This window comes from Pseudomonas palleroniana (genome assembly GCF_022836895.1).
Taxonomy (GTDB): Bacteria; Pseudomonadota; Gammaproteobacteria; order Pseudomonadales; family Pseudomonadaceae; genus Aquipseudomonas; species Aquipseudomonas palleroniana.
The window spans coordinates 3,000,457-3,461,829 of the sequence record NZ_CP092411.1 but is presented as its reverse complement, the minus strand read 5'-3'; the positions used below and the strand labels follow the sequence as shown (position 1 = coordinate 3,461,829).

Annotated in this window: 396 protein-coding genes, 1 tRNA gene and 9 pseudogenes (2 of these 406 cut by a window edge); 217 read left to right on the top strand and 189 right to left on the bottom strand. The window is 61.3% G+C overall.

Annotation, left to right across the window (positions count from 1 at the left end; all coding sequences use genetic code 11):
* The 20 genes and pseudogenes from MJP36_RS28125 to MJP36_RS15665 all read left to right on the top strand — a co-directional run.
* Positions 1–895 (top strand): annotated as a pseudogene (locus tag MJP36_RS28125) (cache domain-containing protein); its annotated part reaches 191 nt to the left of the window's first position; the annotation flags it as partial.
* Between the two features lie 63 nt (positions 896–958).
* Positions 959–1,804 (top strand): methyl-accepting chemotaxis protein, encoded by an 846-nt coding sequence (locus MJP36_RS28120; RefSeq protein ID WP_425226345.1) that lies wholly within the window; start codon positions 959–961, stop codon positions 1,802–1,804.
* 91 nt (positions 1,805–1,895) lie between these two features.
* The gene (locus MJP36_RS15750; RefSeq protein ID WP_244383405.1) at positions 1,896–2,354 is read left to right on the top strand and encodes an SRPBCC family protein; all 459 of its coding nucleotides are present in this window, start codon (positions 1,896–1,898) and stop codon (positions 2,352–2,354) included.
* A gap of 81 nt (positions 2,355–2,435) precedes the next feature.
* Positions 2,436–2,882 carry a DUF411 domain-containing protein gene (locus MJP36_RS15745; protein WP_244383404.1) on the top strand — a complete coding sequence of 149 codons (447 nt, stop codon included), beginning with the start codon at positions 2,436–2,438 and terminating at the stop codon, positions 2,880–2,882.
* Entirely contained in the window at positions 2,879–3,322 is a 444-nt protein-coding gene (locus MJP36_RS15740; RefSeq protein WP_161547892.1) for a YqaA family protein, read from the top strand. The genes MJP36_RS15745 and MJP36_RS15740 overlap by 4 nt, the downstream gene beginning before the upstream one ends.
* Positions 3,323–3,366: 44 nt before the next feature.
* Positions 3,367–4,368: an alpha/beta fold hydrolase gene (locus MJP36_RS15735; RefSeq protein ID WP_244383403.1), complete on the top strand. Its 1,002-nt coding sequence runs from the start codon at positions 3,367–3,369 to the stop codon at positions 4,366–4,368.
* A 25-nt stretch (positions 4,369–4,393) separates the two neighbouring features.
* Complete coding sequence (locus MJP36_RS15730; RefSeq protein WP_244383402.1) at positions 4,394–5,347, top strand: D-2-hydroxyacid dehydrogenase family protein; 954 nt, start codon at positions 4,394–4,396, stop codon at positions 5,345–5,347.
* 473 nt (positions 5,348–5,820) lie between these two features.
* Entirely contained in the window at positions 5,821–7,374 is a 1,554-nt protein-coding gene (gene glgA / locus MJP36_RS15725) for a glycogen synthase GlgA (protein WP_060752715.1), read from the top strand.
* Between the two features lie 19 nt (positions 7,375–7,393).
* Positions 7,394–9,139 (top strand): malto-oligosyltrehalose trehalohydrolase, encoded by a 1,746-nt coding sequence (gene treZ, locus MJP36_RS15720; RefSeq protein WP_244383401.1) that lies wholly within the window; start codon positions 7,394–7,396, stop codon positions 9,137–9,139.
* On the top strand, positions 9,136–11,220 hold the full coding sequence (gene malQ / locus MJP36_RS15715) for a 4-alpha-glucanotransferase (RefSeq protein WP_244383400.1): 2,085 nt from the start codon (positions 9,136–9,138) through the stop codon (positions 11,218–11,220). The genes treZ and malQ overlap by 4 nt, the downstream gene beginning before the upstream one ends.
* Positions 11,217–13,967, top strand: coding sequence for a malto-oligosyltrehalose synthase (locus MJP36_RS15710; protein ID WP_244383399.1), 2,751 nt, complete (start codon positions 11,217–11,219; stop codon positions 13,965–13,967). The genes malQ and MJP36_RS15710 overlap by 4 nt, the downstream gene beginning before the upstream one ends.
* A 24-nt stretch (positions 13,968–13,991) precedes the next feature.
* A complete protein-coding gene (locus MJP36_RS15705; protein ID WP_161547885.1) occupies positions 13,992–14,258 on the top strand; it encodes a DUF2934 domain-containing protein in 267 nt (88 codons plus the stop codon).
* Between the two features lie 132 nt (positions 14,259–14,390).
* Positions 14,391–16,550 (top strand): glycogen debranching protein GlgX, encoded by a 2,160-nt coding sequence (gene glgX, locus MJP36_RS15700; protein WP_090370803.1) that lies wholly within the window; start codon positions 14,391–14,393, stop codon positions 16,548–16,550.
* 1 nt (position 16,551) lies between these two features.
* Positions 16,552–17,550: an acyl-CoA dehydrogenase family protein gene (locus tag MJP36_RS15695; RefSeq protein ID WP_244383398.1), complete on the top strand. Its 999-nt coding sequence runs from the start codon at positions 16,552–16,554 to the stop codon at positions 17,548–17,550.
* On the top strand, positions 17,547–18,305 hold the full coding sequence (locus tag MJP36_RS15690) for a PIG-L deacetylase family protein (RefSeq protein ID WP_244383397.1): 759 nt from the start codon (positions 17,547–17,549) through the stop codon (positions 18,303–18,305). The genes MJP36_RS15695 and MJP36_RS15690 overlap by 4 nt, the downstream gene beginning before the upstream one ends.
* Complete coding sequence (locus MJP36_RS15685; protein WP_244383396.1) at positions 18,302–18,901, top strand: SAM-dependent methyltransferase; 600 nt, start codon at positions 18,302–18,304, stop codon at positions 18,899–18,901. The genes MJP36_RS15690 and MJP36_RS15685 overlap by 4 nt, the downstream gene beginning before the upstream one ends.
* Positions 18,898–19,557 (top strand): glycosyltransferase family 2 protein, encoded by a 660-nt coding sequence (locus tag MJP36_RS15680; RefSeq protein WP_244383395.1) that lies wholly within the window; start codon positions 18,898–18,900, stop codon positions 19,555–19,557. Before MJP36_RS15685 ends, MJP36_RS15680 begins: the two co-directional genes overlap by 4 nt.
* A gap of 182 nt (positions 19,558–19,739) precedes the next feature.
* Positions 19,740–20,501, top strand: a complete 762-nt coding sequence (locus MJP36_RS15675) for a PIG-L deacetylase family protein (protein ID WP_060752705.1) — start codon at positions 19,740–19,742, stop codon at positions 20,499–20,501.
* Between the two features lie 248 nt (positions 20,502–20,749).
* The gene (locus MJP36_RS15670) at positions 20,750–23,350 is read left to right on the top strand and encodes an autotransporter family protein (protein WP_244383394.1); all 2,601 of its coding nucleotides are present in this window, start codon (positions 20,750–20,752) and stop codon (positions 23,348–23,350) included.
* A gap of 135 nt (positions 23,351–23,485) precedes the next feature.
* Positions 23,486–24,505 carry an alpha/beta fold hydrolase gene (locus tag MJP36_RS15665; protein WP_244383393.1) on the top strand — a complete coding sequence of 340 codons (1,020 nt, stop codon included), beginning with the start codon at positions 23,486–23,488 and terminating at the stop codon, positions 24,503–24,505.
* Positions 24,506–24,531: 26 nt separating this feature from the next.
* Here the strand turns inward: MJP36_RS15665 and MJP36_RS15660 are convergent, their stop codons facing one another.
* Positions 24,532–25,002 (bottom strand): GNAT family N-acetyltransferase, encoded by a 471-nt coding sequence (locus MJP36_RS15660; protein ID WP_244383392.1) that lies wholly within the window; start codon positions 25,000–25,002, stop codon positions 24,532–24,534.
* 162 nt (positions 25,003–25,164) lie between these two features.
* Between MJP36_RS15660 and MJP36_RS15655 the strand changes: the two genes are divergently transcribed.
* Positions 25,165–25,788 (top strand): LysE family translocator, encoded by a 624-nt coding sequence (locus MJP36_RS15655; protein ID WP_198761195.1) that lies wholly within the window; start codon positions 25,165–25,167, stop codon positions 25,786–25,788.
* A gap of 15 nt (positions 25,789–25,803) precedes the next feature.
* Here the strand turns inward: MJP36_RS15655 and MJP36_RS15650 are convergent, their stop codons facing one another.
* Positions 25,804–26,328 carry a GNAT family N-acetyltransferase gene (locus MJP36_RS15650; RefSeq protein WP_244385631.1) on the bottom strand — a complete coding sequence of 175 codons (525 nt, stop codon included), beginning with the start codon at positions 26,326–26,328 and terminating at the stop codon, positions 25,804–25,806.
* 234 nt (positions 26,329–26,562) lie between these two features.
* Here MJP36_RS15650 and MJP36_RS15645 point away from each other — a divergent pair, with 234 nt between their 5' ends.
* The 6 genes from MJP36_RS15645 to MJP36_RS15620 all read left to right on the top strand — a co-directional run bounded on the left by MJP36_RS15645 (position 26,563) and on the right by MJP36_RS15620 (position 31,550).
* Positions 26,563–27,399 carry a nucleotidyltransferase domain-containing protein gene (locus MJP36_RS15645; RefSeq protein WP_244383391.1) on the top strand — a complete coding sequence of 279 codons (837 nt, stop codon included), beginning with the start codon at positions 26,563–26,565 and terminating at the stop codon, positions 27,397–27,399.
* Between the two features lie 76 nt (positions 27,400–27,475).
* Entirely contained in the window at positions 27,476–28,060 is a 585-nt protein-coding gene (locus MJP36_RS15640; RefSeq protein ID WP_244383390.1) for an ATP-binding protein, read from the top strand.
* The gene (locus MJP36_RS15635) at positions 28,057–28,443 is read left to right on the top strand and encodes an ester cyclase (RefSeq protein ID WP_244383389.1); all 387 of its coding nucleotides are present in this window, start codon (positions 28,057–28,059) and stop codon (positions 28,441–28,443) included. The genes MJP36_RS15640 and MJP36_RS15635 overlap by 4 nt, the downstream gene beginning before the upstream one ends.
* A gap of 52 nt (positions 28,444–28,495) precedes the next feature.
* Positions 28,496–28,978 carry a VOC family protein gene (locus MJP36_RS15630; RefSeq protein ID WP_244383388.1) on the top strand — a complete coding sequence of 161 codons (483 nt, stop codon included), beginning with the start codon at positions 28,496–28,498 and terminating at the stop codon, positions 28,976–28,978.
* A 32-nt stretch (positions 28,979–29,010) separates the two neighbouring features.
* Positions 29,011–30,387, top strand: coding sequence for a pyridoxal-phosphate dependent enzyme (locus MJP36_RS15625; protein ID WP_244383387.1), 1,377 nt, complete (start codon positions 29,011–29,013; stop codon positions 30,385–30,387).
* Positions 30,384–31,550, top strand: a complete 1,167-nt coding sequence (locus MJP36_RS15620; RefSeq protein ID WP_244383386.1) for a cystathionine gamma-synthase — start codon at positions 30,384–30,386, stop codon at positions 31,548–31,550. Before MJP36_RS15625 ends, MJP36_RS15620 begins: the two co-directional genes overlap by 4 nt.
* A 153-nt stretch (positions 31,551–31,703) precedes the next feature.
* Here MJP36_RS15620 and MJP36_RS15615 read toward each other — a convergent pair whose 3' ends face one another.
* Positions 31,704–33,902, bottom strand: a complete 2,199-nt coding sequence (locus MJP36_RS15615) for an OsmC domain/YcaO domain-containing protein (RefSeq protein WP_244383385.1) — start codon at positions 33,900–33,902, stop codon at positions 31,704–31,706.
* A gap of 174 nt (positions 33,903–34,076) precedes the next feature.
* Positions 34,077–34,733, bottom strand: a complete 657-nt coding sequence (locus MJP36_RS15610) for an O-methyltransferase (RefSeq protein ID WP_244383384.1) — start codon at positions 34,731–34,733, stop codon at positions 34,077–34,079.
* Between the two features lie 111 nt (positions 34,734–34,844).
* On the opposite strand from MJP36_RS15610, the gene MJP36_RS15605 reads away from it, so the two are divergent.
* Positions 34,845–35,477 carry a TetR/AcrR family transcriptional regulator gene (locus tag MJP36_RS15605; protein ID WP_060752688.1) on the top strand — a complete coding sequence of 211 codons (633 nt, stop codon included), beginning with the start codon at positions 34,845–34,847 and terminating at the stop codon, positions 35,475–35,477.
* On the opposite strand, the gene MJP36_RS15600 is transcribed toward MJP36_RS15605, so the two are convergent.
* Entirely contained in the window at positions 35,464–35,976 is a 513-nt protein-coding gene (locus MJP36_RS15600; RefSeq protein WP_090370768.1) for a GNAT family N-acetyltransferase, read from the bottom strand. The genes MJP36_RS15605 and MJP36_RS15600 overlap by 14 nt on opposite strands.
* Positions 35,977–36,099: 123 nt before the next feature.
* Between MJP36_RS15600 and MJP36_RS15595 the strand changes: the two genes are divergently transcribed.
* The 6 genes and pseudogenes from MJP36_RS15595 (at position 36,100) to MJP36_RS15575 (ending at position 41,638) form a co-directional block, all read left to right on the top strand.
* Complete coding sequence (locus MJP36_RS15595) at positions 36,100–36,660, top strand: cysteine hydrolase family protein (protein ID WP_244383383.1); 561 nt, start codon at positions 36,100–36,102, stop codon at positions 36,658–36,660.
* Positions 36,661–36,873: 213 nt separating this feature from the next.
* Positions 36,874–37,923 (top strand): annotated as a pseudogene (locus MJP36_RS28115) (cache domain-containing protein); the annotation flags it as partial.
* 135 nt (positions 37,924–38,058) lie between these two features.
* The gene (locus MJP36_RS28110; protein WP_425226344.1) at positions 38,059–38,826 is read left to right on the top strand and encodes a methyl-accepting chemotaxis protein; all 768 of its coding nucleotides are present in this window, start codon (positions 38,059–38,061) and stop codon (positions 38,824–38,826) included.
* A 123-nt stretch (positions 38,827–38,949) separates the two neighbouring features.
* Positions 38,950–39,363: a DUF2231 domain-containing protein gene (locus MJP36_RS15585; protein ID WP_244383381.1), complete on the top strand. Its 414-nt coding sequence runs from the start codon at positions 38,950–38,952 to the stop codon at positions 39,361–39,363.
* Positions 39,360–40,652 (top strand): PQQ-dependent sugar dehydrogenase, encoded by a 1,293-nt coding sequence (locus MJP36_RS15580; protein WP_244383380.1) that lies wholly within the window; start codon positions 39,360–39,362, stop codon positions 40,650–40,652. Before MJP36_RS15585 ends, MJP36_RS15580 begins: the two co-directional genes overlap by 4 nt.
* A gap of 68 nt (positions 40,653–40,720) precedes the next feature.
* The gene (locus MJP36_RS15575; RefSeq protein ID WP_244383379.1) at positions 40,721–41,638 is read left to right on the top strand and encodes a bifunctional helix-turn-helix transcriptional regulator/GNAT family N-acetyltransferase; all 918 of its coding nucleotides are present in this window, start codon (positions 40,721–40,723) and stop codon (positions 41,636–41,638) included.
* Between the two features lie 32 nt (positions 41,639–41,670).
* Here MJP36_RS15575 and MJP36_RS15570 read toward each other — a convergent pair whose 3' ends face one another.
* Positions 41,671–43,074 carry an MFS transporter gene (locus MJP36_RS15570; RefSeq protein WP_090370758.1) on the bottom strand — a complete coding sequence of 468 codons (1,404 nt, stop codon included), beginning with the start codon at positions 43,072–43,074 and terminating at the stop codon, positions 41,671–41,673.
* Positions 43,075–43,397: 323 nt separating this feature from the next.
* Here MJP36_RS15570 and proP point away from each other — a divergent pair, with 323 nt between their 5' ends.
* Entirely contained in the window at positions 43,398–44,900 is a 1,503-nt protein-coding gene (gene proP, locus MJP36_RS15565; RefSeq protein ID WP_060752680.1) for a glycine betaine/L-proline transporter ProP, read from the top strand.
* Positions 44,901–44,948: 48 nt separating this feature from the next.
* Positions 44,949–45,455 carry a GAF domain-containing protein gene (locus tag MJP36_RS15560; RefSeq protein WP_244383378.1) on the top strand — a complete coding sequence of 169 codons (507 nt, stop codon included), beginning with the start codon at positions 44,949–44,951 and terminating at the stop codon, positions 45,453–45,455.
* On the opposite strand, the gene MJP36_RS15555 is transcribed toward MJP36_RS15560, so the two are convergent.
* Positions 45,430–46,353, bottom strand: coding sequence for an AraC family transcriptional regulator (locus MJP36_RS15555; RefSeq protein ID WP_244383377.1), 924 nt, complete (start codon positions 46,351–46,353; stop codon positions 45,430–45,432). The two genes, MJP36_RS15560 and MJP36_RS15555, sit on opposite strands and share 26 nt — an antisense overlap.
* Before the next feature lie 166 nt (positions 46,354–46,519).
* On the opposite strand from MJP36_RS15555, the gene MJP36_RS15550 reads away from it, so the two are divergent.
* The gene (locus MJP36_RS15550) at positions 46,520–47,542 is read left to right on the top strand and encodes an alpha/beta hydrolase (RefSeq protein ID WP_244383376.1); all 1,023 of its coding nucleotides are present in this window, start codon (positions 46,520–46,522) and stop codon (positions 47,540–47,542) included.
* Positions 47,543–47,586: 44 nt separating this feature from the next.
* On the top strand, positions 47,587–48,765 hold the full coding sequence (locus MJP36_RS15545) for an MFS transporter (protein WP_244385630.1): 1,179 nt from the start codon (positions 47,587–47,589) through the stop codon (positions 48,763–48,765).
* Here MJP36_RS15545 and MJP36_RS15540 read toward each other — a convergent pair.
* The gene (locus MJP36_RS15540) at positions 48,722–49,543 is read right to left on the bottom strand and encodes an AraC family transcriptional regulator (RefSeq protein WP_244383375.1); all 822 of its coding nucleotides are present in this window, start codon (positions 49,541–49,543) and stop codon (positions 48,722–48,724) included. The two genes, MJP36_RS15545 and MJP36_RS15540, sit on opposite strands and share 44 nt — an antisense overlap.
* A gap of 97 nt (positions 49,544–49,640) precedes the next feature.
* On the opposite strand from MJP36_RS15540, the gene MJP36_RS15535 reads away from it, so the two are divergent.
* Together MJP36_RS15535 and MJP36_RS15530 are read left to right on the top strand one after the other, a co-directional pair.
* Entirely contained in the window at positions 49,641–50,852 is a 1,212-nt protein-coding gene (locus MJP36_RS15535; RefSeq protein WP_060752674.1) for an MFS transporter, read from the top strand.
* A gap of 110 nt (positions 50,853–50,962) precedes the next feature.
* A complete protein-coding gene (locus tag MJP36_RS15530) occupies positions 50,963–52,135 on the top strand; it encodes a GGDEF domain-containing protein (RefSeq protein WP_244383374.1) in 1,173 nt (390 codons plus the stop codon).
* Here MJP36_RS15530 and MJP36_RS15525 read toward each other — a convergent pair.
* A complete protein-coding gene (locus tag MJP36_RS15525; RefSeq protein ID WP_244383373.1) occupies positions 52,120–52,428 on the bottom strand; it encodes a DUF2834 domain-containing protein in 309 nt (102 codons plus the stop codon). The genes MJP36_RS15530 and MJP36_RS15525 overlap by 16 nt on opposite strands.
* Positions 52,429–52,511: 83 nt before the next feature.
* Between MJP36_RS15525 and MJP36_RS15520 the strand changes: the two genes are divergently transcribed.
* Together MJP36_RS15520 and MJP36_RS15515 are read left to right on the top strand one after the other, a co-directional pair.
* Complete coding sequence (locus MJP36_RS15520) at positions 52,512–53,300, top strand: helix-turn-helix domain-containing protein (protein WP_244383372.1); 789 nt, start codon at positions 52,512–52,514, stop codon at positions 53,298–53,300.
* 55 nt (positions 53,301–53,355) lie between these two features.
* Positions 53,356–55,065, top strand: coding sequence for an amidase (locus MJP36_RS15515; RefSeq protein ID WP_244383371.1), 1,710 nt, complete (start codon positions 53,356–53,358; stop codon positions 55,063–55,065).
* A gap of 97 nt (positions 55,066–55,162) precedes the next feature.
* On the opposite strand, the gene MJP36_RS15510 is transcribed toward MJP36_RS15515, so the two are convergent.
* On the bottom strand, positions 55,163–55,897 hold the full coding sequence (locus tag MJP36_RS15510; protein ID WP_244383370.1) for a CPBP family intramembrane glutamic endopeptidase: 735 nt from the start codon (positions 55,895–55,897) through the stop codon (positions 55,163–55,165).
* A gap of 375 nt (positions 55,898–56,272) precedes the next feature.
* Here MJP36_RS15510 and MJP36_RS15505 point away from each other — a divergent pair, with 375 nt between their 5' ends.
* Positions 56,273–56,704, top strand: a complete 432-nt coding sequence (locus MJP36_RS15505) for a nuclear transport factor 2 family protein (RefSeq protein WP_060752668.1) — start codon at positions 56,273–56,275, stop codon at positions 56,702–56,704.
* Position 56,705: 1 nt separating this feature from the next.
* Here the strand turns inward: MJP36_RS15505 and MJP36_RS15500 are convergent, their stop codons facing one another.
* Positions 56,706–58,031, bottom strand: a complete 1,326-nt coding sequence (locus tag MJP36_RS15500) for an aminotransferase-like domain-containing protein (RefSeq protein ID WP_244383369.1) — start codon at positions 58,029–58,031, stop codon at positions 56,706–56,708.
* A gap of 90 nt (positions 58,032–58,121) precedes the next feature.
* On the opposite strand from MJP36_RS15500, the gene MJP36_RS15495 reads away from it, so the two are divergent.
* Positions 58,122–59,012, top strand: coding sequence for a DMT family transporter (locus MJP36_RS15495; RefSeq protein ID WP_104993941.1), 891 nt, complete (start codon positions 58,122–58,124; stop codon positions 59,010–59,012).
* Here MJP36_RS15495 and MJP36_RS15490 read toward each other — a convergent pair.
* Entirely contained in the window at positions 59,009–59,575 is a 567-nt protein-coding gene (locus MJP36_RS15490) for a YceI family protein (protein WP_060752665.1), read from the bottom strand. The two genes, MJP36_RS15495 and MJP36_RS15490, sit on opposite strands and share 4 nt — an antisense overlap.
* Before the next feature lie 91 nt (positions 59,576–59,666).
* On the opposite strand from MJP36_RS15490, the gene MJP36_RS15485 reads away from it, so the two are divergent.
* Both MJP36_RS15485 and yghX read left to right on the top strand, forming a co-directional pair.
* The gene (locus MJP36_RS15485; RefSeq protein ID WP_090370729.1) at positions 59,667–60,161 is read left to right on the top strand and encodes a PaaI family thioesterase; all 495 of its coding nucleotides are present in this window, start codon (positions 59,667–59,669) and stop codon (positions 60,159–60,161) included.
* A gap of 43 nt (positions 60,162–60,204) precedes the next feature.
* On the top strand, positions 60,205–61,092 hold the full coding sequence (gene yghX, locus MJP36_RS15480; RefSeq protein WP_104993942.1) for a YghX family hydrolase: 888 nt from the start codon (positions 60,205–60,207) through the stop codon (positions 61,090–61,092).
* 180 nt (positions 61,093–61,272) lie between these two features.
* Here the strand turns inward: yghX and MJP36_RS15475 are convergent, their stop codons facing one another.
* Together MJP36_RS15475 and MJP36_RS15470 are read right to left on the bottom strand one after the other, a co-directional pair.
* Complete coding sequence (locus tag MJP36_RS15475) at positions 61,273–62,457, bottom strand: DUF2252 family protein (protein WP_104993943.1); 1,185 nt, start codon at positions 62,455–62,457, stop codon at positions 61,273–61,275.
* Between the two features lie 74 nt (positions 62,458–62,531).
* Positions 62,532–63,410 carry a LysR family transcriptional regulator gene (locus MJP36_RS15470; protein ID WP_060752661.1) on the bottom strand — a complete coding sequence of 293 codons (879 nt, stop codon included), beginning with the start codon at positions 63,408–63,410 and terminating at the stop codon, positions 62,532–62,534.
* A 132-nt stretch (positions 63,411–63,542) separates the two neighbouring features.
* Between MJP36_RS15470 and ampC the strand changes: the two genes are divergently transcribed.
* Positions 63,543–64,685, top strand: coding sequence for a class C beta-lactamase (gene ampC, locus MJP36_RS15465; protein WP_244383368.1), 1,143 nt, complete (start codon positions 63,543–63,545; stop codon positions 64,683–64,685).
* A 46-nt stretch (positions 64,686–64,731) separates the two neighbouring features.
* Here ampC and dctM read toward each other — a convergent pair whose 3' ends face one another.
* The 8 genes from dctM to MJP36_RS15425 all read right to left on the bottom strand — a co-directional run bounded on the left by dctM (position 64,732) and on the right by MJP36_RS15425 (position 73,318).
* Complete coding sequence (gene dctM, locus MJP36_RS15460; protein WP_060752659.1) at positions 64,732–66,012, bottom strand: C4-dicarboxylate TRAP transporter large permease protein DctM; 1,281 nt, start codon at positions 66,010–66,012, stop codon at positions 64,732–64,734.
* Positions 66,012–66,644 (bottom strand): TRAP transporter small permease, encoded by a 633-nt coding sequence (locus MJP36_RS15455; RefSeq protein ID WP_104993945.1) that lies wholly within the window; start codon positions 66,642–66,644, stop codon positions 66,012–66,014. Before MJP36_RS15455 ends, dctM begins: the two co-directional genes overlap by 1 nt.
* Before the next feature lie 47 nt (positions 66,645–66,691).
* Positions 66,692–67,675: a C4-dicarboxylate TRAP substrate-binding protein DctP gene (gene dctP / locus MJP36_RS15450; protein ID WP_060752657.1), complete on the bottom strand. Its 984-nt coding sequence runs from the start codon at positions 67,673–67,675 to the stop codon at positions 66,692–66,694.
* Positions 67,676–67,911: 236 nt separating this feature from the next.
* Positions 67,912–68,727, bottom strand: a complete 816-nt coding sequence (locus tag MJP36_RS15445) for an HpcH/HpaI aldolase/citrate lyase family protein (protein ID WP_244383367.1) — start codon at positions 68,725–68,727, stop codon at positions 67,912–67,914.
* 15 nt (positions 68,728–68,742) lie between these two features.
* Entirely contained in the window at positions 68,743–69,936 is a 1,194-nt protein-coding gene (locus MJP36_RS15440; RefSeq protein ID WP_244383366.1) for a CaiB/BaiF CoA transferase family protein, read from the bottom strand.
* Between the two features lie 9 nt (positions 69,937–69,945).
* On the bottom strand, positions 69,946–71,295 hold the full coding sequence (locus MJP36_RS15435; protein WP_244383365.1) for an MmgE/PrpD family protein: 1,350 nt from the start codon (positions 71,293–71,295) through the stop codon (positions 69,946–69,948).
* An 11-nt stretch (positions 71,296–71,306) separates the two neighbouring features.
* Positions 71,307–72,470 (bottom strand): acyl-CoA dehydrogenase family protein, encoded by a 1,164-nt coding sequence (locus MJP36_RS15430; protein ID WP_090370713.1) that lies wholly within the window; start codon positions 72,468–72,470, stop codon positions 71,307–71,309.
* Positions 72,471–72,499: 29 nt separating this feature from the next.
* Positions 72,500–73,318 carry an HTD2 family dehydratase gene (locus MJP36_RS15425; protein WP_244383364.1) on the bottom strand — a complete coding sequence of 273 codons (819 nt, stop codon included), beginning with the start codon at positions 73,316–73,318 and terminating at the stop codon, positions 72,500–72,502.
* Between the two features lie 131 nt (positions 73,319–73,449).
* Here MJP36_RS15425 and MJP36_RS15420 point away from each other — a divergent pair, with 131 nt between their 5' ends.
* Together MJP36_RS15420 and MJP36_RS15415 are read left to right on the top strand one after the other, a co-directional pair.
* Positions 73,450–74,340 (top strand): LysR family transcriptional regulator, encoded by an 891-nt coding sequence (locus MJP36_RS15420; RefSeq protein WP_060752651.1) that lies wholly within the window; start codon positions 73,450–73,452, stop codon positions 74,338–74,340.
* Between the two features lie 31 nt (positions 74,341–74,371).
* Positions 74,372–74,854 (top strand): GFA family protein, encoded by a 483-nt coding sequence (locus MJP36_RS15415; protein ID WP_161547849.1) that lies wholly within the window; start codon positions 74,372–74,374, stop codon positions 74,852–74,854.
* A 24-nt stretch (positions 74,855–74,878) separates the two neighbouring features.
* Here the strand turns inward: MJP36_RS15415 and MJP36_RS15410 are convergent, their stop codons facing one another.
* Positions 74,879–75,385: a hypothetical protein gene (locus tag MJP36_RS15410; protein ID WP_145977700.1), complete on the bottom strand. Its 507-nt coding sequence runs from the start codon at positions 75,383–75,385 to the stop codon at positions 74,879–74,881.
* Entirely contained in the window at positions 75,382–77,481 is a 2,100-nt protein-coding gene (locus MJP36_RS15405) for a hypothetical protein (protein WP_244383363.1), read from the bottom strand. Before MJP36_RS15405 ends, MJP36_RS15410 begins: the two co-directional genes overlap by 4 nt.
* A 231-nt stretch (positions 77,482–77,712) precedes the next feature.
* On the opposite strand from MJP36_RS15405, the gene MJP36_RS15400 reads away from it, so the two are divergent.
* Positions 77,713–79,536 (top strand): serine hydrolase domain-containing protein, encoded by a 1,824-nt coding sequence (locus MJP36_RS15400; RefSeq protein WP_244383362.1) that lies wholly within the window; start codon positions 77,713–77,715, stop codon positions 79,534–79,536.
* Between the two features lie 18 nt (positions 79,537–79,554).
* On the top strand, positions 79,555–80,346 hold the full coding sequence (locus tag MJP36_RS15395) for a MipA/OmpV family protein (RefSeq protein WP_244383361.1): 792 nt from the start codon (positions 79,555–79,557) through the stop codon (positions 80,344–80,346).
* A gap of 55 nt (positions 80,347–80,401) precedes the next feature.
* On the opposite strand, the gene MJP36_RS15390 is transcribed toward MJP36_RS15395, so the two are convergent.
* Together MJP36_RS15390 and MJP36_RS15385 are read right to left on the bottom strand one after the other, a co-directional pair.
* A complete protein-coding gene (locus MJP36_RS15390) occupies positions 80,402–81,679 on the bottom strand; it encodes an ATP-binding protein (RefSeq protein WP_060752646.1) in 1,278 nt (425 codons plus the stop codon).
* Positions 81,680–82,387 (bottom strand): winged helix-turn-helix domain-containing protein, encoded by a 708-nt coding sequence (locus MJP36_RS15385; protein WP_104993956.1) that lies wholly within the window; start codon positions 82,385–82,387, stop codon positions 81,680–81,682.
* Positions 82,388–82,544: 157 nt separating this feature from the next.
* Here MJP36_RS15385 and MJP36_RS15380 point away from each other — a divergent pair, with 157 nt between their 5' ends.
* A complete protein-coding gene (locus MJP36_RS15380) occupies positions 82,545–83,744 on the top strand; it encodes an MFS transporter (protein ID WP_090370701.1) in 1,200 nt (399 codons plus the stop codon).
* Here MJP36_RS15380 and MJP36_RS15375 read toward each other — a convergent pair.
* Entirely contained in the window at positions 83,700–84,302 is a 603-nt protein-coding gene (locus tag MJP36_RS15375) for a MiaE family protein (RefSeq protein WP_060752643.1), read from the bottom strand. The genes MJP36_RS15380 and MJP36_RS15375 overlap by 45 nt on opposite strands.
* Before the next feature lie 151 nt (positions 84,303–84,453).
* Between MJP36_RS15375 and MJP36_RS15370 the strand changes: the two genes are divergently transcribed.
* On the top strand, positions 84,454–85,317 hold the full coding sequence (locus tag MJP36_RS15370; RefSeq protein ID WP_244383360.1) for a universal stress protein: 864 nt from the start codon (positions 84,454–84,456) through the stop codon (positions 85,315–85,317).
* Positions 85,318–85,429: 112 nt separating this feature from the next.
* Here MJP36_RS15370 and MJP36_RS15365 read toward each other — a convergent pair whose 3' ends face one another.
* The gene (locus MJP36_RS15365) at positions 85,430–85,903 is read right to left on the bottom strand and encodes a DUF1289 domain-containing protein (RefSeq protein ID WP_205343984.1); all 474 of its coding nucleotides are present in this window, start codon (positions 85,901–85,903) and stop codon (positions 85,430–85,432) included.
* 398 nt (positions 85,904–86,301) lie between these two features.
* Here MJP36_RS15365 and acnB point away from each other — a divergent pair, with 398 nt between their 5' ends.
* Positions 86,302–88,911 carry a bifunctional aconitate hydratase 2/2-methylisocitrate dehydratase gene (gene acnB / locus MJP36_RS15360; protein WP_060752641.1) on the top strand — a complete coding sequence of 870 codons (2,610 nt, stop codon included), beginning with the start codon at positions 86,302–86,304 and terminating at the stop codon, positions 88,909–88,911.
* Between the two features lie 235 nt (positions 88,912–89,146).
* Here the strand turns inward: acnB and MJP36_RS15355 are convergent, their stop codons facing one another.
* Positions 89,147–90,796 (bottom strand): SulP family inorganic anion transporter, encoded by a 1,650-nt coding sequence (locus MJP36_RS15355; RefSeq protein ID WP_244383359.1) that lies wholly within the window; start codon positions 90,794–90,796, stop codon positions 89,147–89,149.
* A gap of 144 nt (positions 90,797–90,940) precedes the next feature.
* A complete protein-coding gene (locus MJP36_RS15350) occupies positions 90,941–92,218 on the bottom strand; it encodes a serine/threonine transporter (RefSeq protein ID WP_090370692.1) in 1,278 nt (425 codons plus the stop codon).
* 435 nt (positions 92,219–92,653) lie between these two features.
* On the opposite strand from MJP36_RS15350, the gene MJP36_RS15345 reads away from it, so the two are divergent.
* The 6 genes from MJP36_RS15345 (at position 92,654) to pdxR (ending at position 99,895) form a co-directional block, all read left to right on the top strand.
* The gene (locus MJP36_RS15345; protein WP_244383358.1) at positions 92,654–93,178 is read left to right on the top strand and encodes a cysteine hydrolase family protein; all 525 of its coding nucleotides are present in this window, start codon (positions 92,654–92,656) and stop codon (positions 93,176–93,178) included.
* Positions 93,179–93,271: 93 nt separating this feature from the next.
* The gene (locus MJP36_RS15340; RefSeq protein ID WP_244383357.1) at positions 93,272–94,222 is read left to right on the top strand and encodes a 2-hydroxyacid dehydrogenase; all 951 of its coding nucleotides are present in this window, start codon (positions 93,272–93,274) and stop codon (positions 94,220–94,222) included.
* Positions 94,223–94,312: 90 nt separating this feature from the next.
* Positions 94,313–96,169 carry a pilus assembly protein TadG-related protein gene (locus MJP36_RS15335; RefSeq protein ID WP_244383356.1) on the top strand — a complete coding sequence of 619 codons (1,857 nt, stop codon included), beginning with the start codon at positions 94,313–94,315 and terminating at the stop codon, positions 96,167–96,169.
* Positions 96,170–96,299: 130 nt separating this feature from the next.
* Entirely contained in the window at positions 96,300–97,367 is a 1,068-nt protein-coding gene (locus MJP36_RS15330) for a phosphotransferase family protein (RefSeq protein WP_244383355.1), read from the top strand.
* Between the two features lie 21 nt (positions 97,368–97,388).
* Positions 97,389–98,156 (top strand): SDR family oxidoreductase, encoded by a 768-nt coding sequence (locus tag MJP36_RS15325; RefSeq protein WP_060752634.1) that lies wholly within the window; start codon positions 97,389–97,391, stop codon positions 98,154–98,156.
* Between the two features lie 305 nt (positions 98,157–98,461).
* Positions 98,462–99,895, top strand: a complete 1,434-nt coding sequence (gene pdxR, locus MJP36_RS15320) for a MocR-like pyridoxine biosynthesis transcription factor PdxR (protein ID WP_244383354.1) — start codon at positions 98,462–98,464, stop codon at positions 99,893–99,895.
* A gap of 41 nt (positions 99,896–99,936) precedes the next feature.
* Here pdxR and MJP36_RS15315 read toward each other — a convergent pair whose 3' ends face one another.
* A complete protein-coding gene (locus tag MJP36_RS15315) occupies positions 99,937–100,566 on the bottom strand; it encodes a DNA-3-methyladenine glycosylase I (protein WP_244383353.1) in 630 nt (209 codons plus the stop codon).
* 216 nt (positions 100,567–100,782) lie between these two features.
* Here MJP36_RS15315 and MJP36_RS15310 point away from each other — a divergent pair, with 216 nt between their 5' ends.
* The 4 genes from MJP36_RS15310 to MJP36_RS15295 all read left to right on the top strand — a co-directional run bounded on the left by MJP36_RS15310 (position 100,783) and on the right by MJP36_RS15295 (position 104,791).
* Positions 100,783–102,108 (top strand): C4-dicarboxylate transporter DctA, encoded by a 1,326-nt coding sequence (locus MJP36_RS15310; protein WP_174554059.1) that lies wholly within the window; start codon positions 100,783–100,785, stop codon positions 102,106–102,108.
* A gap of 156 nt (positions 102,109–102,264) precedes the next feature.
* The gene (locus MJP36_RS15305) at positions 102,265–102,966 is read left to right on the top strand and encodes a FadR/GntR family transcriptional regulator (RefSeq protein ID WP_104993967.1); all 702 of its coding nucleotides are present in this window, start codon (positions 102,265–102,267) and stop codon (positions 102,964–102,966) included.
* Between the two features lie 16 nt (positions 102,967–102,982).
* Positions 102,983–103,684, top strand: coding sequence for a GntR family transcriptional regulator (locus tag MJP36_RS15300; protein WP_104993968.1), 702 nt, complete (start codon positions 102,983–102,985; stop codon positions 103,682–103,684).
* A gap of 78 nt (positions 103,685–103,762) precedes the next feature.
* Positions 103,763–104,791, top strand: coding sequence for an SEL1-like repeat protein (locus MJP36_RS15295; RefSeq protein ID WP_104993969.1), 1,029 nt, complete (start codon positions 103,763–103,765; stop codon positions 104,789–104,791).
* Positions 104,792–104,882: 91 nt separating this feature from the next.
* Here the strand turns inward: MJP36_RS15295 and MJP36_RS15290 are convergent, their stop codons facing one another.
* Entirely contained in the window at positions 104,883–109,742 is a 4,860-nt protein-coding gene (locus tag MJP36_RS15290) for an NAD-glutamate dehydrogenase (RefSeq protein ID WP_244383352.1), read from the bottom strand.
* Between the two features lie 489 nt (positions 109,743–110,231).
* Here MJP36_RS15290 and MJP36_RS15285 point away from each other — a divergent pair, with 489 nt between their 5' ends.
* The 10 genes from MJP36_RS15285 to MJP36_RS15240 all read left to right on the top strand — a co-directional run bounded on the left by MJP36_RS15285 (position 110,232) and on the right by MJP36_RS15240 (position 123,465).
* Positions 110,232–110,585 carry a hypothetical protein gene (locus MJP36_RS15285; RefSeq protein ID WP_060752626.1) on the top strand — a complete coding sequence of 118 codons (354 nt, stop codon included), beginning with the start codon at positions 110,232–110,234 and terminating at the stop codon, positions 110,583–110,585.
* 298 nt (positions 110,586–110,883) lie between these two features.
* A complete protein-coding gene (locus tag MJP36_RS15280; protein ID WP_244383351.1) occupies positions 110,884–111,843 on the top strand; it encodes an AAA family ATPase in 960 nt (319 codons plus the stop codon).
* 5 nt (positions 111,844–111,848) lie between these two features.
* A complete protein-coding gene (locus MJP36_RS15275) occupies positions 111,849–112,781 on the top strand; it encodes a DUF58 domain-containing protein (protein ID WP_060752624.1) in 933 nt (310 codons plus the stop codon).
* Positions 112,778–113,272 carry a DUF4381 domain-containing protein gene (locus MJP36_RS15270; protein WP_060752623.1) on the top strand — a complete coding sequence of 165 codons (495 nt, stop codon included), beginning with the start codon at positions 112,778–112,780 and terminating at the stop codon, positions 113,270–113,272. Before MJP36_RS15275 ends, MJP36_RS15270 begins: the two co-directional genes overlap by 4 nt.
* Positions 113,265–114,353 (top strand): vWA domain-containing protein, encoded by a 1,089-nt coding sequence (locus tag MJP36_RS15265; RefSeq protein WP_104993973.1) that lies wholly within the window; start codon positions 113,265–113,267, stop codon positions 114,351–114,353. Before MJP36_RS15270 ends, MJP36_RS15265 begins: the two co-directional genes overlap by 8 nt.
* Complete coding sequence (locus MJP36_RS15260; protein WP_244383350.1) at positions 114,350–116,089, top strand: tetratricopeptide repeat protein; 1,740 nt, start codon at positions 114,350–114,352, stop codon at positions 116,087–116,089. The genes MJP36_RS15265 and MJP36_RS15260 overlap by 4 nt, the downstream gene beginning before the upstream one ends.
* Positions 116,086–117,726, top strand: coding sequence for a BatD family protein (locus tag MJP36_RS15255; protein ID WP_244383349.1), 1,641 nt, complete (start codon positions 116,086–116,088; stop codon positions 117,724–117,726). The genes MJP36_RS15260 and MJP36_RS15255 overlap by 4 nt, the downstream gene beginning before the upstream one ends.
* Positions 117,727–117,995: 269 nt before the next feature.
* Positions 117,996–119,237 (top strand): exonuclease SbcCD subunit D C-terminal domain-containing protein, encoded by a 1,242-nt coding sequence (locus tag MJP36_RS15250; protein WP_060752619.1) that lies wholly within the window; start codon positions 117,996–117,998, stop codon positions 119,235–119,237.
* Positions 119,234–122,875 (top strand): AAA family ATPase, encoded by a 3,642-nt coding sequence (locus MJP36_RS15245; RefSeq protein ID WP_244383348.1) that lies wholly within the window; start codon positions 119,234–119,236, stop codon positions 122,873–122,875. Before MJP36_RS15250 ends, MJP36_RS15245 begins: the two co-directional genes overlap by 4 nt.
* Positions 122,872–123,465 (top strand): glutathione S-transferase, encoded by a 594-nt coding sequence (locus MJP36_RS15240; protein WP_244383347.1) that lies wholly within the window; start codon positions 122,872–122,874, stop codon positions 123,463–123,465. Before MJP36_RS15245 ends, MJP36_RS15240 begins: the two co-directional genes overlap by 4 nt.
* 9 nt (positions 123,466–123,474) lie before the next feature.
* Here the strand turns inward: MJP36_RS15240 and MJP36_RS15235 are convergent, their stop codons facing one another.
* The 3 genes from MJP36_RS15235 to MJP36_RS15225 all read right to left on the bottom strand — a co-directional run bounded on the left by MJP36_RS15235 (position 123,475) and on the right by MJP36_RS15225 (position 125,263).
* On the bottom strand, positions 123,475–123,654 hold the full coding sequence (locus tag MJP36_RS15235) for a hypothetical protein (protein WP_060752616.1): 180 nt from the start codon (positions 123,652–123,654) through the stop codon (positions 123,475–123,477).
* A gap of 156 nt (positions 123,655–123,810) precedes the next feature.
* A complete protein-coding gene (locus MJP36_RS15230; protein ID WP_104993978.1) occupies positions 123,811–124,986 on the bottom strand; it encodes a lactonase family protein in 1,176 nt (391 codons plus the stop codon).
* Positions 124,973–125,263 (bottom strand): DUF5629 family protein, encoded by a 291-nt coding sequence (locus MJP36_RS15225; RefSeq protein WP_244383346.1) that lies wholly within the window; start codon positions 125,261–125,263, stop codon positions 124,973–124,975. Before MJP36_RS15225 ends, MJP36_RS15230 begins: the two co-directional genes overlap by 14 nt.
* A gap of 246 nt (positions 125,264–125,509) precedes the next feature.
* Between MJP36_RS15225 and MJP36_RS15220 the strand changes: the two genes are divergently transcribed.
* Positions 125,510–128,278, top strand: coding sequence for a dermonecrotic toxin domain-containing protein (locus MJP36_RS15220; RefSeq protein ID WP_244383345.1), 2,769 nt, complete (start codon positions 125,510–125,512; stop codon positions 128,276–128,278).
* Positions 128,279–128,353: 75 nt separating this feature from the next.
* Positions 128,354–130,444, top strand: a complete 2,091-nt coding sequence (locus MJP36_RS15215) for a hypothetical protein (RefSeq protein ID WP_244383344.1) — start codon at positions 128,354–128,356, stop codon at positions 130,442–130,444.
* A 442-nt stretch (positions 130,445–130,886) separates the two neighbouring features.
* On the opposite strand, the gene MJP36_RS15210 is transcribed toward MJP36_RS15215, so the two are convergent.
* Positions 130,887–133,262 (bottom strand): efflux RND transporter permease subunit, encoded by a 2,376-nt coding sequence (locus tag MJP36_RS15210; RefSeq protein WP_161549823.1) that lies wholly within the window; start codon positions 133,260–133,262, stop codon positions 130,887–130,889.
* Positions 133,263–133,278: 16 nt separating this feature from the next.
* Positions 133,279–134,319 carry a WD40/YVTN/BNR-like repeat-containing protein gene (locus tag MJP36_RS15205; protein ID WP_244385629.1) on the bottom strand — a complete coding sequence of 347 codons (1,041 nt, stop codon included), beginning with the start codon at positions 134,317–134,319 and terminating at the stop codon, positions 133,279–133,281.
* A 324-nt stretch (positions 134,320–134,643) separates the two neighbouring features.
* On the opposite strand from MJP36_RS15205, the gene MJP36_RS15200 reads away from it, so the two are divergent.
* Entirely contained in the window at positions 134,644–135,759 is a 1,116-nt protein-coding gene (locus MJP36_RS15200) for a Gfo/Idh/MocA family protein (protein WP_244383343.1), read from the top strand.
* Positions 135,760–136,422: 663 nt separating this feature from the next.
* On the opposite strand, the gene MJP36_RS15195 is transcribed toward MJP36_RS15200, so the two are convergent.
* The 10 genes from MJP36_RS15195 to MJP36_RS15150 all read right to left on the bottom strand — a co-directional run bounded on the left by MJP36_RS15195 (position 136,423) and on the right by MJP36_RS15150 (position 149,980).
* On the bottom strand, positions 136,423–138,126 hold the full coding sequence (locus tag MJP36_RS15195; RefSeq protein ID WP_244383342.1) for an AMP-binding protein: 1,704 nt from the start codon (positions 138,124–138,126) through the stop codon (positions 136,423–136,425).
* Between the two features lie 31 nt (positions 138,127–138,157).
* A complete protein-coding gene (locus tag MJP36_RS15190; RefSeq protein ID WP_198762997.1) occupies positions 138,158–139,456 on the bottom strand; it encodes an acetyl-CoA C-acetyltransferase in 1,299 nt (432 codons plus the stop codon).
* Positions 139,453–140,343 (bottom strand): MaoC/PaaZ C-terminal domain-containing protein, encoded by an 891-nt coding sequence (locus tag MJP36_RS15185; protein WP_244383341.1) that lies wholly within the window; start codon positions 140,341–140,343, stop codon positions 139,453–139,455. Before MJP36_RS15185 ends, MJP36_RS15190 begins: the two co-directional genes overlap by 4 nt.
* 3 nt (positions 140,344–140,346) lie before the next feature.
* The gene (locus MJP36_RS15180) at positions 140,347–141,690 is read right to left on the bottom strand and encodes a 3-oxoacyl-ACP reductase (protein ID WP_244383340.1); all 1,344 of its coding nucleotides are present in this window, start codon (positions 141,688–141,690) and stop codon (positions 140,347–140,349) included.
* A 54-nt stretch (positions 141,691–141,744) separates the two neighbouring features.
* Positions 141,745–144,270 carry an acyl-CoA dehydrogenase gene (locus MJP36_RS15175; RefSeq protein ID WP_244383339.1) on the bottom strand — a complete coding sequence of 842 codons (2,526 nt, stop codon included), beginning with the start codon at positions 144,268–144,270 and terminating at the stop codon, positions 141,745–141,747.
* 304 nt (positions 144,271–144,574) lie between these two features.
* Positions 144,575–146,020, bottom strand: a complete 1,446-nt coding sequence (locus MJP36_RS15170; RefSeq protein WP_104993987.1) for an outer membrane protein transport protein — start codon at positions 146,018–146,020, stop codon at positions 144,575–144,577.
* A 115-nt stretch (positions 146,021–146,135) separates the two neighbouring features.
* Positions 146,136–146,621 carry an alkane oxidation protein activator PraB gene (praB, locus tag MJP36_RS15165; protein WP_104993988.1) on the bottom strand — a complete coding sequence of 162 codons (486 nt, stop codon included), beginning with the start codon at positions 146,619–146,621 and terminating at the stop codon, positions 146,136–146,138.
* Positions 146,622–146,756: 135 nt separating this feature from the next.
* Positions 146,757–147,251: an alkane oxidation protein activator PraA gene (gene praA / locus MJP36_RS15160; protein WP_161549816.1), complete on the bottom strand. Its 495-nt coding sequence runs from the start codon at positions 147,249–147,251 to the stop codon at positions 146,757–146,759.
* Between the two features lie 131 nt (positions 147,252–147,382).
* Positions 147,383–148,663 (bottom strand): alkane 1-monooxygenase, encoded by a 1,281-nt coding sequence (locus tag MJP36_RS15155; RefSeq protein WP_104993990.1) that lies wholly within the window; start codon positions 148,661–148,663, stop codon positions 147,383–147,385.
* Positions 148,664–148,981: 318 nt separating this feature from the next.
* A complete protein-coding gene (locus MJP36_RS15150) occupies positions 148,982–149,980 on the bottom strand; it encodes an alpha/beta fold hydrolase (protein ID WP_244383338.1) in 999 nt (332 codons plus the stop codon).
* Positions 149,981–150,257: 277 nt separating this feature from the next.
* Here MJP36_RS15150 and MJP36_RS15145 point away from each other — a divergent pair, with 277 nt between their 5' ends.
* From MJP36_RS15145 to MJP36_RS15135, 3 genes are read left to right on the top strand one after another with little or no spacing between them, the layout of a single operon-like run.
* Positions 150,258–151,796 carry a flavin-containing monooxygenase gene (locus MJP36_RS15145; protein WP_244383337.1) on the top strand — a complete coding sequence of 513 codons (1,539 nt, stop codon included), beginning with the start codon at positions 150,258–150,260 and terminating at the stop codon, positions 151,794–151,796.
* On the top strand, positions 151,793–152,683 hold the full coding sequence (locus MJP36_RS15140) for an SDR family NAD(P)-dependent oxidoreductase (protein WP_161549813.1): 891 nt from the start codon (positions 151,793–151,795) through the stop codon (positions 152,681–152,683). The genes MJP36_RS15145 and MJP36_RS15140 overlap by 4 nt, the downstream gene beginning before the upstream one ends.
* Before the next feature lie 15 nt (positions 152,684–152,698).
* Positions 152,699–153,541: a metal-dependent hydrolase gene (locus MJP36_RS15135; RefSeq protein ID WP_161549812.1), complete on the top strand. Its 843-nt coding sequence runs from the start codon at positions 152,699–152,701 to the stop codon at positions 153,539–153,541.
* Here the strand turns inward: MJP36_RS15135 and MJP36_RS15130 are convergent.
* Complete coding sequence (locus MJP36_RS15130) at positions 153,538–155,613, bottom strand: PTS sugar transporter subunit IIC/EAL domain-containing protein (RefSeq protein WP_161549811.1); 2,076 nt, start codon at positions 155,611–155,613, stop codon at positions 153,538–153,540. The two genes, MJP36_RS15135 and MJP36_RS15130, sit on opposite strands and share 4 nt — an antisense overlap.
* Positions 155,614–155,904: 291 nt before the next feature.
* Between MJP36_RS15130 and MJP36_RS15125 the strand changes: the two genes are divergently transcribed.
* The gene (locus tag MJP36_RS15125; RefSeq protein ID WP_060752596.1) at positions 155,905–156,183 is read left to right on the top strand and encodes a hypothetical protein; all 279 of its coding nucleotides are present in this window, start codon (positions 155,905–155,907) and stop codon (positions 156,181–156,183) included.
* Between the two features lie 52 nt (positions 156,184–156,235).
* Here the strand turns inward: MJP36_RS15125 and MJP36_RS15120 are convergent, their stop codons facing one another.
* From MJP36_RS15120 to tssA, 16 genes are all read right to left on the bottom strand, one after another.
* Positions 156,236–157,078 carry a serine/threonine-protein kinase gene (locus MJP36_RS15120; protein ID WP_161549809.1) on the bottom strand — a complete coding sequence of 281 codons (843 nt, stop codon included), beginning with the start codon at positions 157,076–157,078 and terminating at the stop codon, positions 156,236–156,238.
* Positions 157,075–157,806: a PP2C family protein-serine/threonine phosphatase gene (locus MJP36_RS15115; protein ID WP_161549808.1), complete on the bottom strand. Its 732-nt coding sequence runs from the start codon at positions 157,804–157,806 to the stop codon at positions 157,075–157,077. Before MJP36_RS15115 ends, MJP36_RS15120 begins: the two co-directional genes overlap by 4 nt.
* The gene (gene tssM, locus MJP36_RS15110) at positions 157,803–161,162 is read right to left on the bottom strand and encodes a type VI secretion system membrane subunit TssM (protein WP_244383336.1); all 3,360 of its coding nucleotides are present in this window, start codon (positions 161,160–161,162) and stop codon (positions 157,803–157,805) included. The genes MJP36_RS15115 and tssM overlap by 4 nt, the downstream gene beginning before the upstream one ends.
* A 16-nt stretch (positions 161,163–161,178) precedes the next feature.
* On the bottom strand, positions 161,179–162,039 hold the full coding sequence (icmH, locus tag MJP36_RS15105) for a type IVB secretion system protein IcmH/DotU (RefSeq protein WP_244383335.1): 861 nt from the start codon (positions 162,037–162,039) through the stop codon (positions 161,179–161,181).
* A 5-nt stretch (positions 162,040–162,044) separates the two neighbouring features.
* Complete coding sequence (gene tssK, locus MJP36_RS15100) at positions 162,045–163,373, bottom strand: type VI secretion system baseplate subunit TssK (RefSeq protein WP_244383334.1); 1,329 nt, start codon at positions 163,371–163,373, stop codon at positions 162,045–162,047.
* Between the two features lies 1 nt (position 163,374).
* Complete coding sequence (gene tssJ / locus MJP36_RS15095; protein WP_104994002.1) at positions 163,375–163,860, bottom strand: type VI secretion system lipoprotein TssJ; 486 nt, start codon at positions 163,858–163,860, stop codon at positions 163,375–163,377.
* Between the two features lie 5 nt (positions 163,861–163,865).
* Positions 163,866–165,056: a type VI secretion system-associated FHA domain protein TagH gene (gene tagH, locus MJP36_RS15090; protein WP_244385628.1), complete on the bottom strand. Its 1,191-nt coding sequence runs from the start codon at positions 165,054–165,056 to the stop codon at positions 163,866–163,868.
* Positions 165,057–165,072: 16 nt separating this feature from the next.
* A complete protein-coding gene (locus tag MJP36_RS15085; protein WP_048729418.1) occupies positions 165,073–165,204 on the bottom strand; it encodes a hypothetical protein in 132 nt (43 codons plus the stop codon).
* A gap of 81 nt (positions 165,205–165,285) precedes the next feature.
* Positions 165,286–166,818, bottom strand: coding sequence for a sigma-54 interaction domain-containing protein (locus MJP36_RS15080; protein ID WP_244383333.1), 1,533 nt, complete (start codon positions 166,816–166,818; stop codon positions 165,286–165,288).
* Positions 166,815–169,241, bottom strand: coding sequence for an AAA family ATPase (locus tag MJP36_RS15075; protein ID WP_244383332.1), 2,427 nt, complete (start codon positions 169,239–169,241; stop codon positions 166,815–166,817). The genes MJP36_RS15080 and MJP36_RS15075 overlap by 4 nt, the downstream gene beginning before the upstream one ends.
* A gap of 12 nt (positions 169,242–169,253) precedes the next feature.
* Positions 169,254–170,261: a type VI secretion system baseplate subunit TssG gene (tssG, locus tag MJP36_RS15070; RefSeq protein ID WP_244383331.1), complete on the bottom strand. Its 1,008-nt coding sequence runs from the start codon at positions 170,259–170,261 to the stop codon at positions 169,254–169,256.
* Positions 170,225–172,012, bottom strand: coding sequence for a type VI secretion system baseplate subunit TssF (tssF, locus tag MJP36_RS15065; protein WP_244383330.1), 1,788 nt, complete (start codon positions 172,010–172,012; stop codon positions 170,225–170,227). Before tssF ends, tssG begins: the two co-directional genes overlap by 37 nt.
* Positions 172,002–172,403, bottom strand: a complete 402-nt coding sequence (gene tssE / locus MJP36_RS15060) for a type VI secretion system baseplate subunit TssE (RefSeq protein ID WP_244383329.1) — start codon at positions 172,401–172,403, stop codon at positions 172,002–172,004. Before tssE ends, tssF begins: the two co-directional genes overlap by 11 nt.
* 14 nt (positions 172,404–172,417) lie before the next feature.
* Entirely contained in the window at positions 172,418–173,896 is a 1,479-nt protein-coding gene (gene tssC / locus MJP36_RS15055; protein ID WP_244383328.1) for a type VI secretion system contractile sheath large subunit, read from the bottom strand.
* Between the two features lie 27 nt (positions 173,897–173,923).
* Complete coding sequence (gene tssB / locus MJP36_RS15050; protein WP_060752582.1) at positions 173,924–174,421, bottom strand: type VI secretion system contractile sheath small subunit; 498 nt, start codon at positions 174,419–174,421, stop codon at positions 173,924–173,926.
* A gap of 25 nt (positions 174,422–174,446) precedes the next feature.
* Positions 174,447–176,000 carry a type VI secretion system protein TssA gene (tssA, locus tag MJP36_RS15045; protein ID WP_244383327.1) on the bottom strand — a complete coding sequence of 518 codons (1,554 nt, stop codon included), beginning with the start codon at positions 175,998–176,000 and terminating at the stop codon, positions 174,447–174,449.
* Between the two features lie 486 nt (positions 176,001–176,486).
* Here tssA and MJP36_RS15040 point away from each other — a divergent pair, with 486 nt between their 5' ends.
* Positions 176,487–177,002: an Hcp family type VI secretion system effector gene (locus MJP36_RS15040; protein WP_060752580.1), complete on the top strand. Its 516-nt coding sequence runs from the start codon at positions 176,487–176,489 to the stop codon at positions 177,000–177,002.
* Between the two features lie 491 nt (positions 177,003–177,493).
* Here MJP36_RS15040 and MJP36_RS15035 read toward each other — a convergent pair whose 3' ends face one another.
* Positions 177,494–178,315 (bottom strand): aldo/keto reductase, encoded by an 822-nt coding sequence (locus MJP36_RS15035; protein WP_244383326.1) that lies wholly within the window; start codon positions 178,313–178,315, stop codon positions 177,494–177,496.
* A gap of 105 nt (positions 178,316–178,420) precedes the next feature.
* Between MJP36_RS15035 and MJP36_RS15030 the strand changes: the two genes are divergently transcribed.
* The 12 genes from MJP36_RS15030 to MJP36_RS14975 all read left to right on the top strand — a co-directional run bounded on the left by MJP36_RS15030 (position 178,421) and on the right by MJP36_RS14975 (position 193,978).
* Entirely contained in the window at positions 178,421–178,915 is a 495-nt protein-coding gene (locus MJP36_RS15030; RefSeq protein WP_090370584.1) for a DUF1543 domain-containing protein, read from the top strand.
* Between the two features lie 117 nt (positions 178,916–179,032).
* Positions 179,033–179,314, top strand: coding sequence for a peptidylprolyl isomerase (locus MJP36_RS15025; RefSeq protein ID WP_090370581.1), 282 nt, complete (start codon positions 179,033–179,035; stop codon positions 179,312–179,314).
* A 130-nt stretch (positions 179,315–179,444) separates the two neighbouring features.
* A complete protein-coding gene (locus MJP36_RS15020) occupies positions 179,445–181,304 on the top strand; it encodes an extracellular solute-binding protein (protein ID WP_244383325.1) in 1,860 nt (619 codons plus the stop codon).
* Complete coding sequence (locus tag MJP36_RS15015) at positions 181,304–182,365, top strand: microcin C ABC transporter permease YejB (protein ID WP_060752575.1); 1,062 nt, start codon at positions 181,304–181,306, stop codon at positions 182,363–182,365. Before MJP36_RS15020 ends, MJP36_RS15015 begins: the two co-directional genes overlap by 1 nt.
* A complete protein-coding gene (locus MJP36_RS15010) occupies positions 182,365–183,387 on the top strand; it encodes an ABC transporter permease (RefSeq protein WP_161549799.1) in 1,023 nt (340 codons plus the stop codon). The genes MJP36_RS15015 and MJP36_RS15010 overlap by 1 nt, the downstream gene beginning before the upstream one ends.
* A gap of 10 nt (positions 183,388–183,397) precedes the next feature.
* The gene (locus tag MJP36_RS15005; protein WP_090370575.1) at positions 183,398–184,969 is read left to right on the top strand and encodes an ABC transporter ATP-binding protein; all 1,572 of its coding nucleotides are present in this window, start codon (positions 183,398–183,400) and stop codon (positions 184,967–184,969) included.
* Positions 184,970–185,078: 109 nt separating this feature from the next.
* The gene (locus MJP36_RS15000) at positions 185,079–186,479 is read left to right on the top strand and encodes a sigma-54 interaction domain-containing protein (RefSeq protein ID WP_244383324.1); all 1,401 of its coding nucleotides are present in this window, start codon (positions 185,079–185,081) and stop codon (positions 186,477–186,479) included.
* Between the two features lie 283 nt (positions 186,480–186,762).
* The gene (locus MJP36_RS14995) at positions 186,763–188,154 is read left to right on the top strand and encodes a GntP family permease (protein ID WP_244383323.1); all 1,392 of its coding nucleotides are present in this window, start codon (positions 186,763–186,765) and stop codon (positions 188,152–188,154) included.
* 7 nt (positions 188,155–188,161) lie between these two features.
* Positions 188,162–188,935 (top strand): 3-hydroxybutyrate dehydrogenase, encoded by a 774-nt coding sequence (locus MJP36_RS14990; protein WP_060752570.1) that lies wholly within the window; start codon positions 188,162–188,164, stop codon positions 188,933–188,935.
* An 81-nt stretch (positions 188,936–189,016) separates the two neighbouring features.
* Positions 189,017–190,972, top strand: a complete 1,956-nt coding sequence (locus tag MJP36_RS14985) for an acetoacetate--CoA ligase (RefSeq protein ID WP_244383322.1) — start codon at positions 189,017–189,019, stop codon at positions 190,970–190,972.
* 142 nt (positions 190,973–191,114) lie between these two features.
* Positions 191,115–193,652 (top strand): PAS domain-containing sensor histidine kinase, encoded by a 2,538-nt coding sequence (locus MJP36_RS14980; RefSeq protein ID WP_244383321.1) that lies wholly within the window; start codon positions 191,115–191,117, stop codon positions 193,650–193,652.
* A 50-nt stretch (positions 193,653–193,702) separates the two neighbouring features.
* Positions 193,703–193,978, top strand: a complete 276-nt coding sequence (locus MJP36_RS14975; protein ID WP_060752567.1) for a peptidylprolyl isomerase — start codon at positions 193,703–193,705, stop codon at positions 193,976–193,978.
* A 102-nt stretch (positions 193,979–194,080) separates the two neighbouring features.
* On the opposite strand, the gene MJP36_RS14970 is transcribed toward MJP36_RS14975, so the two are convergent.
* From MJP36_RS14970 to MJP36_RS14935, 8 genes are all read right to left on the bottom strand, one after another.
* Complete coding sequence (locus MJP36_RS14970) at positions 194,081–194,986, bottom strand: sugar kinase (protein ID WP_244383320.1); 906 nt, start codon at positions 194,984–194,986, stop codon at positions 194,081–194,083.
* 110 nt (positions 194,987–195,096) lie between these two features.
* Entirely contained in the window at positions 195,097–196,305 is a 1,209-nt protein-coding gene (locus MJP36_RS14965) for an amino acid deaminase (protein WP_104994015.1), read from the bottom strand.
* Between the two features lie 9 nt (positions 196,306–196,314).
* Positions 196,315–197,079 carry an IclR family transcriptional regulator gene (locus tag MJP36_RS14960; protein WP_060752564.1) on the bottom strand — a complete coding sequence of 255 codons (765 nt, stop codon included), beginning with the start codon at positions 197,077–197,079 and terminating at the stop codon, positions 196,315–196,317.
* 147 nt (positions 197,080–197,226) lie between these two features.
* Positions 197,227–197,616: a RidA family protein gene (locus MJP36_RS14955; protein WP_060752563.1), complete on the bottom strand. Its 390-nt coding sequence runs from the start codon at positions 197,614–197,616 to the stop codon at positions 197,227–197,229.
* Between the two features lie 14 nt (positions 197,617–197,630).
* Positions 197,631–198,413 (bottom strand): amino acid ABC transporter ATP-binding protein, encoded by a 783-nt coding sequence (locus MJP36_RS14950; RefSeq protein WP_161549792.1) that lies wholly within the window; start codon positions 198,411–198,413, stop codon positions 197,631–197,633.
* Positions 198,410–199,072 (bottom strand): amino acid ABC transporter permease, encoded by a 663-nt coding sequence (locus tag MJP36_RS14945; RefSeq protein ID WP_244383319.1) that lies wholly within the window; start codon positions 199,070–199,072, stop codon positions 198,410–198,412. The genes MJP36_RS14950 and MJP36_RS14945 overlap by 4 nt, the downstream gene beginning before the upstream one ends.
* An 11-nt stretch (positions 199,073–199,083) precedes the next feature.
* Positions 199,084–199,746, bottom strand: coding sequence for an amino acid ABC transporter permease (locus MJP36_RS14940; protein WP_060752560.1), 663 nt, complete (start codon positions 199,744–199,746; stop codon positions 199,084–199,086).
* A gap of 52 nt (positions 199,747–199,798) precedes the next feature.
* Positions 199,799–200,647, bottom strand: coding sequence for a transporter substrate-binding domain-containing protein (locus MJP36_RS14935; RefSeq protein WP_060752559.1), 849 nt, complete (start codon positions 200,645–200,647; stop codon positions 199,799–199,801).
* Positions 200,648–200,979: 332 nt separating this feature from the next.
* Here MJP36_RS14935 and MJP36_RS14930 point away from each other — a divergent pair, with 332 nt between their 5' ends.
* Together MJP36_RS14930 and MJP36_RS14925 are read left to right on the top strand one after the other, a co-directional pair.
* Positions 200,980–201,228: a hypothetical protein gene (locus MJP36_RS14930; RefSeq protein WP_060752558.1), complete on the top strand. Its 249-nt coding sequence runs from the start codon at positions 200,980–200,982 to the stop codon at positions 201,226–201,228.
* Positions 201,229–201,319: 91 nt separating this feature from the next.
* Positions 201,320–201,676 carry a thioredoxin family protein gene (locus MJP36_RS14925; RefSeq protein WP_244383318.1) on the top strand — a complete coding sequence of 119 codons (357 nt, stop codon included), beginning with the start codon at positions 201,320–201,322 and terminating at the stop codon, positions 201,674–201,676.
* Here the strand turns inward: MJP36_RS14925 and MJP36_RS14920 are convergent.
* The 3 genes from MJP36_RS14920 to rpiB form a co-directional block, all read right to left on the bottom strand.
* Entirely contained in the window at positions 201,633–203,201 is a 1,569-nt protein-coding gene (locus MJP36_RS14920) for a TerC family protein (protein WP_244383317.1), read from the bottom strand. The genes MJP36_RS14925 and MJP36_RS14920 overlap by 44 nt on opposite strands.
* Positions 203,202–203,590: 389 nt before the next feature.
* Positions 203,591–204,571 (bottom strand): sugar-binding transcriptional regulator, encoded by a 981-nt coding sequence (locus MJP36_RS14915; protein ID WP_060752556.1) that lies wholly within the window; start codon positions 204,569–204,571, stop codon positions 203,591–203,593.
* Positions 204,572–204,634: 63 nt separating this feature from the next.
* Positions 204,635–205,096 carry a ribose 5-phosphate isomerase B gene (gene rpiB, locus MJP36_RS14910; RefSeq protein ID WP_161549789.1) on the bottom strand — a complete coding sequence of 154 codons (462 nt, stop codon included), beginning with the start codon at positions 205,094–205,096 and terminating at the stop codon, positions 204,635–204,637.
* 283 nt (positions 205,097–205,379) lie between these two features.
* Between rpiB and MJP36_RS14905 the strand changes: the two genes are divergently transcribed.
* The 7 genes from MJP36_RS14905 (at position 205,380) to dhaL (ending at position 212,570) form a co-directional block, all read left to right on the top strand.
* Complete coding sequence (locus tag MJP36_RS14905; protein WP_244383316.1) at positions 205,380–206,867, top strand: sugar ABC transporter ATP-binding protein; 1,488 nt, start codon at positions 205,380–205,382, stop codon at positions 206,865–206,867.
* Positions 206,864–207,841 carry an ABC transporter permease gene (locus MJP36_RS14900; RefSeq protein ID WP_090370553.1) on the top strand — a complete coding sequence of 326 codons (978 nt, stop codon included), beginning with the start codon at positions 206,864–206,866 and terminating at the stop codon, positions 207,839–207,841. Before MJP36_RS14905 ends, MJP36_RS14900 begins: the two co-directional genes overlap by 4 nt.
* A 34-nt stretch (positions 207,842–207,875) precedes the next feature.
* Positions 207,876–208,883: a substrate-binding domain-containing protein gene (locus MJP36_RS14895; RefSeq protein WP_090370551.1), complete on the top strand. Its 1,008-nt coding sequence runs from the start codon at positions 207,876–207,878 to the stop codon at positions 208,881–208,883.
* Positions 208,884–208,943: 60 nt separating this feature from the next.
* On the top strand, positions 208,944–209,699 hold the full coding sequence (locus MJP36_RS14890) for an SDR family oxidoreductase (protein ID WP_060752551.1): 756 nt from the start codon (positions 208,944–208,946) through the stop codon (positions 209,697–209,699).
* Between the two features lie 25 nt (positions 209,700–209,724).
* Complete coding sequence (locus MJP36_RS14885) at positions 209,725–210,840, top strand: MDR/zinc-dependent alcohol dehydrogenase-like family protein (RefSeq protein WP_090370548.1); 1,116 nt, start codon at positions 209,725–209,727, stop codon at positions 210,838–210,840.
* A gap of 77 nt (positions 210,841–210,917) precedes the next feature.
* Positions 210,918–211,919: a dihydroxyacetone kinase subunit DhaK gene (locus MJP36_RS14880; protein ID WP_244383315.1), complete on the top strand. Its 1,002-nt coding sequence runs from the start codon at positions 210,918–210,920 to the stop codon at positions 211,917–211,919.
* Positions 211,920–211,922: 3 nt separating this feature from the next.
* Positions 211,923–212,570: a dihydroxyacetone kinase subunit DhaL gene (gene dhaL / locus MJP36_RS14875; protein ID WP_090370545.1), complete on the top strand. Its 648-nt coding sequence runs from the start codon at positions 211,923–211,925 to the stop codon at positions 212,568–212,570.
* Here the strand turns inward: dhaL and MJP36_RS14870 are convergent.
* Positions 212,527–213,423 (bottom strand): LysR family transcriptional regulator, encoded by an 897-nt coding sequence (locus MJP36_RS14870; protein WP_244383314.1) that lies wholly within the window; start codon positions 213,421–213,423, stop codon positions 212,527–212,529. The two genes, dhaL and MJP36_RS14870, sit on opposite strands and share 44 nt — an antisense overlap.
* 149 nt (positions 213,424–213,572) lie before the next feature.
* Between MJP36_RS14870 and MJP36_RS14865 the strand changes: the two genes are divergently transcribed.
* Complete coding sequence (locus MJP36_RS14865; protein ID WP_244383313.1) at positions 213,573–215,102, top strand: MFS transporter; 1,530 nt, start codon at positions 213,573–213,575, stop codon at positions 215,100–215,102.
* 137 nt (positions 215,103–215,239) lie between these two features.
* Here the strand turns inward: MJP36_RS14865 and sohB are convergent, their stop codons facing one another.
* Complete coding sequence (gene sohB / locus MJP36_RS14860; RefSeq protein WP_060752545.1) at positions 215,240–216,265, bottom strand: protease SohB; 1,026 nt, start codon at positions 216,263–216,265, stop codon at positions 215,240–215,242.
* A gap of 204 nt (positions 216,266–216,469) precedes the next feature.
* Between sohB and MJP36_RS14855 the strand changes: the two genes are divergently transcribed.
* Positions 216,470–217,180, top strand: a complete 711-nt coding sequence (locus MJP36_RS14855; RefSeq protein WP_090370542.1) for a histidine phosphatase family protein — start codon at positions 216,470–216,472, stop codon at positions 217,178–217,180.
* Between the two features lie 55 nt (positions 217,181–217,235).
* Positions 217,236–217,550, top strand: coding sequence for an SCP2 sterol-binding domain-containing protein (locus MJP36_RS14850; RefSeq protein WP_003215671.1), 315 nt, complete (start codon positions 217,236–217,238; stop codon positions 217,548–217,550).
* 47 nt (positions 217,551–217,597) lie between these two features.
* Here the strand turns inward: MJP36_RS14850 and MJP36_RS14845 are convergent, their stop codons facing one another.
* Both MJP36_RS14845 and MJP36_RS14840 read right to left on the bottom strand, forming a co-directional pair.
* Positions 217,598–220,237, bottom strand: a complete 2,640-nt coding sequence (locus tag MJP36_RS14845) for an MGH1-like glycoside hydrolase domain-containing protein (RefSeq protein WP_244383312.1) — start codon at positions 220,235–220,237, stop codon at positions 217,598–217,600.
* Between the two features lie 134 nt (positions 220,238–220,371).
* A complete protein-coding gene (locus MJP36_RS14840) occupies positions 220,372–221,781 on the bottom strand; it encodes an OprD family outer membrane porin (protein WP_060752542.1) in 1,410 nt (469 codons plus the stop codon).
* A gap of 297 nt (positions 221,782–222,078) precedes the next feature.
* On the opposite strand from MJP36_RS14840, the gene hglS reads away from it, so the two are divergent.
* The gene (gene hglS, locus MJP36_RS14835; RefSeq protein WP_244383311.1) at positions 222,079–223,455 is read left to right on the top strand and encodes a 2-oxoadipate dioxygenase/decarboxylase HglS; all 1,377 of its coding nucleotides are present in this window, start codon (positions 222,079–222,081) and stop codon (positions 223,453–223,455) included.
* Positions 223,456–223,591: 136 nt separating this feature from the next.
* Here hglS and MJP36_RS14830 read toward each other — a convergent pair whose 3' ends face one another.
* Positions 223,592–223,816 carry an HP1242/YdcH family protein gene (locus MJP36_RS14830; protein WP_060752759.1) on the bottom strand — a complete coding sequence of 75 codons (225 nt, stop codon included), beginning with the start codon at positions 223,814–223,816 and terminating at the stop codon, positions 223,592–223,594.
* A gap of 175 nt (positions 223,817–223,991) precedes the next feature.
* Here MJP36_RS14830 and tkt point away from each other — a divergent pair, with 175 nt between their 5' ends.
* Positions 223,992–226,046, top strand: a complete 2,055-nt coding sequence (gene tkt, locus MJP36_RS14825; protein ID WP_244383310.1) for a transketolase — start codon at positions 223,992–223,994, stop codon at positions 226,044–226,046.
* A 110-nt stretch (positions 226,047–226,156) separates the two neighbouring features.
* On the opposite strand, the gene uvrA is transcribed toward tkt, so the two are convergent.
* The 7 genes from uvrA to MJP36_RS14790 form a co-directional block, all read right to left on the bottom strand.
* Complete coding sequence (gene uvrA / locus MJP36_RS14820; RefSeq protein WP_244383309.1) at positions 226,157–228,670, bottom strand: excinuclease ABC subunit UvrA; 2,514 nt, start codon at positions 228,668–228,670, stop codon at positions 226,157–226,159.
* A complete protein-coding gene (locus MJP36_RS14815) occupies positions 228,667–230,379 on the bottom strand; it encodes an ATP-binding protein (protein ID WP_244383308.1) in 1,713 nt (570 codons plus the stop codon). The genes uvrA and MJP36_RS14815 overlap by 4 nt, the downstream gene beginning before the upstream one ends.
* Before the next feature lie 109 nt (positions 230,380–230,488).
* Positions 230,489–233,560, bottom strand: coding sequence for an error-prone DNA polymerase (locus MJP36_RS14810; protein WP_244383307.1), 3,072 nt, complete (start codon positions 233,558–233,560; stop codon positions 230,489–230,491).
* A complete protein-coding gene (locus MJP36_RS14805) occupies positions 233,557–234,969 on the bottom strand; it encodes a Y-family DNA polymerase (protein WP_060752536.1) in 1,413 nt (470 codons plus the stop codon). The genes MJP36_RS14810 and MJP36_RS14805 overlap by 4 nt, the downstream gene beginning before the upstream one ends.
* 7 nt (positions 234,970–234,976) lie before the next feature.
* Positions 234,977–235,591, bottom strand: coding sequence for a translesion DNA synthesis-associated protein ImuA (gene imuA, locus MJP36_RS14800; protein ID WP_060752535.1), 615 nt, complete (start codon positions 235,589–235,591; stop codon positions 234,977–234,979).
* Positions 235,591–236,208, bottom strand: coding sequence for a transcriptional repressor LexA (lexA, locus tag MJP36_RS14795; RefSeq protein ID WP_244383306.1), 618 nt, complete (start codon positions 236,206–236,208; stop codon positions 235,591–235,593). Before lexA ends, imuA begins: the two co-directional genes overlap by 1 nt.
* Before the next feature lie 45 nt (positions 236,209–236,253).
* Positions 236,254–236,841: an NUDIX domain-containing protein gene (locus tag MJP36_RS14790; protein ID WP_244383305.1), complete on the bottom strand. Its 588-nt coding sequence runs from the start codon at positions 236,839–236,841 to the stop codon at positions 236,254–236,256.
* Positions 236,842–237,034: 193 nt separating this feature from the next.
* Here MJP36_RS14790 and MJP36_RS14785 point away from each other — a divergent pair, with 193 nt between their 5' ends.
* The gene (locus MJP36_RS14785) at positions 237,035–237,961 is read left to right on the top strand and encodes an alpha/beta hydrolase (RefSeq protein WP_244383304.1); all 927 of its coding nucleotides are present in this window, start codon (positions 237,035–237,037) and stop codon (positions 237,959–237,961) included.
* Positions 237,962–238,153: 192 nt separating this feature from the next.
* Here MJP36_RS14785 and MJP36_RS14780 read toward each other — a convergent pair whose 3' ends face one another.
* Positions 238,154–239,314: an alpha-hydroxy acid oxidase gene (locus MJP36_RS14780; RefSeq protein ID WP_060752531.1), complete on the bottom strand. Its 1,161-nt coding sequence runs from the start codon at positions 239,312–239,314 to the stop codon at positions 238,154–238,156.
* Between the two features lie 121 nt (positions 239,315–239,435).
* On the opposite strand from MJP36_RS14780, the gene MJP36_RS14775 reads away from it, so the two are divergent.
* Positions 239,436–240,221 carry a DeoR/GlpR family DNA-binding transcription regulator gene (locus MJP36_RS14775; RefSeq protein WP_244383303.1) on the top strand — a complete coding sequence of 262 codons (786 nt, stop codon included), beginning with the start codon at positions 239,436–239,438 and terminating at the stop codon, positions 240,219–240,221.
* Here MJP36_RS14775 and MJP36_RS14770 read toward each other — a convergent pair.
* From MJP36_RS14770 to MJP36_RS14760, 3 genes are read right to left on the bottom strand one after another with little or no spacing between them, the layout of a single operon-like run.
* The gene (locus MJP36_RS14770; RefSeq protein ID WP_244383302.1) at positions 240,186–240,911 is read right to left on the bottom strand and encodes a DUF72 domain-containing protein; all 726 of its coding nucleotides are present in this window, start codon (positions 240,909–240,911) and stop codon (positions 240,186–240,188) included. The two genes, MJP36_RS14775 and MJP36_RS14770, sit on opposite strands and share 36 nt — an antisense overlap.
* A complete protein-coding gene (locus tag MJP36_RS14765) occupies positions 240,911–241,342 on the bottom strand; it encodes a DNA methylase (RefSeq protein WP_244383301.1) in 432 nt (143 codons plus the stop codon). The genes MJP36_RS14770 and MJP36_RS14765 overlap by 1 nt, the downstream gene beginning before the upstream one ends.
* Positions 241,343–241,344: 2 nt before the next feature.
* Positions 241,345–241,557 carry a hypothetical protein gene (locus MJP36_RS14760; protein WP_104994031.1) on the bottom strand — a complete coding sequence of 71 codons (213 nt, stop codon included), beginning with the start codon at positions 241,555–241,557 and terminating at the stop codon, positions 241,345–241,347.
* Between the two features lie 203 nt (positions 241,558–241,760).
* Here MJP36_RS14760 and MJP36_RS14755 point away from each other — a divergent pair, with 203 nt between their 5' ends.
* Entirely contained in the window at positions 241,761–242,321 is a 561-nt protein-coding gene (locus tag MJP36_RS14755) for a type 1 glutamine amidotransferase domain-containing protein (RefSeq protein WP_060752526.1), read from the top strand.
* Between the two features lie 61 nt (positions 242,322–242,382).
* Here MJP36_RS14755 and MJP36_RS14750 read toward each other — a convergent pair whose 3' ends face one another.
* From MJP36_RS14750 to MJP36_RS14740, 3 genes are all read right to left on the bottom strand, one after another.
* Positions 242,383–242,589 carry a PLD nuclease N-terminal domain-containing protein gene (locus MJP36_RS14750; protein ID WP_060752525.1) on the bottom strand — a complete coding sequence of 69 codons (207 nt, stop codon included), beginning with the start codon at positions 242,587–242,589 and terminating at the stop codon, positions 242,383–242,385.
* A gap of 91 nt (positions 242,590–242,680) precedes the next feature.
* Complete coding sequence (locus MJP36_RS14745) at positions 242,681–243,241, bottom strand: putative natural product biosynthesis protein (protein WP_161549770.1); 561 nt, start codon at positions 243,239–243,241, stop codon at positions 242,681–242,683.
* A gap of 62 nt (positions 243,242–243,303) precedes the next feature.
* Entirely contained in the window at positions 243,304–243,687 is a 384-nt protein-coding gene (locus tag MJP36_RS14740; protein ID WP_244383300.1) for a DUF2946 domain-containing protein, read from the bottom strand.
* Positions 243,688–243,878: 191 nt separating this feature from the next.
* Between MJP36_RS14740 and MJP36_RS14735 the strand changes: the two genes are divergently transcribed.
* Together MJP36_RS14735 and MJP36_RS14730 are read left to right on the top strand one after the other, a co-directional pair.
* Positions 243,879–244,487, top strand: a complete 609-nt coding sequence (locus MJP36_RS14735; RefSeq protein ID WP_060752522.1) for an SCO family protein — start codon at positions 243,879–243,881, stop codon at positions 244,485–244,487.
* Positions 244,487–244,954, top strand: a complete 468-nt coding sequence (locus tag MJP36_RS14730) for a copper chaperone PCu(A)C (RefSeq protein WP_060752521.1) — start codon at positions 244,487–244,489, stop codon at positions 244,952–244,954. Before MJP36_RS14735 ends, MJP36_RS14730 begins: the two co-directional genes overlap by 1 nt.
* A gap of 208 nt (positions 244,955–245,162) precedes the next feature.
* Here MJP36_RS14730 and MJP36_RS14725 read toward each other — a convergent pair whose 3' ends face one another.
* Together MJP36_RS14725 and MJP36_RS14720 are read right to left on the bottom strand one after the other, a co-directional pair.
* A complete protein-coding gene (locus tag MJP36_RS14725) occupies positions 245,163–245,492 on the bottom strand; it encodes a DHCW motif cupin fold protein (protein WP_090370508.1) in 330 nt (109 codons plus the stop codon).
* A gap of 136 nt (positions 245,493–245,628) precedes the next feature.
* Complete coding sequence (locus tag MJP36_RS14720) at positions 245,629–246,099, bottom strand: GNAT family N-acetyltransferase (protein WP_244383299.1); 471 nt, start codon at positions 246,097–246,099, stop codon at positions 245,629–245,631.
* A gap of 178 nt (positions 246,100–246,277) precedes the next feature.
* Here MJP36_RS14720 and MJP36_RS14715 point away from each other — a divergent pair, with 178 nt between their 5' ends.
* Positions 246,278–246,610: a hypothetical protein gene (locus tag MJP36_RS14715; RefSeq protein WP_060752518.1), complete on the top strand. Its 333-nt coding sequence runs from the start codon at positions 246,278–246,280 to the stop codon at positions 246,608–246,610.
* Here MJP36_RS14715 and MJP36_RS14710 read toward each other — a convergent pair.
* Positions 246,603–248,216 (bottom strand): ATP-binding response regulator, encoded by a 1,614-nt coding sequence (locus MJP36_RS14710; RefSeq protein ID WP_244383298.1) that lies wholly within the window; start codon positions 248,214–248,216, stop codon positions 246,603–246,605. The two genes, MJP36_RS14715 and MJP36_RS14710, sit on opposite strands and share 8 nt — an antisense overlap.
* Positions 248,217–248,327: 111 nt before the next feature.
* Here MJP36_RS14710 and MJP36_RS14705 point away from each other — a divergent pair, with 111 nt between their 5' ends.
* The 7 genes from MJP36_RS14705 to MJP36_RS14675 all read left to right on the top strand — a co-directional run bounded on the left by MJP36_RS14705 (position 248,328) and on the right by MJP36_RS14675 (position 253,777).
* Complete coding sequence (locus tag MJP36_RS14705; protein ID WP_090370502.1) at positions 248,328–248,930, top strand: LuxR C-terminal-related transcriptional regulator; 603 nt, start codon at positions 248,328–248,330, stop codon at positions 248,928–248,930.
* A gap of 108 nt (positions 248,931–249,038) precedes the next feature.
* Complete coding sequence (locus MJP36_RS14700) at positions 249,039–250,370, top strand: flavin-containing monooxygenase (RefSeq protein WP_425226318.1); 1,332 nt, start codon at positions 249,039–249,041, stop codon at positions 250,368–250,370.
* Between the two features lie 24 nt (positions 250,371–250,394).
* A complete protein-coding gene (locus MJP36_RS14695; protein WP_060752514.1) occupies positions 250,395–250,805 on the top strand; it encodes a RidA family protein in 411 nt (136 codons plus the stop codon).
* Between the two features lie 11 nt (positions 250,806–250,816).
* On the top strand, positions 250,817–251,494 hold the full coding sequence (locus MJP36_RS14690; protein WP_060752513.1) for a DUF1028 domain-containing protein: 678 nt from the start codon (positions 250,817–250,819) through the stop codon (positions 251,492–251,494).
* Positions 251,491–252,636: an acetylornithine deacetylase gene (gene argE / locus MJP36_RS14685; RefSeq protein WP_244383296.1), complete on the top strand. Its 1,146-nt coding sequence runs from the start codon at positions 251,491–251,493 to the stop codon at positions 252,634–252,636. Before MJP36_RS14690 ends, argE begins: the two co-directional genes overlap by 4 nt.
* Positions 252,637–252,877: 241 nt before the next feature.
* On the top strand, positions 252,878–253,261 hold the full coding sequence (locus MJP36_RS14680; protein ID WP_244383295.1) for a hypothetical protein: 384 nt from the start codon (positions 252,878–252,880) through the stop codon (positions 253,259–253,261).
* A 135-nt stretch (positions 253,262–253,396) separates the two neighbouring features.
* Positions 253,397–253,777 carry a hypothetical protein gene (locus MJP36_RS14675; protein ID WP_161549763.1) on the top strand — a complete coding sequence of 127 codons (381 nt, stop codon included), beginning with the start codon at positions 253,397–253,399 and terminating at the stop codon, positions 253,775–253,777.
* A 48-nt stretch (positions 253,778–253,825) separates the two neighbouring features.
* On the opposite strand, the gene MJP36_RS14670 is transcribed toward MJP36_RS14675, so the two are convergent.
* The gene (locus MJP36_RS14670; RefSeq protein ID WP_060752510.1) at positions 253,826–254,737 is read right to left on the bottom strand and encodes a LysR substrate-binding domain-containing protein; all 912 of its coding nucleotides are present in this window, start codon (positions 254,735–254,737) and stop codon (positions 253,826–253,828) included.
* A 255-nt stretch (positions 254,738–254,992) separates the two neighbouring features.
* Here MJP36_RS14670 and MJP36_RS14665 point away from each other — a divergent pair, with 255 nt between their 5' ends.
* Positions 254,993–256,408 carry a purine-cytosine permease family protein gene (locus MJP36_RS14665; RefSeq protein WP_244383294.1) on the top strand — a complete coding sequence of 472 codons (1,416 nt, stop codon included), beginning with the start codon at positions 254,993–254,995 and terminating at the stop codon, positions 256,406–256,408.
* 67 nt (positions 256,409–256,475) lie between these two features.
* Here the strand turns inward: MJP36_RS14665 and MJP36_RS14660 are convergent, their stop codons facing one another.
* Entirely contained in the window at positions 256,476–258,002 is a 1,527-nt protein-coding gene (locus tag MJP36_RS14660; RefSeq protein ID WP_425226317.1) for a methyl-accepting chemotaxis protein, read from the bottom strand.
* A gap of 439 nt (positions 258,003–258,441) precedes the next feature.
* Between MJP36_RS14660 and MJP36_RS14655 the strand changes: the two genes are divergently transcribed.
* On the top strand, positions 258,442–258,810 hold the full coding sequence (locus tag MJP36_RS14655) for a hypothetical protein (RefSeq protein ID WP_205345325.1): 369 nt from the start codon (positions 258,442–258,444) through the stop codon (positions 258,808–258,810).
* Between the two features lie 391 nt (positions 258,811–259,201).
* Here the strand turns inward: MJP36_RS14655 and MJP36_RS14650 are convergent, their stop codons facing one another.
* Together MJP36_RS14650 and MJP36_RS14645 are read right to left on the bottom strand one after the other, a co-directional pair.
* Entirely contained in the window at positions 259,202–259,903 is a 702-nt protein-coding gene (locus MJP36_RS14650) for a hypothetical protein (RefSeq protein WP_205345324.1), read from the bottom strand.
* Between the two features lie 26 nt (positions 259,904–259,929).
* Positions 259,930–260,631 (bottom strand): SEL1-like repeat protein, encoded by a 702-nt coding sequence (locus MJP36_RS14645; protein WP_205345323.1) that lies wholly within the window; start codon positions 260,629–260,631, stop codon positions 259,930–259,932.
* Positions 260,632–260,713: 82 nt separating this feature from the next.
* On the opposite strand from MJP36_RS14645, the pseudogene MJP36_RS14640 reads away from it, so the two are divergent.
* The 3 genes and pseudogenes from MJP36_RS14640 to MJP36_RS14630 all read left to right on the top strand — a co-directional run.
* Positions 260,714–260,845: pseudogene (locus MJP36_RS14640) on the top strand (fructose-bisphosphate aldolase); the annotation flags it as partial.
* A 389-nt stretch (positions 260,846–261,234) separates the two neighbouring features.
* Positions 261,235–261,573 (top strand): DUF6124 family protein, encoded by a 339-nt coding sequence (locus MJP36_RS14635; protein WP_205345322.1) that lies wholly within the window; start codon positions 261,235–261,237, stop codon positions 261,571–261,573.
* A 130-nt stretch (positions 261,574–261,703) separates the two neighbouring features.
* Positions 261,704–262,627: a hypothetical protein gene (locus MJP36_RS14630; protein ID WP_244383293.1), complete on the top strand. Its 924-nt coding sequence runs from the start codon at positions 261,704–261,706 to the stop codon at positions 262,625–262,627.
* Positions 262,628–262,912: 285 nt separating this feature from the next.
* Here the strand turns inward: MJP36_RS14630 and MJP36_RS14625 are convergent, their stop codons facing one another.
* Positions 262,913–264,022 (bottom strand): tetratricopeptide repeat protein, encoded by a 1,110-nt coding sequence (locus tag MJP36_RS14625; RefSeq protein ID WP_205345320.1) that lies wholly within the window; start codon positions 264,020–264,022, stop codon positions 262,913–262,915.
* Between the two features lie 349 nt (positions 264,023–264,371).
* Between MJP36_RS14625 and MJP36_RS14620 the strand changes: the two are divergent.
* Positions 264,372–264,509, top strand: a pseudogene (locus tag MJP36_RS14620) (IS3 family transposase); the annotation flags it as partial.
* 240 nt (positions 264,510–264,749) lie between these two features.
* Here the strand turns inward: MJP36_RS14620 and MJP36_RS14615 are convergent.
* From MJP36_RS14615 to MJP36_RS14600, 4 genes are all read right to left on the bottom strand, one after another.
* Positions 264,750–265,244, bottom strand: a complete 495-nt coding sequence (locus MJP36_RS14615; RefSeq protein ID WP_244383292.1) for a hypothetical protein — start codon at positions 265,242–265,244, stop codon at positions 264,750–264,752.
* A 176-nt stretch (positions 265,245–265,420) separates the two neighbouring features.
* Positions 265,421–265,663, bottom strand: coding sequence for a hypothetical protein (locus MJP36_RS14610; protein ID WP_244383291.1), 243 nt, complete (start codon positions 265,661–265,663; stop codon positions 265,421–265,423).
* 12 nt (positions 265,664–265,675) lie between these two features.
* Positions 265,676–266,155 (bottom strand): hypothetical protein, encoded by a 480-nt coding sequence (locus MJP36_RS14605; protein WP_104994048.1) that lies wholly within the window; start codon positions 266,153–266,155, stop codon positions 265,676–265,678.
* Between the two features lie 55 nt (positions 266,156–266,210).
* Positions 266,211–266,711, bottom strand: coding sequence for a GNAT family N-acetyltransferase (locus MJP36_RS14600; RefSeq protein ID WP_244383290.1), 501 nt, complete (start codon positions 266,709–266,711; stop codon positions 266,211–266,213).
* A gap of 171 nt (positions 266,712–266,882) precedes the next feature.
* On the opposite strand from MJP36_RS14600, the gene MJP36_RS14595 reads away from it, so the two are divergent.
* Positions 266,883–267,182, top strand: a complete 300-nt coding sequence (locus MJP36_RS14595) for a hypothetical protein (RefSeq protein WP_244383289.1) — start codon at positions 266,883–266,885, stop codon at positions 267,180–267,182.
* A gap of 37 nt (positions 267,183–267,219) precedes the next feature.
* Here MJP36_RS14595 and MJP36_RS14590 read toward each other — a convergent pair whose 3' ends face one another.
* On the bottom strand, positions 267,220–268,293 hold the full coding sequence (locus tag MJP36_RS14590; protein ID WP_244383288.1) for an NAD(P)/FAD-dependent oxidoreductase: 1,074 nt from the start codon (positions 268,291–268,293) through the stop codon (positions 267,220–267,222).
* A gap of 302 nt (positions 268,294–268,595) precedes the next feature.
* On the opposite strand from MJP36_RS14590, the gene MJP36_RS14585 reads away from it, so the two are divergent.
* The gene (locus tag MJP36_RS14585; RefSeq protein ID WP_060752499.1) at positions 268,596–269,465 is read left to right on the top strand and encodes an AraC family transcriptional regulator; all 870 of its coding nucleotides are present in this window, start codon (positions 268,596–268,598) and stop codon (positions 269,463–269,465) included.
* Between the two features lie 377 nt (positions 269,466–269,842).
* A complete protein-coding gene (locus MJP36_RS14580; RefSeq protein ID WP_244383287.1) occupies positions 269,843–270,181 on the top strand; it encodes a DUF6124 family protein in 339 nt (112 codons plus the stop codon).
* Between the two features lie 184 nt (positions 270,182–270,365).
* Here MJP36_RS14580 and MJP36_RS14575 read toward each other — a convergent pair whose 3' ends face one another.
* Entirely contained in the window at positions 270,366–271,292 is a 927-nt protein-coding gene (locus MJP36_RS14575; RefSeq protein WP_244383286.1) for a DHH family phosphoesterase, read from the bottom strand.
* A gap of 382 nt (positions 271,293–271,674) precedes the next feature.
* On the opposite strand from MJP36_RS14575, the gene MJP36_RS14570 reads away from it, so the two are divergent.
* Both MJP36_RS14570 and MJP36_RS14565 read left to right on the top strand, forming a co-directional pair.
* Complete coding sequence (locus MJP36_RS14570) at positions 271,675–272,715, top strand: alpha/beta hydrolase family protein (protein ID WP_244383285.1); 1,041 nt, start codon at positions 271,675–271,677, stop codon at positions 272,713–272,715.
* Between the two features lie 101 nt (positions 272,716–272,816).
* Positions 272,817–273,878: an SDR family oxidoreductase gene (locus tag MJP36_RS14565; protein WP_244383284.1), complete on the top strand. Its 1,062-nt coding sequence runs from the start codon at positions 272,817–272,819 to the stop codon at positions 273,876–273,878.
* Between the two features lie 112 nt (positions 273,879–273,990).
* Here the strand turns inward: MJP36_RS14565 and MJP36_RS14560 are convergent, their stop codons facing one another.
* The 4 genes from MJP36_RS14560 to MJP36_RS14545 form a co-directional block, all read right to left on the bottom strand.
* Positions 273,991–275,844 (bottom strand): ABC transporter ATP-binding protein, encoded by a 1,854-nt coding sequence (locus MJP36_RS14560; RefSeq protein WP_090370452.1) that lies wholly within the window; start codon positions 275,842–275,844, stop codon positions 273,991–273,993.
* 155 nt (positions 275,845–275,999) lie between these two features.
* Complete coding sequence (locus tag MJP36_RS14555; protein ID WP_244383283.1) at positions 276,000–276,668, bottom strand: hypothetical protein; 669 nt, start codon at positions 276,666–276,668, stop codon at positions 276,000–276,002.
* 3 nt (positions 276,669–276,671) lie between these two features.
* Positions 276,672–277,955 (bottom strand): M48 family metallopeptidase, encoded by a 1,284-nt coding sequence (locus MJP36_RS14550; RefSeq protein ID WP_244383282.1) that lies wholly within the window; start codon positions 277,953–277,955, stop codon positions 276,672–276,674.
* 36 nt (positions 277,956–277,991) lie between these two features.
* A complete protein-coding gene (locus MJP36_RS14545) occupies positions 277,992–278,420 on the bottom strand; it encodes a hypothetical protein (protein WP_060752492.1) in 429 nt (142 codons plus the stop codon).
* A gap of 172 nt (positions 278,421–278,592) precedes the next feature.
* Here MJP36_RS14545 and MJP36_RS14540 point away from each other — a divergent pair, with 172 nt between their 5' ends.
* From MJP36_RS14540 to MJP36_RS14530, 3 genes are all read left to right on the top strand, one after another.
* On the top strand, positions 278,593–279,540 hold the full coding sequence (locus MJP36_RS14540) for a helix-turn-helix transcriptional regulator (RefSeq protein WP_090370447.1): 948 nt from the start codon (positions 278,593–278,595) through the stop codon (positions 279,538–279,540).
* A 131-nt stretch (positions 279,541–279,671) separates the two neighbouring features.
* A complete protein-coding gene (locus MJP36_RS14535; protein WP_161550289.1) occupies positions 279,672–279,965 on the top strand; it encodes a superinfection immunity protein in 294 nt (97 codons plus the stop codon).
* 74 nt (positions 279,966–280,039) lie between these two features.
* Positions 280,040–280,285, top strand: a complete 246-nt coding sequence (locus tag MJP36_RS14530; RefSeq protein ID WP_060752489.1) for a hypothetical protein — start codon at positions 280,040–280,042, stop codon at positions 280,283–280,285.
* Between the two features lie 371 nt (positions 280,286–280,656).
* On the opposite strand, the gene MJP36_RS14525 is transcribed toward MJP36_RS14530, so the two are convergent.
* The gene (locus MJP36_RS14525; RefSeq protein WP_244383281.1) at positions 280,657–281,592 is read right to left on the bottom strand and encodes an AraC-like ligand-binding domain-containing protein; all 936 of its coding nucleotides are present in this window, start codon (positions 281,590–281,592) and stop codon (positions 280,657–280,659) included.
* A 559-nt stretch (positions 281,593–282,151) separates the two neighbouring features.
* On the opposite strand from MJP36_RS14525, the gene oxdA reads away from it, so the two are divergent.
* The 14 genes and pseudogenes from oxdA (at position 282,152) to MJP36_RS14455 (ending at position 294,491) form a co-directional block, all read left to right on the top strand.
* Positions 282,152–283,210: an aliphatic aldoxime dehydratase gene (gene oxdA / locus MJP36_RS14520; RefSeq protein ID WP_060752486.1), complete on the top strand. Its 1,059-nt coding sequence runs from the start codon at positions 282,152–282,154 to the stop codon at positions 283,208–283,210.
* Between the two features lie 87 nt (positions 283,211–283,297).
* Positions 283,298–284,164 carry a transporter gene (locus tag MJP36_RS14515; RefSeq protein ID WP_244383280.1) on the top strand — a complete coding sequence of 289 codons (867 nt, stop codon included), beginning with the start codon at positions 283,298–283,300 and terminating at the stop codon, positions 284,162–284,164.
* A gap of 123 nt (positions 284,165–284,287) precedes the next feature.
* Complete coding sequence (locus MJP36_RS14510) at positions 284,288–284,812, top strand: group I truncated hemoglobin (protein WP_244383279.1); 525 nt, start codon at positions 284,288–284,290, stop codon at positions 284,810–284,812.
* Between the two features lie 234 nt (positions 284,813–285,046).
* Positions 285,047–286,561: an amidase gene (locus tag MJP36_RS14505; protein ID WP_244383278.1), complete on the top strand. Its 1,515-nt coding sequence runs from the start codon at positions 285,047–285,049 to the stop codon at positions 286,559–286,561.
* Positions 286,562–286,642: 81 nt separating this feature from the next.
* Positions 286,643–287,245, top strand: a complete 603-nt coding sequence (gene nthA, locus MJP36_RS14500) for a nitrile hydratase subunit alpha (protein ID WP_060752482.1) — start codon at positions 286,643–286,645, stop codon at positions 287,243–287,245.
* A 41-nt stretch (positions 287,246–287,286) separates the two neighbouring features.
* Positions 287,287–287,949 (top strand): nitrile hydratase subunit beta, encoded by a 663-nt coding sequence (gene nthB / locus MJP36_RS14495; protein WP_058426056.1) that lies wholly within the window; start codon positions 287,287–287,289, stop codon positions 287,947–287,949.
* Complete coding sequence (locus tag MJP36_RS14490; protein ID WP_244383277.1) at positions 287,946–289,190, top strand: GTP-binding protein; 1,245 nt, start codon at positions 287,946–287,948, stop codon at positions 289,188–289,190. Before nthB ends, MJP36_RS14490 begins: the two co-directional genes overlap by 4 nt.
* 17 nt (positions 289,191–289,207) lie before the next feature.
* Positions 289,208–290,158, top strand: a pseudogene (locus tag MJP36_RS27935) (PAS domain-containing protein); the annotation flags it as partial.
* Positions 290,159–290,206: 48 nt separating this feature from the next.
* Positions 290,207–290,476, top strand: a pseudogene (locus MJP36_RS28105) (methyl-accepting chemotaxis protein); the annotation flags it as partial.
* Positions 290,477–290,568: 92 nt separating this feature from the next.
* Positions 290,569–292,209 carry an AMP-binding protein gene (locus tag MJP36_RS14475; protein ID WP_244383276.1) on the top strand — a complete coding sequence of 547 codons (1,641 nt, stop codon included), beginning with the start codon at positions 290,569–290,571 and terminating at the stop codon, positions 292,207–292,209.
* A gap of 22 nt (positions 292,210–292,231) precedes the next feature.
* Positions 292,232–292,795: a TetR/AcrR family transcriptional regulator gene (locus tag MJP36_RS14470; RefSeq protein ID WP_244385627.1), complete on the top strand. Its 564-nt coding sequence runs from the start codon at positions 292,232–292,234 to the stop codon at positions 292,793–292,795.
* A 212-nt stretch (positions 292,796–293,007) separates the two neighbouring features.
* Complete coding sequence (locus MJP36_RS14465) at positions 293,008–293,499, top strand: GNAT family N-acetyltransferase (protein WP_244383275.1); 492 nt, start codon at positions 293,008–293,010, stop codon at positions 293,497–293,499.
* A 70-nt stretch (positions 293,500–293,569) separates the two neighbouring features.
* The gene (locus MJP36_RS14460) at positions 293,570–293,980 is read left to right on the top strand and encodes a hypothetical protein (protein WP_104994061.1); all 411 of its coding nucleotides are present in this window, start codon (positions 293,570–293,572) and stop codon (positions 293,978–293,980) included.
* Between the two features lie 85 nt (positions 293,981–294,065).
* A complete protein-coding gene (locus MJP36_RS14455) occupies positions 294,066–294,491 on the top strand; it encodes a GNAT family N-acetyltransferase (protein WP_244383274.1) in 426 nt (141 codons plus the stop codon).
* Here MJP36_RS14455 and MJP36_RS14450 read toward each other — a convergent pair.
* Entirely contained in the window at positions 294,478–295,011 is a 534-nt protein-coding gene (locus tag MJP36_RS14450) for a GNAT family N-acetyltransferase (RefSeq protein WP_244383273.1), read from the bottom strand. The two genes, MJP36_RS14455 and MJP36_RS14450, sit on opposite strands and share 14 nt — an antisense overlap.
* A gap of 108 nt (positions 295,012–295,119) precedes the next feature.
* Between MJP36_RS14450 and MJP36_RS14445 the strand changes: the two genes are divergently transcribed.
* Entirely contained in the window at positions 295,120–295,794 is a 675-nt protein-coding gene (locus tag MJP36_RS14445; protein ID WP_244383272.1) for a class I SAM-dependent methyltransferase, read from the top strand.
* Between the two features lie 4 nt (positions 295,795–295,798).
* Here the strand turns inward: MJP36_RS14445 and MJP36_RS14440 are convergent, their stop codons facing one another.
* Positions 295,799–297,007 (bottom strand): TPM domain-containing protein, encoded by a 1,209-nt coding sequence (locus MJP36_RS14440; protein ID WP_244383271.1) that lies wholly within the window; start codon positions 297,005–297,007, stop codon positions 295,799–295,801.
* Positions 297,008–297,137: 130 nt separating this feature from the next.
* Between MJP36_RS14440 and MJP36_RS14435 the strand changes: the two genes are divergently transcribed.
* Together MJP36_RS14435 and MJP36_RS14430 are read left to right on the top strand one after the other, a co-directional pair.
* The gene (locus tag MJP36_RS14435; RefSeq protein ID WP_244383270.1) at positions 297,138–297,953 is read left to right on the top strand and encodes an alpha/beta fold hydrolase; all 816 of its coding nucleotides are present in this window, start codon (positions 297,138–297,140) and stop codon (positions 297,951–297,953) included.
* Positions 297,943–299,085, top strand: coding sequence for a PAS domain-containing sensor histidine kinase (locus MJP36_RS14430; RefSeq protein WP_244383269.1), 1,143 nt, complete (start codon positions 297,943–297,945; stop codon positions 299,083–299,085). Before MJP36_RS14435 ends, MJP36_RS14430 begins: the two co-directional genes overlap by 11 nt.
* Here MJP36_RS14430 and dapF read toward each other — a convergent pair.
* Positions 299,073–299,876, bottom strand: coding sequence for a diaminopimelate epimerase (gene dapF, locus MJP36_RS14425; RefSeq protein ID WP_060752471.1), 804 nt, complete (start codon positions 299,874–299,876; stop codon positions 299,073–299,075). The genes MJP36_RS14430 and dapF overlap by 13 nt on opposite strands.
* A 118-nt stretch (positions 299,877–299,994) precedes the next feature.
* Here dapF and MJP36_RS14420 point away from each other — a divergent pair, with 118 nt between their 5' ends.
* Both MJP36_RS14420 and MJP36_RS14415 read left to right on the top strand, forming a co-directional pair.
* The gene (locus tag MJP36_RS14420; protein WP_161550301.1) at positions 299,995–301,029 is read left to right on the top strand and encodes an alginate lyase family protein; all 1,035 of its coding nucleotides are present in this window, start codon (positions 299,995–299,997) and stop codon (positions 301,027–301,029) included.
* Positions 301,030–301,071: 42 nt separating this feature from the next.
* Positions 301,072–301,578 (top strand): P-loop nucleotide/nucleoside kinase family protein, encoded by a 507-nt coding sequence (locus tag MJP36_RS14415; RefSeq protein ID WP_090370408.1) that lies wholly within the window; start codon positions 301,072–301,074, stop codon positions 301,576–301,578.
* Here MJP36_RS14415 and MJP36_RS14410 read toward each other — a convergent pair.
* The 5 genes from MJP36_RS14410 to MJP36_RS14390 form a co-directional block, all read right to left on the bottom strand.
* Positions 301,562–301,978: an SRPBCC family protein gene (locus MJP36_RS14410; RefSeq protein WP_244383268.1), complete on the bottom strand. Its 417-nt coding sequence runs from the start codon at positions 301,976–301,978 to the stop codon at positions 301,562–301,564. The genes MJP36_RS14415 and MJP36_RS14410 overlap by 17 nt on opposite strands.
* Positions 301,979–302,002: 24 nt before the next feature.
* Positions 302,003–302,800 (bottom strand): SDR family NAD(P)-dependent oxidoreductase, encoded by a 798-nt coding sequence (locus MJP36_RS14405; protein ID WP_060752467.1) that lies wholly within the window; start codon positions 302,798–302,800, stop codon positions 302,003–302,005.
* Between the two features lie 120 nt (positions 302,801–302,920).
* Positions 302,921–304,219, bottom strand: a complete 1,299-nt coding sequence (locus MJP36_RS14400) for an NAD(P)/FAD-dependent oxidoreductase (RefSeq protein ID WP_244383267.1) — start codon at positions 304,217–304,219, stop codon at positions 302,921–302,923.
* Positions 304,216–305,304: a polyamine ABC transporter substrate-binding protein gene (locus MJP36_RS14395; RefSeq protein WP_090370399.1), complete on the bottom strand. Its 1,089-nt coding sequence runs from the start codon at positions 305,302–305,304 to the stop codon at positions 304,216–304,218. The genes MJP36_RS14400 and MJP36_RS14395 overlap by 4 nt, the downstream gene beginning before the upstream one ends.
* Before the next feature lie 24 nt (positions 305,305–305,328).
* Complete coding sequence (locus MJP36_RS14390; protein ID WP_090370397.1) at positions 305,329–306,687, bottom strand: glutamine synthetase family protein; 1,359 nt, start codon at positions 306,685–306,687, stop codon at positions 305,329–305,331.
* A 139-nt stretch (positions 306,688–306,826) separates the two neighbouring features.
* On the opposite strand from MJP36_RS14390, the gene MJP36_RS14385 reads away from it, so the two are divergent.
* On the top strand, positions 306,827–307,723 hold the full coding sequence (locus tag MJP36_RS14385) for a helix-turn-helix domain-containing protein (protein ID WP_060752463.1): 897 nt from the start codon (positions 306,827–306,829) through the stop codon (positions 307,721–307,723).
* Between the two features lie 112 nt (positions 307,724–307,835).
* Here MJP36_RS14385 and MJP36_RS14380 read toward each other — a convergent pair whose 3' ends face one another.
* Genes MJP36_RS14380 through MJP36_RS14370 form a run of 3 tightly spaced genes read right to left on the bottom strand, consistent with a single transcriptional unit; the run spans position 307,836 to position 310,960 of the window.
* A complete protein-coding gene (locus MJP36_RS14380; protein WP_244383266.1) occupies positions 307,836–308,939 on the bottom strand; it encodes an acetoin dehydrogenase dihydrolipoyllysine-residue acetyltransferase subunit in 1,104 nt (367 codons plus the stop codon).
* Positions 308,936–309,955, bottom strand: coding sequence for an alpha-ketoacid dehydrogenase subunit beta (locus MJP36_RS14375; protein WP_161550305.1), 1,020 nt, complete (start codon positions 309,953–309,955; stop codon positions 308,936–308,938). Before MJP36_RS14375 ends, MJP36_RS14380 begins: the two co-directional genes overlap by 4 nt.
* Before the next feature lie 24 nt (positions 309,956–309,979).
* Positions 309,980–310,960, bottom strand: a complete 981-nt coding sequence (locus tag MJP36_RS14370) for a thiamine pyrophosphate-dependent dehydrogenase E1 component subunit alpha (protein WP_244383265.1) — start codon at positions 310,958–310,960, stop codon at positions 309,980–309,982.
* Positions 310,961–311,269: 309 nt separating this feature from the next.
* Between MJP36_RS14370 and MJP36_RS14365 the strand changes: the two genes are divergently transcribed.
* Positions 311,270–313,144: a sigma-54-dependent Fis family transcriptional regulator gene (locus MJP36_RS14365; RefSeq protein ID WP_244383264.1), complete on the top strand. Its 1,875-nt coding sequence runs from the start codon at positions 311,270–311,272 to the stop codon at positions 313,142–313,144.
* Positions 313,145–313,263: 119 nt separating this feature from the next.
* Positions 313,264–315,405: a TonB-dependent siderophore receptor gene (locus MJP36_RS14360; RefSeq protein ID WP_244383263.1), complete on the top strand. Its 2,142-nt coding sequence runs from the start codon at positions 313,264–313,266 to the stop codon at positions 315,403–315,405.
* On the opposite strand, the gene MJP36_RS14355 is transcribed toward MJP36_RS14360, so the two are convergent.
* The 4 genes from MJP36_RS14355 to MJP36_RS14340 all read right to left on the bottom strand — a co-directional run bounded on the left by MJP36_RS14355 (position 315,406) and on the right by MJP36_RS14340 (position 319,725).
* The gene (locus MJP36_RS14355) at positions 315,406–315,843 is read right to left on the bottom strand and encodes a carboxymuconolactone decarboxylase family protein (protein WP_090370387.1); all 438 of its coding nucleotides are present in this window, start codon (positions 315,841–315,843) and stop codon (positions 315,406–315,408) included.
* A 94-nt stretch (positions 315,844–315,937) separates the two neighbouring features.
* Entirely contained in the window at positions 315,938–317,383 is a 1,446-nt protein-coding gene (locus MJP36_RS14350) for a mechanosensitive ion channel domain-containing protein (RefSeq protein WP_244383262.1), read from the bottom strand.
* A 173-nt stretch (positions 317,384–317,556) separates the two neighbouring features.
* Entirely contained in the window at positions 317,557–318,417 is an 861-nt protein-coding gene (locus tag MJP36_RS14345; RefSeq protein ID WP_060752455.1) for a pirin family protein, read from the bottom strand.
* A 105-nt stretch (positions 318,418–318,522) separates the two neighbouring features.
* A complete protein-coding gene (locus MJP36_RS14340) occupies positions 318,523–319,725 on the bottom strand; it encodes a multidrug effflux MFS transporter (RefSeq protein ID WP_244383261.1) in 1,203 nt (400 codons plus the stop codon).
* A 96-nt stretch (positions 319,726–319,821) separates the two neighbouring features.
* On the opposite strand from MJP36_RS14340, the gene MJP36_RS14335 reads away from it, so the two are divergent.
* The 4 genes from MJP36_RS14335 to MJP36_RS14320 all read left to right on the top strand — a co-directional run bounded on the left by MJP36_RS14335 (position 319,822) and on the right by MJP36_RS14320 (position 329,396).
* The gene (locus MJP36_RS14335) at positions 319,822–320,928 is read left to right on the top strand and encodes an efflux RND transporter periplasmic adaptor subunit (RefSeq protein WP_244383260.1); all 1,107 of its coding nucleotides are present in this window, start codon (positions 319,822–319,824) and stop codon (positions 320,926–320,928) included.
* Positions 320,929–320,930: 2 nt separating this feature from the next.
* On the top strand, positions 320,931–324,014 hold the full coding sequence (locus MJP36_RS14330) for an efflux RND transporter permease subunit (RefSeq protein ID WP_244383259.1): 3,084 nt from the start codon (positions 320,931–320,933) through the stop codon (positions 324,012–324,014).
* Positions 324,015–324,172: 158 nt separating this feature from the next.
* Entirely contained in the window at positions 324,173–328,972 is a 4,800-nt protein-coding gene (locus tag MJP36_RS14325) for an RHS repeat-associated core domain-containing protein (RefSeq protein WP_244385626.1), read from the top strand.
* Between the two features lie 25 nt (positions 328,973–328,997).
* Positions 328,998–329,396 (top strand): hypothetical protein, encoded by a 399-nt coding sequence (locus MJP36_RS14320; RefSeq protein WP_305987652.1) that lies wholly within the window; start codon positions 328,998–329,000, stop codon positions 329,394–329,396.
* A 208-nt stretch (positions 329,397–329,604) separates the two neighbouring features.
* Here the strand turns inward: MJP36_RS14320 and MJP36_RS14315 are convergent, their stop codons facing one another.
* The 3 genes from MJP36_RS14315 to MJP36_RS14305 form a co-directional block, all read right to left on the bottom strand.
* Positions 329,605–330,834: a M20/M25/M40 family metallo-hydrolase gene (locus MJP36_RS14315; RefSeq protein ID WP_244383258.1), complete on the bottom strand. Its 1,230-nt coding sequence runs from the start codon at positions 330,832–330,834 to the stop codon at positions 329,605–329,607.
* A 48-nt stretch (positions 330,835–330,882) separates the two neighbouring features.
* Positions 330,883–331,941: a diguanylate cyclase gene (locus MJP36_RS14310; RefSeq protein WP_244383257.1), complete on the bottom strand. Its 1,059-nt coding sequence runs from the start codon at positions 331,939–331,941 to the stop codon at positions 330,883–330,885.
* Between the two features lie 81 nt (positions 331,942–332,022).
* Positions 332,023–332,655 carry a LysE family translocator gene (locus MJP36_RS14305; RefSeq protein ID WP_244383256.1) on the bottom strand — a complete coding sequence of 211 codons (633 nt, stop codon included), beginning with the start codon at positions 332,653–332,655 and terminating at the stop codon, positions 332,023–332,025.
* A gap of 191 nt (positions 332,656–332,846) precedes the next feature.
* On the opposite strand from MJP36_RS14305, the gene MJP36_RS14300 reads away from it, so the two are divergent.
* From MJP36_RS14300 to MJP36_RS14290, 3 genes are all read left to right on the top strand, one after another.
* Positions 332,847–334,256 (top strand): aminotransferase-like domain-containing protein, encoded by a 1,410-nt coding sequence (locus MJP36_RS14300; protein ID WP_161549617.1) that lies wholly within the window; start codon positions 332,847–332,849, stop codon positions 334,254–334,256.
* A gap of 171 nt (positions 334,257–334,427) precedes the next feature.
* Positions 334,428–335,168 carry a response regulator gene (locus MJP36_RS14295; protein WP_060755575.1) on the top strand — a complete coding sequence of 247 codons (741 nt, stop codon included), beginning with the start codon at positions 334,428–334,430 and terminating at the stop codon, positions 335,166–335,168.
* Positions 335,165–336,469: an ATP-binding protein gene (locus MJP36_RS14290; RefSeq protein WP_244383255.1), complete on the top strand. Its 1,305-nt coding sequence runs from the start codon at positions 335,165–335,167 to the stop codon at positions 336,467–336,469. The genes MJP36_RS14295 and MJP36_RS14290 overlap by 4 nt, the downstream gene beginning before the upstream one ends.
* On the opposite strand, the gene MJP36_RS14285 is transcribed toward MJP36_RS14290, so the two are convergent.
* Positions 336,470–336,940, bottom strand: a complete 471-nt coding sequence (locus tag MJP36_RS14285; protein WP_060755577.1) for an Lrp/AsnC family transcriptional regulator — start codon at positions 336,938–336,940, stop codon at positions 336,470–336,472. It abuts the gene before it with no gap.
* 123 nt (positions 336,941–337,063) lie between these two features.
* Between MJP36_RS14285 and MJP36_RS14280 the strand changes: the two genes are divergently transcribed.
* Together MJP36_RS14280 and MJP36_RS14275 are read left to right on the top strand one after the other, a co-directional pair.
* On the top strand, positions 337,064–338,308 hold the full coding sequence (locus MJP36_RS14280) for a methionine gamma-lyase (protein ID WP_244383254.1): 1,245 nt from the start codon (positions 337,064–337,066) through the stop codon (positions 338,306–338,308).
* A gap of 162 nt (positions 338,309–338,470) precedes the next feature.
* Positions 338,471–339,145, top strand: a complete 675-nt coding sequence (locus tag MJP36_RS14275; protein WP_244383253.1) for a helix-turn-helix transcriptional regulator — start codon at positions 338,471–338,473, stop codon at positions 339,143–339,145.
* A gap of 182 nt (positions 339,146–339,327) precedes the next feature.
* On the opposite strand, the gene MJP36_RS14270 is transcribed toward MJP36_RS14275, so the two are convergent.
* From MJP36_RS14270 to MJP36_RS14240, 7 genes are all read right to left on the bottom strand, one after another.
* Positions 339,328–341,286 (bottom strand): MacB family efflux pump subunit, encoded by a 1,959-nt coding sequence (locus MJP36_RS14270; RefSeq protein ID WP_244383252.1) that lies wholly within the window; start codon positions 341,284–341,286, stop codon positions 339,328–339,330.
* A 3-nt stretch (positions 341,287–341,289) separates the two neighbouring features.
* On the bottom strand, positions 341,290–342,441 hold the full coding sequence (macA, locus tag MJP36_RS14265; protein WP_060755581.1) for a macrolide transporter subunit MacA: 1,152 nt from the start codon (positions 342,439–342,441) through the stop codon (positions 341,290–341,292).
* Between the two features lie 71 nt (positions 342,442–342,512).
* Complete coding sequence (locus MJP36_RS14260) at positions 342,513–353,858, bottom strand: non-ribosomal peptide synthetase (RefSeq protein ID WP_244383251.1); 11,346 nt, start codon at positions 353,856–353,858, stop codon at positions 342,513–342,515.
* Positions 353,855–366,766 carry a non-ribosomal peptide synthetase gene (locus tag MJP36_RS14255; RefSeq protein WP_244385598.1) on the bottom strand — a complete coding sequence of 4,304 codons (12,912 nt, stop codon included), beginning with the start codon at positions 366,764–366,766 and terminating at the stop codon, positions 353,855–353,857. Before MJP36_RS14255 ends, MJP36_RS14260 begins: the two co-directional genes overlap by 4 nt.
* A 559-nt stretch (positions 366,767–367,325) precedes the next feature.
* On the bottom strand, positions 367,326–368,510 hold the full coding sequence (locus tag MJP36_RS14250) for a sugar transporter (RefSeq protein ID WP_244385596.1): 1,185 nt from the start codon (positions 368,508–368,510) through the stop codon (positions 367,326–367,328).
* A gap of 123 nt (positions 368,511–368,633) precedes the next feature.
* Complete coding sequence (locus MJP36_RS14245; protein ID WP_060755585.1) at positions 368,634–368,993, bottom strand: hypothetical protein; 360 nt, start codon at positions 368,991–368,993, stop codon at positions 368,634–368,636.
* Between the two features lie 104 nt (positions 368,994–369,097).
* Positions 369,098–370,096 (bottom strand): bile acid:sodium symporter family protein, encoded by a 999-nt coding sequence (locus tag MJP36_RS14240; RefSeq protein ID WP_205345065.1) that lies wholly within the window; start codon positions 370,094–370,096, stop codon positions 369,098–369,100.
* A gap of 85 nt (positions 370,097–370,181) precedes the next feature.
* Between MJP36_RS14240 and MJP36_RS14235 the strand changes: the two genes are divergently transcribed.
* The gene (locus MJP36_RS14235) at positions 370,182–370,970 is read left to right on the top strand and encodes an AraC family transcriptional regulator (protein ID WP_198762404.1); all 789 of its coding nucleotides are present in this window, start codon (positions 370,182–370,184) and stop codon (positions 370,968–370,970) included.
* Between the two features lie 77 nt (positions 370,971–371,047).
* Here the strand turns inward: MJP36_RS14235 and MJP36_RS14230 are convergent, their stop codons facing one another.
* A complete protein-coding gene (locus MJP36_RS14230; RefSeq protein ID WP_090370346.1) occupies positions 371,048–372,049 on the bottom strand; it encodes an ABC transporter substrate-binding protein in 1,002 nt (333 codons plus the stop codon).
* 168 nt (positions 372,050–372,217) lie between these two features.
* On the opposite strand from MJP36_RS14230, the gene MJP36_RS14225 reads away from it, so the two are divergent.
* Positions 372,218–372,649 carry a hypothetical protein gene (locus MJP36_RS14225; protein ID WP_060755589.1) on the top strand — a complete coding sequence of 144 codons (432 nt, stop codon included), beginning with the start codon at positions 372,218–372,220 and terminating at the stop codon, positions 372,647–372,649.
* Positions 372,650–372,940: 291 nt separating this feature from the next.
* On the opposite strand, the gene MJP36_RS14220 is transcribed toward MJP36_RS14225, so the two are convergent.
* The 6 genes from MJP36_RS14220 to MJP36_RS14195 form a co-directional block, all read right to left on the bottom strand.
* Complete coding sequence (locus MJP36_RS14220; RefSeq protein ID WP_060755590.1) at positions 372,941–374,683, bottom strand: ABC transporter substrate-binding protein; 1,743 nt, start codon at positions 374,681–374,683, stop codon at positions 372,941–372,943.
* A 160-nt stretch (positions 374,684–374,843) separates the two neighbouring features.
* The gene (locus tag MJP36_RS14215; protein ID WP_060755591.1) at positions 374,844–375,116 is read right to left on the bottom strand and encodes a DUF2160 domain-containing protein; all 273 of its coding nucleotides are present in this window, start codon (positions 375,114–375,116) and stop codon (positions 374,844–374,846) included.
* Between the two features lie 10 nt (positions 375,117–375,126).
* Positions 375,127–375,927: a carbohydrate ABC transporter permease gene (locus MJP36_RS14210; protein ID WP_060755592.1), complete on the bottom strand. Its 801-nt coding sequence runs from the start codon at positions 375,925–375,927 to the stop codon at positions 375,127–375,129.
* Between the two features lie 10 nt (positions 375,928–375,937).
* The gene (locus MJP36_RS14205) at positions 375,938–376,804 is read right to left on the bottom strand and encodes a carbohydrate ABC transporter permease (RefSeq protein ID WP_060755593.1); all 867 of its coding nucleotides are present in this window, start codon (positions 376,802–376,804) and stop codon (positions 375,938–375,940) included.
* Positions 376,801–377,898, bottom strand: a complete 1,098-nt coding sequence (locus MJP36_RS14200) for an ABC transporter ATP-binding protein (protein ID WP_060755594.1) — start codon at positions 377,896–377,898, stop codon at positions 376,801–376,803. Before MJP36_RS14200 ends, MJP36_RS14205 begins: the two co-directional genes overlap by 4 nt.
* Positions 377,898–378,992 (bottom strand): ABC transporter ATP-binding protein, encoded by a 1,095-nt coding sequence (locus MJP36_RS14195; RefSeq protein ID WP_060755702.1) that lies wholly within the window; start codon positions 378,990–378,992, stop codon positions 377,898–377,900. Before MJP36_RS14195 ends, MJP36_RS14200 begins: the two co-directional genes overlap by 1 nt.
* Before the next feature lie 354 nt (positions 378,993–379,346).
* Here MJP36_RS14195 and MJP36_RS14190 point away from each other — a divergent pair, with 354 nt between their 5' ends.
* A complete protein-coding gene (locus tag MJP36_RS14190) occupies positions 379,347–381,176 on the top strand; it encodes a sigma-54-dependent Fis family transcriptional regulator (protein ID WP_104994101.1) in 1,830 nt (609 codons plus the stop codon).
* A 30-nt stretch (positions 381,177–381,206) separates the two neighbouring features.
* Here MJP36_RS14190 and MJP36_RS14185 read toward each other — a convergent pair whose 3' ends face one another.
* The 5 genes from MJP36_RS14185 to MJP36_RS14165 form a co-directional block, all read right to left on the bottom strand.
* Positions 381,207–383,318: a TonB-dependent receptor family protein gene (locus MJP36_RS14185; RefSeq protein WP_244385595.1), complete on the bottom strand. Its 2,112-nt coding sequence runs from the start codon at positions 383,316–383,318 to the stop codon at positions 381,207–381,209.
* Positions 383,319–383,433: 115 nt separating this feature from the next.
* Positions 383,434–383,724, bottom strand: a complete 291-nt coding sequence (locus MJP36_RS14180; protein WP_104994102.1) for a hypothetical protein — start codon at positions 383,722–383,724, stop codon at positions 383,434–383,436.
* Positions 383,725–383,953: 229 nt separating this feature from the next.
* A complete protein-coding gene (locus MJP36_RS14175; protein ID WP_060755597.1) occupies positions 383,954–384,805 on the bottom strand; it encodes a DNA/RNA non-specific endonuclease in 852 nt (283 codons plus the stop codon).
* Positions 384,806–385,001: 196 nt separating this feature from the next.
* Complete coding sequence (locus MJP36_RS27985; protein ID WP_161549628.1) at positions 385,002–385,154, bottom strand: hypothetical protein; 153 nt, start codon at positions 385,152–385,154, stop codon at positions 385,002–385,004.
* Between the two features lie 157 nt (positions 385,155–385,311).
* On the bottom strand, positions 385,312–385,752 hold the full coding sequence (locus MJP36_RS14165; RefSeq protein WP_235594036.1) for a hypothetical protein: 441 nt from the start codon (positions 385,750–385,752) through the stop codon (positions 385,312–385,314).
* Here MJP36_RS14165 and MJP36_RS14160 point away from each other — a divergent pair.
* Positions 385,661–385,897 (top strand): hypothetical protein, encoded by a 237-nt coding sequence (locus tag MJP36_RS14160; protein WP_205345073.1) that lies wholly within the window; start codon positions 385,661–385,663, stop codon positions 385,895–385,897. The genes MJP36_RS14165 and MJP36_RS14160 overlap by 92 nt on opposite strands.
* Before the next feature lie 53 nt (positions 385,898–385,950).
* Here MJP36_RS14160 and MJP36_RS14155 read toward each other — a convergent pair whose 3' ends face one another.
* The 5 genes from MJP36_RS14155 to MJP36_RS14135 form a co-directional block, all read right to left on the bottom strand.
* Positions 385,951–386,109, bottom strand: a complete 159-nt coding sequence (locus tag MJP36_RS14155; RefSeq protein ID WP_244385593.1) for a hypothetical protein — start codon at positions 386,107–386,109, stop codon at positions 385,951–385,953.
* 255 nt (positions 386,110–386,364) lie between these two features.
* Positions 386,365–386,772, bottom strand: coding sequence for a DUF3224 domain-containing protein (locus MJP36_RS14150; RefSeq protein WP_090370328.1), 408 nt, complete (start codon positions 386,770–386,772; stop codon positions 386,365–386,367).
* Positions 386,773–386,895: 123 nt separating this feature from the next.
* Complete coding sequence (locus tag MJP36_RS14145; protein WP_090372373.1) at positions 386,896–387,288, bottom strand: RidA family protein; 393 nt, start codon at positions 387,286–387,288, stop codon at positions 386,896–386,898.
* 171 nt (positions 387,289–387,459) lie between these two features.
* Positions 387,460–387,942, bottom strand: a complete 483-nt coding sequence (locus MJP36_RS14140; protein ID WP_081087045.1) for a DUF2867 domain-containing protein — start codon at positions 387,940–387,942, stop codon at positions 387,460–387,462.
* A 165-nt stretch (positions 387,943–388,107) separates the two neighbouring features.
* A complete protein-coding gene (locus tag MJP36_RS14135) occupies positions 388,108–388,449 on the bottom strand; it encodes a hypothetical protein (RefSeq protein ID WP_060755600.1) in 342 nt (113 codons plus the stop codon).
* A 183-nt stretch (positions 388,450–388,632) separates the two neighbouring features.
* Between MJP36_RS14135 and MJP36_RS14130 the strand changes: the two genes are divergently transcribed.
* Positions 388,633–389,058 (top strand): hypothetical protein, encoded by a 426-nt coding sequence (locus MJP36_RS14130; RefSeq protein ID WP_244385592.1) that lies wholly within the window; start codon positions 388,633–388,635, stop codon positions 389,056–389,058.
* 49 nt (positions 389,059–389,107) lie between these two features.
* Here the strand turns inward: MJP36_RS14130 and MJP36_RS14125 are convergent, their stop codons facing one another.
* Positions 389,108–389,512, bottom strand: coding sequence for a YybH family protein (locus MJP36_RS14125; protein WP_244385591.1), 405 nt, complete (start codon positions 389,510–389,512; stop codon positions 389,108–389,110).
* 33 nt (positions 389,513–389,545) lie between these two features.
* On the opposite strand from MJP36_RS14125, the gene MJP36_RS14120 reads away from it, so the two are divergent.
* Positions 389,546–389,692: a hypothetical protein gene (locus MJP36_RS14120; protein ID WP_244385589.1), complete on the top strand. Its 147-nt coding sequence runs from the start codon at positions 389,546–389,548 to the stop codon at positions 389,690–389,692.
* A 205-nt stretch (positions 389,693–389,897) separates the two neighbouring features.
* On the opposite strand, the gene MJP36_RS14115 is transcribed toward MJP36_RS14120, so the two are convergent.
* Both MJP36_RS14115 and MJP36_RS14110 read right to left on the bottom strand, forming a co-directional pair.
* Entirely contained in the window at positions 389,898–390,407 is a 510-nt protein-coding gene (locus tag MJP36_RS14115) for a GNAT family N-acetyltransferase (protein WP_244385587.1), read from the bottom strand.
* Positions 390,408–390,608: 201 nt separating this feature from the next.
* A complete protein-coding gene (locus MJP36_RS14110) occupies positions 390,609–391,421 on the bottom strand; it encodes a hypothetical protein (protein WP_244385586.1) in 813 nt (270 codons plus the stop codon).
* A gap of 382 nt (positions 391,422–391,803) precedes the next feature.
* Here MJP36_RS14110 and MJP36_RS14105 point away from each other — a divergent pair, with 382 nt between their 5' ends.
* Positions 391,804–392,046, top strand: coding sequence for a hypothetical protein (locus MJP36_RS14105; protein WP_090370318.1), 243 nt, complete (start codon positions 391,804–391,806; stop codon positions 392,044–392,046).
* 368 nt (positions 392,047–392,414) lie between these two features.
* Here the strand turns inward: MJP36_RS14105 and MJP36_RS14100 are convergent, their stop codons facing one another.
* Both MJP36_RS14100 and MJP36_RS14095 read right to left on the bottom strand, forming a co-directional pair.
* Positions 392,415–393,467, bottom strand: coding sequence for a DUF1176 domain-containing protein (locus MJP36_RS14100; RefSeq protein WP_244385585.1), 1,053 nt, complete (start codon positions 393,465–393,467; stop codon positions 392,415–392,417).
* A gap of 252 nt (positions 393,468–393,719) precedes the next feature.
* Positions 393,720–394,712, bottom strand: a complete 993-nt coding sequence (locus tag MJP36_RS14095) for a PAS domain-containing protein (RefSeq protein ID WP_244385584.1) — start codon at positions 394,710–394,712, stop codon at positions 393,720–393,722.
* A 228-nt stretch (positions 394,713–394,940) separates the two neighbouring features.
* On the opposite strand from MJP36_RS14095, the gene MJP36_RS14090 reads away from it, so the two are divergent.
* From MJP36_RS14090 to MJP36_RS14075, 4 genes and pseudogenes are all read left to right on the top strand, one after another.
* The gene (locus MJP36_RS14090; protein ID WP_244385583.1) at positions 394,941–395,204 is read left to right on the top strand and encodes a hypothetical protein; all 264 of its coding nucleotides are present in this window, start codon (positions 394,941–394,943) and stop codon (positions 395,202–395,204) included.
* A 47-nt stretch (positions 395,205–395,251) separates the two neighbouring features.
* Entirely contained in the window at positions 395,252–395,491 is a 240-nt protein-coding gene (locus MJP36_RS14085) for a hypothetical protein (RefSeq protein ID WP_090370310.1), read from the top strand.
* Between the two features lie 329 nt (positions 395,492–395,820).
* Positions 395,821–395,871: pseudogene (locus tag MJP36_RS27980) on the top strand (HNH endonuclease); the annotation flags it as partial.
* 63 nt (positions 395,872–395,934) lie between these two features.
* Entirely contained in the window at positions 395,935–396,231 is a 297-nt protein-coding gene (locus MJP36_RS14075) for a hypothetical protein (RefSeq protein WP_244385625.1), read from the top strand.
* A 27-nt stretch (positions 396,232–396,258) separates the two neighbouring features.
* Here MJP36_RS14075 and MJP36_RS14070 read toward each other — a convergent pair whose 3' ends face one another.
* A complete protein-coding gene (locus MJP36_RS14070; protein ID WP_090370308.1) occupies positions 396,259–396,465 on the bottom strand; it encodes a hypothetical protein in 207 nt (68 codons plus the stop codon).
* Between the two features lie 104 nt (positions 396,466–396,569).
* Between MJP36_RS14070 and MJP36_RS14065 the strand changes: the two are divergent.
* Positions 396,570–397,352 (top strand): annotated as a pseudogene (locus MJP36_RS14065) (nucleoid-associated protein).
* Between the two features lie 13 nt (positions 397,353–397,365).
* On the opposite strand, the gene MJP36_RS14060 reads toward MJP36_RS14065, so the two are convergent.
* Both MJP36_RS14060 and MJP36_RS14055 read right to left on the bottom strand, forming a co-directional pair.
* On the bottom strand, positions 397,366–398,832 hold the full coding sequence (locus tag MJP36_RS14060; RefSeq protein ID WP_244385582.1) for an HNH endonuclease: 1,467 nt from the start codon (positions 398,830–398,832) through the stop codon (positions 397,366–397,368).
* A 544-nt stretch (positions 398,833–399,376) separates the two neighbouring features.
* Positions 399,377–399,859: a hypothetical protein gene (locus MJP36_RS14055; protein WP_244385581.1), complete on the bottom strand. Its 483-nt coding sequence runs from the start codon at positions 399,857–399,859 to the stop codon at positions 399,377–399,379.
* Positions 399,860–399,927: 68 nt separating this feature from the next.
* Here MJP36_RS14055 and MJP36_RS14050 point away from each other — a divergent pair.
* A pseudogene (locus MJP36_RS14050) lies at positions 399,928–400,552 on the top strand (tyrosine-type recombinase/integrase); the annotation flags it as partial.
* A 115-nt stretch (positions 400,553–400,667) separates the two neighbouring features.
* Here the strand turns inward: MJP36_RS14050 and MJP36_RS14045 are convergent.
* A tRNA-Ser gene (locus MJP36_RS14045) sits at positions 400,668–400,758 on the bottom strand.
* Positions 400,759–400,911: 153 nt separating this feature from the next.
* Between MJP36_RS14045 and MJP36_RS14040 the strand changes: the two genes are divergently transcribed.
* A complete protein-coding gene (locus tag MJP36_RS14040; protein ID WP_060755618.1) occupies positions 400,912–401,583 on the top strand; it encodes a Bax inhibitor-1/YccA family protein in 672 nt (223 codons plus the stop codon).
* Between the two features lie 59 nt (positions 401,584–401,642).
* Here the strand turns inward: MJP36_RS14040 and murB are convergent, their stop codons facing one another.
* From murB to MJP36_RS14000, 8 genes are all read right to left on the bottom strand, one after another.
* A complete protein-coding gene (gene murB, locus MJP36_RS14035) occupies positions 401,643–402,662 on the bottom strand; it encodes a UDP-N-acetylmuramate dehydrogenase (protein ID WP_244385580.1) in 1,020 nt (339 codons plus the stop codon).
* Complete coding sequence (locus tag MJP36_RS14030) at positions 402,659–403,123, bottom strand: low molecular weight protein-tyrosine-phosphatase (protein ID WP_060755620.1); 465 nt, start codon at positions 403,121–403,123, stop codon at positions 402,659–402,661. The genes murB and MJP36_RS14030 overlap by 4 nt, the downstream gene beginning before the upstream one ends.
* Positions 403,123–403,887 (bottom strand): 3-deoxy-manno-octulosonate cytidylyltransferase, encoded by a 765-nt coding sequence (gene kdsB, locus MJP36_RS14025; RefSeq protein ID WP_104994118.1) that lies wholly within the window; start codon positions 403,885–403,887, stop codon positions 403,123–403,125. Before kdsB ends, MJP36_RS14030 begins: the two co-directional genes overlap by 1 nt.
* A complete protein-coding gene (locus tag MJP36_RS14020; RefSeq protein ID WP_003174668.1) occupies positions 403,884–404,069 on the bottom strand; it encodes a Trm112 family protein in 186 nt (61 codons plus the stop codon). Before MJP36_RS14020 ends, kdsB begins: the two co-directional genes overlap by 4 nt.
* Positions 404,070–404,093: 24 nt before the next feature.
* Positions 404,094–405,104, bottom strand: coding sequence for a tetraacyldisaccharide 4'-kinase (lpxK, locus tag MJP36_RS14015; RefSeq protein WP_104994119.1), 1,011 nt, complete (start codon positions 405,102–405,104; stop codon positions 404,094–404,096).
* Complete coding sequence (locus tag MJP36_RS14010; RefSeq protein WP_104994120.1) at positions 405,104–405,532, bottom strand: ExbD/TolR family protein; 429 nt, start codon at positions 405,530–405,532, stop codon at positions 405,104–405,106. The genes lpxK and MJP36_RS14010 overlap by 1 nt, the downstream gene beginning before the upstream one ends.
* Positions 405,529–406,164 (bottom strand): MotA/TolQ/ExbB proton channel family protein, encoded by a 636-nt coding sequence (locus tag MJP36_RS14005; RefSeq protein WP_060755624.1) that lies wholly within the window; start codon positions 406,162–406,164, stop codon positions 405,529–405,531. Before MJP36_RS14005 ends, MJP36_RS14010 begins: the two co-directional genes overlap by 4 nt.
* A 109-nt stretch (positions 406,165–406,273) precedes the next feature.
* Positions 406,274–408,487: a DNA internalization-related competence protein ComEC/Rec2 gene (locus tag MJP36_RS14000; RefSeq protein ID WP_244385579.1), complete on the bottom strand. Its 2,214-nt coding sequence runs from the start codon at positions 408,485–408,487 to the stop codon at positions 406,274–406,276.
* Between the two features lie 147 nt (positions 408,488–408,634).
* On the opposite strand from MJP36_RS14000, the gene MJP36_RS13995 reads away from it, so the two are divergent.
* Positions 408,635–409,150, top strand: coding sequence for a DUF2062 domain-containing protein (locus MJP36_RS13995; protein ID WP_090370293.1), 516 nt, complete (start codon positions 408,635–408,637; stop codon positions 409,148–409,150).
* A gap of 3 nt (positions 409,151–409,153) precedes the next feature.
* Here the strand turns inward: MJP36_RS13995 and MJP36_RS13990 are convergent, their stop codons facing one another.
* On the bottom strand, positions 409,154–410,512 hold the full coding sequence (locus MJP36_RS13990) for a sensor histidine kinase (protein WP_244385578.1): 1,359 nt from the start codon (positions 410,510–410,512) through the stop codon (positions 409,154–409,156).
* Positions 410,499–411,227: a response regulator transcription factor gene (locus tag MJP36_RS13985; RefSeq protein WP_060755628.1), complete on the bottom strand. Its 729-nt coding sequence runs from the start codon at positions 411,225–411,227 to the stop codon at positions 410,499–410,501. Before MJP36_RS13985 ends, MJP36_RS13990 begins: the two co-directional genes overlap by 14 nt.
* 205 nt (positions 411,228–411,432) lie before the next feature.
* On the opposite strand from MJP36_RS13985, the gene MJP36_RS13980 reads away from it, so the two are divergent.
* The 4 genes from MJP36_RS13980 to MJP36_RS13965 all read left to right on the top strand — a co-directional run bounded on the left by MJP36_RS13980 (position 411,433) and on the right by MJP36_RS13965 (position 416,148).
* Positions 411,433–414,186, top strand: a complete 2,754-nt coding sequence (locus tag MJP36_RS13980; protein WP_060755629.1) for a response regulator — start codon at positions 411,433–411,435, stop codon at positions 414,184–414,186.
* A 59-nt stretch (positions 414,187–414,245) separates the two neighbouring features.
* Positions 414,246–415,235 (top strand): 2-hydroxyacid dehydrogenase, encoded by a 990-nt coding sequence (locus tag MJP36_RS13975; RefSeq protein ID WP_104994125.1) that lies wholly within the window; start codon positions 414,246–414,248, stop codon positions 415,233–415,235.
* A gap of 71 nt (positions 415,236–415,306) precedes the next feature.
* Entirely contained in the window at positions 415,307–415,747 is a 441-nt protein-coding gene (locus tag MJP36_RS13970) for a hypothetical protein (protein ID WP_104994126.1), read from the top strand.
* The gene (locus MJP36_RS13965) at positions 415,744–416,148 is read left to right on the top strand and encodes an META domain-containing protein (RefSeq protein ID WP_060755632.1); all 405 of its coding nucleotides are present in this window, start codon (positions 415,744–415,746) and stop codon (positions 416,146–416,148) included. The genes MJP36_RS13970 and MJP36_RS13965 overlap by 4 nt, the downstream gene beginning before the upstream one ends.
* A 153-nt stretch (positions 416,149–416,301) precedes the next feature.
* On the opposite strand, the gene MJP36_RS13960 is transcribed toward MJP36_RS13965, so the two are convergent.
* Positions 416,302–416,763: a TlpA disulfide reductase family protein gene (locus tag MJP36_RS13960; protein WP_161549642.1), complete on the bottom strand. Its 462-nt coding sequence runs from the start codon at positions 416,761–416,763 to the stop codon at positions 416,302–416,304.
* Positions 416,764–416,877: 114 nt separating this feature from the next.
* On the opposite strand from MJP36_RS13960, the gene arsC reads away from it, so the two are divergent.
* Genes arsC through MJP36_RS13945 form a run of 3 tightly spaced genes read left to right on the top strand, consistent with a single transcriptional unit; the run spans position 416,878 to position 418,224 of the window.
* The gene (gene arsC / locus MJP36_RS13955; protein WP_104994127.1) at positions 416,878–417,231 is read left to right on the top strand and encodes an arsenate reductase (glutaredoxin); all 354 of its coding nucleotides are present in this window, start codon (positions 416,878–416,880) and stop codon (positions 417,229–417,231) included.
* Positions 417,228–417,842 carry an NAD(P)H:quinone oxidoreductase gene (gene wrbA, locus MJP36_RS13950; RefSeq protein ID WP_060755635.1) on the top strand — a complete coding sequence of 205 codons (615 nt, stop codon included), beginning with the start codon at positions 417,228–417,230 and terminating at the stop codon, positions 417,840–417,842. The genes arsC and wrbA overlap by 4 nt, the downstream gene beginning before the upstream one ends.
* Complete coding sequence (locus MJP36_RS13945; RefSeq protein WP_244385577.1) at positions 417,826–418,224, top strand: DUF2069 domain-containing protein; 399 nt, start codon at positions 417,826–417,828, stop codon at positions 418,222–418,224. The genes wrbA and MJP36_RS13945 overlap by 17 nt, the downstream gene beginning before the upstream one ends.
* Before the next feature lie 128 nt (positions 418,225–418,352).
* Here the strand turns inward: MJP36_RS13945 and MJP36_RS13940 are convergent, their stop codons facing one another.
* Both MJP36_RS13940 and ttcA read right to left on the bottom strand, forming a co-directional pair.
* On the bottom strand, positions 418,353–419,024 hold the full coding sequence (locus MJP36_RS13940) for a DNA-3-methyladenine glycosylase I (RefSeq protein WP_060755637.1): 672 nt from the start codon (positions 419,022–419,024) through the stop codon (positions 418,353–418,355).
* A gap of 67 nt (positions 419,025–419,091) precedes the next feature.
* Positions 419,092–419,916, bottom strand: a complete 825-nt coding sequence (gene ttcA / locus MJP36_RS13935) for a tRNA 2-thiocytidine(32) synthetase TtcA (protein WP_104994129.1) — start codon at positions 419,914–419,916, stop codon at positions 419,092–419,094.
* Positions 419,917–420,196: 280 nt separating this feature from the next.
* Between ttcA and MJP36_RS13930 the strand changes: the two genes are divergently transcribed.
* Both MJP36_RS13930 and MJP36_RS13925 read left to right on the top strand, forming a co-directional pair.
* Entirely contained in the window at positions 420,197–420,799 is a 603-nt protein-coding gene (locus tag MJP36_RS13930; RefSeq protein WP_090370282.1) for a Yip1 family protein, read from the top strand.
* Between the two features lie 129 nt (positions 420,800–420,928).
* Entirely contained in the window at positions 420,929–421,423 is a 495-nt protein-coding gene (locus MJP36_RS13925; protein WP_010567929.1) for a SprT family zinc-dependent metalloprotease, read from the top strand.
* Between the two features lie 95 nt (positions 421,424–421,518).
* Here the strand turns inward: MJP36_RS13925 and MJP36_RS13920 are convergent, their stop codons facing one another.
* On the bottom strand, positions 421,519–422,700 hold the full coding sequence (locus MJP36_RS13920) for a CaiB/BaiF CoA transferase family protein (protein WP_244385575.1): 1,182 nt from the start codon (positions 422,698–422,700) through the stop codon (positions 421,519–421,521).
* A gap of 157 nt (positions 422,701–422,857) precedes the next feature.
* Here MJP36_RS13920 and tusD point away from each other — a divergent pair, with 157 nt between their 5' ends.
* From tusD to MJP36_RS13890, 6 genes are all read left to right on the top strand, one after another.
* Complete coding sequence (gene tusD / locus MJP36_RS13915) at positions 422,858–423,250, top strand: sulfurtransferase complex subunit TusD (RefSeq protein ID WP_060755641.1); 393 nt, start codon at positions 422,858–422,860, stop codon at positions 423,248–423,250.
* Between the two features lies 1 nt (position 423,251).
* A complete protein-coding gene (gene tusC, locus MJP36_RS13910) occupies positions 423,252–423,602 on the top strand; it encodes a sulfurtransferase complex subunit TusC (RefSeq protein ID WP_161549647.1) in 351 nt (116 codons plus the stop codon).
* Positions 423,602–423,880, top strand: a complete 279-nt coding sequence (gene tusB, locus MJP36_RS13905; protein ID WP_104994133.1) for a sulfurtransferase complex subunit TusB — start codon at positions 423,602–423,604, stop codon at positions 423,878–423,880. The genes tusC and tusB overlap by 1 nt, the downstream gene beginning before the upstream one ends.
* Positions 423,877–424,212, top strand: a complete 336-nt coding sequence (locus MJP36_RS13900) for a TusE/DsrC/DsvC family sulfur relay protein (protein ID WP_104994134.1) — start codon at positions 423,877–423,879, stop codon at positions 424,210–424,212. The genes tusB and MJP36_RS13900 overlap by 4 nt, the downstream gene beginning before the upstream one ends.
* Complete coding sequence (locus MJP36_RS13895; protein ID WP_244385574.1) at positions 424,209–425,210, top strand: glycosyl transferase family protein; 1,002 nt, start codon at positions 424,209–424,211, stop codon at positions 425,208–425,210. The genes MJP36_RS13900 and MJP36_RS13895 overlap by 4 nt, the downstream gene beginning before the upstream one ends.
* Positions 425,211–425,302: 92 nt before the next feature.
* Positions 425,303–426,298, top strand: coding sequence for a glutathione S-transferase family protein (locus tag MJP36_RS13890; RefSeq protein ID WP_244385573.1), 996 nt, complete (start codon positions 425,303–425,305; stop codon positions 426,296–426,298).
* Between the two features lie 109 nt (positions 426,299–426,407).
* Here MJP36_RS13890 and cysG read toward each other — a convergent pair whose 3' ends face one another.
* From cysG to MJP36_RS13860, 6 genes are read right to left on the bottom strand one after another with little or no spacing between them, the layout of a single operon-like run.
* Positions 426,408–427,802, bottom strand: coding sequence for a siroheme synthase CysG (cysG, locus tag MJP36_RS13885; RefSeq protein WP_244385572.1), 1,395 nt, complete (start codon positions 427,800–427,802; stop codon positions 426,408–426,410).
* Positions 427,803–429,083, bottom strand: a complete 1,281-nt coding sequence (gene serS / locus MJP36_RS13880) for a serine--tRNA ligase (protein ID WP_060755648.1) — start codon at positions 429,081–429,083, stop codon at positions 427,803–427,805.
* Between the two features lie 16 nt (positions 429,084–429,099).
* On the bottom strand, positions 429,100–429,474 hold the full coding sequence (gene crcB / locus MJP36_RS13875; RefSeq protein ID WP_060755649.1) for a fluoride efflux transporter CrcB: 375 nt from the start codon (positions 429,472–429,474) through the stop codon (positions 429,100–429,102).
* Positions 429,474–430,796, bottom strand: a complete 1,323-nt coding sequence (locus tag MJP36_RS13870) for a replication-associated recombination protein A (RefSeq protein ID WP_060755650.1) — start codon at positions 430,794–430,796, stop codon at positions 429,474–429,476. The genes crcB and MJP36_RS13870 overlap by 1 nt, the downstream gene beginning before the upstream one ends.
* Positions 430,797–430,823: 27 nt before the next feature.
* Positions 430,824–431,447 carry an outer membrane lipoprotein periplasmic chaperone LolA gene (lolA, locus tag MJP36_RS13865; RefSeq protein ID WP_244385571.1) on the bottom strand — a complete coding sequence of 208 codons (624 nt, stop codon included), beginning with the start codon at positions 431,445–431,447 and terminating at the stop codon, positions 430,824–430,826.
* A gap of 53 nt (positions 431,448–431,500) precedes the next feature.
* Positions 431,501–433,909 (bottom strand): DNA translocase FtsK, encoded by a 2,409-nt coding sequence (locus tag MJP36_RS13860; RefSeq protein ID WP_060755652.1) that lies wholly within the window; start codon positions 433,907–433,909, stop codon positions 431,501–431,503.
* A gap of 494 nt (positions 433,910–434,403) precedes the next feature.
* On the opposite strand from MJP36_RS13860, the gene aat reads away from it, so the two are divergent.
* The 3 genes from aat (at position 434,404) to infA (ending at position 436,167) form a co-directional block, all read left to right on the top strand.
* Positions 434,404–435,084 (top strand): leucyl/phenylalanyl-tRNA--protein transferase, encoded by a 681-nt coding sequence (aat, locus tag MJP36_RS13855; protein ID WP_244385570.1) that lies wholly within the window; start codon positions 434,404–434,406, stop codon positions 435,082–435,084.
* A 56-nt stretch (positions 435,085–435,140) separates the two neighbouring features.
* Positions 435,141–435,848, top strand: coding sequence for an arginyltransferase (locus MJP36_RS13850; protein WP_060755654.1), 708 nt, complete (start codon positions 435,141–435,143; stop codon positions 435,846–435,848).
* Between the two features lie 100 nt (positions 435,849–435,948).
* Positions 435,949–436,167: a translation initiation factor IF-1 gene (gene infA / locus MJP36_RS13845; RefSeq protein ID WP_002553999.1), complete on the top strand. Its 219-nt coding sequence runs from the start codon at positions 435,949–435,951 to the stop codon at positions 436,165–436,167.
* A 193-nt stretch (positions 436,168–436,360) separates the two neighbouring features.
* Here the strand turns inward: infA and clpA are convergent, their stop codons facing one another.
* Positions 436,361–438,631, bottom strand: coding sequence for an ATP-dependent Clp protease ATP-binding subunit ClpA (clpA, locus tag MJP36_RS13840; RefSeq protein ID WP_060755655.1), 2,271 nt, complete (start codon positions 438,629–438,631; stop codon positions 436,361–436,363).
* Between the two features lie 29 nt (positions 438,632–438,660).
* Positions 438,661–439,029: an ATP-dependent Clp protease adapter ClpS gene (gene clpS, locus MJP36_RS13835; protein WP_060755656.1), complete on the bottom strand. Its 369-nt coding sequence runs from the start codon at positions 439,027–439,029 to the stop codon at positions 438,661–438,663.
* 224 nt (positions 439,030–439,253) lie between these two features.
* On the opposite strand from clpS, the gene cspD reads away from it, so the two are divergent.
* On the top strand, positions 439,254–439,523 hold the full coding sequence (cspD, locus tag MJP36_RS13830; RefSeq protein WP_145977759.1) for a cold shock domain-containing protein CspD: 270 nt from the start codon (positions 439,254–439,256) through the stop codon (positions 439,521–439,523).
* Positions 439,524–439,599: 76 nt separating this feature from the next.
* On the opposite strand, the gene icd is transcribed toward cspD, so the two are convergent.
* Positions 439,600–440,856, bottom strand: a complete 1,257-nt coding sequence (gene icd / locus MJP36_RS13825) for an NADP-dependent isocitrate dehydrogenase (protein ID WP_244385569.1) — start codon at positions 440,854–440,856, stop codon at positions 439,600–439,602.
* A 495-nt stretch (positions 440,857–441,351) separates the two neighbouring features.
* Here icd and MJP36_RS13820 point away from each other — a divergent pair, with 495 nt between their 5' ends.
* The 17 genes from MJP36_RS13820 to nuoI form a co-directional block, all read left to right on the top strand.
* Entirely contained in the window at positions 441,352–443,577 is a 2,226-nt protein-coding gene (locus MJP36_RS13820; protein WP_060755658.1) for an NADP-dependent isocitrate dehydrogenase, read from the top strand.
* Between the two features lie 127 nt (positions 443,578–443,704).
* Positions 443,705–444,151, top strand: coding sequence for an NUDIX hydrolase (locus tag MJP36_RS13815; RefSeq protein ID WP_060755659.1), 447 nt, complete (start codon positions 443,705–443,707; stop codon positions 444,149–444,151).
* Positions 444,152–444,210: 59 nt separating this feature from the next.
* Complete coding sequence (gene mnmA, locus MJP36_RS13810) at positions 444,211–445,335, top strand: tRNA 2-thiouridine(34) synthase MnmA (RefSeq protein WP_104994142.1); 1,125 nt, start codon at positions 444,211–444,213, stop codon at positions 445,333–445,335.
* Positions 445,332–445,955, top strand: a complete 624-nt coding sequence (gene hflD / locus MJP36_RS13805) for a high frequency lysogenization protein HflD (protein WP_046068637.1) — start codon at positions 445,332–445,334, stop codon at positions 445,953–445,955. The genes mnmA and hflD overlap by 4 nt, the downstream gene beginning before the upstream one ends.
* A gap of 123 nt (positions 445,956–446,078) precedes the next feature.
* Complete coding sequence (gene purB, locus MJP36_RS13800) at positions 446,079–447,449, top strand: adenylosuccinate lyase (protein WP_010209589.1); 1,371 nt, start codon at positions 446,079–446,081, stop codon at positions 447,447–447,449.
* A gap of 84 nt (positions 447,450–447,533) precedes the next feature.
* Positions 447,534–448,700, top strand: coding sequence for a ribosomal protein uL16 3-hydroxylase (locus MJP36_RS13795; RefSeq protein WP_060755661.1), 1,167 nt, complete (start codon positions 447,534–447,536; stop codon positions 448,698–448,700).
* A complete protein-coding gene (locus tag MJP36_RS13790) occupies positions 448,693–449,115 on the top strand; it encodes a GNAT family N-acetyltransferase (protein ID WP_060755662.1) in 423 nt (140 codons plus the stop codon). The genes MJP36_RS13795 and MJP36_RS13790 overlap by 8 nt, the downstream gene beginning before the upstream one ends.
* A 230-nt stretch (positions 449,116–449,345) precedes the next feature.
* Positions 449,346–450,083: a secretin N-terminal domain-containing protein gene (locus MJP36_RS13785; protein ID WP_244385568.1), complete on the top strand. Its 738-nt coding sequence runs from the start codon at positions 449,346–449,348 to the stop codon at positions 450,081–450,083.
* 495 nt (positions 450,084–450,578) lie between these two features.
* Entirely contained in the window at positions 450,579–451,904 is a 1,326-nt protein-coding gene (gene aceA / locus MJP36_RS13780) for an isocitrate lyase (RefSeq protein WP_060755664.1), read from the top strand.
* Positions 451,905–452,559: 655 nt separating this feature from the next.
* Positions 452,560–452,973 (top strand): NADH-quinone oxidoreductase subunit A, encoded by a 414-nt coding sequence (locus MJP36_RS13775; RefSeq protein WP_003219575.1) that lies wholly within the window; start codon positions 452,560–452,562, stop codon positions 452,971–452,973.
* Positions 452,974–452,983: 10 nt separating this feature from the next.
* Complete coding sequence (locus MJP36_RS13770) at positions 452,984–453,658, top strand: NuoB/complex I 20 kDa subunit family protein (protein ID WP_060755665.1); 675 nt, start codon at positions 452,984–452,986, stop codon at positions 453,656–453,658.
* A 72-nt stretch (positions 453,659–453,730) separates the two neighbouring features.
* On the top strand, positions 453,731–455,515 hold the full coding sequence (gene nuoC, locus MJP36_RS13765) for an NADH-quinone oxidoreductase subunit C/D (protein ID WP_060755666.1): 1,785 nt from the start codon (positions 453,731–453,733) through the stop codon (positions 455,513–455,515).
* 2 nt (positions 455,516–455,517) lie between these two features.
* Positions 455,518–456,015, top strand: coding sequence for an NADH-quinone oxidoreductase subunit NuoE (nuoE, locus tag MJP36_RS13760; RefSeq protein ID WP_003174721.1), 498 nt, complete (start codon positions 455,518–455,520; stop codon positions 456,013–456,015).
* A complete protein-coding gene (nuoF, locus tag MJP36_RS13755; protein WP_161549661.1) occupies positions 456,012–457,367 on the top strand; it encodes an NADH-quinone oxidoreductase subunit NuoF in 1,356 nt (451 codons plus the stop codon). The genes nuoE and nuoF overlap by 4 nt, the downstream gene beginning before the upstream one ends.
* A 135-nt stretch (positions 457,368–457,502) precedes the next feature.
* On the top strand, positions 457,503–460,217 hold the full coding sequence (nuoG, locus tag MJP36_RS13750) for an NADH-quinone oxidoreductase subunit NuoG (protein WP_244385567.1): 2,715 nt from the start codon (positions 457,503–457,505) through the stop codon (positions 460,215–460,217).
* Positions 460,214–461,221 (top strand): NADH-quinone oxidoreductase subunit NuoH, encoded by a 1,008-nt coding sequence (nuoH, locus tag MJP36_RS13745; protein ID WP_060755669.1) that lies wholly within the window; start codon positions 460,214–460,216, stop codon positions 461,219–461,221. The genes nuoG and nuoH overlap by 4 nt, the downstream gene beginning before the upstream one ends.
* An 11-nt stretch (positions 461,222–461,232) precedes the next feature.
* A protein-coding gene (gene nuoI / locus MJP36_RS13740) for an NADH-quinone oxidoreductase subunit NuoI (protein ID WP_003174725.1) crosses the window boundary here: on the top strand, positions 461,233–461,373 show its 5' portion. It continues 408 nt past the right edge of the window; the window shows 141 of its 549 coding nt (coding positions 1–141); its start codon is at positions 461,233–461,235; its stop codon lies beyond the right edge, outside the window.

Genomic DNA, 461,373 nt, shown 5'->3' with positions numbered 1-461,373 from the left:
TCAGGCCCAGCAACGCACCATCACCCAAACCATTCCCCTGCTCGACAGCGACGCCATTGATAAGGTGCTGCCTGGCCTGGTGGACCAATATGGTGAGCTGAAAGTGTTTGGTGGCGGGATCTGGCCGTTGCCCAACCAGCGTACTCCGGGGCGCAATAAACACAGCACGTTCTGGCACCGCGACGCCTCGGGCAAGTTGGCGGTCAACACCTTCTGGAACAGTGACGCCGCACCCAACTATTACGACCAGAGCTGGTACAAGGGCGGCCTCGCCTCCCCCCGTGGCCAGTGTGCCTGGGCCGCCGCCTACAAGGACGACGCCAGCCAGGAGCCGCGCACCAACTGCGCCATGGCGATCCAGCGTGACGGTGCCGCCTATGGCGTGGCCACCATCGACGTGACGCTGGGTTTCTTCAATGAGCTGGTGGCCAACAAGGAAAAAGACATCGGCGGGCAGATGCTGATCGTCGAGGGCGACGGCAAGATCATCAGCAACAGCTCGCGCATCAGCGGCCCGGTGGTCTTGAAAAACATCAGCGAACTGGCCGGCACCTCGGCATTCGCCGCCCAGGTCAGCCAGGCCCTCGCCCACCGCGACCAGGCGCTGCAACGCAGCGAGTTCGACAACCAGGGCGTGGCCAGTACCTTCTACTTTCGCGCCATCGAGGGCACGCCCTGGTTCCTCGCCACCGCCCTGCCGACTTCGCTGATTACGGCGCAACGCGATGACGTGCTCAGCAACTTGGCCCTGCTGCAAATTCCGATGGTGTTGCTGCTGGTGATATTGGCCGTCTATGCCATTCGCAAGCTGGTACAGCGCATGAAGACGCTGAAAACCAACATCGACGCGCTGTCCACCGGGGATGCCGACCTGACGCGGCGGATCACCATCCGCGCCGAAGACGAACTGGGCGCCATCGGTCATTCGGTGAACCGCTTTATCGTCTACCTGCAAAACATGATCGGCGAAGTGACCCAGGCCACCGGCGCGATGTCGTCGAGCCTTGAGCAGTTGCAGCAAACCTCGGCGCACACCAACCAGATCCTGATGCGGCATGCCAGCGAGACCGACCAGACCGTCACGGCGATCACCGAAATGAGTTCCACCGCCGACACCGTCGCGCAAAGCGCCGCTGAAACCGCCTCGTTCACCCGGCGTGCCAACGAGCACGCCGATCACTCCCGTGTGGTCGTGGGCGAAGCGTCCAGTAGCGTCAGCGCCCTGATCGACGAAGTCGCTAGCGCAACCCATACCGTGGAGAACATGCGCCAGGACGCCGCGCGCATCACCGAGACTCTGGGGGTGATCGGCGCGATTGCCGGCCAGACCAACCTGCTGGCTCTCAACGCGGCCATCGAAGCGGCCCGCGCGGGTGAGCAAGGCCGTGGGTTTGCGGTAGTCGCCGATGAGGTACGTGCGCTGGCGGCGCGCACCCAGGCCAGCACGTCGCAGATCAACGAGATGCTGGCACGCTTGACCAGCGGCGTGAGTTCGTCGGTGGCCGCCATGGAAAACACCCAGGCCAGTTGCCAGTCGGCAGCGGACGCCACGGCGCGGGTCAACACCGGCCTGGATGAGATGGCCGGCTCGGTCAGCCATATCAATAACCTCAGCACCCAGATCGCCACGGCCGCCGAGCAGCAAAGCGCAGTGACCGAGGAGATCAACCGCAGCATGGTGCAGATCCGACAAATGGTCGAAGAGCTGGTGCATAGCGGGCATGCCACGCAAAGCAATACCCAGAGCCTGCTGGACGCTAATGGCCGAGTGATTGCGTTGATGAGTCGCTTCAAGGTGCGCTGAAAAAAACACTGGAACACTCCCGTGCAATGCTCGGGAGTGGGACTATTCTGACAGTTCCTAGTGCAAATTCCCGCCACACAGGAGGTGTGTGATGCACGTTGTTGAGCATTCGGTCCGCTTGGAGCAGGTCAGTCAGGAACGTTTTATTCAGGCCCCCATCGACCTTGTCTACGATTACGTGACCCAGCCGGATCGCTGGCACGAATGGCACCCGACCTCACTCAGCGCCGAGACCGGCACCAGCGGTTCACTGCCGGCCGGCACGCGCTTCACGGAACTTATCGATCTCATGGGCGTACGGGTGCCCATGAGTTATCGCGTGCAGATCGCCCGGCCGCCCAGCGAATTCAAGACCGTGTTCACGTCTCTGGCCGTTGACGGCTCCATTCACTATTTCCTGGTGCCCCATCAAGGCGGCACGTTGTTCAAGCGCGTGCTGACCTATGAAACCGAGTTGCAGTTGACCAGCTTGCGTGAGCGTATGGTCCAGCTTTCGGCTACGGCCCTCGACCGGCTCAAATGCAGGCTGGAAAACCCGCCCTTCGTATAATTTAGAAACATTACAACAGTGTCCCAACCAAAAAAGCAGGGAGAATGCTCGGCTTACTGCCCGGTATTGGACGACACCCGAATGAAAAACCCATTGCGCTTGGTCCTGCTTTCAGCCCTGTTCACCAGCACCCTGGCCCAGGCGGCCGACCTGATCCCGATCGATGTGCACCGCGACGCAAATTGCGGTTGCTGCAAAAAGTGGATCAGCCATCTGCAAAGCAACGGTTTCAAGGTCAACGACCACGTCGAGGCGGATATGAGCGCCGTCAAACAGCGCCTGGGCGTGGCACCGCGCCTGGGCTCGTGCCATACCGCCGTGATCGACGGCAAGTTCGTCGAAGGCCACGTGCCCGCCGAACAGGTGCTGGCCTTGCGCAAACGCGACGATCTGCTCGGCATTGCCGCGCCCGGCATGCCGCTGGGCTCACCCGGCATGGAAGTCGACAGTCACAGCGAGGCCTATCAAGTGATCGGCCTGACCCGGGACGGCAGTGATGTGGTGGTGGCTGACTACCCGGCACGATGATCGCAGGTTACCTGGGCTTATTCGTGGCGGCCTTCGGTGCCGCCACCCTGCTGCCGTTGCAGTCCGAAGCGGTGTTGGTCGGGTTGCTGCTCAGCGGGCACTACAGCCTCTGGCTGCTGCTGGGCATTGCCACCTTGGGCAACGTACTGGGCTCGCTGGTGAACTGGTGGCTGGGGCGCTGGGTTGAACACTTCAAGGCCCGGCGCTGGTTTCCCGTCAGCACAAAACAGCTGGACAAGGCACGCCGCCACTACGAGCGCTGGGGGCACTGGACGCTGCTGCTCAGTTGGGTGCCGATTATCGGTGACCCGCTGACCCTGGTCGCAGGCGTCATGCGCGAGCCGCTGTGGCGCTTCCTGCTCCTGGTAACACTGGCCAAAAGCCTGCGCTACGCCGTGCTCGCGGCGCTGACGTTGCACTGGGTGTTAATCCCCACTTAATCCCCTCCAAACAGCATCCGGGCATCCTATTCGGAGCACGTCCCATGTCTTTCGTCCGCGCTGCCTGCCTGTCCGGCCTGTTCGCCCTGGGTACCGCCCCGGCGTTTGCCGCTACCTACGGGCCTGAGTTGCAAGGCTTCGAATACCCGTATCCGGTACAACACTTTGACTTCCAGTCCCAAGGCAAACACCTGCAAATGGGCTATATGGACGTACCCCCCAAAGGCCACGCCAACGGCCGCAGCGTGGTGCTGATGCATGGCAAGAACTTCTGCGGCGCCACCTGGGAAGGTTCGATCAAAGCCCTGAGCGACGCCGGCTACCGGGTGATTGCGCCGGACCAGATCGGTTTCTGTACCTCAAGCAAGCCCGATCACTACCAGTACAGCTTCCAGCAATTGGCAATCAACACCCATCAGTTGCTGGAAAAGCTCGGCATTCAAAAGGCCACGATTCTCGGCCACTCCACCGGCGGCATGCTGGCAACCCGTTACGCACTGCTCTACCCGGCACAAACCGAGCAGCTGGCCTTGGTCAATCCCATTGGCCTGGAAGATTGGAAAGCGCTGGGCGTGCCTTATCGCAGCGTGGACCAATGGTACGAGCGAGAGTTGAAACTCAGCGCCGAGGGTATCCGCAAGTATGAACAGGAGACCTATTACGTCGGCCGCTGGAAGCCCGAGTACGAACGCTGGGTGGATATGCTCGCCGGCCTCAACCAGGGCCCGGGGCATACCCAGGTCGCCTGGAACTCGGCGTTGATTTACGACATGATCTTCACCCAGCCGGTGTACTACGAGTTCAAGGACTTGCAGATGCCTACCCTGCTGCTGATCGGCACCGCCGATACCACGGCAATCGGCAAGGACCTTGCGCCACCTGAGGTCAAGGCGAAGATCGGCAACTACGCCGTGTTGGGCAAGCAGGTGGCCCAGTTGATCCCCCACGCAACCCTGGTGGAGTTCCCCGGGCTGGGGCACGCACCGCAAATGGAGGAACCGGCCCAGTTTCACGCGGCACTGTTGCAGGGTTTGAACGCCCTTTAATCCCATTTGATCGAGGCACGGGTGAATGTCATTACAGATAGCAGTCATTGATGATTGGCAGCAGGTGGCCAGTGGCGTGGTGGATTGGTCAGGGCTGGCGCCAGTTGGCCAGGTGCACTTCCTGCACGACTACCCGGCAGACACCGCGACGATGATCGAACGCTTGAAGGGCTTCGAGGTGATCTGCGTGATGCGTGAGCGCTCCACCTTCGATAAGGCGCTGCTGCAGGGCCTGCCTGATCTCAAGCTGCTGGTGACCGGCGGCATGCGCAATGCCGCTATCGACATTGCCGCCGCCCAGGCCCTGGGCATTCAGGTGTGCGGCACCGACAGCTATAAACAGGCAGCGCCGGAATTGACCTGGGCCTTGATCATGGCCGCCACCCGCAACCTGCTGGCCGAAGCCAACTCGTTGCGTGCCGGCGGCTGGCAAGTCGGCCTGGGCGGCGACTTGTATGGCAAGACCCTGGGCATTCTCGGCCTGGGCAGCATTGGCCAGAAAGTCGCGCAGTTTGCCCAGGTGTTCGGTATGCGCGTCATCGCCTGGAGTGAAAACCTGACCCCGGAACGGGCCGCGCAATGCGGTGTAACCTGGGTCAGCAAACAGGCGCTGTTTGAACAAGCCGACATCCTCAGCGTGCACTTGGTACTCAGCGAGCGCAGCCGCGGGCTGGTCGACGCCCAGGCGCTGGGCTGGATGAAACCGACGGCACGCTTGGTGAACACCGCACGCGGGCCGATTGTGGATGAACGGGCGCTGGTGGCCGCGCTGGAAAGTGGCCGCTTGGCCGGGGCCGCCCTGGACGTATACGGCGAAGAGCCACTACCGGCGGACCACCCCTTCCGCCGCCTGCCCAACGTATTGGCCACGCCCCATATCGGTTATGTGAGCGAGCAGAATTACCGGCAGTTCTATCAGCAGATGATCGAGGATGTTCAAGCTTGGGCGGCCGGTACGCCCATTCGCGTGCTGGGCTGACGCCCCCTGCACCAATGCTGGGAGCGGGTTTGCACTGGGGTGGGGCATTTTGATGGCCTTACCCCGGTACTGCCGACGGAAAATGAATGGGAGCGCTTCGCACTCCAGCGCGGGGCAAGCCCGCTCACTACAACCTGCGGTTTTGGGGTTAGAAGTTTTTTGTCCTACAAAATTTCCTTAGAAAGCCTACAGGCTCTGGGATCTGTCCTAGACTCATGACCGATGGGTCCGTTCCAAAACAAAAACCCCGCAAAAAATCTAAACTTTCCAACTCGGCCACTGGTCAAGTTTTAAGGTAGGGCGAGCACACTGGATTAACACCCCGATGCCCGCCCATCCAATCTATTTCTGCCAACCGTGCAACTGGCATAAGCCTTGCCAGAATTGTATTGCACTTGTGCGCGTGGCCGCAGGATGCGGTCATCGAGCTAGTGGCAGCGGGCCACTAACCGACCCTACACGTGGAGAGAACTATGATCAGTGCCGTTTCAAGTATTCAGGGAGAACGTGTTAGTCAGCCAGTTGGCGGGGCGAGCTCTTTAGTTGACATCAACACGGTGCGGCCGGTCGTGAGTCACAACCCCAATCGTAAAAAAGTCCTCTTCGTCACCTCCGAATTCGCCGACCTGGTGAAGACCGGCGGCCTGGGCGATGTGTCTGCCGCCCTGCCCCGCGCCATGGCGCATCTGCACGATGTGCGAGTGTTGATCCCGGGTTATCCGCAAGTGATGGAGAGCGACAACCCGATTCATATCATTGGCGAGCTGGGCGGTCACGCCGCGCTGCCGCCGTGCAAGATCGGACGCATGGACCTCAAGGATGGGCTGGTCATCTACGTGCTGATCTGCCCCGAACTCTACGAGCGTGAAGGCACGCCCTACGGCGCCAATAACGGCCGCGACTGGCCGGACAACCATATCCGCTTCGCCCGCCTGGGCCTGGCCGCCGCCGACATCGCCGCCAACCTCGCGCAGATCCACTGGTGCCCGGACCTGGTGCACGCCCACGACTGGCCGGCGGGCCTGGCCCCGGCCTACATGCACTGGCGCGGGTCACGCACGCCGACCCTGTTCACCATTCACAACCTGGCGTATCAGGGCGTCGTCAGCCTGGCGTCCACCCCGGAGCTGGGGATTCCGCCGCATGCCCTGCAACAGGAAGGCATGGAGTTCTACGGCAAGATGTCGTTCCTCAAGGCGGGCATGGCCTATTCAAGCCATATCACCACGGTGAGTGCCACCTACGCCCAGGAAATCACTACCCCCGAATTCGGCTGCGGCCTGGATGGCTTTTTGGCCAGCAAGACCCAACAGGGTCTGCTCAGCGGTATTCCCAACGGCATTGATGAAAGCTGGGAAACGTCCACCGACACCCACCTGGTCCACAACTTCAATATCGGTGACTGGAACGGCAAGGCCATCAACGCCGCCCATGTGCGCGAACTGTTCGGCCTGCACGACTCCACCGGCCCGTTGTTCGCCGTGGTCTCGCGCCTGGTCTATCAGAAAGGCCTGGACCTCACCGAGGCGGTGGCCAGCTTTATCGTCGAAAACGGCGGCCAGATCGCCATTATCGGGCGTGGCGAGCCGGAAGAAGAACAGGCCATGCGCGAGCTGGCCCTGCGCTTTCCCGGTCAAGTGGGCGTGCGGATCGGCTTCAACGAAACCGATGCCCGCCGCATGTTCGCCGGCAGCGATTTCCTGTTGATGCCATCGCGCTACGAACCCTGCGGCCTGAGCCAGATGTACGCGCAGCGCTTCGGCTCGCTGCCGGTGGCGCGCAATACCGGCGGCCTGGCCGACACTATCGAAGATGGCGTGACCGGCTTCCTGTTCAATGAATCCACGGTGGACAGCTATAAAGCCGCCCTCACCCGCGCCTTCAAGGTATTTGCCTTCCCCGGTTTGCTCAATGCGATGCGCAGCCGCGCCATGACTCAACCGTTCAACTGGTGCCAGGCCGTGGAACCCTACGCCGAACTCTACGAACAACTGGTGGCCAAGGCTTTAGGGAAATCGGCCAAGTAATCAAGGGAGGTCTTCACAGATGCCGTCATGGACTCTGGAAACCTGGCCCCACGGTGCAATCATGCTGGACGCGCAACACACGCGTTTTGCCTTGTGGGCGCCAGACGCGTTTTATGTCAGCGTTGAATTCAAAGACGGAAAATCCATTGCCATGCTGCCCCAGGCAGATGGCTGGTTCGAAGTAGAGGTCAAGTGCCCGGCGGGCACTTGCTACCGCTACAACATCGACGGTGAAACCGATGTCCCCGACCCGGCGTCCAGGGCGCAGGCCTCGGATGTTCACGGTTGGAGCCGGGTCGTCGACCCGCTCGCTTACCCCTGGCAGAACAGCCACTGGCAAGGCCGGCCCTGGCACGAAGCGGTGATCTATGAGCTGCATGTCGGGGCACTGGGTGGCTACGCCGCCGTTGAAAAACACCTGCCACGCCTGGCTGAACTAGGCTTCACCGCTATCGAGCTGATGCCCTTGGCGCAGTTTCCCGGCGAGCGCAATTGGGGCTACGACGGGGTGCTGCCCTACGCACCGCAGGCCTCCTACGGCACGCCCGAACAACTCAAGCACCTGATCGACAGCGCCCATGGACACGGTCTGGCGGTGATTCTCGATGTGGTCTACAACCACTTCGGACCCGACGGTAACTATCTGGGCCAATACGCCAAGGCGTTCTTTCAAGAGGACGTGCACACGCCCTGGGGCGCCGGGATCGATTTCGATCGCCGGGAAGTACGCGACTTCTTCCTCGATAACGCGCTGATGTGGCTGCTGGAATATCGCTTCGACGGCTTGCGCCTGGACGCCGTGCACGCCATCGACAACCCCGGGTTCCTGCACGCGTTGGCGCAGCGTGTGCGCGAACAGGTCGACCTGGGCCGCCAGGTGTGGCTGGTGCTGGAAAACGAGCACAACCAGGCCAACCTGCTGGAACAGGATTTCGATGCGCAATGGAACGACGACGGCCACAATGCCCTGCATGTGCTGCTGACCGGCGAGACCGATGCCTATTACCGCGACTTTGCCGCAGACACCACGGCCCAGTTGGCTCGCTGCCTGAGCGAAGGTTTTATCTACCAGGGGCAGGCCAACCGCCACGGCGACCCTCGCGGTGAGCCCAGCGGGCACCTGCCGCCGAGTGCCTTCGTACTGTTCTTGCAGAACCATGACCAGATCGGCAATCGCGCCTTGGGTGAACGCCTGCATCAGTTGTGTTCGCCCCAGGCCCTGAAAGCCGCCACCACGTTATTGCTGCTGTCGCCGATGATCCCTTTGGTGTTCATGGGCGATGAGGTGGCGGCCGAAGAACCCTTCCTGTTTTTCACCGATCATCACGGCGAACTGGCTGAGGCGGTACGCGAAGGCCGGCGCAATGAGTTTGCCGACTTCGCCGCCTTCAATGACCCTGAACAGCGTGAGCGGATTCCCGATCCCAATGCGCTGACAACCTTCCAGCGTTCGATCCCTTCGTTTAGCGAGAACGAACACACCCAGCTCTACCGGCAACTGCTGAGCCTGCGTCACCAACATATCGTGCCCCACTTGCCCGGCTGCGTGGCTCTCGGGGCACGGGTGCTGGCCGAAGGCGCCGTCAGCGCCCGCTGGCGGCTGGGCAACGGCAGCCTGTTGCAAATCGACCTCAACCTGAGCGCCGAGCCCCTCGAACACGCAGCGCCGCACGCCTGTCTTTTCCAAACGCCGGCCAATCAGGGCGCGCTTCTGGCGCCCCTCAGCGCACGCGTCTTCCTAACCCCTGTTGGAGATCACCCTTGAGCGAAGCGAACCTGGAAATCCTCGCCAGCCGCGCGGGCCTGGCCGTCGATTGGATCGACGCCAACGGCCGCCCGCAACATGTGAAACCCGACGCCCTGCGCGCGGTGCTCAAAGGCCTGGGCCACCCGGCCGACACCGATGCCGAGATCGACGCCAGCCTGCTGGAACTTGAGCAGGTGCAACAAGACAAGCACCTGCCACCCCTCATGACCATCGACTCCGGTGAGCCCTTGGACCTGGCGCGCTACTTCGCGCCGGACACGCCCTGCCGGGTCAGCCTGGAACAGGGTGAAACCCTGGAGTTGCGCCTCGACGGTAACGCCGTGCTGCCTGGCATCATTGCCCTGGGCTACCACTGCGTGCATATCGCCGACCAGACCTTCACTCTCGCCGTGGCCCCTGCCCACTGCTACAGCGTGGCCGAAGCGGTTGACAGCCGTCCCGCCCGCGCCTGGGGCCTGAGCGCCCAACTGTATGGCCTGCGGCGCCTCGGTGACGGCGGTTTTGGCGACACCCTGGCCCTGGAGCATCTGGTCCGTTCCGCCGCCGAACGCGGTGCCGACGCCCTGGCGATCAGCCCGATGCACGCCATGTTCAGCGCCGACACCGAGCGCTACAGCCCTTATTCACCGTCCAGCCGCCTGTTTCTCAACAGCCTGTATGCCTCCCCGGCGTGCATCCTGGGCGAGCGTGAAGTACGCAACGCGATTGCCGCCGCCGGGTTGGAAGAGGAACTGCATGCCCTTGAGCAACTGCCGCTGATCGACTGGCCCGCCGCCGCCAAGGCCAAGCAACGCTTGCTGCGCACGCTGTATGAAGATTTCCGCCAGGGCGAGCACCCGCAACACGCCGACTTCCTCAGTTTCCGCCAGACCGGCGGTGAAGCCCTGGAAAACCACTGCCGCTTCGAAGCCGTGCAAGCCCAGCGCGCCGCTGCCGGCGAAGATCTCGACTGGCGCCACTGGCCACAAGACTGGCGTACCCCGCAGAGCCCGGCCCTGGCCCAGTTCGCCGAGGAACACCGCGACGAGATCGGCTACTTCGCCTTCTGCCAATGGCTGATCGCCCGTAGCCTGCAACGGGCACAGCAAGCCGCCCGGGGCAGCGGCATGGGCGTTGGCCTGATCGCTGACCTGGCCGTCGGCGCCGACGGCGGCGGCAGCCAGGCGTGGAGCCGCCAGGATGAACTGCTGGCCGACCTCACCGTGGGAGCACCACCGGACATCCTTAACCGCGCGGGCCAAGGCTGGGGCATCTCCGCATTCTCCCCGGAGGGCCTCAAGCGCAACGGTTTCCGCGCTTTCATCGAGATGCTGCGGGCCAACTTCGCACATGCCGGCGGCCTGCGTATCGACCATGTGATGGGCCTGCAACGCCTGTGGGTGATCCCCAACGGCGCGTCGCCACGTGACGGGGCTTACCTGTATTACCCGGTGGATGACATGCTGCGCCTGTTGGCCCTGGAGTCCCATCGCCACCAGGCCATTGTGCTGGGTGAAGACCTGGGCACGGTGCCCGACGGCCTGCGGGAAAAACTCAGCGGCCGCTCGATCCTTGGCATGCGCGTGCTGTTGTTCGAACAGCATCACGATGGCCAATTCAAACCGATTCTCGACTGGCCGGATAACGCCCTGGCCACCACCAGCACCCATGATTTGCCGACCCTCAACGGCTGGTGGCACAGCCGCGATATCGAATGGAATATCCAACTGGGCCTGATCGATGCCCCCACCGTGGAGCAATGGAGCGAACACCGCCTGCGTGAACGCCAGGCGTTGCGTCAGGCGTTGAGCCAGGACCCGCAGAATTTCGTCGATGAGATCCGCAATGAGACCGACCATATGATCGACGCCAGCGTACGCTACCTGGGCCACACCCGTGCACCGTTGGTGCTGCTGCCACTGGAGGACGCGCTGGGCCTGGAAGAGCAGGCCAACCTGCCCGGTACCACCGACACCCACCCCAATTGGCGCCGCCGCCTGCCCGGCGAGGCGTCCAGCCTACTCGACAATGCCGGTGCCGCCCGCCGCCTAGAACTGCTGGCCGTAGCCCGTAACCAGGCCCACGAGCGTGACCGATGAAAGCATTCCCTTTACGCGCCACCCAACGCCTGCAATTTCATAAAGGTTTCACCCTCGATGATGCGGTGCCGCTGGTGCCGTATTTCGCCCGGCTGGGCATCAGCCATCTATACGCCTCACCACTGCTCTGCGCCCGGGCCGGCTCCATGCACGGGTACGATGTCGTCGACCCCACCCGCATCAACCCGGAGCTGGGCGGCGAGCCTGCCCTGCACCGCCTCGTGGCCACCTTGCGTGAGCACGGGATGGGGTTGATCCTGGATATCGTCTCCAACCACATGGCCGTCGGCGGTGCCGACAACCCCTGGTGGCTGGACTTGCTGGAGTGGGGCCGCCTGAGCCCCTACAGCGAATTCTTCGATATCCAGTGGCACTCCCCCGACCCGCTGCTCAAGGGCCAACTGTTGATGCCGTTCCTGGGCAGCGACTACGGCGAAGCCTTGCAAAGCGGCACGCTGACCCTGCATTTCGATACTGAACACGGCGCTTTCTACGTCGAGCATTACGAACATCGCTTTCCGATCTGCCCGAGAGATTATGGCGTGATTCTCGGCCACGATGAATCGCTCAAGCCACTGGCCGACCGTTTCAGCGCCCTCGCCTATCAGGACGATGCCTACCGCGAAGCGGCCGCGCTCAAGCAGGCGCTTGCCGAGCGCGCGAGCGCAGTGTCGCCGGCCATCGAACAGCGGCTCAAGGCATTCGACAGCCGTACGCCTGAGGGCTTCGAGCAACTGCACCAGTTACTGGAACAACAGACCTACCGCCTGGCCAGCTGGCGTACCGCCGCCGACGACATCAACTGGCGACGCTTCTTCGACGTGAACGAACTGGGTGGCCTGCGCGTCGAGCGCAGCGCCGTGTTCGAGGCCACCCACGCCAAGATCTTCGAACTGATCAGCCAGGGTCTGGTGGACGGCTTGCGCATTGACCATGTCGACGGCCTGGCCGACCCACGGGGCTACTGCCGCAAGTTGCGTCGTCGAGTGGATGCGCTGGCGCCCGGGCGGCACGTGCCGATCTTCGTGGAAAAGATTCTGGGCGAAGGCGAAACCCTGCGCCAGGACTGGCAGGTGGACGGAACCACCGGCTATGAATTCATGAACCAGCTGTCACTGCTGCAACATGACCCGCAAGGCTTTGAGCCGCTGGCGCAATTATGGACGCACCATAGCGAACGCCCCTCGGCATTCATCGAAGAGGCGTGGCTGGCGCGCCAGCAAATCCTCAACGGCTCCCTGGCCGGCGACTTTGAAAGCGTCGCCCAGGCACTGTTGCAAGTGGCCCGCGACGATGTGATGACGCGCGACCTGACACTGGGCGCGATCCGCCGTGCGTTGCAGGCGCTGATCGTGCACTTCCCGGTGTATCGCACTTATATCAGCGCCCAGGGCCGCAGTGCCGACGATGAGCGTGTCTTCCAGCACGCCATGAGCGGCGCCCGCGAGATCCTGAGTGAAGGTGACTGGCCGGTGCTTGACCACCTGGAAAACTGGTTGGGCGGCCAGCCTTGGCGCAATCGCCCGCGCGGGCGCGAGCGCAAGATACTCAAGCATGCCTGCGTGCGCTTCCAGCAGCTGACCTCGCCGGCAGCGGCCAAGGCGGTGGAGGACACTGCGTTTTATCGGTCGGCGGTGTTGCTGTCGCGTAACGATGTGGGCTTCAGCACTGAGCAGTTCAGCGCCTCCCTGGCCGACTTTCACGCCGCCAACCAACAACGCTTGCAGAGCTTTCCCGATAACCTGCTGGCCACCGCCACGCATGACCATAAACGCGGTGAAGACAGTCGTGCGCGCCTGGCGGTGATCAGCGAGTGCGCACCGTGGTACGCCGAACAAGTGCAGCACTGGCGCCACCTGGCGACGCCGTTACGCGAGGATGGCAATGGCCCCTCGGCCGGCGATGAACTGATCCTTTATCAAGTACTGCTCGGCAGTTGGCCGCTGGACGCCAACCCTGACCTCGAGGGCTACCAGCAACGACTCTGGCAATGGCAACAGAAGGCCCTGCGCGAGGCCAAGTTGCAGAGCAGTTGGAGCGCACCGAACGAAGCCTATGAGAAAGGGGTTGAAACGTTCCTGTCGCGCCTGTTGCTCAGCCCTGAAGGCCAGCCATTACGCACTGCGCTGGCGCAAGCCGCCGAGACCATCGCACCGGCCGGCGCCTTGAATGGTCTGGCGCAAACCTTGCTTCGCCTTACCGTGCCGGGGGTGCCGGACCTGTACCAGGGCGATGAGTTCTGGGACTTCAGCCTGGTGGACCCGGACAACCGCCGTCCGGTGGATTTCAACGTACGACAACGGGCGTTGCAAGCACCACCGGGCATCGAAGAAGGCTTGTCCAACTGGCGCGATGGGCGTATCAAACAAGCGGTTATCGCCCAGGTACTGGCCTTGCGCAAGGCCCACCCCGAAGTGTTCAGCCGGGGCAGCTACACGCCCTTGGAGGTCGAGGGCACCCATGCCGAACACGTGGTCGCGTTCTACCGCGAACAGCAGGGCAAACGCGTACTGGTGGTGGTGCCACGCTGGCCCCATCGCCTGCTTGAAAACAGTGAACGGCCGCATATTCCTGCGCGGGTTTGGGGCGATACGCGGGTGAAATTACCGTTTACCGGCGCAACACAAAACTGGAAGGGACTTTTTCATACAGGCGCAGTCACAACCAACGAGGAGCTGCTGATCAGCACTGCCCTGGGGGGATTCCCGGTCAATGTCTTTATCAATCCTGATGATCAAGAAAGCTGAAAACTCTCTGCGAGGAACATTGTGATGAGTACTGACGACAAACGAATTCGCGAACTGGCGCATCAGATCTGGGAGTCTGAGGGCAAACCTCACGGCGAGGACGCACGCCACTGGGAGATGGCGCGCAAGTTGGCGGAAGCCGAAGCACTGACCCCGAGCAAACCTAAACCTGCCGCCAAGCCCAAGGCCGCAGCCAAGCCGCCTGCGGCAAAAGCCAAACCGGCGGCGGCAAGCAAACCGGCACCGCCGCCGGCCAAGAAACCGGCGGCGCCGAAAAAGCCCAAGCCGTAACCCCGTGACGCCATAAGCCTTCTGCCGGTTTCGCTGGCAGGAGGTGAACTCACTTTTCAAACTTCTCAGCTGAACCCTCGTCAGCGCGGTTTCGTTCGGCCCGGAAAAAGACCCTTGCAGGAGCAACATCGAATGAGCAAACCCCAAAAGACCCCATCGACGTCGGGCAATGAGCCGTCGCGAATCCGTGAAGGCTTGCCCTTCCCTCTGGGCGCCACCTGGGACGGTCTGGGCGTCAACTTCGCGCTGTTCTCGGCCAACGCCACCAAGGTGGAGTTATGCCTGTTCGACGACACAGGCGAGGTCGAGCTGGAGCGTATCGAACTGCCCGAATACACCGACGAGATCTTCCACGGCTACCTGCCCGACGCCCACCCCGGGCTGATCTATGGCTACCGGGTGTACGGCCCCTATGACCCGGCCAACGGCCATCGCTTCAACCACAATAAATTGCTGATCGACCCCTACGCCAAGCAGCTGGTGGGCGAACTCAAATGGTCCGAGGCGCTGTTCGGCTACACCATCGGCCATCCGGACGATGACCTCAGTTTCGACGAACGCGACAGCGCGCCCTTCGTACCCAAGTGCAAGGTGATTGACCCGGCACACACCTGGGGCAACGACCAACCGGTGCGTGTGCCGTGGGACCGCACGATCATCTACGAGACCCACCTGCGCGGCATCAGCATGCGCCACCCCTCGGTGGGCGACTCGGTACGCGGCACCTGCGCCGGGTTGATGAACGACGATGTGCTCAAGCACATCCGCCAATTGGGCGTATCGTCGGTCGAGTTGCTGCCTGTGCATGCGTTCGTCAACGACCAACACCTGCTGCAAAAAGGCATGACCAACTATTGGGGCTACAACAGCATCGCGTTCTTTGCCCCCGACCCGCGTTACCTGGCCAGCGGCAAGATCGCAGAATTCAAGGAGATGGTCGCGCACCTGCACGAGCAGAAGCTGGAAGTAATCCTCGACGTGGTCTACAACCACACCGCCGAAGGCAACGAACGCGGCCCGACCCTGTCCATGCGCGGTATCGACAACGCCTCCTACTACCGGCTGATGCCCGACGACAAGCGCTTCTACATCAACGACTCCGGTACCGGCAACACCCTGGATCTGAGCCATCCGTGCGTCCTGCAAATGGTCACCGACTCCTTGCGTTACTGGGCCAACGAGATGCACGTCGACGGCTTCCGCTTCGATCTGGCGACGATCCTCGGGCGCTACCGTGACGGCTTCGACGAGCGCCACAGCTTCCTGGTCGCCTGCCGCCAGGATCCGGTGCTGCGCCAGCTGAAACTGATTGCCGAGCCATGGGACTGCGGCCCAGGCGGTTATCAAGTCGGCAACTTCCCACCGGGCTGGGTGGAATGGAACGACCGCTTCCGCGATACCGTGCGCGCCTTCTGGAAAGGCGACGATGGCCAACTGGCGGATTTCGCCGGGCGCATGACCGCCTCCGGTGAGATGTTCAACCATCGGGGCCGCCGGCCGTACAGCTCGGTGAACTTCATCACCGCCCACGACGGTTTCACCCTGCACGATCTGGTCTCCTATAACGACAAGCACAACGAAGCCAACGACGAGAATAACCAGGACGGCAGCAACAACAACCTGTCATGGAACCATGGCGTCGAAGGCCCCACCGATGATCCGGAAATCAACGCGCTGCGCCTGCGCCAGATGCGTAACTTCTTCGCCACCCTGCTGCTGGCCCAGGGCACGCCCATGATTGTGGCCGGCGACGAGTTTGCGCGCACCCAACACGGCAACAACAACGCGTATTGCCAGGACAGCGAGATCGGCTGGGTCAACTGGGACCTGGACGATGACGGCAAGGCACTGCTCAAGTTCGTCAAACGCTTGATCAAGTTGCGTCTGGCCTACCCTATCCTGCGTCGGGGCCGCTTCCTGGTGGGCGACTACAACGAAGATATCGGTGTGAAAGACGTCACATGGCTGGCGCCGGACGGCAATGAGATGAGCACCGAACAATGGCAGGAAAGCCACGGCCGTTGCCTGGGCATGTTGATGGATGGCCGCGCCCAGGAAACCGGGATTCGCCGCGCGGGTGCCGACGCCACCTTGCTGCTGGTGGTCAACGCGCACCACGACATGGTCAATTTCCGTCTGCCGCCGGTGCCTGAAGGTGAATGCTGGACCTGCCTGCTCGACACCAATCAACCCGCGGTACGTGGCCAGGAGCGCTTTGATTTCGACCACGAGTACGCGGTGACGGGACGTTCACTGCTGCTGTTCGAACTGCAGCGCGACGACGAGGTGTGACATGGCGTTGCATCATTTCCTTCAAGGCTATCAGGGCTATGCGGATACGCAGGCCCTCGGCCAGGCGCTGAGGGCGCTGCAGGAGGAAGGCCTGGACCAGCTGCCGTTGCCCGGCGGCGGCGCGACATTGGCGCGCTTCAGCCGCCTGGCTCAAGTGGCTGGGCATGATTTGCGCCTGTGCAAGTTGTTCGAAGGGCATACCGATGCCTTGGCGATCATCGCCGAGCTGCACAGCCCCGCGCCGCCCTTGGGCAGCACCTGGGGCATGTGGGCCGCCGAGCCGCCCACCGCGAAGGTGCGGGTGCGGCGTGACGGGCACCGGTTGCTGATCGACGGGCGCAAGGCTTGGTGCTCCGGCGCGGCGGTGGTCAGCCACGGGTTGCTGACGGCCTGGGATGAGCATGATCGCCAGCAATTGGTCGCGGTGGCCATGGATCAACCCGGCATCACCGTGACCGACGAGGGCTGGGATGCCGTCGGCATGGCGGCTACCGGCAGTGTCGAAATCGTCTTCAACGAGGCCCGCGGCCTCGCGGTCGGTGGCCCGGGCGATTACCTGTCACGCCCGGGTTTCTGGCAAGGCGGGATCGGGATCGCCGCCTGTTGGTATGGCGCCGCACAACGCCTGGCTGAGGTGCTGCGTGAGCAGTGTGCAAAACGCCCCGAACCTCACGCCCTCGCCCATCTCGGCGCGGTCGACAGTGCCTTGAACAGCGCCGCGTGTGTACTGCGCGCCAGTGCCGAACAGATCGACCGGCAGCCGAACGCCGATGCGCGGCTGTTGGCTCAACAGACACGCGCCTGCATTGAGGACACCGTTGAACAGGTGATCCACCACGTCGGCCGGGCCGTGGGCGCGGGGCCTTATTGCAAGGACCCGCACTTCGCCCAGTTGATCGCGGATCTGCCGGTGTATGTGCGTCAAAGTCACGCCGAACGCGACCTGGCCGCCCTGGGTGAACAGGTCGCAGGCGAACCCACAGGAAGGTGGCAGTTATGAGACCCAATCCGATCGTCGGCCAAGGCACGCCGTTGCATCAATGGCAGGCATCGACGCGCCTGGCCGAGTTGCCGGTGGTCAGCGTCGAACAGTTGGTGCCCGAAGGCCATCGCGCCGTGATCATCGCACCCCACCCGGACGATGAAGTGCTCGGGTGTGGCGGCCTGATGCAGGTCCTCGCGACGTTGGAGCGGCCCATTCAGTTGATTTCCGTCACCGACGGCAGCGCCAGTCATCCGGGCTCGCGGCGCTGGCCGGTGGAACGCTTGAGCGTGGTGCGCCCGCAGGAGTCGGCCCAGGCCCTGCACCGCCTTGGCCTGCCGCTGCACAGCTTGAAATGGCTGCGGGCGGGCTTTGCCGACAGCCAGGTCGCGGCGCGGGAAGCGCAATTGGCCGCGTTCATCCAGCGCTACCTAAAGCCCAGCGACGTGGTATTCACCACCTGGCGTGAGGACGGTCATTGCGATCATGAAGCGGTCGGTCGTGCCAGCGCCCAAGCGGCCCAGGCCGTGGGCGCAACCTTGTACGAATTGCCGGTGTGGACTTGGCACTGGGCCACCCCCGAAGACAGTCAGGTGCCCTGGCACCGCGCCCGCAAGATCCCGATGACGCCCCAGGCGGTCGCCCGCAAGCGTCACGCCATCCACGCCTTTGCCAGCCAACTGGAGGGCGACCCGCAGGCGGGCTTGGCCCCGGTGCTGGCGCCTTATGTGGTGGAACGCTTGCTGCAACCTTTTGAAGTGGTGTTTGTATGAGCGTGGCCACCCCGTATTTCGACCAACTATTTGCCGGCAACGACGACCCCTGGGCCTTTCGTCAACGCTGGTATGAACAGCGCAAGCGCGCCCTGACCCTGGCCGTGCTCACACGAGCGCACTACGCATCGATCTTCGAACCCGGCTGTGCCAACGGCGAACTGAGCGCCGAACTGGCCACGCGCTGCGATCAACTGGTGTGTTGCGACACCGCAGCGACGGCTGTGGGCCTGGCCAGGACGCGTCTCTCGGCTTTTCCCCACGCCCAGGTGCAGCAACGCCGCCTGCCCGAACAATGGCCGACCGGCCAGTTCGAGTTGATCGTACTCAGCGAGTTGGGCTACTACCTGGACGCAGCTGATCTGCGCCGTCTGATTGACTGCGCCCTCGCCTCACTGGCCCCCAACGGCCAACTGCTGGCCTGCCACTGGCGGCCGCTTATCGAGGGTTGCCCGCAGACCGCTGAACAGGTGCACGCCCTGCTCCAGCAGCGACTGGGCATGCATCCGGTGGTGCAGCATCACGAAGAGGATTTTCTACTCGACCTGTGGAGCCGCGATGGCACCTCGGTCGCAAGCCATGAGGGCCTGCGATGATCGGCATTTTGATCCCGGTCCATAACGAAGAAAAGTTGTTGGGCGAGTGCTTGAAGGCGGCGATGATCGCGGCCAGTCACCCAGGCTTGCTCGGCGAGGCGGTACACATCCTCGTGGTGCTCGACAGTTGCAGCGACGCCAGCGCATCGATTGCCCAGGCGTACCAGGTGCACAGCCTGCAAGTGCAGGCGCGCAATGTCGGGCAAGCTCGCGGCGTTGGCGCGCGACACTTGCTCAACCAAGGCGCGCGATGGATCGGCTGCACGGACGCCGACAGCCGCGTCGCCCCCGATTGGTTGGTGGCGCAACTGGCGCTGGGCGTGGATGCGGTGTGCGGCACGGTCACGGTGGATGCCTGGAGCGAAGGTTTCGACCCGGCGGCGCAAATTCGCTATCACCAGGCGTATGAGGCCCGTGACGGCCATCGGCATATCCACGGCGCCAATCTGGGCGTGAGTGCCGGTGCCTACGTACAGGCCGGGGGTTTCGAGCCGCTGGCGTGCCATGAGGATGTCCAGTTGGTGCGCAACCTGGAACGCTGCGGCGCCTCCATCGCCTGGAGCCATTCGCCGCAGGTGATCACCAGCGCACGCCTGGATTGTCGCGCCCAAGGCGGGTTCGGTGACTACCTGAAAAGCCTGGTGCAGCTTGCGTAAAAAAACGCCGGGCCGACATGTAAAAGCGCTAGATCCTTGTCTATGCTCATAACGCCTTGCACAGCGTTCCAGGGTTGGAACGCCGCGCACTCACTACAGGCAGGAGCCTGAGGTGAATAAAAAGGAGTCGTCCCGTCAACCGGGCACGACCCCGCATCAACCGACAAGGATGTGACACCCCCATGAAGCCTGCCTCGTTAAGCGAAGGCCGTCGCGGCCCCGCGCAAATCTGGAACAGCGCGCCGCAACTGGCGCAAATACCCATCATTTCTTTGACCTCACTGGTGCCGCCCGGCGCCCGCGTGGTGGTGATTGCGCCCCACCCTGGCGATGAAGTCCTTGCCTGTGGCGGTTTGCTGCAACTGCTCAGCAGCCGCGAGCATCCGCTGAAGTTGATCTCCATCACCGATGGCAGTGCCAGCCATCCTGGCTCGAACGTATGGCCGGCCAGGCGCCTGAGCGTGGTACGACCACAGGAAAGCGTCGAAGCCCTGCGCCGCCTGGGCATGCCTTTGCACAGCCTGAAATGGATTCGCGGTGGCTTCCTCGACAATGCGCTGCCTGCACGCGAGCAGCCGATGAGCCAATTCATCGCCCGCTACCTGCAACCCGGCGACGTGGTCTTCACCACCTGGCGCCGCGACGGCAATGCAGACCACGATGCCGTCGGCCGGGCCAGCGCCAAGGCGTGCAGCCTGGTAGGTGCGCAGTTGTATGAACTACCCATCTGGGCCTGGCATTGGTCGGCACGGGAAGGCGTGGTGATTCCCTGGCAGCGCGCGCGCAAGGTACGGCTGGACAGCTGGAGCGTGGCGCGCAAGCTGCACGCCGCGCACGCCTACGCCAGCCAGTTGGCCGGCGACCCGCAAATTGGCCTCGCCCCGATGATGGCCCAGGTGCTGCTCGAACGGATGCGCGAGCCTTATGAAATCGTGTTTGTCTAGCTGGGCACTCGTCTATACCTGTTATTTCTGACAGTGGTGCCCCTGGCGAACTGCGACTAAGGTGCGCAAAGTGCTGCACAAGTTGAGGTGCAGTCGAGAAAGCCATGCCAACCCTTTGCATTGGCCGGTGTTTTCGAACAGGTAACCCGTATTCCCTGATCCGTATCGCGCTTCACGTTGTCATGGCCTGAACCCTACCTGGATTGCTCAGGTACCAGGACAACGAGCCTCTTGAGCGAGGGCGGATCATGCGCACACCAACTTCACCCAGGCTTTACCTGGGCATTGCTGCATCAGCGATGCTCGCCACCTGGCCGCTTCTTTCCCAAGGGGCCTGTACCACGAGCCCCGGGCCTTCAGGCCAGATTTTCACCTGCACCAGCGGCACCACCCCTGGCATTACCGCCTTGACGGGCGATAACCAGGTGCTGTTCCCCAGTGGTAATGCGGTGATCAGCGGCAATATCCGCTTGGGGCCAGGCGGCGACCTGGTGCAACTGGATGCACCCGACACACAGGTCAATGGCTCGGTGGATATGGGCGATGGCGCCAATATCTTCCGGCTGAACAAGGGCACCATCACCGGCTCAGTCACCCAAGGTGCAGGCCAGGATGTGATGCAGATCAGTGGTGGACAGGCGGGAGCCATTTTACAAGGCTCGGGAGCCGACAGTTTTGCAATGAGTGCAGGTAAGGTTCTTTCGGTGGACCAGGGAGATGGCACCGACCAGTTCTTTATGAGCGGCGGTGAGATCACGGGGGCTTTATTAAGCGGCGACAAGGCACTGATGACCGGCGGGACCATCAACCGAGTGGATATGCGGTTGGAGAAAAATGAATTTGATATGCGCGGCGGCAGGATTATCGCCAACCTGGTCACCGGATTTGACGACGACACCATCCTGATTTCAGGCACCGCACGTATCGGCGGCAATATCAGCACCAGCGGCGGCCAAGATTTCATCCAGATCACTGGTGGAGAGATCCTGGGCCAGATTCTCGCCGGTACGGGCAACGACACCTTCATCTGGCGCGACGCCGGGTTCATTCGTGGAACGATCCTGATGGGCGCCGATGACGATACTGCCTTGCTCCAGAATCTGACCGAGAGCATCGTGTCCTCGACACCGCAATTGGATGGCGGCCCAGGCAACGACAAGCTGACCTTCGACAATACCCAGGTTGCCACACCCGAACGCTTTACCAACTGGGAAACAGTGCTGCTCGACAACCACTCAAGCCTGCAGTTGGGCGGCACCTTCGTGCTGGGAGACAGCGGCACCGGAACTGGCACGATGACAGTCGACGGCTCAAGCACGCTGTTGGTGGACACGGGTATCATCAGCTCCTTCACCAGCGGTCAACTGGCCACACTGAACAACGGCGGGCTGATCGACATGACCGGCAACCCCACGGCCACCCACAGTCTGACCGTCAATGGTAACTATAACGGCACCGGTGGCCGGCTCGCGCTCAGTAGCGTATTGGACGGCGACGGTTCGCCCAGTGACAAGCTGGTGGTGAGCCAAGGCACCCTCAGCGGCACCACCAGCCTCAGCGTCACCAAACTCGGCGGCAAAGGCGCTGCGACCTTGCAAGACGGTATTCTGGTGGTGCAGGCGATCAACGGCGCGACCGGCGCTGGCACTGCCTTTACCTCCTCCGGGGTATCCGCAGGCGCCTTCAATTACTACCTGTTCAAGGGCGGCGTCACCCCAGGCACGGAGCAGAATTACTACCTGCGCAACACCGTCCCTGTCACGCCGCCGCCTGACCCGGTCATCGTCACCCCGCTACCGGAGCCGGTACCGGGCACCCCGCCGCTGCCGCCGAACCCTGTGGTCACGCCCGTAGACCCGGCGGCCCCGATTAATCCCGTCGTCAAGCCGATCCCGCTCTACCGCGAGGAAGTGCCCGTCTATTCCGTGTTGTATCCCGCCGTGCAACAAATGGTGCAAGGCATGCTCGGCACCTATCACGAGCGCCAGGGTGACCAGGCCCAACCGCGACAGACCGGTGTATTCCCCACCGGCTGGGCCAGGGTGTATGGCAGCAATGGTCGCCAGGGTTTTACCGGGACGGTGAACCCCACATTGAACAGCGCGCGGAGCGGCTACCAACTGGGCACCGATCTCTATGCCCACGCTCACGACACCGGCCAGACCCAACGCGCCGGCCTGTTCGTTGGCCAGGGTCGTTTGCAAGGCAGTATCAAAGGCTTCAATGACGGCTTTGAGGACAACAATGCCGGCGACGTCACCTTGCGCAACAAGAGCCTGGGCGTCTATTGGACGTTGATTGGGGCCAACCGTGCCTACCTCGACCTGGTGCTGATGAAGTCCTGGATCGACGGGCATAGCGAGTCTGATCGGGGCATCAAGATGAAGGTCAAGGGGCGCGACGTGACGGCCTCGGCCGAAGTCGGCTGGCCGTTTTCCATCAGCCCACATTGGGAACTTGAACCCCAGGGTCAGTTCATCGTGGGGCGCAGCTCACTGGATAGTCAAAATGACGGTCCCTCCGCAATCACGTTCCACAGCGACACCAACGTCACCACCCGCCTTGGCGCGCGGCTGCGGGGTGACTACCAGGTGCGTGGCATGCCGCTGCAACCCTATGTGCGGGCCAACGTTTGGCATACCAGCGCCGGCATGAATACCGTGAGGTTCAACGGCGTGACCGACATCGATACCGAGCAGAAATCCACCACAATGGAGCTCAAAGTCGGCGCAACGCTGAAGGTCGCCCAGGATGTCAGCGTTTACGGCGAGTTGGGTTACACCCGCAATCTCGACAGCAATGCCGTCAACGGACGATCAGGCACCGTGGGTGTGCAGGTCGATTTCTGAGTCTTTGTATCGCAGTGTGTATGGCGACCACTGCGATACATAACCCCTGAACCGAGGCGCATTGCTGACACACGCCAGATACCACCCGGCGTTCAACTGAGAGCCAGGCACACATCAAGCCGTAGGAGGCTCGCCATGCACTCTCAGTTGAACCGCCGCTCTCTGTTCCTGGCCCTGGCCCTGTCGCCACTCGGCGCCGTGGGCGTGGCCAATGCCGAAATGCCTGAGACCAATATTCCACACGCCGTCAGCCAGCCCAGCTTCGGTGCCCTCAAGCACATCAAGGCAGGCCTGCTGGAGGTGGCCTACGCCGAAGTCGGCCCGGCCAACGGCCAGGCGGTGATCCTGCTGCACGGCTGGCCCTACGATATCGACAGCTACGCCAACGTTGCCCCACTGCTCGCAGCCAAGGGTTATCGCGTACTGATCCCCTACGCCCGTGGTTATGGCGACACGCGTTTTCTGTCGGATAAAACCTTGCGCAACGGCGAACCCGCCGCGTTGGCCCAGGATGTGATCGACTTCATGGATGCCCTGAAGATCCAGCAAGCGGTGCTTGGGGGTTATGACTGGGGCGCACGCTCGGCGGATATTGTCTCGGCGCTGTGGCCGGAGCGGGTCAAGGCGCTGGTGTCGGTCAGCGGTTACCTGATCGGCAACCAGGCCGCCGGCAAGAACCCGTTGCCACCCAAGGCCGAGTTGCAATGGTGGTACCAGTTCTACTTCGCCACCGAGCGCGGCGCGGCGGGCTATCAGAAAAACACCCACGACTTCGCCAAGCTGATCTGGCAAACCGCCTCTCCGCAATGGCAGTTCGACGACGCCACCTTCAACCGCAGCGCCAAGGGCCTGGACAACCCCGACCACGTCGCCATCACCGTCTTCAATTACCGCTGGCGTCTGGGGCTGGTGCAGGGAGAGGCGCAGTACGCGGCACTGGAGCAGCAACTCGCCACCTCGCCGTCGATTGGCGTGCCGACCATCACCCTGGAAGGCGACGCCAACGGCGCACCGCACCCGCAACCGGAGGACTATGCCAAGCGGTTCACCGGCAAGTACCAGTTCCGTCAGGTCAATGGCGGTATCGGCCACAACTTGCCCCAGGAAGCGCCCGAGGCGTTCGCCAAGGCCGTGGTGGATGCGGATCATCTGTAAAGCTCGATAGCCGGAAAAAAATCCGGCTATTTCAAACCACCCTCGGCAATCGCAAACTCGAGAATATGGTCACCCTCTTCATCGCACTCTCCTGTCCACGTCCAGCCCAAGTGCCGATAGAAACCATAAGAGCGTACATTCGGGTCGCTGGCACACGCCAGAAACAAACGTTCAAAGCCTGCGTGGTGGAGTTCAGCGGTCACTTGCCCCAGCAAGGACTTGCCGATCCCTTGCCCTTCGTATTCCCCAAGGAGCGCGAGCACCGTGACTTCGCCGGTGCTCCGCTCACCAAAGCAATACCCGACTATCCTGCCGTTCACACAGGCGACAACGCCGATAGAACTGCCGTCAACGATGCCGGCACTCCAGGACTCGACCGTGATGCCCAGCGCACGCAGCGCTTCTTCTGAAAATGCATTTTCTCTCGTCAGCCCGCGGATTTGGATACACAACGAAACGTCATCAGGCGTGGCCGTACGATAGGTAATATGATCCATGAGTCGATTTTCCGTTTTACAGCGCAGACAACTCGCGCCCTGAACAGCGAACTCTATCTGTTTATCAAGCCAAGCCCTGCGCAATTGTGTTGTTCAGTTGTTACGGCCCCCGTCCCTCTCGTACCCTAGTGACCACCTCTGCCCGAGTCGACTGGAGTGCACATGGACCTCACCACCCTCACCCTCTTCCTCCCCGCCTGCTTCGCCCTGAACATGGCCCCAGGCCCCAACAACCTGCTGTCCGTGAGCAACGCCACACGCTACGGCTACCGCATATCCTGCCTTGCCGGCATCGGCCGCCTGCTGGCTTTCGCCGGCATGATCGCCCTCGCCTCTGCAGGCTTGGCGGTGGTGCTGCAAACCTCGGAGTTGTTGTTCTACGGGATCAAGATTCTGGGGGCGGCGTACCTGTTTTATCTGGCGTTTCAGTTGTGGCGGGCCAATCCCCAGGCAGAGGCGCAGGCGAGTACGGCCAAGGTGGGTTTGTGGGGGTTGGCACGCCAGGAGTTTCTGGTGGCGGCAGGCAACCCGAAAGCCATCCTGATCTTCACCGCCTTCCTTCCACAGTTTGTAGTACCCGGCCAACCGATCACGCCACAGTTCGCGCTACTGGGTGCACTGTTCCTGGCACTGGAGTGGATCGCCATCAGCGCTTATGCCTACATGGGCCTGCACATGCGCCGCTGGTTTGCCGAGCCACGGGGCAAGCGGATATTCAATCGTTGCTGCGCAGGGTTGTTGTCGGCTGCGGCGACGGTGCTGTTGACCGCACGCCGGGCGGGATGATGTCGTCGGGGCTCACTACCGGGGTGGGGTAAAGGACAACCCGTATCTCATCTCGACCAGTGCTGTCCCGCCCCTCTGCAGATCGCGCTCGCTGCCCGCTTCCTCAACGCACCCGGCCCGGCGATAAAACCGGATAGCTCTTTGATTACCGACCAGGACCCAAAGCGTCAAACGCTGAAAGCCCTGCTCCCTCAAGGACTGCTCGCCGGCTTTCCACAAAGCGAGCCCGATACCGGTGTGCCAGCACCCGGCTAACACATAGATCGCCATGACCTCACCCACCTGCCCCTGGGCGGCATCTTCATCACGGCTGGCGCCGACCGAGATCCAGCCAACCACCTGCTTGCCCAGCTCAGCCACCCATACGTTGGATTCGCCCGCTTCAATCGAGCGAGCCCAAAACACCTCACGCTGAGCCAGAGTGGCTTGCAACGAGGTCAGGTATTCGGCAGGCATCAAGTCCCGATAGGCCTGTTGCCAACTGCAGATATGAACCTGGGCAATCGCCCTTGCGTCGGTAGGTAATGCCTTGCGAATCATTGATGAATGCCTTGTTTGGACATTGAGAACTTGAGGTAGTGGTCGCTTCAATATGTCCCGTGAAGACGAAAAACTGATGACGGTCATGGTTCGAAGTGCTCAACAACAGACGACCTATCGGTAGGGCATTAGGATTTGTCGTTGCAACGACACGCAGGGTTTGAAGGAATAAAGCCAGGTCCAGACCACAATTTCAGTCCGCCCCTATTTTCACTCCAACTCACGGACGGCTTCATGGAACGACTTGATTCTCGTGGCATTGATGAAGACGGCTATATCCTCACCCCGTCCAACGTCGAGATGCAGCCACAATTCCAGGATTTATTGCGGGACGTTTGCACGACGCTCACGCAGTCGAGCCCCCTGCTGGATGGAATCTATATCTACGGCAGTGTTGCTCGAGGCGACGCCATTCCAGGAGGTTCCGACCTTGACCTGACCCTTGTGCTGCAAAGCGCTGCTACATCACAAGATCTGGAAATACTCGAATCGAAAAAGCGTAGGCTGGAAAGTCAGCATGCTGAAGTCATCAAAATCGATTTCGACATCGGCAGTCGCTCCGAAGTACTGGCGGCTGATAATCGGTTGAGCTGGGGGTACTGGCTCAAGCACCACTGTCGTTGCTTGTGGGGAAATGACCTGAGCAACCGCTTTGATCGGTTCAAGCCGTCGCGTGACATCGCCATTGCCGTCAATGGTGACTTTGAGACCGTGTTGGCACGCTATGCCGAAGCTATCGATCAGACGACTACGCCGGCGCAATCACTGCGCTTGCAACGAGAGGCCTCACGCAAACTCATCCGCTCGACTCAACTACTTTGCGTCGAACAGGACCTGATGTGGCCACAAACGTTGGAAGAGCACGTCGAGCTGTTTGTGCATCACTATCCCGACAAAGGAATGCAGGTCTGTTTTTTCTTGTCTGAGGCGAAGAGTCCTTGCGCTGAGCCAAAAGCATTTGCGTGTCTGCTCCGCGATTTTTTGACCTGGATGGTTAAAGAAACCCATCGGCTTGCGCTTCGGGACGAAGCGGGTCACACGCCCAGCGAGCTTGAACAAACGCAATCATGAGGCGCGCTGGAGGCCCGAACATAAACGTCCAAACGCTTCGTGCTGACCTCATAAACAACGTTATACGGAGGGAAAAGTGCGGATCCACATCACAGGCGCGTCATGTGCAGGCGTGACAACACTGGGTCATGCCCTCGCCTCTTCACTCAGTCTTCGTCACTTCGATGTCGATGACTTTTATTGGCTACCCACTAACCCACCGTTTACAACCAAACGTGCGCCCGAGGAGCGCGTGGCGCTGATTCAGCAACGCTTCGGTGATGACAATTGGATACTCACTGGTTCTTGTGCGGAGTGGGGAGATGCACTAATCAAAAACGCCGACCTGATTGTGTTTGTTGCAACGCCAACCTCCGTTCGCCTTGAACGCCTGGCCGCACGTGAAAAACAGCGCTATGGCGATAGACTCGAGCCAGGTGGCGACATGCATGAGATCCATGTGGCCTTCAAGGAATGGGCTTCGCGGTACGACGACCCGACCTTTTCCGGGCGCAACAGGGCGCGGCACGAACGGTGGTTGTCGAAGCAAACCGTTCCGATTGTCAGAGTCGATGGGTTGAGCAGTGCTGAAAAGATGGCGGCGGATGTCATTCATGCGTTGTCTCAAGTAGCGTCCTGGCCCGCAACAGGAAAGCCCCCTTTGAGAGGAAACATTCGATGACCAAAACCGAACTCACCGATCTCTACAACGGCTACATCGACTGCCTCAACCGCCAGGATTGGGCGCACCTGGGTGATTTCGTTGCGCCTGACGTCACCTACAACGCCACCGTCGTGGGGCTCGCGGGTTATCGCGCCATGCTGGAGCGCGACTTTCGCGAAATTCCCGACCTGGTGTTTCGCATCCAACTGCTGGTGGTCGACCCGCCCAGGATTGCCAGCCGGCTTAACTTCAACGTCCACCCTCGTGGGGAGTTTTTCGGATTGCCGATCAACGGCAAGCGGGTGGTCTTTGATGAAAACGTATTTTACGAAGTCGACAACGGCAGATTTGCGCACGTCTGGTCAGTGATCGACAAGGCGGCGGTCGAACGACAGCTGTGATGGCTGGCGTCGTCTAAACTCCACGCACCCATCAACCCTGTGGAGCGTTGAGATGAAGCATAAAAATACCCTATGCCTCTGGTACAGCGGCACCGCCCAGGAGGCGGCGACCTTCTATGCCGCCACCTTTCCCGACAGCCGCGTCGACGCCGTGCACCTTGCGCCGTGCGACTACCCTTCGGGCAAGCAAGGCGACGTGTTGACCGTCGAATTCACGGTAATGGGCGTTGCCTGCCTGGGCCTCAATGGCGGCCCGGTGTTCCCGCAGACTGAAGCGTTTTCGTTCCAGGTAGCGACGGACGACCAGGCTGAAACCGACCGTTATTGGCACGCCATTATCGATAACGGTGGCCAGGCCAGCGCCTGTGGCTGGTGCAAGGACAAGTGGGGCGTGTCTTGGCAGATCACCCCGCGTGTGTTGAGCGCAGCGATCAGCCATCCCGACCCGGCCATCGCCAAGCGCGCCTTTGACGCCATGATGAGCATGACCAAGATCGACGTCGCCGCCATCGAGGCTGCCGTAGCCGGACGTTGACCCCTAGGCCCCTTCAGCCCCCAGGTGACCCCATGCCCGTACAACCCCGCCCCGCCGTACTCGAGCTGATCGGCAACACACCGTTGGTCCGGGTCAGCCGCTTTGACACTGGCCTCTGCACGCTATTTCTCAAACTGGAATCGCAGAACCCCGGCGGCTCGATCAAGGATCGCATCGGCCTGGCCATGATCGACGCCGCCGAGCGTGACGGCCGCCTGCGCCCCGGAGGCACCATCGTCGAAGCCACCGCCGGCAACACCGGCCTGGGCCTGGCGCTGGTGGGCCGGGCCAAGGGCTACCGCGTGGTGCTGGTGGTGCCCGACAAGATGTCCACCGAAAAGGTGCTGCACCTCAAGGCCATGGGGGCCGAAGTGCATATCACCCGCTCCGACGTCGGCAAGGGCCACCCCGAGTACTACCAGGACGTGGCCGCACGCCTGGCCAACGACATTCCCGGCTCGTTTTTCGCCGACCAGTTCAACAACCCCGCCAACCCCATGGCCCACGAAACCAGCACCGCGCCGGAGATCTGGGCACAGACCCAGCACGATGTCGACGCGATCGTGGTGGGTGTCGGCTCGGCCGGTACCCTCACCGGCCTGACCCGTTTCTTCCAACGCGTGCAGCCCCAGCTGGAAATGGTGCTGGCCGACCCGGTGGGCTCGGTGATGGCCGAATACAGCCGCAGCGGCCAGTTGGAAACCCCCGGTTCCTGGGCCGTGGAAGGCATCGGGGAAGACTTTGTCCCGTCGATTGCCGATCTTTCCAGCGTGCGTCACGCCTATTCCATCAATGACGAAGAGAGCTTCGACCACGCCCGTCAACTGCTCAAGGCCGAAGGGATTCTCGGCGGGTCCTCGACCGGCACCCTACTCGCCGCCGCCTTGCGCTATTGTCGCGAGCAGACTGTGCCCAAGCGCGTGGTCACGTTCGTGTGCGACACCGGCACGCGCTATCTGTCGAAAGTCTATAACGACCAATGGATGCAGGACGCCGGCCTATTGCACTACAAGCACTACGGCGACTTGCGCGACCTGATCGCCCGACGCTTCGAAGATGGCCGGGTTATCAGCGTCAGCCCCGATGACACCTTGCTCACCGCCTTCCAGCGCATGCGCCTGGCCGATGTCTCGCAACTGCCGGTGCTGGTGGATGGCGAGCGACTAGTCGGGGTGATCGACGAGTCCGATATTTTACTGGGGCTACATCATGACGCCGCGGAGTTCACCATGATCGTTGACAGCGCCATGACCAACACCCTGCGCACCTTGCCGCCAAGTGCCAGCCTGGTTGAGTTGCAGGCGGAGCTGGATCGCGGCCTGGTCGCCATCATCGCCGACGCCTCAGGCTTCCACGGCTTGATTACCCGCGTCGACCTGCTCAATCACCTACGGAGATCCCTTGCATGAGTCAGTCCGATAAAAGCGCTTTCGCTACCCGCGTGATCCATGCCGGGCAATCCCCGGACCCGACCACGGGCGCGTTGATGCCGCCGATCTACGCCAACTCCACGTACCGGCAGAGCAGCCCCGGCGTGCACCAGGGGTTCGATTACGGACGCTCCCATAACCCCACGCGTTTTGCCCTGGAACGCTGCGTCGCCGATCTGGAAGGCGGCAGCCAGGCGTTTGCCTTCGCCTCGGGGTTGGCGGCGATCTCCACTGTGCTGGAACTGCTCGATGCCGGCGCGCATATCGTCTCCGGCAACGATTTGTACGGTGGCACCTTTCGCCTGTTCGACAAAGTGCGCCAGCGCAGTGCCGGGCACACCTTCAGCTATGTCGACTTGAGCAATGTCGCGGCTTTTGAGGCGGCGTTGCAGGCGAACACGCGCATGGTCTGGGTCGAAACGCCGAGCAACCCGCTGCTGAGCCTCACCGACCTCAGTGCAATCGCGCGTATCTGCCGGGATCGCGGGATTATCTGCGTGGCCGATAACACCTTCGCCAGCCCATGGATTCAGCGCCCGCTGGAGCTGGGTTTCGACATTGTGGTGCACTCCACCACCAAGTACCTCAACGGCCATTCCGACGTGATCGGTGGCATCGCCGTTGTGGGTCACAATCCGGAATTGGCGCAGCGCCTGGGCTTCCTGCAGAACTCGGTCGGCGCCATCGCCGGCCCGTTCGATGCCTTCCTGACCCTGCGCGGCGTGAAAACCCTGGCGCTGCGCATGGAACGCCATTGCAGCAACGCCCTGGAACTGGCCACCTGGCTGGAACAACAGCCGCAAGTGTCACGGGTGTATTACCCAGGGCTGGCGTCTCATCCACAGCACGAGCTGGCCCGCCGGCAGATGCACGGGTTTGGCGGGATGATTTCAGTCGACTTGAACAGCAACCTGGCCGGCGCCACACGCTTCCTGGAAAACGTCAGGATCTTCGCCCTGGCGGAAAGCCTGGGCGGCGTGGAAAGCCTGATCGAACACCCGGCAATCATGACCCACGCGAGCATCCCGGCCGCTACGCGGGCGCAGCTGGGGATTGGCGATGGGTTGGTAAGGTTGTCGGTGGGGGTCGAAGAGGTGGAAGATCTACGCGCAGATCTGGACCGTGCCCTGTCATACATCTAAACACACCTAGTGGCTGTAGTGAGCGGGCTTGCCCCGCGCTGGGGGGCAAGCCGCCCCAACAAGGACGCCGCAGTTTTTCAGGAAGACCGAGGCGCCTGGATTTGGGGCGGCTTCGCCCCCCAGCGCGGGGCAAGCCCGCTCACTACAAAGGCGTCAGGCTGAGGTGATGTTGGCCCGCGCCGCGTGCAGTTTCTTGTAGCTGTCGATCAAGCGCAGATGCCGGTCCAAGCCTTCCAGCTTCATGCTGGTCGGCGTCAAGCCGTAGAACCGTAGCGTGCCGTTGACCGAGCCAATCACTGCGTCCATACGCTCATTACCGAACATCCGGCGGAAGTTGGCCTCGTAGTCCTCCAGTTCCAGATCTTCATCCAGATGCATCTCCAGCACCGCATTCACCGCCTGGTAAAACAGCCCGCGGTCGACAGTGTTGTCGTTGTACTGCAAGAACATCTCCACGCACTCTTTCGCCTCTTCATATTGCTGCAAGGCGAGATAAATCAGCAGCTTCAACTCCAGGATGGTCAGTTGCCCCCACGCGGTGTTGTCGTCGAACTCGATGCCGATCAAGGTGGTGATGTCGGTGTAGTCATCCAGTTCGCTTTCCACCAGGCGCTCGGCCAGGGCCTTCAGCTCGTCATCGCTGAGACGGTGCAGGTTGAGGATGTCCTCGCGGAAAAACAGCGCCTTGTTGGTGTTGTCCCAGATCAGGTCGTCCACCGGGTAGATTTCCGAGTAGTCCGGCACCAGGATGCGGCACGCGGTGGCACCGAGGTGTTCGTACACCGCCATATAGGACTCTTTGCCCATGCCTTCGAGAATCCCGAACAGGGTCGCGGCTTCCTGGGCGTTGGAGTCTTCGCCATGGCCCGAGAAGTCCCACTCGACGAATTCATAATCCGACTGAGCACTGAAGAAGCGCCACGAAACCACGCCACTGGAATCGATGAAGTGCTCGACGAAGTTGTTCGGCTCGGTCACTGCGTGGCCTTCGAACGTTGGCTGCGGCAGGTCGTTCAAGCCCTCGAAGCTACGGCCCTGCAGCAGTTCGGTCAGGCTGCGTTCCAGCGCCACTTCCAGGCTGGGGTGCGCGCCGAACGAGGCGAATACGCCACCGGTGCGGGGGTTCATCAAGGTCACACACATCACTGGGAATTCACCGCCCAAGGACGCGTCCTTGACCAATACCGGGAAGCCTTGGGCTTCCAGGCCTTGAATACCCGCCAGAATGCTCGGGTATTTGGCCAGTACCTCGGCAGGCACGTCTGGCAACGCAAATTCGCCTTCAATGATTTCGCGCTTCACCGCCCGCTCGAAGATTTCCGACAGGCACTGAACCTGCGCTTCAGCCAAGGTGTTTCCCGCGCTCATGCCATTGCTGAGGTAGAGGTTTTCGATCAAGTTGGACGGAAAGTACACCACTTCACCGTCGGACTGGCGTACGAAGGGCAGCGAAACAATGCCGCGTTCTTCATTCCCCGAATTGGTGTCGAACAGGTGCGAACCGCGCAGCTCGCCATCGCGGTTGTAGATCTTCAGGCAGTAGGCGTCGAGGATTTCCGGCGGCAGCTCATCCTTGGGGCCCGGCTGGAACCAGCGCTCATCCGGGTAATGCACGAAGGGTGCGTTGGCCAGTTCCTCACCCCAGAACTGATCGTTGTAGAAGAAGTTGCAGTTGAGCCGCTCGATGAACTCGCCCAACGCCGATGCCAAGGCGCCCTCTTTGGTCGCACCCTTGCCGTTGGTGAAGCACATCGGCGAATGCGCATCGCGGATATGCAACGACCACACGTTAGGCACGATATTGCGCCACGAAGCGATTTCAATCTTCATGCCCAGGCCGGCCAGAATGCCGGACATGTTGGCAATGGTCTGTTCCAGCGGCAGGTCCTTGCCGGCAATGTAGGTGCCGGTCGAGGAAGTGGAGTTGGGCATCAGCAACGCCTGGGCATCGGCATCGAGGTTGTCCACTTCTTCGATGACGAATTCAGGGCCGGCCTGTACGACTTTTTTCACGGTGCAACGGTCGATGGAACGCAGGATGCCCTGGCGGTCCTTGTCGGAAATATCCGCCGGCAACTCGACCTGGATCTTGAAGATCTGGTTGTAGCGGTTTTCCGGGTCGACAATATTGTTCTGCGACAGGCGAATATTCTCAGTCGGAATATTGCGCGTCTGGCAATAAAGCTTGACGAAGTACGCCGCGCACAACGCTGACGAAGCCAGGAAGTAATCGAATGGCCCCGGTGCCGAACCGTCGCCTTTGTAGCGGATCGGCTGATCGGCAATCACCGTGAAGTCATCGAACTTGGCTTCAAGCCGAAGGTTGTCGAGAAAGTTGACCTTAATTTCCATGCGGGCACACCAGAATAACGAGCTAAACAAAATGGCCGCTATTATGAGGATTTTCGCCGGGAAGTTTCAGGGTTTTGCCGATCAACTGCTGATCGGTGGGTCAAGCCGGTGGATGGACCCCACCACCGGGATGATCTTCGTGCCGTGCGGCTGGCGTTCAGCCAGCGCTTATTGTTAGCGCAGGCGGATCGACAGTTCGATGTCATCGGCAAAGGGCACGGACAGGTAACCGTTATCCGCCGAACGCACATGCGCCAGGTACTCCGGGCAATAGTCAGTGTTGTCGGCCACCACCAGGGCACCGGGCCGCAGGTGTTTTTCCACCAGGCCCAGCACATCGCCATACAACGACTTGGCGCCATCGAGCAGCAACAGGTCGACGGTTTCCGGCAGCCCCGTGGCCAGGGTAACCAGGGCATCGCCTTCACGGATTTCGATCAGGTCGCTCACCCCGCCTTCGATGAAATGCTCGCGTGCCAGGGCGATCTTCGACGCTTCGAATTCGCTGCCGACCAGCACTCCGCCGCCGTTGTCGCGCAAGGCGGCAGCCAGGAACAGCGTGGACAGGCCGAACGAGGTGCCGAACTCGACGATGGCCCGTGCCCGGCTGCTGCGGGCGAGCATGTAAAGCAGGTTGCCGGTGTCGCGGGAGACCGGCAGCCACAGGTCCTTGAGCATTGTGTAGAGCGCCAGGTATTCGGTTTTACTGTGCATCAGGCGGTCGCGCTCCTCGCGGGGAACGCTGTCGATGATCGGGCTGGTGGCCGCACTGGCTTGGGTGTAGAGGCGTTCGATCAGCGGCGCCAATGGCGCGGTGGTCAGGGTCGTCATGGTTGCTTTCCGTCAGGTTGGGGCTAGGATGCGACTAATTCGTCGCATTAAAAGTATGCGAGTGATTCATCGTCTTCGCTATTCGCATTGGCCCAGCAGCCGGAGCTCTCCATGACCACCCGCCAGACCCCGCGTATTTCCTCGCGCAAGCAACCGCAACAGGCCCGTTCCACCGAACTGGTGGCGGCTATCCTGCAGGCCGCTACTCAGGTTTTGGCCAAAGAAGGTGCCACCCGTTTCACCACCGCGCGGGTGGCGGAAAAGGCCGGTGTGAGTGTGGGCTCGGTGTATCAGTACTTTCCCAACAAGGCGTCGATTCTGTTTCGACTGCAAAGTGATGAGTGGCAACAGACCACGCAAATGCTGTGTGACATCCTCGACGCTGCCGACGAGCCACCGTTGACGCGTCTACGGACCCTGGTGCATGCCTTCATCCACTCCGAATGCGAGGAAGCGCAGATGCGTGGGGCTCTGCACGACGCAGCGCCACTGTATCGGGATGCGCCTGAAGCCGTGCAAGTGCGCGCGGCAGGTCGCCAGGCGTTCCAGCGTTTCATGCTGGAACTGCTGCCCGAGGTACGCGACGAATCCCGCGCCCTGGCGTGCGACCTGATCCTCACCACCCTCAGTTCGGTGGGCAAGGACTTTTCAGGCAGCCCGCGTACGCCGGCAGAGATTGCGGTTTACGCGGATGGCATGGCGGATATGTTTCACGCTTATGTGAATACGCTCAACCAAGGCTGATGCTCCACGACATCGCGCAGCGGCTACCAGGCTCAAACCCGTGGGCATATTCATCCGCCAGTATTTGCGCCAGACGCGGGTCCGTTTCGGGTTTGAACCCCAGCCGTGTGTAGAACGGAGCGTTCCACGGCACGTGCTTGAACGTCGTCAGCGTCACCGCACGCAATGCATTTGATTGGGCATAGTCCTTGGCGGTCTCCAGCAGCTTGCGCCCCCAGCCCTGGCCCTGGACGGCTTGCGCAACTGACATCTCATGGATATGTAAAACGCCATCCTGAGGTTCTGCGCTGAGGAAGCCTTGAAGCTGATCGTTGGCATCGACCACCACCCAACAGGTCGATAAAGCGATCAGTTGCTGATGGCGCTCGACCGTCAGGGTGGCGCTGTCCGCCAACCCGCCCAACCCGTCGATCTCACGGAACACCTGGGCAGCAGACCGCTCAATGGCGGGTAACAAAGGCGCGTCCTCTCGATGCGCGAAGCGGATGTGGGCAGGCATAGGATCTCAACTCGGGATGGCGATCGCAGTGTAAAGACAATGCCGGGTGCTTTCGAACAAATCCCTGTCTGCATTCGCGCAATCGCTGATATGTTTTGCTCCTCTCCTGCGAAGGGATGTGCCATGGAACCGTTAGCGACAAACGCAGCATTGATGATCATCGACATGCAACAGGGCATGAACGACGCCAAACTTGGTCGACGCAATAATCCGCACGCCGAATTGCACCTACAGCACCTGCTCAGCGCGTGGCGGCAGTCCCGGCGCCCCGTCGTGCATGTCCGGCATATTTCCCGCACCCCTGGCTCGGTGTTCTGGCCCGGCCAGCCGGGCTGCGAATTCCAGGCCGCGCTGGCGCCGCTCCAGCATGAGCATGTCGTGGAAAAAAACGTACCCGATGCCTTCACTGCAACCGGCCTGGAGCGTTGGCTGCACATGCGCTCGATCCAGCAATTGGTGATCGCTGGCGTAATTACCAACAACTCTGTCGAAGCCACCGCGCGATCCGGCGGTAACCTGGGCTTCGATGTCATCGTCGTCGAGGATGCTTGCTACACCTTTGATCAAACCGACTTGCGCGGCCACCTCTGGCCGGCCGAGGACGTGCATGCTCTGTCGCTGAGTAACCTGGCAATGGATTACGCCAGGATCGCCGAGACGACTCAGTTATTGGCTCGCTGCTGACAAAGTCGTTCGGAGTCGGACGCAAGTGCATCGGTGCATCGGCGCATCGCTGCTTTGCACAGCGCTTATCGAGCCGATTTTTCAGAACAAAATTATTCCTTGTTGTACACAAAATACCGCTAAAGCTTTATCCACATCGAGCCGAAACAGACAGTGATATCAAATCGCCCGCCCGCAGTTTGGGGAAGGGTGATTTGGCCGCCCTCCCCGCTGATGGTCGTCCCGATGAAAATAAAAAATAAGCTGGTGCTTGCTTTCGTATCCGTCGCTTTTATCCCGGTGAGCCTGGTTGCAGTGATCTCCGTGATGAATACGCGCACTCAGGCGGTCGAGCAGTTCATTGATGGCAGCACCCGTGAGATCCGCCAGATCGACGGCAACATTCGGCAGTTCTTCGATGGCACGGTGCAGAACGTCGATCAAATGGCCGCCGATCCTGTATACACTTCCGTGAACACTCTGAAAGACTACCAGTCCGCCAATGCCCCCAGCCAGCCGATGCCGGCGCAGGCCCAGCAGGTGATTGAGCAGTTTGCGCGTTTCGGTTCGACGCATCCCTCGGCGGCAATCCTGTCCATCGGCCTGGAAGACGGCACTTACGCCAAATGGCCGGATGACCCGCAACTGGCCAAATACGATCCGCGCGCTCGCCCCTGGTACAAGGCGGCGATGGCCAGCCCCGGCAAGACCGTGCGCACCCCGGCTTACTATTACGACAAAGATGACGTCGCCCTGGTGGGCACCGCACGGGCGTTGCTGGATAACACCGGCAAGCCCAAGGGAGTGTTCGTGGTCAGTGTGTCGCTGAAGAACCTCACCGAATTGCTCAAGAGCATCAAGCTGGGTGAAAGCGGCTATGTGATGCTGATCGAGGACGGCGTGGTGCTGGTCGACCCACGCAATGCGGCGCACAACTTCAAGCCGCTCAAGGACCTCGGTGCCCCTTATGCGCAGCTGGCCGATACGCCCCAGGGCTCCACCGAGGTGGTGATCGACGGCGTGCGTTACATGGCCAACGTCTGGACCTCCCCGGGCCTCGGCTGGCGTTATGTGGGGTTGATCGAATACAACGAAGTCATGGCAGCCGCCACGCGCATGACCTACCTGACCGCCGTGATCGTGGCGGTGCTGGTGCTGATCTTCGGGCTGATTGCCGCGGCGTTTTCCAAGGTGATCGTCAAGCCGATTGGCCAGGTCAGCACCGGCTTGCAGTCGATCGCCCAGGGCGAAGGTGACCTGCGCCATGAGTTGCAGGTGCAGGGCAAGGATGAAACCGCCGAGCTGGCCGGCTGGTTCAACAAGTTTCTCGCCGCGATCCGGCAACTGATCCAGCATATCGGTGCGGCCTCGACCAACTTGCACGACGCGTCCAAGGTCAACAGCGAAGTGGCGCACAACATGAACGAAGCGGCCGGGCGCCAGCGTGAAGCCGTGGAGTTGGTGTCCACGGCGTTCAACGAAATGGTTGCCACGGCCAACGAAGTCGCGCGTTCATGCAGTAGCGCGGCGGAATCCGCCGAGAATGGCCATCGCCGGGTGGCCGAAGGCAAGCAGCAGATCGAGGTGACCACCGATAACGTCAACCGCCTGGGTCGGCGCTTGACCGAGTCGTCCCAGGCGATGGTCGAACTCGAAGCCGGCAGCCGCAGCATCAACCAGATACTCGGTACCATCCGCGCCATTGCCGAACAGACCAACCTGCTGGCTCTCAACGCCGCCATCGAAGCCGCCCGGGCCGGTGATCAAGGCCGGGGGTTTGCGGTGGTGGCGGATGAAGTGCGCGCGCTGGCCAAGCGCACGTCCGACTCCACCGGCGAGATAGAAAGCCTGCTCGGTACCCTCGGCAGCAAGACCGAGGAAGTCACGCAGAAGATGAGCAGTTGCCTGGACCTGTCCCGGGCCAGTGTGTCGTCCATCGAGAGCGCGCGCGACAGCTTTGAAGGCATTCAGTTGTCGGTCAATGAGATCCGCGACCAGAACCTGCAGATTTCCGCCGCCGCCGAAGAGCAACACAGCGTGGCGGAGGAGATCAACCGGCATATCCAGCAGATCTATGACGAGGCACGTTTAGTCGAGACCCTGGCCCACTCGGCGCAGGATGATTCGGGGCGGTTGTCGAACCTGTCTGCAGAACTGAACGGGCTGGTCGGGCGCTTCAAGTCCTAGCGCGGGCACTGTGCCGTCATTCTTTCGATACGAAATACACTGAACTATCTGACAAACGCAGGGCTCCTTTCCTATGCGCTGCCCCGATTCCAGGGGCGTTGTATAACAAGGAGCCGCCATCCCATGACCACCCTACCCGCCTATCGCTACGCCCCCGGACCGCTGCACACGACGCTGCTCGCCGGTACCGTGCCGTTGTTTCTGGGTGCCCTGCTCAGTGATATCGCCTACACCCAGACCTACCAGATTCAGTGGGCCAACTTCGCCTCATGGCTGATCGCCGGCGCGCTGGTGTTTTGTGGTCTTGCGCTGTTGTGCGCGTTGGTCAACCTGCTGCGTGCCGAACACAAAGCCGGGCAACCGACCGTCTACGTGCTATTGCTCGTGGCAACCTGGGTGCTGGGCCTGATCAACGCGTTCCAGCACGCCAAAGACGCCTACGCCGCCATGCCTGCCGGGCTGGTCCTGTCGGTAATCGTGACGCTGCTGACGCTGGCCGCCACCTGGACCGGCCTGCGCTCGGGAGATGCCCAATGAAGACTGCCCACACCCTGACCCTGTTAAGCGCAGCGCTGTTGCTCAGTGCTTGTGGCGGCGAAGCCGACAGACCGCAACCTCACGGCCCTGACCCCAAGCTGCCGGAGCAGCAAAGCAGCCTGTTGCCGAGCATGAAAATTGCCGAACCCACGCCCTGGGGTGCGCAAAAACCCAAAGTGCCCGAAGGCTACAGTGTCACCGCCATCGCCACCGGCCTGGCCATCCCGCGTCAAACCCTGGTCCTGCCCAACGGCGACATTCTGGTCGCCGAAGGCCGTGGCGGCAGCGCGGCCAAGCTCAAGCCCAAAGACGTGATTGCCAGTGTGATCAAGGCCCAGGGCAATACCCAGGTCAAAGGCGGCAACCGCCTGACCCTGTTGCGCGATACCGATGGTGACGGCACTTATGAGCTGAAAACCGTGTTTGCCGACAATCTCAACGCCCCCTATGGCCTGGCCTTCGCCGACGGCAAACTCTACGTGGCCAACCAGGACGCGCTGGTGCGCTTTGACTACACCGATGGCCAGACCAAAGCCAGCGCGCCCCCCGTCAAAGTCACTGACCTGCCGGCGCAGATCAACCACCACTGGACCAAGTCCCTGGCCGTGAGCGCCGACGGGCGCCAGCTCTACGTGGGCATCGGCTCCAACAGCAACATTACCGAGCGTGGCATGGAAGTGGAGATCGACCGGGCGATGGTCTGGCAGATCGATGCCGCCACCGGCGCGCACAAACCCTATGCCACCGGCCTGCGCAACCCGACGGCGCTGAAGGTGCAGCCGGGCACCGGCCAACTGTGGACAGTGGTCAACGAGCGCGATGAACTCGGCCCCGACCTGGTGCCGGATTACCTGACTTCGGTGCGCGAGGGTGCCTTCTACGGGTGGCCCTACAGCTACTGGGGCCAGAACGTCGACAGCCGCGCACAGCCGCAGAACCCGGCGAAAGTGGCAGCGGCGGTCAAACCCGATTACAGCCTGGGCTCCCACGTTGCAGCGTTGGGTGTGGATTTCTCCATCCCCGCAATGGGTGAGAAGTTCGCCGACGGCGTGTTCGTCGGCGAACACGGCAGTTGGAACCGCGACAACCCGGTGGGCTACAAGGTGATCTTCGTGCCGTTCAGCAACGGCAAGCCATCCGGCGAACCCGTTGACTTCGCCACCGGTTTTCGCGGCGACGACGGCAAGACCCGGGGGCGCCCGGTGGGCGTGACGGTGGACGCGAAAGGTGCGCTGATCATCGCCGATGACTTGGCCAACACCGTTTGGCGGGTGACGCGCAATCCGTAGGCAAAGGGTTTGACATGCTTGCCCGAGGCAACCATATTGTTGCCTCAGGCAACCATTTGAGCGCCATCATGTCCACCACCCTTTCCGAACGCGCCAGCATCATCCGTGGTTTCAATCGTTTCTATACGCACCAGATCGGTGTACTGCAGGAACACCTGCTGCAAAGCGACTTCTCCCTGACCGAAATCCGTGTGATGTACGAGTTGTCGTCCCGTGGCGATCTGACCAGCGCCGACCTGTGCCAGATGCTGGGCCTGGATGCCGGATACCTGAGTCGGCTGATCAAAGGATTCGAGAAGAAGGGCCTGGTCGAGAAAGTGCGCTCGGTCACTGATGCGCGCGCAGTACAACTGCACCTCAGCGACCTTGGCCGCTCCGTGCTCGCGCCCCTGGAACAGAAAACCCAGCTGGAAGTCATCGCCTTGCTGCAAGGCCTGCCCGAACTGCAACAACAGCAACTGACCGCAGCCATGCAGCGCATCCAGACGCTGCTGCAAGGTCGCGCACCGAGCTACCTGCTGCGCGACCCGCAACCCGGCGATATGGGCCTGGTGGTGCAACAGCAAGCGGCGTTGTATGCCCGTGAGTACCACTGGAACTGGGAATTCGAAGCCTTGGTGGCGGAAATTGTCGCCAAGTACCTGCGCGAATTTGACCCCAGTTGCGAGCGCTGCTGGATCGCGGAAAAGGACGGTGAGGTGGTGGGCTCGGTATTCGTGATACGTCATGACGAGACCACGGCCAAACTGCGCATGCTCTACGTGGACGCCAGTGCGCGGGGCATGGGTATCGGCCAGCGCCTGGTGGACGAATGCCTGCGCTTTGCCCGACATGCCGGCTACCAACGCATGGTGCTCTGGACCATGAGTGCGCTGACCGACGCCTGCAGGCTCTACCAGAAAGCCGGTTTCGAGTTGATCGAAGAAGAACCCACCCAAAGCTTCGGCAAGCCCTTGGTCAGCCAGACCTGGGCGCGTGATCTGTAGATCGGGGCCTCGTCACCCAGGCCCCGCACCGCTTATAGATCGGTGATTTCCTTGTGGCGTGGCACCAGCGCTTTCATCACGCTCCACGCCACCAGGTACGCCAGCGCACAGATCGCAAACATGATCATGTAGCCGGTGTGAATATCATTGACGGACTTGTAGTAGTCGAACACCCAGCCGCCGATCTTGGTCATGACCACGCCGCCCAGACCGCCGGCCATGCCGCCGATCCCCACCACGGACGCCACGGTTTTCTGCGGGAACATGTCGGACACGGTGGTGAAGATATTGCACGACCACGCCTGGTGCGCCGAGGCACCGATACCGATCAGCAGCACCGGCACCCAGAAGCTCAGGTAACCCAAAGGCTGCGCCAGCAACACCACCAGCGGGAACAGTGCGATCACCAGCATGGCTTTCATCCGGCCGTCGTAAGGTGCATCGCCACGCGCCATGAAGTAACTGGGGAACCAGCCGCCGCCGATACTGCCGACCATGGTCATGCTGTACAGCACCGCCAACGGCATCACGATATCCGCGCCTTTCATGCCGTACTGCGCCGACAGGTAAGTCGGCAGCCAGAACAGAAAGAACCACCACACGCCGTCGGTCATGAACTTGCCAAAAGCGAATGCCCAGGTCTGGCGGTAGGTCAGCAACTTGAACCAGGAGACTTTTTTCTGCGGCGCGCCGGCAGGTGCAGGGGTAAAGGGTTGTAGGGTCTGGTCACTGCGGATGTAGGCCAGTTCTTCGGCCGAAAGGCGCTTCTGCTCCTCCGGTTTCTGGTAAAGCACGCCCCACACCGCGACCCACACAAACCCCAGCATGCCGATGACGATGAACGCCGCTTCCCACCCCCACAGCCCGGCAATCAACGGCACACAGATCGGCGCCAGGATCGCCCCCACGTTGGCCCCCGAGTTGAAGATGCCGGTGGCCAGGGAGCGTTCTTTCTTCGGGAAGTACTCGGCGGTGGCCTTGATCGCGATGGGGAAGTTACCTGCTTCGCCAATGGCCAGGACGGCGCGGGACAGCATGAAGCCGGCAATCGACACCGGGATCACCGCAAGGCCAATGGCCCCACTGAGCGCCGCGATCCCCTCGCCCATCGGCACCGCGAACGCATGCATGATTGCGCCGGTGGACCAGATGCCGATCGCCACGACATACGCCGCCTTGGTGCCGATCCTGTCGACAAACCGCCCGGCAAACAACATGGAAATCGCATAGACGAACTGGAACACCGCAGCAATGTTGGCGTAGTCGGTATTGCTCCAGCCAAATTGCGTCGACAGTTGTGGCGCCAGCAGGCTGAGCACCTGGCGGTCGAGGTAGTTGACGGTAGTCGCGAAGAACAGCATCGCGCAGATGGTCCAGCGATAGTTGCCTACCGCCTGGCCCACGCGCTGGGCGTTGAGGGGCTCGTTCAAGTTCATGGCATCACTTTTTATTGTTTTTAGTAAGACACACGTAACGTCATATGTCGTCGTACAACATATGACTTTTATATCGAGCAGCCCGAGCGCTGTCAATCTGAAAGATTCAGCTTTGTTGAGGCCCTCGCAGGGATAGGAAGAATCGGGCAGGCACGGTTGTAGGATGACGCTGCTGATTACTCCGCGAAGAGCACGCCTGGCCATCCCCACTGCAAAAAAAAACAATCAGTGGTGAATTATTTCGTATGCGCTTGTATCTGAACTGACAGAGCGGTGCCATCGCAACGATGGCACCTCCCCTGTTCAGATTTAGAGTGGCCCGCATGAAATTACGCAAGAAAAGCGTCAAACCCATCGGATTGAAAGACATCACCATCGTCGACGATACCAAGGTGCGCAAGGCAATCACCGCCGCGGCCCTGGGTAACGCCATGGAGTGGTTCGACTTCGGCGTCTACGGTTTCGTCGCCTATGTACTGGGCAAAGTGTTCTTCCCCGACGCCTCGCCCAGCGTACAAATGATCGCCGCACTGGCTACCTTCTCCGTCCCCTTCCTGATCCGCCCCCTGGGCGGCCTGTTCTTCGGCGCATTGGGCGACAAATACGGGCGGCAGAAAGTCCTCGCCGCCACCATCGTGATCATGTCCCTGAGTACCTTTGCCATCGGCTTGATCCCAGGTTACGCCTCCATTGGCATCTGGGCACCGATCCTGTTGCTGCTCTGCAAGATGGCCCAGGGGTTTTCGGTGGGCGGCGAATACACCGGCGCCTCGATCTTCGTCGCCGAATATGCCCCGGACCGCAAGCGCGGGTTCCTCGGCAGTTGGCTGGACTTCGGCTCCATCGCCGGCTTCGTGCTCGGCGCGGGCGTGGTGGTGTTGATTTCCAGCGTGCTGGGCGAGGAACAGTTCGAAGCCTGGGGCTGGCGCCTGCCGTTCTTCCTCGCCCTGCCCCTGGGCATCATCGGCCTGTACCTGCGCCATGCGCTGGAAGAAACCCCGGCCTTCCAGCAGCACATGGACAAACTCGAGCAAGGTGATCGCCAGGGCCTGACCCACGGCCCCAAAGTGTCGTTCAAGGAGGTCGCCACCAAGCACTGGCGCAGCCTGCTGACCTGCATCGGTATCGTCGCGGCCACCAACGTGACCTACTACATGCTGCTCACCTACATGCCCAGCTACCTGTCGCACAACCTGCACTACAAAGAAAACAGCGGCGTGCTGATCATCATCGCGATCATGGTCGGCATGCTGTTCGTACAGCCATTCATTGGCTTTATCAGCGACAAGATTGGCCGCAAGCCTTTCATCATCGCCGGTAGCATCGGCCTGCTGTTGTTGGCTATTCCAGCGTTCATGCTGATCACCAGCGGCAAGATCGGCCTGATCTTCGGCGGTCTGCTGATCCTGGCCGTCGTGCTGAACTTCTACATCGGCGTGATGGCCTCGACCCTGCCGGCCATGTTCCCCACCCATATCCGCTACAGCGCGCTGGCGAGTGCCTTCAACGTCTCGGTACTGATCGCCGGTCTCACCCCTACCGCCACGGCCTGGCTGGTGGAAAGCACCGATGACCTGTACATGCCCGCCTACTACCTGATGGCGTTTGCCGTGATCGGCCTGATCACCGGCCTGACCATGAAGGAAACCGCCAACCGCCCCCTGCGCGGCGCCGCCCCGGCGGCCTCGGATATAGAAGAGGCCAAGGAGTTGCTGCAGGAGCACCACGACAGTATCGAACAGAAGATCGAAGCGATTGACGCCGAGATTGCCGAGCTGGAAGCCAAGCGCAAGAGCCTGGTCGAGCAGCACCCACGTATCAACTAAGCGGCTGGCGTGGCGGCGTCTGCCGCCACGCCATCGGAGTGTTCAACCATGATCCCCTGCGTCAACCCGACCCACTCGCTTCTCAGCCCGGAGGAGCGTGCCGCCATCGCGGAAATCGAGGCCACCACCAGCATCCTGCAATTGGTGACTCGCTTGACCAACATGCGCTTCGCCGGCATTGCCAAATTCACCGACGTGGAGTGGATAGTCTGCTCCGTGTACGACACCGCCAACATGGGCATCCATGTGGATGACGTGCTCGACCTGGAAACCACCCTGTGCAGTGAGTTCTGCATCAACCCCCACGCACTGTTCATCCCGCAAGTCAGCCAGGATGGCCGTTTTTCAACCCGCCCGGTGGTCAAGCAGTACGCCATTGAAAGCTACGCCGGCGCACCTATCTTCCTGCCGGACGGCCGCCTGTTCGGCGCGCTGTGCGCCCTGGATTCACGGGCGATGCTGTTTGACGACCCCAACCTGTCGGAAACCCTGAGCCTGTTTGCGCGGCTGATCGGCTGCATCTTCTTCGCTAACTTAACGGCGGCCGAACAGTAACAACACGCTTGCCTCGCAACACGGCCACATCGCGCTTGGGCGGCACGCCGAACAGCCGGCTGTACTCTCGACTGAATTGTGACGGGCTTTCATACCCCACTTTGAAGGCGGCGCTGGACACGTCCTGATGTTCGTTCAACATCAAGCGCCGCGCCTCGTTCAAACGCAGCCATTTTTGATACTGCAACGGGCTCATTGCGGTGAGTTGGCGAAAGTGATGATGAAAAGTGGCCGGGCTCATTTGCACGCGGGCGGCCAACTCATCCACCCGTAGCGGTTCGTCGTAATTAAGCTTCAGCCAGTCAATCGCCTTGGCGATCCGATAGCCCTGACCGTCCACCGCACAGATCTTGCGCAGGCGCCCTGCCTGATCACTCTTGAGCAGGCGGTAGTGGATTTCGCGCTGAATCAACGGGGCAAGCACCGGGATCGCCTCGGGCTCATCCAGCAGAGCCACCAGCCGCGCGAACGCCTGGAGCATACCCTCGGTAACAGTGCCGATACCCACGCCCTTCAGCGCTGCCCGTTCGCGGCTTGGCGGCAACTCGCCCAAGGCGATCAGTTCAGCCAGGATCCGCAGGTCCAACTTGAAGGTCAGGCCCAGGCAAGGTTGAGCCGGGCTGGCGGCCAGCACCTCGGAGTTGGCCGGAATGTCCAGCGAGGTCACCAGAAATCGCGAGGTGTCGTAGGCGTAACCCAGCCCGCCCACCCACAACTGCTTCGCACCTTGGGCGACCAACACAATGCTGGGCTCGACCATGCAGACCACCGGCGCCGCCGGCTGCTCCCGCCGATAAAAGCCCAGGACCGGGATCGCCATGGGGCGGTCACCCGGCGTGCAAACCTGCGAACCGATGGCTTGGATCAAGCTATCCAGAGGCGTTGGGTTGTTCTTCATAAAAGGCTCTTTTCTCTCTTCATCGAACTTTACCCCGGACGCCCCATGAACGTCCCCAGCAAACGCCAAGACTCAGAGGATCAGGCAAGTAATCCAGTGGAACGGACTACAGAACCACAGGCCACATCAGGAAAATGCACGGACCAACCTTCTCACGGATCACGCCATGAAAAGCCTTTTGCTCGCCCTGAGCGTGCTGCTGACGTCTTTTTCTTCACTGGGAGCCGATATGATCAACGGTGCTGACAACTTCTACAAAAGCGACAAGGTGACCGTCGAAAAAGTCACCTTCAACAACCAATATGGCATGCCGGTCGTGGCTAATCTATTCGTGCCAAAAAACCTTGCGCCGGCCTCCAAGAACGCAGCCATCGTCGTCGGCCACCCCATGGGCGCCGTCAAAGAACAGAGCGCGAATCTCTACGCGACCAAAATGGCCGAACAAGGCTTCGTCACCCTGTCTCTGGACCTGTCGTTCTGGGGTGAAAGCGCAGGCTCGCCGCGTAACGCGGTGCTGCCTGACCTCTACATTGAAGACTTCAGCGCCGCGATGGATTTCCTCGGCACACGCCCGCTGGTTGATCGCGAACGCATCGGTGTGATCGGCATCTGCGGCAGTGGCAGCTTCGCCATTGCCGCGGCGAAAATCGACCCACGCTTCAAGGCCATCGCCACCGTGAGCATGTACGACATGGGGGCGGCCAACCGCAATGGACTCAAACACGGCGTAACGCTGGAGCAACGTCGACAACTGCTGCGTCAGGCTGCCAACCAGCGCTACGTGGAATTCCAGGGTGGCGACAGCGTCTACACCGGCGGCACTCCGCACGCCCTCAGCGGCGATGCGGTAGGCGATGAGTTCTACGATTTCTACCGCACCCCGCGCGGCGAATTCACCCCGGCCGGCGCGTCGGCGCAAACCACCACGCAGCCGACACTGACCAGCAACGTGAAGTTCATGAACTTCTATCCGTTCAACGACATCGAGACGATCTCCCCACGCCCACTGTTATTGATCGCCGGCGCTGATGCCCACTCTCGCGAATTCAGCGAGGACGCCTATCAGCGTGCCGCCGAGCCCAAGGAATTGGTGATCATCCCGGGGGCCGGCCATGTGGATCTGTACGACCGAGTCAATCTGATCCCGTTCGTCAAGCTCACTGCCTTCTTCAAAGGCAACTTGAAGTGACCTCCCCTAACACTCATACGCACGGTTGGGCTGCGGTGTTCGCGATGTCTCTGGCGGCGTTCGCGTTGGTCGCCTCTGAATTCATGCCCGTGAGCTTGCTGACGCCGTTGGCGGCCGACCTGCAGATCTCCGAGGGTCAGGCCGGCCAGGGCATTTCGGTATCCGGACTGTTCGCCTTGCTTACCAGTCTGGTCATTGCGGCTGTCGCGGCACGGGTTGATCGCAAACGCCTGTTGCTGGGGTTGACCTTACTGATGATCCTGTCGGGAACCGTGGTGGCACTGGCGCCGGACTATCGGGTGTTCATGCTCGGCCGCGTGCTGATCGGCGTGGCCATAGGCGGCTTCTGGTCACTGTCGGCCGCCACTGCCATGCGCCTGGTGCCATCGGCCCAGGTGCCGCGCGCCTTGGCTATCGTCAATGGCGGCAACGCATTGGCAACCGTCATTGCAGCACCGCTGGGTAGCTTTCTCGGCGGGTTGATCGGCTGGCGCGGCGCATTCTTTTGCGTCGTACCGGTCGCCATGTTGGCGGGCGTATGGCTGCTGGTGAGCCTGCCATCGATAAAGATGCAGACCGCACCCCATTCCGGCAACGTGCTGCGCTTACTCAGAAAGGCTTCGGTGGCTCTGGGCATGCTCGCAGTCAGTGTATTTTTCATGGGCCAGTTCATGCTGTTCACTTACCTGCGCCCGTTCCTGGAAAACGTAACTCAAGTGAGTGTGTCCACACTGTCATTGATGCTGCTGGTGCTCGGCCTCACCGGCCTTGTGGGGACGTTCCTGATAGAACGGTTTCTGAAAAACGCTCTTTACCCGGCGCTTATCGCCATCCCGCTGTTGATGGCCTTGATCGCCGTGGCGTTGTTGGTCATGGGCAGTTCGCCAGTCGCCACCACGGCATTGCTGGGTTTCTGGGGCCTGGTGGCCACTGCTGCGCCGGTGGGTTGGTGGACCTGGCTGTCGCGCGAGCTGCCCGATGACGCGGAGGCTGGCGGCGGCTTGATGGTCGCAATCATTCAATTGGCGATTACTGCCGGTGCCACGGTCGGCGGCCTGGCGTTCGATCACTGGGGCTATCAAGCGACCTTTGAGCTGAGCGCGGCGTCGTTGGGTATCGCCGCGCTGCTGGCTTGCCTGGCCGCACGGCGCGCCTCGTTGACAACCGTGGGCGGCCGCCCTAGCGGAAAAACTGACTCGGCGTCTTGCCGAACTGTTTCTTGAACATATTGGTAAAGGCGCTCGGGCTGTCGTAGCCCAGCTCGATCGCCACATCGATGATCTTCTCCCCCACTGCAATGCGCTCCAGCGCCAGCAGCAACCGCGCCTGCTGGCGCCACTGGCCGAACGTCAGGCCGGTTTCCTTGCGGAACAGGCGCTGGATGGTCTTTTGGTCCAGGCCCAGTCGGTCGCTCCAGTCCGCCACCGTCGAGGCGTCACCGGCATCCTGTTGCAACGCCTGGCAGATATGGTTGATGCGTGAGTCGGCGGGCTGGGGCAACGACAGCGGCAACGCCGGCAGAATCGCCAGCTCGTCGAGGATCAGGTGCATGATCCGCGCATCGCGGGAGTCTTCGGCATAAGGCGGCTTCAAACTCACCGATGCCTTGATCAGTTCACTGAGCAGCGATGAAATGCTCACCGCCTTGGTCTCGGTGGGCAAATTCGGGAAGGCATCCGGGCGCACGAACACGCTGCGCATTTTCAGCGTACCCACGCAACGCAGCGAATGCACTTGCCCGCTGGGCATCCAGAAGCCGCGATTGGACGGCACCGTCCACTGGTTCTGCGCCGAGTGCACCACCATCACGCCTTCGATGGCGTAGAGTAGTTGGTGCTTTTCGTGGCTGTGATCCGGGATCACCCAGTTTTCAGGATAATCGGTGGCGGAACTGATCACCGCCCAGTCGCCCTCATCGATCTCCTGCAAAAATTCATCCAATGGTTTGATCATTTCGCCCTTTTTGCGATAGTTGCCTCCCGATTTTCGCGAGACAGGCATTTACGTCGAATCTAGCATGAACGCCGAAACAATTTGAAATGGGCAGCCAGCTCAAGTACTGGCAGCCCTAGAACGCTGCCTTGTATGGAATGCCTGCATGTCGACACTGACCGCGTCACCCGCCGCTGCAACCCCTGCGCCCCAGATAAGCCCTCTGGTCATGCGCGTCCTCGGTGCCTGCGCCCTGGCGCATCTGATCAATGACTTGATCCAGGCCGTGCTGCCTTCGATCTACCCGATGCTCAAAGCCAACTATGGGCTGAGCTTCACCCAGGTGGGCCTGATCACCCTGACCTTTCAACTCACCGCGTCCTTGCTGCAACCCTGGATCGGTTACCACACCGACCGCCATCCCAAGCCTTGGCTGTTGCCGGCGGGCATGGTCTGCACCTTGATCGGCATTCTGATGCTGGCGTTCGTCGGTTCCTTCCCGGCGATCCTGCTGGCAGCGGGGTTGGTCGGCGTCGGCTCGTCGACCTTCCACCCGGAAACCTCGCGGGTGGCACGCCTGGCCTCGGGCGGCCGCTATGGCCTGGCGCAATCGACCTTCCAGGTCGGCGGCAACACCGGCAGCGCCTTCGGCCCGTTGCTCGCGGCGGCCATCATCATTCCCTACGGCCAGACGCACATCGCCTGGTTCGGCCTGTTCGCGGTCTTCGCGATCCTGGTGCTGTATGGCTTGAGCCGCTGGTACCGCAACCACCTCAACCTGTTCAAGCTCAAGCAAGGCACCCAGGCAACCCATGGTTTGTCCAAAGGCCGCGTGACCTTCGCCCTGGTGGTGCTGGCCCTGCTGGTGTTCTCCAAATACTGGTACATGACCAGCCTGACCAGCTACTTCACGTTCTACCTGATCGAAAAATTCCAGCTGTCGGTTGCCAGTTCCCAGATGTACCTGTTCCTGTTCCTCGGCGCCGTGGCCGTCGGCACCTTCGCGGGCGGCCCGATCGGCGACAAGATCGGGCGCAAGAAAGTCATCTGGTTCTCCATCCTCGGCGCGGCCCCCTTCACCCTGGCCCTGCCCTATGTCGACCTGTTCTGGACGGCGGTCTTGAGCGTGGTGATCGGGTTTATCATCGCTTCGGCCTTTTCGGCCATCGTGGTGTATGCCCAGGAACTGGTGCCGGGCAATGTGGGCATGATCGCCGGGATCTTCTTCGGCCTGATGTTCGGTTTCAGCGGCATCGGCGCGGCCCTGCTCGGCTTGCTCGCCGACAGCCACGGCATCGAGTACGTCTACAAACTGTGCTCGTTCCTGCCGCTGGTGGGGATCCTGACGATATTGCTGCCATCGACCAAAGGCGCCTGACCCGCCGATCATCGGCTGGCCGTACGCCAGCACGATGAATGCTCTGAGAAACCTGCGTGTGCGCTTACAATCCTGGCTTTTAGCGCACACCCAGGCAGACCCGGCACCCAATGACGCTCGATCCCCCGACCATTCTGGCACTCACCGTTGCCCTGGCAGCCGCTGCCGCCCTGTACCTGGCCGTTGAATGGCGCAGCGTGCGCGAACCCTCGCTGCTGTTCTGGAGCGCCGGCTTCGCCATCATCAGCTTCGGCTCCATCCTCGCCCTGCTGCGCAGCAGCGGCTTCTGGATGATCGGCATCTGGTTCGCCAACGGTTTGCTGGTCAGCGCACACTTTTTATTCCTGTTGGGCGTGGCACGCTTCACCCAGCGGCGACTGTCGGCGTTTTGGCTACTGATGCCGGCCATATGGTTCGGGCTGCTGATGCTCCCGGCCGACCTGCTATGGTCCAAAATCATGCTGGCGGTGCAGTCATTGCTGGTGGCGCTGCCCACCTTGTGCGCCAGTTTCCTGCTTCGACCCCATGGCAAATCCCTCAGCATCGGCGCGGTGCAACTGCGTTACGTGCTGCTGATCCATGGCGCGTTCTATGTGGCCAAGGCCCTGTCGGTGCTGATCCCCGGCACCTTGATCGACCTGACGGCGTTCAAGGGCGAGATCATCCAGGTCTCCCTGGTGGAGGGCGCCATGGCGATCATGCTGATTGCCTTGTCGATGACCGGTTCCGAACGCTACCGCCGCGAACAACAGATTGCCCACCTGGCCGCCCGCGACCCGTTGACCGCCCTCTACAACCGCCGCGCCCTCGACCTGCACGCACCGCCCCTGCTCACCCAGGTTTCAGCGGCACAACCGGGCGCGCTGCTGCTGATCGACATCGATAACTTCAAACTGGTCAATGACCTCTACGGCCACACCGCCGGCGACCGCTTGCTGATCACCTTGAGCGAGATGATTCGCACCGTGGCCCCCGACGGCTCGCTGGCCGCCCGCCTGGGCGGCGATGAGTTCGTGATCCTGCTCAACGACACCTCGACCGAGCAGATCGTGGAACTGGGCAGCCGCCTGCGCGCCCAGTTCCACCAATTCGCCTCGCAGTCCTTCACCACGCCCGCGCCGATCACGTTGAGCATCGGCGCCAACCTGTTCGACCAACCGCCGCACAGCCTCGCGGTGTTGATTGAACTGGGTGACAGCGCACTCTATGAAACCAAGCGGGGTGGGCGCGACAGCATTCGCCTGGTGGACCGTACCGGCGCGTACGCTCATTCATCCCGGTAGGCGTTCACAACGATGTACAACAACGGCCCCACCGAGACGAACACCGCCGTCAGCAAAAAATACGGCAGCACGCCAATCACCGAGCCCCCCCGGGCCCGCGTATCCCGATACATCCACACACATGCCAGCACCGCCATCAGGTACAGGTCGATCACGACCTGCGCCGTATCCGGCCGCGTCATCAGTTCCCAGCCGAACGCCAGTAATGATTGCTCGGCGGTGAGCATCACCGCCAGGCTGTACAGCGAAAACCCGAGCAGAGCGGCCAGGGCGATATAAGTTCTTCTGGACATGGACTCTTCCTTGCAGTGAACGAGGCCCACCCTAGTGATAAGGTGGCGGCCCTCGCAATGACCTCGGAGGTCATGACCACGCCATGGACATCACCGTCAGCGCCGGCGAACTGTTACGCCAACTGCGCCGCCACGCCCGCCTGAGCCAACTGGACCTGGCCTTGATCACGGGCGTCTCGCAGCGTCACCTCAGTTGCATCGAAACCGGCCGCGCCAAGCCGAGCCCGGGCACCTTGCATAATCTGCTGACGGCGTTGGAAGCCCCGTTGGAGCAGTGCAACCATGTGTTCCTCGCCGCCGGTTATGCCCCCCGCTACGCCGCCACCCCGTTGGCATCGCCCGCCATGGCAGCGATTCGCGAAGCGGTCAGCCATGTGTTGCATGCCAACAACCCTGCACCAGCGATTCTGCTGGGCAGCCAGTGGGAAGTGTTGGCGGCGAACGCGAGTACCGGCGTGTTGTTTGAACTGGTGGGTATCCCGCCGGATGCGGCCGATGGCATCAACCTGCTCACCACGCTGCTGCAGACAGGTGGCCTGGGCGATCACCTGATCAACGCCGAGGAAATCCGCAGCCTGGCCTGGCAACGGGCAACCCGCGAAGCACTGGGTAATCCTGGGTTGGCCACGTTATTGGCGGGTTTACCGACACCGGCCGGCACCGAACTGCCCGGGTCGATGCCGCCGTTGGTGCTGACGCGTATCCGTTCGAAGCGGGGCGAACTGAACTTCCTGTCGACCTTCACCACCTTCGGCATGCCCCAGGACATCACCCTGACCTCACTGCGGATCGAACATCTGATTCCCGCTGACGCGGCTACATGGCAAGTAATGCGTGCCGCCTACGCGGATTATGCGGCGCTGGTTTTGTGAAATATCTGTCCGTAGACTGCCGCCATACCTCCCACCTGAAGGCGGCGAAAAAAACGTGATGCAAGTTACCGAAGTCTCCATTGCCCAATTGCGCGCGGCGCTTGAAACCGGCCAGACCACTGCCGTTGAACTGGTCAAGGCCTACCTGGCGCGGATCGATGCCTATGACGGCCCGCAGACGGCCACGGCCTTGAACGCCGTGGTGGTGCGCAACCCCCAGGCCCTTGAAGAAGCCAAGGCATCCGATGCGCGTCGGGCCAAGGGCGAAACCTTGGGACCACTGGATGGCATCCCCTACACCGCCAAAGACAGCTACCTGGTCAAGGGCCTGACGGCCGCCTCGGGCAGCCCGGCCTTCGCCAAGCTGACGGCCTATCGCGACGCGTTCACCATCGAGCGCCTGCGGGCCGGCGGCGCCATCTGCCTGGGCAAGACCAACATGCCGCCGATGGCCAATGGCGGGATGCAACGCGGCGTTTATGGTCGCGCAGAGAGCCCGTACAACGCCGACTACCTCACCGCGCCCTTTGCTTCCGGCTCCTCCAACGGCGCAGGCACCGCGACAGCCGCCAGCTTTGCCGCATTCGGCCTGGCCGAAGAAACCTGGTCGAGCGGGCGCGGTCCGGCGTCCAACAATGGCCTGTGTGCCTACACCCCGTCCCGTGGGGTGATTTCGGTGCGCGGCAACTGGCCGTTGACGCCGACCATGGACGTGGTGGTGCCGTATGCACGCACCATGGCCGACCTGCTGGAGGTGCTCGATGTGGTGGTCGCCGAAGACCCCGACACCCGTGGCGACCTGTGGCGCCTGCAACCCTGGGTGCCGATCCCGAGCGTGGCCTCGGTGCGCCCGGCTTCCTACGCTGAACTGGCAGCGCCTCGCGAGTCGCTCGCAGGTAAACGCTTCGGCGTGCCGCGCATGTACATCAACGCCGACCCCGAGGCCGGCACCAGCGAAAAACCCGGGATCGGCGGGCCGACCGGGCAAAAGATCAACACCCGTGCCAGCGTGATCGACCTGTGGCAGGCCGCCCGCCAGGCGCTGGAAGCCGCCGGCGCCGAGGTGATCGAGGTGGATTTCCCGCTGGTGTCCAACTGCGAAGGCGACCGCCCCGGCGCGCCGACCGTGTTTACCCGCGGCCTGGTGTCCAAGGAATTCCTGCACGACGAACTGTGGGAGCTGTCGGCCTGGGCCTTCGATGACTTCCTGCGTGCCAATGGCGACCCGACCCTCAATCGCCTGGCGGATGTCGACGGCCCGCAGATCTTCCCGCACGACCCGGGCACCCTGCCCAACCGTGAAGACGACCTGGCCGCCGGCATGGACGAGTACGTGCGCATGGCCAAACGTGGCATCACACCGTGGAATGAGATCAGCACCGTGCCCGACGGCCTGCGGGGCCTGGAGCAAACCCGGCGGATTGACCTGGAAGACTGGATGGACAACCTGGGGCTGGACGCCGTGCTGTTCCCGACCGTGGCCGACGTGGGCCCGGCAGATGCCGATGTGAACGAAACCAGTGCCGATATTGCCTGGAGCAACGGGGTTTGGGTCGCCAATGGCAACCTCGCCATTCGCCATCTGGGTGTGCCCACCGTCACCGTGCCGATGGGCATGATGGCGGACATCGGCATGCCGGTGGGGCTGACCTTTGCCGGGCGTGCCTATGACGACTCGCAACTGCTGCGCTTCGCTTCGGCGTTTGAAGCCACCGGCAGCAAACGCGTGATTCCCCCGCGTACTCCGCCCTTGGCGGCAGACTGATATCGGGCAAGCCCTAATGCCTGTCAGTTAAGCGATTGAGTCGACGACGGATAACCTGTGGGAGGGGGCTTGCCCCGCTCCCACTTTCGACTGCATTTCAAACCAACGGCACGGCTATCAACAAAATGGCCGTGCCATGGGTCAGCGTGGCTGGCAACACGCCATAACGCATCCGCACCCAGGCGCAGGCCAGCCCTTCGATCAGGGTGAACAGCAACACCGTCGCACCCAGTTGGGTCACACTCAAGGCCAGGAACGTATGGCAGGCGGCAAAGGCCACGCCGCTGATCAAGGCGGCACGCAACGGCGTGAGCTGCTGCTCCAGGTAACCCTGCAGGAACCCGCGAAACAACACCTCTTCCAGCGCGTTGGCGCCGTAAGCCAATACCAGCATGCCCGGCAGCCACACCCAATAGCCATGGATCGCGGACGCGTCGATACCTTGGTGAACCCGTAGCGGCACACCGATCAGGCAGCCCACCAACAGTCCCACGGCCAGGCCAACAGCCGGATTGCCGATGGACCAGCGCACCATCTGCCACAACTGCGGAGCGATCCGCGCCAGCAACAGGATCAGCAACGCCGATAAACCACCCAGCATGGCCAATACGAACGTATTGTGGGTGAAGGCGATCTGCGCCTCCCTGCCGAGTGACCACATGCCCAGCGGCGTCATCACGTCGCGCATCAATACGAACGCCGCGAGCAGGATCAGGATGCGCATTGCGGACAAGGTGCTGGGCGTCAGCGCAAACCACAGCCCGAACAGCAACAGACCCGGCGCCAAGTGGAGGCCGTAGTCAATCAATACTTCCATGCCTTGGGTAATCATCAACGCATCAACCCCGAGCGATAGCGATCATGTCGATTTTGATCGACGCCGGCTTCGCAAACGGCCTCCCTGCACCGACGGAGGGTTGAACGGCCTGGTAGTTTGGGTTCGGTAGCATGGCTGGCTTCCTGGTGGATTTGATCAGTGTGGCGCTAGCATAGCCATGTGCCACAAAGGCAGGAAGTGGGGCAAATTCCAGAAAGAAACTGAGCAAGTGTTGAGACGTCATATGATGTCGCACACTATTTAAAGCGTGACCTATGCCAATATTTCAAAGGCATTCAAAAAATTCACTTTCCTTGCAGATTAAAAATACGGCATGGTTGTACGACGACTTAAGTGTTCGTACCCCCTGACAACAATAAGGAAACACCCATGCCCAACATCAAAGTGCTGATCGGTTTTCTGTGCCTGTTTTCCGCTGCGGTCTCAGCCGCGCCCGCCCCCGCCGAAAAAGAGGTGGCGCAGGCCGTCGACCAACTGACCCAAGCCATGCTCCACCTGGACCTCAAGCAACTGCACGCGTTGACGTCCGACAAGCTCACCTACGGCCACTCCAGCGGCAAGGTCCAGAACAAGGCGCAATTCATCGCCGACCTGGAAAACCACACCAGCGCATTCAAGACCCTGGAGATGCAGAACCAGACCATCACGCTCGACGGCGACACCGCCTTGGTGCGCAACCACTTTCACGCCTTGGCGGTGAACAGCGGCGTCGAAGTGCCCACCGATATCGACAACTTCCAGGTCTGGCAGAAACAGCAAGGCAAGTGGCTGCTGATCGGGCGTCAAGCCTACAAGTACTGACTCACCATGCCACCACCTTGCGCACCTTGAGCAACGCCTCGCGCAACGCCGGTATTTCCACCGAGCCGAGCGCCAGACGCAACGCGTGGGGCACGTAGGCCGAGACCGCAAACGGCTCAGCGGTGGACACGGAAATCTGCTCGCGCTGCAAGGTCATGGCGATCTGGTCAGCGCGGGCATCCTCCCCCAGCGGCAACCATAGAAAGTACGACGAGGGGTGACTGATATAATCAACACCCTTCAGCACCTGCGCCGCCAAAGCCTGCCGCATCCGGGCATCCTGGCGTTTTTGCGCCTCCAGCCGCGCCACGGTGCCGTCTTCGATCCAGGCCACGGCAATCGCACTCATCACCCCCGGCACGTTCCAGGTGGTGGCCATGATCCTGCGCTCCAACCCTTTCACCCAGGCAAGCGGCGCAGCGATGAAACCGACGCGCAGTCCCGTGGCCACACTCTTGGAAAAGCCACCGACATACACCGTGCGCTCCGGCGCCAGGCTCGCCAAGGGCAGTGGCGCGTCGTCGGCGAGAAATGCGTAGGCCGCATCTTCGATAATCATCAGATTGTGCCGACGGGCAATCTCGACCAGTTGCTCACGCTGTGCCAGGTTCAACACCCAGCCCAAAGGGTTGTGCAAGGTCGGAATGCTATACACGGCGCGCACCGGTCGCTGGCGACACAGACGCTGCAGGAACTCAAGGTCCGGCCCCTCGGCACCGACCGGAATCGCGACGACCTCCAGGTGCAGGGTCTCGGCCAGCACTTTGAAGCCCGAATACGTCAGCGCGTCCACGGCGATCACCTCACCGGGCTTGAGCAATGCCATCAGGCTTACCGCCAAGCCGTGCTGGGCGCCGCTGACCACCAGCACCTGTTCAGCGTCCACCGCCAACCCCCGACTCAACAAGTGCCGCGCCACCGCTGCGCGCTCGTGCAGGCGACCGGCGTGGGGCTGATAGCGCAACAGGGCTTCGAGGTCACCCGACAGGGCCAACTGGCGCAACGCAGTGCGCAACAGGTCGGCCTGGCCAGGCAACGCGGGGTAGTTGAAGTTGAGGTCGAGCACGCCCGTAGCGACGATCATCTGGCCACTGCCCTGCCCCGGCGGCAACGCAATCTCCCTGACAAACGTGCCACGGCCGGTCTCACCGCTGACCAGGCCCATGGCCTCCAGCTCGGCATACACGCGACTGGCGGTGACCAGGGCCAGGCCATGCTCGGCGGCCAACTGCCGGTGAGTCGGCAACCGCGTGCCAGGCGGCATTTTCCCGCTGCGGATATCGGCGGCGAAGCGGTCGACCAGCGACTTGTAGCGGGCGCGCGGCATAGGCGGTGTATCCATGACAATTTTTTGATTGTCTCAATCTTCACTTCTAGGATGCCGGACACGCAACTTTTCTTTCTTCGGGCATCTTCCATGGAACGTACCTCGCGGTTCAGCACCCTCGATAGCAGCACCCAAGGTTGGATCAACGGCTTTATCGGCGTGGTGATTTTCAGCGGCTCATTGCCCGCCACACGCCTGGCCGTGATGGCGTTTGACCCGGTATTTCTGACCCTGATCCGCGCCACCCTCGCCGGCTTGCTCGGCCTGTTGCTACTGCGGTTGTTCAAGGAGAAACGCCCCTCGCGCGGGCAATACATGCCCCTGGTGATCGTCGCCCTGGGCGTGGTCATCGGTTTCCCCCTGCTGACTGCCCTCGCGCTGCAATACGTGACGTCGGCGCATTCAATCGTGTTTATCGGCCTGCTGCCCCTGGCCACGGCGGTATTCGGCGTATTGCGTGGCGGTGAGCGGCCAAGGCCGGTGTTCTGGCTGTTTTCAATCCTGGGCAGCGCGCTGGTGATGGGCTATGCCTTCGCTCAAGGCTTGAGCGCCGCGCCTGCGGGCGATTTGCTGATGCTGCTGGCGGTACTGGTGTGCGGGCTGGGTTATGCCGAGGGCGCCCGGTTGTCGCGCAGCCTGGGCGGCTGGCAGGTGATCTGCTGGGCGCTGGTGGTGTCATTGCCGGTGGTGGCACCGTTGAGCGTGATCCTGGCGCCGCACAGTTTCAGCGGCATCCCGTTGCCCGCCTGGCTGAGCCTGGGCTACGTGTCGCTGTTCAGCATGTTGATCGGTTTTGTGTTCTGGTATCGCGGCCTGGCCCAGGGCGGTATCGCCGCCGTCGGCCAGTTGCAGTTGCTGCAACCGTTCTTCGGCCTGGCGCTGGCGGCGGGCCTGCTGCATGAACAGGTCAGCCTTGGCATGCTGCTGGTGACCCTGGCCGTGATCGGCTGCGTGGCCGGGGCCAAGCATTTCGCACGTTAACGTTGAGGGGCGACCATCTTGAATTTGATGTGGATGTCGTTGGACACCACGCTGTTGCCCGCCCACTCACCCTCGCCGATCCGATAGTCTGCGCGATTGAGCACGAACTCGCCGTCGAATACACCGATGCCGCCCTGCTCCTTGAGCAGCACATCGATCACCACCGGCTGCGTGATGCCTTTGATCGTCAGGTGGCCGCTGATCTTGTAGCGGTTCTCGCCCAAGGCGACGGCACCGCTGGATTCATACACGCCCACCGGGTAGGTCGCGGTGTCGAACCAGGCAGGTTGCTGCAGTTGGGTGTTGGCATCCGGGCTGCCGGCGTCGATGCTGGCCAGCTGGATCTTGAGCAACGCATGGGCAGCCTCGGGCCTCTGCGTGTCGAATGTCAGCGTCCCTTCGAAATCGCTGAAGGTGCCATACACCCGCTGCCCGAACTGCTGGAAGGTAAAGCTGATCTGGCTCGCCGTGCGGTTGACGTCCTTGTACTCCACGGCCTGGGCACTGGAGCAACCAATGAGGGCAAGCACCAGCAGCACAGCGGGGAAAGTTCGACGGTTCATGCAACGCTCCGCAAGAAGTAAGGACGCCTGGTTCCCATTCTGCCCGTGGGCTGTTAAACAGAGTAGTCGCCCAGAACAATAAGGATTTTGCATGCTGCCCCCTTCTCTGCAGGACATCACCGCGCCGCAAGGCATTTGCTACGGCTGCGGTGGCAGCAACCCGCATGGCTTGCACATCAAGAGCCGGTGGGATGCCGATGGCGTCCACCTGATCGCCGAACATCAACCCCAGCCCCAATACACCGGCTGGCCGGACCTGGTCTACGGCGGCCTGATCGCCATGTTGGTGGACTGCCATTCCAACTGGACCGCCATGGCCTACCACTACCGCGCCGAGCAGCGTGAACCCGGCACCTTGCCGCGCATCGACTGCGTGACCGGCAACCTCGGGATCAAATTCATCAAACCGACGCCCATGGGCGTGACACTGACCCTGCGTGCACGGGTCGAGGGCGAGGTCGGGCGTAAAAGCCGCGTGGTCTGCGAGGTGTACGCCGGCGACGTCCTCACGGCCATCGGCGACTCGGTGTTCGTGCGCGTCGACACCGGGCAATTGGCCGCCGCCGCCCATGGCCGCGAAGGTTGATCCTGGTCTACAGTGAACGCCACCGCTCCCGAGGACTGCCCCGATGACGCGTCTCACCGCGAAAGACTTCGCCCCCGAACTGCTGGAACTCTACGACGGCTATGCCCACGGCAAGCTCAACCGTCGTGAGTTTCTCGACCGCGCCGCGCTGTTTACCTTCGGTGGCCTCACCGCCTCCGCGTTGCTGGCGGCCCTGAGCCCCGACTATGCCCTGGCCGAGCAAGTGAAATTCACCGACCCGGATATCGTCGCCGATTACATCACCTACCCTTCGCCCAAAGGCAACGGTACCGTGCGCGGTTACCTGGTGCGCCCGGCCAAAACCAGTGGCAAGGTGCCGGCCGTGGTGGTGGTGCATGAAAACCGGGGCCTCAACCCGTATATCGAAGACGTCGCCAGGCGCCTGGCCAAGGCCGGTTTTATCGCCCTGGCGCCGGATGGCCTGACATCGGTGGGCGGCTACCCGGGCAACGATGAAAAAGGCGTGGCGCTGCAGCAGAAAGTCGATCCCGAAAAGCTGATGAACGACTTCTTCGCCGCCATCGAGTGGTTGATGCACCACGACGCCAGCACCGGCAAAGTCGGGATAACCGGTTTCTGTTACGGCGGTGGCGTGACCAATGCAGCGGCGGTGGCCTATCCGGAGTTGGGTGCGGCGGTCTCGTTCTATGGGCGCCAACCGGAGGCCAAGGACGTGCCGCGCATCAAGGCTCCGGTCATGCTGCATTACGCCGAGCTGGATACGCGGATCAATGAGGGGTGGCCGGCGTATGAAAAAGCCTTGAAGGCGGCCGGGACGACCTATGAGGCGTACCTCTACAAAGGCGCCAACCATGGCTTCCACAATGACTCAACGCCACGGTACGACGAGGCGGCCGCGAACCTGGCGTGGGAACGCACCCTCGGCTGGTTCCGCAAGTATCTGGCCTGAATGTCATGAGTCCTGTGGGGCGGGCTTGTGTGGCGAGGGAGCTTGCTGTGGCGAGGGAGCTTGCTCCCGTTGACTGCGCAGCAGTCTCCCGCTTTATGGGGGCGCTTCGCCCCCCAGCGCAAGCAAGCTTGCTCGCCACACCTGACCCTGCGTCGCATTTGGATGTCGTTGTTGTCGAGGTCAGTGCTCCAGCGCATACCTGCGGCAATGGTTGAGATAGCCCTGCTCATGGCTGCCCACCAGTTGCACCACGCTGGTCCATAACCAGGAAGGCGCATCCAACTGCCTGGAACGGTTCTCCTGCAATACCGACATCCACGCCTTGCGTGTGTCGCGGTCCATTTGCCGGGCATGGGCGATCCCGACGACGCGGGCCAGGTAACCAGCGGCGTGCATGGCATCCGTCTCGCTCAACTCGTCCAGTTCCAGCTTCATGTCCTGGGGCAGCAATTCGCGGATGAAGAAGCCGTGATCCAGAAACCGCGTGGCGACCATGCGCTCACCCAAGCCCGGTGACAGCTGACGGGCGCCTTCCACCACGCGGCGGCCGTTGTCCCTGGGCATCTTCGCCCGCGGCGCACGGGGGGCGGCGGCGCCGACCGCTTCCTTGATATCGATCAGACAGTATTCCTGCTCGTCCTTGTCGCCCACTCCCAACAACGCCGCATAACGCAGCAAGCCCAGGGAACTGCACCCCTTGACCCAATAGGCCGAGTCCAGCAGCTCGACCTTGGCGTCTTTGGGACGGCCCTTGAGTGACGTCACCAGTTGCTGGATCTCATCGGACGCACAGACGCTTTGCAGGGCACTCTTTTCCGCACGCGACAGCGACCAGAAGTGCTTGCCCAACGGGATGCTCGGCCGTGCATTTTCGATACGTTCACGCGCCAGGTTCTTCCAGGTGCGCTCAACTGCGCTGCGCATGCCGGCCTTGACCTGGGACGGGCGTGGCGGCACTTCGTCGGGTTTGTCTTTGAAGGCTTGTTCGTAGCCCACCATCATTTCTTCGAGCATGCGGGCGGTCGTCACGCCCGGCAGGTCCGAGCCGCGAGCGGCGGTCGCCAGGGACAGGGCCAGGCGCACCAGGTCGTGGGCCGGGTTACCGATCACGGTCTGGTCGAGGTCGCGAATATGCATGTCGATGCGCCCCTTGATATCCCCGGTCGGGCCCAGGTTGCCCGCGTGGCAATCGCCGCAGATCCAGATAGCCGGGCCATGAGGCAAGCGTCGACCGGGTTGGCTGTGCAGCCATTCATAAAACTGCACCGTACTGCCACGCACATAAGCGTGGGCGGAACGGGCCATCTTCAGGTTGCGCAATTGCGTGAGGTGGGGCATACGGTCGGAGGGGCGCGGACTTTTCATGAAGGCACTCGGTAGGGGCTACGGTAGAGGGTAGCCCGTGACGAATGTTTCATTTTGTTTCAAAGATAAAACTGTCAGCCCTGCCCAGCCGCCTCTTTCAGCCAGCCCTTGAATGCCAGCATGGCCGGGGTTTCGGCCCGCGATTGCAGGCGGGTCAGCCAATAGCTGCCGGTGGTGATGCCAATGTCGAACGGTTTGCGGATGACGTCGCTCTCCAGCTGCCGCGAAAACATCATCGCCGGGGCCAGTGCCACGCCAATGCCTTGCAGCGCCGCCTCCATCATGGCCAAGGATGAATCGAACATGATGCTGCGCGGCACCACGGTATCGGCGGGCAACCCGGCCGCCTGGAACCAGTGGGTCCACTCATCGGCCCGGTAGGAGCGCAGCAACGTGTGTTTCAACAGGTCTGCGGGCACCTGCAACTGCTCGGCAATGTGCGGCACACAGAGTACGTTCAGCGGTGCCGCCAGCAATTGGCAGGCGTCGGTGCCATGCCAGGCGCCTGCACCGAAACGGATGGCGTAGTCGAGCCCTTCGGCGGCGACGTCGACGCGGTTGTTGTTAGTCGACAGGCGCAGGTCGATAAACGGGTAACGACTTTGAAAATCCGGCAGACGCGGTAACAGCCACCCCACGGCAAAGGTACCGACGGCGCCCACGGTGAGCACCTCACGGTAATGCCCGCCTTCGAATTGGCCTAAGGTATGGGCGATGCGATCAAACGATTCGCGCAGCACAGGCAGCAAGGTTTCGCCCTCGCGAGTGAGCATCAGGCCGCGTGGCAGGCGCTTGAACAAGGTGACATTGAGTTGCGCTTCCAGGCTTTTCACTTGATGGCTGACTGCGGCCTGGGTCACGCACAGCTCGATAGCTGCGCGGGTAAAGCTCAGGTGGCGGGCGGAAGCCTCGAATGCGCGCAGGGCATTCAGCGGTAGATGAGAGCGAAGCATGCCTTGACCTTAATTTTTCTAATGCCAGCTGCAAGATATCATCGTTTGCCGCAAAGCCGGAATCCACCTAGATTTGCCACGCCTGCGCAGGCCCCAATCGTCAGTACATCACCTACAGGGAAGCGAGTCACCATGAATGCCCCTCTACAAAAACTTCTGATTTGCGCTTTACTGCTCGGCTCCGGCAGCTGCATGGCGGCCACCGATATGCGCCAGGTCGTGGACAGCAGCGTTCAACCCCTGATGCAACAACAAGGCATTGCGGGCGTGTCGGTCGCGGTGGTCAACAAGGACCAGGTGCAATACTTTAACTACGGCCTGGCGTCCAGGGAAACCCAGAAGCCCGTGACCGAAGACACCTTGTTTGAAGTCGGCTCGGTCAGTAAAACCTTCACCGCCACCCTGGGCGGGTATGCGCAGGCCACCGGCAAGCTCAAGCTGTCGGACAAGGCCAGTGAGCACCTGAGCGCATTGACCGGCAGTGCCTTCGACGGCATCAGCTTGCTGCAATTGGCAACCTACACCGCAGGCGGCCTGCCCCTGCAGTTTCCCGACGCCGCCGACAGCGCCGCGACCATGCTCAACTACTTCCAACACTGGAAACCCACCTACGCCCCCGGCACCCAACGGCTCTATTCCAACCCGAGCATCGGCCTGTTCGGCTACCTTACGGCCCAAAGCCTGGGGCAACCCTTCAATACCGCCATGGAGAAAACCCTGCTGCCCAAGCTGGGCTTGAAGAACACCTACGTCAGCGTCCCCGCTGCCCGAGCTGGCGACTACGCCCAAGGCTATGACAGCGCCCAGAAACCCGTACGCGTCGGCCCCGGCGCCCTGGACAGCGAAGCCTACGGCATCAAGACCAGCAGCCAGGACCTGGCCCGCTACGTGATCGCCAACCTGCACCCGCAGACCCTGGGCAAGCCGTTGCAGCAGGCCATCGCCACCACCCAGACCGGTTATTACACGGTCAACGGCATGACCCAGGGCCTGGGTTGGGAGTCCTACCCCTACCCCATCACGCTGCAAGCGCTGATTGACGGCAACTCCACGCCGATGGCCATGGAGCCGCACAAGGTTCAATGGCTGAGTACACCGCGCGTGCAACCGGCCAACGTGCTGTTCAACAAGACCGGCTCTACCCGTGGTTTCGGCGCGTATGTGGCGTACGTACCGAGCAAGGACATCGGTGTGGTGATCCTGGCGAACAAGAACTACCCGAATGCCGAACGGGTCAAGGTGGCCCATGCGATCTTGAGTGCCATGGACCAATAGCGCCTGGGTGTGGGAGCGGCTTGCCCTCCCACACCGCTTGACCGCGCTACATGCCCAGCCAGTGCGGCAGTGCCAGGGAAATAAACGGCAAGTAGGTGACCATGATCAGGAACACCAACAGGATCATCAACCACGGCATCGCTGCACGAATGGTCTGCCCCAGCGTCAACCCGGTCACCGCCGAGGTCACGAACAGGTTCAGCCCCACCGGCGGATGCACCAGCCCGATTTCCATGTTGACCACCATCACGATCCCCAGGTGAATCGGGTCAATGCCCAGCTTCATCGCAATCGGGAAGAAGATCGGCGCCAGGATCAACACAATAGCCGACGGCTCCATGAAGCTGCCGGCCACCAGCAGCACAATGTTGACCATGATCAGGAAGCCAATCGGCGTCAGCCCTTCAGAGATCACCCAGGCGGTGATTTCCTGCGGGATCTGCTCGGTGGTCAGCACGTGGGCGAAGAGCATGGCGTTGGCGATGATAAACATCAGCATGATTGCCAGGCGCCCGGACTCCAGCAGCACCTTGGGGCAGTCGCGCAGCTTCATGTCCCTGTACACGAACAACGCCACGAACGCCGAATACACCGCCGCCACGGCCGCCGCTTCGGTCGGGGTGAACATGCCGCTGTAGATGCCGCCGAGGATGATCACCAGCAACAGCAAGCCCCAGAACGCCCGACGCGCACAGGTCAGCCATTCACGCAACGTCGCGCGCGGCTGCGCCGGCAGTTTCTTGATGCGCGCAACGATATAAATCGTGACCATCAGCATCAAGCCCAGCAGCAACCCCGGCACCACCCCGGCCATGAACAGTTTGCCCACTGATGTTTCAGTGGCCGCCGAGTACACCACCATCACAATCGAAGGCGGAATCAGGATGCCCAGGGTGCCGGCGTTGCAAATGATCCCTGCGCCAAACTCCTTGGGGTACCCGGAGCGCACCATGCCGGCCACGGCAATCGAGCCCACCGCCGCCACCGTGGCCGGTGACGAGCCTGACAATGCCGCAAACAGCATGCACGCCAATACCGCCGCAATCGCCAGGCCGCCACGGATATGGCCGACACACGCGTTGGCGAAGTCGATCAGCCGTTGCGCCACGCCACCGGTGGTCATGAACGCACCGGACAGCAGGAAGAACGGAATCGCCAGGAAGGTGTAGGCGTCAGAGGTTTCAAACAACTTGATTGCCAGCGAGCTCACCGAGTCCTGGCTGAACATCAGGATCGACACCGCACCGGACAGTCCCAGGGAAATCGCGATCGGCACGCCAAGGAACATGAACACGAACAACAGCAAAAACAGACAGAGCACGGCCATCAGTGACGCTCCTCATGGCTGCCGGCCAACTTGCTGGCCTCACCGGCCTCGTCGGCCAGCCCCAACCCGACCTGACGGTGGGTGAACAGGCGGTAGAAGATTTCCAGGTAGCGGATAAACACCAGCGCAAACCCGATGGGCACGATCACTACGATGTCACCGACATCGACGCCGTACTGGTCGAGGTCTTCGGCGCCGATATGAGCCGTCATCACCGCGCTGACCCATTTGTAGCTGGCGACCATGAACAACCCGGCGTAGGCCAGGCAGCACAGGCACGCCAGCATGCCCAGCAGGCGTTGCACGCGGCGCCGGGTCAGCTTGACCAGAGCGTCCACACCCAAATGCCCGGCGGTCCGCACGCCATAGGAAATACCGAAGAAGATCAGCCAGCCGAACATGGCCTTGGTCAGTGCCACGCTCCAGGTCATGTCCTGCGCCCAGGTCATGGTGTGGTCACCCAGGGCATTGAAAAACCCGCTGCTCACAGCCCATTTATCGGCCAGGGCGAAGAACAGCGTGTAGATGTTGTTGAGCATCACGTAAACGAATGTCACCAGGGTCATGGCGGCCAGCAGGAAGGCAATGAAGCCTTCCTCCAGGTGCTCCCAGACGCGCCTTAGCGTTTGCATGGCAAAACCTCGCGAGGCAGAGATAGGTAAGTGCAAGGCTCGGGGTGTTACTGGTTGGCGGCATCCGCCGCCTTGATCAGATCAGCCCCGATCTCCCCTTCGAACTTCTGCCATACCGGGCGCATGGCTTCGCGCCAGAGCGCACGTTGCTCGGGTGTCAGCTCGATGATTTCGCTGGTTTTGGCGTCGATGATTTTCTGCTTGGCCGACTGGTTCAGCGCTTCGGCCTGCTTGTTCACCTCGACGGTGACCTCGGCCATGATCTGCTCCAGGGTGCTGCGCACGTCTGGCGGCAGGCCATTCCAGAATTTGGCGTTGGTGATCACCATGTAGTCGATCAGGCCATGGTTGGACTCGGTGAAGTACTTCTGCACCTCGTTGACCTTCTGGCTTTCGTAGTTCGACCAGGTGTTCTCCGTGCCGTTGACCGTGCCGGTCTGCAGACCCTGGTAGACCTCGGCAAAGCTCATCTTGCGCGGGTTGGCGCGGATCGCCTTGAACTGTTCTTCCAACACGCTGGAAGCCTGCACACGGAATTTCAGGCCACGGGCATCCTTGGGTTCATGCAGTGCCTTGTTGGCGGACAGTTGCTTGAGACCGTTGTGCCAATAGGCCAGGCCGAGAATGTTCTTGCCCTGCATCGAGGTCAGCAGCTCCTTGCCCTGGGCCGCCTGGAAACGGTCGACGGCCGCCAGGTCGTTGAACAGGAACGGCAAGTCGTAGATCTGCACCTGTTTGGTGTATTGCTCGAACTTGGCCAGCGAAGGTGCGAGCATCTGCACGTCGCCCAGCAACAGGGCTTCCATCTCCTTGCCATCACCGAACAACGACGAGTTGGGGTATACCTCGACCTTGACCTGCCCCGGCAGACGCTCTTCGGCGAGCTTCTTGAACAGCAGCGCGCCTTGACCTTTGGGGGTGTTCTCGGCGACCACGTGAGCGAACTTGATCACAATCGGGTCCGCCGCCTGGGCCAGGCCTGCGGCAAACAAGGTGGCGGCGCACAGCAGCGCCCGGGATAGCTTGAGCATGGAAAATCACCTTCTTATTGTTGTGTTGTGAGGCAAGGTGCCTGATGTAAAGCGTTTAGTGAATTTAGAATTCCAGATACCTGCGTTCTGCCAAACTGAACGCCAACCGCATAAACAATCGACACGCCTGTGGGAGGGGGCTTGCTCCCGATAGCGGCGTGTCAGTCAACACATCAGGTACTGATCCACTGTCATCGGGAGCAAGCCCCCTCCCACGTTCAATCCGGTTTTTGCAGTCAGGTCCGGGCTGCCAACAATCGTTGGGCTCTGAGCAATACCGGCGCATCCACCATCTGCCCATCGATCTGATAGGCCCCTGCCCCATGGGCTCCGGCCTCCACGACGCGCCTGGCCCAGGCCAGGTCTTCGGCGCTGGGCGCCAGGGCGGCATGGATCACCGCGACCTGCTTGGGATGGATGCACAGCGCTCCGGCGAAGCCCATTTCATAGGCATGGCGGATCGAACGGTGCAGGCCCTCGGGATCGTCAATTGCCGGATGTACGCCATCCAGAGGCGCAACCAGGCCGGCGGCGCGGGAATGCACGATCAGCGACAGGCGCGCCTGATCCAGCGCAAACCGTGCCGCCGCCGACTGGCTGCTCAGGTTCAAGTCCAGGGCCAGATCCAGTCCACCAAATGACAGACGCTCCACCTGCGGCGCATGGGCGATCTCGGCGATGGCCAGCAAGCCCCGTGCGCTTTCGATAATCGGCCAGATCACTTTACCGGCGGCGGCCACCACGGCTACCTGGGCGGCACTCTCCACCTTCGGCAACAGCACACCGGCCACATTCGCATGGGCTTTGCAAAACGCCACATCCGCAAAATGCTCGGCATGCTCAGGCGCATTGATGCGCACCCACACCCGGGCATCAGGCTGGGCGGTCAAAAACGCCGCGAGGTTATCCCGTGCCTGGCGCTTGAGCGGTTCTTCCACCGCATCTTCAAAATCCACGATCACCGCATCGGCCCCACTGGCCAGGGCTTTGGCGAAACGTTCCGGGCGGCTGCCGGGGATAAACAGGGCTGAACGAACTAAAGATTGGGACATCACTGACATTCCTTTTCAGATAACGCCACGCGTGCGCAGGCGGTCGATGGCATCAGCCGAGTAACCGATCTGATGGAGGATGGCCTGGCTGTGCTGCCCCAGCGCCGGCACCCCGTCCATACGCGGCGAAAACGCGGTATTGCGTGCCGGCGGCAACAACGCCGGCAACGGGCCAGCGGGGCTTGCGACTTCACGCCAGCGGTCCCGCGCCTTGAGTTGCGGGTGGTCCCACACGCTTTGCATATCGTTGACCCGGGCACTGGCGATCTGCGCATGCTCCAGGCGTTGGATCACGGCTTCGGTATCCAGCTGCGCGAAGCGGTCGACGATGATCGCGCGCAGCACCTCACGATTGGCCGAACGCTTGAAGTTCGCGCTGAAACGCTCATCCGTCGCAAGCTCGGGGGTGAGCAGCACCTTGTCGCAGAACGCCGCCCATTCGCGTTCGTTTTGCAAACCGAGCATCACCGTGCCGCCGTCGCCGGTCGGGAACGGCCCATAGGGGTAGATCGTCGAGTGCGCCGCACCGGCACGCGGTGGTTGCGGGGCGCCATCGAAGGCGTAATACATCGGGTAGCCCATCCACTCCACCAGGCTTTCCAGCATGCTCACGTCGATGCGACTACCCTGCCCCGTCTTGCCACGCAGCAACAGCGCCGAGAGGATGGCGCTGTAGGCGTACATGCCGGCGGAGATGTCGGCAATCGAACAACCGGCCTTGGCCATCTGCTCGTCACCTGGGCCACCGGTCACCGACAGAAAGCCGCCTTCGCTCTGGATCAGCAGGTCATAAGCCTTCTTCTTTTCGTAAGGCCCGCCTTCGCCATAACCGGAAATATCGCAGACGATCAGCCGCGGGAAACGCTCATGCAGCGCCTCGAACGACAAGCCCATGCGGGCCGCCGCGCCGGGTGCCAGGTTCTGCACCAGCACATCGGCATCGGCCAGCAAAGTTTCGAGGATAGATCCTGCCTCGTCCTGCTTGAGGTCCAGGGTCAGGCTTTCCTTGGAGCGGTTGGTCCACACGAAATGCGAGGCCAGGCCGCGCACCCGCTCGTCATAGCCACGGGCAAAGTCACCGGCGCCGGGGCGCTCGATCTTGATCACCCGAGCGCCCAGGTCGGCCAACTGACGGGTACAAAACGGGGCGGCAATCGCGTGTTCCAGGCTGACGACGGTGATGCCGTCCAGCGGTCGTTGATGAGTCATGGCAGTTCCTCAGAGCCAGTGGGCCATGGACGCTGCGCTGCGCAGGTTCCAGACTTTTTCGATCAGGGCATCGGCCTGTGCCGGTGTGCGTGCGCCGCTGAATTGACAGAGCCGGCGGAATTTGTCGGCCAGTTCGACGCGGCTCAAGGTATTGCCCGGGTCGCCTTTGGGCTCGTCAATCGCGCCGTGCAGGGTGCGGCCATCGGTGGTGGTGACCGTAACGCGGCCCAGCCAGCGTTGCGGGTAGGCGTCGTCGACCTCGGGGTCGAGGGTCATGCTGACCTTGTCGCGCAAGCTGGCCACCGCCGGATCGCTCAACGCCAGTTCGTGGAACTCGGTCAGCCCGGCCTTGCCATGCACCGCGATCAGGCCCAGTACCGTGCCCATGGAAAACTTGGCCTGATGCACGGTGGCAGGCACTTTCACGCGCCCCAGTACGTCAATTGCGCCTTGATGGACACGGGTTTGCACGTGGGCCATATCGGCGGCCCTCAAACCCTCACGCTGCATCAGGTGCAACAACGCGTCTGCGGCAGGATGGGTGTGACGGCACGACGCGTGGAACTTGAACGAGGTCTCCAGCAACGCCCAGCGGTTCCCGAGGCCGGCAGACAAGCGGCTCGGCTGCGCATCCTGGGACATGCCGGCCGCCAAGCCCTGATCGCCTTCCAGGATATTGCGCGCGCCGGTCAACCCATCCGCTGTCAGGTAAGCGGCGAGCAAACCATCCGCCGCAGCCTTGGCCGTATGCAGTTGCTTTGAGTCTGCGGCATCGCGCAGAAACTCCCACAAACCGGCGGCCTGGGTGCCGGCACTGCCGAGCAGGTTGACGAACTGCTCCTGGTTGAAACCCAGCAATTTGCCCACCGCCACCGCAGCGGCGAGCGTGCCGACGGTGGCCGTGGTATGAAAGATTCGGTAGTGGGAACGGCCCATGAATTCGCCGATGCGAATCCCGGCCTCGTAACCGGCGACCGACGCCAGCAGCAGCTCACGCCCGGATTTACCGAGGTCCTGCGCGGCGGCCAGGGCAGCCGGAAACACCACGGTGGCCGGATGCAGCACCGAGCTGTTGTGCAGGTCATCCTGCTCGACCAGGTGCGAGGCGGCGGCGTTGACCAGGGCGGCAAAGTACGCACTGCTGCTGCCACCATTGACGATCACCTGTGCCGGGCCGCTGCCGGGCCCCATCTTTTGTGCATAGCGTTCAAACAACGGGATCGGATGCATGCCCTGGCTGGCCAGGGCCGAGCCCAGCCAATCCAGATAAAGCTCTTCGGTGCGCGCCAGCAGCGTTTCCGGCAGCTGCTCGTAATTCAGCTGCGCAAGGAACCGACACAAGGCTAGGGTATGGCTCATGGTCAAAAGCCTCAGAAGCTGCGGGGCAGTTCGAGCAGATGCTCGGCCACGTAGGACAGGATCAGGTTGGTGGAGATCGGCGCCACTTGGTACAGGCGGGTCTCGCGGAATTTGCGCTCCACGTCGTATTCGCAGGCAAAACCAAAACCGCCGTGGGTTTGCAGGCACGCGTTGGCAGCTTCCCAGGACGCCTTGGCCGCCAGGTACTTGGCCATGTTCGCGCTGGCCCCGGCATTGGCGCCGCTGTCGTATTCCTCGCAGGCACGCCAGCGCATCAAGTCAGCGGCTTCGATTTCGATATGGGCTTCGGCAATCGGGAACTGCACGCCCTGGTTCTGCCCGATGGGTCGGCCAAATACCACGCGGTCGCGGGCATAGGCGCTGGCTTTTTCGATAAACCAGCGGCCGTCACCAATGCACTCGGCGGCAATCAACGTGCGCTCGGCATTCAGGCCATCGAGAATGTATTTGAAACCCTTGCCCTCCTCGCCGATCAGGCTATCGAGCGGCAGTTCCAGGTTGTCGAAGAACAGCTCATTGGTTTCATGGTTGACCATATTGGCGATGGGCTGCACGGTCAGGCCATTGCCGATCGCTTCGCGCAGGTCCACCAGGAAGATCGACATGCCTTCGGATTTTTTCGTCACCTCGGCCAGTGGCGTGGTGCGCGCCAGCAGGATCATCAGGTCGGAATGCTGGATACGCGAGATCCACACCTTCTGGCCGTTGATCACGTACTTGTCGCCGCGTTTGATCGCGGTGGTCTTGATCTTGGTGGTGTCGGTGCCGGTACTGGGCTCGGTGACGCCCATGGACTGCAAGCGCAATTCGCCACTGGCGAGCTTGGGCAGGTAGAAACGCTTCTGCGCCTCGCTGCCGTGACGCAACAAGGTGAACATGTTGTACATCTGGCCGTGCACCGTGCCGGAATTGCCGCCGCAACGGTTCACTTCTTCCAGGATGACCGAGGCTTCGGCCAGGCCCAGGCCGGAGCCGCCGTACTCCTGCGGGATCATCGCCGACAACCAGCCGGCATCGGTCAGGGCCTTGACGAACGCCTCGGGAAAGCCTTTTTCTTCGTCGATCTTGCGCCAGTAAGCGGCATCGAATTCAGCGCACAACGCACGCACGCCGTCGCGGATAGCGTTGAGTTCTTCAAGGTCATTAGGGGTCATGTAACGGCTCTCCGCCTGTTGTTCTGGGGTTATTCGAAGTGCACTTGGGCTTGTTGCGCCAGGCCATCGGCGTTACCGGCCCACAGTTCGGCAACACCGTCCGAGGTGATCCGACCGCCCACTTCAAACGGTTGCGGTGCAATCAACGGGCGCACGCCACGGTAGGCAAAACGGCGCAACCGGGCTTCAGGGTGGGCACGACAAAAGGCACGCAGGCTCAGGGTGGCGATCAATGGCCCATGCACCACCAACCCCGGATAACCCTCGGTGCCGGTGACATAGGGGTAGTCGTAGTGAATGCGGTGGCCGTTGAAGGTCACGGCGCTGTAGCGAAACAACAAAGTGGGGGTCGGCTCGACGGCTTCACGCCACTCGCTGAGGGGCAGTGCCTCACCGCCGCCCTGCTTGGGTGGCGTGGGTTCGCGGTAGACGATGTCCTGTTCTTCGCGGATCGCCAGGCGACCGTCCTGGGAATAGTCATGACGCACGGTGACAAACAGCAGCGAGCCGGTGCGGCCGGCCTTCTCTTCTACGGCAGTGATGGTGGACACGCGAGTGGCCGCCGCACCGGCCCGCAACGCCTGCACAAATTCAATGCGGCCACCGGCCCACATGCGATTGCGGTTATCCGCCGGCGGCAGGAACCCGCCACGGACCGGGTGGCCGTCAGTGCCCAGTGCCGCTTCCGGCAGTGGATCCTGAAAAAAGCACCACTGCCACAACGGCGCAATCGCTTCGCCATCGCTCGGCACTTCTTCACCGAACGTCGCGGCAATACGCTTGAGCAGGTTGTGGCTCAGGAGGTCGTGAGAGGTTTCACTTCGGCCGATCCAATCAGTGGCACTCATGGGGTCCAGGTCCTCGGGCAGTGGGTGTCTGCCCCGGATCATGCAAGCCCCCATCCGTTCTGAGAATTTGCATTTCAATAAACCAGCGTTCGGTTATGCTGAACGCCGCCATTCTGCTCCCGGAGTTTTGCATGCACTTCGACCTGGCCGACCTGCGCCTGTTTATCCATATCGCTGAATCCCCCAGCCTGACCCAGGGCGCCAAGCGTGCGTTCCTCTCGCCGGCCGCTGCCAGCGCGCGGATCAAGGCCCTGGAAAGCCAGCTCGACACGCGCCTGCTGTACCGCGACAGCCGTGGCGTGGAAATCACCCCGGCAGGCGCACGCCTGCTGCACCATGCGCGGCTGATCATGCGCCAGGTGGACTACCTGAAAAGCGAATTCACCCAATACGGCGCGGATTCGGCTGGGCATATCCGCATCTTCGCCAATACCACGGCGGTCACCGAGTTTCTGCCGGAGGTGCTGGCGGGGTTCCTGTCGCAGCGCCCCGGCGTCACGGTCGACCTGCAAGAGCGCCTGTCCCGGGATATCGTGCGCGGCGTGCTGGATGGCACCAGCGATATGGGCATCATTGCCGGCCCCGTGGAAGCGGCAGGCTTGCAGGTATTGCATTTCAGCACCGATGAACTGGTGTTGATGGTACCCGTCGATCACCCGTTAGCCGGTCAAGCGTCAGTGACGCTGGAACAGACCCTCGCCTATCAGCACATTGGCTTGCATGAGGGCAGCACGTTGCTGAGCTTTCTGCGCGAACACGTCGACCGACTCGGCAAACAGCTGTCGCTGCGCATTCAGGTCTCGAGCTTCGAGGCGATCTGCCGAATGGTCGAGGCCGGCGTGGGCATTGGCATCATCCCCGAATCCGCCGCCGTGCGGCACAGCCGCACCATGCAACTGGTGGCGGTCAAGCTCCAGGAGCCGTGGGCCATTCGCGAGCGCAGTATCCTGGTGCGGGAACTGGACGCCTTGCCAGGGACCATTCGCGCATTGATCGCTACCTTGATGCCGAAAACCGCCTAAGCTGAACAGTCACCTTGCCAAGGAGACTCCCATGCAGCTAGAAGGATCCTGCCATTGCGGCGCTGTCACCTTCAGTTTGAACAGCGCCCACCCTTACCCCTACCAGCGTTGCTATTGCTCGATCTGCCGCAAGACCCAGGGCGGCGGTGGCTACGCGATCAACCTCGGTGGCGACGCCAAGAGTCTCAAGGTACAGGGGCGCAAGCAGATTTCGATCTACCACGCCAAGCTCAAACCAGAAGGCGCCAGCCGTGCCCACGCCAGCACCGCCGAGCGGCATTTCTGTTCGCAATGCGGCAGCGCCCTATGGCTGTTCAGCCCGGAATGGCCAGAGCTGATCCACCCGTTCGCGTCAGCCATCGACACACCACTGCCAGTGCCGCCGGAACATACGCACTTGATGCTGGGGTCCAAGGCACCGTGGGTGGAGGTAACGGTGCGCAAGGGGGATTTGCAGTTTGATGAGTATCCTGAGGAGTCGATTGCTCAGTGGCATGAGCGACTGGGGCTGTAGTGGTTCGCTCAATAGTGGGCCACTTTAACGAGGCGGAAATACAAGCCCTTCCTTCGTCCTAACCAAATCGTCTGCAACATCAGTTATCACCTGACTCGCGAGCGTTTTATCACCAAAAGAATTAGAGTTACATGTAAACGTATCTTCATACGTAAAAGCACTTCCCGCCTTCCGCACGTTCAAAAAAGCTCGCGCACCAAGGGTTTCTTGCGGAACACCAAAAACATACAAATAACCTCCATTCTCAAAACCCAAAAAAGTAATATATGTATTTAAATCCAGCCACCTATACAACTTCTTCTCCTGCCTGAATTTAACCTCCAACTCCGTTCCCAAAAGCTCACCAAATCGATAATAAACGTCAACCTTGTTGTTCCCGGAGCAAATCGACACAAGCTTTCCTTTTGTCGTTTCACATGACGCAATCTTCGTTTCAGCTAATGCACACAAGCTATTTTCCTCGCCTTGAACCGGCGACGGACAATACAAAAGGCAAAGTAAAAATCCACTTACACCGATTCTAGTATTCAATTGAGCACCCTTTCAGCCAAAATGTAAGCAGACTTTCTCTCCGTCAACCCCGTTGCCCCGCCATTTACAATGCGAGTGACATCATTCACATCGAGAACTCCACGCCCGTGGATCTCGGAGTAAGGAGCCTTGTAGAGCCAGAACCACACTGCGCTTCTGATTGAGTTTAACGTCGAATTAATAAGTTCCGGACACCGAACTGTATCAGGCGAATCACCAGACCAATATTTATTAAAATCACGCATATAACCCTTATATTTTTCATAACCGGTGATTTGTATAAGCCCCCTTCCACGAAAATCATACCCATCACTTGGATGCCCTATCCTGTTCCCATTCAATCGTTGAAAGTGCTTGCGACCTATTTCTTTCTGATTCGCCCTGCGGACAATTCGCCCACTCGCGCCCTTCAAATGCCCATCCTGCTCTGCCTCCAAAGGATGCGCTCGATAATAGGCACTAAATGATTTAAGCACCGCCGGAGAATACTCCCAGCTTTCGGTCACCCCTTTCATAGACGCCCCCACCTCGCCCTTGATCTGGGCGAAAAAGTGCCGTTGCCTAAGCCGGGTGTCCAACTTGAACTCGACTAATCGCCCGTTTATTTCATTGAGTACCACCTCAATATCGGCATCGTCGGCCAAGGGAAATATTTGCTTTAGTTGTGCCGGAGTAATTGCCAATGGATTAGCCGCGCAAAACTGCCCCACCAACCCCACCGGATGAAAGTGAAACACCGCCCCATTCGCAGGCAGGCCAAGCTTCGGCGCCACCTCTTCCCACCAACACAGCGCATTGATCCGTTGTTTCTCCGCCAACCAGTTCAAGTGCGGTGTTGCGCCACTGTGGCCTAGCAACTCGTCCAACCCATCCCACTTGTTCGGCCGGGACCATTCGCTTTCGGTATGAATGATCAACCGTGAAATCGACTGCGCGTGAGCCGGCCTGCGAATGGCCGCCTGCAACTCGGCAGCGGTGATCCTTCCATCGCGGTTGCGGTCGATGATGTCGTAGAGACGGCTTTTTATGCGGCTCCTGTTGCCCTCGTCCGCCACGCGAGCAAACCGCGCAAGTTGAGCCTCGCTGAACCGTCCCAGGTCACGCCACAGCGCGGCAAGCGTGCCAAGGGAAGAGTCGAGGCTGTAGACAATGGAGTAGCCCTCCCACGACCACGGACTGACCCAGGGTGTCACCCCCACCTCTTCGCAGACCCAGCCATCAAGCGGATGGTTGTCGGCATCCATGAGCAACCCATCCAGGCGATACCATGTGCATTTCCTACCCAGGGCGCTGCTGATTTTGCTCTCGGGCGGCAAGCTGTCGAGCAACACTTTGGGCAGTAGCAAGTCAGCACCACTGGCCACGCCGGCAGTACCGGGAACGGGGCATTGCGCAACGCCAAAGCCCTCTTGATGGGGGACGACGACAGTGCCTGCCACCAGCTTGAGCCAAGTCTGTTCGTCGGCAGGCAACTGTTGCGCCCAAGCCCGGCTGGCGTCGATAAAGCCTTCGACGTCATCACCACTGAACACTTCCAGATGCAGTTTGCTTTCCGGGCGCTTTGTATCCGCGCAGTGATACAGCCCGATGTGCCCGACCAGATCGGCGGCCTTGATTGCGACAGGCGCTTGCAGCACAACCGCGCCATCCGTTGCCTCTTCAGGCCAGAAGGCAGGTCGAACGTGCTTTGAGTCGTCGCGATAGAACATCCCCTCCTGCAGGTGCATATACAGGCTGTAGAAGGTCAGTCTGGGAGGCGTCTGTGAGTGGCCTGCGATGTTTGGCGGCGCAAGACGATGGCGCACCAGTACAAAGTTGCGCGAGAACGGTTTGGCCACGCACTGGTCGTCGTCCACGTAAGTAGTGCTGGGTGAATGCTCATCGATGCGGTAAGCCACAACCTCACCGTCTGCCAGACAGTAGACCGCCGACTGGTCCAGCAGGGCTGCGGTGCCGCTGTCAAAATGCACGCCGCCATGCCACAGGGCATTGCGTCCTATGGGGTAATAACCCGCGCCGGCATGGGCCAGTTGGGTCAACTGCGACAACGGGTGGCTTTGATCCTTGAACGGGTGGCTCCAGCGTGTAGCGTCCATGGCGGGTGTCGCTCCTGATTTCACAAGAGCGCTGAGATTAAAGTCTGAATATCCTCTGGAAATGCCGGAAAACTTCCCTTTTTCAGCAAGGGCCTTCCCTGATTCGCTCTTGAGATTTCCTGGCGCCTAATCTTTAACAGTCTTTGACAGTTTCTCGACAAAGCTGTCAAAGATTATCGGCCGCCACCGCCCTAGCATTTGAGCATCCAAACCACCATTCGGGTGTTCTTCATGTTTCGCACATTGCGCAGTATTCCTCTGCTGGGTTGCCTGCTGAGCAGTATCGGTTGCCATGGGCAACCCCCTGCTCCGCCGCCAATTCAAAAGGGTGATTACGGTGCAATCATCCGTTACCTGCAAACCCGAATTCCCCAGGACATGGCCCGAGATAACGTGGCGGGATTGTCGATTGCGTTGGTCAATGGCCAGGAATTGCTCTGGACCCGTGGCTTCGGCATGGCGGACAAGGCGCGCGGCGTACCGGTTACACGTAACACGGCATTTCGCGCCGGGGGCATCTCCAAACTGCTGACCACCACGGCGGCGTTGCAATTGGTGGAGCAGCAGCGTCTGGCGCTGGATGCGCCGATCCAGCAAATCCTGCGCGAGTTTTACGTGCGTTCGCGTTTTCATGCTGACCAGACTGCGGCTGACCGCGATATCACCTTGCGTCGCTTGCTCAGCCACCAGTCCGGCCTGCCCAGCGAGCACCTGCGCGACCTGCGCAGTACCTATGCGATGGGCCAGATGCCCATGCGTGTGTCGGGTGTGTGGCTGAGCAGCCCGCCGGGCTCTCAGGTCGCCTACTCCAACCTCGGCTACGCCTTGGTCGGCGCGGCCATTGAGCGCAGTACCGGCAAAAGCTTCGAGGCTCAGCTACAAAGCAGCCTGCTCAAGCCGTTGGCGATGGACCAGTCCAGCTTCGTCGGTACCGGCGCACAGCTGGGTTATCGCGCCATGGGCTACGAAGACGGCCAGGCCAGCACCGATGCGCAGGTGCGTGACCTCGCGGCCACCGGGCTGTGGGCCAGCCCGAAAGACCTCAGCCACTACGTGCAGATGCTGTTTGCCCAAGGCACTTATAAAGGCAGACAAGTGCTGAGTAACCCGTCCATCGAGGCGATGTTCACCCAGCAAAACACCGGCAACGCCCTGGACTTCGATTGCCAGATGGGCCTGGGCTGGTTTCTGGCGCCTTGTGGGGATGAGCCGGTCGGCCCCGGCATTCGGACCTATCAGCACAGCGGCGGTGGCGATGATTTTGCCGCCCAATTGAGCGTGCTGCCTGATCAGCAGTTGGCGGTGATCATCATGGCCAATGACAGCAATGCCGAGGACATGGTGGTGTCGCTGTCCACCGACGCGCTGCGCTTGATGCTCCAGGCACAAACCGGCACGCCAGTGTGCACCGGCGACTGCCAGCCCCCCAGCCACGGGTTGAAGCTGCGCCAGGTGCCGGCGGCCGTGGACCGTAAACGCCTGGCCGGGTTTTATGCGACGGCCTGGGGCGTGCTGCGCCTCAAGGACGATAAAAATCGGCTGTCCGGCGAACTGGCCGGTTTTGACTTTGAATTGGTACGTGACGAGCACGGCTGGTTGCGTGCACAGAAAAAAGTCCTCGGGTTCTGGCTCAAGGATCTCGGCGAATTGGGCCGCGTGCAGCTGGATGTGGTGACCGTACAAGGGCGCCAAATGCTCACGGCCCGCAGCCATGGCCAACGCATCGCCATCGGTGAGCGCGTCGACCCGCCGCCGCTGCCCCTGGCCTGGGCCGACACCATCGGCACCTATCACGTGCTCAACACCCATGAGCCGAACGCGCCGCTGAGCGGCATCAGCGTACGCCTCGAAGAAGGTTTCCTGGTATTGCGCGGCCAACTGCATGGCGAGCCGCTGACCGACTACATCCTATTGCCCGTCGACAACGCCCACGCGGTACTGGCCGGTAATGGCTATGGCCTGGGCGACACCGTCAGCCGTCAGGTCAATGGCCTCAGCGCTTCGGGTTACTCCTTCAAACGCACCCAAGCACCACACAAACCTCTGAATCTCTAACCAAGGAAGAACGCCTCAATGCGCTCAAATCACCTTTGCCTGTCCCTCACCTCGGTATGCCTGTTCGCCGCCGCCGACAGCGCCATTGCCGAAGACTGGCAATACAGCCTCAAGCTCGGCGTCAGCAACGCGCCCCGCTACAGCGGGAGTGACGAACGCCGGACCGGGCCGGAACTGGGCGGCAAAATTGTCAGCCCCTGGGGGATTTTTCTCGACACCGGCAAGGGGCTGGGATGGCGCTACGAAGGCGACGCGGCAAGTTTCAGCGCTTATGTCGGTGCCAGCGGTTCACGCAAGGACAAAAATGAAACCCTGCATGCCGGCTCCAAACGCCTCAAAGGCATGGGCGAGATCAAGTCACGCCCGCAACTGGGGGTGAGCGCCAGCTATAAACTCGGCGGCGTGATTGTCGGCGCGACGCTGGAACACGCCCTCAAGGAAGATGACCACAAGGATACCGGCAAGGCCTTCACCCACCTGGAGTTGAGCTTGGGCACCAATCTCTACAAAGGCCGCTTTGGCTCCGTCGACGCCACCCTGAGCAGCCATTTTGGTGACCGTAACTACCTGCAGACCTGGTACGGCGTGACCACGGGTCAGGCTGCACAAAGCCGCTTCAAGGAATACAAGGCCGGAGCCGGCAACATCAGCAATGGCATGAACCTGGCGTGGAGCCTGCCGATCAGCGAAAACACCCGGTTCTCGACCTTGCTGGACGTGCAGTACCTGGCGGATGAGGCGGGCAAGAGCCCGATTGTGGAGCGACGGTTGCAGACGTCGGTGATGGGGATGGTGGAATACACCTTCTGATCCGACCATACAATTAGAACGCAGGAGCGAGCTTGCTCGCTCCTACAAGAGACTGCTACTCGGCATACGCCCACGTCATCCGAAACAACGCCCCGCCCCACTCCGAGTCCAGCACTTCGACCTGGCCGCCATGCCATTGGCTGACCCGCTGCACCAACGCCAGGCCGAGGCCGAAGCCACCGGTGCGGCGGTCGCGGCTGGAGTCCAGGCGCATGAAGGGTTCGAAGATCTTCGCCCGGCCCTCCAGCGGTACGCCGGGCCCGTCATCGCTGACCCGTACTTCGTAACCCGTGCCGAACTTGACCAGCGACACCTCCACGCGGCGCTCGGCATAACGGATGGCGTTGCGCAGCAGGTTGATCACCGCCCGCGCCATGAAGCGCGGTTCGATCTGGATAACGTCGACTTCACAGGTACGCAACGACAGCTGCACACCGGCCGCTTCCGCTTCGAGGGCCACGCTGCCGATGACACTGTCGAGCCAGCTATGGGCCTCGATGCTTTCCCGGGTGACCTGCGTAGCGCCACGCTCCAGGCTGGCGTAGGTGAGCAATTCGGAGACCATCTCCTCCAACTCGCCCAGGTCGGCGTACATGTCATTGATCAACTCACGGCTCTGGCGCGGGTCGGCCTGTTGCTTGAGTTGATCCAGCTCGAACGATAAGCGCGCAATCGGCGTACGCAATTCGTGGGACACGGCGTTGGTCAGTTCGCGCTGGTTGGCGATCAGGCTTTCGATACGCTCGGCCATCTGGTTGAAGTGCCCGGCCAGTTCGCGCACGGTGGACCGGCGAGGCAGCAGGATGCGCGAGCCAAGCTCGTTATCGCCAAAGCGTTGCGCGGCCAAGCGGATATGCTCCAGGTCACGCCAGTGCGGGCGCACCCAGAAATACAGCACCACGGCCAGGCACAGGCCAAGAAAACCGTAGGCCCACAGGTACAGCCACTTGGGTTCTTCCGGCAGCTTGATTTCCAACAGCTGCGGGCCACCGTCGATGCTGGAGATGAACTCCATGAAGTCGCCGCGAACCACCAGCTGGCCGGCGCGCAGCAGATTTTTTTCGCGCTCGTTCAACGCCAGTGTGTCGCTCTGGACCAGCTTGAGCCGCAACCCGTAATGCGGTTGCAACTCGGCCAGCCGAGCTTCGCGCGCCGGCCCTTGCAGCGTGCGCAGTTGCTCCACCAAGGCATAAGCCGGGCCGCGCAACGCTTCGCGGTTGTAGACTTCGTTGGTTTCAGGCGTCAACTCATCGAAGGTGTAGTTGACCAGCCAGATCGCCCCCGCCAGACCCAGCGCCAGGATCACATACAGGCGCAGAAACAGCCGCAGCATCTAAACCTCCCACGCGAAAGGGTTGAACAGGTAGCCTTTGCCCCAGATGGTCTTGATGCACACCGGTTCACGGGGGTTATCGTTGAGTTTGCTGCGTAATTTACTGATGTAGACGTCGACGCTGCGGTTGAGGCCGTCGAAGGCGATACCACGCATGCGGTTGAGGATGTCATCGCGCGAGAGGATCTTTCCCGAATTGCTGGCCAGCAACCACAGCAATTCGAACTCCATGGTCGTCAGGTCGATGGGCTCCCCTCCCAGGCTGACCACCCGGCAACTACGGTCAATCGACAGGTGGCCGAATTCGAGGGAGCCGCGAACGGTGGGCTCGGGCACTTGTCGGCGTTGCAGGGCACGCAGGCGTGCGAGCAAAACCGGCGGCTTGATCGGCTTGATCACATAGTCATCAGCGCCGGACTCCAGGCCCAGGATGTGGTCCAGGTCATCTTCCTTGGCGGTGAGGATCACGATCGGCGTGTCAGACACGTTACGAATCTCACGACACACATGCAGGCCGCTCTGGCCCGGCAGCATCAGGTCGAGCACGACGATCTTCGGCTTGAAGTCCAGGAACGCCGCCAGGGCTTTATCGCCCCGGTGCACCACCCGCACCTCGAAACCGTGCTGCGCCAGAAAATGCGCAATCAGCCCCGCCAGTTTTTCATCGTCCTCAACGAGCAGAACTTTGCCCAGCCCCAGGTTTTCCATAAATTCTCAGTGTACAAACGCCGATTGAAGTGCAGCCATTATAGGTGGCAAGCTGTTCGACTGAAGCATCTGGCCATGACGCCCCAACGAAGCTTCATGCTTTTAAGAGTTTTTAACAAATAGCCTGCAATCTTTAACGCCATTCACAGGGAGTTGTATGCGCAAGGATTACCTGGCGTTCTTCGTTTCGCTGTTCCTGTCGCGGCTGGCAGACCAGATTCTATTGTTCATCGTGCCCTTGATCGTATTTCAGACCACCCAGAGCGTGGCCTGGGCGGGCTTTGCATTTTTTGTCGAGTCATTGCCGCGTTACCTGGCCTTCCCGGTGTGCGGTGCCCTGTGCGACAAGTTCCCTGCCGTGCGCATCCTGCATATCAGCCAGGTCTACCGGGCGCTGGCCTGTGCCGTCACGGTAGGACTGTACGCGTTATTCGACGGTATCTACTGGATCGTGCTGCTGTCGGCGTTGTGCGGGGTATTGACCACCCAAGGCATCATGGCGCGGGAAGTGCTGATGCCGCATATTTTCAAACACTACACCTACGCCAAGACCCTCTCCTACTCACAGATCGCCGACCAGAGCGGCCTGGTGCTGGGCCCATTGGCGGCCGCGCTGCTCTTGGAAATCTGGGCCTGGCATTGGGTGGTGCTGGGGGTTGCCGGGTTGTTCTGGCTGGCGGACCTGGCCATGCGGATCTGGCGGCGCACCAGCGCGGTAGACCTGCAAACCTTCGAGCAACATCCGGATATCTGGCTGCAACCGTTGCGCATCGCATTCGGGCATATCCGCAACCGGGTGGAATTAAGGCGGGTCATTACCCTGGCGGTGGGCGTGAACCTGATCATCGGCGTGACGCTCGCCACTTCGGCGGCGCTGGTCACCGGCCAGTTCGCCGCCGGCAAGGATGCGTATGCGTTGCTGCAAGCATTGGGAGCGTTGGTGACGATCGGCATTCTGTTTTACCTGGCGCGGGCCGACCTGCCATTGAGGGTACTGGGCGGTCTGTCGTATTCAATGATCGGCATCGGGGCGCTGATCATGGCCGTCAGCCCAAGCGTATGGCTGTACGCCGTGGGCTTTCTGCTGGTTACCGGTTTCGACAAGATGTTCAACGTCTACCTGCGCAGCACCCGTCAGCGGGTCATTCCGGTCCAGGATTTCGGCAAGACAGTCGGCGTGATCACACTGCTCAACAATCTGGCGCAACCCTTGGCGGGCCTGGCGATTGCGCTGCTGGCCGCGCCCTGGGGCACGCAAACGGTGATCCTGCTGTTGGCAGGCGTCGCCGCGCTGATCGGCACGGCGGTCGCTTCAGGCTGGCACGCCACTGTGAAAGCGGAACTCGACGTCGGGTGACTCGATCAGTTCCTGCTCGGCCGCTCTCACCCGTTCGATCACCTGGGCGATATCCTTGGCGTCGCCATACTGGTACGCCAGCTTCAGGTAACCTTGAAAGTGCCGAGCTTCGCTTTTCAGCAAGCCGAAGTAGAACTTGCCGAGTTCTTCGTCCAAATGCGGCACCAGTGCTTCGAAACGCTCGCAACTGCGCGCTTCGATAAAGGCACCGACCACCAGGGTGTCCACCAGTTTGACCGGCTCGTGGCTGCGCACCACTTTACGCAACGCCGAGGCATAACGGCCGGCGTGCAGTTGGCGCAGTTCGACCTTGCGCTTTTTCATCAGGCGCATGACTTGTTCGTGATGCACCAGTTCTTCGCGGGCCAGGCGCGACATCATATTGATCAAGTCCACATGGCCGTGGTACTTGGCGATCAGGCTCAAGGCGGTACTGGCGGCTTTGAACTCGCAGTTCTTGTGGTCGATCAGCAGGGTTTCCTGATCGGCCAATGCGGCCTGGACCCAGGCGTCGGGGGTGCGGCAGCCGAGGAATTCGTGGATTTCGGGCAGGTTCATCGGGCTCACGGGCAAAAGGATCACAAAAGGCCGCCGATTATACCGACCACGCCGCAGACCACCAGTCACGGGCCTTGATGTGTATCAACATGCCGTCTGACGGGCAGCAACTATAGTGGTTACATGCCCCCTCTTACTGGAGATCCCGATTATGCAAGCCATCCGCAGCATTTTGGTGGTCATCGAACCCGAACATTCGGAAAGCCTGGCCCTCAAGCGCGCCAAGCTGATCGCCGGGGTCACCGGCGCGCACCTGCACTTACTGGTGTGCGACAAGAAGCACGAGCACTCGGCGCTGCTGAGCCTGCTCAAATCCGGTTTGCAGGAAGACGGCTATAGCGTGACCACCGAGCAGGCGTGGAATGACAGCCTGCATGAAACCATCATCGACGTGCAGCAGGCCGAAGGCTGCGGCCTGGTGATCAAGCAACATTTCCCCGACAGCCCGCTGAAAAAGGCCTTGCTCACCCCGGCCGACTGGAAGCTGCTGCGTTATTGCCCGACGCCGGTGCTGCTGGTCAAGACCGCAGGCCCTTGGGCCGGGCGGGTGATTCTGGCCGCCATCGACGTGGGCAATAACGACGGCGAGCATCGCGCCCTGCACGATACGATCATCGACCACGGCTTTGATATCGCCAGGCTGGCCAAGGCGCAGCTGCATGTGATCAGCGCCCATCCGTCGCCGATGTTGTCGGCGGCGGACCCGACATTCCAGCTCAAGGAAACCATCGAGGCGCGCTATCGCGAGCAATGCAAGGCGTTTCAGGCCGAGTTCGATGTGGACGATGCCCACCTGCATATCGAAGAAGGGCCGGCGGATGTGCTGATCCCCTTCGAGGCGCATAAGTTGCAGGCGGCGGTGACGATCATCGGCACCGTGGCGCGCACCGGGATTTCCGGAGCGCTGATCGGCAATACGGCGGAAGTGATACTCGACGCCGTGGAAAGCGATGTGCTGGTGCTCAAGCCCGGCACCCTGATGGATCAGTTGGAAGAACTGGCCAACAAAGCCTGACCTGCTCCTCCAGTCAATCAAGTGCAATTGTGGGAGGGGGCTTGCTCCCGATAGCGGTGGTTCAGCTACCTATGAGCTGACTGACCCGGCGCCATCGGGAGCAAGCCCCCTCTCACAGATGTAGTGACTCATCCCTCAGGAAATCCGGGGCGATGTAGCGCTGGTAGTGGGCTTCGGACAGGATGAAAAACTCACGATCAATGGCATCGCGCAGCTGCGGCAACGTCCAATCGCGGAATTCCGGCAGCAGCACCATGCCGTAAGCCTCCAGGTTGGAAATCACCCGCGCACCCCGGGCAATCAACTGGTAGGCCCAGCAATACTCGGACTGGTGCGGCACGAAGCGAATCTTGCGCCGCTCCAGTTGGCTGCGCAGAGTCTTGGGGTCGAACACTTCCAGCTTGCCGGCCATGACCTGCACCAACAACTGCTCCAGCCGCAGCCAGACCGCACGTTTTGCCTCTTCGTCATAGCCGTTCCACTGCACCACTTCATGGTGGAAGCGCTTGCAGCCACGGCACACGAGATCGCCGTAAACCGTGGAGCACAGGCCGACGCACGGGGTCTTGATGGTTGGATTGGACATGGGCAACGGCACGCGGCTCAGCGAAACAATGGGCCATGTTAGCCCTTTGTCTAAGGTTGATCACCCTGCAAACTTGGTCAGGCAACTTACCTTTAGATTTTTTTTGCCGTAGAATCATCCGGCCTTGTAAGGCGCCAATAATATCCGCTGGAAGCTGTTTTCAAAGCGTCACGAGCACAGTCGTTCCTTCAGAACGGTGTTGGCGCGTGTTATGACCCGGTAGGTCAAAGCCCGCGCCAACCCTCATCAGCTCCGTTCTGCAGGCGTAAAACTTTGAAAGCAGCTTCTGTGAGGAATGCCGGCAGCGCTGGCTTTGCGGCCCAAAAAGCCCCTGAGCGCATGCGTGCCGTTCATTTCTGGATGAGCGTCCCGTGGGACCACTGATGAGGGTAATAACTGTGCTTGAAGCCTACCGCAAACATATCGAAGAGCGCGCAGCACTGGGTATCGTTCCCCAGCCGCTTAACGCCGAACAAACCGCAGGCCTGGTCGAGCTGCTGAAAAATCCTCCGGCTGGCGAAGAAGAATTCCTCGTTGACCTGATCACCAACCGCATTCCACCAGGCGTTGACGAAGCTGCCTACGTCAAGGCCGGTTTCCTGTCTGCCCTGGCCAAGGGCGAAGCCACTTCCCCCCTGATCAGCAAGCAACGCGCCGTTGAACTGCTGGGCACCATGCAAGGCGGCTACAACATCGTGACCCTGGTCGAACTGCTGGACGATGCCACCCTGGCACCTGTCGCGGCCGACCAACTCAAGCACACCCTGCTGATGTTCGATGCGTTCCACGACGTGTCCGAAAAAGCCAAGAACGGCAACGTGCATGCCAAGGCCGTGATCCAGTCCTGGGCCGACGGCGAATGGTTCAAGAACCGTCCGACCCTGGCCGACAAGATCAGCCTGCGCGTGTTCAAGGTCACCGGCGAAACCAACACCGACGACCTGTCCCCTGCCCCGGATGCCTGGTCCCGCCCTGATATCCCGCTGCACGCCCTGGCCATGCTGAAAATGGCCCGCGAAGGCATCGTACCGGACGAGCAAGGCAAGACCGGCCCGATGAAGCAGATCGAAGAAATGCGCGGCCAAGGCTTCCCGATCGCCTACGTGGGCGACGTGGTCGGCACCGGTTCGTCGCGTAAATCGGCAACCAACTCCGTACTGTGGTTCTTCGGCGACGACGTGCCTTACGTACCGAACAAGCGTGCCGGCGGCTTCTGCTTCGGCAGCAAGATCGCCCCGATCTTCTACAACACCATGGAAGATGCTGGCGCATTGCCGATCGAGTTCGACGTATCCAACCTGAACATGGGCGACGTGATCGACCTGTACCCGCATGCCGGCAAAGTCTGCAAGCACGGTACCGACGAAGTCCTGGCCACCTTCGAAATGAAGACCCCGGTGCTGCTGGACGAAGTCCGCGCCGGCGGCCGTATCCCGCTGATCATCGGTCGTGGCCTCACTGAAAAGGCGCGCGCCGAACTGGGCCTCGGCCCTACCGACCTGTTCAAGCTGCCTGAAGCCCCTGTCGATACCGGAAAAGGCTACACCCTGGCACAGAAGATGGTCGGCAAGGCTTGCGGCCTGCCGGAAGGCAAAGGCGTTCGTCCAGGCACCTACTGCGAGCCGAAGATGACCACCGTGGGTTCCCAGGACACCACCGGCCCAATGACCCGTGATGAACTCAAAGACCTGGCGTGCCTGGGCTTCTCGACCGATCTGGTAATGCAGTCCTTCTGCCACACCGCGGCCTATCCAAAGCCGATCGACGTGACCACCCACCACACCCTGCCTGACTTCATCATGACCCGTGGCGGCGTATCGCTGCGCCCTGGCGACGGCATCATCCACAGCTGGCTGAACCGCATGCTGCTGCCGGATACCGTCGGTACCGGTGGTGACTCCCACACCCGCTTCCCGATGGGCATCTCGTTCCCGGCCGGTTCCGGCCTGGTGGCGTTCGCCGCCGCCACCGGCGTCATGCCGCTGGACATGCCGGAATCGATCCTGGTGCGCTTCAAAGGCAAAATGAAACCTGGCATCACCCTGCGTGACCTGGTTCATGCCATTCCTTACTACGCCATCCAGTCCGGCCTGCTGACCGTCGAGAAGAAAGGCAAGAAGAACGCCTTCTCCGGCCGCATCCTGGAGATCGAAGGCCTGAACGACCTGACGCTGGAACAGGCTTTCGAACTGTCCGACGCGTCGGCCGAACGTTCGGCTGCCGGTTGCACCATCAAGCTGTCCAAAGAGTCCATCACCGAGTACCTGAACTCCAACATCACCCTGCTGCGCTGGATGATCGGCGAAGGCTACGGCGATGCACGCACCCTGGAACGTCGCGCCCAAGCGATGGAAGCCTGGGTCGCCAACCCTGAACTGATGGAAGCCGATGCCGACGCGGAATACGCCGAAGTCATCGAGATCGACCTGAACGACATCAACGAGCCTATCCTCTGTGCACCGAACGACCCGGACGATGCCCGTCTGCTGTCGAGCGTTGCCGGCGAGAAGATCGACGAAGTGTTCATCGGTTCGTGCATGACCAACATCGGTCACTTCCGCGCTGCCGGTAAGCTGCTGGAACAAGTCAAGGGTCAGCTGCCAACCCGTCTGTGGCTGTCGCCGCCGACCAAGATGGACGCTCACCAACTGACCGAAGAAGGCTACTACGGCATCTACGGCAAGGCTGGCGCACGCATGGAAATGCCAGGCTGCTCGCTGTGCATGGGTAACCAGGCACGCGTAGAGCCGAACTCGACCGTGGTGTCGACCTCGACCCGTAACTTCCCGAACCGTCTGGGTGACGGCGCGAACGTCTACCTGGCTTCGGCTGAGCTGGCGGCTGTGGCTTCCACCCTGGGTCGCCTGCCGACCGTCGAAGAGTACATGGGTTACGCAGCGAAACTGGACACCATGGCCAGTGACGTCTATCGCTACCTGAACTTCGACCAGATCGCCGAGTTCCGCAAGATCGCAGCAAGCGCCAACATCCCGGTAGTTCAAGCTTAACGGTATGTTGATGTAAAGGACGCCGCGCATCGCAAGATACGCGGCGTTTTTTTATGCCCGGAATATAAAAATGTGGGGGCTTTCCCTAATACCTGTCAGTTAAGACTTGACGCTGTCACTGTGGGAGGGGGCTTGCTCCCGATAGGCCGCGCAGCGGCCTCAAAAATGGGCCTGCTACGCAGTCCATCGGGAGCAAGTCGAATCGTCGCACCGCCCCTCCCACATCATGTCTGCGTCACGCGTTACTCATCTCAAGCGCCAATTGCACCGCGCCATCGACACTCAAGCCACTGAGCCGCACCTGCGGTGCCACCGCTTCAGGCAACCCCTGCAAGACCTCGCGGGCATCATGTCGCACACGGGCCAACACCAGGCGCTTGCCCTGCGCATGGACCTGGGCAAAAAATGCCGCCAGCGCTTCGATGCTGGTGCCGTCAAGGTCCGGCGATTCCTCCAGGCTCAACACCATCGCCTCGACCGGCGACTGCCGCATCAGGCGCAAGGCCGCGCCAAGGATGCGCTCGGCATTCGCAAAAAACAGGGCTTCGCTGGGCCGTACGATCAGTACCCCCGGTACAGCCGAAGCATCGGCATGGTGCTGACGGTCGACAAAGTCATGGCTGTCACCCAGGCGCCCCAGTACCTGGATATCGGCTGACGACATCTGGCGCAGCATCAGCATCACACTGATTGCGACCGCGAGCAGCAAACCATCCAGCACCCCCAATACCAGCACCGCCGCCACCGCACAGATCACCAGCAAGCGATCGCGCCGCCAGAGGAAATAACGCCCCAGCGGCTGCAAACTCAAGCCCCGCCCCAGCGCATAGATAACGACAGCCGCCAGCACCGGCTCCGGCGTGAGCGCGACATAGGGCAGCACCGTCAGCACAATCAGCAATGTCACCAGCGCCGCGACGATCCCCGCCAAGCGTGAATAAGCGCCAGCCGCCTCATTGGCCGACGTCGCGGAGTACCCGGCACCGGCCGGCATGCCGTGGAACAGCCCGGAAACCAGGTTGGCAACGCCCAACGCGAGCAGGTCGCGGTTGGACGACACACGGTCGCCATGCTTGAGCGCAAACGAACTGATAGAGCCGTAGGACTCGGCGTACAGGATCATCACCAGCGCAAACGCCAACTCGCCCAGGCGCAGCCAATCGGCAAACGGCAGCACCGGCAAATGCCCCAGCTCCAGGCGCAGGTCGATCATGCCGATCAGCGCCACGCCATGAGCCTGCAGGTCCAGATACTGCCCGGCAGCGATGCCCAGCACCACAACCACCAGCCCACCAGGCACGCGCGGCAAGCGCGCGCACAGCCACAACACCAGCAATGCCAGGGCCGCCACCAGGGCCGCGGGCCAGTTCCAGCGCGGCAGTTGCTCCAGCAACTGCGGTAGAAAACGGATCAGGTTGTTATCGGTCAGGTGCACGCCCACCACACTGGCCAATTGCTTGAGGATGATGGTCAGCGCCAGGCCGAAGGCAAAGCCACGCAACACCGGCTTGGCGATGAACGAGGTGATGCCGCCGAGCTTGAACAGGCCGGCCAACAGGAAAAACACCCCAGTGAGCAACACCAATCCGAAGGCCAGGGACAGCCTCAGGGCCGGGTCATCACCGGCCAGGCTGGCCGTTGCCGCCGCCAACACAGCCGCCGACGACGAGGTGGCCGAGACAATCGCAAAACGGCTGGTGCCGAACAGGCCGTAGCACACCAGCCCGGCAAACAAGGCAATCACCCCGGCCTGAGGCGGCAGTGCGGCAATGCTGGAATACGCCACGGCCTCCGGCAGCAGCAAACCGGCAATGGATAATCCGGCCAGCAGGTCCTGGATACGGTTTGAGGGTACGGCGGCAGGTACATCGGTTTCAGTCTTCAATCGGCCCAACCCATCCTGGCAAAAAGCGTGCGTAAGCTTAGCCCTCATTGCCGGGCCGCGGTTGAGCGGCGTCAGCTTTTGTACCGGCAAAAAAAAGCCGATTCGCGGTGTGCGCGAATCGGCCTTGTGCCTAATGCCCTGAGGTCAGGACAGCAGCGAGTAGATCAATGCCGTGATTGCCACCAGGCCCACGGCCGTGACGAACACGTTGGATGCCTGCCCGCGGTACTTGGCCATGGCCGGCACCTTGCGAATGGCATACATCGGCATCAGGAACAGGATCGACGCGATCACCGGGCCGCCCAGGGTTTCGATCATGCCAAGGATGCTTGGGTTAAGCGTGGCAACGAGCCAGCACACGATCAGCATAAACGCGGCGGTCAGGCGGTCCAGTGACTTGGCGGCCGGACGGCGACCGGTCTTGAGCACCAGGCCCTTGAGACCTTCGCTGGCCCCGATGTAGTGACCCAGGAACGACTTGGCAATCGCCACGAAGGCAATCAGCGGCGCGGCGAAAGCGATAGTCGGGTTATCGAAGTGGTTGGCCAGGTACGACAGGATCGACAAGTTCTGGGCTTTCGCTTCCGCCAGTTGCGCCGGCGACAAGGTCAACACACAACTGAACACGAAGAACAGCACCATCGCCACCATCAACAGGTGCGCGCGGGACAGGATCTGTGAACTGCGCTCATCAGCGTGGGCGCCGTACTGGCGTTTCTGATCAACGGCGAACGCCGAGATGATCGGCGAATGGTTGAACGAGAACACCATCACCGGAATCGCCAGCCACAGCGTGTTAAGCAGCGCCGAGGGTGCCGGCACTTCGTTGGCGGTGCTCAGGATGCCGCCGGTCCAGTGCGGCACCAGGTACACCGCCAGGAACAGCAAGGCCACGATGAACGGGTACACCATCAGGCTCATGGCCTTGACGATCACTTGTTCACCGCAACGCACTACCGCCAGCAGGCCGAGGATCAGCACGAACGCCAGGACCGCACGAGGCGGCGGCAGGATGTGCAATTGGTGCTCCATGAAGCTGCTGACCGTGTTGGTCAGCGCCACGCTGTAGATCAGCAGGATCGGGAAGATCGCGAAGAAGTACAACAGGGTGATCAATGCGCCGGCCTTGAGGCCGAAATGCTCTTCGACGACGTCGGTAATGTCGGAACCGTCGCGGCCGGACAGGACGAAACGGGTCAGGCCACGGTGGGCAAAGAATGTCATCGGGAACGCCAGTACCGCGAGGATCACCAGCGGCCAGAAGCCCCCCAGACCCGCGTTGATCGGCAAGAACAAAGTACCGGCGCCAATGGCGGTGCCGAACAGGCCGAGCATCCAGGTCGTGTCCTGGCGGCTCCAGCTTGTGAGGGTTGCAGGTGTCGTTGCATAACGTTCGTCGACGCTATTGGCCTGATCATTCATCCGGTCGGATCTCCGCATTCACACGGCCGGGACGAGTCAGAAATACCTGACAGGCAGCGCCCCAGCCATAACAAGCGCGCGATTCTCCGGGATTCTTTCGAATAAGCAAAGACTTAGCTGAGGAACGGTGTTGCGGTGCAGATGCGCAAGGTCGGCCATAAGCCGCGGTATCAGCGGGCCGCAGCACGATATATGGCAACCAGACGGGCTACCCGTCGCGTCCATTGACAGCCCGCCGCCCTTCCCAGCATCATCAAACCATGAACCCAATCCCGTTGCGCCTCACCCGTACCACCACCACGACCGCTCATGGCGGGTCGTGCGGTTGCCGTGGGTGCGTGAACTAGAGATACCCCCAAACAACCCAAGGCCCCGCCAGCAATGGACGGGGCCTTTTTATTGCCTCGCCCTCTGGCCACTGCAAGGAGCAAGACCATGGCTAACGCCCTGTTGATCATCGATATGCAAACCGGTTTATACGATGGGCCGGAAAAACCCTTCGAGCGCGAACGCGTTCTGGGCACCATCAACCAGCTGATTCAGCGCGCTCGCAAAGCCCAGGCACCGATATTCGTGGCCCGACACACTGGCCCCGAGGGTTCACCGATCGCAGCCGGCAGCGCGCTCTGGCAGCTCTGGCCGGGCCTGGACGTCGACCCGGCCCGCGACCATCTGTTCGATAAAACCCGCCCCAGTTGCTTTCTCGGCACCCGCCTGGCGCAGCAACTGGCAGCGGCGCAGATCAATGAATTGGTGATCGCGGGCATGAAGACCCAGTTCTGTATCGACACCACCTGTCGAGTGGCAGCCGAGCTGGGTTTCTCGGTGGTGTTGCCGGAGGATGGCCATACGTGCATGGACACCCCGGCGCTGAAGGCCGAGGCGATCATTGAGCATCACAATGCGACGTTGGCGGGCGCGTTTGTGAAGCGAGTCAAAGCGCTGGATGTGGTTTTTTAGCCGCCCCATGCGGGATTTTCTGATCGGACAAATTGTTCCGCCCTGCAAATCCCGCATACTGCCCCTATCAAACCCTTCAGGAAGAGCCTTGCGATGTCCACCACTGTTCTGGTCCTGGTTGAAACCATCAACGACTACCTGTCCATCATCGAGGACAGCGAGTTCCATGTAATCCTGGCTCCGACGCCCGCCGAACGCGCCCAGGCGATCAAGACCCACGGCGGGCAGATCAAGGCTGTGCTGACCCGTGGGCCACTGGGGCTGTACGCCGAGGAAATCGCTGCGTTGCCGCTGCTGGAGATCATCTGCGTGATCGGTGCCGGCTACGAACATGTGGACCTGCAGGCGGCGAGCAATCGCGGGATCGTGGTGACCAATGGCGCCGGGGTGAATGCGCCGTCGGTGGCCGACCACGCCATGGCGTTGCTGCTGTCGCTGGTGCGCGGTATTCCCCAGACCGATGCGGCGGTACGGCGCAGTGAATGGCCGAAGGTCATGCGCCCTTCCCTGGGCGGTAAACAATTGGGCATTCTCGGGCTCGGTGCAGTCGGCATGGAGATCGCCAAGCGCGCTTCACTCGGTTTCGGCATGGAGGTCAGTTATCACAACCGCCAGCCCCGTGATGATGTGGACTACACCTACTGCGCAACGGCGATAGAACTGGCGCGCACCTCGGACTTCCTGATCCTGGCCACGCCGGGCGGCGCGGGCACCCGCCATCTGATCGATCGCCATGCGCTCGACGCCCTGGGGCCGAACGGCTATCTGGTGAACATCGGACGTGGCAGCGTGGTGGTCACCGCTGACCTGGTCGCCGCCCTTGAGCAACGGCGTATCGGCGGCGCGGCGCTGGATGTGTTCGATGATGAGCCCAAAGTGCCGGACGCCCTCAAGCGCCTGAGCAATACCGTGCTCACCTCGCATGTGGCCGGCCTGTCGCCGGAAGCCGCCCATGACACGGTGCAACGCGTGGCCGACAACCTGGTGGAATATTTCGCCGGCCGTCCGGTGCTGACCCCGGTACCCCTCCCGCCACGCAACTAGTAGCGATTAGCCAGCTACGTCGTAAAACCTGTCTACACTGCATGCGGGGATGCTCAGGACGCCGGTGCAGGACCGGCGAAGGAACGCACAATGGTTGGCCATGGACCCGGCCCGGCCCGTCAACGCGGTGCCATTGGTTTGATCGGCGCATTGACGCTTGGGATCGCGCTGTTGTTTCTGCTATTGGTGGTCGACAGTGGCCGCCTGTACCTGGAAAAACGCAAGCTGCAACGCGTCGTCGACACTGCGGCGCTGGAAGCTGTCAGCCGCGGCGGCAAATGCACGGCGCCGAATGACAATGCCGCGCAATTCGCGACCCAAAGCGCCCTGCGCAATGACTTCCCGGTCGATGCAAACCGTACGTTGAGCACCGCCTGCGGCGCCCTGGCCACCGGCGCGGACTTTATGCGCACCTTCAGCGCCGACCCGAGCAAAACCGATGCCATCCAGGTGATCGCCACCCACCGCGTTGCCACCAGCATCGCCCATGCACTGCACACACTGTTTTCGGCACAGCCCATCAGCCTGACCACGCTGCTGAGCGCCACCGCAGTGGCCGCCGCCCCCGCACCACCGGTGGCCACGCTCACCGTGCGCAGCACCTTGCTGACGATAGACAGCACTCAGTCCGCCGCCCTCAATGGCCTGATCGGCGGCCTGCTGGGCGGCAAGCTGCAGCTCGACGCGGTGGGTTGGAATGGCTTGATCAACACCGATATCAGCCTGCTCAGCTACCTGGATGCCCTGGCCATCCGCCTGAATGTCAGCGCCGGCAACTACGACCAACTGCTCCAGACCGACGCCACCGTTGGCCAGTTGATCCAGGCCGCCATCGACGTGCTCAAGCTGGGCGGCGACGCGGTACAGGTGGTGATCAACAACCTGGAAACCATCAAGCTGATCGCACCCGGCACGCAGATCCTGCACCTGGGTGACCTGGTCAAGATCCAGAACGGCACCGATAAAAGCGCACTGAATGTCGACCTGCAACTGTTCAACCTGATCCAGGGCTTTGTGCAACTGTCGAACAAGGCCAGCGCGGTGGCGGTCGAGCTGCCGGTCGATGTGCTGGGCTTGTTGAATGTCACGGTCAAGACCCGGGTCATCGAGCCGGCCCAGATCTCCGCTATCGGTAACCCTCAGTTGATCGACACCCAGCCGATTGCGGTGCGCACGGCGCAAGTCAGGACCTGGATTTCCCTTAAACTGCCGGTGATCGACGGGCTCACCAAGGTGATCGGCCTGGTCACCGACCTGGTGGGTTTGCTGCTGGGCAGCTCATTGGATGTGGTGCCTGGCACGCAAATCGATATCGCCCTGGAGGCCGCCAGCGGCAGCAGCTACGTGACCGGCTATGGTTGCAACGGGCCCGCCGACAAATCCCTCTCGGTGTCAGGCACCACCTCAGCCGTCAGGCTGATGGTGGGCCAGGTCGACCCGAAGAACCTGTTCTCATCCATCGCCCCGCTGAAAGTCGACGATTTCCCGCTGCTCGACCTTGGCGTCAAGACCTGCAGCAAAGGCGTGTGCGACCCACGACAACCCTACGCAGTCGGTGGCCTGAGCCTGCGCGTCGACAGCAGCGTGGCCAAGACCACCCGCGCCCATGTCTATGTGTCGCCGCCGGAGGTCAAGCAACCGCCGAGCTATTTCAGTTTCAGCGCCAATAACGTGGTCGGCAGCTTGAGCGACACCCTCAACGGTATCCGGCTGACCAGCCATACACCGACACTCACCGGGCTTCTCGGTTTGGTGGTGGGCCTGGTGGTCGACGTGCTGACCGGCGTGCTGAACCTGCTCAGCGGGGTCATCTCCGGCCTGCTCAGCCCTTTGCTCGACCCGCTGGTCAATAACCTGCTCGCCGGCCTGGGCGTGGACCTGGCAAAAGTCGAAATCGGTGCCAACCTGTCCTGTACTCCCGGCGGCCGTGCAGTACTGGTGATTTGAGCACATCAGGCCCGCTGATCATCCTCCAACACGCTAACCTATTAAGCCGCCCCGACCTTGTCGCTGAGCGGCGGCGCGCATTAGATTAGCCAATAGTCCACGGCCTTTAAAATAAGCAGAAGGGATAAGCATGGCGCTTAACGACCAATCGACTCAGATCCGCCCAGGCGAAGAACTGGATGCCAGCCTGATCGATCCTTACCTCAAGGCCCACATTCCGGGGCTGAGCGGCACAGTCAAGATCAGCCAATTCCCCGGCGGTGCGTCCAACCTGACTTACCTGCTGGAATACCCGGGCCAGGAGTTCGTACTGCGCCGCCCGCCATTTGGCCACAAGGCCAAGTCCGCCCACGACATGGGCCGCGAATACCGCATTCTCAACCAGCTCAAGGATGGGTTCCCGTACTGCCCGAAAGCCTACGTGCATTGCACGGATGAATCGGTGATCGGCGCCGAGTTCTACGTCATGGAACGGGTCAACGGCATCATCCTGCGCTCTGACCTCCCGGCCGAACTGGACCTGGACGCGACCCGGACCGAAGCCCTGTGCAAAAGCTTCATCGACAAATTCGTCGAACTGCACCAAGTGGATTACACCGCCTGCGGCCTGGCCGACCTGGGTAAACCCGAAGGCTATGTCGCACGGCAGATTCGTGGCTGGAGCGAGCGTTACGAAAAGGCCTTGACCCCGGACGCGCCCAGCTGGGAGAAAGTGCGTCTGTGGCTCAACGACAAGATGCCGGCCGACCATCCTACGTCCAGCATCGTGCACAACGACTACCGTTTCGACAACGTGATCCTCGACCCGCACAACCCCATGCAGATCATCGGCGTGCTGGACTGGGAGCTGACCACCCTCGGCGACCCCTTGATGGACTTGGGCAACACCCTCGCCTACTGGATCGAAGCCGCCGACCCCGCACCCGTGCAACTGATGCGCCGCCAGCCGAGCAACGCCCCCGGCATGCTCACCCGCCGTCAGTTTGTCGATTACTACGCCGAACGTTCCGGCCTGCAGATCGACAACTTCGACTTCTACTACACCTATGGCCTGTTCCGCCTGGCCGGGATCGTGCAGCAGATCTACTACCGCTTCTTCCATGGCCAGACGCAGGACAAACGCTTTGCGCAGTTCATCCAGATGAACAAGCTGCTCGAGCAGATGAGCCTGAATGTCATCGCCAAATCCGCACTCTGATTACCAGAACAAGGAAACCTCATGTCCAAGACCAACCTGTTCGACCTCGACGGCAAGATCGCCTTTGTTTCCGGTGCCAGCCGCGGTATCGGTGAGGCCATCGCCAAGCTGCTGGCCCAGCAAGGCGCGCACGTGATCGTGTCCAGCCGCAAGCTGGAGGGCTGCCAGCACGTGGCCGACGCGATCATCGCCGATGGCGGCAAAGCCACGGCGATTGCCTGCCATATTGGTGAAATGGAGCAGATCACCCAAGTGTTCGCCGGTATCCGGGAACAGTTCGGGCGCCTGGACATCCTGGTCAATAACGCGGCGACCAACCCGCAATTCTGCAATGTGCTGGACACCGACCTCGGCGCGTTCCAGAAGACCGTCGACGTGAACATTCGCGGCTATTTCTTCATGTCGGTGGAAGCCGGCAAATTGATGCGCGAGAACGGCGGCGGCAGCATCATCAACGTGGCCTCGATCAACGGCATTTCCCCAGGCGTGTTCCAGGGCATCTACTCGGTGACCAAGGCGGCCGTGATCAACATGACCAAGGTGTTCGCCAAGGAATGTGCGGCGTTCGGCATTCGTTGCAACGCGCTGCTGCCGGGCCTGACCGATACCAAATTCGCCTCGGCGCTGGTGAAGAACGATTCGATCCTGAAAATGGCCCTGGCGCAGATCCCGCTCAAGCGCGTCGCCGACCCGAGCGAGATGGCCGGTGCGGTATTGTTCCTGGCCAGTGATGCGTCGAGCTACACCACCGGTGTATCGCTGAATGTGGACGGCGGCTTCCTGTCCTGAACCCAACTGTAGTGAGCGGGCTTGCCCCCCAGCGCGGGGCAAGCCCTAATGCCAGTCAGTTAAGGATTAACGCGGTCACTGTGGGAGGGGGCTTGCTCCCGATAGGCCGCGCAGCGGCCTCAAAAATGGGCCTGCTACGCAGGCCATCGGGAGCAAGTCGAATCGTCGCACCGCCCCTCCCACAATTTATCCATCGTCCGCTTTATCGCTTAACTGACTGGCATTAGGGCAAGCCCGCTCACTACAAGTATCAGGGGGGATTTGCGGGTAACCTTGGCGCAGACCGATCTGTCCCAGGATGAAACATGGAATTGCACCTCGTCATCAATGGCCGCAAGGACCTGGCCGTCCAGCTTTACCAGCAGTTGCGCGAAGCCATCGCCGCCGGGCGGCTTTCGGCCGGCGCGCAACTGCCTCCCAGCCGCCTGCTCGCCGAGCAGTTAGGCGTATCGCGCAAGACCGTCTCCGACACCTACGCCACGCTGACGTATGAAGGGTTGCTGGTCGGCAAGATCGGCCGGGGCACCTTCGTCAACGCCTGGGCGCCGCCGCCCGAGTGCCTGCAAACCGCCGCCGACCTGGCCTGCGCCGCCAACCTGGAAAAATGGGCCGCGTTGCCCTCGCCCATGCACCATCCCACACCTGAGAAAACCCTGCGTTATGAATTCCTCGGCGGGGCCACCACGCGCAATCAATTTCCCCAGGATGAATGGCGACGTTGTACCCAGGATGCATTACGCCGTATCGCACTCAACAGCGGTTTTTACAGCCAACCGGAAGGTCTGCCGGCATTGCGCGAGGCTATCGCCGGGCATATCGCCTTTTCTCGCGGGGTGAAATGCCACGCCAATGACATTGTGGTCACCAACGGCGCGCAACAGGCGCTGGACTTGATTGCTCGCGTGGTGGTGGAACCCGGCACCCTCGTCGCCATGGAAGACCCCGGCTACAGCCCCGCCCGCCAGCTGTTCACGGCCATGGGCGCGCGCGTTGCCGACGTGCCGGTGGACGCCCAGGGCATCCAGGTCAACCAGATCCCCGACGACACGCGACTGATCTATGTGACCCCGTCCCACCAGTTCCCCCTGGGCATGCCCATGAGCCTGGCGCGCCGCGAAGCCTTGCTGGCCCGCGCACTTGCGTTGGGCGCGATCATCATCGAAGACGACTACGACAGTGATTTCCGCTACGAAGGTCGCCCCGCCAACTCCCTGCAAAGCATGGACAAACGGGGCTTGGTGGCCTACGTCGGGACCTTCTCCAAATCCCTGCTGCCGCAGCTGCGCCTGGGCTATGCCGTACTGCCGCCAGCCATTCATGGCGCAGTGCTCAAGGCCAAGCAATTGACCGATCAGCACAGCTCCACATTGCCGCAATGGGCATTGGCCAAGTTCATCAGCGAAGGCTGTTTGCTCAAGCATATTCGCCGCTGCCACTCGGTCTACGCCGGGCGCCGCGAGCGCATCCTGCAGCGCCTGGCCGGGGACCTGTCGCCGTGGTTCGAAGCGGTGCCCAGTGTGATCGGGTTTCATATGGCGGCGTTGTGCAAGGCTCCGCTGGATATCGCGAAGCTGATTCGGTTGGCACGGGAGGCGGACGTCGGCCTGTACCCGCTGGATGTGTTCTTTCATAGCGCGCCGGTGCGCCAGGGCCTGACGCTCGGGTTTGGCGCGATCGAACTGCTGGACATCGACCCGGCGCTGGACCGGGTGCGCGATATCCTGCGCCAGATGGGCTAGAGCACCGACGCGGTGAAGCCTCGCAGGCGCAAATCAGCGCCTCACGGGCGCTTGAAGTGCCGGCGCAGCTCATCAATGCGCGGCCGGCAAGCACAGCCCTCCAGGTGATCATTGACCATGCCCATGGCCTGCATCAATGCGTACATCGTGGTCGGGCCAACGTAGGTCCAGCCGCGCTTCTTCAGGGCCTTCGACAACCGCACCGAAGCCGCAGACGTCGGGTTACCCGTCCAGTAAGCCAGGTCCACCTGCACCGGACGCTCCTCATCCGAGGGTTCAAACGCCCACAACCAGCGCGCCAGCGACCCGGTTTCATCCACCAGCTCACACGCCCGACGCGCATTGTTGAGCGTGGACACGATCTTCGCCCGGTTACGCACGATGCCCGGATCATTCATCAAGCGCTCTATATCGGCCTCGCCGTATTGCGCTACACGCCGAAAATCAAACCCCTCGAATGCCGCCCGGAACTGCTCGCGCTTGCGCAAGATGGTGATCCACGCCATGCCCGCCTGAAAACCTTCCAGGCAAATTTTCTCGTACAGCTGGATATCATCCGCCACCGGCACGCCCCACTCGTGGTCGTGATAATGCGGATATTCCGGCGCCGAGGTGCGCCAAGTGCAGTAGGTCAGCCCTGTTGTATCGGTAGTCAGCCCTGGCTTGTCCATGCATTACCTCTCAATCAAGGCGCGGATGATAAGCGAAAAAAATTCCGACCCGCCAACCGCTCAAGCTTGAGTCTTACCGACCAACTGGTCAGACCGGGACCGGTCAAGCCCTGAATTTTTACTTGTGATTTCAAAAAAACCCGGCGTAGACTGGCCCGGCACTGGACTTACCGGTAATACCACAACAATTAAGCCCTGGAATCACCAGGGCACCGAATAGAGATCCCTCCCATGCTCAGATGGTGCTCGCGTTCGATTTTCCTGCAAGTCGTGATTGGCCTGATGCTCGGCATAATCTGCGGCCTGGCCCTTCCCGAATTCTCTTCGCAACTCAAACCCCTGGGTGACGGCTTTATCAAGCTGATCAAGATGCTGATCGGCCTGATCGTGTTCTGCGTGGTGGTCAGCGGTATTTCCGGTGCCGGCGACTTGAAGAAAGTCGGGCGAATCGGCCTCAAGTCGGTGATCTACTTTGAAGTGCTCACCACCGTGGCCCTGGTGATCGGCTTGATCATGGCCTTCAGTACCGGCATCGGCACCGGTGCCAATATCCATCTGGAGCAGCTCTCCTCCGCCGGTTTGAATGAACTGGCCGACAAAGGCCAACACATCCGTGGCACCAGCCAGTTCCTGATGGACCTGATCCCCAACTCGGTGATCGGCGCCTTCGCCGACAACAATGTGCTGCAAGTGCTGCTGTTCTCGGTGCTCTTCGGTAGCGCACTGAACCTGGTGGGTGAAGCGGCGTCAGGCATTTCGCGCCTGATCAACGAACTGAGCCACATCATCTTCCGCATCATGGGCATGATCGTGCGGCTGGCGCCGATTGGCGTGTTTGGCGCGATCGCTTTTACCACCAGCACCTATGGCCTGGATTCGCTGCAGCACCTGGGCAGCCTGGTGGGTTTGTTCTACCTGACTTGCTTTGCCTTTGTCGCGCTGATCCTGGGCCTGGTGATGCGTTTGTCCGGCCTGCGCATGCTGCCGCTGCTCAAGTACCTGCGTGAAGAACTGCTGATCGTGATGGGCACCGCCTCCTCCGACGCGGTGCTGCCACAGATCATGCGCAAACTCGAACACCTGGGGATTGGCAGCTCCACCGTGGGCCTGGTGATTCCGACCGGGTATTCGTTCAACCTCGATGGTTTCTCGATCTACCTGACCCTGGCCATTGTGTTCATCGCCAATGCCACCGGCACGCCCCTGTCGATGACTGACTTGCTGACCATCCTGCTGGTGTCATTGATCACCTCCAAGGGCGCGCACGGCATTCCCGGGTCGGCGCTGGTGATTCTGGCGGCGACACTCACCGCCATCCCGGCCATTCCCGTGGTCGGCCTGGTGCTGGTACTGGCGGTGGACTGGTTCATGGGCATCGGCCGCGCGCTGACCAACCTGATCGGCAACTGCGTAGCGACGGTAGCCATCGCCCGATGGGAAAAAGACATCGATATCCAGCGCGCCAACAAAGTGCTCGACGGCCAGCAGGGTTATACCTTCCAGGCCAAGAAACCGGTGCTGCCGACACACCAGGAGTTCTGATCCATTTTCATGGCAGACATCGATCAACTGTGGGAGGGGGCTTGCTCCCGATAGCGGTGTATCAGCCAACACATTTGTATCTGATTTAGCGCTATGGGGAGCAAGCCCCCTCCCACACTTTGACAACCGTGTTTGCAACATCAAGGAGACGCAGACGTGATCAGCACCTCAACCGTCGTCAATTCAGTGGTAGAAAAACTGCGCGCCGCGCTCAAGCGGGGCCAGTGGCGCCAGGGTGAAATGCTGCCCGGCCAACGCGAGCTGGCCGAACAGATGGGCATCAGCCGCCCCAGCCTGCGCGAAGCGGTGATTGTGCTGGAAACCCTCGGCCTGGTGCGTTCCATGCCCGGCAAGGGCGTGGTGGTGCTCGAAACCAGCGTGAACGAGCCCCAAGCCAGTGACACCGTGGCCGATGCCAGCCTCGAAGACATCCTGCAACTGCGCTACACCCTCGAACCGTTCATTGTCGGCCTGGTGGCGCAGTCCATCAGCAGCAAGGAAGTCGGCCAATTGCGCCTGACCCTGATGGATATGCGCGAAGCCCTCGACGCCGGTGACGCCGAAGCCGGGATGAACGCCTACCTCAACTTCCACGAAGAGCTCTTCGCCCTGACCTCCAACCCGATCTTCCAGAACGTGGTGCAACAGACCAGCAACGCCCTCAAGCAGAGCGCCCAGGTACTGCGCAACTCCCCCGAACATCTGGCCGAACGCCTGCAGGAAAATGAAGCCGTGGTGCGCGCCATCCGCAACAAGAACAGCGCCCTGGCCAGCGCCGAGATGCGCCGGCACATCCTTCAGGAAGGTCTGCGCATGGGCATACGCTTGAATATCCCGGACGACCATCTGGGCAGCTGATTATTGGAGACAGGCCATGACCGCCCGCGCGCTACAACGTAATTCAGTCATCACCGCCCTGCCTGCCATGCGCCTGGTCGCGGGTAAAAAACCCTCGGTGGACGATATCTACCCACGGCTGTTCGACGCGATTCTGGAACAACGCATCGCGCCGGCCAGCCGTTTTACCGAAGAGGGCCTGGGCGAAATCTTCGGTGTGAGTCGCAGTGTGATTCGCCGGGTCTTGGCGAAACTGTCCCATCAACAGGTGATCATCCTGCGCCCCAACCAGCGCGCCCAGGTGGCGGCGCCGGATGCCCGGCAAACCCGACAGATCCTCGAAGCGCGGCGGCTGACGGAGATCATGGTAGTGCAACTGGCCTGCGCCGCAGCTACCCCCGCCCAGGTGCGCCAGCTACGCGAGCTGATTGCCAGGGAACGCGACTGTATCGAACGTGACCAACGCGCACCGGCCATTCGATTGTCGGGGGAATTTCACCTGCAGTTGGCGGCGATTGCCGGTAACGCGCCGTTGGCGCAGTTCCTCAACAGCCTGGTACCGCTGACATCGTTGATCATTGCGCAATACGAAACCCAAGCCTGCACCTACTGCACCTGGCAGGAACACTTGGCGATGACAGACGCGATTGAACAGGGCGATACAGACCACGCCGTGAACCTGATGACCCAGCACCTGAACCATCTGGCCCATCGTCTGACTCGCCGAGCGCAGCCATAGCTATGTAACGCTTGCGGCCCAGACAACTTTCTTAACCTGTGTTTTCACTCATCAAGTGCACAAGCACAGGTAACCCTCATGTACGTAGACTCTCAAACACTGCCTGCGCTGTTCACACTGCTCACCCAGTTGAACGCGCAGAAAAGCCTGTTGGGCGAAACCCTCCAGGCATCACTCGACCAGCTCAATGGCATCGCCGGCAGGATCGGGTTTGAACTGTTTTCCCTGGAAAGCTACGCCCAGGCCGAGCTATGCCTGAACATCACCGCTGCGCGAGGCCATGCCGAGGCGCAGTACGCCATGTCCCTGTGTGTCAGCCGGCGCGACGGTGACTTGCGCATAGCCTCTGAAGAAGCGCGCCAATGGCTCAAGCTGGCAGCGGCCCAGAACCATATCCCTGCCCTGATGCGACTGGGTGATGCCGATTCCCTTGCAAAGGCACGCGAACAACTGACGCCCAACGCCGTTGCGGGCGATACCCAAGCCATGCGCCTTCTGTTCTTGCTCGACAAAGATGTGAGCTGGTTGGACAAGGCCGTCGCCAGAGGTGATCACACCGCACAATTTCAACTCGCCCAGGCCTATCGCGACACGCCGCAACTGATCCCCAACGTAGTGGAACGCCGTGCACTGGTTGAAGAGCTGCTGCAAAAAGCGGCGGACGGCGGCGACCTGCAAGCCTTGGCTGATCGAGTATTTTCCAGCAAGTCCAGCGCCAGCGTGCTGGAAAAACAACAACGGTTGATACAACTTGCAGGGACGGGGCAATTGGACGCGCTGCTGGAATATGGCTATGCACTGGCGGGCATGCCGCGTAATGGCAAAGCCAAACTCAACTTTGCGCAAAGGCACCCCTCGGCGCCGCGCACCTACGGGCTGGCGCGGGATTTCGCCAAGGCCTATGCCGTACTGGGGCTGGTATTGCCGAAACTGCCGGACTATCCGGCGGCTGAAATACTCAAGCAAGACATGAATGCTATCTGGCATCAAATGACCCTGGAACAGTACTCAACCTGCGAGACCCTTCGCCTGGATCTGCAGGCGCGCATTCCCAGGGTATTCAAACTCATGGCCCCCATCATCATTGTCGGCAGGCCATCGTATTGATCGCCGAGAACCCCGGCCTTTGAAGATCGCATAAAAAAATCCCCGCATGTTTCCATGCGGGGATTCTTGGTTACAGCCATGGATCAACGGTTTAAATCACCGGCTGACCACTCATCGCCAGGTCCAGCAGTTCACGGTTGGCCACTGCATACATGGCGTAGTCCGTGCCGACCGCAGAGCGGATTTCCAGCATCATCGCGACCCAACGATCCGCCATGTCCTTGTGCTGCTCAAGCCACAGGGCCACGCGGGCTTCCATGTCTTGTGGCGCATCGGCCATTTGCAGGACGGAGATGGTGATCGCCCGTTGCTGCCAGTCCACATCATCGCGGAAGGCTTCACGGGCCTGGGCCTGCCAGTTGTTGGCCACCGGCAGATCGCTGATCTGCTGCAGATACCACGGCAAGTCCAGGGCGCTGCCGACGGCGAAGTAGGCCTTGGCCACTTCGGCGGCGTCATGCCCGGTGACGTCGGCCGCTTCGATGATCGGCAGCAAGGTGTACAGGTGCGTGGTACCGGCCACCATCCGCGCCAACAACTCCGGCACGCCGGCGTTGGTGTAGGCCTGGTAACGGGTCTGCCAGCCTTCGCGGGTCGGGCCTTCCAGCAGTTCGTCAAGCTTGAGACCCAGCGCGGCCAGGTGCGGACCGAAGTGTGCGGTATCACGACCCGCGTCCTGCTCGTTGCGACGGCTGCGCAGGAACCAGCGCGTGGCACGACGGCCCAGGCGCATCAGTTCATCCATCAGCTCCAATTGCACATCAGCCGAAACCTGATAGTCCAGGGCCTCGATCTGACGGAACCAGTGCGGGAGGTGGAAGATGTCACGCACGATCACATAAGCACCGGCGACGTTCGCCGGGCTCATGCCGGTGGACTCCTTGAGCCGCTGAACGAAGGTGATCCCCATGTGGTTGACCAGGTCGTTGGCGATCTGGGTGCTGACGATCTCACGCTTCAAGCGGTGGCGACGCATGGCCTCGGAGAACTTGGCCACCAGGCTTGGCGGAAACGCGGTTTCCATGTCACGGGTCAGGTAGTCGTCATCCGGCACCAGGGACTTGAGCAGCGCTTCCTTGAGGTCGATCTTGCTGTACGAGATCAGCACCGACAGTTCCGGACGGGTCAGGCCCTTGCCATTCGAAGCACGCTCGGTAAGCTGCTCCTCGGTCGGCAGGTACTCGATGGCGCGGTCCAGCTTGCCACGGCCTTCCAGGTCGCTCATCAGGCGCTTGTACTCGGCGGCACGCTCGTAGGCACGGCGTGCAGCCAGGGACAGGGCCTGGGTCTGCTTGTAGTTGTTGCCCAACACCAGGCCGCCGACTTCGTCGGTCATGCTCGCCAGCAACTGGTTGCGCTGCTTGTCGGTCATGTCACCGGCCTGCACCACTTCGTTGAGCAGGATCTTGATGTTCACTTCGTGGTCGGAGCAATCCACGCCACCGGCGTTGTCGATGAAGTCGGTGTTGGAGCCGCCGCCATTGAGGCCGAATTCCACACGCCCCAGCTGGGTCATGCCGAGGTTACCGCCCTCGCCCACCACCTTGCAGCGCAGCTCGTTACCGTTCACACGCAACGCGTCGTTGGCCTTGTCGCCGACATCCGCATGGCTTTCGCTGCTGGCCTTGACGTAGGTACCGATACCGCCGTTCCACAACAGGTCCACCGGTGCCTTGAGCAAAGCGTTCAGCAGTTCGGTCGGGGTCAGCTTGTCGGCCTTGATGTCGAAGCGTTCTTTCATCTGTGGCGAGATGGCAATGCTTTTCGCGCTACGCGAGAAGATGCCGCCGCCTTCGGACATGATGCTGGTGTCGTAGTCAGTCCAGGCCGAACGCGGCAGGTCGAACATGCGCTGGCGCTCGGCAAAGCTGGTCGCCGGGTTCGGGTTCGGATCGATGAAGATGTGCAGGTGGTTGAAGGCCGCGACCAGTTGCAGCTTGTCGGACATCAACAAGCCGTTACCGAACACGTCACCGGCCATGTCACCCACGCCGACGACCGTGATGCTGTCTTCCTGGACATTGATGCCACGCTCGCGGAAGTGGCGCTGTACGCCGACCCACGCGCCCTTGGCGGTGATGCCCATTTTCTTGTGGTCGTAACCGGCCGAACCGCCGGAGGCGAACGCGTCGCCCAACCAGAAGCCGTAGTCGATGGCGATGCCGTTGGCGATGTCGGAGAAGGTCGCAGTGCCCTTGTCCGCCGCCACGACCAGGTACGGGTCATCGTCGTCATGACGCACGACGTTGGCCGGCGGCACCAGGGCGCCGTCCTTCAGGTTGTCGGTGATGTCCAGCAAACCGGAAATGAAGATGCGGTAGCAAGCGATGCCCTCGGCCGCGATCTCGTCACGGGTGCCGCCCAACGGCAGGCGACGCGGCAGGAAGCCGCCCTTGGCGCCCACCGGCACGATCACCGAGTTCTTCACTTGCTGGGCCTTTACCAGGCCGAGCACTTCGGTACGGTAGTCTTCTTCGCGGTCCGACCAGCGCAGGCCACCCCGCGCAACATTACCGAAGCGCAGGTGCACGCCTTCGACACGCGGCGAGTAGACGAAGATTTCAAACTTCGGCACCGGCTTGGGCAGCTCGGGAATGGCACGCGGGTCGAACTTGAAGCTGAAGTACGACTTGTTCTGGCCGTTGGCGTCGGTCTGGTAGAAGTTGGTGCGCAGGGTCGCCTTGATCAGGTCCAGGTAGCGACGCAGGATGCGGTCTTCGTTGAGCACCTGGACGTCGTCCAGGGCGCTGAGGATCGCTTGCTCCAGGCGTTGCTGCTTGTCTTCCAGGTCGTCGGCGGTGAGCTTGCGCGCCAGGTAGAAGCGCGTCTTGAACAACCGGGTCAACTCGCGGGCGATGTCGGTGTGGTTGTTCAGGGTGCTGGCGATGTAACCCAGGTCGAAGCCCAGGCGGATCTGCTTGAGGTAACGCGCGTAGGCACGCAGCAACGCCACGTCGCGCCATGGCAGGCCGGCGGTCAGCACCAGGCGGTTGAACGCATCGTTTTCGGCGTCGCCATGCACGATGTGCACGAACGCATCCTGCAGGGTGTCGTTGAGCTGCTGGATATCCAGGTTCACGCCTTCGGCGGCGATGAACGCGAAGTCATGGATCCAGAACTCACGGCCATTGGCGTGACGCAGACGGTACGGGAATTCACCCAGCACGCGCAGGCCGAGGTTTTCCAGGATCGGCAGCACGTCCGACAGCGCCAGCGGGGTATCGGCATGGTAGAGCTTGCAGTGCAGCTCGCGCTGGCCGGAGACCTGGCCCAGCGGCTGGTAGAAGCTCATCACCAGCGGGTTGGCTTCGGTCAGGCTGAGCAGGTGCTGCATGTCGACCACGGCCGAATGCGCGGCAAAACGCTCGCGGTAGCCGGCCGGGAAGCCTTTCGGGAAGTCAGCCAGCACGTTGGTGCCGTGGGCTTCGCCGAAGCTCTCGACGACCAGGCTTGCGTAGTCGTCCTGCCAGCTGCGGCAGGCTTGCACCACTTCTTTTTCCAGCTGGACCGGATCGATGTCCAGGCGGTTCTTCGGGTCGACCCGCAGAATCAATTGCACGCGAGCCAGCACGGATTCGGAGAAGAACGTCCAGAACTCGCAGTCCGACGCTTTCAGGCGATCCATCAGCACTTGCTGGATCTTCTGGCGCACTTCGGTGGAGTAGATATCACGCGGCACATAGGCCAGGCAGTAGCAGAAACGACCGTACGGGTCTTTGCGCAGGAACACGCGGATCTTGTTGCGTTCCTGGATCTGCACGATGGACATCACGGTGCTGAACAGCTCGTCGACCGGGGTCTGGAACAGGTCATCACGAGGCAGTACTTCGACGACCTGAGCCAACTCCTTGCCCAGGTGCGCCTTGGCCTGGAAGCCCGAACGACGTTCGATTTCCGCGACCTTGCGGCGGATATAAGGGATCACGCGCACGCTTTCGCCATACACCGAAGAGGTGTACAGGCCCATGAAGCGGTGTTCCTTGATGACGTTACCGTTCGCGTCGATCTCGCGGATCGACACGTAGTCCGGGTAGGCCGGGCGGTGCACACGGCTTGGGTGCGCGGCCTTGGCGAACGACAGCACGGTCGGTTCACGCAGGTAGGCCACCGCGTAGTCTTCGATGCGCAGGTCTTCGGCGGTCAGGCCGGCACGCAGCAGCTTGGTCAGGCCGAGGAAGGAATTGGCGTCATATTCGATATGACCGCCGTCCTTGTCGTCACGTACCACGAATTCTTCATAGCCCAGGAAGGTGAAGTGGTTGCCCACCAGCCACTCCAGGAAGTTCTTGATCTCGGCCTTCTCTTCGCCGTCGATGACGAACTGGCTGGCATCGATACCGGCCAGCAGGTCCTGGACCTTGGCTTTCATCGGTTCGAAATCGGCCACGGCCACGCGCACTTCGCCCAGCACCTGCTCCAGCTCTTTGCCCAGCACGTTCAGTTCGGCGGCATTGGCGCAGCGATCGATTTCCAGGTACATCAGCGATTCTTGCAGGACGCCTTCGCCCTGGGTGCCCTTGGGCAGGATTTCCAGCAACTCGCCCTTGCCGCCACGGCGCACGCTGAGCACGGTGGTTTGCAGGGTGTGGATGCTGTAGCCGCGGCGGTTCAGCTCGGTACGGACCGAGTCCACCAGGAACGGCAGGTCATGGTGCAGCACTTCGACCGCGGTGTGGGTCGACTGCCAGCCATGACGCTCGTAATCGGGGTTATAGACCCGCACTTGCGGTTGGGCGTGGTCAAAGCGCTCAAGCAGGCGCCAGGCAGACAGGGTGCAACCGGCCAGGTCGGAAAGGCGACGTTGGGTCAGTTCGTCCAGGGAAATGATGCCGAAGAATTGTTCAGCGAACAGCGCCACTTGTGGCAGTGCCTGTTCACTGATGTGCTGCGCCAGTGCCGCTTGCAGTTGGTGCTGGAAGTCGGCCTTGCTGGCTGCGGTGAAGAACGCCATCTGTGGTACTCCGCTTGGGCTTGTTATTGATGGAAGCGTCGCGTGTTATCCCCTTTCGGGGAGACCGTCGACTCTGTTCGCTGGTATTCATATAAGCACCATAAACGAATCAGGGTGACAGGTGGGTGAAGCTGGACAAGACAATCAGGTCACATACAACTTCCATAAGATGCGCACTTTGCCGGGTGACGGTACGACGGGCAGGTCAGGCGCCTGGCTCATGCACATCCGTTGCGCAGCTTAACGAGTGTAGGAAGACCGCTGCTTGCGGCGCTGCGACATATTCGGTCATCGGTAAGCAGGCGCGCGGTTGCGACTTGGGCAACCCGTAGATTCCGGTAGAAAAATCGGCTGTTTTCGAGACAAAAAGTGCCGGAAGTGACTGATTTTACCCATCAGGTCATGCCGCCCACGACATAGCATGCAGCACAAAATTCGCGGCAATGGCACAATCGCCCGCATTGCGCCCTCCCCCAGACAGGATTCCCCATGCTGCAACTGAACACCGACGCCTTGATGGCCACCCCGTGCGACGAAGAAGAAGACAACATGGCGATGCTTTGCTGCCACGGCAAGAACGGCGAGATGTTCATGCTCACGCGCTACCCGGACGAGGACGAAGTTGAGCTGACCTGGGATTACGAACCGTCGACCCTGGATGGCGTGAAGGTCACCTTGGGCGCCACGACCTTGCTGGTTGAGCTGGCCGCAGGTGATGCCGATGCCTTGGGCGGCAAGGACCAACTGGAGATTACCCATGCCACTGCAGCGGCGGATATGGCCGAAGTCGAGGAAACCCTGCAAAACATCCTGAAGGGTACCGGCACCTTCACTCGGATCTAGATGGTTTTCTATTGTAGTGAGCGGGCTTGCCCCGCGCTGGGTGGCGCAGCCGCCCTAAACCCAGCCACCTCGGTTTTCCTGAAACACTGCGGCGTCCATGTTGGGGCGGCTTTGCCACCCAGCGCGGGGCAAGCCCGCTCACTACAAGAAGCCGGTGCTGACACAATAATCCTACAAGTTTTGCCAAAAATACCGGTTATGCCGTTAGTCGCCGCCCCCCTCGATGCATTAAAGTAAGCGCCCCAGGCCCGGTGTTTTTGTTCGACGCCCGGGCTCATCTCTCCAGGAACCGTCATCGATGGAACATCGTGAAGCGCTGCTTGCGCTGCGAACCTTTCTTTCTACGCAGATTCTCGGCCAGGAAAAACTCATTGATCGCTTGCTGATCGCCCTGCTCGCCGACGGCCACATGCTGGTCGAAGGCGCGCCGGGCCTGGCCAAGACCAAAGCGATCAAAGAGCTGGCCGAAGGCATCGAAGCGCAGTTCCATCGTATTCAGTTCACGCCCGACCTGTTGCCCGCCGACATCACCGGCACCGAGATCTATCGCCCGGAAACCGGCAGCTTCGTGTTCCAGCAAGGGCCGATCTTCCACAACCTGGTGCTGGCGGACGAAATCAACCGCGCCCCGGCCAAGGTGCAATCGGCCTTGCTGGAGGCCATGGCCGAGCGTCAGGTCAGCGTGGGCCGTAGCACTTACGACCTGTCACCGCTGTTCCTGGTGATGGCGACGCAAAACCCTATCGAGCAGGAAGGCACCTATCCGCTGCCCGAGGCCCAGCTCGACCGCTTCCTGATGCACGTCAAGATCGGCTTCCCGGACGCCACCGTGGAACGCCGCATCCTGCAACAGGCCCGTGGCAAGGCGCTCAACGGCGAAACCAAGCCTGAACGCCGGGTCAGCCAGCAAGCGATCTTCGCGGCGCGCAAAGAGATCCTCGGCCTGTACATGGCTGACGCGGTTGAGGAATACCTGGTGCAGTTGGTCATGGCCACGCGCACACCGGCCAAGTTCGACCCGGAAATGGCCGAGTGGATCGCCTACGGCGCCAGCCCCAGGGGCTCCATCGCGCTCGACCGCTGCGCCCGCGCCCACGCCTGGCTGGCCGGTCGCGACTTCGTGAGCCCGGAAGATATCCAGGCGGTGCTGTTCGACGTGCTGCGCCATCGCATCATTCTGTCGTTCGAGGCCGAAGCGGCCGGCGTTGACCAGGACCGTGTGGTGCAGCGCATTCTCGACGTCGTTGCCGTCGCTTGAACCCCATGAACGCAGGCGATGGCATCCGCGTCACTCTCAGCGAATTGATCGAGATGCGTCATCGCGTGCGGGAAGTGCAGTTGTTTTCCACCCCAAGCCAGCGCAGCCCGTTGATCGGCCTGCACCACTCCAAGCTGCGTGGGCGTGGCGTCGATTTCGACCAGGTGCGCGTGTACCAGGCCGGGGACGATGTGCGCACCATCGACTGGCGCGTGACGGCACGCACCCAGGAGCCGCACACCAAACTCTTCCATGAAGAACGCGAACGGCCGATCTTCATCATGGTGGAACAGAGCTGCCGGCTGTTTTTCGGCTCGGGGCAGATGTTCAAGTCGGTGCTGGCGGCGCAGGCGGCCAGCCTGATCGGCTGGGCCGCGCTGGGGCACAACGACCGCGTGGGCGGGTTGGTATTCGGCGACAGCGAGCACTACGAAATCAAACCGCGACGCAGCAAACAAAGCCTGCTGCAACTGCTCAATCGGCTGGTGCGGGTCAACCAGAGCCTGAATACCGAACGCCATCCGGAAGCCGACGCCCTCGGCATGGCGCTGCGCCGTGGCCGCGAAGTGCTGCGCCCCGGCAGCCTGGTGATCGTGGTCTGTGATGAGCGCGCGCTCACCGAAGGCGCCGAACAGCAGTTGAGCCTGCTGTCACGCCATTGCGACCTGCTGCTGCTGCCGATCTCCGACCCGCTGGACCATGCCCTGCCGGCCGCCGGGCTGCTGCGTTTTGCCGAGCGCGGCGCACAGCTGGAACTGGACACGCTGAACTTCGACCTGCGCCAAGCCTACAAGGCCCAGGCCGAAGCCCGCATTGCCCGCTGGGAACTGCTCGCGCAAAAGCTGCGGGTGTTATTGATGCCCTTGAGCACCCAGAGCGAAATGGTCGAGCAACTGCGCGAATACCTCAACCCGCAACGCCCGGTTAAAAAGCAATGAGCAGCCTTGACCAACTGCAACCGCTGATTGCGCCTCCCGCCATCGGTTTCTGGCCGCCTGCACCGGGCTGGTGGCTGTTGCTGCTGCTGATTCCACTGCTCGGTTGGGGCTTGTGGTGGCTGCGCCGCTTCCTGCCCAAAAAACGCCCCGTGGCCCGTGCCGAACAGCCCCTGGACCCGCTGCGCATCGCCGCCCTCGCCGAGCTGGCCCTGATGCCCAAACCCTACGACGGCGCCCCGGCCGGGGCCTGGCTGCAGCAGCTCAACGGCCTGCTCAAACGCCTGTGCCGCAACGACTACCCCTACAGCCAGAGCCACACGCTCAACGGACGCAAGTGGCTGGCCTTTCTCGACAACCGCTGCCCCGCTGCGGGCCTGACCCGCTGGATGGTGTTGGTGGAAGGCGCCTACAAGCCCGAGTGCAAACTCGACGATAAAGCCATCGCGGGCCTGACCCAAGCCGTCGACACCTGGATCCGCAAACATGTTTGAGTTCGCCTGGCCGTGGATCTTTGCCCTGTTGCCATTGCCCTGGTTGATGCGCTTTATCCTGCCCGTGGCCGACAGCGGCGAGCCCGCCTTGAAGGTCAGCTATCTGGCCGACCTCGAAGGCCTGGCGCGCCGTCGCGCCCGCGTCAACCTGCCGGGCTGGCGCCAGCAAGCGCCGTTCGTGGTGTTATGGCTATTGCTGTTGACCGCTGCCGCACGCCCGCAATGGCTGGGTGAACCGTTACCGATTGCCGCCAGTGGCCGCGACCTGCTGGTGGCGGTGGACGTTTCCGGTTCCATGGATTTCCCCGACATGCACTGGCAGGACGACGACGTCAGCCGCCTGAGCCTGGTGCAACACCTGCTCGGGGATTTCCTCGAAAGCCGCGAAGGCGATCGCGTGGGCCTGATCCTGTTCGGCAGCCAGGCTTACCTGCAAGCTCCCCTGACCTTCGACCGGCACACCGTGCGCACCTGGCTGGATGAAGCCCGCATCGGCATCGCCGGCAAGAACACCGCCATCGGTGATGCCATCGGCCTGGCCCTTAAACGCCTGCGCCAGCGCCCGGCGCAGAGTCGCGTACTGATCCTGGTCACCGACGGCGCCAACAACGCCGGGCAGATCGACCCGCTGACCGCCGCACGCCTGGCGGCCGAAGAAGGCGTGAAAATCTACCCGATCGGCATCGGCGCCGACCCCGAACAGACCGGTTCCCTGGGAATCCTCGGCGTCAACCCGAGCCTGGACCTGGATGAACCCGCCTTGAAGGCCATTGCCGCCGCCACCGGGGGACGCTACTTCCGCGCCCGCGACGGCGACGAGCTGCAAAAGATCAAGGAAACCCTCGACCAGCTCGAGCCCGTGGCGCAGCAACCCACCCAGGCCCGCCCGGCCCAGGCGCTGTACAGCGCGCCATTGGCCCTGGCATTGATCCTGAGCATGTTGCTGGTAATCCAGGAGAGCTGGCCCGACAACGCCTTGCAACGCGCCTTCAATAAACTCTCGAGCAAAGGCCTGTTCCTGCAACAGCACCCTGAGTGGCGCCAACGCCTTAAACGCCTGCGTTTGCGGAGGCGTCGATGATCGACCTGTGGCCGCATTGGTTCCGCCCCTGGTGGCTGTTGCTGCTGCCGCTGCTCGGCTGGTTGCTGTGGCAGCTGTGGCACCGGCAAAAACGCGCGGGGCGCTGGCAGGTGATCCTGCCGCCGGCCTTTCATGCGGTATTGCTCAGTGGCGGCAGCGGGCGCGAGAGCAAATCGCCGTGGGTGGTGCTGGGCATTGCCTGGCTGCTGGCGGTATTGGCGTTGCTCGGCCCAAGCTGGCAAAGAGTCGAGCAGTCCAGCCAGAAACCCGCCGACCCGCTGGTGGTGCTGTTGGAACTGACCCCGGAAATGCTCGCCACCGACAGCCCGCCCACCCGCCTGGAGCAGGCGCGCCGCAAGCTCTATGACTTGCTGCAGGCACGGGGCAATGCGCCAACCGCTATCGTGGTGTATGCCGGCAGCGCCCACACCCTGGTGCCGCTGTCGGATGACCTGGGCACCAGCCGCAACCTGTTGGAAGCCTTGCGCCCCTCGATCATGCCCGAGCCCGGCCATCGCGCCGATCTGGCGGTGGACAAGGCGCTGGCCCTGCTCAAGCAAGGCGGCCTCGGCCAGGGGCGCCTGTTGCTGGTGGGCTCGTCACTGTCGAAACAGGAGCGCCAGGGCATCCGCCTGCTGCTGCAAGGGGCGCAGGCCCCGGCGTTGTCGATCCTCGGTATCGGTAGCCGCGAAGGCACCCCGGTCACCCAGGAGAGTGGCGAGTTCCTCAAGGACGATCAGGGCGCGATCCTGGTACCACGCCTCGACAGCCCGACCCTCAAGGCCTTCGCCAGCGAAATGGGTGGCCGCTACCGCGCCGCACGCCTGGATGATAAAGACTTGCGCCAACTCGGCCTGCTCGACGGTCCACAGGCACTGCGCAACGACGGCCAACTGCTGCACCTCGACACCTGGGCCGACCAGGGCTACTGGCTGCTCCTGCCGTTGTTGCTGCTGGCCGCTTGCGCCGGTCGTCGCGGCTGGCTGTTCTGCTTACCCCTGCTGTGGCTGGGCGCGCCGCAACCGAGCTATGCCTTTGAATTCCAGGACCTGTGGCTGCGTCCCGACCAGCAGGGCCAATACCTGCTCAAGCACAAACGCCCGGCCGAAGCCGCCGAGCACTTTGAAGACCCGCAATGGCAAGGCGTGGCGCTTTACGAGGCCGGCAACTATGCCGAAGCGATCAAACGTTTTGCCGAGGGCAATGACGCCTATTCCCACTACAATCGCGGTAATGCCCTGGCCAGGTCCGGCGCCCTGGAGGCTGCGGTCGACGCCTACGAACAAGCCCTTGAAGCGCAGCCCGACCTGCAACCGGCCTTGAAAAACAAGGCCCTGGTGGAGAGCCTGATCCAGGAACAGGCCCAGCCCGAACCGGCGCAGCCTGTCAAAAACGAGGATGACGAAACCACCCAACCCGGCCAAACTGCGCAACCGGGCGCCAGCGGGCAAAGCTCTACCGGTGGCGAGCAGTCCACCCAGGGCCAGGGTGAAGCCGGCAATACCGACAGCCAGGCAAACGCCTCGCCAAAGGCCGGCGGCAATGAGGTGCCGGGCAGCGAGCTGGGCGATGAGCAAACCACTACGCCACCCTTGCGCCCCACCGAGGCCAGCCTTGACGGCGAACATCGCCAGGCCCTGGAGCAATGGCTGCGGGAGATCCCGGACAACCCCGGTGAACTGCTGCGCCGCAAATTCTGGTACGAACAGCAACAACATCAGGACAAGACTCGATGAGCCGCCGCACCACCCTTCTGCTCCTGCTCGCGTTATCGACAGGCCACGCCCAGGCGGCGAACCTGGTCGCCAGCGTCGATCGCAGCCGCGTCAACTCCGGTGAAACGGTGGAACTGACGGTGGAGTCCAGCGACGTCACCCAATTCGGCAAACCCGACCTGTCCCCCCTCGATGCACAGTTCGAAGTCAGCGGCACGCGCCAGATCAACCAGCTCACCACCCTGGGCGGCGACAACCACGCCACCACGCGCTGGATCATCACCCTGCTGCCCAGGGAAAACGGCACCGTGGTGATTCCACCGCTGCAAGTGGGCGACCTCAAGACCCAGCCGATCAGCCTGCAGGTGGTGGAAACCGCCAGCCAGAACACCAGCGCCGAACTGGCGCCGGTGTTCATCGAAGCCAGCCTCGACCAGAACAGCGTGTACGTGCAGGCCCAGGCATTGTTGACGGTGCGCGTGTACCATTCGGTGTCACTGTATGACGACAGCAGCCTGACGCCGTTGCAGATCCCCGATGCGCGGATCGAGCAATTGGGCGAATCGCGTACCTACGAAAAGGTCATCAACAGCATCCGCCATGGGGTGATCGAAACCCGTTACGCGATCTATCCGCAGCACAGCGGCGCCCTGCTGATTCCGGCGCAGACCTTCAGCGCCACGCTGGTCGAACCGCGCCCGCCCCAGGAAAACACGCTGCAAGGCACCAAGCCAGGCAAGCTGATCCACGTCAGCTCGGCCGAACTGCCGCTGACCGTCAAGCCCAAGCCGGCGCTGTACCCGGCGGATGCGCCGTGGATACCCGCACGCAACCTGACCCTGAGCGAAGCCTGGAACCCCGAGCCCGACCACCTGCAAGTCGGCGACTCCCTGACCCGCAGCCTCACAGTCAAGGCCGAAGGTCTCTCCAGCGCGCAACTGCCGGCCCTGCCGAGTACCGACATCGGTGGCCTGCGGCGCTACCCGGACCAACCGATACTCGGCAACCAGAGCAGCGACCGCGGCCTGATCGGCAGCCGCGAAGACCGCGAAGCGCTGGTGCCGACCCGCGCCGGAGCCCTGGAGCTGCCGGCAATGGAAGTGGTGTGGTGGAACACCCACGAAGACCACCTCGAACGCACCAGCCTGCCGCCCCGCACCCTGCAAGTGGCGACCAACCCCAGCCTGGTGGTGGACACACCTGCCACGCCGACCGTGATCACCGCACCGGACGATGACCGCCTGTGGCTGTGGCAACTCAGCACACTGTTGCTCGCCTGCACCACCCTGCTCGGCTTCGGCCTGTGGTGGCGCGCGCGCCGGCAACCCGCCGTACAACGCACCGCGCAGACCGGCCCGAGCCCACGCACCCTGCTCGACGACCTCAAGCGCGCCACCCAGGCCAACGACCCACAAGCCACACGCCAGGCGCTGGATGCCTGGGCGCGGCAACAGCCGGAAACCCTGGCAGACATGGCGGCGCGGTTCGTGCCGCTGTCCGACGCCCTGGATGGCCTCAATGGCGCGTTGTACAGCGAGAGCGGCCAGTACTGGCTGGGCGAAGACCTGTGGCGCGCTGTAAAAGCCATCCCCATGACCGAACGCACCCAAACCCCGGCCACCGACACCACCAGCTTGCCGCCGCTGTACCCCAAATAGCGGTGGGGGGGGCTTGCTCAAATGCCAGTCAGTTAAGCGATAGAGCAGGCAGCGGGTAACCTGTGGCGAGGGAGCTTGCTCCCGTTGGACTGCGTAGCAGGCCCAGTCTTTTCAAATCAGAAGCTGGGGCCGCTTCGCGGCCCAACGGGAGCAAGCTCCCTCGCCACAGGGACAGCGTTGCGCCTTACTGACTGTGCATTTGAGCCGGCCCCCTCCCACCGCTTTACAGGTAAACTCCCCTCCTTTTCATCTTTTCCACGGAGTTCGCCTTGCGTTTGTTTCATACCTCCGACTGGCACCTGGGCCAAAACCTCCACGGCCAGGAACGCGACTTCGAACACGCCTGTTTCCTTGAGTGGCTGCTGGGCCAATTAAAAGCCGAGCAACCGGATGCGTTGCTGATCGCCGGCGACATCTTTGACACGGTCAACCCGCCGCTCAAGGCCCAGGAGCGCCTGTACGATTTCATCATCAGCGCCCACGAGCAAAACCCCAAGCTCACCATTGTGATGATTGCCGGCAACCACGATTCCGGCTCGCGCATCGAATTGCCGGCGCCGTTGATGCGCCGCTTGCGCACCCATGCGTTGGGCCGGGTGCTGTGGCTGGACGACGGGCAACTCGACGCCGAACGCCTGCTGATTCCCCTGCCGGATGCCAAAGGCAAGATCGCCGCATGGTGCCTGGCGCTGCCGTTTCTGCGCCCGGCGGAAGTCACCGGCGCGCACTTGGGGGACGATTACCTGCGCGGTATCGGCCAGGTGCATGAATGGCTGATCGCTGCGGCCAAGGCCAAACGCAAAAAGGGCCAGGCATTGATCGCCATCAGCCACGCGCATATGGCCGGTGGTTCGGTGTCGGAAGACTCCGAGCGCAGCCTGATCATCGGCAATGCCGAAGCACTGCCCGCCAGCCTGTTCGATAACCGTGTGGGCTATGTCGCCCTCGGTCACTTGCACAAGCCGCAGCAGGTGAATGGTGAAGAACGCATCCGTTATTCCGGCTCGCCGATTCCGCTGTCGTTTTCCGAAATCGGCTACAAGCACCAGATTCTTGACGTAACGTTTCAGGGCGAGCGGCTGGTGAACGTCGAACCGCGCCTGATCCCCCGCTCGGTCAATCTGCAACGCCTGGAAGCCGCGCCCCTGGCCGATATCCTCAAGCAACTGGGCGACCTGCCCGACATCGACCTGCTCGCCGAAACCCAGCGCCACCCTTGGCTAGAGGTGCGCGTGCGCCTCGACGAGCCACAGCCGGACCTGCGCCAGCAAATCGAAACCGCCCTGCAAGGCAAAGCCGTGCGCCTGGTACGCATCGCCGCCGAATACGCAGGCGCGGGCAACCGCGAAGACCGCGATGAAGAGCGCCTGGTTGAACTCGACCAGCTCACGCCCCAGGAGCTGTTCAGCCGCGCCTGGCAGGACAGTTACGGCAGCGAAGTGGATGAACAGACCTTGAAGGATTTCGCCGTGCTGCTCCAGGAAGTGCAACAGGAGGATGAACAGCCATGAAGATCCTCGCCATCCGCCTGAAAAACCTCGCCTCCCTGGCTGGGCCGTTTGAAATCGACTTCACCGCCGAGCCCTTGGCCAGTGCCGGATTGTTCGCGATTACCGGGCCGACCGGCGCGGGTAAAAGCACGCTGCTCGATGCGTTATGCCTGGCGTTGTTCGGCGCCGTGCCGCGCCTGGGAAACCTGCGCAAGGAGGGAAAGATCCCAGACAACGACTCCGAACTGGGCACAGACGATGCGAGAACACTTTTACGTCGAGGCACTGGCAGCGGCTACGCCGAGGTAGACTTTGTAAGCTCTGATGGGCATCAATATCGTGCTCGCTGGGAAGCAAACAGAGCCCGAGATAAGGCGAATGGGAGACTACAGGCAGTAAGACATAGCTTGTATGATCTTGACGTAAACCAGTTGCTCGCCAGTCAGAAAAAAGAAGCTGAAGAGTTAATCCAGGCAAAGCTTGGCCTGAACTTTGCCCAATTCACCCGAGCAGTCATGCTCGCCCAAAGTGATTTCAGCGCATTCCTCAAGGCCGACGATAAATCGCGTAGCGAGCTGCTTGAAAAGCTCACTAACACGGCCATCTATAGCCATTTAGGCCGTAAAGCTTTCATAAAAAGCAAAGAAGCCGAAAAAGTACATGATGATCTAAAAATCCAATCTGACGGCGTAGTGCCGCTGGCCCCCGAAGCGCGGGCCGAACTCGATCAACAATTGGCCGAAGCCCAGCAACAGCTCAAGACCCGGCAGGCACAGCTCAAACAGTTGGAACTGCAACATACGTGGCTCAAGGAGCTACGCGAATGGCAGGAGCGCCGGCAAGCCGCCGCCGAACAGTTGCAGCACGCCGAGCAGCAATGGCATGACCAGGGCCAGCAACGCCAGGATTTAAGCCGCCTGGAGCAGTTGGCGGCGCAGCGCCATCATTTCGCCCGACAGGCCGAACTGGGCACCTTGCTGGCGCCGCTCGCCACGCAGATTGCGCAGCACATCGAGCAGCAAACCGCGTTACAGAGCCAGCAAGAGCAGGCACAACAACAGCACGCCGCCGCTCAGTCAGCCTTGACCGAGGCTCTGAAACATCAGGCCGACGCCGTGCCGTTATTGCGCCGGGCCTTCGAAGAGCAGAGCACCCTCGCCCGTTTGAGCAAAGACCTGGCCAAGCGCACCGAAGAGCAGCACGTGCAGGAAACCGCCTGCACCCAGGGCCAGGTCGCGCTCGATGGCTTGTTGGAGAAACAAGCGCAAGTGGGCGAGCGCCTGCAACATCTGGCCAACGAACTTGAGCGCAGCAGCGCCCTCGCACCGCTGAGTGAGGCCTGGGCCGCCTACCGCGACCGCCTGCAACAACTGATGCTGATCGGCAATCGCCTGAACAAAGGCCAGGCCGAACTGCCGCAACTGGAACAGCGTGCCAGCGCCGCCGCCGAGCAGTTCACCCAACAGCGCGAAGCCTTGGAGCTGTTGTACCAGGAGGCCGGCGCCGAACCCCACGCCGTGGCCGAACAAATCCAATTGCTCGCCAGCCTGCTTCAGGACAATCGCAAGCAGCAACGCGCCTTCGAAGAGCTCACACGCCTGTGGGACAGCCAGCAACAGCTGGATCAACAGAGCGATGCGCTGACGCAAAAACTCGTGCAGGCCCAGCAGCAACGAGAAAAGCTCAACCAGGCGGGCCTGCAAGCCAAGGCTGAATTGGCCGTGGCCGAGCAAACCCTCACGGTGACCAAGCAATTGCTGGAGCGCCAGCGCCTGGCCCGCAGTGCCAGCGTCGAGGAGTTGCGCGAGCAGTTGCAAGACGACCAGCCGTGCCCGGTGTGCGGCAGCCATGAGCACCCGTACCACCAGCCGGAGGCGCTGCTGCAAAGCCTCGGCCGCCATGACGAAAATGAAGAGGCCACGGCGCAGAAAGCGGTCGACAGCCTCAAGGAAACACTCACCGAGCTGCGTGGCGAAGTGGGCGGTTTGATCGCCCAGCAAAAGGGTTTTCTGGAACAGCAGGAGCAGTTGGCGGCGCAGCAACTGGCGCTCAAACCCAGCCTGGAAGCCCATCCGCTGTACGCCGCGCTGTTCAATCAGGAGCCGCCTCAGCGAAGCGCCTGGCTGGCCCAGCAACTCAACCAGTTGACGCAAAGTATCAGCCAGGACGAACAACGCCAGGGCGCCCTGCTCAACCTGCAGCAAAACGCCGGGCGCCTGCAGCAACAACTGCAAGCCGCCCAGGAGGCCAGCCAGCAAGCGCGCCAGTTGCTGGCAGACCAGCAACGCGAGCTGTCCAATGACCGCGACCGCCTTGAAGAAGAACTCAGCGCCTTCGCCAACCTGCTGCCCGCCGCCGCCCTGGACGGGCTGCGCCGCGAGCCGGCTGCGACCTTCATGCAGTTGGACCAGCAGGTCAGCCAGCGCCTTGAGCAACTGGGACAGCAGCGCGATGAACACGCCGAGCAACAAGAGCGCCGGCAAGCCATCGAGAAAGAACAGACCCATCAGCAGCATCGCCAGCAACAACTGGAGGGCTTGCGTCAGCAGGTCACGGAACTGGCTGCCCAGCAGCAAGCGGCTCAGGAAACACTCGGCACCCTGTTGGGCGAATACCCAAGCGCCGAACACTGGCAACAGCAATTGGACCAGGCGGTGGCGCAAGCACGCCAACACGAAACCGACGTCAACCAACAGTTGCAAGATTTGCGCAACACGCTGATCCAGCTGGCCGCCGACCTCAAGGCCCAGCAGGAACGCCAACAGGCACTCAGTGCCGAGCAACACACCCTCGACCTGCGCCTGGGCGAATGGCGCGCCCAGCATCCCGAGCTGGATGACGCCGGCCTCACCCGCTTGCTGGCGTTCGATGACCATGCAATCAGCGCGCTGCGCCAGCAGTTGCAACACAGCGAAAAAGCCGTGGAGCAAGCCAGGGTGCTGCTGCAGGAGCGCGAACAACGCCTTGCCGAACACCAGGCCCAGCACAATGGCAACCTGGAAGCCGAGCAACTGGACAACAGCCTCGCGGCCCTCAATCAGCACCTGGCCGACGACGAGAAGCACTGCGACGCGCTGCGCGCACGGCAGGTCGAGGACCAGCGGCGTCAGGACGCCAACCAGGCACTGGCAGAACAAATCACCCAGGCCTATGACGAATGGCAGCGCTGGGCACGCCTGAACGCGCTGATCGGCTCGGCCACCGGCGATACCTTCCGCAAAATCGCCCAGGCCTACAACCTCGACCTGCTGGTGCACCACGCCAACGTGCAACTGCGCCAACTGGTGCGCCGCTACCGCCTCAAACGTGGCGGCAGCATGCTGGGGCTGTTGGTGATGGATACGGAAATGGGCGATGAACTGCGCTCGGTGCACTCGTTGTCCGGTGGCGAGACGTTCCTGGTGTCGTTGGCGCTGGCGTTGGGCCTGGCTTCGATGGCGTCCAGCACGTTGAAGATCGAGTCGTTGTTTATCGACGAAGGCTTCGGCAGCCTCGACCCTGAATCCCTGCAATTGGCGATGGACGCCTTGGACGGTTTGCAGGCCCAGGGCCGCAAGGTGGCCGTGATTTCCCACGTGCAGGAAATGCATGAGCGCATCCCGGTGCAGATCCAGGTCAAGCGCCAGGGCAACGGCTTGAGCACCCTGGAGGTCAAGTGAGCGAGGCGCTGCTGTATTCGTTCCGGCGTTGCCCGTACGCGATGCGGGCGCGCCTGGCCTTGCGTTATTGCGGGGTGGCCGTGCGCATTATCGAGGTGAGCCTCAAGGCAAAGCCGGCCGAGATGCTGGTGCTGTCACCCAAGGGCACGGTGCCGGTACTGAGTGTGGCGGGCCATGTGATCGACGAGAGCCTGCCAATCATGCAATGGGCACTGGCACAGCACGACCCTGATGATTGGCTGCTGCAAGGTGACCCGGCGGTGTTGTCGCTGATTGCCGAGAATGACCAGGTGTTCAAACATCACTTGAATCGATACAAATACGCCGAACGTTATCCCGAATACCCGATGGAGCATTATCGGGCCGAAGGCGAGGTGTTTTTGCAGGAGCTGGAGGGTTTGCTGACCCAGCATGAATACCTGCTGGCTGAGCATATGAGCCTGGCGGATGCGGCACTGGCGCCGTTCGTGCGCCAGTTTGCCCATGTGGACCGGGAGTGGTTTGCCGCAACACCGTATCGGCGGCTGCAGAAATGGTTACAACGTTTTCTGGAGTCGCCGCTGTTTATTGCGGTGATGGCAAAACCCTGAAGCTCACTCCTACTGTTGGGTCTTGTGGTCCAGTGCGGCGTAGAAATTAGCGCTCTGTTGCAGGTATTTCTGGGTGTAGGCGCTGGTGCTGGATTTTTTGCCGGTCACTTCCACGCTGGCAGCAGCAGGCAGGGCCACGGTGGCGGAAACAGCGGAAGCGGCGATGACCGAGAAGAGATTGAAGTTCATGGCGGTAACCCTCGTGTTCGTTTGATTAAGTGGCCTTGGAAGGCCTTGGAACCAAACTTACGCCCGAGGGTTAAACCTTAGAAATGCTTTGAAACAGTAGCCGCTATTAATAGAATTAATAGAAAGCTTCAGGCCCCGCTATACGGGGCCTGTGGCTTATTGACGCACCAGGAACTTGAGGTCGCTGGGCGCATCGATCGGCAGTTTTTGCACGGTTTTGCCCAATAACCCCGTCTTGGGGTCGCGCTCGACCACCACGATCTCGTTACTTTTCTGATTGGCGATCAGCAGGAACTTGCCGCTCGGATCCAGGCTGAACTCGCGCGGGTGGTCGCCCTCCACGGAACGGCGCTGGATCTCCTTGAGGTGTGCAGTAGCCGGGTCAACGCTGAACACCAGCAGCTGGTTGGCGGTGCCACGGTTGCTCACGTACAGGAACTTGCCATCGCTGGACGCGTGCAGCGCAGCACCGGCCTTGTCGGACACCGGCTGCCCGGCGGCAAAGTCCACCAGTTGGGTCTGGCTGAGCTTGCCATCGTTGTAGTCGAAAACGGCTACTTGCGCGCTCATCTCCGTGGTCAGCCAGGCGTGCTTGCCATCGGGGCTGAACAGCAAGTGACGCGGGCCGCTGCCCGGTGGCAGCTGCACCGATGCGGGGTTGGCCGGGGTCAGGGGCAGTTCGTGGTTGGCCTTGGGATCGTAACGGTAGGCAAACAACTTGTCCGCGCCCAGATCCTGGACAAACACATACTTGCCGTCCGGCGACGACACCACCGAGTGCACATGGTTGGACGCCTGGCGCTCAGGGTTCACGCGGCTGGCCGGGTGCGCGCTCAATTGCACCGGAGCCGACAGCTTGCCGGCAGCGTCCACCGGCAGGACAGCCAGGCTTCCGCCCGGATCTTCCAGTACCGAATAGTTGGCGATGAACAGGTAACGTCCATCGGCCGCCACGCTTGAGTGAGTCGGCTCATTGCCCAGGCTCTGCACCTGGTTGATCAAGGTGAGCTGATGGTTCTGCGGGTCGATGCTGTAGCTGCTCACCCGACCGACCGGGTCTTTCTGGCCCGGGCCGTTCTCATTGACCACGAACAGATGCTTCTGGTCCTTGGAAAGGGTCAGCCAGGACGGGTTGGCCGTCTTGGCCGCCAGCGCAGGTTTGCCGTTGAACCGGCCGGTACGGCTGTCGAACTGCAGCCGGTAGATCCCTTCACTGGTGCCGGCGGTGTAGCTGCCCACCAGCAGTTCATAGGTATCGGCCGGTGCGGCCTGCACCGACATTGCCCCCACACTGCCGGCCATCAGCAGGGGCCAGAATTTACGCATGATCATCCGCTTCATCCTCATCGTTATTGTTGCCGGTAAACGCACTCAGGCAGACCAGGCGGTGCTCGCCCGACTCGCCCGTGAGCGTCCAGCTTTGCAAGGTGTCATCAAAGGTCGCGGCCCGTACCTGTTCCAGGCTGAAGCTCCAGCGTTTTTCGGCACGGCCGTCCATCGCGGTAATCAGCAGTTTGCTGTCGTCCAACACGAAATCAAAGGCGTGCAAGCCATCAATTTCGAGCATGTCGGCATTTTCAAGGGTGGCGGTCAGGGTTTGGGCAGTCATGGCAGTCAATCATTTACGGGAAAGCGCCAATGATAGCCCAGGGTGTCGGGGGCAGTGCCGATTTTGCGGGCAGGCCGGCTGCAAATACGTCGACACAAACGTGTCCGGCCCGCGTCAACCGGGGCGTTGGCAAAGATCTCGCGCAGCACTGGAAACAGTTCATAACGCATTTGCACCGTTAGCTGGCCGACAACCCAGTACTTTCGCGGCGCTGATTTCTTTTCACTCCGCCAAGGAAGTGCTTGCATGCCGTCGATCAACGCCCGTCCTCATCTTTTCTCCGTGTCACTGCCGATGGCGCCCCTGCCCCCTGCCGATGAACCGGCAGCGGCCGCGGCGCCGCTTTCAACACCTCCAAGGCCGATACGTTCAATCCAGCCGCCGCTGGGCCTGCAAGGCCGCTTGAAAGAGACCGCCCAGGGCGTTCCGGCTGCCGATACACCGGCCAGTGTCGTCGCCAACCAATTCGCCACACGCCCGACGTTGCGCTCCGTGGTGGCCGCGCAGTTGGACTCGCTCTTGAACCAGCGCTACCCCACGTTGAGCTTCAACAGCGCCAACACCGCTCTGGCCGTACCGATCTCGACGGATCCTCTGCAATACGCCTTGACCCCGCTGCTGGACCTGGCGCTCGAGCACATGGCCAGCGGCGGCGAACTGGCGTTGCCCGAAGGCGCCAAATGGGTAAGCCGCGACACGGCGACCACCCTCAAAGTCGTCGACGCCAGCGGCAACCGAGCCACGCCCCTGGACACCTACTCCATGGAACTGGCCATCCGCAGCCTGCGTCCCAACCTGAAGGCCGCTTACGCCGATGCGTTAAGCCATTACTGGGGGCAGGACACGTTTGCCGGTACCAGCCGCTGGCGCTGGCTCAGCGACACACTCAAGGATACGCTGCGCATCGCCGGCCTCCAGCAACCCGGCCTCAGCGCGACCCAGCGTGAAACCCTGGACCAGATCACCCGCTACCCCGACGTCAGCGAACGCAACAGCCGTTATGGCGAATCCGCCGCGCGCGCGTTCATCGTGGATACAACCCTTGAGCAAGCGGGGATCACAGCCACTCATTCGGACCCGAGCCTGCTGATCACCCGCAATATCGGCGGCGAAACGTTGGTGCTGCACGCCACCGCTGCGGGCAAGGTCACGCCTTACGCCTCCCTGGAGGCGTTCACACAGGCATGGGAGCACCAGCTTAACCAGTCCTTCAAGTTCGACCGCCTCACCTGGAAGCGCCGGGAGCCGGACGGCAACATTTTTGATACCCAGGCGGCCGTGATACTCGACCGCCAACTGCAAAACCTGGACGCAATACAGTTGCCGGCCAACAGCCGTGCCGGCGATCTGGAACAGCTGTTTTCCCAAGCCAGCGATACGGCCATGTGGTTCAACAACACGGCATCAACCCGCCCCCGTGACCTGCCTGGATGGCTGACCCAGGCCACCGACGCCGAGCGCTTCGCTTACCAGCGTCAGGCACTGGAACTGGCCAGCAGCGTGCAGCGCAACCAGGGCCGCACGTTCCTCACGGATATTCCCGATATCCGTACTTACGCCGAACAACAGCTCAACGCCCACCTGGCCTCCAAGGGCTACGCCGCCAAAGATCTGGAAGTGACCTTCAAGGTGCCGGTCGGCGATCTGGGCAGTGGTTACATCGAGCCGGTCAAGATGAGCCTGGTGGACATGGCCCTGGAGAATCTTGCGGGGCTGCCCGCCGGTGCCATGGATGTTCGCCTGCGCGGGCAACTGATCAAAGACCCCGAATTGCCACAGATGCTCAAGGATCTGATCACCACGATCGATATCGGCAAACAATACCCCGCATTGCTCAATCAGCACCTGCTCAGCGATACCGACGAAGCCAGGGCACGCGCAAAGCTTTTCATTGAACAAGTGCCGCTACAACTGAACCTGCAAGCGCTTGAGCTCAAGTTAAAGGGCGAAGCCGGCATCACCGATACGGGCTATCGGTTGGTGGAAGCCGTGACCCGGCCCGGCACCGGCCCACGGGAGGTCGACGGTCAAGCGATTACCCTGCGCCCCCTGGCATTTGTGCGCAAACCCGGCGCCACACCGGACGTCGTCGCCAATATGTTCCTGATAGAACCGCAAAACCCTGCATACGGCCCTCACCTGCTCTACCGTCCGCAGTTGTCACCGGTTTTGCAGGAATTTGCCAGCCGCGATGCCCTGCTCGCTGCGATCCAGGCCCCGGGGCCTCTGCAACAGAGCGTTTTGGCCTGGCTGCCAAGCGACAAGGTGCGGGCGATCTACGGCAACGGCGGCTTCAAGACGCCGCATATTGCCCGCTACGGGGTCTTTAACGAGTTCGATGCGCCCGCCACACCCGCCCCGACGAGCCTGGCCATCGACGGATATGGCGCCTGCGAGAAACTGCGCAAGGACTTACGGGACGGCAAGTTGATGCAGCACCTGTTCACTACCAACACCCAAAGCCTGGTCACCCTCGCCCAAGGCCAGTCCACCTCGGATGCCCAGAGCCGTTGGGCCTCCTACAAGGAGTTGGGCTGGTTACTGTTCAATACCCTGTTGCCGGTATTGCGCGGCCCCGGCGCCATGGCCGGCTGGCTGCTGCAACTGGCCAGTGTCGAAGACGACATCAGGCAGGCCAGCGACCCGAACAACTCCGACCCTGCAGGAGCGATGGTGGACCTGCTGGTCAATGTGGCCACGTTGTTAAGCCATGCCACGCCTGTGCGCCCACCGGAACGCGCCGTGGGCAATGTGCCTTTTAACCAGCGGCCGGAAGTTTCTTCCCCGTTGCGCCGACCCGCAGGGGATACATCCCAGGTACCGCGGGTAGTGGTCGAGCCAGACGCCGCAGCGGTTGTCAAAGGCCTGCTCACGCACGACCAACCCTTTGACTTCTCGTTTTCCAGCCCGCGTGATTTGAGCCCCTCGCAACGCGCCCACATTCAATCGTTCAGCGTACCGAAACCGACCGGTACAACCACCCCCATTCAAAGTGGCGCGCGGGCGGGCCTATAGCTCGTCGATGGCAAGCTTCACGCCTGCATCGAGAACCATTGGTATCGTGTCGCCAGGGACCTGGATGGTCCCTTCGTGATCAACGAGCAAAACAGAACCCTCACGGGTCCGCCACTGACCCGTGACGCCAAGGGGCAATGGCAGTTCGACACCCGCCCTAAACTGCGTGGCGGCATGCCCAGGGCCAGCGAACGGATGAAGGCCACCCTGGACCGCAATATCGAACTCAGCGATGCGATGCTCAGGCGATACGCCGAACAAGTGGCCTCGATGCAACCGCTGGTGGGCGCCATCGAAACCAGTGATATGCGCTTGAACGAAACCGATGAAACCCTGCGCAAGTCGAACAAAACCCTGAGGACGCTATGGGGCCTGGTAAACAGTGGCGAGCGTGGGGCCGGCTTTACGCAACAGTACCAACAAGAGTTGAGGAAGAATAAAGACCTGTCGACCTTGATGCGCATGCGCTTCGAAGACGATCAGAAAAACGCCAATGCAATGCTTGCCCACAGGCGCATTGCGATTCAGGCGTTGAGCAGCGATAACCCTGCGATGAATTTCAATCTTTTCCGGGAGAAACGCGGGGACCAGTACAAAGCCATCGCCGCCACCCTGCTTTCACGCACGATCGATCACGTGTACGTCAACGACCAGTTCACCCATGCGAAGTCCGGTGAGCCGCTCGCAAAGCTGATTGAACGAACCCAACGCAATGAGCCCGGCGCCTACGACGATCTGATCGAGAACATGGCTGACCACGTCGAGCGCCTCGGGCGCCAGATTGAGGCCGCCCAAGCCTATAACCAGGTGCTGAACGAATGGAAGAGCGACTGCCCCGGTAATAAGAAACTCGCGGAGGCGTTCATCAAGGAATTCCCGCAGCCACCGGCCAATCAGGTGTTCACCGCCACCATGGAGCGCCTCAGCGCGCTGCGGGAGTTGAGCCTGGACCGAACCATCGACCCCCGCTCCCCCGAAGAAGCCTTTTTCCGCGACCGCTTCAACCAGGCCGACCTGAACGCCGCCGCGAACTCCCATATCGAGCTGCAGCAACATGAGGGTTACACCGGCGAGGAACGTATCGCGGTGTTGAGCAACCTGATCGAAAAATATCAGGCCGAATTCAACAATGCGCACGCCTTGCAAGAGACCGGCCCCGACAGCGTCCGTGTGTTCTATGGCAAGCGTTATCTTGAGTGCCTGCAGGAAGTCATCACCCAGGCCCAGGTCGAGCTGGCGGACCTGATGCGCGAGGAACAGCATTTGCCACCGGTCGCCCCGCGCCGTGACGACAGGGCGCGCAAATCGCTGAACAAGAAGGTCTTCAAGACCCGCGACAAACAAACCCTGGTGGGCACGTTACGGGATACACAACCCGGCCAGGATATCCCGATCATCGACGTGCTTGACTCCCGCACCGGCCAACCCCTGAGCAGTTACAGCTGGCACTCGACCGAAGGCGACTGGGTCCGGATCGTCAACGCAGAGCCGGTCAGCTCCCCCTCCGTGCCATCACCCAAGCCGCTGTCGGCCTCCATCGGCACGGCCCGCAAACTGATGGGAGAACAGGCCGGTATCGAGCGCTCAATCCAGTTCCAGAAGAAGAAACTGGATGATCCGGCTCGCCGCGAAACCGTCAACCCTCGCGATTGGAGCGACATGCTCGAAGCCCAGGCCGACCAGCTTGAGCAAGTCGCACAGGATGCCCACGCCAACCACGGGGCAGCCAGTGAAACCAAAGCGTTGGTCGAAACGTGGAAAAATGCCGTCAAGGCCATGCGCGAGCGCGCGATCATGCACCGTTGTGACGGCTACCTGCGCCAGCTCCCCCGAGCGGAGAACATCGATTATCTATGGACCCATGGGCGCGTCGACATCAGCCTGGTCACCCGCGGCAAAAAGCTCAAGGGCGCGGACTTTCTCACGGAGTACGCTGTTCGTGAGAAAAACAGTACCAACGTGCTCTGGTATGCGCACTTCCACTACCCCAACACGACCACCGCACGAAACACCTACAGCGCCGCGCACCTGAAACTGCCCGAGCAGCGCTACATGACCCAGAAGGATCTGGTGGAGAATGCCGGGCGCAACAACCAACCCTTCAACAGCATCGTACGGGCCAAAATCGAACCACCGCTGGACCAGAAGCTGTTCCTCAAGCTCTGAGTTGCCAGCACCCATGACAACCCTGACTCACCGCCTATGTTTTTGATCTGCTTTTGATCCTGATCTTAGGCGCCCCGTTAAACCACGCTGGCCGAACGCAGGCTTGAATCCGTGGGTAACCCGGCAGGACGCCGGGTTAGCCGCCCCGCGTCATGGATGGCGCGTGGCGGCGGCCCACGGATTCAAGCCTGTGTTCGGGCACACCGAGCCTGAGCGAGGTGCCGAGTGGTGGGGCGAAGGCCTTTTGCTTACTTTTGGGCCTCTCCAAAAGTGAGCCGCTGTAAGAGCGGAACCATAAGCCGCCGTTACCGCAGCAATGGATATGTACACAACCCACATCGCGGTCGGCTGACAGGCCGCCACGGGAGCAAGCTCCCTCGCCACAGGAGTAATTCGCCTCCTGGTTGATGGGCACCAGGGCGAGCCCCCACCCGCCCAAACCTCAGTGGGCAAACAACGAATTGCCCTTCTGCCCCGCCAGCTTCTCGGGCTTGATCAGGAAGCGTGCCAGCGCCGGCAGCAGCCACAGTGCACCGAACATGTTCCACAGCAGCATGAAGGTCAGCATCAGGCCCATGTCGGCCTGGAACTTGATGGCCGAGAAAATCCAGGTGCACACGCCGATTGCCAGGCACAGGCCGGTGAACAGTACGGCTTTGCCGGTCGACTTGAGGGTCTGGTAGTACGCTTCCTGCAACGGCAGGCCAGCCCGCAGGAAACTCTCCAGGCGGCTGTAGATATAGATGCCATAGTCGACACCGATCCCCACGCCCAACGCCACCACCGGCAAGGTCGCGACCTTGACGCCGATCCCCATGAACGCCATCAGTGCGTTGCCCAGCACCGAAGTCAGCACCAGCGGCAGCACGATGCACAACGTTGCCGCCCAGGAACGGAACGTGATCATGCACATGGTGGCCACGCACAGGTACACCAGGACCAGAATGGTCAGCTCCGACTGCTTGATCACCTCGTTGGTGGCCGCTTCGATCCCGGCGTTACCGGCGGCGAGGATAAACTCCAGACCGTCCTTGTTGTTTTCCTTGGCGAAGTCCTGCACCGCATGTACCGCACGGTCGAGGGTTTCGGCCTTGTGATCGTTGAGGAACACCAGCACCGGCGCCAGGGAGCAATTGTTGTTGTACAGGCCATCGGCACGGGCGATGGAGTTGTTCAACACGTCGGGGTTGCGCGACAGGGTTTCCCATTTCAGGTTGCCTTCGTTCATGCCCTTGATCATCTGCTTGGATACCGTCACCAGCGAGATGGCCGACTGAACACCCTCGGTGTTCTGCATCTTCCACATCAACTGATCGATGGGTGCCATGGCTTCATAACGCGAGCAGCCTTCGGCCTTGGTCTTGACCATCACCACCAATACATCGGAACTGGTGGAGTAGTTGCTGATGATGAAGTTGTTGTCCTTGTTGTAGCGCGAATCCGGGCGCAGTTCCGGCGCGCCTTGGTCGAGATCGCCGATCTTGAGGTTCTGGCTGTACCACAGGCCGCCGCCGAAGGCGATCAATGCGAGCAGAATCGACACCGGCGCGACTTTGGCGCTGGCGAACCGGGACAGCAGGCGCCAGAACGGGTGTTCGCGGTGCGCATCTTTCTTGCTCTTGGCGATCGCACGCTGGCTGATACCGACGTAGGAGATCGCCACCGGCAACAGGATCAGGTTGGTAAATACGATCACCGCGACACCGATCGACGCGCCGATCGCCAGCTCGCGGATAACGCCGATATCGATGATCAGCAGGGTGATGAAGCCCACCGCGTCGGCCAGGATCGCGATCATCCCAGGCAGGAACAGTTGGCGGAACGTGCGACGTGCGGCGGTCAACGCGTTATCGGCCTCACTGGATTGCAGCGCGATGCCGTTGATCTTCTGTACGCCGTGGGAAATGCCAATGGCAAAAATCAGGAACGGCACCAGCATTGAGTACGGGTCGAGACCGAAACCGAAAAAGTGCATCAGCCCGAGCTGCCAGATCACCGCCACCAGCGTGGTGCTCAACACCGCGACGGTGCTGCGCAGGCAATGAGTGAACCACAACAGCAGAATCAGGGTGATGACGAACGCAATGCCGAAGAACATCACCACCATCACCAGGCCGTCGATCAGGTCGCCGACCTTCTTGGCGAAGCCGACGATGTGGATCTTGACGTTGGGGTTCTGCGCTTCGAACTTGTCGCGGATCTTGTCTTCAAGTTCATGGGAGAACTTGCGGTAGTCCAGGGCCAATAGCTTGCCCTGGTCCTGCGGGTCGGGGTAGGACTCCAGCAGCGGGATGTCGACGATGCTCGACTTGAAATCGTTGGACACCAGGCGTCCGACCTGGCCGGACTTGAGCACGTTGTTGCGCAGTTGGTCGAGGCTTTCCGCCGAGCCGTTATAGCTCTGTGGGATCACTTCGCCGCCGGCGAAGCCTTCTTCGGTCACTTCGGTCCAGCGCACACTGGGGCTCCACAGCGACTTGAGACCGGAGCGGTCGACGCCGGGGATATAGAACACCTCGTCGTTGATCTGACGCAGGGTCTCCATATAGGCCTGAGTGAAGATGTCACCGTCCTTGGCCTCCACCGAGATGCGCACCGTGTTGCCCAGGTTGGCCAGGTCGTTGCGGTGTTCCATCATCTTTTCGATGAAGGGGTGCTTCAGGGGGATCATCTTTTCAAAACTGGTGGAGGGGCGAATCAGGGTCGCCTGCCAGAACAGGAAAATGCTCACCAGCAGGCAGATGACAATCACCGCCGGACGGTTGTTGAAGATCAGGCGCTCAAGGAGGGTCGCTTTATCGTTGTGATGACTGCTCATGCTTTCCCCGCCCTTATTATTGTTTTACGAGTTCTGCGCCAGTCGGCGTGGCGACACGCACGCCACCCTGCCCGGCTAGAATCAAGTTGCCATTGCCTGCCGCCGTCACGGACGACAGCGAAATGCGATCCGGGCGGTTGAACACACTGAACGTCACGCCGTCGTCATGGCTGACCACCACGCTGCCGCCGTTGCCGACCACGACGAGGGTGCCATCATCGAGCAACGTGGCGCCCGACAGGCCGAACTCCAGCGCCCCACGCGTGGCATTCAGCGCCACCGGCTCCCAGCTGCTGCCGAAATCCGTGGAACGGTACAGGTTGCCGCGCAGGCCGTAGGCCAGCAGGGTCTGCGGCTGGGCCGTGCCGATCACGCCGAACAACGAGCCTGCATAGGGGCCTTCAAGTTTTTCCCAGGTCTGGCCCTCATCGCTGGAGCGGAACATGCTGCCCTGCTCGCCCACAATGAACAGCCCGGCGTCCTTGATCTGGGCGATGGCGTTGAGGTGATATTGGTCTTCGTTGTCGAGGCGGTCGCTGACGTCCGCCCACGTCCTGCCGCCGTCGGTGGTTTCGATCAACGCACCGTAGGCGCCGACGGCCATGCCGTGGTTGGCATCCTTGAACCAGACATCGAGCAGCGGCGCTTCGCGCTTGAGGTCCTGGTACTGCTGGGCCCAGGTGGCACCGCCGTCGGTGCTGGCGAGAATCTGCGCATCATGGCCCACCGCCCAGCCGTGTTTGTCATCGACGAAAAACACTGCCGTGAGCAACTGCCGGGTAGGGACCTTGGCTTGAGTCCAGGTGCTGCCCTGGTCATCGGAGTAGAGAATGTGCCCACGGTCACCGACCGCCACCAGGCGCGCACCGGCATGGACTACATCGATCATCAGGCCCTTGGCGGCCTTGGGGGATTCAATCGCGAACACCGACGGTGCGGCGGTATCACTGGCTGCCAGCACCGGTACCGACAACGCAGCACCGGCCAGCAACGAGAGCGCTGTGGCCAGCAACGCAACCTTGCGTGCGGCACGTGGGCGGCAGACAACCCAACCCATGACAGGCTCACTCATAGACCTTCTCCCATTTTATTATTGTTAGGGGCTTTACCAGGCGCTGAAACCTGCAATCTAGAGCGCCTGAAGGAAGCAGGGGCCATCCTATCGGGCTTTCGAATCGTCTGACAATCGGCGCTACGTTATCTTTTGTTAACTGGCAGCATTTGGCCATGTGCTGAATATAGCCACATCAGTAGCGTTGATTGTTCCTACATCTTGCGCCGGAACAGTCTGACGATGAATTTTTATTCCAAATGTTGAATTTTAGAAATTTTTATTCCATTAATGCCGCTCCTGAAAACAACAATTCAAAGGACCACGGCTATGCGTGAACTCGGAATCGGCTTGATCGGCACAGGTTTCATGGGCCGCGCCCATGCATTGGCGTTCAATAATGCCCGTGCGGTATTCGAACTGCCGGTTACCCTCAAGCTGGCCGCCCTGGCCGACGCCGACGTCGAACGCGCCCAGCGCTGCGCCACCGCCTGGGGGTTTGCCCAGGCCCACGGCGACTGGCAAGCGTTGATCAACGACCCCAACGTCGAACTGGTGGCCATCACCACTCCCAACCATCTGCACTACCCCATGGCCATGGCGGCAATCGCCGCGGGTAAAGCCGTGTATTGCGAAAAACCCTTGGCGGTCAGCCTGGAACAGGCCGACGCCATGCGCCGTGCAGCCCGCGCCGCCGGGGTCGTGACGCGGGTCGGCTACAACTACCAGCACAACCCGATGATCAGCCTGGCGCGGCAGATGATCGCCCAGGGCGACCTTGGCGAAATCATCAGTTTTCAGGGTGAATTCAGTGAAGACTTCATGGCTGACCCCGCGTCCCCCTGGTCATGGCGCTGCGAAGTCACGCATGCCGGTGGTGCCCTGGCAGACTTGGGCAGCCACCTGCTGGCAATGGCGCACTACTTGGTAGGCGACGTGGAAAGCGTGTGTGCCGACACCCACACCGTGCACGCCCAACGCCCTGTTACATCGGGCAGCAGCGAACTGAAAGCCATCGCGGTGGATGACCAGGTGCATGCATTGCTGCGGTTCGCCAACGGCGCGCGCGGCACGGTGAGCAGCAGTTGGCTTAAACAGGGCTACAAGAACCACCTGAGTTTCGAGATCAGCGGCACCCTGGGCACATTGGCATTCGACCAGGAGCGCTTGAACGAACTGCGCCTGTACCGTATCGGCCAGGACGGCTTCCAACGCCTGCTGGCCGGCCCCGCCCTGCCCGGCTATGCCGCGTTCAGCCCGGCGGCCGGTCACCAGTTGGGCTACAACGAGTTGAAAACGCTGGAGGTGCAGGAATTGATCATGGCCGTGGCCGGCCAAGGGGCCGAGGGCACTGACTTTGACGCGGCATGGGCGGTGGAACGGCTGGCGACGGCGATCCGTGTGGCGGCGAAGGAAGAACGCTGGATCAAAGTGCAAGAAGTTTAAGCGAAACTTGTAGTGAGCGGGCTTGCCCCGCGCTGGGCGAGCCCTAATACCAGTCAGTTAAGGCTTAATGCTGTCACTGTGGGAGGGGCGGTGCGACGATTCGACTTGCTCCCGATGGACTGCGTAGCAGGCCCATTTTTGAGGCCGCTGCGCGGCCTATCGGGAGCAAGCCCCCTCCCACAGGTTATCCATCGTCCACTCTGTCGCTTAACTGACAGGCATTAGGGCAAGCCCGCTCACTACAGGGGCGTCCGCGTTTCGAATGTGTAAACGATGTCCCCGGTTTCGGAGATATGGGTTGGGAGGCGGCCTAGAATCCGGGGATTTCGGTTTCACTGGTATAACGCGGCGGCTTTGGTGGGGCGGCTGCGCCGCCCAGCGCGGGGCAAGCCCTAATACCAGTCAGCTAAGGCCTAACGCTTTCACTGTGGGAGGGGGCTTGCTCCCGATGGGCCGCGAAGCGGCCCCAAAAATGGGCCTGCTACGCACAGGGGCGTCCGAGCTTCAAATGTGTAAACGATGTCCCCGGTTTCGGGGGTATGGGTTGGAAGGTGGCCCAGAATCCGGGGATTTGGGTTTCACTGGTATAACGCGGCGGCTTTGGTGGGGCGGCTGCGCCGCCCAGCGCGGGGCAAGCCCGCTCACTACAAAATCAGATCCTCTCTAACACAAGGCCCGGCGCAGTACTTTACCCACCGTGGTCTTGGGCAGTTCGATGCTGCGGAACTCCACATACCTTGGCACCTTGTACCCCGTCAGGTATTCCCGGCAGTGGGCGAGGATCTGTTCCTGGGTCAGGTTCGGGTCCTTGCGCACCACAATGATCTTCACCCGCTCCCCCGTCACCGGGTCTTCCACACCGATGGCCGCCACTTCACCCACCCCCGGATGCATCGCCACCACATCTTCGATTTCATTGGGGTACACGTTGAAGCCTGATACCAGGATCATGTCTTTCTTGCGGTCGACCAGCCGGATATAGCCACGCTCGTCCATCACACCGATATCCCCGGTCGACAGCCAGCCTTCGTCATCCAGCACCTCGGCGGTTTCTTTGGGCCGCTTCCAGTAACCCTGCATCACCTGCGGGCCACGTACTTGCAGTTCGCCTTGCTCGCCGATGTCGGCCAGTTCGCCGTCCTCTCGCATGAAGCGCACCCAGGTCGAGGGCAATGGCACGCCGATGCTACCGGTGAACTCCATCTCGCGCATGCGCGCAATGTCGATGGGGCTGATGCTGACCACCGGTGAGCACTCGGTGAGGCCGTAGCCTTCGATGATCGGTAACCCGGTGACTTCCTTCCAGCGCTTGGCCACGGCCGTGTGGGTGGCCATGCCACCGGCGATCACCATGCGCAGCGCAGAGAAATCCCGGGCACAGAACTCTTTGTTCTCCAGCAAACCATTGAACAACGTGTTGACCCCGGCAATCCCGTTGAAGCGCTCTTTACGCAGGATCATCTGCACGCGTTTCACATCACGCGGGTTGGCGATCAGGATGTTGCGCCCGCCCAGGCACATGAACATCAAGCAGTTCACCGTCAGGGAAAAGATGTGGTACAGCGGCAGCAAGGTGACGTTGGTTTCCTGCTGGTTCTGGTCCAGTTGGTCACCGACCCAGGCCTTGGCTTGCAGCAGGTTGGCGATGATATTGCGGTGGCTGAGCATCACGCCCTTGGCATCGCCCGTCGTACCACCTGTGTATTGCAGGAACGCCAGGTCGTCGAGGGCCATCGCCACCTGAAAATGATGCTGCGCCCGCCCTTGCTTGAGCACCTGGTTGAAGCGCAACGCCCCCGGCAGCCTGAATGCCGGCACCTGCTTCTGCACGCTGCGCAGGATGAAGTTCATGGCTGCGCCCTTGAAGGTGCCGAGCAAATCGCCGATGGCCGCCACCACCACGCGTTTGACACGGCTGCCGGCGATGACCTTTTCCAGGGTGTAGGCGAAATTCTCGAAGATCACCACGGTTTCGGCCTCGCTGTCCTTGAGCAGGTGCTTGAGCTCATGGGAGGTGTACAGCGGGTTGACGTTGACCACCACCGCACCGGCCAGGATGGTGCCCAGCAGGCAGATCGGATATTGCAGGCAGTTGGGCATCATCAACGCCACACGGTCGCCCTTCTTCACGCCCTGCCCCTGTAGCCAGGCCGCAAACGCGACACCTTGCGCTTGCCAGTCGGCGTAGGTCATCTCGGTGCCGATACTGACGTAGGCGACCCGCTCGCGGAATTTTTCCAGGTGCTCCAGGAACACCTCGCGCAGCGACGGGTAGTCCTCGATCCCCGCGTCGATGTCTGCCGGCACGCCGGGCAGGTATGCGTTCAACCAGACCCGTTCGGTTTGTTCCAGGCTTACAGCGTTCATGGCAGTCTCCTTGTTGTTGTTTTTGACAGCGCTATTTTTCGACGATCGCAGTAATGCCCAGCCCGCCCGCCGCACAAATCGAAATCAAACCGCGCCCGCCGCCGTTCTGATCGATCATTTTAGCCAGCGCCGCCAACTGCCTGCCGCCCGTGGCGGCAAATGGGTGACCGCAGCCCAGCGAGCCACCGTTGACGTTCATCTTGGCGCGGTCAATGCTGCCCAACGGCGCGTCCAGGCCCAGGCGCTCGCGGCAGTAATCGGCGTCTTCCCAGGCTTTGAGGGTGCACAACACCTGGGCAGCGAAGGCTTCGTGGATCTCGAAGAAGTCGAAATCGGCAAAACTCAGGCCCTCGCGCTGGAGCATGCGCGGCACGGCATAGGCCGGGGCCATCAGCAAGCCCTCGGTGCCGTCGACAAAATTCACCGCCGCCGTTTCGCCCGTGCGCAGATAGGCCAACACCGGCAGGCCCCGCTCGGCGGCCCAGGCTTCACTGGCCAGCAGCACCACCGAGGCGCCGTCCGTCAATGGCGTGGAGTTGCCCGCCGTGAGGGTGCCGTTCTGGCGGTCATAGGCTGGAGCGAGGCCGGCGAGTTTTTCCAGGCGAGTGTCGGCGCGCAGGTTGTTGTCCCGCGTGAGCCCCCGATAGGGGCTGATCAAATCGTCGAAAAAGCCGCGTTTGTAGGCCGCGTCCAACCGTTGATGGCTGGTGAGGGCCAATTCATCCTGGGCCAGGCGCTTGATCTGCCAGCGCCTGGCCATTTCTTCGCAGTGCTCGCCCATGGACAAACCGGTGCGCGGCTCGCCATTGCGCGGCAGCAATGGCTTGAAGAACATCGAGGGGCGGACCTTCAACAGCGCCTTGGCCTTGTCGCCCAGGCTTTTGCCCCGGTTGGCCGCGAGCAAGGTATGTCGCAAGGACTCATTGATGCCGATGGGCGCGTCGGAGGTGGTGTCGGAACCACCGGCAATGCCCACTTCGATCTGGCCCAGGGCAATTTTATTGGCCACCAGCAAGGCGGCTTCAAGGCCGGTGCCGCAGGCTTGCTGCACGTCGTACGCAGGGGTTTGCGGCGACAGCGTGGTCGACAGCAACGACTCGCGCGCCAGGTTGAAATCCCGCGAATGCTTGATCACCGCGCCGGCGGCAAACTCGCCCAGACGCTGGCCATGCAGGTTGTAGCGGTCGACCAGTCCTTGTAGCGCAGCCACCAGCAGGTCCTGGTTGCTGTCGTGGGCGTACACCGTGTTGGAGCGGGCGAACGGAATACGGTTGCCGCCGATGATCGCCACGCGGCGGGTCGGGGCCGGATTGAAGCTGTAGTCACTCATCGACAGGTCTCATTCCAGATAAACAAGCCGCGCATATGCGGTTTATCGCCGGCGAAATTGCGCACTTCAAACTCGCGGCGTGGGCCGCTCACGGGGTGGCTCCACAGGGCGACCTGGCCGGGCAGGAAGATCGGTAACTTGAAGTCGCAATCGGCTTGCGCCTGGTCCACGCCACCGGGCGGTTGCTGCGCGGCCAGGGCTCGGCCCAGGGTCCACATGCCGTGGGCGATGGCGCGGCGGAAACCGAAGAGCCTGGCACCGATCACCGAGGTATGAATCGGGTTGAAGTCCCCCGATACCTGGGCAAAGCGTCGGCCGAGGTCGGCGGGCAACACCCAACGCTGGGTGCGCAACAGGCCCTCTTCCTGCAACGGCAACACGTCGGTCCAGGGCTCGCCGACGGGGTTGAGCACGTCGCGGCGCAGGTACAGGCTGTCGCTCTCCCACACCAGCGTGCCGGCACTGTAGGCACGGGTGGCGACGCTGAGTGCCTGCCCCTTGGGGTGGGCGACCCAGCGCTCGCAGTACACCTCCAGGCGCAGGGCCTGGCCCTCCTCCAGCCGCTGATGCTGCCGAATGCGGTTCGCCAGATGCACCATGCCGCTGGCCGGGTAGGGAAAACTCGGCCGAGTCAGCAGCAGCAAATGCAAGGGGAACGCCAGCACGTGGGGATACGACAGCGGCACGCCCTGCTCGCGGCGAAAACCGCAGGCGCGGCCGTAGGCGGCAATGCCGCTGGCGGACAATTCCACGGCTGAGCGCACCAGCCGCTCCTGGGGCAACAACGGGGCGCCGTCGAGCGTGGGTTTGCGCAAGGCGCGCAGGCCGCCCAGCAACAGCTGGGCGCGGGTCGGCGGCGGGTCGATGATCTGTGTCACGTAGTCCATGGCTCAAGCCCCCAGCAGGCTTTGCCCGCACACACGTACGACTTGGCCGTTGACCCCGCCCGAGGCCGGGTGTGCCAGCCAGGCGATGGTCTCGGCCACGTCAATTGGCTGGCCGCCCTGGGACAGCGAGTTCATGCGCCGCCCCGCTTCGCGGATCATCAGCGGGATCTTCGCCGTCATCTGGGTTTCGATAAACCCGGGCGCGACGGCGTTGACCGTCACCTGCTGCGCGGCCGCACGCGCCGCCAAGCCCTGCACCAGGCCAATCACGCCAGCCTTGGAGGTGGCGTAATTGCTTTGCCCCAGGTTGCCGGCTATCCCGGATATCGACGAGACACAAACAATGCGCCCGCCCGCCTTCAAACCCTGGCTTTGCAGCAACGCCTCACTGAGTTGCAGGGGCGCTTGCAGGTTGACCGCCAGCACCTCACGCCAGGCGGTTTCGGTCATCTTGGCGATGGTCTTGTCGCGGGTGATCCCGGCGTTGTGCACCACCACGTCAAAGGCACCGTATTGACTGGCATGCGCCTGCAACAAGGCGGCCGCATCGGCGGCGGTGATGTCCAGCGGCAACGCCGAGCCGCCCACGCTGCCGGCCGCCTGCTGCAGTGCTTCCTGGGCCTGGGGGACGTCGACGCACACGACATGGGCACCGTCGCGGGCCAGCACTTGGGCAATGGCCAGGCCGATCCCGCGTGAGGCGCCGGTAACCAGGGCGCGACGACCAGCAAAGGGCTTTTCCCAATTGACGGTGACGTGCCCTTCCACCGGCTTCTCCAGGCGTACCACCTGCCCCGACACATAGGCCGAACGGCGTGACAGAAAGAAACGCAGGCTGCTGTCGAGCGCCTCTTCAGCGCCCGGCGCGACGTAAATCAATTGCACGGTGATGGCCCGCCGCAGTTCCTTGGCCAGGGAACGCACCAGCCCTTCCAGGGCTCGTTGGGCGATGGCCTGGGGCAAGTCGCTGCAATGTTCCGGCGCCGTGCCGAGCACCACCACCCGACCGTGATGGCCGATGCGCTTGGCGTTGGCGTGGAAGAATAGGTAAAGCTCATCGAGTTGCTGGACATCCACCACGCCACTGGCGTCGAACACCGCGCCCTGCACCTTGAGCGTGGACGGCGCCTGCAGGGTCGCCGGGGTGGCGACGACCGTGTCGGTGGCGCTGAAGATCTGTTGCACCTGTGGCGCCAGGCGCCCGGCCCCGGCGACGATCACCGGGTTGGCCAGGCCGGGCTGACCGCTGCGATGGCGTTGCAGCGGCAACGGTTGCGGCAGGCCAATGGCCTGGGCCAGGCGACGCCCCCAGGACGAATTGACGAATGAAAGGTAGCTGTCACTCATATCGGTACTCACTCACTTGCTCTGTATACGCGGCCCCACACTGGCCGCATTCGCCTAGTTGACCGTGGCGTTTTCGTTTTGGGCGGTGCGGCGCCTGGCCTTGGGTTCCAACGCCTGCTGGCGCTGCTGCAAGGCTTCCAGCAAGCCGAAGTCCTGCGGGAAGTCGTCGACCTGGATGCCGTGGTCGGCGTATTCCACATAACGCCCGAGCAAGGCGTCTTCGTCGTCGCTGATCAGGTCCAGCGCCCGCGCCTTGACGCGCCAGGCGGTAAAGGCGGTGGTGGAAATCGGCATCGGCTCGATCAGACCTTGCTTGACGGCAGACTTGAGGCGCGCGTCGATCAGCTCTACCTGCGGCAGCAAACGGAAGCCCAGTTCGCCATAGGCCAGCTTGTCGATTTCCGGCCGAGGGATGTAGGAATTGGCCAACAGACGGTCACGGGTTTCGCCGGGGGTCTGCACCACCTCAGCCACCTGTGCCAGCAAACGGTCCGAAGGTTTGCGCAGGGGAATACCGAAGGGGAAACTCAAGCCTCGCACCACCCGTGCGGCCGCTTTCGACGGGTAATTGTCGAGCACTTCGGCCAACGCTTCGTGGGCGCGCAGCAACGCATCCTGGGCCGCCCAATGCACCAGCGGCAGGTCGGCCTGGGGCCGGTCATCATCTTCAAAACGCTTGAGCACGCAGGACAAGATGTACAGCTGCGACAGAATGTCCCCCAGGCGCCCGGTGATACTTTCCTTGCGCTTGAGGGCACCGCCCAGCACGCCCATGGAAATGTCCGAGATCAGCGCCAGCACCACCGACAGCCGGTTGGCCTGACGGTAGTAGGACGCCAGCGCCGGGTCGGTCTTGGCCGGTGCAGCAATCAGTCGCCCGCCCGTCAGCGAATGCACGGCGGCCCGCACGGTGTTGGCCAGCACAAAGCTCAGATGGCCGAACATCGCGCTGTCGAACGCTTCCAGCGCCTTGCGCCGGTCCGGGTGGTGCGCCGCTTCCATCTCGCGGAACACGTAGGGATGGCAGCGGATCAGGCCCTGGCCGAAGATGATCAGGCAGCGGGTCATGATGTTCGCCCCCTCCACCGTGATCGCAATCGGGCTCTGCTGGTAGGCGCGGGCCAGGAAGTTGTTCGGCCCCATGCAGATACCCTTGCCGGCGACGATGTCCATGCCGTCGTTGACGATCATCCGCGCCCGTTCGGTGACGTGGTATTTGGCGATGGCCGAAATCACCGAAGGTTTCTCGCCGGCATCCAGGGATGCCACCGAGACCTTGCGCACGGCGTCGCAGGCATACAAGTGTCCGGCCATGCGCGCCAAGGGTGCCTGTACGCCTTCGAACTTGCCGATCGGCAAACCGAACTGCTTGCGCATCGCCGCATAGGCGGTGGTGCCGCGCACCGCGACCTTACCCAGGCCGACGTTAGCCGAAGGCAAGGAAATCGCGCGGCCGGCAGCCAGGCATTCCATCAACATGCGCCAGCCATTGCCGACTTGTTCGCGCCCGCCGATCACCCATTCCAGCGGGATGAACACATCCTTGCCGGTGGTCGGACCGTTCTGGAAGACCGCGTTGAGTGGCCAGTGACGACGACCACTGTTCACCCCCGGATGAGCCGTCGGAATCAATGCGCAGGTGATCCCCAACGAGCCCGGCTGGCCGAGCAGCCCGTCCGGGTCTTCGGCGCGAAATGCCAGGCCCAGCACCGTGGCGATCGGGCCCAGAGTGATGTAGCGCTTGTCCCAGGTCACTTTGAAACCCAACACCTCCTCGCCCTCGTGCACGCCTTTGCAGACGACCCCGAGGTCCGGAATCGCCCCGGCGTCGGAGCCGGCGTAAGGGCTGGTCAGTGCAAAGCAGGGAATGTCTTCGCCCCGCGCCAGACGTGGCAGGTAATAGTTGCGCTGGGCATCGGTGCCGTAATGCAGCAGCAATTCCGCCGGGCCGAGGGAGTTGGGCACCATCACCGAAATCGCCGCCGCCGAGCAGCGCGTCGACAACTTCATCACCACCTGGGAATGGGCGTAGTGGGAGAAGCCTTTGCCGCCGTACTGCTTGGGAATGATCATGCCGAGGAAGCCGGCGTCCTTGGTGTACTGCCAGGCTTCAGGGGACATGTCCTGCCAGACCTGGGTGGTTTCCCAGTCGTTGGCGATGTCACACAGGGTTTCGACCTCGTTGTCGAGGAAGGCTTGCTCTTCGGCGCTCAGGCGCGCCGGTGCCGCGTTGAGCAGGCGCGCCCAATTGGGTTTGCCACTGAACAACTCGGCGTCCCACCACACGGTACCGGACTCGATGGCGGCGCGCTCTGTGTCGGACATCGCCGGCATGATCGTACGAAACAGCTCCAGCGCCTTACTCGACAACAAGCTGCGGCGCAGCGGCTTGAGGATCATCAACAAGGCGGGTAACACCACCAGCACCGCCGCGACGGTGGCGCCAAAACCTGCCACCGCGTTGAACAGGTAACCCATCGCCAGCCAGACCAGGCCAGCGCCAAGCCAAATCGCGGCGGCGGCTTGTCGATATGCCAGGGCAATCGCTGCTGCGACACCTATCAATAACCAGATAACCATGGGGGATACCTCACTTGATCCAGAACAACTCGATTCAGGGCAGGCTGTTGCACGGCAGATCGAAATGAGCTGCTGCATAAAGCCACACTACAAACTTGAAAAGACAAATTCAAATTATGTTTTGAAATTTTTATTTAATCGTTTGGCGAAAAAAAATACCAGGCTGAACACGTCAGCCTTTTTCAGGTTACGAAGGAAAATATCAGGACCGTCGCAAGGGCCAACCGCCCAATCCGACGACAGTGTGGAGCCGAGCCTCTAGATGCGCTGGACGCCCTGCCCCACGACTGCCGTGCCAGACGCTTTAGAACTTGTAGGTGGCCGACAGGCTGACCACATCACCGGACGACTCGGCCTTGCCATCCAACTGCGCGGCTCCGAGGCGATCCACGTTCTTGGTCCTCAGGTTGACCTTCTCGACGAACTGGTGCGAATACGCGGCATCCACCGACAGGCCAGGCACGGCCTTGATGTCATAACCGGCACCGAACGCCAGGAAGTAGCGGTCGCCATCAGGAATCCGTGGGTCTCGGGTGGAGTTGCGGGTGGGGGTCTGGTCGTACGCCACACCGGCACGCAGGGTCAGTTCGTCGGTGGCTTTGTAATCGCCGCCAATCGACGTCATCCAGGCGTTCTTGTAGTTGTAGGGAATAGCGACGATCGTCGAACCTTGCGACTTGAGCGTCAGGTCCTGGAACGAAGACCATTCGGTCCACATGACGCTCACGCCCAACGCCCAGCGGTCATTGAACTGGTGCACCCAGTCAACGGCGGCGGTCGCCGGAATGTCCAGCTGAGTACTGGCATGCGCGCCATCCGGGAACAGCTTGAGGCCGGGATAGGCCATTTCAACCAGGGTTTCGCCGTTTGGACCGATCGGGTTGGTCATGGTGTTGCGGCCAATCGCATCCGTGTAAATGTTGTATTTACCGGTCATCTTGTTTTTGATCTTGGCGTGATAGTTCAGGCCCAGTGTGTCTTGCAGCGTCGGCTTCCAGACAATGCCGCCAAACCAGCCCACTGAACTGTTATCGACTTTCACGCGCATCAATGAATGCCCGACACCGGTTGGAAAACCAGTGCCTCCCAGCCCGGGAGAAACATCCGCAGCCGCCAGCACGTCAATGTTCTGGCTGACAAAGCCCTGGCTGCGCTGATAGATCAAACCGGCACCCACCGAGAACTCATCATTGACTTTGAACGAGAGCGAGCCTGTGAGGCCGACCGTTTCGATTTTGGTGTCGACCGCGAAATCGCGCAGCTTCGAGTTCTGATCCCAGGTAGTTTTCATGCCCTGGGGTACCACCTGGCTCAGGCCAAAGGCGAAGCGGTCGCCGATGGGCACCACCAGAAAGCCGGTCGGCAGCCAGGCGGTAAAGCCACCTTGCCCGCCATTGTTGGTATTGAGAGTCGGATCGCCCAAATTGCCTTGGTCATCCAGAACCGGGGTGTTGGTCACCGGGTTGCCGTTGTGGTCATAAGCCTGGCCGGAATATTTGATCTTGACCCGAGCGTAATCGACCGTCTGCTGCGCAATGGTGGAGTCGATGAACGCCATCGCCGCCGGGTTGTTGTACGCGGCACTCGGATCGTTCTTGAACAGTGAACCGCCCCCGAATGCACGCCCCCAACCCGGTGCGCCGTAGGTAGGCGTAGAAAACCCGCCCGCCTCGACCGGCCCCGTGGTCATCAGGCCGCCCAGCAAGGCCAGCCCCAGTAACGTGTGAGCATGTGGTTTCTTATTATTCATGCGGTACTCCTTATTATTATCTACGCCCGGCCCCTGCCGGTGTTCGGTACCCGAACAGGCGCCTCTGGCGAGGCGCCTGTGTGTACCGGGGTGATCAGCCCTCAGGAGTTACGGTTTACGGGTTCACCGTCAGCGTTGGCGCTACCACGCTCAGGGAAACCACGGTGCAGTTGCCGCTAAGCGCCTGGTTGGCCGCGGACAGGGTTTTGCTGCTCGGGTTCCAGGCCACCGCAATGGTGGTAGGGCCGCAGTTGGTGGCAGGAATCGAGGAGATTTTGTAGCCGACGTTGGTCACGGTACCGGTGGTACCCGTCGCCGCAGTCAGCACCCATGGCAGGTTGGTCAGCGTCGGCAACGCGCACAGGCCGCCACCGGTCAGGGTCGCGCCGTTGATGGAAGCCACGCCACCGCTGACGTTGCCGGTGAAGGTAATCCCGCAGGTCACCGCAGCCCCGAAGGAAGATGGCGATTTCACAACGATGGTGCCGGCATTGGTGGAGAACGGACCATCCGGAGCAACCGAAGCCGCACTGGCCATCGAAGCCGCGCCAAAGCACATTGCAAAAGAAGTTGCACAAACGAGGGTTTTCAAGCTTTTCATTGTTTTTCCTCACATGTTATGGCGAAGTCATTTCGCCAGGGGTAATGGCCATGAACGAGAGGTCACGGTGAAACTGCAGAACTTCCCTTTCCAGCCAAATCTCAATTCGATTACCACCGCATCTTTCGACTGTGTTTATTCAACCACTTTGAAGTTGGGCGGCATCTTGATCGACACCGTCTTGATCTTGCAGTCCTCGCCGATCGGCACGTTGGCGGCTTCCAACTTGCCGGTGGCGTTATCCCAAGTGCCGTTGGCGGTCGAAGGACCGCACTTGCCACCGAGACCGAAGGCGTGCACATCCACGCTGATCTTCGACATGGAACCGCTTTGGGTATCTTTGGCGACCAGGATCCAGGGCAAGTTGATGGCTTCGACACGGCTGCATTTAAGGCCGCCATCGAACTCAACTTTGTCGACGTTCACCGACGAACCATCGGCCGCCACTTTGCCGGCCACCTTGATGGTGCAGTCGGCGCTGATCAGGGCGCCCTTGGAAAAGCTGATCGGGCCTTGGGCCGTGAAGGCGCTGCCCGCAGGCTCGATACGGGCAGCCTGGGCCTGTTGGTAGACAATCAGGCCGAGGGCGGCCAGCACGATATGAGTGGTGAACTTGGCAGCTGTTTGCATGGTGCAGGTCCTTCCCTTGAAATTATTTTTGTTCGGGTCAAACAACTCACTTGCATTCAATCTTTAAATTCTGGGCGATCGGAACCTGCGCAATACCTGGATCCCGAGTCAGCCCGACAATCAGGTTGCTATCAGAACGGTGCCGTACCGTTCGCGTATTTCTCCAGATACTTCAGGCGTTTTGACGGCTGAAGATTGGTCAGGTGGATATCGCCGCCGTAATGATTCAGCACTCGATGATCCATGCGACGGCGCCACAAGTACGGCACATAAGCCCAGACAATCATGCTCGCGTATCCATAAGGCAGTTGCGGTGACTCATCGAAGTGACGCAACGACTGATAACTGCGTGTGGGGTTGGCATGGTGATCGGAGTGCCGTTGCAGTTGGAACAGAAAGATATTGGTGACAATCCGATTACTGTTCCACGAGTGCCGAGGCGAACAGCGCTCATAACGGCCGTTGGGCAACTTCTGGCGTTTAAGGCCGTAGTGTTCGACGTAGTTCACCACTTCCAGCAACGAGAACCCGTAGACACCCTGGATGATCAGGAAAGGAATCACGGCGACGCCAAGCCACACAATCATCGCGCCCCACAACCCCACGCTGTACAGCCACGCGCTGAGGACAGCGTTCTTCCAATGCAAGGCCGGCAAGCCGAGTTTGCGCAAGCGCTCGCGCTCCAGGTTCCAGGCCGAGCGGGCGCTGAACCAAACCGAGCGTGGCAGGAACGCCCAGAAGCTCTCACCCAGGCGCGAGCTGGCCGGGTCTTCGGGGGTCGCGACCCGCACGTGGTGGCCGCGGTTGTGTTCGGTGTAGAAGTGCCCGTAGAACGTCGGCGCCAGGGTCACCTTGGCGAGAAACACTTCCAGGGGTTTGGGTTTGTGCCCCAACTCGTGGGCGGTATTGATCGCAATCCCGGTGGCGGCGCCGGTGGACAGTGCCATGCCCAGATAAGTGAACCAACTTACCGATCCATGCAACTGCGTGCGTGCAGTGAGGTAGCTGGCGGCCTGGGCCGGCCAGCTCGACGGGTCGAGGTGCGCGGTGGCCTGCAACAGGCCGCCCTGAATGATCCAGTCGATACCGCCCGCCGCCAGCCAACCGGTGATCACCACCGAAGCAATGACGAACACGACGCCGGTGTAGACGATCCAGCGGTAATAGCTTTGCGATTCAAGGTGGTTGACGGCGGATTCAGGCGGGTTGCTGACATCTTCACCCAGCAGGCCATCGATCAACGGGATCAGGCCGAAGATGACCAGGACACCGACCCACCACAGTTGCTGCACACCGGTGGTGATGGCCAGCGCACCAGAGAGCAATGGGGTAGCCAGAGGCATGATGCCAAGCCACCACAAGTGGCGCTTGCCGTCGGTCCAGACGTTGGAAGTGGCCAGAGACTGATTCATGGCAACCTCCGTACGAGACCGGTGGCGGGGGTGACAAATCGAGCGGACAACAGGTTCACGGAGCGCTGACTGCCCCGGAAAACCAACCATGCGATAAAAGGCGTTTTTTTCATTATTTTATTCGCTCTTAGGCATTTCAAAAATTGTTTCAAATTAGATATTGAAATAATTTTTTTAAATAAATAGCGCGGAATCGTTAGGTCGTCAACTAATTTCTAAGGGCCTTTCGGACGTGACCGAGCAGTCTCTTTTCCGGCTCCAGGGTCAGGTGTCTAGGGCAAGCATTGACGCCGCCGAACCGCAGGTTCGATTGCAAAATTATTGACTCGCCAGGGCAAACGGCGGATGCAGCACCGCGGCGCTTTCCAGTGGTCGCACGCGTTTGGCGATCTGCTGCACCACCGCAGCGACCCGCTCGGTAGCGGTGATCGGCAACATATGGCCACGCCCTTCCACCACCTGCAGTTTCAGCCCTGGCACCTTGCTGGCCAGGGCCTGGCCGTGCTTCTGGAAGTCGAGCACCTTGTCCCGCGCACCATAGATCAACCCGATGGGCAGGCTCAGTTGCGGGTAGCGCTTGACCATATCCGGCAGGTCATCGTTGACCCTATTTATCTCGGTAGAAGCGGCGTAGAAGTTGTCGGGACGCATGCCCAGCAAACCGCCACCGCGTGTGGCGAAATCCGTCGGCGGAGCATCCGGAGCGAACACCCCCTTGACCACCGCCCTCCGGGTCAGCAGGCCGATGGGCATCGTCAGGGTGTGCGACAGCCAACGACGCAACCAGGCCGGGCGCACCGCCAATGACAGGAACACCGGCGGCAACAGACGTTGCGGATGGGTCAGCGGTGCCACGAGGACCAGGCCGCTGACCGCATGGGGATGATCGAGCGCCAGCGCCAGGGCGATCGCGCCGCCTAGGGAATGCCCAAGCACCAGTGGTTTATCCAGGTCCAGGGTCTTGATGAACGCGGCTATTTGTCGAGCCTGGGCCGGCAGGTCCGGCGCGGTACCGCTATGCCGGGTGGAATAACCCGAGCCCGGGCGGTCGAGCGTGATCACCCGAAAACACTCACGCAACTGACCGGACAAGGCGTAGGTCAGGTTGCGGCTGCTGCCCATCAGCCCGTGGATCATCACCAGCGGTGGGCCTTTGCCTTCTTCTACATAATGAAAGCGCTCGCCATCGACCTCCACGAAACGCCCGTTGATCGGAACAGCCGCTTCAATACGCCGGGTCATCCAGGCGCTGAAACCCCATAGCACAACGCTTGCCCCCACACACACAGCCGCAGCGACAACCCATTCGACAGCCATAGCTCGGTCCTCTGCTTCCCTGCTGCTGGCGACCCGACCGGTATTGATCAAGGCCTCAGCCATCGTCCACACCCTGGACTTGAACCTCATGCAGACCCTACTCGTCCGTCGGACAAAGTCGGACCTGTGCAACAAGGTCCTAGCGTAAGCGATATTTTCAGGTAGATTATTTAAAATCTTTTTTAAAATAATTAATTCAATTTTCCTTTGCAATAGTGTTCTATCCAAAAGACACAACAAAAACAGGAGCACAACCGATGCCCACGAAGGACAAGCTATGAATGCCTACAGCGACGCCATCGATATCGCCATCATCGGCTCAGGGTTCGCAGGGCTGTGCATGGCGATCAAGCTCAAGGAGGCCGGAGTCACCGACTTCCTGATCGCCGAGCAAGCCGAGACCCTCGGCGGCACCTGGCGTGACAACCATTACCCTGGCTGCGCCTGCGACGTGCAGTCCCATGTGTACTCGTTTTCCTTTGCCCCCAACCCGGACTGGACCCGGCAATTTGCCCCGCAGCCGGAGATCCGCGCTTATCTGGAGCATTGCGCCCGGCGTTATGAGCTGGCGTCCTTCCTGCGTTTTGGCATGGGCCTGCAACGCGCCGTGTTCGATGAACAGCAGCAACGCTGGCAGCTCAGCTTCAGCAATGGACGACACATCAATGCGCGCGTGCTGATTTCGGGCATGGGCGGCCTGTCGCGCCCGGCGCTGCCGGATATTCCCGGGCTGGACAGCTTCAAAGGCAAGCGCTTCCACTCCCAGCAGTGGGACCACGCCTATTCATTGCGGGGCAAGCGCGTGGCGGTGATCGGCACCGGGGCCAGCGCCATTCAGTTCGTACCGCAGATCGCGCCGCTGGTGGCTCATCTGCAGCTGTTTCAACGCACACCGCCGTGGATCATGCCCAAACCGGACCGAGACATTTCGCGCTTCGAGCGCTGGGCGTTCAAGCACCTGCCGTTCACGCAACGGCTGGTGCGCGGTGCGTATTATTGGGCGCTGGAAGGGCGTGTGCTCGGCTTCGCCCGGCACCCGCGCCTGATGAAAATGGTGCAGAAGATCGCCCTGCGCCACCTGCACAAACAAGTCACCCGCCCTTCCCTGCGCAAAACCCTGACGCCGGATTACACCATCGGCTGCAAGCGCGTGCTGATCTCCAACGACTATTACCCGGCGCTCTCGCGCAGCAATGTCGAGGTCATCACCGACAGTGTGCTGCGTATCGAAGCCGACGGCGTGATCACCCGTGACGGTATCAAGCACCCGGCCGATTGCCTGATCTTTGGCACCGGTTTCCAGGCCACCGATCCATTGCCTCGGGACTGCATCATCGGCCGCGACGGGATCGACCTGATGGACACCTGGCGCGAGGGCGCCCACGCCTACAAAGGCACCACCGTGCCGGGCTACCCGAACCTGTTCCTGATCGTCGGCCCCAACACCGGGCTGGGCCACAACTCGATGATTCTGATGATCGAGGCCCAGGTCAGCTACATCCTCGATGCCCTCAAGCAGATGCGGCGTCATCACATCGCCACAGTGGACATCAAGCCCGCCGTCGAAGATGCCTATAACCGTCGGTTGCAGGACAAGCTCAAGCGCACCATCTGGAACACCGGTGGCTGCCGCAGCTGGTACCTCGACCCGCGCACCGGCAAGAACACCACCTTGTGGCCCGGTTCGACCTGGCGCTTCAAACAGGTGACCCGCCAATTCGCGCTCAAGGATTACGTCACCCATCCGATCGCGACCAGCCCCTCCCTCCATCCGGTTCCAGCGCCCCACTCCCGCGCAGAAGGCAGCCTGTCATGAAGTCATTCAACGGCCGCGTGGCGGCAATCACCGGCGCGGCATCCGGCATGGGCCGCGCATTGGCCTTGGCCCTGGCGCGGGAAGGCTGCCACCTGGCACTCGCCGATAAGAACAGCCAGGGCCTGGAGCAGACACTGGCGCTGGTCCGGACCTCGAGCTCGTCGCCGGTGACGGTCACCACGCAGGTGCTGGATGTGTCCGATCGCCAAGCGATGGAGGCCTGGGCCGACCGTTGCGTCGCCGACCATGGCCAGGTCAACCTGATCTTCAACAACGCCGGGGTGGCGCTGTCGAGCACCGTCGAAGGCGTGGACTACGCTGACCTGGAGTGGATCGTCAACATCAACTTCTGGGGCGTGGTGCACGGCACCAAGGCGTTTCTGCCGCACCTCAAAGCCAGCGGCGATGGGCATGTGATCAACACGTCCAGCGTATTCGGCTTGTTCGCCCAGCCCGGCATGAGCGGCTACAACGCCACCAAGTTCGCCGTGCGCGGCTTTACCGAAGCCTTGCGCCAGGAACTTGACCTGCAGCGTTGCGGCGTCTCGGCCACCTGCGTGCACCCCGGCGGCATCCGCACCGACATCTGCCGCAGCAGCCGTATCGACGCCAACATGACCGGCTTTCTCATCCACAGCGAACAACAGGCCCGCGCCGATTTTGAAAAGTTGTTCATCACCGACGCCGATCAGGCTGCCAAGGTGATTTTGCACGGCATCCGCAAAAACAAACGCCGCGTGCTGATCGGCCGTGACGCCTACTTCCTCGACCTGCTCGCCCGTTGCCTGCCGGCGGCCTATCAAGCGCTCGTGGTCGTCGCCAGCAAACGCATGGCCCCCAAGCCACGCAGGCCGGTGTTTGAAACCAACGACGAGCCCCGTCACTGAACAGGAGAACGCACCATGCTGCCGATCCGCCGCGATATCCGTTTTGCCTTGCCTGCCGAGCGCATCAAGAACTGGCATGAACAAGGCCCGTTCATCACCCACTTCTTCAATGCCTTGTCATTGTTGTTTCCCCAGGGCGAGCTGTTTTTCATGGACAGTGTGCGCCACTACCGCGCACAGATTGAAGATCCCGCCTTGAAGGCCGAGATCCAGGGATTTATCGGCCAGGAGGCGATGCACAGCCGCGAACACGTGGCCTACAACGATCTGCTGCAAGCGGCCGGGTTGCCGGCACACACCCTCGACCGTCGTCTCAAATTCATCCTCGACCTGCAAAAAAAACACCTGCCGCCTTCGTTCAACCTGGCGGTGACCATCGCCCTTGAGCACTACACCGCGATGCTTGCGGAGATTCTGCTCAGCGACCCGTCGCGCTTTGGCGACTCGCTCAAGGGCTACCAGCAAATGTGGTATTGGCACGCCTTCGAAGAAACCGAACACAAGGCGGTGGCGTTCGATGTGTGGAACGCAGTGATCAAGCCCGGCCCACTGCGCTACCTGTTGCGCACCGGCACCATGCTTACCACGACGGTGCTGTTCTGGTTGGTGGTGTTTGATTTTCACCTGCGCCTGCTGCTGGCCGATCGCACCTCAGGCGGGCACTTGAAGGGTTTCTGGCGCATGCTCAAGTTTTTGTACGGTCCCAAAGGGGTGTTCCCGCGCATGCTGCGGCCATGGCTGCATTATTTCAAACCGGGCTTTCACCCCTGGGATCACGACAACCGCGCACGCCTGGCGGGCATCGATAACCTGCTCGACGAGATAGAACGCACGCGACGCGGTTACGAATCGGCCTAGACCTGCGCCAAGGTTTCGCGTTCGCGCACGAAATCCGGCATCTGATCGCTGGGCAGCGCTTTGCTGAAATACCAGCCCTGGACAAACAATTCAGTGCCGGTGTTCAAGAAGGCCAACTGCTCGGCGGTCTCCACGCCCTCGACCACGACGCCCAGGTTCAGCGCCTCGCAGAAACGCAACATGCCGGTCAGCACCTGGGCCCCCTTGGGGTCGCGTTGGGCGACGACAAAACTGCGATCGATCTTGATGAAGTCCACGGGAAACTGGTGCAGGTAACTCAACGCCGAAAACCCGGTACCAAAGTCATCGATATACACCTTGGCGCCTATCGATTGCAGTTTCTGGATGGTCTGGCGAGTGGCCTGGATATCACCGACCAATGCGTCTTCAGTGATTTCCACTGACACTCGCCCATGAGCCTGGGCAAGGATCTGCACCAGGCGATCACCATAGGCGGCGTGCGTCAGGGTCGAGCTGGAAATATTAATGGTCATCGGCAACTCGAAGCCAACCTTCTTCCATTGCTGATACTGGCGCACGGCCTGGGACGCCACCCATACGTCCACATCGGGCATCAGCCGTGCCTGCGCCAGCCATTGCAGGAACTCCCAGGGGGAATGCACCACGCCCTGGTTGTCGCGGGCACGCATCAAGGCTTCGCAACCGGTGCATAGGCCGGTACGGATGGAGACCTGGGGCTGGAACTCCAAGTAGAACTCGTAATCGCTGATCTGCTGAATCCGGCTGAACTCCACCGCCTGGCGCGCTGCGCTGCGATGGGACGCCAGCACGGGGTCCAGCTCCAGCAAGCGGCCTTTTTCCTCGAGGCCGCGAAAAGTCATGTCCAGCGACTTGAGGTACACCGTACCGCTTTCATTGGCCTGGCGATGCATCGCCCGCACATACGGTGCATACACCAGAGTGCCGAGCCCCAGCAGTGCCAGTTGCAACACCACCGCGCCGATGTCGCCATGGGTACTCAGGTAGGCATTGAGCAATACCGGTGCGGTCAACGGCACGCTGGCCACCGCCGGCGATACCCAGCCCATCTGCACCACCATCAGGGCCACCATGGCGTTGAGCGCAGGCGCCAGCAGGAAGGGGATGAACAGACGCGGGTTGAGGATGATCGGCAATCCAAACAGCAGCACCTCGCTGACGTTGAACAACGACAGCGGCAAACTGGCAATCGCCAGCAGGCGCACGGTGTGGCTCTTGGAAAACAGCAGGATCGCAAACAGCAGGCACAACGCCGCGCCCGAGCCGCCGATAAATGCGAAACACCCCAACAGCCCGCTGTTGAGCAGGTATTGGCTGGGCTCCCCCGCCGCCAGCGACGCACCGTTGAGCACTACGGCCTGGTCCAGGACATCGAACAGCGGCTGCATGGCATACACTCCGTGAATGCCGAAAAACCACAACAACGAATTCATCATCGTGACGAACAACCCGCTGCCGTAGGGCGTTTGCAGCGCATCGAGCACCTGGGGCCCCTGGAGTTGCCCGACATAGGGAATCTGCAGCAAAGACGCCAACACCAGCACCAATGACAGCGCCGTGATTGCACCCGGTAACACCATGTTGATAGTGCCCTTGAGGTTGTGCCCCACCAGGTCCTCGTTGACCAGGCGCGTCCAACGAAAGCGGTGCAACCAGGCGATGGCCGGCACATTGATCAACGGTGACGCAATCGCGATGAACAGCACGAAGGTCGCCGAAGCCCGGGGATAATCACGCAGCACGAACGTGGCCACTACTACGTGGGCAAGGCACAGGAAAGCGACCGGCAGCTGTGGCAAGCGATACTGAATGGCCAGCATGTACCCGATGGATGCGGCCACCAACAGGGGGATAACCGAGCTGATCTGGTTGTGCACCCCCGATAGAAAGCCCACTACCTGTGAGCTGAACCCCAGCACACTGGCGCACTCGGACAGGATCAGGAAGCCGGCGGACACCAGCAGGCACGGCAGGATCCACAGCAACCCCTCACGAATCGCGCGCAATGAATCCGTACTGGCCAGGGCCGCCAGGCGCTGAGTAAGGAAAAGCTTGAACAGCGTTTGCGCCATGACCCGTCCCTCTGCCTGTGACTCGCTGCAACGCTACACGTCCTGATGGCGGAAGCGAAAGCCTTTTGCCACTTGTCCAGGGGCATTTTGGCGGTGGAAGCCCATCAGTTACGCCAATTTCCAGATGAATAATAGGAACTTTCCGACATAACCTGCTCCCTAAACTGATCTGAGTCGGTATCATCCGCGCCGTTCTGCGCATTAATGGATGTTGCAGACCGGATGAAAACCGGGCTACCCACTCAAGGATGTTGTCTGGAACGGAAGCAGGCACTCAGGAGAAGTTTTACCATGCAAGACAAACGCCCAAACCCTATGCGCCCGATCTTTGTCACCATGGTGCTGTGGCTGTGCAGCGTAGCGTTGCTGTTCATCATCAAAAACGTCATTGAAATCTTTACCGGCCCAGTCGCTGAAACCTGGATAGACCTGACCCTGGTGCTCACGGCCTACCTGATGTTTTTCCTGCTGGCGCCCTTGCAAAACTGGATACGCCGCAAGGCCCAGAAACGCGCTCGACGTCATCTCAGCCGGCCCTCCCCTGATATCGAGCCGCGTCGTTCACACTAAGGGGCCCCCTCTTGTCAGCCCAGTTGTATGACGTGACCGTTTGCCCCCTACCCTAGAGGCACCAGCAAGACCGCCTGCGGCCGAAGGCCTCGCGCAACTCGGCTGCCGTCACACTGCGCCGCTCGGGGCTCGTAGCCAACGCACAGCGCAGTGCAGGCCAGCAATGCCCAGGCAGTTGCCTGGGCCGGGTCAGCTTGGCGATGCAGCTGCGCTCACCCAGACGTTGGCCATGGGCCAGTTCATACAACACGCACGCGACACCGTACACATCGGCAGCAGCCGTCAACGCGCCACCGGCCAGCAGCTCCGGGGCCGCATACGCGGGCGTCCAGGCGTTGAAACGGTCGCGGCTGAGACTCGGCAAACCCGACTTCGCCCATGCCGGCGTATAACCCAGGCCAAAATCGAATAAACGCACCCCGTCTTCACCGACCATGACATTGGCCGGTTTCACATCCCCATGCAGTATGTTTTGCTGATGGATATAGACCAGCGCATCCAGCAACTGGATGGCCAAGGGTTGCAGTTCCCGCCAGGGCAAACCCTCCGGGCATTCCAGCAACAACCGATCCAGGGTCATGCCGTGCAGCCACTCCATGGTAAAGAACGCGACCTGGCTGTGGGTGTCGACCTCGAACGAAAACATGCGCACCACACGGTCGTGGCGCAGGCTGCGTGTCAACGCAAACTCGCTGAACAACAGCACATGTGCATCGGGGCACGCCGAAAAAGTCTCATCCAGCCGCTTGAGCGCAACCCTGGAGCAGGGCTCACCAAACTGCTCGTGCAACAGGTCTCGTGCGCCATACACCACGCCCATCCCGCCCCGCCCCAACACGCGCTCAAGGTGATAGCGCCCCACGAGCAGGCCGGGAGGGGTCGACGCGGCGTTCAAGATTGCACCACGACAGCGGTCAGGTCATCCGCCGTTGGCCGGCACAACGCCCTGGCAAACAAGTGGTCCACCGCCTGCCGGGGTGCTCCCAGGCTCAACGCACACCCCAGATCGCCATGGCTGAGGGCCTGGTACAGACCGTCACTGCACAATAAAAATACATCGCCTGGGCGGGTGCTGAGTTCCAGCACCTCAAGCTGCAACCGCGAACGCGCGCCCACGGCGCGGGTCAAGGCCCTGGCATCGGGGTGAGCCTGGGCTTGCGCCACGCTCAACAGGCGCTCATCCATCAGGCGCTGCGCCAGGCAATGGTCCCTCGACAACTGGTAAAGACTCTTATCGCGCCACAGATAACAGCGACTGTCACCCGCCCAGATACAGGCCGCACGCCCGTGCTCAAGCAACAGTGCAACCACGGTGCTGCCCATCATGACGTCGCCGCCCGTGGCGGGCGCCATTCGCACATCGCCCAACCGTTGATTGACGTCTTGCAAACATTGGCGGAGCGCGCCAACCCGTCGATCAAGGTCACCCTCGGCCGACATTGCCGCCAGGCTGCTGACCACCCACTGGCTGGCGACCTCGCCATGGCGATAGCCGCCCATGCCATCCGCCACAGCCCAGCAGCCTCGCTGCGGGCAGTCCAGGAAGGCGTCCTCATTGCGGGCTCGCGCTCGCCCTTGCTGCGAACGCCCGGCACTGCGCCATTGATGCAGGCCGCAGCTCATAGCTGCTCCGGTAATCGGAAAGTGCGCCAGGTATCGATTTCAAACGGCCCGGGCGTACGTTGACTGGTCAGCAAGAAGTTGGCGCGCAAGCCGGACAGGTTCGCCTTGAATAACTGGGCGTTGCGCCCACTGGCAGGCTCTTTCTGCAACAAGTCAAACAACCTGAACAACGACCAGGCCCCGGCATTTTTTTCGAGGCCCAATGGCCGTTGCCCAGCGCCTCGTTCCAGAACCAGGCTGCTGCGACCGTTATCCGCGTCGGTCGGCCAATGGAACATCATGGGCAGGATTGGCCCGTGGCGGTACTCCAACTGCTTGTCGCCAACCCGCAGGATCGCCCGGCTGACCGACTGGTCCAGGCTATAGGGCGCCAGGGTAAACTGGACTGACAGCTCTCCCTGCTCCTCAGTGAAAAAACCGCGACGGATCACCTGGGCTTTCGTCAGTTGGTCCAACAGAAAGCGTGAGACCGGTAAGTTTTGCCCATCCATGCCCCGTAACCGGTAGCGGTTGCCGTCGGCACTGACGAAGGGTCGCAGGTAACCTTCATAAAAACGCACCAGAACGCCCTGAGGCTTGAAAAACTCATGAAAGTCGTTGAGGGCCACATCGCTGGTTGCATGGGCGTTGAACGGGTAACGCTGGCGAATCGCCCTGGCATAGAGTGGGTGCACGTCGCTCTGGTAGCGCTGGTTGACATGCGTATAGGCCTGTTCCAGCAAGTGACGCCAACTGTCATCAGCGATGCCCTCGACCCAGCCCGCCAACGGCAGCGGCAAACGGGCGGCTGCATCACGCAGCGTACCCAGTACATCAGGTTGCCCCTCCATGCGCCGCTTGACCCTGAGGAAAGCCGCCTGCTCCGGGGAGCTATCTCGGTTGAGGGCCGCCAATTGCAGATGCAATTCGTCCAGCAAGCGCGATGCCTGGGTCAATTGCGCGCCTGGGTTTTCCTGCTCATCGAGCAATTGATGCAAGGGTTCAAAACGCCGTTGCAACGCCCGCCGCCCGGCGTCGGGAAACATCGCCTGCGCTGCCGCCGCCGAGGTCAAGGGGCCCAGCTCACCGGTTTGCTGGGCCACTTTGCCCAGAAGCTCATGCCCCGCCAGCAAACGGGTGTTTTCACGCAGTTGCAGCAACAGTTGGATCAGCGGGGATTGAGCGGAGGTCAGGTCCGCCAGCTGCTCGGCGTCCTGGCGCAGATTGTCGGTCGGCAGCAGCCTGAGTCGGCCCAGAGCGGCAGCCCAGACATCGGCATACTCACTGAAGTAGCGTTGCTGCAATTGGACCATCAACCGACGCAAATCCATGGCACCCAGATCAGTGCCCTCCCCCAATACCCAGTTGTCCTGTGCGATAGCATTCACCAGTCGCGGCCCCTGGGCCTCGAAATACTGCACATACTTTTTTGTATAGAAACCCGGAATCGGTGGGTCGATGGCGGCGAATACCTTGCCCTCGGCCAGGCGCAGCGGTTCAAGGTGGCGCGACTGCTCGCGCAGCACGCGATAAATCCCCTCCGCCAACGACTCGCCTCGCAGCTCTGCACGTGCCTGTGCCACCAACTCCTCGTTGAGATGCGCCGTGAACGGCTGTTCAAGCAAGCGCACCCAGTGCTGATTCAAGCGCGCCTGCACCGAAGCGTTGCCGGCAAAACCGGCGGCCCAATGGCCCGCCACCTGTTGCGCCAGCCAGCGGGTATCGCGCCGCTCGCGCAGGTTGAGCATCAGGTAAGCGCGCAGGTTTTCCACCAGGCGCTCCCGATCCCCAAGGCTGGCGCGTACCTGGTCTTCGAGCAGCGCCGTGACGTGGGCCAGGAGCCGCTGGTGCAACGCCTGCTCATAGGCTCGAACCAGGAGCGGGCGACTCAACTCGCCCTGATACAAACCTGCTCGCTCCACCAGCCGGGTGCCTGCCACATCCGGGAAAACCTGGGTTGCCGACAGGTGCGCATCCAACACAGCCACAAGATTCAAGGCGGCATCGCCACCCTGCGGGACGCTCGAAACTGAAGTTGCCAATGCCGCTACCTGAGCCAGGCGTTGCTGGTTCAGCGAATAGCTGTACATCCACAGCCCCCCGACCCCACAGATCACCAGCGCTGCTGCCAATGCCTGCAGCCCCTGACGCCGCCGCATGCGCTGTTGCTCGTGGGCCTGCAAACCGGCGAGGTCGGCTTCGGCGAATATCACCCGGCTGAACAGGCCTTGGACAAAGTGGTTGCGCCTGCCATTGGCGCAGGTCAAGTAGAACCCTCGCAGACCATTGACGCGCTGATAGCGATGAGCGGAAAAAGCCAACTCGATGAACAGGCAAAGGCGCTCGCCCAGGCGCGCAACCTGCTGCGGGAAACCCAGCATTTGGCCACGACGGTCGGCATTACGCTCCTGATGCAATCGAGCGATCAGTTGATCATTCAAACGTTGCAGCAACTGCTCGAACGCCAGGTGAACCTGAGCGACTTCAATACCCGTTTTGCCAGGCTCAAGTGGCTGGCCAAGCAAGCTATCGGCAGCTTCCCCCAGGGGCGAGTCGAAGAATTCAGCAAACCCCGGCAGCCGATCAGCCTGGGTCAATACCAGATAGATCGGCACATCCACATGCAGCACCTGCTGGATTTCCTGCAAACGCGAATGCACGGCCCGTGCATGCTGCTCCAGATCATGCTCACTGTCGCTCGTCAGCCGCTCTACCGAAAGCGTCACCACCACGCCGTTGAGCGGCCGCGCGCGGCGCCGCCACTTGAGCAGGCGCAGCAGCGCTGTCCAACCGGTCGCATCGACTGAAACGTCAGGCTGTAACAGGTAACGCCCCGGCGTATCGATGAGCACGCCTTCGTCGGCGAAGTACCAGTCACAGTGAACGCCGCCGCTCGTCGGCGTCCCCCCCGCCTGGTCGAACGGCGACGGCAAGCCGGCGGCGGCCAACAGCTGCGTCTTGCCACTGCCGCGCTCACCGATCAACAGATACCAGGGCAAGTCACGGCGCCAACGCTGGTTATGCTCGCCATAGCGCCGGGACGTCTTCAACAACTGAACGGCCTGCTTGAACCGACCGCGTACATGCCGGTGCTCCTCCTCGACCCATTTCAATGGCTGCCGGCGTGCCCGCCGCCCCGGTTTCGCGAGGCCGGCAACTTGGCCCCCGCCCACCAGGGCCATCGCAATGCCCCACAGCAGAAACAACACACTGATGCTGACCAGCCTGGCCGCCGAACCTTGCCAGAACCGATGATCGTCCACGGCCAATAACGGCCCGATCCACCACACCACAGCAGCGCTGCACAGCACCAGTAAAAGGCTCCAGACCCAAACCGTGCCCAGCACAGCGCCCGCGCCCTTGAAGAATGCGTTCATTCATCGCTCCCAGCGTTTACAAGGGCGTCTGGTTCAAATCCGACGCCGACAGTTGAAGGGGTTGCAGCGCATTCGCCCGCTCTTTGCCGAGCACCCAGGAAAACCCGGTGTACATCACCAACAGACAGGCCAAGACAAAGGCCACAAACCACGAGACTGGAATCAGGCGTAACGGCCTGCGGCGACGCGACAAGTCCCTGGCAGGAAGCACAGGTTCCACCGGCAGATCGCCGCGCACTTGCCGGATCTGTCGATACAATCCATCGCGAATGGCTTCGAGTTGCAGCCCGCCTCGCTCCATGACCCGATATTTGCCTTCAAACCCCAAACTCAGGCACAGGTAGATCAACTCCAGGACGGCCAGGTGTTTCACCGGGTCGCGAGACAATCGTTCCAGGAGTTGAAAGACCTTTTCGCCGCCGAAGGTTTCATGGTGAAAACGGCTTAACAGGCTCATCTTCGACCATTCGCTTCTGGCCCCCCACGGGGTGGTGACGACGGCTTCATCAATGACACTGCACAATACGTAGCGCGCCGACATGACCTGGCTGCTCTCGATGCCGCTCTGCAAGCTGCGGGCTTCGAATTGAGTGACCGCCGACAATAACCGGTCGTTGATCGTATCCAGTTGCTCACGTGCGGAGCAGCCCTTGAGTTGGACCAACTCCGACAACAGCTCCCAGGCCGCCGTCACCAGGGGGTTGAGGCCCACCTTGAAACGCTGCGCGCCCAACAGATGGCCCGCATAGATCATCCGGTCTTCCAACTGCTCATAACGCGGCGGCGCTGGAAAGTCGGTAATCGGCCCCTGTGCCGGCCCGCGACCTTCATGGTCAAGCAGCACGGTCTTTTCGTCCTGCGGGTAGTCACTGTCCATAGCGTTCAATTCCTAATGGCCCAGAAGTTGAGTTCAATCCCGGCAAAATCCCCGCCTACATGGAAAGCGAAGCCACCTGACTGCTCCAGCTGCGCGATGTCGTGGGCATTCATATCGAGCATGAAATAGGTCTTGCCGGCATGAAATGGAATCTGTCGCGGTGCCACAGGCAATGGCTTGACCTTGATGCCTGCCAGATGCAGGTTGACCAGCTCACGGATGCGTTCGACGGGGCCGACTTTCAGATGGGCCGGCAGCCGATTGCGCAGTTCCTCAGAGTCACATTGCGCAGTCGCCGCCAGGATGAATGTCGCAGTGCCGAGCAATTTCAAGTCGCTCACCGGGCAGACCAACACCCCGTATTGACGTTGCTGCAACGTCAGCTCGACGGCGTGCTGTTCGAGCACGACCGACAACGCGGCACGCACTTGCGCCATCAGGCCGCGGAAGCTGCCTGCCTGGTCAGCATGCTGGTAATGCACGTCCAGGTGGGCACGCTTGCTGTCGTGGGTGAACGTTGATAACTCACCAAGCAACGACACCAGTGCCCGGAACAGCGTCTCAGGGCGCACCAAAGGCTGGCTCAAGTAATGACGCAACTCCAGCTCGGTGCGATTGATCACTTGCAGCATGAGGAAATCGCCCACGTGGGATCCGGCCGCCGTACCCTCGCCGCACATCCGCGCAGCAATGGCATCCCCTCGACTGGCCAGCAGGCTGATGACCTCCTGCAGGCATGACGACACATACCCGCAGTCCTGCACAAAAATAAAGGCCGGCATGAACTCCCTGTCCAGGCTCAAACCACTTTCACCCGACGACACCAGTACCTGGGCGACCTTGAGTTTCACGAAGCCCGTATCGCTCTCCCCTTCGTCCAGCAGAAGGCGCAAATCGGGGCGTGCGCAGTTGATCCGGCAAGGGGAACCCATGCCGGCGTTCGAATCCCCCACTTCGACTTCACAGGCGATATAGCGGGCCAGCACCTCGCTCTGGGACGGTTGACGGGTTTCAACCTGATTGCCGGTGGCCAGGGGGAGCGCCAGGTAAACCGCGTGTTTGCCCGAATCGGCAGGCACGTCCAGCACCAGAGGCTCCATGACTGCGCTCAGGTCGAAGAAGCTGCCATCCGGCAAAACGCCACTGGCTTGGTTGATCACCAGCTTGCCCAGGTTGAGGTACTGCTCATTGAGTTCCAGCGTCAGGAAGCCCCACGCATCATTGCCCAACAAGCGCGTGCGGTTGAGTTGCTGCTGGTAATAGCGGTCGTTGTGCTGCAAGTGCTGCGGCCGTAACAGCATGCCTTCCTGCCAGATGACTTTGTGAACCTGCATGTCATTGCATCTCCGTGCCGGAGAGCGGGCCGGCAATACGAACCCCGGCTTTGTCCAGTACCAGGTCGGCACGGTTCAGGTGTCGCGGCGTCACTGGCAGTAGCAGCCGCCACTGCACATGCGGCAAATCCCGATAGGCCGCCAGTACCCCCACGAAACGGCTTTCCGGTCGAACACTAAGCTTGAGGGCCAGGCGGTCACCCGGACGCAGTTCGATCTCTTCACTGCTCACCCAATCCTTTGGCAGCACCTGTTCAGCATGGTTATACAGGCTGAAGAAGTCGGCATTCTCGAAGGCTACGGCATGACGTAGTTCAATCAGGTGCACCACCACCGGCGAGGGTCGATCGTGAAGGTCGGGGTTTACCTGTTCGGTGGCTGTCAGCACCACATCCAGTTTGGTCAATGTCGACAAAGGTGACAGCGCCGTGCAGCCGGCCAACAGGCTGCACAAGCACAGCATGAATCTGAGGGGTGTGCGATGCATGAATATCATCCTGGATAATCGATGTGCAGGGCTGAGGCCAGATGTACCTGTTCCTCATAAGCCCTGGTGAACTCGCGGCCCAGCAGGGGATCGTTGAACTGATCGTCCTCGGCAAGACGTTGGTAATGGCGCTGGTAAGCCCGCCAGTACCCAGCGTCGCTGAAAAACCTGGAAGGCTTGCGCTGGGACTCCAGGCTCAACAGCAAATGCCCAGGGGCGAAGACGGCATGTGTGTGACGCAATGCACTGCGACACGCCGCCAGCAGAGCCACCTGATGGATTTGCCCGTCTTGATGGGCCTGGGTAATGGCGCGCTCGGCAGAGCATTGATCCAGCGCCTGCGCACCTAACATCGCGGTTAATACAGCCGGGGTATCCACACAGACCGCCAAGGGATTTTGCCTCTGCGCCGACCTGTCGGCAGATGCCGGCATCAGTTCGTTCTTCAGCGCTTCACGGGTGCGCAGATTTTGTTGCAACCCTTCGATCGCCACGCGAAAAAGGTGCGCCACCTTGATAGCCAACGCCGCACGGCCCGGTCCGTCAAGGTGGTCCAGATCCATGCCCAGGGCAGCAGCAAACGGCGTCCAAAACGGCTCCTCAACGGCGGCACCGGGCGCGAAAATTGCGTCCGTGGCGGCCTCCACTGGCGGCTCCGCCCGGCGAGGCATGACCAGAAACGCCCTGTCGGCCGCGTGTCGTTCCTGCCATGCACCCGGCTCTTCGCTGCTCTCGCTCAAGGCTTGCAGCTCATTCGAGGCAACCTGCCGCTGCTGTTCAAGGTCCAGCGTCTGCAAGGGGTCAAGCCCCAGGAAGGCGTCATCGGGGATCGGTCCTCCCGCGCCGACCAGCGCTGCTTCCGGACCGCGCTGTGCTTCCATCAACCCGGCACGTATCACCAGCGCCCCCAACTGAAAAACGTCACCATGGCTGATGGGGCGCGCCTGTCCTTTGCGCAAGCGCTCGGGGCTGCCCGCCACGCCAATCCCGTTGCGACTGATGTCGGTCAAGAAGTAGCGGCCCTCGCGGTACCCGATCAACCCATGGTGGCTGGAAAGCAATCGACTGGGATCGTGAATCACCCAGTCACAACCGGAACCGCGGCCAATCACGCCGCCGACACGGTCAAAGACTTTACGGGCCAAGGGCACGGGTGCGCCGCCATCGCTCCCACACACTTCAAGTACGAGCTGCATCGTCAGACATTCCCATTCACTGGCCACGAGTGATCGCCTGCGGGTCACCCAGCGGTCGATAATCGGCGTCATCGAAAACGTAGTTGGCGTTACAGCCACCCAGCAAACACAACACAAGCACCACGGCTTGCCATGGACGGTCAGGCATTTGGTTTCTCCCAGAATGAAAAGGCAGGCCGGCTCATTTCGATGAAGGCGGCATGTGTTCCAGCAAGATTCAAGTTCGCACTCAGCACTCTTCCCTCGCGTCCCACTGGGGAATGTTCAAACGAGCGAGTCGGTAGAGCAGCGTGCGTCGGGCGACGCCCAATTCCCGTGCGGTGCGGGTCCGATTGCCACGGTTCTTGTGCAGGCAATCGAGCAGGAACACCCGCTCCACCCGCTCCATGCGCTGGCGCAGCGTTACATCATCGCCAGCCGATGCGGCCGGTGTCGGTGGCAGCGACAGGTGCGTCGGCAGGATCACGTCGTCGTCACACAGCAGTACGGCGCGCTCGACCAGGCACTTGAGTTCGCGCACGTTGCCGGGGAAGCGATGATTCAACAGTTGATCCAGGGCAGCATTCGACCATCCCACCGGCGCCCTCCCCAGAGTCGTGCACGCGTTCTGCGCGAAATGCCGCGCCAGCAACGGCACGTCGCCGTCGCGCTCACGCAAGGCAGGCAGTTGGATCGGGAACTGAGCGAGCCGGTAATACAGATCTTCACGAAAACTACCCTCGGCAACCATCGCAGCCAGGTCGCGATGGGTGGCCGCAATGATGCGTACATCAACCTTATGGGCCGCATTGGCGCCTAACGGGCGTACCTCGCCTTCCTGCAATACCCGCAGCAGCTTGGCCTGTAACGCAAGCGGCATATCGCCGATTTCATCGAGCAGCAACGTACCGCCGTCGGCCGCGTCAAACAGCCCGGCATAATTGCGTTCGGCGCCGGTGAACGCACCTTTGCGGTAACCGAATAGCTCACTCTCCAACAGCCCTTCGGGGAACGCTGCGCAGTTCTGCACCACGAAGGCTTTGCCGCCACGCGGCCCGGCTGCATGGATGGCACGGGCGACCACCTCCTTGCCGGTACCGGTCTCGCCACAGAGCAACACGGTGTAAGGGGAATGCAGGACCTTGCCGAGCAACTTGCAGGTCTGCTCCATCGCCGGGCTGGTGCCGATCAAGCCGTACGCTCCGGCCAGGGGCACACTGCGCCTCGGGTCTGGAACGCCGGGCACCGGTTGCATCTGCCGCAGCATCCGCAGTTGGTTCAAGGCAAAACTACCCAGTTGCCCCAACGCCGCTGCATGGCCTTGCAGTTGAATGCAGCGCTGGCTGGCGCATAGCAATACACCCGTGGCGCCACCGCTCCGGTTGAACAGCGGCACACTCAACAGGGCACACCAAGGTGCACCCAAGGCCGGCAAGAAACCGATGTCATACAGACTGTTTTGCACCGTATCCAAGCCAAGCGCACGCCCCTGGCTCAAGGTGTAATGCAGCAGTTGCTGGTTTCTCAGGTCAGGACACTCGCCTGCGCCAGCTCGCCACGTACTCCCGGGCATATGCTGGGCAATCAGATCGAGCCGATCGCTCACTTCATCGAGCAGGTATAACTGGCTGAGTTCACACCCGCTCAGTCGCGCCGCGCCTGCGACACACACATCGGGCAGTGAGGTTTCATCGCAGTCGAGCCCCAAGCGTGTGAAGCAATCCAGAAAGATATCGGTATCAGCCTGCGGACCGGGCTGTTGTGCAAAGCGATTGTCGGTCATTGGCTGAACTCGCAGGTGGGCCAGCCACTCCCATCGAGGCTCGCATGCACCCGGGACATCGCCTCATCCCTGGCCGTAGCGTCGAGAAGGCCGTCCACCATCTGTGGCAGCAAGTGGCGCTCAATCCATTGATCGATGTATCGCGCACCGCTGTCCCCATCGGCGCAACGCTCGGTCATATGCGCAACCAACTCAGGTGTGTAGGTGAATGCAAGCTTGCGTTGATGTAAGCGTGTGCCCACATTCGCCAGCTTGAGTTTCGCTACATCACCCAACACGTCGCCTGAGAGCGGGTAATACGGCACGACGCGCATCCGTGCCAACAAGGCCGGCTTGAAGTGGTTGCGCAAGACGGGGTAGATCGCGTCTTGCAGCACCTGGGGCTCAGGCCGGCGTCCATCGCCACACAGTTCACTGATGCGGTCACTGCCGAGGTTGGAGGTCAGCAGGAGCAACGTATTGCGAAAATCGATCTCCTTCCCCTCGCCATCGTTGGCGCGCCCTTTGTCGAAAACCTGGTAAAACAGGCTCAACACCTCCGGGTCGGCTTTCTCTACCTCGTCGAGCAACACCACCGAGTAAGGGCGCTGGCGTACGGCCTCCGTCAGCACCCCACCTTCGCCGTAACCGACATAACCCGCAGGCGCCCCGATCAAGCGCGAGAGCGTGTGCTTCTCCTGGTATTCGGACATATTGATGGTGGTAACAAAACGCTCGCCGCCATACAAAAGATCCGCCAGGGCCAGTGCCGTTTCAGTCTTGCCGACACCGCTCGGCCCCACCAACAAAAATACGCCTGCGGGCGCATCCGCGTTGTTCAGGCCGGCGGCAACAGCACGTAAAGCGCGGTCAAGGGCTTGCACCGCGTGCTCCTGTCCCAGGATGCGCTTACGCAGGGCGCCGGCCAGGCCGAGGATTTTTTCATCCGGTTCAAGGGCCAACTGCTCGACCGGGATGCCGGTCCAGGCGCTGATAACGCGAGCCACCTGATGCGGGCACACCTCAAGGTTCTGAGTGGGTTGCCCGCACGACTGCTCCAACGCCTGATGCTGTCGCTCAAGCGCTTCAAGACGCAGGTTCAAGGCTTGCAGCGCCTGGGTATCCACGGGCAATCCGAGGTCGGTGTCTCGACTTAACGCCCGCTGTTGGCGTCGACCTTCGCCCAGCTCCACACACAGTTTCTGCAACGCCTCAGGTGGCATTGCCTGGCGCGTGCGAACCGCGGCACAGGCGGTGTCCAGCACATCCACAGCCTTGTCCGGCAACTGCCGCCCCACCAGATAGCGAGCGCTCATATGCGCTGCCGCGACGACAGCATCATCGCGAACATAAACGCCGTGGCTTTCCTCATAAACAGGAACCAGGCCACGCAGGATGGACACCGCCGCCTCGACACTGGGTTCATCGACCGACACTGGCTGGAAGCGCCGCGCCAACGCCGGGTCCTTCTCAATGTACTGCTTGTACTCCGACCAGGTGGTGGCGGCGATGGTCCGCAAGGCTCCCCGCGCCAGCGCCGGCTTGAGCAGGTTTGCCGCATCGGCACCGCCCGCCTGTGCCCCGGCACCGGTCAGGGTATGGGCCTCGTCGATAAACAGGATCACCGGCTCCGGCGATGCATTCACTTCATCGATGAGGCCTTTGAGACGCCGTTCGAATTCGCCCTTGAGGCTGGCACCTGCCAGTAACAAGCCCATATCCAGGGTCAGTAAGCGAACCCCTTTCAGAGCCGCAGGCACCTGCGAAGCAACGATCTGCCGAGCAAGCCCTTCGACGATCGCCGTTTTGCCCACTCCGGCCTCTCCAACCAGCATCGGGTTGTTCTTGCGTCGTCGTACCAGGATCTCGATCAACTGGCGGATTTCCCCGTCACGACACAGCACCGGGTCGATCAACCCTTCACGCGCCTGTCGGGTCAGGTCATGGGTAAAACGCTGCAGTAGAGAAGCGCTGGCTACCGGTTCGGTTTCGGCAGGCTGACTCGTCAGAAAATCACGTACCCGATCTGCATCCACGACGCTCAGTACCTCGTGATAACCACTGCCCGCGTACTCCAGTGGGTGACGCAGGAGTGCCAGCAACAATGCGCCGTGGTCCACGAAAGACTGCCCCAACTCAACATGAGCAACCATCAATGCCTGCTGCAGCCAACACACCAGTGCCTGCGCGAAGACCGGGTTGCGGGTTGCACTCTGCTCACTGCGGGGCTGCAAGGCTGCATGCAGCTCACCGGCGTTGACATTGGCGTCTGCCAACGCCTTGGCCATTACTCCCTCGGGATGCTCAAGCAAGGCCAGGAGCAAATCTTCCACTAACACTTCACGACCGCCGCGCATCACGCACCGCTCGGCCGCGCGCTCCAGGTCCTGGCGTGCCTGGGCTGTCAAGGTGCGGATCAGTTGTTGCAGGTCCACATTCATCATAACCATCAGTCCCTAATGAAAATTACCGGAGAGGGTGACCACACCATCGGCGCGCTCGGTTCCCAGCCAGCTGGTCCAACCCAGGCGACAGACATTGCTCTCACCGATGTACAACGCCCGCACTTCCCCTTGCGCCAATACCAGCCGCAGGTCGTATTCCAGTGGGTCACGCGTGGCCAGGCGCACCAGCGAACACAGGGGCTGATACGCAGGCCCCATGGGCAGGAACTCGTGAAAGCGCTGCCAACACAGCGCCAGAATGTGCACCCTGAATTTGCCACTGCGGTCGGCAATCCGGTGCCCCAGCACCAGGTCGAGACCGAGCGAGCTGTTGCCGCGGCCGAGTTCATTGCGCTGTGGGTGGGTAATCTCCACCGTGCGTTCGACCCATTGCTCGATCCCTATGAGGTCGTGCTTGAAGTAGTAACGCAGCACCGACTCAATCAAGGCGGCCGAGTGGGCGCGCAAGCTCAAAAGCCCCAGGTAAGGCAGTAAACGCTTGCAATCGAGTTGCGAGGCCTCTCGTATCGCAGTGCCCCCCAAGCCAATCAGTGCAAACATCTGCTCGGAAAAAGCATCACGGGCCCCCGTTTGGAAACAGACCCGGTAGCGGTATTTACGCCAGATCGGCAGCATCAGCCGTTGCAGGCGATGGTGAAACAGGTCGAGAAAGTCGCGGGTAGGATTCCCATTCGACTGCTCGGCAAAGGCCTGCTCGGCATAAAAGGCCGGTAAAGGAGATCCGGCACCGAACAGCCCCAATACGTTGAGGCGCAGGCGAGCACGCAATTGCCCGTGCTCCCTGAAGAACTCCACCCGGTCAATGTCATGCCCTGCAAATCCCAGCCCTGGATTGGCCTGGAACTCCAGTTGGTCGTACAGCGTGTCGTCATCCAGCAACGGATGAGCCTCGCGCAATCGTTCCATCACCTGCAGCACGGCCTGAAATAGCGTGTACTCGCGGATAACCTGGCAGATCAGGGTCAAAGCAGGGGTTGCTGTCCCATCCGGGATGGCCATAGGTACACATCTCCTTGTGTGCTGATGACTCGCAACTCGTGATACGAGTTGAGGCTGGCGTAAAGCGCAAAGAACTCGTTGAGGACCGACGCAAACACAAACATGTCGCCCTGCCCCAGAAAGCCTTGGGGGTCGATGCTCAGGTCCACCCGCAACCCCCGGACGGGCAACCCTCGATGCAATCGATCAACAGCCTCGTGGCTGATGGAACGCAGTGCACCCAAGCGCTTGCGGCTGACTTTCAACGCTTGCCGATCGTGATAACGCGGCAGATCGTAGGTTTCGAGAATCACTTTCAAGGCGTTGATATCGGCCAGCGACAAATAGTTGAGCGACATGTTGCTGATGACTTTCCACAGGAAGTCCTGATCCAGTGGCGGCGCGAAACTTGCGGTGGGCGCCGTGATGTTTCGGAACGTCAATGACTCCGGGGTCTGCTCACTGGGCTGATTGATCTCGCCTGCTCGCAGCCGCCGTGGCAAGTTGCAGTTAGTGCAGGTCAGTTCGACCGATACGGTTTCATGACCTTGTTCGCGACGACGGCCGAATCCCATCCAGGTGTCGAGCCCGTCATGCTGCACCGACAGGCGCTGACGAATGCTGTAGCTGGGACGCGCCTCCAGAGACTCGGCATCGCCGTCATGCTCGAACGATTCGAACGGCACATACGTCTGGTAGCCCAACCCGCCAGGACGCCAGCCGATGACCCGGTCCACCGCAAACACCGCCGCGTTGCCCGGCGTGTAATCCCCGGGCATCAACAGGTACTCATCCTGTTTGCAATCCAGCCGAATGGGCACCGCATCCAGCTTGAACAGATTGATGATGGGGGTGCAGTACAGCTTGACGTTGTCCAGGGTGGGCCGCAGGGGGCTGGATGTCTGGGTGCGCAATTCAAAACGCATGACCATGCCGTGCACCTGTTCCAGCGATGCTCGTGGGAGTGTGTGCAGTACATCCAGCCCCGCAATATCGACAAACAGGTACTTCTCGGGAAATGCGAAGTACTCCTGCAAGTGGCGGTAACCACGGAATGTGTTCTGCGGATAGGGAATCAGCGCCTGCTCCTGGGAAAACCCCACCGGTTGAACCTGGCCGGCACCGAGCCTTACCGTCATGGGTTGGCCATCGGCCCCCGTCACCTGCGATCCAGCCTCGTCCAACAGCAACAGATGGATGCCATCCAGATGGCGCAACAGGTCAAGATAAAGCGCCTGGCTCGCGTAGCGGTCGCCAGCCAGATGCAGGCGTAACGAGTCGAACACCAAGTCACCGAAATGCCCTTCGGCACTCATCACCAGACGCAGGTCCAACCAGGCGCCCTCGCCTCGGCACAGGTACTCCAGGCCACACAGTTGCAATGGCATGACATCCGTGGCGTAGCACGTTCGAAAGCGGCAGCGCTCGCCCTGGATAGCCAGACTCTCGACTGCCGTATCCCGCGCCACACGAACACTGGGGCCCGCGCGTTTCAAAGGGTCAAATTGCAGGATGCTGAACGACGGCAAGGGCCTCATGTAGTTGGGCCACAACAGATGCATCAAGGAATGCGCCAGCTCCGGCAGTTCGTCCTCCAGCTTCTGGCGCAGACGACCCGTCAGGAACGCAAACCCCTCAAGCAATCGCTCGACGTCCGGGTCCTGGCCCGGCTCCGCGAGAAACGGTGCCAAGGCAGGATTACGCTCGGAAAAACGCCGACCCAGCTGGCGAAGCGCACTGAGTTCGCTCTGAAAATAACGGTTAAAAGCCATCGGTGCCGACCTCAACCCGTCCTGCATCATCCAGGCGTGCATGAAACACGACCGCCTGGTTGACACCGTCGATGGCCATTTCGGCCTCAATGGCAAATGCCAAGGCCAGGGGTTCCCGAGCACGGGGAGACACCCTGACATGTACATTCGCCAACCTCGGTTCATAAGCCCGGATAAAACGCTCGATCAGCAAGCGCGACTGAGACAGCGACTCGTGCAGGCTGAGCCGCATGTCATTGAGGTCGGGCAGACCATAGTCCGGCAATGTCTGAACACTGCCTGCACGCGTACTGAGCATTTTTCCCAGATGTGCGGCGACGGACATCACGCTGCACGTTCGGCTCGAGCCCTCACATTCCAGGCGCTCGAACAGGCTATTGCGATGGGGCATTCCCTGGCCTCCGCTCATTCTTTATCGAGCTTTCCGACCAGGGACAATGTGAAGTCTGCCCCCATGTACTTGAAGTGCGGGCGCACACTCAAATTGACCCGATACCAGCCCGGCTCGCCCTCGACATCGCTGACGACAATGCGCGCTGCACGCAATGGCCTACGCCCACGCACCTCGGCACTGGGGTTTTCCTGGTCGGCCACGTATTGGCGAATCCACTTGTTGAGCTCCAGCTCCAGGTCCGTGCGCTCCTTCCACGAGCCCAATTGCTCGCGTTGCAGCACCTTGAGGTAATGGGCCAGGCGGTTCACGACCATCATGTAAGGCAGCTGGGTGCCAAGCCGGTAATTCAGCTCGGCGGCCTTGCCCTCTTCACTGATGCCGAAGGTCTTGGCCTTTTGTACTGAGCTGGCGGAAAAGAACGCTGCGTTGTCACTGCCCTTGCGCATGGTCAGGGCAATGAAGCCCTCTTGCGCGAGTTCATATTCACGCCGATCTGAAACCAGGACCTCGGTAGGAATTTTGGTTTCGATCTCACCCATGCTCTGGAAATGATGCAAGGGAAGATCTTCGACCGCCCCGCCACTCTGTGGGCCGATGATGTTCGGGCACCAGCGAAAACGCGCGAAGCTGTCGGTCAACCGTGTGGCAAACGCGTAGGCGGTATTACCCCATAGATAATGCTCGTGGCTGTTGACCACGTTTTCCTGGTAGGCAAAGGTTCTCACCGGGCATTCCAGGGGATCGTACGGGGTTCGCAGCAGAAAGCGCGGTACGGTCAAGGCAATGTAACGGGCGTCTTCGCTCTGCCGAAAACTTTGCCACTTGGCAAACTGCGGGCCTTCGAAATGGTCTCTGAGGTCCTTCAGATCGGGTAATCCGGTGAAGCTTTCCAGCCCGAAGAAGCTCGGGCCGGCAGCGGCGATGAAAGGGGCATGGGCCATGCACGCGACACTGGCGACGTATTGCATGAGCTTCACATCGGGTGCGCTGGGGGATAGGTAATAATTGGAGATGATCGCGCCTACCGGCTGACCGCCGAACTGGCCGTACTCGGCGCTGTAGATATGCTTGTACAGCCCCGACTGGGTAATTTCCGAGGCGTCTTCAAAATCGTCCAGCAGGTCCGTGCGCGAGACATTCAGCAGTTCGATCTTGATGTTCTCGCGAAAATCGGTGCGTTCGACCAGTAACTGCAACCCTCTCCATGAAGCCTCCAGCGCCTGGAAATCCGGATGATGCAGAATCTCATCCATTTGTTGACTGAGCTTGATATCGATCTCGGCAATCATCCGGTCGACCAGGTGTTTCTTGACCGGTTCTGCACGGTTGTGCGGCTTGACCAGCTCTTCGATAAACGCCGACACGCCGCGCTTGGCGATGCCGTAAGCCTCGTCGTCGGCGCTCAATAATGTCTGGGCAATAATGTTATCGAGGATGCTGCCCTCGGCGGAGCCTTGCAGGGGCTGCGAGTTGCTTGGGGTGGTCGTCATGCTGTCAGTGTCCTTTTACTGAAAATGTCAGGCGTCTGGATTGTTCAACCCGAGTTCGGCCAGAACCCGAGCGCGGGAACCGTCGTCGGCCAACGCCTGTTCGATGGCTTTGCGAAAACTGGGGGTGTTACCCAGCGGCCCCTTGAGTGCCATCAACGCTTCACGCAGTACCATCAGCTTCTGCAATGCGGGAATTTGCTCGACGAGATTCGCCGGGTTGAAATCCTTCATCGAATTGATCCGCACCTCGACGGCCAGCTCCTCGACGTCAGCCGCCTCCTGCAGGCGATTGGGCACACTCAGCGTCAAGCTGAGCGCCTGTTTCGCCAACACCTCGTCAAGGGTGTTCTTGTCGATGCCGATGGGCTTTCTATCCTCGAGCTTGCGCGGGTCTTCACGCTGGGAGAAATCCCCCAGCACCAGCAACTTCAGCGGTAGCTCGATCTCCTCCTGAACCCCGCCGACCGCAGGTTTGAAGGTGATGTTGATACGTTCCTTGGGGGCTACCGAACCGTCTTTGGCCATGTTGTTTCTCCTTTTTGATCGGGCTTCATTCAAGTACTGCTTCAAGGTCGAAGTTGCACAACCGGCGATGGGTGAGATCCTTGCTTTCGCGCACGGCGTGACTTTGTGGCAAGCGGTCATAGCAGCGATACAGCAGCCGAGCGACTTGCAGAGCCAGTTGCGGCTCCCAGCGTTCGAGCCCGGCGCGTTGCAATTCGAGGTCCAGTTGTTCCAGCTGAACCCTGCCCAGGTCGTGCTTGCCGGCCCGCATGCACAACCGGGCGAGTGCGAGTTGCCAGTGGAAACGGGCCCGTTCGCCGCGTGCCGCCTGCTGCCCTTGCTTGAGCACAGCAACCGCGGCCTTGAGTCCTTCCTTGCGCAGCACCGGCATCACCGCCTGCAAGGCCGCGTCCCAGGACTCGCCTGCCACATCGGGCACAACGCTGGAGGGCTCGGTCCTTTGCAGGTGACGCATGACATGCAGGGTGATCCATTCACAGGTGGCCGGATCCGCGAACGGTGTTCCGTCGTCGAACCTGTAGTCAGGCAAGCCCGGCAGGCGTTGCAGGAGCAAAGCAAAGTGCATTTCCAGCTCGGTCCTGGCGGGCTCTGCCTGCAACGCCTCAAGGCACTCCCAGGCCATACGCAGTCCGTCAAACCAGAACAATGCACCGGCCAGGCTGACTTCAAGCTCCAGCAACAGATCAGCGTAATGACCTTGGCTGAGGCGCTCCTGACAACGCTTGAGTTTGTCGGCGGAGAGCGGGCGCAGAGCCGTAACGCGCTCACCATTGGCGTCGGGATAATTGATGAGCGTCAGCCACGCCAAGGTTCGGCTCAGGCGCAATGCACGCACGTCACTGGCACTCTGGCGCAACCACCAGGCGCACAAAGGACGGGCCTGCTCCTGCAAGGCGCGTAGTAATTTGTGCGCGTCTTTTTCGTTGTTCACCGCCGGCTCCGGCTTGAGCAATTGCGTGGTCGCTTGCTTGACCTGGGCAATCACACTCAAGACACCGCCAGGCTCAGCCGCGCTTCGCGAAGTACGTGCCAAGCGCTCCGACAGCTGCCTGCGGATCGGTAACAACAAGGGTGCGTCCGCTCCAAGATGCTGATCCCATAGCTCATCGAGTCGGATGAGGTGGTCATGCAACGCCTGAAACAACGGCCGCTGATCCAGAAGCGAAAGGTCCTGCGCAAAGAGCTGCTCCAGCCGCAGCACCAACCAGCCCAACGCGGCAACGCGTGTACGCGGCTTGACCGGGTAGACCACAACCCAGTGATGCTCACAGAGATGCCGCAGCAGAGCGAGCCCCGCCAACAGTCCGGCGAATGAATCACGCTGATGAAGGGCCCAGGTCAACCAGACGGCGACTCGCAGGTCCTTGGAATGCTCACGCAAAAAGTGCTCGCTGAGCTCACTGACCTTCTGCCAATCGGGCAGGCTCGCGCCATGAATCGAATGCGCTTTGCCCAGCTCCGCTTCCAGTGCCTCGAACTCGCCTGAAAAGCGCATATCACTTCCAGCAAACGCGTTTGGCGAACACGGTCGCCGCGCCAATTCAAGGTAATAGTCGCAAAGCTTTTCCGAGTAATCCATTTTTAGAGGCGCACACAACTATCCATCACAGAAAAAAACAAACTAACCGCTCTTTAGATGCGCATCAGAATGCCATTTAACTTTCACCCAGCGAGTGAATGAAGTGTGCGAACACTAGCCATGCCCGAGCCAATCATCAAGCAACAAAAAATCACTTAAGGATTTTCCTACAAACCAATAAAACCGAGACCTGCGCAACAAATTGCACAGTCAAGCGGATCAAAAAAAACCGCGTCACATCTCAGAATTCAACAGTTACAGCCCGAATCGCATGAGCAACTAACTGCACATATATGCGCAAACAAATACCGAAAAAAATGGCAAAACCCTCACCACAACTTTCCAACATTCTCCGCTCAACTCTTCCGCCCCCTTATTTCATTGCACCTTCTAATTTCAGGCACGCTTCTTGTTATAGGAACTACTTGCCCGGCCGGCAACGAAGCCGTTCGGCAATCCCTACTTAATCAGGCAAGGAAACCAATCATGCCAACACCCGCGTACCTCTCCGTCACCGGCGTCAAACAAGGTTTGATTACGGCGGGTACATTCACCCAGGACTCAGTAGGCAATCTTTTTCAGGAAGGTCATGAAGACCAGATCCTGGTGCAGGCATTTGCTCACCAGGTGATCATTCCCCGCGACCCGCAATCAGGCCAGCCGACGGGGCAACGGGTACATAAGCCCCTCATGATCAGCAAGATTTTCGACAAATCCTCACCGCTGCTATTCAGCGCACTGACCTCAGGCGAAGAAGTGACGTGCCGGCTTGAATGGTTCCGCACTTCGTCAGCCGGAACCCAGGAACACTACTTCACCATGGAGCTCGAGGGCGCGACCATCGTGGACATTCAATCGCGCATGCCCAATTGCCAGGACCCCGACAACGCGCATTTCACCCATCTGGAGGATGTGTATTTCACCTATCGCAAAATCGTCTGGACCCACGAAGTCGCCGGCACGTCCGGCTCTGACGACTGGCGCAGCCCAGTGGCCAGTTAAGTAAGGCTCACGCAGGACCGGCAGCCAGGGAAGGCGCCGCTCCTGCTGCTGGAGACGTGGGTACCTACAGCAACAACGGCCGTGACGCACTGTCTGTCGTGTTTTGATGTTGCTTTTGATCTGCTCTAGATCTGCTTTTGATCTGCTTTGGATCTTGATCTCAGGCGCCCCGTTAAACCACGCTGGCCGAACGCAGGTTTGAATCCGTGGGTAACCCGGCAGGACGCCGGGTTAGCCGCCCCGCGCCATGGATGGCGCGTGGCGGCGGCCCACGGATTCAAGCCTGTGTTCGGGCACACCGAGCCTGAGCGAGGTGCCGAGTGGTGGGGCAAAGCGTTTTTGGTTACTTTTGGCGCTCTTCCAAAAGTGACCCGCCGTAAGGGCGGAACCCTAAGCCGCCGTTACCGCAGCAATGGATATGTACACAACCCATTCCGACACCCTTGTCGGCCCATAGGCCGCCACGGGAGCAAGCCCCCTCACCACAGGGGCTACACCATCGCCAACGGATGCTTACGCCTGGGCGCACCAAATACACGATCAATCGCATCCAGATCATGCTCATCCAACACCAGTTTCGCAGCCCCGGCATTAAGCCACACATGCTCGGGCTTGACGGCCTTGGGGATAGCAATCACCCCTTCCTGACGCAAAACCCAAGCAAGGCAAACCTGGGCAGGCGTCACACCATGGCGATGAGCAACCTGCTTGAGCGTGGAACTGGACAACAGCTCACCGCCTTGCGCAATTGGGCAATAAGCCATCAACGGCAAATGGTGTTGCTGCCACCACGGCAGCAAGTCGAACTCGATACCGCGCTCTTCGATGTTGTAGAGCACCTGGTTGGTCGCACAGGCCGGCGATGCCAGCTCCTGCAGGTCGGCGACATCAAAATTGGAGACACCCCAACGGCCGATCTTGCCGGCCTCACGCAGGCGCTCGAACGCCTCGACGGTTTCTTCAAGGGGGTACTGGCCACGCCAATGCAACAGATACAAGTCAATGTAGTCCGTGCCCAAGCGTTGCAGGCTGGCTTCGCAGGCTCGTGGAACGCCCTGGTGACTGGCATTGTGAGGGTACACCTTGCTGACCAGGAACACCTGGTCACGCCTGCCGCGAATGGCCTCGCCGACCACCCGTTCGGCGCCGCCCTCGCCGTACATCTCGGCGGTATCGATCAGGCGCATGCCCTCGTCGATACCCAACTGCAGCGCGGCCACTTCGGCGCGCTGCTGGTCCGGGTTTTCGCCCATGCGCCAGGTCCCCTGGCCGATGACCGGCACAGGAACGCCAGCCAGATCAATGGTACGCATGACAATCTCCTGATGAGTTCGCAGGTCTAGAGTGTGGCACTGAGCGGACAGAAGGGTTCAATCGAAGTATGGTTACGTTTTGCCCACTCGCCAGGTAGCTCTCCCATGCTGTTTGTAGTGATGCTCGGGGGCAAGCACCCCAGGGCCCGAATCGAAGTGCACGATGTGGTCTTTACCGTGGCGGATACGCTGCAAGCCACTTATCCGCAATTGCGCGACAACTGGTTCGGCAGCCCGTCCGGTATGCATATCGATGCGTGGATGGGGGTCGATGGTGTGGATGGCTGGAAAGTCGAAGTGAGCCACCTGGCGCCAAGCGCCGATGCCCAGCGGTTGTACTTTATCAACCTCGGCGGCTATGAAGCCGGCGCCTTTGGCGAAGCTCATCACTACGTGCTGGTCGTGGCCCGCAACCCGCAGGAAGCCAAGGCCAAAGGCAAACAGAAGATGCTGAGCCACTGGTCTCTGGCCCACACCGACCGTGTGATGGATGTCGACGACTGCCTGCCCATCGACCTGGTGGACGGCCGCTATATTCACCTCGTACAAGGCTCGCATCGCCCCATCATTCAGCAAAATGACTATATCGTCCTGGGCTGAGCACAGGCAGTTCCTGGGCGTTCATGGATGACCGCTGGTTCATCGGATCGGAACTTTGCCAGGAAATAACCGCCTGAATCCGGTAGGCTCACCCTTTTCATTCAAGGAGTTACTCCCATGGCCAAAGCCACCGCCCGTCATATCCTCGTTTCCACCGAAGACAAGTGCAACGAACTGAAGGCCCAAATCGAAGGCGGCGCTGATTTCGCAGAAATCGCCAAAGCCAACTCCAGCTGCCCTTCCAGCCGTCAAGGCGGTGACCTGGGTTCGTTCGGTCCAGGCCAGATGGTCAAGGAATTCGACACCGTCGTATTCAGCGCCCCGATCAATACCGTGCAAGGCCCGGTGAAGACCCAGTTCGGTTATCACCTGCTGGAAGTCACCAGCCGCCAGGACTGATCCCGTCCGCGCTGATGCGATAAACAACGGCCCGCCTCTTGGTGGGCCGTTGTGCATGTGATGACTGGCGACACGGATGCCGTTAGCGTACAAATCCCTATTCTTCTTCACCCGGCGTTCAAGGCTGATAATGCGATTGGCTTTTTCCAGACTGCTCAGTACCTCCCTGGCCCTGCTGCTGGCCAGTACCGCCGTGATCGCGGCCCCGCAGACCTACCTGACGGTGTACGGCGAACCGGCCAAGTATCCCGCCGGCTTCAGCCACTTCGACTATGTCAACCCCGAGGCCCCCAAGGGCGGCAGCCTGCGGCGCTCGGCCATCGAGATCGGGCGCTTCGACCATGTGCTGCCGTATATCGACAAAGGCATCGGCGTATCCCAGGTCGACGGCTGGCTCTATGCGCCCCTCGCCCAGCGCTCCCTGGATGAACCCTACACCGTGTATGGCCTGGTGGCAGAGAAGATGGAGCGCGCCGATGACGGTTTGTCCTTGCGCTTCTTCCTCAACCCCAAGGCACGCTTCGCCGATGGCACGCCGATCACTGCCGAAGACGTGCGCTACAGCTTCGACCTGCTGATGACCCGAGGCAGCCTGCGCTTTCGGACGCTGTTCGCCGACGTCAAGCACGTCGAAGTCGAAGGCGAGCGCCAGGTGCGTTTCGACTTTTCCAGCAATGAAAACCGCACCCTGCCCCTGGATGTCGCCACCCTGCCGGTGTTTCCCGAGCACTGGTGGAAAACCCGCGACTTCGCCAACGGTGGCGGCTACGAAGCCCCACTGGGCAGTGGCCCGTACACCATCAGCAAGATCGACTCCGGCAGCACCATCACCTTTACCCGTGACCCCAACTGGTGGGGCAAGGACCTTGCGGTCAGCCGTGGCCTGTACAACTTCGACCACCTGAGCCTGGAATATTTCGGCGACACCGAAGTCGCCCGCCAGGTGCTGCGCGGTGGCGCCTATGATTTCAACCGCGAGTTTTCCGCCACCGGCTATTCCATCGGCTACAACGGGCCGGCCCTGGACGATGGCCGCCTGCAACGCGCCCATTTGGCCAAGGAAATGCCGCAACCGGCCCAGGGCTATGTGTTCAACGTGCAAAAACCGATGTTCAAGGACCGCCGCGTGCGCCAGGCCCTGGCAATGCTGTGGGATTTCGAATGGGCCAACCGGCAGATGATGCGCAATATGTATATCCGCCAGCAGAGCTTCTTCTCCAACAGCCCGCTGGCCGCCAGCCAACCGCCCACACAGGAGGAACTGGCGATTCTCGAACCCTTGCGTGGGCAAGTGCCCGACGAGGTGTTCACCCAGGTGTTCAAGGCACCGGTCACCGACGGCAGCGGCATGATCCGCGACAAACAGCTGCAAGCGCTGGCCCTGCTGGAAGAAGCCGGCTGGAAACCCGACGGTGACAAACTGGTCAACGCCGACGGCGAAGCGCTGGAGTTCACCTTTCTCAGCGCACAGGCCGGGCTGGAACGCCTGCTGCTGCCGTACAAGCGCAACCTGGCGCAGATCGGCATCACCCTGAATATCCGGCGCATCGACGCTTCCCAATACGTGAATCGAATCATGGCCCGAGACTACGACATGATCGTGATCGGCTTCCCGGTCACCACCTCACCCGGCATGGAGCTGTACAACTACTTCGGTTCATCTGCGGCCTACGATCCAGGCGCCAACAACTACGCGGTGCTCAAGGACCCGGCCGTCGACACGTTGATCAAGGGCCTGGTCAAAGCCGACACCCAAGCCCAGATGCTCACCTACGCTCACGCCCTGGACCGGGTGCTGCAGTGGAACTACCTGTGGATTCCCAACTACTACCCGCCCGGCACCTCGGCAGCCTGGTGGAACCGCTTCGGCCGCCCCGCCATCGAGGCCAAAAACGACGAAGCCCTGGAAACCTGGTGGGAGATCAGTCCGACACCGTTGACCAATGAGCAAATGAACGCCGAATTGAAAAAACGCGGAGCGACCCACTGATGTTTGCCTACATCGTACGGCGCCTGCTGCTGATCATCCCGACGCTGGTGATCATCCTGCTGGTGAATTTCGTGATCGTACAGGCCGCGCCCGGTGGCCCGGTGGAACAGGCCATCGCCCACTTGCAGGGGATCGGCGGTGGTGGCGTCGGCGGCTCGTCCGGCGAAAGCGTCAGCGGCGGCTCGCGCGCCAGCCGGGGCCTGGACCCGAAGCTGATCGCCGACATCGAGAAACAGTACGGCTTCGACAAGCCCGCGCCGGAACGCCTGTGGCTGATGCTCAAGAGCTATGCCCAACTGGACTTTGGCAATAGTTTCTTTCGCGGCAAGACTGTGATCGACCTGATCCTCGAAAAAATGCCGGTGACCATTTCTCTCGGCCTGTGGGCCACGCTGATCACCTACCTGGTGTCGATCCCCCTGGGGATTCGCAAGGCCGTGCGCCATGGCAGCAGTTTCGACGTGTGGAGCAGCACCGCGATTGTCATCGGCTATGCCATGCCGGCGTTCCTGTTCGCCATGTTCCTGATCGTGCTCTTTGCCGGCGGCACTTCGTTGAACTGGTTCCCGGTGCGCGGGCTGGTGTCGGAAAACTTCGAAGAGCTGAGCACCGTGGGCAAAATCGCCGACTATTTCTGGCACCTGGTCTTGCCCGTCACCTCATTGGTGATCGGCGGGTTCGCCACGCTGACTATCCTGACCAAAAACTCGTTCCTCAATGAAATCACGCGCCAGTACGTGGTGACCGCCCGCGCCAAGGGCTTGAGCGAGCGACGCGTGCTGTACGGGCATGTGTTCCGCAATGCGATGTTGTTGGTGATCTCGGGCATTCCCCAAGCGTTTATCGCGGTGTTCTTTGCCGGCTCGCTGCTCATCGAGGTGATCTTTTCCCTCGATGGCCTGGGCCGCATGAGCTACGAAGCGGCGGTGTCCCGCGATTACCCGGTGGTGTTCGGCTCGCTGTTTATTTTCACCCTGTTCGGGCTCTTGATAAAACTGATCGGTGACCTCTGCTACACCCTGGTGGACCCGCGTATCGACTTCGCCGCGAGGAACGCCTGATGCTCAATCTTTCCCCCGTGGCCCGTCGGCGTTTCGAGCGTTTCAAGAAGAACCGTCGCGGCTGGTGGTCACTGTGGCTGTTTATCGGGCTGTTTATCCTGACATTGGGCGGCGAGCTGATCGCCAATGACAAACCCCTGGTGCTCAGCTACAAGAACGAGCTGTATTTCCCGGTCTTCAAGCGCTACACCGAACAGCAGTTCGGCGGGCAGTTGCCGTTCCAGGCCGATTACCGCAGCGACTACGTGCAAAAGCTGATCAAGCAGGACGGCGGCTGGATGCTGTTCCCGCCGATTCCGTTCAGCGACGACACGCCCAACTACGAACTGACCCGCCCCGCCCCCAGCCCACCGTCTGCGGTGAACTGGCTGGGCACCGATGACCAGGCACGGGATGTACTGGCGCGGGTGATCTTCGGCGCCCGGGTGTCGATCCTGTTTGCCCTGGCGCTCACCGCCATCAGCGCCGCTATCGGCATCGCTGCCGGCGCATTGCAAGGCTTTTACGGCGGCTGGATCGACCTGCTCGGCCAGCGCATCCTCGAGGTGTGGTCCGGGTTGCCGGTGCTCTACCTGCTGATCATCCTTTCGGGTTTCGTCGAGCCGAATTTCTGGTGGCTGCTGGGGATCATGGCGTTGTTTTCCTGGCTGGCCCTGGTGGACGTGGTGCGTGCCGAGTTCCTGCGCGGACGCAACCTGGAATACGTCAAGGCCGCACGGGCATTGGGCCTGGGCAATGGCAAAATCATTCGCCGGCATATCCTGCCCAACGCCATGACCGCCACCCTGAGCTACCTGCCGTTTATCCTGACCGGGGCGATTTCCACTTTGAGCGCCCTGGATTTCCTCGGCTTCGGCATGCCTGCGGGCAGCGCTTCCCTGGGCGAGCTGATCGCCCAGGGCAAGCAGAACCTGCAAGCGCCCTGGCTGGGCCTGACGGCGTTTTTCAGCCTGGCGCTGATCTTGTCGCTGCTGGTCTTTATCGGTGAGGCATTACGTGATGCCTTCGACCCACGTTCATGAGTGACGCCGTATGAACCTGATCGAAATCCGCGACCTCAGCGTCGCTTTCAGCGGCCAGACCGTGGTGCGCAACCTGAGCCTGGATATCCGTCCTGGCGAATGCCTGGCGCTAGTGGGTGAATCGGGCTCGGGCAAGTCGGTGACGGCGCATTCGATCCTGCAACTGCTGCCCGAAGCCGGTACGCGCACCACAGGCTCGGTGAAGTACCGTGGCCAGGAGTTGATCGGGGCGTCGCCAGCCACCCTGCAAAAGCTGCGTGGCAACCGGATTGCAATGATCTTCCAGGAGCCGATGACGTCCCTCAACCCGCTGCACAGCATCGAAAAACAGATCGGCGAAACCTTGCTGCTGCACAAGGGCCTGGGCGGCAAGGCGGCACAGGCGCGCATCCTTCAATTGCTCGACCTGGTGGGCATCCAGAAGCCCCGGGAGCGGCTCAAGGCTTACCCGCACCAACTCTCCGGTGGTCAGCGCCAGCGGGTGATGATCGCCATGGCCCTGGCGTGCGAGCCGGAACTGCTGATCGCCGACGAACCGACCACCGCGCTGGACGTCACCGTGCAACGCAAGATCCTGCTGCTGCTCAAGTCCCTGCAGGAACGCCTGGGCATGTCGCTGCTATTGATCAGTCACGACCTCAACCTGGTCCGCAGCATTGCTCAACGCGTGTGCGTGATGCGCGCCGGGGACATTGTCGAGCAGGCGGACTGCCAGACCTTGTTCAACGCACCGCAGCACCCTTACAGCCGCCTGCTGCTGGACGCCGAGCCGAGCGGTGATGTGCTGTGCCGTGATGAACGCGAAACGGTGTTGCAGGTGGACGACCTGAGCGTGCAATTCCCGCTCGGCGGCGGTCTGTTTCGACGCAAGACCTACCTGCGCGCAGTGGATGGCATCAGCCTCAGCGTACAGCGCGGCAAGACCCTGGGGATTGTCGGCGAATCTGGCTCGGGCAAATCCACCCTGGGCCAGGCGATCCTGCGCCTGCTGGAGTCCACCGGCAGCATCCGCTTCCAGGGCGCGGCCCTCGACCCGCTGAACCCTCAGCAGATGCGCCCGTGGCGCAAGCAGATGCAGGTGGTGTTCCAGGACCCTTACGGCAGCCTCAGCCCGCGCATGTCGGTGCAGCAGATCATCAGCGAAGGCCTGGAAGTGCATGCGCCGTGCAGCCTGGAAGATCGCGACGCCCAGGTGATCCAGGTGCTCAAGGATGTGGGCCTCGACCCAGAGAGCCGGCATCGTTACCCCCATGAGTTTTCCGGCGGCCAGCGTCAACGCATCGCCATCGCCCGCGCATTGGTGCTCAAGCCTGCACTGATGCTGCTCGACGAACCCACTTCGGCACTCGACCGGACAGTGCAGAAACAGGTGGTAGCGTTGCTGCGTGAGTTGCAGGAAAAATACGGCCTGACCTACCTGTTTATCAGCCATGACCTGGCCGTGGTACGCGCCATGGCCCATGACATGATTGTGATCAAGGACGGCAAAGTGGTGGAGCGCGGCGCGAGCCACGACGTGTTCGATGCACCGCAACACCCTTACACCAAAGAGCTGCTGGCAGCGGCGCACATCCCCTTGTAGGAGCGAGCTTGCTCGCGAAGCACAAATAGGCGACACGGGGTATCGGGCAGCGCTGCGTTATCGTTGATGTTTTTCGCGAGCAAGCTCGCGCCTACAGGATTCTGCACGCATGAGTACCAGCCTCAAGGACTACCAACAGGTTCGCGGCCAGGCGATCCAGTCGCTGTTCGAGATCATCGAGCAGTCCAGTGAAGGCACGGTGATTGTCGACCGCGACGCAAATATCGTCTGGATGAACGAGCGCTACGCCAAGCGCTTCGGGCTCAACAGCGCTGACGAAGCCATCGGCCAGCCCTGTGAGAAGGTCATTTCCAACAGCCTGCTGCGCCAAGTGGTGCGCACCGACCGGCCGATTCTGCTGGATATCCAGGACACGCCCAAAGGCCCGCTGGTGGTGATGCGCCTGCCGATCCATGACGAAGCCGGGGCAGTGATCGGGGCGATTGGCTTTGCGCTGTTTGATGAACTGCGCAACCTGTCGCCGATGATCGAACGTTACCTGAGCATGCAACAGGAGCTGGCGTCGACCCGCTCGCTGCTGCGCAAGCGTCAGAGCAAGTACAACTTCGCCCATTTTATCGGCACCAGCACTGCCAGCCTGGAAGTCAAACGCCGGGCACGCCGCAGTGCGAGTGCCGAGTCACCGGTATTGCTGCTTGGCGAGACCGGCACCGGCAAGGAGCTGCTCGCTCAGGCGATTCATGGCGCTTCGAATCGGGCGAGCAAAGCCTTCGTCAGTATCAACAGCGCGGCCATCCCCGCAGACCTGCTGGAGGCCGAATTCTTCGGCACCGCCCCCGGCGCGTTTACCGGCGCCGACCGTAAGGGGCGCCCCGGCAAACTGCAGATCGCCCAGGGCGGCACGCTGTTTCTCGATGAAATTGGCGATATGCCGCTGCCGCTGCAAAGCAAACTGCTGCGGGTGCTGCAGGAAAAGGAATATGAACCGGTTGGTTCCAACGAGATGCTGCACAGCGATGTACGCGTGATCGCCGCCACCTCCATGGACCTGGAAGCGGCGATCAAGCGCGGTGAGTTTCGTGCGGACTTGTATTACCGGCTCAACGTGCTGCCGATCCAGGTGCCGCCCTTGCGTGAGCGCCTGGAGGACATCCCGGCGCTGAGCGAGGCGATTCTTGAAGAACTGCTCAGCCGCCACGAACTCGCCCCCGAGGCCTTGGGGTTGCTGGCGCAACATGCGTGGCCGGGGAATATCCGCGAGCTGCGCAATGTGCTGGAGCGTGCGGCGTTGTTGAGTGATGACCTGGTGTTGAATGCCGCAGACATTCGAGCGGCGATCGGTACGTTCAGCCCGGTGGAGCGCAGTACGCTGCGGGCGATCGAGGGTGAGTCGTTCAGCGCTGCACGGGAACGCTTTGATCGGCAGGTGATCACGGGCGCACTGCAAGCCTGTGACGGCAATGTGGTGGAGGCGGCCAGGCGCCTGGGGCTTGGGCGGTCGACGCTGTACAAGAAGATGGTGGCGCTGGGCATCATCCAATCTCAATAAAGAGACAAAGCTCTCATAATAGAGACTTCCTCCTGTGGGAGGGGCTTGCTCCCGATAGCGGTGCTCCAGTCAGCATTTTTATTGCCTGGCATACCGCTATCGGGAGCAAGCCCCCTCCCACAGTGGATTTTCACCTGTCTCAGATTAGAGACAAAAATTCAAATCATCAGTCACCCGCCGGAAATTTCTTTTATATATCAACCAGTTAGATTTTTGGCACACATCTAGCTATAGCTCCTCTCCAAAGCACCACCCCACAAAAATAACAATCTGGAGACACACCATGAGTGTGATCATTGCCCTGGCAGCCCTGGCGCTGCTGATGCTGGCTGCCTACCGTGGCTATAGCGTTATCCTGTTTGCGCCCATCGCCGCCCTCGGCGCGGTACTGCTCACCGACCCCTCCGCCGTCGCCCCTGCCTTTACCGGGGTGTTCATGGAGAAAATGGTCGGCTTCATCAAACTGTATTTCCCGGTGTTCCTGCTTGGTGCGGTGTTCGGCAAGCTGATCGAGCTGTCGGGCTTTTCGCGTTCGATTGTTGCCGCAGCGATCCGCCTGCTCGGCACCCGCCAGGCGATGCTGGTGATCGTGCTGGTCTGCGCCCTGCTCACCTACGGCGGCGTGTCGCTATTCGTGGTGGTGTTCGCGGTGTACCCGTTCGCCGCCGAGATGTTCCGCCAGAGCAATATCCCCAAGCGCCTGATTCCGGCGACCATCGCCCTCGGCGCGTTCTCGTTCACCATGGACGCCCTGCCCGGCACACCGCAGATCCAGAACATCATCCCCAGCACCTTTTTCAACACCACGGCGTGGGCGGCGCCGTGGCTGGGGCTGATCGGCACGATTTTCGTGTTCTGCGCCGGCATGCTCTACCTGACACGCCAGCGCAACAAGGCACAACGCGCCGCTGAGGGTTATGGCACCGAGTTGCGCAACGAACCGGAAACCGCCGAAAACCTGAGGCTGCCCAACCCTTGGATCGCCCTGTCGCCGCTGATTCTGGTGGGCGTGATGAACCTGTTGTTCACCCACTGGATTCCACAATGGTACGGCAAGACCCACAGCCTCAGCCTGCCGGGCATGAGCGCGCCAGTGACCACCGAAATCGCCAAGCTCACCGCGATCTGGGCGGTGCAGGCGGCACTGTTGGTGGGCATCCTGATGGTGCTGGCATTCGGCTGGTCGGCGATCAAGAGCAAGCTCGCCGAAGGCAGCAAAAGTGCGGTCAGCGGCGCCTTGCTGGCGGCGATGAACACCGCATCGGAATACGGCTTCGGCGCGGTGATTGCCTCGCTGCCGGGCTTCCTGGTGCTGGCGGACTGGCTCAAGGGTATCCCCAACCCACTGGTCAACGAGGCGATCACCGTGACCCTGCTGGCCGGTATCACCGGTTCCGCCTCCGGCGGCATGAGCATCGCCCTGGCGGCGATGTCCGAGAGCTTTATTTCGGCGGCCCACGCGGCCAATATTCCGCTTGAAGTGCTGCACCGGGTCGCGGCCATGGCCAGCGGCGGCATGGACACCCTGCCCCACAACGGCGCGGTGATCACGCTGCTGGCGGTCACCGGCCTGACCCACCGCGAAGCCTACAAGGACATTTTCGGCATCACCCTCATCAAGACCCTCGCGGTGTTCGTGGTGATTGGTACTTTCTACGCCACCGGCATTGTGTGAGGTTTTCATGACGACTTTGAATGGCAAGACCGCCCTGGTTACCGGCTCCACCAGCGGCATCGGCCTGGGCATCGCACTGAGCCTGGCCAAGGCCGGCGCCAACCTGATCCTCAACGGCTTCGGCGATGCCAGCGCGGTGATCGCCCAGGTACAGGCGTTCGGCGGCAAGGTCGGCCACCACCCGGCCGACGTCAGCGATCCGGCGCAGATCGCCGACATGATCGCCTATGCCGAGCGTGAGTTCGGCGGCGTCGATATCCTGGTCAATAACGCCGGTATCCAGCATGTGGCGGCGGTAGAAGATTTCCCGGTGGAACGCTGGGACTCGATCATCGCAATCAACCTGTCCTCGGTGTTCCACAGCACACGCCTGAGCTTGCCGGGGATGAAGGCCAAGGGCTGGGGGCGCATCGTCAACATCGCGTCGGTGCACGGCCAGGTCGGCTCGGTGGGCAAGGCGGCCTATGTGGCGGCCAAGCACGGCGTCATCGGCCTGACCAAAGTCGTGGGCCTGGAGACGGCCACCAGCAACGTCACCTGCAACGCTATCTGCCCAGGCTGGGTGCTGACACCGCTGGTGCAGAAGCAGATTGACGATCGTGCCGCCGCGGGTGTCGATCCGCAGCAGGCGCAGCACGACCTGCTGGCCGAAAAACAACCGTCGCTGGAATTTGTCACCCCGCCGCAGTTGGGCGAGTTGGTACTGTTCCTGTGCAGCGAAGCCGGTGCCCAGGTACGCGGCGCGGCCTGGAATATTGACGGCGGCTGGCTGGCGCAGTAATCCAGGCACTGAAGATTCAAATAGGGGCGACCAAGCCCGCCGCCCCTATTTGATCGTCGTTGACGAACAAGAGATTCGCCTATGTCCGACATCCTCTGGCAACCCTCCCCGGAACGCATCGCCAACACGCGCATGGACCAGTTCCGCCGCTATATCAACCAACGCTACAGCGTGCAGCTCGACGATTACCCCGCCCTGCACCAGTGGAGCATCGACCAGCGCCCGGATTTCTGGCAAGCCATCGTCAGCTATTTCGACGTAGCGTTTCGCAGCCCGCCCATTGCGACGCTGATCGAAGAGGCCGAGATGCCCAGCGCCCAGTGGTTTCCCGGCGCCACGCTGAACTTCGCCGAACACCTGCTGCGCCGCCGCGATGAGCACCCGGCCGTGGTCGCCATCAGTGAGGATGGCCACCGCGAAGCCTTGACCTACGCCGAACTCGCCCAGCATGTCGCCGGCTTGCAGCGCAGCCTGCGCGACGCCGGCGTAACCCAGGGCGACCGCGTCGCCGCGTGCATGCCCAACACCTGGCAAACCCTGGTGGGCATGCTGGCCACCACCAGCCTCGGCGCGATCTGGTCGTGTTCGTCGCCGGACTTCGGCACCCAGGGCGTGATCGACCGCTTCGGCCAGATCGAGCCCAAAGTGTTGATCACCTGCGCCGGTTACCGTTATGCCGGCAAAGACATCGACCAGAGCGCCAAGCTCAATGAAATCCTCGAACGCCTGCCGTCCCTCGAACAGCTGATCATCGTGCCGTACGCACGGCCTCAGGCGCGGGTCGACGACTACCGCAGCCGAGCCAGGGTCACGCTGTGGCACGACTTCTATCAACCTGGCGGCGAGCCCGAGTTTGTGGCCGTGCCGTTCGATCACCCGCTGTACATCCTCTATTCCAGCGGCACCACCGGCGTGCCCAAATGCATCATCCACGGCACCGGCGGCGTGCTGCTCACCCATCTCAAGGAGCACGGCCTGCATGCCGACCTGTCAAGGGATGATTGCCTGTTCTACTACACCACCTGTGGCTGGATGATGTGGAACTGGCTGGTGTCGGTGCTGGCCCTTGGCGCAACCGCAGTGCTATATGACGGCTCGCCATTCCACCCTGGGCCTGAGCGATTGATCGACCTGATCGATGCGGAACACATCAGCGTGTTCGGCACCAGCCCGAAATTCCTCGCCACCCTGGAAAAAGCCGGGCTGCAACCGCGCCTGAGTCATGATCTGCGCAGCCTCAAGGGCCTGATTTCAACCGGTTCGCCGCTGTCGCCCCACAGTTACGACTATGTGTACCGCGAGATCAAACCCGAGCTGTGCCTGGCGTCGATGTCGGGCGGTACCGACATCGTCTCCTGTTTTGTGATCGGTAACCCGGTGCTGCCGGTGCGGCGCGGCGAAATGCAGTGCAAGAGCCTGGCGATGGCCATCGAAGTGTGGGACGAACACGGCCGGCCGTTGATCGGCGAAAAAGGCGAGCTGGTGTGCACCCGGCATTTTCCGGCGATGCCGATCGGCTTATGGAACGATCCGGACCAGCAGAAACTGCGCGCCTCGTATTTCAGTCAGTTTCCCGGGGTGTGGGCTCAGGGCGACTACGCCGAGCAGCGCCCCCATGGCGGCCTGCTGATCCACGGGCGCTCGGACGCCGTGCTCAACCCCGGCGGCGTACGGATCGGCACCGCAGAGATCTATCGCCAGGTGGAAAAAATCCCGCAAGTCCAGGAAAGCCTGGCCATCGGCCAACGCTGGCAAGACGATGTGCGTGTGGTGCTGTTCGTACGCCTCAATGACGGTATCGAGCTGGACGACGCCCTGCAACAGCAGATCCGCCAGGTAATCCGCGCCAACACCACACCGCGCCACGTGCCGGCGAGGATTCTCGCCGTCTCCGATATCCCGCGCACCATCAGCGGCAAGATCGTCGAATTGGCGGTGCGCAATGTGGTTCACGGCGAGCCGGTGAAAAACACCGACGCCCTGGCCAACCCGCAGGCCCTGGCGCAGTTTCGCGACCGCCCTGAACTGGCGACATGAAGCGGAAAGGTTTCAGCTTGACGCACTGATTTGAAGACAAACGCCCAATGCATGCTATTTTTCGTGGGTAGTCAGCCGTTCCCCTCTCACGGGATAATCGGCTTTTGTCGTATTTCAAAGCGTCAAGCGTAGGGTTTTTTTCATGAATGGAACATCCACCGACAGCGAAGCAGCAGTCTTGATCGCGCGGCTGGACTGGGCGCAAAGCCCTCTCGGTGATGCGGCTAACTGGCCGCAAAGCCTGCGCACCGCCGTCGATATCGTCGTCCACTCACCGATGCCGATGCTGCTGTTGTGGGGCAGCCAACTGACCCAACTCTACAATGATGGGTTCGCCCGGCTCGCCGGCAACAAGCACCCCGAGGCCTTGGGCCGACCGGCACATGAAACCTGGCCGGAGCTTGAGAGTTTCGCTGCGCCGATCTATGACGCGGTTCTTGGCGGGCAGGTACGCACCTTCAGTGAACAGCGCTTCGTCTTGCAGCGTAATCACCGCGACACCGAGATCTGGCTCGACCTGACCTACAGCCCAGTACGCAATGAGCACGGTACGGTGGCCGGCATCCTGGTCACCGCAATTGAAACCAACGAACGCCGCAGCAAAACCCTCGAACTGCAGCAACGCTCCGAAGACAGCCTCAAGGCCCAGCACAGCACCGAACAACGCCTGCAGCTGGCCTTGGCCGCGACCGACGCGGTAGGCACCTGGGATTGGGACATCAGCGAAGACCGCTTTATCGCCGACGCCCATTTCGCCTACCTGCACGGCGTCGACCCGCAAGACGCCGACCTGTTGCCGATCAGCGCGTACCTGCAAGGCGTGCACCCCGAAGACCGTGGCATGGTGGCGCGCAGCATCAAGCACTGCATCACCTTCGGCACCGAATACGCCGAGGAGTACCGCTTGCTGCAAGCCGACGGCCAGTTGCGCTGGGTGTTTGCCCGCGGCCGCTGCTACAAGGACCCGCAGGGCCGCCCGGCACGTTTCCTCGGTGCCGCACTGGACCTGACCGAACGCAAGCACACCGAGCAGGCCCTGCGTCAAAGCCAGACCGAATTGCAGCTGATCATCAACGCCATGCCGGTGCTGATCGGCTACGTCGACCACGAAGAGCGCTTCCGCCTGAACAACAGCGCCTACCTCGACTGGTACGGCCTGACGCCCCAGGAGCTATACGGTAAAAGCATCCGTGAAGTGCTCGGCGACGAGGTGTATGCCGGGCGCGCCGACAAGATCGCCGCCGCCCTCAAGGGCAAGGCCTGCAGTTTCCTGACCATCACCCCGCATCGCGACGGCCGGGCGCGCCACGCCTTGATGAAGTACCTGCCGCGTTTCAGCAATGACGGTTCGGTCAACGGCTTCTACATCTTTGTGATCGACGAGACCGAACGCATCCTCACTGAAGAAGCCTTGCGTCACCTCAACGAAAACCTTGAAGAACGCGTGGCCCAGCGCACCCAGGCGCTGGCCGAGGCCAACCAGCGCCTGCAAAACGAAATGTTCGAGCGCGAGCGCGCCGAAGACGCACTGCGCCATGCGCAGAAGATGGAGGCGGTGGGCCAGCTCACCGGCGGCATCGCCCACGACTTCAACAATATGCTCACCGGCATCATTGGCAGCCTGGACCTGATGCAGCGTTATATCGCCGCCGGGCGCAGCGACGAAATCGGCCGTTTCACCGACGCGGCGGTGTCCTCCGCCCACCGCGCGGCCGCCCTCACCCACCGGCTGCTGGCGTTTTCACGGCGCCAGTCGCTGGACCGTCGGCCGATCGATCCCAACCAGTTGGTGGCCTCCCTGGAAGATCTGTTCCGCCGTACCAAAGGCGCGCATATCACGCTCAAGGTGCAATTGGGCAAGGACATCTGGCCGGTCAACACCGACGCCAGCCAACTGGAAAACGCCCTGCTCAACCTAGTGATCAACGCGCGCGACGCCATGCCCGACGGCGGCGAATTGCTGATCGAAACCGCCAACAGCTACCTGGACGGCACTGATATCACCACCCTGGAACCGGTCAAGGCCGGCGATTACGTGATGCTCGGCGTATGCGATAACGGCACCGGCATGGCGCCGAAAATCCTCGCCAAAGCCTTCGACCCGTTCTTCACCACCAAGCCCATCGGCCAGGGTACGGGCCTGGGGCTGTCGATGATCTACGGCTTTGCCCAGCAGTCCGGCGGCCATGTGACCATTCACAGCGAACCGGGCCAGGGCACCTGCGTGCGCCTGTACCTGCCGCGCCTGCATGGCACCGCACTGGAAAGCCGCCAGCCCGCGAACTTGAGCGAAGCCCCGCTGGCATTGGCTGGTGAGTCCGTCGTGGTGGTCGAGGACGACCCTGCCGTGCGGATGCTGGTGGTCAACGTGCTCGGTGAACTGGGCTACACCGCGCACCAGGCTGGCGATGCACGCACGGCGCTGCCGTTGCTGGAATCGGACCTGCGTGTCGACCTGCTGGTGACCGACGTCGGCCTGCCGGGCCTGAACGGCCGGCAACTGGCGGAAATCGCCCGCCAGCACCGCCCGGGCCTGCGGGTCTTGTTCATGACCGGCTACGCCGAAAAAGCCGCCGAGCGCCAAGGCTTTCTGGAAGACGGCATGGACATGGTCGCCAAACCCTTTTCCATCGAGTTACTGGCCACGAAAATCCGCAGCATGATCGGCGTTGACGCCTGAGTTCAGGCATAATCGCGCGCCCTGACGTTTGACCGTTGCAAGGTAACAAGATGAAAGCCCTAGCCCGTCACATCCTGGTGAAAACCAGTGAAGAAGCCGAACAGCTCAAGCAACGCATCGCCAAGGGCGAAGCGTTTGATGTGTTGGCCAAAAAGTACTCCACCTGCCCTTCGGGCAAGCGCGGCGGCGACTTGGGCGAAGTACGGCCAGGGCAGATGGTCGGGGCGATCGATGCGGTGATCTTCAAGAAACCGGTGAAGGTGGTTCACGGGCCGATCAAGAGCAAGTTCGGGTACCACCTGGTACAGGTGTTCTACCGCGACTGAGTGTTCGACTTCAAACCGCTATCGGGAGCAAGTCGAACCGTCGCACCGCCCCTCCCACAACTGTGGGAGGGGGCTTGCTCCCGATCCGCCAGAGGCGGCCATTCACCTGGGAATCAATGCCCCTGGCACCTGGATCACCCGGCTAGCCAATCGATGCCCAGCCAAAGCCGCCTGCTCAGGCGAGCCACCCTTCAGCCGACAAGCCAGATACGCCGCACTGAACGAATCCCCCGCTGCCGTGGTGTCCACCACCCTCTCCACCTTCAAGGCCGGCACCGCAAAACGCTCGCCATCACAACGGATCAGACACGCATCCGCCCCACGCTTGAGCACCACCTCGGCCAACCTCGGATACGCTGCGAACACCTGCTCACTGTCGGCATAGCCAAACAATGCACGTTCGTCATCCTCGGTCAGCAAGGCGATATCCACCTCGGCCATGACCTGGTGATACGCCGCGCGCGCCGCCTCGACAGTGGCCCACAGCCGGGGGCGGTAGTTGTTGTCGAACACCACCTTGCCGCCGCGTCGACGGGTTTCGATCAGGGCCTGCAGCAAGCGCTGACGCCCGACCTCGCCCAGTACCGCGAGGGTGATGCCACTGAAATACACCACGTCGTAGCCCGGCAAGGCCGCGAGGATCGGTTCGGCCGCAGGCGTGGTGAAACAATCACGCACGGCGGCCTCGTTGCGCCAATAGAGAAATTTGCGCTCGCCGTTGGCGTCGGTCTGGATGCAGTACAACCCAGGCAAGCGCCCAGACAAGCGCTGGACCATGCCCAGGCCCACGCCTTCTTGTGTCCACTGGGCACACATGGCATCGCTGAAACTGTCATCGCCCAGCGCGGTGACGTAGTCGACACTGCCGCTTTCGCCCAGCTCACGGCGCAGGTACACCGCCGTGTTCAAGGTGTCACCGCCGAAGCTCTGGTGCAGGCTGCCGTCGGCGCGGTGTTGCAATTCGATCATGCATTCGCCGATCAGGGCGATGTGCGGATGGGTGCTCATAGCGATGGTCTCGGGTGTGGCTGATGGCCTCATCGCGAGCAAGCCCGCTCCCACATTTGGAATGCATTTCAACGGTGGGGCGGGCGTGCTCGCGAAAGGAGCGACTCGGTTCAGAAGCGGGTTTCCAGGGACTCGATCACCTGCAACTGCTCATCCACCAGGCAGCCGACTTGCCACTTGTCGAAGGTCAGGCACGGGTGCGAAGTACCGAACGAGAGGATATCGCCGATGCGCAGTTCGACCCCCGGCGCCACGGTCATGAACGCATGCTGGTCCATCACCGCCGTGACCTTGCACGCGCTCACATCATCACCTTGCGCCGGCACAATACCGGCCTTGTAGCGCTTGAGCGGCACCGGCAGACCGGCGTCGTAGGCTACATCGCGCTTGCCCAGGGCGATCACCGCAAAGCCCGGTTCAGGCAGCGACTGTACATGCGCCCAGACTTCCAGGGCCGGGCGCAAGCCTTCGTCGAGGTCGCTGCGGCGGTTGAGCACGCAGCACTGCGCCTCTTTGTAGATGCCATGGTCGTGGGCCACATAGCTGCCCGGCCGCAATACGCTGAGGAAACGGCCGGCGGCGTTCTGGGTTTCGAAAGACTCGGCGATCAGGTCATACCAGGCCGAGCCCGATGCCGTGATGATCGGCTTGGGCAGGTCGAAAGCGCCGCTGTCTTGCAGCTCCACCGCCAAACGCACCAGGCTGGCGGCGAACTCGCGAATGCCGCTGACGGCATGCTCGCCGTGGATCACGCCTTCATACCCTTCGATGCCGGTCAGCGCGAGCGCCGGCTGCGCCTTGATCGCCTTGGCCAGGTCACGCACTTGCTGCTCGCTGCGGCAACCGCAACGGCCTCCGACCACGCCGTACTCGATCATCACGTTCAGGCGCAGGCCACGGGCGGCGAAGAACAGGCCCAGGTCGGCGACATTGTCCGGGTGGTCGACCATGCAGTGAAAGTCGAAATCCTGATCGGCCAGCAGGTCGGCGATCAGCGCCATGTTCGGTGCGCCCACCAGCTGGTTGGCCATCAATACACGGCGCACACCACCGGCATAGGCCGCACGGGTTTGCACGGCGTTGGCCAGGGTGATGCCCCAAGCGCCTGCCGCGATCTGGCGCTGAAACAGCGCGGGCATCATGCTGGTTTTGCCATGGGGCGCGAGCTCGGCGCCGCTGTTGCTGACAAACGCCTGCATCCAGCGGATGTTGTGTGCCAGGGCGTCGCGATGCAGCACCAGCGCCGGCAGGCTGACATCACGGACCAGGTGGGCTCCCACTGCGGCGGCGCCCTTTTCGACAGCATTGAAGGCAGACATGACATGCTCCTATTCGTTGATGCGACGGGCCAGGTTGTTGGCGCTTTCGATCAGCACCCGGCGATAGTCGTGGTAATGGGTGATGGCATCCGCACGCGGTGCGACGATGCACAGCGTCGCGATGCTGACGCCCTGCGCGTCCCTGACCGGGGCGGCAAAGCAATGGGTAAAGGTGTCGGCCACACTGTCGAAGGAAAAGAACCCGTCGAGGGTGGCCTGACGGATTTGCGCCAGGAACGTCTCCAGCGGCAAGCGTTGGCCGTCCGGCAGGATAAAGTCGTCGGGGTCGATCAAGTCGATGATCTGCTGGTCGCTCAAGTGCCCCAGCAACAGGCGCCCGGACGCGGTCCATGGGATCGGCGCGTTTTCACCGATGTCCGACGAAATGCGGAAATGCCGCTCGCCTTCGCGCATCAGCGCCACGGTGTATTTGCGCCCGTTGAGCAGGCACATCTGCGCGGTTTCGCGGGTCTGGCTGACGATTTCCTGCAAGGCATGGTCAGCCTCGCGGGTCAGGTCGAAATGGCGCAGGTGCGCCTGGCCGAGAAAATACAGCTGGCGGCCCAGGTAGACATGGCCGTCCTTGCCCACGGTTTCCAGGATGCGCCGCTCGAGCAAGGAGGCGACCAGCTCGTAGACCGTGGACTTGGGGCTGCCGATGCCGTTGGCAATATCATTCGGGCGCAGGGGCTGGCCGACTTCCTTGAGAAAATCGAGGATATCGAATGCACGGTCCAGGCCTTTGGCGCGGCGTTTGATGGTGTCTTCGGTCATAACAGTAATCGGTCCGAGTTATTGATCGTTCCCACGCTCCGCGTGGGAACGCAGACCGTGACGCTCTGCGTCACAGAAGCGAACGCAGAGCGTCCGAGGCGGCGTTCCCACGCAGAGCGTGGGAACAATCATTTAGAGTCGGGGCATTTAGCCTTTTTTCTTGTAGGCCACGCAATCGATCTCGACCTTGCAATCGACCATCATGCTGGCCTGTACGCAGGCCCGCGCCGGAGCGTGTTCCGGGGTGAAGTATTCGCCGAAGACCTTGTTGAAACTCCAGAAGTCCCGTGGGTCTTCCAGCCACACGCCAACGCGGACCACGTCCTTGAGTTCGTAACCGGCCTCTTCGAGGATCGCCACCACATTGCGCAGGGTCTGCCGGGTTTGCTCGACGATGCCGCCGGTGATGATTTCACCGTCCACCGCCGGCACCTGGCCCGAGACGTAGAGCCAACCGTCCGCTTCCACCGCACGCGCAAAAGGACGTGGCTGGCCGCCGCCGGCGGTGCTGCCGGTGCCGTAACGAGTAATGCTCATAAAATAACTCCTGATTAAAAACGAATGTTCTTCAAAAATTCAGCCAGGCGCGGCGATTGCGGGCGTTCGAAGATATCCTTCGACGAACCTTGTTCCTCAATGCGCCCCTGGTTCATGAATACGATCTTGTCAGACACTTCATAGGCGAAGCGCATTTCGTGGGTGACCAGCAGCATGGTCATGCCCTCTTCCGCCAAGCCCTTGATCACACTGAGCACCTCACCGACCAGTTCCGGGTCGAGGGCCGAGGTGACTTCATCGAACAACATCAGGCTGGGGTTCATGGCAATGGCGCGGGCAATCGCCACGCGCTGTTGCTGGCCGCCCGACAATTGCCCGGGGAAGTGGTTACGCCGCTCCAGCAGGCCGACGCGGTCCAGCCATTTTTCGGCCAGGGCCACGGCTTCATCCTTGTTCATCTTCTTGACCTTGAGCAGGCCAAGGGTGACGTTCTGCAGCGCCGTCAGGTGCGGGAACAGGTTGAATTGCTGGAACGCCATGCCGGTCATCGCCCGATGCTGGGCGATCACGCGCTCGGGGTGGCGCACACGCTTGCCGGCAACTTCGCTGTAGCCGATGGACTCGCCGTCCAGGGTGATCTGCCCGCCCTGGAACTCTTCGAGCAGGTTGACGCAGCGCAACAGCGTGGTCTTGCCCGAGCCGCTGGAGCCGATCAACGTCACCACGTTACCGCGTTGCATGGACAGGTCGACGCCCTTGAGCACTTCCACCTGACCGTATTGTTTACGCAGGCCACTGATGTTCAGCAGCGGTTGCTGGGTTTGAGGTTGATTCATGGCAAGGCCACCCGCTTTTCAAGGTAACGCCCGAACAGCTCGATGGCGTAGTTGATGACAAAGAACAGAAAACCCGCGAACAGGTAGAACTCCAGGGTCATGAAGGTGCGTGCGATCACCTGCTGGGTACTGAGCAGCAACTCGGCCACGCCGATCACCGAGAGCAAGGTCGAGGCCTTGACGATTTCCGTGGAGGAATTGACCCAGGTCGGCAGGATCTGGCGCAGCGCCTGGGGCAATAGCACGTAACCCAGGGACTGGTAGAACGTCAGGCCGATGGCCTTGCCCGCCTCCAGTTGCCCACGCGCAATGGCTTGCAGTGCGCCGCGCACGATTTCCGAGACGTGGGAACCACAGAATAACGTCAGCCCGACCGCGCCGGCCTGGAATGCGCTGATGTGCCAGCCGAGGGCCGGCAGCATGTAGAAACACGCCAGCACCAGCACGAACACCGGCGTACCGCGGATCAGGTCGACATACAGACGAAACGGTGCACGCATCCAGAACTTGCCGTACGTCAGGATCAACCCGGCGACGATGCCGATCAGCGTGCCGAAAACAATCGCCAGCGCCGAGCAATACACGCTGGTTTCAAACCCCGCCCAAAGGGTATCCCGGGCGACCCACAACTCGTGCAACCAGCTGGGAGATTCGTACATGGAAACCCTCCTTAACGACGGATCGCCAGACGCTGTTCCAGGTAACGGAGCAGCATGGCAATCAGGTAACAGGCGGCCACATAGAGCGCCGTCGTGACCAGCCAGGTTTCGATGACCCGGTAGCTCTCGACGTTGATCTTGCGGGCGTAGTAAGTCAGTTCGGGCACCGCGATGGCGGCGGCCAGCGAGGTGTCCTTGAACAGCGAAATGAAATTGTTCGACAGCGCCGGCAGCACGTTGCGCAGCATCACCGGCACCGTGATGTAGGCACGGATGCGCCACTCACCCAAGCCGATGGCCAGGCCGGCTTCACGCAAACCCTTGGGAATGTTCAACAGCCCGGCGCGGAACACTTCGGTCAGATAGGCACCGGCGTACAACGACAAGGTGATGATGAACGACGGGATCTTGTCCAGACGGATGCCCAGGCTGGGCAATGCAAAATAGATCAACAGGATCAGCACGAGGATCGGCGTGTTGCGGATCACCGTCACATACACCGAGGCGAAGAGGCGCAACGCACGGTGCCTGGACAGCATGGCAAACGCCATCATCAGGCCGATCACGCAGCCGATGGCGATCGACAGCAACGCCAGCTCAAGGCCGAGGCCAAGCCCTGCCAGCAAGCTGGGGAAGTCGCGCCACACGGCGGCAAAGTTCAACTGATAGTTCATGGTCGGCAGTACCTGAAACGGGGCGCCATGTGCGGCGCCCGCGGTTTACACATCACTTGAATTCAACCGGGAAACCAATCGCAGGCTCCGGCAGATCTACGCCGAACCATTGCTTGAACGAGGCTTTGTAGGTCGGGAACTCCACGCCGGTCATGGCTTCATGCAGCGCGGTGTTGACGAAGTTCAGCCAGTCCTGGTCGCCACGCTTGACGGCACACGCATAGGTTTGCGGGCTCCAGGCATAGGCCGGGCTGCGATAGCGACCAGGGTTCTGCACCATCAGGTACTTGACCGAAGACTGGTCGGTGGCGGCGGCATCGGCGCGACCGGAGTTCACGGCCTGGTACATCAGGTCGACGCTGTCGTACTGATCGACCTTGGCCTTGGGCAGTGCCTGGTGCACCAACTCTTCGGCATACACGTTTTGCAGCACGGCCACGGTGACGCCGTCGCCGGCGGCCTGCAGGTCTTCGATCTCTTTGTACTTGCTGTTGTTCGGCAACAGCAGGCCCACCCCTTCGCGGTAGTACGGCAAGGTAAAGGCAACCTGCTGCGCACGGCTGGCGGTAACGGTGATGAACTGGCAACTCATGTCGACCTTGTCGGTCAGCAGGTTGGGAATACGGGCATCGGAGGACTGCACCACAAACTCCACCTTGCTCGGGTCGTTGAACAATCCCTTGGCCACGATGCGGCCGATGTCGATATCAAACCCCTGCAACTTGCCATCCGCTCCCTGGAAGTGCCACGGCGCATTGGTACTGCCTGTACCCACGATCAGATGCCCACGCTTGAGCACATCATCGAGCTTACTGTCCGCCGCCTGCACCAGGCTTGCGAGGGAAGCCGATGCGGCGAAGAGAAAAACACACGCTTTAAACACGGAAGGTCGGTGATGCATGACAAGCACTCCAGGGATTGTGTATTCCGCTATACCGGAACTTGGTTTGTAACAACGGAATAGACAGCAGAAAGTGTGCCACACGCGTTAGCAGAAAAATATGATCGGGATAAATGCGTTATAAATCAGGGCGCTAATTCAAATAGCCGTAGAAGGCGTTGCGCCAGCACCCAAGGCCACCTTGCTACCCAATGCCCCACCACCCAGTGATTGCTCCAGCAAAGTGCGTCACAAGCGTGTTACCGCGCCCCCTTCGAGTGCGCCCACACCGGTGCAAAAACGCCTGCGCTGGACTAGCCTTGGCAGATTGCCGCCCCACAAGGACCTCACTGATGAAGCTCAGCCTTATTCTGGTTCTGCTCAGCTTTCTGGCCGCCGGCAGCGTTTCAGCCGCCAGCGACCGCCACGAATGCACGCAAGAACTGCAAAAACTCAAGGAAGCCTTCGACACCAACTACACCAGCCAGAACCACCACGGCTATCGCAAGGCCAAGGCCTCTCGGGACAATGAGGAATACCGCAAATGTGCGAGCCAGGCGCGCAAGGAACGCGAGCGACTGGAGCGCGACCGCGACGCGTGAGGTGCAGGTACCTGTGAAGGTTGACAGTAGACGCGGGAAATCCCTGAGCTTAGCGTTGGTCCGAAAACCATCCGTCGACAGGGACATCATCATGGGAATCGCTAAAGAGGTCATTAACAGCAATGAGGACTATCACTCGATACTGGCCGCGTACGAGACGGTGTTCCTGCTGTTTGTTTCAGCGACCTGCCCAGCGTGCGTGCGTGCCGTGCAGCTTTTCGAGCCCATCGCCAAAGCCTATGAACACAGGGTGAAGAGCCTGGTGCTTGATACGGCAACCACCCCGCGGCTTGAGCCGGTGAAGGGCACCCCGACCCTGGTCACTCATGTGGATGGCAAACTCAAGGAAGTCTTCAAAGGGTTTGGCCCCTGGGAAACCCAGGAGCAAACCATCGAAGCGATATTCAGCCGCTATGCCCAGCCAGGGGTATCAGGCGCACCTGCGTGACCCGCCGCTCCTCCACCGCCGCCACCGCCAGGCGCCAGCCTGCATGTTCCAGGCTGTCGCCCACCACCGGCAGGCGGTCGAGCAGGCTCATCACCAGGCCGGCCAGGGTCTGGTAATCCTCGGTGGCCACGGCATTGAAGCCGGTGCGCTGACTGACCTGGCTCAGGGTCAATGCGCCGTTGGCGCGGAAGCCGTTGCCTTCCTCGACGATATCCGGCCCCTCGATTTCGCTGGCATCGGGCAATTCACCGGCAATGGACTCCAGAATGTCGGTCATGCTCAACACGCCCATGAAATCGCCGAACTCGTTGATCACGAAGGCAATGTGGGTGGATTCCTGGCGCATCTGCTCCAGAGCGTTGAGAATCGAAAAACTCTCCAGCAGGTTGATCGCACGGCGCGCCAGGCGCTCAAGTTCAGGCTCATGACCGGCCAAGTACTCCTTGAGCAGCTCCTTCTTGTGCACAAAGCCCAGCGGTTCATCCACCGCACCGTGGCGGATCAACGGCAAACGCGAGTAGGACGAATGCATCAGCTTCAGGCGAATCGTCTCGGGATCGTCCGCCAGGTCGATACAGTCGACCTTGGCCCTGGGCGTCATCAACGTGCGGATCGGCCGCTCGGCCAGTTGCAGCACACCGCTGATCATCACGCGCTCGCGCCGATCAAATAACGGCCCCTGGCTGGCGTCGGGCTCGCCCAGCAAGTCAGCCACGTCGTCATCCATGCCTTCCACCGCCAGGCTGCGGCCACCCAACAAGCGCATGACCGCATGCGCAGTACGCTGGCGAACCGGCAGCGTACCTTGCGCCGACTTCTTGCGACGGGCACGGGCAATCTGGTTGAACAGTTCGATCAGGATCGAGAAACCGATCGCCGCATACAGATAGCCCTTCGGAATATGGAAGCCCAAGCCTTCGGCGGTCAGGGCAAAACCAATCATCATCAAAAAGCCCAGGCACAACATGATCACCGTCGGGTGCGCGTTGACGAAACGGGTCAGCGGCTTGCTCGCCACAATCATCAGGCCGATGGATACGATCACCGCGATCATCATCACGGCCAACTCGTCGACCATGCCCACGGCGGTAATCACCGCATCCAGGGAGAACACCGCGTCGAGCACCACGATCTGCGCCACGATCGGCCAGAACATCGCATAGGCGACATTGCCCGAGCGCTGGGCCACATGGCCCTCCAGCCGCTCGTGCAGTTCCATGGTGGCTTTGAACAACAGGAACACGCCACCAAACAGCATGATCAGGTCACGGCCGGAGAAGCTCTTGTCGAACACCTCGAACAGCGGCTGGGTGAGGGTCACCAACCAGGAAATACTTGCCAGCAGGCCCAGGCGCATCAGCAACGCCAGGGACAAACCGATCAACCGCGCACGGTCGCGCTGCTCCGGCGGCAACTTGTCGGCCAGGATCGCGATAAACACCAGGTTGTCGATACCCAGCACCAGTTCCAGCACAATCAACGTCAACAGGCCGAGCCAGGCCGTGGGGTCCGCTAACCACTCCATTTATAGAACCTCTTTAGAATTTTTCAGAATGCCGGGCACGGCAATGTGCGGTCGATGGACCGGGACAAGGTTAGCAGGCGCAATACGGTAGGGTTTCAGCTGGAACAGCGGCAATGGTGGTCTTGGGGAAAGACGACTGGGAGGCTCCGAGAGGGTGTTCATGCAGGTCCTGAAATCATAAAAGGACTTGAATCGTACAGCCTGAACACAAATTTCCTACAACGCAAAACTATTACAAAACCTGTCCTCAACGCCGCCCCGCCACCCTGTGGGAGGGGGCTTGCTCCCGATGACAGCCTGTCAGTCAACCTATCTACCGACTGATCCGCCTCCATCGGGAACCAGCCGAATCATCGCACCGCCCCACCCTCATTCCGATCTCGGCTGAGTCAGCCTTTACGGGTGGCATCATCCAGCGCCAGGATGGTGTGAGCGTTGGTAACCGTCGTTGCCAGCGTGTTGATCACCCCCGAGCGCAACGCACCCAGCGTCGCCGCCGCCTTGGTGTTTTCGCTGGCAATCGCCACCACATCCGGAATGCGGACCAGCTCCTGTACCGTCAAGCCGATCACCCGCCCTTGAATGGCGTTGACCGCCGGCTGGCCATGAATGTCGATGAAGTCATAGCCCATCATGTCCCCGACCGTACCGGACAACCGCGCCTGGGCAATCTCCTGGGGCGAGAACCAGCCCATGCGCACCATATTGCTGTTTTCGCTCATATCGCCAATGCCGATCAACGCGATGTCAGCGCGCCGGGCGCGGTCCAGCGTGGAACGCACGGTGTCGTTGTTGATCAGTACGCCCCGCAATTCCGGGTTGGCCACTAAGGCAGGGGCATACAGACTTTCGCTTTCGCCACCAAAGCGCAGCGCCAGGCGCCGGCAGATATGGTCAGGGTTCATGTATTCGCCGGCCTTGAGCGAACCACCGATAGCACACACAAATGTGCAGTTGCGCGTCACCGGCAGGAAGACGTTATCGGCCACTGCGCCGACATTGCGCCCCATGCCTACGGCGACGATCATGCCATCGCTCAACGTTTTGTTCAGGTAGTTGGCCACCAGGCTGGCGACTGCCGAGCGCTGGGTGTCGGGGTCGCTATGGTCGACCGCGATCAACGCACGATCCAACTTGAAGCGCTCCACCAACGCCCGCTCCAGTTCGTTGTTCATCGCCGGATGCTGCAAGACGCGCACCTCGACAATACCTTCATCCCGCGCACGCTTGAGCAGGCGGCTGACCTTGGCCCGCGACAGGTCGAAGCGCTTGGCGATGGCTTCCTGAGTGACGTTCTCAAGGTAATAGAGCATCGCCACTTCGGTCATCTGATCGATATCGCTGGCAATGCGCTGGGTACTGTCACTCATGGGGACGGGCTTCCGTTTCGGCGTCAAAGGCGCATTCTCCCGACTCTTGCCCCGTTTAGTCCACTACTGATGCCCATCGCGCTCAATCGCATTGATGCGCTCGACCTTGGCCCCGGAACGCGTCGCTTCGAACTCCGACTCCAGAAATGCCTTGACGATGCTTTTGGCCAACTCCGCACCGATCACTCGCGCACCGATGGACAGTATCTGCGCATCGTTGCTCTTGCGGGCACGCTCCGCCGAGTAGGTATCGTGAGCCTGGGCTGCACGAATGCCCAATACCTTGTTCGCGGAAATGGCCATGCCGATACCGGTGCCGCACACCAGCACACCCAGGCGTTGCTCACCGGCATTAATGGCGTTGGCCACGGCCAGGGCGATATCCGGATACAGCACCGGCGCGGTGGAATGAGTGCCGAAGTCGGTGACCGGATAACCCAGCGTCTCGATATGACGCTTCAACAGCTCCTTGAGCTCGAAACCCGCTTCATCGCATCCGATAGCCACCGGGAAAGGTGTGTTCATGGCGTCTGACTCCGCTGCCGTGTTTATGCTTGTGACTGATCATATGATCACTCAATGAAATTTATCTCAGTCATTTCGCTTGCATTCACCCCTTCCTGTCAAGCAAGTTCTAACTGACCCAGCAGTCAAAGCGGTCTAAAAAGGCGATATTGCCACTCATGACCAGAATCATGGCTTTTTAATGAAAGAGATTGACTGATCAAAATTTCATTTGATACACATATGATCACAGCAGAACATGACTGTGCGACCTAATAAGAATTCACAGCACGAGGACACGCCGATGGCTACGCCATTACTGCTCCAGGCTGAACACGTCGCCAAGGCTTATGCCGGGGTGCCTGCCCTGCGTGATGGGCGCCTCTCGCTGCGGGCCGGCAGCGTCCACGCCCTGTGCGGTGGCAATGGCGCAGGCAAATCGACGTTCCTGAGTATCCTGATGGGCATCACCCAACGTGACGCCGGGACCATTCTGCTCAACGGCGTACCGGTGCAGTTCAACCGCCCAGGCGAAGCCTTGGCGGCGGGGATCGCGATGATCACCCAGGAGCTGGAGCCCATCCCCTACATGACCGTCGCCGAAAATATCTGGCTGGGCCGCGAACCGCGCCGCGCCGGCTGCATCGTCGACAGCAAGACCCTCAACCGTCGCACCCGCGAGCTGCTTGAAAGCCTGGAGTTCGACGTCGACGCGACCCAGCCCATGCACCGCCTGAGCGTGGCGCAGATCCAACTGGTGGAAATCGCCAAGGCATTCAGCCATGACTGTCAGGTGATGATCATGGACGAACCCACCTCGGCCATCGGCGAGCGCGAGGCTGAAACCCTGTTCAAGGCGATCCGCCGGCTTACCGCCCGAGGTGCCGGTATCGTGTATGTGTCGCACCGCCTGAGCGAGCTGGCGCAGATCGCCGACGACTACAGCATCTTTCGCGATGGCGCCTTTGTGGAAAGCGGGCGCATGGCGGATATCGATCGCAACCACCTGGTGCGCGGCATCGTCGGCCAGGAACTGACGCGCATCGACCACAAGGTCGGCCGCGAATGCGCCGCCAGTACCTGCCTGCAAGTGGACAACCTGAGTCGCGCCGGCGAATTCCACGACATCAGCCTGCAACTGCGCCAGGGGGAAATCCTCGGTATCTATGGCCTGATGGGGTCGGGGCGCAGTGAATTCCTCAATTGCATCTATGGCCTGACCACACCGGATTCCGGCAGCGTCACCCTGCACGGCAAGCCCATGCCGATCGGCCTGCCCAAGGCCACGATCAATGCCGGCGTATCCCTGGTTACCGAAGACCGTAAAGACAGCGGCCTGGTGCTGACCGGCAGCATTCTTTCCAACATTGCCCTGTCGGCCTACAAGCGCTTGTCGAACTGGTCGTTGATCAATGCGCGCAAGGAAACCCAACTGGCCCGCGACATGGTCAAGCGCCTGCAGATCAAGACCACGTCACTGGACCTGCCGGTGGCCTCCATGAGCGGCGGCAACCAACAGAAAGTCGTGCTCGCCAAATGCCTGTCCACCGAGCCGGTGTGCCTGCTGTGCGATGAACCGACCCGCGGTATCGACGAAGGTGCCAAGCAGGAGATCTACCACCTGCTCGACCAGTTCGTGAGGGCCGGCGGCGCGGCCATCGTGGTGTCGTCGGAAGCCCCCGAGTTGCTGCACCTGAGTGATCGCATCGCCGTATTCAAAGGCGGCAGGCTGGTGACCATCAGTACTGACACCGCCCTTTCCCAGGAAGCCTTGTTGAGTCTTGCCTCATGAATGCCAAAACCCTTGCTGCTCCGATTACCGCCGCGCCGCGCAATCGCCTGCGCCTCTCCATCGACCGCTTCGGCCTGCCGCTGGTGTTTATCCTGCTGTGCGGGGTGATGGCATTTTCCAGCGAATACTTCATGACCTGGCGCAACTGGATGGACATCCTGCGCCAGACCTCCATCAACGGCATCCTGGCCGTAGGCATGACCTACGTGATCCTGACCAAGGGCATCGACCTGTCGGTGGGCTCGATCCTGGCCTTCGCCGGGCTGTGCAGCGCCATGGTTGCCACCCAGGGCTACGGCCTGCTGGCCGCCGTGAGCGCGGGGATGTTTGCCGGGGCGATGCTCGGCGTAGTGAACGGCTTCATGGTCGCCAACCTGTCGATCCCGCCCTTCGTGGCGACCTTGGGCATGCTCAGCGTGGCGCGAGGCATGACATTCATCCTCAACGACGGCAGCCCGATCACCGACCTGCCCGACGCCTACCTGGCCCTGGGCATCGGCAAGATCGGCCCGATTGGTGTGCCGATCATCATCTTTGCCGTGGTCGCGCTGATCTTCTGGATGGTGCTGCGCTACACCACCTACGGCCGTTATGTGTACGCGGTAGGCGGCAACGAAAAGAGCGCACGCACTTCCGGCATTGGCGTACGCAAAGTGATGTTTTCGGTGTACGTGGTTTCGGGCCTGCTCGCCGGGCTGGCCGGCGTGGTGCTGTCAGCCCGCACCACTTCCGCCCTGCCCCAGGCCGGAGTGTCCTATGAGCTGGACGCGATTGCCGCAGTGGTGATCGGCGGCACCAGCCTGTCGGGCGGCACCGGCAGCATTGTCGGCACGCTGTTTGGTGCGCTGTTGATCGGCGTGATCAACAACGGGTTGAACCTGCTCGGCGTGTCCTCCTATTACCAGCAGGTCGCCAAGGGCCTGATCATCGTGTTCGCAGTACTGATTGACGTGTGGCGCAAGAAAAAACCCTAGAGAACGACCCACAACAATAACCGGAGTTCTACTCATGAAACTTGGTACCACCTTGGCCGCCGTGGCGGCCCTCTCCCTGCTTGCCAGCAGTATCACCCTGGCCGCCGAAGGCAAGTCCTACAAGATCGGCGCGGCCGTCTACGGCCTCAAGGGTCAGTTCATGCAGAATTGGGTGCGCGAGCTGAAGGAACACCCGGCCGTCAAGGACGGCACCGTGCAGTTGACCATTTTCGACGGCAACTACGACGCCCTGACCCAGAACAACCAGATCGAAAACATGGTGACCCAGCACTACGACGCCATCCTGTTCGTGCCGATCGACACCAAGGCCGGCGTCGGCACCGTCAAGCAAGCCATGAGCAACGACGTAGTGGTCATCGCGTCCAATACCAAAGTCGCCGATGCCGCCGTCCCTTATGTGGGTAACGACGATGTGGAGGGGGGGCGCCTGCAGGCCCAGGCCATGGTCGACAAGCTCAACGGCAAAGGCAACGTGGTGATCATCCAGGGCCCGATTGGCCAATCGGCGCAAATCGACCGGGAAAAAGGCGAGCTGGAAGTGCTCGGTCAACACCCCGAGATCAAGATCATCGAGAAAAAAACCGCCAACTGGGACCGCGCCCAGGCCCTCGCACTGACCGAAGACTGGTTGAACGCCCACCCCAAAGGCATCAACGGTGTGATCGCGCAGAACGATGACATGGCCCTGGGCGCCGTGCAGGCGCTGAAGTCCCACGGCTTGACCGCCAAGGACGTGCCAGTGACCTCGATCGACGGCATGCCCGATGCGATCCAGGCGGCGAAGAAAGGCGAAGTCACCACCTTCCTCCAGGACGCCCAGGCCCAGTCCCAAGGTGCGCTGGATGTGGCGCTGCGCGCCTTGGCCGGCAAGGACTACAAACCCCAGTCAGTGATCTGGGAGCGTTATGCCAAAGAGCTGAAATGGGCTGAGGGCACGGCCAAGAACTACATCCTGCCGTGGGTGCCGGTGACCGACGCCAACGCCGACGCCCTGTACAAACAAGTCAGCGGCGGCAAATAGCTATTGGCCTGAAACACCGCCCACATTGGATCTTCACAGCGCTCACAAGAGGAGCCATGCATGTCTGGATTCTGGAACCAAGCCTTCGACCTCAGCGGCCGTTGCGCCGTGATCACCGGCGGTGCCGCCGGGATCGGCCTGGCCTGCGCCACCCTGCTGGCCGAACGCGGCGCCCGCGTGGCGCTGCTGGACCGTGACCCGGCGGTCGTGGATGTCGCGGCAAGCCTGGGTGCCGAACATCTGGGTATCGCCGTCGACCTCAGCCGGATCAGCCAGGTGCAACACACCATCGACCAGGTGTTCGACCACTTCCAACGCCTGGACTACTTGATCAACAGCGCCGGCATCGCGCTGCTGGACAAAGCCATCGACGTCAGCGAAAGCGCCTGGGACAGCACCCTGGACATCAACCTGAAAGCCAGTTTTTTCGTGGCCCAGGCCTGCGCCAGGCACATGCTGGCCCAAGGCGCCGGGCGTATCGTCAACCTCGCCTCCCAGGCTGCCGTGATCGGCCTCGACCGCCACGTTGCCTATTGCGCCAGCAAGGCCGCGATCGTCGGCATGACCAAGGTATTGGCCATGGAATGGGCGCCGCAGATCAACGTCAACGCCATCTCCCCGACCATCGTCGAGACTGCCCTGGGCAAGAAAGCCTGGGCCGGTGAAGTGGGTGAGCGGGCCAAACTGCAGATCCCGGCGGGCCGTTTTGCCCAGCCCGAAGAAATCGCCGGGCTGGCGCTGTACCTGCTCAGCGATGCCGCACAGATGATTACCGGCGCCAACATGGTGATCGACGGCGGCTACAGCATTCAGTAATTCTTTTTTGTCGTGAGGTTCTGTCATGTCCACCGCTACCGAACGCACACCTGATCAACTGCACCCGGTCATCCCGAAAACCATGCAGGCCGTGGTCTGCCACGGCCCGGAAGACTATCGCCTGGAAACCGTCGACGTCCCGACGCCTGGCCCCGATGAAATCCTCACCAAAGTCGAGCTGTGCGGTATCTGCATGGGCGACATCAAGACCTATCGCGGCGCGCCGTCGTTCTGGGGCGATGCCGAACAACCGCGCTACGTGAAACCGCCGATGATTCCCGGGCATGAGTTTGTCTGCCGTGTAGTCGCCCTCGGCCCGGGCGCGCAAAAGCGGGGTGTACAGGTCGGCGACCGGGTGATCTCCGAGCAGATCGTGCCCTGCTGGGGCTGCCGCTTCTGCAACCACGGCCAGTACTGGATGTGCCAGAAGCATGACCTCTACGGTTTCCAGAACAATGTCCAGGGTGCGATGGCCCAGTACATGATCTTCACCAAGGAGGGCATCATCCACAAAGTGCCGGAATCCATCGCCCCCGATGAAGCGATCCTGATCGAGCCGCTGGCCTGTTCGCTGCACGCCGCCGAGCGCGCCAATGTCGACCACGATGACGTTGTGGTGGTCGCCGGCGCCGGCACGCTGGGCCTGGGCATCATCGGCGCCGTGCGCCTGCGCAATCCGAAAAGACTCATCGTGCTGGACATGAAGCCCGAGCGCGCCGCCCTCGCCCTGCGCCTGGGCGCCGACGAAGTCTGGAACCCGGCCGAAGTCGACGTCATGGGCAAAATCCGCGAGATCACCGATGGCTACGGCTGCGATATTTACATCGAGGCCACCGGGCACCACAAGGCGGTCAACCAGGGCCTGGCAATGCTGCGCAAACTGGGGCGCTTCGTCGAGTTCAGCGTGTTCAACGACGAAGCCACGGTCGACTGGTCGATCATCGGCGACCGCAAGGAACTCGATATCCTCGGCTCCCACCTGGGGCCTTACATGTACCCGCGCGCCATCGACTTTATTGGTAACCGCAAGATCGACATGCGCGATGTGGTGACCCATACGTTCGCACTCGCGGATTTCAAGGAGGCGTTTGCGGTGATGGAGCGTGGAGACAAGTCGCTCAAGGTTGTGCTCAAACCTTAGGCGCACCACCTGGGAGCAAGCCGCCCCCACACTGGATTGTTGTCGTCCACCAGAACAAGAACACAGGAACCCGCGTTATGAATCGAGTCATCAACGATCCGGACCAAGTGGTCGAGGACATGCTGCGCGGCATCCTGGTCGCGCACCCCGAGTTGCGCCAGTACGAGACCAACCCTCGGGTCATCACCAAAGCCAGGCCCTCCGGCCAGGGCCGCGTAGGCATTGTCACCGGCGGCGGCTCAGGCCATGAACCGGCGTTTCTCGGCTATGTCGGGCCGGGCCTGGTGGACGCGGTAGCCGTCGGCGAAATTTTTTCGTCACCCACCGCCAAAAGCTTTTTCGATGCCTTCCGCGCCGCCGACCATGGCGCGGGCGTGGCCTGCCTGTACGGCAACTATGCCGGCGACAATATGAACGTGAAGCTGGCGATGAAAATGGCGGCCAGCAAAAACATGCGCATCCGCACGGTGGTCGCCAACGATGACGTGGCCTCCGCGCCGAAGGCCGATATCGCCAAGCGCCGAGGTGTGGCTGGGGAAATCTTCATGTGGAAGGTCGGCGGTGCCGCTGCAGCCCAGCATTACGACCTGGACGGGGTCATACGGGTTGCGCAAAAAACCGTCGATCATTGCCGCTCGATCGGTATTGGCCTCACCCCCTGCACGATTGCCGCCGTCGGCAAGCCGAACTTCCAGATCCCCGATGGCCAGATGGAATTGGGCATCGGCCATCATGGCGAGCCGGGCATCGAAGTGGTCGCCATCGAACCGGCAGCCGCGATGGCTGAACGCATGCTCGCGCCAATCCTCGCCGACCGCGATTTCAGCCAGGACGACAGCGTGGTGGTATTGGTTTCAGGCCTGGGGGCCACGCCGCTGATGGAACTGTATGTGTTCTACGCCGAAGTGGAGCGTCAGCTCAGCGCCAAGGGCTTGAAGATTCACCGTTGCTACGTCGGAAACTACTTCACCTCCCTGGAGATGATGGGCGTGACCTTGACCCTGCTCGGCCTGGACGCAGAGCTGAAAACCCTGATCGATCATCCCTGCCGTTCCATCGGCATGACCCAGGCGGAGTGAACCATGAGCCAGCATTTTTCCACCCACGACGGCAGCGCCATCGTTGCCGACCTGGTCAGCGTGATCGTCGCCAACCGTGAATACTTGAGCGAAGTGGACGGCGCCATCGGCGATGGCGACCACGGCATCAACATGGCCAAAGGGTTCGCCCATTGCGGGCGCACAATCGAAGGCCGCCAACTGACGCTGGCCGAAGCCCTGGATGAACTGACCCTGAGCCTGATGGAAGGCATCGGCGGCTCCATGGGCCCGTTGTACGGCAGCCTGTTTATCGGCATGGCCGACGAGGTACGCAGCTGTGATGACATCGACGCCGCCACCTTCGCCCACTTGCTGCGCGGCGGCTTGACCTCGCTGCAGGACATTACCGAAGCCGGCGTGGGCGACAAGTGCTTGATGGATACGCTGATCCCGGCGGTCGAAGCCTTTGAGGGCGCGCATGCCGGCGGCGCGTCCTTCCATGATGCGTTGGAGGCGATGAAAAGCGCTGCGTCACGCGGCCGCGATTCGACCAAGGACCTGGTGGCGAAAATCGGCCGCGCCAGTCGCCTGGGCGAGCGTTCCCTGGGGGTGCTGGACGCGGGCGCGGTGTCGTGCTGCCTGATCCTCACGCGCCTGGCCGACTCGGTACAACCGCGACTGATTGCTTGATGTGCTCCAGGTAGCGCACCACCGCCGGCGCTTGCTCAAAGCGCCGGTGAATCAACGACAACCATGACGAGGCTTCGCATCCCTGAATCGTGCGGTACACCACGCCCGGCAAACTCACATGCCCCACCATGGACGCCGGCACCACCGCCACGCCCTGCCCCAATGACACCAGCGCCACCACCGCGACCAAACCTCCCGGTTGCGGCCCCAGGCGCGGCGCATAGCCACCTTGTGCGGCCACGTGCAGGGTGCCGCTGATCTGTTCCGGCAGGATAAACGTCTCATTCTGCAAGTGTTCGCAGCCGATGGCTTTGAGCCCGAGCAGCCAGGAATCCTGCGGCAGCGCGAGCACGAAGCCCTCACTGTCCAGGCGTACCGCCTCCACGCCATCGGGCAAGGTCATGGGTGAGCGGATGTAGCCGATGTCATACCGCCCATCCGCCACCGCATTGGCCAAGGTGGCCATCGCGCACTCGCGCACGTTCACGCTCACGTCGGGAAACGCCTGGCTGAACCCCTGCATTTGCCGTTGCAGCAAACCGCAGTACAGCGCCGAAGCCACATAACCCAACTCGATATGCCCGATCTCCCCACGGCCGGCGCGCTGGGCATTGCGCTGGGCGAACTCGAATTGCCGCACCGTGGCCTCGGCCTCAATCAGCAAGGCGGCGCCCGCTTCGGTGAGGCTGACCTCGCGCTGCCGGCGGATGAACAAACGTGTGCCCAGGCTGTTTTCCATGTCCTGGATCTGCCGGCTCAGGGTCGGCGGCGCGATGCCTAACTGCTCGGCCGCGCGGCTGAAGCTGCGGTGCCGGGCAACGGCCAGAAAGTAACGGAAATGGCGTAGTTCCATAGAGGTTTAGCTCAAAGGTAATGAAGTGCTTCGCAGCGGCTAACAGAGACGTTATCGGCCAAGGATAAGCTCATACCACTTCAACACTAGAGAGCCCTCGCGATGTCCGTCAATTGTCTTTTCAGGATTGCCTGCAAGGTAATTCAACCATGAACCCGGCCAGCCCACGCCTGACGCTGCTGACCGCCTCCGGTGTCTGTTCGTTGATCGTGCTGGATACCAATATCGTCGCGGTGACATTGCCAAGCATCGCCCGCGACCTGGGGGCCAATTTTGCCGATATCGAATGGGTGGTCAGCGCCTATATGCTCGCGTTCGCCGCCTTGTTACTGCCGGCCGGCAGTATTGCCGATCGCTTTGGCCGCAAGAAATCGCTGATCTGGGGGTTGAGCATTTTCATCCTGGCATCCCTGGGCTGTGGTGCTGCGCCGAACGCGTTGTTGCTCGATATCGCCCGTGCCGTCAAAGGGGTCGGCGCGGCCCTGCTGTTGACCTCGGCACTGGCCTCCATCGGCCACACCTTCCACGATGAAGTGGAGCGTGCCAAAGCCTGGGCGTTCTGGGGCGCCTGCATGGGCGTGGCGATGACCGCCGCGCCGACCCTGGGCGGCCTGATTACCCACTATCTGGGCTGGCGCTGGATCTTCTACCTCAACCTGCCCGTGGGCCTGACACTGATGAGCCTGGTACTGCGCGCGATTCCTGAATCACGCGACACCCAGTCAGCGCGCCTCGACCCATGGGGCAGCCTGGCCTTCAGCGCAAGCTTGCTGTGCCTGATCTGGGGCTTGATCGAGGCCAATCGCATTGGCTGGGACAACCCGCTGACCTACGCGCGTCTGGTCGGTGGCGCGCTGTTGCTGGGCGTGTTTGTGTGGGTCGAGCGCCTACAACAACGGCCAATGGTGGATTTGCAACTGTTGCGCCACCCGCGCTTTATCGGCGCGCTGTTGGGAATGTTTGCCTACGCCGGTTGCGCCCAGGTGATGATGACGCTGCTGCCGTTCTACCTGCAAAACGGCTTGGGCTTTTCCGCGATTGCCTCGGGGCTGGGCATGCTGCCGTTTGCTTTGACCATGCTCATCTGCCCCCGGATCGGCGCCCGCCTGGCTGGCCGCTTTGCACCCGCGACGATGATGGCCGCCGGCTTGACCCTGGTGGGCTGCGGCAACTTGCTGAGTGCCTGGGCCGTGAACGTCGGCGGCTATCTGCCCTTCGCCCTGGCGATTGCCGTCACCGGTGCCGGTGCGGGGCTGCTCAATGGCGATACACAGAAAAACATCATGGCCTGCGTGCCACGCGACCGCGCCGGAATGGCGTCGGGCATGAGCACCACCATGCGTTTCAGCGCGATCATGCTGGCCATCGGCGTGTATGGGGCGTTGTTAAGCCGCCATAGCGAGCGGTTGCTCAGTGCGAGTGTTGACGCTCAGTGGCAGGCCCAGGTGGCGTCTATTGCCTCGCGCGTCGTGGCCGGGGATATGCCGGCGGCGATGGGCTTGTTGCCGCAGTCGGCACGGGCGGCCGTGCAACCGCTGGCGCAACAGGCGTTTGTGGGTGGGTTCGGCGGGGTATTGTGGGTAGCCGGATTGTTGGGGTTGCTCGGGGCGGTGGTGGTGGGGATCTTGATGAGCAAACCCATTCCGGCAGCCACCCCATCTTCACTGCCGACCCGCTGATTCCAACACCACACAACAAATGTGGGAGGGGGCTTGCTCCCGATAGCGGTGGTTCAGTCCATACAGTTATCGACTGTCACATCGCCATCGGGAGCAAGCCCCCTCCCACAAGGGATCAGCTACAGGTCCAGCATCGATTACCAGAACCGCTGCTGGGTCAGCCGGTTCCACCAGGTCAACAACACGCGGTCAACCGAGCCGCTGGCGGCCAGGCCCACACGTTCCTGCAGGCTTTTACGCTCGGCATAATGCAGGTGGAACACTTCGGCGGTCTTGGCCTTGTTCGCCAGGTATTCGTCGCTGGTCTGCAGTTCATCGACCAGTTGTTTGTCGAGGGCGGCAACCCCCAACCACACTTCACCGGTCGCCACGTCGTCGATCGCCAGCTGTGGGCGGTAGCGCGAGACGAAGTTCTTGAACAACTGATGGGTGATGTCCAGGTCCTCCTGGAACTTCTCGCGGCCCTTCTCGGTGTTTTCGCCAAACACCGTCAAGGTGCGCTTGTACTCACCGGCGGTCAGCACTTCGAAGTCGATATCGTGCTTCTTGAGCAGGCGATTGACGTTCGGCAGTTGCGCCACCACGCCAATGGAGCCGAGGATGGCGAACGGTGCGCTGATGATCTTCTCGCCGATGCACGCCATCATGTAGCCGCCGCTGGCCGCCACTTTGTCGATGCATACGGTCAACGGCACGCCCGCCTGGCGGATACGCGCCAGTTGCGATGACGCCAGGCCATAGCTGTGCACCATGCCGCCGCCGCTTTCCAGGCGCAGCACCACTTCGTCCTTGGGCGTGGCCAGGCTCAGCAACGCGGTGATTTCATTGCGCAGGCTCTCGGTGGCAGAGGCCTTGATATCACCGTCGAAATCCAGCACGAACACCCGCGGCTTGGCCTCGGGTTTCTTCTTGCTGTTTTTCTTTTCGGTTTTGCTTTCGGCTTTGCGCAGGGCCTTGAGCTGCTCTTTGTCGAGCAGGCTCGACTCCAGGCGCTCACGCAGGCCCTTGTAGAAATCGTTGAGCTTGCTGACCTGCAATTGGCCGGCGGACTTGCGACGGCCTTTGTTGCGCAGCGCCGCGAAACTGATCAGTACCACCAGGATGGCGACCACCAGGGTGACGGTCTTTGCCAGGAAACTCGCGTATTCAGCCAGAAAATCCATGTCGCTCCTTATAAGGACAATTTAAATGGATGTGCGCCAGGCGCAGATGCCCCAGCATACCGGCGGCACCGCCTTCGGACCAGTGCTCAAACCGCCAGCAATACCGCTCTAACGCGCTTTTAAAACAAGCGTATGTTTTTTCATTGACAGCTCGCGGGCATCCTCATAACCTCGCCAGACTTTCAACGTACCGGGAAAACGGACGTGGGCAGCATCTACCTGATTCGACATGGCCAAGCCTCCTTCGGTGCAGACGACTACGACGTGCTGTCGCCCGTCGGTGTGGAGCAAGCGCAAGTGCTCGGTCGCCACCTGGCCGACCTCGGCCTGGCATTCGACCGTTGCATCGCCGGCGACCTGCGTCGCCAGCAGCACACCGCCCGCGCTACCTTCGATCAGTACACGGCTCTCGGCCTCGCGGTGCCACCGCTTGAAGTCGACAGTGCCTTCAACGAGTTCGACGCCGAGGCGATCATCCGCGCCCTGCTCCCCGACCTGCTCGGCACCGAGCCCCACGCCCTGGAGATCCTGCGCAATGCCGCGCAGAACCGCAGCGAATTCCAGCGCATTTTCGCGCTGATCATCGAGCGTTGGCTGGCCGGCACCTATGACCCGCCCGGGCTGGAAAGTTGGCTGGGGTTTGTCGAGCGCGTCCAGGGTGGCCTGCAGCGCATCCTCGAGGCGGCCGACAACACCCACAAGATCGCCGTGTTTACCTCCGGCGGCACCATCACCGCCCTGCTCCACCTGATTACCCGGATGCCTGCCGCCCAGGCCTTCGAACTGAACTGGCAAATTGTTAACACCTCGCTCAACCAGCTGAAATTCCGCGGTCGCGAGGTGGCACTGGCTTCCTTCAACAGTCATACCCACTTGCAATTGTTGAAGGCGCCGCAGCTCATCACTTTCCGATGAACTGCGGCCAACCGTGACCCCAAGGTCACTGGACTCACCCTAAAGGATCGAAACCATGACTGACGTAGCTAAAGCCGTAGAAGCAATGAAAGCCAAATTCAACCCAGCTGCCGCCGACGGCCTGGACCTGGTCTTCGGTTTCCGTATCGATGACACCCAGAACTTCTCGCTGGTGGTTAAAAACAACACCTGCGAACTGCTGGAAGGCGAAAACCCGGACGCCCAAGTGACCCTGGTCATGGACGGCGAGACCATGAAAGGCATCGTCGACGGCTCCACCGACGGCATGCAGGCGTTCATGGGCGGCAAACTGCGCACTGAAGGCGACATGATGCTGGCCATGAAGCTGAGCGAACTGTTCCCAGCCTGAGTGCACTGAAACTCCAATGGTGGGAGGGGGCTTGCTCCCTCCCACATTCAATTGCGGTTCGGCTGTAGCAACAACGCCACCAACGCACTCCATCCCGTTTGATGGGATGCGCCCAACCCCCGTCCGGTTTCCCCATGGAAATACTCATGGAACAACACCAGATCCCGGCTGGCCGGATCTGCCTCCAACTGCGCATACCCCGCCATCGAAGGCCGCAGGCCATTTTCATCGCGCAGGAATAAACGAGTCAGACGCTGGCTCAGGCTGTCGGCGACTTCCTCCAGGGAAGACAGATAACCACTCCCCGTCGGGTACTCCACCGAAAAATTATCCGCGTAGTAACGATGAAACTCGCGCAGCGACTCAATCAGCATGTAGTTCACCGGCATCCACAGCGGCCCCCGCCAGTTGGAGTTACCGCCGTAAAGGCGTGAGTCGGATTCAGCAGGCTGGTAGCGCGCACACAGGGTGTCGCCATTCATTTTCAGCGCCAACGGCTGCTCGGCAAATGCCTTGGACAGAGAGCGCACGCCAAACGCCGAAAGGAACTCATCGCCCTCCAACATGCGCCGCAGCAGGTCCTTGGTGCGCTCACCGCGCAACAGCGCCAGCAACAGGCGATTGCCCTGCCCCGGTTCGTTCCAGCGTGACACCAGCTTGGCCAGGTCTGGCCGGTGCTTCATGAACCCCAACAGACGTTCACGCAAGCCCGGCAAGCCTTCGTGCTCACGCTGCTCCAGCACCAGCACTGCAAACAGCGGCATCAGGCCGACGATGGAACGCAGGCGCACCGGTTCATTCTGGCCGTCGGGGCGGTGCAGCACGTCGTAGAAAAACCGGTCCTGCTCATCCCACAAGCCTTCGGCACTGTCGTCGACGCGATTGATCGCGCCGGCGATATACAGGAAGTGCTCGAAAAACTTCACGGCGATGTCCACGTACACCGCATTGCGCTTGGCCAGCTCCAGGCCGATGCGCATCAGGTCCAGGGCATAGGCGGCCACCCAGGCCGTGCCGTCGGCCTGATCCAACTGGTAACCCGGCGGCAGCGCCGCCGAGCGGTCGAACAACGCAATGTTGTCCAGGCCGAGGAAGCCGCCCTGGAACAGGTTGCGCCCTTCGGCGTCCTTGCGGTTGACCCACCAGGAAAAATTCAACAGCAGCTTGTGGAATATCCGCTCAAGAAAGTCCATGTCGCCCACGCCGTTGAGCGCTTTGTCCTGCTGATACACCCGCCAGCTGGCCCAGGCGTGTACCGGCGGGTTGGCGTCGTCAAAACGCCATTCATAGGCCGGCAATTGGCCGTTGGGGTGCATGAAGCGGTCTTTCACCAGCAACAGCAGCTGTTGCTTGGCATACCCTGGGTCGATCAGTGCGATCGCCACCGCCTGGAAGCCCTGGTCCCAGGAGGCGTACCACGGGTATTCCCAGGTATCGGGCATGGTCAGGATGTCGAAGTTGGACAGGTGCCGCCAATGGGTATTGCGAATATGCAGGCGCTCAGGCGGTGGCGCGGGCTGGGCCGGGTCGCCGTCGAGCCATTGGTTCACGTCAAAATAATAGAGTTGCTTGGACCACAGCAGGCCGGCCAGTGCCTGGCGTTGCACATTACGCGCATCCTCATCGGCAATGCCCTGCTGCAAGGCCGCGTAGAAATCATCCGCCTCCTGGCGACGCTGTTCGAAGAGCTTGCGCGCATTCAGCTCAGGCGCATCGGTGGGGGCAAACCGCAGGTACAGGGTCTTGCTTTCCAGGCCCGCCAGTTCAAGGACAAAGCGCGCCGCGACCTTGGTGCCGCGGTCGCGGCGAATCGCCGATTGCACCGCACCCACCACGTAATCGTTGATGCCATCCTTGAACGGCCCCAAGGCTGCCAGCCCATCCAGCTTGGGGAAGTTGGTCTCGTTTTCGCAAAACAGCCATTCGACTCCCTCCTGCCCCCACGCGCTGAGATGGCGATCGGGCAGCTCAGGGTGACGGGCCAGCACCTGCTCGCCGCTGAGGGTCAGGCTTGGCTTGGGCGCGTCGTAGGTCCAGCTCCAGTCATTGCGCGCCCAGAGCTGGGGCAGTACTTGCAAGCGCGTCGGTTGGTCCGAGCGGTTGTGCACGGTGATGCGCATGCAGATATCGTCAGGTTGATGCTTGGCGTATTCGACACTGACGTCGCAGTAGCGGTTGTCTTCGAATACCCCAGTGTCGAGCACTTCATACTCGGCGGCGTCCAGACCGCGCCGGGCGTTTTCGTTGAGCAAATCTTCATAGGGAAAGGCGGCATGCGGGTATTTGTAGAGCATGCGCATGTAGGCATGGCTGGGCACGCCGTCGACGAAGAAATACAGCTCCTTGACGTCTTCACCGTGGTTGCCCTCGGCATTGTTCAGGCCGAACAGGCGCTCCTTGATGATCGCGTCGCGCTCGTTCCACAGGGCCAGGCCCAGGCACCAGCGTTGCGCCTTGTCACTGAAACCGGCCAGGCCGTCTTCACCCCAGCGATAGGCCCGGCTGCGGGCGTGCTCGTGGGGAAAGTAGGCCCAGGCGTCGCCGTCGGCGCTGTAGTCTTCGCGCACGGTGCCCCATTGGCGTTCACTCAGATAAGGCCCCCATTCGCGCCAGCGCTCGGCGTCTTGAGCCGCCAGGCGCCGGCCTTCCAGGGTTTCAAGGATGTGGGTTGCGGGCTTGGCCGTCATCGAGTCCTCCATCACTGACACAGTGAGGGGCAGTGTAGAGCCCAGCCGTGCCCGGATGCACATGAAGTCTCATTTTATGAGCGCCAAAAAAAACGGCCGCTGATTCAGCGGCCGCTTGTTATCCCAGCGCGTTCTTAGAAGATCGCGTAGGTATAGTTGAAGATCAGGCGCGTCTGGTCCTGATCCGGCGTGCCGGTGTTGTGGCCGTGGTAAGTACCGGTGCGCAGCGTGGTACCGAAGCCCTTGAGCGGCCCTTCCTGCACGACGTAGTCGAGACGGAAGTCGGTTTCGTTTTCTTTCTGGTCGGAACCGCCGGCCACTTTGGACTTGATGCCGGTACCGTCCAGGTAGGCCACGGATGCTCTCAGGCCAGGTACGAAAGCCTTGAAGTCATAAGAGTACTGACCGAAGTTGACCTGCTCACCGGCACGGGAGAACTGGCCGACCACGGCGTCGGTGAACAGATAGAAGTCGCTGCCGCCCGCACCTTGCGGGTTAGGGTCGGCAAGGCTGCCCTGGTTGACCCAGACGAAGCCACCGTCATCGCTCACACCGATATGGCCAAGCATCAGGCTGCTGCCGCCCAACTGGTAGGTGAACGCGGCGCTGTAGGTTTTGTTGTCCACTTCGCCGGCGTGCTTGGCGTAGCCGCCGTTGTTGTTGAACGCATAGCCGGACTCGCCGTTTTTACCGTCGCTGCTGCTGTCGAAGTAGCGCAGGTCCGTCTTGAACGATTGATCGTTGCCCAGCGGCAACACGTGGACCAGGCCGAAATAGTTCTGTTTGTAGAAGTTTTCCAGGTTGGCGTAGTAGTACTGCAACGTCAGGTTTTTAGCGATGGCGTTGTCGGAGGAGCCAAACGGCTTGTAATCAAACCCGCCGAATTTGAAGCTGTCGCTATCACGGGTACCACCGGCCACGCTCAGCCCGGTGGAGTTGCTCGACGCACGGCCTTCGGCCTTGTTCAACTCACCGGCGGTGATACTCACGTTCGGGATGTCGTTGGAAGTGAGGATGCCGCCATCAAAGGTCTGCGGCGCCACGCGGCTGTCGTTCGAGACCAGGATCGGCAACACCGGCGCCAGGCCGCCACCCACATGCAGCTCGGTCTGGGAAATGCGGAACTTCACATTGCCGGCGGCACGGCTGAAGGAGTCGGCCGGTTCGGTACCGTTGTTCTTGGTCGGGAAGAAGCTGTTGCCGTTACCCGCCAGGCCCGGGCCTGCGGTGTGACCATCGCCACCGTCCAGGCGCAACGCACCAAAGGCCATCACGTCGAAACCGACGCCGAGGGTGCCTTGGGTGTAGCCGGACTTATAGTCAAAACGCAGCGCGGTCGCGGTTTCGCGCAGATCGTTGTTGGTCCCCGAGCGGTTATCGGCGCTGTAGTACATGGTCCGCGAACTGACGGACGCATGGCTGTCTTCAAGAAAACCGCTGTGACCGTTGCCCGTACCCAGAGAACCCAGCCCAAAACCATCGGCGCTCGCTTGCTGTGCCAGCACGGCGGCGGTGACGGCTAACGCCAGTGTAGAAATTTTCATTAATGACGGCCCCTAAATCTATTTTTATGTGTGCGGTGTTTAGAACAGCTTTCATCCCTACAAACGTGACGATTGTTTCATGACGCCCTGGGCGCACCTCGTGAAGATTTTGTTAGGAAAGTCGGGGAAAAATGAAATTTCGCAGGGGATGGTTTTTGTCATATTTGCGTCATGTCATTCATTCACAGAATGAAGTCCTGAAGATTCTTCGTTTGCACGCCGGCACCCAGCCCAACAAAATCCAGGCACAAGCCGCGTCATTGCATGCCCCTATCTCTAGTGTTCAGGAATTTTTTTATGCCCAGCGCCGCGCATGTCAGCCCCGACGAGATCCGCAAAGGTTTTTCCAAGGCCATGTCGGACATGTACCGAGATGAAGTTCCGCTGTACGGCGCGTTGATGGCGCTGGTGGCCGAGACCAACAGCCGGGTGTTGAAGGCTGATCCGGGCTTGGCCCGGCAGTTGCGCCGCACCGCAGAGATCGAGCGCCTCGACATGGAACGCCACGGTGCCATCCGCCTGGGCACCGCCGAGGAATTGGCAACCATCAGCCGCCTGTTTGCGGTGATGGGCATGCAACCGGTGGGCTACTACGACCTGACGCCCGCCGGGGTGCCGGTGCATTCCACGGCCTTTCGCGCCGTGCATGAACATTCGCTGCAGGTCAGCCCGTTTCGCGTGTTCACCTCGCTGCTACGCCTGGAACTGATCGAAAACCCCGAGCTGCGCGCCTTCGCCAAACAGGCCCTGGCCAAACGTGCGATCTTCACCCCGGGCGCACTGGCGCTGATTGCACAATCAGAACGGGACGGCGGCCTCAACGCCCAGGACGCTGATGAATTCATCCGCCAGGCCCTGGAAACCTTTCGCTGGCACCACACCGCCACCGTCACCGCTGCGCAATACCAGCAATTGAGCGACCAGCATCGCCTGATCGCCGATGTCGTGGCGTTCAAGGGCCCGCACATCAACCACCTGACACCGCGCACCCTGGATATCGACCAAGTGCAGGCCGCCATGCCTGGCAAAGGCATCACCCCCAAGGCGGTGATCGAAGGCCCACCCCGCCGTCGCTGCCCGATCCTGCTGCGCCAGACCAGCTTCAAGGCCCTCGACGAACCCATCGCCTTCACCGATGCCCAGGGCAGCCACAGCGCACGCTTCGGCGAAATCGAACAACGCGGCGTCGCCCTGACACCCAAAGGCCGCGCCCTGTACGACCAACTGCTGAACGCCGCCCGCGATGCGCTGGGCGCCTTCCCCAATGAAAGCAACGCTGCGCGTTATGTGGCGTTGATGGAACAACACTTCCAAGCCTTCCCCGATGATCATGCACAGATGCGTGAACAGGGCCTGGCGTACTTTCGCTACTTCGCCACCGAACAAGGCTTGGCGGCACGCGGTCACGCCGATCAACCACAGACCCTGGCGGCATTGATCGCAGCCGGCCATGTGGCGGTAGAGCCGTTGGTCTATGAGGATTTCCTGCCGGTGAGTGCGGCGGGGATTTTCCAGTCGAACCTGGGGGATGCGGCGCAAAGTCACTACGCAGCCAACGCCAACCAGGCGCAGTTCGAACAGGCGCTGGGGCGTCAGACGATTGATGAATTGCAGCTGTATGGCGAGACGCAGCAGCGCTCCATCGACGAATGCCTGAAAACCCTGCTGAAATGAAATGAAGTGCCCGCCCGGCTCAGCTGCGCATTCCATGCGCTGCAAAAATCCCCAGAGCCGGGTGGACGGGGGGCATCATAGGCAGTAAGACGCCGTCTGTCGCCCAGACAATTCTGAACAAATATTGCCTTCGTTCCTACAACATCCGTTGCACAATTTCGTCTTTGATCAACAGCCGCTTTTTCTTCAGTACCTCCACCTGTTCATCGCTGGCGCTGGCCGATTCCGCTTTCAGTACCGCGTCGTCGGCGTCCTTGTACTGGTCGAACAGCGCGTCCAGGCGCTTATCACTCGCCCTACGTTGGTGAACCTCTTCCTTGCTTTTACCCAAGTCCTGAATCAGGTCGTGTTTCACTGGCATGGCGTACCTCTGCACGTTGATCAATGGCCTACGCTCTTGAAACTAGCCCATTGCGCAGGGTCTTGTCATGTCCGGGATCAATAGGGCTCCGTTCGTCGCAAGGCGCACGATGGGATCAAACCTTTTGCCCAGCCCTGCCCTCCACTCTAGATCGCCACCCGAGGGAGACCGGTTCATGAATCATGCTGCCACCGCTGTCGACACCCAATGCATCAATACGATTCGCACCCTGGCCATGGACGCCGTGCAGAAGGCCAATTCCGGCCACCCCGGCACGCCGATGGGCCTGGCGCCGGTGGGGTATACGTTGTGGAGTCGCTTCCTGCGTTATCACCCGCAGCAACCCGACTGGCCCAACCGTGATCGGTTTGTGTTGTCGGTGGGGCATGCGTCGATGCTGCTGTATTCGCTGCTGCACCTGGCCGGCGTGGTCGAGATCGATGCCCATGGCAAACGATCCGGAGCGCCCGCGATCAGCCTCGACGACATCAAGCAGTTCCGGCAGATGGGCTCCAAAACCCCAGGCCACCCCGAATACCGCATGACTACCGGCGTGGAAACCACCACCGGCCCGCTCGGCCAGGGCTGTGCCAACAGCGTCGGCATGGCCATGGCCGAGCGTTGGCTGGCCAAGCGCTTCAACCGCGACGGCAAGGTGCTGTTCGACTACAACGTCTACACCCTGTGCGGTGACGGCGACATGATGGAGGGTATCAGCGGCGAAGCGGCATCGTTGGCCGGGCACCTGCAGCTGGATAACCTGTGCTGGATCTACGACAACAACACCATCAGCATCGAGGGCCACACGGAGCTGGCGTTCAGCGAAGATGTGATCCAGCGCTTCCAGGCCTATGGCTGGCACACCCTGCACGTCACCGATGCCAATGATCTGCAGGCCCTGAGTGCTGCGCTGGCAACCTTCCAGGCCAACACCGGCGCCCCGACCCTGATCGTGGTCGACAGCGTGATCGGCTATGGCTCGCCCCACAAACACAACACAGCCGCCGCCCATGGCGAGCCGCTGGGTGAAGAAGAAATCCGCCTGACCAAGGCCGCCTATGGCTGGCCACAGGACTCCAGCTTCCTGGTGCCCGATGCGGCGCGTACGGCGTTGCGCGATGCGTTGCTCGAACGCGCCGAGCCCTTGTTCAGCCAATGGAACCAGACCCTGTCCCAGCTCGACGCGCCATTGGCCGACGAACTCCAGCGCATGCGCGCCGGGGAAATGCCGGCACAGTGGCAAGCCGACCTGCCGGACTTTGCGGCGGATGCCAAGGGCGTCGCCAGCCGTGCCTCGGGCGGCGAGGTGCTGAACGCCTTCGCCCAGCATATCCCTTGGCTGATCGGCGGGTCGGCGGATCTGTCGCCCTCGACCAAGACCAACCTCACCTTTGACGGTGCCGGGCGTTTCAGCGCCGACGACTACAGCGGGCGTAACCTGCACTTCGGGATTCGTGAACATGCCATGGGCGCCATCGCCAACGGCATGGCCTTGTCCTACCTGCGGCCCTACACCTCGACGTTCCTGGTGTTCAGCGACTACATGAAACCGCCGATCCGCCTGGCGGCGATCATGGAGTTGCCGGTGGTGTTCGTGTTTACCCACGACTCGATCGGCGTGGGTGAGGACGGGCCAACGCACCAACCCATCGAGCACCTCACGCAGCTGCGGGCCACACCGGGGTTGCTGACCCTGCGCCCCGGCGATGCCAATGAAACCCTGGAATTGTGGAAGGTGGCCCTGGCGCAAACCCACCGGCCCAGCTGCCTGGTGCTGTCGCGCCAGGCGTTGCCGACCCTGGACCGTACGCAGTATGCGAGCGCCTCGGGGGCGGCCAGGGGCGCCTATGTGCTGGCGGGTGCCGAGCGCCCTGAAGTGTTGCTGTTGGCGACCGGCAGTGAAGTCAGCCTGGCCGTGGCGGCCTATGAACAGTTGACCGCCGAAGGGATTGCCGCGCAGGTGGTTTCAATGCCCTGTTGGGAGCTGTTTGAAGAGCAGGAAAGCAGCTATCGCGACAGTGTGTTGCCGCCCGCAGTGAAGGCTCGGGTAGCGATAGAACAGGCCGGCCCCCTGGGTTGGGACCGTTATGTCGGGCAGACCGGGGCCAAAGTGGTGATGAACAGCTTCGGGGCTTCGGCGCCGCTGGCCAAGTTGCAGGAGAAGTTCGGGTTTACGGTTGAGAATGTGGTGGAGCTGGCCAGGCAGCAGATCCAACGGGCTCAACACTGAATGCGTTGATTCGCACTTGCTCTCGATGGCGGGGTTCAGTCGACACATGAAGTGACTGACAGGCCGTCATCGGGAGCAAGCCCCCTCCCACAGTTTGTCCCGCACCGGCCTCACAGTTCCCGGGCGAGGAAGGGGGCGGTGCGGCTGGCCTTGCTCTTGGCGACTTTCTGCGGCGTACCACACGCCACCACCTTGCCGCCTTGAGCGCCCGCTCCCGGCCCGATATCGATCACCCAATCACTCTGGGCAACCACGCGCATTTCATGCTCCACCACCACCACGGTGTGGCCGGCATCCACCAGCTGATTCAACTGGCTGAGCAGGCGGTCGACGTCTCGCGGATGCAGGCCGGTGGTCGGCTCATCCAGCACATACAACGTGGCGCCCCGCGCATTGCGTTGCAGCTCGGTCGCCAGCTTGATGCGCTGCGCCTCACCGCCCGACAACTCCGTCGCCGGCTGGCCCAGGCGCAAATAGCCCAGGCCGATATCCCGCAATACCTGCAAGGAGCGCAATATCCCCGGTTGCTCGGCGAAGACCTCGACCGCCTGCGCCACCGTCAGCCCCAGCACTTGGGCGATGTTCAAACCCTGCCACTGGATCGCCAGAGTCTCGGGGTTGTAGCGGGCGCCATGGCACGTCGGGCACGGCGCATACACACTGGGCATGAATAACAATTCGACGCTGACAAAGCCTTCGCCTTCACAATTCGGGCAGCGGCCCTTGGCGACGTTGAAGGAAAACTGCCCGGCATCGTAACCGCGCTTTTTCGCCGCCGGCGTGGCGGCGAACAGTTTGCGCACGTTGTCGAACAGCCCGGTGTAGGTCGCAAGGTTCGAACGCGGGGTACGGCCGATGGGTTTCTGATCCACCTGCACCAGACGGCGAAGGTGTTCCAGGCCGCTGCTGATCCGCCCGCCGCTGGCTTGCGGCGCGTCGTCTTCCAGGCTTGGTTCTTCGTCGTTCTCCAGCACGCGCCCCAGGCCCGTGCCCACCAGTTCCAGCAGCGCCTGGCTGACCAGGCTGGATTTACCCGAGCCGGAAATACCGGTCACCGCCGTGAAGCACCCCAGCGGGAACTCCACGTCCAGGTCATTGAGGTTATTGCGCGTCACCCCTTCGAGCTTCAACCAGCCCGAGGGCTCACGATGCGGCTGACCTGGCGGGCGCCGTTCGGCGAACAGATACTCACGGGTCTGCGACGCCTCAACGTCGGCCAAACCGGCCGGCGGGCCGCTGTACAGCACCTGCCCACCCTGCTCACCGGCCGCCGGGCCGACGTCGATCAGCCAGTCGGCGCGGCGCATGGTTTCCAGGTCGTGCTCGACCACGAACAACGAATTGCCCGCCGCCTTCAAACGCTCCAATGCGCTGAACAACGCTTCACCATCGGCCGGGTGCAGGCCCGCCGAAGGCTCATCCAGCACATAGATCACCCCGAACAACTGCGAGCCCAATTGAGTGGCCAGGCGCAGGCGCTGCAATTCACCGGACGACAAGGTCGGCGTACTGCGCTCCAGGGACAGATAACCCAGGCCCAATTCGATCAAGGTGTTGACCCGCTCCAACAGGTCCTGGGCGATGCGCTGCGCCGCCAGTCGCTTTTCCACCGACAGTTTCATCTTGTCCTGCCCCGCCGCCACCGGACGCAACAGCTCGGCCAAGCGGGACAACGACAACTGCGACAACTCACCGATATCCACACCGGCAAACTTCACCGACAGCGCCTCCTGGTTCAGTCGCTTGCCTTCGCACAACGGGCAAGCGCTGCCCTGCATGAATTGCGCGACGCGCTTTTTCATCAGTGCGCTTTGGGTGTGGGTGAAGGTGTGCAGGATATAACGCCGCGCACCGCTGAACGTGCCCTGGTAGCTCGGCTCCAGTTTGCGCTTGAGGGCGTCGCGGGTCTGTTCGGGGGTGAAGCCGGCATACACCGGTACGGTCGGGGTTTCTTCGGTGAACAGGATCCAGTCGCGCTGCTTTTTCGGCAGGTCGGACCACGGAATATCGACGTCATAGCCCAGCGTCACGAGGATGTCGCGCAGGTTCTGGCCCTGCCAGGCCAGCGGCCAGGATGCCACCGCACGCTGGCGCAGGGTCAGCGACGGGTCCGGCACCATCAGCGCCTCGGTCACCTCATACACGCGACCCAGGCCATGGCACTCCGGGCAGGCCCCCTGGGGCAGGTTCGGCGAAAAGTCTTCGGCGTACAGCATTGGCTGGCCCGGCGGGTAGCTGCCGGCGCGGGAATACAGCATGCGGATCAGGCTCGACAGCGTGGTCACGCTGCCCACCGATGAACGCGCATTCGGCGTGCCGCGCTGCTGTTGCAGGGCCACGGCGGGGGGCAGGCCCTCGATGCTGTCCACGTCCGGGACACCGACCTGATCGATCAGGCGCCGCGCATACGGCGCCACCGACTCGAAGTAACGGCGCTGCGCCTCGGCATACACCGTGGAAAATGCCAGCGACGACTTGCCGGAGCCGGACACCCCGGTGAACACCACCAGGGCGTCACGGGGAATGTCCACATCGACATCGCGCAGGTTGTGTTCGCGGGCGCCACGCACCCGGACGAAGCCGACCGGGGTAGAAAGCTTGGGCATGTTGCGCTGTGAGGTCATGGACAACCTTGTCGGGTAGTGAGCACCGAGCGCACCCGTTGCGTCAGGGCATCGGGGCTGTAGGGCTTGCTCAGCAAGTTGATATCCGGGCTCAGCAAATGATTGCTGGAGAGAATGTCACGGGTGTGCCCGGAGGTGAACAGTACCGGCACGGGAGGCTGCTGCACGCGGGCCCAGTCGGCCAGGTCCGTGCTTTTGACTCGGCCGGGCATCACCACATCCGTGAAAATCAGGTCCGGCCGTACACCGTCCTGCAACACCCGCATCGCCCGGTCGCCGTCCTCGGCGGTGAGTACGGTATAGCCGGCTTGCTTGAGCAACTCGACGACCGTCAGGCGCACGCCTTCATTGTCTTCCACCACCAGGATGGTCTCCTGGCCGCCGCAGTGCAGCGCCAGTTCTTCCTGTGTGTCCAGGCATTCCGGCTCCAGGCTGTGGGGGAAATACATCTGCACCGTCGAGCCCTTGCCCTCCTCGCTCCACATCTCCACGTGCCCGCCGCTTTGGCGCACGAAGCCGAACACCATGCTCAAGCCCAGCCCGGTGCCCTGGCCCTCGAGCTTGGTAGTGAAAAACGGCTCGAAGACGCGCTTGAGCACCTCCGGGCACATCCCCACGCCGGTGTCGCTGACCGCCAGGCGCACATACTCGCCCGGCTTGATGCTTTTACCGGCGCAATCGTCAGGGTTGAGGATGATGTTTTCGCCGGTGATACGAATCACGCCTTCGCCGTGCATGGCATCCCGGGCATTGATCGCCAGGTTGAGCAGCGCGTTTTCCAGCTGGTTGCGGTCGACCTTGATGCACCAGGCATCCGTGGGCATCTGCACATCGATATGAATGGTTTCACCCAACGCACGCTGCAGCAATTCGCCCAGACCCGCATAGATGCGCTGCGGGTTGTACACCGCCGGCGACAGCGGCTGGCGACGGGCGAAGGCGAGCAGTTGCGCCGACAGCTTGGCGCCGCGCTCAACGGCCTCAATGGCTGCGTTGACCCGGCGCTGCACCTGGGCGTTATCCGGCTCATGCCGGGCCAGCAGGTGCAGGTTGCCGGCGATCACCTGCAGCAGGTTATTGAAGTCGTGGGCTACGCCACCGGTCAGGCCGCCGATGGCTTCCAGCTTCTGCGACTGGCGCAGTTGATCCTCGGCAGCGGAGCGCGCCTGCACTTCAGCGGCGACGCGTTGTTCAAGATTGTGGGTGAGTTCCTGGCGCACTTGCTCGGACTTCACCAGTTCGGTGGTCTCCACCACAATCGCCAGCACGCCGGCCGGCTGCTGGTTGTCGCCGGCAACCGGGCTGTAATACAGGTCCAGCCAGACCGTCTCCGGCTTGCCATGGCGCGACAGTACCAGGTCCTTGTTGTTGAATAACAAGGTCCCGCCCGCCAGGCAGGTGTCGACCACATGACGGTTGAAGTCGGCGACTTCCGGCCAACCCAACTCCACCGGTTTGCCCAGGATATGCGGATGACGGCCACCGGCAAACGCCGAATAGCTGTCGTTATAGATCATGTACCCCGCCCGCCCCCACAGCATCACCATCGGCACGGGCGAGGCCAGCATCATTTGCACGTTGCAGACCAGGCTGGTGGACCACGAGTCGATGGGGCCAAGATCAGTGGTCGACCAGTCGAACGCGCGGATTCGCCGGGCCATTTCACCGGCCCAGCCTTCGCAGCCATGAGAATTGGATAAAAAATGCATGGGTTGACTCAGTACGAAAAGAAAACATCGACCAGCGTTGGAGCGCGCCAACCCTAGATCGTTTCACCGCCTTAACGCCAGCAGGTAAATGCAACCCGCGTCACAGTCTTCAGTGAAAATCCCGGCTGCGCACATGGATCTCTTCCAGCAGCGGCGTCAGGTCGGTCAAACGTCCGGCGATCAGGTGTCGCACGTCGCCCACCGCCTCCCAGCGTCCATCCACCTTGAGCAGCCGAGAGCCCACCAGCGCCTGGCGCTGGCGCTCGGCCAAGTCACGCCAGACCACCACGTTGAGGTTACCGAACTCATCCTCCAGGGTGACGAAGGTCACGCCACTGGCCGTGCCGGGCCGCTGCCGCCCCGTAACCAGCCCGGCAATACTCACGTTACGACCATGCTCGACCGTCAGGAGTTCATGGGAGCTGCGGCAGCGTCGCTTGCGCAATTCTTCACGCAACAGCGCCAACGGGTGCGGGCCAAGGGTGGTACCAACGGTGGCGTAATCAGCGTGCAGGTCTTCGCCGACCGAAGGCGCCGGCAACTCCACCACCGCTTCGTCGGGGCTGGGCAGGCCGGCGAACAGGCCCAGTTGCTGCTGCACGCCCGCCACCTCCCAGCGCGCTTTGTGCCGATGCCCGGCCAACGCCCGCAAGGCCCCAGCATCCGCCAGCAAGGCCTGGGCCCGCGCATCCAGCCCGGCGCGTGCGCCCAGGTCGGCAATGTCGCTGAATGCCTGGTGTTGGCGAGCGGCCTCGATACGTCGTGCGTCCTCCTCGCGAAACCCCGCGATCATGCGCAAGCCCATTCGGATTGCCGGTTGCGCGCCGTCGATAGGCTCCAGGCTGCAATCCCAGTCGCTGGCCTGGACTTCCACCGGGCGAATCTGTAACCGATGGCGCCGGGCGTCCTGCAGGATCTGGTCCGGGCTGTAGAACCCCATGGGCCAACTGTTGATCAGCGCACAGGCGAAAGCGGCCGGCTCATGGCATTTGAGCCAGCAACTGGCATAGGTCAGCAAGGCGAAACTGGCCGCGTGGGACTCGGGGAAACCATAGCTGCCAAAGCCCTTGATCTGCTCGAAAATCTGCGCGGCAAAGGCTTCGGTGTAGCCGTTCTTGAGCATGCCGTCGCGCAGGCGCTCCTGGTGCGGCTCCAGCCCGCCGTGGCGCTTCCAGGCGGCCATCGAACGGCGCAACTGGTCGGCCTCGCCGGGGCTGTAGTCGGCTGCGACCATGGCGATCTGCATCACCTGTTCCTGGAACAGCGGAATGCCCAGGGTGCGCTTCAACACCGTTTTCAATTGCGGCGACGGGTAAGTGGTGGCTTCTTCATTGTTCCGACGACGCAGGTAAGGATGCACCATGCCGCCCTGGATCGGCCCCGGCCGCACAATCGCCACCTCAATCACCAGGTCATAGAAATTATTCGGCTTGAGCCTGGGCAGCATCGACATCTGCGCCCGCGATTCGATCTGGAACACGCCGATGGTATCGGCCTTGCTGATCATCGCGTAGGTCGCCGGATCTTCCTTGGGGATCGTCGCCAAGGCCAGGTCACGGCCACGGTGGCGGCGCAACAGGTCGAAACAGCGGCGGATCGCACTGAGCATGCCCAGGGCCAGAATATCCACCTTGAGCAGGCCGACCGCATCGAGGTCGTCCTTGTCCCACTGGATGATGGTGCGCTCGGCCATGGCCGCGTTTTCCACCGGCACCAGGGTGTCCAGCGGGTATTCGGAAATCACGAAGCCGCCGGGGTGCTGCGACAGATGACGGGGAAAACCGATCAGTTGCCGGGTCAGCGTCAGCACGCGGCGCAGGATCGGGCTGTGCGGGTCAAAGCCGCTTTCACGCAGGCGTTCCAGGGGCGGAGCATCGTCACTCCAGCGCCCGCAACAGTCGGCCAGGGCGTTGATCTGGTCCGGCGGCAGCCCCAGGGCCTTGGCCACGTCGCGTACCGCGCCGGCCGCGTGATAACAACTGACCACCGCCGTCAACGCCGCACGGGTGCGGCCGTAGCGTTGGAACACATACTGCAACACCTCCTCGCGGCGATCGTGCTCGAAGTCCACATCAATGTCCGGGGGCTCATTGCGCTCCTTGGACAGGAAGCGCTCGAACAGCATAGCCGTCAGGCTGGGGTCGATCTCGGTGATGCCCAAGGCAAAACACACGGCCGAGTTGGCCGCCGAACCCCGGCCCTGGCACAGGATCGAACGGCTGCGGGCGAAGCGCACGATGTCGTGAACCGTGAGGAAATAGCTTTCATAACCCAGGGTGCCGATCACCTCCAGTTCCTTGTCGATCTGCTGCAAGGTCTTGCTATCAACGCCCTTTGGCCAGCGCCGGGCGATGCCTTCTTGCGTGACGGCACGCAGCCAGGACGTTGCGTCATGCCCCTCCGGCACCAGCTCGCGTGGGTAGTGATAATGCAACTGGCCGAGGTCAAAGGTGCAACGGCGCGCAATGGCCTGGGTCTCGTCGAGCAACGCTTGCGGATACAGCGCAGCCAGGGCGTAGAGATCACGCAAGTGCCGCTCGCCATTGGGGTGCAGGCGCGTGCCGGCCTCGGCCACCGGCACGTGATGGCGGATAGCAGTCATGGTGTCTTGCAGGGCCCGACGGCCGCGCACATGCATATGCACATCACCGCAGGCCACCGCCTTGATATTCAGGCTGGCGGCCAGGTGCAGGCGTTGTTCCAGATGACGCGCATCGTCTTGGCCGCAGTGCAGGTGTACCGCCAGCCACAGGCGTTCGGCGAAGGTGTGGCGCAGCCATTGGATCGACGCCTGGGTGTCGCTGTCTTCGGCCACCCACAATGCCAGCAGGCCCGGCAACGGTTGTTCAAAATCGGCTGGCAGCAGGCGATAACCGCCCTTTGCGGCACGCCGTCGGGCCAGGGTGATCAAGCGGCACAGGTGCTGGTAGCCACTCAGGTCTTCCACCAGCAGCACCAGTTTCGGGCCGTTTTCGATGCGCACTTCGCTGCCGATAATCAACGGCAACGCCACGGCCTTTGCCGCCTGCCAGGCCCGCACGATACCTGCCAGCGTGCATTCGTCGGTGATCGCCAGGGCGCTGTAGCCCTGGCCTTTGGCGCGCTCGAACAACTCCAGCGCACTGGAGGCGCCGCGCTGGAAACTGAAGTTGGACAGGCAATGCAGCTCGGCGTAATTCATGCAAACCAACCCTGCAACCACAACCCATCGGGTTCGCCGACGGTGCGGTAGGCCCAGCCTTGCTGGCCGGCACGGGTGCGGATCAGGTAATAGTCGCGACGGATATCCGCGCCGTCCCACCAGCCGGATTCGATGCGCTCCGGGCCCATGAGGATCTGCACGCCCGGCTCGGCCAGCAGGGTCGGCTCGGCCAGCAACCAGCCGGGGCGGCGCACGTTGTCCAGGGGCTGGCACGGGTGTTTGGCCGCTGCCGCTTGCCAGGCGCATTCGGGGCGATGGTCGGCATGAAAACGCAGGCTCTGCACCGCGTCATCGCCAAGCCGCGCACGCAGGCGTTCGCGCAGTTGCTCCCAGGGCAAGGTCTGTTGCGGGCGGTCGTCGAACAGGTCCTGGCGCTGCGGCACGAATACGGGCAAGTCCTGGGCCAGCAGGCGCACGCCGCGTACCGGCGCGCTGACTTGCACCTGCTCCAGGCGCCCGCGGGCCAGTTCGAACAACATCGAAGGTTCCCGCTCGGCGCTGAGCAGGCCGACCTTGATCACGCTATCGGGTTGCTGGGCGTGTTCCAGGTGCAGGTCAAAGCGCTGCACACCACTGTCACGACCGCAGAGGAAGGCGGACAGGTCGCCGGTCAAACGGCGCAAGGGGAAGAGCAGCGCCTGGTGGGATTGCACGTCGAAATTCAATTCGATGCGTGCCTCGAACTGATCCGGCGGCTGATAGAACGCCAAGGCCAATGGCCGTTGCCCGGTGAGGGTATCCAGGTGCTTGAGCAAGCCCGCCTCGAAACGCCGCGCCAGGGTGTGCCGGGGCAACGCCTGCACCTGGGCCAGGGTGCGCAGGCCCATGCGGGACAACGCGATGGCGGCCTGCGGGTCGAGGCCGGCGCGGTCGATGGGCAGCGACGCCAGGGCCTGGCTCAAGGCGTCGTCAGTCACCGCCAGACCATCGTAGAGATTGGCCAATACCCGCGCCGCCGCCGGGTTGGGCGCGGCGACGATACGGTGGCGAAAACCTAACTCGTTCAGTTCCTGGCGCAAACGCGCTTCGAACTGCGGCCACGGCCCGAACAGGCCCAGGCTCGACTCGATCTCGAACAACAAGGCGCGTGGGTAGTGCAGGCTGACCTGGGAGCTGAAACAGTAGGCCCAGGCCGCGAGGAACTGCTGCCAACGCTCGATCTCGGCGGGGTCGTATTCGGCGCAGGCAAAGGACTTGGCCAGCGCATGGGCCGCCGTCAGCGATTGCCCGGGGCGCAGGCCCAAGGCACGGGCGGCCGCGTTGACGGTCTGCAGCACGCGACGTTGCGGGGTACCGGCCAACAACGCGAGGGGCGCGTCCGGCTCGGGGTGCGCACGCTGCACGCCATCCAGCGCCAATTGCGGAAAGACAATACACACCCAACGCATGGCAACCTCAGTGCCCCGCCAACGCGATGGGCGCCGGATGGGCCAACCCGCCCCGGCATTTGAGCACCCGCACTTGTGCAGGCGCTGCCTCAACCGCCAGGCGCAAAGCCGCCGGCGACGCATTGACCGCCTCGCTCAAGGCGCGCCAGGCAAACGCCAGGGTCTGCCCGGTTTCCGCCGCCACCTGCAAGCGGCGCAGTGCTCGGTCATCGGCCTTGCGCGGCCAGCACAGCACCGCGCCGCAACTACCGGAGCGCAGGCATTGCTCCACCGCCCACAACGCATCGCGCTCCTCGGCCCGGATCACCGACAGCTGGCGCACATCCACCCCGGCGTTCTGCCAGGCGTGGGGGTACGGCGTGTAAGGCGGCGCGACCAACACAATTCGCTCCCCCGCCGCCGACAAGCGCGCCAGGGTCGGCAGCACCAATTGCAATTCGCCGATGCCCTCTTTGGCCATCAGGATTTCGCTCAAGGCCGACTCCGGCCAGCCGCCCGTTGGCAACACCGCATCCAGCCTCGCCAACCCCGTGGGGTGCACGCTGGCCGGTGGTGCAACGGGCCGGCCCTTCCACACGCGCCCACCATTGAACAGCGCGTCCAGGGCAACCACGGCGCCCATCAGCCTTGTCTCACCAGGCAACAGAACACCCCTTCAATGGCCAGGTCCTGGTCGGGCCCGACCACGATGGGTTGATAGGCGGGGTTGCGCGGCAGCAGGCGCACGCGCTCGCCACTGCGCTCGAAACGCTTGATGGTGACTTCGCCATCCAGCCGCGCCACGACGATTTGCCCGTTCAATGCTTCGGCACTGCGGCGCACACCCACCAGGTCGCCGTCGAGGATGCCGTCCTCGATCATCGAGTCGCCCTGCACCCGCAATAGATAATCCGGGGTTTTCGTGAAGGTGGCAGGGTCCAGTTGCAGGCGGCTGTGCACTTCGGCGTCGGCGCCGATGGGCCGGCCCGCAGCCACTCGGCCGAGCACCGGCACATCCAGCCATTCGGGGCGTGCCGGTTGGTTGAGCAGGCGAATGCCCCGCGCCTGGTTGGCGTTGACCTCGATGAACCCGGCTTCAGTCAGGGCCACCACGTGCTTGCGCGCGACGCTGCGCGAGGCGAAGCCGAACGCCTCGGCGATCTCGGCGAGGCTGGGGGGCTGACCTTGCTGCGCGATACGGTCGCGGATAAAAGTCAGGATGGCGGTACGGCGGGGAGTGAGAGTCGTCATGGAGTACATTTGTACTCCTCTGGGAAATTTCTGACAATAACCGCCAGTCGGGGCTCACCAGCCGTCTTTCAACATCTGCAGTTCCAGATACTGCAGCAGCATGATCGTCTTGCCATCCACAATCTCGCCGTCCTGTACCATCGCCAGCGCCTGCTCGAACCCCAGCTCCAGCACTTCGATATCCTCGCCCTCCTCCTCCAGGCCGCCCCCCGTACCGACCTGATCCGTCGGTTGGTACTCGCCGATAAAGAAGTGAATGCGCTCAGTCACCGAACCCGGGCTCATGAACGCCGAGTAGATTTTCTCCACGTGGCCGACGCGATAGCCGGTCTCTTCTTCGGCTTCCAGGCGAATGCGTTCTTCGGGGCTGGCGTTGTCGAGCAAGCCGGCCGCCGCTTCGATCAGATAGCCGTGGTAGTCGTTGACGAAGGTGGGCATACGGAACTGGCGGATCAGCAACACCGTGCGCTGCGCACGGTTGTACAGCAGGATGGTCGCGCCATTGCCGCGGTCGTACACCTCACGGGTCTGGGCTTGCCAGCTGCCGTCCTGGCGGCGCAAGTCGAAGCTGTATTTTTTCAACAGGTACCAGTTTTTCGAGAGGGTTTCTTCGGCGGTGATGCGAACGGGGCTGTTGTCCATGGTTGGGCCTCTGTACGTGGGAGGGCGAGCATGTTCCCGGGCGCCGGCCAGCGTCAAGTTGGCAGGTGCGCTCGAGTTCAACGGAGGCGATGTAACACTTTGCAAGCAATACCCACTCACGACTGTCGAATTAATTCCTTACCCGATGTGCCATCTGGTAAAACCCCTGCTTTGTTTTTGTCCTGGAATCTTCATGTCCTCTCGTTTTCTGTCTCGCCTCGGCCTGCGCTGGTTTCCCCTGCTGTGCATGGCGCTGCTGATCATCGGCCTGCCCGTGGGGTGTGCCGTGCTGCAACACAAAGAACGTGAGCTGGTGTTTCGCATCGAACCGGGCACCGCCGGCTGGTATACCGGGCTGCCCAAAGCGGTACAGGAATTCGACCTCAAGCCGGCCAGTTTCAAGTCGGGCCAGAACATTCACGGCTGGTGGTACCCGGCAGACAAGAAGGACGCCCCGGCGATCCTCTACCTGCACGGCGTGCGCTGGAACCTCACCGGCCAGCTGTTTCGCATCGAGCAATTGCACGCCTTGGGGTATTCGGTGCTGGCCATCGACTATCGTGGCTTCGGCCAGAGCCAGGGTGATCTGCCGTCGGAAACCAGTGTCTACGCAGACGCGCGTATCGCCTGGGAACGCTTCAAGGTGCTGCAACCCGACCCGAACAAGCGCCTGATCTACGGGCACTCCCTGGGCGGCGCGGTGGCGATCGACCTGGCGGCCGAACTGAGCCGGCAAACGCCGATCCCCGTGCGCGGCCTGGTGATCGAATCCACTTTCACCTCGCTGGGGGACGCGGCGACCGCCGTGGCCAACACCTCGCTGCCGGTGCGCTGGTTGCTCTCGCAGAAGTTCGACTCCATCGACAAGATCGCTGATGTACACATGCCGCTGCTGGTGGTCCACGGCCTGGCCGACCAGTACGTGCCGCCGCGTTTCAGCCAGCAATTATTCGACGCCGCCCAGCAGCCCAAGCGACTGCTGCTGGTGCCCGGTGCCACCCACAACAACAGCATGAGCCTGGCCGGTCGCAGTTATGGCCAGGCGCTGGACACGTTGATGCAAGCGAAGGCGCCGTCCCAGGTCGTGACACACTCCACAGCGCCCAACGGCGACTCCTGAACACGCATTTCGGCACTGAGTTCGCGCTTGCGTGTCAAGCGCAAACCCTGCCCATACTGGCCCTCGTCGGCAGTTGATCAAATATTAACCGCAGGTTAAATCGCCAACCCAGCCGGGTCTTCGCAAAGTTATCCACAGAGATACCCACGGTTTTCGTGGACAACTCTTTTTACTTTTTTACGATTTTTTTGCTCAGTAATTCCCTTCAGGCAAGGTTCCCGGCAGCAAAATCTCGCGATTCACATCGCGTATATCGTTATAGCCGCACAGCGCCATCGACACGTCCAGCTCGCGGGCGATGATGTCGAGAGCCTTGGTCACCCCTGCCTCCCCCATGGCACCCAGCCCGTACAGATGGGGGCGACCGATCATCGTGCCCCTGGCCCCCAGCGCGACCGCCTTGAGCACATCCTGGCCGCTGCGGATACCGCCATCGAGCCACACTTCAATGCGCTGGCCCACCGCGTCGACAATCGCCGGCAATTGGCTGATGCTCGACGGCGCCCCATCAAGTTGACGGCCACCGTGGTTACTCACCACCAGTGCATCGGCACCGGCGTCTGCCGCCAGGCGCGCATCGTCCACATCGAGAATGCCCTTGATGATCAGCTTGCCGCCCCAGCATTGTTTGATCCACTCCACATCGTCCCAGCTCAGGCGCGGGTCGAATTGCTGGGCGGTCCATGACGAAAGCGAACTCATGTCGGCCACGCCTTTCACGTGGCCGACGATATTGCCGAACCCACGGCGCCTGGTACCGAGCATGCCCATCACCCAACGTGGCTTGGTCGCCATGTTGAGGATATTCGGCAGGGTCAATCGCGGCGGTGCCGACAGGCCGTTGATCAGGTCCTTGTGGCGCTGCCCGAGGATCTGCAAGTCGAGTGTGAGCACCAGCGCATCCACGCCGGCAGCCTTGGCACGCTCGATCAATTGTTCGATAAACCCGCGATCACGCATCACATACAGCTGAAACCAGAACGGCTGGCCGACATGCTCGGCGATGTCCTCCAGTGAACAGATGCTCATGGTCGACAAGGTGTAGCGCAGGCCGAATGCGGCGGCGGCGCGGGCGGTAAGAATTTCGCCGTCGGCGTGCTGCATGCCCGCCAGGCCCGTCGGCGCCAGGGCCACCGGCATGGCCATGTCCTGGCCGATCATCGTAGTGCGGATCGAGCGCTGGTCGATATTGCGCGCCACGCGCTGGCGGAATTTGATCCGGGCGAAATCGCTTTCGTTGGCCCGGTAGGTGCTTTCAGTCCAGGAGCCGGAATCGGCGTAATCGTAGAACATTCGTGGGACACGTTTTTGCGCCAGCTTGCGTAAGTCTTCGATGGTTGTGATCAACGTCATCTAGGTCACCTCTCCCTGAACCGAGCACGAAGAGTAACCGTCCAGCGGTTGCGCAACCAGCCATTGCGTTTATAGCAGCAGGCGGCTAATGTCGCACAAACCAGCAAAAAGACGCACAAACATGCATAACACTCATCAAGCCACTGACCTGCCTTCCTTGCGCAAACAGAAGATCCTGTTGCTGCTGGAGCGCGACGGAAAAGTCACCGCAGCGGAGCTGGTGGAGCATTTTGCCGTATCCCAAGACACCATCCGCCGCGACCTCGGCGAACTGGCCGCCGCCGGTTTGTTGCAGCGCGTACACGGTGGCGCCCTGCCCCGGCCCAAGGACACCGGCAAAGACTTCTTTACCCGGGTCGGCGAGACCAACGAGGCCAAGCGTCAGCTCGCCCAATTGGCGGCGCAGCGCGTGGAGGACGGCCAGATCGTGCTGTTCGATTCCGGTTCGACCACCCTGCGCATTGCCCAATCGCTGCCGCGCTCGATTCACCTGACGGTGGTCACGCCCTCGCCGATGATCGCCATCGCCCTGGCCGACCATCCCCATGTGAAAGTGATCCTGGCCGGTGGCCAGCTCAACCCGGCCACCCTTTCCACCGGCGGCCACGATGCCGTGCGCCTGATCCAGAGTATCAAGGCAGACCTGTTGTTCACGGGCGTGTGCGCCCTGCACCCGCAAGTGGGCATCACCTCGTTGCACTTCGATGAAGTGGTGGTCAAACAGGCTTTGCTCGACAGCGCTTCCCACGTGGTCGCAGTGACCATGGCGGACAAGCTCGGCGCGGTGGAGCCCTTTGTCGTAGCCCCCTGCAATCGTCTTCACACACTGATTACCGAGTGGCATGTGCCGAGTGTCGAGGCCTATGAACAGCTAGGTCTGGAAGTGGTGCGGGTAGCGGTCGAGTAGGCACAAGGCATCGGCCGTCGCATGGCCACTGGCGGTGTTATCGAAAATGCACCATGTGGGCACGCCCGCCGCTACCGAGAGGTCGAGCTGTTGCCCGAACGCCTTCACGCGTTCGGGTCCATAGGCACTGTAATAGATGCGCTCAGCGCCGTGCAGGCGCCAATACTGCACGCCTGGCCAACCGGTGCTCATCTGGATGACAACCGGGTCGGCGATCACCCGGCCGATGTGTAGGTCCATCAGCAGCGACTCGGCCTCTCGCCAGCTGGGATGACGCGGCTCCAGCACCACGGCGCCGGCAAAACGTTGGCGCAATGCCAGGAACCAATTCGACGCCACGACCGGGTCATAGCTCAGTGAGGGCGGTAACTGCACCAGCAGGCAACCGAGCTTTTCACCCAGGTGCAGACACTGTTCCAGAAACTCATCCAGTGCCGTGTCGCAACACTGCAAACGCAGTTCATGGGTGATGCGCTTGGGCACCTTGACCGAAAAACGAAAGCTTGCCGGCACCGATTGTGCCCAGCGCTCGTAGGTCTTGGGCTGGTGCGCGCGATAAAACGAACTGTTGATTTCCACTGCATTGAAGCGCGACGCATAACGTTGCAAATGCGTGCCCTCGTCGGCAAATGCAGGCCAGTGTTCACGGGGCAAACTCCACCCCGCACAGCCTAGATACAACGGTGCCATCAAAACAGCACCTTGGCCGCATCGCGCATGAAGATTTCGATCGTCTTGGGGCCGACTCCCTCGAACTCACCCAGGCGTTTCTCGAACGCCGGACGGTCGCCACTGGCGTCGCGCATCTGCGTGATCTTGCCGGCATACTCGGCGTTCAACTTGGCGCTAAGGTCCAACAGCCGTTGCGCGGTGGTTTCGTCATAGCGCACGTAGTGGGCACGCCCCAGCATCCTGACCAGTTCGCCAGCAGTACAGTGCTGCAACTTGCGCGCGGTATCACGCCCCTCTTGCTCGACGATCACGCGGTACGCCTGCGCGGCAATCGGCGCCTGGATTCGCTTGCCCATCAGGAAGCTGGCAATAAACCACTTGAACAGGCTGGCGTCGTCTTCGGGCGCCAGCTCGATACCCAGTTCGGAAGCGGTGATCGACTTGGCCATAATCAATGGTCCAGCTTGCGCTCAGCCTTGTCGGCCTGCCGGTTGATCGCCTCCACCTGGCGCTCGGTGTCCTTGATCGAGGTGGGCGTGAGCACCTTGTCGATGGTTTCGGTCTTCGGGTTCGGATGCTCCAGCGTGCGGCCTTTGACGGGTTTTTCCGCGCCCTTCTGCGCTTGCTCGGAACTGATCGGGTCAGGGGTTTTATCGGCAGTCATGCTTGGTCTCCAGGCAGTTTTGAACGCTCGCCATAAAGGCGAGCCCTTATGCAGCAGAGCCCGCCCCCTTTCGATAGTTCAAGGAAACTGCCCCACACGACCGTCCAGCCCATCAACCCAAATTAATTTAAACCTTTAGCCCCTGGCCTTGATCAACTCTCCCATATCCACCCATAAACCCAGCCATCAGGAGACTCTCGATCATGAGCTCACCCCTTAGCGGCAAGAAGATTCTGGTCATCACCTCCAACACCGGTATCGAGCGCGATGAACTGCTCAAGCCCCTGGAGGCATTGCGCGGCTACGGCGCGACCGTAACCCACGGTTCCAGCAAGGGCGGCACCACGCAGACGTTCGTCGGCGATACAGAGAAAGACAAAACCGTAGAGTCCGACGTGGCGCTGTCGGATGTGTTGAGCAGCGATTTCGATGCCCTGGTCATTCCGGGTGGCACCGTCAATGCCGACACCCTGCGCCAGGACGCCGGTGCGTTGAAGTTGATCAACGATTTCGTCAAGGCCGGCAAGACCGTGGCAGCGATTTGCCATGGGCCGTGGACGTTGATCGACGCCGGCGTGATCCAGGGCAAGACGCTGACCTCGTATAAAAGCGTGCGCATCGACCTGGAAAATGCCGGAGCTGCGGGCTGGGTCGACGCCGAGGTCAAGGCATGCAAGGCCAATGGCTGGACCTTGATCACCTCGCGCACACCCGATGACCTGCCCGCGTTCAATGACGCGATTGCCAAGGCAATTGCTGGATAACGCCAAACCCTTGAATGAAAACAGGCGCCTCAAGGGCGCCTGTTCTGCTTCAGCTTCTACGTTAGCTTCTACGTTGCTCAGGCATCTCGCGTTTAGGCCCGAACATCGCCCAGGCGATCAGCCCGAACAGCGGCACAAAGATCAAGATCACCAGCCAGAAACCCTTGCTTTCCCAGCCCCCGGTACTGCGCAACACGGTACTGATCGCCCACAACTCCACCAGCACCAGAACCACGGCCAGGCCGATCCAGATGTATTCAGTTTGCATGCTTCACCTCCTAGGTCGTATGCGTTAGGTCAAGCCGATGCGCCAAGGGTTCATTAAAATTGCGCAGCCATCGCAGCGTGATGCTGACTGCTCAGGGCACCGGCAACCAACCGCTGAATTCACCCCGTGCGTTCAGCGGGCTCCAGGCGAAGTCCAAGGTAGAAGCGGGTAATGCCTGCTGTTGCGCGGCGCTGATCGGCGGGCCTTTCCAATCGAAGAGAGTGGCGCCTTGCCAGGCCAGGACCAGACCCCGGGCCTGGCTGGTGTCTAGGCTGATCCAGCACGCCGCTGCGGCCGCCATGAACGCCTCGATCGGCTCCTCATTGATTTGCGCACGGTACGGGGAGCCCAGCAGCCAGCGCGCCACATTCAGGTGGTAGGTCCAATCCAGTGGCGGCTGCTTGCGATAGGCCCAGGTCATGAAGCTGCGGAACAGGTTCAAGCCCTCGGGCGGGTCGAGTTTGAGCAGCGTCGGGCAGATGTCGAACAAGCTGTGCCAATGAGGCAGCAGGCGTGCATCCAGGTGCACGAAGCAACGGGAATTACTCGGGTAGTGCGCCAACAACGGTTCCGTACGCAGGGGTTGCGCAAGCGGGCGACGGGACGCCTTGCTGACCAGGCGACTGGCGCCTGCAGGCAATAGAGGGGTCATCAGATGGACTCACAGTCGTGACGATAGAACGCCTCCTGATCACAGGAAGCCCAAGGCACACGTCAGGCTGCGGGAGAAGCGCGGGGGTTGGCCGAGGGCCAGGAATAACGCGGCGGTGCCTTATTGCGCCGCTCATGGGCCGGGGCCGGGGTTTGCTGAAGGCTCAGCAGCCAGGCCAGGCCGATAAGAAACACGATGGCCACGGTGACCGCGTTGCACACCGGGCAGGCAAAGTAGTTCGAGATGTTGCTGGACGACGGAGTGCCCAACCCTTTATCGGAAAGTGGCGCCTGGCTACCGTCCACCGAACAGAACGCGCCGCCGATGCCATTGAGCTGCTGGCCCAACATCTGCCCATGGCCCAAACCGCACACGAACACGTTCATCAGCACGCAGAAGTACAGGGTCCAGGCGATCAGCGAACGGTCGGGATGGCTCAGTTTCATGGCGGCGACTCTACCACTGAAGCCGTAAAAGGATGAAGCGCGACGCGCCCCTGTGGCAGAACGTCGCAGATTACGCAGGCAGGCCTGGGTTGGTAGACTGTGCGCCCTCCTCGTTTCTACGTTTCAATGCCTTTTCAAAGCCTGATGTGTAGATCCAGAGCCATGCAGGCGCTTCACAGGATGCACAGTTGATGAGTACGTTATTCACCCGCCGCAAAGTGCTGACCGGTATGGGCCTGTTGGGCCTGGGCAGCCTGCTGGGCGGCTGTGACTACAGCCCCAAGCTGAACTTCAAGTACGGCAAGGACCTCAGTGACAAGATCATGGGCCGCACCTTCAAGCTCAAGAACACCGACGGCGAAACCGTCACCCTGAGCTCGTTCCGTGGCCTGATGCCGGTGGTGTTCTTCGGTTTCACCCAATGCCCGGCCGTGTGCCCCACCACTCTGGCGCGCGCCGCCCAGGCCAAGAAACTGATGGGCCGCGACGGTGAGATCATGCAGGTGGTGTTCATCACCCTGGACCCCGAGCGTGACACACCGCAACTGCTTGACCGCTACGTGAAAGCCTTCGACCCCAGCTTCGAAGCGTTGTACGGCACCCCGGAAGAAATCGCCGTGGCCGCCAAGGAATTCGGGATATTCTATGAAAAGATCCCGGCCGGGGACACCTACACGCTGTCCCACACCTCGACCAGTTTCGTCTTCGACACCCGCGGCAACCTGCGCCTGGGCCTGTCGGCATCCCTTACCGCTAAAGAGTGCGCAGAAGACCTGCTCACCGTCATGGAGGTCTGCTAATGACTGCCGTTCAACACCTCAAACGCGTTGCCTTCGGCCTGACCCTGCTGGGCCTTGCCGCCCACGCCAGCGCCCAGGTACAAGTGAGCGATGCCTGGGTGCGTGCCACAGTGCCGGGCCAGCCGTCCAGCGGCGCGTTCATGACCCTCACCGCCGACAGCGACAGCCAGTTGCTCAGCGTGGCGTCGCCGGTGGCCAAGGACGTACAGATCCATGAGATGAGCATGAAGGACGACGTGATGAAAATGGGCCCGGTAGACTCGGTCGCCCTGCCCGCCGGCAAAGCCGTCAAGCTCGACCCGGACGGCTACCACGTGATGCTGATGGGCCTCACCGGCCAGATCAAGGAAGGCGACCAGGTGCCGCTGACCCTGACCGTCAAGGACGCCAAGGGCGAGAAACAGTCCATCGAAGTAAAAGCAGCGGTCCGTGCCCTGAACGGCATGGACCACAGCAAGATGCACTGACTGTAGTGAGCGGGCTCGCCCTAATGCCAGTCAGTTAAGGATTAACGCGGTCACTGTGGGAGGGGGCTTGCTCCCGATGGACTGCGTAGCAGGCCCATTTTTGAGGCCGCTGCGCGGTCTATCGGGAGCAAGCCCCCTCCCACAATTTATTCATCACCCGCTTTATCGCTTAACTGACTGGCATTAGGGCGAGCCCGCTCACTACAGATCAGTCGACGATGAAGAGTTTGGCGCCGATGGCCGTCGAGGAGCGATGGCCCTCCATGTCATTGCCCACCTGATAACTCATCCCGGCCGTCAGAATGAACCGGCGGCCATCTTCCAGCTCCGTGTGCAACTCGCCTTCAAGGCACAACAGCACATGCCCTCTCCAGCACCAATGATCCGCCAGGTAACCAGGCGTGTACTCCACCAGACGCACGCGGGTGGTGCCGAAATGGCAAGTACGCCATAAGGCATTGCCGGTAACGCCAGGATGGGTTGTGGGTTCGAGGGTGGCCCAATCCGTGGTGCCAAACGGGACAGCGGTAAGATCCATGGGACACTCGGTCGTCAGTTAGCGTGGCATGAAACTACCGGGCCGAGGCCGTTGGCGATAGACACAGATCCGACGGGTTTGCGGGATACAGGTGCCTTCGCTTGTCAGGCAATCAAGTGCGGGGGTTCTGCAGGGTTCAAACCGCAGCCAGCCGCTTCACCATCGGCACACACGCCAGCGTCAGCCCCGACGGCGAGTGATAGACCGCCTGCTCCTCACCCACATATCCGTTGGCGCGATAGAAGCTTGCCGCGTTCAGCGTGGCGTCCAGCACCACTTCTTCAATCGCCAATGCCCGCGCCACGCTTTCCAGATGATCGAGCATTGCCTTGCCGTACCCGCGGCCGGTGAAGGCCGGCAGTACAAACAACGCGCCGACTTCATTGTTGGCAAGGTCGAGCATGCCGGTGGCGACAGGCTGACCGTTCACCCACCCCAGGTAAAACAGTTTTTCCATCAGGGCGTTGTAACCGTCGCTTGCGCAACCTCGGGTCCAGAGCGCCATTTGCTCAGCGCTGTAGGCACCGATGCATTGACCGCGAATGGCCTCGCGGCGAATCTCAAACGCGCGGTCAGCATCGTCTGGCGTGGCTCGTCGTATCTCCAACCGTACTGCCTCCTTCCATGACTTCAAATTGCCACTAGCCCATTTGTGCTAATCGACCCTGCCGGCCCCCGGCGCTATATTCCCCGGCACTTCCAACGCTCCGCCAACACCGTGCCTCCAGGGCGCGAGGGCTCGTTGCGCGTTGGAAAAGCCATAACAACCCCAAGGAAGATCCATCATGAAACTCCACGCTCCCCTGACCCGCCTCGCCCTGCTCGGTACGTTGATTATCGGTGTGGCCGGTTGCAGCAATATCAAGCCCACCGAAGACCATCTCAAGACGCTGTCGGAAACCAACCTGGGTGAGCCGGTCAAGCGTATCTCCAATGTGCGCAATGATTCCATGACGACCTATTACATCGCCAGCACCGCCAGCGGTGATTACAACTGCTCCGTGCCCAGCGGTGCCAGCGGCGGCATGTTCGCCGTGGCCAGCTTCGGCATGATGAAGCCGGCCGCTTACTGCCAGCCCAAAGGGGCTCGCGGCAATGGCTTGGTGCCGTTCAACTGATCACCGCCTGCTGGCTGAGGTCGCGCAGGGCGCCGCGCAGTTCCGCGGGGCGTACCGGCTTGGACAGAATCGCGATCTGGCGGTCGTGCAACGCGGCCTGGATTTTCTCCACATCGTGCCCGGTGAGGATCAGCGCCGGGACCGCCCAGCCGCGTTGCGCCCGCAAGGCGTCGATGCACTCGATACCGGTGGCATGATTGCCCAGGTCGTAGTCGGCGACGATGATGTCGCAATCGCTGACCAGATCGCGCCCTGACAGTTCGGCCTGTACCTCGCAGCCCCAGCGCTCCAGCAGCGCCTGGGTCGCGAGCAGCACGTTCTGGTCATCTTCCACCAGGCACACTTTCAAACCGGTCAGCAGACCGACCTGTCGCGCATCATCACGGGGTGCCGGGGTCTGTGGTGCGGTCGCCAGGGTCAGGCCGTACAGGCTCACGGAGGTGCCATGCCCCACCCGCGAACGCAGGTTCACCTGCACGCCCATCAGTTGCCCCAGGCGCTTGACGATGGACAGCCCCAGGCCCACGCCTTCGACGTCTTTGTCCCGGCGGTGGCGCACCCGGTAAAACTCCTCGAAGACCTTGGACAGATGCTCCTCGGCAATCCCCCGGCCCCGATCATGAATCTCCACCGCCAAGCCACCTTGACGAATGCGCACGCCGATCAGCACTGGCCGATGCGCGCCGTATTTGAAGCAGTTGGACAGCACGTTCTGCACCATCGTGGCCAACAGCGCAGGGTCTACCAATACCCAGTGAGCACACGGCCGCAAGCGCAGTTCCACACCGGCCCAACGCGCGGCCTCGGCATTCTGGCGCACCAGGTCGGCCAGAAACTCGCCCAGGTTCACCGGCTGGTACTTGGGCAGCAGGCGGCCGTTATCGAGGGTGTAGAGGTCGAGAATCGATCGGAACAATTGCGAGACGTTGAGCAGCGAACGGTCGATGTTATCCACCAGCCGCCGCTCTTCATCGCCCAGGCGCGCTTCACGCAGGCACGCGGTGAACAGGCCGATGGAGTGGATCGGCTGGCGCAAGTCGTGACTGGCCTGGGCAAGGAAGCGGGATTTTTCCAGGTTGGCGGCGATGGCCTGTTCAGACGCCTTGCGCGTGCGCTCGAGCAGGATATGCGCATACACCGGGATCACGGTGCTGGTGATCATCAGCATCAGCACCATGAAGGGCTGTGCCTGCCATACCGGCGTAAGCCGATACACGATCAGCAGCGCCAGCAACGCCAATGCCGTGGCGATCGCCAGGTAGCGCGAGCCATAGCGCATGCCATTGCCCAGGTTGACCCACACCATCACCGCATACAGCGGCAGCGCCGCCTCGCCCCCCACCACCATGCCGAACGAGGTGCCGGTGTAGTCATGCACCATGCCGAAGATCCGCCGCGCCGGGTAATGCCCGGGCCAGCGCACGATGACCTGGCGCAAGGCGATGGATGCCAGCAGGAACACAAGGATGTAGAGAATGACCGGCAGGTAGGTGTCCACCGACTGCCCGGGCAGGAAGCCCAGCGCGCCGATGTACACGATAGCGATGCTGGCAACCACAATTCGCAGGTTGGCCTGGTCGAGTTCGGAGTTGGTCTCATGACTCATGCACTACGTCCTTGTCGTCACGTTCAGCGTATCAAGGGGACTGAGCGGGCATCCCGCCCGGTGGTAAAGTAACATGCCTCAGCAACGTCGTGCCCCAGGAAGGAGCCCACCATGACAGGCCGGATCATCATTGCCGACGACCACCCGATGTTTCGCGAAGGCATGGCGCGCACGGTACAACGGCTGCTGCCCGGCGCCGTGATCCAGGAAGCCGGCGACCTGGACGCGGTGCAAGCCTTGCTGCTGGATCCCGGCGAGGTCGATACGTTGATCCTCGACCTGCGCTTCCCCGGCCTGACCTGCATGAGCCAACTGGCCAAGCTGCGCCAGCAACTGCGCCGCACCACCCTGGTGGTGGTGTCGATGGTGGATGACCGTGAGTTGATCGAACAGGTCATGGCGCTGGGCGTCGACGGTTTTATCGGCAAGAACATTGCCCCGGATGAAATCGGCCAGGCGTTGCTGGCGATCCGCGAAGGCGAAGTGCTCGTCAAGTTCGCCCCCTCCGGTCTGCTGCCGTTGGACACCCACACCCTCACCCCGCGCCAGCAGGAAGTGCTGCGCCTGATCGCCCAGGGCAAGACCAACAAGGAAATCGCCAAAGCCCTGGCTATCTCGCCGTTTACCGTGCGCATTCATGTGTCGTCGCTGCTGCGCGCACTGGATGTGCCGTCGCGTGCGGCCGCAGCGGTGAAGTATTCGGGGGAGTTCTAGGCGCTTGGCGATGCACAGCCGCGCCCACCGGCTGCATCCGATATTTATGCTCAATTCCCAGCTTAATAATATTTTATTAAAAACCGCCCTCCCCCTAGCCTTGAAGTCATGCCCACGCTGAATCCAACTGCATTACGCAAGGACAGACACATGACTCAAGCAATAACAACAATAGACACGCTGGTGGTGGGAGCCGGTCAAGCCGGCGTCGCCATGAGCGAGCACCTGAGCAAGCAAGGCGTGCCGCATCTGGTGCTGGAGCGCAGCCGCATTGCCGAGCGCTGGCGCACCGGGCGTTGGGACTCGTTGGTGGCCAACGGGCCGGCCTGGCATGACCGTTTTCCCGGGCTGGAATTTGATGACGTGGCCGCCGACGGCTTCGCCCCGAAGGAACGCGTTGCCGCCTACTTCGAAGCCTATGCCCGCAAGTTCAATGCGCCGATACGCACCGGTGTCGACGTGCTTTCTGTGGTGCGCAATGTGGGCCGCCCCGGTTTCACCGTGCACACCAGCGAAGGGGTGATCGAAGCCAACCGTGTGGTGGCGGCGACCGGGCCGTTCCAGAAGCCGGTAATTCCGGCGATTGCGCCCAAGGACACCGAGCTGCATCAGATCCATTCCGCCGACTACCGCAACCCTGCGCAACTGCCGGCAGGCGCCGTGCTGGTGGTGGGGGCCGGTTCGTCCGGCGTGCAGATCGCCGATGAATTGCAACGCTCCGGGCGCCAGGTGTACCTGTCGGTCGGCGCTCACGACCGCCCGCCGCGTGCCTATCGCAAGCGTGATTTCTGCTGGTGGCTGGGGGTGTTGGGCGAGTGGGACCAGGCGGCGATGAAACCCGGCCGCGAGCACGTGACCATTGCCGTCAGCGGCGCCCACGGCGGCAAGACCATCGACTTTCGCGAGCTGGCCCAGCAAGGCATGACCCTGGTCGGCCTGACCCAGTCCTTCGACGGCAACGTCGCCCGCTTCCAGGCCAACCTGGTGGAGAACCTGGCACGTGGTGATGAGAACTACCTGGCCCTGTTGGATGCGGCAGACGCCTACATCGAGCGCAACGGCCTCGACCTGCCGGAGGAGCCCGAAGCCCGCCGCGTGTTCCCCGACGCCGAGTGCATCCAGCAGCCGATCCTGGAACTGGACCTGGCCAAGGCCGGCATCACCTCGATCATCTGGGCCACCGGGTTTGCCGTGGACTATAGCTGGTTGAAAGTCGACGCGTTCGACGCCGCCGGCAAGCCGCAACACCAGCGCGGCGTGACCAGTGAGCCGGGCATCTACTTCCTCGGTTTGCCGTGGCAATCGCGTCGGGGTTCGTCGTTCATCTGGGGGGTGTGGCACGACGCCAAATACGTGGCCGACCACATCGCCATCCAGCGCCAATACCTTGAATACCGCGAAGCCGCCTCGGTGGCTCGCCCGTCCCCTGTCAGCGCCTGATCACTTTTTGCCGGAGTCTTTTTGATGCCTACTCACACTCGCATCCGCATGTTCAACACCAAGCAAACCTACCCCAACCAGAGCCTGGACAACGACCTGTGCCAGGCCGTGCGCGCCGGCAACACCGTGTATGTGCGCGGCCAGGTGGGCACGGATTTCGAAGGCAACCTGATCGGCCTCGGCGACCCGCGTGCCCAGGCCGAGCAAGCCATGCGTAACGTCAAGCAGTTGCTCGAGGAGGCGGGCTCCGACCTGTCGCATATCGTCAAGACCACCACCTACCTGATCGATCCGCGCTACCGCGAACCGGTGTACCAGGAAGTCGGCAAGTGGCTCAAAGGGGTGTTCCCGATTTCCACCGGGTTGGTGGTGTCGGCCCTGGGTCAGCCACAGTGGTTGATGGAAATTGACGTGATCGCGGTTATCCCAGAGTAAGGAGGCAACCCATGACCTTTTCCATCGTCGCCCGCTGCGCGGACACCGGCCAGCTGGGGATCGCCATCAGTTCCTCGAGCATCGCCGTAGGCGCCCGTTGCCCATGGCTGCGGCCCGGTGTCGGCGCCGTATCGACCCAGAACATCACCCTGCCGGCCCTCGGCCCGGACGTACTCGACCTGCTGGAACAGGGCCTCGCACCGGCCGACGCCCTCGACAAGGCCCTGACGAGCAACGGCTACAGCCAGTACCGGCAACTGACGGCGATTGATCACCTGGGGCGCAGCGTACATTTCAGCGGCAGCGAAACCCTCGGCACGCACAATGCCGTGTCAGGCGAACAGTGTGTGGCGGCGGGCAATATGCTCGCCGATCGCGGTGTGATCGAGGCGATGGTCATGGCCTTTGAACAGAGCGAAGGTCAATTGGCGGACCGGTTGCTGGCGGCGATGCACGCGGCCATCGCCGCCGGTGGCGAAGCCGGCCCGGTGCATTCCGCTGCGCTGGTGGTGGTGGGTGAGCTGACCTGGCCGATCATCAACCTGCGCGTGGACTGGGCCGATGAAGCGCCCATCGTTGAGCTGCAAAAACTCTGGGACGCGTACCGCCCGCAGGTGCAGGACTACATCGACCGTGCGCTCGCCCCTGATCGCTCACCCGGCTACGGCGTGGCCGGAGACGACCGATGAGCCACAGCCGCGCACTGCTGCAAACGCTGGTGGGGTTCGACACCACCAGCCGCGAGTCCAACCTGCAGTTGATCGAGTACGTACGTGATTACCTGGCCGGTTTTGGCGTGGCCTGTGAGTTGATCTACAACGACGAACGCAGCAAGGCCAACCTGTTCGCCAGCATCGGCCCGGTGGAACTGCCGGGGATTGTGCTGTCGGGGCATACCGACGTGGTGCCGGTGGATGGCCAGCCCTGGAGCGTGCCGGCTTTTGCGCTGACCGAACGCGACGGCAAGCTGTTTGGCCGGGGCACCGCCGACATGAAGGGCTATATCGCTTGCGTGCTGGCGCTGGTTCCGGCGCTGGTCAAGGCGACATTGCGCAGGCCGGTGCACATTGCCCTGTCGTATGACGAAGAGGTCGGTTGCCTGGGCGTGCGCTCGCTGCTGGCGCTGCTGGAGCAGCGGCCGGTCAAACCGATGTTGTGCATCATCGGCGAACCGACGGAACTGAAACCGGTGCTCGGCCACAAGGGCAAGCTGGCCATGCGCTGTGATGTGCACGGCGAAGCCTGCCATTCGGCGTATGCGCCCTACGGCGTGAATGCCATCGAACATGCCGCCGACCTGATTGGCGAACTGGGACGCATCGGGCAACGCCTGCGCGAGCAACAGGACCCAAGGTTTGATCCGCCCTTCAGCACCGTGCAGGCCGGCGTGATCAGCGGCGGCAAGGCGCTGAATATCGTACCGGCCGACTGCCAGTTTGACTTTGAGGTTCGCGCACTGCCCTCCCAGGATCCGGCCGAGGTCGCACAAGCCCTGCAAGCCTACGCCAGGCAACAGGTGCTGCCACGCATGCAAGCGGTGAGCGCGCAGAGTGACATCCGGTTTACCGCGCTGTCGGCTTATCCGGGGCTGGTCACCGATGAGCGCAGCCAGGCCGCGGAGTTGATTGCCGCGTTTTGCGGTTCACGGGCCTTCGGCACCGTGGCGTTTGGTACCGAAGGTGGGTTGTTTGATGCCGTGGGCATTCCCACCGTGGTGTGCGGGCCTGGGAGCATGGACCAAGGGCATAAGCCGGATGAATTCGTGAGCCTGGAACAACTGGCGGGCTGCGACGCAATGCTGCAACGGATGCTGGACTCGATTCGCGCTTGAGCCGGACACAGCCCTCACCGCCCTCCCCGGCCTGACACATTCGAACAGGCCTGGCGCCGGATATTGCCTACTACGTTGTGGCTGTCCGGCGCTTTCGCTGTAAAAACTTACCCTCCTGCAAAGATGAAATGTTCCGCCACATTTGGTGAGTTATCGCCTGGAACCGAAGGAACTTAAAGACCACCCATGAAGGCAGTCAAACTTGACTGGTTATACCCTGATCAACTTACAGGTACTTATCATGAGTAGTATTTCATCTTCGCTGTCCGCTCCACGGCTGGATACAGATGCCCAAGTACGTGCCGTGCGCTCAAGTGAAGTGCACCCTCAATCAACCTCCCGCCAATTCACCGTACACAAAGAAGACCATGCCGACGCCGTGAACTTTTTTAACGATGCCGCAAACTGGAACCGGGTCACAGTCAAACAGGAAGCCGATCAGTCGTTCGTAGCTGACTTCGGCGATGGGCGGGAAACCTACCATACAGTCAAATTCAGCTTCGTACCGGACCAGGCGGACGGCACCTTCAGCCCTGATTATTTGAAAAGAATGGAAGGAGCAAACCGAATGTTTGAAGGCCGAATGAGAAGTGCGGGTATTGCCAACTATGCCGCTGTCCAGTAATGCTCTAGCTATCTAAAAATCGCTAAACCCAATATCAAAAACTTCAACTTGCAGATCTTTGATCTGCCATTTGGCCACAGATCCCTTTTATTTAACTTTCGCTTCATCAACTCTCAACACAGCCACGGGTATTATATGAACAACATTCAATCCTCCCTGTATTCAAACACCCTTCAAGCGGCGCCGGAAGCATTGCGCATGCGCCCCGAACCCAACACGCCGGACAAAGAATCCAACCGCATCACCGTAAGAAAAGAAGACTACTCGAGGGTCATCGATCTGCTCTCTGAAGCCGCCAGGCGCCACGGTACCCAAGTGACCATTGACCAGCCGGAGTCGAGCAACCTGGATTATGGCAATAAGCCAATCGAATCAGAGACCTTCACCTTCAGCTTCCACCCTGACCAAGCCGATGGCACCTATAGCCCCAACTATCTGGAAAGCGTGAACAAAACCAACCAGTTGTTTGAAGACTGGATGCGCGTGGAATGCATCAGGAACTACGCGCCTGAATAAAGACTAGTTTTGTTGATCGTTCCCGCGCCTGGCGCGAGAACGATCCTGTCAGCCAAGCAGCCGCGCCAGTTCCTCGCGGCAGTAATCAACAAACAACTGCACCGGCTTGGTCAACGGCGCCCGCCGCAGCCATACCGCCGACAGGCCCGACCCGGTGACCGTCTCGGCCAACGGCACACACACCACCTTCTGCCCGTCATAGGCGTACTCCGAATACGGCTTGGTCACCAGGATCGAAAAGCCGAATCCCCTGCCCACCATGCCCCGCACCATCTCGATCGATGGCGAGCTGAACACGATATTCGGCGTCAGCCCACGTTCTTCAAAGATGCTCACGAAGTAGGTTCGACTGGGCAGCACATCCAGCAAAATCATCGGCTCCAGCACCAGGTCCGCCAATGACACCTTGGCCTGCTGCGCAAAGCGGTGATCGGCCGGCAGCAAGGCATACGGCTGTTGCGGCGGCATCAATGGCGTCGTCTCGATGGTGCCACCCAGGTCATGCTCGAACAGCATCGCCATATCGATACTGCCCGCCGTCAACGCCTGCACCAGCTCTTGTTGTTCGCCGTCGCGAATGCGGATTTCCACCCCCGGCCAACGCGCCTTGAAGCCTGCGATCAAGCGCGGCAGATACAACGGCGCCACGGTCTCAAAGCAACCGATATCGATCTGCCCCGCCACCACGTCATTGTCCGCCAGGGCGTTCTGCTCGAACTCGTGGGCCACCCGCAACAGCTCCAGCGCCTTGCGATAAAACCGCGCGCCGCTGGGTGTAAGCGACACACCCTGCGCGTGATGGCGGATAAACAACTGCACACCAAAGCTGTCTTCCAACTGCTTGATGGCGGTGGACACCGACGGCTGCGCGATATACAGCTTGCGCGAGGCCTCGGCGACGCTGCCGCATTCTGCCGTGGTTACAAAATATCTGAGCTGGCGCAGGTTGTAAGCAGCCATCAGAACCTCCAGAAACGTGGGATTTCGCCCCAAACAAGTGCGTGAAAATCGGCTTTTTTACGAGGATTCAAGTGCATGCAACATACCGGAGCAGAATCCGCCGCGAGCTATATTTTTTAAGGTCTATAGCAACAAACTTACTAATTTACCTCCCCGCCCCCATTGCAGATGATCCCTCCAACAACAAAGAAAGCGCCTCTCCGTGCGGCGCACAGCGAAGTACGTCAACGTACTCACCTTGCCTTGGAGCTCGTCATGGTCACCACTGCAACATCCTCCGCCCCGCTTATCGAAAAACACACGATTGGATACGTGCCCCCGGAAGATCGCCACGGAAAGGTAAGAGACCTGTTCACCCTGTGGTTCGGCGGCAACATCGCGCCGTTGCCGATCGTCACGGGTGCGCTCGGCGTACAACTGTTTCACCTGAACCTGCTGTGGGGCATTGTCGCCATCCTCGTCGGCCACCTGGTCGGCGGCGTGTTGATGGCCTTGCATTCGGCCCAGGGCCCGCAGATGGGCATCCCGCAAATGATCCAGAGCCGCGCCCAGTTCGGTTCGCTCGGCGCATTGCTGGTGGTGGTGATTGCCGGCGTCATGTACGTCGGCTTCTTCGCCTCCAACATCGTGCTGGCGGGCAAGTCCCTGCACGGCGTGGTCGACAGCGTACCGGTGCCGGTGGGCATCGTGATCGGCGCGATTGGCTCCGGCGTGATCGGCATTATCGGCTACCGCTTCATCCACGTGCTCAACCGCATCGGCACCTGGGTACTCGGCGCCGGCATCGTGCTGGGCTTCGGCTACATCTTCACTCATGTGCAGACCGCGGACTTTCTGACCCGTGGTGAATTCAACCTGTCCGGCTGGCTGGCGACCGTGTCGCTGGCGGCGCTTTGGCAGATCGCCTTTGCCCCCTATGTGTCGGACTACTCCCGCTACCTGCCGGCCGACGTACCGGTGGCGTCGACCTTCTGGACCACCTACCTGGGCTCCGCACTGGGCTCCAGCCTGGCCTTCATTTTCGGCGCCGTGGCCGTGCTCGCCACCCCGGTGGGCATGGACACCATGGACGCCGTCAAGCTCGCCACCGGCGCCATCGGCCCATTGATGCTGGTGCTGTTCCTGCTCAGCGTCATCAGCCACAACGCCCTCAACCTGTACGGCGCGGTGCTGTCGATCATCACCCTGGTGCAGACCTTCGCTTACCGCTGGATACCGACCGCCAAAAGCCGCGCGGTGATCTCGGTGCTGGTGCTGGCCGCGTGTGCGATTGCCGCCGTGTTCGCCTCGAAAGACTTCATCGGCCACTTCGTCGACATGGTGCTGGTATTGCTGGTGGTGCTGGTGCCGTGGACGGCGATCAACCTGATCGACTTCTATGCGATCCACAAGGGCAAGTACGACATTTCCTCGATCTTCCGCGTGGACGGCGGCATCTACGGCAAGTACAACCCACAGGCGCTGCTGGCCTATGCGGTAGGCATCGTGGTGCAGATTCCGTTCATGAACACACCGCTGTACGTGGGCCCGATTTCCGAGCACATCAATGGCGCGGACCTGTCCTGGGTGGTGGGATTGCTGGTGACGTCGCCGCTGTACTTCTGGTTGGCGAGCCGGGACAGCGCGTACAAGCGCCGCATGGAGGGGGGCAAGTTGGTCGGCGGGGTTTGACGTGCGCAGGCTTGGCGATAGGTCACCTGTCGCCAAGCCTGCTTACACCTCATTAAAAAAAACCGCGTCACACTACAAAGCGATTGACCAGCTGATTCAGGTTGATCGCCAGTTTTGACATTTCACCGCAGGCACTCGCGGTCTGGCTGGCACCCGCAGCACTCTGGGTGGCCAACTCGCGAATACTGACCAGGTTGCGGTCAACTTCACGCGCAACATGCGACTGCTCTTCGGAGGCCGTCGCGATCAGCAGGTTACGTTCATTGATCTGCACAATCGCCGTGGAAATCTGATCCAGCGAAGTACTGGCCTCTTGCGCCACACCCAGTGATTCAGTCGCCAGGTCCCGGCTCGTGTTCATCGCTTTCACCGCCAGGTCCGATTCGCTCTGGATGCCGGCGATCATTTGCTCGATTTCCTGGGTCGACACCTGGGTGCGATGGGCCAATGCCCTGACTTCGTCAGCCACCACCGCAAAACCACGACCTTGCTCACCGGCGCGTGCCGCCTCGATCGCGGCGTTCAACGCCAACAGGTTGGTCTGCTCGGCAATCGCCCGAATCACATCCACCACTTTGGTGATGCTCTGCGCACGATCCGACAGCCCCTGAATCTGTTCGCTGGTGTTTTCAACGTTACCGTTGAGCTTCTGGATCGACTGCAGCGTCTGCGCCACGCGCGCCAGGCCGACCTCGGTATAGCCCTGGGTACGCTTGGACTCTTCGGATGCCGACTCCGCGTTGCGAGCGACCTCATCCACGGCCGCGCTCATTTCGGTGACCGCCGTGGCCGCCTGATTGACCTCATCATTCTGCGCCACCAGGCCCCGGCTCGACTCCTCCGTGACCGCCGTCATCTCCTCAGACGCCGAGGCCAACTGAGTAGACGAATCGGAAATCTGCATGATGGTACTGCGCAGGTTCGCCTGCATCTGCGCAAGCGCCTTCAACAAACGCCCGGCCTCATCCGTGCCGCTGACCAAAACCTCCTTGGATAGATCACTGCCGGCGATACGCTCCGCGACCGTCAAGGCATCATTGATCGGCGAGGTAATGCTTCGGGTCAGCAACAGCGCCAACCCCACCGTCAGCACGATAACCCCGGCAATCAGCCCCACGATCAGCCAAAACCCGTTGTTATAGACACTGGTGGAATACAACCCCGCCTCCGCTGCGCCATCATTGTTGAAGGTGGTCAACGCATTGATCTGCGTCTCCATCGCATCAGTCAGGGGCCGAATGCCACTTTTCACCAGGCCGGCCGCTCCCTCCAGATCACCCTGGCGCATCAACGGCTCGAGCAGGTCCAGTTGACGGATGTACGCCTCGGCGCTGGTTTTCACCGCCGTGTATAACGAGCGCTCTTTATCGCCCCCAACCAAAGGCTCGTAATTCGCCACGGCTTCGGTGAACGCCTTGCGGTAACCGGGGAAGGCTTCAAGAGTTTTTTGAATGGACGTGGGGTCAGCTAGACCCCGCTGCGTTTCAAGCCTCAAACGCAGGACCGTGCTGTTCATCAACGCCGTTTGTCGGACGCTGGCCATCCAGTTGAGTTCGACGTCCTTTTCGGAATCCTTCAGCTTGCCCATCTGCATGACTGCGAATACGCCCTGCACAAAGACAAGCGCAATGATTAACGCGAAAAAAAAGCGCAGCGCGTGGGGCTACGTTGAGATTTCTGAGGCGCATGCGGGATACCTGTTTTTCGAGGGGGGGTGGAGGCGTTCAACACTGTATCGACTTGGGGAGGGAAAGTTTGAGGGGGGTCGGTGGTCGGGTAACGAGCTTGTACAAAACTTTGCTTAGCGCTGGATTTATTGCGCGAGAGGCTGGGCGGTGATCTCGGCGTGTGCGATGGGCAAGGGGGGGAAATGGTGGCAGTTGAAAAGCGGTGAAAGACTTAGGCGGCTATCGGCCAGAAGCGATCATTCCACCTGCCTGCCAAATTAGGGCGTTTCAGACTTCGGTGCGCGCTTGCAGTGCGTCGTAAGCATGCAACTACACTCTGTGTAGTGAGCAACTTAAGGACAGCACATGGACATCACTATTCAGCGCAAGAAGGGAACGTTTGACAGTGCCTATGGCCAGGCTATCCCGCTGGCAATCTTGTTTGATGGCGCGATTGTGGGCCGCCTGGAAACGGGTGAAACATTATCTTTGGACCTTCCGGACGCTTGCGGGACGTTGCAAGTCGGTATGCTCGACCCCAGAAACTCGCCTTACATTGGAAGCACGTCTGGTGAGCTCATTTCGACCAGCAATGTACAGAGGGTTAGCCCCGGACAAGCCGTTCAGTCTTTTTCGGTAAAGACCCGGAAATGGGTGTTCTTTGACGTGCTGGGTTTGGCTGGCTCAGCGCCGTTCAACCGCTGGGTACTGGCGCTAGAGACCGATCAACTTTAGGACGCTTCTGACAGGCTTCAATCGGCCAAAAGCAGGCACTCGCAAGTGTCCGTTATCGACCCAAAGCTGACGGTGGCGGCAGGTAGAAATCGGCCCTGAGCAGACATTCAAGAGACGACGTCAGTGGGAATGCTACTAAGCACCTCATAGGTCAACCCAGCCTCAAAATATGACGCTCTCCACTCAAGGAATCCTACCCCTGGCTCGCACAACAAGAGAACGGTACATCCAGCCCCCCATTGAAACCCTTTCCACCACGGCGATATCTCCAGGAGCCGCCTCCCGCGAGTTCATCCAGTCCGTGAGTACCAACGCTGCCCGATCAATAGTGACCGGCTTTATGATACTGCCCTTGAAAAGGGTTATACCGTCTAGCCTGAAAACTGATCGTTTATTCGGGAATTCCGGTCACCGTATGCACTACGCGCATTGCACAAGGCGGTCGCGCCCCTTCCGGGTCAAGCTGTTCGCATTTTTTCAGCAGCGGATAGGCATCGGCAAACTTCATAGCCGCCACCTGTTCGGCGTGCTGCTGCGAAACAAAGCAGCGCTCGAACCGGAAAGCGGCATACACCTCGGGCCGAAGTGCCGGATAATCGTAAACTTCGTCGACGATACTCTTCAGCATCTGGGACATCTGCCCGTTGGCTGCGGGGGAAATCCTCGTGAGCAGTTCATCTTTAGCGACGCCCGCTTGCCTGGCCTCAATAGCTTGCTTCGACGCGCTGATGGATGCCTGCATTCCCTGCGGAAACGGACAATCAGACTCAGCCAATGCCGAGGCCGACCCCATGCAACTCAGTAAAGTGAAAACAGCGGCCATCCTTGTCATGAAATTTACTCGTACGTAGCTAGGGCCGCAGATTCTAACCGATACCAGTTGATGATGCGTTCCATTGACCTGGTCCGTTCTGGGTCGGTTACTGACCGCCAGGCGCAAAATCAACGGTTTCATCAATGACGGATAGGAATGCCTAAGAACGAAAAGGCCGGAGTTGCCCGGGGCTGTAGACTGACAGCGTTTGGCCGATCGCTGCCCGTAACCAAGGGCAGAAATCGCCCAGACACGAACCTTTGCTTCAAAGGGAGACATCCCCTTTTCGAGTGTCACGCTTGAGGTTACTTGCCATTCCCCATACGCCTTTTCACCCTGTAACAGTCATTGATATCGAGCGCCTTTTGATAATATTCCGAGCGTTGTGCACGGTTACTGTCCCCCTGTAACCGGTAAATTTCCGCTTGGTAGTCACGACTGCTGCCCCACTGCATGGCCAGGCCCACAGGATCTTCCCGCTTGCACTCAAGCTTCACAACAGGCTGTGGAAAGTACTTCTCATAGATTGGCATTGTAGTCTCTATGGCCTGTAATGCTGTTTGGTACAGAGGCGTGTCGGTGTATGCAAAACACCAGGACGAAATCTCAAGTGCCGGTGGAGCAAAGCCATGAGCAAGGCTTTGTTCAAACAAGGGGCAAGCTTTCTCTTTAATGACTTCGCCCGGATACAGCATCACGTAGATCAGCCCGAGACGATATTGGGCTACGGGATGATCAAGGGCGGCTGCCTGCTCAAGCAGAGTGATCGCTGGCTTTAACAAGGCGCCGGCTTCATCGATCAGGGCCAAAGAGCGCTTCTTCTCCTCTGCGCTTGCCGTTGGGGTGTTAGCCTGTACTGCTTCGAGCTTGCTATTCGCCTGTTGTAAATACGGGACAGCTTGCTGATAGAGGCTCTCACCGCGAGGGTCAATATGAAATGTGTTGGCCATGCACGAAAGCGATAGCAGGCACCCTGCCAGGGTGTAGCTCCAGCGATTAAGAAACATTGTTTACTTCCTTGCAGCACATCATTTGAGAGCAGCGCAGCCTACCGATAGTTTTCGCTAAAAACTACTTTCCTGGATTTTGACTCCCTTGTCTGATGGTGAAGAGCACGATATCAATATCGTCACCAATTCCGCCCGGATCATGGTGCAGGATGTGACGGATGTGTCTACCGTGAATGAGCAGCGCGGGCTTGATTCGCCCGCTGTCGCTTGATGTGATTTAAGCTGTGGAAAAAGCCCGCTTTGGCGGGCTTTCTGATTTTTGGTGAGCAGCCCAATCGCACCTTGAGCAAGCCCGGCTAGGCACGCGCCCCTCCAGGAGTTTCTTCCAGTGTCCGAAACGCCAAACGTTTCACGTTGTCCTCGCCTTAAGGTGGCCTGGTCGCTGACAACTCAGTGATAGGGTTTAGTAGCCCGCGTGACAACATGAAGTGCATGAGCCTCATCGATCAGATGTTCTTGTCTGTACTTGATGGTGGCTGTGCGCAGGGCGCCCTCGGGCACGCCGGCTTTGTGTGTTCCCCGGTCTACTAACCTGCGTACAGCTGCCACCCTCTCGTTTAGTAGCGAAAAGGTGTTGGCCCTAACACAGGTACAACACACATGTTCAAAGTCACCCCCAACCCTCCAAACGGACCCGACCTGAAACTGAATCAGGCGGCGCACCGCGCAATTGATCATTACCTCAACGCACGCACCGAACGGCCAGAACCCCCTCCTCCACCTTCGAAGACCCTGTTCAGCGTCGCTGACGATGCCAACAGTGAAATGCTGATTGCCAATAGCTATGAGACTTTTTCTTCGGTGACCGCGTTGTTGCTTGACCTGTCGGATGAACTGACGGGAAAACAGCGAGATGTGGCGTTGGCGATTCACCAACTCAGCGAGTTGGGCGTATTGCTGATGGATAAGTTGATGACGCACGAGGCGGCTATCAGCTAGACGCTTTACCCACAAAAGGTCGCCGAGTCGTCCCAACCTATGCAAAAACCCGGCGACCTCTTGCATATATAGCCGGCGCACGATCTTCTACAGGCTGTCCCCGTTGCGACCTCAGAGCATGATTTGATCCATGAGAGATACCCCCTACACACTGTTCATGCGCTTTCAGACACCCGACCCTGACATTGCCCCACGCGAACAGGCGCCGATGCTCGCCCAGGAGCAAGCCTGGGCGCGGGAGCACGCGTGCAGGCACCGCTTCAGTTGGATCGAAGTGTTGGTGCCGCCGCTGTGCTTTGGCCCTGTGTTGCCGGGTATCGCGTTTTTACTGGGCCTGTTGCTCTATCGCTCGTTATTCGCCCCCGGCCTGGATATTGACCGGATCGTCGGAGCCTCCTTTGGCTGGCTTGCCCTCGCCACGCTGCTCTTCATGGCGGGCTGGGGGTTACGCAACTTCTTGCGCGATGCCCGCGACCCGACCAAACGCTACTGGCGGTCCATGCCGGAGCAAGGGTTGGTCGAGCTTGAGCACCATGGCCTGGTATCCGGCACCAGCCTGTGGTCCTCCGATTATGATCCGGACTGCAACACCCTCATGCAATGGGCAAACGGCAAGCTTGAATGCGTGCAACACAGCGGTGTAACGCAATGGGTCCTGGCCAGGACGACTGCGGGTCACTGGCTGGTGCTCAAGGAAGAATACGCGGGCAACTTCAACTATGGGCGGGTTGGCAAAATACCCACGCCGGACAAGCACATGCAGCCCTGCCAGGCACTGACGTTCGCCTTTGCCCCCGGCACCCACCTCTGTCTCGGCCGGCGTTTCAGCGGTGCGCCGATGCCATTGGTCGACACGCCGTATTGGCTGTCTGCCGATGAACTCAAGCGCCTTGTCGAGGTGGCCCATCACTGGGCCTTTTTGCCCCCGGACCGTTACGCCGTGGTCAATGACCAGGATGCCGAGTGGGTGCAACGGCTGGCGGACAAGGCGCAAGCCAGCGTCGGCCCCCGGCCGGACGAGACAGCCAGCAATCGGCCAGAAGCAGCCCTCTAGACCAACTTGTGGGTGCTCCTTCTATGGCTGAATCTCCACCGGAGTAACACGCTGCAATTCGACGAACCCGACCACGATTATATCTTCGCGAGAAGCTGGAAACGGCAAAAGACGGGTCATCGTAACCTTCATATTGCCCATCACCGAATTCTCCGGCACTGGGCGCGACACTGTGCAACTGTGCAAGCGAACTCGACTTCTTCCCAGATCACATTATGTATGCGTTCACGTGGCTCTCCATAGTTCACGTAACTCGCTCGTGAACGCTGTTCCACTTCCATATGCCTACTGCACGCTCGTTATATCTGCCAACAGTTGTTCGAGCCCTTCCGGAGTTGAATAGAGGTTTTCCAGTGCCGCAACCTCAGCCAATTGGCCTGGCGAAAGCTCCCTTTCTTCATGCTCCAGCTGGTCGCGCATTTCATCTTGATTTTTCGGCAGTTTGCGTTTCAAAGCTACGCGCAAGAGCCCGCACGCCTTGAGCTTGTTACGTTCGAAACCTCGACCGGTATCTACCTGCACTGCAAGGATCGCGGTTGCAAAGGCATGGCCTTGCGCAGCAGCCTTGAGCAACCACCTATTCGCTGTCGGGTAGTCGACCGGTATTTCATCACCCTTGCTGTAGAGAACGCCGAGAATGAACTGTGCATCGGCCCGGCCTTGCTCGGCGGCGCGGGTAAACCACTGCAGGGCGGCGGGTACATCCTTGGGTGTGCCGCTGCCACTGAGCATCGCGGCGCCCATCAATTCGTAAGCCTTGCCACTGCCGGTGTCGGCTGCCTGAGCAAGTAGCTTGACCGAGCGTTCAAGATCGACCGGCGCGCCTCTGCCATGTGCGTAAATAGTTGCCAGTTGTATGAGTGACTCGGCATCCCCTTGAGCACTGCCTTTGCTTGCCAAGGCGAACGCCTGTTGATCGCTCGCCTCAACGCCATCACCTCGGTAGTAAAGCCTGGCGAGGTCTCCTTGTGCTTTTGCATGCCCTTGTTCGGCTGCTTTTTGAAACCACATGGCGGCCTGGGCAAAATTCCTGGGTTGATCCGTGCCTGCGAGATTGGAAATACCCAGGAAATACTGGGCATCCGGGTTTCCGTGCTCAGCCGACCGAGTGATCCACTCCAGGCCCTTGGAATGATTCACCGCTACGCCGCGCCCGTAGTAAGTGAAAAAACCGGTTTTATACTCAGCGACGGGTTCGCCGTTTTCAGCGGCGCGCAAATACCACTGTGCGGCCTTGACCGGGTTTTTATCGACCACCAGGCCTTCGTCGTAAAAAGCCCCAATCATCAACGTGACGCTATACGGACTGCGCCATACGGTGATAGCGAGCGTGATTAAAAGATAGGCCAGACAGCCGAGGAGCAACGCAACCAAAGGAACGACAAACCGGCGCAAATTCGAATCCATTCGTGAAGTGTGGGGGGGCATTGTAGCGACGCTCGTGAGCGGGGGCATAGGTGCCTTTTTACAACAGGTTTAACCTCACTCGGCGCTGAAAAGCGTCGACCCAAGTCGGGCGTGCCATCAACAACACCGTCGTCGCCGACAACAATCCGGCACAGAATCGATTGAACATCCATCCCAAAGGGAAAATTGCGGCATGTGGGTGGTTGGGGATCACTGATTGCGCAAGGAATGCAGTGAAGATCAGGATCGCTTTCGGATTACTCGAACCTAGGTTGATTAATCGCTTACCGGATGGAAGCTTTCGGCCAATAGCGGTCGGTCAGCATTTACGGAAATCGAGTTCCTGCTGTATCGCCCTAAAAATTTGGCGGACGCAGTGAAAATGGTGGATGAGTCGGTGCTGATCTACAACGGGGAACGGCCACATCTGTCCCAGAAATACAAAACGCCCAATGCGGTGCATCGGGCGTTTTGAGTCTGAAATGGGTGTAAACCTATTTCAGGACTAGACAACATACTTAGGCCAATTTCAACGACTGCTTTTGGCTGACTTCTGCCGGTCAAAAAAAGATCTCCGAGCTGCCACCTTATGCAAAAGCCCAGCGACCTCTTACATCTAAGGTCGGCGCGCGAACTTCTACATACTGTCCCCTTCCCGACGGCCGGACACAACGCGTCTAGTGCTGCTTACCCAAGCGGAGCGCGGTAGCGATTATCAAGGATTGACCACCGGAATAGCTGGCAGCTGAAACCCGTCATCCACTCTTTTTTGGGTGAAGTCGTCACCGCCGTCTTGCGCCTTGCTCCGATAAGTAGTGGCGGTTAGCTCAATGATTTCATACGCGTCATTCAGATGAGGGTTTCCTGGGTTGGCGGGAGCAATCAGATCCCCCACTTTTTTCCCGGTAGTGATGGTGAAGTAGATCTTGCCGGAAACACCCCATAGGCCGAATTCCTGTTGCTCAAACCATTGGCCGGATTTGTCGGTCACGCGAAACATCACGATGAAGGTGCCATTGGCTCGACGCTCACTCAGTTGCTGCATACGTTTACCGTCGAGGGTTGTTGCTTCGCCATACCATTTACCGATCATCAGGGCGTGTTCTTGTTCCTGAAGGGTGGAGAGGGGCTTTTCGGTATGAACAAGGGGTTGTTGACTGCAGCCGAACAGGCACGTGAAGGCAAGTGCAGAAGCGAAAATCTTGAACACGTAAATTCCTTTGCGAAAAGGGGATGGATTTATTCCTGAACAATGTCTAGTTCTAAAATAGGTTTATACCTTCTGATCTGTTTTTCAGGAGGAGGTAACGAAATCAACAAAAAGGCGTATTCAGCGAGCACTAGACAGGGCTTCAGAGCGCGAATTAATGAAAACGCCTGCCACCCTCACCCCCTCTGCTCGAATCGCCGCCGCTTTAGGAACAACCCCACCCCCAGTGCAACGGCAAAGACCGACAGCAACCCCAGGTCAACCCCAGACAAGCGGACTTGGCTCGCGGCAACGCAGCCGACCGCCCCCACCGCTACCAGCAGTACCCCTAACCATTTGCGAAACGGGTACGATTTGAGAAACCGATCGATCAGAAAGAACAGCACCAGAGCAACGACCAGTTGGGTGATATCAGACACGTGTTTCTCCCGTCAGGTCTTGATGATCAGTGTCGAGGCGGTACGTTGCGGGCCGATGCCGCCATTCACCTGCGCCTCAATACTCACCAGTACGTCGCCTGCATGATAGGTCGGGAGGGTTTCATTCACGTACATGCGCACACCGGCGCCGACCGGGGCACCCACATAGGGGGAGGCAACATAAGAGGTGGCGCCAGCGAACGCCGAGGCCGCAAGGTTGGCGATTTTGGTGCGTTGAGCGTTGAGAACATCGCCCTGCTGCCGGGTCAGCGGCTTGGAAATGCCGATCATCATCAGGCACGGCAGGTTCTTGGCCAGCATCTTGTCGTACACCTCGACCACCTTGCGGTTGACCTCGTAGTGGGCGCTTTTCGCCTCGCCAAAATGCAACTCGCGCAGGCGTCCGCGTTCGCTGTCGGTGAGAGTGATCTGCGAGACGTTGAACACGATCCCGTGATTGCCTATGTATTGGAAAGTCCCTTCGAACTTCATCGCACGCATCCTTTCGAGCCAAAGGCGGGAATTATCTAGAAGGCATGCGCTGGATTCAAATCATTTCACCTGGCTGGCAAGGTGCGATGCCCGCCGTAAGGTTTTGACGGACATAGTAATTGTCGAACTCACTGCTTTCGACGAACTGGAAGCCATGGCGAGTGTAAAAACGATTCGAGGCACTTTCTTTGAGAGCACCTACCTTGATCGGGAGTGCAGCCGCATCCGCAGCTTTGAAAATCTGAGTGAGCACCGCAGAGCCGATCCCCGAACTTTGCGCGCTCGGCCTCACGTATAAGTGGTCGAGCACAAGTTCAGTGGGGTGGTGTTTGACCACTACAAAGCCAACCCTTTCTCCAGCAAGCTCAATGTAATGTGTGTTGTGGGCTTCAAAGCAGCGAACAAACCGCTCGCGCGCCCGCACTGGATCAAATCGCCCGATGCGCTCCAAACTTTCGCGCATGGCCTCAATTCGAATGGTAACAAGATCGTTCAAGTCACTTTGTTGAGCGCGGACTAACGTCACTGGGAAGTGTTGATTGGGTTTGATCGGCATATTGAATCGGTCCTGAATTCGTAGATGTTCAATGCGCGCTTTTAGCCGACTATTGCCTTCTGTGAAGGGCTGCAACCGACCCAAAGTGGTCTTTTGCTTTTGACAGTCTGAAAGTTTATGTAACCTCGCGAAATCCGTTCGCATTCGTTAGTAATACCCCAGGATATCTTTATGCAGACTGCTCAAACTCGGCTACTCGCGCTTGCACTGATAGAGATCAGGACGTTGCTTGCTGATTATCTGGGCAGTGATGTAGATGCTCCAATGAGCGTCCGTGTCGCGGCCCATATGGCCTATGCGCTCCACAATGAGGCGGAGGCTGCATACAGGAACTCTGAGTTTCAACTAGACTGTGCGACGCAGAAAATAGCCGCAATTGACCAGATTCTCGGTGTTTCGGATGGAGCCGCATTGCTGAGTAGATTTGACGTGGAAGACAAAATCAATCCGGATGACGCCCCACCTAGATGACCGCTTCTGGCCGATACCTGTCTCACAGGAGCAGCCACTAAGCTTGGAAAAATCTATCGGGCCGGCATGGGTAAAGGGCACTGGACGCCACGCCGTCAATGATTTCCTCGCTGGCAAGGCGCCCGACTATCGCCGCCAAAGTAATTCCGGGGTGCATTGCGCAAACATACGCGCCGACCACCTTGGGTAGATAACCGATAATGGGGATACCATCGGCAGGTATGGGTCTGAGTCCGACACAAGCGCTCTCCACATCTATTGAATTGACCCCATGGAGTTCGTTCCGGATTGTCTTGGCAGTTCGAAGTGCGATCGCTAACGGTTGGTTCTCCATGGCTTCGTCCAGGTAATCTTCTGCCGCCAGCAACGCACCGTCCGAGCTTTGCCTCACTTCCATTTCGGGGCTGGAGATCAGGGTATGCACGAGGTTGGGTTGTGGTTTGTAGCGGATGAAAATGGCAGGCGAGGCCTTTATTGGTAGGGACACCTCAAGCATGTCGGTCAGCTTCGTTATGCCTGTCCCGGCTGCTAATACGACGATATCGGCATCGATGCTGCCTATTGTTGTTTCAACCCCGGACACCTTTGCACCCTGCGTTACAAAACCTAGAACTCGCGTCTGAGTGAGAATCTTCGCCCCATATGCCTCGGCGCCCGCGATTAACGCATGCGTAGCTGCCACGGCGTCGAGCGCCCCTTCTTGCGCCACAAATAAAGCAGCCTCCGGAGGATTCTTAAGATTTGGCTCAAGGTCGAGAATCTGCGATCGAGAGATCCAGTGATCCGATGCCTGCCTACCCGAAGCCGACAGCGCCGCATTCGGCATCACGCTGTATGACAAGGCGCCTGTCCATCGTATTTCCATGCCAGGCAACTGTGTTTCGAGTCGGCGGTACTCTTTGATGGCAGAAGCGCGCAGTTGCGCAATTGGGTCAGGTTCGGGATGTGTGGTATTGATCCAGGCGAATGAACTCCCAGTTACCCCAGACGCTATGCCTTGCGCCTCGACCAAGATGACATTCGCACCTTTACCAGCCAGGTGATACGCAAGTGACGCGCCTACGATGCCTGCACCAATGACAACGACTCGTTTGCCATGACCATTTCCCATATCAACCTCCGTTTTGTCGACATGCCGATGGTACGACAGCTGGGTGCTTTTTGAATGTCCGTTGCTGGCCGACTTCTTCCCGTAAAAAAAGCCAAAATAAATTCGCCCCCCTTTCGATTAGAAGCGCAGGTTTGCTTCGCCCACTGTTACCTGATGTGATTTAAGCTGTGAAAAAGCCCGCTTTGGCGGGCTTTCTGGTTTTTGGTGAGCAGCCCAATCGCACCTTGAGCAAACCCGGCTAGGCACGCCCCCCTCGCTGTAGGCGACTCTATCGCCGACCGCCCCTCCAGGAGTTTCTTCCAGTGTCCGAAACGCCCAGCCACCTCGCCTACACCAAACGTTTCAACGTCGTCCTCGCCTATATCGAAGCCAATCTCGAAGGTGACCTGTCGGTGAATACGTTGAGCCAGGTGGCGAACTTTTCGGCGTTTCACTTCCATCGACAGTTCACTGCGTTTGTCGGCGTGCCGGTATCACGGTATGTGCAGCTGATGCGTCTGCGTCGTGCGGCCCATAGCTTGGCGGGCCTTGCCGAGTATTCGGTGCTGGATGCCGCGCTCAGTGCCGGTTTTGAAAGCCCGGAGGCGTTCAGCCGGGCGTTTCGGCGGGCGTTCGGTATGGCGCCGAGTGTGTTCAGGAAGGCGCCGAACTGGCAGACCTGGAATGCGGTGTTCGCCATCCCTCACTTTTCCAGGACGATCATCATGCAATTACGCATCTTAGAATTCACTGAAACCCAGGTCGCCGCGCTTGAGCATCGCGGGCCCGCCGGGCTCGTCAATCACACGACCAGCCGATTTATCGAATGGCGCAAGCACAGCGGCCAGTCGCCGGTGGCGTCGAGCCGCACGTTTGGCATTCCCTATACCAACCCCGATACCACCCCGCCGGAGGCATTCCGTTTTGTCATCTGTGGCGAGATTGACGAGGCTGTGGCGCCGAATGCGTTTGGCGTGCATGAGCGCGTCATTCCGGGTGGGCGATGCGTGGTGGTGCGGCATGTGGGGTCGCCGGATCATATCGGCGAAACGATCTATCCGATTTATCGCGATTGGTTGCCTGCCAGTGGCGAGGAGCTTCGCGACCATCCGCTGTTCTTCCATTACCTGAGCGTTTACCCCGAGACGCCGCAGGATCAGTGGCAGACCGATGTGTATGTTCCGCTGAAATAGCGTCCGAAAAGGGGACGGATTTACTTTTGAAGAAATCCCGCCCCCTTTTCGCTCAAGCCCAGTTAGAAGCCTCGGCGCCTTGCTCCATTGCCTACAGTTGCGTCAGAATCCGCCGGCTTGTGCGCTTGAGTGGGCGTCTCTAAGGTGGCCGGGTCGCTGACAACTCAGTGATCGGGTTTAGTAGCCCTGGGGTCAATTACACTTAATGCATAGGTTTCATCTGTCAGACGTTCCTGTCTGTGCTTGATGGTGGCTGTGCGTAGGGCGCCTTCGGGTGCGCCGGCTTTGTGTAATTCCCCGGTCTACTAACCTGCGTACAGCTGCCACCCTTCTCGTGTAGTAGCGACAGGGTGTCGGCCCCATTCAGGAATTGCACCATGTTCAAAATAACGCCCAACCCTCCAAACGGACCCGACCTGAAACTGAATCAGGCTGCGCACCGTGCAATTGATCATTACCTCAACGCAGGTACCGAACGGCCAGAGCCCCCTCCTCCACCTTCGAAGACGCTGTTCAGCGTCGCTGACGATGCCAACAGTGAAGTGCTGATTGCCAATAGCTATGAGACTTTTTCTTCGGTGACTGCGTTGTTGCTTGACCTGTCGGATGAACTGACGGGGAAACAGCGAGATGTGGCGTTGGCGATTCACCAACTCAGCGAGTTGGGCGTATTGCTGATGGATAAGTTGATGACGCGCGAGGCGGCTATCGGCTAGCCGCTTTGCCCACAAAAGGTCGCCGAGTCGTCTCAACCTATGCAAAAACCCGGCGACCTCTTGCCTCTATGACATTGGCGGCAGCACGGATGAAGTGAGGGTCAAACTCGGGTAAATACTTCAAGGCGCTGACCCTCTTCATTGTGAGGCGGCCGGCTTTTGCATGATGCGGGCTTTGGCGACGCTACCCGTTTTTTATGCAGATGCGGGCCAACCCCAGCTTCAACAGTTCCTTACGTAGCAGCGCGTGTTCAAGCACAGCCATTCCGGCCTGCCATTCGATCGACAGCAAATCGCTCAACTTTTGTTGGCTGACCAAGGGCTCAGCCAGAAAGTAGCTTTTGCACTCGCGGATGCTGATGACGTTTAACAGCCAGTCTCCACCCTGCGCCGTCAGCCAGTGACCGATCGTTGAACGATGCGTTCGGATGAGCGCACTGGCATCCCACACCGCCATCTGCGCGAAAACCTGCGGCAGGTTGCTATCGGCTTTCAGCCGCTTCAAATCACCAGCCAACGCGCCAATCAGGTCTGACTCGATAGTGGCTTGACACTCGGAGAAATATCGCTCGGGCCAGTCGGCTTCCAGTTTCGCCCGGCATGCGAGGACTTCATGAGCCCGGATATCCGATGGGGTGGTCAACTGCCCTGTAAAATTCAGGGTATTGTCCAGAATTGCCGTGGCCAGCAACGCAGCACTTTTTTCGCTGATCAGCGGCAACAGCCCTGCCGCTTCCCAACGCTGAAAAATCAGAGTCGCCGCTGCACCGATCGGCAGGATGTCTGCCGCAGATCCGAGCTTCTGCGCCCAATGGTTTTCAAAGCCTGGGTGATGGTCAATGACTTCCACCACCTGTTCAAGAACCACCAACGGATCGAAATGGTGGTAGTCGGAGACATCCACCAACACGAACTCATCACCCGCTCCCGGCAGATAATCGTCCAGAGATGATTGCCATCCGAGCACGGTTCTGGAGATGCTGACATTGAGCGGGGCGCTACTGACGGCCCGAGCATCAACACCTTGGTGATTCAACAGCTCGGCGTACGCAATGCAACAGGCATACGCGTCGATGTCCAGGTACGCCGAACCCGAGGTCACCACCCTCATGACACGTGGGTCACAGCGTGAGCTGCCGAGACAGTCGAAGACAGCTTCAGCGCATGGGCGATGCCCAGCAGAGTCCGCGCTTGCAACGTACGTTCAAACGCTTCCCGGCTTTTCTGACAACACACCGACATCGGCCTTCCTTAAAATCAATTTTACATAACTAAAACATGCACTTAGATTTGTTTAACACACTGTTACGTCCTCTTTCCGCGGAAAAAATCGCATTTTTTCATTGCAAAAATATGACGAAATCTAGACCGCCAGCCCGAGCGCGCGCTCAGCCAAGGCTACTACGGGTATGGATGAAAAACGGCGCGCCGCTCATGGCACTGAACGGGGAACTCAGTGCATGATGCCCCCCCAATCAAGGACGATAACCACAATGAAAACCGCCCTGCACGCCCTGCTCCTGCTGTGCCTGACCGCCCCCGCCTTCGCCGCCGAAAACCCCGTCGGTTTCAACACCGTCACCCTGCCCGACGCACAAAACAACCGGCCACTCGAACTGGCCGTCTGGTACCCCGCCACCACCACGGCCACCCCCACGCTGATCGCCGACAACGCGGTGTTCATCGGTGCCCTCGCCGTGCCTGACGCCCCGCCGGCGGCCGGTGAACATCCGTTGGTGGTGCTCTCCCATGGTTATGGCGGTAATTGGGGCAATCAGGTGTGGCTGGCCAGTGCGCTGGCGCATCAGGGGTACATCGTCGCGGCGGTCAACCACCCGGGCACCACCTCCAAGGATCGCAACCCACACACCGCTGCGCAGTTGTGGTTACGCCCGACCGACCTGAGCCGCGCGATTGATGCGGTGCTGGCTCAGCCGAAGGCATTTGGCGCGGTCGCGGCTGGCCAGATTGCTGCCGTGGGCCATTCCCTTGGCGGCTGGACCGTGCTGGAAACCGCCGGAGCACGCTTCGATCCCGACCTGTTCAGCCGTGACTGCGGCGTCCACCCCAAGCTCGGCGGCTGCATCGGCTATCAGGCGATGAACCCCGCCGGCACACCAGCCGGCAAGGCTCGGTTGGCCGCCGATTTGAGCGACAAACGCGTCAGCGCCATAGTGTCCTTGGACCTGGGCCTGTCACGCGGCTTCACCGACATGAGCCTGGCGACGCTGCCGGTACCGGCGCTGGTCATTGCAGGGGGCGTGCCTTCAGAGGATATGGACCCGCAGCTGGAGTCCGCCGCCCTGGTCAAGCGCCTGCCTGAAGCAACCACGAAATACGTGGAGATCGCCGATGCCACCCACTTCAGTTTCATGTCGATCTGCAAGCCGGGCGGCATGGCGTTGATTGAGGAGAGCTCGCCGGGCGACGGCATGATTTGCCGCGATGGTGAAGGGGCTCGGCCGAGGGCGGTGATTCAGCGACAGGTGGTGGGGCTGATCAGTGAGTTTTTACGCCAATCGTTTCGACCTTGAAGCCGGTATCGACCTTTAAGCACCTAGGACGAGACTGGCGGATAAGGTTGAACCTCTCCCACACGTAGAGGCTCAGAACCCTACATCTTCGGGAGAATTTTATGACCAAGACTGCATTAGTCGTCGGGGCCAGCGGTATCGTTGGCAGCGCCATCACCCAGTTACTGCTCGACCAACAGTGGCAGGTCGCAGCGCTGTCCCGCCACCCCTCGCAAGTACCCGGCGTGATTCCGGTGGCCGCCGACTTGCAGGACCCTGCATCGCTGCAACAGGCCCTGGCCGATTTGAAACCCACCCATGTGTTCATCACCACCTGGTCACGCCAGGCCACCGAAGCCGAGAACATCCGTGTCAACGCGGCCATGGTGCGCAACGTGCTGGACGCCGTGCGCCCCGCCGCAAGCGTGCAGCATGTGGCGTTGGTCACCGGCTTGAAGCATTACCTCGGGCCGTTCGAAAACTACGGCAAGGGCAGCCTGCCGCAAACGCCGTTCCGCGAAGAACAAGGCCGCCTGGACGTGGAGAACTTCTACTACGCCCAGGAAGACGAAGTGTTCGCCGCCGCAAAAAAGGACGGTTTCACCTGGAGCGTGCATCGCCCCCATACCGTCACCGGCGTGGCGGTGGGCAACGCCATGAACATGGCAACCACCCTCGCCGTCTATGCCAGTGTCTGCAAACACACCGCACGCCCGTTCGTATTCCCCGGTTCCCGTGTGCAATGGGACAGCCTCACCGACATGACCGATGCGCGCCAGTTGGCCCAGCAGCAGCTGTGGGCGGCCACCACGCCGGCGGCGGCCAACCAGGCGTTCAACATCACTAATGGCGATGTGTTCCGCTGGAAATGGATGTGGGCGCAGATCGCCGATTATTTTGGTCTTGTACCCGCAGCGTTCCCGGCCAAACCCTCGCCGCTTGAGAGCCAGATGGTCAATGATCAGACGGCCTGGAGCGAGATCGCAGCCAAACACGGGTTGAAGGAAACCGACATCAGCCGCCTGGTCTCGCCCTGGCACACCGATGCCGACCTGGGGCGCCCGATCGAGGTGGTCACCGATATGTCCAAGAGCCGGAAGATGGGCTTTACCGCCTACCAGGCCAGCGACCAGGCGTTTTTTGAGGTATTCGATCAGTTGCGTGAAGCGCGGTTGATCCCTTGAAGAAACCGGCCGCCATTCACGGGCGGCCGCTTTTCTCTGAATGGCTGGCCACAGCCGGTTTACCTGCGCTGCACGCCCCCGGTGGTTTATCCGTGAAGTAGCAGACCTCTGCTCATTCCACACCCTCGACCACGCCTTGATCTTCTCCCAAAAAGCCCCCGCTCTGGTGATGCCAGAGCCGCGCATAGGTACCATTTTTTTCCAGCAATTGGGTATGCGTGCCCTGCTCGATGATGCGTCCGTTGTCCATGACGATAAGCCTGTCCATGGCCGCAATCGTCGACAACCGATGGGCAATGGCAATCACCGTCTTGCCTTGCATCATTTCATCGAGGCTTTCCTGAATGGCGACTTCGACTTCCGAGTCCAGTGCGCTGGTGGCCTCGTCCAGCAGCAGGATCGGCGCGTTTTTGAGCATGACCCGGGCAATGGCGATACGTTGACGCTGGCCGCCGGAGAGTTTGATGCCCCGCTCGCCCACCAGCGTGTCGTAGCCGGAGTGGCCCTGTTTGTCGCTGAGCTGGCTGATGAACTCATCGGCCTGGGCACTGGCTGCGGCACTGCGAATCTGCGCGTCGGTCGCGTCGGGGCGGCCATAGGCGATGTTGTCGCGGATCGAGCGGTGCAGCAGGGAGGTGTCCTGAGTGACCATGCCGATCACGCTGCGCAGGCTTTCCTGTGTGACATGAGCAATGTTTTGCCCATCGATGCGAATCGCGCCCTTGTCCACGTCGTAGAAACGCAACAGCAGGTTGATGAGCGTCGATTTACCGGCGCCGGAGCGCCCCACCAGCCCGATCTTTTCGCCGGGGCGGATGGTCAGGTTCAGGCCATCGAGCACCTGGCGTTCGCCGTTGTAATTGAAGCTCACATTGTCGAAGGTCACCTCACCGGCTGTGCTGATGAGCGCGGGAGCGTCGGGCAGATCCTGCACCTTGGGGCCGCGGGTCAGGGTTTGCATGCCGTCCTGCACGGTGCCGATGTTCTCGAACAGCGCGGTCATCTGCCACATGATCCAGTGAGACATGCCGTTGATGCGCAATGCCATGGCGGTAATGGCCGCCACGGCGCCGGTGCCGACTTCGCCCTGGTGCCACAACCACAGCGCATACCCGCCGGCCCCCATGATCAACCCGACCACCAGGGCCTGGTTGACGATCTCGAACTGGCTGACCAGGCGCATCTGGCGAAAACCGGTCTGCTTGAAATCCTCCATCGCCGCGCGCGCAAAATGCGCTTCGCGCTTGGAGTGAGAGAACAGCTTCACGGTGGTGATGTTGGTGTAGGCGTCCGAAATCCTTCCGGTCATGGACGAGCGCGCATCGGCCTGTTCTTGCCCGACTTTGCCAAGGCGCGGCACGAAGTACGCCATGGCCAGGCCGAACAACACCAGCCAGGCAATGAAAGGCAGCATCAACTTGGGGTCGAAGCCGGCGGCCAGCGCAATGATCGCGATGAAGTACACGCCGATACCGGGCGCGATTTCGATCAGAGTGAACAGCACCTCGCGCACCGACAGCGCGGTTTGCATCACCTTGGTGGTGACGCGGCCGGAGAACTCATCGGAGAAGAACGACAGGCTCTGGCGCAGCATCAACCGGTGAAAATCCCAGCGCAGCCGCAGCGGCAGATTGATCGCCAAGACCTGGTGCTGCACCATCGTGCGCAAGGCCACCAAGCCGATGCTGGTCACCAATACGATAGCGATACCCCACACCACGCGGCTCTCCTGCCCTGCCGCCTCGCCGCCGGCCTGCCAGGTCGAGAGCAGGTCCACAACCTGGCCGAGAAACGAAAACAGCCAGGCCTCGTAAATCGACACACCGGCACTGAGCAGCGCAAGCGCGAGGATGTAACCGCGTGCACCTCGCGTGCAGGCCCACAGGAACCGTGCAAGGCCTTCCGGCGGCGGCGGTACCTCGTCAGGCGGGAAAGGGTCGAGACGTTGTTCAAAGGTGCGCAGCATGAAACTCTCCAAAAACGTTCCAGCAGTGATTCTGGCATTTAAAGGAGACTTTGCGGGGTTTGCATCTGTTCCGTAGAAATAGCGCAATGGCAGGTTTGAGCCCCGAGCGGATGCGCATGCGCTCAGGGCAACCCTTCCCCAGCTGCTTCAACCACTCAGGAATCGTGCCGGGTGCCCTGTTGCAAGGCATCCAGCTGTTGTTGGGCGTGGGCAGCCTGGCAATACGCGTTGAGGATCTCGGCGATCTGGTCGCACTCCAGGGTACGGCCGTCATGCATCAGGCCGGCGGATTGAATGAGGACGTGCGGCTGGGGCTTCTTCAGGGCCAGCGCCTGGTTGCCGAACAGCTGGCGCGCGGAACGGTGCACAGGCAGGGGCGCATCCGCGCGCAACAGCAGTTTCTGCACGGTCAGCCAGCCTGGCTCACTGACCTCGAGATCGACAATGTCGGCCAGCTCGATCGGCGCGCTCAGGGTGTCGACAAACAGCTGGCGGCGGGTCAGGCGCATAAAGACGTGTTGCCCGGCGTTGCGGTGCTGCCAGGTAAGTAGCCCGAACACCACCGCCATCACCGCAGCACACACGGCCAGGCCGGTGGAGCCCCGGTGCAGGGCGAACCCCAGAAAGCCCAGCGCAATCAGCAAAAACAGCGGGCCGCACAGCTTGTAGCGGCGCGAGTTGGTGAATTCGGTCTGCTCGGGTACACGCTGGATGACCTGCTCCAGTTCGGCTATCGCACGCTCGCGCTGAGCCTCGCGGGAGTCGGCATAGTCCTGGCTGAGTGCGCTGGCAAGGTCCGACAGCGGGTCGCGGGGTTGGGTCATTGATCATTCTCCTTGAGGGTTTGTTATACGGGTGAGTTCACTGAACCAGTGTCGGTCGTGTTCGGTGGGCGCCCGGGTGGCCTGGGCCAGCAGTGCGTCATCCAGCACCACGCCCAGTTGCTGCAGGCGAAATACCGTTGGCGGGTGCGTATCAAAAGGGTGTGCGATGGCGTGGTCCAGCACCGCGTCGTTCAAGCGCAACGGGGTGTGCCGCAGGTGGTCGGCCAGGGCCTGGATCAGGTTGGGGTGGTGTTCGGCGAGCAGCCGGTTGATTTCAGCGTCCAGCGCAATCACGCGCAGCAGCGCCTGGCAGAACAACCGCTCACCAGCGATGTTGCCGCCGACTCGATCCGCGACCAGTTCCTGAGCACGGCCCCAGTGATGCACCGCCAGGTGCCAGTGGTGCAGGAAACGCTGCGTCATCCAGAGCGCCGGGCGCTCGATCCACGCAGGGTCGGCCGCCTCAGCACTGAGAGAGGAAAAGTGCCGGCACATCAGGCTGAACTGCGCGCCGATTGCGCTGCCTCGCTCGGTGTCGCGACTGCTGAAATGGCCCAGCTCATGGCCGATGATCGACGCCGTCTCGGCCTGGCTCAGGGTCGAAAGGTAGGTCAATGGCAGGTAAAGAGTACGTCCGGTGAGCCGCTCGCCGGCCGGTTGCAGCGCCACATCGACGCTGGTCACGAAAAACGATTGGTCGATGCCCACCACGATATGGTCGGGAACCGGCGCGCCAGCGGCATGCGCCAGTTGCGCAATCCACGCCCATAACGCCGGGGCCTTGTCGCGCCCCAGGGTTTGCCCCAGAAATGCCGAGGACGGGCGCTCCAGCACGTGCCATTGCTGGCGCAGCCGCTTGATCAGCAGGCACCCCGCCCACAGCACGCCAAGCACCGGCACCGCCACCAGCAGCATGAACCAGCCGCCAGCCTTGAAATGGCTCCAGCCCCAGCTCAGTTCATACGCCAGGCTCAGCGCCAGCGCGCCGACCAGCAGCGCGGTGTAGGCCACCAGCCAATGCCCCAGGGCACGCCAGCAGAGGAGCAGACGGTCGTAAAGAAAGTCCCTGGATTGCCGCGCGCGCCAGGCGTCCAGCCGCAGCTTGAGCCACGTCGCGGGCCCCGCCACCAGCGCGGCAAGGGCCAGCCAGTACGCCAGCGCCGCCAGGGCCTGACGTACACGGTTCCAGACGGGGGCGATGACCTGTGCCTCTCGCAGCACCTCATCGGCGCGCCAGCCCTGCACACTGGCCCAGCCCATCAGCGCCAGCGGTAACAACAGCAGCATCAGCGCCCATGACCCGCGTCCGAATCGGCCCATGGCTCAGTTGGCCTGCAGATAATCGGTCAGGAACGCCTGCGCATTGCCTTGGCTGGACAGCGACTCGTCATAGCCAATGCTCAGCGCTTGGGCTTCGCCGGGCAAGTACAGCTCGCCCCAGCTTTGTTGCAGCACCAGCACCACGAATTTCTGGCCGTCCACGCGGGTGGAGTAGCGGGTGTCCTTGGCGGTCTTCTCCACGGTCATTTTCTGGATCTTCAGGTTCCAGTCGTGATCCACGCCCTCCACCTGCACCAGCGCCTGGTTGTCACTGCGCGCACCGATGCGCAGGGTCCAGACCTTCACACCGCCCGCGCCGGCATAGGCCAGCACTTTCTCCGCCACTTCCGGGCGATTGTCAGCGTGGGCAAGCCCCGCCATCACGGCCAGCACCAGGCCCAGCAGGGCCGCCCACTTGCGATAAATCAACATATCCGCTTCCTCAAAGTTTCAAAGCCGATCATTGAAATCAACACGCGGGGGTCTGCCAAGCGGTCCGGCCGCTGCGCACAACAATAAGGCCGTGGCTCACAACAACTGATCCGGTTGCCCGATGTCGGTATCATGCAACGCTGCCAACCAGCTCTGACGGACGCTTTATCCAATGGACCGCCGCAACCCGTATCTCGATACCCAATTCTGCTTTGATCATCCAGAGGCCCTCGCCCAGGCCGGCGTATTCGATGACAGTGCGCGGCAGGTCATGGGCAGCGCAATCGGGCATTACCGTGCGCAGACGGTGCAGCCGTACTTGCAGTATTTCGACTGTGACTTGCTGTTCCCCGAGCCGTTGAGCATCCATAAAGTGCTGCCCGACAGCGTGTGCATCGTGCAAGTGCTGGGTGGGCAGTGGCAGCATCGGGTGGACGGCGTGCTGAATCACTACACGCCCGGCGCCCCCCATGTGCTGGGCTTGAGCGAAAGCATGGAAGCCATGGACCAGATGCCCGCAGGCAGCCGTGCACGCATGGCCGGGCTGCGCATCGGTGGCGACTACCTGCGCGAGATGGCCGAAGAAGACCCGGCACTGCAACCGTTGTCCACGCTGCTTGGTGATGGGATGCACTTTTCAGAGCTGAACGGCTGCCACGCCGTTGGGCGCTTGCTCGAGCGGCTTTATCACTCACCTTACGAGGGCACGCTGGAGCGGCTGAACCAGGAAAGCCTGAGCCTGGCCGTGCTGGTGGAACTGGCCGCGCATCTGTCTGCGCCGCCGGTCGAGCCTGCGGCCACGCTGCGCAGCCATTCGGACTTGGCACACGAAGCACGCTTTCAGCTCGACGCCAACCTGATGAACCCGCCCGGCACCCAGGCGCTGGCACGGCAGTTGGGTGTGGGCGAAACCACCCTGAGACGGGCCTTTAACCGCGTGTATGGTCAGTCGATGCTCGATTACGTGCGCCACCAGCGCCTGGAGCTGGCACGCACCCTGCTGCGTCAGCGCAAATGGCACGTGGCGCAGATTGCCCACCGCGTGGGCTATGCCAACCCCGCCAACTTCAGCCATGCCTATAAAGCGTATTTCGGCCATCCGCCGGGGGCTGAATCCTGATGTCTGTTGCGCCTGAGCCCTTGAAAATCGTGGCCTGACCGTTTTTTGCGCTTGCCTGTTCAAGGACAAGGCATTGTGATATCACTGCTCTCAAAGCCGCGATCCAAAGCGGCTGGCCTGGAGAGCTGGCGATGAGGGTATTTGGCCTGGCAGTACTTGTCCCAACCTGCGCCGTCAGCTCTCTGATCTGTACGGGTGACACGGCGATCGCCTTGGCAGCCAGTTTCCTGTTTTATCTCAGCGCCGTTTTGCTCTACATGTACCCATCGATCTGCGTCGCCCTCCTCCATCCGAACCCTCCGCGTGCCTTGCTCAAGATCAATCTCCTCGCGGGGTGGACCGTATTCGGTTGGGTCAAGGCCTATCGTTGGGCGCTTGCCGAACTGCATGAGCAGGATGCCAATGTACTCAAGCGCAAAGATTGAAAGTGATGGCCTATTGGCACTTTTTGCACGCGCACGGGTCAATCGTGCATCACTACTTACGCTAGTACGTCATCATGCACAGCTGGAAGAAAATATCGTTGACTGAGGGTCTGGAGCGGAGTCTGCCGGGGCATACGGTGGATTGCGTGCTGATCAACGGCTGGACGGCCACCGTTTTTGTCAGGCAGCCAGAACATGAATCGATGTTTTGCACGACGGGTATCAACCTCGCCAAGCTGGCAGACAGCTCGAGCGTTCAGCAACTCGCTGACGAGATAACGTTTGAGGTTGATATGTCCAGGAACAGGAGCGCCGGCTAGCGCTCCCCTATCGACTTATTCTGCAGTGCTGGCGAGGTATTCGCCGGCTCGGCGAACAAGCTTCCTCCACTCTCTCCCATTGATGAGGCCGGTGCTCTCCATATCGTCGGCCCTGCTCAGCAACTTGAAATATTGATCCTCAATATCCTCGTGGTTTACGGCCTGGGCATACATTTCAGCCCAGCTTTGCACAGCGGAACGCCGCATTGGATGTTGCATGTGAGCACCTGATTATGTCCGCGCAGATAGAGCGGTGCCCTTCAAAAATCGTTCAGTGGTGCGAGGGGAGATCCGACCAACGGTGGCGCGAGGCCATTATCGATATCGATACCGCGCAGGTTGCGCTCGGTGTTTTCAAATGGCACACCCTCTCAATTTCGCTGCAAAAGCGTGTTGGGCGCGACGCCGAACTCCTTGCGGAACGCATGGCTGAAATGCGAGAAGTCAGAAAACCCGAAGTCCAGCGCGGCCTGCGAGACACTGCGCGCTTGGCCACGCTCGATCGCTTCCCGGCTGGCATTCAGCCGTTCTCTCCAGATCTCCGCCGCAGGGGTTTTCTGGTAGCGCGCAAAGGCACGCGTGACGGTGCGAGTAGATACATTGTGGGCTTGGGCGATGGCCTCGATCGACAGGTCCGGCTCGGCCAGATGGCGTTGGATGTACTGCATGATGCGGCCGTAGAGGTCCAGTTCCTGGTGAACGGCCTTCAGGTCCTGAAGTTCCAGGCTGATCACCAGCAGGTCGAGCAACGCCTCTGAATAACGACTGGAGATGCCTTCATCCTGGAATGCAGCAGGCGTATTGGCCGCGTGGCGCAGCATTTCACGCAAGGGGATAACGCCAGGCCGTCGATCATCGAGCACCATCGCGGTGTAATCCGCAATACGCGGCAGGCGTTCACTGAGCAGGGCTCGCGGGATGCGCACCAGGTGGTTTTCGGTACCACCGAGGCTGAATCGGAACGCTTGCGTTGCGTCATAAAGAAACAAATTACCGGTTGCCAGGCTGGCTTTCCTGCCGCCCTGTTCAATCTGGCCATGACCGTTTCGGGCAAACCCCAACCATAAATCGTCGGCCGGACCGCTGCGCAGATGCTGCTCGGAACGCTCCCAGTAATGCAGTGGCGATGACAGCGAGCAGATGTCCAGAGCGCCTAACGCATTGACCGCAAGCGCGCCATCGAAACTGCTCTGGGACAGGGGTTTGCTGTCGGCCGCCAGGCAATGGCGACAGACCACTTCTTTCCAGTATTCAAAGCGACGGGGTGCGGCGACAGCGAGGGTCGAATACTGAGTACTTGGATTCATGACACTGACCTCGGTACAGCAATGCAGTAAGAGCTGGAAAAGGTGTTACCGGCTTTTCAGCGCTAGCAATTAACAGGCCAGGCGCCTTCACGGGCGCAGGTGAGTGATCGACACGCGTCTGTCACCGACATTGTCTCCCCTCGCCCGTATGCAAGGTGACGACCTCGCCCTACCCATTAAGAGGCACGGCCCCGTGTGTTTACAGCGGTGGTGCACCAACCTCGATCATGCCCGCGCGCGCCTGCTTACGCTGTCTTTTCCAACCAAACGGTTGTCTCGACGAACCAAGCGGCTGCGCGTCGTCACGCCTAATTTCCACCTCACAGCAACTCAACCCCCGCTGATGAGGCTCGCCATGTATCGACCCTGTTCACCCCCCTTGGCTGACACCTCCTGGCTCCTGCAGAGGCGCGACCTCGTGCCTGAAGAGTCGGCGTATTGGTTGATCGAGTGGGGGGCGATGAAGCTGCTGCACCGACGACAGACCGCCAAGCGCGGCCAGCCGCCCAAGTACTGATGCCCAACCGTAGGCCTGAACCAAAATAACGAGGAGCTCAACATGGAATCTGCAATCGACACACATCTCAAATGCCCGCGCACCCTTTCTCGCCGCGTGCCCGATGAGTACCAGCCGCCCTTTGCAATGTGGGTGGCACGCGCCGACGAGCATTTGGAACAGGTGGTGATGGCTTACTTCGGCGTGCAGTATCGCGGCGAAGCGCAGCGCGCAGCCGCGCTGCAGGCGATGCGTCATATCGTCGAAAGTTTCAGCCTGGCCGATGGCCCGCAGACCCATGACTTGACCCACCACACCGACAACAGCGGCTTCGATAACCTGATTGTGGTTGGCTACTGGAAGGATCCGGCGGCTCACTGCCGCTGGCTGCGCTCGGCGCCGGTCAACGCCTGGTGGGCATCAGAGGACAGGCTCAACGACGGCCTTGGCTATTTTCGCGAGATCAGCGCACCACGCGCCGAGCAATTCGAGACGCTGTACGCCTTCCAGGACAACCTGCCCGGTGTCGGCGCGGTCATGGATCGCATCAGCGGCGAAATCGAAGAGCACGGTTATTGGGGCTCGATGCGCGACCGCTTCCCGATCTCGCAGACGGACTGGATGAAGCCGACGAGCGAGCTGCAAGTGATCGCCGGTGACCCGGCCCAAGGTGGGCGCGTGGTGGTTTTGGGGCATGACAACCTCACGCTGATCCGTTCCGGCCAGGACTGGGCGGATGCCGAGGCTGAAGAGCGCTCGCTGTACCTCGACGAAATCCTGCCGACCTTGCAGGACGGCATGGACTTCCTGCGAGACAACGGCCAACCGCTGGGCTGCTACAGCAACCGGTTCGTGCGCAATATCGACCTGGACGGCAACTTTCTCGACGTCAGCTACAACATCGGTCACTGGCGCTCGGTGGAGAAACTCGAACGCTGGGCCGAATCCCACCCGACCCACCTGCGCATTTTCGTGACCTTCTTTCGCGTGGCCGCGGGCTTGAAGAAGTTGCGGCTGTACCACGAAGTATCGGTATCGGACGCCAAGAGCCAGATCTTCGAGTACATCAACTGCCATCCGCAGACCGGCATGTTGCGCGACGCGCAAGTATCGCCCGCCTGACGCCAGCCCTGACTCCACTTTTAGCCCTGCGCTTTGCCTGACTGGCGATAGCGGGGCTCTTTTTGCCCGCAAAAAGGATCCTCGACCATGAAACAGTTTCGTTACCTGTCGCTTGCAGCCCTCCTCCCCAGCCTTTGCGCTCACGCGGTCGAGGTAGCCCCTGGCGACTACGAGCAGTTGCCCGCTGATGCAACGCTTGGCCTGCTCTACTACCAGCACTCCACCACGAAGAGTGCTTACGCCCAAGGCCACAAAATCAGTTCCGATTTCGACCTGACTTCCGACGTCGGCATTCTGCGACTGCTGCACGTCTACCAGCTGAGCGAGCGACTCACCGTCTCGCCACAACTCCTGTTGCCCTTCGGCCATGTCTCAAGCGGCGGTGACGCTTCCGCCTTGGGCAACACCCGTGGCGTGGGCGACCTCATTCTCACCGCGCCGCTCAAATACACGCTAAACGATGCCAAAGACGTCCTCGGCGCCACTGCTTACCTCTACGTGCCTAGCGGCAACTACGACAAGAACGACGCGCTCAACCTGGGCGAGAACCGCTGGAAGGTTGACCTCCAGGCGGCCTACATCAAGCACTTCTCGGAAAAGTGGGCCGTCGACCTCGTAGGCGATGCTATTTGGTATGGCGACAACAACGACTTCGGCGCCAACTCCGCGCGCAGGGAGCAGGACGTTTCCTACGAAACCCAGTTGATGGGCCGCTACATGCCTGACCCAACCACCGCGCTGGCCATTGGCTTTGGCCACAACTGGGGCGGCGAAACCCAAGTCGCGGGTGTCAACCAGGACGACAAGATGCAGACCACCAACTTTCGCGTCACCGCCACCAAGTTCGTCACCGCCAAGGACCAGCTTCAGCTGCAACTGGGCCGCGACCTGTCGGTGGAGAACGGGCCAAAGGAAAACTTTCGCATGAACCTGCGTTACGCACGGGTTTTCTGACCCCTGTCCGCCTGGATCAAACGGTTGTCCTCACCAGCCAAGCGTGTGCGCGAGAGCAGATCTAACGTGAACCCGCCAGCCGTAGCCAATGAGATTGTCCCCACTGAAACGGAGAAATCACACATGACCGACCAACAACCCGCCCTGGAACAACAGCCCTCCCTCTACACGCGCCTTGGGGGCTACGACGTTATCTATCAGTTCGCCGGCGCCGTGTTGAGAAAAACAATGGGCCACCCTGCCATCGGGCACATCTGGGCCCATATGTCCGAATCAACGTTCCAGAAGGAACACATCAATTTTGTCGATTTCCTCTCTGAGCACTGGGGCGGAAGCGCCAAATACCGGGGGCGGGACATGGTCACCGCGCATCGGGGCATGGGGCTTACCGAGGTGCACTGGCAAGCCGTGCTCGATTGTCTCGAGGAGTGCTACAACGACTACGACCTGGCGGCGAACCTGCGCAAAGAGGTCAATGACTTTCTCATCAAGTTCAAGCCGGCGGTGATAGGTAGCCCCTCCTATCGGGACGTCGTACTCGCCCACCCTGAAATGGACCCCGCCAAGGGCATGAAAAGCGTCGGCGTTATCTGGCCCAAACACGAGAAGTCATCTGCGCAAGACGCAATGCCTGATCCCCAGAAATAAGCCGTTTGGATCTTCAGGGCATACGCCCTGCTGCCGGGGTTCGCCCTGGCAGCTGAAGCTCACGGGACACACCCGTCCCTTTCAACCAAATGGCTGTCTTGCTCAACCAAGCGCCGTTCGATCACCAGAGATAGCTTAGTCACAGACCCCAGTCACGCGGACACCTTTGCAGGACCTCGCCGCGAGACATGTGCACAGACATTTGCCAGCCCACTTCAGGAAACAGGACGTCTCATGGCCATCATCCGCCCGACTGTCGAACAACTGCAGGACCTCGCTACCAGCCTGCACATACAGCTGACACGCGAACAAGCCAGCGAATATCTGGCGCTCATGCAACCCAGTTTCGATGCGTACGACCTGGTCGATGATCTGCCCGATTTCACACCGCTGGTGCGCTACGAGCGCAGCGCGGGTTACCGCCCCTCGAACACTGAAAACACGCTCAACGCCTGGTACTACAAGACGGAGGTGATGGGCGCCAGTTCAGGCACGCTGGCGGGCAAGACCGTCGCTCTCAAAGACAACATCGCCCTGGCCGGCGTCCCGATGATGAACGGCGCCGCGCCATTGGAGGGTTTTGTCCCTTCGTTCGACGCCACCGTGGTCACGCGTTTGCTCGATGCCGGCGCGACCATCCTCGGCAAAGCCACCTGCGAGCACTACTGCCTCTCGGGGGGCAGCCACACCTCTGACCCAGCCCCGGTGCACAACCCTCATCGTCACGGTTATGCCGCTGGCGGTTCCTCATCGGGCAGCGCTGCCCTGGTCGCCGCCGGCGAGGTGGACATCGCCGTGGGCGGCGACCAAGGCGGTTCCATCCGCATCCCGTCGGCTTTCTGCGGAACCTACGGAATGAAGCCAACCCATGGCCTGGTGCCCTACACCGGCATCATGGCGATTGAAGCGACCATCGATCACGTCGGCCCGATTACCGCCAACGTGCGCGACAACGCGCTGATGCTGCAGGCCATGGCCGGTTCCGATGGCCTCGACCCACGCCAGGCAGAGCCGCAGGTCGATGACTATGGCAGCTACCTGGGGCGGGGCGTGAGCGGTCTCAGAATCGGCGTCGTGCAGGAAGGGTTCGCGCTGGCCAATCAGGATCCGCGTGTGGCGGACAAGGTGCGCGAGGCCATCGCCCATCTCGAGGCCTTGGGCGCGCAGGTGGAGCCGGTGTCCATTCCCGAACACAACCTGGCGGGATCGCTGTGGCACCCCATCGGCTGCGAAGGTCTGACCATGCAGATGATGCATGGCAACGGCGCCGGCTTTAACTGGAAAGGCCTGTACGACATCGGCCTGCTCGACAAACAAGCCGGCTGGCGCGAACAGGCTGACCAATTGTCCGCGTCTCTCAAGCTCTGCATGTTCGTCGGCCAATACGGCCTGACGCACTACAACGGGCGTTACTACGCCAAGGCCCAGAACCTGGCGCGCTTTGCCCGGCAAGGCTATGACAAGGCATTGCAGTCCTATGACCTGCTGGTGATGCCGACCACTCCCATCACGGCCCAACCGCACCCGCCAGCGCACTGCTCGATCACCGAATACGTGGCGCGCGCCCTGGAAATGATCGGCAACACCGCGCCTCAGGACATCACCGGGCATCCCGCAATGTCGATTCCGTGCGGCTCGGTGGACGGCATGCCCGTCGGCTTGATGCTGATCGCCAGGCACTACGCCGAAGGCACGATCTACCAGGCGGCGGCGGCGTTCGAAGCCGCGGTGGACTGGCGCACGCTCTGAGTTTCAACCCTGCAAAACAATAAGAACGACCGGCACGTTTCAATCACTCCACAACCACGTTGACTGATAGGAGATACCTCAATGAGTCCATCTACGCCCACTTCTGCGAGCACCTCGACACCCGGCGAACGAGCCTGGGCATTGTTTCAAGTCCTCAAGAGCAAGGAGCTCATCCCACAGGGTTATGTCGAGCAGCTCACGCAATTGATGGAGCACGGCTGGAGCCCGGAAAACGGCGCCCGCGTGGTCGCCAAGGCCTGGGTCGATCCGCAGTTCCGGGCGCTGTTGCTCAAGGACGGCACCGCCGCCTGCGCCCAGTTTGGCTACACCGGCCCGCAGGGCGAATACATCGTCGCCCTGGAAGACACGCCCCAGCTGAAAAACGTGATTGTCTGCAGCCTGTGTTCCTGCACCAACTGGCCTGTGCTTGGCCTGCCGCCTGAGTGGTACAAGGGCTTCGAGTTCCGCGCGCGCCTGGTCCGAGAGGGCCGCACCGTCCTGCGCGAGCTGGGCACCGAGCTGCCGAGCGACATGGTGGTCAAGGTCTGGGACACCAGCGCCGAAAGCCGCTACCTGGTGCTGCCGGTACGGCCTGAAGGCACCGAGCACATGAGCGAGGAGCAGCTTCAGGCCCTGGTGACCAAAGACGTGCTGATCGGCGTCGCCCTGCCCCGCGTTGATTGAGACAAACAACGCCCCATCTTTCAATTACCGGAGTTTCAATTATGGATGGTTTCCACGATCTCGGCGGTTTCCAAGGCTTTGGCAAAGTCCCTCACACCATCAATAGCCTGGACTACAAAAAGGTCTTCAAGCAGGACTGGGAGCACCTGGCCTACAGCTTGATGTTTATCGGTGTCGATCAGTTGAAGAAGTTCAGCGTGGACGAAGTGCGTCACGCCGTCGAACGCCTGGATGTTCGCCAACATGTCGGCACCCAGTACTACGAGCGCTATGTCATCGCGACCGCTACCCTGCTGGTCGAAACAGGCGTGCTCACCCAGGCCGAACTCGACCAGGCGCTGGGTAGCCACTTCAAGCTGGCGAACCCGGCGCATGCTGAAGGCCGTGCGGCGATCACCGGGCGAGCACCGTTTGAGGTCGGCGATCGGGTGGTGGTGCGCGACGAATATGTGGCGGGGCATATCCGCATGCCGGCCTACGTACGCGGCAAGCAGGGCGTGGTGTTGCATCGCACCTCGGAAAAATGGCCTTTCCCGGATGCCATAGGTCACGGCGATACCAGCGCAGCGCATCAGCCGACCTACCACGTCGAGTTCCACAGCAAAGACCTGTGGGGCGACGCGGCAGATGAAGGTTTCGTGGTGGTCGACCTGTTCGAAAGCTACCTGGATCCGGCCGAGGGCCGTCCAGCGGTGAACGTGTGATGGACGGCGCCCAGGCGGGCCGACTGCCGGTGACCGTGCTTTCCGGCTTCCTCGGCGCCGGCAAGACCACCCTGCTCAACCACATCCTGCGCAATCGCGAGGGCCTGAGAGTCGCGGTCATCGTCAACGACATGAGCGAGATCAACATCGATGCCGCAGAGGTGCAGCGCGATGTATCGCTGCACCGTGGCCGCGATGAGTTGATCGAGATGAGCAATGGCTGTATCTGCTGCACGCTGCGCGCCGATCTGCTCGAACAGATCAGCGCGCTCGCGCGTCAACAGCGCTTCGATTACCTGCTGATCGAATCCACCGGGATCTCGGAGCCGATGCCGGTCGCGGAGACGTTCGCCTTCCTTGACGCCGAAGGCTTCAGCCTCAGTGAACTGGCGCGGCTCGATACCTTGGTGACGGTGGTCGACGGCAGCTGTTTTCAAGCATTGCTGGAGTCACCGGACGGCGTCGCCCGCGACGACGCCCAGGCAGACGCGCCCAGGCGCCCGCTGGCGGACCTGCTGATTGAGCAGGTGGAGTACGCCAACGTGATCCTCGTCAACAAGCTGGACCTGATCGACGAGCCGGCCTATCAGGCTGTGCGGGCGATCCTTGCGGGCCTCAACCCGACCGCGCGGATCCTGCCGATGACCCAGGGCAACGTCAGGTTGGCCAGCATCCTCGATACCCGTCTGTTCGATTTACCCAGCCTTGCCGCATCGCCGGGCTGGATGCGCAAGCTGGAGCCTGACAGCGCAACGGCGTCCGAGTCGGACACCTACGGTGTGACCTCCTGGGTGTACCGCGAGCGTGCACCGTTTCACCCCCAGCGCTTGCTCGACTTTCTCAAGCGCCCCTGGAGCAACGGGCGCCTGTTGCGCAGCAAAGGTTACTTCTGGCTTGCCAGCCGACACTTGGAAACCGGCTTGCTGGTACACAGCGGCAAGCAGTTCCAGTGGGACTATGTGGGGCACTGGTGGAGCTTCATAGCGCCGTCGCAATGGCCAAAGGACGAATACCGCTTGCAAGGCATCATGGCCAAGTGGGACGGCGTGGTCGGCGACTGTCGGCAGGAGCTGGTCTTCATCGGCCAGGACCTCGATACCCAGGCGTTGCAGCGCGAACTCGACCATTGCCTGCTCAGCCCCGAGGAAATCGCCGCCGGCCCGGCGGCCTGGCCCGCCCTGCCGGGGGCGACGACCTTTGACACCCGTGCCTTGTCGGCCAGCCCGACGGCGTCCATTTAACCGAGCTAGAGGTGTTTATGCTTTTTTTCAGCCGCACCGCCCGCTGGGTATTGGCGCCGCTCGCCGACAGGTTGGAGCAACCTGACCAGGCCTGCGCGCCCGTGTCGTCGAACAACCCATTACTGCGCCGCCTGCTGACCGGCGTCGACCACCTGCTGCAGGAGCGGCAAACCCTGAAGGCACAGGCACGTGCGCTGGCTGCGCAAGTCGCCCAATTGGAAGCACACCTGGCCGATCGTAACCAACAGACGCGCCAACATGAGGCGTACTGGGACCTGGTCAGCCAAGGCGCGGATGAACTGTTCTGGGTACTGGAACTGCAGGGCACCCCGGCCCCCGCGCCGACCTCTGCCATGCAGTGGGCGGGACCGACGTCGATCCAGGTCCAGGGGGTTAATCAACTGAGCCGATGGAGCGACCAGTTGCACCCGGCAGACCAGCCAGTGCATCTGGATGCGCTTACCCGGCATCTGGCCGATCGCAGTGGGCGCACGCCGTTTGCGTTGGACGTGCGCATGAAGCCTGCCGGCGACGGCGACTATCGCTGGTGCCGGGTCAGCGGAGTAGCGCGACGTGACGCACAAGGCATGGCGCTGGCCATCGGCGGCAGCGTGCGTGATATTCACGAGCAGCACCTGCATCACGAGGGCCTTGAGCTTGCGGCCACCCGCTTCGATATATCCCGGGAGATGCTGCATGACGGGCTGTGGGATATCGAGGTGGTGGCCGGCGACCCGGCGAACCCGAAAAACACCATTTGGTGGTCGTCACAAATGCGCCGGCTGCTGGGCTGCAACACCGTCGAGGAGTTCCCCAACACCCTGGAAAGCTGGACCTCGCGCTTGCACCCCGAGGACAGCGCGCGGGCCATTACGGCGTTTGTCGCCCATGTTGAAGACCGTAGCGGCAAGACCCCTTTCGACGTGGACTATCGCCTCAAACACCAGAACGGCACTTACCGCTGGTTCCGTGGCCGCGGGCAAACACGCCGTGCGCAGGACGGCTCCCCGCAGCGGGTGGTCGGCGCGATCACCGATATCCACGCCCGCCATGAAGAAAGCACGATGCGCGAGGCGCAGGCACAACAACATCGGGTGATGCAGGACACCCTCAACAAGCTCACGCAGATTGTCGCCACCATCCAGGGCATTGCCAGCCAGACCAACCTGCTGGCGTTGAACGCCGCTATCGAGGCGGCACGCGCTGGCGATGCCGGGCGCGGGTTCGCGGTGGTCGCCGATGAAGTACGCAAACTCGCCACCCGCACCAGCCAGGCAACCCAGCAAGCGGCCGAGATGATGCACAACTGATCACATGAACAGCCCACGCGGCAGGCGTGGACACACAACCTATTCCAACAATAACAATCGGGTGCGTTATGCGCGATTACACCTCAGCAGTGAACTCTTTCGACTTTCTACAATTGGCCGCCCGGGACTTGCACGGCGAGCTGAATGCCTTGAATGCCTGTATCGAATGCTGCGACCGGCACGCCGAGGGCGATGCCGTCGCGTTGTATTGCGAAACGCGGGATGGCCGCGCCACGCGCCACACCTTCCGCGAACTGCAGGACCACGCGGCGCGCTTCGGCAATTTCCTGCGCGAGCAAGGCGTCCAACCGGGAGATCGTGTCGCGGGCCTGATGCCCCGCACGGTTGAATTGTTGATCGCCATTCTGGGGACCTGGCGCATCGGCGCGGTCTACCAGCCGCTCTTTACCGCCTTCGGTCCCAAGGCCATCGAGCAGCGGTTGGGTTGCTCGAAGGCACGCTGGATCGTGACCGATGCCCTCAACCGCCCCAAGCTGGATGATGTCAGCGACTGCCCGCCCATCATCGTGACCGACGGTGCCCCGGCGCATCCGGGCGATTACGACTTCTGGCGTACGCTGGATCAGCACACGACGCAATGCACACCGCAATTGCTGGACGCCAGTGCACCGTTTTTGCTGATGTGCACCTCCGGAACCACGGGGCCGGCCAAACCGCTGGAGGTGCCCTTGAGCGCCCTCCTGGCCTTCAAGGGTTATATGCGTGAAGCGATCGATCTGCGCGAAGACGACCGCTTCTGGAACCTGGCCGACCCGGGTTGGGCCTATGGCTTGTATTACGCGGTCACCGGCCCGTTGGCGTGCGGCCACGCCACGCTGTTCTATGACGGCGCGTTCTCGGTGGACACCACCTGCCGGATCATCAAAAAATACGCGATCAGCAACCTGGCCGGCTCGCCCACGGCCTATCGCTTGCTGATCGCGGCGGGCGCGGAGTTCGCCGACGCTGCGCGGGGTCAGTTGCGCGTGGTCAGCAGCGCCGGTGAGCCGCTCAACCCTCAAGTCATCCGTTGGTTTGCCGAACAGGCCGGCGTGGTCATCCATGATCATTACGGCCAGACCGAAATCGGCATGGTGCTGTGCAATCTCCATGGGTTGCAGCACCCTGTTCGTGAGGGCTCGGCCGGTTACGCGATGCCGGGCCATCGGATTGTCGTGCTCGATCATCAGCACCGGGAACTGCCGGCCGGCCAGCCTGGCGTGTTGGCGGTGGACCGCGAGCGCTCGCCCCTGTGCTGGTTCAATGGATACTTCGGCATGCCGACCCAGGCGTTTGTCGGCCGTTATTACTTGAGCGGCGATATCGTTGAGCTCAATGACGACGGCAGTATCAGCTTCGTCGGCCGCAACGACGACGTGATCACCACCTCGGGCTATCGCGTCGGGCCGTTTGATGTGGAGAGTGCTCTCATCGAACACCCGGCCGTGGTTGAGGCTGCCGTCATCGGCAAACCCGACCCGCAACGTACTGAGCTGATCATGGCGTTTATCGTGTTGAACCGTGAGTACCTGCCCAGCGCCGAGTTGGCTGAGGTGCTGCGCCTGCATGTCCGACAGCGCCTGGCCGCGCATGCGTACCCTCGGGAAATCGAATTCGTCGAGCAACTGCCCAAGACCCCCAGCGGCAAGTTGCAGCGATTCATCCTGCGCAACCAGGAAATCGCCAAGCAGCAGGCACTCGCCACATGACCCGGCGGTGGAGGCTGGCGTGCTGAGCCGCTCGGAGTTTCAGCGCCGGGCGCTGGAGGTGTTCAAGGAGCGCAGTTTCAGCCAGGTCAGCATGCGTGAACTGGCCGCGCACATCGGCATAAGTCCCGGCGCGATCTATCACCATGTGGAGAGCAAGGAAGCGCTGCTGTTCGAGTGGTTGATGGAGCTGTATCAGGCGTTGCTGGCGCACGTCGAGCAGGTCACCAAGCAACGACTGACGCCTGCGCAGCGCCTGACGACACTCATCGAAGGCCATCTTCAATTGCATGAAACCATGGGCGCGCACTTCAAGCTGGCGGTCATGGACGCCAACTGCCTGAGCGCGCCGATGGAAGACTGCGTGCGAGGGCTGAGAGCAGCCTATGAGGCCAAGATACTGGGCCTGGTTGCACAGCCAGGCCATGACCCCTGCGGCGCCTTGCGCAACAGTGCGCTCACCACCCTGTTGCCAATGCTCAACAGCCTGCCTACATGGTTGAGCCCGATGATCGAGGATTCCCAGCGCAGAATCATTACGAAGACCATCGCCGTTGCGGTAGTGCGCGCTATCAAGTCGCTGCCCTGAAGCTCGTTCTCGGTCGTAGTGAGCGGGCTTGCCCCGCGCTGGGTGGCGCAGCCGCCCCAACAAGGACGCCGTGGTGTTTCAGGAAGATCGCAGTGACTGGATTTGGGGCGGCTGCGCCACCCAGCGCGGGGCAAGCCCGCTCACTACAACGATGCCAGATTTCAGATGTTTCTTTATGATGTGGCCTTTCGCTCAACGCCTCAGGAATCACCATGCCCGCCCTCACCTTCCGCAACGCCCTGCCTGCCGACGCCGCGCGTTGCTTTGAGATCGAATCCAGCGCCTACGAAGGTGACGAAGCCGCCACCCTGGAGAAGATCGCCACGCGTATCGCCCAGTACCCGCAAGGTTTTTTGATCCTGCAAGCCGATGGCGTCGTGGTGGGTTTCATCAACTCTGGCTGCGCCCATGAGGTGGTGATGTCGGACGAGGCGTTCAAGGAGCTGGTAGGCCATTCGCCGCAAGCGCCGAATGTGGTGATCATGTCGGTGGTGGTCGACCCGGCTTATCAGGGCAAAGGCTATTCCAGACTGCTGATGACCGAGTTCGTGCAGCGCATGCGGGCGCTGGGCAAGCAGACCATTCACCTGATGTGCAAAGAGCAACATGTGCCGCTGTACAGCCGCATGGGCTACCGCTATGTGCAGCCTTCCCCGTCGGATCACGGCGGTATGGCGTGGCATGAAATGATAATGGCTTTTTAATAGCCTCCTATAGACCTTATTACCGGGGTGCCGTCCAACGAGGCACCACGAATTGACTCGGAATGCATTGATGTACAGGAATCAGCTTAGCCGTCTGTTAGCCTCCTCGTTGATTGCAAGCACCTTGATGACCATCGTGCCGATTGCCTTAGGGGCCACAGCCCAAGACATCGAGCACCTGCGCAACTCATCCATGGAACAGCGCCAGCGCGAAGCCAACCAGCGGGCCGAAGAGCAGGCACGCCAGGTCAGAGAGCAGATGCGCAGGACGGCTGAGGAGAATCGCCAACGGGCCAAAGACCTTGAAGACACGATGCGCCGCCACGAACAGGAGCGTGTGGAAGCCGATCGCAAATTACGCCTGGAGGCACGGGAGAAAGAGATGGCGCAAGAGGCTGCAAAGCGAATGCCGTTGAGGGTGCCGCCTGCTCACGCCTGCAAAGATTTGCCTGAGTGCGCATCAGACGCCTCGCCCCATTAATCGCTTGAAGCTTTGTAACCAGGCGTATGTCGAGTCAGACGGCAAAGTCGGATGGCAATACACATAACACAACCGAGAAACCGCCATGACCACGCCCCTCATTGAAATCGGTGACCAACCCAACCCCGCAGCAGAGGGCATACTCGGTAGCGGCCTGGCCGCATTTAATGAAGGCATTACCGGCGTGAACGATCGCCTGCCGCTGACGGTATTGCTCAAGTGTCCCGACACTCAGCGAATTCTCGGCGGCATCACCGGCAAGACCAGCCTGGGCATGGCCTTTCTCGACCTGTTCCACCTGCCCGAGTCGCTACGCGGTTCGGGCCTTGGCAGCCGATTGCTGCAAGCCTTTGAAGACGAAGCCCGCCGCCGAGGTTGCGCGCATGCGGTGCTGTACACCCTGAGTTTCCAGGCACCGGGGTTTTATGAGAAGCACGGCTGGCTGCGGTTTGGTGAAATCCCGTGTGAGCCTGCGGGCAGCTGTCGGGTGTTTCTGTCTAAGCCGCTGTGACACCCAGGCGTTTGCCAAACAACCGATTGCCATGGGTCTCCCCCTGGAAGGTGTAGGTCGGCGCGCCCAGCGCCACATACCCACGCCGCGGGTAAAAACCCAGCGCACGCTCGTTGCCCTCCCACACCGTCGCCCATAATAGCGAAGCGCCTGCCTGCGCGGCACACTGCTCTGCCGCTTGCAACAACCGATAACCGACGCCCTGGCCGGTGAAACGCTCCTGGATGTACAAACGCTGCAACTCGGCAACGTCCGGCGCCTCGATCATCGGGTGGCGCGTGTCGAGTCTGATCTGGGCAAAGCCAACCAGGTGTCGGTCGGCTTCGGCGACAAGCAGCGCAGTGCCGGGCTCGGCCATCAGCGCCGTGATTGCATCCGGGGCGAACGCTTGCAGTGCCTCATTGGCAATCGAGCTTCGGATACCTTGGGTCGCGTAGGTGTCGAGAAACACCTGCATGCCCAGCACACCGATGCACAGGGCATCCTCGGTGGTGGCGGGACGAAGGGTGATGGCGGGCATCGAGTGTCCTTATTCAGGCAGTTGAGGATTGAGGTTTTACCATGAATGTTGCCACTGCGGACTCGTCACAGTAGGGTTTAGCCCCCGCCCATTCGCAGGAACGCCCCCATGAGTTTTTCCGACCCTGATGCCGTCGCCCGCTACGCCGAAGGCCCCGTGCGCCTGGTGCCGGGTTTCGATGGGCTGCAACGCATGACGACTCTGCTGCTCCGTGAAAGCGTGCCCGCCAACGGCAAGGTGTTGGTGCTTGGCGCCGGTGGTGGCTTGGAGCTGAAGCGTTTTGCCGAGGCCGAGCCGGGTTGGCGCTTTGTGGGGGTGGACCCGTCAGCCGAAATGTTGAAACTGGCCGGGGCAACGCTGGGCCCGTTGAATGAGCATGTGCAGTTGCATGAAGGCTATATCGATACCGCCCCGCCGGGACCATTTGACGGCGCCACGTGTTTGTTGACCTTGCACTTCATCCCTGCCGAGGAGCGCCTGCAAACCCTCAAGGCTCTATGGCGACGGCTGCTGCCAGGCGCACCGCTGGTTGTGGCGCATCACAGCTTCCCTCAAGCACCCGCAGAGAAAGCCCGCTGGCTGCAGCGCTACGCGGCATTTGCAGTGGATTCGGGCGTACCCGCCGCCGATGCCAAACGGGCGATTGCGGCAATCAGTGAAAAGTTGCCGGTGCTCTCACCCGAGGCGGATGTGGACTTGATGAGCGGGGCCGGCTTTGAAAGCGTCGAGCTGTTCTATGCCGGCTTCAGTTTCAAAGGTTGGGTGGGCTACAAGCCGCGCTAGCGCTTTACCAACTGCCCGATGCCCCACCGCCGCCGCTGGAACCGCCGCCCCCGGACGAGCTGCTGCTGGAGCTGGAACTGGAGCTGCTGGAACCCGAATCGCTTGAACTGCTCGAACCGGAGCCCGAGCCGCCTGTGGTCTTGGCAAAGATGAACAAGGCCACGAACGACGCAATCGGAAACGCCATCAGCCACCCGTGACGCCCAGCGTCCGCGATCAGCCCTGCCGCCACATACACCGCCACCGCAGCGCACAGCCGTATGGCAAAACCAACCCGGCTGGTGTTCCAGGCGCTTCTCATGACCATCCACAGCACCAGGTACGCCCCCAGTATCGCCAGTGCGCCCAGCGGCAATGCGAGCCAATGGATAAAGTTGACGTCGAGATACCAGTGGTCCACCACCAGCAGGCCAATGATGTAGGCCAGCAACCCCACCACGCCGTAAAACACCGGGCGCGCCATCCATAACGCGCCGAACGTGGCGCCGCCGATCAGCAAGGTCAGCGGCAGGATGAACAGGTTCGCCAACCACTCCCGGCCGCCGGCCAAAAAGCTCAGCAGCAGGGTCAGCACCACCGCTGCCAGCAATGCCTTGCGCCAGCGCAGCTTGCCGGCAGCCATCAATACACCGCCAACCGCCCCCAGGATAAACGCGAGCGCTATCGCCAGCGCTTGGAGGTTCAGACCGGGCCCTGCGACTTTGGGCAAGTCGCCGCCGTCCACCAGCACGGTCAGGTCATTGACCGCCTGTTGCACGCCGCCCGCATAATCGCCCTGGCGAAACGCCGGGGTGATGTGTTCCTCAATGATGCGATGGGCCAGCAGATCGGTCACCGTACCTTCCAGCCCGTAACCCACCTCGATGCGCACTTTGCGATCATCCTTGGCCACCACCAGCAGGATGCCGTCGTTGACGTCCTTGCGCCCCAGCTTCCAGGCGCGGAACAGTTGGTTGGCGTAATCCTCGATGCTTGAGCCGCCGGTGGTGGGCACCAGCAGTACCGCCATTTGTGCGCCTTTGCGCTGTTCGAGGGCTGCCAGTTGTTGTTTCAGACCGGCGGTAGTGCCCGCGTCGAGGGTGTTGGTGAGGTCAATCACCCGCTGGTCAAGAGCCACGCCGATGGGCGATGTGTCGGCCTGGGCCAAGCTGAGCAGGCCCACGAGCAGCAGTGCCACGAGGCTCACAACGGATTGCCGCAAAATCACCAGCATGTTTTGTTACCTGAAGTTTCTTCCTGAAGCTGCCGACTCTACCTTATCGGCGCTATAAGGCGTGACCCAGAGGGCGCGACTCTCTAAACTCCTAGAGCTATAGCACTAGGCCATAATCGAGAACTCATCCATGGACCTCCGCCACCGCAACAATATCCACGTGATGGGCGACGGTCGCGCGACGCTGGTGTTCTCCCATGGTTTTGGTTGCAACCAGGCGATGTGGAACTACTTGGCCCCGCATTTCCTGGCGCGTTACCGCGTGGTCCTGTACGACCTCGTCGGAGCCGGCCTGTCAGACCTGGGCGCCTTCGACAAACACAAATACAGCGTGTTGGATGGCTACGCCCGCGACCTCAACGAAATTATCGACGCTTACGCCCAGGGCCCGGTGATTCTGGTGGGCCACTCGGTCAGCGCGATGATCGGCACCCTGGCCGACCGCCTGGCGCCCGGACGCGTCGCCGGCCATGTGATGATCGGCCCCTCGCCGCGCTATATCGATACCGATAACTACGTGGGCGGCTTCAAGCGCAGTGACATCGATGACCTGCTCGACACCCTCGACAGCAACTACCTCGGCTGGTCGAGTGCCATGGCGCCGGTGATCATGGGCGCGCCTGGCCAACCGGCGCTCAGCACGGAGCTGACCGAAAGTTTCTGCCGCACCGAGCCGGACATCGCCAAGCAGTTCGCGCGCGTCACCTTCCTCTCGGACAACCGCGAGGACGTGCTCGGCCTGAACGTGCCAGTGCTGATCCTGCAATCGAGCGATGACCTGATCGCCCCGGTCGCCGTGGGCGAATACTTGCACAGCGTGCTGCCCGACAGCACCTACTGCCTGGTCGACAACGTCGGCCATTGCCCGCACATGAGTGCACCGATGGCCTGTGCAGCGGCAATGGACGCGTTCCTGGCGCCATGGGCGAGCCCCAATGCTGTCTGACCTGTTCGACAATGCCGCCTGCGCGCTGGCCGTCACCGCTGAAGACGGCACGATTGTGCGAGCCAACGCCCGCTTCAGCGACTGGCTGGGGTTTGACGCTGCCCAATTGTGCGGCCGCCGTTTCCAGGATCTGCTGACCATGGGCGGGCGGATTTTCCACCAGACCCACCTGGCACCCATGCTGCGCATGCATGGCCGCATCACCGAAGTGAAGCTCGACATCCTGCACCGCGACGGGCACAAAGTGACCGTGCTGCTCAACGGTATCAAGCGCGAGGTGCCCGAAGGTGCGGTCTACGACCTGGCGCTGTTCGGCACCACCGACCGCGACAAGTACGAGCGTGAATTGCTCAATGCACGCCACCTCGCCGAAGCCCTCCTGCAGGAAAAAACCGCCGCCGAAGTCGCGTTGCAACAGGCCCAGGCTGAACTGCACGAGGCCTATGCGATTTCGCAGCGCCGTGCGTTGTTTGCCGAGCAGATGGTGGCGATCGTCAGCCACGACCTGAAAAACCCGCTGACCGCGATCCGCATGGCGTCCGACTTTCTCAGCCGTGGCGAACGCACAGCCCGGGAGCAACAGCTGCTCGGGCATATCAGCCAATCGTCCGAGCGCGCCCAGCGCATGATCGCCGACCTGTTGGACTTCACCCAGGCCCGGGTCGGCCAGGGCATCACCATCAAGACCGCGCCGCTGGACTTGCATGCGGTGATTCGCCACGCCGTGGATGAGTTGCGCGTGGCGTTCCCCAAGGCCACGCTGGAACATCGAGCCGAGGGCCAGGGCAATGCCTGCCTGGACGCCGACCGGGTGCAACAGATCATCGGCAACCTGGTGGCCAATAGCGTGGCGTATGGCGACCTGCAACAGCCGATCACCATCACCTCACGCCTGAGTGACGGCGGCTGCGAAGTGGCGGTGCACAACCACGGCGCGGCAATTCCCAAAGCGCTGTTGGCGGGGCTGTTCGAACCCATGACCCGGGGCACCGACCAAGGCAGCGACGTACGCAGCGTGGGCCTGGGCCTGTACATCGTGCGCGAGCTGGCCAAGGTGCATGGCGGGGATGTGGCGGTGAGCTCCGCTGCGGCCGAAGGCACGACCTTTACCGTGACGTTTCAAAGCCCGTAGGCACTGCCCTGCATGATCGGCTCGACGCTGCCGGTCAATATCACCCCGCCCTGCCCGTCCCACTGCACGGTGACGGTGCCGCCGTCGCACTGCACGGCCACCGTGTCATCCAGTAAACCGCGGCGGATCCCGTTGACCACCGCCGCGCAGCAGCACGAACCGGAACCCAGCGGCACGCCGCCACCACGCTCCCAGATGCGCAGACGGATGTGGCGGCGGTCCAGTACCTGCACGAAATGCACGTTGGTCCTGGCGGGGAACCATGGGTGAACCTCCAGCGCCGGGCCCAGCGCCGCCACGTCGATGGCGGCGACGTCGTCAACAAAATACGTGCAGTGCGGGTTGCCCATGCTGCACGCCGCCGGCGCGCCGTCGATGGCCAAGGCGCGGGTGTCCATCGCTTCGGCCAGCGGCACGTCAGCCCAGCCCAGCGACGGTGGGCCCATGTTCACCGCCACCTGCCGCCCCGGCGCACGCGTACAGGTGAGCAGGCCGCGGTCGGTGCGCAACACCACCGACTGCGTGCCGGTTTCATGCATCAGGCGGTCGGCTACCCCACGGGTGGCGCTGCCGCAAGTGGCCAGCGGCGTGCCGTTGGGGTTCCAGAATTTGACGCGCGCAGCGGCGTCCGCGCAGTCGAGCACCACGGCCAGTTGGTTGAAACCGATGCCGGTGTGACGGTTGCCCAGGCGACGGGCGATTTGCGCGGTAATCGGGTCGTCCTGGCCACGACGGTCGATGATGATGAAATCATCGCCATGGGCGTGCATTTTCACGAACGGCAAGGGCATGGACAATCCTGTGGGCGAGCGGGCGGTGAACGCCAGCATACTGAGTCGAGGGGAGTTTCATCAAACCCGGTCCAGCCCCATGCTAGCGTGGTCGCGTTCCAGCCCAGCCGAGCGTTTCATGAAAACCAACCGACTCGCCTTAATTGCGGCACTCGCCGTGTTGTCCCAGGGGGCCATCGCGGCCACTCTTTGCCAGCCGGCCGCCACCAGCCCGAATGCCAAGGTGTTGCTGGAGGCGGCGCAACGGCACTTGGGCGACACGCCCAACCCGCTGCCCCGTGTGCATACCGAAGGGACCTTGCCCAACCAGGGTATCCGCGAGCAGAGCATCGCCGCCGAAAAGGACTGGCCGATCATGCGCCAGGCCGCGCTGGCCTGGCGCATGAGTGGCGACCCGCGCTACCTCAAGCAAGTCGATAACGACCTGGCCGCCTGGGCCGACGTGTATCAACCGGACTTCAACCCCATCGACGAAACCAACCTCGACATGCTGATCAGCGCCTACGCGCTCACCGCCGACCACCTGCGGCTGGAGACCCGCGACGCCAGCCGTCGCTTGATCCAACGCCTGGGCAACGGCTACATCGCGCAGATCCAGCAATTTCACGGCGCGAAGAAAGGCACCCAGACCAATAACTGGCAGAGCCATCGCGTCAAGCTGGTGACCGTGGCCGCCGCCGCACTGGGTGATCGGCCGATGCTGGAACAGGCGCTGCAACTGTTTAAACAGCAGATCGCCGACAATGTCCTGCCCGATGGTTCGGTGACCGACTTCCAGGACCGCGACGCCCTGCATTACGTGGTCTACGACCTCGAACCGCTGGTGCAGGCCGCACTGGCGGCGAAACCCTACGGCATCGGCGGCGACTGGTTGAAGCTCAGCGCCAACGGCGCTTCCCTGGGGGCTGCGCTGGACTGGCTGGTGCCCTATGCCAACGGCCAGCGCAGCCACCAGGAGTTCGTGCACACCCATGTGCAATTCGACAAAGACCGCGCCAACGTCGGTGAAGCCGGCTACAGCGGCACCTGGCAACCCAAGAGCAGCGCCACGCTGTTCTGGTTGGCGGCACAACTGGACAGCCGTTACCTGCCGGTGGCCAAACAATTGGCCGAGCACCCGGCGGACTGGATCAGCGCCTGCTATTTGAAGTAGACACCGCTAGACTGGCTGCGCCCACTCTTCGAAGGATCGACCATGCTTATTGTCTTCAGCGGCCTGCCCGGCACCGGTAAGACCACCATTGCCCGGGAACTGGCACGCCGGCTGGGTGCGGTTTACTTACGTATCGATGTGATCGAGCAGGCGCTGCGCGAGGCGGCCGTATTGGCCGGCGAGGTGGGGGCCAGCGGCTACCACGTGGCGAATGCGCTGGCCCTGAGCAACTTGCGCTTGGGGCTTGGGGTGGTCGCCGACTGCGTAAACCCCGTCGAAGAAAGCCGGCAAGCCTGGCGCGCCGTGGCGACGACAGCGAGCGTCGAGCTGATGAATATCCAAGTGACCTGCTCGGATCGCCAGGAACACCAACGTCGCGTGGAAACCCGCACAGGCGATATCCCAGGGCTGACGCCGCCGACCTGGCAGGCCGTAGCGGCCCACGAGTACGTCGCCTGGACCGAGCCGACGTTGACGCTCGACACCGCGAACGTCACGCCGGACCAGTCACTGGCGCTGATCCTCGAACGGCTCAGCCGGGGAAGTTAGCCCGCAGCGCCTCAAGCCCGCCGCGGTAGACCCCGGCGAACAGCGCTTCAACCTGCTCATCCGTGGTGCCGGACGCCGGGGTGAACACGCCGGACCAGGTCGCCTTAGCCGACGTGTCGGTCAAGGCTTCAACCTGCAAGGTCGCAAGGTACGCCGACACCGGGAACGGCGACTGTTCGATGGTGTAGCTGTAGGTGCGCGCCACGTTGTCGAACGTCTGCAGACGCTCGACCACCACACCGCCATCGGCCGCTTGCAGATGACGCACACGGCCACCTTCGCGGGTTTCGCTCTTGACGATCAAGGGCAGCCACTTGGGCAGCGCATCGAAGCCGCCGACCAATTGCCAGACCTCATCGGCCGATGCCGGTATTTCAATCACGCAAGCTGCTGTTGCCACGGGTCATACTCCATTCCAGAAAAATCAGATCGCCATGCTGTCGACGACACCACCGTCGACCCGCAACGCCGCACCGGTGGTGGCCGACGACAGCGGTGAAGCAATGTACGCCACCAGGTTCGCCACTTCATCCACATTGGCTGCGCGCTGGATGATCGACGTCGGCCGGGCGTTTTGCACAAACACATCCGCTTCATCCCGGGCACTGCGTCCGGATTTGGCCGTGGCGTCCGTGAGCATCTGCTCCAGGCCATCGGTAAAGGTCGGTCCCGGCAGGATCGCGTTGACCGTCACACCGGTGCCCGCCAGGCGTTTGGCCAAACCATGGGACACCGCCAGGTTGGCACTTTTGGTCACGCCGTAGTTGATCATGTCGGCCGGGATCGCAATGCCGGATTCCGAAGACACGAAGATCACCCGGCCCCAGCCCTGCGTCACCATGCCCGGCACATAATGCCGCGCCAGGCGCACGCCGGAGATCACATTAACCTCGTAGAAACGCGCCCACTCGCTGTCGGGCGCGTCGAAGAAGTCCACATCATTGAAGATGCCCAGGTTGTTGACCAGGATGTCGGCATGCGGCTCGGCGGCGAACAGTTTTTCTGCGCCCTCCAGGGTGCCGAGGTCGGCGACCACGCCACGCAGGTCCGCTCCCGGCACGTCCTGGCGAATGCTCGCCAGCGCCGCATCCACCTTGCCCGCCTCTCGCCCGATCACCACCACGGTGGCGCCGGACTGCGCCAGGGCGCGGCCGATGCCCAGGCCGATGCCGGCGGTGCTGCCGCTGACGATAGCGACTTTGCCACTCACATCAATATTCATCATCGAAATCCTCACGTTGAATCAACCAGTCTCAGGGTCGTCATGACCGTTGAAAAGATCCTAGACGGCAAAGATCGGACCGTCCAAGACATACTGCGACCAACTTGAGTCCTTCAAGGTCTAGCCAGCGACAAGCCCGCGCAAACGCAAGCCGAGCATGCCCAGGGCTAACAACGGTGATCGCAACAGCTTGCCACCGGGGAAGGTCATGTGCGGCACGCGACTGAACAGGTCCAGGCCCCGGCTCTGCCCGGCATGAATGCCTTCGGCCAACAAGCGCGCGCACCAGTGGGTCACATTGAGCCCATGCCCGGAATAGCCCTGGGCATAGAACACGTTGGGGTACTGCTGCAACCGCCCGACCTGGGGAAAGCGATTGGCGGTAATGCCGATCTTGCCGCCCCACTGGAACTCGATGGCGGTGTTGGCCAACTGCGGGAACACCTTGAGCATCTTCGGTTGCATATATGCCGCGATGTCGGCCGGGTCGCGTCCCGAATAATGACACGCGCCCCCGAACAACAGCCGACGGTCAGCTGAAAGGCGGTAGTAATCCAGGCCGATTTTCTGGTCGCACAGGGCCAGGTTTTGCGGGATCAGTTGCCTGGCCTGCGTTTCGCTCAACGGTTCGGTCGCGATGATGTAACTGCCCGCCGGCAACACCTTGCCGCTCAGGCGCGGTTCCAGCTCCTCCAGGTGGGCATTGCACGCCAGCACCAGGTGGCCGGCGCGCACCGTGCCGCTGGCGCAACGCACCTGTACCCTGTCGCCGTGGATCAGCTCCAGCACCGGGCTGTGCTCGAAAATCCGCACCCCGAGGGCCTCGGCGACGCGGGCTTCGCCCAGCACCAGATTGAGCGGGTGCAGATGCCCGGAGCCCATGTCCACCAGGCCACCGGCATACACCGTGGAATCCACCACCTGCGCCATCGCGTGGCGTGGCACCAAGCGCGTTTCGGGGGTGTACCCCAACTGCGCCAGGTGTTCCTGCTCACGCGTGAATGCCGCGAACTGCGCCGGGGTGTTGGCCAATTCGCAAAAGCCCCAGCGCAGGTCGCAGTCGATGCCGTGCTCGCGGATGCGCTCGCCGACCAGCGCCACCGAATCGATGCCGGCGCGCTCCAGGTAAGCCACGCCCTCCTCGCCGATATACTTGGCGAACCCCGAGACATCGTGGCCGATGCCGCGAATCAACTGCCCGCCATTGCGCCCGCTGGCGCCCCACCCGATGCGCCGGGCCTCCAGCAGGATCACCGAAAGCCCGCGCTGGGCCAGCTCGATGGCGGTATTGACGCCGGTGAAGCCACCGCCGATCACACAGACATCGGCGTCAAGCTCCGCGTCCAATACCGCACGCTCAGGCAGGGCATTGGCCGTCGCCCGGTAATAGGAGCGGGCGTGCTCACTGGACTGCATCATTTGTTGGTCTTCACTTTGCTCCAGGCGCGGGTCATCAGGCGCATGGTCGCCGGGGTTGGCGTGGTGGAAATATAGAGTTTGTCGAGCACCGCCTGGGGCGGGTAAACCTCAGGGTTGTTCACCAGTTCCGGGGCCATGAACGGCTTGGCCGCGGGGTTGGCGTTGGCATACCCCACCGAGGCACTGACCTTGGCGATCACCTCGGGGTCCAGCAGGTAGTTGATGAAGGCGTGGGCTTCTTTGACGTTGCCGGCGTCGGCGGGAATGGCCAGCAGGTCGAACCACAGGTTGGAGCCTTCCTTGGGGATCGAGTAGGCGATGTTCACCCCGTTCTTGGCTTCCTTGGCACGGTTGGCGGCCTGGAACACGTCGCCGGAATACCCGAACGCCACGCAGATGTCACCGTTGGCCAGGTCCGAGATGTACTTGGAGGAATGGAAGTAGGTGATATACGGCCGCAGTGTCAGCAGCTTGGCTTCCGCCTCCTGGTAATCCTTGGGGTTCTCGCTGCGGGGGTCCTTGCCCATGTAGTTGAGGATCGCCGGGAACAGCTCGTCCGCCGAGTCGAGGAAGGCCACGCCGCACTGGTTGAGCTTCTTGATGTTTTCCGGCTCGAACAGCACCGCCCACGAGTCGATATGGTCGATGCCCAGCACCTGCTTGACCTTGTCGACGTTATAGCCGATGCCGTTGGTGCCCCACAGGTACGGCACCGAGTGCGCGTTGCCCGGGTCATTTTTCTCGAGCAGCGCGAGCAACTTGGGGTCCAGGTTCTTGAAGTTGGGCAACTGCGCACGGTCGAGCTTGAGGAACGCCCCCGCTTTCACCTGCCGCGCCAGGAAGTGGTTGGACGGCACCACCACGTCATAGCCGGTGCGCCCGGCCAGCAGTTTGCCCTCCAGGGTTTCGTTGGAGTCGAATACGTCGTAGATCACTTTTATCCCGGTCTTGGCCTGGAAATCAGCCAAGGTGGTGTCGCCGATGTAATCGGTCCAGTTGTAGACACTCACCGTTTGCGCCGCCTGGCTGGTGCTGCTGAAGGCGGCTACCAGGGCCAGCGGGAGAAGCTTTTTCACAAGACGCATATCGACACCCCTTTTTTTGGTTTTTTAGACGCTCAACAACAGGAACTCACGCTCCCAGGAACTGATCACGCGCTTGAAATTCTCATGCTCGGCGCGCTTGACCGCGACGTAGCCCCGCACGAACTTGTCGCCCAGGTAGTGCTTGACCGTGTCGCAATCTTCCATACGCGCCAGCGCGTCTTCGAGGGTGAACGGCAGGCGCAGGTTGCGACGCTCGTAGGCACGCCCTTCAACCGGTGCACTCGGCTCGATCTGTTCGACCATGCCCAGGTAGCCGCACAGCAAGCTCGCGGCAATCGCCAGGTAAGGGTTGGCATCGGCGCCAGGCAGGCGGTTTTCCACGCGCATGGCGTCGGGGCTGGAGGTGGGCACGCGCAGGCCGACGGTACGGTTTTCTTCACCCCACTCGACGTTGACCGGCGCCGAGGTGTCCGGCAAAAAGCGCCGGAACGAGTTCACGTTGGGCGCAAACATCGGCAGCAACTTGGGGATGTACTTCTGCAAGCCGCCGATGTGGTGCAGGAACAAGGCGCTCATCTTGCCGTCGCCATCGACGAACACCGGTTTGCCGGTGGCGATGTCCACCACGCTCTGGTGCAGGTGCATGGCGCTGCCCGGCTCGTCGGCCACCGGCTTGGCCATGAAGGTGGCGGCGACATTGTGCTTGAGCGCGGCTTCGCGCAGGGTGCGCTTGAACACGGTGATCTGGTCGGCCAGGTCAAGGGCGTCACCATGACGGAAGTTGATTTCCATCTGTGCCGGGCCGTCTTCGTGGATCAGCGTATCGAGGTCCAGGCCCTGGGCTTCACACCAGTCGTAGACGTCTTCGAACAACGGGTCGAACTCGTTGGCGGCGTCGATGGAAAACGACTGGCGGCCAGTTTCGGCGCGCCCGGAACGGCCCACCGGGGTTTTCAGCGGCAGGTCCGGGTCTTCGCAACGCTGGGTCAGGTAGAACTCCATTTCCGGCGCGACAATCGGCTGCCAGCCGCGCTCGGTGTAGAGCTGCAATACCTTCTTCAGGACGTTGCGCGGCGACAGCTCGATGGGGTTGCCCTGCTTGTCGAAGGTGTCGTGGATCACGATCGCGGTGGGCTCTATGGCCCAGGGCACCACATAGGTCGCGTTGGACACCGGGCGGCACACCATGTCGATGTCGGCCGGGTCGAGCAGGTCGTAGTAGATATCGTCGTCGACGAAGTCCCCGGTCACCGTTTGCAGCAACACACTTTCCGGCAGGCGCATGCCTCGCTCATGCAGGAACTTGTTGGTGGGCGCAATCTTGCCGCGTGCGATGCCAGTCAAATCACTGATCACGCATTCGACTTCGGTAATCTTGTGTTCTTTCAGCCAGGCGGACAGCTGATCGAAGGGGGCGTTCATAAGGACCTCGTCATGGGTGGGATACACGCGCCGGCTTGTACTCTCGGCGCATTGAGGTCTATCTTGAGCCAGCCTTCAACGGGCATCTATCCACTTTGCACGAACCATAACGCACCAATAGAGTGCGCCAAGGTCATTCATGACACAGGCAACCGCTTTGCGCGTACAGGCCTTCACCACCGGTGATGTGGCCGCTCAATGCAATGCAACACCCGGCTGGGTGCAGCAGTACCAGCAGATGTCACCGGGGCACTTTGCCGGGCAGGTCCGCTACCTCGACCTGCAAGGTGTGCAGGTGTACGAAGAGTGCATGAACACTCGCGTGGAACAGCATTTCAATGCACCGCCGGGCTCGCTGGCGTTCTGTTTCGACGGCAGCGACAACGCGCTGTACATGCTCAATGGCGAAAGCCGCAACACCTGGATCACCCCGGAAAACTACCGTGAGGTGGCCGTGGTATTCGGCCCGCAGTTCGTGCAGCGCCAAGGGTTGGACGTGGCGAAGCTGGACGGTTTGTTCATGGCGCCGCTGACCTGCCGGCAAAACGCGCTGTTCACCCGCTGGCTCAGCGGCACCCTGACGCGCTTGTCCGCCGTCAGCGACCCGATCAGTCGCGACGCCCTCACCCAGCAACTGCTCGATGACTGCCTGTTCATTCTGGATAACGCCTGCGTGTGCCTGGACGACAGTTCATTGCAACGTCGCAGCGCCGAACGCCAGTTGATGGCGCGCATCGGTGCTTGGGCGGCGGATGCGCCGGATGAAACCGTGAACCTGCTGGAACTGGCGCAGATTGCGGGGGTGCCGCTGCGTCAGTTGCAGCAGGGCTTCAAAACCTACACCGGGATGAGCCCGGCGCAGTGGTTGCGCCTGCGCCGCTTGAATGGCGCACGGCGGGAGTTGTTGAACTCGCCCGGAACGACCGTGGCCGAGGTGGCGATGAACTGGTCGTTCTGGCATTTGGGGCGGTTTTCCAACAGCTACCGTGCCCTTTTCAAAGAGTTGCCCAGCGAAACCCTCAAGCGTCACGGTTGAAACTGTAGGAGCGAGCTTGCTCGCAAAAAACCTCAACGATACCCCGTGTTGCCTGAATCAACGCGGCGCCTGTGAGTGCTTCGCGAGCAAGCTCGCTCCTACCCTGGATGCCTCAAGGCTGTGACTTGAGAAACGCCGCCATCAACAGGTTGACCCGCTCCGCGGCCTCCAACTGCACCATATGCCCCTGCCCAGGCAGGATCTCTACCCGGGCCTGCAGCCCCTCGGCGTGGTTGGCCGGGATGATTGCATCGTCACTGCCCCAGATCACCAGGCTCGGTTGCCGCCCCACCACCTTGCGCAAATCCAGCGTTTGCCGCCCACCGTCGAAAAGCTTGGCGTTGAGCTGCCGCAACGCCTGATCCACCCCTTCCAGGCGCTTGAACTTGAGCATATCTTCGAGCATCTGCCGCGTCACCAACGCGGGGTCGCTGAACAGTTGGGTCAATTGCGGCTTGAGCGCGTTGCGGTGGTTGGCCTCGACAAAGCCTTGCAGGTAATCACCATTGATATCCGGTCCCAGGCCGGCGCTGGCGATCAGCGTCAGTGAAGCAATACGCTCGGGCGCCTGGTCGGCGAGCGTCAGCGCGACCAACCCACCCATGGAGTGGCCCGCCAGGTGCACGCGGTCGAGTGCAAGGTGATCGAGCAACGCCAACACCGCATGGCTCAACTCGTGTGCATCCGCACTTTGCAGGTGCTTGCCCGACTCGCCATGCCCTGGCAGGTCGAGCGCGATCACGCGGCGTTCGGCGGCCAATGCCGGCTGGTTGAACAGCCAGTTGTTCAGGTCACCGCCGAAGCCATGGATCAGCACCAACGGTGTGGCGCCCTCACCGAGGTCGAGATAGCGCAGCAAACGCCCGCCCAGTTCAACCTTCTGCGCGCTGGGGCCAGACGCTTGGACTTCATCCGCGCTGGCGACAAACCCGGCGTTGAAGCTTTCGATCACTGCATCAATCTGCGCGTCGGTGGCCTCGCCCTCCACCACAATCCCCAGCAACGCCCCCACCGGCAACGTCTCGTCGCTCTGCGCCAGCACCCGCCGCAGTACGCCATTGAACGGCGCCTCGACGCTGCTGGAGATTTTGTCGGTCTCCACGTCCAGCACCGCCTCGCCCTTCTCCACCCGGTCCCCGGGTTGCTTGAGCCAGATGTCGATACGGCCCTCGGTCATCGACAGCCCCCACTTGGGCATGGTCAAGGTATGGATCATGCGGCGGTCCTCTTGTCGGCGATCTTCAGCACGGCGGCTTCGATCTTCGCGGCGTTGGGGATGTACAGGTCTTCCAGCGCATCGGAAAACGGCACCGGCGTGTGCGGTGCGGTGACCATCTGGATGGGAGCACGCAGGCATGAAAACGCCTCCTGCGCCACCAACGCACTGATATCCGTGGCGATGGAACAACGTGGGTTGGATTCGTCGATCACCACCAGGCGCCCGGTTTTCTCGACGCTTTCCAGGATGCTGTCTGCGTCCAGCGGGCTGGTGGTGCGCAGGTCGAGCACTTCGCAATCGATGCCTTGGCGCGCCAGGTTGGCGGCGGCTTCCAGGGCGATATGCACCATGCGCCCGTACGTGACCAAGGTGACGTCCCGGCCTTCGCGCACAAAGTTGGCTTCGCCAAAAGGCACGGTGTACAACTCTTCCGGCACTTCGCCTTGCAGGCTGTAGAGCATCTTGTGCTCGAGGAAGATCACCGGGTCGTTGTCGCGGATAGCCTGGATCAGCATGCCCTTGGCGTCATAGGGCGTGGCCGGGCACACCACCTTGAGCCCGGGAATGTGCGTCCACATCGAGGTGAGCATCTGCGAATGCTGGGCGGCGGCGCGCAGGCCGGCACCGTACATGGCACGCATCACCAACGGCGTGGTGGTCTTGCCGCCGAACATGTAGCGGAACTTGGCGGCCTGGTTGAGCAACTGGTCGAGGCAGCAGCCGATAAAGTCGACGAACATCAACTCGCACACCGGGCGCATGCCGCGGGTGGCGGCGCCCACCGCCATGCCCACGTAACCGACTTCGGACAACGGCGCGTCCAGCACGCGGTCGGGAAATTGCGGATACAGGCCCTTGGTAACTCCCAACACACCGCCCCAGGCGTCCTGCTCGCCGGGCGAGCCGGTGCCGCCGCAGACGTCCTGGCCAATGATGAAGACGCTCTGGTCGCGGCGCATTTCCTGGGCCAGGGCTTCGTTGATCGCCTGCTGATAGCTGATTTTGCGAGCCATAAAATTCTCTCCACGTAGTTGTTGTTATGAGTGGTACGCGACGTACACATCGCTGAGCAGGTCGGCGGCCTGAGGCTTGGGGTCGAACTTGGCCAGGCGCACAGCGTCGTCAATCAACTGCGCTACCTCACGGTCGATGCGCTCCAGTTGCGCGACTTCCAACCAGCCTTCGGCGTCGCAACGCTGACGGAACAGCGTCAGGCAATCGTGGGATTCACGCAGGTTTTTCACTTCATCGGGGCCGCGATAGGTTTGCGCATCGCCTTCGAAATGGCCGTAGAAGCGGCTCAATTTGACTTCCACCAGGGTCGGCCCCTGGCCGCTGCGTGCACGCTCTACCGCGACGCCGAGCGCTGCATGCACCGCGAAGAAATCATTGCCATCGACGATCACCCCCGGCATGCCAAACCCTACGGCACGCTCGGCGATGTCCTTGCAGGCTACCGACCAGCCGGAACCGGTGGCCTCGGCATAGCCGTTGTTTTCGGCAACGAACAGGCAGGGCAGCCGCATGATCGCAGCCAGGTTCATCGCCTCGAATACTGCCCCCTCGTTGGAGCCACCGTCGCCAAAGAACGCCACGGCCACGCCTTGGCTACCCTTGAGCTTGGCGGCCAGCGCCGCACCGGCCGCCAACGGCGCACCGGCCCCGACGATGCCATTGGCGCCGAGCATGCCCTTCTCCTGGTCGGCGATGTGCATGGAGCCGCCCTTGCCGCCACACACGCCGGTTTTCTTGCCGTAGATCTCGGCCATCATGCCGAACACATCGACGCCCTTGGCGATGCAATGCCCGTGGCCACGGTGGTTGGAAGCAATGCAATCTTCATCGTTGAGGTGGGCCATGACCCCGGCGGCGCAGGCTTCCTGCCCGGCGTACAGGTGCACAAAGCCTGGGATCTCGCCGGTGGCGAATTCCACGTGCAGGCGTTCTTCAAAATCACGGATGGTGCGCATCACGGTGTAGGCATGCAGCAATTGATCGGTGGACAGGTGAGTGGACATCTTGTTGTTCTCCAGGTTGTCTCGACACACAAAAGGCTGGCTTCGACCAGCTACAGGCCCTTCAGCACAGCCTGTGCCAAGGCCTGGGAAAACCTCGCAAACACCTGATCCAGAGCGGCGCCGCCAGCCTGTACCCACGGCCCGGGCCAGCGCCGCATGAGACGCGGCAGTGCAATACGCAAGCAGCGTCTCGCGCCGGATGAGACGCTGCGTCTCACGCCGGGCATTTGGTCAGGCTGCCCTTGTCCCTCCCGGCGCATACGCGCTTAATGGCGGGCATAACAACAAAGATCGAGAACCGGAGGCCTTATGCTCGCCGCGAACTCAAGGGGGCTGACCCCCAAGGAGCATGTCGACTGCGTCAGCCGCGTGGTGCGCAATGCCGATCGCCTGCCCCAGGCGCCGGTACCGTCGGTGATCTTCGACTCCTGGCGCCGCTCCATGGAGCAATACCACCTGGACCCGGGTTCGCTGCAAGGGCCACGCATCCTCACCGAACCCTTGCTCAAGGAATGCCGCGAACGTGCCGAGCTGTTCATGCGCATCGCCAGCGAAGCCGTCGGCCAGTTGCATCACCGCGTGCGTCACGCCGACTATTGCGTGATGCTCACCGACGCTCAGGGCCAGACCATCGACCATCGCGTGGACACCACGATTCGCAGCGACTGCCGCAAGGCCGGCCTGTACCTGGGCACCTGCTGGTCGGAAGCCGAAGAAGGCACCTGCGGCGTAGCCACGGTGCTGACCAGCCAATCGGCGGTGACGGTGCATAAACGCGACCACTTCCGCGCCGCGTTTATCGGCCTGACCTGCTCCGCCGCGCCGATTTTCGATCCCCAGGGCAACCTGCTGGGCGTGATGGACGCCTCAGCCTTGCAGTCGCCGGACGACCGCCGCAGCCAGCACCTGGTGCGCCAGCTGGTGGCGCAGAGTGCGCAGGCCATCGAGAATGCCTTCTTCATGCACAGCGCTCGCCAGCACTGGGTGCTGCAAGCCCACAGCACGCCGGGTTACGTCGACAGCCAGCCTGACCTGCTGCTGGCCTGGGACCAGGACGGTCGCCTGCAGGCGCTCAACAGTAAAGCCCGCCAAGCCCTGCGCCGACGCTTCGGCCAGGTGCCGGCGCATATCGGCGAAGTGTTCGACCTGGAGGCGTTGCGCGCAGTGACGGATCAACACGCCCAGCAACTGCATTGGCTGGGCGAACCGGGCGCGCTGCACGTACGCGTCAATGCCCCGCGGCGCCAGCCGGTACGCGCCGCAACGGTGGCGCAGGTGGACGCGCGCGTCGAAGAGCATTTGCGCCTGGCCGTGCGGGTCAAGGACCGCAACCTGCCGGTGCTGGTACAAGGTGAAACCGGCGCCGGCAAGGAAGTCTTCGCCCGCCAGTTGCATGCACAAAGTGCTCGCCGCAATGGGCCGTTCGTGGCGGTGAATTGCGCAGCGATTCCGGAAAACCTGATCGAGAGCGAACTGTTCGGCTATGTGGCCGGGGCATTTACCGGCGCCTCCAGCAAGGGTATGCCGGGGTTGCTGGTACAAGCCGATGGCGGCACGCTGTTCCTCGACGAAATCGGCGATATGCCGCTGGCACTGCAAACGCGGCTGCTGCGGGTGATGGCCGAAGGCGAAGTGGCGCCGTTGGGCGCGGCAAAGGCGCGCCATGTGGATATCCAGGTGATCTGTGCCAGCCACCGCGACTTGGCGGAATTGGTCAGCCAAGGGCGCTTTCGCGAAGACCTGTACTTTCGCCTCGGTTGTGCGCGCTTCTGCCTGCCGCCATTGCGCGAGCGTACCGACAAGCTGGCGTTGATCAACCGACTGCTGGAACAGCAAGCGCGCAACAGCGGCGTGACGCTGGGCCTCAGCGAGGCGGCACTCCAAGCGCTGCTCGGTTATGCCTGGCCGGGCAACGTGCGGCAATTGCAGCATGTGCTGGCGTATGCCTGTGCGGTGTGCGAAGGCGATACCTTGCAATTGGCGAATTTGCCGGTTGAGGTGCGCGGGGAACAGGTTGAGGCACGGGTGCAACAGAGTGTCAGCCCGGAACGCCAGGTCGTGCTGGACGCGCTGATTCGACATCGCTGGAAGCCGTTGCCGACGGCGCAGGCACTCGGGATTTCGCGGGCGACGCTGTATCGCCGGATCAACCGGTTGGGCATCGACATGCCCGGCAAGCAATGATCTGACGCGAACAGCCCGCGCCCGCAAAAAAGTCTTCCGTGACCAATATTTGGGCTTGCCCGCTGCCGCATTGCCCCCTAGCTTATGCGCCCCCTCCCCGCGCTTTAAGGCCCTGCCCCATGGTTTTGCGTTTTCGTCCCGTCGCTCCTTCACATTTTGCCCTCGGCCTGCTGCTCAGCGGCGGCATCGGCAACAGCCTGGCGGCTGAAATAGAGCTGCCGGCGGTGAAGGTCCAGGGCCAGGAAGCCTCCGGCTACCGCAGCGACACAGCCTCGGTCGGCGGCTTCACTGAAACGCCATTGCTGGACACCCCGGCCTCGATCACAGTGATCAACGCCGCCATGCTCAAGGACCAGCAGGCCCGCCTGCTCAGCGAAGTGCTGCGCAACGACGCCGCAGTGGGTGACAGCTATGCGCCCATTGGCTATTACGAAAACTTTGTGGTGCGCGGCTTTTCGCTGAATGCCGCGAGCAGCTACAAGATCAACGGGCGCACCATCACCGGCGAGCAGAACGTCGCCCTGGAAAACAAGCAGCAGGTGGAAGTGCTCAAGGGGCTGGCCGGCTTGCAGAGTGGCATCTCCGAGCCCGGCGGCGTGATCAACTATGTGACCAAGCGCCCGGAGGATGTGCGCTCGGTCAGCGTTTCCAGCGACGATCGTGGCAGTGGTTATGTCGCCACCGACGTCGGTGGCTGGTTCGGTAGCGAACAGCAATTTGGCCTGCGCGCCAACGTGGCCCATGAAGACCTGCACAGCTATGTGGAGCATGCCAATGGCCAGCGTGATTTCGTGTCCCTGGCGTTCGACTGGAATATCAGCCCCGATGCCGTGCTGCAACTGGATGCGGAATACCAGAACAAGCAACAGCGTTCGGTGCCGGGCTATCAGTTGCTCGGGGGCACCGAGGTGCCCCACGACGCGTCGCCGAAGAAACTGCTCGGCCATCAAACCGGCGGCCGTCAGGTCGGTATCGATTCGTTGAACCTCAACGGCAAGTTCGAGTACCGCTTCAGCGATCAGTGGACAGGCACCGTCAGCGCGGCACACAGCAAGGTGGTGATTGACGATTACAGCTCGTTTGCCTGGGGCGGCGACACGACGGGCCTGGGCAACTATTTTTCTGCGCAAGGCGATTACGGCATCTACGACTACCGCAGCCCCGACGACACCCGCCGTGATGACGAAGTGCAAGCCGCCATGACCGGGCTGTTCGACACGGCGGGCCTGGGCCATGAGCTGACCTTCGGCACCAGCGCGTTCCGCCGGGTGATCGACAAGCGCAAACCGGTCAACGAGTACATCGGCAGCGGCAATATCAACGAAGATGCGCCGAGTTTCCCAGCCGCCGACGTCCCGTTGAACGACAGCCACCGTAACCTCGACAGCCGCCAGTACGGCCTGTTCGTCACCGACCGCATTCGTTTCAACGAGCAATGGCAGACGATTCTCGGCGGACGTGAAGTGCGCCTGGATGAAAAGGCCTTCGACAGCGATGGCAACCCGGCGCGTCATACCCAGCAGTCTGTGTTTCTGCCCCAGGCGTCGTTGATCTATAAACCGATTGAAAACCTCTCGCTGTACACCAGCTACAGCAAGGGCCTGTCCCTGGGCGGGAGCGCGCCGTGGTTCGCAACCAATGCCGATGAAACCCTGGCCCCGACCACCTCGCGGCAAATCGAAGCCGGTGTGAAATACGACTGGCGCCGTATCAGCTTCGCCGCCGCCGTGTTCCAGACGCGCCAGGCCTATCAGTACGCCAAACCCGAAAATGGCCAGTTCACCTACGTGCAACAAGGCCGGCAGCAGAACACCGGGCTGGAGTTGTCAGCCAACGGTTGGGCCACTGAGCGCCTGCAAATCGCCACCAGCGTGGCGGCGATCCGTGCCCGGGTGGACGGAAGCGGCACGCCGGCTTACGAAGGCCATCAGGCGATCAACGTGCCCAAGCTGCGCGCCAGTGTGTACGCCGACTATGCCTTGCCGTGGGTCAACGGCCTGGCGGTACTCGGCGGCGTGCAATACAGCGCCAAGAAGTACGCCAATCGCAGCGGCAATGTGGAGGTGGGGGATTATGCGGTGGTCAATGTGGGCAGCCGCTACACCACCCGGCTCGACGGCTATGAAACGGTGTTTCGCCTGAGCGTCGACAACCTGTTCGACAAGCGCTACTGGCGCGACGCCGGCGAGTACCTGGGCGATGACTACCTGTTCCAGGGCGCGCCCTTGACGGCGCGCCTGAGTGCCTCGGTCAATTTCTGATTACTTGGGCATCTTGCGAAAGCCCACCGCCAGGCGGTTCCAGCTGTTGATCGTACTGATCGCCACGCTCAGGTCGACCTGCTCCTGTGGGCTGAACTCAGCCGCCAGTGCGCTGTAGTCGGCGTCGGCGGCGTGGGTCTGGCTGATCAGGGTCAGGCTTTCGGCCCAGGCCAGGGCGGCACGCTCACGGGGGGTGAAGAAGGGTGTTTCGCGCCAGGCCGACACGGTGTACAGGCGGCGCTCGGTTTCACCGCCCTTGCGCGCATCGGCGGTGTGCATGTCGAGGCAGAAGGCGCAGCCGTTGATTTGCGACACGCGCAGGCGCACCAGCTCCAGCAACGGCAGTTCAATGGACAGTTTGCCAACGGCGGCTTCCAGGGCAAGCATGGCTTTCATGGCATCTGGGGACGCGGTGTAGAAATCGGTACGGGCCTGCATGGTGATACTCCGGGAACGGTGGGAACGCTGAGCAGATTAGTCAGCGCGGCGTCCCGGAGAAATAGCCAATTCGGGCGAAGAACAGGTGACCAATCTACAGGCCACGGTTGCGCAGCCATTGCAGGAACCCGGTCTTTACCGGCGCGACCGGTGTGGCTTGAGTCAAGGTCTGGGCCGCGTGCAGGCGGAAGTCGAGCAAGGCTTTCATGGCCTCGCTGATGTCATGCCGCGCATCCAGGCAAGGCTTGAGGTATTCCTTCTCGACGCGGTACAGGGTGCAGTAGGTCTTGGCCAGGAAGTCTGCCGGCACGCCTTGATCGGACAGAATCCCCGCCTCACCAATCACCTCGCCCGGCCCCATGCGCCCGGCTTCGAATTTGCGCCCATCCTTGGTCAGCATGACCGAGACCACACCGGAGGCGACGATGAACAAGTGGTCGCTGACCTCTCCCGCCGGCAAGATCATCTCGCCGCTACGAAACGATTGCAGGACCATGTTCTGGCTGAAGGTATCCTTTTCTTCCTGACGCAGGGTGGAGAAAATCGGCGAGCGCTCCAACAGTGCCCGCGCCCCAGACACCAAGCTTGGCGCGCTGCTTTCGGTGGCGGACAACAGGCTGACGCCCGCGGCCTGCAGATGACGGAATGCCAGGTCATACAGTTGGTTGCGCACATCGCGCTTGAGGCCCATGGCCGGCACGAAACCACTGATCTCATATTCGACGCCGCCACTGCCCGAGGACTTGAATGCCACGCTTGGGGCCGGCGTGGCCAGCAACGGCCGGCACCCCAGCATCGCCCGTTCCAATGCCTCGATCACAGTTTGCGGGCGCGCGTGGGGGCTCACTTGCAGGCTGACCGCCAACCCGAACATGTCCGCCGGGCGTGAGAAGTTGATGATCTTGGCTTTGGCCGCCAGGGAGTTGGGAATCACCGCCAGGCTGCCCTGGGAGGTTTGCAGGCGGGTGGCGCGCCAGTCGATATCCGTGACGCGGCCTTCGGTGCCGTCGATGGAAATCCAGTCATCGAGTTGATACGGCTTGGTGGTGTTGAGCACGATCCCGGAAAACACATCGCTCAAGGTACTCTGCAGCGCCAGGCCGACGATGATCGCCACCGCGCCGGAGGTGGCGAGCACCCCCTTGACCGGCAGGTCGAGCACATAGGCCATGGCCGCGATGATCGCGATCAGGAAAATCACCGCGCCCATCAGGTCCTGCAACAGCCGCCCGGTGTGACCGACCCGCTGCATCATCACGGTGCCGAGCAACACCGTGAGGGTGCGCGCCGCGAACAGCCACCAGCCGATCTGCAGGGCCGTGGCGGCCAGGTGCAAGGTGGTGTCGTCGGCATAGGGCGCCAGTTGCATGGGGTTCATGCCGTCGTTGAACAGCACGGCACTGAAAACCGCGAAAATCACCAACCGCGCCGCCAGCTTCCAACTGGCCAGGTTGGCGGAAATCAGCCGCCACACGGCAATGTCGATAAAGATCAGCGCCAACGCGCAGAGCATGGGGTGTTCAGCGATAAATGTGGGCATCCAGGCGACTCCAGGGCGAATGCGCAGAAGATCGCATGAAATAGACAGATCAGGTATAGCGCCAAGCAAAATGTGGGAGCGGGCTTGTTGTGGTGAAGGGGCTTGCTCGCCACAACAAGCTCCCCAGCCACAACAAGCCCGCTCCCACAGGGGGGTTGCGACAACCCTTGGCTTCACATCCGCCCAAACTTGCCCGACTGGAAGTCAACAAACGCCTGGTGTATTTCCTGCTCGGTGTTCATCACGAACGGGCCGTGACCGACGATGGGCTCGTCGATCGGCTCGCCGCTGAGCAGCAGCACCTTGGCGTCGTCGTTGGCCTCCAGGGTGAGCTGGCTGCCATCGCGCTCGAACAAGGCCAACTGGCCTTGGCGTGCGACTTCCTCACCGTTGACCAGCACCGTGCCGCGCAGGATCACCAACGCGGTGTTGCGCCCGGCATGCAGGTCCAGCGTCAGCGCTTTACCGGCGTTGAGGCGCAGGTCCCACACGTCAATCGGCGTAAAGGTGCGCGCCGGGCCCTGGGTGCCGGCGAACTCACCGGCAATCAGGCGCAGTTGCCCGGCGCCGTCAGCCAACGGCAGCAGCGGAATGTCGCCATCGACGATGGTCTGGTAGCCCGCGTCGGCCATTTTGTCCTTGGCCGGCAAGTTGACCCACAGTTGCACCATCTCCAGTGCCCCGCCGCTGCGGGCAAAGGCTTCGGAGTGGAACTCCTCGTGGAGGATGCCTTTGGCCGCCGTCATCCACTGCACATCGCCAGGGCCGATTTTGCCGCCGGCACCCGTGGAATCGCGGTGCTCGACTTCGCCATCGTAGACGATGGTCACGGTTTCAAAACCACGATGAGGGTGCTGGCCGACGCCACGACGTTGCTCGGTGGGGGTGAAATCGGCAGGGCCTGCGTGGTCCAGCAACAGGAATGGGCTGATGTGCTTGCCCATGGTGTCGTAGGAAAACAGCGTACGCACCGGGAAGCCGTCGCCGACCCAGTGGGCGCGGGGGCTGGTGTAGATACCGATCAGTTTTTTCATGGTGTACCTCCAAAGTGCATACACCTTAAATCCGATACCAATTGAGCGCTAGATAGCAGCCACAGCTCTTACTGTCCCACAGGTGAGACAATCAACCGCTTATGGCTAGGCAGCCGCCAGCGCCGGCCGGCGCTCACGCAACAGGTGAAACGCGACGAATGCCGCCACCGCAAAACTGGCCTCGAGCATGATCATGGGCACGGCGCTGCCATCGCGCAGTTGGCTCAATAACAAGCCGCTGCAGGTTGCGCCGAACATCTGGGAAAAGCCCATCAAGCCGGCGGCCAGGCCGGCGCGGTGGGCATTGGGCATCACCCCACCGGTGACCGAGCCTGGCAACACCAGCCCACCGCCGAGGGTGACCAGCGCAATCGGCAGGTCCAAGCCGACGACCGAGAGGCCGAACACTGCGTAGATCAACACGGCCGACAGGCCGCCGACAGCCACTATCGTCACGCCCATCGCCACAATCCGTTGCGCGCCCAGGCGCAGGATATTGCGCCGGGTGTAGGTGGAACCGAGGATCAGCATCGACACCATCAGGCCGAAGTTGATGCCGTATTCAAGGCTGCTGAAACCCAACAGGTTGATAAACACCGCCGAGGAGCCGGCAATCACTGCAAACATGGCGCCATAGGTACAGGCGAGCGCGACGGCGTAGGCGCGGTATTGGCGGCTTTTGAGCAAATCCAGGTATTGCCCGCCCAGCGTGCGCCAATGACCGGCCTTGGGATCGAGGGAATGGTTGCTCTCGCGGAAAAACAGCAGCGCCAGCAGCAACACCGCGCTACCGATGAGCAACGAGAGGACGATAGGCGCGCGCCAACCGAAGAGTTTGATCAGCAGGCCGCCGATCATCGGTGCGACCACAATGGCGTAGAGCATGCCGATCATGGTCAACGCCAGGGCCGGGCCCGCCTCGGCTTTCCAGACATCGCGCACCACCGTGCGCGCCAGCACCAGCGCGGCGCAGGCACCCAGCCCCTGCGCGACCCGGGCGGCAATCAATTGGTGGATGTCGCTGACCAACAGCATCGACAACGTGGCCAGCACATACAGGACCAAGCCGCCGATCAGCACGGGACGGCGACCTATGCGGTCCGACAGCGGGCCAAACAGCAGTTGCCCAAGGCCAAACGCCGCGACAAACGCCGACATCGCCATCAATGCCGAACCCGGCGGCGCCGCCAGCGCCTGCTCGATAGAGCCCAGGCCCGGGATGATCAATTGGGTCGAGACTTCACCCAGCGCCGTCAGGGCAACCAATAAAAACAACAAACTGCGTGAGGGTGTCGGGGCGTTTGCCATGGGAATGATCCGGGGCTGGATTAATTTATATTTCGACCATAATATAAGCAAAAAATTATGTCCATAATTTTCTGCTCGATCCCCCTGGAGCCCATCATGAACCCTCTTGCCCTACGTCTTCTCATCCCCCTGGCCTTGCTAAGCGTCCTCAGCGGTTGCAACAGCAAGGCCGATACCGCCGCCGACGTGCCGCTGCCCCGCCCGGTATTGGCGGCCAAGGTCGAGGCCGCCGGCGCCCAGCAAAGCGCCTACACCGGCGTGGTGGCGGCCCGTACCGAAAGCGACCTGGGCTTCCGGGTGGGCGGCAAGGTCATTGAACGCAAGGTCGACCCCGGCCAGCATGTCTCGCGTGGCGATACGCTGCTGGTATTGGATATCGGTGATTTCGAACTGGCCCTGCGCTCGGCGAAAAACCGCGTCAACGCCGCCCAGGCGCAGTTGCGCCAACGCCGTGACGACGAGAACCGCTACCAGCGCCTGGCCAGTACCGGCGCCGTGTCGCGGCAGATTTTCGACCAGTCGGCGACCAACCTGCGCGTCGCCGAAGCCGAGTTGGCTGCGGCCCAATCGGATGCCAGCCAGATCGAAAACCGGCGCACCTACTCGGTACTCAAGGCCGACGGTGACGGCATCATCACCGACGTCCGCGTGGATCGCGGCCAAGTGGTCGCCGAAGGGCAAATCGTCGCGCGGCTGGCCCACGATGGCGCCCGCGAAGCCATCGTCAACCTGCCGGAAACCCAGCGCGACCAAGCTTCGCAAAAAGCCTTGGCGTTCCCCTTCGGCGCGCCGGAACAAGCCCTCACGGCCACCCTGCGGGAGTTGTCCGCCAGTGCCGACCCGGTCACCCGGACCTACCGCGCCCGCTTCGTGCTGCATGGCGGCGTCGAGCGTTTCGCCCTCGGTTCCACTATCACTGTGCGCCTGCAAGGCAGCGGCCAGGCCCAGCAAACCCGCGTGCCTATCGGCGCGCTGCTGGACGCCGGGCATGGCAGCGGCGTGTGGGTGATCGGTGATAACGACAAGGTCCGCTTCGCCCCGGTGCAAGTCGCCAGCCTCGGCCAGGAAGACGCCCTGCTCGACAGTGGCGTGAGCCCCGGGCAAATCATCGTCGCGCTCGGTGCGCACCTGTTGCACGAGGGTGACGCGGTGCGCTTGCTGCCGGCCCAAGCCCTGGCCCTCAACCGTCAGCAGGACCATTGAATATGCGCGGCATCAACCTCTCCGAACTGGCCGTGAAACACCGTGCGGTCACACTGTTCCTGATCATCGCGATCCTCGCCGCCGGGGTCTTCTCGTTCGGCAAACTGGGGCGTGCCGAAGACCCGTCGTTTACCGTCAAGGTCATGACCATCAGCGCGGCCTGGCCCGGCGCAACCGCTCGGGAAATGCAGGAACAGGTGGCCGACCGCCTGGAAAAGCGTCTGCAGGAACTGGATTACTACGACCGCGTCGAGACCATCGCCCAGCCGGGTTTCGTGTCGATGCGCATGACCTTCAAGGAATCCACGCCCCCCGGCGAACTCCAGGACCTGTTCTACCAGGCCCGCAAAAAGCTCAGCGATGAAGCCGCCAAACTGCCCAATGGCGTGGTCGGGCCGTTCTTCAACGACGAATATTCCGATGTGTACTTCGCCTTGTACGCCCTGGAAGCCGAGCACCTGCCCCACCGCCAGCAAGTGCAGATGGCCGAAACGCTACGCCAGCAATTGCTGGACCTGCCGGGGGTGAAGAAGGTCAATATCCTCGGTGAGCAGGCGCAACGAGTGTTTGTCGAGTTTTCCTATGAACGCCTGGCAACCCTGGGCATCAAGCCGGACCAGATCTTCGCCGCCCTCGCCGCACAAAACGCAGTGGCGCCGTCCGGCTTTGTGGAAACTGCCGGGGCGCGCGCCTATATCCGCATCGACGGTGCCTTTGACAGCCTGTCGCTGATTGAAAACGTACCGCTGGAAGCCAACGGGCGTGTGCTGCGCATCGCCGATGTGGCCAGCGTCAGCCGCGGTTATGAAGACCCGCCCAGCTACCGCATTCGCCACCAGGGCGACCCGGCGCTGATGCTCGGCGTGATCATGGAGAAACACTGGAACGGCCTGGAGCTGGACAAAAGTCTCAAGGCCGAGGAAGCCAGGATCCAGGCCGACCTGCCGCTGGGCGTGAACTTCGCCAAGGTCTCCGACCAGGCGAAAAACATCAGCCTGGCGGTCAATGAGTTCATGCTGAAATTCTTCGTCGCGCTGGCCGTGGTCATGGTGATCAGCCTGTTGGCCCTGGGATTTCGCGTGGGGTTGGTAGTGGCGGCTGCGGTGCCGCTGACCTTGTCGGTGGTGTTCGTGATCATGCTGCTCACCGGCCGTGAGTTTGACCGTATCACCCTGGGTGCGCTGATCATTTCCCTGGGCTTGCTGGTGGATGACGCGATCATCGCCATTGAAATGATGGTGGTGAAACTGGAGGAAGGTTTCGATCGGATTCACGCCGCCACCTTCGCCTGGAGCTCCACCGCCGCGCCGATGCTCACCGGCACCCTGGTGACGATTATCGGCTTTCTGCCGGTGGGGTTTGCCCGCTCGGCGGCGGGGGAATACGCCGGCAATATTTTCTGGATTGTCGGCTTTGCATTGATCTCCTCCTGGCTGGTGGCAGTGGTATTCACACCGTACCTGGGCGTGAAGCTGCTGCCGCAGATCAAACCGGTGCCCGGTGGCCATGACGCGATCTACGCCGGGCGCTACTACCGCAAACTGCGTAGCTTGGTCGAAGCCTGCGTACGTGGGCGTTGGCTGGTGACGGGCCTGGTGGTCGCAGCCTTTGTACTGTGCGGGCTGGGCATGGCCGTGGTGAAGAAACAGTTCTTCCCCAACTCCGACCGTTCCGAGTTGATTCTTGAGGTGTACATGCCGCCCGGCAGCGCGTTCAAAGCCACCGAGGCGGTGGCGGCGCAGTTGGAAAAAGCCCTGTTGCAAGAGCCGCAAACCCGCCTGGTGGACACTTATGTGGGCGGCGGCGCGCCACGGTTTTTCCTGTCGCTGAACCCGGAATTGCCCGACCCGGCTTTCGCCAAGCTGATCGTGCAGACCCCGGACTCCCACGCTCGTGATGCGCTGAAACTGCGTATGCGTGAGCGCATCGCCGCCGGTGAATTTCCGGCGGCCCGTGTGCGCGTGACGCAGTTGCTGTTCGGCCCGCCGGTGCCGTTCCCGGTGGTGTTCCGCGTGTCCGGGCCGGATGTGGATGTGCTGCGCGGCGTGTCCGAAGAGGTGCGTCGTGTGGTGGCCGCCAACAAGCTGACCAAGGAAGCCTTCCTCGACTGGGGCGAGCGCACCAGCACTTATCGCCTGGTCCTGGATCAAGATCGCCTGCGCCTGCTGGGTTTCACCCCCAATGAGGTCAAGTCCCAGCTTAACGCCTTGCTCAGCGGCAACCCGATCACCGAAGTGCGCGAAGGCAACCGCACCGTTGCCGTGGTCGCCCGCGCCCAGGGCAGCCAGCGCGAGAACCTCGGCAACCTCAACAACATGACCCTGACCAACAGCGCCGGCACTTCGGTACCGCTGGCCCAGGTCGGGCAGTTCCAGGCCGTGATGGAAGAGCCGATCCTCAAGCGCCGCAACCGTGCGACCACCGTGGAAGTACGCGCCGATATCATCGACAGCGTGCAACCGCCCGACGTGGAAATGGCCGTGTACAAGGACCTGCAACCACTGATCGCCAAGCTGCCTGCCGGCTACCGGATCGACATCGGCGGCCCGGTGGAGGAAAGCGCCAAAGCCAACGTCGCGCTGGCGGCGCTGTTCCCGATCATGATCCTGCTGACCCTCACGGTGATCATGTTCCAGGTGCGCTCGTTCGGCGTGATGTTCATGGTGTTCGCCACCGCGCCTTTGGGGTTGATCGGCGCGGTGCCGACGTTGCTGTTGTTCAACCAGCCGTTCGGGTTCAACGCAATCCTGGGCTTGATCGGCATCGGCGGGATTCTGATGCGCAACACGCTGATCTTCACCGACCAGATTCGCCAGAACCAGGAACAGGGCATGGCGATTCGCGAGGCGATCGTCGAAGCCACCGTGCGACGAGCCAGGCCGGTGATCCTCACCGCGCTGGCGGCGGCGCTGGCCTTCATCCCGCTGACGTTCTCGGTGTTCTGGTCGTCCCTGGCGTATGTGCTGATTGGCGGGGTGTCGGTGGGCACCGTGTTGACGCTGTTGTTCCTGCCGGCACTGTGCAGCCTGGTGCTGGGGCGCAAGCACACAGACTCCGTCGAAACATCCCACACAAGCGCCGGATAAGCTCTACTCCCCTCCCCTGAAAACCTCTGCAAAGTCCCTCGCCTGAATACACAGTGCGAGGGATTGCCGATGTTTCTTTACGTTAGAACCCTGTCTTTCGGGGTTGCCTCTTGATCGCCGTGACCAGCCAGACCATCGGTCTGCTGGTATTGGCCGCCATGGATTCAAAGACCCGCGACGTCGAGTCGGTCATCAGCGACTTCAAGCGCTGCCTCAACCATTACGACGATTGGGCAGAGAGCTTTTTCAGCTTTTCGGCGCTCGAGATCGAGCAGGTCTTCAAGGTCGGCAATGAAGTGGCGCTCGTGGCGCCGATCAACCGCTCGATCCTGCCCAGCAGCACCGTCGCCACCTGCCAAGCCAACGGCACCCTGACCCTGGTGCATATGTTCCAGAGTTCGCGTTTCGTGCCGATTGGCAATACCCCGGTGATCGTGCAGCGCGTCGATCCTGACGGCGGGCCATTGGGCGAGCCGATTCATCACACCATCGGGCCCAGTGGCATTCTGGAAATCACCGAGTGTGATCGCAACCAGCAATACCGGGTCAACTTCTACCCCGATGTCTCCAAGGCGCACTTCAAGGCGTTGTACGCCTCGTATCAGTCGCTCATCGCACCGTTGGAAGACTGGCTGCGCGCAGAGTGGCACACGACTTTCAAGCCACTGTGGAAGGGTTACTCCGAAGCAAACTTCCTCAAGCGCTACCTGACATTGCACCACGCCTATGCCCGAGGCTTTGGTAACGCGCTCTACTCGCTCTGGGACGACCTCAAGCAGCTGTTTCAATGGTTGAGCGACCCCTTGGCCCATGCGGAAAAACTGCTGCACTACCTGTCCCAGGCTGAGTTCGAACAACTGCTGAAAGTCAGCACCGAGGCCCTCGCCAAAGGCCTGCTGGTGCTCAGCGATGAGCCACTGTTGTTTGTCTATCTGGCGGCCATGGTCAGTTGGATACGCATGCTGCCAGCGCCATACATGAACGAGTTGCTGGGGCAAATCAGCGCCGAGGTCCTGATCAATTTGTTGCTGTGCCGCGCCATAGGCGGGATGGGCCTGGCGATAGGCATGAGCACGAAGGTGCTGGGCGCGATCAAGTCCCGTCGTGCGCGGCGCTGGCTGGAACACATGGCTGGGCAATTCGGCAAATCTGGTGTGGATGATCACGTCGAGATGGCTAAGCCGGTTTTGCTCGGCAGCGCGCCGACGCCGATCAAAACGGTGCCGCCTGGGCCTTTGAAAGCTGGCGATCAGTTGGTTTCCAACCCCGTGTCGGCAGTGCGGGACAAGGCGACGCAGCGCACCGTACTGGTCAGGCAGGAGACTGTCGACGATGTGCCGGCCTCGGGGAAAAACCTCAACGGGGAGGCTTCGGCACCGGCGGACAAGACTGCCTCCCATGGCTGCCCGGTGTCGATGGTCACCGGCGAGGAGTTGCTGACGCTGACTGATGGCACGCTGGATGGCGTGTTGCCGTTTGAGTGGTCGCGGCTGTATCGCACCAGTGCCGTGGAGGTGGACTGTGGGTTGGGGTTTGGCTGGAGCCATGCGCTGGCGCATCGGCTTGTCGTTGATGGCGACTCGGTGGTGTGGACAGATCATGAAAACCGCTCTACTGAATTTCCACTGCCCAGCGCGTCGCGGCCCGCAATCACCAACAGCCTGGCCGAAGCGGCGATCTACCTGGGCGTTCTGCCCGATGAGTTAGTGCTGGCCCAGGCATCACGCTTCTACCACTTTTGCGACGGTGTGCTGACCGCCATCAGCGATGCGTACGACAACCGGCTGCGGATTCTGCGGGATCGCTCGGGGCGTATTGAGCGACTGGATAACGGCGTCGGCCGCTCGCTGTTTTTGCGCTATGAGCTTGAGCGCATTGTGGCAGTGGACTACCAGGTTCAGCGCGCCAAAGGTCATGAAGCCTTCACCTGGGTGACCGAACACAACGTTGTTTCCTACGCCTATGACGACGCTGGCCGACTGGTGTGTGCGACCAATGCCGTGGGTGAGCGCGAGGTTTATCGCTACGACGATCAGCACGTCATCCTTGAACGGCAGTTGGCCGGTGGCGCGAGTTTCTACTGGGAATGGGAACGGTCCGGCAAGGCGGCGCGCTGTGTCCGGCACTGGGCCAGCTTCTCGCAGATGGACGCGCGTTATGCCTGGGGTGACGACGGCCAGGTCACGGTGTTTAACGCCGATGGCAGCCAGGAAATCTACGTGCATGACCAGCGCGCACGGCTGGTACAGCGCATCGACCCGGACGGCGCCGAGCATTTCAAGTCCTACGACGACAAGGGCCGGCTGACGGTCGAGCAAGACCCATTGGGCGCGGTGACGGCCTATCAGTACGACGATGCCGGACGCTTGGTGGCGGTGTTTCCGGGGGATGACGAACCGACCTCCTACGAGCATGACAATGGCTTCGTACGCGTGGCGCGGCGCGGCCAGGCGGTCTGGAAATATGAGCGCAATGACCAGGGCGATGTGACACGTCGGACGGATCCCGCCGGGCACATCACCGACTACAGCTACAACCCATCCGGGCAACTGACGGGCGTCTGGTACCCCGATCACAGCTGTCATCGGCTGGTCTGGAATGAGCGCGGGCAGTTGCTGGAGGAGCAACTGCCCAATGGTGCCATCAAGCGTTATCGCTATGACGACGTTGGGCGGCAAGTGGCGCGTGAGGATGAACACGGCGCGCTGACCCAGTACCAGTGGGACAGCGTGGGCCGCCTGGTTCGCGTGGTCTTGCCGGGCGGTGCGTGTCGGGAATACAGCTACAACCCCTACGGAAAAATCACCGCCGAACGCGACGAACTCGGCCACGTCACCCGTTACGAATATGCCGACGGCCTGCACCTGATCAGCCGCCGCCTAAATGCCGACGGCACCCAGGTCAAGTACCGCTACGACAACGTGCGGCTGTTGCTCACCGCGATTGAAAACGAAGCCGGCGAAACCTATCAGCTTGATTACCACCCCAACGGCTTGATCCAGCAAGAGATTGGCTTTGACGGCCAGCGCACGGCGTATGCCTACGACCTCAACGGCAATCTGCTGGAAAAGACCGAACACGGCGACGATGGCAGTCAGCTGGTTACGCGTTATAAGCGCGACCACGCCGGGCGCCTCGTACGAAAAACCCTTGCCGATGGCAAGGTGGTTGAATACGCCTACGACCGCCAGGGCAACCTGCTCAGTGTCGACGACGGCCACTGGGCGCTGGCCTACGAATACGACGTCCAGAATCGCCTGACCGCCGAGCACCAAGGCTGGGGCACCCTGCGCTACGGCTATGATGCCTGTGGTCAGTTAAAACACCTGCGCCTGCCGGACAACAACCGTCTGGTGTTCAACCATGACAAAGGCGGTCACCTTTCCACGGTTGAACTCAACGGTGCGCTGCTCACCTCACACCTGTTTAAAAACGGTCGCGAACACCAACGCCAACAAGGCCAGTTGCTCAGCCACTACCACTACTACGACCAGCACCGCCTGCACGCCCACGCCATCACCCAGCAGGAACACATTCTCTACCAGCGCCAATACGACTACGACAAAACCGGCAACCTCACCCGCCTGCTCGACACCCGCAAGGGCCAGCACGACTACCACCACGACCCCCTCGCCCGCCTGACCCGCGCCAACCACTCGCAAGACGTACAGGAACGCTTCGGCCACGACCCGGCGGGCAACCTGCTGATGCAGAACCGCCCTGGTCCGGACATCGTTGCGGGCAATCGCCTGATGATCCAGGGCGATCATCACTATGACTACGACGCCTTCGGCAACCTCATCCGCGAACGACGCGGCGAAGGCCAGCAACTCGTCACCGAATACCGCTACGACTGCCAACACCGTTTGATTGGCCTCACCACACCCAACGGGCAAACCGCCCACTATCGCTACGACCCATTTGGGCGGCGCATCAGCAAAACCGTGGATGACACAACCACGGAGTTTTTCTGGCAAGGCGACAAGCTGATTGCCGAGCATCATGCGGAGCGCCATCGCAGCTACCTATACGAACCCGACAGCTTCCGCCCATTGGTTTTACTGGAAGGTTTTGGGCCGAAAGAAACAAAGCCCTACCACTACCAACTCGACCACCTCGGCACGCCGCAGGAACTGACCGATAACGAAGGCGAAATCGTCTGGTCCGCGCACTACCGTGCCTATGGCGAAATAGCCCGCCTTGATGTCGGCAAAATCGACAACCCATTGCGTTTTCAAGGCCAGTACTGCGACGCGGAAAGCGGGCTGCACTACAACCGCCATCGCTACTACAATCCGGATATTGGTCGCTACCTGACGCCGGATCCGGTGAAGCTGGCGGGTGGGATCAATGCGTACCAGTACGTGCCGAATCCTACGGGGTGGGTGGATCCGCTGGGGTTGAGCACGTGTCCTGGTGGGGATGGGTGCAAGCCTGACGCTCCCCCTATCCTTCCGATACCCAACGTTAATGAAGGCGCACCCGCTCTACCTCAACTGACGCGATCTGAGCGGCAGGCGAGAATAGATAAAATGGCCGAGGCAAATGCAAAACGACAAGTGCAAGCCTGGGAGCAGGAATACGATATGCATACGGTTGAAAAGCATGGCCCAGAGATATCAGACAACGCGTTAAAACAACGATCAATTGATGGAACAAATCCAACCACAGGGGAGAGAGGAACTATCAGCTCTAGCTCCCAATTTAAGTCTTGGAAAATGCAGCTCCACGCTATAAATAAGGCCATGGGTAGGATGCAGGGCGCTTCGCCATCTCCCACGGGATTTGACAGGAGAGGCAACCCGGTGGTCATAGTCGAGCTATCTGGAGCCGGACGAGGCTACAAACCTAATGGTGGGGACATAAACAACCCTAGGTACATTGAAAACCTGGAGCGCGCGGAAATTAGATTTGATAGAAACAACCCAACTCGACCTTTCACCGCATTCCCCAAGTGAGCAGACAATGCTGAAATGTCCATTCATGAATACCCCTTACATCCCTAACATCTCTCATATATTAGGGGCATTGTCGATATATGACATCGAGGAAACGGTTGGAAGAGAATTACGAAAATACAATCCTAACAATGAGAAGGATAGGAAAAAAATTATAATTTCTTATATCTTGAAAGACCTCATGTACCTGTCATACAGACATCGTTTCTTATTGATGTCTGCTCTCAGGGATGCACTAGACAACACCGAATTCGACTTTTCGAAAGAGTTCGAAAATGACTACGACGAATACATAACGATGGCCTGGGACGAAACAGAAATAGCTGACCCTCGAGGCTTCTTCGCAGACATATATCGACTAGCCAACGAAGTCTGGAAAGACGACCTCCAAAAAGCCAGCCTCGAAGACCCATCAACTTGGTAACACCGCACCGCTCTGCAACGCGACACCGCCTTCTGTGGCGAGCGAGCTTGCTCGCGCTGGGCCGCGAAGCGGCCCCCAGGTCCGGCGACGGGTGTTTTCAGTTAGATGGGTAGTGTCTATTTTGGGGCTGCTGTGCAGCCCAGCGCGAGCAAGCTCGCTCGCCACAAAAAAGGGGGGCGATCATCATCTCGATAATGCCCCACCCCAATCACCGCTTCGACAGCTCCATAATCATCCGGCTCAACAAATAAACCCGAGGCACTACGCTCTCCACCTCCGCGTACTCTTCCGGCGTGTGAATATTGCCGCCCACTATCCCGAACCCATCCAGCGTCGGCGTGCCCACACCCGCTGACAAGCTCGCATCCGCCGCGCCGCCGCTGCCTTCAATGGTCAAGGTCTTGCCTAACTCGCCGTAGATGCCTTGGGCAATCGCCACCAGTTTGTCCGACTCCGGCGTTTGCGGCATGGGTGGCAAACCACGGTGCAGGCTGGTGGTCACTTCGGTGTCGGGGATCAGTTTGTTGGCCGACACTCGCGCCAGGTCTTTCTCGATGCGATCAAACTCTTCCGGTAACGCCGCGCGGACGTCGGCCTTGGCGGTGGCTTGGTCGGGGATCACGTTGACGCGGTCACCGGCCTTGAGCACGGTGAAGTTGATGGTGGTTTTCTTCTCTTCATCGCCCAGCTTGCCCAGTTGCAGGATCTGGTGCGCGGCTTCCATGGCCGCATTGCGGCCCAGTTCCGGGGCGACGCCGGCGTGGGCGGCTTTGCCTTTGACTTCGACGACGGCGGTGGCGCTGCCTTTGCGCCACACCACCAGGCCGTCCGCAGGGCGGCCGGGTTCGAGGTTCAAGGTCACGTCGTGCGCCTTGGCGGTTTTGCGGATCAGCTCGGAGGCCGCTTCTGAACCGGTTTCTTCGCTGGCGTCGAGCAGGAAGGTGATTTGCGCGTAGTCCTTGAAGCCCTGGTTTTTCAGGACCTTGAGCGCATAGATACCGGCGACGATGCCGCCCTTGTCATCCATCACGCCGGGGCCATAGGCGCGGCCGTCCTTGATGTGAAACGGGCGCTCGGCGGCCGAGCCTTCCTTGAAGACGGTGTCCATATGGGCCATCAGCAAAATCCTGGCCTTGCCGGTGCCCTTGAGGGTGGCGACCACATGGCTGTTGTTGGCGGCTTTGTCCGGTACCAAATCAATGCTGAAACCGAGCTGTTTCAGTTCATCCACCGCAATGTCGCGCACTTGGGTCAGGCCCGGCTCGTAGCCTGAGCCCGAGTCGATATTCACCAGGCGCTCCAGCAATTTCAAGGCTGGGGCCTTGGACTGTTCGGCATCCGCCTGGATCTGTTTGTGGGGTTCGGCACTGTAGGCCGGCACGACGACGGACAAGGCCAGGGTCGCGGCCAAAAGGGTACGGGGGAAAGTAAAAAGCATTGAACCGATCCTTGTTTTTGTTGAGAGGGGCCGCGTTACCCTACCCCACTAAACTGATCGCAACAAACTCCCCTGGGCCGAACTGACGCGGTTACGCCCACTGCTTTTGGCCTCGTATAACGCAAGGTCAGCGTCGTTGAGCCAACTCAGCGAATCGGCGTGGCTCGGTTGATACGGCGCCAGGCCGATGCTCAAACTGGCGCGCAAGGTGGGATCCTGGGCGTACACCAAGGCGTTGAAGCGATCGCGCAGGGCCTCCATCATTTCGGTGGCATGGTCGAGCGGCATGCCCGGCAGGATCACGCAGAACTCATCGCCGCCATAACGCCCGGCCAGGTCGGTGATGCGCAAGCTTTGGCGCAACACTTTGCTCAGTTGGCGCAGCACGATGTCACCGGTCACATGGCCGTAGGTGTCGTTGATGGTCTTGAAGTGATCGATATCGATCAGGGCGATCGCCGCGCCGGCCGGACCACGACGGCACCGTTGAAATTCGATTTCGAGGTGATCTTTCCAGGCGCCGTGGTTGAGCAGGCCGGACAGGCTGTCGGTGCGGCTCAGGGCGAGCAGTTCGCGCTTGTGCCGCGCCAGGGTTACGGCCTGGCGATAGCAGATCCAGCCCAGGACCAGGGGATACACCGTCAGGATCGGCAGGCAGGCGTAGAGTTGCGCCTGGCTGGTCACGGCAATGAACGCCGGCGTGAACAACAGCAGGGACACGCCAATGCCGAGCGCTTGCGCCACCCAACCCATGAGCATGAAACGCGATCCGCCGATGGCGACGTTGTTCATGGTCATCATCGACAGCGTGGTGACGCTGGGCAATGGGTTGAAGTGCATCGCACCGACCCAGAAGCCCCCGCAAAAGGAATCGAACAGCAGATTGCGTCGCTCACTGCGCAACGAATTGCTCGCACGCCGCGAGCTTTGATAGGCCAGGTGCGGCCACACAAACGCGTTGATCAGCATCCAGGCCCAGACCCAGGCGGATGGGTGCAACGGGTACATGGCAAACACCACGCACACAAAGCCGAGCGTCAGCCCCAATGCACGGGATTTGTATAGGCGCGAAGCGAGCGGAAGTCCCTTTCCTCCGGCGGCTGGCATGGTGTGGGTGTAATCCAGGCTAAGTGCCTGGAGTCTATCAGGGCAGAGTCAAATCGCCACTACCGCTTATGGGCTAATACTTCAGTGCGAAAACCCGCGTGCCAACATCCACGCAACCCCCACCAGCATCAGCGCCGTGCAACGCTGTAGCAGCACTCGATGCCTGGGGTTTTCCAGCACGCCCTTGATGCGTTGGCCGAAGTAGCCATACAGGCAGCCACTGGCAAATTGCAGCAGCAGGAAGGTCAGGCCCAGGATCGCGATATCCGCCATAGAGCTGTGTTCCCCTGCCCCGGCAAACTGCGGGAACACCGCGCTGAACAGAATAAGCGTCTTGGGGTTGGAAAACCCGGTCAACAACCCCTTGCCGAACAGGCTGCGCGAACTTTCCGGGGCGCCACCCTGAGCGATGATTCCGCCGGTGCTGGTCCATTGTCTGTAGGCCAGGTAAAGGATGTAGGCCACGCCGATAACCTGGAGGGTCTGCGTAATGACAACGTTGCCCTTGATCAACTGTGAAAAGCCCACGGCAAAGATCAGGATCGAAATCAGGTACGCCACACTGGCGCCGACCTGCGCCGGGATCGAACGACGCAGGCCGTCCCTCAGGCCCAGGCTCAACAGCAGCAAGGTCATGGGGCCGGGGCTGAAGGTCATGGTGGCGCAAAACACCAGGAAATAGAGAAACGAAGACAGGGTTAACGCACTGGTCATGGTCAGGGGGCCTTGGAGGGGGTAGCAAAGAGATTTGGGCGTCGTCGCCAGCCGGGCCGGCGTTACACCCACGACCAACAGCGGCGCCTGGCGCGCAGTCTAGGCCAGCGTCATTGCACAAGGCAGGTAAAGTGGTGTCTAATCCGGCCTGACTTCACCGGTAAAATCACCGGTAAACACCAGGAAGGTTTATGTTCATATCCGCCATCGCCTTTGTGGAAGGCACGCCGAAGGTTCAGCAGATCGTCGAGGCGTTCAGCCAGGCCATCGAAGGTGGCGAGTGGGCGCCCGGCAGCAAGTTGCCGTCGGTACGCGAATTGACCCAGGTGCTGGGCGTCAGCAAGTTCACCCTGAATGAGGCGTTGGACCGCCTGCGCGGGCGCAACCTGCTGACGTCCAGCCAGGGCCGTGGCTACTTCGTCGCGATGGAAACCGCCCGGCCGGCGTCGGTGGCCTGGGTTGATCTGTTGCCCCAGGACTTGCTCAGCGTATTGCGACGCCCCTTGGCCAACGCCGACAGCGAACTGCGCCCGGGCAGTGGGCACTTGCCGGAAGACTGGTTGAACACCGAAGCCATCCGCCAGGCCCTGCGCAGCGTGGTGCGCGCGCCCTCACTGCGGATCGCCGGGCTGGGGACGCCGGCGGGCTTGTTGCCGTTGCGCCAGGCCCTGCAACAAAAGCTGCACAGCGACGGCCTGTCGGTGCCGGTGGAACAGATCATCACCACCCCCAACACCGTGCAGGGCCTGGACATGCTCATGCGCCTGCTGGCCCGCCCCGGCGACACCGTGCTACTGGACGCGCCGTGCTACTTCAACTTCCACGCCAACCTGGCTCTGCATGGGGTCAAGGTGGTGACGATCGAGCGTCGCCCCGACGGTCTGGACTTCACCGCACTCGAGCAATTGCTCGCCGAACACCGGCCCAGCCTGTACCTCACCACCAGCGTGCTGCAAAACCCCACCGGTCACTCCTTCAGCCCCAGCCAGGCGTTTCGCCTGCTGCAACTGACCCGGCAGTACCACTGCCACATCATCGAGGATGACCTCTACGGCGACCTGCATCCCAACCCTCCCCCGCGCCTGGCGGCCCTGGCCGGGTTGGACCAGGTCACTTACCTGTCAGGCTTCTCGAAAATCCTCAGTGCCAACACCCGCGTCAGCTACGTGGTGGCCGCCCCGCAACTGGCGGCCAACCTGACGCATATGAAATTGATGAGCGGCGGCGTCACCTCCGAACTGTTCGAGCACGTGGTGTACCGCATGCTCAGCGAAGGCAGCTATGCCCGGCACCGCAAACGCACGGTGCAGCGCCTGCAGGAAGCCGGCGGACGAGTCGAGCAATGGCTTAAGCGCTGTGGCTGCGAACCGGCGATGGCTTATGAGGGTGGGATGTTCATCTGGGCGCGCCTGCCTGCGGGAGTGAATGCCGAGCAACTGGCCCAGGCGGCGTTGAAACACAGCATGGCGTTGGCACCGGGCGCACTGTTCGGCTATGACCCGGCCAACGGCGATTCGATGCGTTTCAATGTGGCCCATACCGATGAGCCACGGGTTCAGCGGTTATTCGAGACCTTGCTGCTCAAGGCCGTGGGCAGGTGAACAGGCCGTAGAAGCTCAACGAGGTGCCCTTGACGTCAAACATCATCCGGCTGTTTTTTGCCTCGTCGTGTATCTACTTATCGCCAGATACAGTGCAATACAAAGGGCACAAGGCAACGGCGCCCATAATGGCTAGACTGCGCGGCAATCACATTTTTTGAGGAACGCAGCATGGAGCATGTCGATCACATCCTGATCGTCGATGACGACCGCGAGATCCGCGAGCTGGTGGGCAATTACCTGAAGAAAAACGGCATGCGCACCACCGTGGTCGCCGATGGCCGCCAGATGCGCAGCTTCCTCGACACCACCCCCGTGGACCTGATCGTGCTGGATATCATGATGCCCGGCGACGACGGGCTGCTGCTGTGCCGCGAGCTGCGGGTGGGCAAGCACAAGGCGACGCCGGTGCTGATGCTCACGGCGCGCAACGACGAAACCGACCGCATCATCGGCCTGGAAATGGGCGCCGATGATTACCTGGTCAAACCCTTTGCCGCCCGTGAGTTGCTGGCGCGGATCAACGCCGTGTTGCGCCGTACGCGGATGTTGCCGCCCAACCTGGTGGTCAGCGAAACCGGCCGTTTGATTCGTTTTGGCCGCTGGCGCCTGGACACCACCGCCCGCCACCTGCTGGATGAAGACGACACGTTGGTAGCCCTGAGCGGCGCGGAATACCGGTTGCTGCGGGTGTTCCTCGACCACCCTCAGCGCGTGCTCAACCGCGACCAGTTGCTGAACCTGACCCAGGGCCGTGACGCGGACCTGTTCGACCGCTCCATCGACCTGCTGGTCAGCCGCCTGCGCCAACGCCTGCTGGATGATGCCCGCGAACCGGCCTACATCAAGACCGTGCGCAGCGAGGGCTATGTGTTTTCCCTGCCGGTGGAAATTCTCGGGGCCGCGCCATGAAGTGGCGGTTGGGTTGGCCACGCACGCTGGCGTCGCAGTTGTCCCTGATCTTCTTGATCAGCCTGCTGTGTGCCCATGGCTTGTCGTTCAGTGCGCAGTTCTACGAGCGCTACATCAGCGCCCGCACCGTTATGCTCGGCAACCTGGAAAACGATGTGTCGACCTCGGTGGCTATCCTCGACCGCTTGCCCGCCAACGAACGCGCAAGCTGGCTGCCACGCCTCGACCGGCAGAATTACCGCTACCTGCTCGATGCCGGCGAAACCGGCGAACCGCTGAGCAACGATGACGTGCCCATGGCGGCAACCTCGATCGCCAGCGCCCTGGGTGAGCGCTATGCCCTGACCTTTCGTGACCTACCCGGCCTGCGCAAGCATTTCCAGGCCCACTTGACCTTGGCCGATGGCAGCCCGATCACCATTGATGTGCGCCCCGCCGCCCAGCCGGTCGCTTATTGGTTACCGGCGGTGCTGGTGCTGCAACTGGCGCTGCTGCTCGGCTGCACCTGGATCGCCGTGCGCCTGGCCATCCGCCCGCTGACGCGCCTGGCCCGCGCCGTGGAAACCCTCGACCCGAACGCCCATCCCACGCCCCTGGACGAAAAAGGCCCCACCGAAGTGGCCCACGCGGCGGTGGCGTTCAATCAAATGCAACAGCGCATTGCCGAATACCTCAAGGAACGCATGCAGATCCTCGCGGCGATTTCCCATGACCTGCAAACGCCAATTACCCGCATGAAGCTGCGCGCCGAGTTCATGGAGGACTCAGTCGACCGCGACAAACTGTGGAACGACCTGGGGGAAATGGAGCATCTGGTGCGTGAAGGCGTGGCCTACGCCCGCAGCGTCCACGGCGCCACCGAAGCCAGCCACCGCATCGACCTGGATGCGTTCCTGGACAGCCTGGTGTTTGATTACCAGGACATGCATAAAAACGTCAGCCTCAGCGGTAAAAGCGCGGTGCTGCTGGACACTCGCCCCCACGCCCTGCGCCGGGTGCTGGTGAACCTGGTGGACAATGCGCTGAAATTCGCCGGCAGCGCCGAACTGCAGGTGAGTTCGACGGCCAACGGCGAATGCTCGCTCAAGGTGCTGGACCGCGGCCCCGGTATCGCCGAGGAAGAACTGATGCAAGTGATGCAGCCGTTCTATCGGGTGGAAAGCTCACGTAACCGTGGCACCGGTGGCACCGGGTTGGGGCTGGCGATTGCGCAGCAATTGGCCGTGGCGATTGGCGGGTCACTGACCCTGAGCAATCGCGAGGGCGGCGGTTTGTGTGCCGAGGTGCGCATAACGCTCTGATCAACCCGGCAACGGAATCACCCGCAACGGCCTGACCGACTTGTAGGAAAAACTCGAATAGATCTCTTTGACACAGGGCAGCGTCTGCAAGACCTCCCTGGCAAACTCGCCAAACGACTCCAGGTCCTTGGCCACCACTTCCAGCAGAAAGTCATAGCGCCCGGACACGTTATGGCACGCCACGATTTCCGGAATTTCCAACAGCCGTTTCTCGAACGCCCGGGCAATGTCCTGGGTGTGGCTCTCCATCATGATGCTGACAAACGCCGTCACCCCATACCCCAGCGCCTTGGGCGACAAAATCGCCTGGTAGCCGCTGATCACACCGCTGTCTTCCAGGTTTCTGACCCGTCGCCAACAAGGCGAGGTCGTCAGGGCCACCCGGTCGGCCAGTTCGGCGACGGTCAGGCGGGCATTGCCTTGCAACGCGTTTAAAAGGGCTTTGTCGGTACGGTCCAGACGGATGGGCATAACGTGCCTCTGATCATTATTTTTATAGGTTTTTCATCCCTTGACGCGGGATTTGTCGGCAAATTTGGCAACGTTCATCTGCGGTTATGAGCATAGCATTGTAGGAAATAAGGAGCGCTTGAGATGAACAATAAACACCCTGCCTTCGGATTTTCCACCCGCGCCATCCACCACGGCTATGACCCCAAGGACCACCATGGGGCCCTGGTGCCGCCGATCTACCTGTCTGCCACGTTCGCCTTCCCCACGGCCGAATATGGCGCCGCCTGCTTCGCCGGAGAAGCGAACGGCCATTTCTATACGCGTATTTCCAACCCTACCCTGGCTCTGCTCGAGTCGCGCATGGCCACCCTGGAGAACGGCGAGGCTGCAGTTGCATTCAGCTCCGGCATGGGCGCCATTGCCGCAACGTTCTGGACCCTGCTGCGTCCAGGCGATGAAGTCATCGTCAGCCGGACGCTCTACGGCTGCACCTTCGCCCTGCTGCACCACGGCATCGGCGAGTTCGGCATCAAGGTGCGCCATGTCGACCTGACCGACCTGGCCGCCCTTCGCACGGCACTGTCCCCTGCCACCCGCATGATCTATTGCGAGACCCCGGCCAACCCGACCCTGCAATTGGTCGACATCGCCGCCGTGGCGCAACTCGCCCATGAGCAGCCGAATGTCACCCTGGTGGTCGACAACACCTACTGCACGCCCTACCTGCAACGGCCCCTGGAATTGGGCGCCGACGTGGTCGTGCATTCGGCCACCAAATACCTCAGTGGGCACGGCGACATTACCGCCGGCGTGGCGGTGAGCAGCCACGCCTTGGCGCAACGCATTCGCCTGCAAGGGCTCAAGGACCTGACCGGCGCAGTGATGTCTCCACAGGATGCATCGCTGTTGATGCGCGGTCTCAAGACCCTGGCCCTGCGTATGGAACGCCATTGCAGCAGCGCCCAGACGGTGGCCGAAGCCTTGCAGGCGCACCCTGCCGTGCAGTGGGTGACTTACCCTGGGCTGCGCTCTTTCCCACAGTACGAATTGGCGACGCGCCAGATGAAAATGGCCGGCGGCATGATCGCGTTTGAACTCAAGGGCGGGATAGAGACCGGTCGGCGCTTCATGAACGCGCTCAAGCTGTTTACCCGCGCGGTCAGCCTGGGCGATGCGGAATCACTGGCCCAGCATCCCGCGAGCATGACCCATTCCACCTATACCCCGGAAGAACGTGCACACCACGGTATCAGTGAAGGTCTGGTGCGTTTGTCGGTGGGGCTCGAGGACGTCGCCGACCTGTTGGCCGATGTGCAACAAGCCTTGGCCAAATGCATGCGCGAGACGACCCGCCGGCCCTCGACCGTCGAACATGCCCTGAAATAAGTCCCAAGCTCGGCGTTATCCTTTCCCACAAACGGTGGTCGGACTGGTCCGACCGCCGTTATGCGTTTTAATCTGATTTTTTACCGATTGGATCCCCATCCCTGCGTCAGGCTGTACTAGCATAAGGCCAAATATCTGCACCTGAAATTCATGGATGAATGGATGAACTCACACCTGTTCCCACAGATAGGCAAGGTCATCGCCAGCACTGGCAGTCGCCATTTCCCACGCTTGCTGCATGACCTTATCCGTACCCAACTGGCAGTGGACGCCAGCCATATCAAGCAGTTGCAGGTCAGTTGCACCGGGCACGCCCACCGTGAGATCAACCCGGTCTACACCGATTCGGTGGTGACCCTGGACCCCGAGCAACCTGCCGCCCAGTTGCACCTGACGCATTGCAAGGACAATGTGCGTTACGTGCTGTCGGTGTATCGCGGCCAGCAATCCGAAAACTTTTCGCCGCAAGAACGCAGCCTGCTGCGGGATTTTTCCACCCTGCTGCTGCCGATGGTAGAAAAACACATCACGGCGATACATCCCTGCCGCCAGGACGGCGAGCCGCCGCTAACGGATAACCAGGGCCTCGAAGCCTTGCGTCAACGCATCCAGGAGCGCCTGGTGCAAGCGGGGCTGAAGCTGTCCAAGCGTGAGCTGGAAGTCTGTGTCGGCCTGCTGGCCGGGCGCACCGCGCGCGAACTGGCGGAACAATTGGCGCTGAAGGTCAACACCATCGAGAGCTACCTGAAGCGGGCGGCGATCAAGCTGGGGATCAGTGGACGGCACTCATTGTTGCGATGGATGTACGCCACCGACGATGTACCGCTCCCAGAATAAACAGGGCGGGCAAACCCTGATGCCTGTCGGTTAATCGATAGAACGGACGACGACTAACTTGTGGCGAGGGAGCTTGCTCCCGCTGGACTGCGTAGCAGGCCCAGTCTTTTCAAACCAAAAGCCGGGGCCGCTTCGCGGCCCAGCGGGAGCAAGCTCCCTCGCCACATGAGTGAGAGGCACAATCAGTCGCGGGCCAGTGCTTCGATCGGGTCCAGTCGCGCCGCATTTCGCGCCGGTACGAAGCCGAACACAATGCCGATCAGCGTCGAACAGGCAAACGCGGTGATGATCGAGCCCAGGGAGAACACCATCTCCCACTCCTTCACGAACAGCGAAAACAGATAGCCGATCGCGTAGGACAGCGAAATCCCGATCACCCCACCGATCAGGCACACCATCACCGCCTCCACCAGAAACTGCTGGCGGATATCCGACTGCCGTGCGCCCACGGCCATGCGGATACCGATCTCGCGGGTACGCTCGGTGACGGACACCAGCATGATGTTCATCACGCCGATCCCCCCCACCAATAACGAAATGACGGCGATCAGCGACAACAGCAACGCCAGGGAACGGCTGGTTTTTTGCACCGTCTGCATGATGCTGTCGAGGTTGTTGGTGAAGAAGTCCTTGGTGCCGTGACGTTGCAGCATGAGTTTATTGACGCTGTCTTCGACCACCTTGCTCGGCTGGCCATCCTTGATGCGCACAGTGATGCTGTCCAGGTGGCGCTGGCCCAACACGCGGCCCGCCGCCGTTTCATAAGGCACCCACACATTCAGCGCTTTGCTGGCGGCGAACATATTTTTATTGTCGGCGGTGACCCCGATCACCGTACACGGCAGCTTGCCCACCAGGATCACCTGGCCCAGCGGGTCAATATTCGGCCCGAACAAACGCTGACGCGTGTTGTGGTCGATGACCACCACTTGCGCCTGGCGTCGCGCATCATTTTCGCTGAAGGCAATCCCGGCTTCGAGCTTCAAGCCCTTGACCTTGAAATAGCGCTCACTCACGCCATTGACCTGCGCATCCACGTCGATGTTGCCAAAGCGCAGCAACAGGTTGCGGCCCACCACCGGCGTGGCACTGTCGACGTAATACAGCTGGTTCAACGCCTCCACATCCGACGGCATCAAGGTCTCGATGGCCGACGCGCGGCTGTCACCAAAACTGGTACCGGAGAAGATATCGATGGTGTTGCTGCCGATCGCCTGGATGTCCTTGAGGACATAGCGTTTGGCACCCTCGCCGATCGCCGAGATCGACACCACCGACGTAATGCCGATGACGATCCCGAGCATGGTCAACAAAGTCCGCATGCGATGGGAAATCAGCGCGACCCAGGCCATGTTGAACGCTTCCTTGAACAGCCCCAGGCTTGCCACCAAGCGGCGTGCGCCGCTGCGTCTGGGTTCGATGGGCGCTTCGCTGGGCAAGTCCAGGCCGACACGTTCGTTAGCCTGGTCGCTGACGATTTCGCCGTCGCACACCTCGACGATACGCTGGGCATTCGCCGCCACCTTGGGGTCATGGGTGACGATGATCACCGTATGCCCGGCGGCGTGCAGCTCAGTGAGGATACGCATCACCTCTTTACCGCTATGGGAATCGAGTGCCCCGGTGGGCTCGTCGGCGAGAATCACTTCGCCGCCATTCATCAAGGCCCGCGCAATACTCACCCGCTGCTGTTGCCCGCCGGACAACTGGCTCGGCCGGTGACTGATGTGCCCCGACAGCCCCAGGCGCGCCAGCAACTCCCGAGCCCGGCTGTGCCTTGCGGTTTGCGGCGTACCGGCGTAGATCGCCGGCATTTCCACGTTGTGCAAGGCACTCAAATGCGCCAGCAAGTGGTAGCGCTGGAAGATGAAACCAAAGTAATCCCGACGCAGCTCCGCCAGTTGCTCATCCCCCAGGGAGCGGGTTTCGATGCCGTTGATCTTGTAGCTGCCGGCCGTGGCGTAATCCAGCCCGCCGAGGATATTCATCAGCGTGGATTTGCCCGACCCCGAGGCGCCGATGATCGCGACCATTTCCCCGGCCTGGATCGTCAGATCGATGCCCTTGAGCGCAACGAACTCACGCTCGCCGGCCATGAAACTGCGAGTGATGCCCTTGAGCTCCAACAGCGGCTGAGCCATGCGTCAGCTCCCTGCCACGGCAGGGGTCGCATCGCCGATCACGACTTTATCGCCCTCGGCCAGGCCCTCGAGGATCTGCACCTTGACGTTGTTGTTGATGCCGGTCTTCACCTCACGGGGCACCGCCTGGCCCTTGGCATCCAGTACCCGCAGCGTATAGCGGCCATCGGGGCTGCGCGCACCGAGTGCCGCCACCGGCACCAGCAACGCAGCCTGGGCGGTGTCGAGCACGATGCGTACCTGGGCGGTCATGGAGATGCGCAGGCGATGGTCGGGGTTGGGCACCTCGAACAACGCGTTGTAGAACACCGCGGTGTTCTGCTTCGACGTGCCCGCGGCCTGGGTTTCCAGGAAGTTCTGCGGCGCCGGCTCCGTGCCGCGCAGCTTGGCGTAGTAGCGTTTTTCAGGCTCACCGAGGATGGTGAAATACACCGGCTGGCCGCTGCCGATATGAATCACATCGGCTTCCGACACCTGAGCCTTGACGGTCATGGTGTCCAGGTCCGCCAGCTTGAGCAGCACCGGCGCCAGTTGGTTGGCGATCACGGTCTGGCCTTCCTGGGTGACGATCCCCACCACGTCGCCATCGATGGGCGCGACAATGCGCGTATAGGCCAGGTTGACCTTGGCGGTGTCGATCTGGATCTGCGCGCTGTTGATCTGCGCATCCAGGGACACCAGGTTGGCCTGCTGCACCTGGAAGTTCGACTCGGCGTTCTCGAAATCCTGGCGCGACACCGACGCGTCGCTCTGCAAGTCCTTGTAGCGTTCATACACCGACTTGGCTTGCTTGAGCTGGGCCGCCGTGGCCCGGCGTTGGGCCTGCAGGTTTTCTTCATCCACCTGGGCTTTGCGCAGGGTGTTTTGCAGGATCAACGGGTCGATTTCGGCAAGCCACTGGCCCTTCTTGACCTTGTCGCCGACCTTGACCTTGAGCGACTTCAACTGCCCGGAAACCTGGGCGCCGACATCGACCTGCTTGACCCCTTCCAACAGGCCGGTGGCCAACACGGCATTTTCAATATCACCGCGTTCGGCGGGCGCGGTGAGGTATTGCGGGGCGTCGGCGGGCGCTTGCACCGTGTAGATGACCAATGCCGCCGCGACAACCAGCGCCAGGCCGAAGCCGACTTTGCGAAACTTTGACTTTTGCATAAATGACCCTAAAGCAGTGATGAGGTCCGTTCTAAAGCGGAACAGTTAAAAATAGGCGCGTTGCATGGCCTTCAAGACACCACCTCCCCAATCACCAAACGCTCAAGCCACCACTGCGCCACTCCCTGAACATTCGGTGCTTTAAGCAAGGTGAAATGATTTCCCTCGCCATACCCCACCTCCAGCCCACTGCCTTGGCGCCGCCAGCCTTCAATCATCAACCCCTGATCACGCTGATTGCCCGCCCTGTCCAGGGTCGCGTCGCGTGCCAACACCAGGCGCACCACCCCGCGATACGGCCGCGCCGGCCGATACACCGTGCGCAACGCCGCCGCATAGGTACGCGCAGGCCCCACCATCGCATCCACCGCAGCGCGGGCAGGCAGCAACCCCACGCGCACCATCCCCGCATGCAACGCCTGCCGCTGGGCCACTTCATCGCGCAGGGCAAAGTCCGGCGGATCGATGCCCAGCGACTTGCCGGCCGACACCTGCATGGACTCGATCAAGCGCAGCAGCGCCGCCGTCGAGGTGTATGGCCGCCCTATCACACCGTTGCCACCCGGCGACTCACTGTCGATCACAGTCAATGACGCCACTTCACGCCCCGCAGCCTGCAAGCGCAGCGCCATTTCCAGCGCGACCCAGCCGCCAAACGAATGTCCGATAAGATGCACCGGCCCCTGCGGGCACTCATGCTCCAACGCAGCCAGGTAACACTGCGCCGCCGCTTCCACTTGGCTGTGGGGCACCGCTTCGCCGTCGAGGCCACGGGGTTGCAAGCCATACAGCGGCCAGTCACGCCCCAGCGCCTCACTCAAGCCGACGAAGCCGGTGACGCTGTCACCCGCTCCCGGCACGCAAAAGATCGGCGCATGCCCTGCGCGGCCGCTTTGAATGCGCAGCAGCGGTTGATGCACGGCCTCCTTGACCGGCGTCCCCGTTGCCAATGCCTCGTTCAGCGCGCGGCCCAACGCCTGGATATGCGGGGCTTGCATCATGCTCTGGTGATCCCCCGGCACTTCGATGCGGCGCAGTTGCCCCGGCGCCAACGCGTCGCTCCAGCCCAGCGATTCACTGCGTCGCGACAGCTCGGTAGGCCGTTCCTGGGCACTGAACAGATGCACCGCCAGCGGCAGCGGGAACAGGCTGTAATGCGCCAACGCATGTCCATGCCCGACTTCTCGCTCGATGAAATTCAACAGGTCGGTGTCCGTCGCCGCCGCCATTTGCGCGTATAGCAGACCTTCATCGCGACAGCGTTGCAGCAGGCCCGCAAAGTCCAGCTGTCCAAGGCCTGCCTCCAATTGCTCAATACTCGCCAGCTCATTGATACCTCCCTGGGCTTTCCAATAGGCGCTGCACTGCAACAGCAAGTGGCGCTTGAGCGCGTCCGTACCGCTCCAGCGCGCCTTGCCTTGGTCGGTCATGCGCGGCACGTAGCTGTCGATCAGCCCGAGAAACGCGACCGGCTCGTCCAGCCCCAGCAGTTGCATGGCGACTTCATAGGCCAGCACCCCGCCAAACGACCAACCGGCGATCCGGTACGGCCCATGGGGCTGGAGGCCGCGAATCAGACCGACCAGGCGCGCCGCCAACCCTTCCATGGTGTTCAAGTGCGGCTCGCCGAGGGGCACGCCCGGCAGGCCGTAGATGGGGTAATCGCCGGGCAGATGCTGGCCCAGCGCCGGGAAGTACACGTCCATGCCGCTGAACTCGTGCACCAGGAACAGCGGCGGCTGCGAACCGCCGCTGCGCACCGTGACCACCGACGTCTCACGCACCGGCTCATCAGCACGCTCGCGCAGCATCGCCGCCACGGAGGCCACGCTGGCATGCTGGAACAGCTCGGCCAGGGACACCGGCAAACCGGCCTCCTCCATCAGCTTGACCAGGCGGATCGCCAACAGCGAATGCCCACCCAACTCGAAGAAGCTGTCATGCCGCCCCACCTGCGCAAGTTTCAGCACCTCGGCCCAGAGTGGCGCCAAGGTTTGCTCCAAAGCGTCCATCGGGGCTTCGAAATCGCGATGGGCCAACGCCTCCCTGTCAGGTATCGGCAAGGCTTTACGGTCGACCTTGCCATTGGCGGTCAATGGCAACTGCGCCAAGGGAACATAGGCCGACGGGACCATGTACGCCGGCAACTGACCTTGCAGAAAGGCACGCACCGCGTCGACGCCGACCGGTTCGCCGGCCCAGGTGAAATACGCGACTAGACGCTTGTCGCCCGGTACATCCTCACGCGCCAGCACCACCGCCTCTCGGACGCCGGTGCAGGCGGCCAGGCGCGCTTGGATCTCACCCAGCTCGATGCGGAAACCGCGGATCTTCACCTGGTCGTCATTGCGTCCGATGCACTCCAGCAGGCCGTCCGCCGTCCAGCGGCCGAGGTCGCCGGTGCGGTACATCAGGCTGCCTGGGTTGAACGGGTCATCGACAAACTTCTCGGCGGTCAGCTCGGGCCGGTTCAAATACCCCTTGGCCACGCCGTCGCCGCCGATGCAGATTTCACCGCTCACCCCCAACGGCAGCGCTTGCAGTTGCGCATCCAGCACATAGACCTGGGTATTGGCAATCGGCCCGCCAATCGGCACGCTGTCGGCGCTTGGCGCCAGCGCACGCACTTCATGCGTGGTGGCGTAGGTGGTGGTTTCGGTCGGCCCATAGCAATGCACCAGGCGCACAGTCGGTGCCCGTGCCAGCAACGTGCGGAAGACGGCCGGGTCTGCCCGCTCGCCGCCACACAACAGGATGCGCAAACCGGCCAACGCGTCCGGGATCATCTGCACATACTGGTTGAACAGCGCCGTGGTCACGAACAGCACCGTGGCGCCTGCCAACGCCGCGCCGAACGCGGCCGGGTCGAGCAAGGTGGCATGGTCGATCACCTGCACCTGGCCGCCGTTGAGCAAGGCGCCCCACACGTCCATGGTACTGGCGTCGAAAGCCGGGTTGGAGGCAAAGGCCACGCGGTCACTGGCATTGAAGTCGGCATAGCCATTGTTGAGCACCAGCCGGGTAATGCCGCGATGCGGCACCAGAACGCCTTTGGGCGCGCCGGTGGAGCCCGAGGTGTACATGATGTACGCCACGCTGTCCGACGCCTGCGACAGGGCCGGGTTATGGCTCGGTTGCGGGTCGAGAACCAGGGTGTCCAGGTCCAGCCGCTGCGCCGAATGCACGGTGCGCATATCGCTGCGGGTCAACAGCCAGGTCGCGCCGCTGTCTTGCAGCATGAAGTCCTGGCGCTCGGCCGGCGCGTTGAGGTCCAGCGGCACGTAGGCGGCCGCGCATTTGAGGATCGCCAATTGGCAGACCAGCAGGTCCAGCGAACGCGGCAACAGCATCGCCACAGGCTCGCCCGGCTGCACGCCCAGCCCAAGCAGATGATGGGCCAGGCGGTTGGCGCGGGTGTTCAAGTCAGCGTAGCTCAAGCCGTGTTCGCCATGCCGTGCCGCCACGGCATCCGGTCGTGCCTGGGCCTGGGCTTCGAACAGGCGCTGCACCGTGTGTTCACGCGGGTACGCCCGAGTGGTCGCGTTGAAACCCAGCAACTGCTGTTGCTCGACGTCAGGCAGAATCGGCAAGCGCCCGATGGCGATAGCGCTGCCCTGCTCCAGCGCCTGCACGATGTGCTCAAGGGCGACATTCAGGTAGTCACACAGGCGTCGGGCACCCGGCCCCATGGCCTTGAGGCTGAAACCGTCGCCCAGGTCATCCACACTCAGCGACAGCGCGTAGTTGGTGTGCTCCTGCGCCTTGAGCAATTGAATGCCTTGCCACGCCTCGGCCACTCCCGTGGCGTGCGGCGCACTGTGGCGGTAGTTGAACAGCACGTTGAACAGCGGCGTTCCCACCGGCACACCGCTGCAACGTTGCGCTACGGCCAGCGGCGCGTGTTCATGGCTGAGCAGTTGGCTCAGGCGTGCGTGGGTGGCGCGCAGGGCATCACGCACCGCGTGTTCACCGAGGTCGACGCGCAGCGGTAGGGTATTGATAAATACGCCCATGGCCCGCTCGGCGCCTTCGCCGCCTTGCAGGCGGCCGAGCATCACCGTGCCGAACACCACCTGCTCACGCCCCGCCACCTTGCCCAACACATGAGCCCAGGCTAGGTGCATCAGGCTCGCTGCGCTGACACCCGACAGACGCGCCTGGCTGCGCAGGCGCTGGCTGAGTGACGGGTCTATTGCCACCTGCACCGGCTCATCAGGCCCCAGCGGCTCGACTTGCGTCGGCTCATCGATCTCACTGAGCATCTCGCGGAAGAAGCCTTCGTGATCGTCCCCACCCGGTCGGGTCTGGGCTAGCGTCTGGGCTACATAGTTGCGATACGGAACGGCCTCTCCCAAGGTGTCCGAAGTCCCCAGCAAAAAGGCTTGCAGCTCCTGTTGCAGGATCTCCAGGGCGACGTGGTCCATCACCAAGTGGTGGAACAACAGCGTGGCGACCAGCCCTTTCGCCGCCTCGGCGCACACCAGGCGCATCAACGGTGCCTGGCCCAGGTCCAGACGTTGCGGCAACGCGCCGGTTTCAACCCGCAACACCGCGTTGCGCCACACGACTTGTACCGGCTCCTCCAGACCGTCCCAGTGGAATGACGAACGCAGCACGTCATGCCGCTGGATCACCGCCTGCAACGCCTGGGTAAAGGCGTCCAGGCGCACCTGGCTGTCAAAGCCAAACTGCGCCTGCAGCACATAGGCGTCGGCGCCCTGCGTCAGGCGATGCTGATACAGCATCCCGGCCTGCAGCGGCGCCAGCGCGTAGATATCCTGCACATTCGCCACGCCCCCCGGGATGCAGGCGACGATCCGGTCGATGGCCGGCTGATCGAGCTGGGTCAACGGCAGCATGTCCGGGGTGATCCGGGTGCAGTCCGCGGCAATCCGATTGGCCGGCACCGCCACTTCGCGCCCGCCGCCCAACGCCGCCGCCAGACCCGCCAGCGTCGGTTGGCCGAACAGCACCTTCACATCCGCCGACAAGCCCAGGCGGCGCATGCGCCCCATCAGGCTGACCGCCAGCAACGAGTGCCCGCCCAACTCGAAGAAGTTGTCGTGACGGCCTACGCGCTCCACGTTGAGCAGCTCGGCCCAGAGGCTGGCCAGGCTGATTTCCGTATCGCCCTGGGGCGCTTCGTATTCGCGCCTCCCCAGCGCATCCACATCCGGTGCCGGCAGTGCCTTGCGGTCGAGCTTGCCGTTGGGGCTCAGCGGCAAAGCCTCAAGATGTACGAAGACGGCCGGGACCATGAATTCCGGCAGGTGGTGCAGGAGGTGAGCACGCAGTGCTTCGACCGCAGTCGGCACGCCGGTGTAATAGGCGATCAGCCGGTCTTCGCGCGCCACCACCGCCGCTTCGTTGACCTGGGCATGTTCCAGCAGTCGCGCCTGGATTTCCCCCAGTTCGATCCGCAGGCCACGGATCTTCACCTGGTCATCGTTACGGCCCAGGTACTCGATATTGCCGTCGGGCAAATAGCGGCCCACGTCCCCGGTGCGATACAGGCGCCCGTGGGTGAACGGGTCGTCGAGGAAGCGCTCGGCCGTCAGTTCCGGGCGGTTCAGGTAACCCCGCGCCACTTGCACACCGCCGATAAACAATTCACCGACCACGCCCAGCGGTACCGGCTGCAACTGCGCGTCCAGCAGGTACATGCGGGTATTGGCAATCGGCTTGCCGATCGGCGTGTTGTCCGGGGTCAGCGGCCCGGCGCAGTTCCACGCCGTCACATCCACCGCCGCTTCTGTCGGGCCATACAGGTTGTACAGGGCGATCCCCGGTAACTGCTGCTTGAAGCGGCGCACCAGGCTGCCCGGCAACGCTTCGCCACTGCACATCACCCGCACCAGCGCAGCGGCCTGGCTCAGATCGTCATGAGCGAGGAACACCTCGAGCATCGACGGCACAAAGTGCAAGGTGGTGATGCGTTCGGCCTCGATCACCTCGCACAGGTAGGCCGGGTCTTTGTGTCCGCCCGGGCGCGCCATCACCAGGCGTGCGCCGGTGAACAGCGGCCAGAAGAACTCCCACACCGACACATCGAAACTGAACGGGGTTTTCTGCAGCACCGTATCATCGGCGGTCAGCCCGTATTCGTCCTGCATCCACAGCAGACGGTTGACCACCCCCGCGTGCTCGTTGATGACGCCCTTGGGCTGGCCGGTGGAGCCGGAGGTGTAGATCACATACGCGGTCTGGCTGGCTACCTGGGGATTGTTGGCCGACAGGTGCTGCCAGGTCGGGCGGTCCAGGTCGACCACCGGCACCTGGCCGAGCAAGGTATGCGTCGTGCCCTGGGCCAGCACTACCCAAGGCGCGCTGTCCTTGAGCATGTAGGCGATGCGCTCCACCGGGTAGGCCGGGTCCAACGGTACATAGCCGGCACCGGCCTTGAGAATCGCGTACAGGCCGACCACCATTTCCAGGCCGCGCTCCACGCAGATAGCGACCCGCGCGCCCGGTTGCACGCCCAACGCCATCAGGTGATGGGCCAACCGATTGGCTTGTGCATTGAGTTCGGCGTAGGTCAACTGCCGATCCCCGGCCTTGACGGCCACGGCGTGCGGTGAACGCTCGACCTGAGCCTCGAACAACCCATGCAGGGTCTGGTCGAGGTTGTAATCGACCTGCGTGGCGTTGAAGTCGAACAGCAGGTGATGGCGCTCGCGCTCATCCAGCAGCGGCGCATGTTCCAGCACGGCCTGGTCGTTATCGACCATGGCCTGCAAGACCCGCTTGAAGTAACCGACGTAACGCTCGATTGTCGATTCATCGAACAGCGCCACGGCGTATTCCAGCGATCCGATCAAAGTGCCCTGCACTTCTCCCAGGTCCAGGGACAGATCGAACTTGGCAAAGTGGCTGTTCTCCACAATGCTCTCTAACGCCAGTTCACCCAGCGCCAGGGCCGGGGCGCTGCTGTCCTGCCAGGTCAGCAGGGTCTGGAACAGCGGGCTGTGCGCCAGGCTGCGCACCGGGCGGGTAATCTCCACCACTTGTTCGAACGGCAGGTCCTGATGGGCCTGGGCCGCCAGCGTCAGGCGCTTGACCCGCGCCAGCAGGGCCTCGGTGCTCAACTCACCCGAGGTATCGATGCGCACCGCCAGGGTGTTGACGAACAGCCCGATCAGCCCTTCCACCTCGCTGCGCGTGCGGTTGGCCACCGGCGAGCCGATCACCAGGTCCTGCTGCCCGGACAACCGCGCCAACAACGACGCCCAGGCCGCCATCAAGGTCATGTACAGCGTGGTGCCATGCCGCTGGCTCAAGGCCTTGAGCCCGGCCGTGAGGCGTTCATCCAGGCGCACGGCGACGCTGTTGCCGGCATAGTCCTGCTGCGCCGGGCGCGGGCGATCGGTGGGCAGCGTGAGCAAGGCCGGGGCGCCGTCCAGCGCCTGTTGCCAATAGGCGCTCTGGCGCTGCAGCACTTCACCGCTCAACCACATACGCTGCCACACGGCAAAGTCGCCGTACTGGATCGGCAGCGGCGGCAACGGGTCTGGCTGGCCGTGGCTGAACGCCCGGTACAGCGCCATCAGCTCACGGGTCAGCACGCTCATGGACCAGCCATCGGAAACGATGTGGTGCAGGGTCAACAGCAACACATGGTGATCGTCGGCCATCACCACCAGGCGTCCGCGCAGCAACGGGCCACGCTCCAGGTCGAACGGCGCCGACGCTTCGCCCTGGATCAGCGCGTCCAGCGCCTGTTGCGGTTGCGGATGGCGGCGCAGGTCCTGTACTTGCAGGGGCAGCATCTCCTCGGCCGGAACCACCAGCACTTGGGCATCGTCACCGTGCTGGGCGAAACGGCTGCGCAGGGTTTCATGCCGCGCAACGATGCGTGCCAGTGCGCGTTGCAACGCCTCTACGTGCAACTGCCCGCGCAGGCGCAGGCCAATGGGGATGTTGTAGGCGGTGTTGGCGCCTTCCATCAGCGCCAGGAACCACAGGCGCTGCTGGGCGAAGGACAGCGGGATGTGTTCATCGCGGTTGGCCGGGAGGATGTCCGGCAAGGTGCTGCGGCCGGCCTGGGCCAACACGTCGCTGACGGCGGCAAGTTCGGCGTTGGCAAACAAGTCCCCCAGCAACAGCTCCACGCCCAGGCGCTGGCGTACCTGGGACACCATGCGCATGGCCAGCAACGAGTGCCCGCCCAGTTCGAAGAAATGGTCGTGCCGCCCCACGCGCTCGACCTGCAGCACATCGGCCCAGATCTGCGCCAGCTGGGTTTCGATTTCGCCTTGGGGCGCCACGTATTCACGGCTAAACACCGCCGCCATGTCCGGCGCCGGCAGGGCCTTGCGGTCGAGCTTGCCGTTGGCGGTCAGCGGCAACGCGTCGAGTTTCACGAAGGCCACCGGCACCATGTAGTCCGGCAGGTGCGCCACCAGATGGGCACGGATGCCTGCCACCGTCAGCGGGTCCAACTGCGGCTTCTCGGTGAAATAAGCCACCAGCCGCTCGTCACGCACCAGCACCACGGCTTCGAGGATGCCGGGCAGTTGGTTCAGTTGGGTTTCGATCTCGCCCAACTCGATGCGCATGCCGCGGATTTTCACCTGGTCGTCATTACGCCCCAGGTACTCGAGGTTGCCGTCCGGCAGCCAACGCACCAGATCGCCGCTGCGGTACATGCGCCCGCCGTTGAACGGGTCCTGCAGGAAGCGTTCTGCGGTCAGTTCCGGGCGGTTCAGGTAACCGCGCGCCACGCCCTTGCCGCCCACATACAATTCGCCCGCCACGCCCAGGGGCACCGGGCGTTGTTGTTCGTCCAGCACGTAAACCGTGGCATTGGCGATGGGTTTGCCGATATGCAGCGGCTGCCCCACTTCGACCTTGCCGGAAGTGGCAACCACCGTGGCTTCGGTGGGGCCATAGTTGTTGATCAATGCAAAGCGCTGCGCCCGCGCAAACTGGCGCAGGCGGTCGCCGCCGATCAACAGGGTGCGCAGCGTCGGATGTTCGATCTGTTGGCTGAAGGCGTACTCGGCCACCGGTGTCGGCAGGAAGCATACATCCAGAGGTTGCGCGGCCCACCACGCCAGCAAGGCGTCGATGTCTTCACCGCCCTCCTGGGTCGGTGCCAAGTGCAGGGTCGCGCCCACACACAGTGCCGGCCACACTTCCCAGGCCATCGCGTCAAAGCCGAACCCGGCCACGCTGGCGGTATGGCGCCCGGCACACAGGTCAAAGGCGTGGCAATGCCAGTCCACCAGGTTGGTCACGGTGTGGTGTTCCACCATCACGCCCTTGGGCAGGCCGGTGGAACCGGAGGTGTAGATCACGTATGCCAGGTTCGACGGTGTGACGCCGGTCTTGGGATTATTCGCCGAATGGTGCTGCCAGGTGTAGCGATCCAGGTTGATCACCGGCACGTCCAGCACCGGCAGACGCTCGAGCAACGCCTGTTGGGTCAGTACCGCCACCGGGGCGCTGTCGCTCAGCAGGTAGTTCAGGCGCTCGGCCGGGTGGGAGGGGTCCACCGGCACATAGCAGGCCCCTGCCTTGAGGATCGCCAGCAACCCGGCCAGGGTGTCCAGGCCACGGCGGGCGACGATGGCCACGCGGTCGTCGGGCTGCACGCCCAGCGCGATCAGGTGATGAGCCAGCAGGTTGGCTTGCTGGTTCAGCTCGGCATAGGTGCGTTGTCGGCCTTGGTGCACGGCGGCAACGGCGTCGGGCGTGAGCGCGGCCTGGGCCTCGATGCGCGCGTGCACCGAGGTGCCCTGGGGGAAGTCGGCCTGGGTCGCATTGAACTGCTCCAGCAGCAGCTGTTGTTCGCAGGCAGGTACGACCGCGATCTGGTTGAGCGCGGTGTGGGGCGCCTGCTCCAGCGCCGTCACCAGGTTTTCCAGGGCGGTTTGCAGGTAGGCGCAGACGCGTTGCGGGTCCACTTGGGTGCTGGCCAGCAGGCTCAGGCCAAAGCCTTCGCCGAAGTCATCCACGCTCAAGGTCAACGGGTAGTTGGTGCGCTCCTCGGCGCTGAGCGCGATGATGCCCGCCCAGGCCGATAACGCCTGCTCACTGGCGGCCGACGCGCTGTGACGGTAGTTGAGCAAGGCGCTGAACAACGGCGTCGGTGCCACCACCCCACTGCAACGCTGCGCCAGGGCGAGCGCCGCATGTTCATGGCGCAGCAAGGTGGCCAGGCGCACGTGCGTGGTCTTGACCCCGGCACGCACGTCCTGGTCATCCACGTCCACGCGAAACGGCAAGGTGTTGATGAAGATTCCCAGCGCACGCTCGGTGTCATGGCTGCCTTGCATACGGCCCATCAAGACCGTGCCGAATACCACCTGCCGCTTGCCGGCGAGCACGCCCAGCACCTGTGCCCAGCCCATATGGAACAGGCTGGCGGCGCTCACCGCCAACAGCCGTGCCTGTGCACGCAGGCGCTGCCCCAGCTGCGGCGACAGCGGCAGGCTGACTTCAGTGATGCCACGGGCATCGCCCTGTACATCCTGCAAGCCGAACGGCAAGGTCGGCTCGCTGATATCGCCGAGCATCTGGCGGAAGAACGCCTCGTGCTCCTGCTCGCTGACCCCCAGTCGCGCCTGGGCCACATAGTTGCGAAACGGCACCGGCTGACCGAGCGCCGCGCCCTGCCCCAACAGGCACGCCTGCAGTTCATGGCACACCACTTCAAGGGCGCTGTGGTCCAGAGCCATGTGGTGAAACAGCAAGGTGGCGACAATCCGCGCATTCACCGGGTCATCGGCGCGCACCAGGCGCAGCAACGGCGCCCGGGTCACGTCGAGACGATAGTGACGAACGTCGAACAGCCCGTGCAGTTGCGCCGCGATGTCGCCATCGGCGGGGTCCAGCTCAAGGGCCTGCACCGGCAGGCGAGCCTGGCGCCAGACCACTTGCGAGGGCTCGCGCAAGCCTTCCCAGACCACGCTGGTACGCAGGATGTCGTGCCGGTCCATGACGGCCTGCAGGGCCTGGGCAAACGCGTCGAAACGCTCAAGGCTGTCGAAGGCGAACTGCGACTGCATCACATACGGGTCACCGTGCTCGGCGCTGACGTGATGAAACAGGATGCCTTCCTGCAGCGGCGCCAACGGGTAGATGTCCTGGATATTCGCGACACCGCCATCGACCGTGGCGACGAGACCGTCGATCTCCTCCTGGCTCAGCGTCGACAGGCTCAACATCGCCGGGGTGATGCGCTCGGCGCCCCGCGGGATGCCATTGGCCGGCACCGTTATTTCACCGGCCTTGGTCGCCGAGTACTCGCCATCTTTGATCAACTCGATCAGCGCCGGTTTGTGTTCGCGCAATGCGGCCAGCAGCGCCGGGTCTTGCAACGCTTGTTTATTGCCTTGCACCGACAACTGCTCACCCTTGAGCGCCAATTGGACACCCTTGGTTTGCAGCGTCGCCAGTAGTTCGAGGATGCTCACAGGACGATCTCCATTTGTTCGATGACGGCGGCGTAGCCCGCCAGGGTCGGCTGTTCGAACAGCGCCCGCACATCGGCTTCCATGCCTTCCTGGCGCAAGCGCCCGATCAAGCTCACGGCGAGCAGTGAATGCCCGCCCAGTTCAAAGAAATTGTCATGGCGCCCTACCCGCTCCACGCCAAGCAGCTCGGCCCACAGCCGGGCCAGCAGGGTTTCGGTGTGACCTTGCGGCGCCTGGTATTCGCGCACATTCAATGCCTCCATGCCCGGCAGCGGCAACGCCTTGCGGTCAAGCTTGCCGTTGGGGCTCAGCGGCAGCGCGTCGAGGTGCACGAACAGGGCGGGCACCATAAAGTCCGGCAGGTGCTGCAACAGATGGGCGCGCAGTGTTTCGATGTCGCTGTGCACGCCGGTGTAGTAGGCAATCAGCCGCTCTTCGCGGGCCACCACCGCCGCTTCATTGACCTGCGCGTGCTCCAGCAGGCGCGCCTGGATTTCGCCCAGTTCAATGCGCAGGCCACGGATCTTCACCTGGTCATCGTTACGGCCCAGGTATTCGATATTGCCGTCGGGCAACCAGCGCCCGATGTCGCCGGTACGGTACAGGCGCCCGTTGCTGAACGGGTCTTTGAGAAAGCGTTCGGCGGTCAACTGCGGACGGTTCAGGTAACCCCGCGCCACTTGCACCCCACCGATGAACAACTCACCGACCACGCCCAGCGGCACCGGCTGCAACTGTGCATCCAGCACATACATGCGAGTGTTGGCGATGGGTTTGCCGATCGGCGTGTTGTCCGGTACCTCGGGGCGTGCGCAGTTCCAGGCCGTCACGTCCACCGCCGCTTCTGTCGGGCCATACAGGTTGTACAGGCCGATCCCCGGCAACTGCTGCTTGAAGCGGCGCACCAGGCTGCCCGGCAACGCTTCGCCACTGCACATCACCCGCACCAGCCCGCTGGCCTGGCCAACATCGCCATGGGCCAGAAACACATCGAGCATCGACGGTACAAAGTGCAAGGTGGTGATGTGTTCGGCCTCGATCACGTCGCACAGGTACGCCGGGTCTTTGTGCCCACCCGGGCGCGCCATGACCAGGCGCGCACCGCTCAACAGCGGCCAGAAGAATTCCCACACCGACACGTCGAAACTGAACGGGGTTTTCTGCAACACCCTGTCATCGGCCTTGAGGCCATAGGCGTCCTGCATCCACAGCAAACGGTTGACCACGCCGGCGTGTTCGTTGATCACGCCTTTGGGCTGACCCGTGGAACCCGAGGTGTAGATCACATAGGCCGAGTGCCGGGCGCTCAGGCCCGGCACCTGGGGGTTGGTGGCGGGCTGGTGCTGCCAGGTGACCTGGTCCAGATCAAGCAGCGGCACGTCGCCCAACAACGCGCGGGTGGCACCTTGTGCCAGCACCACCACCGGTGCGCTGTCTTGCAGCATGTAGGCGATGCGCTCCAACGGGTACGCCGGGTCCAGCGGCACGTAGGCGCCACCTGCCTTGAGGATGGCCAGCAGGCCGACCACCATGTCCAGGCCCCGCTCGACGCAGATACCCACGTGTGAATCCGGCTGTACTCCGAGTTCCCGCAGGTGATGGGCCAGGCGGTTGGCACGTTCATTAAGCTCTGCGTAGCTCAGTTGCTGCTCAGCGGCCTTGACCGCCGGCGCATTCGGCGTTTTCGCCACCTGCGCCTCGAACAGACCGTGCAGGGTCTGGTCGAGGTTGTAGCTGACATCGGTGGCGTTGAACGCCACCAGCAGTTTCTGGCGCTCGTCGTGGCCCAGGACCGGCAGACGATTGAGCGCCTGGTGCGGTGCCTGCTCCAAGGCGTCAACCAGGCCCGCCAGGGCCGTCTGCATATAACCGCACACGCGCTGCGCATCGAACTGCGCCAGGGCGGTGACGTCGTAGCCATCGCCCAGGTCATCCACGTTCAACGTCAGCGGGTAGTTGGTGCGCCCATCGTTGACCAGCGTCTGCATGCCTTCCCACGCCTGCTGTGCCTCGGCGGCACGCGTAGCGGCGCCGCGATGGCGATAGTTGAGCATCGAGCTGAACAACGGCGCCGGTGCCGCCACCCCACTGCAACGCTGGGCCAGGGCCAGGGACGCGTGTTCATGCCCGAGCAACGCGGTCAGCCGCGCATGGGTGGCCCGCACGGCCACACGGGCGCCTTGCGCATCGATATCCAGGCGCAGCGGCAAGGTATTGATAAATACCCCGAGCGCCCTGTCGGCGCCCTCGCCGCCTTGCATGCGCCCGACCAGCACCGTGCCGAACACCACGCTGTGGCGGCCCGACGTAGCCGCCAGCACTTGGCCCCAGGCCAGGTGGAACAGGCTTGCGCTGCTCACGCCAAGCAACCTGGCTTGGGCGCGCAGGCGGCGGTTGAGCTCGCTGTCCAGGCGCAGGCAGTGTTCCTCGATCTCACGGCCGTCGCCGCGCACATCCTGCAAACCGAACGGCAAGGTCGGCTCATCGACGTCGCCGAGCATCTCGCGGAAGAACGCTTCGTGCTCCTGCTCGCTGACGCCCAGGCGCGCCTGAGCCACGTAGTTGCGGTACGGCATGGGGGCGACGGTTGGCGCGGCGTGGCCGAGCAAATGGCCCTGCATTTCGCGAAGCACCACGTCGAACGCGGTGTGGTCCAGCGCAATGTGGTGATACAGCAACGCCGCCACTACGCGTTGGTTGGCCGGGTCCTGGGCGAACATCAAACGAATCAGCGGGGCCTGGCGGATATCCAGGCGATAGCGGCGGGCATCGGAGTGTGCGTACAGCGCCGCCAACACATCACCGTCCAACTGCAACTCTTCCAGCGGCAACTCGGCACGGCGCCACACCACTTGCAGCGGCTGCACCAGGCCCTCCCAGACCACGCCGGTGCGCAGGATATCGTGACGGTCGATCACCTGTTGCAGCGCCTGGGCAAAGGCTTGCAGGCGCTCGAGGCAATCAAAGGCCAGGTGCGATTGCAGCAGGTATGGGTCGCCCTGCTCGGCGCTGAGGTAGTGATACAGCATGCCTTCCTGCAACGGCGCCAGCGGGTAGATATCCTGCACATTGACCGCGCCACCGGGCACCTGGTTGACCACCTGGTCGAGGGTCGATTGATCGAGGTCGACCAGGGTCAGCATATCCGGGGTAATGCGCGCACAATCGGCGGCAATCCGGTTGGGCGGCACCTGCACTTCGCGACCACTGCCCACGGCGCCGGCCAGGGCGGCCAACGTCGGCTGACTGAACAATACGCGCACGTCGGCGCTCAGGCCGACCTGGCGCATGCGTTCGATCAGGCTGACGGCCAGCAACGAATGCCCGCCCAGCTCAAAGAAGTGGTCATGGCGCCCGACACGCTCCACTTGCAGCACCTCGGCCCAGATCCGCGCCAGGGTGGTTTCCACATCGCCCTGGGGCGCCTCGTAGTCGCGACTGAGTAGCGCGGCCTGATCGGGCTCCGGCAGGGCCTTGCGGTCCAGCTTGCCGTTGGCGGTCAGGGGCCACGCGTCGAGCTTGACGTAGGCGACCGGCACCAGTGCGTCCGGCAGTTGCGCTTGCAGTTGCTCGCGCAGCGTCTCGATGGCCGGCGCTTGCTGCGCGGTAAACCAGGCCACCAGGCGAGCGTCACGCACCAGCACCACCGCTTCGTCAACGCCAGGCAAGGCGGCCAGGCGGCTTTCGATTTCGCCCAGTTCAACGCGTACGCCGCGCACTTTCACCTGGTCGTCGTTACGGCCCAGGTACTCGAGATTGCCGTCGGGCAACCAGCGCGCCAGGTCGCCGGTGCGGTACATGCGCCCAGGGTTGAACGGGTCTTGCAGGAAACGCTCGGCGGTCAGGTCCGCGCGGTTCAGATAGCCCCGCGCCACACCGCAACCGCCCACGTACAACTCGCCGACCACACCGACCGGCACCGGGCGCAACTGCGCATCGAGCAGGTAGGTGTGAGCATTGGCGATCGGCCTGCCGATGTGCAGCACCTGCCCGGCGCGCACGCGGCCGGAAGTGGCGACCACCGTGGCTTCGGTGGGGCCGTAGTTATTGATCACCGCAAAGCGTCGTTCCTGGGTGAACTGGCGCAGGCGGTCACCACCGATCAGCAGGATGCGCAACGTCGGGTGCAGCAGGTTCTGGCTGAAGGCGTACTCGGCCACGGGCGTGGGCAGGAAGCTCACATCCAGCGGCTGTGCCAGCCACCAGTCGAGCAGTGCGTCGATGTTCTCATTACCCATTTGGGCCGGCGGCAGGTGCAGGGTCGCGCCGGCGCAGAGTGCTGGCCAGACTTCCCAGGCCATCGCATCAAAGCCGAAACCGGCGACACTGCTGGTGTGGCTGCGCGCATCCAGGCCGAAGGCTTCGCAGTGCCAGTGCACCAGGTTTTCCACGGTGCGGTGTTCCACCATCACGCCCTTGGGCTGGCCGGTGGAGCCGGAGGTGTAGATCACGTAGGCCAGGTGCGCGGGGGTCAGGGTCGGCAGTTGCGGGTTGCTGACGGGGTGGTGCTGCCAACGGTCGCTCTGCAGGTCCACGGTGGGCACCGCACCGAGCAGGTCACGGGTGCCGGCCTCGGCCAGCACCGCCACCGGGGCGCTGTCCTGCAACAGGTAGGCGATACGCTCGGCGGGGTAAGCCGGGTCGATGGGCACATACCCGGCGCCGGCCTTGAGAATGCCCAGCAACCCGACCAGCATCTGCGGGCCGCGACGGCAGCACAGCGCCACGCGGTCATCCGGCTGCACACCCTGTTGCAGCAGGTGATGAGCCAACTGGTTGGCGCGTTGATTGAGTTGCTGATAGGTCAGCGACTCCTCCTCTTGCTGCACGGCAATCGCGTTGGGCTGGCGCTCGACCTGGGCTTCAAAGGCGCCATGCACGGTGTGCCCGGTGGGGAAATCCACTGCAGTGTTGTTGAACTCGCGCAACAGGGTTTCGCGCTCCGCCGCCGGCAGGATCGACAGCTGATTGAGCGCGGTGGTGGCGCCGCTTTCCAGGGTCGCGACCAGTTGCTCGATGGCGCCGTGCATGTAGCCGCACAGGCGCTGGGCGCCGATCTGCGGCAGCGCCAGCACACTCAGGGCAAAGCCCGTTCCCAGGTCATCGACACTCAAGGTCAGTGGGTAGTTGCTGCGTTCTTCACCGCCCAACAATTGCACGCCTTGCCAGATGCCCTGGCCGTCGCGGGCCATTTCGTCAGGCGTGCTATGGCGGTAATTGAGCAGCGCGCTGAACAGCGGCATGGCCGCCGCCACGCCGCTGCAACGTTGCGCCAGGGCCAGCGACGCATGTTCGTGGCCGAGCAATGCACTCAAGCGCGCATGGGTGGCCTTGACCGCCACCGCCGCGCCGGCGGCCACATTGACCCGCAGCGGCAAGGTATTGATGAACATGCCCAGCGCACGGTCGGCACCGTCGCCGGCCTGCATGCGGCCCATCAACACGGTGCCGAACACCACGTCGTCGCGCCCGGACACCAGCCCCAGCACCTGCGCCCAGGCCAGATGCATCAGGCTCGCCGCGCTGACGCCCAGCAGGCGCGCCTGCTCACGCACCCGCAGCGCCAGGGCTGCCTCCAGCGGTTGCTCGGCTTCTTCGATATCCCGCCCGTCGCCCTGCACATCCTGCACGCCAAAGGGCAAGGTCGGTTCATCGACATCGGCGAGCATTTCGCGGAAGAACTGTTCATGCTCCGCCACGCTCACCCCCAGGCGTGCCTGGGCCACATAGTTGCGAAACGGCGACGGCGCAGGCAAGGCATCGGCCTGATCGAGCAGGCAGGCGCGCATTTCCTGGCCGACCACGGCCATGGCGGTATGGTCCAGCGCCAGGTGGTGGAACAGCAGGATCGCCGCGACTCGCTGATGGCTCGGGTCCTGCGCATAGACCATGCGCAGCAGCGGCGCCTGGGTGATGTCCAGGCGGTAGTGGCGGGCGTCGAAACGCGCGTGCAGTTGTTCGATGACACTGCCGTCCGCCGGGTCCAGGGCGACCTCTTGCACCACCAGCTGGGCGTCACGCCACACCACTTGCACCGGGCTGTCCAAGCCTTCCCAGACCACACCCGTGCGCAAGATATCGTGGCGCGCAACCACCTGTTGCAGCGCGCCCATGAAGCCCTGCAAGCGTTCAAGGCTGTCGAACGCCATGCGCGACTGCAACAGGTAGGGATCGCCCTGCTCGGCGCTGATGTGGTGATAAAGGATGCCTTCCTGCAGCGGTGCCAGCGGGTAGATATCCTGCACATTCGCCGCGCCCCCCGGGACGCTGGCGACGATCCGCTCGATCGCCGCCTGATCGAGTTGCACCAGGCTCAGCATCGCCGGCTCGATGTGCGTGCAACCCGCCGGGATGCCATTGGCCGGCACCACGACCTCGCGGCCGCTGCCGACCGCCGCCGCCAACGCGGCCAGGCTCGGCTGGCTGAACAGCACACGCACATCGGCGCTCAGGCCCACCTGGCGCATGCGTTCGATCAGGCTGACGGCGAGCAACGAATGCCCGCCCAGCTCGAAGAAATGGTCGTGACGCCCCACGCGTTCCAGCTTGAGCAGGTCCTGCCAGATCTGCGCCAGCAGGGTTTCCACTTCGCCTTCCGGCGCCTCGTAGCCACGGCTGAGCAGCGCACTCTGGTCCGGTGCCGGCAAGCCCTTGCGATCCAGTTTGCCGTTGGCGGTCAGGGGCAACAGCGCGAGCCAGACGTAGGCCGAAGGCACCATGTAATCCGGCAAACGCGCTTGCAGGTGAGCGCGCAATGCTTCAATCGGCAACGCCGCCTCGCCGGTGTAGTACGCCACCAGGCGCTTGTCGCCAGGCTGGTCTTCGCGGGCCAGCACCACGGCGTCCTTGACCCCGGCAAACGTGGCCAGGCACGTCTCGATTTCGCCCGGTTCGATACGGAAGCCGCGAATCTTCAATTGCAGGTCATTGCGCCCCTGGTAGAGCAACGTGCCGTCGGCCTGCCAGCTTGCCAGGTCGCCTGTGCGGTACAGCAGGCCGTCACCAAAGGGGTTGGCGATGAATTTTTCGGCGGTCAGTTGCGGCTGGTTCAAGTACCCCCTGGCCACACCCGCACCGCCGATATATAGCTCACCGACCACGCCCAGCGGCAGCGGTTGTTGACGGGCGTCGAGCACATAGGCCTGGGCATTCGCGATTGGCCGGCCGATGGGGATGCCGCCCTCGCCCACCGCAGTGATTTCGTGGGTGGTGGAGAACGTGGTGGCTTCGGTCGGCCCGTAGCCGTTAAGCAGGTGCCGGGGCTTGCCGTGCCGGAGCACGCGGCCGATCACCAGCGGGTCGAGGACGTCGCCGCCGACGATCAGGTAACGCAACTGAGGCAACACCGGCATCAGCGCATCGGCGTACTGATGGAACAGCCCGGCGGTCATCCACAACACACTGACGGCCTGCTCCTGCAGCAATGCGGCGAACGCCGCCTGGGACAGCAGCACGGCCTGGTCGACCACCACCACACAACCGCCATTGAGCAACGGTGCCCACACGTCGAGGGTGCTCGCATCGAACGCCGGGTTGGAGGCGAAGGCCACGCGGTCGCGCTCGTTGAAATCAGCGTAACCGTTGTTGAGCACCAGGCGCGAGATGGCGCGGTGCGGCACTTGCACACCCTTCGGGGCGCCGGTGGAGCCGGAGGTGTAGAGGATGTACGCCACGCTTTCCGAGCTTTGCGCCAGGTCCGGATTGCGCGCTGACTGCGCCTCCAGATTCAGGTCGGCCAGGGTCGTGAGCACCCGGTGTGCGCCACTGTCCTGCACCATGAACGCCTGGCGTTCCACCGGGGCGTTGATGTCCAGCGGCACATACACCGCCGCGCACTTGAGGATCGCCAACTGACACACCAGTAGATCGAGGGAGCGCGGCAGGGCAATCGCCACGCTTTCGCCAGGCTGCACGCCTTGCTGGAGCAAGTGATGGGCCAAGCGGTTGGCGCGCCGGTTAAGGTCACGGTAACTCAGCGACAACGCGCCGTGCACAGCCGCCACCGCCTCCGGCCGGGCCAGCGCCTGGGCTTCGAACAGTTGCTGCACGGTGAGTTGCGACGGGTATTCGCGGTGGGTGGCGTTGAACGTCACCAGCAGTTGATGACGCTCGGCAGGCGGCAGGATCGACACCGCCTGCAACGGCGTGGTCGGCGCTTGCTGCAAGGCGCTGACCAGGTGGCGCAATGCGGTGAGCATGTATTCGCCCACACGTTGCACATCCAGGCTGGCCACGCCTTGCACCGTGAGCGCGAACCCGCTGCCCAAGTCATCGACGTTGAGGACCAGGGGGTAGTTGCTGCGCTCTTCGGAACTGAGGATTTGAATGCCCGCAGCGGCGAACGGGCTGTCGCCCGGGGCTTCATCCGGCGCGCTGTGGCGGTAGTTGAGCAGCGTGCTGAACAGCGGCAATGAACCCGGCACACCGCTGCAACGCTGGGCCAGGGACAACGAGGCGTGCTCATGCCCGAGCAATTGCGCCAGCCGCGCATGGGTGGCGCGCACCCCGGCCTGTACGCCGACAGTGCCGAGGCTGACCCGCAGCGGCAAGGTATTGATGAACATGCCCAGTGCGCGGTCGGCGCCCTCGCCGCCCTGCATGCGGCCCAGCAACACGGTGCCGAACACCACATCCTGCTGGCCGGACACCTGGCCCAGCACCTGCGCCCAGGCCAGGTGCACCAGGCTGGCAGTGCTCACGCCCAGTTGCCGCGCCTGTTCGCGCAGGCCCTGGCTAAGCGACGGTTCCAGAGGCAGGTGGGCTTCGAGGATGCCGCTGCCGTCGCCGTTCACGTCCTGCAGGCCGAACGCCAGGGTGGGCTCATCGAGATCGCCGAGCATGTCGCTGAAGAAGGCTTCGTGCTGCGCCTGGGTCACGCCGAGGCGCGCCTGGGCCACGTAATTGCGGTACTGCACCGGTTCCGGCAAGTGCGCGTCATCGCCGGACAGGCTGGCGCTCATCTCCTGTACCAGCACTTGCAGCGCGGTGTGGTCGAGCAGGATGTGGTGCAACAACAGGATGCCGACCAACCCGTCCGGCGCCTGGGCATAGGCAAAGCGCATCAGTGAGGCGCGCGACAGGTCGAGGCGATAGTGGCGCGGGTCAAAGCGCTGCTGCAGTTGCGCCAACGCATCCTGGCCCGGGCTTTCCAGGCGCTCGACGGCCAGCGGCGCCTGGCGCAGTACCACTTGCACCGGTTCCTCCAGGCCCTCCCAGAGAATGCCGGTGCGCAGGATGTCATTGCGTTCGATCACGCGATGCAGCGCCTGGACGAACGCGTCCACTGCGGCCTGGTCGGTGAAGCGCAACTGCACCTGCAACACGTAGGGATCGCCCTCGGTGGTTGCCAGGTGGTGGTAGAGGATGCCGGCTTGCAACGGGGCCAGGCCGTAGATGTCCTGCACGTTGCCAAGGCCGCCGGGTACGCCGGCGATGATGTGGTCGATCGCCGCCTGGTCCAGCTCTACCAACGGCAGCATCTGCGGCGTGATCTGTTCGCAGGTTGCGCTGATGAGATTGGCCGGGACCTGGACCTCCCGCTGCCCGCCCACCGCCGCCGCCAACGCGGCCAGGGTGGGCTGGCCGAACAGCACGCGCACATCGGCACTGAGGTCGGCCTGGCGCATGCGTTCGATCAACTTGACCGCCAGCAACGAGTGCCCGCCCAGCTCGAAGAAGTTATCGTCACGCCCCACGCGGTCGAGCTTGAGCAGCTCTTGCCAGAGGCCGGCGATGGTGGTTTCCACCGCACCCTGCGGGGCGGCATAACCACGGCGCACCAGCGCATCGGTATCCGGGGCGGGCAACGCCTTGCGGTCGAGCTTGCCGTTGGGGGTGAGCGGCAACTGGTCCAGCCGTACGAAGGCGCTGGGCACCATGTAGTCAGCCAGGCTGCGCAGTAGATGATCGCGCAAGGCGGCGGTGCTGAGTTCGCCGTCGGCAATCACATAGGCCACCAGGCGTTTGTCGCCCGGTTCATCCTCACGGGCAATCACCACGGCGTCACGCACGCCGTCGGCGGTAGCCAGGCGCGCTTCGATTTCGCCCAGTTCGATGCGGAAGCCGCGGATCTTCACCTGGTCGTCGTTGCGCCCCAGGTATTCAACGCTGCCGTCGGCCAGCAGGCGGCCCAGGTCACCGGTCTTGTACAGGCGCTGGCCGGTGACCGGGTCGGTGAGGAAGCGTTCGGCGTTCAGCGCCGGCCGGTTCAAGTAGCCGCGTGCGACACCGGCACCGCCGACGTACAACTCGCCGGCCACGCCAAACGGCAACGGCTCGCGAGCCGCGTCGAGCACGTACAACTGCAAGTCGGGAATACGCACGCCAATCGGGCTGACGCCCACCAGTTGGGCATCCGCCGCCTGCAGGGCACGATAGGTCACGTGCACGGTAGTTTCGGTGATGCCGTACATGTTCACCAGTTGCGTGCCGGCATTGATTGCGCGGGCATACCAAGGCTTGAGCAGGCCCGGCTCCAGGGCTTCACCGCCAAAAATCACCTGGCGCAGAGAGTGCGCTGCAGGGCTGCGGCCTTGGGCGGCGATCAACTGCCGGAACGCGCTGGGCGTCTGGTTGAGGATGCTCACGCCCGCCTCGCAGAGCAGCGTGTAGCACTCATCCGGCGAGCGGCTGACCAGTTGCGGCACGATCAGCAACTGGCCGCCGTGCATCAGCGCGCCCCAGATTTCCCACACCGAGAAGTCGAAGGCAAAGGAATGGAACAAGGCCCACACATCGTTGGCATTGAAGCCAAACCAGTGCTCGGTAGCCGTGAACAACCGCGCCACCTGGCGGTGTTCGATCATCACGCCCTTGGGCAAGCCGGTGGAACCGGAGGTGTAGATCACGTAGGCCAGGTTGGCCGGGCTCAACGCCAGTCGCGGGTTGACGATGGATTCCTGGCCCAGGTGGTTGAGGTCGATCTGCGTCAGCTCACCGACCAAGTGCGCGGTGTTGGCCTGCACCAGCACGGCCACCGGCTCGCTGTCGTGCAAGGTGAAGGCGATACGTTCCAGCGGGTAAGCCGGGTCGATCGGCACGTAACCAGCGCCGGCCTTGAGAATGCCCAGCAGGCCGATGATCATTTCCAGGCCACGCTCAACGCAGATCGCCACGCGGTCGTCGGGGCGCACGCCTTGGGCCAGCAGGCGGTGAGCCACCTGGTTGGCGCGTTCGTTGAGTTGACGGTAGGTCAGACGCCGGTTATCGAAACGCAGCGCGACCGCCTCGGGGTGGGCGGCGGCATGGGCTTCGACTTGCTGATGGATCAGGGCGTTATCGGCATGATGCGTGGGGCTTTGGTTGAGACCGTGCAGGAGGGTCTGGCGTTCGGCGTCGGGCAGTATGTTCAGGCCGCTGAGCGGCATATCCGGTCGCTGCTCCAACGCATCGGCCAGGCTTTCGAGGGCCGTATGCAGGTAGCCGGCCACCCGCCCTGCGCCGATGGAAGCCTCGACGATCACGCTCAGTGCAAGGTCTTCGCCCAGGTCATCGACGTTGACCGTCAGCGGGTAGTTGGTGCGCTCCTCGGCGCCCAACACCTGGATGCCGGGGGCGACCTCGATGACGGCCGCCATATCGGTGGCCGCGCTGTGACGATAGTTAAGCATCGCACTGAACAGCGGCGTCGGCGCGGCGACGCCGCTGCAACGTTGGGCCAGTGCCAGGGAGGCATGTTCATGATCGAGCAAGGTGGTGACGCGCGCATGGGTCGCCTTGACCCCGGCGCGGATGCCCTGCTCACCCACGTCCACGCGCAACGGCAAGGTATTGATGAACATGCCCAAGGCGCGTTCACCACCTTCGCCCGCGTCCATGCGCCCGAGCATCACCGTGCCGAACACCACCGCCTCACGGCCGGATACCACGCTCAGCACACGGGCCAGGGCCAGGTGCAGCAGGCTCGCCATGCTCACCCCCAACGGGTGTGCCAAGGTCCGCAGGCGCCGGCTCAGGCCACTGTCGACGGGGATACGTGCCTCATCGACGCCGTGGCCATCGCCTTGCACATTCTGCAAGCCGAACGGCAACGTCGGCGTGTCGATATCGGCCAGCATCTCGCGGAAAAACGTTTCGTGAGCCTGCTCACTGACGCCCTGGCGTACCTGGGCGATGTAGCTGCGAAACGGCACCGGCTCGCCGGCCAGGGCGTGCTCGCCGGCCAGGTACAGCTGGAGTTCATGGCGCACCCCGTCGAGGGCGGTGTGGTCGAGGATGGTGTGGTGGAACAGCAGCATTGCCACGACCCGCTGGTTGGCCGGGTCGTCTGCGAAGACCAGGCGCAACAGCGGCGCCTGGCCCAGGTCCATGCGGTAAGTACGCGCGTCATAACGCGCCTGCAACTGGGCCAGCGCATCGCCGCCGTCGCAGCGGAGGTCTTCGCACACCAGCGGCGCCTTGCGCCACACCACTTGCAGCGGTTCGTCGAGGCGTTCCCAGACCATCGAGGTGCGCAGGATGTCGTGGCGGTCGATCACCCATTGCAAGGCTTCGGCGAAAGCCTCCAGCCGTGCGCGGTTGTCGAACACAAACTGCGCGTGCAGCACGTAGGGGTCGCCTTGCTCGGCCGAAAGGTGGTGGTAGAGCATGCCTTCCTGGAGCGGCGCCAGGGGGTAGATGTCTTGCACATTCGCCGCGCCACCCGGGATTGCGGCGACGATACGGTCGATGGCGGCCTGGTCGAGGTTGACCAGCGGCAGCATGGCCGGGGTGATGCGGTAAGCCGGGCTCAGCCAGTCACCGCCGTGCTCGGCCACCAGCGCCAGCAGTGCGGGCTTGTGGGCGATCAGTTGATCCCACAGCGCGTCGCTCAGGGCTTCGTCGTCGCCCAGGATGATCAGGTCGCCCTCTTCAGTTTGCAGACGGATCGCATGGGTGGAAATCGCTGCCAATAATTCGCTGAATTGCATGGGGTAACCTGCCTGATAAGTCACGGTTGAGAAGAAAGTCCGTTTTCAGCTGCCGCTTGAATCGGGTGCGCTGCGCGCCCTGGGAAAATAGCGGGCGCAGCCGGGGGGCCTGGGGGCTTCCGGCTGGTCTGGGACGTTAAGGGGTTTGGCGGGTGGGGGGTGACATGGGAAGTGGGGACACGGGCGGACTTGCGCCGCTCTAGGCGGGGCTTGGGTATCTACAGGATCGGGTACATATCCGTTGCTGCGGTAACGGCTGATATTGGTTCCGCCCTTACGGCGGGTCACTTTTGGAAAAGAGCCCCAAAAGTAACCAAAAGGGCTCCTGCCCCACCACTCGGCACCTCGCTCAGGCTCGGTGTGCCCGAACACAGGCTTGAATCCGTGGGCCGCCGTCATGGGCCATCCCTGGCCCAGGACGGCTAACCCGGCGTCCTGCCGGGTTACCCACGGATTCAAGCCTGCGTTCGGCCAGCGTGGTTTAACGGGGCGCCTGAGATCAAGATCAAAGACAAGATCAAAAGCAGATCAGAAGCACGGCAGGCGGTGTATGGGCTATTCAGGTAGGCGTTACGCCCTGCCCGAAGCGTCGGATGGCCAGGCAGTAGCCGATCAATGCCAGGGTTGCCAGCAACCCGCCAGCGGCACCGATCCAGGCGAAGCCGAAGTGGCTGCCGACCCAGCTGCCCATCAGGGCGCCGCCGCCGATGCCGATGTTGTAGATGCCGGAGAACATTGCCATGGCCACGTCGGTGGCGTCCGGTGCGAGCACCAGCACCTTGGACTGCATGGCCAGGCCGAAGCCCATGATCGCGATGCCCCAGAATACGCTCAGGCCGACGAGATAGGCCTCTGCGCCACTCAACGGCAGCAGCAAGGCCAGGCACGCCGCCAACAGGAACACCGTGCCGACCACGAACAGATGGGGGTTGAAGCGGTGTATCAGGCTGAACAGCAGCGAGCCGATGATGCCGGCGCCGCCGAATACCAGCAGGATCAGGGTGACGGCGTTGCCGCCCATGCCGGCCACACCTTCGACGAAGGGTTCGATGTAGCTGTAGGCGGTGAATTGTGCCGTCACCGTCATGGCGGTGAGCACGTAGAGCGCCACCAGCGCCGGGCGCTTGAACAGCAGCGGCAGGCTACGCAACGAGCCGGAGTTCTGGCTCGGCAACAACGGCAAGGTGCGCGCCAGCCAGAACACCAGGGCCGCTGCGAACGCGCCGATGACCAGGAACGTGGTGCGCCAGCCCATCGCTTCACCGAGCAGGCGGCCCAGGGGAATGCCCAACACCATTGCCAGGGAGGTGCCGGTGGCGAGCAGGCCCAGCGCCTGCACCTGTTTGCCTGCCGGCGCCAGGCGCACCGCGAGGGATGCGGTGATCGACCAGAACAGCGCATGGGACAACGCGATGCCGATACGGCTGAGCATCAGCACGCCGAAACTGGTGGCCACGCTGGAGAGGATATGGCTGGCGATAAACAGGCCGAACAGCACGATGAGCAATTTGCGCCGTTCGACGTTGCGGGTCAGCAGCATCACCGGCAATGACGTCAACGAGACGATCCAGGCATAGATGGTGAGCATCAGCCCGACGCTGGCGATGGGCATGTCGAAGCTGGTGCCGATGGCGCTGAGCAGCCCGACGGGCACGAATTCGGTGGTATTGAACACAAACGCGGCCAGTGCGAGGGCGATGACCGGTTGCCAGTTGGCTTGGGGGGTTGTGGCTGAAAGGCTCATGGGTTGGCGCGGTACTCTGACGGTGATCAAGCGGCCACCCGGGACAAGCGCCGCCGCCGAGCATTCTATAGGTTTCTCGGCGGTGTGTTGGCGATGTTCCTGATCAAAAAGCCGTCAGGGTCATCAAGGCGCGGTCATGGTGACGATGTAGGCCCCCGACTGAATCGGCTTTCCGCCCGCATCCACCAGCAGGTACCGTTGGTCGTAATAACGCCCATTGCTGCTGTCGGCCACCAGCTTGACGTTGGCTGTCGCATTGCCCAGCGCCTGTACGCTACCCACGGGCTGCACGTCGAACCGGCTGCCGCGCATGGCCTGAGGGCAGCCATTGAAGGCCACGGTCGAGCCGCCCGGCGTGGCGGAATCGCAACCGGGCTCGACAATGCTGCCGTGAAATTGAATGACCCCCGAGGAGGCGGCCATGCAGGTCCCCGCCCATACCGCGAGCAAGCCCGTAACCACTGACAAACGTATAACGTTCATGACGACGCTCCTTCTGGGTTGTTAAGAAGGTCATCGTCCGTTCGGGTGCAGACTTGAGAAATTTCGTCGCTTTAAGAATCGCCTGATAGCCAGGCGACGCTCCCCTACGGGTCCACTTGCCCCATCAATTCTGGAATGCTTTCCGGCCGTTTGGCATAACGCTGCGCCAACGCCGCACAGACCATCAACTGGATCTGGTGGAACAGCATCAGCGGCAGGATCAGCACGCCCATGGTCGCCCCGGCGAACAACACCTGGGCCATTGGCACACCCGTCGCCAAGCTCTTCTTCGAGCCGCAGAACAGGATGGTGATGCGGTCTTCCTGATTAAAGCCGAACGCCTTGCCCAGCAGCGTCGACGCCACCAGCACCAGGCCCAGCAGTATGCAGCAGGCGACTACCAGGCCGCCCAGTTCCCACAGCGGGATCTGGTGCCAGATGCCTTCATTCACCGCTTCGCTGAACGCGCCGTACACCACCAGCAGGATCGACCCCTGGTCGACGAATTTCAGCCAGGATTTGTTGCGCCCGACCCAATCACCGATCCAGCGCCGGGCAACCTGCCCGGCGATGAAGGGCAGCAGCAGTTGCACGCTGATTTTCAGGATCGCGTCGACGGTGGAGCCGCCCTCGCCGTGGACATTGAGCAACAGCGTCACCAGCAACGGCGTGAGGAAGATACCGAACAGGCTCGACGCCGCCGCACTGCAAATCGCCGCCGGGATATTGCCGCGCGCCAGCGAGGTAAAGGCGATCGCCGATTGCACGGTGGCCGGCAACGCACAGAGGTACAGCATGCCCATGTACAGGTCTTTACCGATCAGCGGCGAGAGCAACGGCTTGAGCGCCAGGCCCAGCAACGGGAACAGCACGAAGGTCAGGCTGAACACCAGCAAGTGCAGGCGCCAATGGCCGGCGCCGGCGACGATGGCCTGGCGTGACAGTTTGGCACCGTGCAGGAAAAACAGCAGCGCAATGGCCAGGTTGGTCACCCAGCCGAACGCAACGGCGGTTGGCCCGGTGGCGGGCAACAGGGAGGCAATGATCACCGTGGCCACCAGGGTCAGGGTGAAGTTATCCGGTAGAAAACGTGGGCGGGTCATGAGCAAGTCGTCCAGGGGTTGCAAAACGCGTCATCGCGACTCTAACGTAACGGCTTGTTACCGACTAACGCCAATGAGCCAGTAAATGCCGCCGAAAGGACATGATAAAACCGTGCGCCGCAGTGTCCCCGGACTGTCCAGCCTGCCGCGGCCGGTGTATGGGCGTACCGAATCCCTGCCCAACCGCGCCTTGACGCGCCGGCACAGCCATCCGTGGGTGCAGCTCTCCTACGCGATTTCCGGCGTGCTGGAAATCCAGACCAGTGCCGGCCGGTTCGTCGCTCCGCCCCAGCGCGCGGTGTGGATTCCCGCAGGTGTGCCGCACCGCGTGTTCAGTTCGCCGCATACCGAAATGCGCAGTTTGTACCTCGATTGCAGCGTCACTACCTGGGCGGCCGAGCGCTGCCAGGTACTGGAGGTGAGCAGTTTATTGCGCGAGTTGATCCGCAGCTTCAGCGAGCTGCCGGTGGAGTATGCCGTGGATGGCCCGGATGGACGCCTGGCCCAGGTGGTGCTCGACCAGCTCGCCGCCGCCCCGCAGGTGGATTTGATGCTGCCCCTGCCCCATGACCCACGGCTGCGCCAGATCTACCGCAGTTTGAACCTGCACCCGGAGCAACAGACCACGCTGGGGCACTGGAGCGGGAAGCTGGGCGTCAGCGAAAAGACGCTCAGCCGCTTGTTCCTGAGCGACACGGGGCTGACCTTTCGCGCCTGGCGCCAGCGCCTGCGACTGCTGAGCGCCCTGCCCGCCCTGGAACGAGGCGAGCGAGTCACGGATGTGGCATTGGGGTGTGGGTATGAGTCGACGTCGGCGTTCATTGCTGCGTTTCGCCAGCAGTTTGATGCCACTCCAGGTGAGTTTTTTCGCTGATCTGGCTGGGGCCGCTTCGCGGCCCGACGGCAGCAAGTTGCCTCGCCACAATAACAGCGCCTCATCCCACAGGCCGGTCAGCTGCCGTTGCCGCCATGGGCCTCTTCAAAGAAGTAGTCCTTCCAGCTCCCGGCCTTGTTCTTCAACACGCCAAGCTCCTGGAGTTTCTCTGCATAGATGAAGGTGCGCTGGGGCACGATGGTGAAGTCGATTTCCGGGTCCTGGACGATTTTTTCCACCAGGTCCAACGGCAGCTTGGACTGCTCCACGCGGATATACGCCTTGGCGGCGGCCGGTTTGTCGGCCTTGATGATCTGCTCGGCTTCGGCCAGGGCGGCATAGAACGCCTTGTAGGTCTTGGGGTTCTCGTCGTGAAACTTCTGCGTGGTGTAGAGCACGTTGAACGACGCCGGCCCACCCAGGATGTCGTAGGAACTGAGCACCTTGTGCACGTTGGGGTTCAACAACTCCTGATACTGGAACGGCGGGCTGGAGAAGTGCGAATTGATCTCTGAACCACCGGCAATCAACGCGGCGGTCGCGTCGGGATGGGCCAGGCTGATGGAAATATCGTCGAACTTCTTGTAGTTCGCATCGCCGAACTGCCTGGCGGTCTCAATCTGCAAGGTGCGCGACTGGAACCCTACACCGGCGGCAGGCACGGCGATGCGGTCTGTTTCGGTGAAGTCCTTGAGGGTCTTCACCTTGGGATTGTTGGTCAGCAAGTAGTTGGGCATCGAACCGAGGGAGGCGATGGCCTTGACGTTCTGCTTGCCCTTGGTGCGGTCCCACAGGGTGAGCATGGGTGGCACACCCGCCGAGACCACATCCAGGGCACCGGCCAGCAGCGACTCATTCATCGCGGTGGCGCCGGAAATGCTGTTCCATTCCACCTGGATGTCCAGCCCCTGTTCCTTGCCGTGTTTTTCGATCAGGTGCTGGTCGCGCACCACGTCGAGGATCAGGTAGCCGATACCGAATTGCTGGGCGATGCTGATCTTGCCTTCGGCCTGGGCGCCGAGACTGATCAAGGCGCTCGCAGCAGCCAGGAGGGTCAGGGAGGAACGCTTGAAAGTCATGTAGGGGTCTGCCGCGCTTTTTAAGAAGGTGATGGAGCGTAGCGGCGATTTTTAAGACAGGAAAAGAATATCGGGATCTATTGTTATGCAAATAATCCCCAAAACCCCGCTCGGCTGGTATTGTTTCGCGCTTTGAAAAACAGCTACATGTCTGCGAGGAAATGGCCGTTGAACACTGACGAAAAAATGACCGGTGACCTGTTCGAGGTGGATAAGCGCCTGTCACTCAAACCCGTGGTGGACTTCAACGCCTACCTGCACAGCGCGTTCGGCGACGGCCCGTGCACCTGCGTTCGATGCGCGGCGGCCAATGGCGATGAAACCGGCTACGCCTTCCAGCACACGTTCAACTTCGACGGCAAACCCACCCACCGCCGCTTCGCCGCCACGGCAGGTAGCGATGTGTTGCAAGCGTTGAAGAAGGCGTGGCTGTCGTACACCAAAGCCGAGTTGCCGCTCAGCGGCGTGTTGGCACTGGACACGGTGAAGGAGTTTGTCGAGCCGCAACTGCACAAGCGCCTGGCACCGTTGTTTCTGGCCAGTGGGTTGGTCAAGGATGTGGAAGGTGAGCTGCACCTCCAGCCACAAGCGGCGGCCTAGATCGGGAGCAACGTGAAAGGAGGCAAGCCCTAATGCCCGTCAGTTTAGAGAACCTGCCGCGACCAAACTCCGTAGTGAGCGGGCTTGCCCCGCGCTGGGTGGCAAAGCCGCCCCACCAAAGACGCCGCGGTATTTCAGTAGAACCGAGGTGCCTGGGTTTGGGGCGGCTGCGCCACCCAGCGCGGGGCAAGCCCGCTCACTACGATGATGTGTTCTACATCCCACCATTTAACTGACTGGCATTAAGGCAAGCCCCCTTCCACAGGTTTCCGCTTTTCCAGCTGAACAGGCTTATTTACGCGCCGCCTCCCACGATTTAAGCAAGTCGCTGTAAGCCACCGTTTCACCTTTCGGTTTCTCGTTGGCCAGTTTCGGCTTCGGCGCACCCGGCTGGTCGAACCAGTATTGCGCGTCACGCTCGGGGTTCATTTTCGGACCGCACACCGGCTGTACCTTGGAGCGTTCCAGGCGCGTCATGATCGCGTCCTGCTCCTTGGCCAGGTTGTCGAGGGCCTGTTGCGGGGTTTTCTCGCCACTGGCGGCGGCCGCGATGTTGCTCCACCACAGTTGCGCCAGGCGTGGGTAGTCCGGCACGTTGGTGCCGGTCGGGGTCCACTCCACCCGTGCCGGGCTGCGGTAGAACTCCACCAGGCCACCGAGTTTCGGCGCCAGGTCGGTCATGGCCTGGGAGTTGATGTCGGACTCCCGAATCGGCGTAAGACCCACGATGGTTTTCTTCAGCGAGACGGTTTTCGAGGTCACGAACTGGGCGTAGAGCCAGGCCGCGAGTTTCTGTTTCTCCGGCGTCGATTTGAGGAAGGTCCAGGAGCCTACGTCCTGATAGCCCTTCTTCATGCCCTTTTCCCAGTAAGGCCCAACCGGCGATGGCGCCATGCGCCATTTCGGCGTGCCGTCGGCGTTCACCACCGGCAGGCCCGGCTTGGTCATGTCGGCGGTAAACGCGGTGTACCAGAAGATCTGCTGGGCGATGTTGCCCTGGGACGGCACCGGGCCGGATTCGGAGAAGGTCATGCCCGCCGCTTCTGGCGGAGCGTAGGCTTTCATCCAGTCCACGTATTTCTGGGTGGCGAACACGGCGGCCGGGCCGTTGGTGTCGCCGCCACGGGTAACGCTCGAACCGACCGGGTGGCAGTCCTCCACACGAATGCCCCATTCGTCCACCGGCAAACCGTTAGGCAAGCCTTTGTCGCCGCCGCCGGCCATGGAAAACCAGGCATCGGTGAAGCGCCAGCCCAGGGATGGGTCTTTCTTGCCGTAGTCCATGTGCCCATAGATGCGCTTGCCGTCGATTTCCTTGACGTCTTCGCTGAAGAACTTGGCAATGTCTTCATAGGCCGACCAGTTCACCGGCACGCCGAGCTCATAGCCGTATTTTTCCTTGAACTTGGCTTTCAACTCCGGACGCTCGAACCAGTCGGCACGGAACCAATAGAGGTTGGCGAATTGCTGGTCAGGCAACTGGTAGAGCTTGCCGTCCGGCGCGGTGGTGAAGGAGGTGCCGATGAAGTCCTTGATATCCAGGGTCGGCGAGGTGAAGTCCTTGCCTTCGTTGGCCATCAGGTCGGTGATGGATTCGGTCTTGCCGTATCGAAAGTGCGTACCGATCAAATCGGAATCGTTGACCCAGCCGTCGTAGATATTCTTGTCGGACTGCATCTGGGTTTGCAGCTTCTCGACCACGTCGCCTTCCTGCAGCAGGTCATGGGTCAGCTTGATGCCGGTGATTTCGCTGAACGCCTTGGCCAGCACCTTGGATTCGTACTCGTGGGTGGTGAGGGTTTCCGACACCACGTTGATCTTCATCCCACGGAACGGTTCCGCCGCCTTGATAAACCACTTCAACTCTTCGAGCTGCTGCGCGTCGGTGAGCGTGGACGGTTTGAACTCGCTGCCGATCCATTTTTTCGCGGCATCTTCATACGCATCCGCCCAGGCCGTAGCGCTCAAACCGCTGAGAGCCAGTACGCCAGCCAATGAAATGCTATGTCGCAGCTTATTGTTTTTATCGAACATAGAGACCTCCTGGTTAATTTCGAACGGGACTACAACCGCCACACAGCCCCTGTAGGAGCGAGCTTGCTCGCGAAAATCGTTAACGATAACGCGGGCATTCTGGATGCTCGCGGTGTTCTCGAGTTTTTCGCGAGCAAGCTCGTTCCTACAGGGCGTTTGCCTAGCCCCAACGCATCACACACAACAGCCACATCAGGGACAGCACGCCGGCCACCCAGATGCTCCAGCCGGTGACGCCGATTACCAGCAGATGCAGGTAGGCGCTGCCGAGAAGACCGATAAACAGCCGATCACCACGGGTGGTGCTGATCGGTAAAAAACCGCGCCGTGCAATACTCGGCGAGCGCAGTTCCCATGTGGTCATGCCCACCAGCAACAGGGCAATCGCCGCGAAGAACAGCGCTGTGGGGGTGGTCCAGGCCATCCATTCCATGATCGACTCCTCAGACCCGGCCCAGGGCAAAGCCCTTGGCCACGTGGTTGCGAACAAACCAGATCACCAGCATGCCGGGCAGGATGGTCAACACCCCCGCCGCTGCCAGCACGCCCCAATCGATACCCGAGGCCGAGACCGTGCGGGTCATCACCGCCGCGATGGGCTTGGCGTTGACCGAAGTCAGGGTGCGCGCCAGCAACAGTTCGACCCAGGAAAACATGAAGCAGAAAAACGCCGTGACACCGATGCCCGAACCAATCAGCGGGATAAAAATCTTCACGAAAAATTTGGGAAAGCTATAACCGTCGATGTAGGCAGTTTCGTCGATTTCCTTGGGCACGCCGGACATGAAGCCCTCCAGAATCCACACCGCCAATGGCACGTTGAACAGGCAATGGGCCAGGGCCACCGCAATATGCGTGTCGAACAGGCCGATGGACGAATACAGCTGGAAAAACGGCAGCAAGAACACCGCCGGAGGCGCCATGCGGTTGGTCAGCAACCAGAAGAACAGGTGCTTGTCGCCCAGGAAGCGGTAGCGCGAAAACGCATAGGCCGCGGGCAACGCCACACTCAAGGAGATCAGCGTGTTCAGGCTCACGTAGTACAACGAATTGAGGTAGCCGGTGTACCAGCTCGGGTCGGTGAAAATCACCCTGTAGTTGGCCAGGGTGAAATCCTGCGGAAACAGCGTCAGCCCGCCGAGGATTTCGGTGTTGCTCTTGAACGACATGTTCAACAGCCAATAGATCGGCACCAGCAGGAACAGGATGTAGACCAACAGCGGAATGACCTTGCGCTTGCTCATGTTGGCGGCCTCAGCGGTTGGCGTCGGAATGGGTCATGGCGGTGTAGAACAGCCAGGACACCAACAGGATGATCAGGAAGTACACCAGGGAAAACGCCGCCGCCGGGCCAAGGTCGAATTGGCCGACGGCCATCTGGGTCAACGTCTGGCTCAGGAACGTGGTGGCATTCCCCGGCCCGCCACCGGTGAGTACGAAGGGTTCGGTGTAGATCATGAAGCTGTCCATAAACCGCAGCATCACGGCGATCAGCAGCACGCTTTTCATCTTCGGCAACTGGATATGCCGGAACACCGCCCAGGCCGATGCACGGTCTATGCGTGCGGCCTGGTAGTACACATCCGGAATGGCGCGCAGCCCCGAGTAGCAGAGCAGCGCGACCAATGACGTCCAATGCCAGACATCCATGATCAATACGGTGACCCAGGCATCCGCCGTGTTGGCCGCGTAGTTGTAGCTGATGCCCAGCGCGTTGAGGCTGGAACCGAGCAAGCCAATGTCGGCGCGGCCGAATATCTGCCAGATCGTGCCGACGACGTTCCAGGGGATCAGCAGTGGAATGGCGAGGATGATCAGCACCAGCGACGACCAGCGGCCCTTGGTCGGCATGGTCAGGGCAATGGCAATGCCCAGGGGAATTTCGATCAGCAGCACGCAGGCCGAGTAGATGAACTGGCGCAGCAATGAGTCATGCAAGCGCGGGTCAAGCAGCACCTGTTTGTACCAGTCGGCGCCGACAAAGTAGCGGCTGGACTGGTCAAAGATGTCCTGCACCGAATAGTTGACCACGGTCATCATCGGGATCACCGCACTGAACGCTACCAGCAGGAACACCGGCAGCACCAGCCACCAGGCCTTGTTGTTCTGCACCTTGTTCATGGCTGCACCTCCAGCAGGTAGTCGTCGACATAGACCATCAGCCACTGGGCGGGGAAGCTGATCGAGGCGTTGCCTGCGGGCACCGGTTTGTCTTCGGCCAGGCGTACCTTGAGCAGGGCGCCGTCGAGGTTGAGGGTCATGATCTTGTAGGTACCGAGGTCTTCGAGATGGCAGACATCGGCCTGCAGTGCGTCAGGGTTGTGCTCGTCCCACACGTGGATAAATTCCGGGCGAATCCCCACCTGCAGTTTCCGGTAGTTCGTCTCGACGATGCGCTGCTGCAGCGCCTCAGGCAGCGGCAGCAAGGTGTCGGCAAACGCCACGCCGCCCGCCTCGGCCCGCACGTCGATCAGATTCATCCCCGGGCTACCGATGAAATAACCGACAAAGGTGTGGCTGGGCCGCTCGAACAGTTCACGCGGCGTACCGAACTGCACGATCTGCCCGCCATACATCACCGCAATCTTGTCGGCGAACGTCGACGCCTCAAGCTGGTCATGGGTGACATAGACCATGGTGATATTGAACTGCTCGTGAATCTGCTTGAGCTTGCGCCGCAGCTTCCATTTAAGGTGCGGGTCGATCACCGTCAAGGGTTCGTCGAACAGGATCGCCGATACGTCATCACGCACCAGGCCGCGGCCCATGGAGACTTTCTGCTTTTCGTCGGCGCTGAGGTTGCGAGCTTTTTTGTCCAGCAGGTTTTGCAAGTCGAGGACTTCGGCAATCTCCTGCACCTTGCTGTGGACTTTCGCCTCGGCCATGCCCTGGTTGCGCAGCGGGAACGCGAGGTTATCGAACACCGTCATGGTGTCGTACACCACCGGAAACTGGAATACCTGGGCGATGTTGCGTTTTTCCGGGGTCAGCTGATTGACCACCTGGCGGTCAAACAGCACCTGGCCTTCAGACGGGCTTAGCAAGCCGGAGATGATATTGAGCAAGGTCGACTTGCCGCAGCCTGACGGCCCCAGCAGCGCGTAGGCACCACCCTGCTCCCACACGTGATCCATTTCCCGAATGGCGTAGTCCTCTGGACCACTCGGCGTAGGGCTGTAGCTGTGGGCGAGGTTCTGCAAATGGATCTCGGCCATCAGGCAACCCTCGCGATACGACGCCCGGGTGCCTGGAGCAAGCGCCCCTGGCCATCGAACACAAACAGTTTATGGGTGGGGATATACACGCGGATCGGCGCGTCGACATCGTACTCATGCACCCCCGGCAGGTGCAGCACCAGCAGGAAGTGTTCGCTGCGCACATGCAGAAAGGTTTCCGAGCCGCTGATCTCGGCGACTTCCACGGTCACGGCCAGCTCCAGATCATCATCATTGCTCGGCACCAGGCTGATATGGCTGGGGCGCACGCCAAAACGAAACTCGCCCTCACCGAGCCCGCGCAGGTCGACGTTCAGCGGGAAGTGCACAAAATTCGCGAAACTCACCTCGTTGCCGCTGATACGCCCGGGCATCAGGTTGATCGGCGGCTCGGAGAACAGCTCGGCGGCCAGCACCGTCTGCGGCTGGTGGTACACCTCGGCAGCCTTGCCGCTCTGGATCACCCGGCCTTCGTGAAGAATGGTGGTGGTGCCCCCCAGCGCCAGGGCCTCGTTGGGTTCGGTGGTGGCATACACGGCAATGGTGTGGCGTGCCTTGAACAGTTCGCGCATTTCCTGACGCAGTTCTTCACGCAGTTTGTAGTCCAGGTTCACCAGCGGCTCATCGAACAGGATCAGTTCGGCGTCTTTCACCAGTGCACGGGCCATGGCCGTACGCTGCTGCTGGCCACCGGACAGTTCCAGCGGATGGCGTTGCAGGAATTTTTCGATGCGTAACATCCTGGCGGTTTCCAGCACTTTGCTCTGGATCAGGTCCTGGGCCATCCCCGCTTGGCGCAATGGCGAGGCGATGTTTTCGAACACGGTCATGGTCGGGTAGTTGATGAATTGCTGGTACACCATCGACACGTTGCGCAAGCGCACCGGCCGCTGGGTGACGTCCACGCCGTTCATCAGGATGCGGCCGCTGTCGGGCTTGTCCAGGCCGGCCATCAAGCGCATCAGGCTGGTTTTGCCGGAGAGCGTACGGCCGAGCAATACGTTGAACGACCCGGCCTCGAAGCGCAGGTTGGCGTCGTCGATCCAGGTTTGACCTTCGACGACGCGGGACACATGTTCCAGGGTCAATGACATGGCGCGCCCTTTTTTCTTATTGGAATGGATCTGGCCCGATGTCAGAGCCAGATTCATGCCAAAACCACAAGCGTTTGATGTGCAAGGAAAAGCGCAAAACAGCCTGTTCAAGCGTGAACACAAATGAACAACCTGGGGTTGACAATGAACAGTACTGAACAACACTGTTCAGACTTGATCGCCCACACAATGCAGGTCAATTGTGGGAGGGGGCTTGCTCCCGATGGCGGTGTGTCAGTCGATTCATGGGTGGCGGTCGTACCGTCATCGGGAGCAAGCCCCCTCCCACATTTTGATTCGGTTTCAACCGCTGGATTGTGCAAGATCCCATAACAATAAAAAGAAGGTCGCCCCATGGCCGCTCCCTTGGCTCACGACACGCTTATCCAGGAATCCTGGCGCCGTTGCCGCGCCTTCGGCCTGGACCACCAGAGCGCTCCCAGCTTCGACCTGCTGCCCGCCGAGGGCATCAGCCAATTGCTGGAAAGCCAGCATTCTCTGGTGCAGACCACCCATCAGGAAGTGCTGCCCTATTACGAAAACATCCTCAGCAACTCCAACTGCCTGATCATGCTGGCCGACAATCAGGGCCAGGTCCTGACCTCGTGGGGCACCCAGCGCTTTATCACGCCGACCCTCGCGCGTGGGTTCAATGCCGGGGCCAGTTGGCAGGAACGCGCCACCGGCACCAACGCCATCGGCACGGCGCTGGCCTGTGCCCAAGCGGTGCATATCGAGCACGACGAGCATTTCCTCAAGGCCAACCGCTTCATGACCGGCTCGGCCGCGCCGATCTTCGATGCGCAGCGTGAAATCATCGCGGTGCTGGATGTATCCAGTGACAGCTACCTGCCCCCCTCCCACACCCTGGGCATGGTCAAGATGATGAGCCAGACCGTGGAGAACCGGCTGATCCTCAACCTGTTTCGCGGCGAACATTTCCAACTGACCTTCAACACCGGCCTGAACAACCTCGACAGCCAATGGGCGGGCCTGCTGATCTTTGATGAGAGCGGCCAGGTGCTGTCGGCCAACCGTCGCGCGGATAATTTGCTGGGCATCAGCCTGTCGCGAGTGATGATCGACAGTTTGTTCAAAGTGTCGTTGCTGGAGTTGCTGAACCAACCGGAGGGGTTGCCGTTTTCACTCCAGGCCGCAGGACGCAACCGCTTCCAATGCGTATTGAAACGGCCGAAGAAAACCCCGGTGCAGGCGCGGGTCTTCACGGCGCCAGCGCCGAGTGAACCGACATCGCCAAGCCCCAGCGGGATTGGCCTCAAGGCCCTGCACTTCGGCGATAGCCGCGTAGAGAAGGCCGTGCGCCAGGCCGAGCGCCTGCTGGAGAAGGATATCCCGCTGCTGATCCATGGCGAGACCGGCGTGGGCAAAGAGGTGTTCGTCAAGGCCCTGCACCTGGCCAGTTCCCGCAGCCGGCAGGCCTTTATCGCGGTGAACTGTGCGGCGATTCCTGCGGAACTGGTGGAGTCGGAGCTGTTCGGTTATGAAAAAGGCGCCTTCACCGGCGCCAGCCAGAAAGGCAGCATTGGCCTGATCCGCAAGGCCGACAAGGGCACGTTGTTCCTCGACGAAATCGGCGATATGCCGCTGCCGACGCAGGCCCGTTTGCTGCGGGTGCTGCAGGAGCGCTGCGTGCAGCCGGTGGGCAGCAGCCAACTGTTCCCGGTGGATTTGCGCATTATCTCGGCCACCAATCGCGTGTTGCGCGAGTGGGTGCAGGCCGGCCGCTTTCGTGAAGATTTGTACTACCGCATTGGCGGCCTGGCCCTGGAGTTGCCGCCCCTGCGCGAGCGCGCCGACAAGCAGGCACTGTTCCAGCAACTGTGGCAGCAACACCGGGAACCCAGCCAACGCGCCGGTTTAAGCGCTGAAGTGCTGAGGTTGTTCGAGCAACACCCGTGGCCGGGGAACTTGCGCCAGGCCAGCAGTGTGTTGCAGGTCGCGTTGGCGATGGCGGAAGACCAGCCGGTGCGCCCTGAACACCTGCCGGATGACTTTTTTGTCGACCTCAAAGGTGCTTCGCCACCGCCCCAGGCATACCCAGTTGATGACCTGGACCTGACAGAACGCTTGAGGGCAGTAGGCGGGAACATTTCCCACCTTGCTCGGGAACTGGGCGTCAGCCGCAATACCCTGTACAAGCGTCTGCGCCAGAACGACGGCTGAGCCCGCCCCGCTCATGCGTGCCGCAGCCGTTCAACGCCAGCTCCATGACACGCCGGTGTAGATGCCTCGGCCATCCGCCGGGGTGGACCGGGCCAGGTCCATGCCTTTGTCGTCGTAACCCGGGGTGACGGTATTGGCGTAGCGGCGGTTGGTGAGGTTGCGCAGGTCGACCCACGCCTGCCAGTCCTGCTTGGGCGCGTCGTAGCCGAAGGTAGCGCCCAGTGTGGTATACGCCGCGGCGTAGTAGGAATTGGCGTAGTCCACCGCCACCCGCGACGCATGTTCGGTGTTGAGGCTGGTGTACAACCCCGTCGGATGGCTGTAGCGCAGTTGCGCCTGGTAGTAGTGCTTGGGGATGCCCGGCAAGGTGTTGCCACCGAAGCGGTCGTCGTCGCGGTAGTGGAAGTCACTGAAAGTGTAGGCTTGGCGCAGGGCGAGCTGGCCGGTGCGACCACCGTCCCACAACGGGCTGAGCAGGCTCAGTTCCACGCCCTGATGAATCGTGGGGCTGGCGTTGTTTTCGGCGGTGATGGCATTGGTGGTAGCGGTCTGCGCCTGGGTTTCCACGGTGAGTAGTTCGTGGCGCACTTCGGAACGGTACAGCGCCAGGTCCCACTGGCCGAACCATTGCTCGCCACGGCCGCCGACTTCCAGGGTGGTGGCGGTCTGGTTTTTCAGGCTTACGCCTTCACGCGCCAAACCCTTGGCCGGGCCACCCGCAAAATACTTGTTGGAACCCCAGATCATCGACCACGCATGCGGCGGCTCGACCGAACGGCTCAGGTTGCCGTACACCTGCAATTGCGGGGTGAAGTCATAACGCAGGCCGATACGTGGGGCGTAGTCCCAATCGTGCTGGCTGAGCGGCGCCTGGCCATCGGGATAGGTGACCTGGGTTTCGCGACGTGTGTAGATCGCCGCTAGGCCGGTGGTCAGCCACAGGTCGGGGACCAGTTCCAGGTCATTGCCGATATGCAGCACGGTGTCGGAGCCCAGGTAGCTGTAGTCGCGGGTCTTGGTGCCGGGTGCGTAGCCGGCGGTGTTCCCGGCAGGCGTGCGCACATATTCCGAGGCGCCGTTGTTGGGCATCGCCTGGGTGGTGCGCAGGCCGATCGTGGTGTTGCTGTCGTGACCGAACAGCGTGTCCTGGCGGATATAGTTGAGGGTGCTGCTGATATCGGTGTAAGCCACTTTCAGGCGGTTGGTGCCTTCGCGCAGGTCCATCGGGTAGTCGTGGTAAGCGAGGCCGACTTCGATGCGGGAATAGTCGTCCAGCTGCAAGGTGGTCTTGTTGGCGATCCAGGTGGAGCCGGGTTGCAAGCGCTTGGAATCACGGGCGACATTGAGGCTGTTGGCCGCCCGCGAGTCGTGGCTGATCTGGGCGCGGGTGAGTTTGCCCGGGGTGTCGTTGGTGGTTTCGCGATAGCGCAAATAGAAACGCGTTTCCAGGTTGGGGTTGAAGCGATAGCCGAAGTTGGCGGCGACACCCTTGCCGGTACCCGCACTCTGCTGCTGGTAGCCGTCGGACGCCGAATCGGTGAGGCTGATGTAGTAATCCGCGTCCCCCAGGACCTGGCCCGAACTGATCTCACGCTGGGTGTAGCCGCGACTGCCCGCTTCATAGCGTACCTGCAGCTTGGGCGCGTCGTAGCCGGTGCGGGTGACGTAGTTGACCGAACCACCGAGCGCCAGCGCGCCCTGATCAAACCCGTTGGCGCCCCGCAACACCTCGACCCGGCTCTGCCACAACGGGTCCTTGAGTTCGTAGGGCGTGCCGCCAGGGCCGGTCAGTGGCAAGCCGTCGAGCATTTCATAAAGCCCGGAGGCATGGGCGCCGGGGCTGCGGTTCAAACCCGAACCACGGATGGAGAGCTTTACGCCCTCGTTGTTGGCCGCCTTGGCATACACTCCGGCCTGATACTTGAACACGTCTTCGTTGCTACTGACGCGGCCCTGTTGCACGCTGTTCATGTCGATGAAATTGGTGCCGCCGGGCACGGCCTGGAGCTGGGCCCGGGCCACTTCATCGGCGCTGGCTTCGTTGCTGGTGACTTCGACCGGCGCCAATTGCAGCTCTTCGGCGTGCACCATTGAACTGAAGGCCAGAGCGGCAAAAAGCAGTGGAGGTTGTCGCAACAGCATGGGCAGGTCCTTGAAATACAGGGGCATGACAGGCCGTGGCCATCACGCGAACTGTGATGGGAAGACGGGGGACTGCCTGAGGTCACGTATTATTGACGCGCCGCCCTGCCGCCAATCAATGGCTGCCCGACTGGCCCTGATCCGGCGAAGCTTGCAACGCCCTCATCAACTCATCCGCCTCCGACCCCAGTGGGAACCTGAAGCCCTGCATTTCATCCTCGGACAGTATTTCGGCGAGGGCGTCGCGTAACTGCGTTTCGGTCGGCGAATCGCGCAGCAGTTTGTGTGCGGGCAACAACACACTCGCGCCAACTCCTTGGACGCTCGCGGCGTCGATCACGGCAAAGAGGATAAATCGCAGGCGAATTTCGCGATCCGTCGGCCAAACCTTTTTTCGCTTACCCAAAGCACGCACTCGTTTTTAAGAAAAGTCCGAGGCTATGGCCGACGGGGGCGGCGTTTCAAGGGAACGGGCAGCGGATCGTCCGATTCCTACGCAGGAAAAGGAAATGCCGCACTATCAGATCGATGGAGGCTGCGACGGTGCAGGTCACTGCACCGGCAAACAATTAATCAGCGGCAGACATGCGCGTATATCGAGGCCAACGCGCCGGTAACGCTCATGCCGCCGTACCTCAGGTTTTGTTGCAGCCGATGCGCGCAGGCAGTTGCCCCTGCTTCGCTTTCAACGCGGCTTGAACCGGTTGCGGCAGATTGCTCCAGAACGTCAGCCCGGATCGCTCCTCGATCTGGTTCACGGTCACTTGGTAATCGCAAAAAGCCGCGCCTTTCGGGGTTTCCTGGTTCATCACGAACGAGGCGTAAATGCCGTCTTGCGGCGAACTGCCGACAAAGATGATTTTCCAGTAGCCGCTGGGGATGGTGTGGACCTTGTTCGTACCGGGAAGCGTGCCGACAAAGTGCTCGTACAGTGGCCCGGTGACCACATACACCTGGTCCACGCCGGGCTCTTTGGCGAGGTTTCTCTCCTGGTCTTCCAGGCGCGCCCAAGGGCCCTGGTTCAGATCAGCCTTCTGCGGGGTAATGTTCGACAAGTAATTGAGGGTTGGCCAGTCCGCCACACCGGCCATTGACGCGAGGTTGGCCTGATGGCCGCGGTCGACCTTGAGGGCGACGTTGGCGCCGTTGTAATCCACGGGGTCGAGGGTTTCTCCGGGCGGAATATCCGGGTCCGTCGCCCAATTGCGCGCCCGGCCGCTCGCCGGTGTGTTCTTGGTGATTCGGTACGACACCCAGTTGGCGAACTTGGTCGAGCCGTTGTTGTTCAGGGTGTATGCCTGGCGATTCAGCGTCAGTGGACTGCCGCCGGTAGGGCAGCCTACGCCACAGTTATCGAACGCCGGCACCTGCCCCGGCATCACCTGGATGGCAACCGCAGGCTCACGTGTTCTATCGGTGGTGGTACAGGCGGCAATCAGCGGGATCAACAAAAACGGCAGGTGCTTGAACTGCAGACTTCCTTGCATGGTGTAACTCCTTGTAGGTGAAGCAATCGTACCGATCATTCGGAAATCAGCTACAACGGTTCCTCCGTTGTCTGACGCACGCATTCAACCACAAGAAGGTTTCAATGTAAGGACTGTGACTGTCTCGGGGAGGGTATTTTCTTCGATAGTGCGTAGGAAATGGCAGCCTGTAACGCTACAGGCTGCCATCGACTGTTCAGGCGTCAGTCATCCCGATCATCGCGATCACGGCCGTGATTGCGGTCATACCGACGATCATCGTAGCGACGGCCTCGCCCCTGATCGTTGTCATCGCCCTGGTCGTAGTACCTGCGGTCATGATCGTAGTGCCTGTAATGATCACGGCCATACCCGCCTCCGTCGTCCCACACAGGCACACAGCCCCCCAGCAGGAGAAGGCCGGTGGTGGCCAAGAGTATTACTGCTGCGCGCTTCATTCTGAATGTCCTGAAAGCTGGATTCACAAACCCCACCCAACCTGCGGTCCGGTGAGTTGCGAACGCCAATTAGTGGGAAGTTGAGGTGCCGGCCTGACTCAGTCCCTTCAGGTTGTGATCCCCTGGCGTAGTCGCCGAGATCGCCGTGGCCTTGGATAGTCCCTGGGTTGTTTTGGTGTGCGCTACACCGGATGTGGCAAGCCCATGGCCCCGATCATTTTTGAGAGCGCGCCCAACATGATTGCCACTCACGCCGTGATCTCGAACCGCCCTGCCCTGATGGTCGGCTTCGTGACCTTCAGCGAGTCCTTTACCCTCGGAGCCCGCCGCATGCCCCGCGCCCGCATGGCCACCCCCGCCGCCGCCGTTACCGCCGCCACCGCCATGCCCGCCACCGTCTTTGGCATAGGCAGAGGCCATGACTGACAGTCCCGCAGGCAGCAGCGGCGCAGCCGCAAACAACATTGCGCACGACACAACGGCAACTAAGGATTTCTTTTTAAAACGCATGGAGGAGTCCATCGGGCTGGGGTTGAACTGCATGTCATATCTGACACACATTGTTACATCCAGTTCAATTCAAGCGACAAATGGATACGCAGCAATCAACGCGGGCAATCGGGCAGGTCTGGGGCTAAACGGGGAGCGCTTTTAAGGTAAAAGCCAGTCATCAATGACTGGCTCGAGAGAAGACGCAGGGCAGCAAGCTCAGGTTGAGCGCCCTTCACTGCGGTTTTGTTGTTTTTTAACGCCTTTCCCGGTCTTTCGTTCGTATTGATGGTGAAGGAACCAGGCGACCAGAAGCACGCCAGCCAAGGAAAATATGAAAAGCAACAGCCCTATTGCGGTACCTTCATGTGAAAACATGTTTCGTTCCTCGTCCTGAAGTCGCACGACCTGAAATTGACCGCGCCCTAAGTTGTTCGTAATATTTCGAACATTTTCAGAGTAGTCGGCAAAAGCGGATGTGGCAACCCTGAATTGCGTCGCAACCATTGATCTAGACGGGTTGACGATTGAATCCGGGGATAAGGAGCGGTGGCATGGGTGTGCATATGCGTCCGGCGTCAAACCTTGCTTGCAACTTATTCGGCAGAGGCCGGGACGCGTCCAGCCGATATCTCAGGACTCAGGTTCAAACGAGTATTCAAATGACACTTGTGCCGGCTCCCCATGGCCTGCGACGTAGCTGCCATTACCGCCAAGCGCTACCAAGCCGCCGGTGCCCGCCCCCTTCACCACGCTCCAAGTGCTGCGCGCCTGGCCCTGCGAAAACGATCCAAAATGCCGAACGACAAATGTCCCACTCTTACCTGCAACCACCGCACAGATTCGCTCAAACCCCACAAAACTAGCGGTACCATCATCGCTATAAGACATGAGGTAATCGACGCTGCTGGTTCCCTCGATGGCGCCGGCATAGGACTGCGTGACTTTGGCGTGAGAAAGTTTCGGAGAACCCTCAAGTTCCTGGGACGGCTTTTCGTCCCAGCCAGTGATCTGAAACGTGCAGTTGACAGTGTTTTTCATGGGTATTTGGCTCTGCTTACGGGTTGTTAGTGAGAGTGATGTAGCGGTCTATGCGGAGCGAATAAAAGTCCATCGGCCGAACAAGCAATGAACTCGATCAACGACCGTACGAGACCTGAAAAATTATCGCTGCACCGCGATGCATTTGATCTCCACGAGAAGCCCCGGTCGAGCCAGCTCACTGATGCCTACGCATGTCCATGCACAAGTCCCTCTAGGAAAGACTTGATCCTTGACCCGTCTAAAGACAGGCATATGGCGTTGCATATCGACGTGATAAGTCGTCATATCGACGACATCCTCAAATTCGCAACCGCCCGCAGCCAAGACGAGCCTTAGATTCTCCCATGCCGCCAGGAACTGCTGCTCAGGATCCTCGATAACGGATAACTCCGGCGTCCGGCCCACCTGCCCAGCGCAGTAGAGCGTTTTTCCTACCTTTACCGCTGGCGCATAACCAGCTTGCTCGCAGAGCAGTTTCATGTCGCCTGGAACGATGATCTGACGATCAGTCATGGTGGTGGAGCCCAAGATATTAACGAATACGAAACCTAACCCGAGTGGCGAAGCGTCGTCCAATCGGGTCACCCTATTATCGACAAGTGTGCTAGACGCACACTTACTGCTCACGGCAATACCGGCGACGTGGGTGATCGCATCCTTTGAAATCACCCTTAATGCAATACATCAGCCCTCTTCAAGCTTGCGCCTGAGCCGCTTCATATCGCTATTGATGATCAGCTTATGGACCGGACCTACCGGGAGCATATAAATGCGTCCAAACAGGTTATGCGTTACGACTGAAGAAGTAATCGTGAGAACGCGGTCAACTATGGAGAGGCAGATCATGACATCCAGGTGCCGGTCACGCTCAGTCAAAACCAGCATGTCTGGCGCACTATGCTCTACCAGGAAGAAATCCAGGTAATCCCCCTCAAGCACCGCCTCTCGACTTCGCCCTGAAAATCCGCCTATGCGCCTCACACCAAACAGCGAGGAGATCCTGTCGCGAATTCGAAAGGCCAGTTGCATTAGAGCCCCATGCCCCGCCGTAACGATGTTCCAGACCTCGAGGGCCGTGACTTCGCGAGGTAGTGGGGTCGACCTGACGTCGTAGTAATCAAGATCGGGTGGTGGGCGTAGCGTATGCACTGCGGATATAGCTACCAAGCGTTTCTCCCTGAATTGCCTCGACCGGCCACTCCGATTAGATGGGGTCGACCATCTGCTTTCATGCTGGTGATACGACCGCTATCAAAATCTGCATGTCGCTCCATCCCAGGTTTGGCGAAATAGCAGCATTGCCACGCACAGTGACTGCGATCCAATCAAAAATCAGCGTTGATCTATTTCAATCTTTTGCGTTGGGTCAGGGCTGTATCTTTGGCGCTTAAGTTGCGGGTCGCCCTTTGCCATGCAGAAGAAAAAAATCTCCGCCTCGCCGCAACCACCGTGCAATGCGCATTCACTCGCTTGCATATGATCCAGAAGAATCTCACGACCTTGCGACTCGCAGAACACGTTCGCCTCTTTAAGCGCCTGACCTTTTGCAGACGCCGGACCGCCCAACGCCACTCGGGTTGAAATCGTATAGGTATCAGGACCGACCTTTATCGGTCCGCTATCCGCACAACCGACGAGCATGATTGCCGCGATCAAAGGCAGCCAGACTTTCATTGTTATCCTCCCCAGGAAAACATCGACTGTAGCGCGTACCTGACCAGCCATCCAGCGTGGATGGAATGCCAGTCACAGGGGAACGGGTTTAGTCTTCCTAGTCTTGATTACACTGAACGGATTATATTTTTCGCAAAGCCCATGGACACCCGGCAGCTTTCAGCCCGCGACAAGGATCAAGGAATGAGTTTGGCGAAAAAAAACGCACCACGACCTACTGGCACATCCGTGGCTCTAATGGGTATTGCGCTGAGCCTCGCCGTTGCAGTCTACATAAGCCCTAAAAACGAGTACTTCCTGGATAATTTCGCGGGTTACTGGTTACCACAGGCGGCAGTTCTTTGCATCACGCTGCTGTGCAAAGCGTCACGGGGGACGCTGGGCGGTATAGCTATCACCATGGCGCTGTACTTGTACCTTTTCGACATCTGGGCTACGGAAGCCATGGCTTGGCTTTTTTACCTCTTCAGCTTTCCGGGCATCCTCATCGGAGCATTGCTCGCCATAGCGACATCGTCGAGAAAAGCATATGAGGCGCCAATCGCTTTTGCTTGGGTGACGCTAGGCACAGCGCTTGGTCTGGTAGCCATTTGGCTTTGGGTTCGCTGAGATTTCGAAATACCAGACACAGAAAGCCCAGCGTGGGGATGCCCTACGATCAGACGACGCTATCCAGTAGCGCCGTCCCATAAGAATTGTCCACTACGCATAGCCACTGTTCCGAGAATTGTCGAAACACGTAGGTTGCCCTGCGCGAGATCTCGGTTTTCACACCGGCCTTATCCGTGGCCTGTAACAGGGTCTCCATGATAACGAGAGCGACGTCACCTCCCTGTATAACCTGCATTTCCCCCTGCGTGACAACGATACTGTGATTGAAGTGCTCCGCAATGGCGACAAATGCTCGGCGGATGCTGTCTTTGCCTGTGACTGTCAGCCCTGGTTTAACCACGAGACTTGCGTCATCCGCATAAAACTTCATCAGCTCGTCGAAGTCTTCGGCGGTGATGGCTCGATCAGCGGCTTCGATAGTTTCCTTGAGAGTTCGGGTCAGTGCGTCCATTCCTGTGCTCCTGAGTGAGCCTCGGAAGCAGGCATGAAAAACCCCGCATCTGAGGCGGGGTTCGGCAATCGTGCGCAGTCCCACCACCTAGGTGAAGGTGGTAATAATTGGGTTGGCGCAATGGAAACGGTGTCTGTTCATGGCATGAATTTGCCGCGTAAGGCCAAAAAAATCAACTGACACGACCTGATCGGAGTTTTCCGAAGGCTGGTGACTTCATTCACGGCGATAGGCATCAAGCTCTCGCCAGCAACCAAAGGCCTCAGCCGGCAACGCTGATTACTGTGTGCCAGCGCTTGCTACCCATAAAGTGCATGAAGTCGCAGCTTGGGCAATCAGCCAGTCATGCTCGCCTTTTGCGAAGGGTTGAATCGCCCCGGATTCTCTAGACACCTTGCAGCGCTTTAAACACCAAACTCGGCGCTTTGCCAGGGACATCATCCAACCGCTCAAAGAGTTGCATCCCAATTTTTTCTAACACCCGGATAGACGCAAAATGATCTGGCCTGACTAGCCCGAAAACTTCGGGCAAACAAAGCTCTTCAAATGCATATTTCAATGAATCTCTTCCGAGTTGGGTTGCATAGCCCTTACCCCAGGCTTCGACAGCGAAGCGATAACCCAAGTTGACGCGCTGTTCAGCCAGGTAATCGTGGATGGAAATGCCACCAAACCCTATGACGTGCTCCGGCGCAGCAGCTCTTGCAATAGCCCAGGTACCGTACGAATGCTTGTCCCAATGCCTGATCCAGCGACTCAGTAAGTCCTGTGCTTCGACAAGGTCCTTCATTGGTCCCGCCGGGTTGAAAAGATGGGTTTGTGGGTCACCATAAATTGTGAAAAGCCCAGGTGCATCAGAGGGTTGCGGCACTCTATAAATCAGGCGGTCCATCATGCTGAAACTCTCCAATACCAATCAAAATCTCCGCGACCTATTTTAAATAAGTCAGGCGGACACTAGAGCTACATCACAGCTGCCAAACCAGCCTGGTTATCGGCGAAGGGCAGCTGTCGCCCCCCCTGAAAGCTAACCAGAAAACCTGCAGTTGCATCTATTTCAGGTGCTAGCGTTATTATGGGTGGGCCAAGACTGAGCTCAATGGCTTTTTCGATCCATGTGCTCGAACATGATATTGAGATTGACTGGATCGAGGCAGTCCGGCGCCTGATCTTTCACCTGCTTGAAATAGCTTCGTGCTGCCGGATTCTCGATATCACCCTTGAGCGCTAGCAGATAATAACCATCGGCACGAAACTGTTCCTGGCTCAGCAACACAGGGGTGTAGAGATCCCTCAGCGAGGTCAGCGGCTGCTGACGGTTGACCTGGGGTTCCTTCGACTCTTTGAAACAGTAAGAATTTAACACTGGCAACGGGTAATGGTCGGAGTACGGATCTTGCCGCTCCAACGCCTTGAGTAGTTGTCCCCGAAGCCGCAGAAGTTCAGGGTCATTGAACTTGAAACGCTGATACGCTACGTCACAGTCGCGCAACTGCATTACCGCGCTGGCCAGCAGGCCTTGATCTGTGGCGCGCTGATACAGCGCACAGGCCTCTGTATGCTTCATTGCGTAGTCTTGGCCCATTGTCTTTCGGCCTTCTGTTAGGGTTGCCAGCAGGTAAGTGGCTACGCCATGACCCTCGCTGCTAGCTTTACGCAGTTCGCTCTCGAATGTCTCAGCTTTTTTAGCCGCTTCCTGGATGGCTTCAGTTAGCGCACGTTTGTCGATTTTGCCCTGTTGCTCCTGCTCGACAATCAGATCCATCTGTCGCTTGTTGTCTTCAGCAATATGCAGCGCATGCTGAAAGGTTGCTTCAGTCTCAGCCGTCGGCGCGGCCTGTACAGCGGCGCATAAGGCAAGACTGAGCAACAGTGTTGAATGACACAGTTTCAATCGTACTTCCTTCATGAATGTCCGGGCAGAATACGCAGACCGACCGGCCTTATCCTTCGGTTTGTGGAGCCTGTCAAGATGTCAGCGGGCAGTGGCATCTTGCGTTTTTATCTGGTCACTCGCAGCTCCAGAGCTAGTGTACTGGATCGTTGCAATGGACCACCTCCTGCGCCATTCCCGCATGACTCACCAACCGACCTCGAAGCCTCGCGTAGTGATAGTACGCCCTACTCCTTCGCCAGATGCAAAAAGCCCAGCGCGGGGCTGGGCTAGTTCAAAGACAGCTATCGGCCAGAGGAGGAAGCCCGGCCCACCACTTTTCCTCAGGCGAAGGCAGGCTAAAAAGGGTTTAAACTCGCTTCGCGGCACCCAAGCGTCAACATACGGAATCAGATTCGTGCAGATTCATATTATTTACATCCGAACAGTCATGTTGCTCTCCAAGCATCCTTACCAATCATGGATAGAAATTCAAAATCAGTACCCTGACTACATGACTTCGCTCGGCCCGTGGGAAGAAGATGCAGTCATTGAATACCTTGCGGATGAATACCCAGAGCTTTTCCCGCATCCGCAAGAGCAAGTCAATGCGTTCATAGCGGATACTCAAGAGGCAAGAGTGCTTACCTTTTCCACGTAAATCGTCTTAGCGACCATTCTCAGAAGCTCGCCCTCGAAGTCCGCTTTGGGTCGTAGCTGCCTTTTGGTGGCAACTTTAGAGGTAACCAAGCAAATATTGATCCCGCTCGATTGGTGAGACGTCTACATCGGCCTAAAGACGCCGCTCGACGAGAAGGTCAGGGAACGTGTGTACGACAGGGTTGGAGCCCAGGGCCCGTTTCTGCGTGTAAGTGACAGCTCGTGTTTACCTCGTGGCTATTATTAGCCCGTCCCCCCATGGTATTGAGCACGCTTGTTCGCTTCCTGAATAATGCCCCTATATCTGGTAGCCGGAAGATATCGGCACATTCCCGCCAGGCCACCTCTTTTATGGGATATACGCCAGCATCACCGATTTCCCTGGCTACGCCACAGCACAGGCCAATAAGCCTGATCCAGCCCCATGCACGGGATCATTTCAGCCGCATGCGTGAGCGTGAAACCGTTACCGTCGTAACGCCAGCGCAGCGTAGTCCCACAACCGCCCATCCTCATCGCCCTTTCCTGACTGCCAAGTTCACCCGTGGCCGGATCAAACTCTACGAAGCCCTGGGGTTCTCGTTCCGGCAGGTTGGGCACTTCGGCGATCAGCGCTGCACGCGCCTGCTCTGGGTGGTCCAAGGGTGCTTGGTAAATGCTGTAGAAGCAGTTGTAGCCCCCGCAGCCGGTTTCAATGATCACTAGTGCTTGATCTGAACTCAAGGCGTAGGCGTTGGCTTTTGGCGAGATGTCTTCATTCAGATCTTCTTGCCAGTCCTTGCGCGTGGCAATCACCACCGCATCCGCGATCTGTTTTGCATTGTCAGCAGTCAGCGCGGCAGGTGCCTGCCAAATTGGCGCTATCGGAGCGGCAGGGGCTGGCGGCACGCTGCTGGCGGGCGTCGACCCCTTGGAGATCAATGCGTCCTGCGTGCCCACCCGGCCTTGAACCGAGTCCATCAGCAACAGCGCCGCACTCATCCCGCTTAGCGATGCGTACGATTTGCCATCCTTTACCGGCAGCACCAGGTAGTTCCCGTTGCGCAACTCTGTGATCAGGGCTTGGGCTGATGCACCATTTAGCGCAAAGACTTCCGGGGTATCGCCTTCTTTCAGTTCGCCAGGCTCAAATTGAGACTTCAGCGGTTTGTCATCAAGTGTTGGCTGGCCACGCGTTTCTGTATAGCTGAACACCCCAACATGCAAGGCGCCTTGCGGGCCAGCTTCACGTGTGACTCGTATGCTGAACGTTGAAAAATCAGTGTCATCGCGCTCCTGCACGGCACTGATGGCCGTGCATGTTAGTGTGTTATCACAGCCGATAATCCAGTCCTTGATGTCGCGCGCCAACGGGACTTTCTCGGCAGCATGAACACAGCCAATGCCTGCCACCAAAAGGAATATGAAAATGCTTCGTATCATTAGACAGACGCCTTTATACAAGTAAGCGCCTATTAAGACAGAGTTTTTTGCTGATACCTATTGAATGGCCGTCAGTCACAATAAAATCGCCGCATTCAACAATCGACACTGCATGCGGCAGCATGCAAACGGGGGAGATTCAAACAATAGTGGGTGTCCGCTTAGGGCTGACGGCGAACACACACCACGTTTCTGTATCCTGTCCTGGCATTCAGCCCAGTGCGAGTAATGCAAAAAGCCCAGCGCGTTAGATTACGCTTTACCTAGCGGAATCTTCAGTGAAACGTGCAAACCCGCTGGGTCCCAATTTCGTGCGATAGCACCGCCAGTCGACTCTGCCAATCGATCAATCATATGCGTACCAAACCCTTGCTTGGTCGGAATTGTTACAGCAGGGCCGCCGATCTCGCGCCACTCGATTGTTAGGCACTTTTCTTTAGTAAACCAGCAAACTTGAACCTCTCCGTCAGCGCTGCTCAAAGAGCCATGTTTCACAGAGTTGGTTGCCAGCTCATGAAGGAATAGTGCGAGAGTCTGACAGAGTTCCTGAGGAACTTGCTGTTGCGGGCCTATAAACCTGCATTGCGAACCAAACGGGTTCAAGACTGACCCCGTGAACGCTTTCATATCAGAGTTCGACATTTCCGGGCCAGCCAACACAGACTCATAAGCCCGAGCTAATGCTCCCAGTTTATCGGTAAGAATTTTAGCCAACCCACCATCCCCACCGACGGACCGTGCTTCCCTATCGGACATCCTCACAACTGCGTTTACAACCGAGAAAAGATTTTTAATCCGATGAAGCATCTCGCCCGAAAGAAGTTGCTCTCGTTTGAGAGATCTATCTAGGTCTCGCCGCAACAACGTCTGTTCCGTAATATCCCGAGAAACGCATACGATCGAGCTCACTTTCCCCGTCTGATCAGCTGCGGGAGTTAGTAAGTTATCCCAGTAAGTAACTTTTCCGGAGCACTCACTATACCCTGCAAAACGAGCGGTATTTCCACTTAGAGCTTGAGCTAAAGCTTCGGTGGCAGCGTCATGAACTGATGTGGGTAGAAGGGCCACCCAAGAACTTCCTTTAACCTGAGACTTTGTCACTCCCAACGCCAGACACCCAGCGTTACTCATAGCCAATAGCGTTCCGTTCAGATCGAGAATTTTAATGCAGTCAGGAGTCGCATCGAGCATTGCACTCTGAAGATCGGGGTGGGCGACAGGAATATCATCATCATGTTTATGCATCGTTTTCCAGCTTAGCCCCTAACCGTTGAGTCCAAGACTAGAGGAATTGAGAGGGTACTACAATCGTAAGGTCTGTTTACCCATCCAGTGTGGATGGAAAGCCAGTAACCCTGCAACCACCCCGGGTAGTAGCCTTCTGCCACGCGCAAGGATTTCCCAGTCCTACGCCTGCAAACCCAAGGACGGGGATAGCGCCAATATCGGCGCGTTTATGACCAGGAGGTCAATGTGACTCAACAATCTGTAACCCAAATCGATGACGCTGTTATGCAGCTTACCAACGGATTACTCGCGCTGACTCACGTCCTTGCTCAAGTAAACCCTGACCTAACTAAGGGTTTTCTGGGCATGGCAATGCACGGGTCCGTGCAAGCAGGAAATGGTGACAGCATACTCAAGGCAATTTGGGAAAAAGCGTTCCCCGGCGCACTACTACCTGTCGCTTTATCTCCGAAAGAATTCGCTAAGCGATTCGGGGGCTCGAACTCTTAAAATCAACTGATACGGCGGCGTCTTTAACAGCCGATGGGTTGATGAGGATGCTGCCGTCAGGTGCAATCATCCACAAGGGCTTCACACCCAACCCGGAGATCAGCACCGGGCATCTGCATCACCAACCCCAACCGGAGATCACCATGCTCCAACTGTTCCTGATCGGCGCAGCGCTCAGCCATGCGCGGTCAGAACCGCCACCTGATGACGGCCTGCCAACCGGTCCATCGCGCTTCCATCGTGAGCGCTGGCGTTCTCGACAGGGGCTCTCGGCGTTCTGGCGCTGATGGTCCCGCCAAAAATCCTCGACTCAGAGCAATAACTGCATCGGTGAAAGCCCCGAACGTCCAACGGGGCTTTCTTTATTGCGACCTAGCAGATTGGAGGTGTGGATGAATACCAGCAGCTCCTACGTTGTTTGCTTGCTCGATTACGATCCTGCCAGCGGTGCCATGTACTGGAAGACCAGGCAGTCCCATCAGGTTAACTGCCTGAAATTCTTGATCTTCGGAACAGAAAGTACGCTGGCAAACGAGCTGGATCGTCGAACAGCGACGGTTACGAGGTGATACGAGTGGGCGGAAATCAGTTCCGTACCAACCGGCTAGCTTGGAAGATGCTCCACGGGCCTATCCCAGATGGAATGCAGATTGACCACATAAATGGCGATCGCCGGGATAATCGCGCCGCCAACCTGCGTGCCGTAACAATTACCGAGAACAACCGGAACATGAGGCTTTCGCACGCAGCATTAAAGATATGCCAGGAGCGTTACGACGCTCAGTTGCCTCCAAAGATCAGCGAGGCAGACGCGGAACAGGAGTGGCTGGAGCATTCGGCGGAACAACTAGTGTGCGGGATGGATATCAGGTGGAAGCGCAGGTACCCACATTCATCGGGTGCCGAGAAGTCATCGCCACTTTTAGAAATTAAGCGCCACGGTTATGAGATATCCGAAAGCGTGGCGCGCAAATTACGGCAAACAGGTTTCGGTGAATCGCTCCAGATGAACGCCGAAGACGAGTGAACCAATAGACAAAATTTTGATTATAAATTACTTACTGGGCTCGAATTTCGCGAACATCATGCCGAAGACAAAACCTCCGACGATGGCCAGATAGACCGACTTGTAGCCTGCGACGTTATAGGCCAGCCAGTAGTTGACCGCAGTGATTACGGCGAAAACCAAGAAGAACTGCTTACGAGAAAAACGGCTGAGAAAACGATTTACTGACGCGTTTATTGCGTTGAGCTTGTTCATTCCGCTTCATCCTTGATAGACCGTCATAACTTTAACTTAAACCCCTGTTGCCCACCATGCTGCATCCGTTAACCGGAGGGCGGCGCTTACCTGAGGTAAACGCAATGCCCATTCGCCACAGTGTCATCCACAAGATCGACAAAAAACCCGACGGCAGCCCGGCCATTCTGTTCCTGGGCGCATCCGAGCAAGTCGAAAGCCAGGCCCGCGAAGACCTTATGAGCCAGCTCAACGAAAGCTACAACGCCACCGCCGGCAAGGGCTGGGGGTTCTTCCATCAAGAATCAGGTGCCTACCCATTCAGCGGCTGGCTCGGCAAGTACCTGGCCGGCGTTACCTACTTCCTGACGTTCAGCACCACTGCCGTCGAACACCTGACCAAACTAATGGAAGAGTCGAACCTCACCACCGGTGGGCACACCCTCTTCTGCCACTACTAGCAAGGCATGACTGATTACCTGGTGATCGCCCTGGTGCAGGAAACCGAAGCGGTCACCATGACCGAAGAGCTCGCACTGATGACGGTGAAGCGCCTCGACCTGGACCTCATCCGCCTTGCCGCACGCATCAACATCAGCGAATGGCAGACCAACCGCCAGTCGAAGCAGTACATCTCGTACCTGAAGGGAAAGCAGGGACGCAAGCTCAACGATTATTTCCGCGATTTCATTGGCTGTGTGAAAGGTGGCGAAGGTTACTTTCGAGCAATCCGAGAAGACTTCCCGGAGCAATTTGAAGAGCTTTGCCGTGTCCAGGATGAACTTGGCCCAGGCTCATACCTGCATCGCGACCGCAAGACCAATAGCCGTTTCTCTCTACGTAACCTTCCGCCTGGTAAACCCCACCGAAACGAGATGCTACCAGCTTGCTCTTTTTTTGCGAGATAGCTGAGTCCAACTATCAACAGAGCACTGCGGACATAACGTCGGGCTCAGCGATAGCTGGTGTAGGGTGAACGATCTGAGCCTTCAATTTGCGATGCAGAACACGATGACAGTTGGCACACAGGCAGCGCAATTGATCGAGGGTTGTCTTGTGCTGCTCGCCCATATCTGCGACCTGTATCGCCTCATGATGAACTTCAATACAAGCCACACCAAAATCGCCATACGCTTCGATAGGATCTGTTCCGCACTCCTCGCAGAAAAGCCGGCCATGCTGCTTGATAAATGAAGCTTTCTTGGCTCTAGACAAACCCGGTGAGCGTTCACGTTTCAGGTGATACACCAGCTTAACTTGGCCCTCGGCCCACTCTCTATCCTCTGTGTCATTGGGTATTTCAAGCGCCTCAACTGGCTCACCTTTCGGGACAATTTTGTAACCCGCTGCTTCCAGCAGTTCGAAACAAACAGTTCCCTTGCCCGCGGTGAAGTGGCGAGGCTTGAGAGTGAACCCTAGAGCGGCTGTTGCAGCAAGTCCAAACACCTGCTTCGGTGCGAGTCGTTTCCCTTCTTCAACCAACAAATCATAATCAATCGACGGCCAAAACTCCTCCGAGGTCGCGCCCTGGAGCAAACTTTGCACTGCCTCCCAAATATACTCAGGGGTTACACTGCGTAATTGCTCTGCAGGCAAACGGCGGCGATCCTCCCCTGGCACATTCACTTGTGACGGAGCTGTAACCCGAATTGTTGTCAACGCTTTCAAATCGCGATCCGCTACCAGACCCAGAATCACTCCACCTAAAGTTGGAGAAATACTTGCGAGGTAACATCCCTGATTTCCATCGCCATTTTTCTGTAATGGGGAATGCTTCTCTGGCAGAAGGTCCGCTAAAGCATCTAAGTGTAATTTTGGAGAAATCGGATGATCCAACCTGGCCCACATGATCGGCACCATCCAGCCAAGAGCTTGCCAGTATTCAGCAGCCTGCCAATGACTGTCGGGGATAGGCTCTTCGCGGTGTGCATCCGAAGCAACGCCTACTGCCTTTATTAGCCCATCCGCATACGAAATTACTACGTCACCGGGACTCACGAGAGTGAGGTTCAGATACGTCTGGTTGGCCACACCATTACGCTTTTCTTTTGGAGACCAAATATATCCCCCAGCGTACTCATCTAGATGAGTTTGCTTATGATTAACCCACCAGTAGCGCCGCATGGGCTTTGCCGAGCGATTTGAGGTTCGGTGAAAAACTGCGGTTTCATTTGTCCTGTCAACCGACTCACATTCCCAGCCAGCAGCGATCCAAAGGTGAGCCCAAGTGTGGCTGTCCTCCGTACGCGAGTTAGCCCACCAAGCGTCATGGTTTCGTGCACTGGGCGGCAGCCCATTGACTAGCGCATCGATCTGACCGAATGAAAGTTGGACAGAGTCCTGGACCTGGGCTTTCAGATAGTCTGCTAAAGGCGCGTATTTACTCACTGCTCACCTCCTTGTTTGAAGGTGGAAGCATATTGACATCATCTACCAACCGCAACAGCCTCAGCGCGCCGCAATGGCAGCGCTGGCACCCGCCAACGCCCCCTGACGCTCCGAAGAGCGCCAATCACACGACGCCTAACCCCTTATCAGGTTGTGTTGTTTTGCTGCGAACGTTGAAAGGTTTGGTACGTCACCTGTTGCCCGATTGGTTGCAATCCAAATCCGTGTCGCCTCTACCTCGAGGCTCTGTTTATTTGCATCCAGCTCAGCCAGAAGAGTTCCAGATATCCGATACCGGCCACATCCGGCGCAGTTCCAATCCTGATAATCGCCAAGTGGAGCAATGTCCTCAGCTGGTTCATTGCAAATTCGACATGCCATTTTCTGAACTCCTTGTGAATGACCATTCAACTCTAGCTGATCCCTCACCACACGCCACCGCCCGGGCATGGCCCGACGATTACTAACGTGGAAACTAAAATGCTCGTTTTTTTATCCGAACACTGTGACCTTCATCAGATTCTTCTGAGTAGATATCGAAGACCTAAACGCCTTTTAGGCCACTTACCTTTCTATAACTAACTTCAAGTTCATATTTTTGAAAAATGCCACTCAAATCATCCAAAAAGAACCCTCTAACAACATCCCTGTGTAGGGGCTCTAAATGCATAGGATATCTATCAACACCATCACTACTCAGGTGAACAACTACTCCATCACAATAATTTCCAAAGTTTCTAATTTCAAAATTCTCCATCCAGTCCCCTTGTACCTGGAGGGCACCTAGATATTTAAGCTCCAATAGAGGTTCAAGCGATCGTTCGTAATGGCGCAAATTTTCTTGCTGTGCTTCGACAAGAGCCTTCTGTTGGTCGACTGAATCTTTCAATTCAGTCGCCTGCATTTGGAGCGCTTTAGAGCTTATTTTTAGTTCTCTACCCTGCTGTACGTAACCCAAAACCAACCACAGAAAAGCGACTGGACCAAACACCCCAGCTGACAAATCTCCGATTGCATTCAATTCCAACTTTATCAGCTCATCGAATCGCGCCCCCATAATCAAAATTGCGCCGCCTATATATAACGCTGTGAATCAACATAGCCCGGGAGTGGGGGCTCACCCAGCGCGAGAACCCCTGTCAGGGGGTAAGAAAGAACAAGGAGACGCCACGCGACTACTATGCCAATGCCGTGGTTTGGGATGCGGTGTACGGGATGGCTGGGCCTGAACTCAGGGAAGCGATGGATCTGGGCTACCTCACCGGTCAACGCCCGGCTGACGTGATCGCCATGCGCAGTGACGACGTGGATGGTGATTACTTCCTGGTCACACAGGGAAAAACGGGGCTTAAGCTCAGGATCTTGATGCGCACAAAGGAAGGGGAAAACAGCCTGGGAAGGCTAGTTCGGGAAATTTCAGAGAGGAATGCCGCCCACCCTTCAAAATATCTGCTGATCAACAAGCATGGGAAAAGGATGACGAAGGGGATGTTGCGCCTGGGATAAGGCACGAGAGATGGCTTGCGAGAAAGCTATCGAACAAGGAGATCCGACGCTCGCTGCAAAGATCAGTGGGTTTCAGTTCCGAGATATTCGACCCAAAGCGGCATCGGAAATCGTGGATATCGGCGACGCAAGCCTGCTGCTTGGTCATAGCAATCAGGAAATCACAAAGCGCGTTTACAGACGGCTCGGCGCCACTGCGAAGCCGTCAAAATAGAAAAGTTCTGGAACGGTTCCATAATAGTTATGGAACGCCGAGCAAACACCAGCCCGCGACAGCCAACGCCCAGAAACACAAAAGCCCCGCTTTCGCGAGGCTTTCGTCTGAATGTTGGCGGGAAACCAGGGATTCGAACCCTGGGAACGCTATTAACGTTCGCCGGTTTTCAAGACCGGTGCATTCAACCACTCTGCCAATTTCCCTTTTGCGTCACAGGAACAATAGTAGCCCTTCCTGCGTCAGCGGGCGCCATAATACCCGAATGAAACACACTGTCAAACTCTCGCCATAGCTTGTTACAGAGCGTCTGTTATGATCTTTGCGACTGAACGTTTCAAAACTGAAGGAGTGTCGCCATGCGCGAACAGAATTACGCAGTGAATGGCAACGCGCAGGCTGAGCAGCTTGAAGTCAGCCGCGTGTTGCGCAACACCTATGGCTTGCTCGCCCTGACCCTCGCATTCAGCGGCGTGATGGCGTATGTGGCGCAGCAGATGCGGGTGGGTTACCCCAATATCTTTGTCGTGCTGATCGGTTTCTATGGCCTGTTCTTCCTGACCAACAAGCTGCGTGACTCGGCCTGGGGCCTGGTCTCTGCGTTTGCCTTGACCGGTTTCATGGGCTTTATTCTCGGCCCGATCCTGAACCGTTACCTAGGCATGGCCGGCGGCGCTGAAGTGGTCAGCTCGGCGTTTGCCATGACGGCTCTGGTATTTGGTGGTCTGTCGGCCTATGTGTTGATCAGCCGCAAGGACATGAGTTTCCTGGGCGGTTTCATTACCGCAGGTTTCTTCGTGCTGCTGGCGGCCGTGGTAGCGGGCATGTTCTTCCAGATCAGCGGCCTGCAACTGGCGATCAGCGCAGGTTTTGTGCTGTTCTCCTCCGTGTGCATCCTGTTCCAGACCAGCGCCATCATCCACGGCGGTGAGCGTAACTACATCATGGCGACCATCAGCCTGTATGTGTCGATCTACAACCTGTTCATCAGCCTGTTGCAGATCTTCGGCATCATGGGTCGCGATGACTGATTGCTAGCACCCAAAAAAATGCCCCGTATCGCAAGATACGGGGCATTTTTGTTTCAGGCTCAATACTGGTTGGGTTCCATCTCCAACTCGACCCTGAAGCGTTCAGCAATATCCTGCTGGATACGCAGTGCCAGGTTCGCAATGTCCTGTCCGGTGGCCGTGCCATAGTTGACAAGCACCAGTGCCTGCATCTTGTGCACGCCCGCATCGCCTTCTCGAAAGCCCTTCCAGCCGGCTTTGTCGATCAGCCAGCCGGCGGCGAGCTTCATCTGCCCATCGGCCTGGGGGTATGCCACAAGGTCCGGGTAGCGCGCTTGTAGCTCTGCGGCCAATGCCTGGGACACCAGCGGGTTCTTGAAGAAGCTGCCAGCGTTGCCAAGCACCGCCGGGTCGGGCAGTTTCTCGCGGCGAATGCTGCAGATCGCACGACTGACGTCACTGGCCGTGGCCTCGATGATCCCCTGCGCGGCCAGGCGCTGTTGCACTGGGCCGTAGTCGAGTTTCAGGTGCTGGGTTCGGCTGAGGGCAAAGCGCACTCGCAAGATCAGCCAGCGCCCGGTCTCGTGCTTGAACAGGCTGTCGCGGTAGGCGAAGTTGCATTCGTCCAGACTGAACTCCCGTAGTTCGCCGGTATGACGATCCAGGGCCGTCAGGCCGGCAAACACGTCCTTGATCTCCACGCCGTAGGCGCCGATGTTCTGCATCGGGGCCGCACCGACGGTGCCAGGGATCAGGCTGAGATTTTCCAGGCCGCAAAAACCCTGCTCCAGGGTCCACAGCACAAAGGGGTGCCAGGCCTCCCCGGCCTCGGCTTCCACCACCACGTGCACACCGTCATCGTGCAACACCCGGATACCCTGGGTCGCCATACGCAAGACCAAGGCGGGAATGTCGCGGGTCAACAGCAAGTTGCTGCCGCCACCGATCACCAGCAACGGCACCGCGTGCGCGCCAGCATAGGCCAGTGCTTCACGGACATCCGCATCGCTGCGGGCTTCGGCAAACAGTTGCGCACGCACATCAATGCCGAAGCTGTTGAATGGCTTGAGCGATACCTGCGCAAGCACTTGCAAGGTCATAACCGCCCCTTTAATTCAATGACCAATAAATCGCAGGCTCGCTCGATCAGGTCCAGGACCCGTTCAAACCCTTGTTCGCCTTCATAGTAAGGATCCGGCACTTCATCGACCTCGGCGCCATACCGGCGCAGGAACAAATCCACTTGCGCCCTGCCCTGGCCCGGTTGCAACAGGTTGAGGTTGCGCAGGTTGCTGTGGTCCATGGCCAGGATCAAGTCATAACGCTCAAAGTCGGCGCGTGAAACCTGCTGGGCACGCTGGGCCGACAAGTCATAACCGCGTGCCAACGCCGCGCGCTGGCTACGCTGGTCAGGGGGATTACCCACATGCCAGTGGCCAGTACCGGCCGATGCCACCTCAACCTGCCCTGCCAGCCCCGCTTCGCGTAATTTGTGGCGCAGTACGCCTTCGGCAGTCGGCGAGCGGCAGATATTGCCCAGGCAGACAAACAGAACTTCCATCACGCCCCCAGCAGGCGACGGACGCGCTCAAGATCTTCAGGGGTATCGACACCGGCAGGCGGTGCTTCCAGGGCGTCGCCCACATGGATGCGCACGCCATGCCAAAGAGCACGCAGTTGCTCCAGGGATTCGGTGTTTTCCAGCCAGCACGGGCCCCAACTGACGAAGTCATGCAGGAAACCGGCACGGTAGGCGTAAATGCCAATGTGGCGACGGTACGGCACGCCCTGCGGCAATACATCCGGCTGCCGGGCGAAGGCGTCGCGTGCCCAGGGCAAGGTCGAACGGCTGAAGGTCAGTGCCAGGCCATTGATATCGCTGACCACCTTCACCACGTTCGGATTGAACAGGGTGTCGATGTCTTCAATGGGTTCGGCAAGGGTGGCCATGCGGGCTTCGCCATGGGCTGCCAGGTTGGCCGCCACCTGGTCGATCACACTGGGCGGAATCAACGGCTCATCACCTTGCACGTTGACCACGATGGCATCGGGCGCAAGGCCAAGCTGCGTGGCCACTTCGGCCAGACGGTCGGTGCCGGAATTATGGTCTTCGCGGGTCAACACCGCTTCGGCGCCAAAGCCTTGGCAGGCCGCGATGATACGCGGGTCGTCGGTCGCCACCACCACGCGTTCGGCGCTGCTTTTACTGGCCTGTTCCCATACCAGTTGGATCATCGGTTTGTTGCCGATCATTTGCAGCGGCTTGCCCGGCAGGCGGGTCGATGCATAACGCGAAGGAATGACAACGGTAAAGGCAGTGGTCATTTATCCAGGCGCTCATCGGTCGTCAGGGTGCGGGCTTCGCTTTCCAGCATGACCGGGATGCCATCGCGGATCGGGTAAGCCAGGCCAGCACCTTTGCTGATCAGCTCGGTTTTGTCGGCGCTGAGCTTGAGCGGGCCTTTGCAGATCGGGCAAGCGAGGATGTCGAGCAATTTGGTGTCCATGAAGGTTTCCTGGAAAAAAGCGTTTTAAGGCAAGAGACGGTCGGGCAGCAGGCGCATCAGTTGCGTGTCGAACCAGGCGACAAACGCCGGCGACGGCGCCGCATCCACCGCAAGGTACCACCAGTCAGGCTGGGCAAAGGCGCGGCACTTCACCGCGTCCTTTTCGGTCATGACCAGCGGCAATGACGGCGTAAAATTCAAGACCTCGGCGCTGTAGGGCGCATGGTCGGCAAATGCATGGGGTATCGGCTGCCAGTGTAGCGTTTCAAGGGTATTGAAGAAACGTTGCGGATTGCCGATGCCGGCGACCGCGTGCACCGCCTGGCCCGGCGGAAAATAATCGATCGGCTGGCGCTCACCGGTACTCAGGTTGATCAACGCGGTGGGCATCAGGCGGAAGGCAAAGCCGTCGTCACGATCCGCTACGGCGCCGTTGTAAAGCAACGCATCCACACCCTGCAGACGCTCCACGGGCTCGCGTAACGGCCCGGCAGGCAGGCAACGGCGGTTGCCAAGCCCCCGCGCAGCATCGATCAAGACCAGCTCCAGGTCGCGGGCCAGGCGGTAATGTTGCATTCCATCGTCTGAAAGGATCAGGTCCAGGGTTTCGCTGGCCAGTAACGCCTTCACGGCGCGACTGCGATCAGGGTCGATCATCAGCGGGACGCCGCACCGCTGCACGATCAGCAACGGTTCATCGCCCGCCACCTCGGCGCTGTGGCTGGCATCGACCCGCCAAGGCAATTGCGGCGGCTTGGCACCGTATCCACGACTGACGACCCCCACGCGCAAACCACTGCGCCGACAGTGCTCGATCAGCCACAGGATCAACGGCGTCTTGCCCGTGCCGCCCACGGTGATATTACCGACCACCACCACCGGCACCGGTGATTGGTAGATGTCGCCCTCACCCGCCAGGAACCGTGCACGCTTGCGCTGCACCACTCGGCGATACAAGGACTCCAGCGGCCGCAACAGCGCGAGAGCCGGATGGCCCTCGTACCACGCCTTGAGCAATCGATCGGAAAGAGGCATCAGGGTGCGCTCGCCGCCTCGACGGTGGACATGCGCAAATGGCTGAAGCCCAATTTGCCGGCAGCATCCATCGCTGTGATCACCGCTTGATGCTGGGTCTTGCCATCGGCACTGATCGACAGCGGCATCGTGGTGTCACCACCGGACTCCTTCTGCAAGGCTTCCATCAGGCTGTTGAGGTCGTTCTTTTCCAGCAACTGGTTATTCACCGAAAACACCCCATCGGCGCTGATGGCGATATCCAGTTGCTTGACCTGCTGATCTTCGGCCGGCGAGCCGCTGACCGCTTCCGGCAGATCGACCCGCAGCTCGGTCTGCCGGGTGAAAGTGGTGGTGACGACAAAAAACAGCAGCAGGATAAACACCACGTCGATCAGCGACGCGAGGTTGATATCGACATTTTCCCGTTGCTTGCGGCGAAATTTCACGCTTTGCCCTCAACCAGGTCCACATCGCGGTCGCCCTGCACCACTTCCACCAGCTTGATGGCTTCCTGCTCCATGCCGACCACCAGTTCATCGATGCGCCGTTGCAGGAAGCGGTGGAAAAACACCGATGGAATACCGACCATCAGGCCCGCTGCCGTGGTGATCAACGCCTTGGAAATACCACCGGCCAACACCGCGGCGTTGGTGGTCATGCCCGAGCCCATGAACGAGCTGAAGATGTCGATCATACCCAGCACCGTCCCCAGCAAGCCGAGCAACGGCGCCATCGCGGCAATGGTACCGAGGGCGTTGATGTAGCGTTCCAACTCATGAATGACCCGGGCAGCGGCTTCTTCGATGCACTCTTTCATGATCTCGCGACCATGCTTGGAGTTGGCAAGGCCGGCGGCGAGGATTTCCCCCAGGGGCGAGTTGGCGCGCAGCTCCTTGAGTTTATCCTTGTCGAGTTGCTTGTTCTTGATCCAGCCCCAGACCTGCCCCAGCAAGTGCTCGGGGGTGACGCGGCTGGCGCGCAAGGTCCACAGGCGTTCAGCAACGATGCCGAGTGCGGCGATGGAGCTCAGAATGATCGGCAACATCATCCAGCCACCGGATTTGACCAATTCCCACACAGTGAATGTCCCCTCGAAAAAGTGCGCCACTTTACCATATAGGTTCAGCGGCGGGGTTCGTCGCCCCACGCCCCGTCCGTCGCAGGTGCCGGTCGTTGATAACACTGGGCTAAGGTAACGGTTCGCGCCAGAAACGGCGTTGACTGCGCGCAACGACCGGTGGCTTGAAGGCGCCCAATTGCACACGCACCGCGCCCTGCTCGGCGCTGTCGTAGACCCGACTGCCCATGGCCCGATAACGTTCCATTACCGACGCGTGAGGGTGGCCGAATGCATTGCCCCACCCTCTGGAGATCAACACCGACTTGGGTGCCAACCGTTGCACGAAGGGCCAGGAGGAAGAACTGCGGCTGCCATGATGGGGGGCTTGCAGCCAGTCGGTTGGCGTCGCCAGCGGCGTGTCGAGAAAAGCCCGTTCTGCCGCACGGTCGATATCGCCGGTGAGCAGCAGGCGCTCACCATTGGCCTGTACCTGTAACACACATGACCTGGGGTTACCGTCGAGCGCACCCGGCCATTGCCATAACGCGAACGACACACCGTCCCACACCCATGTCTCGCCACTGATACAGGGCTGAGCCGCGAGAACAGCCGGCAGCCCTTCGGTCTCGCCACCCACTACCCGGCCGACGGGCAGCCCCTCGGCCACCGCGACCGCACCGCCGGCATGGTCGGCGTCGGCATGGCTGAGCAACATCATGTCCAACCGCTCGACCCCGAGTTTCTTCAACGATGGCAAGACCACTCGCGCCCCTGAATCAATCATCCCGGATCGAGGGCCGGCATCGTAGAGCAAGCTGTGATGACGGGTGCGCAGAATCAATGCCTGGCCCTGGCCGACGTCCAGTTGCACCACGTCAACCTGCCCATGGGGCACCGGGCCCCTGGGAGGAAACACTGCCAACAGAAGCATCGGCCAACCCAGCAACCGGAACGGCACGCCCTTGGGCAGCAGCAATACCACGGTACCCACAAGGCTCACCAGCCAATATCCCAACGGCACTTCGGCCGGTGTCCAGGCGGGCACGCGCGCAGCCAACAGTGTCAAACCCTGGAACAGTCCATCCAGTGCCCCACCGGCCAGCCACAGCAGGTTCTCCCCGACAAATGGCACCCCTAGCAGCGCAGTGCCCATCAGCGCCAGGGGCAAAACCACCAGGCTGACCCACGGCACGGCAAACAGGTTGGCGACCGGCGCGCTGAGGCTGATGGGCAGGCCGAGCACCAGCAACACCGGAAACAACCCGAGGGCGATCAGCCATTGGGGCCGGGTCCATGCCTGCCAGACGCTCCAGGGGCCCAGACGTGCACCGAAAGCCAGCACCAGCACCGCAACCGCGGCAAACGACAACCAGAACCCCGGCTGCAGACTGGCCAAGGGCTCGAACACCAGCACCGCATTGAATGCCAGCAACAACGGCCACCAGCCGCCCAAATGCCGGAACCGCAGGCGCCACAGCAACACCAGGGCGACCATCATGCAGGCCCGCTGCACCGGCACACCCAACCCAGCGAGCAGGCCATAACCCAGCGCGGCGGCAAACGCCAAACCGCATGCCCATGGCAGCCACGGCAGCGCATGGGGCCAGCCACCATAGCGCGCCAACCCGGCCACCAGGCCGTAAATCAACCCTGCCAGCAAACCGATATGCTGGCCGGAAATCACCAGCAGGTGCACGGTCCCGGTGTCCTGCAGCACCCGCCAATCCTGCGCATCCAAGCCGGAACCGTCCCCCAGCACCAACGCCGTCACGGCGCCTTGGCGATTTTGCATGTCCACGCTCATCAGCCGCTGGCGCAGGCTATCGCGCCACGCATCGCGAGCCGGCGCCAGGCGCTGGCCGTCCTTGACAGACGCAGTAGCGCCAATGCGCTGGGCCAGCAACCACGCCTCATAGTCAAAACCGTGAAAGTTGAGCAGGCCGGACGGTCGCTTGAGCGTCACAGCCAGGCGCCAGCGTTCGCCACTGCGTACCGCCGGTCCACCGTGCCAGGACACCCGGATACGCTTGGGCAAACGCGCATGGCGCGACCGACTGTCGCTGAGTTCGAAGCGCACGCCGCTGCTCGTCTGCTGCGGCAGCCCGGTGACACGGCCCTCGACCCAGCGGGTCTGCCCGTCCAGCGCGGGTAGCAATCGATCATTCAGCGCCCACTGCGCGCTGATGCAAGCCCAGCTCAGGCCCAGCAGAAAGAACGCCAGTGGATAGCTGCGCCACGGCAATAACATCAAGGCCAGCACCAGCATCGCCAACACCCCGCCGACCGGCGGCAGTGCCGGCAACCAGCGCAACGTCAGCAAACCGAGTGCGAGCGCGAACATCCCTGCTCTCATGGATCATCCTTTTCCAGTGATCCACTCAGTCTTAGCTGGGCGTCCGGCACGGCCTATGATGTTTTGTCACAAAGTCTGAATTTTCTGTTTATAGAATGCGCGCATACTTGCCCCTCGAATTGACCGGGACCCCTTATGCCACGGCGCTTATTCAAACGGTACATGCCCGATCCCAGTAGTATCAGGGAACACAAGTCCTTACGATTTCTCGGCACGTTGCTGCATGACCCCAACCTCTGGCACCTGAACCGACACTCCGTCGCACGTGCCATGGCGGTTGGCCTGTTTGCCGCGTTTATTCCGATTCCCTTTCAGATGCTGCTGGCGGCCGCCCTGTCCATCAGCGTGCGCGCGAATATGCCGATCGCTGTCAGCCTGGTGTGGCTGACCAACCCGATCACCATGCCGTTTGTATTTGTCGGTACTTACCTGACAGGCGCCTGGCTGATGAACGTACCGCCACGCAGCCTGCCCGATAACCTGACCTGGGAATGGATCAGCGGCCAGCTCAGCACGCTGTGGCAGCCGTTTCTGTTGGGTTCAGTCGTGTGCGGGCTGTTGTTGGGAGCTCTGGCCTATTGCCTGACGATGCTGTACTGGCGCTGGTGGGTTGGGCACCAGTGGAAAAAGCGCAAACAGCGACGCACCTGAAGGCTAGCGGGCCAGCAGGCGCAGATGTACACGCAGGCCCTGCCCGGTATTTTCCGCCCATAAACGCCCGCCCTGGCGCTGCACGGCGTTGCGGGCGATGCTCAAGCCAAGGCCGAAACCGCCGTCGCCGGGACGTGAACCCTCCAGCCGGGTGAAGGGCGCAAAGATCCGCTCCACGTCTTGCTCATCAATGCCGCCGCCCTGGTCTTCCAGCCAGAGATGCCAGTAGTCTCCTTCGCGATAGCCATCCAGTTGCACCACCCCGTGGGCAGGCGAATGTCGTATCGCGTTGCGCAGGATATTTTCCAACGCTTGGGCCAGTGCATTCAGGTTGCCGCGCACCCAGCAGTCATCCACCAGGCGGCATGGCAAGCGCGATGCCGGCCAAGCGCTTTCATAGCAGGCGTTTTCGCGCAGCATGTCCCACAACGCCTGGATCTGGATATCTTCGTTGGGCAACGGCGTGCGCTCACTGTCCAGCCAAGCCAGTTGCAGGCTGTCTTCCACCAGGCGCTGCATGCCGTCGATTTCGCGGCTTAACCGCTCACGCAGTTGCGCCAGGTCTTGTTCACTGTCGCAGGCTACGCGCAGGCGGCTCAAGGGTGTGCGTAGCTCGTGGGACATATCGCGCAGTAACTGTTGTTGTATCACCACGGTGCCCTGCAAGCGCTCGGACATATGATCAAAGGCCCGGCTCAACTCGCCCAGCTCATCCTGGCGACTGGTGGCCTCGCGGGACATGCGCGTATTCAACTGGTCAGCACGCCAGGCGTTGGCCTGCTCACGCAATTGATTAAGGGGCATGATCAGCAGCCGATAGAGGCCCACGCACAACAGCAAGGTAAACAAACCGGGAATCACGCCATTCGTTAAAACCCGCCAGAGCAGTTGATAACGCCCGGGCATGAAGCGTTGCGGCAGCTCGATCACCAACGAGCCTGCGCCGGGGTCCACCGGAAACGGAATCTTGAGCCAGGGCAGCCCTTTGACATGTCGGCTGACCGGCCACTCCAGGCCACGCAGAAACGTCAGGCGCTGGCTCTCCTTGTCGCTCAAGGGTGTGCTGCTCAGGGACTGCAAATCCTTGCCGATCACACCGATCCAGGTGGTCTCACGCGTGGCCATCAGTTGCAGCCACGCGTCGACACCGTCACGGCCTTGCGTCTTCCAGGCCAGTTCGGCACCCGCTGCGTAGCCCCGCAACACCTCGCGGGACTCTTCAGCCACATTGGCGCTCTGCTCCTCCAGATACTGGCCCCAGGACCAACTGAGCCAAATCATCAGCAAACAGAAGGCGATCAACAGGCAGGCGAGCTTCCAGAACAGCGAGTGCTTGCCGGGCAAGCGCTCAAAGCCCTTCATCAGCACCGCTCAATACGTAGCCCTTGCCCCAAACGGTGCGCACTTCACGCTCGCTGTAGCCCATTGCCTTGAGCTTGCGGCGAATCTGGCTGATATGCATATCCAGGCTGCGATCATGCGGGGCATAGCCGCGCTGTAACACATGCTGGTAAAGGAAAGCCTTGCTGAGTACCTCTTCGGCATTACGGTGCAGGGTTTCCAGCAGGCGATACTCACTGCGCGTCAGCCCGCCCCATTGCTCCCGGTGAAAGACATCGCACTGTTCATCGTCAAAGCGCAGGGTCTGCACGTCTTCACGCGCTGGTATCAGGGCCGGCTGCGGGCGCCGGTCCAGGGCGACCCGGCGCAGGATCGCCTCGATGCGCACGCGCAACTCGATCATGCTGAACGGCTTGGGCAGGTAGTCGTCGGCTCCCAGGCGAAAGCCGCTGATGCGATCTGCCTCGGCGCCCAGGGCCGACATCAGGATCACGGGCACCGCATGGCTCTGGCGCAAATGCGTGAGGATCGACAAACCGTCCAGGCCAGGCAGCAGGATGTCCATCAACACCACATCGAACGCCTGGTCACGGGCCATCTGCAAACCTTGCCGGCCATTCCGGCACCACGTCACCTGGAAACCGCAACGTCCCAGGTGCTCATGCACATAGGCGCCCAATACAGGGTCATCTTCGATGGTCAGGATACTGGGTGGGCCAACGGCTGCGGGATTCATTAGCGTCTGCAAGTCATTCTCAATGACTGATTATTCAAGATTAAACCGTGCCAGGCAATCGCCAGCCGGCGACGAATGGCCCGAAGATTGCCCTCTGTCATTAATTTACGAGAATCCACCCGGCGCAAATGGCTACACTGCGCAGGTGGCGCGGGCCGGATGCCTGCGTGAATGATTGATATCAATGTGGTAGCAGGAGAGTGGCGTGCTTAGAAAAATGGGGATCAAAGGCCGCGTACTGTTGCTGACCTTATTACCGACCAGCCTGATGGCCTTGTTGTTGGGAGGCTATTTCACCTGGATGCAACTGTCGGAACTGCAGACCCAGTTGCTGCAACGCGGCGAGATGATCGCCGAGCAATTGGCGCCGCTGGTGGCACCACCCCTGAGCAGCAAAAACACCGATCTGCTGGAACGCATCGCCACCCAATCCCTGGAACAACCGGACGTGCGCACCGTGTCGTTCCTTGCGCCGGACCGCTCATCCCTGGCCCACGCCGGCCCGACCATGCTCAATCAGCCACCTATCGGCAACAGCTCGCACCTGTTGCAGCGCACCGGCAACGACGCCACGCGCTACCTGCTGCCGGTGTTCGGCCGCCATCGCAACCTCGCCGGCGAACTGATCCCCGATGAATCCGACCGCCTGCTGGGCTGGGTCGAGGTGGAACTGTCCCACAACGGCATGCTGCTGCGCGGCTATCGCAGCCTGTTCGCCAGCTTGCTGTTGATCGCCATCGGCCTGATCTGCACCGCCGCCTTGGCACTGCGCATCAGCCGCACGATCAATTCACCCATCAGCCAGATCAAACTGGCCGTGGCCCAACTCAAGGACGGCAACCTCGAAACCCGCTTGCCACCGTTGGGCAGCCAGGAACTGGACCAGTTGGCCTCGGGCATCAACCGCATGGCCGAAACCCTGCAAAATGCCCAGGAAGAACTGCAACACAGTATCGACCAGGCCACCGAAGACGTGCGCCAGAACCTGGAGACCATCGAGATCCAGAACATCGAACTGGACCTGGCGCGCAAGGAAGCCCTGGAAGCCAGCCGCATCAAATCGGAGTTCCTGGCCAACATGAGCCATGAGATCCGCACCCCGCTCAATGGCATCCTGGGTTTCACCCACCTGCTGCAGAAAAGCGAGATGTCGCCACGCCAGCTGGATTACCTGGGCACCATCGAAAAATCCGCCGACAACCTGTTGGGCATCATCAACGAGATCCTCGATTTCTCGAAGATCGAGGCCGGCAAGCTGGTGCTCGACAGCGTGCCCTTCAACCTGCGGGACTTGCTGCAAGACACCCTGACCATCCTCGCGCCTGCCGCCCATGCCAAGCAGTTGGAACTGGTCAGCCTGGTGTACCGCGACACGCCATTGGCGTTGGTCGGCGACCCGCTGCGCCTCAAGCAGATTCTGACCAACCTGGTCAGCAACGCGATCAAGTTCACCCGCGAAGGCACCATTGTCGCCCGGGCGATGATCGAGGACGAACAGGAAGACAGCGTACAACTGCGCATCAGCGTGCAGGACACCGGCATCGGCCTTTCCAACCAGGATGTACGCGCACTGTTCCAGGCGTTCAGCCAGGCCGACAACTCGCTGTCGCGCCAGCCAGGCGGCACCGGCTTGGGGCTGGTGATTTCCAAGCGCCTGATCGAACAGATGGGTGGTGAAATCGGCGTTGACAGCACGCCGGGTGAAGGTTCGGAGTTCTGGATCAGCCTGAACCTGCCCAAAACCCGCGACGACGTTGAAGACCTGCCCGCCGCGCCATTGCTCGGTCGCCGGGTGGCCGTACTGGAAAATCACGAGCTGGCGCGCCAGGCCCTGCAACATCAGCTGGAAGACTGCGGGCTTGAAGTTACGCCATTCAACTCCCTGGAAAACCTCACCAACGGCATTACCAGCGCGCATCAGACCGAGCAGGCCATTGACCTGGCGGTACTCGGCGTCACCGCCAATGACATCCCTCCCGAACGTCTCAACCAGCACCTGTGGGACCTCGAACACCTGGGCTGCAAAGTGCTGGTGCTGTGCCCGACCACCGAGCAGATGTTGTTCAACCAGTCAGTGCCCAACCCCAATAGCCAATTGCAGGCCAAGCCTGCCTGTACGCGCAAGCTGCGCCGGGCGCTGGCCGACCTGATCAGCCCGCGCCCTTCACGCAGTGAACCGGGTGAACCGTTGTCCAGCCGGGCACCGCGTGTGCTGTGCGTGGATGACAACCCGGCGAACCTGTTGCTGGTGCAAACCTTGCTGGAAGACATGGGCGCCAAGGTGCTGGCAGTGGAAAGCGGTTACGCCGCCATCGATGCGGTGAAACAGGAAACCTTCGACCTGGTGCTGATGGACGTACAAATGCCCGGCATGGACGGGCGCCAGAGCACCGAGGCGATTCGCCAGTGGGAAAGCGAGCGCCACGGTACGCCATTGCCGGTGGTCGCCCTCACCGCCCATGCCATGGCCAATGAAAAGCGCGCCCTGCTGCAAAGCGGCATGGACGATTACCTGACCAAACCCATTAGCGAACGGCAACTGGCCCAGGTGGTGTTGAAGTGGACCGGCCTGGCCCTGCGCAACCAGGGGCCGGAGCGCGCCCCTGACGGTTTGGCCCCCGGCGTGCGACTGCAAGTGCTGGACCACGAGGAAGGCTTGCGCCTGGCCGCCAACAAAGCCGATCTGGCCGCCGATATGCTGGCCATGCTGCTGGCGTCGCTGGAAGCCGACCGCCAGGCCATCACCGCCGCCCGCGAAGCCAATGACAACAACGCCTTGATCGAGCGCGTTCACCGCCTGCACGGCGCCACGCGCTATTGCGGTGTGCCGCAACTGCGTGCCGCCTGCCAGCGCGCCGAAACCCTGCTCAAGCAGGACGACGCCAAGGCCATGACCGCACTCGACGAGCTGGACATGGCGATTGCCCGCCTGGCCAGTGAAGCGCGGGTCAGCGCCTGATTGACAGGAACCCGTGTGGGAGGCATTTCCAACTCGCAAATGACAGGGAGCTCCATTTGATGCGCGTCATTCTTTTCAGTAGCCAACACTACGACCGCGACAGTTTTCTCGGTGAGCCGCTGCCCGCCGGCTTAGAACTGCACTTCCAGCCCGCCCGCCTCAATCTCGACACCGTGGCCCTGGCCGAGCATCACGAGGTGGTGTGTGCCTTCATCAACGATGACCTCAGCGCCCCGGTGCTGGAACACTTGGCCAACGGCGGTACGCGCCTGATCGCCCTGCGTTCGGCCGGCTACAACCATGTCGACCTGGCCGCCGCCAAGCGCCTGGGACTGGCCATCGTCCGCGTGCCGGCCTATTCGCCCCACGCGGTGGCCGAGCATGCGGTGGCGTTGATCCTGGCCCTCAACCGCCGTTTGCATCGTGCTTACAACCGCACCCGCGACGGTGATTTCAGCCTGCACGGGCTGACCGGTTTCGACCTCGTCGGCAAGACTGTCGGCGTCGTCGGCACCGGGCAGATCGGCGCGGCATTCGCCAGGATCATGGCCGGTTTCGGCTGCCGGCTGGTGGCCTACGACCCCTTCCCCAACCCCCAGGTGCAGGCCCTTGGCGCCCGCTACACGAGCCTGCCGGAGTTGCTGGCCGAGGCGCAGATCATCAGCCTGCACTGCCCGCTCACCCACGACAGCCAACACCTGATCAACGCACGGTCCCTGGCCCAGATGCAGCCGGGTGCGATGCTGATCAATACCGGGCGCGGGGGGCTGGTCGACACACCGGCACTGATCGATGCACTCAAGCAGGGGCAACTCGGTTATTTGGGGCTGGATGTGTACGAGGAAGAAGCCCAGCTATTCTTCGAAGACCGCTCCGACCTGCCCTTGCAAGACGATGTGCTTGCACGCCTGCTGACCTTTCCCAATGTGATCATCACCGCCCACCAGGCGTTCCTGACGCGCGAAGCGTTGGCGGCGATTGCCGGCACGACGCTGGCTAACATCGCTGCCTGGGCCGAGGGTCTGCCACGGAACCTGGTGGAGGGCTGATCAGCGGTCATATACCAGGCTCATGATAGGCCGGCACCCGTGATAGGATGCCGCGCCTAATTGGAGGACCCATGGCCGAACACGATTTCCGCTTCAGCTTGCTGAGCCCGCAACACACCCTGATCGAATGCCGTGCCCTGGTGCCGGGCCGTTATCAGGTCACCGGCAACGGTGGTTCGATCAAGCATGGCGACGTACTGATCGTCACCCTGCGCGGCAGTAAAACCCTGTCGATGCGCCTGACCGTCGAAGGTGACGCGCGCTATTCCATCCGCCCGGCGGGCCAATGGGTCGCCATGGCCCAGGGGCCGAAATTCGGCGAGCTGGAGATTCACACCTGGAAGGTCAACTGCGACAGCTGCGAGAGCGTGCTGGAGTTTGAATTTGCAGTGGAAACCAAGCTGACCAAAGAGCCACTCCCCCAGGCCGCCAACGCGCGCATCAAGGAATTGGGCTGGGCCAGCGAAGGCGACAAGCACCGCTGCCCGAAATGCCAGCAGGCCGCACAATGAAAGCCCCGCTGCTGCTTGCCGCCATCGGCATCGGCCTGGGCGGCTGCGCCAGCGACACGGCGAAGCTGGAACAGGATCACAGCTACGTGGTGGAGTGGATTGGTGAGCGGCCCTTGATGGACTACGCGCACCTGACCGTGACTCTGGGTGCCGATGGTCGCGCCTATGGCAATGGTGGCTGCAACCACTGGTTTGCGCCGTACACCGTCGATGGCCAGAAACTCAGTTTCGGCAAGCTCGGCAGCACCCGCAAGCTCTGCGCCGAGGCCTTGATGGAGCAGGAACACCGCTTCTTCCAGGCCCTGCAAGGCGTTGAGCGCTGGGATATCTCGCCGATCGAACAGACCCGCTTCTGGCCGGCCGAGGGCAAGCCGATCCGCCTGTGGCTGGAAGAAGGCTGATCCGCCGATCTGTGGACTGATGAGATCCAATTGTGGGAGGGGGCTTGCTCCCGATAGCGATGTGCCAGTCAATACATCAGCTGACTGACACACCGCCATCGGCAGCAAGTCGAATCATCGCACCGCCCCCCACATTTGCCTTGAGTTGTCGCTTTACCCGCGCAAAGCCTTGAGCTTGGCCAGCACCCCCTCTGCCGTCTGCTCGCCCATCAACTGCTCACGCACCTTGCCCTTGTCATCGATGATGTAGGTCACCGGCAACGCCTCGCTGCGCGGGATATCGAAGATCCCTTCGGGGTTCTGCGCCAGGACGGTGAACTTGATCCCCAGCTTCTCGCTGGCCGCCTTGAGCTCCTCACCCTGCACATTGTCGAAATTGACCCCGAACACCCCCACATTCTGCGCTTTCAACTGCTCGGCCAAGGCATTGAGCTGCGGGATTTCCGTGCGGCACGGGCCACACCATTCAGCCCAGTAGTTGACCACCACCCATTGCTTGTCCAGACGTTCGGCCGCCACCTTCTGGCCGTATTGGTCAACGCCATAGTCATTGCCGCAGCCACCGAGCAGCAGGGTTGTGATGATCGCCAATGCACCGATCAGTCGCCTAGTCATGGGGTAATCCTTCGTAAAATGAACATTGTCTGCGACCGATCGCCTCTTACGGTTTAAGAGCGAGCCGCAGCGCAGGTAGAATACCCGCCACCTTACGCAAGATGCGACCCGCACATGACCGATCTGACGCTTTATCACAACCCGCGCTGCTCGAAATCCCGCGGTGCGCTCGAACTGCTGGAGGCTCGCGGCCTGGCCCCGACCGTCGTGCGCTACCTGGAAACCCCGCTGGACGCCGCGCAACTGAAGGCTCTGCTGAGCAAGCTCGGCATCAGCGCACGCCAATTGCTGCGCACCGGTGAAGAGGAATACAAAACACTCAACCTGGCCGACGCCGGCCTCAGCGAAACGCAATTGATCGCCGCCATCGCCGCGCATCCAAAGCTGATGGAACGCCCGATCCTGGAGACCACCGACAAAGCCATCATCGGTCGCCCGCCGGAGAACGTATTGGAGATCCTGCCGTGACGACTCCGTATGTGCTGGTGCTGTATTACAGCCGCAATGGCTCGGTCAGCGAGATGGCCCGGCAAATTGCCCGGGGCATCGAGCAAGCCGGCCTGGAGGCGCGCCTGCGCACCGTGCCGGCGATCTCTACCGAGTGCGAAGCCGTGGCGCCGAGCATCCCGGATGAAGGTGCGCTGTATGCCAGCCTCGATGACCTGAAAAACTGCTCGGGCCTGGCCCTGGGCAGCCCGACCCGCTTCGGCAACATGGCCGCGCCGCTCAAGTATTTCCTCGACGGCACCAGCAACCTGTGGCTGACCGGCGCCCTCGTCGGCAAACCCGCAGGGGTGTTCACCTCCACCGCCAGCCTGCACGGTGGCCAGGAGACCACGCTGATGTCGATGCTGCTGCCCTTGCTGCACCACGGCATGCTGATCACCGGCCTGCCCTACAGCGAACAGGCGCTGCTCGACACCCAGGGCGGCGGCACGCCGTATGGCGCCAGCCACCATGCCGGGCCGGATGGCAAGCGCATGCTTGATCAACATGAAATCACGCTGTGCCGCGCCCTGGGCCTGCGCCTGGCAAACACCGCCTTGCTGCTGGAGAACGGCCGTGGCCAGAAAGCCTAAGGTCCTGCCATCGCAAGCGTGGCTGGAACCTCGGGTCAAGGTGGCACGGGCGCTGAGCCTGCTGGCATTCCTGGGCCTGGTGGGATTGCTGTGCGGGTACTACCTGTTCGTTGCCGACCTGCACGGCGCCCGTCCCTGGGTGATCCTGCTGATCGAGTTGGTGCCGTTGCTGGTACTGGCGCCGGGGATGCTGCTGGGCAGTGCCCGTGGGCATTCGTGGATGTGCTTTGTGGTAAACCTGTATTTCATCAAGGGCGCGCTGGCCGCGTATGACCCGAACCGGCAAGTGTTCGGGGTGCTGGAGATGCTGGCGAGCCTGGCGGTGTTTTGCACCGCCCTGCTCTATGTGCGCTGGCGGCATCAGCTCGATCGGCAGTTGTAGTGAGCGGGCTCGCCCCGCGCTGGGTGGCGAAGCCGCCCTAAACGCTACCACCGCGGTTATTCTGAAAAAGCGCGGGGACCGGGTTGGGGCCGCTTCGCAGCCCAGCGCGGGACAAGCCCGCTCACTACTCAGTGATTGACGGTGTAGGCCAACATCATCGACAACTGGCACATCGGCCGCCCGCTTTCGGCATGCCACTGGTTGAACGCAGCCTGCACCGCCGCCAGGTCGCGCAGGCTGGTCGGCGCCTTGTCGACGATCTTCTGCGCATTTAAAGCCGCCACCACGTCATCGCTCGGCACAAAGGTATCCTTGCCCACCATGCGCAAAAAGCGCGGTGCCGACAGTCCGCCCAACTGGTGGCCGTGCTTGCTCAGGTACTTCCACAACCCGACGATGTCGGTCACCGGCCAGTCGGCGATGAATGCGCCGAAGCTGCCCTTCTCCTGCTCGATGTCGAGGATCATCTGCGCATTGCGCGGCACACTTTTGAGTTTGCCCAGGTGACGGATGATGCGCGTGTCCTGCATCAAACGCTCCAGGTGTTCGGCGCCCATCAGCACGACCTTTTCCGGGTCAAAGCCAAAAAACACCTGCTCGAAGGCCGGCCACTTGGCGTCCACCACGCTGTGTTTCAAGCCCGCGCGAAACACGCGCAGCGCCAGGGTCGACAGGTAACGGTCATCACTGATCTTGCGCAATTGCGCCGCGGTCTTGGGCACCGGCAGGTGGGCGTCCAGCTTGGCCGCTGAACCGAAGCGGTTCAGACAATATTCGTGCAGCCACTTGTAATCGCGCATGCCCTCTCCTGGCAATCGAATTGAAAACGGCGCCCGTGAGCGCCGTGTGTCAGAGCCTAGTAATGGCTCAGAGGTTCACTACATTGACGAAGCGCGAAGCCGCCGTCTCGTCGATCGTCAGGCTGGTGAAGTCGAACAGGTTGCGGTCGGCCAATTGCGACGGGATCACGTTCTGCAGGCTGCGGAAGATGCTTTCGGTTCGGCCAGGGGTCTTGCGCTCCCAGTCCACCAGCATTTCCTTGACCACCTGACGCTGCAGGTTCTCCTGGGAACCACACAGGTTGCACGGGATGATCGGGAATTGCTTGAGGTCGGAGTAGGCCTGGATGTCCTTCTCGCTGCAGTACGCCAGCGGACGGATCACCACGTTGCGCCCATCATCGGCGCGCAGCTTGGGCGGCATGGCCTTGAGCGAGCCGTTGAAAAACATGTTGAGGAAGAAGGTTTCGACGATGTCATCACGGTGATGACCCAGGGCCATCTTGGTCGCGCCAATCTCATCGGCAAAGGTATAAAGCGTGCCACGGCGCAGGCGCGAGCACAGCGAACAGGTGGTCTTGCCTTCCGGGATCAACTCCTTGACCACCGAGTAGGTGTCTTTTTCCACGATGTGGTACTCGACGCCCAGCTCTTTGAGATAGGCCGGCAGTACGTGCTCCGGGAAACCCGGTTGTTTCTGGTCCATGTTGACGGCGACGATCTCGAACTTGATCGGCGCGACCTTCTGCAGGTGCAACAGCACGTCGAGCATGGTGTAGCTGTCTTTGCCGCCGGAGAGGCAAACCATGACCTTGTCGCCGTCCTCGATCATGTTGAAATCGGTGACCGCTTCACCGGCCAGGCGACGCAGGCGTTTTTGCAGTTTGTTCTGGTTGACTGTAAGAGTGCCCATGGCGCTTGGATCCGCTAGAAGTGTGTGACGAAAAGCGCAGCATTTTACCGATGTCGAGTGCCGACATTCAATGTGGGAGCGGGCCGCGTTCCCATCAACAGACCCCGCCGCGATTAGGGCCAATGTTTACAGTGCGATTTGCTCTAAAGCCTTACAGTTTTTCGGGTCATCACTTCCTATACTGCGACTTGAGGTCGCATATCTATCCAGACCTTTGAGGCCATCTGGCCCGTAGGCGCTCCGATGGGGGGCGATGGTAATAACGACAGGAGTGACTGGCATGATCCATCACGTCGTGGGGCTGTTTACCCATCCCGACCAGGAATGGCGGGAAATCCGTGGCGATAAGGAAGAAAGCATCGGCCACATGTACCTCACTCACACCCTGATTCTCGCGGCGATCCCCGCCGTCTCCGCCTTTATCGGCACTACCCAGGTCGGCTGGGTCATCGGCAGCCGCGCGCCGGTGATGCTGACCCAGGAAAGCGCGCTCTGGATGACGATCATGTCGTACGCGGCCATGCTCGGCGGCGTGGCCGTGATGGGCGCGTTCATTCACTGGATGGCCCGCACCTATGACGCCAGCCCCAGCATGTCACGCTGCGTGGCCTTTGCGACCTACACCGCGACACCGCTGTTTATCGGCGGGTTGGCGGCGCTCTATCCGCATATGTGGCTGGGCATGATGGTGGGCACGGCAGCCATTTGCTACACCGTTTACCTGCTGTATGTGGGGTTGCCGACCTTCATGAACATCGACCCGGACGAGGGTTTCCTGTTCTCCAGTTCGGTGCTGGCCGTGGGGCTGGTAGTCCTGGTGGCGATCATGGCGTTTACCGTGATCGTCTGGGGCCTGGGCGTCGGCCCGATTTATACCAACTGACCCGCTTATCGACCTGGGCAAGGCCACCGCAAGGTGGCTTTGTGCTTTATGCGTGACCATTCGGCGCCTGACAGATTCGGAAACGCCCAGCTTTGCGGCATACTGGGTATCTCTGGAGATCAGTACCGCATGCCCGAGCAACTCAATACCCGCGTCGAAGAGTGTTTCCTGCTAGCCGAATCCTTTTTCAAACGAAGTTTCAAACGCCCCCAGGTCAGCCTCAAGCTGCGGGGCCAGAAAGCCGGTGTCGCGCATTTGCACGAGAACCTGCTGCGTTTCAACCCCCAGTTGTACCGAGAAAACAGCCAACACTTCCTGAAACAGACCGTGGCCCACGAAGTCGCGCACCTGATCGCCCACCAGTTGTTTGGCGAGCGCATCCAACCCCATGGCGAAGAATGGCAATTGATCATGCGCGGGGTTTACGAACTGCCGCCGGATCGTTGCCACACCTATGCCGTGAAACGCCGGCAAGTCACCCGCTATATCTACCGATGCCCGTGTGCCGACAGCGACTTTCCGTTTTCGCCACAGCGCCACGGCATGGTGGCCCAGGGCAGGCGGTATCTGTGTCGGCGGTGTCGGCAGACCCTGGTGTTCACCGGGGAAACTCGGGTGGAGTGAGGGCCCCATCGGGAGCAAGCCCCCTCCCACATTTTGACCGCGCCGCCTTTCAAACGGTGGGAGGGGGCTTGCTCCCGATGGCGCCAGTTCAGGCACTACCCAACCACGTTGGCCCCCCGCAACTCGGCTATCCGTTGAGCGCTGATCCCCAATTCCATCAGCACCTCATCACTATGGGCACCGACCGCCACCCCGATATGTCGAGGCGCCGGCAAGCCCTCTGAAAATTTCAACGGGCAGGCGATTTGCGCCTGGGTCGAGCCATCGGCCCTTGGCACCTGGCACACCAGCTCACGGGCTTTCAACTGCGGATGCTGCACCGCCTCACTCAAGCCGAGCACAGGCTCCACGCAGGCATCCACCCCGGCAAACAACTCACACAGCTCATCGAAGCTGCGCTTCTCGAACTCGATCTGCAGCGCCAGCTTAAGGGCCTTTTGCTGCTCCGGCCTGGGTGACAGGCCCTGGGCCGCCAGCTCCGGCCGTCCCAAGGCCACGCATAATTGCTGCATAAACCCCGGTTCCAGGCTGCCGACCGACATCCAGCGCCCATCTCGCGTGCGGTAGTAGTCGTAAAAGCTGCCGCCATTGAGCACATGATTCTCGCGCCCCGGTTCCACCCCACAGGCCAGGTAGCCCGCACCGGCCATGGCGTTCAGGCTGAACGAACAGTCGGTCATGCTCACATCCAGATGCTGGCCGACGCCGCTCTGCTGTCGAGCGACGACCGCCGCCAGCAGCCCGACCACCGCGTGCAGCGAACCCCCAGCCACATCCGCCAGCTGCACGCCCAGCGGCACTGGCCCGCTGTCCTGGCGCCCGGTATGACTGGCCACGCCCGCCAACGCGAGGTAGTTGATATCGTGCCCGGCGCGGTCCTTGTAGGGGCCGGTTTGGCCGTAGCCGGTGATCGATACGTAAATCAGCCGAGGGTTGATCGCCTTCAGCGCCTCGTAGCCCAAACCCAGGCGCGCCATCACCCCTGGGCGGAACTGTTCGACGAGGATGTCGTAGTCCTTGACCAGTTCACGCACGATCTCCAGCGCTTCGGCGCGTTTCAGGTCCAGCGCGAGGCTGCGCTTATTGCGGTTGAGGTACGCATGGCTCGCCGAGGTCCCCTGATCATGGGGCGGCAACACCCGTAACAGGTCCATGCGCGTGGACGACTCGATGCGCAGCACTTCAGCGCCCATGTCCGCCAGCATCAGCGACGCAAAGGGGCCAGGCAGCAAGGTGGAAAAATCCAGCACTTTGAGGGACGCCAAGGGACCAGACATGGAGACTCCGTTTGCACTTCGAATGCCCCTAGACTAGGCAGCCTTGCGCCTACCGGCAATCGCCGGAACGATCAGCGACGGTGACCGTTTTGATCACGGCGGGCTTTTTCGCGGCGGCGGCTTTATCATTGGCCCACGTTTGCTGGCAGAGTGTCCCATGAAGTTCGCGATAGCGCTGTTTTCCGCCGCCCATGCGCCCTCCTCACGCCGCGCCTTGCTGTTCGCTCAGGCGGCGCTGGCGGCCGGGCATGAGATCGTGCGGCTGTTTTTTTATCAGGATGGCGTCTATAGCGCCTCCAACAACGTGGTTGCGCCCCAGGATGAGCAAGACATTGCGCGCCAGTGGCGCGAATTCGTCAGCGCGCACCAGCTCGACGGCGTGGTGTGCATTGCCGCCGCCTTGCGCCGTGGCGTGCTCAACAGTGAAGAGGCCACGCGCTACCAACGTAGTGCCGTGAACCTGGAGGCACCGTGGGCACTCTCGGGCCTGGGGCAATTGCACGACGCCGCCCAGGCGGCCGACCGCCTCATCTGCTTTGGAGGGCCATGACATGTCCAAATCTTTACTGGTGATCAGCCGCCAGGCACCGTGGTCCGGGCCGAGCGCACGTGAAGCGCTGGATATCGTGCTGGCCGGCGGCGCGTTCGATCTGCCCATCGGCTTATTGTTCATGGATGACGGCGTGTTCCAGCTGGCGCCGCATCAGGACGCCAAGGCCGTGCAACAAAAAGACCTGAGCGCCAACCTGCAGGCGTTGGGGCTGTTCGGCATCGATGAGGTCTTCGCCTGCCAACATAGCCTCGCCGAACGCGGGCTCACGGCGCCGGCCAGCGCCGAAGCGCTGGGCAATGCACAAATCTCCCAACTGATTGACCGTTACGACCAGGTGATCACCCTCTGATGTCGACTCTCCATGTGGTATCTCACTCCCCCTTCACCGACAGCCGGCTCGCCAGTTGCCTGCGCATCTGCGCTGCCGATGACGCGATCCTGCTCTGCGGCGACGGCACCTATGGGCTGCACAATGCAGCCCTGCAAACCAAGGGCCTGAAGGTATGGGTGCTGGCCGAAGACCTGCAGGCGCGTAACCTGCCCCTGCCGGACTGGGCCGACAGCGTCAACTATCCAGGCTTCGTACAACTGTCGATCGACTACGACAAGGTCAACACCTGGCTATGAATACGCTGACCGTGGGTTCGCACACCCTCGAACTGGACAAGGACGGTTATCTGGTCGACCTGAACGCATGGTCCGCCGAGGTCGCCAACGCCCTGGCCGCCGCCGAAGCGTTGACGCTGACGGCGGAGCACTGGGAAATCCTCGAACTGCTGCGCGGCTTCTACGCCGAGTTCCAGCTGTCTCCCGCCACGCGCCCGCTGATCAAGTACACCGCCTTGAAGCTGGGCCCGGAAAAGGGCAACAGCCTGTACCTCAACAAACTGTTCAACGGCACTCCCGCCAAACTCGCCGCCAAGCTGGCGGGCCTGCCCAGACCGACGAATTGCCTATGACCGACTTTGCCCCGCTGACCCTCGAAACGCCTGCCGAGCACCCGTTTGCACAGTTCGTACGCATCCTGGGCAAAGGCAAGCGCGGCGCGCGCAACCTCACCCGCGAAGAGGCCCGCGAGGCCATGGGCATGCTGCTCGACGAACAAGTCGAAGACACCCAGCTCGGTGCGTTCCTGATGCTGCTGCGCCACAAGGAAGAAAGCCCGCAAGAGCTCGCCGGCTTCACCGAGGCCGTCCGCGAGCGTTTGCAGGCTCCGGCGCTGAACGTGGATATCGATTGGCCGTCCTATGCCGGCAAGAAACGCCACCTGCCCTGGTTCCTGCTGGCGGCCAAATGCCTGGCACAAAACGGTGTGCGCATCCTCATGCACGGGGGTGGCGCCCACACGGCAGGCCGGCTGTACACCGAGCAATTGCTGGAAGGCTTGCAGATTCCGCTGTGCCGCAACTGGCGCCAGGTGGAAGCGGCCTATGCGCACGGCAACCTGGCGTTTATCCCACTGGGTGACTGGGCACCGCAACTGCAACGCATGATCGACCTGCGCAACACCCTGGGCCTGCGCTCGCCGATCCACTCCCTGGCGCGCCTGCTCAACCCGCTGAATGCACGCCTTGGCCTGCAAAGCATTTTCCATCCCGGTTACCAGGGTGTGCACCGTGATGCCAGCGGCCTGCTGGGCGACAATGTGATCGTGGTGAAGGGTGACGGCGGCGAAATCGAGATCAACCCCGACGCTGCGAGCCATCTCTATGGCACCACCGGCGGCGAAAGCTGGGATGAAGAGTGGCCCGCCCTCTCCACCCAGCGCCACGTCAAACCGGCCACACTCGAGCCCGAACACCTGAAGGCGCTGTGGCGCGGCGACGTCGAGGACAGTTATCCGCAACTGGCGTTGATCGCTACCATGGCCCTGGCCTTGCGTGGCCTGGGGCATCCCCGCGAGCAGGCATTCGCGTTGGCCCAGCAATACTGGGATGCTCGGGATAAATCGATTTAGTCGATCATTAACGCCCGGTCTTTGCGCTTTTAAATCGAACTCAGCCCTTTAAACTGGCCTCCAACGCTTACTTATTAGTCGAGGAGCCAGTCATGGGCTTGCTGATCAAAGGACATTGGAAAGACCAGTGGTACGAAAGTAGCGCGGACGGTGCGTTCCAACGGGAACAGGCGCAACGCCGCAACTGGGTCACCACCGACAGCAGGCCTGGCCCCACTGGTGAAGGTGGCTTCAAGGCCCAGGCCGGACGCTACCATCTGTATGTGTCGCTCGCCTGCCCCTGGGCTCACCGCACCTTGATCCTGCGCAAGCTCAAAGGTTTGGAAAGCCTGATCGACGTGTCGGTGGTCAGCTGGCTGATGCTGGAAAACGGCTGGACCTTCGACAAGGCCCACGGTTCTACCGGCGACAAGCTGGAGGGTTTCGAATTCATGCACCAACGCTATACCGCCGACACCGCCGACTACACCGGCCGCGTCACGGTGCCGGTGCTGTGGGACAAGCAGCTCAAGCGCATTGTCAGCAATGAATCGGCGGAGATCATCCGCATGTTCAACAGTGCGTTCAACGAACTGACCGGCAACACGCTGGATTTTTACCCCGAGGCCCTGCGCCCCACTATCGATGCGCTGAACGAACGCATCTACCCCGCCGTGAACAACGGCGTATACCGCGCCGGTTTCGCCACCTCGCAGCAGGCGTACGAAAGTGCATTTGATGATGTGTTTGCCGAACTCAGCCACCTGGAACAGCACTTGGGCGACCATCGCTACCTGGCCGGCGAATACCTGACCGAGGCCGACGTGCGGCTGTTCACCACGCTGATTCGCTTTGACGCGGTGTATTACAGCCATTTCAAATGCAACCTGCGCCGGATTGCGGATTATCCGAACCTGTCGAACTGGCTGAGGGAAATGTATCAGTGGCCGGGCGTAGCCGAGACGGTGGATTTCGAGCATATCAAGGGGCATTACTATGCCAGTCACCGTACGATCAATCCGACGGGGATTGTGCCCAAAGGCCCATTGCAAGCGTTTGATGCCGAACATGATCGCGAGCGATTAGCCGGTCAAGGTGTTTGGAGCTGATCCGGATAATGGGCTGCGCTTGAGGGCCTCATCGGGAGCAAGCCCCCCCTCCCACACTCTGGAATGCATTCCAATGTGGGAGGGGGCTTGCTCCCGATGCTCTTGAGGCTTAAAGCTGTTCCTGAGCGCCCTCGAACCACTTCAGTTTTTCGCGCAACACGACCACCTCGCCGACGATGACCAACGTCGGCGCATGCACTTCATGCTCCGCCACCATGCGTGGTAAATCGGCCAGGGTGCCGGTAAACACGCGCTGGTTGGACGTGGTGCCCTGCTGGATCAGCGCCGCCGGGGTGTCGGCCGAACGCCCGTGCTTGATCAACTGCTCGCAGATGATCGGCAAGCCAATCAACCCCATGTAGAACACCAGGGTCTGCGACGGCCCTACCAGGTCCAGCCAAGGCAGGTCCGAAGTCCCGTCTTTGAGGTGCCCAGTGATAAAACGCACCGACTGCGCATAATCGCGGTGCGTCAGGGGAATCCCGGCATACGCCGCGCAACCACTGGCGGCCGTGATTCCCGGCACCACCTGGAACGGAATGCCATGGGCCGCCAGTTCCTCGATCTCTTCGCCGCCACGACCAAAGATGAACGGGTCGCCCCCTTTGAGACGCAGCACGCGCTTGCCTTGCTTGGCCAGGTCCACCAGTTGCTGGTTGATCTGGTCCTGCGGCACGGCATGGTCGGCGCGACGCTTGCCGACATACACGCGCTCGGCATCGCGACGGCACAATTCGAGAATCGCCGGTGCCACCAAGCGGTCATACAGCACCACATCGGCTTGCTGCATCAAGCGCAGGGCGCGAAAGGTCAGCAGGTCGGGGTCACCTGGGCCTGCACCCACCAAATACACCTCGCCCGGTGCATAGGGCGGTGCACCGTTGACCTTCTCGATCAGCAGACGCTCGGCTTCAGCGCCCTGCCCGGCCAGTTGGCGGTCGGCAATCGGCCCCTGGAAAACCTCTTCCCAGAACGCCCGGCGTTGCTGCACATCCGGGTACAAACCCTTGACCTGCGCACGAAAACGCGCCGCCAACCCGGCCAACTGGCCGTAGGTGGACGGAATCCAGGTCTCCAGCTTGGCCCGGATCAACCGCGCCAGCACCGGCGCATCGCCACCGCTGGAGACGGCAATCACCAGCGGCGAGCGGTCGACAATCGCCGGGAAGATCACGCTGCACAACGCCGGCGCATCCACCACATTGACCGGCACGCAACGGCGCTTGGCATCGCTGGACACCTGCGCGTTCAGGGGCTCGTCGTCGGTTGCCGCGATGATCAGGGTGCAACCGTCGAGGTCGGCCTCCTGATAACCGCGCAAAATCAGTTCCCCGCCAATGCCCAGCACCAGTTCACGCAACTGGTCTTCGATCTGGGGAGCAACCACCCGCAGCAACGCACCGGCGTCGGCCAGCAGCCGGGATTTGCGCAAGGCAATCTCCCCGCCACCGACGACCAACACTCGACTGCCGCGCAGGTTATGAAACAGCGGCAGAAATTCCATTTAGGCGATGACCTCAACGCCCGCCATGTACGGCTTGAGCACCTCAGGCACGCGGATCGAACCGTCAGCCTGCTGGTAGTTTTCCAGCACGGCCACCAGGGTACGGCCTACCGCCAGCCCCGAACCGTTGAGTGTGTGTACCAACTCCGGCTTGCCGGTTTCCGGGTTACGGAAACGCGCCTGCATACGACGGGCCTGGAAGTCGCCACAGTTGGAGCACGACGAAATCTCGCGATATTTGCCCTGGCTTGGCACCCACACTTCGAGGTCGTAGGTCTTCACGGCGCTGAAGCCCATGTCGCCGGTGCACAGCGCCAGTACGCGGTACGGCAGTTCGAGCAGTTGCAGGACGCGCTCGGCGTTGGCGGTCAGGCCTTCCAGGGCGTCCATCGAGGTCGACGGCTCGACGATCTGCACCATCTCGACCTTGTCGAACTGGTGCTGGCGGATCATGCCGCGGGTGTCGCGGCCCGATGCACCGGCTTCGCTACGGAAGCATGGGCTGTGAGCCACGAACTTCAACGGCAGTTGCTTGGCGTCGAGGATCTCGCCGGAGACGATGTTGGTCAGCGACACTTCGGCGGTCGGGATCAGGTACAGGTCGGCCTCGCCTTCGCGGCTGATCTTGAACAGGTCCTCTTCGAACTTCGGCAGCTGGCTGGTGCCCATCAACGCCGGGGCCTGCACCAGGTAAGGCGTGTAGGCTTCCTCGTAACCGTGCTCGGCGGTGTGCAGGTTGATCATGAACTGCGCCAGGGCGCGATGCAGGCGGGCCACCGGGCCACGCAGCAAGGAGAAACGCGCGCCGGACATCTTGGCGGCGGTTTCGAAATTCAGGCCGCCGGTCAGTTCACCCAGGGCAACGTGGTCCTTGATCTCGAAATCAAAGGCTTTTGGCGTGCCCCAACGGCGCACTTCGACGTTGCCGTCTTCGTCTTCACCGACCGGCACCGATTCGTGCGGGATGTTAGGGATGCCCAGCAGGATCGAATCCAGCTCGGACTGGATCTTGTCCAGCTCGACCTTGCCTTCGGACAACTCAGTGCCCATCCGCTCGACGTCCGCCATCAACGGCGCGATGTCTTCGCCGCGCTGCTTGGCCTGACCGATGGATTTGGAACGCGCATTTCGCTCAGCCTGCAGTGCTTCGGTGCGGGTCTGGACGGTCTTGCGCTGTTCTTCCAGCGCTTCGATGCGCGCAACATCCAAGGCAAAGCCACGGGATGCCAGGCGGTCCGCTACGTCCTGAAGGTTGCTACGTAACAGTTTGGAATCGAGCATGTCGGTCTCTCGTTTATCAAAGTTTGGTCAAGGACAGGCCGGCCCAGGTGGCGAGCAGCCCGCCGAACACGCTGATGCCCAGGTAACCGAAGGCTACCAGGGCCTGCCCGCTTTCCAGCAGGCGCACCGTATCCAGTGAAAAGGATGAAAAGGTCGTCAGACCGCCTACAAAGCCGACAATCAAGCCGGCGCGAATTTCAATCGGCACTTCCGGGCGCAGCAGGAACCAGCCGTACAACAGCCCGATGATCAGGCAACCGACCAGGTTGACCGCCAGCGTCGCCATATAAAAATGCTTCGGCCAATTGGCGCTGACCCAGGTCCCCGTGGCGAAACGCAATAATGTACCAGCGATGCCGGCAACGGACACGGCAAGAATCGTCTTGAGCACTACTTTCTCCGCTGCCTGGGGCTGAGTCGATCGAGTTGAGCGAGGTGATTGAGCTTTTCACCGATCTTCAGCTCCAGGCCCCGGGGCACCGGCTGGTAGAACGGCTGCGGGTCCAGCGCGTCGGGGAAGTAGTCTTCACCGGCGGCATAGGCATCGGGTTCGTCGTGGGCGTAGCGGTATTCGTCGCCATAACCCAGCTGCTTCATCAGCTTGGTCGGCGCATTGCGCAGGTGCAGCGGCACTTCGAGCGAGCCATGCTCGGCGGCGGCGCGCAAGGCCGACTTGAACCCCATGTACACCGCGTTGCTTTTCGGGGCGCACGCCAGGTAAGTAATGGCCTGGGCCACGGCCAGTTCGCCTTCCGGGCTGCCGAGGCGTTCCTGCACTTCCCATGCGGCGAGGCACAGGCTCAAGGCACGTGGGTCGGCGTTGCCGATGTCCTCACTGGCCATGCGCACCACGCGCCGCGCCAGGTAGAGCGGGTCGCAACCACCGTCGATCATGCGTGCAAACCAATACAACGCGCCATCGGGGTTGGAGCCTCGCACCGACTTGTGCAGCGCGGAGATCTGGTCGTAGAACGCCTCGCCGCCCTTGTCGAAACGACGACGGGTGTCGCCCAGCAGGCTTTGCAGCAGCTCGACGCCGATTTCGTGGCCGTCCTCGGCCAGGTCGGAGGCGTTTTCCAGCAGGTTGAGAAAGCGTCGGCCATCACCGTCGGCGGCAGTCAGCAAAATCTTGAAGGCTTCGTCGCCAACCGTCAGTTGGCGCTTGCCCAGGCCCTTGTCTTCGCTCAAGGCTCGGTGCAGCAGCTTCTGCATCGCCGCTTCATCCAGGCTCTTGAGCACGTAGACCCGCGCCCTCGAGAGCAAGGCGTTATTGAGTTCAAACGATGGGTTTTCGGTGGTGGCACCGATAAAGATCAGCGTGCCGTCTTCGACATACGGCAAAAACGCATCCTGCTGCGACTTGTTGAAGCGATGGACTTCGTCAACGAACAGGATGGTGCGCTTGCCGTACTGCCCGGCCTGCTGCTTGGCGACTTCCACCGCCTGGCGGATCTCCTTGACCCCGGCGAGTACCGCCGAGACCGTTTCGAAGTGAGCATCCGAGACTTTTGCCAGAAGCCGCGCCAGGGTGGTCTTGCCCACCCCCGGCGGCCCCCAGAAAATCATCGAATGCAGCGCACCCTGCTCCAGGGCTTCACGCAATGGCTTGCCGCGAGCGAGCAGGTGTTCCTGACCGACGTACTCATCCAGGTTGGTCGAGCGCAAGCGCGCGGCCAGGGGCTGAGCAATCGGGTCACTTCGAAACAGATCCATGGGCAGCGTTTGAAACCTCTGGGAGATTTATTCCTGGATCACGTCGGCACCCTTGGGGATGTCGAACTTGAACCTGGAAGCGGGTACAGGCTGGTTGGCCTTGACGCCGGAGAACAGGATATCGGTGCGCTGGCCAACACTGTCGACCAGGCGCATGTTGTTGATCACGCCATTGCCGAATGACAACGACAGCGTATCAAACAGCGTGTCCTTGGATTTGGGCTTGAGGGTGAACTCGATCACGTTGCTGGTTTGCTTGGACGTGATATCGAAGCTGTCGTTGATTTTCGATACGTCGCCCGACAGCAGCAGCGCCGGCGTCTGGTTCAGGCGCGGGTCGAGCTTCTTGATGGTCGCCTGCTCCAGGTCCGGGTCCCACAGGGTGACCTTCTGGCCGTCGGAGACGATGGTCTGCTCAGACTTGCCTTCCGTATGCCAGTAGAACAGGCCAGGACGCTGCACGGCCATTTCGCCGGCGGTTTCCTGCAACTGGGTACCACCGGCATCCAGGGTCAACTGGGAGAAGCGCGCGGTCAGGGTCTGGGATTTGTCCAACAGGTTCTTCAGGCTGGCGACGGAGGCCGGGTCAGCGTGAGCCGAAACAGCGGTCAGGGCCAGTGCCGGCAACAACAGCATGCGGATAAGACGCATGGGAGTCCTCATTGAGTGTCAGGGCGCGCCGTGTGTGGCCACACGGCGCGGGATCAGTCGCGCATCTGCCCGGGGGCGATGACTTCACGCGAGCCGTTGGTATTCATTGCGGTCACGACACCGGCCATTTCCATGGCTTCGATCATGCGGGCGGCGCGGTTGTAGCCGATTTTCAGTTTGCGCTGCACGGCAGAAATCGAGGCGCGGCGGCTTTCCAGTACGAACGCCACGGCTTCGTCGTAGAGGGCGTCGGTTTCAGCATCGTCGTCTCCCCCGCCGCCGCCGTTTTCAAAGCCGCTGCCGGCTTCTTCGACGCCGTTGAGGATGTCGTCGTTGTACTCGGGAGCGCCACGCAGTTTCCAGGCCTCCACCACGCGGTGCACTTCATCGTCGGAGACGAACGCACCGTGAACCCGGATCGGCAGGCTGGTACCCGGTGGCATGTAGAGCATGTCACCGTGACCCAGCAGTTGCTCGGCGCCGCCCTGGTCGATGATGGTACGCGAGTCGATCTTGCTCGAGACCTGGAACGCCATGCGTGTCGGGATGTTGGCCTTGATCAGACCGGTGATCACATCCACCGAGGGACGCTGGGTCGCCAGGATCAAGTGAATACCGGCCGCACGGGCCTTCTGGGCGATACGGGCGATCAGCTCTTCGACCTTCTTGCCGACGATCATCATCATGTCGGCGAATTCGTCGACCACCACCACGATGGTCGGCAGCTTGGTCAGTTTCGGCGCTTCGTCGTGAATGCTTTCACGCTTGTACAGAGGATCATCAATGGTCTCGCCGCGCTCCTGGGCTTCCTTGATCTTGGCATTGAAGCCCGACAGGTTACGCACGCCCATCTTCGCCATGAGCTTATAGCGGCGCTCCATCTCAGCGACGCTCCAGCGCAGAGCGTTGGCGGCGTCCTTCATGTCGGTGACCACCGGGCACAGCAGATGCGGGATGCCTTCGTAGATCGACAGTTCCAACATCTTCGGGTCGATCATGATCAGCTTGGCGTCGTCCGGGCCGGATTTGAACAGGATCGACAGGATCATCGCGTTCACACCCACCGACTTACCGGAACCGGTGGTACCGGCCACCAGCAGGTGCGGCATTTTCGCAAGGTCAGTGATCACCGGCTTGCCGCCGATGTCATGGCCTAGGGCCAGGGTGACCGGCGACTTGAAGTTGTCGTATTCCGGCGTCGACAGCACCTCGGAAAAGCGCACGATCTGACGGTCTTCGTTAGGAATCTCGATCCCCACGGTGGTCTTGCCCGGGATCACTTCCACCACACGCACACTGGTCACGGCCAGGGAGCGGGCCAGGTCCTTGGCCAGGTTGGCGATGCGGCTGACCTTCACGCCAGCGGCCGGCTGGATTTCGTAGCGGGTAATCACCGGGCCTGGGTGGATGGAGTCCACCGCCACTTCCACGCCGAACTCCTTGAGCTTGATTTCCAGCAAGTGACCGACGGCCGCCAGGGATTCGGGCGAATAGTTGAGTTGTTTCTTTTCGGCCGGATCGAGAATCGAGATCGGTGGCAAGGTGCCTTCGATCGCGCTGTCGATAAACAACGGTGCCTGTTTCTCTTTTTGCACACGATGGCTGGGCTCGGGCGCCTTGACGGGCGCAGGAGCGATCACCGGCGGCACCTGTTTCTCGCGGTCCGACATATGCTTGCTCAGCGCCTGCTCGCGTTCGATCAGGCGCTCCTTGACCTTGGCCTGCTCGCGGCGGTCCGGCGTGCTCGGGGCCACGACTTCGTTGACGCGGGTATCGACTTCGCGCAACTGCGCAACCATGCGCTTGCGCTCGACCCGAGCCGCCCACCAGCGGTTGGCGGCGCCCTGGAACAGTTCGAACAGGTCCAGGGTGATCTTTCCGGTCACGTCCATCACCTTGAACCACGACAGGTCAGTGAACACCGTGAGGCCGAACAGGAACAAGGCGATGAACATCAGGGTGCTGCCCTGGATGTTCAAGGTCCTGCGCGCCAGGTCGCCCAGGCTCTCACCCAGCGCCCCGCCCGCGCCGGCCGGCAGGCCGGTGGGTGCATGAAAATGGATATGGGCCAGCGCCGCGCCGGACAGCACCAGGAAAACCAGGCCGATCAGGCGCCAGGAGAACAGCCAGCCGCTCCACTGCCAAGGTTCATGGCGTTGACGGAAGATCTGCCAGGTCTTGATCGCCAGCAGCAACGGGAAGATGTAAGCGAAGTAACCCAGCACCATGAACAGGATATCGGCGCTGTAGGAACCGGCCGGGCCGCCGAAGTTCTGCACGTCTTCGATCTTGCTGTTGTGACTCCAGCCCGGATCGTCCTTGCCGTACGTGAGCAAGGCCATCATCAGAAACAGGCAGAGCGCGCCGATGGCGATCAGCGCACCTTCCTTGAGTCGATAATGCAGGTGCTGGCGCCAGGCCGGCACGACTGCTGCTTTAGGTGTTGCGGCGGATTTCTTCAAAACGGGTCTATTCCTGCGCTTAGCGCGTCCATCTGTTGAATAACTGTAAATACTGCCCAATCCGAGCAGCTGAAAAATGAACGAACGTCGTTGAATCTACTTTTAACACCGAGCGGTGGCTGGATGAAACGGCGATAACGCCACAATGCCCGCATTGTACGGGTTTGTGTGCCTGATGCCACGCCCTCGCCCGTCGCCGAGCAGCACCGCCAATCCAAGTGTCACAGCATGTTCAATTTGAGCACGCATTGTCTTTGCTGACAAAGGCTTATGAGGTGTTTTTATCAATCCAGGCAAGCTTGGCAATTGGCCTGCAGGGCTCAGACCCGATTACGACCACACCTCACGCACAGAGTTGCAGAAACACCCGCGTACGCCAAACCACGCCAACGCCGGATTCGGGCTGGCCCCGCAGCGCTGCGTCGATAATAATCCCCCTTGCGCGGCAGGCGCCCGACCTGCCACTCCCCTCCCCTACCGTAAGCCTGGATGCCATGCTGACCTGGTTGCAACGCGACTCCCTCACATTTCCGCCGCTGGCCAAGGCCATGCGCGAACCCAATGGCCTGCTGGCCGCCGGTGGCGACCTGTCGGCCGAACGGCTGATCCAGGCTTATCGCCACGGGTGCTTCCCCTGGTTCTCGGAAGGCCAGCCGATCCTCTGGTGGTCACCGGATCCGCGCACGGTCATATTCCCTGACGAGCTGCATGTTTCTCGCAGCCTCGAAAAGCTGCTGCGCCAACAGCGCTACAGCGTGACCTTCGACCAGGACTTCGCAGCCGTCATCCAGGCCTGCGCAGCGCCCCGAGTCTACGCCGACGGCACCTGGATCACAGATAGCATACAAAGCGCCTACCTGGCGCTGCACCAGCGCGGGATCGCGCATTCGGTAGAGGTATGGGACGACGGCAAACTGGTCGGTGGCCTGTACGGCCTGGCCATGGGCCAACTGTTCTTCGGCGAATCCATGTTCAGCCGCGCCGATAACGCTTCGAAAGTCGGCTTTGCAACACTCACCCGGCAATTGCAGGCCTGGGGTTTTGTACTGATCGACTGCCAGATGCCCAACAACCACCTGCACAGCCTGGGCGCCCGTGCCATACCGCGCAGCGAATTTGCAGCCTTCCTGCGCAACCATCTGGATCAACCCAGCACTGGCCCGTGGGTTTCCTAGGCGACTTCCTCGCACCTGGCTTACACTTATTTCAAAGCTTATCCCGAGGGTTGATCATGACCGAGCTGGCACGCTTGAAGTTTTATGCCACTCAAGCCCACTCTTGCAGCTATCTGCCCGATGAGCAGGCCACCACGCTGTTCCTCGACCCCAGCCAGCCCATGGATGTGCATGTGTACGCCGATTTATCGGAAATGGGCTTTCGACGCAGCGGCGACCACCTGTACCGACCTCATTGCCAGAACTGCAATGCTTGCGTACCGGCGCGCATCCCGGTTGCGCAGTTTTTACCCGACCGCAATCAGAAGCGCATCCTCAAGCGCAATGCCGACCTGTCGGTAAAGGCCACCACGCCACGGTATACCGAAGAATATTTCGACCTTTACCAGCGCTACATCGAGCAACGCCACGCCGATGGCGACATGTTTCCGCCCAGCCGCGATCAATTTTCCACGTTCCTGGTGCGCGACCTGCCCTTCTCGCGCTTTTATGAATTCCGCCTGGATGGCCGCCTGCTGGCCGTGGCCGTAACCGATCTGCTGCCCAATGGCCTGTCGGCGGTCTACACCTTCTATGAGCCAGACGAAGATCGCCGCAGCCTGGGGCGCTTCGCGATCCTGTGGCAAATCGGCGAAGCCTTGCGCCTGGAACTGGAGGCGGTGTACCTCGGGTACTGGATAAAAAACTGCAAAAAGATGAATTATAAGACCCAATATCGGCCGATTGAGCTGCTGATTAATCAAAGATGGGTCACGCTTAACTAGAACCCCTTGGCGGGAACACCCTTTTTCGGGCACAATGCACGCCGCTTTTGCCTGGCGCAGTTGCACCGGGCCATTCACTGGACACCGAGGGCTTTACTGCATGTCGAAAGAAGACAGCTTCGAAATGGAAGGCACTGTCGTCGACACCCTGCCCAACACCATGTTTCGCGTGGAGTTGGAAAATGGGCACGTCGTAACCGCGCATATCTCCGGCAAGATGCGCAAGAACTACATTCGTATTCTTACCGGTGACAAAGTGCGCGTCGAGCTGACGCCCTATGACTTGAGCAAAGGGCGCATCACTTACCGCGCTCGCTAAGCTAGTCAATACAAAACGCCCGGTTATGCCGGGCGTTTTTGTTTGCATAGAGTTTTGCCGAGATCACAAAACCCATGTGGGAGGGGGCTTGCTCCCGATAACAATGGACCAGGCAACCAATCTGTTGCTGAACCACCGCTATCGGGAGCAAGCCCCCTCGCACAAGGTGCTTTTGCGCTGCTGCAGTAAACTGTCAGGCCATTTCAGCCGTGGTTTCGAACTCGAAGGTCAATTCGCCGTCCTTCAGATCGATATGCACCACGCCACCATGGTCGGACAATTCGCCGAACAGGATTTCTTCAGCCAACGGCCGCTTGATCTTGTCCTGGATCAGACGAGCCATTGGGCGAGCACCCATTGCCGCGTCGTAGCCACCTTCGGCCAGCCAATTGCGCGCCGCGTCCGTAACATCCAGCTGCACGCGCTTGTCTTCCAGCTGCGCCTGAAGCTCGGTGAGGAACTTGTCCACCACACTCTTGATGACCTCATGGCTGAGGCGACCAAACTGGATAATGGTGTCCAGACGGTTGCGGAACTCCGGTGTAAAGCTCTTCTTGATCACTTCCATGGCATCGGAAGAATGATCCTGATGGCTGAAACCGATCGAAGCCCGCGCAGCCGTTTCGGCACCGGCGTTGGTGGTCATGATCACAATCACATTGCGGAAGTCCGCCTTGCGCCCGTTGTTGTCGGTCAGGGTCCCGTGATCCATGACCTGCAACAGCAGGTTGAAGACTTCCGGGTGGGCCTTCTCGATTTCGTCGAGCAGCAACACGCAATGCGGCTGCTTGGTGATTGCCTCAGTCAACAGGCCGCCCTGGTCGAAACCGACATAGCCCGGAGGCGCGCCGATCAGGCGCGACACAGTGTGACGCTCCATGTATTCGGACATGTCGAAACGCACCAGCTCAATGCCCATGGCCTTGGCCAACTGCCGCGCCGCTTCGGTCTTGCCGACGCCGGTAGGGCCGGCGAACAGGAACGAACCGACAGGTTTGTCCGGTGACTTGAGCCCCGCACGGGACAGCTTGATCGCCGTGGACAACGAGTCAATGGCCGCATCCTGACCGAACACCGTCAGCTTGAGGTCGCGCTCCAGGTTACGCAGCAGCTCTTTATCGGAGCTGGTGACGTGTTTTGGCGGAATCCGTGCGATTTTCGCCACGATATCCTCAACCTGAGGCACGTCGATGCGTTTCACACGTTTCTCGACCGGCTGCAGGCGCTGGAAGGCCCCCGCTTCGTCGATCACATCGATAGCCTTGTCGGGCATGTGCCGGTCGTTGATATAGCGCGACGCCAGCTCAGCCGCCGAACGCAGCGCCTCATCGGTGTACTCGATGCCGTGGTGCGCCTCGAAACGCCCCTTGAGGCCGCGCAGAATGCCGATGGTGTCTTCAACCGACGGCTCGGACACGTCAACTTTCTGGAAGCGGCGTGCGAGCGCGCGGTCTTTTTCGAAGATGCCGCGAAATTCCTGGAACGTCGTCGAGCCGATGCAACGGATATCACCCGACGAGAGCAACGGCTTGAGCAGGTTGGACGCATCCATCACGCCACCGGATGCCGCACCGGCACCAATGATGGTGTGGATTTCATCAATGAACAGGATTGCCTGCGGGCGTTTTTTCAGTTCGCCGAGCAGCGCCTTGAAACGCTTCTCGAAGTCGCCACGGTATTTGGTCCCGGCGAGCAATGCACCCAGGTCCAGGGAGTAGACGACGCTGTTGGCCAGCAGGTCAGGCACCTGGTTATCGACGATGCGCTTGGCCAGGCCTTCGGCAATCGCGGTTTTACCCACGCCGGCCTCGCCGACCAGCAACGGATTGTTCTTGCGACGACGCGCAAGGATCTGCGCTACACGCTCAACCTCCAGCTCACGCCCCACCAGCGGATCGATCCGCCCCTGGCGCGCCAGCTCATTGAGGTTGCTGGCATAGGCATCCAGCGGGTTGCTTGAAGAAGAAGACTCACCGCCCTCGTCGTCCTGCATATCCTGCTCACCTTCGGAATGATCGCCGTGCCCAGGCACTTTGGAGATACCGTGGGCGATGTAGTTGACGACATCAATACGGGCAACGCTCTGCTGCTTGAGCAGGAACACTGCCTGGCTTTCCTGTTCGCTGAAAATCGCCACAAGCACATTGGCGCCTGTGACTTCACGCTTACCGGAGCTCTGTACGTGGAAAACAGCACGCTGCAATACCCGCTGAAAGCCCAGGGTCGGCTGGGTTTCACGGTCCTCGTCATGCACGGGGATCAGTGGCGTGGTGGAGTCGATAAACTCCTGCAGGTCATGCTTGAGTTTGTCGAGGTTGGCGCCGCACGCACGCAGAACGGTGGCGGCAGCTTCATTATCCAAAAGTGCCAGCAGCAGGTGCTCGACGGTCATGAACTCATGACGTTTCGAGCGAGCCTCCTTGAAGGCAAGATTGAGGGTGACTTCGAGCTCGCGGTTTAACATAGCTTCACCTCATACCCAAGTGGTCGGCGTTAACCGTCCTTCTCGATTTCACAGAGTAGCGGATGCTGGCTTTCCCTGGCGTACTGGTTGACCTGCATGGCCTTTGTCTCGGCGATGTCGCGGGTAAACACTCCACATACTGCCCGTCCTTCTGTGTGAACGGCCAGCATTACCTTGGTCGCCAACTCGCGGTTCAGGTTAAAAAACACCTCGAGCACTTCGACGACGAAATCCATCGGTGTGTAGTCATCATTAAACAAAACCACCTTGTACATGGGCGGCGCCTGTAGAGCAGGCTTGGCCTCCTGAACAGCAATGCCTGCAGAGCCGTCCTCGTCATGTTCCTGATCCGGGCGATCCTGATTGAATGTTAGTCGAATCTGGCTATTTGCATGCATGGAAAGAAAGGTTCGTCAGTGGTTCAAATACAGTGGTGGGGGCGCCCTGCCAGAATTTCAACTCTGACCGATTGGTCGCCTTGACTATCGGAAAATCGGTGATACAACCAATAGAACCCACATTGGGTAAAAAAGGTCCGCGCAGTCAACCTTATTTATTCGGGTTAGGACGGATAAACTGGATGATACTCCAGTGATGGAGTCTGGTGCAGAGGGATATGGGCATGACTAGCGGTAAGGTCAAGTGGTTCAACAATGCCAAGGGTTTCGGCTTCATCAATGAAGACGACAAGGACGGAGAAGACCTTTTTGCGCATTATTCGGCAATTAAAATGGATGGTTATAAAACACTGAAAGCGGGCCAAGCGGTGAGCTTTGACATCATTCAGGGACCGAAAGGACTGCACGCCGTGAACATCTGTGCAGTTGCGGCTGACGCCAGCACAAAAACCGCCACCCCCACCGCTCAAAAAGAAAAAAAATTAACGGTCTGAACGACCACGAGCGTGTGAGCAGCGATAAAAAACGGCCACCCCAATCAATTTGGAGTGGCCGTTTTTTTACCTCCTCTTACATATGCGAAATCAGCGCCTCACCAAAACCCGATGACGATACGAGTTTTGCGCCGTCCATCAGCCGTTCGAAGTCGTAGGTCACAGTCTTCGCGGAAATGGCGCCGTTGGTGCCCTTGATGATCAGGTCAGCCGCCTCGGTCCAGCCCATGTGGCGCAGCATCATCTCTGCCGAGAGGATCAGCGAGCCTGGGTTGACCTGGTCCTTGCCCGCATACTTGGGCGCCGTACCGTGGGTCGCCTCGAACATCGCCACGGTGTCGGACAGGTTGGCCCCCGGGGCAATGCCAATACCGCCCACTTCGGCCGCCAAGGCGTCGGAGAGGTAGTCGCCGTTCAGGTTGAGCGTGGCGATCACGTCATATTCAGCCGGGCGCAACAGGATCTGCTGGAGCATGGCGTCGGCAATGGCATCCTTGACCACCACATTCTTGCCGGTCTTGGGGTTCTTGAACTGCATCCAGGGACCGCCATCCAGCAAGGTCGCGCCGAATTCTTCAGCCGCCACTTCGTAGGCCCACTCCTTGAAGGCACCCTCAGTGAATTTCATGATGTTGCCTTTGTGCACGATGGTCAGCGAATCGCGGTCGTTATCCACCACATATTGCAGGGCCTTGCGCGCCAGGCGCCGAGTGCCTTCCCTGGAGACCGGCTTGACGCCAATCCCGCAATCCTGATCGAAACGGATCTTGGTGACGCCCATTTCTTCCTTCAGGAACTTGATCACCTTGATCGCTTCCGGCGAACCGGCTTTCCACTCGATCCCCGCGTAAATGTCTTCGGAGTTTTCGCGGAAGATGGTCATGTCCACATCCCCCGGCTTCTTGACCGGGCTCGGCACACCCTCAAACCAGCGCACCGGACGCAGGCATACATAGAGGTCAAGTTGCTGACGCAGGGCCACGTTCAACGAACGGATACCGCCACCGACCGGCGTGGTGAGCGGGCCTTTGATGGACACCACGTAATCCCTGACTGCATCCAGGGTTTCCTGGGGCAGCCAGGTGTCCTGGTCGTAGACTTGAGTTGCTTTTTCGCCGGCATAAACCTCCATCCAGGAGATTTTGCGCTTGCCGCCGTACGCCTTTTGAACAGCTGCATCGACAACCTTGATCATCACCGGGCTGATATCGACACCAATGCCGTCGCCTTCGATGTAGGGGATGATCGGGTTATCAGGAACATTGAGAGAATGGTCTGCATTGACGGTGATTTTGTCGCCGGCTGCCGGAACCTGAATCTTCTTGTATCCCATGCTGAACTCCATCTTTGGATTGAACATCTGGCTGCGTTCGAGCCTACTCCAGATAAATGACGACTGAAACCTCACGCCACGCTCATTTGCATCGAAAACAGCATATTTAGTCGCCTACAAGCTTGAAACAAAAGGCAAAATCGCCAATCTTGAGCACATCATGCAACTTAGGTCGCAACGCGGTACCTGCGACCTTTAGACCAATGGACGACACACCTTTTGTATGAAGGCTCGGCGTAAGCATAGCGACCTATGTATAATGCCGCCGCTGACCCAAGAGTCACGACAGCCGACCGCTCTGGAACAGGTGCCCTCGGCTCGCAAAGCAGGACTATTACAATAGTCCACCCGCTTGACGCTCGACTGATGCAACCCAACATCACCGCGAAGAAACCTCGACATTTCGCTCATGGATGGCTTTGAACGAACGCGCTCCACCCGGCGCATCTCGAGTTTCTGCGCACGCTTTCAGCAAAGAAGAGAGTTAATCCGAATATGCCCACCCGCTCGAAGATCATCTACACCTTCACCGACGAAGCCCCTGCCCTCGCCACCTATTCACTGCTGCCTATCGTAGAGGCCTTCACCGCTTCCGCTGATATTGCCGTGGAAACCCGCGACATCTCCCTGGCCGCGCGCATCCTGGCAAGCTTCCCCGAGCAACTGGGCACCAAGGCCGTCCCGGACCACCTCGCCGAGCTGGGCGCCCTGGCCGTTACGCCTGAAGCCAACATCATCAAGCTGCCTAACATCAGCGCCTCGACCCCGCAGCTGCAAGCCGCGATCAAGGAACTGCAGGCCCAGGGCTATGCCCTGCCGGACTACCCGGAAACCGTAACCACCGACGCGGAAAAAGAAACCCGCGCACGTTACGACAAGGTCAAGGGCAGCGCCGTGAACCCGGTCCTGCGCGAAGGCAACTCCGATCGCCGCGCACCCCTGTCGGTCAAGAACTACGCACGCAAGCACCCGCACAAAATGGGCGCCTGGGCTGCCGACTCCAAGTCCCACGTTGCGCACATGAGCAACGGCGACTTCTACGGCAGCGAAAAAGCCGTACAGATCGAGGCCGCTGACGCCGTCAAAATCGCGCTGGTTGCCCAAGACGGCACCACCACCGTCCTGAAAGAAAAGACCAATGTGCAAGCCGGCGAGATCATCGACACCGCCGTGATGAGCAAAAGCGCCCTGCGCTCGTTCATCGCCGCCGAGATCGAAGATGCCAAGAAACAAGGCGTGCTGCTGTCGGTTCACCTCAAAGCCACCATGATGAAGGTCTCCGACCCGATCATGTTCGGCCAGATCGTTGCCGAGTTCTATAAAGACGCCCTGGCCAAGCACGCCACCGTGCTCGAGCAGATCGGCTTCAACCTGAACAACGGCATCGGCGACCTGTACGCCCGCATCAAGACCCTGCCGGCCGACCAGCAAGCCCAGATCGAAGCGGACATTCAGGCGGTCTACGCCGCTCGCCCTTCCCTGGCGATGGTCAACTCCGACAAAGGCATCACCAACCTGCACGTACCAAGCGACGTGATCGTCGACGCCTCGATGCCGGCCATGATCCGCGACTCCGGCAAGATGTGGGGCACCGACGGTCAACTGCACGACACCAAGGCAGTGATCCCGGATCGCTGCTACGCCACCATCTACCAGGCCGTCATCGAAGACTGCAAGGCCAATGGCGCCTTCGACCCGACCACCATGGGCAGCGTGCCGAACGTTGGCCTGATGGCGAATAAAGCCGAAGAGTACGGCTCCCACGACAAGACCTTCCAGATCAAGGCTGACGGCGTGGTTCGCGTCACCGACAGCAAGGGCAACCTGCTGATGGAACAGAAAGTCGAGGCCGGCGATATCTTCCGCATGTGCCAGACCAAAGACGCGCCGATCCAGGATTGGGTCAAGCTCGCCGTTAACCGCGCCCGTGCCAGCAATACCCCGGCAATCTTCTGGCTGGACCCCAAGCGTGCACACGACGGCGTCGTGGTCGAGAAAGTTCAGGCTTACCTGAAAGACCACAACACCGAAGGCCTGGACATCCGCATCATGTCGCCGGTCGACGCGATGAAGTTCACCCTGGAGCGTACCCGCAAGGGCCTGGACACCATCTCGGTGACCGGCAACGTACTGCGCGACTACCTGACCGACCTGTTCCCGATCATGGAACTGGGCACCAGCGCCAAGATGCTGTCGATCGTGCCGTTGATGAATGGCGGTGGCCTGTTCGAAACCGGCGCCGGCGGCTCGGCACCAAAACACGTGCAGCAACTGCTGGAAGAAAACTTCCTGCGCTGGGACTCCCTGGGCGAATTCCTGGCCCTGGCCGCCTCGCTTGAGCATTTGGGTGTGACCTACAACAACCCGAAAGCCCTGGTATTGTCCAAGACCCTGGACCAGGCCACCGGCCAGTTCCTCGACAACAACAAGTCGCCATCACGCAAAGTCGGCAACATCGACAACCGTGGCAGCCACTTCTACCTGGCGCTGTACTGGGCACAAGCCCTGGCCGCCCAGACCGAAGACGCTGCACTGCAAGCGCAATTCGGCGAACTGGCAAAAACCCTGGCCGAGAACGAAGCAACCATCGTTGCCGAGCTCAACGCAGTACAGGGCAAGCCAGTGGATATCGGCGGCTACTACGCGCCGAACCCGGAACTGACCAGCAAAGCCATGCGCCCAAGCAACACCCTCAACGCGGCGATTGCCAAGTTGAAGTAAGGTTGTAAGGATGCAAAGAAGCCCCGGCCCCGTGCCGGGGTTTCTGTTTCCAGCGTTTAACTGAAGAAACACAATCTCTGTGTGGGAGGGGGCTTGCCCCCTCCCACTCTGAATCGAGAGGCCTCCCATGACCTGGCAACCCCACATCACCGTCGCCACCATCGTCGAAGACAACGGCCGCTTCCTCATGGTCGAAGAGCTCAAAGGCGGCCGCGCCGTACTCAACCAGCCCGCCGGCCACCTCGACCCGCATGAGAGCCTGACCGAGGCCGCCGTCCGCGAAACCCTCGAAGAAACCGGCTGGGACGTCGAAGCCACCGGTATTGTCGGGATCTACCTGTATACCGCCCCCAGCAATGGCGTGACCTATCAACGGGTCTGCTTCATCGCCAAGGCACTCAAACATCACCCGGACTATTCACTCGACGATGGCATCATCCGCGCCCGCTGGCTGACCCGCGACGAGCTGATGGCCTTGCGCGACGACTGGCGCAGCGAGTTGATCATCCGCTGCATCGATGATTATCTGGCCGGACAGCGCCACAGTCTCGAATTGATCCGCCCTTCCCTTTAGCCTTGCGCGCGCTAGCCTGTTAGAATCGCGTCCTTTTTCAAGACACCCGTTGAAACCCTATGCGTGATCCAGCCCCTTCTGACACACCAAAGAAGCGCGTCATCGTCGGCATGTCCGGCGGCGTGGACTCTTCCGTTTCCGCCGTTCTGCTCATGGAGCAGGGTTATGAGGTGGAAGGCCTGTTCATGAAGAACTGGGAAGAAGACGATGGCACGGAATATTGCACCGCCATGGACGACCTGGCGGACGCCCAGGCCGTGTGCGACAAGATCGGCATCAAGCTGCACACCGCCAACTTCGCCGCCGAGTACTGGGACAACGTGTTCGAGCACTTCCTGGCCGAATACAAGGCCGGCCGCACGCCGAACCCGGACATCCTGTGCAACCGTGAAATCAAGTTCAAGGCGTTCCTCGACTACGCCATGATGCTCGGCGCCGACCTGATCGCCACTGGCCACTACGTGCGCCGCCGCGATATCGATGGCCGCACCGAACTGCTCAAGGGCCTGGACCCGAACAAGGACCAGAGCTACTTCCTGCACGCCGTCGGCGGTGAACAGATCGCCAAGACCCTGTTCCCGGTGGGCGAACTGGAAAAACCAGAAGTGCGCAAGATCGCCGAGAAACACGGCCTGGCCACTGCCAAGAAGAAGGACTCCACCGGCATCTGCTTTATTGGCGAGCGCCGCTTCAGCGACTTCCTCAAGCAATACCTGCCCGCGCAACCGGGCGAGATCAAGACCACCGACGGTGAAGTGATCGGCCGCCACCACGGCCTGATGTACCACACCATCGGCCAGCGCCAGGGCCTGGGCATTGGCGGCTTGAAAGACGCCGGGGAAGAGCCGTGGTACGTGCTGGTCAAGGACCTGGAACACAACGAACTGATCGTTGGCCAGGGCAATGAGCACCCGCTGCTGTTCTCCGGCGCCTTGCTGGCCTCCGAGATCTACTGGGTCAACCCGATCGACCTGAGCACCCCGCGCCGCCTGACGGCCAAGGTGCGCTATCGCCAGAGCGACCAGCCCTGCACCCTGGAAAAAACCGCCAACGGCTATCGCGCCATCTTCGATGACCCGCAGCGCGCAGTCACTCCCGGCCAGTCCGTCGTCTTCTATGACGGTGAAATCTGCCTGGGCGGTGGCGTGATTGAAGTCGCCGAAGCGTGGAGCAGCCCGGCATGAGCCCGACCCAGGAGCAATTGACGGCACTGGGCGGGGTTTTCCTCGCCGCGGTACTGGTGGACAAGATCGCCAAGACCGGCCAGGTCACCGAGGCCGGGCTGACCTGCATGCTTGGCAGCCTGCTGATCCGCGACCCCAAGGATACCCTGGAGGTCTACGGCGGCGATGACCTGGCGCTGCGTGAAGGTTATCGCGCACTGATCGGCGCCCTGGAACGCGACCCCAGCACCCTGCAACGCGAACCGCTGCGCTACGCCCTGTCGATGCTGGGCCTGGAGCGCCAGTTGGCCAAGCGCGACGACATGCTGGAAACCATCGGCAAACGCTTGCCGCAGATCCAGTCCCAGGTGGAACACTTCGGCCCGGCCCACGAAAACGTGATCGCGGCCTGTGGCGCGCTGTACCAGGACACCTTGAGCACATTGCGTCAGCGCATCCAGGTGCACGGCGACATGCGCAACCTGCAGCAACCGAACAACGCCTCGAAGATCCGCGCCCTGCTCCTGGCCGGTATTCGTTCGGCGCGGCTGTGGCGCCAATTGGGTGGTCATCGTTGGCAATTGGTGATCAGCCGGCGCAAATTGCTCAAAGAGCTTTACCCGTTGATGCGCAACGAATAAGTCGCAGCAACCCCAGTTTTGAAGCATTACGCGTAATACGCCGGTCAGTTGGCGACGGACCGGCGGATTTTTTCATGTATGATACGCGCCCCATTTCGTTGCCCGACTGTCCGAGAACACCCCATGCAGCTCTCTTCGCTCACTGCGGTTTCCCCTGTTGACGGCCGCTACGCCGGCAAAACCCAGGCCCTGCGCCCGATTTTCAGCGAATACGGTTTGATCCGTGCTCGTGTTCTGGTTGAAGTGCGCTGGCTCCAGCGCCTGGCCGCTCACCCCGCCATCAGCGAAGTGCCGGCGTTTTCCGCCGAAGCCAACGCTGTATTGAACACCCTGGCGGAAAACTTCTCCCTGGAGCACGCCGAGCGTGTCAAAGAGATCGAGCGCACCACCAACCACGACGTAAAAGCCATCGAGTACTTGCTCAAAGAGCAAGCGGCCAAGCTGCCGGAACTGGCCCAGGTCAGCGAATTCATCCACTTTGCCTGCACCAGCGAGGACATCAACAACCTGTCCCACGCCCTGATGCTGCGCGAAGGCCGTGATGACGTAATGCTGCCGCTGATGCGCCAGACCGCCAACGCCATCCGCGAACTGGCCATCCGCTTTGCCGACGTGCCGATGCTGTCGCGTACCCACGGCCAACCGGCTTCGCCGACCACCCTGGGCAAAGAACTGGCCAACGTGGTGTACCGCCTGGAGCGCCAGATCGCTCAAGTGGCGGCCGTACCGTTGCTGGGCAAGATCAACGGCGCCGTAGGCAACTACAACGCCCACCTGTCGGCCTACCCTGAGATCGACTGGGAAGCCAATGCCCGCGCCTTCATCGAAGACGAGCTGGGCCTGGGTTTCAACCCGTACACCACGCAGATCGAGCCGCATGACTACATCGCCGAGCTGTTCGACGCCATTGCGCGCTTCAACACCATCCTGATCGACTTCGATCGCGATATCTGGGGCTACATCTCCCTGGGCTACTTCAAGCAGCGCACCATTGCCGGTGAAATCGGTTCGTCGACCATGCCGCACAAGGTCAACCCGATCGACTTCGAAAACTCCGAAGGCAACCTCGGCATCGCCAACGCCCTGTTCCAGCACCTGGCCAGCAAGTTGCCAATCTCCCGCTGGCAGCGCGACCTGACCGACTCCACCGTGCTGCGCAACCTCGGCGTGGGTTTCGCACACAGCGTGATCGCGTACGAAGCCAGCCTCAAGGGCATCAGCAAGCTGGAGCTCAACGAGCAGAAAATTGCGGCCGACCTGGACGCTTGCTGGGAAGTCCTGGCCGAGCCGATCCAGACCGTGATGCGCCGCTACAACATCGAAAACCCTTACGAGAAGCTCAAGGAATTGACGCGCGGCAAGGGCATCAGCCCCGAAGCGCTGCAAACTTTCATCGACGGCCTGGACATGCCTGCCGCCGCCAAGGCCGAGCTGAAACTGCTTACTCCGGCCAACTACATCGGCAACGCTGTAGAGCAAGCCAAGCGCATCTGATCATAGCAAGACCCTTTGAGACGCCCGGCCGCGCCGGGCGTTTTTATTCCAGTCTGAAAAGTGCTTTTTTTCAATAGGTTACACATGAATCCTGATATCCCTCTTCAACTTCTGGGCGGCATCACAGCACGGGAATTCCTGCGCGACTACTGGCAGAAAAAGCCGCTGCTGATCCGCCAGGCCATCCCTGATTTCGAAAGCCCGATCGACGCCGACGAACTGGCCGGCCTGGCCCTGGAAGAAGAAGTCGAGTCGCGCCTGGTGATCGAACACGGTGAACGCCCGTGGGAACTGCGTCGCGGCCCGTTCGCTGAAGATGCTTTCAGCACCTTGCCCGAACGCGAATGGACCCTGCTGGTGCAGGCCGTGGACCAGTTCGTGCCGGAAGTGGCCGAGCTACTGGAGCAATTCCGTTTCCTGCCAAGCTGGCGCATCGACGATGTGATGATCAGCTTTGCCGCACCGGGAGGCAGCGTAGGCCCGCATTTCGATAACTACGACGTGTTCCTGCTGCAAGCCCAAGGCAAGCGCAACTGGAAGATCGGCCAGATGTGCAGCTCCGAAAGCGCGCTGCTGCAACACGCCGACCTGCGCATCCTCGCCGAATTCGAAGAGAGCGCCGAATGGGTACTGGAGCCGGGCGACATGCTCTACCTGCCACCCCGCCTGGCGCATTTCGGCATTGCCGAAGATGACTGCATGACCTACTCCGTCGGCTTCCGCGCCCCGAGCGCCGCCGAAGTGCTGACCCACTTCACCGACTTCCTCAGCCAGTACCTGACTGACGAAGAGCGCTACACCGACGCCGACGCCCAACCGGTCAGCGACCCGCACCAGATCCAGGGCGACGCACTGGACCGCCTCAAGAGCCTGCTGGCCGAGCACATGAGCGACGAGCGCATGCTGCTGACCTGGTTCGGCCAGTTCATGACCGAGCCACGCTACCCGGAACTGGTAGCCGGTGAGGACTTGGGTGAAGATGACTTTATCAACGCCCTTCAAGACGGTGCGATTTTGGTACGCAACCCGAGTGCGCGCCTGGCCTGGTCCGAAGTCGACGACGATGTGCTGCTGTTTGCCAGCGGCCAGAGCCGCTACCTGCCGGGCAAACTGCGCGAACTGCTGAAGCTGGTGTGCTCGGCTGACGCACTGCACAGCGAAAACCTCGGCGAATGGCTCGCCGACGAAGACGGTCGCGACCTGTTGTGCGAACTGGTCAAGCAAGGAAGCCTGGGGTTTGCCGATGAATAAGATTCACGTAAGTGTCGCGGACTGGCAAAAGGATATCGCTGAGATTCGGCGCATTCGTGAAGCGGTATTTATCGCCGAACAATCGGTTCCACCCGAGCTTGAATGGGACGCCGACGACGCCGGCGCGGTGCATTTCCTGGCATTCGAAGGCGACTTTCCGATCGGTACCGCCCGCCTGCTGCCCAGCGGCGAAATCGGGCGCGTATCGGTGCTCAAGGACTGGCGCGGGCTTAAAGTCGGCGACAAGCTGATGGAAGCCGTGATCGGTGCGGCCGAGCAACGCGGCCAGCGCAAGCAGTTCCTCAGCGCACAGGTCTATGCCGCGCCGTTCTATGAGCGGCTGGGCTTCAAGATCGTCAGCGAAGAATTCCTGGAAGTCGGAATTCCGCATGTTGATATGGTGCGTGAGGGCTGATTCAGGATCGAGTCGCTGCCATCGGGAGCAAGCCCCCTCCCACATTTTGACCGCGTTCCAAAGAATGACTCGGTCAAGTGTGGGAGGGGGCTTGCTCCCGATGGCTATTTCAGCGACACCAGCAATACCCTGCCCTGCCAGGGCATTTTGCCGTCTACGATTCAATTTGCGGCCTGCCGGGCCGACAAACTGGCACTATCACGCCTAATTGACTCGCAGAGATAACGGACATGTCCCTACGCACCCTGCTCATCGCACTCCTCCTGGCCGCCAGCGCCCCGGCCATGGCCGACACCGAAGTCGTCAACCTGAGCAATCGCACCAGCGCCGACCTCCTGCCCGTGGCGCAGAATTTCATCGGCAAGGACGGCAGCGTCAGCGCCTACGGTAACCAGCTTATCGTCAAGGCCGACCCCGGCAAGATCCAGGACCTGCGCGCACTGCTCGCGCAATTGGACACGCCCGCCAAACGCCTGCTGATCACCGTCGATACCAACGAAAACAATCAGCAAAACACCGGCGACAGCCAGACTCGCATCATCAGCTACGGCACTGCCAGCCGCGACGGCGGTGTCCAGCAGATCCAGGCGAGCGAAGGCGTGCCCGCGTTGATCCAGGTCGGTCAGAGCGTTCCGCTGACCACCACCCAGCAAGACAGCTACGGCCGCCTGCAAAACCAGACCCAGTATCGCAACGTCACCCAGGGCTTTTACGTCACCGCCAGCGTCACAGGCGAGACCGTACACCTGAGCATCAGTACCAACCGTGACCGCATGAGCCAGGAACGTCCCGATGTAGTGAACGTCCAGAGCACCGACACAACCGTCAGCGGGCGCCTGGGCGAGTGGATCCCCCTGGCCGGCATCAATCGCGAGACCCAGGCCGACAAATCCTCCACAACCCGCAGCTACTCTACCCAGGGCCGCGATGACCTGACTTTACGGGTCAAGGTCGACACCCTGAACTGAAGCACCGGAAACTGACTGATGAGTCGTATTAGACCAAAGATGTAGTGCTTTAAAAAAAGCACTACAAAACATTTGACGATCGAAAAAAGCCTGGGCATGATGGCCTCGCTCCCGCTAATCAGGGGCCCTGGCAAGGGCCTTCGGATCGCCGCTCCAAGCTACCCACCCGAGCCGATTCGTGTCTGTACCGCCCACAAGGTGTGTTTGACGAGGTTGCGACTGGAACGAAGTTGTCCCGAGGGACGGAAGCCAACCAGGTAACCCGGCTACACACTGATGGATCGTACCAAGGCCCACGACGCCCGAAGACCGTTCGCAGTTTGCCCCTACCTGCTCAATTCCACCCTTGAACCAATCGTTCATCCCGTCGCCTTCCCCGCCAAGCCCGGCTTGACCACCTGAGCTTCTGGTCAGCGAGCAGCCAAAACCACGCACTTACTACGTGGCTGGCAAATGGAATTTTCCACCTAGACCTATGCGACGAGGTTTTTCCCCATGGCACTGACACGCGAACAGCAAATTGCAGCCCTTGAAAAAGACTGGGCTGAAAACCCACGCTGGAAAGGCGTAACCCGCGCTTATTCCGCTGCTGACGTCGTCCGCCTGCGTGGCTCGGTTCAACCTGAGCACACCTTTGCAAAACTCGGCGCCGAGAAGCTGTGGAAGCTGGTCACCCAAGGTGCCAAGCCTTCCTTCCGTCCCGACAAAGATTTCGTCAACTGCATGGGCGCCCTCACTGGCGGCCAGGCAGTCCAACAGGTAAAAGCCGGTATCCAGGCGATCTACCTGTCCGGCTGGCAAGTGGCAGCGGACAACAACTCCGCTGAATCCATGTACCCCGACCAATCGCTGTACCCGGTGGACTCGGTGCCGACCGTGGTCAAGCGCATCAACAACTCGTTCCGTCGTGCCGACCAGATCCAGTGGAAAGCCGGCAAGAACCCGGGCGACGAAGGCTACATCGACTACTTCGCACCGATCGTGGCCGACGCTGAAGCCGGTTTCGGCGGCGTACTGAACGCCTACGAGCTGATGAAGAGCATGATCGAGGCCGGCGCTGCCGGCGTGCACTTCGAAGACCAGCTGGCTTCGGTGAAGAAATGCGGCCACATGGGCGGCAAGGTGTTGGTACCGACCCAGGAAGCTGTGCAGAAGCTGACCGCTGCGCGCCTGGCCGCTGACGTCGCCGGCACGCCAACCATCATCCTGGCGCGCACCGATGCCAACGCCGCCGATTTGCTGACCTCGGACTGCGACCCGTACGACAAGCCGTTCGTCACTGGCGAGCGCACCCAGGAAGGCTTCTACAAAGTACGCGCTGGCCTCGACCAGGCCATTGCCCGCGGCCTGGCCTATGCGCCGTATGCCGACCTGATCTGGTGCGAAACCGCCAAGCCTGACCTGGAAGAAGCCCGTCGTTTCGCCGAAGCGATCAAGAAGGAATACCCGGATCAACTGCTGTCCTACAACTGCTCGCCTTCTTTCAACTGGAAGAAGAACCTGGACGACGCGACCATCGCCAAGTTCCAGCGCGAACTGTCAGCCATGGGCTACAAGCACCAGTTCATCACCCTGGCCGGCATTCACAACATGTGGCACAGCATGTTCAACCTGGCGCACGACTACGCCCGCAACGACATGACCGCCTACGTGAAGCTGCAGGAGCAGGAGTTCGCTGACGCCGCCAAAGGCTATACCTTCGTGGCGCACCAGCAGGAAGTGGGCACCGGCTACTTCGACGACATGACCACCGTGATCCAGGGCGGCACCTCGTCCGTGACCGCGCTGACCGGTTCGACCGAAGAAGAGCAGTTCCACTAAGCACCGAGCAAACGGCCATTGCGGCCGCATGGAAGACCTAACCGCAATGCCGCAAAACAATCACGCCCCGACTGGTTCGGGGCGTTTTTTTTGCCTGCCACCCCCTCCCGACACCATGAAGATCACATTGTGGGAGGGGGCTTGCTCCCAATTGCGCTGGATCAGCCTCAGAAGTGTCGACTGACACCCCGCAATCGGGAGCAAGCCCCCTCCCACAGGGAATGCGGGCTCTCTGAGGATTTTGCGCAAAACATTGATCCAGGGCGGTATCTGCGCAAGCCTGGTCGGTTATAAGGATCCGTTCAGGCAACTAAGCGGCACTCAAGCAAGTAACGGCAACTTCTGCGCCCCCACCACAAACATCCGCTTAAAACCCACCCAAACAATATTCATTATCATTTAGAGCATGAGAACTTCTTTACAGCTAAAACAAAACATAATTGGTGAAAAGCCGGCTAATCCCCGCCCCGCAAGGGCTACAGCCCCACAAAGGTGCACTATGTGCTTATTCCATCGAATAATTTCGCTATCGGAATTTTACTTGCCCGGTGTTTAGCCATAAAATCACCGCGATTGATTGCAGTGCGACATATCGTCACTGCATCGTTACTTTTTCGAGCTCAGAGACCTTTGCTCTCTGTTAAGGATTTCCAGCATGACCGAAGCGACAGGACTCATGGCCCACAACTGGGGCTTTGCCATTTTCCTCCTCGGTGTAGTCGGCCTTTGCGCCTTCATGCTCGGTGTTTCCAGCCTCCTCGGGTCAAAAGCCTGGGGCCGCAGCAAGAATGAACCGTTCGAGTCCGGCATGCTGCCTACAGGTGGCGCCCGCTTGCGGCTCTCAGCCAAATTCTATCTGGTCGCGATGCTGTTCGTGATCTTCGATATCGAAGCCCTCTTTCTCTTTGCCTGGTCTGTGTCCGTCCGCGAAAGCGGCTGGACCGGATTCGTCGAAGCCCTCGTTTTCATAGCAATTCTGTTGGCAGGCCTTGTCTACCTATTCCGAGTGGGCGCCCTTGACTGGGCTCCGGAAGCTCGTCGTAAGCGGCAAGCGAAGCTGAAACAATGAGGCTTTGGCGATGCAATACAATCTCACCAGGATCGACCCGGATGCTCCTAACGAGCAGTACCCCATCGGCGAACGGGAAACCGTTTCCGACCCGTTAGAAGACCAAGTCCACAAAAACATCTACATGGGCAAGCTGGAAGACGTGCTGAGTGGCGCGGTCAACTGGGGGCGTAAGAACTCCCTGTGGCCGTACAACTTCGGTCTTTCGTGCTGCTACGTGGAAATGACCACCGCCTTCACGGCGCCCCACGACATCGCGCGCTTCGGCGCCGAAGTTATCCGGGCATCGCCGCGCCAGGCGGACTTCATGGTTATCGCCGGCACCTGCTTCATCAAGATGGCGCCGATCATCCAGCGTCTCTACGAGCAAATGCTCGAACCGAAATGGGTTATCTCCATGGGTTCGTGCGCCAACTCCGGTGGCATGTACGACATCTACTCCGTTGTCCAGGGGGTGGACAAGTTCCTGCCCGTGGACGTCTACGTGCCTGGCTGCCCGCCTCGCCCTGAAGCGTTCCTGCAAGGCTTGATGCTATTGCAGGAATCGATCGGCAAGGAGCGTCGCCCACTGTCCTGGGTCGTCGGTGAACAAGGCGTTTATCGCGCCGAGATGCCGTCTCAAAAGGAACAGCGCCGCGAACAGCGAATCGCAGTCACCAACCTGCGCAGCCCTGACGAAGTCTGATCCAGCACCGCTTCTTTTATAGAACGAAAACCTGGCTTCATTCTTTACGTTGACCGAAAGCGATAAAAAACCATGACTACAGGCAGTGCTCTGTATATCCCGCCTTACAAGGCAGACGACCAGGATGTGGTCGTCGAACTCAACAACCGTTTCGGCCCTGACGCCTTCACCGCCCAGGCCACGCGCACCGGCATGCCGGTGCTGTGGGTGGCGCGTGCCAAGCTCGTCGAAGTCCTGACCTTCCTGCGCAACCTGCCCAAGCCGTACGTCATGCTCTATGACCTGCATGGCGTGGACGAGCGTCTGCGCACCAAGCGCCAAGGGCTGCCGAGCGGCGCCGATTTCACCGTGTTCTACCACCTGATGTCGCTGGAACGTAACAGCGATGTGATGATCAAGGTCGCGCTGTCTGAAACTGACCTGAGCATCCCGACCGTAACCGGTATCTGGCCGAACGCCAGCTGGTACGAGCGTGAAGTCTGGGACATGTTCGGCATCGACTTCCCGGGCCACCCGCACCTGTCGCGCATCATGATGCCGCCGACCTGGGAAGGTCACCCGCTGCGCAAGGACTTCCCTGCCCGCGCGACCGAATTCGACCCGTTCAGCCTCAACCTGGCCAAGCAACAGCTTGAAGAAGAGGCTGCCCGCTTCCGTCCGGAAGACTGGGGCATGAAGCGTTCCGGCACCAACGAGGACTACATGTTCCTCAACCTGGGCCCGAACCACCCTTCGGCGCACGGTGCCTTCCGTATCATCCTGCAACTGGACGGCGAAGAAATCGTCGACTGCGTGCCGGACATCGGCTACCACCACCGCGGTGCCGAGAAGATGGCTGAACGCCAGTCGTGGCACAGTTTCATCCCGTACACCGACCGTATCGACTACCTCGGCGGCGTGATGAACAACCTGCCGTACGTGCTGTCGGTCGAGAAGCTGGCCGGCATCAAGGTGCCGGACCGTGTCGACACCATCCGCATCATGATGGCCGAGTTCTTCCGGATCACCAGCCACCTGCTGTTCCTGGGTACCTATATCCAGGACGTCGGTGCCATGACCCCGGTGTTCTTCACCTTTACCGACCGCCAGCGCGCCTACAAGGTCATCGAAGCCGTCACCGGTTTCCGCCTGCACCCGGCCTGGTATCGCATCGGCGGTGTTGCCCACGACCTGCCGAACGGCTGGGAGCGCCTGGTCAAGGAATTCGTCGAGTGGATGCCCAAGCGTCTGGACGAGTACCAAAAGGCTGCGCTGGACAACAGCATCCTCAAGGGCCGCACCATCGGCGTCGCCCAGTACAACACCAAAGAGGCCCTGGAATGGGGTGTCACCGGTGCGGGCCTGCGTTCCACCGGCTGCGATTTCGACCTGCGTAAAGCGCGCCCGTACTCCGGCTACGAGAACTTCGAATTCGAAGTACCGCTGGGGGCCAATGGCGATGCCTACGACCGTTGCATCGTGCGCGTCGAAGAAATGCGCCAGAGCCTGAAGATCATCGAGCAGTGCATGCGCAACATGCCGGCAGGCCCGTACAAGGCGGACCACCCGCTGACCACGCCGCCGCCGAAAGAACGCACGCTGCAGCACATCGAAACCCTGATCACGCACTTCCTGCAGGTTTCGTGGGGCCCGGTCATGCCGGCCAACGAATCCTTCCAGATGATCGAAGCGACCAAGGGTATCAACAGTTATTACCTGACGAGCGATGGCGGCACCATGAGCTACCGCACCCGGATCCGTACCCCGAGCTTCGCCCACTTGCAGCAGATCCCTTCGGTGATCAAAGGCGAGATGGTCGCGGACTTGATTGCGTACCTGGGTAGTATCGATTTCGTTATGGCCGACGTGGACCGCTAAGCATGAACAGCACGCTTATCCAGACAGACCGTTTCACCTTGAGTGAAACCGAGCGCTCGGCCATCGAGCACGAGCTGCATCACTACGAAGACCCGCGCGCGGCGTCGATCGAAGCCTTGAAGATCGTCCAGAAGGAACGTGGCTGGGTGCCGGACGGCGCGCTCTACGCCATCGGCGAGATCCTCGGCATCCCTGCCAGCGACGTTGAAGGCGTGGCCACGTTCTACAGCCAGATCTTCCGCCAGCCCGTGGGCCGCCACATCATTCGCGTGTGCGACAGCATGGTCTGCTACATCGGTGGCCACGAGTCCGTGGTCAGCGAGATCCAGAACAAGCTGGGCATCGGCCTCGGCCAGACCACCCCGGATGGCCGCTTCACGCTGCTGCCGGTGTGCTGCCTGGGCAACTGCGACAAGGCGCCGGCGTTGATGATCGACGACGACACATTCGGTGACGTGCAGCCCGCTGGCGTGACCCAATTGCTTGAGGGCTACCCATGACCCTTACATCTTTCGGCCCGGCCAACCTGATCAAGCGTTCGCCCGAGACCCACCCGCTGACCTGGCGCCTGCGTGACGATGCCGAGCCGGTATGGTTCGACGAGTACCAGGCCAAGAATGGCTACGCCGCTGCGCGCAAGGCCTTCGCCGACATGGCTCAGGACGATATCGTCCAGACCGTGAAGGACGCCGGCCTTAAAGGTCGCGGTGGTGCAGGCTTCCCCACGGGCGTGAAGTGGGGCCTGATGCCCAAGGACGAATCCATCAACATCCGCTACCTGCTGTGCAACGCGGATGAAATGGAGCCCAACACCTGGAAAGACCGCATGCTGATGGAGCAACTGCCCCATCTGCTGATCGAAGGCATGCTGATCAGCGCCCGCGCGCTGAAAACCTACCGTGGCTACATCTTCCTGCGTGGCGAGTACACCACCGCCGCCAAGCACCTCAACCGTGCCGTGGAAGAAGCCAAGGCCGCCGGCCTGCTGGGCAAGAACATCCTCGGTTCAGGCTTTGATTTCGAACTGTTCGTGCACACCGGCGCCGGGCGTTATATCTGCGGTGAAGAAACCGCACTGATCAACTCCCTCGAAGGCCGCCGCGCCAACCCGCGCTCCAAGCCACCCTTCCCTGCCGCCGTGGGCGTGTGGGGCAAGCCGACGTGCGTGAACAACGTCGAGACCCTGTGCAACGTGCCGGCGATCATCGCCGACGGCGTGGACTGGTACAAATCCCTGGCCCGCGAAGGCAGCGAAGACATGGGCACCAAGCTCATGGGCTTCTCCGGCAAGGTCAAGAACCCGGGCCTGTGGGAACTGCCCTTCGGCGTCACCGCCCGCGAGCTGTTCGAGGACTACGCCGGCGGCATGCGCGACGGCTACACCTTGAAAGCCTGGCAGCCAGGCGGCGCCGGCACCGGCTTCCTGCTGCCCGAGCACCTCGACGCACAAATGTATGCCGGCGGCATCGGCAAGGTGGGCACCCGTATGGGTACTGGCCTGGCGATGGCGGTGGACAACACCGTGAACATGGTCTCGCTGCTGCGCAACATGGAGCAGTTCTTTGCCCGTGAATCCTGTGGCTTCTGCACCCCATGCCGCGACGGCCTGCCGTGGAGCGTCAAGCTGCTGATGGCCCTGGAAAAAGGCGAAGGCCGCGAGGGTGACATCGAGACCCTGCTGGGTCTGGTCGGTTTCCTCGGCCCGGGCAAGACCTTCTGTGCTCACGCACCGGGCGCCGTGGAGCCATTGGGCAGCGCAATCAAATACTTCCGCTCGGAGTTCGAAGCCGGCATCGCGCCTGTCAGCGCCGCCGTCCCGTCTCTGGCGAAGCCGATCGTAGTCGGCGCGTAACGCTTAAAGAAGCGAGGGGTCCGTGCCCTTCGCTTTCTCATGTGCTGACGCCTTGATGGCTGTGTAGATGCACATGAATAACAAGATTCCATTAGCCACGCCCGCTGACAACGGGCCAACGAAGAACTTTGAACCATGGCCACTATCCACGTAGACGGCAAAGCGCTCGAAGTCGATGGGGCGGACAACCTGTTACAGGCCTGTCTGTCACTCGGTCTCGATATTCCGTATTTCTGCTGGCACCCCGCACTTGGTAGCGTCGGTGCCTGTCGCCAGTGTGCGGTCAAGCAGTACACCGACGAGAACGACACCCGTGGTCGTATCGTCATGTCGTGCATGACCCCAGCCACCGACAACACCTGGATCTCCATCGACGATGAAGAATCCAAGGCGTTCCGCGCCAGCGTCGTCGAATGGCTGATGACCAACCACCCCCACGACTGCCCGGTCTGTGAGGAAGGCGGTCACTGCCACCTGCAAGACATGACGGTGATGACCGGCCACAACGAGCGCCGTTATCGCTTCACCAAGCGTACCCACCAGAACCAGGACCTCGGCCCGTTCATTTCCCACGAAATGAACCGCTGCATCGCCTGCTACCGTTGCGTGCGCTTCTATAAGGACTACGCCGGCGGCACCGACCTGGGCGTATTCGGCGCCCACGACAACGTGTACTTCGGTCGCGTTGAAGACGGCGTGCTCGAAAGCGAGTTCTCCGGCAACCTCACCGAGGTCTGCCCGACCGGTGTGTTCACCGACAAGACCCACTCCGAGCGCTACAACCGTAAGTGGGACATGCAGTTCGCCCCGAGCATCTGCCATGGCTGCTCCAGCGGTTGCAACATCTCCCCGGGCGAGCGCTACGGTGAACTGCGTCGTATCGAAAACCGCTTCAACGGTTCGGTCAACCAGTACTTCCTGTGCGACCGTGGCCGTTTCGGCTACGGCTACGTCAACCGCGAAGACCGTCCGCGCCAGCCACTGTTGGCCGGCGGCACCAAGCTGAGCCTGGACGAGGCGCTGGATAAAGCCGCCGACCTGCTGCGCGGTCGCAACATCGTCGGGATCGGTTCGCCCCGCGCCAGCCTCGAGAGCAACTACGCGTTGCGCGAACTGGTCGGCGCCGAGCATTTCTATTCCGGTATCGAAGCCGCTGAGCTGGAGCGCATCCGCCTGGTCCTGCAGGTGCTGAACGACAGCCCGCTGCCGGTGCCGAACATGCGCGACATCGAAGATCACGACGCGATCTTCGTGCTCGGTGAAGACCTGACCCAGACCGCCGCGCGTATCGCCCTGTCCCTGCGCCAGTCGGTCAAAGGCAAGGCCGAAGCCATGGCCGACGCCATGCGCGTGCAGCCTTGGCTCGACGCCGCAGTGAAGAACATCGGCCAGCACGCGCTGAACCCGCTGTTTATCGCAAGCCTGGCTGAAACCAAGCTCGACGACATCGCCGAAGAATGCGTCCATGCTGCGCCGGACGACCTGGCCCGCCTCGGTTTCGCCGTGGCCCACGCCCTCGACGCCAGCGCGCCTGCCGTCGAAGGCCTGGACACTGAGGCCGCTGCACTGGCCCAGCGTATCGCCGACGCCCTGCTGGCGGCCAAGCGCCCATTGATCATTGCCGGCACCTCGCTGGGCTCCAAGGCGCTGATCGAAGCCGCTGCCAACATCGCCAAGGCGTTGAAGCTGCGCGACAAGAACGGTTCCATCAGCCTGGTCGTGCCGGAAGCCAACAGCCTTGGCCTGGCCATGCTCGGTGGCGAGTCCGTGGACGCTGCCCTGCAGGCAGTCATCGACGGCAGCGCCGATGCCATCGTGGTGCTGGAGAACGACCTGTACACCCGCACCGATGCGGCCAAGGTTGACGCTGCGCTGAACGCCGCCAAGGTGTTGATCGTTGCCGACCACCAGAAAACCGCTACCAGCGAACGCGCCGACCTGGTGCTGCCAGCCGCCACCTTCGCTGAAGGCGACGGCACCCTGGTCAGCCAGGAAGGCCGTGCCCAGCGCTTCTTCCAGGTGTTCGATCCAAAGTACATGGACGCCAGCATCCTGGTTCACGAAGGCTGGCGCTGGCTGCATGCCCTGCGCGCCACCCTGCTGAACCAGCCGATCGACTGGACCCAGCTTGACCACGTCACCGCCGCTACCGCCGCAAGCACCCCGCAACTGGCGCGTATCGTCGATGCCGCGCCGTCCGCCGCGTTCCGCATCAAGGGCTTGAAACTGGCCCGCGAACCGCTGCGTTACTCCGGTCGTACCGCCATGCGCGCCAACATCAGCGTGCACGAACCACGTACCCCGCAAGACCCGGATACCGCGTTCAACTTCTCCATGGAAGGTTACTCGGGTTCGGCCGAGCCGCGTCAGCAAGTGCCGTTTGCCTGGTCTCCAGGCTGGAACTCGCCGCAGGCCTGGAACAAGTTCCAGGATGAAGTCGGTGGTCATATCCGCGCTGGCGACCCGGGCACCCGCCTGATCGAAAGCAGCGGTGATTCGCTGAACTGGTTCGCTGCCGTACCGCGTCCGTTCAACCCGGCCCAGGGCACCTGGCAGGTCGTACCGTTCTTCCACCTGTTCGGCAGCGAAGAGAACTCTTCCAAGGCCGCGCCGGTTCAGGAACGTATCCCGGCCGCCTACGTGTCGGTCGCCAAGTCAGAAGCCGATCGCCTGGGCGTCAACGACGGTGCCCTGCTCAGCCTGAACGTGGCCGGCCAGACCCTGCGTCTGCCGCTGCGCATCAACGATGAGTTGGGTGCCGGCCTGGTTGCACTGCCTAAAGGCCTCGCCGGTATTCCGCCGGCGATCTTTGGCAAAACCGTTGACGGTCTGCAGGAGGCAGCGCAATGACCTGGTTCACCCCTGAAGTGATCGACGTGATCATTGCGGTCCTCAAGGCTGTCGTGATCCTGTTGGCCGTGGTCGTCGCGGGCGCCCTGCTCAGCTTCGTCGAGCGTCGCCTGCTGGGCTGGTGGCAGGACCGTTACGGTCCGAACCGCGTTGGCCCGTTCGGCATGTTCCAGATCGCCGCCGACATGCTGAAAATGTTCTTCAAGGAAGACTGGACCCCACCGTTTGCCGACAAGGTGATCTTCACCCTGGCACCGGTCGTGGCCATGAGCGCCTTGCTGATCGCCTTCGCGATCATCCCGATCACCCCGACCTGGGGCGTGGCGGACCTGAACATCGGCTTGCTGTTCTTCTTCGCCATGGCCGGCCTGTCGGTCTATGCGGTGCTGTTCGCCGGTTGGTCGAGCAACAACAAGTTCGCCCTGCTAGGCAGCTTGCGGGCTTCGGCCCAGACCGTGTCCTACGAAGTGTTCATGGGCCTGGCGCTGATGGGCATCGTGGTGCAGGTCGGCTCGTTCAACATGCGCGACATCGTCGAGTACCAGGCACAGAACCTGTGGTTCATCATTCCGCAGTTCTTCGGCTTCTGCACCTTCTTCATCGCCGGCGTCGCCGTGACTCACCGTCACCCGTTCGACCAGCCTGAAGCGGAGCAGGAACTGGCCGACGGTTACCACATTGAATACGCCGGCATGAAATGGGGCATGTTCTTCGTTGGCGAGTACATCGGCATCATCTTGATCTCGGCCCTGCTGGTCACGCTGTTCTTCGGCGGCTGGCACGGTCCGTTCGGCATCCTGCCGCAGTTGGCGTTCTTCTGGTTCTTCCTGAAGACCGCGTTCTTCATCATGTTGTTCATCCTGCTGCGCGCTTCCATTCCGCGCCCACGCTATGACCAGGTGATGGATTTCAGCTGGCGCTTCTGCCTGCCGCTGACCCTGATCAATTTGCTGGTGACGGCTGCCGTTGTGTTGTTGAACACGCCAGCCGGCGCGGTTCAGTGAGGATTTGACCCATGTTCAAATATATTGGCGACATCGTTAAGGGTACCGGTACCCAGTTGCGAAGCCTGGTGATGGTGTTCGGTCACGGCTTCCGCAAACGCGACACCCTGCAATACCCGGAAGAAGCGGTGTACCTGCCGCCGCGCTATCGC

Bases quoted from the DNA above. Each gene is read 5' to 3' on its own strand.
- MJP36_RS15735 (WP_244383403.1), top strand. From the start codon at position 3,367: ATGTCTTTCGTCCGCGCTGCCTGCCTGTCCGGCCTGTTCGCCCTGGGT.
- MJP36_RS14315 (WP_244383258.1), bottom strand. From the start codon at position 330,834: ATGCTTTTTACTTTCCCCCGTACCCTTTTGGCCGCGACCCTGGCCTTG.
- MJP36_RS14215 (WP_060755591.1), bottom strand. From the start codon at position 375,116: ATGGAATGGATGGCCTGGACCACCCCCACAGCGCTGTTCTTCGCGGCG.
- MJP36_RS15530 (WP_244383374.1), top strand. From the start codon at position 50,963: ATGACGCTCGATCCCCCGACCATTCTGGCACTCACCGTTGCCCTGGCA.
- MJP36_RS15705 (WP_161547885.1), top strand. From the start codon at position 13,992: ATGAGTACTGACGACAAACGAATTCGCGAACTGGCGCATCAGATCTGG.
- lexA (WP_244383306.1), bottom strand. From the start codon at position 236,208: ATGTACTCCATGACGACTCTCACTCCCCGCCGTACCGCCATCCTGACT.
- MJP36_RS15245 (WP_244383348.1), top strand. From the start codon at position 119,234: ATGAAGATCCTCGCCATCCGCCTGAAAAACCTCGCCTCCCTGGCTGGG.
- MJP36_RS14040 (WP_060755618.1), top strand. From the start codon at position 400,912: ATGCGCGAACAGAATTACGCAGTGAATGGCAACGCGCAGGCTGAGCAG.
- MJP36_RS14145 (WP_090372373.1), bottom strand. From the start codon at position 387,288: ATGACTGATCGTCAGATCATCGTTCCAGGCGACATGAAACTGCTCTGC.
- MJP36_RS13940 (WP_060755637.1), bottom strand. From the start codon at position 419,024: ATGCGCGATTACAAGTGGCTGCACGAATATTGTCTGAACCGCTTCGGT.
- tssC (WP_244383328.1), bottom strand. From the start codon at position 173,896: ATGACGACCACCCCAAGCAACTCGCAGCCCCTGCAAGGCTCCGCCGAG.
- MJP36_RS15195 (WP_244383342.1), bottom strand. From the start codon at position 138,126: ATGAACGCTGTAAGCCTGGAACAAACCGAACGGGTCTGGTTGAACGCA.
- MJP36_RS14435 (WP_244383270.1), top strand. From the start codon at position 297,138: ATGGACCTCCGCCACCGCAACAATATCCACGTGATGGGCGACGGTCGC.
- MJP36_RS15185 (WP_244383341.1), bottom strand. From the start codon at position 140,343: ATGGACTACGTGACACAGATCATCGACCCGCCGCCGACCCGCGCCCAG.
- MJP36_RS15085 (WP_048729418.1), bottom strand. From the start codon at position 165,204: ATGCCTGACCGTCCATGGCAAGCCGTGGTGCTTGTGTTGTGTTTGCTG.
- MJP36_RS15545 (WP_244385630.1), top strand. From the start codon at position 47,587: ATGTCTCTGGCGGCGTTCGCGTTGGTCGCCTCTGAATTCATGCCCGTG.
- MJP36_RS15365 (WP_205343984.1), bottom strand. From the start codon at position 85,903: ATGTCCAATCCAACCATCAAGACCCCGTGCGTCGGCCTGTGCTCCACG.
- MJP36_RS14705 (WP_090370502.1), top strand. From the start codon at position 248,328: ATGACAGGCCGGATCATCATTGCCGACGACCACCCGATGTTTCGCGAA.
- MJP36_RS14715 (WP_060752518.1), top strand. From the start codon at position 246,278: ATGAAACTCCACGCTCCCCTGACCCGCCTCGCCCTGCTCGGTACGTTG.
- MJP36_RS14210 (WP_060755592.1), bottom strand. From the start codon at position 375,927: ATGAGCAAGCGCAAGGTCATTCCGCTGTTGGTCTACATCCTGTTCCTG.
- MJP36_RS14920 (WP_244383317.1), bottom strand. From the start codon at position 203,201: ATGGAGTGGTTAGCGGACCCCACGGCCTGGCTCGGCCTGTTGACGTTG.
- MJP36_RS15015 (WP_060752575.1), top strand. From the start codon at position 181,304: ATGTTTGCCTACATCGTACGGCGCCTGCTGCTGATCATCCCGACGCTG.
- MJP36_RS15610 (WP_244383384.1), bottom strand. From the start codon at position 34,733: ATGACGACCCTGACCACCGCGCCATTGGCGCCGCTGATCGAACGCCTC.
- MJP36_RS15585 (WP_244383381.1), top strand. From the start codon at position 38,950: ATGACCACCCTACCCGCCTATCGCTACGCCCCCGGACCGCTGCACACG.
- MJP36_RS15370 (WP_244383360.1), top strand. From the start codon at position 84,454: ATGCAAGCCATCCGCAGCATTTTGGTGGTCATCGAACCCGAACATTCG.
- MJP36_RS13820 (WP_060755658.1), top strand. From the start codon at position 441,352: ATGCCCACCCGCTCGAAGATCATCTACACCTTCACCGACGAAGCCCCT.
- tssJ (WP_104994002.1), bottom strand. From the start codon at position 163,860: ATGCATCGCACACCCCTCAGATTCATGCTGTGCTTGTGCAGCCTGTTG.
- MJP36_RS15685 (WP_244383396.1), top strand. From the start codon at position 18,302: ATGAGCGTGGCCACCCCGTATTTCGACCAACTATTTGCCGGCAACGAC.
- MJP36_RS15495 (WP_104993941.1), top strand. From the start codon at position 58,122: ATGGAACGTACCTCGCGGTTCAGCACCCTCGATAGCAGCACCCAAGGT.
- clpA (WP_060755655.1), bottom strand. From the start codon at position 438,631: ATGTTAAACCGCGAGCTCGAAGTCACCCTCAATCTTGCCTTCAAGGAG.
- MJP36_RS14415 (WP_090370408.1), top strand. From the start codon at position 301,072: ATGCTTATTGTCTTCAGCGGCCTGCCCGGCACCGGTAAGACCACCATT.
- MJP36_RS14195 (WP_060755702.1), bottom strand. From the start codon at position 378,992: ATGTCATTGACCCTGGAACATGTGTCCCGCGTCGTCGAAGGTCAAACC.
- MJP36_RS14925 (WP_244383318.1), top strand. From the start codon at position 201,320: ATGGGAATCGCTAAAGAGGTCATTAACAGCAATGAGGACTATCACTCG.
- MJP36_RS14020 (WP_003174668.1), bottom strand. From the start codon at position 404,069: ATGGACACCAAATTGCTCGACATCCTCGCTTGCCCGATCTGCAAAGGC.
- ampC (WP_244383368.1), top strand. From the start codon at position 63,543: ATGAATGCCCCTCTACAAAAACTTCTGATTTGCGCTTTACTGCTCGGC.
- MJP36_RS15115 (WP_161549808.1), bottom strand. From the start codon at position 157,806: ATGAGCTGCGGCCTGCATCAATGGCGCAGTGCCGGGCGTTCGCAGCAA.
- MJP36_RS15425 (WP_244383364.1), bottom strand. From the start codon at position 73,318: ATGAGTGCCACTGATTGGATCGGCCGAAGTGAAACCTCTCACGACCTC.
- MJP36_RS14430 (WP_244383269.1), top strand. From the start codon at position 297,943: ATGCTGTCTGACCTGTTCGACAATGCCGCCTGCGCGCTGGCCGTCACC.
- MJP36_RS15550 (WP_244383376.1), top strand. From the start codon at position 46,520: ATGAAAAGCCTTTTGCTCGCCCTGAGCGTGCTGCTGACGTCTTTTTCT.
- MJP36_RS15605 (WP_060752688.1), top strand. From the start codon at position 34,845: ATGACCACCCGCCAGACCCCGCGTATTTCCTCGCGCAAGCAACCGCAA.
- MJP36_RS14000 (WP_244385579.1), bottom strand. From the start codon at position 408,487: ATGTTCGCGCTCGCACTCGGTTTGCTGACGTTGCGCTGGTTGCCGGCA.
- glgA (WP_060752715.1), top strand. From the start codon at position 5,821: ATGATCAGTGCCGTTTCAAGTATTCAGGGAGAACGTGTTAGTCAGCCA.
- MJP36_RS15150 (WP_244383338.1), bottom strand. From the start codon at position 149,980: ATGGCTGTCGAATGGGTTGTCGCTGCGGCTGTGTGTGTGGGGGCAAGC.
- MJP36_RS15750 (WP_244383405.1), top strand. From the start codon at position 1,896: ATGCACGTTGTTGAGCATTCGGTCCGCTTGGAGCAGGTCAGTCAGGAA.
- MJP36_RS15620 (WP_244383386.1), top strand. From the start codon at position 30,384: ATGAGTCAGTCCGATAAAAGCGCTTTCGCTACCCGCGTGATCCATGCC.
- MJP36_RS13775 (WP_003219575.1), top strand. From the start codon at position 452,560: ATGACCGAAGCGACAGGACTCATGGCCCACAACTGGGGCTTTGCCATT.
- MJP36_RS14185 (WP_244385595.1), bottom strand. From the start codon at position 383,318: ATGCTGTTGCGACAACCTCCACTGCTTTTTGCCGCTCTGGCCTTCAGT.
- MJP36_RS15135 (WP_161549812.1), top strand. From the start codon at position 152,699: ATGCTGCCGATCCGCCGCGATATCCGTTTTGCCTTGCCTGCCGAGCGC.
- MJP36_RS14695 (WP_060752514.1), top strand. From the start codon at position 250,395: ATGCCTACTCACACTCGCATCCGCATGTTCAACACCAAGCAAACCTAC.
- MJP36_RS14305 (WP_244383256.1), bottom strand. From the start codon at position 332,655: ATGACCAGTGCGTTAACCCTGTCTTCGTTTCTCTATTTCCTGGTGTTT.
- MJP36_RS15260 (WP_244383350.1), top strand. From the start codon at position 114,350: ATGATCGACCTGTGGCCGCATTGGTTCCGCCCCTGGTGGCTGTTGCTG.
- MJP36_RS15490 (WP_060752665.1), bottom strand. From the start codon at position 59,575: ATGAACCGTCGAACTTTCCCCGCTGTGCTGCTGGTGCTTGCCCTCATT.
- MJP36_RS13985 (WP_060755628.1), bottom strand. From the start codon at position 411,227: ATGAATCCCGCAGCCGTTGGCCCACCCAGTATCCTGACCATCGAAGAT.
- MJP36_RS13870 (WP_060755650.1), bottom strand. From the start codon at position 430,796: ATGGATCTGTTTCGAAGTGACCCGATTGCTCAGCCCCTGGCCGCGCGC.
- MJP36_RS15235 (WP_060752616.1), bottom strand. From the start codon at position 123,654: ATGAACTTCAATCTCTTCTCGGTCATCGCCGCTTCCGCTGTTTCCGCC.
- nuoC (WP_060755666.1), top strand. From the start codon at position 453,731: ATGACTACAGGCAGTGCTCTGTATATCCCGCCTTACAAGGCAGACGAC.
- MJP36_RS14300 (WP_161549617.1), top strand. From the start codon at position 332,847: ATGTTCATATCCGCCATCGCCTTTGTGGAAGGCACGCCGAAGGTTCAG.
- MJP36_RS14865 (WP_244383313.1), top strand. From the start codon at position 213,573: ATGAACCCGGCCAGCCCACGCCTGACGCTGCTGACCGCCTCCGGTGTC.
- MJP36_RS14250 (WP_244385596.1), bottom strand. From the start codon at position 368,510: ATGAGCCTTTCAGCCACAACCCCCCAAGCCAACTGGCAACCGGTCATC.
- MJP36_RS15570 (WP_090370758.1), bottom strand. From the start codon at position 43,074: ATGAACTTGAACGAGCCCCTCAACGCCCAGCGCGTGGGCCAGGCGGTA.
- MJP36_RS14380 (WP_244383266.1), bottom strand. From the start codon at position 308,939: ATGATCCATACCTTGACCATGCCCAAGTGGGGGCTGTCGATGACCGAG.
- MJP36_RS15345 (WP_244383358.1), top strand. From the start codon at position 92,654: ATGGCTAACGCCCTGTTGATCATCGATATGCAAACCGGTTTATACGAT.
- MJP36_RS15075 (WP_244383332.1), bottom strand. From the start codon at position 169,241: ATGATGAATGTGGACCTGCAACAACTGATCCGCACCTTGACAGCCCAG.
- MJP36_RS14400 (WP_244383267.1), bottom strand. From the start codon at position 304,219: ATGATGCAGTCCAGTGAGCACGCCCGCTCCTATTACCGGGCGACGGCC.
- MJP36_RS14450 (WP_244383273.1), bottom strand. From the start codon at position 295,011: ATGCCCGCCATCACCCTTCGTCCCGCCACCACCGAGGATGCCCTGTGC.
- MJP36_RS15030 (WP_090370584.1), top strand. From the start codon at position 178,421: ATGCTGTTTGTAGTGATGCTCGGGGGCAAGCACCCCAGGGCCCGAATC.
- MJP36_RS14455 (WP_244383274.1), top strand. From the start codon at position 294,066: ATGACCACGCCCCTCATTGAAATCGGTGACCAACCCAACCCCGCAGCA.
- lpxK (WP_104994119.1), bottom strand. From the start codon at position 405,104: ATGCCTCTTTCCGATCGATTGCTCAAGGCGTGGTACGAGGGCCATCCG.
- MJP36_RS14890 (WP_060752551.1), top strand. From the start codon at position 208,944: ATGTCTGGATTCTGGAACCAAGCCTTCGACCTCAGCGGCCGTTGCGCC.
- MJP36_RS14745 (WP_161549770.1), bottom strand. From the start codon at position 243,241: ATGACCCCTCTATTGCCTGCAGGCGCCAGTCGCCTGGTCAGCAAGGCG.
- tusC (WP_161549647.1), top strand. From the start codon at position 423,252: ATGTCCAAATCTTTACTGGTGATCAGCCGCCAGGCACCGTGGTCCGGG.
- MJP36_RS15200 (WP_244383343.1), top strand. From the start codon at position 134,644: ATGCGTGAACTCGGAATCGGCTTGATCGGCACAGGTTTCATGGGCCGC.
- MJP36_RS15300 (WP_104993968.1), top strand. From the start codon at position 102,983: ATGACCGCCCGCGCGCTACAACGTAATTCAGTCATCACCGCCCTGCCT.
- MJP36_RS15435 (WP_244383365.1), bottom strand. From the start codon at position 71,295: ATGAGCCATACCCTAGCCTTGTGTCGGTTCCTTGCGCAGCTGAATTAC.
- MJP36_RS15600 (WP_090370768.1), bottom strand. From the start codon at position 35,976: ATGCCTGCCCACATCCGCTTCGCGCATCGAGAGGACGCGCCTTTGTTA.
- MJP36_RS14350 (WP_244383262.1), bottom strand. From the start codon at position 317,383: ATGCCCACATTTATCGCTGAACACCCCATGCTCTGCGCGTTGGCGCTG.
- MJP36_RS15415 (WP_161547849.1), top strand. From the start codon at position 74,372: ATGCAGCTAGAAGGATCCTGCCATTGCGGCGCTGTCACCTTCAGTTTG.
- MJP36_RS15675 (WP_060752705.1), top strand. From the start codon at position 19,740: ATGAAGCCTGCCTCGTTAAGCGAAGGCCGTCGCGGCCCCGCGCAAATC.
- MJP36_RS15255 (WP_244383349.1), top strand. From the start codon at position 116,086: ATGAGCCGCCGCACCACCCTTCTGCTCCTGCTCGCGTTATCGACAGGC.
- tssG (WP_244383331.1), bottom strand. From the start codon at position 170,261: ATGGCCATCCCGGATGGGACAGCAACCCCTGCTTTGACCCTGATCTGC.
- MJP36_RS15285 (WP_060752626.1), top strand. From the start codon at position 110,232: ATGCTGCAACTGAACACCGACGCCTTGATGGCCACCCCGTGCGACGAA.
- MJP36_RS14730 (WP_060752521.1), top strand. From the start codon at position 244,487: ATGACTGCCGTTCAACACCTCAAACGCGTTGCCTTCGGCCTGACCCTG.
- MJP36_RS14700 (WP_425226318.1), top strand. From the start codon at position 249,039: ATGCCCACGCTGAATCCAACTGCATTACGCAAGGACAGACACATGACT.
- tkt (WP_244383310.1), top strand. From the start codon at position 223,992: ATGAATCATGCTGCCACCGCTGTCGACACCCAATGCATCAATACGATT.
- MJP36_RS15170 (WP_104993987.1), bottom strand. From the start codon at position 146,020: ATGAATAATAAGAAACCACATGCTCACACGTTACTGGGGCTGGCCTTG.
- MJP36_RS14845 (WP_244383312.1), bottom strand. From the start codon at position 220,237: ATGACGGCCAAGCCCGCAACCCACATCCTTGAAACCCTGGAAGGCCGG.
- MJP36_RS13900 (WP_104994134.1), top strand. From the start codon at position 423,877: ATGAATACGCTGACCGTGGGTTCGCACACCCTCGAACTGGACAAGGAC.
- MJP36_RS14165 (WP_235594036.1), bottom strand. From the start codon at position 385,752: ATGCGTTTTAAAAAGAAATCCTTAGTTGCCGTTGTGTCGTGCGCAATG.
- MJP36_RS14375 (WP_161550305.1), bottom strand. From the start codon at position 309,955: ATGGCTCGCAAAATCAGCTATCAGCAGGCGATCAACGAAGCCCTGGCC.
- MJP36_RS15595 (WP_244383383.1), top strand. From the start codon at position 36,100: ATGGAACCGTTAGCGACAAACGCAGCATTGATGATCATCGACATGCAA.
- murB (WP_244385580.1), bottom strand. From the start codon at position 402,662: ATGACCTTGCAAGTGCTTGCGCAGGTATCGCTCAAGCCATTCAACAGC.
- dctM (WP_060752659.1), bottom strand. From the start codon at position 66,012: ATGGCCGTGCTCTGTCTGTTTTTGCTGTTGTTCGTGTTCATGTTCCTT.
- MJP36_RS15500 (WP_244383369.1), bottom strand. From the start codon at position 58,031: ATGCCGCGCGCCCGCTACAAGTCGCTGGTCGACCGCTTCGCCGCCGAT.
- MJP36_RS14870 (WP_244383314.1), bottom strand. From the start codon at position 213,423: ATGGAACTACGCCATTTCCGTTACTTTCTGGCCGTTGCCCGGCACCGC.
- MJP36_RS14475 (WP_244383276.1), top strand. From the start codon at position 290,569: ATGCGCGATTACACCTCAGCAGTGAACTCTTTCGACTTTCTACAATTG.
- MJP36_RS13920 (WP_244385575.1), bottom strand. From the start codon at position 422,700: ATGTCTGGTCCCTTGGCGTCCCTCAAAGTGCTGGATTTTTCCACCTTG.
- MJP36_RS13790 (WP_060755662.1), top strand. From the start codon at position 448,693: ATGAATAAGATTCACGTAAGTGTCGCGGACTGGCAAAAGGATATCGCT.
- MJP36_RS15650 (WP_244385631.1), bottom strand. From the start codon at position 26,328: ATGATTCGCAAGGCATTACCTACCGACGCAAGGGCGATTGCCCAGGTT.
- MJP36_RS14385 (WP_060752463.1), top strand. From the start codon at position 306,827: ATGACACAGGCAACCGCTTTGCGCGTACAGGCCTTCACCACCGGTGAT.
- MJP36_RS15580 (WP_244383380.1), top strand. From the start codon at position 39,360: ATGAAGACTGCCCACACCCTGACCCTGTTAAGCGCAGCGCTGTTGCTC.
- MJP36_RS14230 (WP_090370346.1), bottom strand. From the start codon at position 372,049: ATGACTTTCAAGCGTTCCTCCCTGACCCTCCTGGCTGCTGCGAGCGCC.
- MJP36_RS28120 (WP_425226345.1), top strand. From the start codon at position 959: ATGATCGGCGAAGTGACCCAGGCCACCGGCGCGATGTCGTCGAGCCTT.
- MJP36_RS15145 (WP_244383337.1), top strand. From the start codon at position 150,258: ATGAATGCCTACAGCGACGCCATCGATATCGCCATCATCGGCTCAGGG.
- MJP36_RS15660 (WP_244383392.1), bottom strand. From the start codon at position 25,002: ATGGATCATATTACCTATCGTACGGCCACGCCTGATGACGTTTCGTTG.
- MJP36_RS14575 (WP_244383286.1), bottom strand. From the start codon at position 271,292: ATGAGGGTGGTGACCTCGGGTTCGGCGTACCTGGACATCGACGCGTAT.
- MJP36_RS15335 (WP_244383356.1), top strand. From the start codon at position 94,313: ATGGTTGGCCATGGACCCGGCCCGGCCCGTCAACGCGGTGCCATTGGT.
- MJP36_RS15130 (WP_161549811.1), bottom strand. From the start codon at position 155,613: ATGGCGCAAACGCTGTTCAAGCTTTTCCTTACTCAGCGCCTGGCGGCC.
- MJP36_RS15080 (WP_244383333.1), bottom strand. From the start codon at position 166,818: ATGACCGACAATCGCTTTGCACAACAGCCCGGTCCGCAGGCTGATACC.
- purB (WP_010209589.1), top strand. From the start codon at position 446,079: ATGCAGCTCTCTTCGCTCACTGCGGTTTCCCCTGTTGACGGCCGCTAC.
- MJP36_RS14675 (WP_161549763.1), top strand. From the start codon at position 253,397: ATGAACAACATTCAATCCTCCCTGTATTCAAACACCCTTCAAGCGGCG.
- MJP36_RS15440 (WP_244383366.1), bottom strand. From the start codon at position 69,936: ATGACTCATCAACGACCGCTGGACGGCATCACCGTCGTCAGCCTGGAA.
- MJP36_RS14030 (WP_060755620.1), bottom strand. From the start codon at position 403,123: ATGGAAGTTCTGTTTGTCTGCCTGGGCAATATCTGCCGCTCGCCGACT.
- MJP36_RS14395 (WP_090370399.1), bottom strand. From the start codon at position 305,304: ATGCGTCTTGTGAAAAAGCTTCTCCCGCTGGCCCTGGTAGCCGCCTTC.
- MJP36_RS14125 (WP_244385591.1), bottom strand. From the start codon at position 389,512: ATGGACGCACTGACCCGAACTCTCAAGGAAACTATCGAAGCCGCTGAT.
- MJP36_RS15350 (WP_090370692.1), bottom strand. From the start codon at position 92,218: ATGAATGATCAGGCCAATAGCGTCGACGAACGTTATGCAACGACACCT.
- MJP36_RS14630 (WP_244383293.1), top strand. From the start codon at position 261,704: ATGAGAGATACCCCCTACACACTGTTCATGCGCTTTCAGACACCCGAC.
- MJP36_RS13995 (WP_090370293.1), top strand. From the start codon at position 408,635: ATGCCACGGCGCTTATTCAAACGGTACATGCCCGATCCCAGTAGTATC.
- MJP36_RS15125 (WP_060752596.1), top strand. From the start codon at position 155,905: ATGCAAGACAAACGCCCAAACCCTATGCGCCCGATCTTTGTCACCATG.
- dapF (WP_060752471.1), bottom strand. From the start codon at position 299,876: ATGCCCTTGCCGTTCGTGAAAATGCACGCCCATGGCGATGATTTCATC.
- MJP36_RS14780 (WP_060752531.1), bottom strand. From the start codon at position 239,314: ATGACGTTGATCACAACCATCGAAGACTTACGCAAGCTGGCGCAAAAA.
- MJP36_RS13895 (WP_244385574.1), top strand. From the start codon at position 424,209: ATGACCGACTTTGCCCCGCTGACCCTCGAAACGCCTGCCGAGCACCCG.
- MJP36_RS14420 (WP_161550301.1), top strand. From the start codon at position 299,995: ATGAAAACCAACCGACTCGCCTTAATTGCGGCACTCGCCGTGTTGTCC.
- MJP36_RS14565 (WP_244383284.1), top strand. From the start codon at position 272,817: ATGACCAAGACTGCATTAGTCGTCGGGGCCAGCGGTATCGTTGGCAGC.
- MJP36_RS15475 (WP_104993943.1), bottom strand. From the start codon at position 62,457: ATGAAAAGTCCGCGCCCCTCCGACCGTATGCCCCACCTCACGCAATTG.
- tusB (WP_104994133.1), top strand. From the start codon at position 423,602: ATGTCGACTCTCCATGTGGTATCTCACTCCCCCTTCACCGACAGCCGG.
- MJP36_RS14750 (WP_060752525.1), bottom strand. From the start codon at position 242,589: ATGCAAACTGAATACATCTGGATCGGCCTGGCCGTGGTTCTGGTGCTG.
- glgX (WP_090370803.1), top strand. From the start codon at position 14,391: ATGAGCAAACCCCAAAAGACCCCATCGACGTCGGGCAATGAGCCGTCG.
- MJP36_RS15190 (WP_198762997.1), bottom strand. From the start codon at position 139,456: ATGAGTGACTACAGCTTCAATCCGGCCCCGACCCGCCGCGTGGCGATC.
- MJP36_RS13990 (WP_244385578.1), bottom strand. From the start codon at position 410,512: ATGAAGGGCTTTGAGCGCTTGCCCGGCAAGCACTCGCTGTTCTGGAAG.
- tssK (WP_244383334.1), bottom strand. From the start codon at position 163,373: ATGCAGGTTCACAAAGTCATCTGGCAGGAAGGCATGCTGTTACGGCCG.
- MJP36_RS14505 (WP_244383278.1), top strand. From the start codon at position 285,047: ATGGCCATCATCCGCCCGACTGTCGAACAACTGCAGGACCTCGCTACC.
- MJP36_RS15740 (WP_161547892.1), top strand. From the start codon at position 2,879: ATGATCGCAGGTTACCTGGGCTTATTCGTGGCGGCCTTCGGTGCCGCC.
- MJP36_RS13815 (WP_060755659.1), top strand. From the start codon at position 443,705: ATGACCTGGCAACCCCACATCACCGTCGCCACCATCGTCGAAGACAAC.
- MJP36_RS14570 (WP_244383285.1), top strand. From the start codon at position 271,675: ATGAAAACCGCCCTGCACGCCCTGCTCCTGCTGTGCCTGACCGCCCCC.
- MJP36_RS15395 (WP_244383361.1), top strand. From the start codon at position 79,555: ATGCGCTCAAATCACCTTTGCCTGTCCCTCACCTCGGTATGCCTGTTC.
- nthB (WP_058426056.1), top strand. From the start codon at position 287,287: ATGGATGGTTTCCACGATCTCGGCGGTTTCCAAGGCTTTGGCAAAGTC.
- MJP36_RS14950 (WP_161549792.1), bottom strand. From the start codon at position 198,413: ATGAATCAACCTCAAACCCAGCAACCGCTGCTGAACATCAGTGGCCTG.
- MJP36_RS15175 (WP_244383339.1), bottom strand. From the start codon at position 144,270: ATGGTTATCTGGTTATTGATAGGTGTCGCAGCAGCGATTGCCCTGGCA.
- MJP36_RS15670 (WP_244383394.1), top strand. From the start codon at position 20,750: ATGCGCACACCAACTTCACCCAGGCTTTACCTGGGCATTGCTGCATCA.
- MJP36_RS14360 (WP_244383263.1), top strand. From the start codon at position 313,264: ATGGTTTTGCGTTTTCGTCCCGTCGCTCCTTCACATTTTGCCCTCGGC.
- MJP36_RS14985 (WP_244383322.1), top strand. From the start codon at position 189,017: ATGTCCGACATCCTCTGGCAACCCTCCCCGGAACGCATCGCCAACACG.
- MJP36_RS14580 (WP_244383287.1), top strand. From the start codon at position 269,843: ATGTTCAAAATAACGCCCAACCCTCCAAACGGACCCGACCTGAAACTG.
- MJP36_RS14735 (WP_060752522.1), top strand. From the start codon at position 243,879: ATGAGTACGTTATTCACCCGCCGCAAAGTGCTGACCGGTATGGGCCTG.
- MJP36_RS14155 (WP_244385593.1), bottom strand. From the start codon at position 386,109: ATGTTTTCACATGAAGGTACCGCAATAGGGCTGTTGCTTTTCATATTT.
- tssA (WP_244383327.1), bottom strand. From the start codon at position 176,000: ATGGATTACTCGGAAAAGCTTTGCGACTATTACCTTGAATTGGCGCGG.
- MJP36_RS14560 (WP_090370452.1), bottom strand. From the start codon at position 275,844: ATGCTGCGCACCTTTGAACAACGTCTCGACCCTTTCCCGCCTGACGAG.
- MJP36_RS15695 (WP_244383398.1), top strand. From the start codon at position 16,552: ATGGCGTTGCATCATTTCCTTCAAGGCTATCAGGGCTATGCGGATACG.
- icmH (WP_244383335.1), bottom strand. From the start codon at position 162,039: ATGGACAGTGACTACCCGCAGGACGAAAAGACCGTGCTGCTTGACCAT.
- MJP36_RS15690 (WP_244383397.1), top strand. From the start codon at position 17,547: ATGAGACCCAATCCGATCGTCGGCCAAGGCACGCCGTTGCATCAATGG.
- MJP36_RS14760 (WP_104994031.1), bottom strand. From the start codon at position 241,557: ATGACTGCCGATAAAACCCCTGACCCGATCAGTTCCGAGCAAGCGCAG.
- MJP36_RS14355 (WP_090370387.1), bottom strand. From the start codon at position 315,843: ATGCAGGCCCGTACCGATTTCTACACCGCGTCCCCAGATGCCATGAAA.
- MJP36_RS14440 (WP_244383271.1), bottom strand. From the start codon at position 297,007: ATGCTGGTGATTTTGCGGCAATCCGTTGTGAGCCTCGTGGCACTGCTG.
- MJP36_RS14200 (WP_060755594.1), bottom strand. From the start codon at position 377,898: ATGGCCGAGATCCATTTGCAGAACCTCGCCCACAGCTACAGCCCTACG.
- cspD (WP_145977759.1), top strand. From the start codon at position 439,254: ATGACTAGCGGTAAGGTCAAGTGGTTCAACAATGCCAAGGGTTTCGGC.
- MJP36_RS14110 (WP_244385586.1), bottom strand. From the start codon at position 391,421: ATGAAGGAAGTACGATTGAAACTGTGTCATTCAACACTGTTGCTCAGT.
- praB (WP_104993988.1), bottom strand. From the start codon at position 146,621: ATGAAAAGCTTGAAAACCCTCGTTTGTGCAACTTCTTTTGCAATGTGC.
- MJP36_RS14840 (WP_060752542.1), bottom strand. From the start codon at position 221,781: ATGAAAATTTCTACACTGGCGTTAGCCGTCACCGCCGCCGTGCTGGCA.
- praA (WP_161549816.1), bottom strand. From the start codon at position 147,251: ATGCAAACAGCTGCCAAGTTCACCACTCATATCGTGCTGGCCGCCCTC.
- MJP36_RS14590 (WP_244383288.1), bottom strand. From the start codon at position 268,293: ATGGGAAATGGTCATGGCAAACGAGTCGTTGTCATTGGTGCAGGCATC.
- ttcA (WP_104994129.1), bottom strand. From the start codon at position 419,916: ATGGGCACTCTTACAGTCAACCAGAACAAACTGCAAAAACGCCTGCGT.
- MJP36_RS14940 (WP_060752560.1), bottom strand. From the start codon at position 199,746: ATGAACTATCAGTTGAACTTTGCCGCCGTGTGGCGCGACTTCCCCAGC.
- MJP36_RS14935 (WP_060752559.1), bottom strand. From the start codon at position 200,647: ATGCATCACCGACCTTCCGTGTTTAAAGCGTGTGTTTTTCTCTTCGCC.
- MJP36_RS14535 (WP_161550289.1), top strand. From the start codon at position 279,672: ATGAGGGTATTTGGCCTGGCAGTACTTGTCCCAACCTGCGCCGTCAGC.
- proP (WP_060752680.1), top strand. From the start codon at position 43,398: ATGAAATTACGCAAGAAAAGCGTCAAACCCATCGGATTGAAAGACATC.
- MJP36_RS14660 (WP_425226317.1), bottom strand. From the start codon at position 258,002: ATGCAGATGGGCAAGCTGAAGGATTCCGAAAAGGACGTCGAACTCAAC.
- MJP36_RS13975 (WP_104994125.1), top strand. From the start codon at position 414,246: ATGCGCGTCATTCTTTTCAGTAGCCAACACTACGACCGCGACAGTTTT.
- MJP36_RS15470 (WP_060752661.1), bottom strand. From the start codon at position 63,410: ATGCTTCGCTCTCATCTACCGCTGAATGCCCTGCGCGCATTCGAGGCT.
- MJP36_RS14270 (WP_244383252.1), bottom strand. From the start codon at position 341,286: ATGGCTCAGCCGCTGTTGGAGCTCAAGGGCATCACTCGCAGTTTCATG.
- MJP36_RS14975 (WP_060752567.1), top strand. From the start codon at position 193,703: ATGAAAGCCCTAGCCCGTCACATCCTGGTGAAAACCAGTGAAGAAGCC.
- MJP36_RS27985 (WP_161549628.1), bottom strand. From the start codon at position 385,154: ATGGCCGTGATCATTACAGGCACTACGATCATGACCGCAGGTACTACG.
- MJP36_RS13930 (WP_090370282.1), top strand. From the start codon at position 420,197: ATGATCCATCACGTCGTGGGGCTGTTTACCCATCCCGACCAGGAATGG.
- arsC (WP_104994127.1), top strand. From the start codon at position 416,878: ATGACCGATCTGACGCTTTATCACAACCCGCGCTGCTCGAAATCCCGC.
- MJP36_RS13890 (WP_244385573.1), top strand. From the start codon at position 425,303: ATGGGCTTGCTGATCAAAGGACATTGGAAAGACCAGTGGTACGAAAGT.
- MJP36_RS14275 (WP_244383253.1), top strand. From the start codon at position 338,471: ATGAACTCACACCTGTTCCCACAGATAGGCAAGGTCATCGCCAGCACT.
- MJP36_RS14680 (WP_244383295.1), top strand. From the start codon at position 252,878: ATGAGTAGTATTTCATCTTCGCTGTCCGCTCCACGGCTGGATACAGAT.
- MJP36_RS15295 (WP_104993969.1), top strand. From the start codon at position 103,763: ATGTACGTAGACTCTCAAACACTGCCTGCGCTGTTCACACTGCTCACC.
- MJP36_RS14805 (WP_060752536.1), bottom strand. From the start codon at position 234,969: ATGCGTTGGGTGTGTATTGTCTTTCCGCAATTGGCGCTGGATGGCGTG.
- tssB (WP_060752582.1), bottom strand. From the start codon at position 174,421: ATGGCCAAAGACGGTTCGGTAGCCCCCAAGGAACGTATCAACATCACC.
- MJP36_RS14785 (WP_244383304.1), top strand. From the start codon at position 237,035: ATGTCCTCTCGTTTTCTGTCTCGCCTCGGCCTGCGCTGGTTTCCCCTG.
- MJP36_RS15420 (WP_060752651.1), top strand. From the start codon at position 73,450: ATGCACTTCGACCTGGCCGACCTGCGCCTGTTTATCCATATCGCTGAA.
- MJP36_RS14960 (WP_060752564.1), bottom strand. From the start codon at position 197,079: ATGACCGAAGACACCATCAAACGCCGCGCCAAAGGCCTGGACCGTGCA.
- aceA (WP_060755664.1), top strand. From the start codon at position 450,579: ATGGCACTGACACGCGAACAGCAAATTGCAGCCCTTGAAAAAGACTGG.
- icd (WP_244385569.1), bottom strand. From the start codon at position 440,856: ATGGGATACAAGAAGATTCAGGTTCCGGCAGCCGGCGACAAAATCACC.
- tssE (WP_244383329.1), bottom strand. From the start codon at position 172,403: ATGCCCCATCGCAATAGCCTGTTCGAGCGCCTGGAATGTGAGGGCTCG.
- MJP36_RS14995 (WP_244383323.1), top strand. From the start codon at position 186,763: ATGAGTGTGATCATTGCCCTGGCAGCCCTGGCGCTGCTGATGCTGGCT.
- MJP36_RS14930 (WP_060752558.1), top strand. From the start codon at position 200,980: ATGAAGCTCAGCCTTATTCTGGTTCTGCTCAGCTTTCTGGCCGCCGGC.
- hflD (WP_046068637.1), top strand. From the start codon at position 445,332: ATGAGCCCGACCCAGGAGCAATTGACGGCACTGGGCGGGGTTTTCCTC.
- oxdA (WP_060752486.1), top strand. From the start codon at position 282,152: ATGGAATCTGCAATCGACACACATCTCAAATGCCCGCGCACCCTTTCT.
- MJP36_RS15535 (WP_060752674.1), top strand. From the start codon at position 49,641: ATGTCGACACTGACCGCGTCACCCGCCGCTGCAACCCCTGCGCCCCAG.
- aat (WP_244385570.1), top strand. From the start codon at position 434,404: ATGCTGACCTGGTTGCAACGCGACTCCCTCACATTTCCGCCGCTGGCC.
- uvrA (WP_244383309.1), bottom strand. From the start codon at position 228,670: ATGACCTCACAGCGCAACATGCCCAAGCTTTCTACCCCGGTCGGCTTC.
- MJP36_RS14645 (WP_205345323.1), bottom strand. From the start codon at position 260,631: ATGTTTCTTAATCGCTGGAGCTACACCCTGGCAGGGTGCCTGCTATCG.
- MJP36_RS14770 (WP_244383302.1), bottom strand. From the start codon at position 240,911: ATGGCACCGTTGTATCTAGGCTGTGCGGGGTGGAGTTTGCCCCGTGAA.
- MJP36_RS15290 (WP_244383352.1), bottom strand. From the start codon at position 109,742: ATGGCGTTCTTCACCGCAGCCAGCAAGGCCGACTTCCAGCACCAACTG.
- MJP36_RS15155 (WP_104993990.1), bottom strand. From the start codon at position 148,663: ATGAATCAGTCTCTGGCCACTTCCAACGTCTGGACCGACGGCAAGCGC.
- MJP36_RS14405 (WP_060752467.1), bottom strand. From the start codon at position 302,800: ATGAATATTGATGTGAGTGGCAAAGTCGCTATCGTCAGCGGCAGCACC.
- MJP36_RS15485 (WP_090370729.1), top strand. From the start codon at position 59,667: ATGCTGCCCCCTTCTCTGCAGGACATCACCGCGCCGCAAGGCATTTGC.
- MJP36_RS15540 (WP_244383375.1), bottom strand. From the start codon at position 49,543: ATGCCTGTCTCGCGAAAATCGGGAGGCAACTATCGCAAAAAGGGCGAA.
- MJP36_RS15560 (WP_244383378.1), top strand. From the start codon at position 44,949: ATGATCCCCTGCGTCAACCCGACCCACTCGCTTCTCAGCCCGGAGGAG.
- tssM (WP_244383336.1), bottom strand. From the start codon at position 161,162: ATGAACGCATTCTTCAAGGGCGCGGGCGCTGTGCTGGGCACGGTTTGG.
- MJP36_RS14255 (WP_244385598.1), bottom strand. From the start codon at position 366,766: ATGCAATTCAGCGAATTATTGGCAGCGATTTCCACCCATGCGATCCGT.
- MJP36_RS14525 (WP_244383281.1), bottom strand. From the start codon at position 281,592: ATGAATCCAAGTACTCAGTATTCGACCCTCGCTGTCGCCGCACCCCGT.
- MJP36_RS15520 (WP_244383372.1), top strand. From the start codon at position 52,512: ATGGACATCACCGTCAGCGCCGGCGAACTGTTACGCCAACTGCGCCGC.
- MJP36_RS15680 (WP_244383395.1), top strand. From the start codon at position 18,898: ATGATCGGCATTTTGATCCCGGTCCATAACGAAGAAAAGTTGTTGGGC.
- MJP36_RS14600 (WP_244383290.1), bottom strand. From the start codon at position 266,711: ATGCCGATCAAACCCAATCAACACTTCCCAGTGACGTTAGTCCGCGCT.
- MJP36_RS15000 (WP_244383324.1), top strand. From the start codon at position 185,079: ATGAGTACCAGCCTCAAGGACTACCAACAGGTTCGCGGCCAGGCGATC.
- MJP36_RS14880 (WP_244383315.1), top strand. From the start codon at position 210,918: ATGAATCGAGTCATCAACGATCCGGACCAAGTGGTCGAGGACATGCTG.
- hglS (WP_244383311.1), top strand. From the start codon at position 222,079: ATGCCCAGCGCCGCGCATGTCAGCCCCGACGAGATCCGCAAAGGTTTT.
- MJP36_RS14550 (WP_244383282.1), bottom strand. From the start codon at position 277,955: ATGCTGCTGTTGTTACCGCTGGCGCTGATGGGCTGGGCCAGTGTGCAG.
- MJP36_RS15745 (WP_244383404.1), top strand. From the start codon at position 2,436: ATGAAAAACCCATTGCGCTTGGTCCTGCTTTCAGCCCTGTTCACCAGC.
- MJP36_RS15710 (WP_244383399.1), top strand. From the start codon at position 11,217: ATGAAAGCATTCCCTTTACGCGCCACCCAACGCCTGCAATTTCATAAA.
- MJP36_RS14390 (WP_090370397.1), bottom strand. From the start codon at position 306,687: ATGAACGCCCCCTTCGATCAGCTGTCCGCCTGGCTGAAAGAACACAAG.
- rpiB (WP_161549789.1), bottom strand. From the start codon at position 205,096: ATGAACACACCTTTCCCGGTGGCTATCGGATGCGATGAAGCGGGTTTC.
- MJP36_RS14345 (WP_060752455.1), bottom strand. From the start codon at position 318,417: ATGAAAAAACTGATCGGTATCTACACCAGCCCCCGCGCCCACTGGGTC.
- MJP36_RS14545 (WP_060752492.1), bottom strand. From the start codon at position 278,420: ATGTTGATTTATCGCAAGTGGGCGGCCCTGCTGGGCCTGGTGCTGGCC.
- MJP36_RS14325 (WP_244385626.1), top strand. From the start codon at position 324,173: ATGGATTCAAAGACCCGCGACGTCGAGTCGGTCATCAGCGACTTCAAG.
- MJP36_RS15615 (WP_244383385.1), bottom strand. From the start codon at position 33,902: ATGGAAATTAAGGTCAACTTTCTCGACAACCTTCGGCTTGAAGCCAAG.
- nuoF (WP_161549661.1), top strand. From the start codon at position 456,012: ATGACCCTTACATCTTTCGGCCCGGCCAACCTGATCAAGCGTTCGCCC.
- MJP36_RS14765 (WP_244383301.1), bottom strand. From the start codon at position 241,342: ATGGCCAAGTCGATCACCGCTTCCGAACTGGGTATCGAGCTGGCGCCC.
- kdsB (WP_104994118.1), bottom strand. From the start codon at position 403,887: ATGACCACTGCCTTTACCGTTGTCATTCCTTCGCGTTATGCATCGACC.
- MJP36_RS13960 (WP_161549642.1), bottom strand. From the start codon at position 416,763: ATGACTAGGCGACTGATCGGTGCATTGGCGATCATCACAACCCTGCTG.
- MJP36_RS14130 (WP_244385592.1), top strand. From the start codon at position 388,633: ATGAGTTTGGCGAAAAAAAACGCACCACGACCTACTGGCACATCCGTG.
- MJP36_RS15555 (WP_244383377.1), bottom strand. From the start codon at position 46,353: ATGAAGAACAACCCAACGCCTCTGGATAGCTTGATCCAAGCCATCGGT.
- MJP36_RS15220 (WP_244383345.1), top strand. From the start codon at position 125,510: ATGCCGTCGATCAACGCCCGTCCTCATCTTTTCTCCGTGTCACTGCCG.
- MJP36_RS13785 (WP_244385568.1), top strand. From the start codon at position 449,346: ATGTCCCTACGCACCCTGCTCATCGCACTCCTCCTGGCCGCCAGCGCC.
- infA (WP_002553999.1), top strand. From the start codon at position 435,949: ATGTCGAAAGAAGACAGCTTCGAAATGGAAGGCACTGTCGTCGACACC.
- MJP36_RS15325 (WP_060752634.1), top strand. From the start codon at position 97,389: ATGTCCAAGACCAACCTGTTCGACCTCGACGGCAAGATCGCCTTTGTT.
- MJP36_RS14755 (WP_060752526.1), top strand. From the start codon at position 241,761: ATGAGCTCACCCCTTAGCGGCAAGAAGATTCTGGTCATCACCTCCAAC.
- MJP36_RS15665 (WP_244383393.1), top strand. From the start codon at position 23,486: ATGCACTCTCAGTTGAACCGCCGCTCTCTGTTCCTGGCCCTGGCCCTG.
- MJP36_RS14815 (WP_244383308.1), bottom strand. From the start codon at position 230,379: ATGCATTTTTTATCCAATTCTCATGGCTGCGAAGGCTGGGCCGGTGAA.
- MJP36_RS15205 (WP_244385629.1), bottom strand. From the start codon at position 134,319: ATGGGTTGGGTTGTCTGCCGCCCACGTGCCGCACGCAAGGTTGCGTTG.
- MJP36_RS15575 (WP_244383379.1), top strand. From the start codon at position 40,721: ATGTCCACCACCCTTTCCGAACGCGCCAGCATCATCCGTGGTTTCAAT.
- MJP36_RS15330 (WP_244383355.1), top strand. From the start codon at position 96,300: ATGGCGCTTAACGACCAATCGACTCAGATCCGCCCAGGCGAAGAACTG.
- MJP36_RS15655 (WP_198761195.1), top strand. From the start codon at position 25,165: ATGGACCTCACCACCCTCACCCTCTTCCTCCCCGCCTGCTTCGCCCTG.
- MJP36_RS15280 (WP_244383351.1), top strand. From the start codon at position 110,884: ATGGAACATCGTGAAGCGCTGCTTGCGCTGCGAACCTTTCTTTCTACG.
- tusD (WP_060755641.1), top strand. From the start codon at position 422,858: ATGAAGTTCGCGATAGCGCTGTTTTCCGCCGCCCATGCGCCCTCCTCA.
- MJP36_RS14365 (WP_244383264.1), top strand. From the start codon at position 311,270: ATGCTCGCCGCGAACTCAAGGGGGCTGACCCCCAAGGAGCATGTCGAC.
- MJP36_RS14665 (WP_244383294.1), top strand. From the start codon at position 254,993: ATGGTCACCACTGCAACATCCTCCGCCCCGCTTATCGAAAAACACACG.
- MJP36_RS14540 (WP_090370447.1), top strand. From the start codon at position 278,593: ATGGACCGCCGCAACCCGTATCTCGATACCCAATTCTGCTTTGATCAT.
- MJP36_RS15400 (WP_244383362.1), top strand. From the start codon at position 77,713: ATGTTTCGCACATTGCGCAGTATTCCTCTGCTGGGTTGCCTGCTGAGC.
- MJP36_RS14160 (WP_205345073.1), top strand. From the start codon at position 385,661: ATGACTGACAGTCCCGCAGGCAGCAGCGGCGCAGCCGCAAACAACATT.
- MJP36_RS14445 (WP_244383272.1), top strand. From the start codon at position 295,120: ATGAGTTTTTCCGACCCTGATGCCGTCGCCCGCTACGCCGAAGGCCCC.
- MJP36_RS15225 (WP_244383346.1), bottom strand. From the start codon at position 125,263: ATGACTGCCCAAACCCTGACCGCCACCCTTGAAAATGCCGACATGCTC.
- MJP36_RS15040 (WP_060752580.1), top strand. From the start codon at position 176,487: ATGCCAACACCCGCGTACCTCTCCGTCACCGGCGTCAAACAAGGTTTG.
- MJP36_RS13965 (WP_060755632.1), top strand. From the start codon at position 415,744: ATGAAAGCCCCGCTGCTGCTTGCCGCCATCGGCATCGGCCTGGGCGGC.
- imuA (WP_060752535.1), bottom strand. From the start codon at position 235,591: ATGGGCGCCGTGGTTGCCCTGGACGCGCTGTTCAATGGTGGGCGCGTG.
- MJP36_RS14655 (WP_205345325.1), top strand. From the start codon at position 258,442: ATGGACATCACTATTCAGCGCAAGAAGGGAACGTTTGACAGTGCCTAT.
- MJP36_RS14810 (WP_244383307.1), bottom strand. From the start codon at position 233,560: ATGAATTACGCCGAGCTGCATTGCCTGTCCAACTTCAGTTTCCAGCGC.
- nthA (WP_060752482.1), top strand. From the start codon at position 286,643: ATGAGTCCATCTACGCCCACTTCTGCGAGCACCTCGACACCCGGCGAA.
- MJP36_RS14120 (WP_244385589.1), top strand. From the start codon at position 389,546: ATGAAAAACCCCGCATCTGAGGCGGGGTTCGGCAATCGTGCGCAGTCC.
- MJP36_RS14955 (WP_060752563.1), bottom strand. From the start codon at position 197,616: ATGAGCATTACTCGTTACGGCACCGGCAGCACCGCCGGCGGCGGCCAG.
- MJP36_RS14515 (WP_244383280.1), top strand. From the start codon at position 283,298: ATGAAACAGTTTCGTTACCTGTCGCTTGCAGCCCTCCTCCCCAGCCTT.
- MJP36_RS15210 (WP_161549823.1), bottom strand. From the start codon at position 133,262: ATGAGCAGTCATCACAACGATAAAGCGACCCTCCTTGAGCGCCTGATC.
- MJP36_RS14330 (WP_244383259.1), top strand. From the start codon at position 320,931: ATGCGCGGCATCAACCTCTCCGAACTGGCCGTGAAACACCGTGCGGTC.
- MJP36_RS14235 (WP_198762404.1), top strand. From the start codon at position 370,182: ATGCCGCCGAAAGGACATGATAAAACCGTGCGCCGCAGTGTCCCCGGA.
- MJP36_RS15010 (WP_161549799.1), top strand. From the start codon at position 182,365: ATGCTCAATCTTTCCCCCGTGGCCCGTCGGCGTTTCGAGCGTTTCAAG.
- MJP36_RS14885 (WP_090370548.1), top strand. From the start codon at position 209,725: ATGTCCACCGCTACCGAACGCACACCTGATCAACTGCACCCGGTCATC.
- MJP36_RS14340 (WP_244383261.1), bottom strand. From the start codon at position 319,725: ATGGCAAACGCCCCGACACCCTCACGCAGTTTGTTGTTTTTATTGGTT.
- MJP36_RS14830 (WP_060752759.1), bottom strand. From the start codon at position 223,816: ATGCCAGTGAAACACGACCTGATTCAGGACTTGGGTAAAAGCAAGGAA.
- MJP36_RS14280 (WP_244383254.1), top strand. From the start codon at position 337,064: ATGAACAATAAACACCCTGCCTTCGGATTTTCCACCCGCGCCATCCAC.
- MJP36_RS15405 (WP_244383363.1), bottom strand. From the start codon at position 77,481: ATGGACGCTACACGCTGGAGCCACCCGTTCAAGGATCAAAGCCACCCG.
- MJP36_RS13850 (WP_060755654.1), top strand. From the start codon at position 435,141: ATGACCGAGCTGGCACGCTTGAAGTTTTATGCCACTCAAGCCCACTCT.
- MJP36_RS14370 (WP_244383265.1), bottom strand. From the start codon at position 310,960: ATGTCCACTCACCTGTCCACCGATCAATTGCTGCATGCCTACACCGTG.
- MJP36_RS14980 (WP_244383321.1), top strand. From the start codon at position 191,115: ATGAATGGAACATCCACCGACAGCGAAGCAGCAGTCTTGATCGCGCGG.
- MJP36_RS14095 (WP_244385584.1), bottom strand. From the start codon at position 394,712: ATGCATAAACATGATGATGATATTCCTGTCGCCCACCCCGATCTTCAG.
- MJP36_RS15180 (WP_244383340.1), bottom strand. From the start codon at position 141,690: ATGAGTGACAGCTACCTTTCATTCGTCAATTCGTCCTGGGGGCGTCGC.
- MJP36_RS15375 (WP_060752643.1), bottom strand. From the start codon at position 84,302: ATGAACCTGCCCGAAATCCACGAATTCCTCGGCTGCCGCACCCCCGAC.
- MJP36_RS15005 (WP_090370575.1), top strand. From the start codon at position 183,398: ATGAACCTGATCGAAATCCGCGACCTCAGCGTCGCTTTCAGCGGCCAG.
- MJP36_RS14595 (WP_244383289.1), top strand. From the start codon at position 266,883: ATGCAGACTGCTCAAACTCGGCTACTCGCGCTTGCACTGATAGAGATC.
- MJP36_RS14205 (WP_060755593.1), bottom strand. From the start codon at position 376,804: ATGAACAAGGTGCAGAACAACAAGGCCTGGTGGCTGGTGCTGCCGGTG.
- MJP36_RS13925 (WP_010567929.1), top strand. From the start codon at position 420,929: ATGCCCGAGCAACTCAATACCCGCGTCGAAGAGTGTTTCCTGCTAGCC.
- MJP36_RS14670 (WP_060752510.1), bottom strand. From the start codon at position 254,737: ATGGCTGCTTACAACCTGCGCCAGCTCAGATATTTTGTAACCACGGCA.
- MJP36_RS14970 (WP_244383320.1), bottom strand. From the start codon at position 194,986: ATGAGCACCCATCCGCACATCGCCCTGATCGGCGAATGCATGATCGAA.
- MJP36_RS15140 (WP_161549813.1), top strand. From the start codon at position 151,793: ATGAAGTCATTCAACGGCCGCGTGGCGGCAATCACCGGCGCGGCATCC.
- MJP36_RS15380 (WP_090370701.1), top strand. From the start codon at position 82,545: ATGCGCAAGGATTACCTGGCGTTCTTCGTTTCGCTGTTCCTGTCGCGG.
- MJP36_RS14085 (WP_090370310.1), top strand. From the start codon at position 395,252: ATGCTGCCGTCAGGTGCAATCATCCACAAGGGCTTCACACCCAACCCG.
- MJP36_RS14175 (WP_060755597.1), bottom strand. From the start codon at position 384,805: ATGCAAGGAAGTCTGCAGTTCAAGCACCTGCCGTTTTTGTTGATCCCG.
- MJP36_RS14555 (WP_244383283.1), bottom strand. From the start codon at position 276,668: ATGACCCAACCCCGCGACCCGCTGTCGGACCTTGCCAGCGCACTCAGC.
- MJP36_RS15315 (WP_244383353.1), bottom strand. From the start codon at position 100,566: ATGGACAAGCCAGGGCTGACTACCGATACAACAGGGCTGACCTACTGC.
- nuoG (WP_244385567.1), top strand. From the start codon at position 457,503: ATGGCCACTATCCACGTAGACGGCAAAGCGCTCGAAGTCGATGGGGCG.
- MJP36_RS14635 (WP_205345322.1), top strand. From the start codon at position 261,235: ATGTTCAAAGTCACCCCCAACCCTCCAAACGGACCCGACCTGAAACTG.
- MJP36_RS14945 (WP_244383319.1), bottom strand. From the start codon at position 199,072: ATGTACGAATCTCCCAGCTGGTTGCACGAGTTGTGGGTCGCCCGGGAT.
- MJP36_RS15505 (WP_060752668.1), top strand. From the start codon at position 56,273: ATGCCCAACATCAAAGTGCTGATCGGTTTTCTGTGCCTGTTTTCCGCT.
- MJP36_RS15035 (WP_244383326.1), bottom strand. From the start codon at position 178,315: ATGCGTACCATTGATCTGGCTGGCGTTCCTGTGCCGGTCATCGGCCAG.
- MJP36_RS15525 (WP_244383373.1), bottom strand. From the start codon at position 52,428: ATGTCCAGAAGAACTTATATCGCCCTGGCCGCTCTGCTCGGGTTTTCG.
- mnmA (WP_104994142.1), top strand. From the start codon at position 444,211: ATGCGTGATCCAGCCCCTTCTGACACACCAAAGAAGCGCGTCATCGTC.
- MJP36_RS14650 (WP_205345324.1), bottom strand. From the start codon at position 259,903: ATGTCTCCCTTTGAAGCAAAGGTTCGTGTCTGGGCGATTTCTGCCCTT.
- MJP36_RS14965 (WP_104994015.1), bottom strand. From the start codon at position 196,305: ATGTCTGCCTTCAATGCTGTCGAAAAGGGCGCCGCCGCAGTGGGAGCC.
- cysG (WP_244385572.1), bottom strand. From the start codon at position 427,802: ATGGAATTTCTGCCGCTGTTTCATAACCTGCGCGGCAGTCGAGTGTTG.
- tagH (WP_244385628.1), bottom strand. From the start codon at position 165,056: ATGCAGCTCGTACTTGAAGTGTGTGGGAGCGATGGCGGCGCACCCGTG.
- MJP36_RS15730 (WP_244383402.1), top strand. From the start codon at position 4,394: ATGTCATTACAGATAGCAGTCATTGATGATTGGCAGCAGGTGGCCAGT.
- MJP36_RS14895 (WP_090370551.1), top strand. From the start codon at position 207,876: ATGAAACTTGGTACCACCTTGGCCGCCGTGGCGGCCCTCTCCCTGCTT.
- MJP36_RS14510 (WP_244383279.1), top strand. From the start codon at position 284,288: ATGACCGACCAACAACCCGCCCTGGAACAACAGCCCTCCCTCTACACG.
- MJP36_RS14190 (WP_104994101.1), top strand. From the start codon at position 379,347: ATGGCCGCTCCCTTGGCTCACGACACGCTTATCCAGGAATCCTGGCGC.
- MJP36_RS14605 (WP_104994048.1), bottom strand. From the start codon at position 266,155: ATGAAGTTCGAAGGGACTTTCCAATACATAGGCAATCACGGGATCGTG.
- MJP36_RS14245 (WP_060755585.1), bottom strand. From the start codon at position 368,993: ATGAACGTTATACGTTTGTCAGTGGTTACGGGCTTGCTCGCGGTATGG.
- MJP36_RS14295 (WP_060755575.1), top strand. From the start codon at position 334,428: ATGGAGCATGTCGATCACATCCTGATCGTCGATGACGACCGCGAGATC.
- MJP36_RS15340 (WP_244383357.1), top strand. From the start codon at position 93,272: ATGTCCACCACTGTTCTGGTCCTGGTTGAAACCATCAACGACTACCTG.
- MJP36_RS15510 (WP_244383370.1), bottom strand. From the start codon at position 55,897: ATGATTACCCAAGGCATGGAAGTATTGATTGACTACGGCCTCCACTTG.
- dhaL (WP_090370545.1), top strand. From the start codon at position 211,923: ATGAGCCAGCATTTTTCCACCCACGACGGCAGCGCCATCGTTGCCGAC.
- MJP36_RS15390 (WP_060752646.1), bottom strand. From the start codon at position 81,679: ATGCTGCGGCTGTTTCTGCGCCTGTATGTGATCCTGGCGCTGGGTCTG.
- MJP36_RS14710 (WP_244383298.1), bottom strand. From the start codon at position 248,216: ATGAGTCATGAGACCAACTCCGAACTCGACCAGGCCAACCTGCGAATT.
- MJP36_RS15635 (WP_244383389.1), top strand. From the start codon at position 28,057: ATGACCAAAACCGAACTCACCGATCTCTACAACGGCTACATCGACTGC.
- lolA (WP_244385571.1), bottom strand. From the start codon at position 431,447: ATGCGTCTTATCCGCATGCTGTTGTTGCCGGCACTGGCCCTGACCGCT.
- MJP36_RS14335 (WP_244383260.1), top strand. From the start codon at position 319,822: ATGAACCCTCTTGCCCTACGTCTTCTCATCCCCCTGGCCTTGCTAAGC.
- MJP36_RS14240 (WP_205345065.1), bottom strand. From the start codon at position 370,096: ATGACCCGCCCACGTTTTCTACCGGATAACTTCACCCTGACCCTGGTG.
- MJP36_RS14310 (WP_244383257.1), bottom strand. From the start codon at position 331,941: ATGCCAGCCGCCGGAGGAAAGGGACTTCCGCTCGCTTCGCGCCTATAC.
- MJP36_RS28110 (WP_425226344.1), top strand. From the start codon at position 38,059: ATGAACGAAGCGGCCGGGCGCCAGCGTGAAGCCGTGGAGTTGGTGTCC.
- MJP36_RS14990 (WP_060752570.1), top strand. From the start codon at position 188,162: ATGACGACTTTGAATGGCAAGACCGCCCTGGTTACCGGCTCCACCAGC.
- pdxR (WP_244383354.1), top strand. From the start codon at position 98,462: ATGGAATTGCACCTCGTCATCAATGGCCGCAAGGACCTGGCCGTCCAG.
- MJP36_RS14790 (WP_244383305.1), bottom strand. From the start codon at position 236,841: ATGGACAACAGCCCCGTTCGCATCACCGCCGAAGAAACCCTCTCGAAA.
- MJP36_RS14915 (WP_060752556.1), bottom strand. From the start codon at position 204,571: ATGAGTGACAGTACCCAGCGCATTGCCAGCGATATCGATCAGATGACC.
- MJP36_RS14320 (WP_305987652.1), top strand. From the start codon at position 328,998: ATGAATACCCCTTACATCCCTAACATCTCTCATATATTAGGGGCATTG.
- clpS (WP_060755656.1), bottom strand. From the start codon at position 439,029: ATGCATGCAAATAGCCAGATTCGACTAACATTCAATCAGGATCGCCCG.
- MJP36_RS14100 (WP_244385585.1), bottom strand. From the start codon at position 393,467: ATGATACGAAGCATTTTCATATTCCTTTTGGTGGCAGGCATTGGCTGT.
- argE (WP_244383296.1), top strand. From the start codon at position 251,491: ATGAGCCACAGCCGCGCACTGCTGCAAACGCTGGTGGGGTTCGACACC.
- MJP36_RS14290 (WP_244383255.1), top strand. From the start codon at position 335,165: ATGAAGTGGCGGTTGGGTTGGCCACGCACGCTGGCGTCGCAGTTGTCC.
- MJP36_RS15270 (WP_060752623.1), top strand. From the start codon at position 112,778: ATGAGCAGCCTTGACCAACTGCAACCGCTGATTGCGCCTCCCGCCATC.
- treZ (WP_244383401.1), top strand. From the start codon at position 7,394: ATGCCGTCATGGACTCTGGAAACCTGGCCCCACGGTGCAATCATGCTG.
- macA (WP_060755581.1), bottom strand. From the start codon at position 342,441: ATGCAAAAGTCAAAGTTTCGCAAAGTCGGCTTCGGCCTGGCGCTGGTT.
- MJP36_RS13970 (WP_104994126.1), top strand. From the start codon at position 415,307: ATGGCCGAACACGATTTCCGCTTCAGCTTGCTGAGCCCGCAACACACC.
- MJP36_RS14905 (WP_244383316.1), top strand. From the start codon at position 205,380: ATGGCTACGCCATTACTGCTCCAGGCTGAACACGTCGCCAAGGCTTAT.
- MJP36_RS14900 (WP_090370553.1), top strand. From the start codon at position 206,864: ATGAATGCCAAAACCCTTGCTGCTCCGATTACCGCCGCGCCGCGCAAT.
- tssF (WP_244383330.1), bottom strand. From the start codon at position 172,012: ATGGCTTTTAACCGTTATTTTCAGAGCGAACTCAGTGCGCTTCGCCAG.
- MJP36_RS15645 (WP_244383391.1), top strand. From the start codon at position 26,563: ATGGAACGACTTGATTCTCGTGGCATTGATGAAGACGGCTATATCCTC.
- MJP36_RS14285 (WP_060755577.1), bottom strand. From the start codon at position 336,940: ATGCCCATCCGTCTGGACCGTACCGACAAAGCCCTTTTAAACGCGTTG.
- MJP36_RS14150 (WP_090370328.1), bottom strand. From the start codon at position 386,772: ATGAAAAACACTGTCAACTGCACGTTTCAGATCACTGGCTGGGACGAA.
- MJP36_RS15385 (WP_104993956.1), bottom strand. From the start codon at position 82,387: ATGGAAAACCTGGGGCTGGGCAAAGTTCTGCTCGTTGAGGACGATGAA.
- MJP36_RS14220 (WP_060755590.1), bottom strand. From the start codon at position 374,683: ATGTTCGATAAAAACAATAAGCTGCGACATAGCATTTCATTGGCTGGC.
- nuoH (WP_060755669.1), top strand. From the start codon at position 460,214: ATGACCTGGTTCACCCCTGAAGTGATCGACGTGATCATTGCGGTCCTC.
- MJP36_RS14690 (WP_060752513.1), top strand. From the start codon at position 250,817: ATGACCTTTTCCATCGTCGCCCGCTGCGCGGACACCGGCCAGCTGGGG.
- MJP36_RS15455 (WP_104993945.1), bottom strand. From the start codon at position 66,644: ATGCAAACGCTAAGGCGCGTCTGGGAGCACCTGGAGGAAGGCTTCATT.
- MJP36_RS14070 (WP_090370308.1), bottom strand. From the start codon at position 396,465: ATGAACAAGCTCAACGCAATAAACGCGTCAGTAAATCGTTTTCTCAGC.
- sohB (WP_060752545.1), bottom strand. From the start codon at position 216,265: ATGGATTTTCTGGCTGAATACGCGAGTTTCCTGGCAAAGACCGTCACC.
- MJP36_RS15630 (WP_244383388.1), top strand. From the start codon at position 28,496: ATGAAGCATAAAAATACCCTATGCCTCTGGTACAGCGGCACCGCCCAG.
- MJP36_RS15265 (WP_104993973.1), top strand. From the start codon at position 113,265: ATGTTTGAGTTCGCCTGGCCGTGGATCTTTGCCCTGTTGCCATTGCCC.
- serS (WP_060755648.1), bottom strand. From the start codon at position 429,083: ATGCTCGATTCCAAACTGTTACGTAGCAACCTTCAGGACGTAGCGGAC.
- nuoE (WP_003174721.1), top strand. From the start codon at position 455,518: ATGAACAGCACGCTTATCCAGACAGACCGTTTCACCTTGAGTGAAACC.
- MJP36_RS14460 (WP_104994061.1), top strand. From the start codon at position 293,570: ATGTACAGGAATCAGCTTAGCCGTCTGTTAGCCTCCTCGTTGATTGCA.
- dctP (WP_060752657.1), bottom strand. From the start codon at position 67,675: ATGCTCAAGCTATCCCGGGCGCTGCTGTGCGCCGCCACCTTGTTTGCC.
- MJP36_RS14075 (WP_244385625.1), top strand. From the start codon at position 395,935: ATGAGGCTTTCGCACGCAGCATTAAAGATATGCCAGGAGCGTTACGAC.
- MJP36_RS15020 (WP_244383325.1), top strand. From the start codon at position 179,445: ATGCGATTGGCTTTTTCCAGACTGCTCAGTACCTCCCTGGCCCTGCTG.
- MJP36_RS14135 (WP_060755600.1), bottom strand. From the start codon at position 388,449: ATGAAAGTCTGGCTGCCTTTGATCGCGGCAATCATGCTCGTCGGTTGT.
- MJP36_RS15625 (WP_244383387.1), top strand. From the start codon at position 29,011: ATGCCCGTACAACCCCGCCCCGCCGTACTCGAGCTGATCGGCAACACA.
- MJP36_RS15430 (WP_090370713.1), bottom strand. From the start codon at position 72,470: ATGACCCCTAATGACCTTGAAGAACTCAACGCTATCCGCGACGGCGTG.
- MJP36_RS14465 (WP_244383275.1), top strand. From the start codon at position 293,008: ATGCCCGCCCTCACCTTCCGCAACGCCCTGCCTGCCGACGCCGCGCGT.
- MJP36_RS13770 (WP_060755665.1), top strand. From the start codon at position 452,984: ATGCAATACAATCTCACCAGGATCGACCCGGATGCTCCTAACGAGCAG.
- MJP36_RS15275 (WP_060752624.1), top strand. From the start codon at position 111,849: ATGAACGCAGGCGATGGCATCCGCGTCACTCTCAGCGAATTGATCGAG.
- yghX (WP_104993942.1), top strand. From the start codon at position 60,205: ATGACGCGTCTCACCGCGAAAGACTTCGCCCCCGAACTGCTGGAACTC.
- MJP36_RS15445 (WP_244383367.1), bottom strand. From the start codon at position 68,727: ATGTCCCAATCTTTAGTTCGTTCAGCCCTGTTTATCCCCGGCAGCCGC.
- MJP36_RS13795 (WP_060755661.1), top strand. From the start codon at position 447,534: ATGAATCCTGATATCCCTCTTCAACTTCTGGGCGGCATCACAGCACGG.
- MJP36_RS15230 (WP_104993978.1), bottom strand. From the start codon at position 124,986: ATGATCATGCGTAAATTCTGGCCCCTGCTGATGGCCGGCAGTGTGGGG.
- MJP36_RS14740 (WP_244383300.1), bottom strand. From the start codon at position 243,687: ATGAAACTGAGCCATCCCGACCGTTCGCTGATCGCCTGGACCCTGTAC.
- MJP36_RS14725 (WP_090370508.1), bottom strand. From the start codon at position 245,492: ATGGATCTTACCGCTGTCCCGTTTGGCACCACGGATTGGGCCACCCTC.
- MJP36_RS14530 (WP_060752489.1), top strand. From the start codon at position 280,040: ATGCACAGCTGGAAGAAAATATCGTTGACTGAGGGTCTGGAGCGGAGT.
- MJP36_RS14775 (WP_244383303.1), top strand. From the start codon at position 239,436: ATGCATAACACTCATCAAGCCACTGACCTGCCTTCCTTGCGCAAACAG.
- MJP36_RS15025 (WP_090370581.1), top strand. From the start codon at position 179,033: ATGGCCAAAGCCACCGCCCGTCATATCCTCGTTTCCACCGAAGACAAG.
- MJP36_RS14115 (WP_244385587.1), bottom strand. From the start codon at position 390,407: ATGATGGACCGCCTGATTTATAGAGTGCCGCAACCCTCTGATGCACCT.
- MJP36_RS14850 (WP_003215671.1), top strand. From the start codon at position 217,236: ATGACTGACGTAGCTAAAGCCGTAGAAGCAATGAAAGCCAAATTCAAC.